Genomic DNA, 451,536 nt, shown 5'->3' on the forward strand with positions numbered 1-451,536 from the left:
GATTACTCGATGATCGAGGCGACGATGCCGGCGCCGACGGTGCGGCCGCCTTCGCGGATCGCGAAGCGCAGCTTTTCTTCCATCGCGATCGGCACGATCAGCTCAACCTGAACCGTGACGTTGTCGCCCGGCATAACCATTTCCGTGCCTTCCGGAAGCGACACGATGCCGGTCACGTCCGTGGTGCGGAAGTAGAACTGCGGACGATAGTTGGTGAAGAACGGCGTATGACGGCCGCCTTCTTCCTTCGTCAGGATGTAGGCTTCTGCCATGAACTTCTTGTGCGGCTTGACCGAACCCGGCTTGCAGAGAACCTGGCCACGCTCGACGTCGTCGCGCTGGATACCACGGACGAGCGCACCGATGTTGTCGCCGGCCTGGCCCTGGTCGAGCAGCTTGCGGAACATTTCAACGCCGGTAACAGTGGTCTTCTTGGTGTCGCGGATGCCGACGAATTCGACTTCTTCGCCAACCTTGACGATACCACGCTCAACGCGGCCCGTGACAACCGTACCACGACCCGAGATCGAGAACACGTCTTCGATCGGCATCAGGAAGGGCTGGTCAACCGGACGCTCAGGCGTCGGGATGTAGGCGTCAACGGCCGCCATCAGCTCGCGAACGGCGTCTTCGCCGATCTTCTTGTCGCTGTCGTTGAGGGCAGCCAGAGCCGAACCCTTGACGAACGGGATGTCGTCGCCGGGGAAGTCGTAGGACGACAGGAGTTCGCGAACTTCGAGTTCGACGAGTTCCAGAAGTTCTGCGTCGTCGACCTGGTCAACCTTGTTGAGGAACACGACGATCGCGGGAACGCCAACCTGACGGGCGAGCAGGATGTGCTCGCGGGTCTGCGGCATCGGGCCGTCGGCAGCCGAGCAAACCAGGATCGCGCCGTCCATCTGCGCTGCACCGGTGATCATGTTCTTGACGTAGTCGGCGTGGCCGGGGCAGTCGACGTGCGCGTAGTGGCGGTTTGCCGTCTCATACTCGACGTGGGCCGTCGAGATGGTGATGCCGCGTGCCTTTTCTTCCGGAGCAGCGTCGATCTGGTCATAGGCCTTGAACTCACCGAAATACTTGGTGATCGCTGCCGTCAGAGACGTCTTGCCGTGGTCGACGTGGCCGATCGTCCCAATGTTGACGTGCGGCTTTGTGCGCTCAAACTTACTCTTTGCCATTTTCGGCTCTCCATTTTCTGGTCCCCGTCCGGGGAAATTCAATCTTCAACAGGATGGGCGGGGTATCCCGGTCACTTCTGACCGGAATACTTTGCCTGGATTTCTGCAGCAACGTTCGACGGGACCGGTGCGTAGTGATCGAAGGTCATCGAGTACTGTGCACGGCCCTGCGACATCGAGCGCAGGTTGTCGACGTACTTGAACATGTTGGCGAGCGGGACGTGAGCGTTGATCACGATCGCAATGCCGCGCTGTTCCTGGCCCTGGATCTGGCCACGACGCGAGTTCAGGTCGCCGATAACGTCGCCGACATAGTCTTCCGGCGTTACGACTTCGACCTTCATCATCGGCTCGAGCAGCTGTGCGCCAGCCTTCTTGGCTGCTTCACGGAAGCAGGCACGCGAGGCGATTTCGAAGGCGAGAACCGACGAGTCGACATCGTGGAAGGCACCGTCAACGAGGGTCGCCTTGACGCCCAGCATCGGGAAGCCAGCCAGCGGACCAGACGACAGAACGCTTTCGATACCCTTCTGAACGCCCGGGATGTATTCCTTGGGAACAGCACCGCCGACGATCTTGGATTCGAACTTGAAGTCGTCGCCTTCCGGGTTCGGTTCGAAGATGAGCTTGACGCGGGCGAACTGACCGGTACCGCCGGACTGCTTCTTGTGCGTGTAGTCTTCTTCGTGCTGACGCGTGATGGTTTCGCGATAAGCAACCTGCGGAGCACCGACGGTGGCTTCAACCTTGAACTCGCGACGCATGCGGTCGACGAGAATGTCCAGGTGAAGTTCGCCCATGCCAGCGATGATGGTCTGGCCAGATTCCTGGTCGGTCTTGACGCGGAAGGACGGGTCTTCGGCAGCGAGGCGATTGAGCGCGAGGCCCATCTTTTCCTGGTCGCCCTTGGACTTCGGCTCGATCGCGATCTGGATGACCGGCTCGGGGAATTCCATGCGCTCGAGGATAACCGGCTTCAGGGGATCGCAGAGCGTGTCACCCGTGGTGGTTTCCTTGAGACCGGCCAGAGCAACGATGTCGCCGGCGAAGGCTTCTTCGATGTCTTCACGGCTGTTCGAGTGCATCTGCAGCATGCGGCCGACGCGCTCGCGCTTGTCCTTGACGGTGTTCAGAACCGACACGCCCTTTTCGAGCTTGCCCGAATAGATGCGTGCGAAGGTGAGCGAACCGACGAAGGGGTCGTTCATGATCTTGAACGCGAGCATGGCGAGCGGCTCGGCGTCGTCAGCGTGACGCTCGATTTCGGCTTCGGTCTTGAAGTCGATGCCCTTGATCGCCGGGATGTCGAGCGGCGACGGCAGATAGTCGACGACGGCGTCGAGCAGCGGCTGAACGCCCTTGTTCTTGAAGGCGGTGCCGCAGAACATCGGGTGGAACTTGACGTCGATGGTGCCGCGGCGAACCAGGGCACGGATCTTTTCATTGTCCGGCATGATGCCGTTCAGGTAGTCTTCCATCGCCTGTTCGTCGATCTCGACAACGGTCTCGATCAGCTTTTCGCGATATTCTTCGGCCTTGTCCTTCAGGTCGTCCGGGATCTCGACAACGTCCCAGGCAGCGCCGAGGGACTCGTCGCGCCAAACGAGCGCGTTCATCTCGATCAGGTCGACAACGCCCTTGAATTCGGTTTCTGCACCGATCGGGAGCTGCATGACAACAGCGGTGGCGCCGAGACGGGTCTTGATCATTTCTACCGAGCGGTAGAAGTCAGCACCGGTCTTGTCCATCTTGTTGCAGAAGATCATCCGCGGGACGTGGTACTTTTCAGCCTGACGCCATACGGTTTCGGTCTGCGGCTCTACGCCGGCATTGGCGTCGAGGAGAGCAACGGCACCGTCGAGAACGCGCAGCGAACGCTCGACTTCGATGGTGAAGTCGACGTGGCCGGGGGTGTCGATGATGTTGAAGCGGCGCATCTTGCCGTCGCGACCCTTCCAGAAGGTCGTGGTCGCAGCAGAGGTGATGGTGATGCCGCGTTCCTGCTCCTGCTCCATCCAGTCCATGGTTGCAGCGCCGTCATGGACTTCGCCGATCTTATGAGACTTACCGGTGTAGTAGAGGATGCGTTCGGTGGTCGTGGTCTTGCCGGCGTCGATGTGCGCCATGATACCGAAGTTGCGGTAGTCTTCGATTTTATATTCGCGAGCCATAACGGACTGCCTTTCAATATTCGATCGGTGGATTACCAGCGGTAATGCGAGAAGGCGCGGTTTGCATCGGCCATCTTGTGGGTGTCTTCGCGCTTCTTGACGGCGCTACCGCGGTTGTTGGCGGCATCGAGCAGCTCGCCGGACAGACGGTCAACCATAGTGGTTTCGTTGCGCTTGCGCGCAGCAGTGATCAGCCAACGGATGGCGAGGGCCTGGCGGCGCTCCGGACGAACGTCGACCGGGACCTGGTAGGTTGCACCACCAACGCGGCGCGAACGGACTTCGACATGCGGCGCGACGTTGTCGAGCGCCTGATGGAAGATCGCGATCGGCTCAGCCTTGGCCTTGGCCTGGACCACATCGAACGCACCGTAGACGATGCTTTCAGCGACGGACTTCTTGCCGTGAAGCATGATGGCGTTCATGAACTTGGTGACGACGAGATCGCCGAACTTCGGGTCCGGATTGATTTCGCGCTTTTCTGCACTATGGCGACGGGACATACTATTTGTCTCTCAACGGTTAGGGACGCTTTATCACGCGGAGAACCTCGCGCAGCGCCGGATATCGGGTAATGGCCGAATTACTTCGGACGCTTCGCACCGTACTTGGAGCGGCGCTGCTTGCGGTTCTTGACACCCTGGGTATCGAGAACGCCGCGGATGATGTGGTAACGCACGCCCGGCAAGTCCTTTACGCGGCCGCCACGGATCATGACGACAGAGTGTTCCTGCAGGTTGTGGCCTTCGCCCGGAATGTAGCCGATGACTTCGAAGCCATTCGTCAGGCGGATCTTGGCGACCTTACGCAGAGCCGAGTTCGGCTTCTTCGGGGTCGTCGTGTACACGCGGGTGCAAACGCCGCGCTTCTGCGGATTTTCCTGCAGAGCAGGAACCTTGTTGCGCTTTACCTGTGCCTGACGCGGCTTGCGGATCAGCTGGTTTACGGTAGGCATATACCCATCCCTTGCAAAATCTAGTCTCAAGCCCTCTCAGGCCCTTTGGTTTGCCGTTTCCGGCGGCGGCCGCACAGTTTTCTTCATGCGCAAAATGTGGCCCGACCCGTTTTTCGCGGATGGACCACAAAAGACAGAGGACGCATCCGGTCAGACGCGTCGTGCGTGCAGCATTCTTGTCGTCAACGTGCGTTTGGAGACTTGTTTGAGACGAACTTCAGGACATGGCGTCCCGAAAAACCCGGCCTCACATAGGCTCCGATGGCCGGGGTACTACTGTTTTCCCCTCTTTGCGTCAAGTCTCAAACGAGAATTAATGGATTCAGGCCCTGCTCAGACAGGGCGCCCGCCCATTTGACGCGGGAAAATGCCGGCCCGGCCATGTTTTGGCTTGGCTTGACGAGGGAAACTTCTAGATAAGAGGAGAAGAAGGGTCAACCGCCCTGCCCGTCTGGTCGAATCGGCCGGAACCAGAGAATCGTTTCCTCCAGCAAGAAGAGCGGACGCCATGATCACCAGCCCCGACAACGACAACACGCGCGACGAACCGATGGTCTTCATCGTGATCGCCAAGGCCTATGAGACCGAAGGCGGCGAGCCGATCGATCTGCATGTGCTGCTGACCGCACCGGACGACGACAGCGCCGTGCGGCTGACGCTCAATGCGCTTTCCGAGGAAGGTTTCATCGAAGCCGATCTCGACCAGATCGGCATGATCAACGGGCAGCCCGACGAAGAGCCGCATGCTTCGGCCTATCAGGGTGCGCTTGAAGGCGAAGTGGCGATCATCCGCTTCGCGTGAGACGATACCTTTACAGTCTGAGAGCTCAGGCCGGTCTTGCGACCGGCCTTTTTCGTTGTGCGCCCCCCTGGATCATCACGGCGGGCAAAGGCATTCCCTGCCTCTGTCCGCCGGCGCAAACCCCTCACCCTCCGCCAAACATGAAAAGACCGCCCGGATTGTTCCGGGCGGTCCTTGTTCATTCAGAACGGTTCGACGTCCGATTACTCGGCAGCCGGTGCGCTTTCGCCTGCAAGGTTCTGCAGCATCGGGGTTGCCAGGTCGGCGCCCGAGCCCTTCTTGCGTTCCTCGAGGATGAGGTCGTCGCGAGACGTGGCGATGCGGCGGATCTGCGTCATGGTACCGCCGGTACCAGCCGGGATGAGGCGGCCGACGATGACGTTTTCCTTGAGACCCTGCAGCGTGTCGGTCTTGCCGGCGATCGCAGCTTCCGTCAGAACCTTGGTGGTTTCCTGGAAGGATGCGGCTGAGATGAACGACGGCGTCTGCAGCGAGGCCTTGGTGATGCCGAGGAGGACCGGTTCGCCGAATGCCGGCTTCTTGCCTTCCTCGATCAGGCGCTCGTTGGCGTCGTCCAGTTCGATGCGGTCGACATTGTCGCCCACGATGTACTGGCTGTCGCCCGAGTCCGTGATCTCGACCTTCTGCAGCATCTGGCGAACGATCACCTCAATGTGCTTGTCGTTGATCACAACGCCCTGCAGTCGGTAGACTTCCTGGATTTCATTGACCAGGTACGAGGCGAGTGCCTCGACGCCCTTGATCGCCAGGATGTCGTGCGGAGCCGGGTTACCGTCGAGGATGTAATCACCCTTTTCGATGTAGTCGCCTTCCTGAAGGTGGAAGGGCTTGCCCTTCGGGATCAGGTATTCGACAGGCTCGACACCGTCTTCCGCCGGCTCGATGATGACGCGACGCTTGTTCTTGTAGTCGCGGCCGAGGCGGATCGTACCATCGATCTCAGCGATGATGGCGTGGTCCTTCGGACGACGGGCTTCGAACAGTTCGGCAACGCGCGGCAGACCACCGGTGATGTCCTTGGTCTTGGCGCTTTCCAGCGGCGAACGGGCAAGAACGTCACCCTGGGAGACCTTCTGACCGGGTTCGACCGACAGGATCGCGTCGACCGACAGGTGGAAGCGAGCTTCGCCACCACGGGCGACCTTCAAGACGTTGCCGCTTGCATCCTTGATGACGATCGCCGGCTTGAGGTCCGAACCACGCGGGGTCGAACGCCAGTCGATGACCTGACGCTTGGTGATGCCGGTCGACTCGTCGGTGGCTTCGAGCACGGAGAGACCGTCGACGACGTCCTCGAAATGCACGATACCCTCGACTTCTGTCATGATCGGACGGGTGTAGGGGTCCCACTCGGCCAGACGCTGGCCGCGCTTCACCTTGTCACCGTCATCGACGAAGACCTTCGAACCATAGGCCACGCGCTGCGAGGACCGTTCGACACCGCGTTCGTCGAGCAGGGTGACGGCCATGCTGCGGCCCATGGCAATCAGCGTGCCTTCGGAGTTGCGCAGCATGTTGCGGTTCTTGATCTGCACCGTACCTTCGTACGAGGCTTCCAGGAACGACTGGTCGACCACGGTCGCCGTACCACCCAAGTGGAAAGTACGCATGGTGAGCTGGGTGCCCGGTTCACCGATGGACTGTGCAGCGATAACGCCGACGGCCTCACCCATGTTGACAGGCGTACCACGGGCCAGATCTCGGCCGTAGCAGACCGAGCAAACGCCCGTCTGAACTTCGCAGGTCAGGGCAGAGCGGATGCGGATCGACTGGATACCGGCCTTTTCGATCTCGATGACATCGGGCTCGAGGATCATCTTGCCAGCATCGACGATGCGTTCACCCGTGACCGGATGATCGATATCGTCGAGTGCGGTACGGCCGAGAACGCGGGCGCCGATCGAGGCAACGACCTGACCGGCATCGACGATGGCGGTCATGGTGAGGCCCTTGTCGGTGCCGCAATCCACGAGGTTGACGATGCAATCCTGCGCGACGTCGACGAGACGACGGGTCAGGTAACCCGAGTTCGCGGTCTTCAAGGCGGTGTCTGCGAGACCCTTACGGGCACCGTGGGTCGAGTTGAAGTACTCGTTAACGGTCAGGCCTTCCTTGAAGTTCGAGATGATCGGCGTCTCGATGATTTCGCCCGACGGCTTGGCCATGAGGCCACGCATGCCGCCCAGCTGACGCATCTGGTTCGGTGAACCACGGGCGCCTGAGTGCGACATCATGTAGATGGCGTTCATCGGCTTCTGACGACCGGTCTCCTTGTCGAACTCGACGGCCTTAATGCGGGCCATCATGTCTTCGGCGACCTTTTCCGTGGCCTTGCCCCAGGCGTCAACGACCTTGTTGTACTTTTCGCCCTGCGTGATCAGGCCGTCATTGTACTGCTGCTCGTATTCCTTGACCAGGGTTTCGGTGTCACCGACGATCTTCGCCTTGGTTTCCGGAATGATCATGTCGTCCTTGCCGAACGAGATGCCGGCCTTGCACGCATGCGTGAAGCCGAGCTGCATGATCCGGTCGCAGAAGATGACCGTGTCCTTCTGGCCGCAGTGACGGTAGACCGTGTCGATCATCTTGGAGATGTTCTTCTTGGTCATTTCCTGGTTGCAGATGTCGAACGGCACGTTGACGTTCTTCGGCAGAAGTTCGCCGATGATCATACGGCCAGGCGTGGTTTCATAGATCTTCGAAACTGGCTTGCCTTCGGCATCGACGGTCTTGAAGCGGCCACGGATCTTGGCGTGCAGGGTGACGACCTTGTTTTCCAGGGCATGGTGCAGTTCGCCCATGTCCGAGAAGACCATGCCTTCGCCCGGCTCGTTCTGGTTCAGGATCGACAGGTAGTAGAGGCCGAGAACCATGTCCTGAGACGGAACGATGATCGGTGCACCGTTGGCCGGGTGCAGGATGTTGTTCGTCGACATCATGAGCACGCGGGCTTCGAGCTGAGCTTCGAGCGACAGCGGCACGTGAACGGCCATCTGGTCGCCGTCGAAGTCGGCGTTGAAGGCCGTGCAGACGAGCGGGTGCAGCTGGATGGCCTTGCCTTCGACCAGCGTGGGTTCGAAGGCCTGGATGCCCAGGCGGTGCAGCGTCGGTGCGCGGTTCAGGAGAACCGGATGCTCGCGGATGACCTCGTCGAGGATATCCCAGACCTCAGGCTTTTCCTTTTCAACCAGCTTCTTGGCCTGCTTGACGGTCGAGGAGTAACCCTTGGCGTCGAGGCGGGCATAGATGAACGGCTTGAACAGTTCGAGCGCCATCTTCTTCGGCAGGCCGCACTGGTGCAGCTTCAGTTCCGGACCCGTCACGATAACCGAACGGCCGGAATAGTCGACGCGCTTGCCGAGCAGGTTCTGGCGGAAGCGGCCCTGCTTGCCCTTGAGCATGTCGGACAGCGACTTCAGCGGACGCTTGTTGGCGCCGGTGATGACGCGGCCACGGCGGCCGTTGTCGAAGAGCGCGTCCACAGATTCCTGCAGCATGCGCTTTTCATTGCGGATGATGATGCCCGGAGCGCGCAGTTCGATCAGGCGCTTCAGACGGTTGTTACGGTTGATGACGCGACGATAGAGATCGTTCAGGTCAGACGTCGCGAAACGGCCGCCATCCAGCGGAACAAGCGGGCGCAGGTCCGGCGGGATGACCGGAACGACCTTCATGATCATCCATTCCGGACGGTTGCCAGATTCCATGAAGTTCTCGACGATCTTCAGGCGCTTCATGAGCTTCTTCTGCTTGAGGTCCGAGGTGGTCTCGGCAAGCTCGGTGCGCAGGTCGCCAGCGATCTTCTCGAGGTTCATCGAGGCCAGCATCTCGTAGATGGCTTCAGCGCCGATCATGGCGGTGAACTGGTCCTCGCCGAACTCGTCGACGGCGATCATGTACTCTTCTTCAGAGAGCAGCTGGTTTTCCTTGAGCGAGGTCAGGCCCGGCTCGGTCACGATGTAGTTCTCGAAGTAGAGAACGCGCTCGACATCCTTCAGCGTCATGTCCAGGAGCGTGGAGATGCGCGACGGAAGCGACTTCAGGAACCAGATATGGGCAACGGGCGCTGCGAGCTCGATATGGCCCATGCGCTCGCGGCGAACGCGCGACAGCGTGACTTCGACGCCGCACTTTTCGCAGATGATACCCTTGTACTTCATGCGCTTGTACTTGCCGCACAGGCACTCGTAGTCCTTGATCGGTCCGAAAATACGCGCGCAGAAGAGACCGTCGCGTTCCGGCTTGAACGTACGATAGTTGATGGTCTCCGGCTTCTTGATCTCACCGTAAGACCAGGAAAGGATCTTTTCCGGGCTCGCGATCGAGATCCGGATGCTGTCGAAGTGCTGGGCCGGCACCGACGGGTTGAAAAGGTTCATGACCTCTTGGTTCATGCCTGTCTCCTTATGGGGCTAAAAGCCCTCGATTGGGTCTCGGTTGCGGCGAATTCCCGGGATGCCGCACCAGACCCTTGAAATGACAATAACCGCGAAATGCGGCGAAACTCCCCTCACCCGCCCGATTTTGGCCGCCGGTGGATCAGGGGATGGCGTGCGCGGCCTGGACCACGCACGCCTTTGTCAAACCGTTATTCGGCTGCGTCGGGCAGCTGACCCGAACCAACGTCATCGAGCTTGGAATTCTCCAGCTCGACCGAGAGGCCGAGCGAGCGCATTTCCTTGACGAGAACGTTGAAGCTTTCCGGAATACCGGCCTCGAAGGTATCGTCGCCACGGACGATCGCCTCGTAGACCTTGGTACGGCCGGCCACGTCGTCCGACTTCACCGTCAGCATTTCCTGCAGGGTATAGGCGGCGCCGTAGGCTTCCAGAGCCCAGACTTCCATTTCCCCGAAGCGCTGACCGCCGAACTGCGCCTTACCACCGAGCGGCTGCTGGGTGACGAGCGAGTAAGGACCGATCGAACGAGCGTGGATCTTGTCGTCGACCAGGTGGTTCAGCTTGATCATGTACATGTAGCCGACGGTGACCTTGCGGTCGAAGGCTTCACCGGTACGACCATCGTACAGGACCGACTGACCCGACGGATCGAGACCCGCACGCGTGAGCATCGAGGAAACGTCGCTTTCATGCGCACCGTCGAAAACCGGGGTGGCGATGGAGACGCCACGCTTGGCTTCTTCGGCGAGCTTGACGAGCGCGTCGTCGTCGAAGTGCTTCACTTCGTCATGGGCTTCCGACTCGTAGATCTCCGTCAGTTCCTTACGCAGATCCGTGATGTCGAGGTGCTTGCGATAGTCCTCAAGCATCTGGCCGATCTTCTTGCCCATGCCGGCGCAAGCCCAGGCAAGATGGGTTTCGAGGATCTGACCGACGTTCATACGCGAGGGAACGCCGAGCGGGTTCAGAACGATATCGACATGCGTGCCGTCTTCGAGGAACGGCATGTCCTCGACCGGTACGATGCGCGAGACAACGCCCTTGTTGCCGTGACGGCCGGCCATCTTGTCGCCTGGCTGGATCTTGCGCTTCACAGCGACAAAGACCTTGACCATCTTCATGACGCCCGGAGGCATTTCGTCGCCGCGCTGGACCTTCTCGACCTTGTCCATGAAACGCTGTTCAAGGCGCGACTTGGATTCGTCGTACTGACCGCGGAGCGCTTCGAGTTCGCCCTGGACCTTCTCGTCCTCGACCGCGAACATCCACCACTGCGAGCGGGGGTATTCGGAGACGATGGCATTCGAAAGTTCGACGCCCTTCTTGAAACCCTTCGGACCGGCAATCGAGACCTGGCCACGCAGCATGTCGATCAGACGGCCGTAGACGTTACGGTCGAGGATCGCCTGCTCGTCGTCACGGTCCTTGGCGAGGCGTTCGATTTCCTCGCGCTCGATCGCCATCGCGCGCTCGTCCTTTTCAACGCCGTGGCGGTTGAAAACACGAACTTCGACGACGGTGCCGAACGTGCCCGGAGGCATGCGCATCGAGGTGTCGCGAACGTCGGAGGCCTTTTCACCGAAGATGGCGCGCAGGAGCTTTTCTTCCGGCGTCATCGGGCTTTCGCCCTTCGGGGTGATCTTGCCGACCAGGATGTCGCCCGGAGCCACTTCGGCACCGATGTAGACGATACCGGCTTCGTCGAGGTTCTTCAGCGCTTCTTCCGAAACGTTCGGAATGTCGCGCGTGATTTCTTCCGGACCAAGCTTGGTGTCGCGGGCCATGACTTCGAATTCCTCGATATGGATCGAGGTGAAGACGTCTTCCGAGACGATGCGCTCCGACATGAGGATCGAGTCCTCATAGTTGTAGCCGTTCCACGGCATGAACGCGACGAGCGCGTTGCGGCCGAGGGCCAGATCGCCGAGGTCGGTCGACGGACCGTCCGCGATGATGTCGCCCTTGTTCAGAATGTCACCGACGGTGACCAGCGGACGCTGGTTGACGCAGGTGTTCTGGTTCGAACGCTGGAACTTCTGCAGACGGTAAATGTCGACGCCCGACTTGGACGGATCGAGATCTTCCGTGGCGCGGATAACGATACGGGTCGCATCGACCTGGTCGACCACGCCGCCACGACGGGCACCGATGGCCGCACCGGAGTCACGGGCCACGATCGGCTCCATGCCAGTACCGACAAACGGGGCTTCGGCACGCAGAAGCGGCACGGCCTGACGCTGCATGTTCGAGCCCATGAGAGCGCGGTTGGCGTCGTCGTTTTCCAGGAACGGAATGAGAGCGGCCGCAACCGAAACCAGCTGCTTCGGCGAAACGTCCATCAGGTTGATGGTGTCGCGCGGGGACAGCATGACTTCGCCAGCGTGACGGCAGACGACGAACTCTTCGACGAACTGGCCATCGGCCGTCAGCTCGGAGTTGGCCTGGGCCACGTAGTACTTGGCTTCTTCCATCGCCGAGAGATAGACGACGTCCATCGTCACCTTGCCGTCGATGATCTTGCGGTACGGGCTTTCGATAAAGCCGTACTTGTTGACCCGTGCGAAGGTGGCGAGCGAGTTGATCAGACCGATGTTCGGGCCTTCCGGCGTCTCGATCGGGCAAATACGGCCGTAGTGGGTCGGGTGAACGTCGCGGACTTCGAAGCCTGCGCGCTCGCGGGTCAGACCACCCGGTCCAAGAGCCGACAGACGGCGCTTGTGGGTGATTTCCGAAAGCGGGTTCACCTGGTCCATGAACTGCGACAGCTGCGAGGAGCCGAAGAATTCGCGGACGGCAGCTGCTGCCGGCTTGGCGTTGATCAGGTCCTGCGGCATGACAGTGTCGATTTCGATCGACGACATGCGTTCCTTGATCGCGCGCTCCATGCGGAGCAGGCCGAGACGGTACTGGTTCTCCATGAGCTCGCCGACGGAGCGAACACGACGGTTACCGAGGTTATCGATATCGTCGATCTCGCCCTTGCCGTCACGCAGTTCGACCAGCATCTTGACCACGGCCAGGATGTCGTCCTTGCGCAGTACGCGGACGGTATCCGGGCAGTCGAGGTCGAGACGCATGTTCATCTTGACGCGACCAACGGCCGACAGATCATAGCGTTCGCTGTCGAAGAACAGCGACTGGAACATGGCTTCGGCCGAATCCATGGTCGGCGGTTCACCCGGACGCATGACGCGGTAGATGTCGAACAGAGCGTCCTGACGGTTCTCGTTCTTGTCGGCTGCGAGCGTGTTGCGGATGTAGGCTCCGACATTGATGTGGTCGATACCGAGAACCGGGATTTCGTCAAAGCCGGATTCGAGGATCTGCGGAAGCGACTTCTCGTCGATTTCCGCACCCGCTTCCATGTAGATTTCACCGGTCGACATGTTGACCAGGTCTTCGGCGAGATAGTTGCCGAACATGTCTTCGTCGGAGGCCTTCAGGAACTTCAGGCCCTTGTCCGACAGCTGACGCAGCAGACGCGGGGTGAGCTTCTTGCCACCTTCGACGACGACTTCGCCGGTGTCGGCGTCGATCATGTCGGAAATGGTCTTCGCGCCCTTCAACGTTTCGGCGTTGAACGGATAGCGCCAGCCCTTGCCGTCGCGCTGATAGACCGACTTCGAGTAGAAGGTCGACAGGATCTCTTCGCCGTCCATGCCGAGTGCCATCAGCAGCGAAGTCACGGGGATCTTGCGGCGACGGTCGATACGGGCATGCACGATGTCCTTGGCGTCGAATTCGATATCGAGCCAGGAACCGCGATAGGGGATGACGCGCGCAGCAAACAGCAGCTTGCCGGACGAGTGGCTCTTGCCCTTGTCGTGGTCGAAGAAGACGCCCGGCGAACGGTGCATCTGCGAGACGATGACGCGCTCGGTGCCGTTGACGATGAAGGTACCGTTGTTGGTCATGAGCGGCATGTCGCCCATGTAAACCGACTGTTCCTTGATGTCCTTGATGGACTTGGCGCCCGTATCCTCGTCAATATCGAACACGATCAGGCGCAGCGTGACCTTCAGCGGTGCGGCATAGGTCAGGTCGCGCTGACGGCATTCGTCAACGTCGAACTTCGGCGGCTCGAATTCATAGGACACGAATTCCAGCATCGAGGCACCGGAAAAATCGGTGATCGGGAAGACGGACTTGAAAACGGCATTGAGCCCCTCGTCGGGACGGCCGCCAACCGGCTCGTCGACCATGAGGAACTGGTCATAAGATGCCTTCTGAACCTCGATGAGGTTCGGCATTTCTGCGACTTCTGGAATTTTTCCGAAAAACTTGCGTACGCGCCTGCGACCGTTAAAGGTAAGGGTCTGAGCCATCGTCGCTCCTTGTCAGTTTGCACCCGGGCCTGCAACAGACGGTGACCGCTGGCCAGGCGGCTCCGTCAAAAAATGGATCGCTCAATCTCGTCTCGAGATCCGGACGGCCGGCCGGTTTGCCGGGCGCGCGGGTCAAGACCATCCTCTTGAGAACCCATTACCCAGGGACCGTTTTCATACGGGCCCTGGGTAATATGTTCGGAGGAAACCGGCGGGAAAGGGAAACCCTCTCCCGCCGCATTCCGATATTACTTAACGTCGACCTTAGCGCCGGCGTCCTCAAGCTTCTTCTTGAGGTCAGCGGCTTCAGCCTTGGAAACGCCTTCCTTGACAGCCTTCGGAGCGCCTTCGACGAGGTCCTTGGCTTCCTTGAGGCCGAGACCGGTGATGGCGCGGACTTCCTTGATGACGTTGATCTTGTTGGCGCCGGCATCCGTCAGGATGACGTCGAACTCGGTCTTTTCTTCTTCAGCCGGAGCAGCGGCACCAGCAGCGCCACCAGCAGCAGCAACGGCTACCGGAGCAGCAGCCGAAACGCCCCACTTTTCTTCGAGCAGCTTGGAAAGCTCAGCAGCTTCCAGAACGGTCAGCGAGGAGAGGTCTTCAACGATCTTTGCGAGATCAGCCATGATACAAGTTCCTTAATAGATGTTCGGTTCGAAACGAACGGGTTAGGGTATGAACAGCGAAAAACCGCCTTACGCGGCTTCGTCCTTCTTGGCATAGGCCGCAAACACGCGAGCAAGCTGAGCTGCCGGTGCCTGAACCACGCCTGCGATGCGGGTAGCCGGAGTCTGGATCATGCCCAGCAGCTTCGCACGCAGCTCGTCCAGCGACGGCAGGGTCGCAAGCGACTTGACTGCATCGGCGGTGAGCGTGGTTGTTCCCATGGCGCCGCCGAGCACAACGATCTTGTCGTTGGTCTTGGCGAAATCCATGACGACTTTCGGAGCGGTGATCGGGTCATTGCTGTAAGCAATGAGTGTCTGACCCTTGAACAGGTTAGACATCCCTTCCGACTCCGTGCCCTGAAGAGCGATCTTGGCCAGGCGGTTCTTCGCGACTTTGACGGTGCCGCCAGCAGCGCGCATCTTCGAACGGAAGTCGTTCATCTGCGCAACCGTGACACCAGCATAGTGGGCCACAACAACCGAACCGGAAGCCTTGAAGACTTCGTTCAGTTCTGTGACGAATTCGCGTTTTTCCGCTCTTTCCACTGTCTGTCTCCAGTTGATGGGACCGCAATCCTGCAGGCCCCACCGGGTTTGCCTTTTGCCTCAGGGGATCCAAACATGTCAGATCCCAAGCGACGCTTGAGGATCCTGTCCCCTCTGAACCGGTATGACCGGCCATAAGGCGAATAAGGCTCGAACCGAACTTCAAGACGTCATCAGACGTTTAAAAACGGATCTTACCCGTCTCATGCAGGCGAATATTAAGGCCTTTCAGCCGCCCACAATCTCGGACAGGAGTGCCTGGTTTTGACACCAGGCATTTCCGGCCCCGAAAGGCCGGAAACTTGATGGACCGGAGCAACAGGCTCCGGTCGAATTTCAATTACGCCGTGACCGACGAGGGGTCGATCTTGACGCCCGGGCCCATGGTCGAAGAGATCGCTACGCGCTTGACGTAGTTGCCCTTGGCACCAGCCGGCTTGGCCTTGATGACGGCGTCAGCGAAGGCCTTGATGTTTTCTTCGAGCGCCTTGGCGTCGAAGGAAGCCTTGCCGATGCCGGCGTGGATGATACCAGCCTTCTCGACGCGGAACTCGACGGCACCGCCCTTGGAAGCCTTGACGGCGCCCGTGACGTCCATAGTGACCGTTCCGACCTTCGGGTTCGGCATCATGCCACGGGGGCCAAGAACCTTACCGAGGCGACCGACGAGCGGCATCATGTCCGGGGTGGCGATGCAGCGATCGAAGTCGATCTTGCCGCTCTGGACGATTTCGAGCAGGTCTTCTGCGCCGACGATGTCTGCACCAGCAGCCTTGGCTTCATCAGCCTTGGCGCCACGTGCGAAGACGGCGACGCGAACGTCACGGCCGGTTCCGTTCGGCAGGTTGACCACGCCGCGGACCATCTGGTCTGCGTGACGCGGGTCGACGCCGAGGTTCATGGCGATTTCGATCGTTTCGTCGAACTTGGCGACGGCACGTTCCTTGACCATCGAGATGGCGTCGGAGAGAGCGACGAGCTTCGTCGGGTCAACACCTTCGCGGATCTTCTGAATACGCTTTGCTACCTTGGCCATGATCAACCTACCACTTCCAGGCCCATGGAGCGGGCAGAGCCCTCAACCATCAGCATTGCGCCTTCGATGTCGGCGGCGTTCAGATCCTTCATCTTGCCTTCGGCAATTGCGCGGACCTGCGCCTTGGTGATCGTACCGACCTTCGCACCCTTGCCCGGAGTCTTCGAGCCAGAGGTGATCTTTGCTTCCTTCTTCAGCCAGTAGGTGACCGGCGGCTGCTTCATTGCGAAGGTGAAGGACTTGTCCTGGTAATAGGTGATGACGACCGGGATCGGCATACCCTTTTCCATTTCCTGCGTGGCGGCATTGAACGCCTTGCAGAATTCCATGATGTTAATGCCACGCTGACCAAGAGCCGGGCCGATCGGCGGGGACGGGTTCGCCGATCCTGCCTTGACCTGGAGCTTGAGCTGGCCTGCAACTTTCTTAGCCATTACTCTCTGCCTTTCATTCAGACCGGTTTCCCGGCCATAACATGCCGGACATGTCCGGCGGCTGCGGTTGCGTGGTGCGTCTGACGGGCCCGGCTAAAGGCCCCCATCCTCCCACGCGGATCGGGAAGTCGCCTTCCCTTTCTGCAATCAGACCTTCTCGACCTGACTGTATTCAAGCTCGACCGGCGTGGCGCGACCGAAGATCGAGACTTCGACCTTGAGGCGCGAGCGCTCTTCGTCCACATCCTGGACAACGCCGTTGAACGAAGCGAAGGGACCGTCGGAGACGCGAACCTGCTCGCCGATTTCGTAAGACACGGTCGACTTCGGACGCTCGACACCTTCCTGGACCTGGCCCAGGATGCGCTCAGCCTCGAAATCGGGGATCGGAACCGGCTTGTTGTCGGAACCGAGGAAGCCCGTGACCTTCGGGGTATTCTTGATCAGGTGATAGGCCTCGTCGGTCAGGTTCGCACGAACCATGACGTAACCGGGGAAGAACTTGCGTTCGCTATCAACCTTGCGGCCGCGACGGACTTCGACGACCTTCTCGGTCGGCACCAGGATCTTTTCGAAGAGGTGATCGAGCCCCTTCTGCTTGGCCTTGTGCTCGATGTCCTCGGCGACCTTCTTTTCAAAATTCGAATATGCGTGGACGATGTACCAACGTGCAGCCATGATTTTTCCCGCCCGATTAATTACCGACGCTCAGCACGAGGCTGAGCAGCCAGCTGATGAGCTGGTCCGCGCCGAAGAAAAACAGCGCCGCGAAAAACACCATCGCCAGAACCATGAGCGTCGAAATCGTGGTTTCGCGACGCGAGGGCCACGTAACCTTGGACGTCTCGGAGCGTACCTGCTGCAGAAACGCGAATGGATTACTCTTGGATGCCATTTAATGCCCACGCATTTACGGCGCGTAAAGCCGACCTTGGTCAGCCCCACGCACCGCGTGTCTGTTTGAACCCTACATAACGACCGATTCCCCATTTCACAAGGGGGAAAAGGTCTTCTGCAACTTTTCGGCTTTGCCAGATCGTCTTGCCCGTCTGCACTCTCAAGCGCGCCGGGCGGGAAATGGCAGGGGCAGCCGGGCTTGAACCGACGACCTGCGGTTTTGGAGACCGCCGCTCTACCAACTGAGCTATACCCCTAAGCCTAGACTTCAGGCGAAACTCGTTTCGCTCGAAGCATGGCGCTCCCTTTAAGACGGCAACGCGCGAATGGCAAGAGACTTTTTCCGCCTTTTTCCCAAAGCCCCCAATGGGCTTCATTCCCAGGGCCTGCGCATCACCAGCGGCCGGACAGCCCCGCCCGGAAGACGGCGTTCGGCCGCGTGCGCAAATCGCTGACCGTGGCCGACAGATTGATTCCCAGCGGCAGCTGCTGCTCAACCTTGATGCTCGCATGGGCGGGCGCTGCGTTGTCGAGTACCGCCGTGCCGGCAAGCGCCGCACCGATATCGGAGAACTCGAGCCTCAACTCCTGGCGAGCGACGAAGGCGCTGCGACCATTGATGCGCTGGCCCGCTTCAAACGCATTCACCAGCGACAGATCCACATTCGTGCCGGCACTGACGTTGCGCGCCTGGCGCAGCACCGCCCTGCCCGCGCCGCTGTGCGGGTCCAATCTCATTCCAAGCGTCGAGGCCGCCTGACGGCCCGGCAGATCCATTTCGCTCCAGACCGCCAGAGGCGCGGTCTTGGTGCGCGCGCCGGACGGGTCTGCCGCAATCAGCGCCGATTCGAGGCCGAGGCGCAGGTTTCCCGGAACGGTCAGTGCGACACCGGGGCGGACCTTGAGCGTGTCGCCTGTCTTTGTCGCATTCCAGACAAAGGGTCCGTCACCGGCTTCGGCCTGCATCGTGGCGGACAGAAGGCCCGCAGTGAGCGCCGCGATGGTAATGACGGGGCTCCTCGCCCTCCGTCGGGACAAACGTCGTTGCTGCATCTCGCCTGCCCCCGAATTCGTGTTGACGCATTGAAGCTCGGCCTGCGGTCGACCATGGTTGCAATAGTAACCGAGCTAAGGTGCGCGCCGAAGAACGATTTGCGCATGCAAGCCATGCACTGGTCGCGTCAGGAAATCCCTGACAGGGATCTTCCGTTCTGGCGCCTGCCGCTGATTTGCCGGCGCGCGGCAATGCCGGGCGCCGCACAAGGTCCGACTTGCCAGACGGCTGCACTTCTCCGATAGTCTGTCATATTCCTGCGGAGGACTGCGATGATCCGGATCAGCAATGCCGCCCTGCCCGGTTCCGAATTCGACGATACGGATCTGTCCGAATCGCGCTTCACCGACATCTCGCTCAAGGAAGCGGTGTTCAGCAATGTCGACCTCGGCAAGGCGCTGATCACGGACGCGAATGCCGAACAACTGGCGATCCGCAACGTCGCGATGAGTGGCGCGCTGGTCGAGAACGTGCTGATGCATGCCTCCAGCCTCACGCATGTGGATTTCAACGGCAGCACGATCCGCTTCGGCAGCCTCGCGGATGTCTCGATCGCGGAATGCGATCTCAACGGCATGACGATCAACGGCTATCTCGTGACAGACCTTCTGCGGCTGGCGGAAGAGCATTTGCTCGACAGGGCATGAGAGCGCAGGTCCCGCCCCTCAGCTCGCGATGCCTCAATCGCAGTCCTAGCCGCTGCTACAGCGTTGGCTGGGTCTGTTGGCAGGCCCATTCCGGCTGTTGCTCAAGGTCGCGACAGTGGACGGCAATTGCAGAACTCCAAAACACAAAAAAGCCCCGCTGTTGCCAGCGGGGCTCTTGGTCTTCCCTTGCGGGAAAATCGATTACTCGATGATCGAGGCGACGATGCCGGCGCCGGGTTCAGATCGCGCTTGCGCGCCATCTGAACGTTCTGAGCGCCGTCGGCAGCTTACGCCATCGACCTCTCGATCATTACTCGATGATCGAGGCGACGATGCCGGCGCCGACGGTGCGGCCGCCTTCGCGGATCGCGAAGCGCAGCTTTTCTTCCATCGCGATCGGCACGATCAGCTCAACCTGAACCGTGACGTTGTCGCCCGGCATAACCATTTCCGTGCCTTCCGGAAGCGACACGATGCCGGTCACGTCCGTGGTGCGGAAGTAGAACTGCGGACGGTAGTTGGTGAAGAACGGCGTATGACGGCCGCCTTCTTCCTTCGTCAGGATGTAGGCTTCTGCCATGAACTTCTTGTGCGGCTTGACCGAACCCGGCTTGCAGAGAACCTGGCCACGCTCGACGTCGTCGCGCTGGATACCACGGACGAGCGCACCGATGTTGTCGCCGGCCTGGCCCTGGTCGAGCAGCTTGCGGAACATTTCAACGCCGGTAACAGTGGTCTTCTTGGTGTCGCGGATGCCGACGAATTCGACTTCTTCGCCAACCTTGACGATACCACGCTCAACGCGGCCCGTGACAACCGTACCACGACCCGAGATCGAGAACACGTCTTCGATCGGCATCAGGAAGGGCTGGTCAACCGGACGCTCAGGCGTCGGGATGTAGGCGTCAACGGCCGCCATCAGCTCGCGAACGGCGTCTTCGCCGATCTTCTTGTCGCTGTCGTTGAGGGCAGCCAGAGCCGAACCCTTGACGAACGGGATGTCGTCGCCGGGGAAGTCGTAGGACGACAGGAGTTCGCGAACTTCGAGTTCGACGAGTTCCAGAAGTTCTGCGTCGTCAACCTGGTCAACCTTGTTGAGGAACACAACGATCGCCGGAACGCCAACCTGACGGGCGAGCAGGATGTGCTCGCGGGTCTGCGGCATCGGGCCGTCGGCGGCCGAGCAAACCAGGATCGCGCCGTCCATCTGCGCTGCACCGGTGATCATGTTCTTGACGTAGTCGGCGTGGCCGGGGCAGTCGACGTGCGCGTAGTGGCGGTTTGCCGTCTCATACTCGACGTGGGCCGTCGAGATGGTGATGCCGCGTGCCTTTTCTTCCGGAGCAGCGTCGATCTGGTCATAGGCCTTGAACTCACCGAAGTACTTGGTGATCGCTGCCGTCAGAGACGTCTTGCCGTGGTCGACGTGGCCGATCGTCCCAATGTTGACGTGCGGCTTTGTGCGCTCAAACTTACTCTTTGCCATTTGAATGCTTCCTGTGAACGAAACGGGGTTACCCCGGCGAACCGGTTTGGTCCCGCCGTTTAAGGCTTTCACTCGCAATGCGCAAGCCTTAAATGCGGGGCCGCTCTGGGCCGGAACCGGAGGTGGTCGAAGGCTCTCGGCTGACCTTACGGAAAGCGGCATGCCATGCACGAGACCGAAGATAGAAAGCCAGAAAGATCAGACTGTTACATGAGAAAGTGATCTGGAGCGGGTAACGGGAATCGAACCCGTGTATTCAGCTTGGAAGGCTGCTGCTCTACCATTGAGCTATACCCGCATATTCAGATCCGAGGACGAATGGTGGAGAGAGTTGGATTTGAACCAACGTAGGCTGAGCCAACGGATTTACAGTCCGTCCCCTTTAACCACTCGGGCATCTCTCCATTCTTTCGTCCGGATCTGGCGACCAAGCTTTTCAGTCTCGACCAGAGCGCGTCGCCCCCTGATCTGCGGCGGGTATATGACGGCCCAACCGGCTCATGTCAACACGAAGTTTGACGAAAAATTCCGAAAAGTTTCATAGGCCCGACATGTGCGGGAATTTGCGCCCGGGTCTATGCCCGCCCCCTGGGCGTCGTTATAAGAGCGCATGGCCAAAGATCCCAAAACAGACAAAACCGCCCGTGACACCCATTATGCGACGCTGCGCCGACAGGTGCGCGATGCCAAGCGTGAGCGGGGCGAGATCCCCACGCCCGGACCGCAGAAGCCGCGCAAGAGCAATGCCGACTGGACGCCGCCGAAGCTCGCGCCGGAACAGGTGCTGCTCTATGGACTGCACACCGTGCGTGCCGCGCTCGACAATCCCGAGCGCCAGCTGATCAAGCTTTCGGCGACGCAGAATGCGCTCGTCAGGCTCGAAATCTCATCTGTGGAAAACCTCGGAATTCCGTTCGAGACGGTCACACCGCAGGATCTCGACAAGATCCTCGGGCCGGAAGCGATCCACCAGGGCGTGATGCTGGAAACGCGGCCCCTGCCCGTGCGCCGGCTGGAGGCGCTCAAGGACAGCCCGCTGATCCTGGTGCTCGATCAGGTGACCGATCCGCACAATGTCGGCGCGATCATGCGTTCGGCGGTTGCCTTCGATGCAGGTGCCGTCATCACCACACAGCGCCACAGCCCGACGGAATCGGGCGTGCTGGCGAAATCAGCCTCCGGTGCACTGGAACTCATCCCCTATATCCAGGTGACCAATCTCGCCGATGCGCTCGGCGAATTGCACAAGCTCGGCTTCTTCTCGGTCGGTCTTGATTCGGAAGGGCCGGCACCGATGGAAGGCACGCTTGTCGGCGACCGCATTGCGCTGGTGCTCGGCTCCGAGGGCAAGGGTCTGAGGCAGAAGACACGGGAAACCGTATCGGCGCTCGCCCGCCTCGACATGCCGGGCGCGATCAAGTCGCTCAACGTGTCGAACGCCGCCGCCATCGCCCTCTATGCCTCGCGGCAGCATCTGGCGGTCAAGGGCTGATGAAGCTCGTCTTTTCCGACCTCGACGGAACGCTGCTCGACCATGACAGCTATTCCTTCGAGGCGGCAAGGCCGGCACTGGACCTGCTGAAGGCACGCGGCATTCCGCTCATTCTGGCGAGCAGCAAGACGGAAGCCGAGATGCGGCCGATTGCAGACGCGATCGGGATATCCCACCCGATGATCGTGGAGAACGGCGCAGGCGTTGTCGGTCTAGGCGCAGGCAGCGGATCCACCGATCTGCATTCGTCGAGTCCTTACAGCCACCTGCGATCATTTCTTAGGGAATTACCTAAGGAGCTTGGCGCCTGTTTCGAAGGCTTTGGCGACTTGGACGTGGCGCGGGTTTCCCAGGAGACCGGACTGCCGCTCCCCGCAGCCGAACGTGCACGCCAGCGGCACTTTTCCGAGCCGGGGCGCTTTACTGGCACCGAGGCGCAGAGGGAGGCCTTCATCGGACTGCTCGATGCGCAAGGTTATACTGCAGTCCAGGGCGGACGCTTCTTCACGCTGATGCCGAAGACCTCCAAGGCGGAACGCATGGGGCAAGTCATTGCGCATTATCGGCAAGAGACCAGCGAACCAGTCCGGACCGTGGCGCTCGGGGATGCGCCGAACGATCTCGCCATGCTGGAAGCGGCCGATTGCGGCATCATCATCGCCAATCCCGCGCATGCGCCGCTGCCTGTCACGCCACGGGAACGGCAGGGTTTTATCCTGCGCTCGCTGCAAACCGGCCCAGAAGGCTGGAACATCATGATCCATCAACTCGTTGCCACGGGGTTTCTCTGAGCCGGCCGCAACCGGCTTCATCACGAAAGGATTTGGACATGGCGGATTTTCACCAGAATGGCGTGGTTGCCACCCTGCACAATCTCAGGGAGCGCTCGCTGGAAAGGATGGAAAAGGAGCTGACGGTCTTTTCCTCCTCACGGCCGATCACCCTCATCCTGCCATCGCTCTATTCCGAGCTCGAAGCCCCTGCCCTCGAGCATATCGTCTCGGAACTCGCCCAAGCTCCCTATCTCTCGGAAATCGTCATCGGGCTTGATCAGGCGGACGAATCCCAGTTCCGCCATGCGAAACAGTATTTTTCCCGGCTGCCGCAGAAACACACCATCCTCTGGCATGACGGGCCGCGGATGCGGGCGGTCGATGCGAAACTCGCTGCGGAAGACCTCTCTCCCGACCAGCCGGGCAAGGGGCGCAATGTGTGGTTCTGCATGGGATATGTGCTCGCCGCCCGTCAGGCGGGTGTCGTTGCCCTGCACGACTGCGATATCGTCACCTATTCGCGTGACATGCTGGCACGGCTGGTCTACCCCGTCGCCAATCCGCGTTTTCCCTATGTCTTTTCCAAGGGCTATTACCCGCGCATTGCAGACCGCGCGCTGAATGGGCGCGTGACGCGCCTGCTGGTCACGCCGCTGCTGCTCAGTCTCGAAAAGGTCATCGGACACCATCCCTATATCGATTATCTGAAGGCATTCCGTTATCCGCTGGCCGGCGAATTCGCCATGCAGACACAGATCCTGCCCGACATCCGCATTCCCTCCGACTGGGGGCTGGAAATCGGTGTCCTGTCGGAACTGTGGCGCAACCAGTCGACACAGACGATCTGCCAGGTGGACATCGCCGACGCCTATGACCACAAGCACCAGCCGCTTTCGCCGGAAGATGCCGCCAAGGGGCTGTCGCGCATGTCTGTTGACATCACCAAGGCGCTCTACCGCAAGCTCGCGACCGACGGCGTGGTGTTCAGCCAGGACGCCTTCCGGACGCTGAAGGCGACCTATTACCGGACCGCGCTCGACCTCGTGGAGACCTATTATCACGACGCACGGATGAACGGCCTGACCACAGACCGGCACCGCGAGGAGCAGGCGGTCGAACTCTTTGCCGCCAACCTGATCGAGGCCGGCCAGGTCTATCTCGACAATCCGAACGCGACGCCGTTCATGCCGAGCTGGAACCGGGTGCAGAGCGCGCTGCCCGACTTGCTGCGCGACATCCAGGAGGCGGCAAGGCTCGATGCCGAGGGCTGACCAACGGGTTCAAGCCGGGAGATCACATCAGGCGTCGAGAGAACGAAAGCGGGTTGTCGCCCGATAACCGAGTGCGAGGAAGGCGAGGAGCAATAGTCCCTGCGCCACGGCAAAGGCTGGCTCGGTCCCGGTCGGCGCCAGCGCGTGGAGCGTGGGAACCTTGAGAAAGGCCTGGGCGATCAGGACGAAGCTGTTGAGATAGAGGGCCGCGATCGCCGTCACGATGAAGATCGGACGCCAACGCGCCAGCAGATGCCGGCGGTAGAGTGCAAAGACAGCCAAGGCCAGCAGAATGGCAGAGATCAGCCCGACGCCAATTGCCGGCGTGAAACCGGCAAAGGGAAAAAGAAAGCCGGTCAGCGTGGTGGCGATGGTTGTGACGAGAAAGACGGCGGTCCAGGCCGGCCTCAGGCTGCTCTCCAGCCAGCCCCGGAGGGCGACAAAGCCGGCGACGATGCCGACCAGGCTCAAGACGACATGAAAAAGGGTAAACGGCGTCAGACCAAAGACCATGGCATTGTCCCCCGGTGCGGTTGCACAGGGGGATTAGGCGCGCGTTTTTGACATATGTCTACTGCCGAGGTTTATCGGCATGAACTTCGAAACCCTGGGATGCAGATCTACATCGCCGGCCGGCAGGTCAGTTCACCCTCGACGGCCACGAAAGACGTGCCCGTCGCGGACAGCTTGCGCTCCACAGGGTAGTCGACGACGCTCGGCCAGGCTTGGATATCCTTGGCGGCATTCGGATCGGCATCGATCGCCGGCTTGTAGGCGGCCTGGCAATCTGGCATGGCCCGATCCGGCGCGAGGCCGAGAGCCTGGCGGATCTTCTTGCCACAGCCTTCCGGGTCGGCGAGCAGCGAGCATTCGGCACCAAAGGTGCGACGATAACGCAGCGTGAGCTCATCGCCCACCAGCGTCAGCGCCGAGAATTCGCCGGCCACGACATCCTCCGTCAGGCGGGCACCCGAGCGGGCGTCGTAGACCACGAAAGGCATGCCGCCATTCCAGCCATCGGCACCGCGGAAGAAGGCGTAAGGGCCAACGGCGCCCCAGAGATAACCGGCAATGTCGTCGTTAATCTTGCGATCGAGCGTCGGATTGAGCTGGCACGGGCCTTCCGACGAGGCGATATAAAGGCCGGCAGCCCCCTTCTCCCCGAGATCGAGCTGCTTCAGCGCGAAATTGGGATAGCGCAGGCAGGTCAGCTTGCCCTTTTGGTCAAAACCGGTGTCCTTCTCGGCAAGCTCGACCTCTGCCCGTGTCGCCCGGTCGAATTGACCGGTCACCTCGCCGGCATTGCGGCAGGTGACCGGCGCCATGCGGCCGATGGCAAACTGCAGTTCCTCGCCCTTCCCGCGCAATTCATAGCCGCCGTTCGAATACCAGAAACCGCTCGCGGCCTGCTGCTGCGGCAGAGACACCTTCACGCCGTCCGGCAAGGTGAGCTCCGCGCTCGATTCGCTGAAGGCGACCGTCAGGACGTCGCCACCATCACAGGTGTATTTGATCGCGGCTGCCCGACTTTGCCCGGGCAGGATCAGAACGGCAGAGGCGGCCAAGGCCAGGCCGGCAATAAACGTCTTGCGCATCGGGTCTCCATCGGCTCCGCGCCGACCATGCCAAAGAATGCCCCGGGAGGACAATGGCAAAAGTTATTACATATAAAGAGAAATGGTGCCCCCGGCAGGGTTCGAACCCGCGACCCCCTGATTACAAATCAGGTGCTCTACCAACTGAGCTACAAGGGCAGTGAGGCGTCTTTAGGCGGAAACGGGTTTGCCGTAAAGCAAAAAATCGGCTCACGGTTAGCGTCTATGGTGAACGGCGATCACAAGCTCCTGATCGCCTGAAGGCAAAGGGGCGAACTGTTTGCGCCTGCAAATGGCTTGTGGTTACAGGCGTTTGTCATGTACCACAGGCGCCTGATCCATAAGGGCCTGCCATGTCGCGTACGTTCCGGTCGCTGTCCTTCATCGCTTCCAACACGGAAGAAGCGCAAGCTTCCCGCCAGGAGCTGATTCGCACCTATGGCGACACCGATCCGCACGAGGCCGATGTGATCGTCGCGCTTGGCGGCGATGGGTTCATGTTGCAGACGCTGCATGACACAATGAACAGCGGCAAGCTGATCTACGGGATGAATCGCGGCTCGGTCGGTTTCCTGATGAACGACTTTGCCATCGAGGGGCTGCCGGAGCGGATCGCCGATGCGGTCGAGAACGATTTCCATCCGCTGCAGATGGGAACCGAGAATGCCGATGGTTCAACGTCGTTTGCGCTTGCGATCAACGAGGTTTCGTTGCTCAGGCAATCCTATCAGGCGGCGAAGATCAGGGTATTGATCGACGGCCAGGTGCGGCTGGAAGAGCTGATCTGCGACGGATTGATGGTCGCGACGCCAGTAGGGTCGACCGCGTATAACCTGTCCGCTCATGGGCCGATCCTGCCGCTCGAGGCGCCGCTTCTGGCACTGACGCCGGTCAGCGCCTTCCGGCCACGCCGCTGGCGCGGGGCCTTGCTGCCCGACAAGGTAACCGTGGTGCTGGAAGTGCTGGAGCCGGAAAAGCGGCCGGTCAATGCGGTCGCGGATCATTCCGAGGTGAAATCGGTTCTGAGAGTGGAGATCCGGCAATCCGAGGATACAACGGCACATATCCTGTCGGATCCCGACCGGTCGTGGTCCGACCGGATCCTCGCCGAACAGTTTTCCGATTGAGGGTTCGATGAAGATTGTTGCCGCCAGCCTGTTTGTCTTCCTTGCCGCGGCCCCGCTGGCGCAGGCCGAGGATATCGACCACTTGCCTGTCACGGCCACCTTCGTCGTCAGCGGCGGCTACTGGGAAGGCGGCGTCGACGGTGCTCCGGGTACAACGACCGGCGCTGCGGCAACGGCCTCCGCGAATGGCCGTGGCTATTACAAACTGGTGGCAATCCGGCAGCCGGACCGCACGGCACGGGTCTATCTGCAGATGATCGCGGCGGAAGAGAGCGGCCCTCGACTGGTCGAGAGCGTCGAGCTGGAAGAGTTTTCCGCGATCAAGCCCTATGTCACCGGCATCCAGCCGGAAAGCACCAGCGGCGTTTCGGGCACGCCCGGCTTCATGGCGACCGTCTATCTGCGCACCGATCCCGCGCGCGACCCGGTCGAGGAATGGACCGTGCTGATCGACGAACTCGGCGACATCAGGGTCGAGCGGGCGAGCAACTGATCCAGGATTTCTAAGGCGAACGATAGAGAGCGCGAAGGAAGCCGTCGGCATCCGGCTCGGGCGATATCTCGAAACCACATCCTCGGCAGCAGGCAAGGCTTGCCAGATTATCGGGTGCAATTCTGCCTTCCAGCAGCGCGTAACTGGTTCCAGGCCCTGAGAGGAAGGAAGCCAGAATGGCTGTGCCATATCCTTGCCGTCTCAGTTGAGGCCGAACAGCAAGGTCGAGATAGCCTCGCGCGGCGTCGTCGCTATCAACCTGAAGCAGGGCAACGATCTCGCCGGCCTCCAACGCAAGCCAACACCGGACCGCCGCCTCGTTCGTCACATAGGCGAACCATTCGTCCGTCGGGAAAGACAGCCGCCGCGACAACTCCTCATCCTGAAACCAGGAGCGCAGCTGACACAGGTCGTCGTGCGACAGAAGCCGAAACGTGATCCGCATGGACGCCTCCCTCCGCTTCCGATGTCAGACGCACCCAGGACAGACATAGACCCAGAAATCCGGCGACAGCATGACCCCGTCCGCCGCTGGACGGGCCTCTGCGAGCCTGGCGGCTCGCTTGCGTCACAAAACAGAAACGGCGGGGCATAGCCCCGCCGTCTAAACTTCGATTGACCTCGATCTCTCAGTCGATATCCGACACTTCCGACGCCTTGCCGCTGATGCGGTGGGCAAGGGCTGCTTCCATGAACGGGTTCAGCTCACCGTTCAGCACGCTGTCCGGATCGGTGCTTTCAACGCCCGTACGCAGGTCCTTGACCAGCTGGTAGGGCTGCAGAACGTAGGAACGGATCTGGTGGCCCCAGCCGATATCCGTCTTGGAGGCGGCTTCGGCGTTGGCAGCGGCTTCCCGCTTCATCAGTTCCGCCTCGTACATGCGGGCGCGCAGCATTTCCCAGGCCTTGGCCTTGTTCTTGTGCTGCGACCGCTCCTGCTGGCAGGCGACCACGATGCCGGTCGGGATATGCGTGATGCGCACGGCCGAGTCGGTCGTGTTGACGTGCTGACCACCCGCACCCGACGAGCGATAGGTGTCGATGCGGCAATCGCTTTCGTTGATCTCGATGTTGATCGAGTCGTCGACGACCGGGTAGACCCAGATCGACGAGAAGGAGGTGTGGCGACGGGCGTTCGAATCATAGGGCGAGATGCGGACGAGACGATGCACGCCCGATTCCGTCTTCATCCAGCCATAGGCATTGTGACCCTTGACCAGAATGGTCGCGGACTTGATGCCGGCTTCTTCACCGTCATGCACTTCCAGCACTTCCACCTTGAAGCCGGAGCGCTCGGCCCAGCGGGTATACATGCGCAACAGCATGTTCGCCCAGTCCTGGCTTTCCGTACCGCCGGCGCCGGAATGCACTTCGATATAGGTGTCGTTGCCGTCGGCTTCGCCGGACAGCATGGCCTCGACCTGACGGCGGGCCGCTTCGGTCTTCAAGGCCTTCAGCTGGTCTTCGGCGTCCTTGACGACGCTTTCGTCGCCCTCTTCCTCGCCCATCTCGATCAGTTCGATGTTGTCCTTCATCGCCTGTTCGAGACGCTTCACGCCGGCAATGCTGTCATCCAGCTGCTGGCGCTCGCGCATCAGCTTCTGGGCTTCCTGAGCATCGTTCCAGAGGTTCGGGTCTTCGGCCTTGTTGTTCAACCAGTCCAGTCGCCTTATCGCCTGGTCCCAGTCAAAGATGCCTCCTCAGCAGGGTTATGGCCTGCTTGATTTCGTCGACTACGTTCTCGATTTCATTCCGCATAAGTCTGGTTCTCAACCTCGATAAAATGCGCCTCGATGAGAGACAGGGTAAAAAACTGGCCCCTCGAATAGTTGCGCCGGCCCCTGATGTAAAGGGCCGGCGCAAAGGGAGGTGAAAGGGTCAGGTCAGAACAGGCCGCCGGCACCCGAGGTCACGGCCTGGTTCGCCTGCGGCGAAGCCTTGAGGATTTCCTCCGGCGGTGCATAGCCGTCCATGCCGATGATCGAGAGAGAGTCGGCAGGGCCAGTGCCCGGCTTGAAGGCTTCGATGATGGTGTCCGGTTCACCTTCCAGTGCGAACATGCCGGTGGTGCGATTGACCGGGACGAAGCTCATGCCCTCGGGCACGAAGAACTTGCCGGGCGGCGTATTGCGGGTGGCCATCTGCATGAAGTCGTTGAAGACCGGTGCGGCCAAAGCGCCGCCGGTGGAACCGCGACCGAGCGGTGCCGGATTGTCGAAGCCGATATAGACGCCGGCGACGAGGTCGGGCGTGTAGCCGACGAACCAGGCGTCCTTCTCGTCGTTCGAGGTTCCTGTCTTGCCGGCGACCGGACGGTCGAGCTTGATCTTGCCGGCCGCCGTACCCCGTTTGATGACACCTTCCATCATCGACGTGATCTGGTAGGCGGTCATCGGATCGAGGACCTGCTGACGATTGTCGACGACAGTGGGTTCTTCCTGGCCGCTGAACTGTTCAGCATTGCAGCCCTCGCAGATGCGGTCCTCGTGGCGGAAGATGGTCTTGCCGTGGCGGTCCTGGATACGGTCGATCAGCGTCGGCTTGATCTGCTTGCCGCCATTGGCAAACACGGCATAGGCCGAGACCATGCGCAGAACCGTGGTTTCGCCAGAGCCGAGCGACATGGCGAGAACCGGGTTCATCTTGTCATAGACTCCGAAGCGTTCGGCATATTCGGCAACCAGGTTCATGCCCATGTCGTTGGCGAGCCGCACCGTCATCAGGTTACGCGATTTTTCGATGCCCATGCGCAGCGTCTGAGGGCCGGCCGAACCGCCACCGTAGTTCTGCGGACGCCAGACCTGACCACCGGAGACGAATTCGATCGGCGCGTCCATGATGACGGATGCCGGTGTGTAGCCGGTATCGAGGGCTGCCGCGTAGACGAAGGGCTTGAAGGAGGAACCAGGCTGGCGCATGGCCTGGGTGGCGCGGTTGAACTCCGACTGCGAATAGGAGAACCCGCCGGAAATGGCGAGAACGCGGCCGGTATGCGGATCCATGGCGACGAGACCACCCTGAACCTTGGGCAACTGGCGCAGGCGATAGGAATTGCCCTTCGGCTCAAGAGGCTCGACATAGATGACGTCACCCGGCGCCAGAACGCCCTGGGGCGACTTTGCCGATTTGCGATCGCCACTGGCCGAGCGATAGGCCCATTCCATATTGTCGGGCTCGATGCGACCGCGCAGGCGCTCGGCGGCGACCTTGCCGCCGCCCTCCTTCGCTGGCTGCAGGCCAATGTCAACACCGTCGGCCGAGACGTCGAGCACCACGGCAACCTTCCATTCCGGCACATCAGCGAGTGCGGGGATGTCGGCCAAGGGCACGCCCCAATCGGGCGTTGTCGGGATCTGCTTGATCGGGCCACGGAAGCCGCGACGCTGGTCATAGGTCAGGAGCGTCGACTGCAATGCCTTGCGGGCTGCGATCTGCATGTCGGGATCAAGCGAGGTGCGGACCGACAGGCCACCTTCGTAAAGAGCCTTGTCGCCATACTTCTCGATGATCTGACGGCGGACTTCCTCGGAGAAATAGTCGGATGCGAAAAGATAGGAGCCGGTGCGGCGGATCTTGACGCCGAGCGGCTGCTGCTTGGCGGCACTGCCCTCTTCCTGCGTGACGAAGCCGTTTTCGACCATGCGATCGATAACCCAGTTGCGGCGCTCGATGGCGGCCGCTTCGCGGCGGAAGGGATGGTAGTTGTTCGGACCCTTGGGGAGAGCCGCGAGATAGGCGGTCTCGGCGACCGTCAGTTCAGTGACAGACTTGTCGAAATAGGTAAGGGCCGCACCGGCGATGCCATAGGCATTCATGCCGAAGAAGATCTCGTTCAGATAGAGTTCGAGGATCTTGTCCTTGGAATAGGTCTGCTCGATGCGGAAGGAGAGAATCGCTTCCTTAATCTTGCGGTCCATCGTCTGGTCGGCGCTGAGCAGGAAGTTCTTCGCCACCTGCTGGGTAATCGTCGAGGCGCCGACGGGGCGACGGCCGGAGCCGAAGTTCTGCAGGTTGACCAGGATCGCGCGACCGAGACCGTAGATGTCGACGCCGGGATGGTTATAGAAATTCTTGTCTTCCGCCGAGAGGAAGGCCGCCTTGACGCGATCCGGAATGGCCTGGATCGGCAGGAAGAGACGGCGCTCGCGGGCATATTCGGCCATCAGCGCGCCGTTGCCGGCATGGATGCGGGTGGTGACCGGCGGCGCGTAGCTGGCCAGAACCTCGTAGTTCGGCAGGTCCTTGGTCATCCCGTTCAGATAGACGGCCACCACGACGGCCACGCCGAGCGCCAGCACGGACGCCAATCCGAAGAGATATCCAATCAGTCTGATCATGTTCCGCTACCGGCTATGGCTTCAGGGTCAGCGCGCCGCGAAAAGCTTCGCACACCCCGTGGCGTTTTGCACGTCATGCGATGGATGGCAAGACATGCGAGGCACTCCCACGGTCAAAGCGATTCGAGACGCGGAAGACCATGCGATACGAGGGTCCGAGTAACGGGCACATTGTGAGGAAAATAGGGCCGCGCCGCGCTTCTGCCTCGCAGGTCAACAGCTTACACGTCAGTGTGACCTATCCGCCATTGGCGACCAGCGGCGCCCTGTAGCGCCTGACGGCCTCGACCAGCAGGTCGGCCACCTTCTCGCGCCAGGCCGGATCGAGCAACAACGCCTCGTCGTCCTTGTTCGACAGGAAACCGAGCTCCAGCAGGATGGACGGCATGTCCGGGGCCTGGAGCACGCGGAAGCCGGCGTGGCGATGCGGATTGTTGATCAGCGATATCTGGCCCTCGAAGGAACCGACAACGGCCTGGGCGAGCGAAATCGAGAAGGCTTGCGTTTCGCGGCGCGTGAGATCGAGCAGGATGTCGTTGACCTCCGCGGTCTCGGCCGGCAGTTCCACGCCCCCCAGGGTGTCGGAGAAATTCTCGCGCTCAGCCAGCTGGGCCGCCATATGGTCGGAGGCCTTGTCGGAGATCGTGTAGACGGTGGCACCGCGGATGTCGCCCTGGCGAAGCGTATCGGCATGCAGGGAAATCAGCAGCTGCGCGCCCTTCTGGCGGGCAACGACGACGCGCTCGGACAGGGACAGGAAACGGTCGGTGTCGCGGGTGAGCACGGCGCGGATGCCCGGCTGCTTGGCGAGCTTGTCATGCAGCACCTTGGCAAAGGCGAGCGTGATATCCTTTTCGGCCGTCTTGCTGGTGGCGCCGGTTGCGCCCGCATCGATGCCGCCATGGCCAGCATCGATCGCGATGACGAATTCGGATGCGGCCGGATCGACCGGCGCAGCCGCCGGATCGATCGGCGGCGGGGCGGCAGCCGGGGTCCAGGCCTGGGCAGCCACAAGGGCGGCGAAATCCTGCTGTGGAACAAGTTCGGCATCAAGAACGAGACGAAACCCCTTGCCGTCTTCGTTTTCGACCGCCTCCGCCGTGACCAGCCGCGCCGGACGGGCGGCAGTCAGAACGAGGCGGGCCGAGGTGTCGTCCATCGAGCCGAACCGGATATCGCTGAACAGGCCCGTCGGCGCCAGCGTGTCGGCGGCGAAACCGAAGGCCGTTGCCGGCAGGTCGACCACGATGCGGTCGGGACTCGCGATGTAACGCACCTCAAAGTCGGGCTTCTGGTCGAAATCGATGACGATGCGGGTGCGGGCATCGTCGCCGGCAATGCGGGCGGCATAGGCAAGCAGTTTGTCGCTCGGCGCATCGGGAGAGGATGCAAGCGCTGCACCCTGCCCTGCCAGCACGCCGAAAACCAGCCAGACGGCCGCCACGACGATTCGGCCAATCACAGCGGCCCTTCCACCGACTTCGTGCTTAAATCCGCTGTTCAAATGCCGCCCCCATGGCGCGGAACAATCGGCTGTGACCAAGATCACAGCTGCGCCCCTTGCGTCGTTTCGTTCGATTGCATGCCGCTTGCGTCGCCCCGATGACCAAATCATGACGAAAAAACACGGACTGTGACCTGTTTTGCGACTGAATCACTGCGATTGAAGCAATCGCTCTAATCGACTGCCATTATGGCATAAATCCGTTTGCTCTTGCTATTGTGACGGAGAAAACATACAAGGCAAGAGAGGGATAAAAGTGCAAACGGGATAGAGTTTCCGCCACGGCTGCCAACCTCAGACCTTTGGATTTGGCGCCTGTTTAGCCGGAATACTCATCTGCCGTCTCGGCACTTTTGCCTGAAACTGGTTCAACATGCCGGCATGGCCGGCCCATCAACGGTGGCTCTCCACCAACGCTCTTCACCGAGCATTCATCGGATCCCGAGGGGTCCATATCATTGTCGTTGACGTACGGTTTTTGATGTCTTTGCAACAGGTTCACATGACCACGAACGGACCGGGATCTGAAGATTTCCCGAGGACCGTCCGGATGTTGCAAACCCGGTCCTCCGTGCGTCCACATCTATATCCGGCGCACAGTCCGCTAGGTTCCAGCCGCTTCTTTGTACAGCGCGCGGGTGGACCACCGACCGAGGGCGCCGAGGAGCACAGCTTAAATGGCAGACAAAATGCTGATCGACGCGTCTCACGAGGAAGAGACGCGCGTTGTCGTTGTTCGCGGTAACCGTATTGAAGAATTCGACTTCGAGTCCCAACATAAGAAGCAAATTCGAGGCAATATCTACCTTGCGAAGGTAACGAGGGTCGAGCCCTCGCTGCAGGCCGCCTTCGTCGATTACGGCGGCAACCGCCACGGCTTCCTGGCTTTCGCCGAAATCCATCCCGACTACTACCAGATCCCCCTCGCCGACCGTCAGGCGCTGCTTCGTGCCGAAGCCGAAGAGCACCGCAAGGAAAATGACGTCGAAGGCGACGAAGTCTTCAACGATCCCGCCCAGCAGGACCAGCCCGACATCGGCATCGTTGCCCAGGCTGCTGCCGCTTCCGAAGAAAACGAGACGGCTGCAGAGCCGGAGGCCGTTGCCGAAGCTGTCGAAGCCGAAGCCGAAGTGGTCGCTGTCTCCGAAGAAGAGGTTGCGCCGAAGGCCAAGCCGAAGCGGGTTCGCAAGCCGCGCGCCAAGAAGGTTGCGGCCGAAGAAGCTGCCTCCGAGGAGGCCTCTGACGACGATGCATCCGGTGGCACGATCGCTGCCATGGTCGACATGGACGAAATTTCCGAAGATGCCGGCGGTCGCCGTGGTCGCAATGACGACGACGACGATGATGACGATGGCCACATCGAGGAAAAGGAAGAAATCGAATCCGTTGGCGCCGAAGACGCCATGGAAGAGGTTCCGGACCGCGTCCAGCGCAAGCCGCGCAAGCAGTATCGCATCCAGGAAGTGATCAAGCGCCGGCAGATCCTGCTCGTGCAGGTCGCCAAGGAAGAGCGCGGCAACAAGGGTGCGGCTCTCACCACCTATCTGTCGCTCGCCGGCCGTTACTCGGTCCTGATGCCGAACACGGCGCGTGGCGGCGGCATTTCCCGCAAGATCACCCAGCCGACCGACCGCAAGCGCCTGAAGGAAATCGCCCGCGGCCTCGAAGTGCCGCAGGGCATGGGCGTGATCCTGCGCACGGCCGGTGCCAACCGCACCAAGGTCGAGATCAAGCGCGACTTCGAATATCTGATGCGCCTGTGGGAGAACGTCCGCACGCTGACGCTTGCTTCGACCGCGCCGTGCCTGGTTTACGAAGAGGGATCGCTGATCAAGCGCTCGATCCGCGACCTCTACAACAAGGACATTTCCGAGATCATCGTCTCGGGCGAAGAAGGCTATCGTGAAGCGAAAGACTTCATGAAGATGCTGATGCCGAGCCATGCCAAGGTGGTTCAGCCCTATCGCGACCTGCATCCGATCTTCGCGCGCTCGGGCATCGAAGCCCAGCTCGACAAGATGCTGCAGCCACAGGTGACGCTGAAGTCCGGTGGCTACATCATCATCAACCAGACGGAAGCGCTGGTTTCGATCGACGTGAACTCCGGTCGTTCGACCCGCGAATACTCGATCGAGGACACCGCGCTCCAGACAAACCTGGAGGCCGCTGAAGAAGTTGCCCGTCAGCTGCGTCTGCGCGACTTGGCCGGCCTCATCGTCATCGACTTCATCGACATGGAAGAGAAGCGCAACAACCGCGCCGTCGAGAAGAAGCTGAAGGATTGCCTGAAGAACGACCGCGCCCGCATTCAGGTCGGCCGCATCTCGCATTTCGGCCTGCTCGAAATGTCGCGTCAGCGCATCCGCGCCTCGGTGCTGGAATCGACCACGCAGGTCTGCCCGCATTGCGCAGGCACCGGCCTCATCCGCTCGCAGTCGTCCGTTGCCCTGCACGTCCTGCGCGGCATCGAGGAATTCCTGCTGAAGAGCACCACGCACGATATCATCGTGCACACCACGCCGGAGACGGCGCTCTACCTCTTGAACCAGAAGCGCGACACCATCGTCGACTACGAAGGCCGCTTCGGCGTCTCGATCGTCATCGACGGCGGCATGCCGGCCCAGCATGGTGGCTCGCAGCACTTCACCATCGAGCGCGGTGAAGCCGTCGAAAACCCGGTGAAGATCGAAAGCCTGCTGTCGCTTCTGCCCGAGATCGAGGAAGAGGACGATTACGTTCCGGAGCCCGAGGACGAGGACGAAGAGGACGAAGTCATCGTCGCTTCGGAACCTGCCGCGCGCGCGCCGTCTGCTGCCGGGGCCTCCAGCGACGAACAGGGCAATCGCAAGCGCAAGCGTCGTCGTCGCCGCCGTGGCAAGAACGGCCAGAACGGCAATGGCGACGGTCATGCATCCGGCGACAATGGCAGTGATGCCGATGACGAGGATGGTGACGAGGGCGAGGACGATATCGCCGAAACCAATGGCGAGGCGCGCGTCGATGCCGACGGCGACACGATTGGTGAGGATGGCCAGAAGCGCAAGCGCCGCCGTCGCGGCAAACGTGGTGGTCGTCGCAACCGTCCGGGCGAAGAAGGCTCGATCGAGGGCAATGGCGAGGAAGGCGACGACAACGACGCGAACGGCGATGACGAAACCGCCGAAGAGGCCGCTCACGAACGCGTGGTCGAAGTGACGCCGGTCATGGCTGCGGTCGAGGAAGAGGCGGCTGTCGTTGCAGACGCACCGAAGCCGCGCCGGACGCGCAAAGCCAAGGCCGTTGTCGAGCCGGTCGAAGCCGTGGTTGTTGAAGACGCAGCACCGGCCGCGCAGCCTGCACCGGTCGCCGCGCCTGTGGAGGTTGCGGCAGCTGAACCGGCTGCCGAAGCGGTGAAGGACGAAGCAGTCGCTGCAGAAGACAAGCCGGTTCGCGCCAATCGCGAATCGACCGTAACCGTCTCGGAACCGGTGGTCACCTCGGCCAAGTCGGCCGAAGAGACGGCCGATGCCTCCAAGCCCAAGAAGGGCGGATGGTGGCAGAAGCGCGGTTTCTTCTGAGACCCGCCTCAACGATCCTAAAACGTCAAAGGCCCTGCTCGCGCAGGGCCTTTTGCATTTCAGCACAGGTGAGTTGTCGGCCGGGGCTTCCTATCCCCTCGCCGATCAGGATCAGATGTCAGCCGCCCGGACGCAGCCGCGTCATGACCTGGGTGGGCTTGTCCATGAAGGTGGCAAGATGGCTCGGCCGATAGCCGAGTTTTGCCGCCACCCGCATCGAACCCTGGTGCTCGGGATCGAAGATGCAGACGGTCTGCGGATCGGAGAAGTTTCGATCGGCCCAGTCGAGGGCCGCCGTCATCACTTCGGTGGCGATCCCCTTGCCATGAACCGCCGGCGCCAGCACCCAGCCGGCTTCCGGCAGATCCCCGAGCGACGGCTCGATCTCGCGCTTGTAGTCGGCAAAGCCAACCTCCCCGATGAAACGGCCGGTGTCGCGGTCCTCGATCGCCCAGTAGCCGAAACCGAGCGCCTGCCAATGGCCGATATAGCGCAACAGCCGGCTCCAGGTTTCGCTTGCCGTCGACGGTCGTCCGAGGATGTAGCGTGTGACGATGTCGTCGCGCCACATGTCCACCATGGCGTCGAAATCCTCGATCCGGTGGGCGCGCATCCGGGTGCGGGCGGTGAGGATTTCGGGAGCGGTATTCAGGGGAGAAGAAGATGCCACAGTCATTACATGCTCTGCCTTTCAGTCCTCGGCGCCTTCACAGGATGATTCAAGACCTTGCGAGATTGAGTCGGAAAACGCCGCCAAGCGATTGACGAAGAATCCATTTCGCGAATTGCCGAAATGATTAGACCAGCCATTTTTCGAGCCGGTTCGTCGCCTCGACCATTTCCTGCATCGTGCCCGCATAGGAGAGACGCAGCGCCAGATGACCGTCGAGCGGGTCGAAGTCGCGGCCGGGGGTGACGGCGACATCGGTCTCGGCGAGAATGCGTTTGGCGAAGGCCATGCTGTCATTGGTGAAGCGGCTTGCATCCACATAGGCGTAGAAGGCGCCGTCCATCGGCGAGAGCAGCGGCAAACCGAGTTCGGGCAAGCGCTTGGCGAGGAAATCGCGGTTGGCGCGGCAGGCGGCCTTGTAGCCGTCGAGTTCCTCGGTCGCGCCGAGCGCCGCAAGGGCTGCGATCTGCGAGAGCTCTGGCGCCGAGATGTAGAGGCTCTGAGCGACGCATTCGACCGGCCGGACGAGCTCGTCCGGCAGCACCATCCAGCCGATGCGCCAGCCGGTCATGCAGTAATACTTGGAGAAGGAGTTGATGATGACCGCCTCATTGCCGATCTCCAGCGCCGTCGTCTCTTCCGCGCCATAGGTCAGGCCGTGATAGATCTCGTCTGAAATCAGCGTGATCCCCTGCCCCTGACAGTAGTTGTAGACGTCAGTGAGCTGGGCGCGCGTCGTGACGGTGCCGGTCGGGTTCGCCGGGCTTGCCAACAGCACGCCCTTGAGGCGCATACCGGCTTCCGTTTGCGCACGCTCCAGGCTCTCAGGCGTCAGCGTGTAGCCGGTCTCGGCGCCGACGGCGACTTCGATGACCTTGAGGCCAAGCGCGGCCAGGATGCTGCGATAGGCGGGATAACCGGGCCTTGCGATCGCCACGGCATCACCGACATCGAAGAGCGAGAGGAAGGCGAGGTTGAAGCCGGCGGAAGAGCCTGTGGTGACCACGATGCGGTTCCAGTCGACGGCAACGCCGTGGCGGCGTCGATATTCTTCCGCCAGCGCCTGTCTGAGCGCCGTCATGCCGAGCGCGTCGGTATAGCCGATGCGACCGCCTTCGAGTGCCGTGCGGGCTGCGGAGAGCGCTGCCTGCGGTGCCGGATGGCCGGGCTGGCCGACGGCCATGGAGATGACCGGGCGGCCTTCGGCCTTGCGGCGGGTGGCCTCTGCCAGGATATCCATGGCGTGGAAGGGTTCGACGGCACTGCGTTTTGAAATCGAGATCAAGAAATCGGCTCCTGAATGCGGACTGCCAGACATTTGCCGCAAAGCGCGCGGCATCACAATGGAGGCTTGGGACACATCTGGCCAAAAATGCGATTTCCCTTGCCAAGGCTTATCGTTAGGCTAGGCATGCGAGCCGCGCCGGGAACGCCGGCCGATACGCAACGTGCAGAAACGAGGACGAGAACGACATGGGCCTGAACTTCAAGATGATCGCCGCGACCGCCGTGGCTCTCCTGCCGGCCCTGATGCCGCTTCCCGCCTCAGCTCTAGATGATGCGCAGAAGAAGGAAATGGGCGACTTCATCCGGGAATACCTGATGGAGAACCCGGAGATCATGCTGGAGGTGCAGGACGCGCTGCAGCAGAAGCAGGATGCCGCCCGGCTCGAAAAATCGGCGGCTGCCGTCACGACCAACAAGGACACAATTTTCCAATCCAGCCACGACCTTGCCATCGGCAATCCCAAGGGTGACGTCACCGTCGTCGAGTTCTTCGACTACAATTGCGGCTATTGCCGTCGTGCCCATCCCGACATGGAAGCCGTGCTCGAGAAGGACAAGAACATCCGCTACGTGCTGAAGGAATTCCCGATCCTGGGTCCGGATTCGCTCGCCGCCCACAAGGTGTCGGATGCCGTGCGCAAGCTGGCACCTGAGAAATACGGCGACTTCTTCCGCGCCATGATGACATCGGGCGAACGGGCGGACGAGGCGAGCGCGATTGCAATTGCGGCCGTCCTCGGCATGACCGAAGAGGCGATCCGGGCGAAGATGGCAGAGAGCCCGAACGAGCAGTCCGTGCAGGAAACCTATGCGCTGGCCACCAGCCTCGGCATCACCGGTACGCCGTCCTATGTGATCGGCAACGAGATGGTTCCCGGCGCCGTGGGTTCCGCTGCGATCGAGGACAAGGTCGGGAATGTCCGCTCCTGCGGCAAGGCGACCTGCTGATTCCACGCCCCTTCCACCGCCCGTCGGCTTAACCTTATCCCCGATTTCCGGGGATGGGCAGGCTCGATCCGGCCTAAGGGCTTTCCCTACAGGGCCTCACGGTCTATAGGAGGCGGTTGAAAGTCGACGGAAGCGTAGATGAGCAAAACCATTTTCGTGCTGAACGGCCCCAATCTCAACATGCTGGGCAAGCGGGAACCGGGGATTTATGGCGGCAAGACGCTCGCCGATATCGAGGCCGATTGCCAAAAAGCAGGCGCAGACCTGGGCCTGACCGTCGATTTCCGCCAGTCGAACCACGAGGGCATGCTCGTCGACTGGCTGCATGAAGCTGGCGAAAAAGCCGCAGGCGTGGCCTTCAATGCCGGCGCCTATACCCACACTTCGGTCGCCCTGCATGACGCCATTCGCGCGATCTCGCCGCTGCCGGTGATCGAGGTGCATATTTCCAACGTGCATGCACGCGAGGAATTCCGCCACAAATCGATGATAGCGCCCGCCGCAAAGGGCGTCATCTGCGGTTTCGGCCCCCATAGCTACATTCTGGCGCTGCAGGCGCTCAAGACCCTCACGCAATAACAAGAATACAGGACATCCATCCATGGCTGACAAGAAGACGGGAATCGACCAGGCGCTGATCCGCGATCTCGCAAACATCCTCAACGACACGGACCTGACCGAGATCGAAGTGGAGCAGGACGATCTGCGCATCCGCGTTTCGCGCAACGGCACCCCTGTCATGATGCCGCAGCAGATGCAGGGCTATGCCTACCAGGCTCCTGCCGCCCCGGCCGCCGCCGCAGCGCCCGCTGCCGCCGCAGCACCGGCCGCTCCTGCCGGCCGCGACCTCTCCAAGGCCGTGACCGCACCGATGGTCGGCACCGTCTACCTGTCTCCGGCCCCGGGTGCCCGCGCCTTCGTCGAAGTCGGCGCCACGGTCAAGGAAGGTCAGACCATCCTGATCATCGAAGCCATGAAGACCATGAACCAGATCCCCTCGCCCAAGTCCGGCAAGGTCGTTGAAATCATCGTCAACGACGCAAGCCCGGTCGAATACGGCGAGCCCCTCGTGATCATCGAGTAAGCCGGATGACAGCCATCTCGAAGATCCTCATCGCCAACCGAGGCGAAATTGCGCTCCGCGTTCTGCGCGCCTGCAAGGAACTCGGCATTGCGACCGTCGCCGTCCATTCGACGGCCGATGCGGACGCCATGCATGTGCGGCTCGCCGACGAAAGCGTGTGCATCGGCCCGCCGCCGTCGCGCGACAGCTATCTCAACATCCACCAGATCGTCGCTGCCTGCGAGATCACCGGCGCCGACGCCGTGCATCCGGGCTACGGCTTCCTGTCTGAAAACGCCAAGTTCGCCGATATCCTCGACGCCCATGGCATCACCTTCATCGGACCGACGGCGGAGCATATCCGCCTGATGGGCGACAAGATCACGGCGAAGAAGACCGCAGTCGAACTCGGCATTCCCGTCGTTCCCGGTTCTGACGGCGAAGTGCTGCCGGAAAACGCGATGAAGATCGCCCGCGAGATCGGCTTCCCCGTGCTGATCAAGGCGACCGCCGGTGGCGGTGGTCGTGGCATGAAGGTGGCGAAGAACGAGGCCGAACTGGAAGAAGCCGTGTCGACCGCCCGCTCCGAAGCGCTCGCCGCTTTCGGCAACGACGCCGTCTACATGGAAAAATATCTCGGCAAGCCGCGCCATATCGAGGTGCAGGTGGTCGGCGATGGCGCCGGCAATGCCATCCATCTCGGCGAACGCGACTGCTCTTTGCAGCGCCGCCACCAGAAGGTCTGGGAAGAAGCCAATTCCCCTGCCCTCAACGTCGAGCAGCGCATGAAGATCGGCCAGATCTGCGCTGACGCGATGAAGAAGATGAAGTACCGGGGCGCCGGCACGATCGAATTCCTCTACGAAAACGGCGAGTTCTTCTTCATCGAGATGAACACCCGCCTGCAGGTCGAGCATCCGATCACCGAAGCCATCACCGGCATCGACCTCGTGCATGAGCAGATCCGTGTCGCCTCCGGCGCCGGCCTCTCGGTCACGCAGGACCAGATCGTCTTCTCGGGACACGCCATCGAATGCCGCATCAATGCCGAGGACCCGCGCACCTTCGTGCCGTCGCCCGGCACGATCACGCATTTCCATGCCCCGGGTGGTCTCGGCGTTCGCGTCGATTCCGGCGTCTATGCCGGCTACAAGATCCCGCCTTATTATGACAGCCTGATCGGCAAGCTGATCGTGCATGGACGCACCCGCGTCGAATGCATGATGCGCCTGCGCCGCGTGCTCGACGAATTCGTCGTCGACGGCATCAAGACGACGCTGCCGCTGTTCCAAGATCTCGTGGCCAACCAGGACATCGCCAACGGCGACTACGACATCCATTGGCTGGAACACTATCTGGCCGAAACCTCGGCCTGATACACACATGGCTGGGCGACGCGGCAGGGACCAGGGGATTACACCGGAGCTCCTGCTGCGCGCCTATTCCATCGGGCTTTTCCCGATGTCAGATTCAGCCGACGACCCCGAACTGTTCTGGGTCGAGCCGGAGATCCGGGGGATCATCCCCCTCGACGAATTCCACGTCTCCGCGAGCCTTTCAAAGGCGATCCGCAAACGCCCCTTCGACATCCGCTTCGACACCGCCTTCGACGCCGTGGTCGACAAATGCGCCGAAGCCGCCCCCGACCGGCCGAGCACCTGGATCAACCAGACCATCCGCGAGCTCTACGGCGCGCTGCACTGCCTCGGCCATGCGCACAGCGTCGAGGCCTTCGAGGGCGAGGAGCTGGTCGGCGGCCTCTACGGGGTGTCGCTGGGCTCGGCGTTTTTTGGCGAGAGCATGTTTTCACGGCGCACGAATGCGTCGAAGATCTGTCTCGTGCATCTGGTGGAGCGGTTGCGGGAGCGCGGGTTTACGCTGCTCGACACGCAGTTCACCACCGAGCATCTGAAGACGTTTGGGGCGGTGGATATTCCGAAAGAGGCTTATGGGGTGTTGCTGGAGAAGGCGATGGAGGGGGATACGGTGAGGTTTTAGTGGGGTGTGGGGTGGTGGTGGAGTGCCCGAAAACTACATGTCCTCCCACAGAAAACTAAGTCGCACGAATAGACAGTCAATGAAGGCTGATGGCCATGCAACCTCGGCGCAACCATTTTGACGTAGCAATAGGGTAGCGCCAATCCAGTGGACACAGACGGATTGCAGCCCTAAGGTGCGCAGACTACAGACAGTTGCATTGGTTTAATATCGAAGGATTTACAATGGCATGTAGCCGGGGGAAAGCGGCGCCCAACGCGGCCACGAAGCTAAAGCTGTTCACTGATTCTGCTGGCTTTTGCCAAAATCCTGCTTGCAACAGACAACTGTTCCCTGAGGGGTTTGAAGACTACCCCCACCTAGCGGAGATGGCCCATATCTTCGCGGCAGTTGATGGCGGCCCTCGAACAGATCACGACCTCAGCGAAGCTGATCGTGGAGCCTACGACAACATCATCTTGTTATGCGCCAATTGCCATACCATGGCAGATAAGGTGCCCGAACACTACACTGCGGAACTGATGCAAAAGTGGAAGGAGGAGCACAAAAAAAAGCGTGAACGAGCATTTGGCGTCCATTCTCTGAACATCCGGGGTGAACTCCGTGCAAAAATTCAACCTTTGCTTCTTGAAAATGCGATGGTGCATCGCGAGATCGGCCCTGACAACGAATACCGCTTTAATCCTGAAGCAGCCGAAGCAACAGCATGGAAGAAGCGATTAAAATCAACGATTATCCCGAACAGCTTAAGAATAATCGATTGGCTCGACGCCAACTCTTCGTTGTTGACAGAACCTGAAGTTCAAACGCGCGAGCGTTTCCGATTTCACGTTCAAGGACTATTGATGAGACATTTGGAGGGTCAAGAGGTACCGAATTCTCGCTTCCCAGCTGAAATGGAAAACATAGCGGTCTGAACATGGCAGACAAATTTATAGAAAAAATCCTGCACGAACATAGTGAGGTTAAATCAGTAAGCTGGCTGAGTGAAAATGTCGTAGAAATCGCGAGAAAGAAGTACGCCCCCTTCCAGGCTGCCATTCTAAAGGTCAAACTGGTAGAGACCGAGCATATTGCTCCGTATCTAAACTCTGAAGTCTCCTTGATCGTCAACTTCCCAAAAGCTGGAAGATGGACAGGTGCAGCGATTGAACTGTGCGAAAGCCATGGGAAAGCTTGGGGCCAGTGGGGAGTTCTTATGAGAGCTATAAACTCGGACTCACCGGAGACAACTGAGAACCCCGAAATTGCGTTTAGCATTCGAGCACTTAGGCAACATAGCCGAGTTTTGGCCGTAAATTTCTTGTCGGACCACCTCTTGCTTGTCCACCATAAGAATGGAGAGAGGCTTCGCGTAGCGCTTGTATATGAATACGACCTGACCGGAGATGACGTTCGAAATGCATGGGACAAACTTGGACAGTTTGATATTCTCCTAAAAACAAATCCGAATGGCGTCATCTTGCCTGAAGCACGCGAGGTATCCGAGAGACTAGAGGCCAAGGTTTTTGAAATAGGAGATACCCTAGGATACCTTGCCCGAGGTAAGTTTTGAAACTTCACGAAATACTGCAACTAGCCAATGTATTTTCGATGATCGAGATATGCCGAAATATTGATCAAAGCTCCGAATGGTATGTTTTTGGGTCAGCGCAGAGAAATTCAGCCAATCCGTCTGACATAGACGTTCTCTGCGTTTGTGCGGACAACTCTAATTTTGCACAATTGAGAGCTGCTGCGGAGGATTTCTCGCTCGGTTTGCCCATCGACCTGCGTATTCTTACCAAAAAACAGGAACACGAGCTACGCTTTATCGAGAGAGCTGATGCAACGAAGCTATATTATTCTCGATAAAATTAGGACTTCCCGGACGAATTACTGACATTGCGAAAAATCGGGGCAGGTTTGCTTGCCGCAGGTGAGGCGATGTTGGTGAAAGCGTTGCGTGATGGAATTGTTCAGGAGGTCGGTGAATGACAGGACGTAAGCAGGTGAGCCGCTTGACCGAGGCGTTGCTGGAAACGGCTGCGGACATGAACAAAAGCGGGATTTTAAGTTCCGAGGCGCACGCAAAGATCACCATCCGGCATCTGGGGCGGGATCTTGAGCCTTTGCATGAGGAGATGTCTCCGGAAGACATCCGCAAGCTCCGTGAAGAAGCCCATCTCAGTCAGGCGGTTTTTGCCCGCTATCTCAACCTCACTCCTGGCTATGTTTCCCAGCTTGAGCGTGGAGCAAAACGCCCAACCGGACCGGCTCTGGCCCTTTTGAACATCATTCGCCGCAAGGGAATTGAGGCGATTTCGTAGCCGCCTCGCCCCTACCCCCGCACCCTCCGCCTCCGCGGCCGCTTCAACCTCCCCCGGAACAGCCCCCTCTTCTCAATCGGCTCGAAAACCGCGTCGGCCCCTTCGGGATCGAGGATCTCGTTGTCGGCAAGCCATTTTTCGATGTCCGATATATCCGGTGTTTCATAGGGTTTGAGGGTCGCACGGCCCGATTCGGCGTTCTTGGCGCGCACCATCTCGATTGCGGCAAGCAGCGAGCCGCGCTCTCGAATCGCCTCTTCGACAGCTTTTGGCGTCGTGTCCAGATGCTCCGCCAAAAGATCGTTTCTGAAGGCTGCGATCCGGAGCGAAACTGGCTCCGAGCCGCCCGCCTCCAGGGCCACGTCACATTCCCGGTCGAAGCGCATGGATCGGTTGTTCATGTTCGACGATCCGACCCGGAGACAGGTCTCGTCGATGATCATCAGCTTGGCATGCACGTAGATTGCCTGGCCGCTCGCCGTGACCGGGTGATACACTCTGAAACGCCCATGGATGTCGTGCCGGCGGAGCGCCTCGACGAGACGGGCGCGCGCCGTGTCCATGGCGATCTGGCCCAGCCAATTGTCCGAAGCGGTCGGGTTGATCAGAACAAATTCCGGGCCATCGGGCTCCGCCAGCCGGCGCGCGATCGCTTGCGCCACCACACGCGACGCGAAATATTGGCTTTCCGCATAGACCGTGTGACGAGCGGCATTGATCATGTCGATGTAGAGCTGCTCGATCTCCGTGACGAGGTTCTCTTCCTGATAGGCCGGACTGGTACGCGCGATGGCGAGATCAACCGTCCCGAAGGAAAAGCTGGGCGTGGTGTCCAACAAGGGCGGGACCGCAGCAACAAGCGGCACCTCCTCGCCCCCTGCCCGTGTCCAGCGATTGCGGCAAAGCTCGCCGAGCGCACGCGCCGCAGGGCCTGTGAACCGGCTGGATATGTCATGCCAGGGGCCATAGGGTGCGCCATTGGGGCGCCGCCTGTCGGGGTCGTCGTCCAGATGCTGCCGCGTGTCCCAGCGATCGAGCGTCACGTCGATGCCGCCGCAATAGGCGACGGCATCATCGATCACGAGCATTTTCTGATGATGTGAGCTACCAAAGGGATGTTTGCCGTCCAGGCGAACGGAAATCTGGCGGTTCCACTTCCATCGCAGCAGATAAGGCAGGTTCGAAAGCCTCGCCCAACTGGCGAGCGGCGCCGGACTCCACAGCAGGATCCTGATTTCCAGGCCCGGTGTGCGACGCGCCAGCCACAGGAGAAAGTCGCCGACCCCGCGCGGTGCTCCATCATCGACCTTGGGATGGCCAAGCGTGATCGATGCATCGAAATCCCAACCGACAAAGAAGATCGACCGTTTGGCCGCCATCATCGAGGCGCGGATCGAGGAAAAATAGTCATTGGCATCGATGAGGATCGAGAAATCGTCCGCTCTTTCGGTCCGCCAACAGTTCTCGGAAGGCGAGAAAATCGTGGGAAGCGCCATCAAATACTCCAGATACCGGGTCGCCCAAATCGGCCAGCGCAACTGCTGCTTCTCGTCCCGTCTTCACGATCGCCGCTTCGCACCGGCATACAACGCGGAGAGGCGCCTTACGGCACAAGAAAAATTCGAAAGGCGCGAATTATTCTCGTCTTGCGATCAGGCATGCTGATTGGCCGAAGTCGCCCACGACGTGCGCGATCCCCTCAGCCCCGCCGCGCCGCCTCAATCGCTGCCACATCAATCTTCCGCATCGTCATCATCGCTTCAAACGCGCGCTTTGCCTCCTCTCCCCCGGCCGCCATCGCCTCGGTCAGCGTGCGCGGCGTGATCTGCCAGTTGATACCCCATCTGTCCTTGCACCAGCCGCAGGCACTTTCCTGCCCGCCATTGGCGACGATGGCGTTCCAATAGCGGTCGGTCTCCTCCTGGTCGTCGGTTGCGATCTGGAAGGAAAAGGCCTCCGAGTGCTTGAAGGCGGGGCCACCGTTGAGGCCCATGCAGGGAATGCCGGCAACGGTGAAATCGACGGTCAGGACATCGCCCGCCTTGCCGGAGGGATAATCCGAGGGTGCACGGTGGACGGCTTTGACCTCGCTATCGGGGAAGGTTTGCGCGTAGAAGCGCGCGGCGTCCTCGGCGTTGCGGTCGTACCAGAGGCAAATGGTGTTTTTCGACATTTCCATGGTTTCTCCTCCCAGAGTTCAAAACTGGGAGGCATTGCACGCCTGTGTGGGTCAGGCGTCAAGGGGAATGGCGTGAGGCATGCGACCGGCGCTGATGTCTCGCCTACCGTCGTTCTCCCGCCCGATGCCTATATCGTCGCTCCGTTCGGTGGTCAGGATCTGCGGACAGAGCGGATGCAAAGCGACCGCAATCATCCCACCTGCTGCGGCAGCGGCGCTTTCATGGTGCAGACGAGGCCGGTCGGATGAAAGTCGACGCTGACATGGCCGCCGAAATCGGCCGCGAGCACGCGCGAAATCAGCTTGGAACCGAAGCCTTCCATCGTCGGCGCTTCGACGGGCGGCCCCCCGCTTTCCTGCCAGACGAACTCAAACGCCTCTTCCGCATTTTCAGCCTCGCGATCGACCTGCCAGCGGATATCGACCCTGCCACCAGTGCTCGCGAGCGCGCCATATTTCGTCGCGTTGGTGGCAAGCTCGTGCATGGCGAGCGCCATCGACACGGCGTGTTTGGCCGGCAGATCGAGATCGTCGCCGGAAAGCGAGAAACGCTCCTCGCTCTGCAGATGCGGGCGCAGCGCATTTTCGATCACGGCGCGGATCGGCGCATCCTGCAGAGTCTTCGACGTGATCAGGTCATTGGCATTGGCAAGCGCCTGCAAACGGCCGGTAAAGGCTTCGCGCCTGTCGGCGATGTCATCGCCTTTCAGCGTCTGGCGAGCGATGGCCGTGACCATGGCAAGCGTGTTCTTGATGCGGTGCTGCAGCTCGCCATTCAGGAGCTCCGGTCGCTGCCGGGCCTCGACCGTCTCCGAAATATCCTTGGAGATCGACAGGATATGGGACGGGGTGCCATCCGGCTTGATAATCGGGAAAACCTGGACGTCCCAGAACCTGTTGTTGCCCTTGACCGTGCTGGCCTCACCGAAGAAGCGCGTCGGCTTTCCGGCAACCGCGGCTTCGACCGCCTGCCGGGCGGCGATATTGCCCTGGCCTTCCCAGAAATCCGGCCAGGGGCAGCCCTTGAGCGGCGCGAAATCGTCCACTTCCATCACGCGCTTGCCGCCTTCGCTCATGAACTGCAACCGACCCTCGAGGTCGAGCACCTTGATGCAATCGCCGCAACCGCCCAAAACTGCGGCGAGCAAGGCGTCATTTCCCACCAGCTGCGGATCAGCCGCCGCCAGCTCGCTGTTCATGCTTTCGACAGGGGTCGCTGAGGTCCCGCTGGACTGCGTGGCAGAGACAGTCATCTCAGATAAGGGTCCGTATGATAAGGGGTATTTACGCCCCGATCTTTGCTACGAAATACGAGAATCGGCAATAAGAAACGTCATTTCAGGTCTATGAAATTTAGCTTTTATCAACTCGCCATCAGATCGGCTGTCTCGCCGAAGGCAATGATTAGCCTCGGGCTGGTCATGTCGCCGCTCTCCTCGTCGACCTGGATGGAATAGGCCGCGACGCCGAGATGGCGGGCGGACATGGCGGTGGCGATCTTTTCGGCGGCTGCCGCACTCGAGGCCTGCCGCATCTCGCCGGGCACGACATTGCCGCGGTTCTTCTTGAAGGGCAGCACGATAAATTTTTCGGCGAGCGACATGGGAGAACTCCTATTTGTTCTCTCAATGTTCCCAATTGCCGGGGATGTCAATCGATAAGCGCCCTCAGGACACAAGCTCCTCTCAGCACACCTCGGCGCATCGAAGGGAAACCCTCTCCTCGGAAGCGGATGATCGCCTCAGTAGAGGCCGACGCCACCTAGCGGGGTGGGCGGGGGCGTAACCGGCTGCGGCTGGCCCTGCAGCGCCGGGTCGCCATCGACGGGATAGTCCGTCGGAGGCGGCAGGCTGCCGCCGAATGTCTCGTTGGGCACCTGCTGCGGTGCGTCGAGCGGCGGGACGGTACCGGGTGGCGCTGTGCCGGCCTGAGGTGCCGCGTTGGGATCGGTGGCCGGTACTGTGTTGGGGTCGACGGCGGGGGCGGCGTTCGGATCAGCTGGCGGCGCTGTGGTCGCGGCGGCCGGTGTCGCGTCGGGCTTCGCCGGTTCGGGGGCGAGTTTCGCGGCGGCTTCCACGCCGGGCGGAGCCGGCACATCGGACTTCACCTTGCAGCCAGTCAGCCACACGTCATAGATCGGGTGCTCGACAGCATTCAGTGCCGGGCTGTCGGCAAACATCCAGCCGGAAAAGATGCGCCTGATCTTGCGGTCGAGGGTGATTTCGTCAACCTCGATGAAGGCGTCGATCTTCTGGGCTTCGGTCTCGTCGCGCGAGTAGCAGACCTTCGGCGTCACCTGGAGGGCGCCGAACTGCACGGTCTCGTTGACATAGACGTCGAAGGTGGTGATACGGCCGGTGATCTTGTCGATGCCGGCGAATTCGGCGACGGGATTTTCGAGGCGGGCGGCATCGGCCTTGCCGGCAAGTCCAAGCGAAGCCGCAGCGGCAAGCCCGACAACCGGAATGGCCCATGCCCATGCACTCAACTTCATCGTCCCGCTCGCTTTCGTGGATCAACTTGGCCCCATCGGCCGGAGGCCAGATACAAGAAGGGCCTCACGATAGAGGCCCTAATGCCGGATTATGGCCAAATCGGGTATCAGTTGCCCGGCGTCCAGGCATCGTAGTCGCCCGTGACGCGCGGACGCTCGCCGGCAGCGGCAATCGAGCCCTGCGGGCGGTAGGCGGCTGCCGTGCCCGTCGGGTTCGGGCGGTGCGCCTTTTCCCAGTCGCGCGCCTTGTAGTCTTCATTCGACGGCGGCGTGTCGGTGCGGTAATGCATCCAGCCGTGCCAGCCTGCGGAAATCTTCGAGGCTTCGGCATAACCGTTGTAGATCACCCAGCGCTTCGGTTGACCCCAGCTCGTCATCGGGCCTTCGTAATAGACATTGCCGGCTTCGTCTTCGCCGACGCGCTTGCCTTGGCGCCAGGTGAAGAATCGGGTGCCCATGGTCTGACCGTTCCACCAGGTGAAGATCTGCAACAGAAACTGCTTCATGTCGTATCCTTGGGCTTTGCCGCAGGCCATGCGAAAGGCCTTGTCCATTCCGTTCGCTTATGCCGCCTCACCTGTCGCTTGTCCAGTGATTCCCCGTCGCACCCCTCTCATTTCAGCTTCAACTTGAAGCCGATATGGGACGGCGTGAAGCCGAGGCGCTCGTAGAAGCGGTGGGCATCGCGGCGGACAGCATTCGACGTCAGCTGGACAAAGCGCATGCCGTCCTTGCGGGCCTTGTCGATCGCATGTGCGATCATGGCCGCACCGACGCCCCTGCCCCTGACGTCGGCGCGGGTCTGGACGGCCTCGACGATCATATTCGAGGCGCCGCGACCGGTCAGTGTCGTGGTGATCAAGGTCTGAAACGTGCCGACGACCTCGCCGTCCAGCTCCGCCACATAGAGAGTTTCATTGGCCGAGGCCGTTATACGGGCAAAGGCCGCGCGGTAATCGGGCAGCGCTTCCGGATCGGTCGTGTCGCCGTGGCCGCCAAGCGGATCATCGGCAAACAGGGAGACGATCGCTTCCAGATCATTTTCGGTTGCAGCGCGTATCTGAAGGGATTGGACTTGCATGCCTTACCTGCCTCTGAGTTAGTCTGCGTCCGATACACATTCCGGGAGACTTCTTCATGACAGCCAGTTTCAGGCTTCTCACACTTCTGTTCATAACCTGCTCGACAATGGCAGCTCACGCCCAGGAAGACGGCCGCAAGGCAATCGCCTATGTGCAGGCACCGGAGATGAGTTCGGGGCAATGCGCCGCCAAGGACACGGCGAGCGCGATCGACTGTGCCATGAAGCAGTGCATCGATGGCGGCGGCACCGAGGAGGATTGCCAGGTCAACGCCACCTGCTATCCCGGCAACTGGAGCGTCGACATCTTCATGATGGCCGATGGTGGACCGCACTGGCACCAGTTCTCCTGCGGCTGGCAGACGAAAGAACTCGCCATCAAGGCCGCCGATCTCGCCTGCAGCACGGCGGCCGAGAACGGCCTTGTCGAATGCTCAACGGTGCAGCTGATCGACGAGGACGGCAAGGTGACCGAACCGCCATTCAACTGACGCCCCCAAACAAAAAAAGCCGCTCAGCGGAGCGGCTTTTCCATGACGAGGGCTTCGATGCCGCTGTCGGGACCGCCGCAATTCTTGGTGCGGTCGACCTCGACGAAATCATGGGCCTCGTAAAAGGCGATGGCACCGGCATTCTGTGGCTCGACTTCGAGGCGCAGGATCTCGGCATCGGGAAAGCAGGTCTCGATCTCGGCGAAGAGATCGCGGCCAATGCCCTGGCGCTGGTGGTCGGGGTGGACATAGAGCTGGTGCAGGACAGCGGTCTTGGTCAGTTTTTCCGACATGGCCGCGAAGGCCATGCCGCCGATCCGCTTGCCGTCGTCGGCGACGAGATATTCGCCGCCTTTGACATGAATGCGCCGCTTGATCTCGGCCGTCGAATGCCAGGCCGCGATCAGCTCGGCGACCTTGGCCGGCCCGTAGAACCGGTCATAGGTCGCGTGGAAACTCTGCGTCAGCAGGGCGCGCAGCGGTTCGACATCCCGATCGGTGGCCGTGCGGACGAAGAACAAGCCCTTACTCCTCGACGATGCCGAGCTTGGCCTTGACCAGAGCCTGGACGGCCTGCGGGTTGGCCTTGCCGCCCGTCGACTTCATCACCTGGCCGACGAACCAGCCGGCAAGCGTGGGCTTGGCCAGCACCTTGGCGACCTGATCAGGGTTGGCGGCGATGATCTCGTCGACGGCACGCTCGATGGCACCGGTGTCGGTCACCTGCTTCATGCCGCGGCTTTCGACAATTTCAGCCGGGTCGCCCCCTTCGTTCCAGACGATCTCGAAGAGGTCCTTGGCGATCTTGCCGGAGATGGTTTCGGCCTTGATCAAATCGATGATGCCGCCGAGCTGGGCGGGCGAAACCGGAGTCTCTTCAATGGCTTTGCCGGCTTTGTTCAAGGCGCCGAGCAAGTCGTTGATGACCCAGTTGGCAGCAGTCTTGCCGTCGCGGCCTTCGGCCACGGCCTCGAAATAATCGGCGATTGCCTTTTCCGAGACGAGCACGGAGGCGTCGTAGACGGAGAGGCCAAGTTCGGCGACGAAGCGGGCCTTCTTGTCGTCGGGCAGTTCCGGCAGGTCCTTCTTCATCTGCTCGATAAAGGCATCATCGAACTCAAGCGGCAGCAGGTCCGGATCGGGGAAGTAGCGATAGTCATGCGCATCTTCCTTCGAGCGCATGGAACGGGTCTCGCCCTTGCCCGGATCGAAAAGACGGGTTTCCTGATCGATTGTGCCGCCATCCTCGATGATCGCGATCTGGCGACGGGCTTCGTATTCGATGGCCTGGCCGATGAAGCGGATCGAGTTGACGTTCTTGATTTCGCAGCGCGTGCCGAATTCACCGCCGGGCTTGCGCACGGAGACATTGACGTCGGCGCGCATGGAGCCTTCGTCCATGTTGCCGTCGCAGGTGCCGAGGTAACGCACGATCGAACGCAGCTTGGTCATGTAGGCCTTGGCTTCGTCAGACGAGCGCATGTCAGGCTTCGACACGATTTCCATCAGGGCGACGCCCGAGCGATTGAGATCGACATAAGACATGGTCGGATGCTGGTCGTGCATCGACTTGCCCGCGTCCTGTTCGAGATGCAGGCGCTCGATGCCGATCTCGATATCCTCGAAATTGCCCTGGCGATCCGGGCCGAGCGAGATCACGATCTTGCCTTCGCCGACGATCGGATCCTTGAACTGCGAGATCTGGTAGCCCTGCGGCAGGTCCGGATAGAAGTAGTTCTTGCGGTCGAAGATCGAGCGCTTGTTGATCTGGGCTTTCAGGCCAAGACCGGTGCGCACGGCCTGGGCCACGCATTCCTCGTTGATGACGGGCAGCATGCCGGGCATGGCGGCATCAACGAGCGAGACGTTGGCATTGGGCGCATTGCCGAAGACGGTCGAGGCGCCGGAAAACAGCTTGGACTTCGACAGCACCTGGGCATGGACTTCCATGCCGATGATGACTTCCCAATCGCCGGTGGCGCCGGGAATGAAGCGTTTCGGATCGGGCGTGCGCGTATCTACCAGGGTCATCGGATGCTCGTGTCATGCGTGGACGTTTCGTGTCGTGAGGTAGAGCAATTGCGCCCTTGGTGCAAGGCTTGAGGGCGGACCGAGGGGGCAACTGCCGCCAAGAAGGGCAGTGTGAAGGCTTAAGCAAAGCGGGCTATTCTGCCGGGCATGCCATTTGAAACCCTTCTCACCCTGTTTGCGATCTTTACGCTCTGGAATGTCGTCGTGTTCTGCGTCTACGCCTATGACAAACTGGCGGCGCGCGAAGGCGCCTGGCGCGTGCGCGAGGACACGCTCATATTGCTGGCTGTCGCCGGCGGCGGCATGGGTGCGTTCGCCTGCCAGCGCTGGATGCGGCACAAGACCCGGAAGGCGCCATTCCCGTTTCTGCTGCCGGCTATGGCGGTGCTGCAGCTTGTCGCTGCCGGTGGCTTCTGCGCTTTCCAGATTCTGCGGATGCTATGAGACTGACGCAAAGCGGTGATGCTGGCGTGGACAAACGCCGTCAGAACTCCTGACCGTAGCCAGGGTTTTCCTGCTGGGCGAGCTGCTTCGACAGTCCGACGGACTGGACATCCCGGTCGAGCTTGGGATTATAGGTGACGGTCAGCCAGTTCACCGCATAGCCATGCTTTTCGAAGAAGCGCAGGGCCTGGCTGTTCATGGCGTGCGTCTGAAGACTCGCCTTGGAAAACCCCTTGTCGATGATTTCGCTTTCGACGGCGGCGAGCAATTCGGCGCCGAACCCATGCCCTTCACATTCAGGGTCGATCCAGAAGTCGGTGATGGCCTCATCCAGATCTTCGCGGGCCGCCCAGCCAACAGGCTGTCCGGACTTCTCGATCACGGTGATGGTGATCCAGCCTTCGCGGGTAAACCGCAGGAAGGCATTGCGGGCATTGCCGACCATGTCCAGCGTCTCGCCGACCGGGATCATCGCCTTTTGCCAGGCACTCACCCCGATCTCGGCCAGGATTTCGGCTTCCTCCTGTCGCGCCTTGCGGATTGTGATCATTCACACCTCGTCGTTGCCGGCAGTAAAACACCTGCAGCGATTCGTGGCCAGAGCAGCTCGCCCCGCGATATGGACGGTTCTGCCCCGATCTGATAGGTGAGAAAGGTCTATAGGAGTTTTGATGTTCGGTTCGTCCGAGACCCGGTAAAGGCCCTGCCCCGCGATCCCTCACGGATCATGCGGCCAGGGCCAGAAAACGAAGCCCCGACGCCCAGCGGCGCCGGACCCGTTTTCATGCGCGCCTCCAGGCGCGTTTCTCCGGACAACATCTCATGGACATTTCACGCAGCGATCAGCGTATCCTTCACCTCATGGCCCAGGGTGGCTGGATCGAAATTCACCGCGACGAACGCCGCAAGATCGAGAAGGCCCTGTGCTTTTCCCGCGACGGCTGGCTCTATCCCGGCTTCGATGTCGAACTCTTCCGCAGGCTCAAACGGCTGAAGGCGATCAGTTCGAGGCAGGGCAAGCCTTACCGGATCACCGAACGGGGCTTGAGGCTCGTCAGGGCGGAGCTGGATAACCGGTAGGCTGAAGACAGTACCGCCCACGGCGGTGCTGGCTACCCAATCACGCTGTTGGCGTCGACGCGACTATGGGTTATTCTATCGTCATGGTTGGACCGAGATCAAAACCTTCCGAAGAGATCGACTTTGCGCCGCCGTCTGCGGATTTGTCGCCGGCAGAGTATGAAGCCTGGAAGATCGAGAAAGTCACCAAGGCGCTCAAGCAGTGCGAGGATCGTGATGCGATGATCCCGGCTGCTGATGTCTGGGAGCGCTTTGGCTTTGAACGTTAAGTTCTCTCCACAAGCGACCGCCGACCTCACTGCCATTCACACCTATATCGCCGACCAGGATCCATCCGCCGCCGGGCGGATCCTGTCACGGTTGCGGCAGGTCACTGAAACGCTGGGCCAGTTTCCGCTTCTGGGGCGGCCCGGATCTGTTAATGGCACCCGCGAGTTTGCGGTCCATGGTCTCCCATATACTGTGATCTATCGGGTGGTCTCGACCGCAGAACTCGACATCGTGACCATCCTTCACCAGCGCAAACTGTATCCGCCATCCGGGGATTGAACTCTTGGCAAGGACGCACTGAGCGCCTCACAGCTCCTGCTGCATTTTCACCTTCTCAACCATCATGCCCATGGCCGGAGAATGCTGCATGCCGTGCCAGACCACGGCAAAGCCGAGCTCCTGATAGAGCCGGATCGCACCTTCATTGGCGGCGTGGGTATCGATCCGCGCCCGTTTGAGGCCTTCCGCGCGCATGGCCCGCAGCGTGGCCGACAGAAGCGCCGAGCCGATGCCGAGCCCCTGATGGGTTGGGCTGACCCAGAGATCAGAGATATAGTCGCGCTCCCCCTCCCGAGCCGTCCAGCCGGCGATCTCGCCGCCCAGTTCGCCAACCGTGATCAGATTGAAGTGGTCCCTGGCGAAGCCGTGGAAGCTCGAGCGGATGCGGACCACCATGTCCGCGCCGTAGGCATTCAGCACCGGATTGGATGCCCAGGCCTCAAAACCGACACGGCCGACGCTGTCAGCATCGGCCGCGCTCATGTCACGAATGATAAAGTCGCTTACCACCACTTGGCCGGCGTGAACGTGCCGGCGGCCTGCTCGATGACATGGGCTGTCTTGAAGAGGGTTTCCTCCTCGAAGGGCTTGCCGATGATCTGCAGGCCGAGCGGCAGGCCCTTGCTGTCGATGCCGGCAGGCACCGAGATGCCCGGCAGCCCGGCCATGTTCAGCGTGATCGTAAAGACGTCCTGCAGGTACATCTTGACCGGATCGGCGGCCAGTTCCTTGTCGCCGATCGCGAAAGCAGACGTCGGGGTGATCGGGGCAAGGATCGCATCGACGCCGGCCTCAAACGCGAGTTCGAAGTCGCGCTTGATCAGGGTGCGGACCTTCTGGGCCTTCAGGTAGTAGGCGTCGTAGTAACCGGCCGAGAGCACATAGGTGCCGATCATGATGCGGCGCTGGACTTCCTTGCCAAAACCTTCCGCACGGGTCTTTTCATACATGTCGGCAATGTCCTTGCCGTCGACCCGTAGGCCGTAGCGGACGCCGTCATAGCGGGCGAGGTTCGACGAGGCTTCGGCGGGCGCGACGATGTAATAGGCCGGAAGCGCGTATTTGGTGTGCGGCAGGGAAATGTCGACGATCTCGGCACCGGCCTCCTTCAGCCAGGCGATGCCCTGTTGCCAGAGCGCCAGGATTTCCTCCGACATGCCGTCGACGCGGTATTCCCGGGGGATACCGATCTTCATGCCCTTCACGGAGCCGCCGATGGCCTTTTCGTAATCCGGCACCGGCAGATCGACGGAGGTCGTGTCCTTCGCGTCGGTGCTGGCCATGGATTTCAAGAGGATCGCAGCATCGCGCACGTCGCGAGCGATCGGGCCGGCCTGATCAAGCGACGAGGCAAACGCCACGATGCCCCAGCGCGAGCAGCGGCCATAGGTGGGCTTGATGCCGACGGTGCCGGTGAAGGCGGCCGGCTGGCGGATCGAGCCACCGGTGTCGGTGGCGGTGGCGCCTGCGCAGAGATGGGCGGCAACGGCGGCTGCAGAACCGCCGGAGGAGCCGCCGGGAACCAGCTTCTCGTCAGAGCCCGTGGCCTTCCACGGGTTGACGGCCGGGCCATAGTACGAGCTCTCGTTCGACGAGCCCATGGCGAATTCGTCCATGTTGAGCTTGCCGAGCATGACGGCACCGGCATTCCACAGGTTGGTGGTGACGGTCGATTCATATTCCGGCTTGAAGCCGTCGAGGATGTGGCTGCAGGCCTGGGTGTGCACGCCCTTGGTGGCGAAGAGGTCCTTGACGCCGAGCGGGATGCCTTCGAGCACGCCGGCCTTGCCGTCCGCGATGCGGGCATCCGAAGCCTTGGCCATGTCGCGGGCAATGTCAGGGGTGACGGCAACATAGGCGTTCAGCGCACCATTGGCGGCATCGATCGCGGAGAGATAAGCATCCGTCAGTTCGACGGCCTTGATCTCCTTGGCGGCGAGTTTCGCGCGGGCTTCGGCGATGGTGAGGCTGGTCAGTTCGCTCATGGCAGGTTCACTTCAGACTGTCTGCGCCCCTAGGGGCGGGAAATTCGGGAGGCTCGGCAGGAAATCGGCGGCCGGATCTTACTCGACGACCTTCGGCACCTGGAAGAAATTGCGGTCGGTCGCCGGTGCATTGGCGACGATGGCATCGGCCTTGTTGCCGTCGGTGACCACGTCGGCGCGCTTCTTCATCGCCATGGGGGTCACCGAGGTCATCGGCTCAACGCCAGTGACGTCGACCTCGTCGAGCTGCTCGACGAAGCCGAGGATGCCGTTCAGTTCACCGGTCATGCGCTCGGCCTGCTCCTCGCTGACGGCGAGACGGGCAAGACGGGCAACGCGCTTGACGGTTGCGAGATCGACAGACATGGGCATTCTCCGGATGGACTGTTTTCTTCGCTATAATAGCCGTCAAGCGCTGAAGCAACGGGGTTTCGTCAGACCTCGACCGCAGACCCCGGTCGCGGGGTGAGTACGCGGGTGCGTGTGCCGTCGAGACCGGCGACGAATTTCTCCGGCGTCTGGTCGATGATCGGGAAGGTGCCGTAGTGGCAGGGGATCGCCGTCTTGAAGTCGAAATAGCGCTGGCAGGCGAGCGCGGCCACGGCTCCCCCCATGGTGAACCGGTCGCCGATCGGCACCAGGCCGATATCCGGCTGGTGCAGTTCCTTGATCAGCTGCATGTCGGAAAAGATGTCGGTGTCGCCCATGTGCAGGAGCGAGGCCTCGTCGTCGAAATGCAGCATCAAGCCATTGGCATTGCCGAGCGCGTGGGAGACGCCGTCTTCGGTGATCTGGGCCGAGGAATGCAGCGCGTTGGTGAAGGTGACGGAGAAGCCTTCGAAACCGATGGTGCCACCGGTATTGCCCATTTCGATCTTGTCCACGCCCTTGGAGCCCAGCCAGGCAGCGAGATCGGCATTGGCAAGAACGGTCGCGCCAGTCTCCTTGGCGAGTTGAACCGTATCGCCGACATGGTCGCCATGGCCATGGGTGAGCAGAATATGGGTCACACCCTTGGTCTGGTCCTTCAGGTCGAGACCGGCAAAGCTCGGGTTATACGAGAGGAAAGGATCGATCAGGATCGAAGCGGTGGCGCTGTCGAGGCGGAAGGCGGAATGGCCGAGCCAGGTGATCTTCATGGTATCTCTCCGGTTTGCTGTGTTGCGGGGCAATATATGGCAAATGCCAAGCCCGGCAACTGCTGGAAAACTGCGTCAGTTGCACACAGGACACCTGTGGTCTATGCGACCATGATGGCAGCCGTATTGCTGCAGTTCAGGAAGGACCGACCATGGCCGACGATGATTATGTATATGATGAGGCCACTGGCGAGTGGCTGTCTGCAGCGGAGGCTGCAGCAAAAAGCGCAAAGCCGGAAGCCCGCGACGCGTCCGGCAACGTTCTGGCAGACGGTGATTCCGTCGTGCTGGTGAAGGACCTGAAGGTCAAGGGTGCAGGGCAGACCCTGAAACAGGGCACCGTGATCCGTTCGATCCGCCTCACCGACAATCCGGAAGAAATCGACTGCCGGCACGACGCGATCAAGGGACTGGTGCTGCGCACCGAGTTCGTTCGCAAGCGCTGAGGCATTGGAGGGGTAAGAGACGTGGCGACACTGACCATCGAGGAACTGGCCGAACGGCTTCAGCCGAACCAGGCGATTGCCGGCCTCGATCTGGGCACGAAGACGATCGGGCTTTCCGTATCGGATCTCGGGCGCCGCTTCTCGACCCCTCGCCCGGTGCTAAAACGGATCAAGTTCACGCAGGATGCCGAGCTGCTTCTGGCCTTTGCCACCAAGGAGCGGATCGTTGCCTTCGTCATCGGCCTCCCCGTCAATATGGACGGCTCGTCCGGGCCGCGCGTCCAGGCGACGCGGGCTTTCGTGCGGGCCATGGCCGACAAGACCGATATTCCCTTCGTCTTCTGGGACGAGAGGCTGTCGACCGTTGCCGCCGAACGGGCACTGCTGGAAATGGATGTGTCGCGGGCAAAACGCAGCGAGCGCATCGACTCGGCCGCCGCCAGCTTCATCCTTCAGGGGGCGCTGGACAGGCTTTCCGGGCTGGCGCGGGTTTCCGCGACCTCAGACGACGCTTCCTGACGGGCAGCCCACCAGGCCTTGATCGGCTTGCGGCGGCGGAAGGCCATGAAAGCGAAAAGAACCAGGCTATCGACGACCACCGCGCGCATGACGAGCGGCGGAATGGTTTCGGGCGGAAGGCCGAGCACATTGCCATAGATCTGGAACACCAGATCATGGGCCTGGCGCGTGAGCATAAAGATGCCGAAGCTCATGTCGTAATAGGACAGGCTGTACCAGGCGCCGAGAAGCGCAATGGGCGTGGCCCACAAGAGCAGAAATGTCTTCATGCCGTCTCTGCCTTTCGCATCAGCAGCGAATCATTCGCTACCGGCCAGTGGTCCACCAGCCATCTCAGTCCAGCCATCGTGGTCAACACGAGGGCCGGCACGGCGATATCGAGCGCCAGCCCCGCAAAGAAGACCATCATCATGATGGTTATCACCGGCCTTGCCGGAGCCACGACTCGCACTGCTTACGCCTTTCAACGCCTGTCCCAGGGAAAAGTTGTCCTGTTCGCGCGCCCGGCGCAACGTAAACCCTTTGTTAAGGTTAACGACGGCTGGGGATAAGCCAGATCAAGCATTTGCGGCGACAGCACGGTGAAGCCCGGTTTCCCGTTGCCTGACCGAGGCTTGGCCGTTAACGATCGATCCCTCGCCTCCTCCCGCGGACCTCCCATGCTGATCATCTTCGAAAGCACCCTGCCGATCTTCCTGCTCGTCGTGATCGGGGTTGGCTTGCGCCGTGCGCCTGTCATCCAGGAAAGTTTCTGGAGCGGGCTCGAGCAGTTCGGCTACTACGTGCTGTTTCCTGCACTTCTCTTTCACACCATGGTGAAGATCGATTTCGCCGCCCTCGACGGTGGGCGTGTCAGCCTTGTGTCGCTGATTGCCGTCGGGATCATGACCGGCGTTTCCTTGGCGCTCTGGCCCGTGCTGCGCAAAGCTGGCATGCCGGCTGCATCCTACACGTCGGTCTTTCAGACCGCGACGCGGTGGAACGGCTTCATGGCGCTTGCGATCGGCGAGAAGCTCGCGGGCCATGAGGGGCTTGCCGTCATTGCGGTCATCATGGCGGCGATCATCATTCCGCTCAACCTTGTCAATGTCGGGGTCATGGTCTGGTTTTCCGGCCAGAGCCGCAGCTTCAAGACCTTTGCCATTCGCATCTTGACCAACCCGATCATCCTTGGCTCAGGGTTGGGCGTTGTGCTGAACCTCGCAGGCATTCCCGTATATGACCCGGTTCTGACGACGATCGGATTGCTCGCCGCCGCGTCCCTGCCGCTCGGATTGGTCAATGTCGGCGCAGGCCTCAGGATCGCAGATGCGCTGAGGCCGAGCGGCGCGGTGCTGTTGTCGGTTGCGCTGAAGCTGCTGCTCTTTCCGGTGGTGTCTGTGTCCATTGCGCTTGCCGCCGGCTTGACCGGCCAGACGGTGGTGATGATCGCGCTTGGAGCCGCCGTACCGACGGCGATGAACGGCTATGTGCTGGCCCGGCAGATGGGTGGCGATGACGAGCTCTATGCGGCAGCGGCCACCATACAGACGGTCGCCGCCTTCTTCACCATTCCGGTCGTGCTTTACGTCGTCGCTCAGCTCGCCGGCGGATAAAGCAGGTCGAGCACGTAACGCGAATCGAAGCGGGCATCGAGCACGCCATAGGTATGGCGCCAGCCGCCGGCGAGCCGCGATTCGAGGAAGGCATCGGCGATCTTGCCGGCGCCCAAGCGATAGAGTTCGGCGGCACCGGCGGCAAGCGCCAGTTGCTCGATCAAGAGGCGCCCTGCCCCTTCGTCGCGGTCGGCGAGAGCGGTCGCTGCGCGCAGGACTTCGACCGTCTTCTTGCCCGAGGGGCCGAGATCACGCTCCAGACCGGCAAACAGCGTTTCGAACAGGTCCTTGCCACGGCTCAGAACTCTGAGCACATCGAGCGCCATGACATTGCCGGAGCCTTCCCAGATCGCATTGACCGGGGCTTCACGGTAGTGACGGGCAATCGGGCGCTCCTCGACATAGCCGCTGCCGCCGATGCATTCCATCGCCTCGTAGATCAAGCCAGGCGCGATCTTGCAGATCCAGTATTTCGCAACCGGCGTCATGACGCGGGCGTAAGCGGCATCGACAGGGTTTTCGCGCGCCTTGTCGAAACTGTCGGCCAGGCGGAAGGCAAGTGCGGTCGCGGCAGCCACGTCGAGTGCCATGTCGGCCAGCACGCGGGTCATCAGCGGCTGGTCGATCAGGTTCTTGCCGAAGACGGCACGGCCACGCACGTGGTGGACGGCTTCTGCCATCGAGGCGCGCATCATGGCGGCCGAAGACAGCGCACAGTCGAGGCGCGTCAGCGTCACCATGTCGAGAATGGTGCGAACGCCATCTCCGGGCGAGCCGAGCAGGAAGCCGAAGGTCTCGGAGAATTCGACCTCGGACGAGGCATTCGAGCGGTTGCCGACCTTGTCCTTCAGACGCTGGAACTCGAGACCATTGGCGGAGCCGTCTTCCAGCAGGCGGGGCACGAGGAAACAGCCCATGCCGTCCTTGGTCTGGGCGAGCATGACGAAGGCGTCGCTCATCGGAGCGGACATGAACCACTTGTGGCCGGAGAGGCGGTAGATGCCCTCGCCCACCCGCTCGCCGGTCGTGGTGTTGGCGCGCACATCGGTGCCGCCCTGCTTTTCCGTCATGCCCATGCCGATGGTGACGGCGGTCTTCTGCATCGGAGGCTTGTTGCCGCTGTCGTATTTGCGCGACAGGATCTTTGGGGTCCATTCCTTCTGGACGGCCGGCGAGGCAACCAAAGCCGCGACCGAGGCGCTGGTCATGGTGAGCGGGCAGAGATGCCCTGATTCCAGCTGGGCTGTCAGGAAGAACCTGATAGCGCGCGCCTTGTGTTCATGGCCTCTTGCCTCGGACTGATCCTCCCAGACGGAGGAATGCAGGCCCGACGCCATGGAGCGGCGCATCAGCGCATGCCAGGCCGGATGGAACTCGACGACGTCCAACCGTTCGCCGCGCACGCCATGGGTGCGCAGTTGCGGTGGGCTGGCATTGGCCATGCGGGCCAGTTCCTGGGCTTCCGGAGAGGTCACATATTTGCCGATGACGTCGTATTCCTCGCGCAGCGGGCGCGACAGGGAGGACGAGAGATCGACGAGAAGTGGATCGGCGCGATAGGCATTGATGCCGGACCAAGGCTTGGGCTGGTTCAGGGCGGCGAGTTTTTCTTCAGTCCGGTTCATTCAACAAAAGCCGATCTCGTAATCAGCGCCCGCTTGTCTTTGAGCGGTTCGCCTCGAATTTCCATAGAGCATGCCGGTCCAACGCATGCGGCTGCATCCGGGCCCCTGCATAGCCGCAGTCGGCTCCTATTACATGGGGACCGCGCCGCAATCCACATAGCATATGCTTGCTCCCCTGCATGGCAATCATTATAGACCGCGTGACATCTCAGGAGGACGTCTCCATGGTCTTCTTTCCCCATCGCCATCTCATCGGCATCAAGGGCCTTACCGAACAGGACATCACGTTCCTGCTCGACAAGGCGGACGAAGCCGTCAAAATCAGCCGCCAGCGGGAGAAGAAGACTTCCACGCTCCGCGGTCTCACCCAGATCAATCTGTTCTTCGAAGCCTCGACGCGGACGCAATCCTCGTTCGAGCTTGCGGGCAAACGCCTTGGCGCCGACGTGATGAACATGTCGGTCGGCAATTCGTCCGTGAAGAAGGGCGAAACGCTGATCGACACGGCGATGACGCTGAACGCCATGCGGCCGGATGTGCTGGTGGTTCGCCACTCCTCGGCGGGTGCTGCTGCCCTTCTCGCGCAAAAGGTCGCCTGCTCGGTGGTCAATGCCGGTGATGGTCAGCATGAACATCCGACCCAGGCGCTGCTCGATGCGCTGACGATCCGCCGCGCACGGGGCAAGCTGTCCCGCATCATCGTCGCCATCTGCGGCGACGTGCTGCATTCGCGTGTCGCGCGCTCCAACATCCTGCTGCTCAATGCCATGGGCGCCCGTGTGCGGGTCGTCGCCCCGGCTACCCTCCTGCCCGCCGGCATTGCCGACATGGGCTGCGAGGTGTTCCACGACATGAAGGAAGGGCTGAAAGGCGCCGACGTCGTCATGATGTTGCGCCTGCAGCGCGAGCGCATGTCTGGCTCTTTCGTGCCTTCGGTGCGCGAATATTTCCACTTCTACGGCCTTGATGCCGAAAAGCTGAAGGCTGCGAAGGAAGATGCACTCGTGATGCATCCCGGCCCGATGAACCGGGGCGTCGAGATTGCGTCTGAAGTGGCCGATGGTCCGCAGAGCGTGATCGAGAGCCAGGTCGAAATGGGCGTTGCCGTGCGCATGGCGGTGATGGAAACGCTGCTTGTCTCGCAGAACCAGGGGCCGCGTTCGGAAGGATTTGGCGCATGATGAAACCGCTTGTCCTCAAGAATGCCCGCATCGTCGACCCGTCGCGCAACCTCGACGAGGTCGGGACGATCATTGTCGGCCATGACGGTTTGATCCTGGCGGCCGGTGCCGATGCGCAGAATCAGGGCGCGCCCGAGGGTGCCGAGATCCGCGATGCACAAGGTCTCGTGGCCGTTCCCGGCCTCGTCGATGCCCGCGTCTTTGTCGGAGAGCCGGGGTCCGAGCATCGCGAGACGATCGCATCGGCCAGCCGTGCGGCAGCGGCCGGGGGCATCACCTCCTTCATCATGATGCCGGAAACCGATCCCGTTATCGACGACATCGCACTGGTCGAATTCGTCAAGAAGACCGCCCGCGATACGGCCAGCGTCCATGTCTATCCGGCAGCGGCGCTGACCAAGGGCATGACCAGCGGTGAAATGACCGAGATGGGGCTTTTGCAGCTTGCCGGTGCCGTTGCCTTCACCAATGGTCGGTACGGACTGAACGACACACAGGTGCTGCGACGCGCGATGACCTATGCGCGCGAATTCGACGCCGTGATCGCGCTCGAAACCCGGGAAAAATATCTCGCGGCCAATGGCGTGATGAACGAGGGGCTGCTCGCCAGCTGGCTCGGGCTCGGCGGCATCCCGCGCGAAACCGAGATCATTCCGCTGGAGCGGGATCTGCGCATCGCCGGCCTCACCCGCGCCAAGTATCATGCATCGCAGATCTCCGTGCCGGAATCAGTCGAAGCGATCGAGGTTGCCCGCAAGCGCGGCGCCAAGGTGACCTGTGGCATCTCGATCAATCACTTAAGCCTCAACGAAAACGACATCGGCGAATACCGGACCTTCTTCAAGCTCTATCCGCCGCTGCGCTCCGAAGACGACCGGATGGCCATGGTCGAGGCTTTGGCCAAGGGGCAGATCGACATCATCGTCTCCTCGCATGATCCGCAGGATGTCGACACCAAGCGCCTGCCCTTCGGTGAGGCGGCCGATGGCGCGATCGGGCTCGAGACCATGCTGTCGGCAGCGCTTCGGCTGCATCATGCCGGCCACGTCTCCCTGATGCGGCTGATCGATGCCATGTCGACGCGGCCTGCGCACATTTTCGGCCTGCCCGGCGGTACGCTGAAGCCGGGTGCGCCGGGAGACATTGCGCTCATCGATCTGGACGAGCCGTGGCTCGTCTCGCGCGACAGCCTGCTCGCCCGCTCGAAAAACACGCCGTTCGAAGACGCGCGTTTCTCGGGCCGGGCCGTTGCGACCTATGTCGCCGGCCAGTGCGTGCATACGCTCTAGGAAACAAGGACAGGGGGATACCATGATCGACTTTTCCGCCCTCGGCTGGGGCAATCTCGCCATCGTTCTGGCCTTCGGCTACCTGCTGGGCTCCATCCCCTTCGGTCTTGTGCTGACCAAGATGGCCGGCCTTGGCGACCTGCGCTCGATCGGCTCGGGCAATATCGGTGCGACCAATGTGCTGCGCACCGGCAACAAGAAGCTTGCGGCCGCCACACTGCTTCTCGATGCTCTCAAGGCCACGGCCGCTGCCCTCATTGCGCATGCGGTCTTCGGGCACAATGCCGGGCTCTTTGCCGGTTTCGCCGCCTTCATCGGCCACCTCTTCCCCATCTGGCTCGGCTTCAAGGGCGGCAAGGGCGTTGCGACCTATATCGGTACGCTGCTCGGTGTCGCGCCGTGGATGGTGCTGGTCTTTGCGGTCGCCTGGCTCTCGGTCGCCTTCATCACACGCTACTCTTCGTTGTCGGCACTCGTCGCCACACTTGTCATTCCGGTTGTATTGTGGATACTCGGGGTTGAAGAGGCTGCCCTCGTCACCGCCATCATGACTGTCATCACTTATTGGCGCCACAAGGCGAATATCGAGCGTCTGATCGCGGGTACCGAGGGCAAGATCGGCCAGAAGGGCTAGAGGAGAGCCATGGGTTCAGTCGGCGCAGGACGAAAAGGAATTGCGCTGACGGACCGACAAAGGATCGCCTGGCTGCGGCTGATCCGCAGCGACAATGTCGGCCCTGCCACCTTCCGGGATCTGATCAATCATTTCGGCACGGCAGAAGCCGCCCTCGCCGCCCTGCCGGAACTGTCGCGGCGCGGCGGCTCCGCCCGCGCGATCCGCATCGCCACCGTCGAGGATGCCGAGCGCGAGATCGATATCGCCCGGCGCTTCGGGGCCCAGTTCGTCGGCATCGGCGAGCCGGACTATCCGCCGGCCCTGCGCCAGATCGATGGCGCCCCTCCCCTTCTTGCTGCCAAGGGTGATCTTGCTGCCGCCAGCCTGCCCGCCGTCGGTATTGTCGGCTCACGCAATGCCTCGATCAGCGGCGCCAAGTTTGCCGCCATGATGGCACGTGAAATCGGCAATGCCGGCTATGGCATCGTCTCCGGACTTGCGCGCGGCATTGATGCCGCGGCGCATCGTGCAAGCCTTGAGACCGGCACGATTGCTGCCATGGCTGGCGGGCTCGACCAGCCTTATCCGCCCGAGAATATCGACCTGCTGCGCGCCATCTGCGACGGGCGTGGCCTCGCGGTTTCCGAAATGCCGTTCGGCTGGGAGCCGCGGGCACGGGATTTTCCCCGCCGCAACCGGCTGATCGCCGGCATCGCGCTTGGCGTGGTTGTCATTGAAGCTGCGGCACGATCCGGCTCGCTGATCACCGCGCGGCTGGCCGGCGAGTTTGGTCGGTTGGTCTTTGCCGTCCCCGGATCGCCGCTCGATCCGCGCTGCGAGGGCACCAACGGGTTGCTGAAGGATGGGGCGACGGTGACGACACGGGCGCTCGACGTGCTGCAGGCCTTGGCACCGATTTCCGAGGTCGACCTGTTCAGCCAGCCGGAAGCGGAGGAACCGGGCGAAGACGGGCAGACACGCATGCTGGCGCCGCCGCCCAACGACGACGAACGGCTGACCATCGTTCAGGCCCTAGGGCCGACGCCGGTGGAGATCGATGACATCATTCGCCATACCGGCTTTGCCGCATCGACCGTCTATCTCGTTCTGCTGGAACTGGATCTTGCCGGCCGGTTAGAACGGCATGCGGGGGGATTTGTGTCGCTCTCCATGGGATAAGGTGAGCGCGCGTCGGCCGGAATGCACGTCGCCGGCTTCGACATAGGCCATTTCGATCAGGTAGCAGAGCATGTCCGCACCCTCGTTTTCCGCAACTGCGCGCAACTCCCCCAGCATCTGGCGGATGTAGGCGATGTTCTCCATCGTGCGGTTACCGCGACCGTTCGTCTCGCCGTTTTCTCGTGCCATCTTCAATGCCCGTCGCTGCGGAAGACCGCGTTTCCCGGCCTCACAGTTTCTTCGTAAAATACGATACATCATTTATTATAGATTGCAATCTATGCAATATCTCCTTTTGGTTGTGGCGCGTTGCAATTTCGGAAAATGGGTCATACCTCTTGACCGCAGCCGTTTCGCCCTCCATGTCGAAACGTCGGTTTTCCAAGGCGGTGGTACGGTGCCACCGGTTGTGAGTGCTGATGAAGGTGCAGTGAAGCATGAATGTCGTAGTCGTAGAGTCCCCGGCCAAGGCCAAGACGATCAACAAGTATCTGGGTTCCGGATACAAGGTGCTCGCCTCGTTCGGCCATGTGCGCGATCTTCCGGCCAAGGACGGTTCTGTGCTTCCCGACCAGGATTTCGAGATGCTCTGGGAGGTGGATACCGCCTCGCAGAAGCGGATGAAGGACATCGCCGATGCGGTGAAATCCTCCGACGGCCTGTTTCTCGCGACCGACCCGGATCGCGAGGGTGAAGCGATTTCCTGGCACGTGCTCGATCTTTTGAAGAAGAAGCGCGTCATCGGCGACAAGCCGGTCAAGCGCGTCGTCTTCAACGCCATCACCAAGAAGGCCGTGCTCGATGCCATGGCCAATCCGCGCGATATCGATACGCCGCTGGTCGACGCCTATCTCGCGCGCCGGGCGCTCGACTATCTCGTCGGCTTCAATCTCTCGCCGGTTCTGTGGCGCAAGCTGCCCGGCGCCCGCTCGGCTGGCCGCGTGCAGTCGGTGGCGCTCCGCCTCGTCTGCGACCGCGAAACCGAGATCGAACGCTTCGTTGCCGAAGAATACTGGAACATCTCGGCGCTTTTGAAGACGCCGCGTGGCGACGAGTTCGAGGCGAAGCTCGTCTCGCACCAAGGCAAGCGCATGCAGCGCAACTCGGTGACCAATAGCGAGCAGGCCGCTGGCATCAAGGCGCTGCTCGAAGGGGCGGCCTTTGCGGTCGACAGCGTCGAGGCCAAGCCGGTCAAGCGCAATCCGGGCCCTCCGTTTACCACCTCCACGCTGCAGCAGGCGGCCTCCTCGAAGCTCGGCTTCTCGGCTTCGCGGACCATGCAGGTGGCGCAGAAGCTTTATGAAGGCATCGACATCGGCGGCGAGACCGTTGGTCTCATTACCTATATGCGTACCGACGGTGTGCAGATGGCACCCGAAGCCATCGAGGCTGCCCGCTCCGCCGTTGCCGAACAGTTCGGCCTGCGCTACGTGCCGGAAAAGGCACGCATCTATTCGACCAAGGCGAAGAACGCCCAGGAAGCGCACGAAGCGATCCGCCCCACCGACTTCAACCGCTCGCCGGACAAGGTGCGTCGTTTCCTCGATGCCGACCAATTGCGTCTTTACGACCTGATCTGGAAGCGCGGCATTGCGAGCCAGATGGCGTCGGCCGAAATCGAACGTACCACGGTCGAAATCCTCGCCGACAACAAGGGCGACAAGGCGGGCCTGCGCGCCGTCGGCTCCGTCATCCGTTTCGACGGCTTCATCGCCGCCTATACCGACCAGAAAGAAGATGGCGAACCGGCGGAGGACGGTGACGACGAGGATGGCCGCCTGCCGGAGATCAATGCGCGCGAGGCGCTCGCCAAGAGCAAGATCAATTCCAGCCAGCATTTCACCGAGCCGCCGCCGCGCTATTCGGAAGCCTCGCTGATCAAGAAGATGGAAGAGCTCGGCATCGGCCGTCCGTCCACCTATGCCGCGACGCTGAAGACCTTGAGCGACCGCGAATATGTCATCATGGACAAGCGCAAGCTCGTTCCCCATTCCAAGGGGCGACTGGTCACGGCCTTCCTCGAAAACTTCTTCACGAAGTATGTCGAATACGATTTCACCGCCGATCTGGAAGAAAAGCTCGACAAGATCTCAGCCGGTGAACTCAACTGGAAGGACGTGTTGCGCGACTTCTGGAACGACTTCTTCTCGCAGATTGAAGACACCAAGGAGCTGCGCGTCACCAATGTGCTTGATGCGCTGAACGAAGCGCTTGCACCGCTGGTGTTCCCGAAGCGCGAAGACGGATCTGACCCGCGCATCTGCCAGGTCTGCGGCACGGGCAATCTGTCGCTGAAGCTCGGCAAATACGGCGCATTCGTCGGCTGTTCGAATTATCCGGAATGCAATTACACCCGCCAGCTGACCAATGACGGCAATGCCGAGGCCGATGCCGGCGGCAACGAGCCGAAGGCGCTCGGCAAGGATCCGGTGACGGAAGAGGAAATCACCCTGCGTTCGGGCCGGTTCGGGCCTTACGTGCAGCGCGGCGACGGCAAGGAAGCGAAGCGTTCCTCGCTGCCGAAGGGCTGGGCGCCCGGCGATATCGATTTCGAGAAGGCACTGTCGCTTCTGTCGCTGCCACGCGATGTCGGCCCGCATCCGGAAACCGGCAAGATGATTTCGGCCGGTCTCGGCCGCTACGGACCCTTTGTGCTGCATGACGGGACCTATGCCAATCTTGAAGGCATTGAGGACGTGCTGTCGATCGGCATCAACCGTGCTGTGACCGTGCTGGCTGAGAAGAAAGCCAATCCGGGCGGGCGTGGCCGAACCGCAGCGGTTGCGCTGAAGGAACTCGGCGAGCATCCTGACGGTGGCGCGATGACGGTCCGCGACGGCCGTTTTGGTCCCTATGTCAACTGGGGCAAGGTGAATGCCACCCTGCCGAAGGGCAAGGATCCGCAGTCGGTCAGCGTCGAGGAAGCTCTGGTGCTGATCGCCGAGCGTGCGGCCAAGGACGGCGGCAAGGTCAAGGCGAAGAAGGCTTCGGCCAAGACCGCCAAGGCGAAGGCCGGCGATGCGACGGATTCAAAGCCGAAGAAGGCTGCGGCCAAGCCGAAGGCCAAGACGGCTGCCAAGGCCACGGCAAAGGCGCCTGCGAAGGCAAAGACAACAACGAAGAAGAGTGCGACTTGAGCAGAAAATTCCGCGACCCCTCCGAGATCCCCGGCTCCGGCAACCGCAAGAGCCGGCGTGCGGAAGGCGCGGCCAAGGCGAAGGCAGACAACACCAACGCCATCATTCATGGCGAGGTGCCGTCGCGCGAGGTGCTGCTGCAGTTCATCACCGACAATCCCGACCGCGCCTCGAAGCGCGAGATCGCCAAGGCCTTTGGCTTGAAGGGCGACACGCGGGTGGAGCTGAAACAGGCGCTGCGCGATCTGGAGAATGACGGGCTTGTTAACAAGACCCGCAAGTCGCTGGCGCGCCCTGGCGCCCTGCCCCCGGTCACCGTTCTCGACATCACGACGCGCGACAAGGACGGCGAGCTGATCGGTCGACCGGCCGAATGGCCTGAGGACGCCGGAGCGGCACCGGCCGTGCTGATCCGCCAGTCGAGCGCCGACCGCGCCAAAGGCAAGACCGCCGTTGGCGGCATCGGCGACCGGGTGCTCGCCAAGATCTTCACCAACAAGGATCGCGCAGGGCCTGCCTATACCGCCCGCGTCATCAAGGTGATCGACCGCCAGCGCGGCGCCGTGCTCGGCGTCGTCAGGATGATGGGTGAAGGCGCACGCCTGATGCCGATCGAGCGGCGTGGCGAAGAGATGCAGATCGACGCAGCCGACATCGGCGAGGCCAAGGATGGCGATCTCGTCGAGGTCGAAGTGTCGCGTGCGACGCGTCTGGGGCTCACCCGCGCACGGGTGCTGAATATCGTCGGCTCGGTTGCCTCGGAAAAGGCGATCTCGATGATCGCCATTCATGCGCATGGAATTCCCTATATCTTCCCGCAGTCCGTCATCGACGAGGCGGAGGCGGCGAAACCGGCCAGCATGTCCCACCGCGAGGACTGGCGTCATGTGCCCCTGATCACGATCGACCCGCATGACGCCAAGGACCATGACGACGCCGTCTATGCCGAACCCGACACCTCGGAAGACAATCCGGGCGGCGTGGTCGTGACCGTCGCCATCGCCGACGTCTCTTATTACATCCGGCCGAAATCGGCGCTCGATCGCGAGGCATTGAAACGCGGCAATTCGGTCTATTTCCCCGACCGTGTCGTGCCGATGTTGCCGGAGCGGATTTCCAACGATCTCTGCTCGTTGCGCGAAGGCGTCGACCGTCCTGCACTGGCCGTGCGCATGGTGTTCTCGGCCGAAGGACGCAAGGTGCGGCACACCTTCCACCGCATCATGATGAAGAGTGCGGCCAAGCTCTCATACCAGCAGGCGCAGGCCGCGATCGATGGCCAGCCGGACGACAAGGCCGGGCCGCTGCTCGAGCCGATCCTGAAGCCGCTATGGGCCGCCTACGCGATCCTCAAGCGCGGGCGCGATCGCCGCCAGCCACTTGAGCTCGACATGCCGGAGCGCAAGATCATCCTGAAACCCGACGGCACTGTCGACCGCGTGCACGTGCCGGAACGCCTCGACGCGCACAAGCTGATCGAAGAGATGATGATCCAGGCGAACGTGTCTGCGGCCGAGACACTGGAGTCCAAGCGTCAGAAGCTCGTCTACCGCATCCATGATGCGCCGACGCTGTCGAAGCAGGAAGTGTTGCGCGAGTTCCTGGCGACGATCGGCTTCTCGCTGGTCAAGGGCGGCAATCTGCGCTCCAACTCGTTCAACGGTATTCTGGCGAAGGCGCAGGACACGCCACACCAGATCATCGTCAACGAGATGGTACTGCGCAGCCAGAGCCAGGCAATCTACAGCCCAGACAATATTGGCCACTTCGGCCTGAACCTGATGAAATACGCGCATTTCACCTCGCCGATCCGGCGTTATGCCGACCTGATCGTGCATCGCGCCCTCGTCGCGGCTCTGGGGCTCGGCGAAGGCGGGATCACGCAGGAGGAAGAGGCAAGCCTCGAGGATATCGCCGCCGAAATCTCGACCTTCGAACGTAGAGCGATGGCGGCGGAGCGCGACACCGTCAACCGGCTGGTCGCACACCATCTGGCGGGCCGCATCGGCGAGGATTTTGAAGGCCAGATCGGCGGTGTCACCAAGTCGGGGCTTTTCATCAGCCTGCCGCAATTTGGCGCAGATGGCTTTATCCCGGTTTCAACTCTTGGGCGGGACTACTATATCTACGACGAAGCTCACCAGGCCTTGACGGGCGAGAAGTCTGGACTGGGTTATCAGCTCGGCGACACCGTCGAGGTGCGGCTTGTCGAAGCCGTGCCGCTTGCCGGTGCGCTGCGCTTCGAAATGCTGAGCGAAGGGCGCAAGATGCCGGCAGGCGCGCGCTCCTTCCACAAGGCCGGCGGGCGGGGCAGGAAACAGCCCGGCACGCGGCCTCCGCGTTCGAGACGGTGATGCAGTTACGCCCCGGAGAGAGATGATGACGGCCAACCAGACGAATCTGACAGCGCAATTCGGTGGTGCAAGCGAGGTCGAGCGTCCGCTGGGGCGTTCGATCAAGCGCGGCATGCTGTGCCGCTGCCCGAACTGTGGCCAGGGCAGACTGTTCGGCCGCTATCTCAAGGTCGTCGACACATGTGCAGCCTGTGGCGAGGAATATCATCACCACCGCGCCGACGACCTGCCCGCCTATCTCGTGATTCTCGTGCTCGGCCACGTGCTCGTCGGGGGCTTCATGGCCACCGACCTCGTCTTCGTGCTGCCCGGGTGGGTGCATTTCGCCATCTGGGCACCGATCGGCGTCGTGGCATCGCTGCTCAGCCTGCAGCCGATCAAGGGCGGTGTGGTGGGCCTGCAATGGGCGCTTCGCATGCATGGCTTCGGCGGCGCAAAGGACGAAGTCGAAGATCACTGAGTGGCGTCCCGGCGATGACGGTCACCGTCACGCGGGCGTGCCCCTTTACGCTTAACTATCACTCTTCCTGTTACTCGTGATTCGCGGTGAACTCCGTTGGACAGGTTGACAGCCAGGCGAATTCCGGTGTGAACATGCCGCGCCCACATAACACGGTCGGGAGCTCGTACATTTCCATGCCATTCAAGATGCCGAATATTTGTTTGCTGTGGCCCTTCCCGGCCCCGGCGCGTGGTCATTTTGGGATGGTGCATGATGGCTGAGCCGAAGGACTGCCTGAACGGCGACCGGGAAGAGATCCACTGGCCATCCCTGGTCGCGGCCATCTCCGCCATCTCGGCCGTCGGCATTGCCATAGGGCTCGGCCTTCCGCTGCTCAGCATCATCCTCGAAAAGCGTGGCATCTCGTCCACCCTGATCGGCCTCAACTCCGCCATGGCCGGCATAGCCGCGATGGCGGCAGCGCCGGTGACAACCAAGATTGCCCACAAGCTCGGCGTGGTTCCCACCATGCTCTGGGCCGTGCTTCTCTCTGCCATCAGTGCCGTCGGCTTCTATTATGCGACGCAGTTCTGGATGTGGTTTCCGCTGCGCATCGTCTTTCATGGTGCGACGACCACCCTCTTCATCCTGTCGGAATTCTGGATCAATGCCGCAGCACCCTCACGCAAGCGCGGTCTGGTCATGGGCATCTATGCCACCATGCTCGCGGTCGGCTTCGCCTCCGGGCCGCTGATCTTCTCCGCCATCGGCAGTGACGGGCTGCTGCCGTTTGCCGTCGGTGCTGCGGCCATCCTTGCGGCCGCCATTCCCATCTATATCGCCCGTTTCGAAAGTCCGCTGCTGAACGAGAAGCCGGAGATGCATTTCTTCCGCTACATCTTCCTCGTTCCGACCGCGACTGTTGCCGTCTTCGTCTTCGGCGCGGTCGAAGCGGGCGGGCTGTCGCTCTTTCCGATCTATGCCACCCGTACGGGCTTTACAGAGACGCAGGCCGCCCTGCTGCTCACCGTCATGGGCATCGGCAACATGGTGTTCCAGATCCCGCTGGGGCTGCTCTCCGACCGCATGAAGGACCGCCGGCTGCTGCTCTCGGTTCTCGCCTTCATCGGGCTGTGTGGCTCGATGGCGCTGCCTCTCCTGTCCGACCACTGGCAACTGATGGCGGTCGTGCTGCTGTTCTGGGGCGGCTGCGTATCCGGTCTTTATACGATCGGACTCAGCCATCTCGGCTCGCGACTCACCGGAGCAGACTTGGCGGCCGCCAATGCGGCCTTCATCTTCTGCTACGCGGTCGGCACGGTTGCCGGCCCGCAGGCGATTGGCGCCGCCATCGATCTCACAGGAAACGACGGTTTTGCCTGGGCAATCGCGGGCTTCTTCGCCCTCTATGTCGTGCTTTCCTTGGGTCGCCTGCTTTTTACCCGGAAACGCACTTGACTTTTCGGGCGCGATTTGTAGTTTCGCGCCAGATTTGCCGTGGACCTCGTTCGGTCGTCCACGGCTTCGTTTATTAGAGGCAGGACGACCATGGCCAAGGCTACAACCATCAAGATCAAGCTTCTGTCGACGGCCGACACGGGTTTCTTCTACGTGACCACGAAGAACAGCCGTACGATGACGGACAAGATGACGAAGACCAAGTACGACCCGGTTGCTAAGAAGCATGTCGAGTTCAAGGAAACCAAGATCAAGTAATCTCTTGATCGGACTGGCTCCACAAAAAGGCGTGTCACTCTGTGACGCGCCTTTTTCTTTGGCATGTGTTGATGCCCGACGCGCCCTTCCCGGCAGGGAACAAACAAAAACACCGGCTCCCGTTGGGGAACCGGTGTTCTTTTAGAAAGGGGGTCGGTCAGCATACAAACACGGCACGAGGAACCGCTTTGACGTTGCACACCAACCGACCGACCCCACGACCCAGGAGATGCGGCGGACCTGACATCATGGGGTATCCAAAACCTCTCGGAGAGGTCTTTTTCGATGAGGTCAAACTCTCTTAAGTAGAGAAAAAAATCAACAGTTTATTAACTGCCGCACGTTGCATGCTCTTGATATGGTTAAATTCGGGACAGAAAGACTTGAGTGGCCGCACTTGCTGATCGCGCCCGAACGTTTATTCCCGGAGCAATTGTATAGTCCGCCGTCTCAACAACAAGCTTAGCGGCAAGCACGGGTAAAGTCCGAAGGATTGATCGCAGATCAGATCGCAAAAGAAATATCTAATATAAAGGTAAGTCTTTATGATATGCAAAAGAATGCATGCAGTCTGGTCAAGCAATGGCGTTCATTGCGCCGGAAATATTGGTGAAATGAAAACGATACAACTGTAACCGCTGAAAAACAGTGCAACGGCGTCACAATCGCCCTTTTTCACGGCAGCGCAAAAAGCTGTGAATGGTTGTTCAGGCGGCGGCCGCAACAACTCGATTTCGTCCGGAATTCTTCGCTTCGTAGAGCGCGCGGTCGGCCTGCTTCAGCAATTGCTCCGGCGTGTCGATACCCGGTCCCAGTGTCGCAATCCCCATGGACGCCGTCAGCATCAAGGGCACCTCGCCCGAGCGGAGCTGGAAAGGACGGGCCTCGATCATCAACCGCAGACGCTCTGCGACATTGGCTGCAACATCCGCTGTCGTATCCGGCATGACGAGCACAAACTCTTCACCGCCGTAGCGGCAAGCAAGATCGGCGCCCCGCACGGTGGACCGAATCCGGCCCGAGAACTCTTTCAGAACCTCGTCACCGGCATCGTGGCCGAACTGGTCATTCACCAGTTTGAAGCGGTCGATATCCGTGATGCAGATGGTGAGCGGGCGACCGCGCACCTTCGCGCGGGCAAAGAGCGTGCGCAACTGTGTGTCGAGATAACGACGATTGTGGAGGCCCGTGAGGCCATCGGTCACGGCCAGTTCGATCGTCTGGCGCACACTGTTGCGCAGGCGGTCATTGTAGCGCTTGCGGCGCACCTGGGTCAGGGCACGCGCCACGAGTTCGTTCGGATCGAGCGGACGCACGATGTAATCGTTCACGCCGAGGTCGAGGGCACGGATGATCATCTGCTCGTCGCCCTGCTCTGTGATCAGCAGGATCGGGATGAAGCGCGTGCGCTCCAGCGAGCGAAGCTGCGAGCAGAAGCGCAGGGGATCGTAGTCGGCCAGGTTGCTGTTGACGATGACCAGATCATAGCCGTTTTCGGCAGCTTCAAAAACCGCAGCCTGGGGATCCGACAGCGCACTCACTTCAGCAATCGGCTTCAGCGTCTTGACGATACGCTCCTGAGACGCGCCGCGGCTGTCGACGAGCAGCACCTGAGCCTGCTCTTCCAGACGGCCGTCCGTCAGGCGGAGGGCATCGTCGATGCCAGCGTGGCGCGTGCCGTCGTGACGGATGCGCAACTCATCGCTCAACGTCTTCAGGCGCACGAGGCTCTTTACGCGGGAAATCAGTTGCAGATCATTGACCGGCTTGGTCAGAAAATCGTCGGCACCGGCTTTCAGACCACGCACGCGGTCGGATGGCTGGTCGAGGGCCGTGACCATGACGACAGGAATATGGGCTGTGCGCGGATTGGACTTCAACCGCTCGCAAACCTCGAAGCCATCCATTTCCGGCATCATGATGTCGAGCAGGATCACATCGACCTGGGTGCGGTCGCAGATATCGAGAGCGTCGAAGCCATTGCTCGCGGTCAGGACGTCGAAATACTCCGCCATCAGCCGCGCTTCGAGCAGCTTCACATTGGCAGGAATATCGTCAACGACCAGAATACGCGCTGTCATGACATCGGCTCCTCACGCATCCCCGAGATAGGTCTTGATGGTCTCGATGAATTTGGGAACCGAAATCGGCTTGGAGACATAGGCTTCGCATCCGCCCTGGCGGATACGCTCCTCGTCACCCTTCATGGCGAAGGCGGTTACCGCAATCACCGGGATCACGTGCAGATCGGGATCGTCCTTCAGCCACTTGGTCACTTCAAGTCCGGAGACCTCCGGCAGCTGGATGTCCATGAGAATCAGATCGGGCTTGTGGCGGCGCGCCAGATCCATCGCCTCCATGCCATTGCGGGTCTGCACCGTCTCATAGCCGGAGGCCTCGATAAGATCGCGGAAGAGCTTCATGTTCAGCTCATTGTCTTCGACAATCATTACCTTTTTCGGCATCCACCCGGTCCTTTGTCCCGCATCTTCAGGGTTCCGTTGCCAGACCCAGGCGCGAGTTCGCATCTTCCGTCACCCTACATGCTAGTGCTATTTGGTTTCGAAATCGGTAATTTGCCAGGGAAACAGGAAAAGACTTTATGAAAAACAGAGATATACCTGCGAGCGCCGAAGACACAGCAGTCGCTGTCCTTGGCTGGCTGGCCAACGAGCCGGACATGCTCTCGCGGTTCCTCGCCCTGTCCGGCGTGCAGCCGGGGCAGATGCGGGATGCTGTCAACGACCCCGGCTTTCTCGCCGGCATGCTGGAATTCCTGATGCAGCACGAACCGACCCTCATGGAATTCTGCCAGGCAACGGACACCAAACCCGAGGTGGTCGTTGCGGCCTATCACCACTATGTGCGACCCGGGCTCGATTCGGGCGAGTTCTGATGCTCACCGATCTCGACCACATCAAGCTTGCCGACCGGCCGCTTATCGTCTGCGACGTCGACGACGTGGTGCTGCAGTTTGCCACGCCTTTCGAAGCCTTCCTGCTGGAGCGCGGCTACAGCCTGCTGCCGCGCTCGTTCAAGCTGACCGGCAATATCGTCGACGCCGCAGAGACGGCGCTGAATGATGTGGCGGTCAAGGCTTTGATCCACGACTTCTTCATCGAGCAGGACCGCTGGCAGACGCCTTTCGCCGAAGCCGTGGACAGCCTGCATGCGCTGGCGGAAGAGGCCGATCTCGTCTTTCTCACCGCCATGCCGCCGCGACACGCGGAAGTGCGGCGCCGGCTGCTCGACCGGCTGACGCTCTCCTACCCGATGATATCAAGCGAGGAGCCGAAGGGACCGATCGTTGCGGCGCTGCATGGCAAGCGCGCCCTGCCCCTTGCCTTTGTCGACGATATGGTCGGCAATCTGCGCTCGGTCGGCGAACATGTGCCGGACTGCGCGCTGGTCTATCTGCCGCCGGATGTCGCGATTTTCCGCTTTGCGCCGGATCCGGAGCCGCATGTGCTGCGGGCACAAGACTGGGCCGAGGCACGGGGTCTGATCGAGACGCATTTCCGCAATTGAGTGGAGGTTTCGACAAAGGACGTGGGGACAGGCTGACTGCGCCGAGCGTGGCTCTTGTCATGCGTCGGGGCGCGGCATAGGGTTGGCATGTTCAACCTTTGTTCCCGCGATGTCAACGACCGACCATCTTCACCCCGGCTTCTGCCGTGACTGCCTGAAAGGGCAGCCCGATGGACTGCGGCGCTGTCGCGCCTGCGGCAGTCCCCGGCTGGTCTATCATCCGGAACTCTATGACCTGACACTCGCGCATGTCGATTGCGATGCCTTCTACGCGGCGGTGGAGAAACGCGACAATCCCGAACTCGTCGACAAGCCCGTGATCATCGGCGGCGGCAAACGTGGCGTTGTCTCGACCGCCTGCTATGTGGCGCGCATCCATGGGGTGCGTTCGGCCATGCCGATGTTCAAGGCGCGGGAGGCCTGTCCGCAGGCTGTCGTGATCAAGCCGGACATGGAGAAATATGTGCGCGTCGGACGCGAGGTGCGGGCGCTGATGGAGGAGTTGACGCCGCTGGTGCAGCCGATCTCGATCGATGAGGCCTTTCTCGAACTGCGTGGCACGGAGCTTCTGCATCACGATCCGCCGGCGCGGGTGCTGGCGCGCTTTGCCCGTCGGGTCGAACAGGAAATCGGGATCACGATCTCGGTTGGCCTGTCCTACTGCAAGTTCCTCGCCAAGGTTGCTTCCGACCTGCAGAAGCCACGCGGCTTTTCTGTGATCGGGGCTTCGGAGGCGATCTCATTTCTCGCCGACAAGCCGGTGACGCTGATCTGGGGCGTGGGCAAGGCGCTGGCCGCCACACTGCAGGCCGACGGCATCCGCACGATCGGACAGTTGCAGGTGATGGAGGAAGCGGCCCTGATGCGGCGCTACGGCGTCATGGGACAGCGGCTGGCGCGGTTGTCGCGCGGCATCGACGACCGCAGCGTGCATCCCAACGATCCGGCCAAGAGCGTCTCGGCCGAGACGACGTTCTTCGACGATATCAGCAAGCCGGAAGACCTGATCGTACATCTGCGGGAACTCTCCGAAAAGGTTGCCTGGCGGCTGAAGCGGCATGGGATCGCCGGCCAGACTGTCGTGCTGAAACTGAAGACTGCCGACTTCAAGTCGCGGACCCGCAACCGGCGGCTGGACGATCCGACGCAATTGGCGGACCGAATCTTTCGCACGGGCATGGCGCTTCTGGAGAAGGAGGCCGACGGAACGCGTTTTCGCCTGATCGGGATCGGGGTCAGCGATCTGAGGGATGCGGCCACGGCCGATCCGCCGGATCTGGTCGATGCGCAGGCCACACGGCGGGCGGCGGCGGAAGCGGCGATGGACAAATTGCGCGACAAGTTCGGCAAGGGTACGGTACAGACCGGTTACACCTTTCCCGGAAAGCGGTCTTGAGTCTGACATGGCCCTACCCCACGCCCACGAACCGAGGCCTCAGCCGGCTTTGCGCCCCCACCGAGCAGATCGGCGATGGCGCCATTTGCGGATCGCGGCCTCCTATCGCCGCCGGCGTGGCAATGACCTTCTGCTCGGCATCATTCTCGCCTTCATCGCGGGGGCCATGAATGCCGGCGGCTTCCTGGCTGTCGGGCGCTACACCTCGCACATGACCGGTGTCGTCTCCTCCATCGCCGACGATCTGGCGCTCGGCTTGTTTGGTCTGGTTGGCGCGGGGCTGGCACTGCTTTTTTCCTTCCTGTCCGGCGCCGCCTGCTCGGCAATCCTGATCAACTGGGCGCGGCGGCATGCAAGGCGTCAGCAATATGCCTATCCGCTGGCACTCGAATCCGGCCTGCTGATCGCCTTTGCCGGTCTCGGCACGCTCCATGACGCTGCCGTCGCGCCGGCCACTGCCGTGCTCCTGTGCTTCGTGATGGGACTGCAAAATGCGACGATCACCAAGATTTCCGGTGCCCGCATCCGCACCACGCATCTGACCGGCATGGTGACCGATATCGGGATCGAGCTCGGCAAGTTCGCCTATCTCGGGATCGCCCGCCTGCTGTCGCATCCGCCCATCCCCGTCGATGGTCGAAAGCTCTCGATCCTGCTTCCGATCGTCTCGATGTTCTTCTTCGGCGGACTGGTGGGCGCACTGGGCTTCAAGCATCTCGGCCATGCCTTCGCGCTGCCGATCGCGGCACTCCTGCTGGCCGTCGCCTCGCCGCAATTGCAGGGACGACGGCGGGCACAAACGGCCGGCGGCTGACGGAAAAAGCCTGGGGACAGCCGATCAAACATCCGTGTACCGGACACGTCGTCCAGCGATTGCGAAACTTTTCTTAAACTTCGCCGGATACTATCGCGCCATCCTGTTTTGCGTATTCCCGGTCGTATCATGTTCAAGCGTTTCGCCCTCGCCTTCAGCCTTGGCCTCATGGCCAGCAGCGCCCTTACCAACTCCGTTCTTGCCGCCGATCGTGGCCCCTTGCAGATCTACGTCTCCAAGGCGATGCAGACGCTGACCGTCTATGATGGCGACGAGCTTCTGATGACATCGAAGGTGTCGACCGGCAAACCCGGCCATACGACGCCCTCCGGAATCTTCTCGATCCTCGAGAAGCGCAAATATCACGAATCCAACATCTATTCGAACGCGCCGATGCCCTTCATGCAGCGGCTAACCTGGTCGGGCATTGCGTTGCACGAGGGCAAGGTTCCCAATTATCCGGCCTCGCATGGCTGCGTGCGACTGCCAAACGGCTTTGCCAAGACGCTGTTTTCGATGACCGAACGCGGCGCCCATGTGATCATTACCGACGAGCCGGTGACACCGCAGCCGATCTTTGCCGCCAACCTGTTCGTTCCGCGTCAACCCGTCCCCGAAGGCGGATTGCTGTCGGATGCCGAATTGCGCCCGACCAAGATCGAGGCGTCGCTCAAGCCCGTCGAAGTCGCGATGAACGAGGTCTTGCCCAAGGCCGGCGCCGCCGCCCAGCTGGTGCTCGACGATGAGCCGCCGCTCCGTATTCTCATCACCCGGCGCAGCCAGCGCGAACAGGTGCGCGACGTGCAGGAAATGTTGACCGAACTTGGCTTCGACGCCGGGGCCACGGACGGCGTGCTCGGCAGCCAGACGCTGGCTGCGATCCGCGGCTACAAGCGCTGGAAGTCGATCGAAAAGGACGGCGAAATCCTCTCGCCCCGCTTCATCACGGCGCTCACGGCATCGGCCGGCCGCGGCAAACCGCTCGACGGACTGATCATGGTCCGGCAGAAGTTCAAGCCGATCTACGAGGCGGCGATCGGCATCCGCGAGCCCGAAAAGGGCCTGGGCACGCATTTCATCGAAGCGAGCCACGTCGACCGTTTCAAGGGCAAGGTGGAATGGCGCAGCGTCAGTATCGAGAACCATCTGCCCGCCCCAACGCTGAAGCGCCTGGGCATTACCGAGCCTGCCGATGACGTCAACCGCGTGACGGCAGAAGACGCTCTCGCCCGGCTCGACATCCCGGGCGATGTCAGAGCGAAGATCGAGACCATGCTGAGCGAAGGCTCATCCATCACGATCTCCGACAGCGGGATCGGCCCGGAGACCGGCGACGGGACCGATTTCATCACCGTGACGCGCAAGAAGGGGTGAGCGCCCTCACACCAGTTCGACATCCAGCACGCCCGGCGTCGAGCGCATGGCAGCGGCGATTTCCGGGGAGATGCGGAAGCGCTCGGTGAGTTCGACCTCGATCTCGCGCTTGCCCTCGTCCTTGATGACGATGAAGGACACCAGGCCATCGCCGCGGGCATTGAGGTGGGCAGCGACCGCGCGCAAGGGGCCGGAATCGCGTACATAGACACGCATCGCCTTCTGCATGCGGATCGACTGCTCCTCCAGCGACTGTGCCGTCTGAATGCGCAGACCGACACCTTCCGGACGCTCTTCGGCGGCGACCGTGATGACCAGCGACTTGCCGGATTCGAGCAGGTCGCGATACTGGTTAAGCCCTTCTGAGAAGAGCACCGCTTCATACTGGCCGGAGGCATCCGAGAAGGTGACGATGCCCATCTTGTTGCCGGTGCGCGTTTTCCGCTCCTGCTTCGAGATCACGGTTCCGGCCAGACGCCCAGCTGTCGCCCCCTGTTTTACCGCGACCGAAAAATCGGCAAAGTTCTGGACGCGCAGCTTGTCGAGCAGGCTGCGATAGGCATCCAGCGGGTGGGCCGAGAGATAAAATCCGAGCACCTGGAACTCGCGCATCAGCTTTTCCGAGGAGAGCCAGGGCGTATAGGGCGCAAAGGCGATCTGCTCCGGACCGCTGGCGCCGCCTGAACCGAACATGTCGGACTGGCCGCTCACGGCATTTTCCTGGGCACGCTGAGCATAACCCATGATGCGGTCGAGGCTGCCGATCAGTTCGGCGCGGTCACGGCCGAAGCAGTCGAAGGCACCCGCGGCGATCAGGCTTTCGAAGACGCGGCGGTTGATCTGCTTGGGGTCGATGCGCAAGCAGAAATCCTCGAGGCTTGCGAACGGCGTATCGCCGCGCACCTCGACGATGTGTTCGACGGCATTTTCGCCGACGCCCTTGATGGCCGCCAGCGCGTAATAGATGCGGTTCGGGCCGGTCTGGAAATGGCGGTACGAGGTCTGGACCGACGGCGGCACCACCTCGATGCCAAGGCGGCCGGCATCCTGGCGGAAGTCGACCAGCTTTTCGGTGTTGGCCATATCGAGCGTCATCGACGCTGCCAAGAACTCGACCGGGTAATGCGCCTTCATATAGGCGGTCTGGTAGGAGACGATGGCGTAGGCGGCGGCATGCGACTTGTTGAAGCCGTAGTTTGCAAACTTGGCGAGCAGTTCGAAGATATTGTTGGCCTGCGGCTTGGAGACGCCATTCTTCATCGCACCGTCGACGAAACGGGCCGACTGCTGGTCCATCTCGGCCTTGATCTTCTTACCCATGGCGCGGCGCAGAAGGTCGGCTTCGCCGAGCGAATAGCCTGAGAGCACCTGGGCGATCTGCATGACCTGCTCCTGGTAGACGATAACGCCCTGCGTTTCCTTCAGGAGATAGTCGATCTTGGGGTGGACGGAGGCCAGTTCCTCCTCGCCGTGTTTGCGGGCATTGTAGACGGGGATGTTCTCCATCGGACCCGGGCGATAGAGCGCCACAAGCGCGATGATGTCCTCGATGCAGTCGGGGCGCATGCCGATGAGGGCCTTGCGCATGCCGGCGCTTTCCACCTGGAACACGCCGACGGTTTCGCCGCGCGAGAGCATCTCGTAGGTGAGCGTGTCATCGAGCGGGATCGCCGCCAGATCCACCTTGTGGCCGCGCTGCTCGACGACGAAATCGACGGCGGTTTTGAGCACCGTCAGCGTCTTCAGGCCGAGGAAGTCGAATTTGACCAGGCCGGCCTGCTCGACCCATTTCATGTTGAACTGGGTGACCGGCATATCGGAGCGCGGATCGCGATACATCGGCACCAGCTTCGACAGCGGGCGGTCCCCGATGACGATACCGGCGGCGTGCGTCGAGGCGTGGCGGTAGAGACCTTCGATCTTCTGGGCGATTTCGAGCAGACGCGCGACAACAGGCTCTTCGGCGGCCGCTTCCTGGAGCTTGGGTTCCTCCTCGATCGCCTTGGAGAGTGGCGTCGGGTTGGCGGGATTGTTCGGCACGAGCTTGCAGATCTTGTCGACCTGCCCATAGGACATTTCCAACACGCGGCCGACGTCGCGCAGAGCGGCACGCGCCTGCAGCGATCCGAAGGTGATGATCTGTCCCACCTGCTCGCGGCCGTATTTCCGCTGCACATAACGAATGACCTCTTCGCGGCGCTCCTGGCAGAAGTCGATATCGAAGTCAGGCATCGAGACGCGTTCCGGATTGAGGAAGCGTTCGAACAGCAGCGAGAAGCGCAAGGGGTCGACGTCGGTGATGGTCAGCGCGTAGGCGACCAACGAACCCGCACCCGAACCGCGGCCCGGACCGACCGGAATATCATGCTGCTTGGCCCACTTGATGAAGTCCGAAACGATGAGGAAGTAGCCTGGGAACTTCATGCGCTCGATGACCGAGAGCTCGAATTCCAGCCGTTCGCGATAGTCCTTCTCCTCGTAACCCGGCGCCATGCCCAAGGCGGCGAGACGATTGTCGAGACCCTCGATTGCCTGGCGGCGAAGCTCCAGCGCTTCCTCGCGTTCCGCCTCTTCCGGATCGTCGCTCCCGCCGGTGAATCGCGGCAGGATCGGCTTACGGGTGGAGAGTACGAAGGAGCAGCGCCGGGCGATTTCGACCGTATTGTCCAGGGCTTCCGGCAGGTCGGAAAACAAGGCCTGCATTTCGGCACGGCTCTTGAGGTAATGGTCCGGTGTCAGGCGGAAGCGATCATCATTCGACACGATGGCGTTATGGGCGACCGCCATCAACGCGTCATGGGCATCGTAATCATCGCGCGCCGGGAAGAAGGCTTCGTTCGTTGCCACCAGCGGCAGGTCATGGTCGTAAGCAAGTTGCACCATGCGGCGCTCGTGGCTGCGGTCGTAGTTGCCATGGCGCTGCAATTCGACATAGAGGCGATCACCGAAGAGATCCTTCAGGGTCAAAAGGCGCGTTTGTGCCTGCGTTGCATGCCCATCGCGCAGCGGGCGATCAACAGGCCCACCGCCTGCACCGGTCAATGCAATCAGGCCCTCGGTGCCGCTTTCCCTCAGCCAGGAGACCTTGACATGCACCGGCTGGCCGGCATCGCCGCCGAGATAGGCGCGACTGACCAGATCGACAAGACGCTCATAACCCGCAGCATCCGAGGCAAGCACGACGATGGCCGGCAGATCCGGCATATGGCCATTGCCGCCCCGCTTCTCACCGGTCGAGTCTTCCATATCGATCGACAGCTGGCAGCCGATAATGGGCTGTACGCCATCACCGATCGCCTTCTGGGAGAATTCGAGCGCGACAAAGAGATTATTGGTGTCGGTAATCGCAATCGCCGGCTGGTCGTCGGAGACGGCCTTGCCAAGGATTTTTTTCAGCGGGAGCGCACCTTCGAGTAGAGAATAGGCCGAATGCACCCGAAGATGCACGAAGCCCGGTCCCGTCAGCGATCCGGAAGGTGCGTCGATCCCGCTTGTGCTCTCGCCCATACCGTCCATTCCTCGCATTACATTGAATCACCGAGATTTTCGATGTTCGCGTCTGCGAAGTCCAGTCACGTTTGTGGCGATCGGCAGGTGTCTACAGGTTTCGTCGATGCCCGCTCACAGAGCGAGCATCAGGAGGGTCATGCTGGCAACGAATACGGCCATGGAGGTGAATGCAGCAACGTCACGAATAATTTCGGTCATGTCTGTCTCCTATTTCCTCTATGTTTGTATTTTGTTCCCTTCTTGTTCTTCTGTCAACCCTAAAAAAGCCAAGGCACGCACGGGAACAAAATTCCCACTCGCGCAACGAAACCAAGGATGTAGAGTGGATCAGGCCTGGATTTCGACGACCTTGCCGTCGATGAGCGTCACGCAACGATCCATGCGCCGCGCAATCTCGTGATTGTGGGTCGCGATCATCGCCGACAGGCCCGACTGGCGCACAAGCGCTTCGAGGGCGGAGAAGACATAGGACGCCGTCTCGGGATCGAGATTGCCGGTCGGCTCATCCGCGAGCAGGACAAGCGGTGCGTTGGCAACGGCGCGGGCAATCGCCACGCGCTGCTGCTCGCCGCCGGAAAGTTCGGCCGGACGATGATCGGCACGGTGGCCGACGCGCATATAGTCGAGCAACTGCTTGGCGCGCTCGGCCGCTTCCTTGCGGGTCAGGCCGGCGATCAACTGCGGCATCATCACATTCTCAAGCGCTGAGAATTCCGGCAGCAGGTGGTGGAACTGATAGACGAAGCCGACGGAGTTGCGGCGCATTGCGGTCCGCTGTTCGTCGGGCAGCTCCTGGCAGGCAACGCCCCCCAGTGTCACTTCGCCGGCATCCGGATGCTCCAGGAGACCCGCGACATGCAGAAGTGTCGACTTGCCCGTGCCCGAGGGAGCGACCAGCGCCACCGTCTCACCGGTGCGCAGGGTAAAATCAGCCCCCTTCAGGATCGAGAGCACGGTTTCGCCCTGACCGTAATGGCGGTCGATGCCGGTGAGAGACAGAACGATGTCGTTGGCCATCGGGATCGGCATCCTTATTCGTAACGCAGGGCCTGGACAGGATCCAGGCGCGAGGCCCGCCAGGCCGGGAAGATGGTCGCCATGAAGGACAGGCTGAGCGCCATGACCACGACAGAGACCGTCTCGCTGACATTCATGTCGGCGGGCAGCTGGCTGAGGAAATAGAGTTCGGGGTCGAACAGAACGGTGCCCGAGATCCAGGAGAAGAACTGGCGGATGCTCTCGATGTTCAGACAGACGATGATGCCGAGCGCGACGCCTGCAAATGTGCCCGCTGTGCCGATGGCAGCGCCCGTCATGAAGAAGATGCGCATGATGGCGCCCGAGGTCGCCCCCATGGTACGCAGGATCGCGATGTCGCTCGCCTTGTCCTTCACCAGCATGATCAGGCCGGAGATGATGTTGAGAGCGGCGACGAGCACGATCAGTGTCAGGATCATGAACATGACGTTGCGCTCGACCTGCAGGGCCGAGAAGAAGGTCTGGTTGCGCTGGCGCCAGTCCGTGACGAAGATCTGCCGGCCAGCGGCCTGTTCGATCAGCGGCCGCAGCCGGTCGACGTCGTCGGGGTTGTCGATGAACAGTTCGATCGACTGAACGATGCCTTCGACGTTGAAATAGAGCTGCGCCTCTTCAAGCGGCATGTAGATGATCGAGGCATCATATTCCGACATGCCGATCTCGAAGATGCCGGAGACGGGATAGGATTTGACCCGCGGATTGACGCCAAGCGGCGTGATATCGCCTTCCGGGGAAACAAGCGTGATCGTATCGCCAGCCGACAGGCCGAGCTGTGCTGCCATGCGCGAGCCGATCAACACGCCCTGCCCTGCGGCAAAGCCGACCATGTCACCTTGGCGTATGTTCGAGGAGACAACGGAGAGCTTGGTGAGGTCATCGGGTCGAATGCCCCGGACCAGAGCGCCGCTGCCCGCCCCTTCGCGGCCGGAGGCGAGTGTCTGGCCCTCAACGAGCGGCAGCGCCATCTTGACGCCCTCGACAGCGCTGAAGCGCGTGGCCAGTTCGGCATAATCGGACAGCGGCTGATCGACCGGCTGGACGATCATGTGGCCGTTGATGCCGAGGATGCGCGAGACAAGCTCCGTCCGGAAGCCGTTCATGACAGCCATGACGATGATCAGCGTCGCGACGCCCAGCATGATGCCGATGAAGGAGAAACCGGCGATCACCGAGATGAAGGCTTCCTTTCGCCGGGCGCGCAGGTAGCGCCAGGCCACCATGCGTTCGAAACCGGAAAAGGCACGCGCAGGCAAACCCTTGTCGGATCCTGCCGTGTCGTTGCCAGCAGCCTTGCTCGCCATGGTCACTCCTTGCCCTCAGGTCAGTCCGACAGCGTCAAGCCGTCAAGGTCAGGCGGTCAGCTTGTTGATCGCCGCCTCGATCGTCATCGTCTCGCGGGCGCCGGTCTGGCGGTCCTTGAGTTCGATTTCGCCTGATGCCACGGAGCGCGGCCCGGCGATGATCTGGACGGGAACGCCGATGAGATCGGCGGTCGCGAACTTGGTCCCTGCCCGGTCGTCCGTGTCATCATAGAGCACGTCCTTTCCGGCAGCCTGCAGCGCTGCATAGAGCGTTTCGCAGGCCTTGTCGCAGGCCTCGTCGCCGGCCTTCATGTTGATCACCACGGCATCGAAGGGCGCGACGGAGGCCGGCCAGATGATTCCGTTGTCGTCATGCGAGGCTTCGATGATGGCGGGAACAAGGCGTGTCGGGCCAATGCCGTATGATCCCATGTGGACAAGGTGCTCCTTGCCGTCAGGACCTTGGACCTTGGCACCCATCGGCTCGGAATATTTCGTGCCGAAATAGAAGATATGGCCGACCTCGATGCCGCGGGCCGACAGACGATCGTTTTCGCCGATGGCGCCGAAGGCCGCTTCGTCATGCATTTCCGACGTCGCCGCATAGACCGAGGTCCACTTGTCGAAGATCTTCTGCAGACCGGCGACATCGTCGAATTCAGTATCAACAGACGGAATGTCGAAATCGACGAAGCTCTTGTGGCAGAAGACCTCCGATTCACCCGTGTCGGCGAGAATGATGAATTCGTGGCTGTGATTGCCGCCGATCGGGCCGGTATCGGCGCGCATCGGGATCGCGCGCAGGCCAAGGCGATCGAAGGTGCGCAGGTAAGCGACGAACATCTTGTTGTAGGAATGGATCGCATCGGCCTGGGTCAGGTCGAAGGAATAGGCATCCTTCATCAGGAATTCGCGCGAGCGCATGGTGCCGAAGCGCGGGCGGATCTCGTCGCGGAACTTCAGCTGGATGTGGTAGAGATTGAGCGGCAGGCTCTTGTAGGACTTCACCGACGAGCGGAAGATGTCGGTGATCATTTCCTCATTGGTCGGGCCGTAGAGCATCGGACGGTCCTGGCGGTCCTTGATGCGCAGCATTTCCTTGCCGTAGTCCTCGTAGCGACCGCTTTCCTGCCAGAGCTCGGCCGACTGGAGGGTCGGCATGGAGAGCTCGATGGCGCCGGCGCGGTTCTGCTCTTCGCGGATGATCGCGTTCACCTTGTCGAGCACGCGCTTGCCGAGCGGCAGCCAGGAATAGATGCCCTGGCTCTGCTGGCGGATCATGCCCGTCCGCAACATCAGGCGGTGGGACACGATCTCCGCTTCCTTGGGGTTTTCCTTGAGGATCGGCATGAAGTAGCGCGACAGACGCATAACGAATTCCAGACAGTTGACGATGCCGCGCGGCCGCGCGGAATCAGCGATTGAAGACGGATATCAGGATGCGTTCATAGCCGGTTGGACTCCAGAAGAAAACCCGCAAGCCGGAGACAGTCCAATCGCCCACAGGCAGGCGGCGTGCGCACCCTCAACGACCCGCAAGCACAGCGCAGACTGGCAATTCATGACGGAGATGCGACAGATTTGCACGCCCAAAATTTTTCCGTTTACTGTTACAATTCTGCAAGATTTGGGGGTGACAACGTCCATAGTTTGGGCTAGGTTCAGCCCACAAAAGAGGCAAGGAGTTCAAATCTTTGCCATTCTCGCGGTCAAGTCTTGGGAGGATCAGATCTTAGGCGCGCTTTGTCGCAGCCCCTTAATTGGTGAAGGATCACGCGATACTTGGAACAAGGTCTTTTGACCTTGTTTTTTTTTGCCCTTCCGACAGGCATTCGCCTTCAGTCTGAGGACCGGCGAGCCGACACACTCTTCCTAGCTACCCTTCGACGTGTTTGGCTTATTGCTGGACAAGGCCCGGCACAAAAACCGGCAGATCCTTGAAACCCCATCCGAAGTAAGTCTCCGCCACATACCAGGCGCCATAAATGGCGCCGGATACAAGCGTGGTCAGCAGCATAACGCGGCCGCCGCGGAAGCGGCTCGGAGCGCTTGCAACGGTGCCCGGCACCACGGACTGGTCCTCTTCCTGCGTGCGCATGCCGATCGGCAGGATGGCAAACAAAGTCAGCCACCAGATGACGAAATAGACGGCCAGGCCCGAAAGGAATGCCATGGTACTTGCTCCACGTTCAGGCCGCGCGATGTCATGACCGGCGGCACGGACTTCCTATAAGCGCACAGACCATACCAGACAAAGGTCAAAGCGTCGCATGCGGGGAAAACTGCAGGGTCCGGGTTGATCAGACCTGTTCGAGTTCGATCAGCGTGCCGAAGAAATCCTTCGGGTGCAGAAAGAGAACCGGCTTGCCATGCGCGCCGATCTTCGGCTCGCCAGAGCCGAGAACACGGGCGCCCGTTGCCGACAACTGGTCGCGGGCAGCGAGGATATCCTCAACCTCATAGCAGATGTGATGCATGCCGCCGGAAGGGTTCTTGTCCAGGAAAGCGGCGATGGGAGACTCGGCACCGAGCGGCTCCAGCAGTTCGACCTTGGTATTCTCAAGCTCGACAAATACCACCGTCACGCCATGCTCCGGCAACGCCTGGGCCTGGGAGACATGGGCACCCAGCGTATCCCGATAGCTCGCCGTAGCTGCGGCGAGATCGGGGACGGCGATGGCGATGTGATTGACGCGGCCCAGCATGAGCAACCTCCGACAAGTCTTCAGGACAAACGTGGCGCCAGATTATGCGAAGCACCCGTTGCCGTCTGTCAGACTTTGGTCAGGAACACGGTGACGACAGGCTTCTTGCCCCAGACCTCGTTGGCGGTGGAACGAACCGCACGCCGGATGGCCTCGCGCACTGTGCCCAGATCCTTGCGACGGCTGCGCGGAATGCTTTCGACGGCACCCAGGACGGCGTCGTAGAGCGTGTCTTCCATGGCCTCGCCCTCGAAATCATATTCGGGCAGGCCGATCGGCACGACATCGGGGTCGCCGAGGAAGTCGAAACGACTGTCGAGCACGACGTTCACTGCGACATGGCCGACATAGGACAGCTTCTTGCGATCACCGATGCCCATCTCTTCCATGTCGCCGAGCAGACGGCCATCCTTGTAGACGCGGCCGAACGGCGCCTGATCGATGACTTCGGCAGGGCCCGGCGCCAGTCGCAAAATGTCGCCATTGCGCACGCGCGGCACCGTCTTGATGCCGGCCTGCAGACCAAGCTCGGCCTGGGCGACAAGATGGGCGGCTTCGCCATGCACGGGAACCAGAATTTCCGGACGGGTCCACTCGTACATCTTCAAAAGTTCATTGCGGCGCGGATGGCCAGAGACGTGCACCAGCGCTTCCGCGTCGGTCACAATATGCACGCCCTGTTCGACCAGGCCATTCTTGATGTCCTGGATTGCCTTTTCATTGCCGGGAATGGCGCGCGAGGAAAAGACGACCGTATCGCCCGACGTCAGTGCGACATTGCGCATTTCGTCCCGCGAGAGCTTGGCGAGAGCCGCGCGCGGCTCGCCCTGGCTGCCGGTCAGGATCACGACGACCTTGTCGCGCGGAATGAAACCGTATTCGTCTTCGGCGATGAAGGGACGAAGGCCCTGCATGATGCCGATATCCTCGGCCACTGCCGTGACGCGCTTCAGCGAGCTGCCAAGCAGCAGCACTTCGCGGCCGGCGGCTTCGGCCGCCTGGGCAATCGAGCGGATACGGCCGACATTGGAGGAAAAGGTGGTGATCGCGACACGGCCCTCGGCCGCCTCAATGATCTTGCGCAGGCCTTCGGAGACGGCTTCTTCCGAGGGCGATACGCCGTCACGCATGGCATTGGTGCTGTCGCAGAGAAGTGCCAGTACGCCTTCGTCGCCGACGGCGCGGAATCGGGCTTCATCGGTCATCGGGCCGAGCGACGGATTGTGGTCGATCTTCCAGTCACCGGTATGCACAACATTGCCGAGCGGCGTACGGATGACCAGCGACATCGGCTCGGGGATCGAGTGGTTGACGCCGATTGCCTCGATTTCGAAAGGCCCGACATTGATCCGGTCGCCCTGCTTGAAAGGCGTGATCGGAATTTCGGCGCGCGAGCCTTCATAATCGCGCTTGGCTTCCAGCATGCCGGCGGTAAAGCCCGAGGCATAGACGGGCACGTTGAGGCCCGGCCAAAGATCGTTCAGCGCACCATAATGGTCCTCGTGGGCATGGGTGATGATGATGCCTTTGAGGTTCTTCTTCTGCGACTTCAGGAATCGCAGGTCGGGAAGGACGAGGTCTACGCCCGGCAGATCCGGGCCGGCAAAAGTCACGCCACAATCGACCATGATCCATTGGCGATTGGACGGCGGACCATAACCGTACAATGCGAGGTTCATCCCGATTTCCCCTACACCGCCCAGCGGGAGGAAAACCAGTTCGTCGTTCTTGGCCATTCTTTCTTTCCGATCCAGTCTTACCCGAAAAACACGTCACCGGCGGCGATGGACAGAGTTCCAGCCGCGCTGTCGAGCAATAAAAGTCCCTTATCATCAATTCCAGAAAAGATACCTGAAATCGACCGATCCGGCAGGTTCACCGTGATTTTCTCGCCGATGCCGCAGGCAACCTGGCGCCAGCGCGCAACGATTTCGCCGATGCCCCTGCCCTCGTCCCAGACCGACAGCGCATCCGCCATGTTGACGAAGAGCCGGGCAAAAAGCTCATCGGGCGAAATCGATACGCCCTGATCTGCGAGCGAGGTCACCGGGTATTGCGCAAGATCAGGCCGCGCCAGGATGTTGATACCTATGCCGATGACGAGAGCCATTCTGCCATCGGGCAGTCGCTCCGCCTCAAGCAGAATGCCCGACGTCTTGCGGCGATCAATGAGCACATCGTTCGGCCATTTGATATCGACGGTTGCGCCACCGAGCGGCATCACGGAGATGATAGTCTGATGGACCGCCAGCGCCACCGCGAGCGGCAGCGAGCCCAATTCCTCAGGGGGAGCAAAATCCACCAGCAGCAGCGAGGAATAAAGATTGCCCCGCTCGGACACCCATTGGCGGCCGCGACGGCCTCTACCGCCGGTCTGGCGCTCCGCCGTTACCCAGAGAAAACCGGAATCGCCCGCGCGAGCGCGGGCGAGTGCTTCCGTATTGGTGGACGATACCTCGTCCAATGCGACATGCCGGAAATCGTCGATCGATATCCGGCGGGCCTTGCCGACGCCGCTCAATTAAACAGCGTCTTTGCAGCCGCTTCTGCAGCGGTGCCGAGCGGTCCACCGAACAGGACGTAGCCGACGACAAACAGGCCCGAAAGACCGAAGACGAGGCGTAGTTCGATGGCCGTGCGGTCGAATTCACCCTTGGCTTCGTCGAACCACATCACCTTGACGATGCGGAGATAGTAGTAGGCACCGATGACCGAGGCGACGACGCCAATGATGGCGAGCGCATAGAGCTTGGCTTCGATGGCCGCGACAAAGACGAAGTACTTGGCGAAGAAGCCGGCCAGCGGCGGAATGCCGGCAAGCGAGAACATCAGCGCGGTCAGGACAAAGGCCATGAAAGGACGCGTGGTCGAGAGGCCAGCGAGGTCGTCGATGCTCTCGACATTGCCACCTTCCTTGCGGCGCATCGCCATGATGCAGGCGAAGGTGCCAAGCGTCATGACCAGATAGATCATCATGTAGAGCAGCACGCCGGCGACGCCGGTGTCGTTGCCGGCTGCAAGACCAACCAGCGCGTAACCCATGTGACCGATGGAGGAATAGGCCATCAGTCGCTTGATGTTCTTCTGACCGATGGCCGCGACAGAGCCGAGCACCATAGAGGCGATCGAGATGAACACGACGATCTGCTGCCATTCGGCGAAGATCGGCAGGAAGGCATCAATGACGATACGGACCAGGATGGCCATGGCGCCGATCTTCGGCGCAGCCGCCAGGAAAGCGGTAACCGGGGTCGGGGCGCCTTCGTAGACGTCCGGCGTCCACATGTGGAACGGAACAGCGGAAATCTTGAAGGCCAGGCCAGCCAGCACGAAGACGAGGCCGAAGATCAGGCCAAGACCCGGCTCGCCCTGCGACAGGACAGCGGCGATCTGCTCGAAGCCGGTGTTGCCGGTGAAGCCGTAGACCAGCGACATACCGTAGAGCAGCATGCCCGAAGAGAGCGCGCCGAGGACGAAGTACTTGAGGCCAGCTTCAGTCGAGCGCAGGCTGTCGCGATTGATGGCGGCGACGACATAGAGGGCCAGCGACTGCAGTTCCAGCGCCATGTAGAGCGTGATCAGGTTGTTGGCCGAGATCATCAGCATGACGCCGAGGGTTGCCAGAACCAGCAGGACCGGGAACTCGAACTTGTCGAGGTGGTCGTAGCGGGCATGGCCAACCGCCATGATCATCGCGGTGATCGAACCGATCAGCGCGAGGATCTTCATGAAGCGGGAATAGCCATCGGCGATATAGGCGCCGTTGAAGGCCTGGCCCGAGGGATCCGAGACGATCAACCAGGCACCCGAGAAGACGAGGAGTGCAACAGCCAGCCCCGTGACGACGTTGGTCGACCGATCGCCGGAAAACACACCGATCATGAGCAGCACCATGGCACCCACGGCCAGGATCAATTCCGGCGTGACCAGATGCAGGCTTGCAATGAGAGTTTCAACGGTCATGTCCAAAGGATCCTGTCGTCAGTTCGCAGTCAGCGCCAGAGACTGGGCTGCTTGCAAGGCTGCGGAATAGTTGTTCACCAGGTGATCGACGGAAGCCGCAGTCGCGTCGAGGATCGGCGCCGGGTAGACACCGAAGAAGATGGTGAGGGCAATAAGCGGGTAGAGCACGAGCTTTTCGCGGGCGGAAAGATCGAGCAGGCTCTTCAGGCTCTCCTTCTCCAGCGCGCCGAAGACAACGCGGCGATAGAGCCACAGCGCATAGGCCGCCGAGAGGATGACGCCCGTCGCAGCGAAGAGAGCCACCCAGGTATTGGCGCGGAAGACGCCGATCAGGGTGAGGAATTCGCCGATGAAGCCAGAGGTGCCCGGCAGGCCGACATTGGCCATCGTGAAGACCATGAAGGCGAGCGCATATTTCGGCATGTTGTTGACCAGACCGCCATAGGCCGCGATGTCACGGGTATGGAGGCGGTCATAGATCACGCCGACGCAGAGGAAGAGCGCACCGGAGACGAAGCCGTGGCTGATCATCTGGAAGATCGCACCCTGCACGCCCTGCGTATTGGCGGCGAAGATACCCATCGTGACATAACCCATGTGGGCGATCGACGAATAGGCGATCAGCTTCTTGATGTCTTCCTGCATCATCGCGACCAGCGAGGTGTAGATGATGGCAATGACGGACAGCGAGAAGACGAAAGGCGCGAAATAGTCGGAGGCCAGCGGGAACATCGGCAGCGAGAAGCGCAGGAAGCCGTAGCCGCCGAGCTTCAGGAGGATACCCGCCAGAATCACAGACCCTGCCGTCGGTGCCTGAACGTGCGCGTCAGGAAGCCAGGTGTGAACCGGCCACATCGGCATCTTCACCGCAAAGGAGGCGAAGAAGGCGAGCCATAGCCAAGTCTGCATCTGCGGCGGGAAGTCGTACTGCAGCAGAGCCGAGATGTCGGTCGTGCCGGCTTCCCAGTACATGGCCATGATCGCGAGCAGCATCAGCACCGAGCCGAGCAGCGTGTAGAGGAAGAACTTGTAAGACGCGTAGACGCGATCCTTGCCGCCCCAGACACCGATGATGATGAACATCGGGATCAGGCCCGCCTCGAAGAAGACGTAGAAGAGCACGATGTCGAGCGAGACGAACACGCCGAGCATCAGGGTCTCGAGGACGAGGAAGGCGATCATGTATTCCTTCAGGCGCTTCTCGACCGAGTTCCAGCTGGCGAGAATACAGAAGGGCATGAGCAGCGTGGTCAGGACGACGAAGAGCACCGAAATGCCGTCGACGCCGACGCGGTAGGAAATGCCGGTGCCGAGCCAGGCGTGCTCTTCCACCATCTGGAAGCCGACATTGGAATTGTCGAAGTTCATCCAGACGAAGAGCGACACGACGAAGGTGAAGACCGTCGTCAGCAGCGAGACATTGAGGATGTTGCGGCGACCCTGCACCGTGTCACCCCGGGTCAGCAGAAGCAGAGCCACGCCGACCAGAGGAAGGAAGGTGACCGTCGAGAGAATGGGCCAGTCGGTCATCAGAGGGAGCTCCCGAGCATCATCCAGGTAATGAGGGCCGCAATGCCGATCAGCATCGCGAAGGCATAGTGATAAAGGTAACCCGACTGCAGGCGGACGACCTTCTGGGTCAAGCCGCCGACGGCTGCGGCAACCCCGTTCGGGCCGTAGGCGTCGATGGTGGCAACGTCACCCTTCTTCCACAGGAAGCGACCAAGCGCCTTGGCCGAGCGGACGAAGAGGAAGTCGTACATTTCGTCGAAGTACCACTTGTTGAGCAGGAACTGGTAGAGCAGCCACTGGCTCTCGGCGAGCTTCTTCGGCGCCGACGGGTTCTTGATATACATGTACCAGGCGGTGACGAAACCAACGACCATGGCGACGAAGGGGCTGAGCGCGACCCAGGCCGGCACGTGGTGGAATTCTTCCAGCAGTTCGTTTTCCGGCAGCGTGAAGAGCGCGCCCTTCCAGAACTCCATGTATTCGTGGCCGTAGAAGAAGCCCTCGAAGACGACACCGGCAAAGACGGCGCCGATGGCGAGCAGGAAGAGCGGCAGCAGCATGACCATCGGCGATTCATGCACGTGATGCATGACGTCGGCCGAGGCGCGCGGCTTGCCGAAGAAGGTGAGGAACATCAGGCGCCACGAGTAGAAGCTGGTGAACAGCGCGGCGATGACCAGCATCGAGAAGGCGAAGCCGGATACGGCCGAGTGCGATGCATAGGTCGCCTCGATGATCACGTCCTTGGAGAAGAAGCCGGCAAAGCCGAAAGAGGTGAACGGGATGCCGACGCCGGTGATGGCGAGCGTGCCGAGCAACATCATGCGGAAGGTCCACTTGATGTGCGGACGCAGGCCGCCCATGTGGCGCATGTCCTGCTCGCCGTCGACGGCATGGATGACCGAGCCGGCGCACAAGAACAGCAGCGCCTTGAAGAAGGCATGTGTGAAGAGGTGGAAGATCGCGGCACCATAAGCGCCGACGCCAAGCGCCACGAACATGTAGCCGAGCTGCGAGCAGGTCGAATACGCGATGACGCGCTTGATGTCGTTCTGCACCAGACCGACGGTCGCGGCGAAGAAGGCGGTGATCGCACCTACGACGGTGACGACCGTCAGGGCATCATGCGACAGTTCGAAGAGCGGCGACATGCGGGCGACGAGGAAGACGCCGGCGGTGACCATGGTTGCGGCATGAATGAGGGCCGAGACCGGGGTCGGGCCTTCCATGGCGTCCGGCAGCCAGGTGTGCAGCAGGAACTGTGCCGACTTTCCCATGGCGCCCATGAACAGCAGCAGGCAGGCGCCGGTCAGCGCATGGCTGCGATCGAGCTGCATGCCGAAGAGGTTCAGCACAACTTCCGGCGAGCCTGCGCCTTCAGCCGGCAGATAGGACTGGGCCGAGGCGAAGATCGTCTCAAAGTTGATCGAGCCGAACATCACGAAGACGGCACCGATGCCGAGGATGAAGCCGAAGTCGCCAACGCGGTTGACGATGAAGGCCTTCATGGCGGCGGCCGATGCGGACGGCTTCTTGAACCAGAAACCGATCAGCAGGTACGAGGCCAGACCGACGCCTTCCCAGCCGAAGAACATCTGCAGCAGGTTGTCGGAGGTCACCAGCATCAGCATGGCGAAGGTGAAGAGCGAGAGATAGGCGAAGAAGCGCGGCCGATGCGGATCGTGGTGCATGTAGCCGATCGAATAGAGGTGAACGAGGCACGAGACCGAGTTCACGACGATCAGCATGACGGCCGTCAGCGTATCGACGCGCAGCGCCCATTCGACGTCGATGCCGCCGGACTGGATCCAGCGCAGGACCGGAACCTTGATGACTTCATGCGCTTCATGGCTGAGCGCCACCTGGAAGAACACGACCCAGGAGAGAAGCGCCACGACGATCATCAGACCGGTGGTCACGTATTCCGATGCCTTGGCGCCGATCTGGCGTCCGGCGAGACCAGCGATCAACGCGCCAATCAGAGGAAGAAAGACAATAGCCTTGTAGATGAGCATAGCCGTGTCAGCCCTTCATCATGTTGACGTCTTCGACGGCGATCGAGCCGCGATTACGATAGAAGACCACCAGGATGGCGAGGCCGATCGCGGCTTCCGCTGCAGCCACCGTCAGGATGAACAGAGCGAAGACCTGGCCGACAAGGTCGCCGAGGAAGTGCGAGAAGGCGATCATGTTGATGTTGACCGCGAGCAGGATCAGTTCCACCGACATCAGGATGACGATGACGTTCTTGCGGTTCAGGAAGATGCCGAAGACGCCCAGGGTGAAGAGCAGTGCACTGACCGTCAGGTAGTGGGAAAGACCGATTTCCATAATTTACGTTCCTTGACCTCGTGCTCGCTTCAGATGCCCTGGCCCGACTTGACCTTGACCACCTTAACGGCAGTCTCGGGCGTGCGGGCGACCTGGGCCGAAATATCCTGGCGCTTGATGTTGGTGCGGTGACGCAGCGTCAGCACGATCGCGCCGATCATGGCGACGAACAGGACGAGGCCCGCGATCTGGAAGAAGAAGACATAATCCGTGTAGAGCACGTCACCCAGCGCCTGGGTGTTCTGGCGCTCGACCACAGCCGGGATCGGCTGGGTGATCGCCAGCTTGGCCTCCGGGCTGATCGCGCTGCCGCCGATGACGACGATCAGCTCAATCGCCACCACCAGACCGATCAGCGCGGCGATCGGCGCATGCTTGGCCGCCCCTGCCCGAAGTTCGGTGAAGTCGATGTCGAGCATCATCACGACGAAGAGGAAGAGAACCGCCACGGCGCCGACATAGACGACGAGAAGGATCATCGCCAGGAATTCAGCTCCGGTGAGAAGCAGAAGGCCGGATGCGTTGATAAAGGTCAAAATCAGGAACAGGACCGAATGGACCGGGTTCCGTGCCGAGATCACCATGAAGGCCGAAGCCACGGCGATAAAGGCGAAGAGATAGAAAAAGAGAGCCTGAAGACCCATGGTGGTGCCTTTTCATCTTCCCCCGGACGTGGGCCCTGCCCCGTCGCCCGATAAGGCATGGCCGGTATCCCCACCGGCATGCCCGTTACAAAACTTCAATTGCCCTGGCGAAGCCGAATGCCCGCCAGGACGTGATCCGGACGGATCAGCGGTAGGGTGCGTCCATCGCGATGTTGCGCGCGATTTCGCGTTCCCAGCGGTCGCCATTGTCGAGCAGGCGAGCCTTGTCGAAATAGAGCTCTTCGCGGGTCTCGGTGGCGAACTCGAAGTTCGGCCCCTCAACGATCGCGTCAACCGGGCAGGCTTCCTGGCAGAAGCCGCAATAGATGCACTTCACCATGTCGATGTCGTAACGCACCGTGCGGCGGGTGCCGTCGTTGCGGCGCGGGCCGGCCTCGATGGTGATGGCCTGGGCAGGACAGATCGCCTCGCAGAGCTTGCAGGCAATGCAGCGCTCTTCGCCGTTCGGATAGCGGCGCAGCGCGTGCTCGCCGCGGAAACGCGGCGACACCGGGCCCTTTTCGAACGGGTAGTTGATCGTGGCCTTCTGCTTGAAGAAATAGCGCATCGACAGGAAAAACGCGCCGACGAACTCCTTCAGGAAGAGCGAATTGATAGCCTGGGTGAAAGCAGCCATCTTGTTCTCCTAATCAGCGAAACATCCGGGCGGGCATGATCATGCCCAACCCATCAGCTTCAGCACGAATGCGGTAATGACGACCATGGCAAGCGAGAGCGGAAGGAAGACCTTCCAGCCGAGACGCATCAACTGATCGTAGCGGTAGCGCGGTACGAAGGCTTTCACCATGGCGAACATGAAGAAGACCAAGCACGCCTTGAGGATGAACCAGATGATACCCGGGACCCAGTTGAGGATCGCGATATCGACCGGCGGCAGCCAGCCTCCAAGGAAGAGGATGGTGGTCAGCGAGCACATCAGAACGATCGCCGCATACTCGCCGAGCATGAACATCATGTAGGGCGTGGAGCCGTATTCGACCATGAAGCCGGCAACCAGTTCGGATTCCGCTTCCGGAAGATCGAAGGGCGGACGGTTGGTTTCAGCCAATGCCGAGATGAAAAAGATCACGAACATCGGGAAGAGCGCCAGCCAGTGCCAGTCGAGGAAAGAGGCCGGAAGGCCGAGACGCGTGCCGAGACCATCGGTCTGCGCCATGACGATGTCGGACAGGTTCAGCGAACCGACGCAGAGCAGCACGGTGACGATGATGAAGCCCATCGAGACTTCGTAAGACACCATCTGCGCTGCAGAACGAAGGGCTCCCAGGAAGGGGTATTTCGAGTTCGAAGCCCAGCCACCCATGATGATGCCGTAGACTTCGAGCGAGGACACCGCAAAGACGAAGAGGATGCCGACATTGATGTTGGCAATCACCCATCCGGAGCTGACCGGAATGACGGCCCAGGTTGCGAGCGCCAGCGTCACGGCGACCAGAGGGGCGAGCAGGAAGACACCCTTGTTGGCGCCAGCCGGGATGACCGGCTCCTTGAAGACGAACTTCAAAAGGTCGGCGAATGACTGGAACAGACCCCAGGGGCCGACGACGTTCGGACCGCGGCGCAGCTGGACGGCTGCCCAGATCTTGCGGTCGGCCAGCAGGATGTAAGCGATGAAGACGAGCAGGCAGACGAGCAGAAGCAGCGACTGCCCGATCATGATGGCCGCCGGCCACACATAGGTGGAAACGAAATTGTCCATGGTCCCCTGCCCTTACTCTGCCGCTGCCTTGAAATTGTTGCGGGCCAATGCGGAGCACTCGGCCATGACGGCCGAAGCGCGCGCGATCGGGTTCGTCAAATAGAAGTCTTTGACCGGCGACGCAAACAGAGACTTACCCATCTTACCGGGTTTTTTCGCCAGTGCAGCAATATCGGCCACAGAGCCCGGTGCAACCTCATCGAGATCGGCAAAATGCGGGTAGGCTTCATAGAGCTTGGCACGCAGTTGCGACAGCGAATCAAACGGCAGTTTCTTGCCGAGCACGTCGGAAAGTGCACGCAGGATCGCCCAGTCTTCGCGGGCCTCGCCCGGCGCGAAACCGGCGCGGTTGCCCATCTGGACGCGGCCTTCGGTGTTGACCCAGGTACCGGACTTCTCGGTGTAGGTCGCGCCCGGCAGGATGACGTCGGCATGATGGGCGCCGTTGTCACCGTGGCTGCCGATATAGACGACGCACTTGGAGGTCTTCGCGGTAAAGTCGAGTTCGTCTGCACCGAGCAAGAAGACCACGTCCAGCGACGATAGCATCTGGACGGCGCTTACGGCACCCTCGCCCGGAACGAAGCCGAGGTCGAGCGCACCGACGCGACCTGCCGCCGTGTGCAGAACCGAGAAACCATTCCATTCGTCGGTCAGCGCACCGACGTCCTGGGCGAGCTTTGCGGCGTTCGCGAGTACAGCCTTGCCGTCGGCGCCCGCGAGGGCACCCTGGCCGATGATCACAAGCGGGTTCTTCGCAGCCTTCAGCGTTTCGGCGAAGCTGTTCTTGCCGGAAACGAGGTCGGCCAGCGTCTCGGTGCCGGCACCCAGATACTCATAGGGATAGCGCAGTTCGCCGCCTTCGCCGATCACCGCGATCGGCAGGCCGCCACGGCGCCAGCGCTTGCGGATGCGGGCATTCAGGACGGCCGCTTCGTAACGCGGGTTGGCGCCGACGATGAGGATCGCATCGGCGGCTTCGATGCCTTCGATGGAGGTGTTGAAGAGGTAGGTCGAGCGACCGAGCGACGGATCAAGTGCCGTCCCATCCTGGCGACAGTCGGTATTGCCAGACCCCAGCGCATTGACGAGCGACTTCAGCGCGAAGATTTCTTCAACCGACGCGAGGTCACCGGCGACGGCGCCGATCTTGTCGGCCGAGGTCGAGGCAACAGCCGACTTGATCGCGGCAAAGGCTTCGGCCCAGGTCGCAGGCTGCAGGTGACCATCCTTCTTGACGTAGGGGCGGTCGAGGCGCTGCGTCTTCAGGCCATCCCAGACGAAGCGGCTCTTGTCGGAGATCCACTCTTCGTTGATCTGCTCGTTGACGCGCGGCATGATGCGCATGACTTCACGACCGCGCGTGTCGACGCGGATGGCCGAACCCAGCGCGTCCATGACGTCAACCGATTCGGTCTTGTTCAGTTCCCACGGACGGGCGGTGAAGGCGAAGGGCTTGGAGGTCAGCGCGCCAACCGGGCAGAGGTCGACGACATTGCCCTGAAGCTCCGACGTCATCGCCTGCTCGAGATAGGTCGTGATCTCGGCATCCTCGCCGCGGCCGATCAGGCCGAGTTCGGCAATGCCGGCGACTTCGGTGGTGAAGCGGACGCAACGCGTGCAGTGGATGCAGCGGTTCATCACGGTCTTGACCAGCGGGCCGATATACTTGTCTTCGACGGCGCGCTTGTTTTCGGTGTAGCGCGAGCTATCGATCCCGAAGGCCATGGCCTGGTCCTGCAGGTCGCATTCGCCGCCCTGGTCGCAGATCGGGCAATCCAGCGGGTGGTTGATCAGCAGGAATTCCATCACGCCTTCGCGGGCCTTCTTGACCATCGGCGTGTTGGTGTAGACTTCCGGCAGTTCGCCGTTCGGGCCGCCACGGATGTCGCGCACGCCCATGGCACAGGAGGCTGCCGGCTTCGGCGGGCCGCCCTTCACCTCGACAAGGCACATGCGGCAATTGCCGGCGACCGACAGCCGTTCATGGAAACAAAAGCGCGGAACCTCGGCCCCTGCTTCCTCACACGCCTGCAACAGCGTGAAATGATCCGGAACCTCGATCTCTTTGCCGTCGATCTTCAGCTTAGCCATATTCGCCTTCCTGCCTCACGCTTCCGCGCATCCTGCCGTGGCATCTCTGCCCCGACTGACAGCCTTCGTCCGCACCGGATGAAAGCCGCCGGTTTTATCCCTCAAGTCCGACGCATCGCCCCCGCGCGGCCGGACCATAAACTCAACTGCCTGACCGAGCCTTGCCGCCCGCCAACCGGCGCGCTTGGCCTGCCCAGTCGTCCCGCAGCACCCGGCCGTCGAGACCCAATTCCGTGTCCAGCGCGGACAGCGCCTTCTCGTCCATATCAGCCAGAGCCTGGAAGCGGGTGATCCCCCTGCCCTTCAGCATCTGTTCGACCTTCGGCCCGATGCCGTCGATCTTCTTCAGATCGTCGGCCTTGCCGGAGGCCCTTTTCGGCTTCGGTGCCGGCGCGGCGACCTCGACCTTCGGCGCGGGCTTCGCCTTGCCCTTCGGTGCGGCCGCAGGTTTCGCGACCACCTTTGCCTTCGGTGCCGGCTTCGGCTTTTCAACCTTGGCGGCAACCGGTTTTACCGGCGCTTCCACCTTGGCCTTCACCTTCGGCGCGACAGGCTTTTCCGCCTTCACCTTCGCCGGAACTGGCGCTGGCTCAACCTTCATAACCGGCGCCTCGACCTTGGTCTCAGGCTCAGTTGCCGGCTTCGCTTCCGCCGCCTTGCGTTCCTCCTCCAGCTGCCGCGCAATCTGGCCGGTCAAATCCATGGCCCCTTGAATAGAGCCGAGGAAGAGCTTGCTCATCTGCGCCGCCATGCCGAAGCCGAAAGCGGTGGCGGCGGCCATGGCGGCCGCCGGATTGGTCATCAGGCCTTCCAGACCTTCGGACGCACGAGATTCGGATGCCGCGTCGTCCGGCCCCTTTTTCCCGCCCTTGTCCGAAGAGCTTGTCATTGCCTTTTGTCCCTTACTCTGCCGCTTCCATGACCACCCCGTGGGCGATCGCGTTGCGGGTGTACTGGTCGATGCGCTTTTCCATCTCCGGACGGAAATGCTTGATCAGGCCCTGGATCGGCCATGCGGCCGCATCACCGAGCGCACAGATCGTGTGGCCTTCGACCTGTTTCGTCACCTGGAAGAGCATGTCGATTTCACGCTTCTGGGCATTGCCCTTCACCATGCGTTCCATCACGCGCATCATCCAGCCCGTGCCTTCGCGGCACGGCGTGCACTGGCCGCAGCTCTCATGCTTGTAGAAAGCCGAGAGGCGCCAGATCGCCTTCACGATATCGGTCGACTTGTCCATGACGATGACAGCGGCGGTGCCGAGGCCGGAGCCCAGCTCGCGCAGACCGTCATAGTCCATGATGGCGTCCTTCATTTGGGCGCCCGGTACGCAAGGGACCGAAGAACCGCCTGGGATGACGGCGAGCAGGTTGTCCCAGCCGCCACGAATGCCGCCACAGTGCTTTTCAATCAGCTCCTGGAAGGTGATCGACATGGCGTCTTCGACCGTGCACGGCTTGTTGACGTGACCCGAGATCGAAAACAGCTTGGTGCCGGCATTGTTCGGGCGACCGAAGCTCGAATACCAGGATGCACCGCGACGCAGGATGGTCGGGGCAACGGCAATCGATTCGACGTTGTTGACCGTGGTCGGGCAGCCATAGAGGCCCATATTGGCCGGGAACGGCGGCTTCAGGCGCGGCTGGCCCTTTTTGCCTTCAAGGCTTTCCAGAAGGGCGGTTTCTTCGCCGCAGATATAAGCGCCGGCGCCGTGATGCACGACGATGTCGATGTCGTAGCCGAGCTTGTTGTTCTTGCCGAGCAGACCGTAGTCGTAGCACTCGTCGATCGCGGCCTGCAGGGCTTCGCGCTCGCGCATGAACTCGCCACGGACATAGATGAAGGCATGATGCGCACCCATGGCGAAGGAGGCGATGACGCAGCCTTCGATCAGGGTGTGCGGATCATGACGCATGATCTCGCGGTCCTTGCAGGTGCCGGGCTCGGACTCATCGGCATTGACGACGAGGTAGTGCGGACGGCCATCCGATTCCTTCGGCATGAAGGACCACTTGAGACCGGTGGGGAAGCCTGCGCCGCCGCGACCACGAAGGCCGGAGGCCTTCATCTCGTTGATGATCCAGTCACGACCCTTTTCGAGGATCTGCTTGGTGCCATCCCAATGGCCGCGCGACATCGCGCCCTTCAGGGACTTGTCCTTGAGGCCGTAAATATTGGTGAAGATGCGATCTTGATCTCTCAACATAACCTAACCTCTCAGCGCGGCTTCTTGCCGAAGACCTTGATGTATTCCGCTTCGCCGCCCTTGGCGAGCGCCTTGGCCTGCTTGACCCAGTCGTCCCGCTCGATGCGGCCGGAGAACTTGAGGTAGGTGTCGACCCACTCGCGCTCCGCCTTCTTCCACTTGGCGACCTGCTCGAACTTGTAGATGCCAAGACCGTTCAACGTCGCTTCGATCTTCGGACCAACGCCGGAGATCATCTTCAAATCGTCGGGCGTTTCCGGACGCTCGATGCCGGCGGGGCGATTCTTCTCGTCCATGACCGGGGCCGGTGCCTCAGCGGCAGCCTTTTCCACCGGCCGTGCGGTATCGGCGTTGTCGCCCTTCTGCTTGACGTTCTCGGCTGCGGCCTTCTTCGCGGTCGCCGGCGTCTTCAGCGACTTGTCGGTTTCCGGCGCATCCGTGACGGGCTTTGCAGCATTCGCCGGCGGAACGGAGGTCTCTTCGGCCTTGGCCGGTGCCGGCGCATCGTTGAAACGGATCGGCTGAATGTCGTCGGTGAGCGTCGTCGGGCCACCGACCGGGGCCGAATAAATGCGATCGACCTGCGGGCCTGGCTTGATGTCGGAACCACGGCCTGCGGCAAAACGATCGATGATGTGCTCGAGCTGGGTCGGCGTCAGGTCTTCATAGGCATCCTTGAAGATCATGACCATCGGCGCGTTGACGCAGGCGCCCTGACACTCGACCTCTTCCCAGGAGAGCGTGCCTTCCGCATTGCGCTCGAAGGGTTCCGGATGGATCTTTGACTTGCAGACGTGGATCAGGTCTTCCGCACCGCGCAGCATGCAGGGCGTCGTGCCGCAGACCTGGATATGGGCGCGCGTGCCGATCGGCTTCAGCTGGAACTGGGTGTAGAAGGTCGCGACTTCGAGGACGCGGATGAAAGGCATGTCGAGCATCTGGCCGACATATTCGATCGCCGCCTTGGTGACCCAGCCTTCCTGCTCCTGCGCCCGCATCAACAGCGGAATGACCGCCGATTGCTGGCGGCCCGCCGGATATTTGCGGATGGTGGCCTCAGCCCAGGTGGCATTCTCCGCATTGAAGGAGAATGCTGCGGGCTGGAATTGCTCTTCGGCTAGTCGACGAACGGACATACTTCCTCACGCCTTGTCTCAGTTTATGGAACCACACCGCGTATTCGTCACATTGGCGAATTCGCAGGCATAGGCCGAATTGTCTTTCTGCAGGAATACGAAGAGTTTCGCCCCGGTCCAGGACGAACTCTTGATCTCATACCCCTGCTCGATGAGATTGGCCATCGATACGGTTGCCTTCGTCGCCACGGCGTCGCTCTCCTGCGCCACCACGGATGTGGCAGCGGCGAGACAGAGGACGATGGCGGCGAAAGCTCTCAGCATCAGCGGTCAACTTCCCCGAACACGATGTCGAGCGAACCGAGGATTGCCGACACGTCTGCAAGCTGATGACCGCGGCAGATGAAGTCCATGGCCTGGAGATGGGCATAACCCGGAGCGCGGATCTTGCAGCGATACGGCTTGTTGGTGCCATCGGAGACGAGGTAGACGCCGAACTCGCCCTTCGGGGCTTCGACAGCGGCATAAACCTCACCGGCGGGCACGTGATAGCCTTCGGTGTAGAGCTTGAAGTGGTGGATCAGACCTTCCATCGAGCGCTTCATCTCGCCGCGCTTCGGCGGAACGACCTTGCCGTCGAGCGACGAGACCGGGCCGGTCTTGGCGTCGCCGAGCAAGCGGTTGACGCACTGCTTCATGATCTTCACCGATTCCCGCATTTCGAACATGCGGATCAGATAACGATCGTAGCAGTCGCCGTTCTTGCCGACCATGATGTCGAAGTCGAGATCGGCGTAGCACTCATAGGGTTGCGACTTGCGCAGGTCCCAGGCAGCGCCCGAACCGCGGACCATCACGCCCGAGAAACCCCAGGCCCAGCAATCATCCAGGCTGACGACGCCAATATCGACGTTACGCTGCTTGAAGATGCGGTTGCCGGTCAGAAGTGCGTCGATATCATCGAGCTTTTCCGGGAACTGGTCGCACCACTTGCCGATATCCTCGACCAGCTGGTGCGGCAGATCCTGGTGAACACCGCCCGGACGAACATAGGCGGCATGCATGCGCGCCCCGCAGGCGCGCTCATAGAAGACCATCAGCTTCTCGCGCTCTTCAAAGCCCCAGAGCGGCGGCGTCAGCGCACCGACGTCCATGGCCTGCGTGGTGACGTTCAAGAGATGCGAGAGAATACGGCCGATTTCCGAGTAGAGAACGCGGATCAACTGACCACGGATCGGGATCTGGATGTCGAGGAGCTTTTCGACGGCCAGCGAATAGGCATGTTCCTGGTTCATCGGCGCGACATAGTCGAGACGATCGAAATAGGGCAGCGCCTGCAGATAGGTCTTGGTCTCGATCAGCTTCTCGGTGCCGCGATGGAGCAGGCCGATATGCGGATCGACGCGCTCGACGATTTCACCGTCGAGTTCGAGCACGAGGCGCAGAACGCCGTGCGCCGCCGGATGCTGCGGGCCGAAGTTGATGTTGAAGTTGCGGACGTTGTGTTCGTTCATGCTCGGTGCTCCAGACCAAACGCTCGGCCATCACAGCGAATAGCGAATAGCGAATAGCGAATAGTTGCGTTCCGTTTCATTGCTTCTCCTGGAGAGACCGAATGAGTGCTCTGATCATTCGTCCGATCTCGTCACACCGTGCGGCCATCTGCCCGAACTCATACTCACCAATCAAGCCGATTCGTTGCGCTATGAGCATATGCGTTTCCAATTCTTTCGACGAACCCTGAGAAATCCGAAGAAACTGCAGGAAGCTTCCGGTCAACTCGCGACCATGCCCTTCTGCGATGTTTGCAGCGATGGATGTCGCCGCTCTTCGGATTTGGGAAGTCAGGCCATAAATCTCTTCTTTCGGAAATTTTCCAGTCAGCGTGTAGCATTCGACAGCGAGTTCGATTGCCGCCTGCCAGACCTTCAAATCACGGTAAGAGTTTATCGTCTGCCGCTCCCACTCTATTCGCTACTCACTACTCGCTATTCGCTTCGTCACTACTTCGCTTTTTCATCGCCGGGCAGCACGTAATCCGTGCCTTCCCAGGGCGAGAGGAAGTCGAAATTGCGGAATTCCTGCTTGAGCTCGACCGGCTCGTAGACGACGCGCTTGGCACTATCGTCATAACGAACTTCGACGAAACCGGTCGTGGGGAAGTCCTTGCGCAGCGGATGACCCTCGAAACCGTAGTCGGTGAGGATGCGGCGCAGGTCCGGGTGATCGGTAAACAGGATGCCGTACATGTCCCAGGTTTCGCGCTCGAACCAGTCCGCGCCCGGATAAACCGAGCAGGCCGAAGGAACCGGCTTGAACTCGCCCGTTGCGACCTTGATGCGGATGCGCAGGTTCTGGCGGGGCGACAGCAGGTGATACACCACGTCAAAGCGATCTTCCCGCGTCGGATAGTCGGCGCCGCAGATGTCGATCAGATTGACGAAGCCGCACTGGACGTCGTCGCGCAGGAAGGTCAGGAGCGAAATCAGGTTTTCCGACTTCGCCGTCAGCGTCAGCTCGCCGAAGCGGATCTCGCTCGACGCAATCAGCGCACCGCGAACCTCTGCGAGGTAGGAAGCGAGCTCGTTCAGGGCTTCACTCATTGTTTTTCGTCCCTTCGCCTTACCGCTCGATCGTACCCGTGCGCCGGATCTTCTTCTGCAGGAGCATCACGCCGTAAAGCAGAGCTTCTGCCGTGGGGGGACAGCCCGGCACGTAGATATCGACCGGCACGACGCGGTCACAGCCACGCACGACGGAATAGGAATAATGGTAGTAGCCGCCGCCATTCGCACAGGAGCCCATCGAGATGACGTAACGCGGCTCCGGCATCTGGTCATAGACCTTGCGGAGTGCAGGCGCCATCTTGTTGGTCAGCGTGCCGGCGACGATCATCACGTCGGACTGACGCGGGCTCGCGCGCGGCGCAAAGCCGAAGCGCTCGGCGTCGTAACGCGGCATCGACAGCTGCATCATCTCGACGGCGCAGCAGGCCAGACCAAAGGTCATCCACATCAGCGAACCGGTGCGAGCCCAGTTGATCAGCTCGTCGGTCGAGGTGACCAGAAAGCCCTTGTCGGCGAGCTCATTGTTGATCTCACCGAAGAAGCGGTCGTCGGCGCCGATGGGCTTGCCGGTATTGGGATCGATGATGCCCTTCGCCTGCGGCGCGATCATCGTCGTATCGGACTGGATCACTCCCATTCGAGCGCCCCCTTCTTCCATTCATAGATAAAGCCGATGGTGAGAACACCAAGGAAAACCATCATCGACCAGAAACCGAACCAGCCAACCGCACTGAAGGACACGGCCCAGGGAAACAGGAAGGCGACTTCGAGATCGAAGATGATGAAGAGAATCGACACCAGATAGAAGCGGATGTCGAACTTCATGCGTGCATCGTCGAACGCGTTGAAGCCGCACTCATAGGCCGAGAGCTTTTCCGAATCGGGCGCCTTGTAGGCCACGGCAAAGGGCGCCACGAGAAGCGCGATGCCGATGACGAGGGAAATACCGATAAAGATGGCGATCGGAAGGTAGGAACTGAGCAGTTCAGTCATCATATCACCCTGCTTGTCTCGAATGCCATGAAAGCATTTAGCGCGAAGCCGACAAGCCGAAAGAGAGTTGCAACGAGCCGTGGTTAGCGCAGGCGGACAGCCAGCGCAAGTCCAACGGAAGGCTTTTCACTCGATACCGAAGGGCACCTTACCAGCGGGTAAAAACCCTGTCTTGTGCAAACCGCATCGCAGCGCACAAAGACACATATATCGTCTTACTCGGAGAAAGAAATGGCGCGAGTGACGGGGCTCGAACCCGCGACCTCCGGCGTGACAGGCCGGCACTCTAACCGACTGAGCTACACCCGCGCATTGCCGTGGGATAACCCACGAAGACCGCAAGATACGGTCCAAACCTGATATTCCTGGAATGGCGCGAGTGACGGGGCTCGAACCCGCGACCTCCGGCGTGACAGGCCGGCACTCTAACCAACTGAGCTACACCCGCGCATTTCCAAAAAGGGGACCAAGTGAACCCCGGCGACCGGGCTTGCCCTGTCGTTGAGCGGCTCTCTACGGGGTTCATCTGGAGGTGTCAAGCAGGTTTCAAGACAAAACCATGACCGGCCGAAATTAATCCTCAGCCCCTTACCCGCCCCATCCGACACCCCTCTTCTCGCGACACCAGGCCGCAGGCGCATTTGCGGGATTCTCAAACGTTTTCCACACCTCGTTCAACGCCCGAACACAAAAAAAGAAAAATTTCCGAGAAAAACTCTTGCGGAATTTCCGCGATCCGCATAGATCACGGCCACCGACGCGGCGGACATGATCCGATCAGCGCACGGGCGATTAGCTCAGTTGGTAGAGCGCCTCGTTTACACCGAGGATGTCGGGAGTTCGAGTCTCTCATCGCCCACCATTTCTTCTCCCTCAGCTGTCAGTTTTGTTTTTTGGCTTGAGTTTTCGTGTTCTGACGCGGATGCCTTTGCCCTCCACTGCCTCCACCTCGAATGCGCCGGTCTTTTTCACCAGATCGCTCAGTTTGGACGAACCGTAGGTGCGGAGATCGAAGTCCGATTTCAGATTGGATAGCAGCGCGCCTAGGGTAGACAGTGCTACCCAGCCGTCATCGCCGTCTATGTCAGCCAGAACCCGCTTTATGATGGGAATGGCCGCGCTGGGAGGACTTCCCGGGAGAACCGGCTTTGGGCTGACATCGGCAGAGGGCTCGGAAGGAAGAAGTTCGGTATAGATGAACCGGCTGCAGGCCTGACGGAAACTCTCGGACGTCTTTTGGTCTCCGAATCCGTAGACATCGGCACCTTGCTCGCGAATCCGCGAAGCAAGCCTGGTGAAGTCGCTATCGGAGGAAACGAGGCAGAAACCGTCGAATCGGTTGCTCTGCAGAAGGTCCATGGCGTCGATCACAAGCGTGATGTCGGACGCATTTTTCCCGGCCGTATAAGCAAATTGCTGTTGTGGGACAATCGCGTATCGGGTGAGCGTCTCGGTCCAGCCCTTGAGGCCAGGGGCGGAGAAGTCCCCATAGATTCGGCGCACGCTCGCCTCACCAAGGCGGGCAATCTCCGCAAAGAGACTGCCCGCAATCTTGCTGGACGTATTTTCGGCATCGATCAGGACGGCCAGCCTGTCGGTTTTATCTTTGGATGCCATATCCGCCTCCCCTCAAGGAGGGCCGGACAATCCAGCGCCTCGTCGACTGGTTGCATCACAACCAATCGACACGCGTTTTGCAAGGGCATGGAGGAGGTCTGCCTCCCCTCAATCCTGCGCCAGCACAATCACCATGTCATCGGGCGCGTACGCGATCAGCTCCGAGCGGCTCGGGTTGACGGTCACACCTCCGAGATTGCGCTCATCTGCATCCCCTGCCCGCTGGCGGCGGTGGCCGATGGCGATTTCGCCGCGGCGGAGTGCTGCGAGCGCGACTGTGAAGAAGTTTACCGGCTGGCCGATATCCACATAATCGCTCATCGGACGCATGTAGATCTCCGAGCCCTCGACATCGAGCAGTTCATCGAAGATCGCCGCCATGAACTCGTTTTCGGAGGCCTGGGCCAGCATCAAGCTGACCAGCTTGTTGCTGACGACGAAATCGTCGGCCCGCGTGACCTCGGCGAGCTCGCGGTTGCGGACATCGGTCATCTCGCTCACCACATTGATGTGGAGACCGGCGCTCTCAGCGATCTTTCGCAGATGCAGTAGGGTGATCAGGGTGCGCGTGTCGGCCGATTGCATGGCCATGTGGTCGCTATAACCCAGCACCAGCACGTGGTCGTAGGAAGGGATGTCCAGCGCTTCGAGTGCCGCCTTGCTGCTGGTGTCGATGACGTGATGCTGGACCGTCATATTGCCGTTGGGCAGCGCCAGGCCGGCGATATCGGCTTCGAATTCCGGCGTGTTCGCCGCGATCGTCAGCACGGAACCGGGGGCGACGTATCGGCCAAGCTCGGTGGCGATGACGGGACCACGACGGTTCCAGCCGAGGATCAGCGTGCGCTCGGGCTGGATTTCGCGGCGGATGGGCGGGCGCACCGCGCTCTGCGCGATCTGTGGGGCGCCGGACCAGACCTGGATCGAGGCGTCGTCTTCCGCAATAATCACCAGGCGCTCGCCGGGGCCGATGATGCGATTCGGCGACGGGTTGAGGTGGATGTGGCCCTCCACGTCACAGACGCCGATGAGCGTGCTGTTTTCATAGGACATGACGGCCGTGCCGAAGGGCTTGCCCTCGAGCTGCGGCTGGGCAAGCGTGTAGATCTCGCAGCCGTCGAAATCGAGCAGTTCGGTATAAACGGCCGAAAGGCCCGACTGACGGCTGGTGTGGACGACGATTCGCGAGATCAGGTCGTCGGCGAGCACGAGCTGCATTTCCTTGCCGCCGACGATGCGGGCGACTTCGGTGTTCTGCGCTTCGCGGATTTCCGCCGCAATCATGTAGGGCTCCGGCCGACGGCCGGGATCGTTGACCAGTGCCAGCACCGACTTGATTACCTGCGAGTCGGGATCCTCGTCTTCGGGCGACAGAACGATGATCGAGCGGGAGGTGTGCGGGTTGACGATGGAGAGATCGTAAAGATCGGTCGGATCGCCGCTGCGGCAGATGATCTTGGTGTTCTTGAGATCCCCCACCTTGGTGGCGATCTCGTCTTCCATCTCCACCTTGTCCTTGTTCGCCATGATGACGATTCGCGGACGCCTGCGGCTCTGGTTGGCGATGACAAGCTCCGAGATGACGTCGAAGATCGACGACGACCAGTTGAGGATGATGGTGTGGTCGCTTTCAAGAACGCGCGAGCGACCTTTGCGCAATTCGTCGAGCTTGTTTTCGAGACCCGAGCTGATGACACCGATCAAGGCCGAGAAGACGAAGATACCGGCAAGCGTGACCACGAGGGCAACGAGGCGGAAGCCCCAGCCCTGGTCGCCGCCCATCGTGCCGGCGTCGAAGGTCCGCATCAGCGATTCCCAGGTGCCTTCGATGAAGCTCACCGGCTCGCCGCCTTCAGGCGCAATGCCGGTCACCGCGAGGAAGGCGCCGGCCAGGCTGATCACCACCAGGGAAATCAGGGCCAGCCAGCCGATCAGGGCGATCGCACCGCCCGCCATGCTCTTGTCGAACTCGTAGCGCAGCCGCGCCCGCCAGGTGTTTTTAGTCGTCATGAATGTGCCTTCGAAGAAACGATAGAAGAATGGGGAACATTGGTCCTGCAATGGCAAGGCTTCCGTTAACATTCAACGGAAATGCAAGCGGCCGATTCGGGTTGCCCCTATAAAAGTCGCAGAGACGCAGGCTGCGGCCCAATGCGCGCCCCTTGCCCGCCCCTCCCCTCGGTTCGGAAGACGAAAAAAGCCCGCGACCGAGAGGACGCGGGCCAGATTTCAGACTTTGTCGCAGAGCTTACTTGCCGCCGATCGGACGGGTCGCAGCGGCCTTTTCGACCATGGCCGTGACTTCGGCACGGCGGGCACCTTCAAGCGGTAAACGCGGCATGCGCACACGCTCAGAGCCTCGGCCCATGATCTGCTCGGACAGCTTGATCGACTGCACGAGGTCGTGTTCGGCATCGAGATGCAGAAGCGGCATGAACCAGCGGTAGATGCGGCGAGCTTCCATCCAGTCGCCACGGTCAGCAGCGGCGACAAGCGCCACGGATTCGGCCGGGAAGGCGCTGGTGAGACCGGAGACCCAGCCCTTTGCGCCGAGCATCAGGCCTTCGAGGGCGACGTCATCCAAGCCGGCGAAGATGTCGTAGCGATCACCAAAGGCGTTGAGAAGGTCGGTGAAACGGCGTGGATCCGGCGCACTTTCCTTGACGGCCTTGATGTTCTTCACGCCATCAAGGGCTTCGAGCACTTCCGAACCGATGTTGACGCGGTAGGCCGGCGGGTTGTTGTAGAGCATGATCGGCAGGCCGGTCGCTTCGGCCACCGTCTTGAAATGGGCGACGAGTTCCTGGGGCTTCGGCACATAGACCATGGCCGGCAGGACCATCAGGCCATCGGCACCGATCTTTTCCGCATCACGGGCGTAAGCGGCTGCGCGGCGGGTATCGAATTCCGAAACGCCTGTCACGACCGGCACGCGGCCGTTCACGACTTCGACGGCTGCCTTCAGGATGGTGCGCTTTTCTTCCGGGTCGAGCGAGTTGTTCTCGCCGCAGGTACCCATGACGATCAGGCCGTTGACGCCGTCGTTGACGAGGGCATCCAGCACGCGCTGCGTCGCGTCGATATCGACGGACAGGTCTTCATGGAATTGAGTCGTTGCGGCGGGGAAAACGCCGTGCCAGCCGGTGGTCATGGGAAGCTCCTCTTGAGTGGGTGCATTCTCAATATACAAATTGTCGACAAGACGCAAGGGGCGTGTTTCAGCATCGTCTGCCGGACGAGAACGCCCGCCGCTTCGACAGGCAAGACTGGATCAGGCAAACGGTTCCGCCGGTCCGCTCGCCGGCTGGGTAAACCACTGAGGCCCCTCCTGCGTCATATGGATGTGATCCTCCAGGCGGATGCCATAGCGATCGGGGAAAACGATCATCGGCTCGTTGGAGAAGCACATGCCCGGCCTCAGGCGGGTGGAGTTGGCGCGCACGATATAGGGCTCCTCGTGGATCTCGAGGCCCAGGCCATGACCGGCGCGGTGCGGCAGACCCGGCAGATGATAATCCGGGCCCAGACCATGGCGGGCGATCTCGGCACGGGCGGCATCATCGAGGCTGCCGCAGGTGGCGCCGAGGGCCGCTGCATCGAAGACAGCCTGCTGGGCCTGCCGCTCGATCGCCCAGTGGCGGGCGAAGTCGGGGGTCGGGTCGTCGAGCACATAGGTGCGGGTGAGATCGGAATGGTAGCCATCGATGCGGCAGCCGGTGTCGACGAGGATCACGTCACCGGGCGTATAGTGCTGCTCGCCGTCAGCCCCGTGTGGGAGCGAGGTGGCGACACCGAAGGAGACGATGCAGAAGCTCGACCCGCCGGCAGCACCCAGCGCCTTGTGCTCGGCATCGATGAAACGCACGACCTCCGATGCGGCCATGCCCGGACGGATGAAGGCATGGGCGCGCCGATGGACTTCGAGCGTCAGACCCATGGCATACTCAATCAGGGCAATTTCGGAAGGTGACTTGCACAGCCTGATGTCGCGCAGCATGCGCGTGCCGTCCACCAGCCGCTCCGATCCAAGCGCGCGGGCCAGCGCGTGATAGACGAAGAGCGGCAGCGCATCGTCAAGGGCAAGCTTTCCGCCATGCGGGAGAAGCGATGCGACCAGGGCTGCACTATCCTCGTCCTCCTGCCAGACGGCAATCTCGCCTTCCAGGCGCGGCAGCGTCTCGACGCGGCTCTGCTCGAAGCCCGGGACGATATAGACAAGCCTTTCCGGCAAGACGACGGCGCCGACCAAGCGCTCGCTCTGGTGCCAGACAAGACCGGTGAAATACCGCAGGCTCTCGGTGGAGCCGAGAAGCACGGCCTCGACACGGGCCTTTGCCATCGCCAGGCGGAGCGCGGAAAGGCGCTGCAGACGTTCGGTATCGGAGATCAGCGGCGGGCGGGTTTGGGTCGTCATGATGTGTCCTTAGAAATGCATTCGATACTCCGACCATGGGGCCGGCAGATTGTTATTCATGGATGGCGGACCGGTCAGAGGCCGGTGATGGCGGTTGCCTTGGCGAAGTCGCGGGCAACATAGTCCTGGATCTGCCGGACGATCTGCTCGCCATGGGCGATTGCCAGCCGATCGGCCTCCTCGGCGTCGCCGGCACGGATGGCCGCGATCATTGCCTCGTGTTCCTCGACATACCGTTTGGGAAGACGGTCATCGAAGGTCGAGTAGTAAAGCCTGAGGATACGCCGCCCTTCGTCCAGCAGGCGGGCGAAGAAGGTCGTGTAGTAGGAATTGCCGGCCCGCTCGGCGATGGCGACGTGGAATTCGCGGTTCGCCTCGATCATGGCAAAGGCGTCCTGGGCCTCGACGGCGGCGGCGAATTCCCGCTGACGCTCGCTGATCACCTGCATCCAGGCGTCACCCTGCCTTAAGGCTGCGCCGCGCGTGGTGACGCGGTACATTAGGCAGAGCGCTTCGAAATAGGTCGGCAGGCTGGAAAAATCGATGGTGGCGACGATGGTGTTGCGATTGGGCAGCGTGGTCACGAGGCCATCTGCGGTCAGGCGCAGCAGGGCCTCACGGATCGGCGTGCGCGACATGCCGAATCGTTCGGACAGCCGGGTTTCATCGAGCGGGCTGCCGGGGGCACGTTCCATCGACAGGATCTCGTGGCGCAGCGCCTGATAGACGCTTTCCGTGCCGGAACCGCGTGTGCGCGGCCCATCGCCCCTGGCGTTCTCGGTGTCTGCTAAGTCCGCCTCGTTCATTCCCATCCGTCAATCCATGCACCGTCTCGATAGGGAGAAAGCACAGCGATGAACGGCAGCGAAAGTCAAGCGTCACGATAGAAGACTGTCCGGGTTCAGCCGAAAGCCTCAGGCCAGGTGGCCCGTCGGCGCATCGTCGCTCCACAGGAGGGGATTCCACGCAAGTTCCGGCGGGACCGCATGAAACAGTGTGCGGGCGGGATCGGCAGAGCGCGGACGCTTCCCCATCGGCACCAGCGAGAAGCCGTGACGGGTCATCTCATCTTCGTCAAAGACATTGCGCAGATCTATGACGACAGGAGACTTCATCACCTGCTTCAGGCGGGCGAGATCAAGCGACTTGAACTGGTCCCATTCAGTCACAAGCACAAGCGCCTCGGCCCCTTCTGCGACTTCGTAGGCATTGCGCCGATATTTGACAGCGCCCAGGACCGCTTTTGCAGCCTCCATGCCGGCGGGATCGTAGACATGCACATCAGCACCGCCGTCAAGCAGGGTGCGGACAATGGCGATCGAAGGCGCCTCCCGCATGTCGTCCGTGTTGGGCTTGAAGGTCAGGCCGAGAACGCCGATGCGCTTGCCGCGCACGCTGCCCTCACAGGCAGCAATGACCCGTCGCCCCATGGCGCGTTTGCGGTTTTCATTGATCGCGACCGTGGTTTCGATCAGCTTCAGCGGCCGGTCGTAATCCTGCGCGGTCTTGACCAGGGCGAGCGTATCCTTGGGGAAACAGGATCCCCCGAAGCCGGGACCGGCCTGCAGGAACTTGTCGCCAATGCGGCGGTCCATGCCCATGCCCTTGGCAACCTTCTGCACGTCGGCGCCGAGCTCTTCGCAGAGGTCGGCCATCTCGTTGATGAAGGTGATCTTCATCGCAAGAAAGGCGTTGGAGGCATATTTGATCAGTTCGGCCGTGCGGCGCTCGCAGAAATAAAGCGGCGTCTCCTTGAGGTTCAGTGCCTCGTAGACGTTGCGCATGACGTCGGTGGACCGCTCGTCGTCCGATCCCACCACAATGCGATCCGGACGTCTGAAATCGGAAATGGCCGCCCCTTCCCTGAGGAATTCCGGATTGGAGACGACGGCAATGTCCTTTTGCGGGAATTCTTCCCTGAAAATCCGCTCCAGCTCGTCGCCCGTGCCGACAGGAACGGTCGACTTGGTCACGACAACGGTGAAACCGGTGGCAGCGGCCGCAATCTCGCGCGCGGCGGCATAGACATGGCTGAGGTCGGCGTGACCGTCGACCAGCCGGGACGGTGTCCCCACGGCGATGAAGACGGCATCGGCTGCGGCAACGGGCCCCACCAGATCGCCCGAAAAGCGCAGGCGACCGGCGGCGCAGTTGTCAGCGATGATCATTTCCAGGCCTGGTTCATAGATCGGAACCTTGCCGGCCTGCAGGGCTTCAATCTTGTCGCGGCTCTTGTCGACACAGACCACGTCGTGACCCAGTGCCGCCAAACAGGCACCGGATACAAGCCCAACATATCCCGAACCGATCATCACAATGCGCATCCGTGACCCTTCCAGCAGAGAATCGACCTACGACCCAACGCCGTCACATTTGCCGAAATACGCGACGTCCCGATGACAAACAGCCACCCGGACCGCGTTGGAAGGGAATCTGGCGATGAATTAAGGCTTGTCCGCTGACGCTCTCAGGCTCTTGCGCAACTGTGTGTGTGCGGCCTCGTCGAGCGAGAAGTTCCACATGATCGCAATGGCCGCGAGCTTGGGCAGGATGGGCAGGAACGCGTAGAGGGCGCCGAGGGTCGAGAGCGCTGTCGGCGTCTGCGTTGCCGCTTGATCGCCGACGAAGCCGGCAAGACCCAGCAGCGGGAAAACCACGCCGGCCGAAAGCGCCACGGAAAATTTGGTGATGAAGCTCCAGGCGGCAAAATAGAGACCGGAGCGCTGCTCGCCCGACGCGAAGGTATCGTTGTCGATGACATCCGCCTGGATTGCCGGCGGCAAAGTGAGATCGAAGCCGAGCAGCAGGCCGGTGGTGACACAGACCACCGCAAAGGGGATCACGTCCCCCTCCCCCAGGAAACCGGCGACCGAGAAGATGGCACAGGCGGCGAGCATGGCCAGGCACCAGGCGCGATGTTTGCCGAGCCGCCTGGCAATGGCAACAGACAGAGGCACCCCGGCGATGGCGCACAGAAAATAGGTAAATAGCAAAGGGCCTTGCAATTCCGGCGCACCCAATCGCTGTCCAACGAAATAGATGAAGAGCGAGGCCGGCACCGCATTGGCAAAGCTGTTCAGCAGGAAGGCCGAAGCGAGGCGCAGGAAGGGACCGTTGCGGCGCAGGTGCAGGGCACCTTCCTTCAGCGACAGCCGGCGCGTCGACAGGTCAGTGGGTTCCGGCACCGTTGTGACGGAGATGGCGGACGCCAGCGGCAGCGCAATCGCGATGAAAACCGCCAGCCAGGCGAGGCCATGGAAACCGGTGGTGCTGTCGAGGCCGCCGAGGAAGGGCAGCGTGATCGCGAGCAGAGAGCCGATCAACGTCGCGCTTTCACGCCAGCCGGAAAGCCGCACCCGCGCCTGATAACCGGTCGCGAGTTCCGCCCCCCAGGCCGTGTAGGGCAAAAGCGACCAGGTGGCGCCAATCGAGAGAGCCACGCCCCAGAGGCCGAGATAGACGATGCCAGCGTCGGCGGGCGGCCAGAACAGCATGAAGGCGGAGAGTGCCGTCAGTGGCGTCGAGATCGCGAAGAAGAACCGGCGCCTTCCGAAGCGCGAGCGCACCCGGTCGGAGAGCCAGCCGAAGATCGGGTCGGTCACGGCATCGATCATCCGGATCGCCAGCAGCAGCGCGCCGATTGCGGCAAGCGAAATGCCAAAGTTGTCCGCGTAGAAGGTTGGCACGACGATGTAGAAAGGCAGTGCGATGGCCGCGAGTGGCAAAGCCGGCAGGGCGTAGAGCGCGAGGCGGCCATTGGCCGGTTCGTCATGATTTGTCATGCATGGTTCCGTTCGTCTCTGCGGTTCGGCGTCGGCCTCAAGGGCAAGCACCGTGGTCAGGAGGCGGCATTCGTCGAAGGTTTTCCACTCCGACGGCAGCGGTCGGAGCAATAGACCACCCGATCCCAATCCCGTTCCCACTTCCGGCGCCAGGCAAAGGGCCGATTGCAGACGGGGCAGGTCTTGGTGGGCAGGTCACCCTTGCGGATCATCTTCGGCATCGAGGCTTCGTCCGGTTTCTCCTCTCCACTTCGCGCTGCACCGCCGATCGGATCACATCACGCCTGTTGAAGCTTGCCACCCCCTGCCCCACTTGCTAGCTCACAGCGACAACATGGGAGAGACCATTACATGAGACAGCATTCCTTCGGCCGCACGGACTTCACCGTCAGCGATATCGGCTTTGGTGCCTGGCAGATCGGAGGTTCCTGGGGCGAGGTGTCCGAAGCCGACGGCCGGGCGGCGCTGAATGCCGCGCTGGACGCGGGCATGACGTTCATCGACACGGCGGACGTTTACGGCGATGGACGTTCGGAGAAGATCATCGCGGAGGTCTTGAAGGCACGCGGTGGCAAACGTCCGATGGTCGCCTCCAAGGCCGGCCGCCGGCTCAATCCGCATGTGGCGGATGGCTATACCAAGGCGAATATCGAAGGTTTCATCGACCGGTCGCTGCAGAACCTAGGCGTCGAGACGCTCGACCTCGTCCAGCTGCACTGCCCGCCGACCGAGGTCTACTATCGCCCGGAGATGTTCGAAGGTCTGGAAGAGATCCGCAAGGCCGGCAAGATCAAGCATTACGGTGTGTCGGTCGAAAAGGTCGAGGAAGCGCTGAAGGCGATCGAATATCCGGGTGTCGTCTCGGTCCAGATCATCTTCAACATGTTCCGCCAGCGCGCGGCCGGGCTGTTCTTCCAGGAAGCCAAGCGCCGTAACGTCGCCGTCATCGCGCGCGTGCCGCTGGCAAGCGGCCTGCTCTCCGGCAAGATCACGGCTGCCACGCAGTTTGCCGCCGAAGACCACCGCAACTTCAACCGCAATGGCGAGGCTTTTGACGTCGGTGAGACCTTCGCCGGCGTGCCGTTCGAGACGGGTCTTGCTGCCGTCGAGGAAATCCGCAAGCTGGTGCCGGCGGGCGCTTCCATGGCGCAGTTTGCGCTGCGCTGGATCCTGATGCATGAGGCAGTCACCGTGGTGATCCCCGGCGCCCGCAATGGCGAGCAAGCCAAAGCCAATGCGGCGGCTTCCGATCTTCCCGCGATCTCGGCGGATGTGATGGCGGCTGCCAAGGACACCTATGACCGGCTGATCGCGCCGCATGTGCATCACCGCTGGTAAGCGGCGCACAGCAACAGTCTCAAACGAGAGGAGGCCGGGTGAGCGATCACCCGGCCTCTTTCGTTGAAAGCTATGAACTGACGATCAGTTGGTGCCCTGCAGGTTCACTTCCCAGAACAGCGTTTCGCCCGAGGAGTCATCCACACCGTCGTTGTCGGTGACGGCGAAAGCCTTGCCGCTGGCGTCGAAGGCAAAACCTTCGAGCTTGTCGACGACATAGCCATTGGTCGCAGCCTTCAGGTCGGGCAGGAAGTCGTGGACTTCCTGCTTGGTGACGACAGGCAGCGCTTCGCCGATCTTGGCGGGCTTCAGATCAGCGATATCGACCGAGTAGAGCTTCTTCAGCTTGGCATTGTCGCCAACCTGATTGTCACGCTCGACGATGTAGAGCTTGCCGTCATGAGCGGTGATTTCGGACAGGCCGACCCAGCCTTCGCCAGCCTTTTCCAGCGGATAATGGACAGCGCCCCATTCCTTGGACTTCGGATTGTAGGACAGGAGCTTGACCATGCCCTTGTCGTCGTCACCCCATTCGCGCTGCACGGCCATCCAGAGCGTCATGTCGTCGCCCTCGCCGACGCTCGTGATGCCTTCGAGGCCGAAGCGGGTCTGGCCGGCCAAAAGTTCGGTCGGGAAACCGATCTCGGCCTTGATCTCACCCTTGTCGTCGACATTGTAGATGCCGTGGCCGACGAGCTTTGCGGCATCGCCTTCGGAGGCCAGCCAGAAGCCGCCCTTGCCGTCCAGCGTGATGCCTTCGATGTCGAGCTTCTGGGCCGGCTGGCCGCCGCGCAGAATTGGCAGGGCCTTGGTGATGACCGCCGGCTTTTGGCTGGCGTCGATCTTGAAGATCGTCGGCTGGGCCGAATAGAAGCTGTCATTGACGGCGTAGAGCTGGCCGGCCTTTTCGGCATCGCCGACGAGACCCGAGAGCGCACCCCAGCCGATCGGCGCGCCGTCGACGATCTCGGAACGGAGCATCGGATAAGCGGGCGTGCCGTCCGCCAGTTCATAGAGCATCACATGCGAGCGCACGCCGCCGTCTTCGCCGAGGTCGAGTTCGTTGGCGGTCGCGAGCAGGTTGCGGCCCGGGACGGCGACAGCGCCTTCCGGCGAGATGCCGGACGGCAGCAGCTGGACGAGTTCCGGATCGGCGCCGGTATCCTTGTAGACGGCGGCGATCGAGCCACGCTCGGAGAGCACGAAGAAATACTTCTGATCGCCGAAGGTTGCGGTTTCCAGGCCTTCGAGTTCAACGCCCTTGGACTTGGCGCGCTTGTCGGGGAAATGGCCGATCTGGGCAATGGCGAGTTCGAGCGACGGACCGGATTCGTAAAGTTCCTTGCCGGTCTTGTCGAAGATGGTGAAGCTGCGCGAGCCACCCTTCCAGTCGCCCTCATTGGCGATGACAATACGGTTGTCATCAAGCCACTTCACGGCATCCGGCTCGCGAAGAACGCCTTCCTTGCTGCCGGTGAACTTCAGCGCGCCGTCCGACTTGGTGTCGATACCGGCGAGATCCACCTTGCCGGCGGAGAAGTGGGCCTTCACCTCGCCGGTCTTGCCGTCGACGATGGCGATGTGGTTGTTTTCCTGAAGCGTGACGGCGATCTCGCCGAGGCTGTTGATCGAGACGAATTCCGGTTCCGGATCATCAGGCGCGATCTCGGCCAGGCCGGTCAGGGCAACGTGCTTGATCGAGGCGCAATCGACGATGCCGTCCTTCAGCGATGCGATGACGAGATCGCCGGCCGGCATCTGCGGCAGGTCACCATCATTGACGTCCTCGTCGCGCTCGTTCTCGATGGCAACAGCGACAAAGCTCTTGTCCTTGGAGACAGCGACCGAGTCCGGCTGGCCGCCAAGGTCACAGCTCGATTCAACCGCCTTGGTGGCGATGTCGACGACGACAAGCTTGCCGGACGGATTGGCCTTGCTCTCAGAGGTATTGACGCCAGCGAGGACCTTCGATCCGGCAACGGCAACAGACGTCGGCTCACCACCCATCATCAGGGCGCCGGCGGCCTTCGGGGCCTTGGCGTCGGTGATGTCAACGAAGCCGATCGCACCGAGCGGGCTGTCGGAATAGATCAGCATGTTGCCGTCTTCCGTGGCTGTGACGATCTCGGCTGACGTCGCCGCGAGCTTGTCCTTGTCGGCCGGAAGATTGGTCGCGACCGGGAAGGCGGCGATGCGGTTGAAGACCTGCTCGGCTGCCGCCGGCATGGTGACCGAGGCCAGAAGTGCGGCGGTCAGAGCCGCGCGAGTAAGACCTGATGTCATGGAAAACCTCCTGTTGCCGAAGAATGGAACAGGAGGCTTTTGCGTCACTCGGATTACAGGCGCATGACAGGCGACTAAATCACCCCTGGCTTGTTTCGCGACGGGCTTCCCGAAGCATGAGGAAGAGTGACGCGCCGAGGATCAGCACGGCGCCGAGCCAGAGATAACCGCTCGGCGCGTAACCGAAGACCAGCCAGCCGGCAAAGACATTGAGCGGCAGCTTCAGGTCGTCGAAGGGCTGGACGTAAGCCGCATCCGCGGCGTTGTAGGCAAGCGTCAGCAGGTACTGGCCAACCGCCGTGAGCAAACCCGCCGCGAGGAGGAGCCAGAGCGCCAGCCCCTCTGGAACGACGAAGCCCGAGGCGGCAGCAAGCCCGAAATTGATCGGCGTCAGAAGCACGAGCAGCCAGACGGTCACCGTCTCAGGCGCCTCGTAATGGGTGAGGTTCTTCATGATCAGCGAAGAGCCGCCCCAGAGCAGCGCGGAAAGCACAGGGAGGAGTGCGGCGAGAGTGAAGGTGTCCGACCAGGGCTGCAGAATGATCATGGCGCCCGTGAAGCCCGCCAGCGTCGCCAGCCAGCGGTCGCGACCGACCGTTTCGCCGAGGAAGAGACGGGCGCCGATGATGATGAAGAAAGGCGAGGTCATGACCAGTGCGATTGCCTGCCAGATCGGCACGGTCGCGAGGCCCGTCACCCAGGCCTGGACACCGAAGGCTGCCAGCACCACGCGCAGGATGTGCCGGACAGGATAAGCGGTCTTCATGGCCTTGAAGCCAAGGCGGAAGAGCAGCGGCAGCGAGAGGACGAGGGCAAAGCCATATTGCCAGAAGGCGGTCGAGGCCGGCGGGAAGTGAAGCGTCATGGCCAGCCATTGGGTCACGACATTGAGCGCGGCAAAGGCAATGCCAGCAAGAACCATGAAACCTGCACCAAGGACGGCGCGGGAACGCAAGAGCGACACGGAGCTCTGATTCATGTCATTTTTCCTTTTTCCAAAAGGACCAACACAAACCAGGACAGACGAGGACGACGGAACCCCTCCCCGGACGGGAAGCGAAACGCAGCAGGGACGCCTCACCGGTCGCCCGGTTCTGGCATCACCACCTGACCTCATTCTCTTTCATCCGGACTATAACCGTCGGCTCCGGAATCACACCGGATCTGCTGACCCTCCCCTTCCCGTTACCGGGAGATGGGCAGGCGCTCGCGGGCTTGGGGATACCCCCTTACCGCCGGTGGGGAATTGCACCCCGCCCTGAGAACGAATGCCGGAAGATCCGGCACGACAGAGATAAGACAGGTTCTCATGCGGTGCAAGGCAACAAAAAAAGCCCGGCACGAGGCCGGGCTTCATAGGCGTCAGCTGACCATCGCGCCGTAGGGTGGCGACGGTCATGACGGATCAGCTGTTGACAGCGTCCTTCAGGCCCTTGCCGGCCGTGAACTTCGGAACGTTGCGAGCCGGGATATCGACTTCAGCGCCGGTGGACGGGTTGCGGCCCTTGGAGGCTTCGCGACGGGCGACGGTGAAGGCGCCGAAGCCAGCGAGACGAATGTCGCCGCCGTTCTTCAGCTCGGCCTGGACCGTTTCAAAAACGGCATCAACGGCAGAGGCTGCGTCAGCCTTGGTGAGGCCAGCCTTCTCGGCGACCGCGGATACGAGTTCGTTCTTGTTCATGTTTCCACCCTTTCTGATTGGTATGAAACGACTCAAAAGATTAAGTCGGGCGGAGAATACGAATGCTTCTGCCCTTCGCAACTCAAAAGCACCCGAAAGGCCCGGAAAACAAGCCGTTTAAGCGTGTTTTCACAAAAAAGGCTGGCAAAATTGCCAGCCTTTTTCGCGGATTTGGAGCTTTATGGCTCAACCATGGCAAAATGGCATCAATGAGCGACGGTCGCGCCGGTTTCGTCGGTGGTCTCGACGGTGCCGATCGCGGGCGTTTCGACCGTTCCATCCCACTCAATCGGCTCGGGGACGCGGATCAGGGCGTGGCGGATAACCTCACCCATACGCGACACCGGAACGATCTCCATGTTGTTCTTCACATTGTCCGGAATGTCCGCCAGATCCTTGGCATTCTCTTCCGGGATCAGAACCTTCTTGATGCCGCCACGGAGTGCTGCAAGCAGCTTCTCCTTGAGGCCACCGATCGGCAGGACGCGACCACGCAAGGTCACTTCGCCGGTCATCGCGATATCCTTCGAGACCGGAATGCCGGTCATGATGGAGACGATGGCGGTTGCCATGGCGATACCGGCAGACGGACCGTCCTTCGGGGTTGCCCCTTCCGGCACGTGAACATGGATGTCCGACTTGTCGAAGCGGGGCGGCTCGACGCCGAAATCGACAGCGCGGGAGCGGACGTAAGATGCCGCAGCCGAAATCGACTCCTTCATCACTTCCTTCAGGTTGCCCGTCACCGTCATGCGGCCCTTGCCGGGCATCATGACGCCTTCGATCGTCAGCAGCTCGCCACCGACCTCCGTCCAGGCGAGACCCGTGACAACGCCGACCTGGTCTTCGCCCTCGGCTTCGCCGTGGCGGAAGCGCGGGACGCCGAGATAGTCGTTGATGTTCTCGGCCGTGACGGCCACCGACTTGACCTTACCCTTGATGATTTCGGTCACGGCCTTGCGGGCGAGCTTCATCAGCTCGCGCTCGAAGGAACGAACACCGGCTTCGCGGGTGTATTGCTGAATGATCGTCAGGATCGCACCATCCGTCACGGAAAACTCTTCCGGACGCAGGGCATGTTCCTTGATCGACTTCGGCAGCAGGTGCCGCTTGGCGATCTCCAGCTTTTCGTCTTCCGTGTAACCGGCGATGCGGATGATCTCCATGCGGTCCATCAAAGGACCCGGGATGTTCAGCGTATTCGCGGTCGTCACGAACATGACGTTCGACAGGTCATATTCCACTTCGAGATAGTGGTCCATGAAGGTCGAGTTCTGTTCGGGATCCAGCACCTCAAGCAGAGCCGAAGACGGATCACCCCGGAAGTCCATGCCCATCTTGTCGATCTCATCGAGCAGGAAGAGCGGGTTGGACTTCTTGGCCTTCTTCATCGACTGCACGATCTTGCCGGGCATCGAGCCAATATAGGTGCGGCGGTGACCGCGGATCTCGGCTTCGTCACGAACGCCACCGAGCGCCATGCGCACGTATTCGCGCCCGGTCGCCTTGGCGATCGACTTGGCGAGCGAGGTCTTGCCGACGCCCGGAGGTCCGACGAGGCACAGGATCGGCCCCTTGATCTTGGTCGCACGGGCCTGGACCGCCAGATACTCGACGATGCGCTCCTTGACCTTGTCGAGGCCGAAATGGTCCTCGTCGAGGATCTTCTCGGCCGCGTTGAGGTCGATCTTGACCTTGGACTTCTTGTTCCAGGGCAGACCGAGCAGCCAGTCGAGATAGTTGCGCACGACGGTGGCTTCCGCCGACATCGGGCTCATGTGGCGCAGCTTCTTCAGCTCGGCATCGGCCTTTTCCTTGGCTTCCTTGGAAAGCTTGGTCTTGGCGATGCGCTCTTCCAGTTCGGCCATCTCGTCACGGCCGTCTTCGCCATCGCCGAGTTCCTTCTGGATCGCCTTCATCTGTTCGTTGAGGTAGTACTCGCGCTGGGTCTTCTCCATCTGGCGCTTGACGCGCGAGCGGATGCGCTTTTCGACCTGGAGAACCGAGATCTCGCCTTCCATGAAGCCGAGCGCCTTTTCGAGACGCGTCTTCACGCTGACCGTTTCCAGCATTTCCTGCTTTTCGGTGATCTTGATCGAGAGATGCGAGGCAACCGTATCCGCCAGCTTCGAGTAATCCTCGATCTGGCTCGCGGCGCCGACAACCTCGGGAGAGATCTTCTTGTTCAGCTTGACGTAGTTTTCGAATTCCGAAACCACGGAGCGGGACAGCGCCTCGATCTCGACGGCGTCTTCATCCGGCTCGGCGAGAATGCGAGCGGTCGCTTCGTAGTAATCTTCGCGGCCCGTATAGCCTTCGATCTTGGCGCGGGCGCGGCCTTCGATCAGGACCTTCACGGTGCCGTCCGGCAGCTTCAGGAGCTGCAGCACATTGGCAACGGTACCGACTTCGTAGATGGCGGTCGCGGCCGGATCATCATCGCTCGCATTGATCTGCGTGGCCAGCATGATCTGCTTGTCCGAGCCCATCACCTCTTCAAGAGCGCGGATGGATTTCTCGCGGCCCACAAACAAGGGGACAATCATGTGCGGGAACACCACGATGTCGCGCAGAGGAAGCACCGGATAGGTGTTCACCTCGTTTGTCGCTGACGTATTCGTCATTTCAATTCCTTTCCAACGTCCCGGGCTGCCGGGACCAGATGACCGACCCAAAGGCATCGGCCATGTTCTTGCTCCCCCAACAAGTGGAGTGGCGATATCCTCAATTCAAGCCTGCCTGGCCGGTCCGTCGCGAAACTGTGACGGTCAGATGACGCTCTTTCCCCGCCCGCATCCTAGAGTGCGGACCTGAAGCGAGGCATGCGCGGCGCACGAGGCGAAACAGACCCTCACGGCTCTCGCATGGCAGGAAAGACGATACGCAGATACGGATACGCAACAGAATCCAGGCGGCATGTCACCCCTCCTGTTCTACCCCAATCCCCCGCAGAGACAACAGCAGACACAGTAAATTAGCCGAAGTTCACTGGGGATGGCCGCAAAACGAAAGAGCCCGCCAAAGGCGGGCTCTTTGCAGTCTATGGGTGTCGAGATCAGGCCGAAGCGTTGGCTTTTTCTTCCTGCCTGTCCGCATAGATGTAGAGCGGGCGGGAATTGCCGTTGACGACGTCGTCGGAGATGACGACTTCGCGAACGCCATCGAGTTCCGGCAGTTCGAACATCGTGTCGAGCAGGATCTTTTCCATGATCGAGCGCAGGCCGCGGGCACCGGTCTTGCGGGTGATCGCCTTGCGGGCGATTTCACGCAGGGCATCCTCGTGGAAGGACAGCTCGACGTCTTCCATCTCGAACAGGCGCTGGTACTGCTTGACGAGCGCGTTCTTCGGTTCCGAGAGAATCTGGATCAGGGCGTCTTCATCCAGGTCTTCGAGCGTTGCCAGAACCGGCAGACGACCGATGAATTCCGGGATGAGGCCGAACTTGACGAGATCTTCCGGCTCCAGCTCGCGCAGGACTTCACCGACGCGGCGATCTTCCGGAGACGTCACCGTCGCGCCGAAGCCGATCGAGGTCTTTTCGCCACGGGCAGAGATGATCTTGTCGAGGCCGGCAAAGGCACCGCCGCAGATGAACAGGATGTTCGTCGTGTCGACCTGCAGGAATTCCTGCTGCGGATGCTTGCGGCCACCCTGCGGCGGCACCGAGGCAACCGTGCCTTCCATGATCTTCAGCAGTGCCTGCTGGACGCCCTCGCCCGATACGTCGCGGGTGATCGAAGGGTTGTCCGACTTGCGCGAGATCTTGTCGACTTCGTCAATATAGACGATGCCGCGCTGGGCGCGTTCCACGTTGTAATCGGCAGCCTGCAAGAGCTTCAGAATGATGTTCTCGACATCTTCACCGACGTAACCGGCTTCGGTCAGCGTCGTTGCATCGGCCATGGTGAAGGGCACATCGATGATTCGGGCGAGCGTCTGGGCAAGATAGGTCTTGCCGCAGCCGGTCGGGCCGACGAGCAGGATGTTCGACTTGGCCAGCTCCACATCGCCGCCCTTGGAGGCGTGCGAGAGGCGCTTGTAATGGTTGTGCACCGCGACCGAAAGGATCTTCTTGGCCTGCTTCTGGCCGATCACGTATTCGTCGAGGATCTTGATGATGTCCTGCGGCGTGGGAACGCCATCACGGGACTTGACCATCGAAGACTTGTTCTCTTCGCGGATGATATCCATGCAGAGTTCGACGCATTCATCACAGATGAACACCGTCGGTCCGGCAATCAGCTTGCGGACCTCGTGCTGGCTCTTGCCGCAGAAGGAACAATAAAGGGTATTCTTGGAGTCACCGCCGTTGCTTCCGCTGACCTTGCTCATGTCTTTATCCTTCCAGCACGCCGCGCCACCGCCTGGTTGCGGCAGGGCGATCACTCTCACTGTCCGGCTTCAGCCGCCGCCTTTGGCTGAAACCTCTTCCGATCCGGAGCTACTAGCCGATCCACTGAGGGCAGATCGGCGGCAACGAAAACTCCCGGTCTCGGCAGACTATGTCAGAAACGATCAACATAGCCTTAATCCATACTATTAGCGCTTTCGCAGCGACTTTAAACCCCCGGCGCCTTCACATACTGCGGCGCCACATTGGCGCCGCACCGGCCGGGTGCCATCAAGCAGATGGTGCTGCACCTTCCATTTCGGCGCGCGAGGTCAGGATACGGTCGATCAGACCCCATTCCTTGGCTTCGCTCGATTCCATGAAGTGGTCGCGGTCCAGCGTGTTTTCCACTTCGTCGTAGGTCCGGCCCGTGTGCTTGACATAGACCTCGTTCAAACGACGCTTCATCTTAATAATGTCACGAGCATGGCGCTCGATGTCGGATGCCTGGCCCTGGAAGCCGCCCGAGGGCTGATGGACCATGATGCGGGCGTTCGGGGTGGCAAAACGCATGCCCTTTTCGCCGGCCGCCAACAGCAGCGACCCCATCGAGGCTGCCTGGCCGATGCAGAGCGTCGACACGGCCGGACGGATGAACTGCATGGTGTCGTAGATCGCCATGCCGGAGGTGACGACGCCACCCGGCGAATTGATGTAGATGGCGATTTCCTTCTTCGGGTTTTCGGCTTCGAGGAAGAGAAGCTGGGCGCAGACCAGCGAGGCCATGGTGTCCTCGACCGGGCCCGTCAGGAAGATGATCCGCTCCTTCAGCAGTCGGGAGAAGATATCGTAGGAGCGCTCGCCACGATTGGTCTGCTCGACGACCATCGGCACCAGAGCGAGAGCGGTATCAACGGGATTTCTCATATCGGTCCTTTTTCAGCCTCTCCCCGCAACGTCCGGTGCCGGGAATCACGTAAAATCTGTCAACCCCTACATAGAGTGTCCGCACCCTGACATTCAAGACGCGTGCAAGGGATATCCTTAATGCCTGCCACCGGACGAACAGCCTCGACCTAACGGGTTTTTCTCACCCATGCCAATGCCAGGCCCTCGTCTGAAGAGCGATACACAAGAATGCCCTAACATGGTGAAAATTCTGTCATCGCGTGGCCAGGGAATCGCGCGGCTTTGCTGCAATCTGCCAAATTTCCGTAGGAAGTGCTTAACCCGGCTGGGCCATTGTGGGGCAATTCGATCCAGACGTGAATTTTTGGGATATTGATCGTGATCGACGTGAAGACGGGGTTTCTGCTCTGGGTGATCCAGGCGGGCACGCTCGCGATTCTCCTCATCGCCATTTGGCTGCATGGGCGCGAGCAGCGGCATTTCCTCTGGTTCGGCATCGGTTTTGCCGCGCACGCGACCGGCCTGGGGCTGGTGGGCGGGCGCGGAGACATTCCGGATTTCGTGTCCATCCACGTTGCCAATGTCACCTCGCTGCTTGCCTTCGGCTGCTGGGCCGGGGCAATTTCGGCACTCGACCGGAGACAGCCGCCTCTTCTTGCCTGGCTTCCGCCGCTGGTCTGGATCGGCTGCAATCTCGTGCCAGAGGTGCGCGACACCTTTTACCTGCGGGTCGCAACCCACAACCTTGGCGCCACCGTGGGATTTATGTTTCTGGCCTTTCTCATCATGAGGGCCAGCTTCAGTTCCCCGCGCTATCGCCAGATGCTTGCCGTCGTCTGGAGCATCCAGGCTCTGTCCTCGATCAGCTTCTGCGTCTTCGTCCTCTTCGACAAGCCGCGCAATTTTCAGGCAGACATCATCGGCCTCTGGATGGGAACGGTCGCCCTGATCGGCTTCATCACGGCGATCATCATCTTGGCCAAGATGCTGATGGATCGATCCGAGGAGCGGCTGCAAGCCCTGGTGCGCACCGATCCCCTGACCGGCGTGCTCAATCGTCGCGGCTTCACGGAAGCTTATCAGCGACTGCAGGACGCCGCGCCCTTGCCCGGCATCGGTCTGTTGATCTTCGACCTGGACCACTTCAAGCAGGTGAATGACGATCACGGCCATCAGGTCGGCGATATGGTGCTGCAGGAGTTTTCAAACCTGTGCCGATCGCTCCTGCCCCAGAGGGCAGCCTTTGCCCGGACCGGCGGCGAGGAATTCGCGGCGGTTCTCGCCATTTCGGAGCCTCGGGATGCGGCGCTGTTTGCGGAGACTGTCAGGCTTGCACTTGCCGAACGGGTTATTTCGACCGAGGCACAGGATCTGCGCATCACAACGAGCGTCGGTATCGCTGTGAGCCCGCTCTCTCGTGCCGGGCTCGAACAGTTGATGACCGATGCGGATGCCGCCCTCTATGCCTCGAAAGAGCGGGGCCGCAATCGGACCTCGGTCAAATCAGGCTCGCGGATCATGACCGTTCCACCGACCGGGTCCGGCAAAGCCGATCGCGATGTCGACGGGCGCGTGGACCGTCAGGTGGCGATCCTCAAACGCATCGCCGCCGTTGCCACATCGCTCGACGAGTGAATCTCGGTGCGCGCTCTTGCGTAACCAATATCATTGCATAAACAGGGTGCCATGACCGACCTTTCCTTCCTCTCCATCGACCCGGCCACCCGCCGCGTCTCGCTCGATGCTCGCGATCCAGCCTTCTACAGCGATCCGAACCGCGCCTACGCGGCCTTGCATGCCACCTGTCCCACCTTTTACTGGGAAGAGCAGAGGCAGTGGTTCTTTACCGGATACGATCACGTGAATGCGCTGCTGCGCGACCGGCGTTTCGGCCGTCAGATCCTGCACATCGCAACGCGCGAGGAGCTCAGCATGCCCGAGCCTGCCGCGCATACGCGGCATTTCGACAAGGCAGAGGAGCACTCACTGCTGGAAATCGAACCGCCAGAGCACACGCGCCTGCGCACGCTCGTCAACCGGGCCTTCGTTTCGCGTCACGTCGAAAAAATGACGCCGGAGATCGAGCAACTGGCGAACCGGCTGATCGACAGTTTCGAGAAGGATGGCAAGACGGAGCTCCTGTCGACATTTGCCGATATCATCCCCGTCACGATGATCGCCCGGATGATCGGCATCCCCGAGGAGATGGGACCGCAGCTCCTCAAATGGAGCCACGACTATGTCGGCATGTACATGTTCAAGCGGAGCCGCGCCGACGAAGAGGCTGCCGATCGATCGGCCAAGGAGTTCGCCGACTATGTGCGGCAGGTCATCGCCGAGCGGCGGGCAGCGCCGCGCGACGATCTGCTCAGCCACATGATCCATACGGAGCACAAGGGCCAGTTCCTCACCGAGGACGAGCTGATCTCGACGACGATCGTGCTCCTGAATGCCGGACACGAGGCGACTGTGCACCAGATCGGCAATTCGGTTCGGGTCATCCTCGAAAGCGGCAGTGATCCGGCAACGCTGTTTACCGACGACAAGACAACGGAGAGGACAGTCGAGGAGACGCTGCGGATCTGCGCGCCGGTGCATATCTTCCAGCGCTGGTGCCTGGAGCCCTGCGAGATCGACGGTGTGTCGTTCCAGCGCGGCGACAAGGTGAGCCTCATTCTCGCGGCGGCCAATCTCGATCCGCACAAGTTCCCCGATCCGCTAACCTTCAAACCCGCGCGCGACGAAGGGGCCAATCTGTCTTTTGGTGCCGGCATCCACTTCTGCATCGGTGCGCCGCTTGCACGGCTCGAGCTCAATATCGTGCTGCCGCTGCTCTTCAAGCGCCTGTCGGGACTGAGGATCGCCGAGACGCCTGTTGTGAAGGATGTCTATCACTTCCATGGGCTGGAACGCCTCGACCTTCGCTGGTGAGGTCGGCCGTCTCAACGTAACGCGCCGTCAGGGTTTCGACGGCCCGACGCATGGCGAGGCGCAGAGCCGGCGGATCGAGAACTTCTGCTTCCGACGCCAATTTCAGCATTTCGGATACGGCCATGCGCTCCTGCGCCACCGGCAGGCGGACAGTGCGCCAGCCCTGCTCGTCCGGCTCGCCGATGAACTGGAGATTGGCCCGGACGTAAGGCGGCGCCATGTGCTCGATTTCCTTCAGCCCCCAGGGTGACAGGCGAACGGTGGCCCAGTTCGGATAAAGCTCGAGCTCCAGGCGCCGCGTGTTTGCATCCCAATAGCCGGCAAGATCGAAGTCCCTCGGCCATTCGAAGCGCTCATCGGTGACGATCAGATCGAGCACGCGGGAAATGCGGTATGTCCGGGGTGTCCCGTCGACGCGCGCAACGAGATACCAGGCGCCGCCCTTCATGACGATGCCGAGCGGCTCTGCCACGCGGTTCTTTTCCGCTTTCCAGGATCGATACCGCATCCGGATGCGCTTGGAATGCCAGACCGCGTCGGCGATGGCCTGGAGGTGGAGAGGCTGCTCCCCTTCCGCCAGCCAGGCTGGCGCGTCGAGATGGAATTTCGACTGGATGCGCCTGGCGTTCTCACGAAGATCTTCGGGCAAGGCCGCCGTCAGCTTCTTCTGGGCGCCAGCCATCAGCGAGCCGAGGCCGAGATCGGCTGCGGCACCCGGTATCCCCGTCAGGAACATGGCCTCGGCTTCGGCGGGCGTCAGACCGTTCAGGCGAACGCGGTAGCCGTCCAGAAGCCGGTAGCCGCCATCCGATCCTCGCTCGCTGTAGACCGGGATGCCGGCAAGCGAGAGGGCGTCGATATCGCGGTAGATGGTGCGAACGGAGACGTCATTCTCCGCTGCAAGCACCTCGGCCGTCACCAGTCCCTTTGCCTGGAGGGTGGTCAGAATGTTGATCAGCCGGCTTGCTCGCATCAGGAAATTCTCCTTCTTCGACGAATACCCTAAATCAACCTGACACATCCTGACAGGTATGCGGGCGCATTCTCCTTACATCGCCTCGAGGCGAGATCATTTCAAAGGGAGACATCCATGACCCGGAACCAATCAATTACCCTCTATTATTCGCCACAGACCCGCGCGACAGGCGCACACATTCTGCTGGAAGAGCTTGGGGTCCCCTATCATCTGCATGTGCTGAACATGAAAGCCGGCGAACAGCGGCAGCCGGCTTATCTCGCCATCAATCCGCTCGGGAAGGTCCCCGCGGTTCGTGTCGGCGAAACGCTGGTCACCGAACAGGGCGCCATCTATCTCTACCTCGCCGATCTCTTCCCGGAGGCGGGCCTTGCCCCCGCTCTCACCGATCCGGACCGTGGCGCTTATCTTCGCTGGCTCTTCATCTATGGGAGCTGCTTCGAGCCGGCTGTCGTCGATCGCTACATGAAACGCGAGCCGGGTTCGCTGAACGAGACGCCCTATGCGAGTTATGAGTCGCTGATCGACATGCTGGAGGAGGCCTTGAAGACCGGGCCCTATCTGCTCGGCGAACGTTTCACGGCTGCGGACCTTTTGTGGGGTGTCGCTCTGCAGTGGACGACAATGTTCGGACTGGTCGAAGCCCGCCCGGCTTTCCAGGCTTACATGGAACGCATCGGCAACCGTGCAAGCGTGCAGAAGGTCTCCGCCGAAGATGCGGCCATGGCCGCCGAACATGAAGCCGCGGCCGCCCGGCTGAAAGCCAGCTGATTGCGAAGAAGATGGCCGGCCTCCGCCGGGTCGGCCATCTTCTTCGCATCCGATCAGGCGCGTGTGCCTATCGCGGCGCAGGCGTGCGTTTGGACAACGCGGGCCTGAGCGCTTGGCATGCGCTGTCTAGCCTGCCCAAAATCGCTGTGTGTTCGAACTATGGAAGTTCGCTAGACCCGGATGACATAATCCTTGCGAGTCGTTTCAAGGACTTCCCAGGTTCCCTTGAAGCCGGGTCTGAGGATCAGGCGGTCGCCGGCCTTCAGATGGATCGGCTCACCGCCATCCTCCGTCACGACCGAGTGGCCTTCGAGAATGTGGAAATATTCCCATTCGTCGTAGAGGATCCGCCACTTGCCGGGTGTCGACTGCCAGATGCCGGCATAGAGGCCGCCGTCGGCCTCTTCGATATTCCAGGTGGTGAAGCGCGGATCACCGGATATCAGGCGGTCCGGCGCGGGCGCGCCCTCTTCCGGCGTGATGGTGGAAGGTTCGAAGGCTAGGACAGCGGACATGGTGGCTCCCGGATGAACGGTGGCGGCCTTCCGGCCGCCACCTTGATGATCTCAGACTTTCGCCAGCGACTGTTCAAGATCGGCGATGATATCGGCCGGATCCTCGATGCCGATCGACAGGCGCACCACGTCAGGGCCGGCACCGGCGGCGATCTGCTGCGCCTCGGAGAGCTGGGCGTGGGTTGTCGACGCCGGGTGAATGATCAGCGAGCGCGTGTCGCCGATATTGGCCAGATGCGAGAAGAGCTGCAAACCGCCGACGAGCGCCTTGCCGGCCTCCAGACCACCCTTGATGCCGAAGGTGAAGACGGAACCGGCGCCCTTTGGCGCGTAGCGCTTCTGCAGGGCATTGTTCGGATCATCCGGCAGGCCGGCATAGTTGACCCAGGCGATCTTCGGGTGGTTTTTCAACCAGGTCGCCACCTTCATCGCATTGTCGCAATGGCGCTGCATGCGCAGCGGCAGCGTTTCAATGCCGGTCAGAAGCAGGAAGGCGTTCATCGGGGCAATCGCCGGACCGAGGTCACGCAGGCCGAGGACACGGCAGGCGATGGCAAAGGCGAAATTGCCGAAGGTCTGGTGCAGGACCACGCCTGAGTATTCCGGGCGCGGGGCTGAAAGCATCGGGTACTTGCCCTCCTTGGCCGACCAATCGAAGGTGCCGCCATCGACGATGACGCCACCCATCGAATTGCCGTGGCCGCCGAGGAACTTGGTGGCCGAGTGGACGATGATGTCGGCGCCGTGCTGCAGCGGGCGGATCAGGTAGGGGCTGGCCATGGTGTTGTCGACGATCAGCGGCAGGCCATGGCGATGGGCGACCTCGGCGATCGCCTCGATATCGACGAAGGTACCGCCCGGATTGGCGAGGCTTTCGATATACACGGCCTTGGTGCGGTCATCGATCTGCGCCTCGAAGCTTGTCACATCGGCGGGATCCGCCCAGCGGACGTGCCAGTCGAAATTCTTGAAGGCATGACCGAACTGGTTGATCGAACCGCCATAGAGCTTCTTGGCCGCGACGAAATTGTCGCCCGGCTGCATCAGCGTGTGGAACACGAGAAGCTGGGCCGCATGACCCGAGGCGACGGCGAGTGCTGCGGTACCGCCTTCGAGGGCGGCGACGCGCTCTTCGAGCACGGCCTGTGTCGGATTCATGATACGGGTGTAGATATTGCCGAACTGCTTCAGGCCGAAGAGAGCCGCCGCATGGTCCGAATCGTTGAAGACGAAGGCGGTGGTCTGGTAGATCGGCGTGATCCGCGCGCCGGTGGTGGGGTCAGGCTGAGCGCCGGCGTGGACGGCAAGCGTTGCAAAACCCGGATTCGTGTCCGACATCTGATAGATCCTCCCTTAAGCTGGACTGCGGCGGATCATAGTCAGTCGCAGCCGCTTGTCAGCCCGCAATATTCCAATCTCAACGGTCTGGTGAGCATAAACATCCTTGATCGAGGTCAATGCGCGGCGTGGGTCTGGTGGCATGCTCTGGGTCCTTGATGGAGGTAGTCATGACCCTGAGCCTTACCGACCCCGTGCGCCACACGATGCAGCAGATTCTCTCCTGGTTTGCCCAAAGTTTCGAATCCTCGACCGAAGCCGACATGCTGGCCACACTCGACCAGACACAGATCAATGCTCTGGCCGAAGACTGTGGCTTGAGCCCGCACCAGTTGCTGGCGCTCGTCAAGGCGGGGCCGCATGCGGCCGACGAAATGCCGGAGGTCATGCGCGCGCTCAACATCGATCCGGCCGAAGTCGACTTTCAGATGCGCCAGACATTTCGCGGCATGCAGATCGCCTGTGCCGAATGCGCGTCGAAGGACCAATGCCGTCGCGACCTGAAGAGCGGCGCGATCGGAAAGGCGTTTGTCGACTACTGCAACAATGCCGAGAGCCTGAACGCGCTCAGGGCAAATCCTGAAATGCTGCTCGATCGTTGAGCCTCAAAGCCCCAATCGCGGCATCTCTATCGCCGGGCAGCGGTTCATCACCACCTTGATGCCGGCCTCTTCGGCCGGTTTGACAGCCTCGTCGTCCCGCACGGTCAGCTGTCCCCAGATGACCTGAGGCCGCGTCGGCAAAGCAAGCGCCTCGGAGACGACTTCGCCGAGATATTCCGGCGCGCGGAACACGTCGATCATGTCGATGGCTTCGGGGATATCGGCCATGGTCGCATAGACCTTCTGGCCGAGAATCTCCTTTCCCGCCTGACCGGGATTGACGGGAAAGACGCGATAACCCTTCGACATCAGATACCGCATCACGCCGAAACTGGGACGATCGGGCTTCGGAGAGGCGCCGAGGAGCGCGATGGTCTTTACCTCCGTCAGAATGCCCTTCAGATACTCGTTGGAATAATGGGTGTGTTCGGCCATCCGGTTCTCCTTCGCATCTCGTCAAAGCTTGCAGAGACTTAGATGGGTGTGAGATCTTCGACAACAAGGCCATCGGCCCCGTCGTGGATCCCGTCACGATACGGCGACGGCTGGAACCGTGAGACGGGCCGGACGTTGAGATGCAGCCGAAGGAGGATCGTCATGCGCCTGAACCATATCGTCATCATGGTCGCCGCACTCGGGGCGGCATCGCCGGCCGACGCCATCTCACGCTACAATTCGCAAAGCCTGACCTGCGACCAGGCGCGCCAGCGGGTCCTCAACGAGGGGGCCGTGATCCTGCGCTATCCGTCGACACGCGTGCGCGGCATGACGCTTTACGACCGCTACGTCACACGCAATGCGCTGTGCGCGCCCCACGAATATGCCGAGCGCGCCTATGTGCCGACACGGGACGAGCCGCGTTGCCCCGTCCTCAACTGCCAGTCTTACGATCCCCTGCCCGGACGATTCGGCAAGCCGATCATCCGGTTCTGAGCGGTTTCACTAGGCGGCGTGGGCCGGGCCGTGATGCGGCGCATGGGTCAGTTCGTAGACGAGCGGATATTCCGAAACCAGGGCCCGGTTCATCACCATCTTGATACCGGCTGCTTCGGCCCGGGCTGCTGCGGCATCGTCCCTGACGCCAAGCTGGCACCAGATGGCTTTCGGATGCGGGGTCATGGTCAGGACCTCTTCGACGATCTGGTCCAGTTGATCGGACCGGCGAAACACGTCGACGAGATCGATGGGTTCCGGGATGTCGGACAGCGAGGCGTATACGCGCTGGCCAAGGATCGTGCCCCCTGCATGGGCCGGGTTGACGGGAAAAACCCGATACCCCTTGCCGAGCAGAAAACCTGATATCCAATGGCTGGGACGGTGGTCGTTGGTCGAGGCGCCGACCACCGCGACATTGTGCGCACTCTTGAGGATCTCGGCGAGATAATCGTTGAGATAGGTGTCGTGGTTCATGGACTTCCTCCTGGCCGCGCGGGCCGCTGAGCAAACCGTCCTATATTCCCCAACCCTGTTATACGCCGAATCCGTTAACGGTCGCGCTTCGCATCCATTCAAATGCCGTGCATCATTCCGGCAGCACGACGTGCCCGTGCTCGTCCAACGGGAAGAACGGATTGTGCGCGATTTCCCAGAGGTGGCCGTCGGGATCGGCAACATAGCCGGAATAGCCGCCCCAGAACACCTTTTCCGGCGCCTTGACCAGCGTCGCGCCGCAGGAAACGACGAACTTGACCACGGCATCGACACCGATTTCGCTCGGCACGTTGTAGGCGAGCGTGACACCGGAAAAGCCGGGCGGCGTATTTTCAACCTGGGCATCCTGCGCCAGATGGCTCCGGGAAAAGAGGCCGAGCACGATGCCCTTGAGCTGAATGAATGTAATGTTCTCATTCGACGCAGACGACCTGCTCCAACCAAGCCGCTCATAGAATTCGGTGCTGCGCCCGACATCGGCAACACCGAGCGTGATCAGAGAAATTCGACGCTCCAGGGACATATTTGACCTCCATCTTGGGCGCCTGCCGTTACGTTCGGTTTATGTTTTCATTATGTTCATGCGAATATTAGCATCATGAGTTGCGCTCATGTTTTGCTGCAATCCTTCAAGAATGACTCAATATTGCGCCTTTTCGCCGGCCATCGTTGGCAGAATTGACCCCTTTGGCATTCTGAAAACTGACGATCTCAGAGCCCATTCCAGGCAAACTCGGCGGTTGCGATTGCGGTAAAATAATACCACACACCTAACTCATTGATTTTGCTTGACCCTTGCAAGGACACCTACACCAGGGCCGCCTTGACGCTCCGCCTGCCCCGGATTATACACCCGGCAAGACGGCGGCCCCTCGGGACCGCTTTCTTATTTGTGCCGGCGACGGCACGCACCAAGCAACAAAAAACGCCTGCTGGCCCTCTTGGGTCAACCAGGATCACACGGAAAGAGACCTCAATGTCTACCTTCGTTCAGAAGCCTGCAGAGGTGGAGAAGAAGTGGATCGTCATCGATGCCGAAGGGCTCGTTGTCGGCCGCCTCGCCACCATTATCGCCACGCATCTTCGTGGCAAGCACAAGGCCACCTACACCCCTCACGTTGATGATGGCGACAATGTCATCGTGATCAACGCCGAGAAGGTTGTTCTTACCGGCAAGAAGTATTCGGACAAGACCTACTACTGGCACACCGGTTATCCGGGTGGCATCAAGGAACGTACTGCCCGCCAGATCATCGAAGGCCGCTTCCCGGAGCGCGTTCTCGAGAAGGCTGTCGAGCGCATGATCCCGCGCGGCCCGCTCGGCCGTCGCCAGATGAAGAACCTGCGCGTCTATGCCGGCTCGAACCATCCGCATGAAGCTCAGCAGCCCGTCGTTCTCGACGTCGCCAAGCTGAACAGCAAGAACACAAGGAGCGCCTAAGTATGGCCGATCTTTCTTCCCTGAAGGACCTTGCCCCGGCACAGGACGCAGCTCCGGCTCACGTCCGCAAGGTCGACTCCCTGGGTCGCTCCTACGCCACCGGCAAGCGCAAGAACGCCGTTGCCCGCGTCTGGGTCAAGCCGGGCACCGGCAAGATCACGATCAACGGCCGCGAATTCCGCACCTACTTCGCCCGTCCGGTCCTGCAGATGATCCTGCAGCAGCCGATCGTCGCAGCTGCCCGTGACGGCCAGTTCGACATCATCGCGACCGTTCACGGCGGCGGCCTCTCCGGCCAGGCCGGTGCAGTTCGTCACGGTCTCTCGAAGGCCCTCACCTACTTCGAACCGGGCCTGCGCTCGGTCCTGAAGAAGGGTGGCTTCCTGACCCGCGACAGCCGCGTTGTCGAGCGTAAGAAGTACGGCAAGGCCAAGGCCCGTCGTTCGTTCCAGTTCTCCAAGCGTTAACAGCTGGATTACCGGACACGGAAATCAAGGCGGGGCTTCGGCTCCGCCTTTTTTGTTGTCTACCATCCTCATTCCCACTCAGAGCGGCATTGGCATGGTCTCCCAGATCGCAAAGCTTCCGAAACCACCCTATTACGTCGTCTGCTTCTCCTCCCAGCGCACGGCCGGCGATCACGGCTATGGTGCGATGGCCGACACGATGGTTGCGCTTGCCGAGCAGCAGCCGGGTTATCTCGGCATGGAGAGTGTGCGCGGGCCTGATGGCTTCGGTATCACCAATTCCTACTGGGTGGACGAAGCGAGCATTCTGGCCTGGAAAGCCGTGGTTTCCCATGCCGCGGCCCAGAGACTCGGACGCGAACGGTGGTATGAAGATTACCGAGTCATTGTCGCCAAGGTCGAACGGGCCTACGACATCAAGAGAGAAGACTGAGGGACCATCATGGCGAGTAAATCGATCGACAACGCCTTCACCGCAAAGGCCCTGCGCGGAGCGGCGACCGACCCGACCTATGCGGGCGTGCTTTCCTTCATGCGCCGCAAATATTCCAAGGTGCTGGACGACGTCGATGCGGTCGTACTCGGCATTCCCTTCGATGCCGCCGTCTCCAACCGTCCCGGCGCCCGTTTCGGACCGCAGGCGATCCGGCGCGCCTCGGCGATCTTCGACAATGATCCGCAATATCCCTTTGCCCGTGACCTGTTCGAGCAGATGGCCGTCATCGACTATGGCGACGTGTTGCTCGACTACGGCAATCATCAGGAAACTCCCGCGCGGATCGAAGCGCAGGCAGCCGAAATCCTGGCGTCGGGCGCCTATCTGCTCGGGCTCGGCGGCGACCATTTCGTCACATGGCCACTTCTGAAAGCGCATGCCGCCAAACATGGACCGCTGGCGCTGGTACATTTCGACGCGCATCAGGACACCTGGGACGATGACGGCCAGCGGATCGACCACGGCTCCTTCGTCTGCCGGGCCGTGCGCGAGGGCGTCATCGACCCTGCTGCCTCGATCCAGATCGGCATTCGGACCGAGGCACCTGAGAATTTCGGCATCAGGATCATCCCCGGCTATGAGGTCGAGGATTTGAGTGCGCAGGCGATTGCCGACCAGATTATTGCCCATATCGGCGACCGCGCCTGCTACCTCACCTTCGACATCGACTGCCTCGATCCGGCCTTTGCACCGGGCACAGGCACGCCGGTCGCAGGTGGCCCGTCATCGGCCAAGATGCTCTCGGTTCTGCGCAAGCTCGGCCCCCTCGATATCCGGGGTTCCGACATCGTCGAGGTGGCACCGGCCTACGACCATGCCGATATCACCGCCATTGCCGGTGCAACGGTCGCGATGTATATGCTGGGTCTGCGGGCTGAACGCCTCGCCGCTCCCCGTTAACAAACTGAATCACATGGCGGATAAAGTGAGTCCGCCAGCACTCCTAACCTTCTGAATTTGTGGACAAAGACATGAGCGCGAAAATCTTCATCGATGGCGAACACGGAACCACGGGGCTGCAGATCCGCACCCGCATGGCCGGCCGCCGCGACGTCGAGCTCCTGTCGATCCCGGAAGCGGAACGGCGCAATGCCGCCATGCGCGAGGATCTGCTCAACAGCGCCGATATCGCCATCTTGTGCCTGCCGGACGAAGCCTCGAAAGAGGCCGTCACCATGCTCTCGGGCAACAACAAGGTCCGGATCATCGACACCTCGACCGCCTTTCGGGTTGCGGAAGACTGGGCCTATGGCTTTGCCGAAATGGACAAGGCGCAGGGCGACAAGATCCGTTCGGCGCGCCACGTCGCCAATCCCGGCTGCTACCCGACCGGTGCGATCGGCCTCATCCGGCCGCTGCGTGACGCCGGCATCCTGCCGGATGCTTATCCGGTCAGCGTCAATGCGGTCTCCGGTTATACCGGTGGCGGCAAGCAGCTGATCGCCCAGATGGAAGACACCGCTCATCCCGAGCATCTGGCCGCCAACAACTTCCTCTACGGCCTGCCGCTCAAGCACAAGCATGTGCCGGAGATGACGATCCATGGGAAGCTCGACCGGGCGCCCCTCTTCTCGCCTTCCGTCGGCCGCTTTGCCCAGGGCATGATCGTGCAGGTGCCGCTGTTCCTTGATGACCTTGCCTCGGGCACGACGATCAGCAGCATACATGCGGCCCTCGTGGCGCATTATGCCGGCCAGAACATCGTTACGGTGGTGCCGCTCGCTGAAAGCGCCAAGTTGCCGCGCGTCGATGCCGAGGAGCTGGTCGGGCAGGATACAATGAAGCTCTATGTCTTCGGCACGGAAGGCGGACCGCATGTCAATCTCGTCGCCACGCTCGACAATCTGGGCAAGGGTGCGTCTGGTGCGGCCGTCCAAAACATGGACCTGATGCTGTCTGCTTGATTGAAACCACAACGGGAGGACATTCACATGCTCGATCATATTGGCCTCTCCGTTACCGACTATCCGAAGTCCAAGGCATTTTACGATGTCGTGATGCCGATGCTGGGCGCGGACTGCTGCATGGGGGTGACCGCCGCTGATACCGGCGGGACCTATGAGGGCGCCGGCTACGGGCTCAACGGCAAGCCGTCCTTCTGGATCGGCACCGGCGGGCGCACGCAAGGGTCGATGCACATCGCCTTCGTTGCCGAGAGCCGCGCCGCAGTGGACGCGTTTTACGCTGCGGCGATGGCGGCTGGCGCGACGGATAACGGACCGCCCGGCATCCGTGCGCACTACCATCCGAATTACTACGGCGCCTTCGTGCTCGATCCCGACGGCCACAATATCGAGGCGGTCTGCCACAAGCAGGCCTGACGGCTGCCTCAGCGGGACTGTCTCCGGCGGCTGAACGCTTCGTCAGGTGGACGCGCTATCGTCTCCGTCAAACGCGACCGCTATAGTGCACCGAAAGCGAGGTGCCATGAGCAAACCGATACGGTTTCCCGTCTATTTCATTCCCCATGGGGGCGGTCCGTGGCCGTTCCTGGAGTTCCCGAAGGATGAACAGGGCAAAGGGCCCTGGGATGATCTCGGCACCTTCCTGCGCGGATTTGCCAACGAGGTGGGGCACAAGCCGAAGGCGATCCTGGTAGTCTCAGGGCATTGGGAAAAGGAACCCGTGCCGACGGTGAGCAGCGCTCCGCAGCCGGGCATGCTGTTCGACTATTACAACTTCCCGCCCCATACCTATGAGCTTTCCTATCCGGCACCCGGCTCGCCAGTTCTCGCGGCGCGCGTCCGCGCCCTGCTCTCTGCGGCTGGAATCGACAGCGCCGAAGATGCCGAGCGTGGTTATGACCACGGCGTCTTCATTCCGCTGATGCTCGCCTATCCGGATGCGGATGTGCCGATCACTGTCATGTCGCTCAAGAATACGCTTGACGTTGAAAGCCATGTCGCGATCGGCAAGGCGCTGGAACCGCTGCGCGACGAGGAGGTGCTGATCATCGCATCCGGCATGAGCTATCACAACATGCGGATGTTCCGGCAGGCGGAGCCCGGTCATGTCCAGCAAGCGGTGCGCTTCGACACATGGCTCGCGGACGCCGTCAAAATCAACGATGTCGACGAACGGGCGGCAAAGCTTTCCACCTGGGAGCAGAACTCGGATGCGCAGGCCTGCCACGTGCCCGACCATGACCATCTGGTGCCGCTCTTCGTCGCAGCGGGTGCCGCCGGCGTTGATGCCGGACGGCAGGTTTTTCAGGGGCATTTCCTCGGTAAACCCTATTCGGGCTTCCGCTTCGGCTAGGTCAGTCGCGCACTTCCATGGCGATCGGACGCGGACGCTCGCCGTAGAAGCCCCGGAGATGAGCAACCGCGAAGGCAAGCACGATCAGGGCCATGCCCTGATGCGTCAGGCCCGCATGCAGCGGAACCTGGGTCACCAGCGTGACGATGCCGACTGTGGCCTGCAGAAAGACCAGAGCGAACATCAACACGCTGCGGCGGGCATGGGTCGATTGCGGCGCTGCGCGCAGACACTGGATCATGTGGAACAGCGCAATGGCGAAGAGCACATAGGCGCCCAAGCGGTGGACAAACTGAACCGTCTTCGGGTTTTCGAACAGATTGATCCAGGCCGGCGCCTGCACGAACAGACCCTGCGGAACGATGGCGCCGTCCATCAGCGGCCAGGTGTTGTAGGTGAAACCGGCATCGAGACCGGCGACAAGCGCGCCCAGATAGATCTGGAAGAAAATCATGGCGAGCAGAATGCCGGCGACCAGCCGCGCTCGTGGTGTCGGTGACGCATCCTCGCTGTGCGGGGCAAGACTGCGCATGATCCAGACACAGCTGGCAAAGATGAAACAGGCCATCATCAGATGGGTCGCGAGACGATACTGGCTGACATCGACGCGTTCGCTAAGGCCGGACGACACCATCCACCAGCCGATGAAGCCCTGCAGGCCACCGAGCGCCAGCACGCCGACCAGCGGCAGGCGCAGACCCGGCCCGACACGACCCTTGATCCAGAAATAGAGAAGCGGCAGAGCGAAGATCATGCCGATCATTCGGGCGAGCAGGCGATGCGCCCATTCCCACCAGAAGATCGTCTTGAACTCATCAAGGCTCATACCCTTGTTGATCTGCTGGTATTGCGGGATCTGGCGATAGAGCTGCAGCTCTTCTTCCCATTCCGCGACGGAGAGCGGCGGGATGACGCCGTGGATCGGCTTCCACTGCGTGATCGACAGGCCGGAATCGGTGAGACGCGTCGCGCCGCCCACCAGCACGAGACAGAACAGCGTGAAGACGACGACGCCGAGCCAGATGCGGATGGCACGCCGGTCGCTATCCACCTTGGCAATCTGGGTGCGGATTTGGGTTTCGGTACCGATCGTCGCAGCTGTCATCAGTCAATCCTCTTTTCGCCCGTTGATTTGCATCACTCCGGTGTGCAAAACAAGCCCGCCGGTTTGCGGCAAGCGGTCGCGTCGGAAGATGGCGGACCTGTCCTAAAAGAGAGACGTGCCATGCGGCCTTCCCTGCGCTCCTTCATCGGAACGATCGCCATCATCGTCATCGTGTTGCTCTATGCGCTTTTGGCGACGACCATCGCATCTGCGACCCTGGCGACGGCGCCCTGGTGGGCGCACCTCCTCTATTTCGTCCTCACCGGCCTCTTGTGGATCGTGCCCGCCATGCTGATCATCAAGTGGATGGCCGGCCCCGTCAAAAAGTAGCGCGGTCCAGGCTTTACCCCCTGTTTACCGCGTTCGGGATCGATGCTCCAGGCGCGATACGCCGATAACCGTTTCTTGCAGAAGGGCCGTTAGTCTCTGCCCCGCACGCAGGCAAATGGACGGGAGACCCGCATGCGGGAGCTGACATTGAAGACCATGACAGTCTTTGCGGGGCGGATGACAAGCGACACGGCCATTCTGCCGACGTCTACCGTCACTCCGACGGCAACCGCCATAGATGAAGACCTCGGCCTCGCCATCACCGTGCATTCGGATATGCGCGCCGTCGAGCGTGCGTGGCGACAGCTGGAAGCCGATCCGTGGAATTCGATGCATCAGGCTTTCGACTGGTGTTATGCCTGGGCACAGACCCATGGCAATCCGCTTGCAATTGTCGAAGGCCGGCTCGACGGCGCACTTGCCTTCGTGCTGCCGCTGGAGATCGAAAGCCGTGCCACGGTGCGCACCGCCCAGTTCATCGGCAGCGCCTTCACCAATTTCAACAGCGGTCTCTTCTCCGCCGATTTTCGTCACAAGGCCGAGCACTTTCCGGCCAGCGCAATCACCCGTGCGCTCGCAGCCGCTCTGGCAAACCGGGCCGATCTGGTCCACCTCGCCCATGTGCCCCTCGACTGGCGCGGCGAGCCTCATCCCTTTGCCGATCTGCCGAAGGTCCTCAACCCCAACCCCGCCTTTCAGCTGGCGCTCGGCGCCGATATGGACGCGACGATCGCGCCGCTCAATGCCAAGGCCCGACGGAAAAAATTCCGCTCTCAGGTGAGAAAACTTGAGGCCGTGGGTGGCTTCGACCATATCCGAGCGACGAGTCCTGCCGACAAGAGCATGCTGCTCGAGACGTTTTTCCGGCAGAAGGCCGCGCGTTTCGAGGCGCAGGGTTTGCCGAACGTTTTCCAGCCGGCCGAGACACAAGCTTTCTTCCACATGGTGCTGGAGATGGATCGCGGCGGCAGCGATGTCCCGCTTGAACTGCATGCATTGCGGCTGAAGGGCGAATATGCCGGCAAGATAGCGGCCATTGCCGGACTGTCGCGCAAGGGCGATCACGTCATCTGTCAGTTCGGTTCAATCGACGACACACTGATGCGCGAAGCAAGTCCCGGCGAACTGCTGTTCTGGCTGATGATCGAGCGGGCGGCCCTCACCGGTGCCGGCCTGTTCGATTTCGGTATTGGAGACCAGGATTACAAGCGCCGCTGGTGTCGCAGCGAAACGCTGCATCACGACCTGATGGTGGCTATATCGCCCCGTGGGCAGATTGCAGAACAGCTCCTCAGGGTGCTGACGCGAACCAAGGCGGCGATCAAGAACAATGCCAGGCTCTATTCCCTGATCCAGCGGATCAGGGCGATGGGTAGCAAGACATCTGCTCCCATGGAGACCGTTTCCGAAGGCGACTGACCCTTCGGCCCATACCGGTCGGCTCAGGCCGCGTGTCGACGCGGCCCGTGGGCTTTGGGGCGCACGGACATCAGCACCAGATCATCGTAGCCGACATCCTGGAAGGCCTTCATGATATCGGCCAGCTCGCCGGTGTCCGGGTCGGGCGCCGAGAGAATGATCTCGTGCTTGCCATTGCGGGTCAGACGGGCAAGGCCCTCGGCCTGGGCCGGACCGCACTCCACCAATACCAGGTCATAGGCATCGGCCAGGGCATCGACGATCATCGACAGGCGGTCGGCACCGCGCATGGCCTGGCGGATGTCCGCATTGCCTTGCGGGATGATGTCGGCCGTCGAGCTGCGGTCCGGATGGATGCAGTCAGCGAAGGCGGCTTCGCCGGTCAGGAGGTCGGTGATGCCGGGCAGATCCGCCCAGGCGGTCATCATCTGGCTCGGCCAGGCCGAACCGGTCATGTCGATCAGCACCACGCGACGACCACGTCCGGCCACGTCGCGGGCAAGCGCCACCGTGCCGGCAGAGCCGTCATCGCCCGAAGGCGAAATTGCGAAGGCGGCGCGGGTGCCCTGCTCCAAAAGGAAATTGGCAACGGAGGCTGCGGAGAATTCGTCCTGTTCGTCCTCGGCTTCGAGGTCCATCACCTCGTCTTCCTCGCCGTCGACCAAAGCGTCCGCATCGATCGGGCGCTCGTCGGTTTCCTCGGGGAGATCGAGAAGGCTTGCTGGCTTGTCCCGTGCCGGAGCAAGGACGGCGGCCGGTGCGACATCGTCTGCCAGATCTTCAGCGGCAGCCGCCTGCATTTCGTCATCTTCTGGGAGAATCTCTTCGTCACGCTCGTATTCGCGCGCAGAAGAGCCGGCAGCCGGGCGCAGGGCGCGGCCGCTGAAGAGTTCCATCAGCATCACGATCACGCAGGAAATGATGAAGGTTGCGAGCGCCGAGACGATGGTCATCGGCAGAACCTTGGGGAAGCTCGGCTCCTGCGGCGGTACGGCGCGCGATATGACGCGGGCATCGGCCGGGCTCGACCCCTTGTCGAGGCGCGAGGAGGCTTCGCGGTAGCGGGCGAGATACGTTTCCAGAAGCTGGCGTTGGGCCGCAGCTTCCCGCTCAAGGGACTTCAGGCCCACTTCATCCTCTCCGGCACGCGCGGTATCGGCCTTGACGGAGTTCATCTGGGCAATGAGCTGTGTTTCACGCTCGCGAGCTACAGATGCCTGGTTTTCGAGGCCGGCGGCGACCTTCAACGCTTCTGCGCGGATCTGCTCGCGCAGCCCCGCCAACTGGGCACGCAGCGACTTCATCTGCGGGTGGCCGTCGAGCAGTGTCGTCGACAGGTCCGAGATCTGCGCCTGAACCTGGGATTCGGCGGTCCGAAGGCGCTGGACGGATTCCGACCGGCTGATCGCATCGATCGTGTCGGTCGATTTGCCCGCCTTGATCGCTGCCTTCAGGTTTTCAGCGGTCGCCTCCGCATTGGCCCGTTCGCCGCGAACGCGGGCGAGTTCGGTCGAGATGTCGGAGAGCTGCTTGCTGCTGAAGGACTGGTCGGTCCCGAGCGACATCAGTCCTGCCTGGGACCGGTATTCCGCCACCTTCTGCTCGGCCTCCCGGACCTTTTCGCGCAGATTGGCAATTTCCGTTTCCAGCCAGCGCACGGCCTCGGAATTGCTGTCGAGCTTGGCACCGCTTTGCAGTGAGCGATAGACGTCGGCGATGGCGTTGGGCACATCGGCGGCCAGTTGCGGATCCTTGGAGGAGAATTCGATGCCGATGACGCGCGATTTCTCGACCTGGTAGACGGACAGCTTTTCCTTGAACGCCTTCAGCACACGCTCTTCCGGCGGAAGTTCGAGCGGGTTCTTCTTCAGACCGAACAGGACAAGGAAATCGGTGAGCGCAGACGGGCTGGATTCAGGATCGAATTCGGCACGCTCGTGCAGCTTGAGGTCACGCGCCACCTGCTTCATCAGGTCGACGGACTGCATCAGTTGCACCTGGCTTGCCACATTGAGCTCGTCCGGCATCGGCTCGACGGTCGATGCATTCGGGCCGGAGGCGGAGAAGCTCGGTTCACGCGGCTCGATCAGCAGCATGGCGTCGCTCTTGTAGGTCGGCGAAATCGCATGGGCGCCGACAAAAGCAAGCACACCGACGAGAGCGGTCGTCGCAAGGATGGTCCCTTTCCGTTGCCAAACGGCACGGAAAAACTGCGCGAGATCGATATCCACGTCCTGCTGGTCTCGGTCCAAACTCGGCATCACTCACACTCCCGGGGCTTTGTCCGGGCAAACGTAAAGGATCATGGTAACTCAAGGGTTAATCTCTGCCTGTGCGGCTCCCCTCCTCCCCCTCTACTTGTTCTGCGCCAGAAGAAGCATTCTCCGTTTACCGGGCATTAACCCTAATTGTTCGATAACGAACCATAAGAAATGGATTGATTGGGAGCGCGATTGCGCATGGCCATGGTCGGGAAACACGCGATACTTCTGCTCGCCGGCGCACTTCTGTCCGCCGGGCTGGCGGGATGCGCCGGTTATCGTCCGGCCCCGAAGGTCTTTCACGAAGCGACAATCCAGCCCTACCGCCTCGACAGCGGCGACCGGCTGCGCGTCACCGTGTTCGAACAGCCCAGCCTGACAAACACATATACGGTGGACCAGGCCGGCTATATCGCCTTCCCCCTGGTCGGCCAGGTCGCCGCCCGTGGGGCCACCCTCACCCAGCTCGAAGGCGTCATTGCCCAGAAGCTGAAGCAGGGCTATCTGCGCGATCCTGACGTCACCATCGAAATCGACCGCTACCGCTCGATCTTCGTCATGGGCGAAGTCGGTCAACCGGGTCAGTATGCCTATGTGCCTGGCATGACCATCCTCAATGCGATCGCCGTCTCCGGCGGCTTTACCGGCCGTTCGAACCAGCGGGACGTCGATGTCACGCGCAAGATCAATGGCCAGATCATCACTGGTCGCGTGCCGATCACCGATCCGATCCTCGCAGGCGACACCGTCTATGTGCGCGAACGGCTTTTCTGATCGATGTCAGAAAAGCAGCCTCTGCGCATCGTGCACTGTTTCCGGTCTCCTGTCGGCGGAATCTTCCGCCATGTGCGGGATCTGGCCGAGCATCACAGCCTTGCCGGCCACCAGGTCGGCATCGTCTGCGACAGTTCGACAGGCAGCGAACACGAAGACAAGCTGTTTGCGCAGATCATGCCGCATCTCGCGCTCGGTCTCGAGCGCCTGCCGATCCGTCGCTCCGTCGGTCTCGACGATCTCGTGGCGCTGAAACGCAGCTACAATCACATCAAGGCATTGCAGCCTGACATCTTGCACGGACACGGCGCCAAAGGCGGCGTGGTCGCGCGGGTCATCGGCTCGATCCTGCGGGTTCAAAGGTATCGCGTGGCCCGCCTCTATTCCCCGCATGGCGGAAGCCTGCATTTTCGCCCGCGCACGCTGTCGGGCGAAACGGTCTTCATGGCTGAACGCGTTCTGGAGCGCGCCACCGAAGCGATCTCCTTCGTCTGCGACTATGAGCGCGCAACGTATGAAGCCAAGGTCGGCAAACCGAGCTGCGATGCCGTCAGAATCTACAATGGCATCAGCGACCGCGACTTCGGCGCCGTGCCCGCATCCGCCAATGGTGCCGACTTCGTCTATATCGGCATGTTGCGCGACATGAAGGGGCCGGATGTCTTCATCAATGCCTTTGCCGAGGTCGAACGGCGGCTGGGGCGTCCGCTCACCGGCCGCATCATCGGTGACGGTCCCGATGAGGAGAAATACAGGCGGATGCTGGAGCAAAGGGGGCTATCGGAGCGCGTCACAATGGCGCCGGCCATGCCCGTTCGCGAAGCTTTCACCACCGGCAATATCGTCGTCATTCCGTCCCGGGCGGAAGCCATGCCCTATATCGTTCTCGAGGCGCTCGCCGCCGAAAAGCCCGTCATCGCTTCGCGGGTCGGCGGCATTCCGGAAGTGCTCGGGTTCGACAGCGCAGCCCTGGTCGAACCCGGCGACGCGACGGCACTTGCCGGGGTGATGGTCACGGCATTGACTTCCCCGGACTGGGCTTCCCGCACCATGCCGGCCAAGGACAGCTTCCAGTCCCGCTTTTCAGCCTCCGTGATGGCGGCTCAGGTCGAGGCGCTTTATTACCGGCACCGCACCCGGATCTGAAAACGTCGCACTGTGCCCTAACGGCACAATTTCACCCCATATAAGAGGTGACGCTAAAGCGTTTCTTAGGACCTTGTTGATAGTCCTTGTGCACCCATGTGCGAGGGATCCCGATGAACAAGGTCGACAAACCGGACGCTTTCGATCTTGAAGCGCTCCGCCGCAGACCGGCAATGAATGCCGATGGCACGACACAGGCACCGGGCAGCGAGCCCAGAGCCGAAGTGAGCGCGCTCGCGCGCCAGATCGCCGGGCAATATGCCGTCGCCAATTACTCGCCCTCCATCGTGATCGGCCAGTTGCGCTTCCTGGAATTCTTCAGCCTCTTTGCGATTTCGCTCGCCGCCAATTATTTCATGGCGCTGGAACCGGGCGCACATTTTCTTCTCAGTGCCGTGAGCGGCGCAGGGGGCGCCCTGCTCGCCCTTTTCCTGATGCAGGGAAGCGACTGCTACCACGTCTCCATTCTGCGCACGCCGATGCGCTCCATCGCCCGTGTGCTCGTCAGCTGGACCGTGGCCGTTGCACTTGCTTCGCTCGCCACACTGCTATTCGGCGATTTCGACGTCAAATACCCGAGCACGCTTGCGGTATGGTTTGCCGTCGGCGGGGCCTTCCTCGTCATCGAGCGCAATCTGATCGGCTTTGCCATCCGTCGCTGGGGTCGAAATGGCGTGATGGAACGGCGTGCCGTGATCGTCGGCGGCGGCAAGCCCGCCAAAGACCTGATCCGGGCGCTCGAACAGCAGCCGGAAAACGATATCCGCATTTGCGGCATCTTTGACGATCGCAATTCGCAGCGCTCTCCCGACGTCGTCGCCGGTTATCCGAAGCTCGGCAATGTGGCGGAGCTGGTGGAGTTTGCGCGGCTTGCCCATATCGACATGCTGATCATCTCGCTGCCGCTCAGCGCCGAAGCGCGGATCATGGAGCTTCTGCGCATGCTCTGGGTGTTGCCGGTCGATGTGCGGCTCGCGGCCCATTCGAACAATCTGCGCTTCCGTCCCCGCTCCTATTCGCATGTCGGCGCCGTCCCCTTGCTCGACATTCTCGACAAACCGATCCGCGACTGGGATTCGGTCGCCAAGCGCGCCTTCGATATCTTCTTCAGCCTCTTGGCGCTGGTGCTTTTGTGGCCCGTCTTCATAGCGACCGCAATTGCCGTCAAGGCGACTTCCAAGGGACCCGTTTTCTTCGTGCAGAAGCGACATGGCTTCAACAACGAAGTCATCAATGTCCTGAAATTCCGCTCGATGTATACCGAGATGAGCGATCCGACCGCGAAGAACGCCGTCACCCGGGGCGACCCGCGGGTGACGAAGGTGGGCCGCTTCATCCGCAAGACCTCGATCGACGAACTGCCGCAGATCTTCAACGTGCTGCGGGGCGATCTCTCGCTGGTCGGCCCGCGTCCGCATGCCGTGCTGGGCCAGACGCGTGACAAGACCTATGGCGAAATTGTCGAGGGGTATTTCGCCCGCCACCGCGTAAAACCCGGCGTCACCGGCTGGGCGCAGATCAATGGCTGGCGCGGCGAGATCGACACGGACGAGAAGATCAAGTTCCGCACGGCCTTCGACCTCTATTACATCGAGAACTGGTCGCTGCTGTTCGACCTGAAGATCCTGTTCCTCACGCCGATCAAGCTGCTCAACACGGAAAACGCCTATTGAGCGCGCTCACCCACCAGAGCCCTGCCCTTCCCCGGATGCAGGTTGCCGCCCTGCAGATGCTCGTGTCCTGGGTGCTCGGGTTCGGCGTCTTCCTGTCGGGCTTCGTCATTTCGGAACCGGCACCCTATGAGCTGCTGATGGTCGGTCAGGTGGCGCTCTGGTTCCTCTTCGGACTGCGCATCTCCCGCACCGTCGCGCCATTGCTTGCTCTGCTTCTCGCATTCAATATCGGGGGGATGCTGGCGCTGACGGTCATGACCGAGATCCTGACCGAGCAATTTCTCTATGTCTTCGTCTCGATCTTCCTGGCGCTGACGGCCGTCTTCTACGCGGCCGTGATCGAAGATCGCCACCAGCGGCTGGTGCTGATCTTCCGGGCCTGGGTGGCGGCCGCCATCCTGACCGGCATGCTCGGCATTCTCGGCTATTTTCATGCGTTTCCGGGCGCGGAGGTCTTCACACGGTACGACCGCGCCATGGGCGCGTTCCAGGACCCGAATGTCTTCGGCCCCTTCCTCGTCGCGCCGATGCTCTATCTGCTCTACGGCCTCTTGAAGGGCAAACTGTCCGAAGCGCCGCTGCGACTGATCGGCATACTGATCATCGCCTTTGCCGTCTTTCTCTCGTTTTCCCGAGCCGCCTGGGGCCTCTTTCTCTTCTCTGCTCTGGCGCTGGTCTTCATCATGCTGCTGAAGGAGCGCAGCAATGCGTTTCGGCTGAAGATCCTGATGCTGTCGGTCGCAGCCGTTGGCGTGATGGTTCTGGCCCTTGTCGTGGCTCTGCAGTTCGAAAAGGTGCGCGACCTGTTTCTGGCCCGCACCCAGCTCGTGCAGGACTACGATGGCGGCCATCTCGGCCGCTTCGAACGGCACCGCCTCGGCTTTCAGATGGCGATGGAGAGGCCGCTTGGCATCGGTCCGATGATGTTCGGCAAGATCTTCCCCGAGGACGAACACAATATCTGGCTGAAATCGCTGATGACCTATGGCTGGGTCGGCTTCATCTCCTATATCTCGCTGATCGCCTGCACCTTCGCCATGGGTTTCCGCTACCTGCTGCGGGACCGGCCCTGGCAACCCTATCTGATGATCGCTTGGATCGTGCTCGTCGGGCACATGCTGATCGGCAATGTCATCGACACCGACCACTGGCGGCATTTCTATCTCGTGCTCGGCATCGTCTGGGGCTGCTGTGCGCTTGAACATCGCCATCAAAAGATGGTGCGGCGCCGGATTTCCACCGTGGAGCCTGCCTGATCCGTCGTCGATAAGGCGTGGATCCCAAGCCTTGAACCTTTGCTCTGCTGTGCCATATTCAATATATGATCACGCCAGCACAGATCCGCGCTGCACGCGCAATGCTCGACCTCACCATCGATCGGCTCTCCCAGGAAAGTGGCATCAACGCCCTGCTCATCCTGCAGATCGAATCCGGCAACGGCTATGAGGCGACGCCAGGGGATCATGCCGTGCTGAAGCAGGCCCTGGAGCGGCTGGGCATCCTCTTTCTGGACTCCGGCCAGGCAGGTCCCGGCGGCGCGGGATTGCGCCTCGTCGCAGCAGATCACCAGGAAGGCATGCGACCGGAAGAGCTGAACTCTGCCAACAATGATTGAAAGTTTCTGATACCTCGTTGGAACAATATCCCGCTTGAAAGCTTACCTGCCTGACAAAACCAGACAGGAGACTTTCATGAGCCGAAACAATGGCCTCTACTTGATCATCGGCGCCCTCGTCGTTGCCGTCATCGGACTGGGCATCTACGTCTATCAGGAAGAGAGCAAGCCGAAGGGCGTCGAATTGCGCATCGGCGAAAGCGGCGTTTCCGTCGAGGAGAACTGATCGACCTCCCGCTTCAGGCGGGTCGGATAAAGGTTTGGTAGAATTGTTTGGGGGCGCTGTTGGCGCCCTCAAGCATGTAAGGCTGGCGACCCGCCGTTCCCCTGCGCACAGGGACCGGGAGCCCATGGTCGAGAGCATCAATGATGCGATATTCGACCAGCACCCTGACCTTTTCGTCCTTCCAGACCATCGAGGTTCCATCGGTCGCGGGCCGCGTGACGCCAGCTTCGAAATCGAGACCATAGACGTCAAGCCATTGGGCCAGCGTTGCTTCGGCATTGGCAATTGCAACCACGCTGTCGGCGCGGCCATGCCAGATCGAAACCGCAGGTCTGCGCGTCTCTGACCCGTCGCGGGCCGCACGCACGAGGTCACCCCATTCACGGGCGCTGCGGCGAGCCCCTGATTTCATCACATGCAGCGCCGACATGGCATCGCGGGCCGCGCCGAAGGGGAGCCCGGCCACGATCTGGCCGGCGACAAAGACGTCCGGATAGTTTGCGAGCAAGGCGCCGGCCATGGCTGCGCCGGCAGACAATCCCTGCAGGAAGATGCGATCTTTCGGGATGTTGTGACGGGTGGCGCAATGATCCACCATCTGGCGGATCGACATCAGTTCCCCGCGATCACGCGCGACCGAACTCGGACGGAACCAGTTGAAACAGAGGTTCTGGTTGTTTTGCCGGGTCTGCTCCGGATAAAGGAGCACGAATCCCTTTTCCCGGGCCATGCGGCTCCAGCCGCTGCCCTTGTCGAACTGGGCGGCTGTCTGGAGGCAACCATGCAGCACGACAACCAGTGTCGGCGGATCGCGCCTGAGCGCCGGCACGAATTCGAGCATGCGCAACCGGCCGGGATTGCTGCCAAAGGCATGGACCTCGACCAGGGACGCCCGCGCAGTGGCTGCCTTGGATGTGGCTACGCGCTTCTTGGCTTTCGGCGCCGCCTTCGGCAGATCACCCAGGCCAAAGACTGGAAAGGCGTCCTTCACCATCTTGCGCCAGCGGCGCTGCCCCTTGAGGAGCGCGGACAGCGGAGACAGGGGGTTTTTGAAGCGCATGGGGGGCGATCTCTTTCGGCAGGCGTGAAGATCGAATGTAATGCTGCATTGCAGCAATACTAGGACACGCCGGCGATTAACCGGTATGCCCTTTCATCAAGAAAGAAATTTGCTGGGATATCAAGGAAGAGATTGGTCGGGGCGGCGGGATTTGAACCCACGACCCCTTGACCCCCAGTCAAGTGCGCTACCGGGCTGCGCTACGCCCCGACCTGCCTAAACGGCACGTTCCCTTTAGACAGTCAGCCCAGCCCGTGCAAGGGGAAAGTCGCTGACCGCAAAAATTTCCTCTGGTCATTTCAGCCGCTGCATCAGCGCCTGAACCTCTTCGAACCGGCGGCGGTCTTCGTGATCTTCGCTGTCAGAGGCGTAGCAGGTGGAATCCATGCAGAAGCGCGTGACCTTGGTCGGGCTCGTGCCGGCATCGAACTGGCATTCGATTTCGTCGGTGATATCGCCTTCTTCGGCGTCCATTCGCGTCGAATAGGTGAGGCGGGCGCCGGGCGGCGTCAATTCGGGAAAGGCCTGGACGACGCCCACCTTGAGATCCCTGGCCATCAACATGCTCTTGGCCACGAAAATGCAGGCATCCTCCACCGTCTGTGGCCGTGTTCCTGCCTCTGCAGCAGCGCGGGGTGCTGGCGACGGCGTCTGGGCCAAGGCGGGGGTGGCGATCAGAAGGGCGGCGGCAAACAAACGTTTCATGGGACCTCACAGGGTTCGTGATGTTCCCTCAACGTCTTCAAAGAGTAGGGGTTCCCTCCGGGGAACTGAAAGGACTGACGCTCTGCCGATGCCTTGGAATTGCCGTCAGCGGACCTGGTCCAGCAGGCGCTTGCACTCCAGTAGATCGAACAGCGCTTCCTGCAGCAGGGCGCGGTCCTCCTTGGCGATCGAGCCCTTGCCGAGCGAGATTTCAGAGGCATCATCGGCCGATCCGCCAAAGCCGAAGAAGCGGCCGCTGGCCCGCACCTTCGGCCGACCGACGACCTGGTCATCCTCAAGTGCCACGCGCGGATCTTCGGTCTTGGCAGAACTCGCCGCGACAAGCGCTTCCATGGTCGCGACATCGCCCGTGGCGACCGCCATTACGAACTTGTTGCCGTTCGTCTTCAGAAGCTTCTGCACGCCCTTGATCGTATAGCCCTGATCATAGAGCAGATGGCGGATGCCCTTCAGCAATTCGACGTCATCGGGCCGATAGTAACGTCGCCCGCCGCCGCGCTTCAGCGGCTTGATCTGCGGAAAGCGGGTTTCCCAGAAACGCAGGACATGCTGTGGCAGATCGAGATCATCCGCAACTTCGCTGATGGTGCGGAAGGCATCCGGGCTCTTGTCCAACTGCATGACCATGCTCCACGTGCGATGCGCCAAGGCTTGCGCGACTCGCCCGTCATTTCAACGGTTTGGAACGGATTTTTCAAGCGATCCGTGACGGCAGGAGCGACACTCCACCGTTTTTGGTCGGATCAAGCCGCCGGATTGGCCGGCTTCTGCTTGGCCTTGCGCGCGATGTGGGCGCGCAGGATGCGCTGCTTCAAGACGTTGGATGCCTTGAAGGTCATGACCCGACGCGGCGAGATCGGCACTTCCTCGCCGGTCTTCGGATTGCGGCCGATGCGTTCGTTCTTGCTGCGCACCTGGAAGGTGGCAAAGGACGAAAGCTTCACCGATTCGCCACGCACAATGGCGTTGCAGATCTCGTCGATCACCGTTTCGACCAGCTCCGCGGACTCCGTTCGCGAAAGACCGACCTTGCGAAAGACTGATTCTGCCAGATCCGCACGTGTCACTGTCTTCCCGGCCATAGTTCTCGCCCGCCTAAATCAATGATCTTGTTGAATTCGGAAGAACCTATTGTCCTTAACTGCGACGGTCAAGCTCTTGTTGGTGCGCAATTTTTACTCTTTTTTGGACTACCAGCGCAGGAGGACCGCTCCCCAGGTGAAACCACCGCCCATCGCTTCCAGCATCACGAGATCGCCAGGCTTGATGCGGCCATCGCCAGCCGCGACCGCCAGCGCCAGCGGGATCGAGGCAGCAGAGGTGTTTCCGTGCTGGTCGACGGTGATCACGACCCGTTCGTCGGGAATGCCGAGCTTCTTCGCAGACGCATCGATGATCCGCTTGTTCGCCTGGTGCGGAACCAGCCAGTCGACGTCAGCGGCCGTCGTGCCGGTGGCATCAAAGGCCGCCTCGATCACGTCGGTGATCATGCCGACCGCATGTTTGAAGACCTCGCGGCCCTCCATGCGCAGATGGCCGACCGTACCGGTCGTGGAGGGGCCACCGTCGACGTAGAGCTTTTCGCGGTGGGTGCCGTCGGAGCGAAGGTTCGACGTCAGGATGCCACGATCGGCCACGCTGCCTTCACCCTCCTGCCCTTCCAGCACGATCGCGCCTGCGCCATCGCCGAAGAGCACACAGGTGGTGCGGTCGGTCCAGTCGAGGATGCGGGAGAACGTTTCGGCGCCGATGACCAGCACGCGTTTGGCCATACCACCCTTGATATAGAGATCGGCCGTCGCCATCGCATAGACGAAGCCGGTGCAAACGGCCTGCACGTCGAAGGCGAAACCGTGCGTCATCCCCAGGCGGTTCTGGATGTTGACGGCGGTTGCCGGGAAGGTGTTATCCGGCGTCGAGGTGGCACAGATGATGAGATCGATATCCTGCGCGGTCAGGCCTGCGCGCTGAAGCGCCTGTTCGGCGGCAGCGGTTCCGAGCGACGCCGTGGTTTCCCCCTCGCCCGCGATGTAACGCTGGCGGATGCCGGTGCGCTGGACGATCCACTCGTCAGAGGTTTCGACCATGTCTTCAAGATCGCGATTGGTCACCACCCGTTTCGGGAGCGACGCTCCGAAACCGCGAACTACTGAACGGATCATCGTGTTTCCTGCCTTGTCGTCACGCTGCTTCGGGGCCTGCCGGAGAGGGCTGCCGCGCGTGATATTTTTTCAAGTCGTTTTCGATCTTCTGAGTGAGCCCGTTGCGGGCCATGTCGTAGCCGACGTCGACGGCCGCTGCAAAACCTTCGGCATCCGTCCCGCCATGGCTCTTGATGACGATGCCGTTCAGCCCGAGGAACACGCCGCCATTGACCTTGCGCGGATCCAACTTCTCGCGAACGCGGTCGAAGGCACCCTTGGCAAGGATGTAGCCAAGTTTGGCCATCCAGGTGCGCGACATCGCTGCGCGCAGATATTCGGCGATCTGTTTTGCGGTGCCTTCCGCGGTCTTCAAGGCGATGTTGCCGGTAAAGCCTTCGGTGACAACAACGTCAACCGTGCCCTTGCCGAGATCGTCTCCTTCGACGAAGCCGTAGTAGTCGATGGTATCGAGGCCGGCCTCGCGGATCAGACGGCCGGCTTCCTTGACCTCTTCCTGCCCCTTGATCTCTTCGACGCCGACGTTGAGGAGACCAACCAGCGGCTTCTCGATTTCGAACAGAGCACGCGCCATGGCGCCGCCCATGACGGCGAAGTCCAGCAGTTGCTGGGCATCGGCACCGATCCCGGCGCCGACGTCGAGCACGATGCTCTCACCCGACAGCGTCGGCCAGATGGCGGCGATCGCCGGACGCTCGATGGTGGCCATGGTGCGCAGGCAGAACTTGGCCATGGCCATCAGCGCACCGGTATTGCCGGCGGAGACGGCGACGTCGGCCTGGCCGGTCTTGACCGCCTCGATCGAGCGCCACATGCTCGAGACATAACGTCCGCGGCGAAGCGCCTGGCTCGGTTTCTCGTCCATGCCGACGGAAACTTCACAGTGGTGGAAGACGGCCTTTTCCTTGAGCCTGGGAAACTGCGCCAGAATCGGCAGGCAGCGCTCCTGTTGGCCGAAGAGGAGGAAGGTGACTTCCGGGTGACGTTCCAAAGCCTTGGCGGCTCCGGGAATCGTGACTTCGGGACCGAAGTCGCCGCCCATAACGTCGAGAGAAATTCTGATCACTTAAACCTGACCCTTCTTGATCGCTGGCCAGCGAAATTTCGGTCAAAATACCGCTTTTCGATGGCGGCACAACCCACCTGCGGGCGCAGATGGGGGATCATTGATCCTTTTTCCAGTCTTTGAGCACGGCGAAGGGAGAGGGTTTCTTTTCTTCCTCGACTTCATTTTCGATATGCCCGGAAAACTGGACGCCGGGCTTTTTCGGATAGGGATCGATGCCGAGCGCGGCGAATTCCGCGATCAGGGCGCCCGCGTCGACCGTGTCGCCGACAAAGGGTTCCGGCAGGTCCGGACCGTCCGGATCCAGCACCATTTCACCGGCGCCATCGAGCACGATGCGAGCCAGCTTCGAGCCCTCGGGCACGAAGATCTGGTCGATATCCTGTTCGATCGTGGAGACAACAGGCTCAAGCGTCACGACGCAGGCCTGGACGATCTCGCCGGAGACGTGGCCCTTGATGCGCACTCCGTCCTTCTTCCAGCGGGCAATCTGCAGATCGGCCGCAAGGCGATTGACGGCCTCCACTTCCCAAAGGCTTGCCAGCCCCACGCGTTCGCGCTCGTCTGCCTCGACATGGACCTGTACGGGGTTTGCCGATACGTGACCGACCTTCACGCGATAGCTGAATTCGGCAGTTTCATCGGGAATTCTGGTGATCATTGGATCTTCCTCTGTCCGTTACCGGCGGCTCGCCGCGGTCGCCCGCCGGCATGGCCCTCCGAGGTATCACGTGGTGGGAACGGCGATCCGGGCCGTGCCGGTCTCGATCTCGGCTTCGGCGACGGAGCCAAGCGCTTCCTCTGCGGAAAACATCCAGCCGGCCAGGCTTTGCATGTCCGGAGCCGGCGCGACCTCAGGGTGAATGTTGCGAGCGAGGGCTGCGGCCAGCGCATCCCGATCTCCCTTGTCGAGCGCGGCGGCATAGGATTCGAGCCGACCGTAATACATGCCGGCGAGCTTCTTCATGCGCTTCGGAACACCGGGGTCGCCAACTCCGAGTTCGCGGATCGAATGATCGACATCCTCGAAGAAGGCGTCGATGATGTTTTGCGCGATCTCCTGGCCACTCCGATCCGACCGCGCAGTGCGGCGAAAATAGAGAATCAGCATGATTGTCAGCATCTCGAACCGACCCATGACGGTGTCGGGCGCATTCATGTCGAGATAAAAGGCAGGTGTCCGCGCGGCCGATGTCAGGATGGCATACTGCCGCTCGACGATCGCCTGATTGTTTCTTTTCTGACGGAAGAAACCGAATACCATCCAATTCCACCAAAAAGAGTCGGCCGATGGCCCAGGCCCGGTCGTGCTCATGTTGCATGATTGCGAAAGCTGGTTTACCGAAGCAGACGTGAATTGCAATGCCGTTATCCCCTCGCCCTGCCGCTTCCATCGGCAAAGTGACGGGAAAGAAGGCAGCGCCCGCAATTGGACGGCCCTTCCCCGGAAAGGCCACAATGCTGTGCGCAGAAGCGACCCGGCATCCTTCCGGTTGCCGTCGACAGTCATGGGAGACGTATGCGTGGACATTCGGATTTTTAAAGCGGACAGGAAGGTGATGAACACCACGGCCGTGGCTCTCGCTCTTGCCCTGGCCGGGCTTTCTGGCTGCACGACCTCCGAAGTGTTTCACAATGGCTATGTGGTCGACCAGGCCGCGCTGGATCTGGTTCCGGTGGGCTCCAGCCGCGAGCAGGTGCTGCTGTCGCTCGGCACGCCGTCGACCACCGCCACCTTCGACGGCGAGGTCTTCTACTATATTTCCCAGAAGCGCGTCCGCTCCGTCGCCTTCATGAAGCAGAAGCTGGTCGAACAGCAGATCTTGGCGATCTATTTCGACAAGAACGGCATCGTCACCCAGGAGGCGAACTACACGCTTCAGGATGGCAAGGTCTTCGACACGATCTCGCGCACGACCCCGACAGGCGGCCGCGACCTCACCTTCCTGCAGCAGCTGCTCTCGGGCGGCGGTGGCGCGGCCAACAGCGTCAAGAACATCCTGGGCGGCATGGGCAACTAAGCCTCCCTGCCAGGCTCGGACACGAAGAAACCGCGGAAGTTACCTTCCGCGGTTTCTTTTTGTCCCAAATCCGTGGCGGCTTAGTGGGCCAGCACGGCGAGAAGCAGGAGCGCCACGATGTTGGTGATCTTGATCGCCGGGTTCACGGCCGGTCCTGCGGTATCCTTGTAGGGATCACCGACGGTGTCACCCGTGACGGAGGCCTTGTGGGCATCCGAACCCTTCAGGTGCTTGACGCCGTCCTTGTCGATGAAGCCATCCTCGAAGCTCTTCTTCGCATTGTCCCAGGCCCCGCCACCTGAAGTCATGGAGATGGCGACGAAGAGGCCGTTGACGATGACGCCGAGCAGCGAGGCGCCAAGCGCCGCGAAGGCCGAGGCCTTGGAGCCCGATATCAGCAGCACGCCGAAATAGACGACGAGCGGGGCCAGCACCGGCAGTAGCGAGGGGATGATCATCTCGCGAATGGCAGCGCGGGTCAGGATATCGACCGCCCGGCCATAGTCCGGCTTCTCCGTGCCCTGCATGATGCCCGGCTTGTCGCGGAACTGCTGGCGAACCTCTTCCACGATCGATCCGGCCGCACGGCCGACGGCGGTCATGGCGATCCCGCCGAAGAGATAGGGGATGAGGCCGCCGAAGATCAGGCCGGCGACGACGTAGGGATTGGAGAGATCGAAGGAGATCGCCCCCATGTCGGCGAAGTAGGGATACTGCGCACTGTTGGCGGCGAAATAGGCCAGGTCGTTGGAATAGGCGGCGAACAGCACCAGGGCACCAAGGCCGGCCGAGCCGATCGCGTAGCCCTTGGTGACGGCCTTGGTGGTGTTGCCGACTGCATCCAACGCATCCGTGGACTTGCGAACTTCGGGTGGCAGATGCGCCATTTCGGCAATGCCGCCGGCATTGTCGGTGACAGGGCCGAACGCATCGAGTGCCACGATCATGCCGGCCAGGCCAAGCATGGTGGTGACGGCGATCGCCGTGCCGAAGAGGCCGGCAAGCTGATAGGTGGAGATGATGCCACCAACGATGACAATCGCCGGCAATGCCGTCGATTCCAGCGAGACTGCGAGGCCCTGGATGACATTGGTGCCGTGGCCGGTGACCGATGCCTGGGCGATGGAATTGACCGGGCGCTTGTTGGTGCCGGTGTAGTATTCGGTGATGACGACGATCAAGGCGGTCACGACCAGGCCGAGAATGCCGCAGAAGAACAGGTTGATGCCGGTGATGTCAGTGCCGGCCACCGTGCCGAGCGTGCCCCAGCCGACTGTCAGCGACGTCGCAAAGGCGAGCCCCGCAATCGACAGCAGACCCGTCACGATCAGGCCCTTGTAGAGCGCGCCCATGATCGAACCATTGGTGCCGAGCTTGACGAAGAAGGTCCCAACAATCGAGGTGATGATGCAGGCGCCGCAGATGGCGAGCGGGTAGACCATCGTGATGTCGAGAGCTGCCGAGCCCGCAAAGAAGATCGCGGCCAGCACCATGGTCGCGACGACCGAGACGGCATAGGTTTCGAAGAGGTCGGCCGCCATGCCGGCGCAGTCGCCGACATTGTCACCGACGTTGTCGGCGATGGTTGCCGGATTGCGCGGGTCGTCTTCCGGAATGCCAGCCTCGACCTTGCCCACCAGGTCGCCACCGACGTCCGCCCCCTTGGTGAAGATACCGCCGCCCAGGCGCGCGAAGATCGAGATCAGCGAGGCGCCGAAGCCGAGCGCAACGAGCGCATCGATGACTTCGCGCGAACCGCTTTCATGCCCCAGAAACACGGTCAGAACGTAGAAATAGATGGAGACGCCGAGAAGGGCCAGGCCCGCCACCAGCATGCCGGTGATGGCGCCCGACTTGAAGGCGATGTCGAGGCCAGCCGCCAGGCTGTGGGATGCGGCCTGTGCTGTGCGCACATTGGCACGGACAGAGACATGCATGCCGATGAAGCCGGCAGCTCCGGAGAGCACCGCGCCGATCAGGAAGCCGATGGCCGCCGTGCCGGACAGGAGAAACCATGTGCCGACGAAAACGACGGCGCCGACGATTGCAATGTTCAGGTATTGCCGAGTGAGGTAAGCCTGAGCACCCTCGCGAATATAGCCTGCAATTTCCTGCATTCGGGCATTGCCCTGGTCAGCCGCCAATACCGAGCGTGTCGCCCAGATCGCGTAAACCACCGACAAAAGCCCGCATAAAATTACGCCTAGAAGAACCGTCATTCGCAATACCCTCCCGTATTGCCCGCGCCTCACTCATCGCGGGCGGTGTCACGCAGACTCGGGCCCCCTCCTCCGAGACCCGTCGACGCGAGGCGAGATTGCGTCGCCCTTTTCGTGGCGTCAAGAGCGCATATTTTGCGTTGCGGAGGGAACTCAGGCGGGCTTGCGGGAGACAGCGCGCAACTGCAGCAGGATGAGCACGAGGCAGATGAGCGTCACCGGCCAGATCAGCAGGTTCATGACCGACCAGCCATAGGCCGTGAAGACCTTGCCCGACGAGAAGGAGGAGAGCGCCACGGTCGAGAACAGGATGATGTCGTGAAAGCCCTGCACCTTGTCGGCCTCGGAAGGGCGGTAACTGGAGGCAACAATGGCGGTGGCGCCGATGAAGCCGAAGTTCCAGCCGATGCCGAGCAGCACCAGCGCTCCCCAGAAATTCCAGAGTTCGATGCCCCAATGCGCCACGACGGCGCAGGCCATCAGGATGACCAATCCGGTCGCGACGATCTTTTCCGGCCCGAAACGGCTGATCAGCACGCCGGTGAAGAAGCTCGGGGCGAACATGGCAATGACGTGCCACTGGATGCCGAGAGTGGCGAGATCCGTAGAGAAGCCGCAACCGACGACCATGGCGAGCGGCGCGCCCGTCATCATGAAGGTCATCAGGGCATAGGTGCCGATGCCGCAGACCATGCCGGTCATGAAGCGCTGCGTCATGACGATTTCGCGCAAGGGACGTGTCGGTTCGCTCGCCGTGCCGGCCTTGCTGGCGAGTGGCGGCAGCTTCAGGAAAAAAAGCACGCCGATGGCGCAGAGCAGGAGCGGCACAAGGCCGAGAAAGGCACCGGCAAAGGTGACGGGCGCCAGCGCATCCTTCAGCCAGATGGCGATTTGTGGCCCGGCGATCGCCGAGACGATGCCTGCCGCCAGGATCCAGGAAATCGCCTTGCCCTTGTAGAAACTCGGCGAGGCATCGGCGGCGGCAAAGCGGATCTTCTGGGTGAAGCCGCCGGACAGGCCCATCAAGACGAGCGAGAAGGCAAAAAGCCAAAAATCGGAGCGGATGAGGGCAAAGGCGGCGAGCGCACTGCCGAGTGCTCCGGCAAGCGCGCCCAGCATGAAGCTTTCACGCCGCCCCAGAAAGCGCGAGGCGGTCGCGACCGCGATGGCGCCGACGGCAACGCCGATGTTGAAGCCGGTGAGCGGGGCGGTTGCGAGCGACTTGTCGGCGCCGAGCATCTGGAAGCCGGCGAGCCCGCCGACCGAAAAGGCGAGCGGGGGCGCCGAACCCAGGATCGCCTGGGCGACCGCGAGCAGACCGACATTTCGCTTGGCCGTCGACAAATGTTCGTCCAGGCCTGCCAGCGTCGCTCCGCTCATGTCGTTCACCTTATTTCTGCGCCGGAGCGCGTACCTGCTTTGCAATGCGGTCGAGAACGGCGTTGACCAGTCTCGGCTCGTCGTCCGGGAAGAAGGCCTGCGCGATCTCGACATATTCCGTTACGATGACCGCGATGGGAACATCCTTGCGCTCGATCAATTCGAACGCGCCGGCACGCAGAATTGCACGAACCGTGCTGTCCATCCGCGACAGCGACCAGTCATCCTGCAGCGCCTGGCGGATCAACGGGTCGATCTTGGTCTGGTCGCGTACGACGCCAGCGACGATCGAGCGGAACCACGAGGCATCCGCCTTCAGGTATGTTTCGCCATCGACCTCCTGGCCGAGCCTGTGGCTCTCATATTCGGCCACGACCTCCAGGACGCCGGAACCGGCGATATCCATCTGATAGAGCGCCTGTACAGCTGCAAGACGCGCTGCACCGCGCTGGTTCGCCGGTTTTACCGGATGCTTGCCTTCGTCCGACATCACTCAGCCACCCAGCTTCTTCTTCAGTGCGATCATCGACAGGGCGGCGCGGGCGGCAAAGCCACCCTTGTCCTTGTCGGACCGGCGCACGCGGGCCCAGGCCTGATCGTCGTTTTCGACGGTCATGATGCCATTGCCGATCGCCAGCGATTCCGAGACGGCGAGGTCCATCAATGCGCGCGAGGATTCGTTGGCGACGATGTCGAAATGGTAGGTCTCGCCACGAATGACCATACCAAGGGCGACGAAGCCGTCATATTGCGTGCCTTCGTCATCGGCGGCATCAAGCGCCATGGCGATGGCCGGCGGAATTTCGAGCGCGCCCGGCACGGTGATGACGTCATAGGTGGCGCCGGCCTCTTCCAGAGCATATTTTGCACCGTCCAGCAGAGCGTCCGACATGTCGTCATAGAAGCGCGCTTCGACGATCAGCAAATGCGGCGAAGCCGTCTTGTTTACCATGGTCAGATCCTGATCCTGAATGTGATTGCGGCGCTTTGGCCGCCAGAAACGCGGTCAAACCACGCTGTCCCCCGGAAGGCAAGCATTTTTAGATCAGGGCAGCTGCGGCTTCGGTGCAAGGCTGGGCCGATCGGCTAGCCCATCGGACCCGAGATGTTGTTCCGGCCTCGCTAAACAAGGCCGAATTCAGGCGGCAAAAATGAAGAATGTTTAATCGAATTCAGTCACTTAAGGGCTGGAAACGGCCACAATCCGACACCAGTTTCAGTTCTGCAAGCGAGCGACGGAATCCCCCGCCATCGCAAACATCCTTGAAAGGAACAGGACCATGAATCGCTTTGCAACCATGTTCAGTGCCACCGCCCTGACTGCCATTGCCTTTGGTGCGGACGCCTATGCCGCCATGCCCGCCACAGCCATGGCATCGCCACAGCAGATCGAAAACACGATCACGAAGCTCTCGCCGAGCGCCTACAACGTCATCTGGCTCGACTCTCTGAAAACCCATGACGCAGCCAAGGAGCAGTTCGGCAATGTCAAGCCGACATCCCAGGAGGCCCGTCTCGTCCAGGCCTCGGTGATTGCAAACCCGGCGCTCGCCCGCAAGCTGCAGGCCGACAAGGTGGAGCTTGAAAACATCGTCGGCGCCCAGCAGGCCGCTGACGGAAGCGTTACCTTCTACCTCCGCTGAACCACACTCTCTATCGACCTTCTCCCTCCCCGCCCGCCGAAATCCCTGTGCCTCCCCGGCACGGGGATTTTGGCGCTGAAAAAGCCTCCGGAACAATTGGCGGGTGGTGGGTGTTTCCGATTCACGAAGGAGGCCCCGGCGCTCTTTCACTCACCGGAAAAAGGAGTCTCCCATGGGTCGTGGTATTCTTATGTGGCTGGTCGGCGTGCCGATCCCGATCATCATTCTCATTCTCTTGTTCTGGCGTTAAAGCCAGGCAGAGACCGGCAGGCGCTCAAGGATCTGCCGGTGGTCCCGCCCGAAAGTGTCCTCCTGCAAGAGGATGAAACCGGCCGGGCGATAGTCACGGGTGATGGGCGATCCGATACCGCCCTCCCCGATGGCAGCTTCCCCCGTATAGAGATGAATCCGATCAACGAGGCCCTGCGCCAAGAGGTCGGCCGCAACGCGGGCGCCCCCCTCGACCATCAGCGATGATATGCCGCGCGCGCCAAGCGTCTGGAGCAGAGGCTCCAACCCCGTCGTTTCCAGTATTTCAACGCCCATTGTTTCCAGTTCATTCCGGTGCCCCGTGGCAGACGGTGCGACAGCCAGGATCACCGGCACGTCGCGCGCCGTCTTGGCAAGCTTGGAGCCGGTTGACAGTTCGGCGCGACGATCAAGAACGATCCTCAAGGGAGATGCGTTTTCCTGTCCGGGAAGCCGCACGGTGAGTTCAGGATCGTCGGCATTGGCCGTGCCGATCCCGACCAAGATCGCGTCACTCGCCGCCCGCAGCCTATGAACCTCGGTCCGCGCTTCGGGCCCCGTGATCGCCACCTGCCCCTCACCCAGTTTTCCGAGCATGCCATCTGCAGAAACCGCAAGCTTCAGAGTCACTTGCGGCCGGCCCTTCGTCTGGCGCGTCAGGTAGCCGCCCATGGCGCGGCGGGCTTCCTTTTGGAGAATACCGATGGTCACCTCGATGTCGGCATCGGCGAGGATCTTCAGGCCCTGCCCGGACACGCGCGGATCTGGATCGGCGACCGCAACCACCACCCGCGCGATGCCGGCTGCCACCATGGCATTGGCACAAGGCGGCGTCTTGCCGTGATGGGAACAGGGTTCGAGCGTGACATAGGCCGTCGCGCCCTTCGCCTCGTCGCCGGCTTCTGCGAGCGCCTGCGGCTCGGCATGCGGCCGACCGCCCTTGGCCGTGACGCCACGACCAAGAACGCGTCCATCCTTGACGATCACACAGCCGACCGAGGGGTTGGAGCCGGTCTGGCCGACGTGACTGAGAGACAGCGCGATGGCTTCGCGCATGAATGCTTCGTCGATCGCCGTGATCGACACGGGGCTAATCCGCCACGCTGTCGCGCGAGATCTTGGCGTTGATCTCGGCAATGACGTTCTCGAAATCCTCCGCATGGGAGAAGTCGCGATAGACCGAGGCGTAGCGCACGAAGGCAACGTCATCGAGCGTCTTCAGGGCTTCGAGCACCTGCAGGCCGATTTCTTCCGAGGAAATTTCCGTCTCGCCCGAGCTTTCCAGACGCCGCACGATGCCCGACACCGCGCGCTCGATGCGCTCATTGTCGACCGGCCGCTTGCGCAAGGCGATCTGGAAGGAACGCACCAGCTTGTCGCGGGCGAAGGGGGCCTTGCGGCCCGTCTTCTTCAGGACCATCAGCTCACGCAGCTGGACCCGTTCAAACGTGGTGAAGCGACCGCCGCAATCGGGACAGATCCTCCGCCGGCGAATGGAGGTATTGTCCTCCGCCGGCCGCGAATCCTTGACCTGGGTCTCATCCGATCCACAAAAGGGGCAGCGCATCAGCCGTCAGCCTCACATGTAGGGGTACATCGGGAAGCGGTCCGTCAGGGCCACAACCTTCTCACGCACGGCCGCTTCAACCGAAGCATTGCCCTCGTCCGAATTGGCGACCTTCAGGCCGTCGAGCACTTCGACGATCAGGTTGCCGATTTCCTTGAACTCGGCTTCCTTGAAGCCGCGGGTCGTGCCGGCAGGCGTGCCGAGACGGATGCCCGAGGTGACGAAGGGCTTTTCGGGGTCGAACGGGATGCCGTTCTTGTTGCAGGTGATGTAGGCGCGGCCGAGACCGGCTTCCGCACGCTTGCCGGTGGCATTTTTCTTGCGCAGGTCGACCAGCATCAGGTGGTTGTCGGTGCCGCCCGAGACGATATCGAGATTGTGGCTGATCAGGGTTTCGGCCAGCACCTTGGCGTTCTTCACGACCTGAGCGGCGTAATCCTTGAACTCCGGCTTCAGCGCTTCGCCGAAGGCAACCGCCTTGGCGGCGATGACATGCATCAGCGGACCGCCCTGGAGGCCTGGGAAGACGGCCGAGTTGAACTTCTTCGCCAGATCCTCGTCGTTCGTCAGGATCATGCCACCGCGCGGACCGCGCAGCGACTTGTGGGTCGTCGAGGTCGCGACATGGCAGTGCGGGAACGGCGACGGATGCTGGCCACCGGCGACGAGGCCGGCGATATGGGCCATGTCGACCATCAGGTAAGCGCCGACTTCGTCAGCGATTTCGCGGAAGCGCTTCCAGTCCCAGATGCGGGAGTAAGCGGTACCGCCGGCAATGATCAGCTTCGGCTTGTGGGTGCGCGCCTTTTCAGCGACGTCATCCATGTCGAGCTGGTGGTCGTCTTCGCGAACGCCGTAGGAGACGACGTTGAACCACTTGCCGGACATGTTGACCGGCGAACCATGTGTCAGGTGACCGCCCGAGTTCAGGTCGAGGCCCATGAAGGTGTCGCCCGGCTGCAGCAGCGCGAGGAAGACGGCCTGGTTCATCTGGCTGCCGGAGTTCGGCTGAACGTTGGCGAAGTTGACGCCGAAGAGCTTCTTGGCGCGTTCGATCGCGAGTTCTTCGGCGATATCGACGAACTGGCAGCCGCCGTAATAGCGCTTGCCCGGATAACCTTCCGCGTACTTGTTCGTCATGATCGAGCCCTGGGCTTCGAGCACGGCGCGGGAGACGATGTTTTCAGAAGCGATCAGCTCGATCTCGTGACGCTGACGACCGAGTTCCTTCTCGATCGCACCGAAAATGTCCGGGTCCGTATCGGCGAGAGAACGAGAAAAGAAGGCATCGTTGTTCGACATGATCGCTGGCTCCTCAAAAGCGTTTGATGCTGTGGGGTCTTAACGTTCCGCAGTCACGAGAGCAATACGGAGAACGACATTTGCGGATCAATTGGCGTTCACGCACAAAAGGCCGCAGCCTGTCGCTCATGCGGGGCGCAGGTCCATGCAGCCGTTGCGGAGTGCGGGCAGGACGAGCCAGGCGCCATGGGCGTAGAGATTGCGGACGGACGCGGCATCCGGAGCCGTGACGACCGTGCGGCCGGTGCCTGCACGCAGGATGCCGGCGCCTTCCGGCAGACGGGGCGGGACATGGGGTCCGAGCACCAGGACTGTGGATCCGACGGGACCGAGAGCCGCAGTCGCCACCGCGAGAACGCCAACCCAGCCGGCCACGATAGCGAGCAGGATGGCGCCCCTTTTCAGCAGCTTCGCCACCCCTCCCCGGACCGTGACTCGCTCAGTAGTCATAGACGTGTTCCAGCTCGAGGCCGGCAGCACCGAGTTCGCTGAAAAGTGCCGGCAGATCACGAACCTTGGCCTGCAGCAGCATCCGGCGCCCTGTGAACCCGTCGCGGTTTACATCGACGATCCGGGTTGCGAAACCGAGCTGGCTGGGCACGGAAGCACCGAGCGCCGAGACCATGATGTCGTCATTGCCGGCGATTTCGAGGATGCGGCCGTTTCGCGCCGCGATCTGCTGCAGGATGACGGTAAACGCGCGGTAGCGCGGTGTTTCGATGAGGATGCCATCGGCGCCCCGATCTTCAACAACGGTGACGTCGGCGATGGACTGCAAATCCGCCGCCGGGACACCGGCGATCAAGGACCGGATCGTCAGCTGCGCCTGGCCGGTCGCTGCGACCGCGCCTGCGATCACGCGGGCGTAAGCGGCCTTGGCCTTCCATTCGCCACCAAGGGCCAGCCTGCGCTCCCAACTGCGGAGCGACGTGACGGGCTCGGCCCAAAGCTTCGTGACCGAACCGTCGAAATCATATTTGTACCAAGGGGTCTGGTGCAGGAACTGACCATAATCTTCGGCCATTTCGGCCGCATAGCGATCCTGGGGCGCCTTGTCCGCCCCGCGCAGAAGGGCAAAGAGGCGACCCACCGTTTCCTCGTAGAGCGCCTTCATGCCCATTTCGAGCGTGAAGCTCACCCCGATGACATGGATTGTGCGGCGGGTGGCGACGTCGGCACCGCCGTGGCGGTCCGCTTCGCGATTGAGGGCACAGAAGGATGCCCAGAAGCCGACCACGCTTCTTGTATAGCCGAAGTCATGTTCGTCGCCCGTCTTCAGGATATTGGCGAGGCCTTCATAGGCATAGACGATGTGCCATTCGGGATAGGTCAGATAGCTGTTCGCCTCCGCCCTCAGGAAGGCGGGATCGGTCATCTTCGGTGTGAAAGCCTCCTGCTGCGGCTCCGCAGTACAGAAGGTCTCGACATAGCCGACGGGTATCAGCAGGAGGATTATGAGCAGAACGAGCGAGAGCGCCAACCACTTCCCCAGGCGCAGGACCTTGCGCATTTACGCCTCCCTGCGGAAGACGAATGCGGACACGACCGCGAGACCGCCCAACGTGATGTGCGGCAGGTTGGCGAGGATCTTGAAGCCCAAAGGCAGGTCTTGAATACCGTAGGTGATAATGCCGAGATCGAGATAACCCGAACCGGTCGCCAGCCCCAGAAGACCGTCGGCCAGGTAGAGAATGCCGAAATAGAGGAGGAAACTGCGTGCGGCACGCCCAGAGGCGAAAGCAGCGATGCCAGCCCACAGCGCAGAGGCCAGGTGCAGAAGGTCATCATAGATGTCGAGCGCGAAGATCCCGAACGCACGCCCTTCGGCATCGGTGAGGCCGGGAATGTAGTTCAACCCCGCGACGACGAGCAGGATGGCGGCATAGGCAAAGGCGATCTTGCGAACGGTCGTCATGCGTTATCCTCTTCAGATCTTTGAGATATAATTCGTCCAGAAGCCGTTCTGGAAGCGCAAATCCGGATCAAGGCGGCGCTTGGCCTCGGCAAACTCACCAACACGCGGATAGGCGCGGCGCAGTTGATCAAGGGTCGGATGTGGACGATAGGGCAGATAATAGCTGCCGCCAATCTCCGTGACGCGGTCGATCAATGCGCGGGTCATGCGTGCCATGTCCTCTTCGCCCCTCACCGACATTTCCTGTGAGAACAGCATAACGGCGGCAATGCGCGGCACGGTCGCGTAAGCCAGCACGCTGTCATGATCCGTGTCGACGAAACGCAAGGTGATGTTCAGCAACTCCTGATAGGAGGAGGGAATGACCTCGCGGCAGATGCGGACGAAATCGGCGAAGCGCTCGGGCGCCACGAAATATTCGTGCAGGATGTCGGTGCGGTCGGGGTCGCCGTCATCAAGGGTGGCGACGGGCTCGTTCATCAGGCTGTTGCGGGTGGCGATGCCCGAGGTCAGCGCCGGGCTGATGGACGATTCCAGCATCCAGCGAACATGCTTGACGCGGTCGGAGCCGACCTGTTCGCGAAAGACCTTGGCGGCGACGTGACTGACGAAACCCGATCCGCTCGCCGGCGGGATGACGGCCTGATCCGCCGTCGGGCGGTAGGAGATCAAGAGGCCGCTCTCGAAAAACCGGTCGATGGCGACATCCAGCCGGCCATAAGCCATCTCGACCGTCGGGTCGGCTTTCAAGGTCTCGATGAAACGCTTGCCGAGTTCCTCTCCGGCGACATGCTCGAATGTAGGCGCGAGATTGCGGTTCGGCACGATCTCGATCTCAAGTTCGACGATCACGCCGAAAAGGCCGTAACCACCCATGGCAAGTTTGAAAAGCTCTGCATTTTCCGTGCGTGAGCAGGTGAGCAAGGTGCCATCGGCGAGCAGCATCTCGATTGAACGCACCGTGGTTCCAAAGGCACTCCACGGCACGGGCCAACCATGGGCATTGACCGAGAAGGTGCTGGCGACACCGAAATCATGATTGGACTGCATGACCTTCGGCGAAAAGCCGATGGCATCGAGCCGTTCGATCAGTTCGCTCCACCGCATCCCGGCCGAAACGCGGCACGTACCGGCCGCCGTATCGGCATCAAGCCAGCCTTTGTCGAGCGTAAGCACTGTGCCGTCTGCCTGGAGGCTTTGTGCCCCCATGGAGTGGCGGGCTGCACTCGCAACGACGGCGCGACCGGCATTCTCAGCCTCCAACAATTCGCGGCGGACCGCCTCTACGAGAGCGTCTCGTCGGTCGTCGCTGAGCAGGATATGGCGCGCGACACGGGTGGGGGACAGAAGGCTTGCGTCGTTGAGCATCGCATCGGCGCTTGGTGTGCCTCCGGGAAAGGCCTCTCCGAAGCCAATGCTCTCGTGTCCAAGCCTGTAGGCCGCATATCCCCCGGCTGCCGCACCCGCTGCAAACAACAAGGCCCGTCTCGTCAGCTTTCTCATCCATACCCCCGCCGGTTCAGTTGAGTCGTGTTCCTTACCGGCATTCATGAGTAGGCAGTCGCATTTTAGAGCGCAAGACCACGAAAAAAGCCGCGTCGGGGGACGCGGCTTTGAGGCTAACAGCGATTTATTCTCTGCTTATTGCGGCAGAATGTCGTCATCGACGGAGCCGCTGACCTGTTCCTGGCCAATATTTGCCTGAAGCGCCAGCTGCTGATCGCCGTCCTTCTCATAGATGTCGTCACGGAACTGGACGACACCCTGCTTGGGCGACCATGCCGTGATGTAGACCCAGTGCACACCGATCTCGTCGGCAACCTTGATCGGCGTGTTGACGCGGCTGGCGATGACACGCTCGATTTCCTGGCGGTTCCAGCCGGGCGTGTTTTTCAGCACCCAGACGACAACGTCGCGGACGTTCTGAATACGCACACAGCCCGAGGATTCGAAACGCATCAGCTTGTTGAACAGGCCCTGCGTCGGCGTGTCGTGCATGTACACACCGTCGGGGCTGGGGAAGTTGATCTTCGTCGACGACATCGCGTTGATCTTGCCAGGGTCCTGGCGGAAGGTCAGGTTCGGGGCCTTCGGCGCGAACCAGTCGACGCTCTCAGGCGCGACTTCGTTGCCCTTGCCGTCGATCAGGCGAATGGCATTGCGCGACAGATAGGTCGGATCCTTCTGCATCAACGGAACGATGTCCTTTTCGACGATCGAACGCGGTGCCGTCCAGTAAGGATTGAGGATGATGTCCGAGACCTTGGAGCTGACCAGCGGCGACGGGCGGCTGATGCGGCCGACGATGGCCGTATTGCGCAGGGCCACTTCGTCATTTTCCACGGCTTCCACATAGGCCGCAGGGATGTTGACCACGATGTAGCGGTTTTCCAGCGGCTTCGCGAGCGTGTCCTGCAGGCGCTGATAGTTGACGTTGAGCTGGTTCAGACGAACGTCGGCCGAGATATTGAGCGCCTTCAGCGTGAATTCGCCGAGCACGCCGTCTTCCGGCAGGCCGTGGCGGGCCTGGAAACGCTTGACGGCACCGTCGACATAGCTGTCGAACGAATTCGACATGCCGGCTTCCTGCGGCAGATCGCCGGCCACCATCAGGCGCTGGCGCAAAGCCTGGACGGACGGATCGGTGACGCCGAGCTGCAGCTTGACGGAGGGGTTGACCTGCGGCCAGCCGCCATTCGAGACGATCATCTGGTACTGGCCAATGGCCTGCTGGATGTTGATCAGGCTCGACGGGCTCAGCATCGCGGTGTTGGAGACGACGGTGGTGGTCGTGCGTGATGCCTGGGCATCGAACTGGTCGTCCCAGTTGCCGCGACGCGGTGCATTGATCAACTCGTCCACTGCCGTCTGGGCAGCGGCCTGACCGGCGACGGCTGCGACACCCATTGCAGCCGCACCGCGCAGCAGCGACCGCCGTGAAAGATCAACGATTCCCGTTTTCTTGGACATATTCCCTACCGTTTCATCCTGAACCAGAACCAGACGCATACTGCCTCATGGTTAACAAAGCGCCGCCAAAAAGGGCGTGCCAGCTCGTTGTTGGGTGTTCGGGAGGCGGTCAAATCACGCGCTCCGCTCGTCCCGGCGGTCCCATATCAATATGGCCAATTCGTGTCACCAAGGGGCTGTGTCACGAGAGCGTGTCCAGGAGCCAAACGCTTGTGACCGCGAAACGACAGAACCGGCCGCTTCACGAGGAAGCGTCCGGTTCGGTGCGGTGGATCGCTGTCTGGAGGTCGGCGAGCGGTTAGGCTCAGAGGCGGTAGAGGATCTGGTCGTTCCAGAAGCGGTCGAGACGCTGCAGGAGCTTGTTCATCTGGGTGAACTCGTCGGTGCCGATGCCGCCGACCTTCTGGATCGAGCCGATGTGACGCTCATAGAGCTTGGCAACGGTTTCGGCGATCTCCTGGCCGGCATCCGTCAGGCTGATGCGGACCGAGCGACGGTCGACGCGCGAGCGCTGGTGATTGATGAAGCCGAGGTCGACGAGCTTCTTGACGTTGTAGGAGACGTTCGAGCCCAGGTAATAGCCGCGCGAGCGCAGTTCGCCGGCGGTCAGTTCGGCATTGCCGATGTTGAAGAGGAGCAGCGCCTGGATGGCGTTGACATCCGAGCGACCCTTGCGGTCGAACTCGTCCTTGATCACATCGAGAAGGCGGCGGTGGAGACGTTCCACCAGGTGCAGGGATTCCAGGTAGAGCGAGCGGATTGCTTCTTCCTGCGGATCAAGGGGGGCCGACTGCGGCTTGAGCTTCGTGTTCATATCGATCTGCCTCACTGTTTTGTTTGGCGGTGTTGGTTTTTTCTCCCGCCTTGATGAGGACAGTATCCAATGCGCATAAAATTCTATTTAAAACGCAGGCTTAACAGAGGCTTACCAAAGCCCGTCCTGCGATCAGGGTAAATCAACGGTTATCGTCTCCCGCTTGTGTCTGCTTTCGAGCCACAACGCCAGGCGGAACACCAGATACAGCACCGCGACGGTGACATGCATGATGATGGCCAGCATGTTGTGGCCGAAGATCTCGGGCCAGACGGAGAACATGAGAACCTGGCCGCCGGCTGCGATCATCCACATCACCGGCCCCCAGGAGCCGGCGAGCCACAGGCCGAGGGCCGCCACCGGAAAGACGACGGCAAGCCCGGCTGCGGCAACTCGCCAAGGCAGAGACAGAAGATCGAAACGGCCGAGGCCACCATGGCTGTAGCCGACGAGCATGGCCCAGTATTGCAGCCCAAACCACAGGCAGCCGAGCGCAACCAGACGCAGGAACAGCACATAGATGAACTCCGTCAGACTGCGGAGCGGCGTGGTCGGCGAATCAGCTTCCATGGTATCCACGATAGGGCCTCGCTCTGGCGACCGCCAGCAGTGGCAACCCGCCCTCCCCTGACCGCTTGCGACATAGCGTCGTTTTGCAAGCGGCAGGCGGCATGGTATCAGCAGCGACCAAAGACGGCAAAAGACGCAGACGAGAACAAGGACGAGACGATGACGGACAAGACCCATTCCGTGGATGACGTGACCGGCCATCGGCGCATGCGGCGCCTGCGCAAGGCGGACTGGCAGCGGCGCATGGTGCTGGAAAACCGGCTGACCGTGGACGACCTGATCTGGCCGATCTTCGTCGTGCCCGGCACCGGCATCCTCGACCCGATCGCCGCCATGCCCGGCGTCTTCCGGATGAGCGTGGACAAGGCCGTGGAAGCCGCGAAGGAAGCAGCCGATCTCGGCATCCCCGCCATTGCCACCTTCCCGAATGTCGACATGGGCCTGCGCGACGAAACGGGTTCGCATATTCTCGTGGCCGACAACCTGATCAACCAGACGACCGCTGCCATCAAGAAGGCCGTGCCCAATATCGGCATCATCACCGATGTGGCGCTCGATCCCTTCACCAGCCATGGGCATGATGGGATCCTGCGCGAGGGCGAAATCGTCAACGACGAGACGGTCGACCAGCTGGTGCGGGCAGCCGTCGCCCAGGCCGATGCCGGCGCCGACATCATCGCACCCTCGGACATGATGGACGGCCGGATCGGCGCCATCCGCCGCGGCCTCGACGCCGCCGGACACCAGAGTGTCGGCATCATGGCCTATGCCACCAAGTTCGCATCCTGCTACTACGGTCCCTATCGCGAGGCGATTTCCACCAGCGGGCTGCTGAAGGGCGACAAGAAGACCTATTACATCGACCCTGCCAACGGCACCGAGGCGATCCGTGACGCGGCGCTCGATGTCGAGGAAGGCGCCGATATGCTGATGGTCAAGCCGGGCCTGCCCTATCTCGACATCTGCTGGCGCATGAAGGAAGCGTTCGGGCTTCCGGTCTTCGCCTACCAGGTTTCCGGCGAATACAGCCAGATCAAGGCGGCTGCCGCCAATGGCTGGATCGATGGCGAACGGGCGATGCTGGAGACGCTCCTCTCGTTCAAGCGCGCCGGCTGCGATGGCATTCTGACCTATTTTGCCGTCGAGGTGGCCCGCCACCTCGCGCGCAAGGGATGACGCCTCACGGATTATTGTATTCGTGCGGCGAGTTCCCATATCTGAGAAACAACCACAGGAGTTTCGCCCATGAGCCTCGACAGCAATCCGTCCTATGCCGCCCCCGAAGACTGGCGCGCCTATAGCGGCGTGCTGTCGCGCCGGGTCTTTGCCTTCATCGTCGACTATCTGTTCATCGGGCTTTTGTGGATCCCGGCAGCGGTCGTCGTGTTGTTCCTCGGCATCCTGACGCTGGGGCTGGGCTGGCTGCTTTATCCCATCCTGTTCTTCGTCGTCGCCGGTCTCTATTTCGGCATGTCGCTCGCCGGCCCTTCCCAGGCAACGCCCGGCATGCGCATGATGGGGATCGCCATGGTCCGCCTCGATGGCCGCAAGCTCGACTTCATTACCGCGATCGCCCATCTCGCACTGTTCTGGATCCTGAACTCGGTGCTGACACCGCTTGTCCTGCTGGCCGGCCTGTTCATCGAGCGCTCGCGCCTCGTGCATGACCTGCTCGTCGGCACGGCCACCGTCCGGACATATTGAAACCGTTCTCCGCTGCGAGACATGAAGAAAGCACTCCGGGGACGTCCCGGAGTGTTGACGTTTCGCATTCTTGCGCCATCCTAGTCGATGAGATGACGTGACAGAGGATTCTCTTCAGCGACAGATGAATACCCAGACCTCTCCCTCCCCCCAGTTCTACCTGACGGCCGCCGCGCCGTGTCCCTATCTGCCGAACGAATTGGAACGGAAGGTCTTTACCCACATGGTCGGCCCGCGGGCGACGGAGATGAACGATCTCCTCACCCAGGGCGGGTTTCGCCGCTCGCAGAACATTGCCTATCGGCCGGCCTGTGAATCCTGCCGTGCCTGTGTCTCCGTCCGGGTGCTGACCAAAGAGTTTGAAGCCAGTCGCGCATTCCGAAGGGTGGAAGCGAGCAATCGCGATCTCGTTTCGACCGTCTTTCCGGCGCAGCCGTCCACCGAGCAGTTTTCCCTCTTCCGGCGCTATCTCGATGCCCGGCATCAGCAGGGCGGCATGTCGGATATGTCGGCACTCGATTATGCGATCATGGTCGAGGACAGCCATGTGCAGACACGGATCATCGAATACCGGCTCAGAGTTCCCGGCGATGGCGTCTTGCAGCAGCCACGCGGAGACCTCGTTGCGGTAGCGCTTTCGGACCTGATGAGCGACGGGCTCTCGATGGTCTATTCGTTCTACAATCCGGACATGGAAAGACGCTCGCTCGGCACCATGATGGTGCTCGACCATATCCGCCGGGCGCAGGCGCTCGGCCTGCCGCACGTCTATCTCGGTTATTGGGTGCGTGGTTCGCAAAAGATGGGCTACAAGACCCGCTTCCAGCCGCAGGAACACCTGATGAACCAGGGGTGGATGCGGTTTACGCCCGATATGGACGAATGACGCGACCGACGTCGCGTCACCTTCAGCCAAAAAATGGTGCTGCCCCCTCCCCGCCTCCGGATGAAGGCGGGAAGAGCTGACTGCTGTTACGACAGCTTGCGGATGATGCCGTAGACGATGTTCTTGTTGGCGCCGTAGCGAAGGCTGCATTCGACATCGAGCCCTTCGGTCGTCGCACGCATGATCCGCCACATGTCTTCTTCCGAGCGGAGCAGCAGTGCCCAGTTCATGAAGGTTTCCATGTAGCCGTCATCCGGGATCTCGTCGGCAAAATTGGCGAAGAGGAAGGTGCCATGCGGCTTCAGCATCTGCAGGCAGCGCTGTGACAGCTTGATGGCGACTTCGTCGGCCAGATAGTCGTAGAGGCCGGCGGCATAGACGAAGTCGAACTTGCCGAGCGTCTGCGAGCGCATCAGAACCGTACGGACCGAACCGTCGACGGCCTCCACCGCCGTGCCTTCATACTCGCTGGCGACCGCACCGACGCTCAAGGGGTCCTGATCGAGGGCGAGCCAACGCTTGATGTTGCCGTTCTTCAATTCCTGGGACATCTTGCCTTCACGCAGATGGCCGGCAGCGATCGTCAGGATCTCCGCCTCGCCGCCGCGCGACGATGCGACGTCATCGACATATTGGGCGAGAAGGTCGCGCCGTTCGCGCACCGCGACGCAGGCCGGGGATTCGCTCGTGAAGGCGTTGACGGCCTTGCCCATCGGGCTCGCAGCATCGAGCATCGCCTGCTTGCTCGGGTGCCGGTAGATGAAATCAAGCAGGCCCGCATCGCCGGAATAGCCGCGCGGCTTCTCGAACGACCAGCGCGTGAACGGGTCCTCGTGGAAATGACGGGCGATCGCATGGTTCTGAGCGATCGGGATCAGCTGCTCCCAGACCTTGGGGGAAAAGCGATTGCGGACATGGTGCAAGCCCGTGAGCAGGCGCAGCATGATCTGCCCGACATCTGTTTCACTTTGGAACTGCTGTTCGGCCACCCGCAGATGCAGCGCCAGCTCCGCCCGTGCCTCTTCAAATTCACCATCACGAACGGGGTTTGTGGAAGAAAAGACCTGGGATGCAATAGAGTCTGGGGTGATGAGGCTTTCGCCATCGAATGCAATGTCCAACTCGCTCATCTTGCGCTCCATTTTAGTCAATCTTGATATTAATACTTGGTAAACCATAGTGGGAATTTCACCGACGTACACCCCAATTTTCTCCAGATCTTAAAACGTAGTTAACGCCTGTCCCAGTTAAGATCAGTCCGCGCGCCGGTGTGTATTGCGCGGAAGTTGGGAGCAGATGATGCAACAGGGCAATGACTACCCTGCACGGGCTCGGGCTGGCTCGCCACATGCCGACCGCGCGGCGACCTTCGCCGCCGACACCGCCGAGACGCGCACTCCGAATGCTTCGGGCACAGTCGGCGGGTCCCTTTCCGCATCGGCTCTCAAGCGCCTTTACATGAGCGAGCGCGGCGAGGCGCAGGTCCGCGAGACCCGGCGCGGCCTCTGGCTTGCGGTGATCGTGTATCTGCTGTTCGGGATCTCCGACGCGATCCTCATCCCCGATGTGGCCATGCAAGCCATCGCGGCACGTTTCGTCGTCGCCATATCGGTCATGACGGTGATGGAAATCCTCGTCGCCACCCGCGCGCCGTCGAAATGGTCCGATATCACCTGCGCCGTCACCGTCGTGGCAGGTTACATCGGCTGGCTGATCCCGGCGATGGAAACGACCGCTGTCGAGACATTCCGCTTCTACATGCTGTTCGGCACGATCTTCATGATGAGTGCCAATCTGTTCTTCAATCTCTTTTTCCGGCTGTCTGTCGCGACTTCCGCGACAATCCTGATGATCTTCTTCACCAGCCTGGCCTTTGTCCCGGCTTTGGAACAGAACCAGCGTCTGGTGCTGATCCTGTTCTACATTTCCTGCTTTGCTTTCACGTCCTATGTAAACTGGAAGCTGAACGAAGAACGCTACAATGTCTTCCTCAACGCCCGCGAGGCCGCACATCAGCACGAGGAATCGGAAAAGCGCGGCGCGGCACTCGAACGTCTGTCCAACACCGACTACCTGACCGGCGTCGACAACCGTCGCGCGGTCGACAAACGCTTACGGGAATACTGGAGCAATTGGCAGGATGCCGGCACGAGCTTTGCCGTGATGCTTGTCGATGTGGACTTCTTCAAGAAGTACAACGACTTCTACGGGCACCAGGCCGGGGACCGATGCCTCGTGATGGTGGCCTCTGCACTGAGCGACATGCTGAAGCCGCTTCACGCAACGGTTGGGCGCTATGGCGGCGAAGAGTTCATCGTGCTGTCGCGTGTCACCGGGCGCGAACAGGTCATGGCGCTGGCCGAGGTGATCCGGGCCACCGTCGAGGATCTTGCCATCGTGCACGACCAGCGTCGCGACGGCCAGGCCGTCGTCACCGTCAGTGTGGGCGCCGCCTATACGCGCGCGCAAACCGGCCCGAAGCTGGAACGCATCATCAACGAAGCCGACCGCGCGCTCTATTCCGCCAAGGCCAATGGCCGCAACTGCGTCCGTCTGTTCGACCCGAACGACCCCTTAAGCAGCGACGACAACGAAAACATCGCCGCGACGCTGCGCATGGCCGTGCGAAACGATCTCGTGCATCTCGTCTATCAACCGATCCAGAACATGCGCACCGGCCGTGTCGAGGGCGTGGAATCCCTGATGCGCCTCAAGATGGTGGATGGAACGCCGCTGTCGCCGGCGCAGTTCATCCCTGTTGCCGAGCGCACCGGCGCCATCCTGGAACTCGGCCTGTGGGCGATCCGCCGCGCCTGCACGGAAGTGCTCGCTCCGGGTCTTGCACCGCTTGCCAGCGTCAACGTCTCCGCCATTCAGCTCAAGTCGCGCGGTTTCGCGCTCGCCGTCTCGACCATCCTGGAAGAGACCGGCGTTCCCGGCTCGCAGCTTGCCTTCGAAATCACCGAAGGCATCGACATGGAAGGCCAGTCCGACGTCATCCGTTGCATCACCGACCTGCAGGCGCTCGGTATCCGCATCTGGCTCGACGATTTCGGCACCGGCTTTGCCGGCCTCTCCTGGCTCCGCCTCTTCCCCTTCGACACGGTCAAGATCGACCGCTCCTTCCTGCAGGACGCCCGTCGTCCCGCCGGTCGCGCGATGCTCGAAGACATCATCCGGCTGATCCGCAACCGTGGCCTCAAGATCCTGATCGAGGGCCTGGAAACGGCAGACCATGTCGACCTGATGCACGAACTCGGCATCGAACTCGGCCAGGGCTATTATCTCGGCCGGCCGGTTCCGATCGAGGAAGTGCGGATCAAGGCCGTGCCGCGGCTTGCGACTGTCGTCAGCCTCTAAGCGCTGAGCGCGCCTGAAACGCTGCCAAACTTGGCCGATGGGCCAGCCCCCTCTCCAATGCCGAAGCCGATATGATATCGGCATCGATACTGGTTCGGGGGCCATACATGACCATCGCGCAAACCGATCTCCTGCGGGAAAGCCAGGAGTTCTCGGAAAAGCTGCTCAAGCACACCACCATCCGCGTCAGCAAAACCTATCTCGAAGACTTCCGCCAACATGTCGGCACCGTGCACTACAGTGCTGGCGAGACCATCTTCAACCAAGGCGATGACAGCAGTTTCGCTGTGCTCATCGCCTCCGGCGAGATCGAGGTGTTTGCGCCTGACAGCGGCGACACGCTGGCTGTTGCCGGAGACGGGGCGCTGATCGGCGAACTCGGCATGATCAGCGGCGATCCGCGTAGTGCGTCGGCCCGTGCGCTCTCGCCGGTGCGTGGCTGGGTCATCGAACGGAGCGACTACCGGGAGTTCCTCAGCGATCGTCCGGAACTTGCCACGCTCTTCTTCCGCAAGATCTATGCGCAGCTGTCGGCCAGCTACGGAAAGCTCAGGGAGCAGTATGTCGCGCTGGAGGACGCGGACCGGCGCTACCACGCGCTCGCCTTCATGTTCGTGACGATCGTCCTGATGGTCAACGTCTATGCCCTGGTGAACGGGATGATCCTCGGCAGCCTCAAGGCCAACCACCAGGATGCGATGATCTTCTGGACCTCGCGGGCGATGGAGCTTTGGGGCGGGTTCATCCTGTGGGGGCTCACGGTACGCTGCGGTCTCACACGCCACGACATGGGCATCCGCCGGGCCAATCTCGGCCGATCCATTGCAATGGGTGTGCTGATCAGCCTTCCGGCGCTGGCGGCCATGGCCCATTTTCGCACGCAGCTTTATCCGCAGTTGGCGGGAACACCGCTTGTCGATCCGGCACAGCTTACGCTCAGCGTTTACACCTATATTCTCGTTGCGGCGCTGCAGGAGTGGATCTGCCGGGGCGTGTTCCTCACCTCAATCGCCAAGCTGATGCCGGGCCGCATGCGACCGGCTGCTGCCGTTGTGATTTCGTCGCTGGTCTTCTCGACGCTTCACCTGCACTACTCGTCGTCGCTTGCTGTCGTCGCTCTGGTGACCGGCATCGTCTGGGGCGCGCTCTTCCTCGCCTATCGAAACCTCGCAGGCCCTGTTGTCTCACATTTCATCCTGGGCAATGCCGCGACGCTGATGGGCATCTGGGCGATCTGGCAAGGCGGCTGAACCGCGCACGAAAAAGCCGGCAGCAGATGCAGCCGGCTCTTCCTATCGATTCGTCGATCCTTGCTCAGCCGGCAAATTTACCGCTGCGGGGGAACCCCTTCGGGACTGCGCGGCCTGCGGTCGCGCGGTCACCGAGCCACTCGATCAGCTCTTCCTTGGTCTTCGTAAAGGTGCGGCCGGCCGAATCGGCCCAGGTCAGACCATCGGCGATCGCAAAGCACTTCACGTCGGAAATGCCGCCGTCCTTGTAACGCTGCAGACGCACGCCCTTGCCACGGGTCATTTCGGGGATCTGGGCAAGCGGGAAGGCCAGCATCTTGCGGTTTTCGCCGACGACTGCGACATGGTCGCCGCTGACGGGCACCACCAGCTTTGCCTCATCCGGCATGCCGACATTCATCACCTGCTTGCCCTTGCGGGTGTTGGCGACCACCTCCCCTTCCGGCACGACGAAGCCGTTGCCGGCGGTCGAGACGAGAAGCAGTTTGCGGGTCGCGTCATGCACGAAGGCGGTCAGCACATCCTGGTCGTTTTCCATGTCGACGATGATGCGCAACGGCTCGCCATGGCCACGGCCGCCCGGCAGCTTGTCGCCGCCCAGCGTGTAGACCTTGCCGCCTGTCGTCACGAGCAGGATCTTGTCCGTCGTCTGCGCCGGGAAGGCCACCTTCAGCCCGTCGCCTTCCTTGAAGGTCAGCGAGGAGGTGTCGGAGATGTGGCCCTTCAACGCGCGGATCCAGCCCTTGTCCGAGATGACGACGGTGATCGGTTCCTTCTCGATCATCGCCTGCTGGATCGCCTCGACATCGGCTTCCGGCGCATCTGAGAAGACAGTCCGACGGCGGCCGAGTTCGGTCGCCTTGGCATATTTCTTCTTCACCTCGCCGATTTCCCAGGCGACGGTCTGCCACTGCTTGTCATCGGAGGCGAGCAGCGATTCGATCTCGGCCTTCTCGGCCGAGAGCTCATCATGCTCCTTGCGGATTTCGAATTCCTCGAGCTTGCGCAGATTTCTCAGGCGCATGTTGAGGATGGCTTCCGCCTGGATGTCGGTCAGATCCCATTTGGCGATCATCACCGGCTTCGGCTCATCCTCTTCGCGGATGATGCGGATTACCTCGTCGAGGTTGAGATAGGCAATCAGCAGGCCGCCCAGGATCTCCAGACGCCGGTCAATGGCGGCGAGACGGAACTTCGAACGGCGGACGAGCACGTCCTTGCGATGCTCCAGCCATTCGGTCAGCACCTCGTTGAGGGCCATGACCTTCGGCACCTTGCCCTGCGAGAGGACGTTCATGTTGAGCGGGATGCGGCTTTCGAGCTCGGTGAGCTTGAACAGCGATTCCATCAACAGCGTCGCATCGACCGTACGGCTCTTCGGGACCAGCACGAGGCGGATGTCCTCGGCGCTCTCGTCGCGCACATCTTCCAGCAGAGGCAGGCGACGGGCGATCAGCAGTTCGGCAATCTTCTCGATCAGGCGCGACTTCTGCACCTGGAACGGAATCTGCGTGACGATGATCTGGTATCCACCGCGGCCGAGGTCTTCGGTTTCCCACTTGGCGCGAACCTTGAAGCCGCCACGACCCGTCCGGTAGGTCTCGAGCATCGAGGCACGGCTCTCGACGATCACGCCGCCGGTGGGGAAGTCAGGACCCTCAATGCCGCCGCGCTCCGGATGGGCAGGATCGGCCAGCAGATCCTCGACGGGTGCGCCCGGGTTCTTGATCAGATACAGCGCCGCGTCGCAGAGTTCATGCGCATTGTGCGGCGGAATCGAGGTCGCCATGCCGACTGCGATACCCGATGCACCATTGGCGAGCAGGTTCGGGAAAGCACCTGGCAGAACCGTCGGTTCGTCGTCTTCCTCGTTATAGGTGGGACGGAAGTCGACCGCGTCCTGGTCGATGCCTTCGAGAAGAAGCGCCGCGACATCGGTCATGCGCGCTTCGGTGTAACGGTAGGCGGCAGCGCTGTCGCCGTCGATATTGCCGAAGTTCCCCTGCCCGTCCACGACCGGATAACGCTGGGAGAAATCCTGCGCGAGGCGCACCAGCGCATCATAGACCGACTGGTCGCCATGCGGGTGGAACTTACCGATGACGTCACCGACGATACGGGCGCATTTCTTGAAGGCCGAATTCGGCCGGATGCCCATTTCGCTCATCGCATGGATGATGCGACGATGCACCGGCTTCAGTCCGTCACGGACGTCCGGCAATGCGCGATGCATGATGGTCGAGAGCGCATAGGCGAGATAGCGCTCTTCGAGCGCCGCCTTCAGATCGACCGGCAGAATATTGTCGCCACCCTCATCGGGCGGAAGCTGATTTGTCCCCATGCGACCCTGCCTATCGGAGATGGATCGGAACGGCAAGGAATCCGGGGATTCAGCCTGTGGATTATGCGGTTGTGACCGCCATCACCAATGAAAATACATGCGCGCCTGAACGTCGAAAAGCGGTGGAAGCCGGTTTCAATCCCCCTTATATGTAACTGCCATTCGAGGACCCGCGTCGATATGCGCGGACCAGCCACAAAGGACGACGTCATGAGCTTGCATCACTCCACCCGGATCCTTCTCGCAGGGGCGGCCCTTTGCGGCCTTTCCGCCCAGGCCTTTGCGCTTGATGGCGCGGATTTGCTGAAGAAGATCAACGCTTCCTACGCTGCCGGCGGCGCTGCGATCACCGCCGACACGATCGAGGTGAACGGCGAAGACGTCGTGCTGAAGGGCGTCAAGTTCGGCATGGCGAAGGAGGCGGAAACGCCGCTCAAGCTCGATGAACTGACGCTGCAGGGCGTGACGGAGGAAGACGGTGGCGCTTATTACATCGAGCGCGTCGACTTTCCGGAAGTGAACGTCACCGAGGAAAAGTCGACCTTCTCCGTCAGTGATCTCTATCTCGCCGGCATCTATGTTCCCGGCAGTGAAAAGGCCGAGGGCATCAATTCCCTGATGTTCTATGAAGAAGCCCATAGCGGTCCGGTGAAGGTCACGGTCGACGGCAAGCCGGTGTTCTCGATGGGTGAGGCGACCGGCACCATGAGCCTGTCGGACGACGAGAAGACGATTTCGTTCGAAGGATCGGCCACCGGCGTCAATGCCGACCTCTCGACCGTCGAAGACCCGAAGAGCAAGGAAGCGATCGAGGCGCTTGGCCTCAAGACGCTCGACGGCAATCTCAACATGTCGGGCAGCTGGGAAGTGGAGACGGGCACGATCGATGTCGAGGACTACTCGATCGATTTCGCCAATATCGGCAAGCTGTCCATGTCCTTCGGCATTTCCGGCTACACGCTCGATCTCGTCAAGCAGATGCAGGAGCAGGCCCGCACCATGCAGGCGCAGCCGGAGAACCAGCAGGCGCAGCAGGCCGCCGGCCTTGCAATGCTCGGGCTGGTGCAGCAGCTTTCGCTGATCGATGCCAAGATCCGTTTCGAGGATGCCGGCATCACCAAGCGCGGCCTCGACTATGCCGGCAAGAGCCAGGGCACCGATGGCGCACAGATGGGCCAGATGGTGAAGGGCATGGTGCCGCTGCTGCTGGCCCAGGCCAAGCTCGGCGCCCTGCAGAACGAGGTGTCGACGGCGGTCAACACCTATATCGACAATCCGAAAGCCCTGACGATCGTTGCCGCCCCTGCCAATCCGGTCGCTTTCCCGATGATCATGGGTGCCGCCATGGGCGCCCCGGAAACCATCCCGGCGCTGATCGGCGTCAAGGTGACGGCGAACGACTGATCCCCATACGGAAAGGCCGCCTCCGGGCGGCCTTTTCAATTCTGCATTGCCTTAACGCCATTATCAGGCGGCGCGGTCGCGATACCCGCCCTCACCCACCGAACCATTCGCATCCCCCAGATGGAACATGCCAACCAGCCCGCGCAGGCGCGAGGCCTGGTCTTCCAGACCGGCGACCGCGATCTGGTTCCGGTCGACAAGCGCGGCATTCTGCTGGGTGACGCGATCCATGGACGCCACGGCGTCATTGACGCTGCCAATGGCTGCCCGCTGCTCGCTGGCGGCAGAGGCGATGGCCTCCATGTGCTGCCGGATGGTCTGAACCTCCCGGTCGATGTCTCCGAGGGCTGCACCCGTCTCGCGGACAAAGCGGGCGCCGCCCGCCACTTCGTCACCGGAGCTTTTGATGAGGCCCTTGATTTCCTTGGCGGCATTGGCTGAACGCTGCGCCAATTCGCGCACCTCGTGGGCAACGACGGCGAAGCCCTTGCCCGCTTCTCCCGCGCGGGCCGCCTCGACGCCGGCGTTCAGCGCCAGGAGGTTGGTCTGGAAGGCAATCTCGTCGATCACGCCGATGATGCTGGCAATGCTGGTGGACGAGAGTTCGATGCGCGCCATGGCTTCGACAGCCTTTGCCACGAGTTCGCCGGTCTTCGCCATCCGGTCGTTGACGGAACGGACTGCGGTTCGGGCCTCAAGGCTCAGCTCGGCCGAATGCCGGACATTCTGCGCGATCTGGTCGAGTGCGGCAGCCGATTCCTCCAGCGACGCCGCCTGGGCCGTGCTGCGCTCGGCCAGTTCGACCGCCTCGGCATTGATGTCGCGGCTGCCCTGGTCGATGGCACGGCTGACCGCGTCGATCCCGCTCATCAGGTCACGCAGGCCTGCCACGGTCAGGTTGAGATCTTCCCGCAGCCCCTCGAACTCGACCGCAAAGGCGGCATCCAGTGACACGGTCAGATCACCATCGGCCAGGCGCCGCAGACCCTCTGCCAGGCCTGCCGTTGCCTGTTCCAGACGCTCACGCGCCTGGTCTTCTGCCTGCTGCTGCAAGCGGCTGCGCTCGGCCGCGGCGGCTGAGCGGCTTGCTTCAGCCTCGGCTTCAAGACGGAGACGGTCGACTGCCGACTGGCGAAAAACTTCCATGGCCTGAACCATGGAGCCGATCTCGTTCGGCTGATCCAGATGGGCAATGGAATGCTCCGTATCGCCCTCTGCCAGACGGCGCATGGCCGCGGTGATCGCCGAAATGGGACGACTGATCGAGCGGCCCACGAGCCAGACGGTCAAGAGGATACCCGTTGCCACGATCGCCGCGACTGCGATCGCCAATTGTTCGTTGCCTGTCCGAACCCGCTCCATGTCGGCCTGCGCCGCCTCCAGGGCTCCGTTCACCTGCATCGTCATCTGGCGCAAACCGGCATCGACTTCGCCGGACGCAGCGGCGAGCTGCCCGCGTGCTTTCACATCCTGCAGATTTCCCTCGGCGAAGAGACGGAAGGCGGCGACATACATGTCCAGCGCCTCGGCGACCTTCATGCGCGCCGCCCCCGGCGGATAGAGCTTTTTCAGGCTCGCCTTGAATGTCGGAAGCTCAGTCCGGAACGCCTCCAGCACCGCCGGGTCGCCCCACAGCATGTAATCCTTCTCGTATTTGCGCAGCGTGAGCATGCTGACCTTCAGGTCGGCATTTTCGACGTCGAGGGTGAGTTTCTCCACCTTGTCGACCGCAGACTGCATGGCGCCTCTGAGCCCCTGGTCCGGCGTAAAACCAAGCTCCTGGCTCGCCGCGAACATCGCGTCGAACGCTGCGGAATAAGTCGCTATACGTCCCGCGAGCGCGTCATGGCCCTGCAGGGCACCGTTCGCCAGAGACGGGTCGATCGCCTGCAGTCCATCGGATGCGGCACCGATCGCCATCCGGAAGGACCTGGCATTTTCGTCGGACGGCGATGCGAGGAACCGCTCGACGGAGATCGCCGCATGCTGGATCTCGACATCGACGTCGTCGATCGCACGGCGCAGGTCCCGGTACTGCGCCTCGTTGTTGCGGAAAACCTGATCAGCCCGCATCTGGCCGACATAGAGGCATCCCATGACGACCATTCCCGTCAAAGCCAGGAGCCCCAATACGAAGACGCGGTGCGCAATATGCAATCGTTGAATGAGATACATTGAAAACCCCTCAAAACACGCAGGTGCGATCTTGATGGGCGGCGGAATCTTAACAGAAGCTAAAAGTTATATGACACTACAATGAAATCAGCCCTCGGCTGTCCGCAAGCTGCGAAATGCCGTGTGAACGCGACCGGAAAGCCACAACAAAAAGGCGCCGCGTTGCCGCAGCGCCTTGATTTTAAAGCATTTTCGGATGAACGCACTCAGTCCTTCTTGGGCTGCGGCACGACGCGCAGCGCAAGTTCCCGGAGCTGCTGCGGGGTGGCCGGCGACGGCGCATTCATCAGAAGATCCTGGGCCTGCTGGTTCATCGGGAAGAGAGTGATCTCGCGCAGATTCTTTGCACCGACGAGCAGCATGACCACACGGTCGATGCCGAAAGCACAGCCGCCATGCGGAGGCGCGCCATACTGGAAGGCGCGGTACATGCCGCCGAAGCGTTCTTCGACATCCGCCTGGGACAGACCGACCTTTTCGAAGGCCTTGACCATCAGTTCCGGCGACTGGTTGCGGATCGAACCCGAGGCGATTTCGAAGCCGTTGCAGACGGCGTCATACTGATAGGCCTTGAGCGAGAGCGGGTCCTGGCTTTCGAGCGCTTCCAGACCACCCTGCGGCATCGAGAAGGGGTTGTGGGCGAAGTCGATCTTCTTTTCTTCCTCGCTCCATTCGTAGAAGGGGAAGTCGACGATCCAGCACATTTCGAAACGGTCGCGATCGACGAGGTTCAACTCCTCGCCGGCGCGGGTGCGGGCTTCGCCGGCAAACTTGTAGAATTTTGCCGGGTCACCAGCGACGAAGAAGGCGGCGTCGCCCGCTTCGAGGCCGAGCTGGGTGCGGATCGCTTCCGTGCGCTCCTCGCCGATATTCTTGGCAAGCGGGCCGGAGCCGGCGATCTTGCCGTCCTCTTCCTTCCAGAAGATATAGCCGAGGCCCGGCTGGCCCTGGCCTTGCGCCCAGGCGTTCATGCGGTCACAGAAAGCGCGCGAACCACCTGTTTTAGCCGGGATCGCCCAGATCTCGACCTTCGGGTTCGACGCGATCATGCCGGCGAAGACCTTGAAGCCGGAATCGCGGAAATGATCGGTGACGGCCTGCATCTCGATCGGGTTGCGCAGGTCCGGCTTGTCGGAACCATATTTGCGGATCGCGACATCATAGGGAATGCGTGGCCACTGCTTGGTCACGGGCTTGCCTTCGGCGAACTGCTCGAAGACCGAGGTCATCATCGGCTCCATCGTGCCCCAGACATCTTCCTGGGTGACGAAGCTCATCTCGACGTCGAGCTGGTAGAATTCGCCCGGCAGACGGTCGGCGCGCGGGTCTTCGTCGCGGAAGCAGGGCGCGATCTGGAAATAACGGTCGAAGCCCGCGACCATCAAAAGCTGCTTGTACTGCTGCGGCGCCTGGGGCAGCGCGAAGAACTTGCCTTCGTGGATACGGCTCGGCACCAGGAAGTCGCGCGCACCTTCGGGCGAAGAGGCTGTCAGGATCGGGGTCGAATATTCGGCAAAACCGGCAGCGGCCATGCCATTGCGCATCGCAGAGATGATCTGGGTGCGCTTGACGATGTTCTTGTGCAGCGTGTCGCGGCGCAGATCGAGGAAGCGGTATTTCAGGCGCACGTCTTCCGGATAGTCAGGCTCGCCGAAGACCGGCAGCGGCAGTTCCTTGGCGGCCGAGAGAACCTCGATTTCCTGGGCGTAAAGCTCGATCTCGCCGGTTGCCATGGCCTTGTTGGTGGTCTCTTCCGAACGGGCCTTGACGAGGCCATCGATGCGGATGACCCATTCGCCACGCACGGTTTCGGCCAGCTTGAAGGCCGGGCTATCCGGGTCGGCGACGACCTGGGTGATGCCGTAGTGGTCGCGCAGGTCGATGAAGAGCACGCCGCCATGGTCGCGGACACGGTGAACCCAGCCGGAAAGACGGACAGTCTGCCCGACATCGGACTTGCGAAGGGCGGCACAGGTGTGGCTGCGGTAAGGATGCATGGTCAAGTTTCCCGAATGTGACGGTCGTAAGGGCGCCCTCATGGGAGGCGCGCGACCGATAGAAAATCGGGCGGAAAAGCGCATGGTGTGGCTGATTTGTCAAGGCTGGTGGCAGTTCACAGAGCCGAGGCTGTTTCTCAGGTTAGGTACAGGGTCTAGTCCAACGGCAGAGTGTCGGCGGATTGGAGGCGGTCGCAGCGTAAAGACGGGAGAAACCCGAAGCGGACATTGCCGTGCCAGGAGTTAGGAGGATTTAGCGTTCAATTGCGGTCATTCAGATCCGCACAGGCTCTCCCCAAACTGCTCTGTTTTACGACGCCGAACACCACCATTTACAGCAAAAGAAGCGCCCTATACTTGGCACCCAACCTCTCGACGCTCTATGCGGCATACCTCAGTGAACACGATATTCACTCTTATTGCCGGGAGCGCGACTGCTCTTCGGCCTAGGCCGTCTGAGGCTCGGGGGTGGGTTCTCTGTTTTTCCGCTTTTTCTTTCGGCCTTCAGCAACAGCAACGTGGTCTGCGATAAAGATCACGTTTGCCTGAACATCCATAAGCCTCAAGGATTTCATGCTCCGCATAAGACTGATGCGGGAGAACAACGGCAGGTTAAGCGACTTCGCCGTTGGGTCCTTGCGCGTGACGATACCGAATATTATGCGGTAACTCCGATCCTGAATCAACGCGATTAGGGTGTCCGCATTGGCGCTGGGAAGCGCCTCCCGGATGAGTGTCTCCAGTTTGTCGACCGCCTGCGATTCCAACCGTATTAATTCGATAGCGTTTACGCCTTGATTGAACAGGTGGCTCAACTGCGTCGAAAGGGTTGAGACCTTCACATGGTAGAATGCGGCTTCGCCATCGCGAATTGCCAGTAGATCACACGGCTCCACTGCTCTTTGTCCGTCGGGGCTTATATTCTTCCTGTCAAGGCAGACGATCTCCGGATTACCGACAGCAGCAGCTTCATTGTATTCGCCTTCGCTCGAATGCTCGTAAGGCGGCAGGTCGCTGTCAACGCATAGTGGGTCAAGATAGGCGGCAAGACGCACGATGTAATCGTCGTCTATCCGATACCAATGCCCCTCAGAAAGATGAAAAGTTTCGCCTTTCTCGCCTTCCAATCTAGTATCGAAGACGAGGCTCTTAAACAAACTGTAGCGGTGTCGGGCGTTACCGTCCTCGTCAGTCAGAACAAGCGCGTGGCGGCGCAAGTCCTCAATTTTCATGACTAGTATATAAATTTCGTGCTCATCGAGATATTCATAGTACCGACCGATATATACGTCGTCGTAAATTAGTCTGCGTCCGGCGCCAGAAAAGGTAACGAAAAGATTGTCATTGTAGTTTACGATCTCGGGGACTGTGATGTTGAGATCGGGATTGCGCGCATGGAACGCTTCGAGAAGTTGCCGGTTCAGCATTTCGATCTGCGCTGGGTCACTGACCGGCACGATGTTTTGAATTTCTGGGAATGCTGTCTTATACTGGTCACTCTGATAAAGACCGAGCAGTTGCTCGCATAGACCCAGCAAGCCTTTAGAATCAATGTCGGTGCTAATGCGTAAATTGCTGCTCCCTGTAGCGTGTCTGAACAATTCCTTGTGCTTGTCCCGGACCTTGCCAGTTAGACTACGCAAAATAGTGCTGTCGCGGTCGAAATCGAACAATGTTAGTTCGGACTCGATGGGAATCTGGGTCCTCCGGCGTTTGGTAGCTCCGGGATCGAGTGTGTCGGTACTCTTGAGCTTTTGCGGATCGAGACTATTCAGCGTTACCCGCAAACCAAAATCATACTCATAGCTGGTGTCGATCAGGCTGTGGGCAACATGACCGAAAGAGAGCGCAAAACATCGCCCACTGATCGGCAGGAAAACGAGGGCACCCTTGGTTACCTGCGTTAGGTTCTTTTCGACACCGAAATAGGACCTCCACCAAGGCGGTCGTGGTTCGCTGTCGAGCACAAATAGCGTTGCGCCCTCGGGCAAGCCCTGAGCGCCGACGGTGTCATCTAGGATGTGATCGTCGCGCAGCGCATTGGCTGCGCTGTAACCTACCTTAAGAAGGTAAATTGAGAATGATCGACTCTTCGTCATACCCGCCCCCAGAGTTATTTAAGAACGCGTCTCCCCTATATGTTGCATTCAGATATAAACCTGTGCGATTGTCAACCAAGCGAAAACTACCGCAGGTGTCAGCTATCTATGCTTCTCATACGGCATCAGGATGTTAGCGGTTGTAGAGCCAGCCCGCTCGATTTGTTCGCCCCACTGAACGGCGACACCGATGGGCGCCATGGCGTGCAGAGGAAGAATACGCTTACGCAGCGGCCTGGCGGTAATACGTAGGCCTTTTGTTGGTACTAGAAGCTAGGGGGTCAGCGCCGCTTCAGCCCCGTTTTCCGTTTTGCTACAGCTTTCCGGAAATGACCGCTTGTGCCCCCCCTCACTCCGGCAAAAGCACACGTGCCAAATCCAGCGGCGCCACAAACGGCTCACACCCCGTGCCCCCCTCCTGCTGCAGCTTGCCGTCGATCATCAGATGGGCGTGGCCGTGGATCTGGGACCAGACGAGCTGTTCGACGGCCGCCCTGCCCTCCGGCGTGTCGAGTTTCATGCGTTTTGCCACCGGAGCCGAAATTTCCTCGAGCACTGCGTGGGCCGCGCTTGCCGGGGGCCCGAGGGCCGGGTCGTCCCAGTCGAGGCGGTTGGCCGTGAACATCAGGCGGAAGAGATGCGGGCGGCTGGTCGCAAAGGCGAGATAGCCGCGGGACGCCGCGCGCAGTTGTTCGGCCGGGTCATCCGGTGCCGTCGCCATGGCGCTGCGCATCGAGGCGGCAAACAGCCTGAAGCCCTCGACGGCAAAGGCGGTCATCAGGTGCTTCAGGGTCGGAAAGTGATGTTCGGGGGCGGCATGGGAGACGCCGACGCGGGCGGCGAGCTTGCGGAGCGTCAGGCCCTCCAGGCCCGCCTCCTCCAGCATCGTCAGCCCCGTGTCGATCAATGCCTGGCGCAGGTCGCCGTGGTGATAGGATTTTTGCCGTGCCATGCCCCCTGTCTAACCCCGCCTGCGGGTCTCTGTCAAAGCCATCTTGACAGTGACAGGTTAATCCGACATCTCTATCTTGTCATTGCCAAGATCAAGAGGATGAGATGGATTACGCGCAGGTTTTTTCGCTCGCAAGCTCTGCGGCCATGCTGGGATGGCTGGTGCTGATGCTTGCCCCGCGCCGCCCTCTCGTCATCCAGGGCTTGCGCCTGGGGCTGATCGGGGCGCTGTCGCTCACCTATGCCGTGTTGATCTTCGTCTCCTTCTTCCGCGTCGAGGGCGGAGGTTTCGGCTCGATCGCCGAGGTGCGCGCGCTCTTCGTGAGCGACCCGGTGCTTGTTGCGGGCTGGATCCACTACCTGGCCTTTGATCTCTTCATCGGCACCTGGATTGCCATGGAGGCCGACAAGCGCGGCTATGACCGGTTGCTGCAGGTGCCCATGCTGGCCGCGACTTTCATGTTCGGGCCGCTTGGCCTCCTGATCTTCCTTGTCACCCGCGCGACCGAAACCACGTTCGCGATCAGAAAGGCCTGACCGATGACCCTGTTCTTCGATGACCGTTTCGTTTCAGCCCCGGCACAAGAGGGCCCCTTGGCAACCGAGCAAAGGGCCCGGCGACTGCTGGTCGTCGGCATGGGGCTGCAGGCGGCGCTCGCCATCCCGAGCCTCATCGCGCTCGGGATCGACGACCGCCTGCTGAACGACGTCAGCGTGTGGATCAAGCCGATCAAATTTCAGGCGTCGCTGTTGATGATGCTTGCCACCATTCTCCTGCTCCTGCCGGTGATCGAAGCGCGGACACGGGCGGGCCGAGCTGTGTGGCTGGCCTGCCTTATCGCCGTGATCACGGCCACCGGCGAAATCCTCTACATCACGCTGCAAGCCGCCCGTGGACGGGCCTCGCACTTCAACTCGGACACGCCTGTGGAAGCGATTGCCTATAGCGTGATGGGCGTCGGAGCGGCGCTGCTGGTGCTGTCGAGCCTGGCGATCGGCTTTGTTATCTTGCTGCGGCCCCGCGCCGATGCCCCACAGGGCTTGCGCCTCGGTGGTGGCTGGGGGCTGGTGCTCGGCAGCATGGCCACGCTTTTCACCGCGTTTGCGCTCGGAAGTGGCGAGATCGGCGGCCCCGGCCACTGGGTGGGCGGTGTGAGGACCGATCTTGGCGGCCTGCCGCTGTTCGGCTGGTCACGGACCGGCGGCGATCTGCGCGTGCCGCATTTCTTCGCCACCCATATCATGCAGGCGCTGCCGATCCTCGGCCTGCTGCTCGATCGCCTCGCGCCACGCCTTGCCCGGGCCGGCATCCTCATCGGCGCCTTCGTCTCGCTCGCCGTGGTCGTCGCCACCTTCGCACAGGCCGTGTTGGGACAGCCCTTCCTCTGACAAAAATCCTGTCGGTGGCGACGGTCCCACTTTTTGACCTGTCGCCATCGGCAAAACGGGTCTAGTAATTCTGCCCTGCCACGACACCGACTCGCCCCCTCCGTCGCGGCCTGCAGGCCACCCATGCATGATATCCGCCCCCTCATTCCTCTTCTCGCGACCGCCGGCATCCTGATCGGCGGCAACGGGCTGCAGGGAACCTTCATCTCGCTGCGCGGCATCGAAGAAGGCTTCAGCGCCTCGGTGGTCGGCATGGTCGGCACCGGCTATTTCATCGGCTTCGTGATCGGCTGCGTCTACGTGACCAAGGTCATGCGGGCCATTGGCCATATCCGCGCCTTCTCGGCGCTCGCGGCGATCGCCTCGGCCGCCTCGATCATGATGGTCCTCGTCATCGATCCCATCTCGTGGTTCCTGATGCGCCTTGTGCAGGGCATCTGTTTTGCAGGGCTGTTCGCCGTGGTGGAAAGCTGGCTGAATGCCCGCGTCACCAATGCCACCCGCGCCCGGACACTGTCCGTCTACCGTTTCGTCGACCTCGGATCGGTGACGGCGGCGCAGTATCTCATCCCCCTTTTTGGCGTCAGCGGTTTCGATCTCTTCGCCATCATCTCCATGGCGCTGACGCTCTCGCTCGTGCCGATTTCCTTTGCCGACCGATCGAGCCCCGCCCCGCCTGAAGATGTGAAGTTCGACATCAAGGTGCTGTGGTCGGTTTCGCCGCTCGCGACCGTCGGCTGCATCGTGATCGGGCTCACCAATTCCAGCTTCCGTTCGCTCGGACCGATCTATGCCGACGGCATCGGCATGTCGGTGACCTCGATCGCCACCTTCATGAGCGTCGGCATCTTTGCCGGCATCGTGCTGCAATATCCGCTTGGGCACTATTCCGACAAACTCGACCGCCGCGTCATCATTCTCGTCTCCGGCATCGGGGCACTGCTCGCCTGCACCTATCTCGCCTTTTTCGCCGGCAACGGAGAGCTCGCCAACTTCATCGGCATCTTCGCCTTCGGCGCCTTCGCCATGCCGCTCTATTCGCTGTGTTCGGCCCATGCCAACGACCACGCGGCACCCGGCCAGCATGCGCTGATTTCAGCCGGAACACTGTTCTTCTGGTCGGTCGGCGCGGTTATCGGTCCGCTCTTCGCCTCCTTCCTCATCGATGTTTTCGGGCCGCATGCGCTCTTCGCCTACATGATCGTCGTGCTGACCTTCTTCGTCGCCTATACGGTTGCCCGCATCTTTGCGCGCGGCGCGGTCCCGACGGAGCGGCGGCGCATGCGGTTCCGCAGCCTGCTGCGCACCTCGACCTTCTTCAGCAAGCTTGCGACACCCCCTTCGGAAAAGGATGGCGGCTGAGCGAGGACAGAGCCTGCCTGCGACAGGATGGTTGGGGCGGCGCTATTGCTGAATTCAATCGTCAACTTTAAAACGGGTTATCCAACGGAGCCCTTCGCGTGTTTCACCTGTCCCGCCGCACCCTTCTCAAATCCGCAGCCGTCGCCGGTGCCTATGGCGCCGGTGTTGCCGTCCTGCCGCGCCTGTCGCAGGCACTCGCCGCCCCCTCACCCGCCGAGATCGAGGCGCATGTGATCGAGGCAGTCCTCGACGGAAAGACGTCGACGCGCAATGTCATGAGCTACGGCCTTGCCGGCGCACAGTTACCGGATCCCGCGCCGCCAGTCCTGCGCATGCAGCGGGGAAAGCCGTTTGCGGCGCGGCTGACCAATCGGCTCGATGAACCGACCACCATCCACTGGCACGGCCTGCGCATTCCAAACGCTCAGGACGGCGTGCCGTTCGTCACCCAGCCCTACGTCTACACCGGCGATAGCTTCGACTACGCCTTCACGCCGCCCGATGCCGGTACCTATTGGTATCATCCGCATTGCAACACGCTGACCCAGATGGGCCGCGGCCTGACCGGCATGCTGGTTGTCGAAGATGATCGTGACCCTGTCTTTGATGGCGAAGTGGCACTCAACCTGCGCGACTTCCGGCTCGGCAGCGACAGCCAGTTCATCGCGCAGTTCAAGCCGCGCGATGCGGCGAAGACCGGCACCTTCGGCACCGTGCGCACGGCCAACTGGCAGCCGGAGCCTGTTTATGACGTGCCGGCCGGCGGACTGGTGCGGCTTCGCATCCTCGCCTCGGATGTGACCCGCATCTACAATCTGCGGCTCGACGGGGCGGACGCCATGATCATCGCGATCGACGGCCATCCGGTGCCGGTCCGCGCGGCCCTCGATATGGCGGTCGTCTCGCCCGGCCAGCGGCTCGACCTCGCGCTCCGGGTGCCCGACAGCGAAGGTGCCATGGTCTCGCTGGCAGACATCCGTCCCTCGACGCCGAAAGTGATTGCGCAGTTCCGCGCGGTCGGTGCGTCGCTGAAGCGCAATCTCGGCGATCTCGGGCCGCTTTCCGAAAACGCCGGCGTCGAGGCCGATCTGGCGAATGCCACGCCGATCCCGCTTTTGCTGAGCGCCACAGCGGAGAATGCCGCAAAAGATTCCATTTGCGGAACACTCGGCTACTCCTTCTGGGCGATCAACAAGGTTCCTTATCCTGGCGATACGGCCGATCCGACGGCGCCGATCGCGGAACTGAAGCTTGGACAGAGCTACATCCTCAATGTCGAGAATGTCACGCCGCATGCGCATCCCATCCATCTGCATGGCATGAATTTCAAGGCGATCAGTTCGAGCAAGCAAGCGGTTCAGCAGCAGGTGTCCGACACCTATCTCGTCTTGCCGGATGAGAAGGTCCAGCTTGCGCTCGTGGCCGACAATCCGGGGGACTGGGTCTTCCATTGCCACATCATCGAACATCAGAAGACCGGCATGACCGGCTATTTCAGAGTGACATGACATGAGCCTTGCCGAGACGATGCGCATCCACGAGCCCTATCCTGGCATCTTCGCCTATTACGACGGGCGGATTGCGGGCAAACGGCTGCATTCGCCGGAACCGAACTGGCTCGATGACGGCGCCTACACCCTCGGCGTGGCGAGCTTCGCGATCGTCTCGGGCGCACAGGCGCTGGTCTATGACACACATATCTCCTTCGACCATGCAGCGGCGATCCGAGCGCATCTCAAATCGCTTGGCGTGACTGCCATTCAAGTCGTCATGAGCCACTGGCACACCGATCACGTCGCCGGAAATGCCGGGTTCCTCGACTGTCCGATCCTGTCCAACAGGCTGACGAAAGACACGCTGATCGACAAGCGCAAGGTTCTTGCCGCCAAGAACCCGCCGATCAATCCGGTCGTCATGCCGACAGAAACCTTCGAAGGTGAGACGGTTTTGCATGTCGGCGAGATCGAGGTGCGGCTGATGCAGTTCGATATCCACAGCGCCGATGGCACCGTGCTTTTCCTGCCCTCGCTCGGCCTGCTGTTTGCCGGCGACACGCTGGAAGACAGCGTTACCTATATTTCAGAGCCGGATAATGTGGCTCGCCACATCGTCGAACTCGACCGGCTGGCAACGCTGCCGATCCGCCGTATCCTGCCCAATCACGGCGCAGAAGAGGTGATCGCCGCCGGCGGCTATCCGCCGTCGCTGATCACCTCGAACCGCGACTATCTCACGCGGCTGACGGCGCGCATCGACGATCCCGCGCTCGATGCCGAAAGCCTGGAAACCTTCCTCGCACCGGAACTCGCCAATGGTTCGGCGCTCTATTTCGCACCCTATGAAGAGGTCCATCTTCAGAACATCGCGGTGCTGCGCGGCGCGCCCGTCGACGAATAGTGCTGGACGACGGGCGCAATCGGGCCGTTCACAGCCCTTTGCCGGCCGTTCATATTGACATCCAAGTCCAGAAGGGAAACTAAGGTTGATCCTGTAGTTTTCCATGACCGAGCCGAAATGATCGATACCACTGCCGCGCTCGAGGAGGCCTGCCGTCTCCTTGCCCAATCCGATTTCATCACGATCGACACGGAATTCCTCCGCGAAACGACCTTCTGGCCCGAACTCTGCCTGATCCAGATGGCGAGTCCGGATCACGAATATATCGTCGACCCGATGGCCAAGGGCCTGGACCTGGCCCCCTTCTTCGAACTGATGGCCAATTCCGCCGTCGTGAAGGTCTTTCACGCCGCGCGCCAGGACATCGAAATCATCTTCCACCTCGGCAATCTGATCCCGCATCCGATCTTCGACACGCAGGTCGCGGCGATGGTCTGCGGCTTCGGCGATTCGGTCTCCTACGACCAGCTCGTGCAGAAGGTGAAGAACGTCCACATCGACAAGACCTCGCGCTTCACCGACTGGAGCCGGCGGCCGCTGTCGGAAAAGCAGCTCGATTACGCGCTGGCTGATGTCACTCACCTGCGTGATGTCTATCTCAAGCTGAAGGGGCAGCTGGAAGCGGAAGGCCGCGCCGAATGGCTGACCGAAGAAATGGCGATCCTCGAATCGCGCGACACCTATGACCTGCATCCGGACCAGGCCTGGCAGCGGCTGAAGATGCGGCTGCGCAAGCCGACGGAACTCGCCGTTATGCAATATGTAACGGCCTGGCGCGAACGCGAGGCGCGGTCGCGCAACGTGCCGCGCTCGCGCGTCCTGAAGGACGATGCGATCTACGAAATCGCCCAACAGCAGCCGAAGGATGTGGAAGCGCTCGGGCGGCTGCGGACCATCCCCAAGGGCTGGGAGCGCTCGACCTCGGGGGCAGCCATCATCGAACAGGTGAACATCGCACTCGCCCTGCCGAAGTCTGAAATGCCGCACCTGCAGCGCCACACGCATGCGCCAGAAGGCACACAATCGGCCGTCGAACTGCTCAAGGTTCTGCTGCGCCTGACTTCGGAAAAACACGGGGTCGCCTCCAAGGTGATCGCCAACAGCGACGATCTGGAAAAGATTGCGGCCGAAGGCGAAAAGGCAGACGTCGCCGCCCTGCAGGGCTGGCGCCGCGAACTGTTCGGCGATCTGGCTTTGAAGCTGATTTCCGGCGGCGTCGGCCTGCGCTTCGTCGACAAGCGCGTCGAAGCCGTGGAGTTCTGAGCCGTGCCGGCGCCGACCCTGCGCCGTGCGACGGAAGACGACATCGCCTTCATCATGGAGACGGAGCGTCTGCCGGGTTATGAACGAACGGTCGGACGCTTCGAGGAAGACGAACACCGCGCCCATCTCGCCGATCCGACATGGCGCTACCTCGTCCATCCGGAGATGGGGCTGGCGTTGCTGCACGGCATCGGCAGCCGTGACGGCAATCTCTGTCTTCGGCGCTTCATCGTGACGAAGACGTCGAGCGGGTATGGAAGCGCCTTGCTGCCATTGGTCCTCAGCCACGTATTCGAGGAGACCGCTACCCATCGGCTGTGGCTGCACCACGTCAAGGAAAACACCAAGGCTGCTAAGCTTTACGCGCGGTTTGGTTTCCTGCACGAAGGCATCGAGCGGGAAGCTGGCCTTCGCCCCGACGGAAGCCGCTTCGACCTCGTCAATCTCTCCCTACTCCGCCCGGAATGGGCATCGCGCCGCGGCTGAGGAGCCCTTATGGAACTGCCCGCCGCCCTGCGCTCCGCCGTCGACCAGATGCTCTCTGGCGAGCCGCTGGAGAAACTCGCCAAGGCCAGCGCCATCCTCTCCGATCGCTATCGCCGCGAGGTGCGCGACGGGCGTTTCCACATCGACGACGCGCTCGCCGCCAAGGCCTATCTTGCCACCCGCCTGCCCGCCACCTTCGCCGCCGTGCGGGCAGCGTTCGGGATGATCGAAGAGGTCGCGCCGGATTTTGCGCCGACCTCGCTGATCGATCTCGGCTGTGGGCCGGGCACCGCGCTTTGGGCGGCCGCCGACACCTGGTCGACGATTCAGGCCGCCGAAATGGTCGAGGCATCCGGGGCCATTCGTGGTGTCGGAGAAAAGCTTTCCCGCAGTTCGCAGGTCGCCAGCCGCTGGCAGGCGGGGGATGTCACAGCAAAGATCCCGACACTTGCCCCGGCGGATCTTGTGACGCTCGCCTATGTACTCGACGAATTGCCGCCGACCACCATCGCCAGCGTCACGCAAAAACTCTGGTCGCTGACCACGGGCATGCTCGTGATCATCGAGCCCGGCACGCCGGCCGGATGGCAGCGCATCCTTGCCGCCCGCGAGACGCTGCGGGGTGCGGGCGCCCATCTCGTCGCCCCCTGCATGCATTCTGAAACCTGTCCGATCGTGGCGCCCGACTGGTGCCACTTCTCACGCCGCGTGGCCCGTTCGCGTGTGCATCGGCTCGCCAAAGGCGCCGAGGTGCCGTGGGAGGACGAGAAATACATCTTCATCGCCGCCTCTCGCGAACCGGTCGCGATCAGTGGCGACCGGGTGCTGGCTCCCCCGCGCGTCAATGGCGGTGTCGGGCGGGTCAAGCTCTGTCGTACCGATGGCACGACCGCCGAAGTGACGCTCAGCAAGCGCGATGGCGACGCCTTCAAGGAAATCCGCCGGGCCGACTGGGGCGACCGGCTAGAACTGGGGAATAAGGGATGACTTCGCGGCTGACATCCGAGTTTGCCTCTCGTCTCGCGAAGATCGCGCTCGGCCATGTCACTCGCGAATATCCCAATCATATCTTGCATGGGCTCGAAGGACCTCAGGATGCGCAGACGCCATCCGCGCTGCATCCGGTCTTCTACGGCAGCTATGACTGGCATTCCTGCGTGCATGGCTACTGGATGCTGGCGCGCCTGCTCCGGCTTTTTCCGGAGATGCCGGAGGCAGAGGCGATCCGGGGACTGTTCAGCACAATGCTGGTGCCCGAGAAGATGGCCGGCGAATGCGCCTATTTCGATCGGCCGATGGCACGTGGTTACGAGCGTCCCTATGGCTGGGGCTGGTTGCTGAAGCTTGCCGCCGAATTGCACGGCCACGAAGATCCTGCCTGGGCCGAGGCGTTGTCGCCTCTGACAGAGCGGATCGTCCAGCGTTTCCGGGATTTTCTGCCGCTCGCCACCTATCCTGTCCGCACAGGCACACACTACAACACCGCCTTTGCGCTGAGGCTCGCTGCCGACTTCGCCGACACTGTCGGAGACGAGGCCCTCTTCGAAATGCTGCGTGCCACGGCGCAACGCTGGTACGGCCCCGACACTGCCTGTCCCGCCTGGGGCGAGCCCTCGGGCGACGACTTCCTGTCGCCAGCGCTGATAGAGGCGGAATGCATGCGCCGGCTCCTGCCCGCCACCGAGTTTGCCCATTGGTTCGATGGTTTCCTGCCTGAGATCGCAGCCGGCCAGCCGCGCACCCTTTTTGCGCCCGCCTCTGTGTCCGATCGCTCTGACGGCAAGATTGCCCATCTCGATGGTTTGAACATCAGTCGCGGCTGGTGCTGGTCGTCTCTGACGAACACGCTGACGGACACGGATCCGCGCCGACCCGTGATGCGCGATGCCGTGCATCGGCATCTCACAGCAGGGATCGCGCATGTGGCTGGCGACTATATGGGTGAACACTGGCTGGCGAGTTTCGCGGTCCTGGCGCTTACGGAAACGGAATGATGATCAGCCTCCATGACACCATCGACATCTCGGGCCGCGTTCTTGTCTCAGGCTCCGCCGAGGGCGAGGTGTTGTTTACCGATATGGCGCTCAGCTTCTGGGGTGGTGCGGACGCTGTGACCGGCGAGATCATCGACCGGCATCACCCGCTGAGCGGCGAGCGGCTGACGGGACGCGTCTTGGCGCTGCCCACCAGCCGTGGCTCCTGCACCGGCAGCGGCGTGATCCTCGAACTGATCCTCAACGGACACGGTCCGGCGGCGATCGTGCTCGAACATCCCGAAGCGATCATCACGCTCGGCGTCATTGTTGCCGAAGAGGTGTTCGGGCGGTCCATTCCGGTGATTGCGGTCGGCAAGGAGAAGTTTGCCACATTGAAGACAGCTAGGCGCATCCGGATCAGCAATGCCGTTGCAGGCATCGGTTCGGACATCGCGCTCACGGATCAGGACCAGGCCATTCTCTGTGGAGAGCGGGGCGAAGCGGCTGCCGTTGCGATGCGGATCGTGCTGCGGATGGCGGCGCTTGAAGGCGCCAAAGATCTGATCGACATCACGCGCGCCCATATCGACGGCTGCATCTATACCGGTCCTGGCGGCCTCGCCTTTGCCGAGAAGCTGCGCGATCTCGGCGGTCGCGTCGTGGTGCCGACGACGCTCAATGCGATTTCGGTCGATCATCGCCGCTGGCAGGCGCAGGGTGTCTCGGAGGCACTCGGGCGCCCGGCAACTGATGTGGCCGATGCCTATGTGGCGATGGGGGCACAAGCCACCTTCACCTGCGCGCCCTATCTGCTCGACGACCGGCCCGCGCGGGACGAACAGATCGTCTGGGCGGAATCGAATGCCGTCGTCTATGCCAACAGCGTGCTTGGCGCCCGGACGATGAAATATCCTGACTATCTCGACATCGCGATCGCGCTGACGGGCCGGGCCCCCAAGGCGGGCTGTCATCTGCCGGAGGAGCGCTCGCCGCAGGTCCGTATCACCGTGCCACCGCTTGAGGATGTGGACGACAGTCTCTGGCCGTTGCTTGGATATCTCATTGGGACCGTTTCGCCCGATCAGATACCGCTGGTCGAGGGAGTGTCCGGGCACCGCCCGGATACGGATGCGCTGAAGGCCTTCGGGGCCGCCTTTGCCACGACATCTGCCGCGCCGATGTTTCATATCTCAGGTGTGACGCCGGAGGCCGCCGATGCCGAGACCTTCGCGGGGCTCGACCTTCCGACCATCTCCCTCACCGACGAAGACCTGCTTCGCGCCTGGCACGAACTGAACGGCGCAGAGGCTGGTTCCGTGCAATTGGTCTCGCTCGGCAATCCACATTTCTCCGCGACGGAGCTTGCAGCCCTTGCCACGCTCTGTCGAGGGAAGACCCGTCATCCGCACGTACCCCTGGTCGTCACCTGCGGGCGGGCCGAAATGGCGAAGGCGGAAGCGGCAGGTGTCGTGGCGGAACTTTCCGCCTTCGGCGTCACCCTCGTCAATGATACCTGCTGGTGCATGGTGACCGAGCCTGTCATTCCCGTCGATGCCAAGGTCATCATGACCAATTCCGGCAAATATGCCCATTACGGCCCGGGCCTCACCGGGCGGACCATGCGGTTTGGCAGTCTAGCCGCCTGCGTGGAGGCCGCCGTGACGGGTGAAGATCGCGGCGTTTTGCCTGCATGGCTTGGTGCGCCTGTGGGTAAGTGCTTACGTCACCGAAACTTCACCTGATCGCAATCGGTGCGACATGAAGCCTCTCTAGCACTTTGGCGTTTCCTCCCTTCCAACAAGGTGACGCCATGACCAAAGCTCTTCTGACGTCTGCTGCTCTCTTCATTCTCTTCGTCTCCCAGGCTTCGGCCGAGGAGAAGGCCTTCCCCGCCAAGCTGGTGAACCAGGCGATCCTGCCGGCCAACACCATCATTGCCGCCCCGGCTGATGCGCCTGCCTATCTCAAGACATCCGGCAAGTTCTCGACCGCCGACCGCAAGCGCGCCGAGGCCATCGGCTCCGTTCCCGGCAAGGATGGCGTGCGTCCGACCGGCCTGTCGCTTCCCTTCGACGGCCAGCCCGTGCAGGGTTTTTCCGGCATCAAGGCCATGCCCGACGGCAGCTTCTGGAGCCTGTCGGACAACGGCTTCGGTTCGAAGACGAATTCCACCGATGCCATGCTGATGCTGCATCACCTGACCTTCGACTGGGATGCCGGCGCAGTAAAGGTCGAAAAGACCCTGTTTCTCACCGATCCCGACAAGAAGGCCCCCTTCCCGATCACCATGGAAGGGTCTGACAAGCGTTATCTGACCGGGGCGGATTTCGACGTCGAATCCATCCAGCCGGTGGCGGATGGTTTCTGGGTCGGCGAAGAACTCGGTCCCTACATCCTGAAGTTCTCGACCGAGGGCGTGCTGACCGACGTCATCGCGACAAAGGCCGGCGAGATCGACGTGAAGTCGCCCGACAATCCGACCATCGCCGTCCCGGCCAACCCGGCCGCCAAGATGCCGGCCTTCAACCTGAAGCGCTCCGGCGGCTATGAGGGCCTTGCCATGTCGAAGGACGGCACGAAGCTCTACGGCCTGCTCGAAGGCCCGCTTTATCTCGAAGACGGCTCGGTTGAAAAGGCCGATGGCCTCACGGCCCTGCGCATCATCGAACTCGACGCCGCCTCCAAGGCCTGGACCGGCAAGACCTGGCTCTATCCCCTGTCCGAAGGTGGCGAAGCGATCGGCGATTTCAACATGATCGACGAAACGACGGCCCTCGTCATCGAGCGCGACAATGGTGCGGGTGTGGCGGACAAGGCCTGCGCTGATCCGAAGGCACCGGCTGCCGATTGCTTTGCCGTCCCGGCCAAGCACAAGCGCATCTACAAGATCGAGATGACGGAAGAGAATGCCGGCAAGGCCGTGCGCAAGATCGGCTATATCGATCTGATGAAGATCGAAGACCCCGACAACAAGAAGCGTCAGGGCGGCGGCGAAGGCTTCTACGACATGCCCTTCGTCACCATCGAGAATGTCGATGTGGTCGATCCGACCCATATCATCGTCGGCAACGACAACAACCTGCCGTTTTCGGCCGGCCGTGCGCTGGACAAGGCAGATGACAGCGAGTTCGTCCTGCTGGAAGTCGGCGATTTCCTCGCGGCGAAGTAAGCGCGACGCCGGGGATTGTGCGGCCTAAAGCCGTCCCCGGTAATTCAATAACGTTCTGCCGCACAACTGAGCCTCATCGGCTGAGTTTGCGGCAGATATCTTTCCTCTTGCGTGGCGGCGCTCCATTACGGAGACCGAGAGTTCGAACACGACCACGTGTTTCGTGGACCATGGTGATCTTTGTGTGCCTCAAGCACCGGGCGCCCCTCTCTTTGACTTGAGCCACGTCCGCACTCGAACGCGCGCATTCTCGTAAGGTGACGAGGTGTTGAACTGGATCATACGCCCCATCGGCCACTTCTCATACCAGGGACTGCCATAGAGCTCCTCGTTGCTGCGCGCGTCGATCTCGGAAACAATCCGCCCCTTCGCCTGTGCCAAGCGCTCAAGAACCTGCGGATATGGGATGCCCTCGTAATCTTCGTAGAATTTTTGAGCGAGCTGCCCCAACTCGTTCCACTTGAATCCTGTTTCTGGAAAATCGACCGGCTGACCTGCCGCGTCCCGGTCAAGCCATTTCAGAACCAGCTCGTTCCACCCCACCAGATATGCTGCAAGATTGGCAACGCTCATCTGCGTTCCCTTCCTGTGACCCTCCAGGCTTTGTTCATGGACCAAGGAAACCGGAACGCCGCGCAGCTCTTTATCAAGTTTGTCGAAGCTCGATTCGATTGCTGCCAACAACTCGTCTTTGTTTTGCGGAACCGCCACGCTCTTCTACCTTCGTCGCCTCGCCGAACGACGCGACAATTTGCATTTCAACTCTCAACCACCAAAACAGACCAAACCCGCAAAAGGCGAGAGGACAAATTGTTGCACGCTGAGATGTCAGGCAAGGGAGACGAGGCATGATACCCATGCGGAGGCAAAGCCGATGGCTACTTCGAGCCCGCTCGGTCTTCTGTCCGCGGCACCTGGCGTTTCTGCTTATTCAAACACAAACGCCAGCCGCTTGCCGGTGAGCTTGGCGAGCTGCGTCAGGCGGCCATCCAGCCGTTCGCCGGAAAAGACCTCGTAAGCCTTCGGCACGACGAATTCGAGATCGAGCTCGGGATTGTCGGAGCGGCGGAAGGTCAGGTCGTGGACGATGCCGGGCATCGAGGCTGAAAACAGATAGACCACGCGCAGCATGCCGCCGACGAGCTTTGCCCTGTCGAGAAGGCGTTCCGTGGCGATCGCCGCCAAGGGACCGGTCTGACCATCGTCATGCAGGCCTTCGAAGCGGTAGTAGTTGGTGAGCGCGATGAAGGCGCGGCCAGGATGGGTGATGCCGACGAAGGAGGAGTGGGCAATCACGTTCAGGGCCTGCAGGCCGCGATAATCAGGATGGGCGCGCCAGCTGATGTCGGCCAGCAGGCAGGCGGCCTGGCGGTAGCGGCTTTCCTCTTCCGTTTCCTCGATGTCGAAGAAAGGCATCATGCGACCGGTCCAGTCCGCAAGTTCGCGGGCGTGTTCCGGCGAGCGGGCGCGCAGGATCGCCAGCTCGTCGGCCGCTTCCAGGAGCGGGTCGAGCGCCTGCTCTTCATCCAGCAGCAGTGAATACAGATAGCCTTCGCGCACACCCTGGGCGGAGAAGCAGACGGTGCGCGGCTTCATCACCTCGATCACTTCCCGCAGCGCAATTGCGCCGAAGGGGATCAGATTGCGGCGGTTCTTGGAGATCGAAGCCCAGGCCGGATCGCGGCTGTTGGCGCCGGAAATGATCTCGTCGAGAAAGAAGGCGATCTCGTCATAGGGCAGCTCATAACCTTGCATCATGTGCAGCGGATATTTGCGGATCTCCATGTGCAGCTTGGCGATGTTACGCCATGTGCCGCCGACCGCATAGAAGGTGCGGCCCATGCCCTTGGACAGAAAATTGGCACCTGAAATCAGTTTTTTCGCCATGGCGCGCGCCTTGGGCAGCGATCCGTCCACGGCCTCCGAAAGACGCAGACCGCCGAGTGGCAGGGTGATGCCCTTGCCGAAGGTCTTGCCGCTGATGTCGATCAGTTCCAGCGAGCCGCCGCCGAGGTCTCCGGCGATGCCATCGGCGTCATGGAAGCCGCTGATGATGCCGAGCGCCGAATATTTTGCCTCTTCCTCGCCTGTCAGCACGACGATCTCGTGGCCCAGGATCTCTTCGGCGCGGGCGATGAAATCAGGACCGTTCGAGGCCTCGCGGGCGGCGGCGGTTGCCAGCACATACATCCGGGTCGCCTGCGCCTGTTCGGACAAGGCCCGGAAGCGCCTGAGAGCCGCAAGCGCCCGCTCGACGCCCTGCTCGTCCATGCGACCGGTCGTTGCGACCCCCTTGCCGAGACCGCACAGAACCTTCTCGTTGAACAAGACCGTCGGCGCGCGCGACAGCCCCTCATAGATCACCAGACGGATCGAGTTCGAGCCGATGTCAACGACGGAGACAGGGGCAATCCCGGGAAGACGCCCCTGCGCTTCAGATCTTGTCATGAGGTACCAGTGTTAGCGTTTCCTGCCGGAAATCAGGCCGGCGATCAGTTTCGGTGCACTCGATTTCAAGGCTTCGCCCCGGCCCGACAGGCTGGGATTGGTCATGAAATAGTGCTGGGCGTTGAAAGGTTCCTCACCCTGTCGCACCTCGATACGGCGTGACGTTCCGTCGGCCAATATCTCGTAGCTCTGCTGGTTGTCAATCAGGTTGCCCAGCATGATCTGGGACAGCACCTGCTCATGCACCGTCGGGTTGATCAGCGGCACCAGCGTTTCGACGCGGCGGTCGAGATTGCGCGGCATCATGTCGGCCGAGCCGATATAGACGAGCGCCTTTTCCGACGGCAGGCGATGGCCGTTGCCGAAGCAGAAGATGCGGCTGTGTTCAAGGAAACGGCCGACGATGGACTTCACCCGGATATTGTCCGAGAGGCCGGCAACACGGGGGCGCAGGCAGCAGATGCCGCGGATGACAAGGTCGATCTCGACACCGGCCTGGCTTGCGGCATAGAGCGCATCGATGATCTCGGGGTCGACCAGCGAATTCATCTTCATCCAGATCTGCGCCGGGCGCCCGGCCTTGGCGTGCTCGATCTCTTCGTTGATGTGCTTGAGGATGCGCGGGCGCAGCGTGTAGGGCGAGACCGCGAGCTTCATGCCCTCTTCCGGTTCGCCGTAGCCGGTGATGAAGTTGAAGACATTCGCCATGTCGTGGGCGATCTTCGGGTTGCAGGTGAAGAAGGACAGGTCCGTGTAGATCTTCGCCGTCACCGGATGGTAGTTGCCGGTGCCCAGATGGCAGTAAGTGCGCAGCTTGCCGTCTTCACGACGTACGACCATCGACATCTTGGCATGGGTCTTGAGTTCGATGAAGCCGAAGACGACCTGCACGCCCGCGCGCTCCAGGTCGCGGGCCCAGCGGATGTTCGCCTCTTCGTCGAAGCGGGCCTTCAGTTCGACAAGCGCCGTTACCGACTTGCCGGCTTCGGCGGCATCGATCAGGGCGCGCACGATCGGGCTGTCGTTCGAGGTGCGGTAGAGCGTCTGCTTGATCGCCAGCACATCAGGATCGCGCGCGGCCTGCAGCAGGAACTGCACGACGACGTCGAAGCTTTCATAGGGGTGGTGGACGATCATGTCCTTTTCGCGGATCGCGGCCAGGCAGTCGCCGGCATGTTCGCGCACACGCTCGGGGAAACGGGCATTGTAGGGCTCGAAGCGCAGGTCGTCGCGCGGGGCCTTGCAAATCTCGGAGATGGTATTGAGAGCGAGCAGGCCCGGCAGGACGGCGACGCGGTTGTCCGGGACGTTCAGTTCGTGAACGACGAACTGGCGGAGCGCCACCGGCATTTCGGAATCCACCTCGATGCGGATGACCGAGCCGCGACGGCGGCGCTTGAGCGCCGTCTCGAAGAAGCGGACCAGATCTTCTGCCTCTTCTTCGACTTCGATATCGCTGTCTCGGATGATGCGGAATGTGCCGAAGCCCTTGACCTCGTAACCGGGATAAAGCCGGTTGATGAACAGGCCGACGACATCCTCCAGCGTGATGTAGCGGATGGTCTGGCCGATATCCTGCAGGCGGATGAAGCGGTCGAGCGTCGGCGGCAGACGCAGCAGCGCCGTCATCGGCTCGCCGGTCCGGCTGGAGCAGAGCTGCAGGCCCATGGAGAAGCCGAGATTGGGAATGAAGGGGAACGGATGGGCCGGATCGATGGACAGCGGCGTCAGGACCGGGAAGATCGAATCCTCGAAGGTGTTTTCCAGCCAGCGGCGGTCGTCGTCGGAGAGGGCTGCCGGACGGACGATCAGGATCTCCTCATTGGCGAGATACTGCTGCAGAACGGCCAGCGACGCCTGCTGCTCCATCTGCAGGTTGTCGATTTCCTTCAGGATGTCGTCCAGCTGCTCGGCCGGCGTCTTGCCATCGGGGCTGCGCACCACGATGCCCTGGCGCACCTGACCTTCGAGTCCGGCGACGCGGACCATGAAGAACTCATCGAGGTTGGCCGCAGAGATCGACAGGAAGCGGACCCGCTCGAGAAGCGGATGGGCGGTGTTCAACGTTTCCTCGAGGACGCGGCGATTGAACTGCAGCCAGGAAAACTCGCGGTTGACGAAGCGTAGCGGGCTGGTTCGGATATCTTCCGCTGCGGCCGCATCCTCGCCGTTTGTCCCAACCGTCTCGTTTACCGCGCTGTCCATGTCTTCGTCCCTCTATTGACCCTTGGGCCACGTATTACAGTATGACGACAGTTCTGTGACGCCTAGTCCCCACCCACCGGCTGTTCGAGCGTCTCCAGCACTTCTGCGGCAAGGCTGCGGCTGATGCGGGTGCGGCGCGAGAGCGCCACCTTGTCCAGGCGGTCGACGACCTGCTGGGCGGCGGTGAAGGATCGTTCCATCCGCTTCACGATATACCCAACGATCTTGTCATCAATGTAAAGCTGGCGATCGGCAAACAGCTTCATGATCAACTGGCCCAGAAGCTCTTCATCCGGGGCGCCGATCTCGACCACGGTGGCCGCCTTCAATCGTGACGCAAGGTCCGGCAGGGCGACATTCCACGAGGGCGGGAAGCTGCGTGAGGTGATCAGCAGCGAGGTGCCATGCTGGCGCACGGCATTGATGACATGGAAAAGCTCGACCTCGTCGAAGCCGTTGCGATCGGCATCCTCCAGCACCACGGGTCCGGCGGCCGCGAGGCTTGATGCCCCCTGCCCGGCTTTCGCCTGGATATCGGCAGCGCCGCTGACATCGCGAAAAATCTGCGCCAGATGCGATTTGCCGGAGCCTTCCGGTCCCTGGAGGATCACTACCGGCGACGGCCAGGCCGGCCAGGCATCGACCAGCGACACAGCGGCCGCCAGACGCTCGGACACCAGAAGGTCGTCACGCCCCGTGGCGGATCCATGATCGAAGACGAGCGGCAGCTGTTCGCCGGGCCGCTCGGGAGCCCGTTTGACGTCAGTCATTCACTTCTCTGTGGCCTGGGACGCGCTCTCGCCGCCGATTTCACTGACGGTGGGGGTTGCAGCGAGCGAAAGATCGAGCGCCGAACCATAATAGAGATCGCTGTCAAGATATCGCGAGATTGCAAAGCGGACAAGCACGCCGATGGCGGCAGCCGCCGGGACCGCCACGAGCACGCCGACAAAACCGAACAGCGCGCCAAAGGCAAAGAGGGCAAACATCAGCCAGACCGGGTGCAGGCCGACGCTTTTGCCCACCAGCTTGGGCTGCAGAATATTACCCTCAATGAACTGGCCGAGGAAGAAGATGCCGGCGATGACCCCGATCCAGATGAAGTCCGGCCAGAACTGGACCAGCGCGACGCCGACTGCCAGCAATAGCCCGACGGTGGAGCCGACATAGGGGATGAAGCTGATCAGACCGGTGAAAAAGCCGATGAGGAGGCCGAAGTTGAGCCCGGCGAGCGACAGGCCGACGGCATAAAAAATGCCGAGAATGAGGCAGAGCGAGCCCTGACCGCGCACGAATCCGGCGATGGTGTTGTCGAGCTCGGTCGCCAGCTGGCGCACCGTGGCGAGCTGATTGCGCGGCACCCAGCTGTCGACCTTGGCAATCATGCGGTCCCAGTCGAGCAGCAGGTAAAAGGCGACGACCGGGGTCACGACGAGCAGGGAGACGATGTCGAGCAAAGCCTTGCCGGAATTCCAGATCTGCTCGATCAGAGTGCCGATGAAGCCGACGCCCTCGCTCAGATAGCGGGAGAAGTTCTGGCGGATCGTCTCCATCTGGCCATCCACCCAGTCGGGCAGCCAGGAGGCGTTGGAGGTCGCGATGAAGCTCTGGAGCTGCGAGACATATTCGGGCACGCGCTGGATGAAATCGTTCAGCTGGCTCGCCAGCACCGGGATGATGATCATCAGCGACAGCACGAAGACGATGACGAAGGAGATCAGGATGACGACCGTCGCCATCAACCGGCTGAGCCCGATCCGCTCCAGGCGGTCGGCCACCGGATCAAGGAAATAGGCGAGCGCCATGCCGGCGATGAAGGGCAGCAGGATCGAGGAGAACATCATCAGGAAGACGACGAAGACGGCCAGCGCCAGCAGCCAGAACAGGGCCTGGCGGCGGAGGCCGATTGCGCTGATGTTGCGAGCCATATCCTGTCTCCGTCTGGAATTCGTGGTCGGCCTCCATGCTGCGCATGCCAGGCAATTCGTCCCTAGGAGATAGGTCACCCCCGAACCAAAGGTCAAGAACTCGCGCAGGGGCAAGTTCCATATCCGCAACCCTGCGGCCAGTTTGGCCGGGAAATCGTGCACTTGTCCGGCTCCCGGCTTGCATATCGGGCCTCTTCATGCCATGGCCAGCCCAAATTCTCGCAGGATCGGAGGCAGGCATGAGCCAGGCTGGCAAGAACGGGTTGACCTATAGCGATGCAGGGGTCGATATCGACGCGGGCAACCTGATGGTCGAGAAGATCAAGCCGGCGGTCAAGTCGACCCGTCGTCCCGGCGCGGACGGCGAAATTGGCGGCTTCGGCGGGCTCTTCGACCTCAAGGCTGCCGGCTTCAAGGATCCGATCCTGGTCGCCGCAAACGACGGCGTCGGTACCAAGCTGAAGATTGCGATCGACGCCAATATTCACGGCACCGTCGGCATCGACCTCGTCGCCATGTGCGTCAACGATCTCGTCGTCCAGGGCGCCGAACCCCTGCTCTTCCTCGACTATTTCGCCACCGGCAAGCTGGACCCGGACCAGGGTGCGGCGATCGTTCAGGGCATTGCAGCCGGCTGCCGCGAGGCCGGCTGCGCGCTGATCGGCGGCGAGACTGCTGAAATGCCCGGCATGTATTCCAAGGGGGACTACGACCTCGCGGGCTTTGCCGTCGGCGCTGCCGAGCGTGGCGAGCTGCTGCCGGCGGGCGACATTGCCGAAGGCGACGTGATCCTCGGCCTCTCCTCCTCCGGCGTGCATTCCAACGGCTTTTCGCTGGTGCGCAAGATCGTCGAACTCTCGGGCCTTGCCTGGGATGCACCGTCGCCCTTCGCCGAGGGACAGTCGCTGGGTGCGGCCCTTCTCACCCCGACCCGCATCTATGTGAAGCCGCTTTTGAAGGCGATTAAGGAAACCAAGGCGCTGAAGGCGCTTGCCCACATCACCGGCGGCGGTTTCCCGGAAAACATTCCGCGCGTACTGCCGAAACATCTGGCCGCCGAGATCGACCTCACGTCCTTCCAGGTTCCCGCCGTCTTCTCCTGGCTCGCCAAGACCGGCGGTGTTGCCCAGAACGAAATGCTGCGCACCTTCAACTGCGGCATCGGCATGATCGTCGTCGTCTCCGCCGACAAGGTGGATGAGGTGACCAAGGTGCTGGAAGCCGAAGGTGAGACCGCCGCCCGCCTCGGCCGCATGATCGCCCGCGAAGATGGTGCCCATGGCGTGACCTACAAGGGTGCGCTCGCCCTATGAGCGGACCCCGCAAACGCGTTGTCGCCTTCATCTCCGGCGGCGGGTCGAACATGCTGGCGCTGGCGAAAGCCTGTGAAGCCGGCGAATACCCGGCCGAGATCGTCGCCGTGTTCTCCGACAAGCCGGAAGCCGGCGGACTTGCGAAGGCGCAAGCGCTCGGCATTCCGACACGCGTGTTCGAGCGCAAGGCCTATGGCTCGAAGGCCGAGCATGAGGCGGCTATCCTTGCCGCGCTCGCCGAGATCGGGCCGGATCTCATCTGCCTCGCCGGCTACATGCGCCTGCTGTCAGGCGAATTCATCCGCGCCTATGAGGGCCGAATTCTCAACATCCACCCTTCCCTCCTGCCCCTTTTTCCGGGTCTTCACACCCATCAGCGTGCGCTTGATGCCGGCATGAAGGTCGCGGGCTGCACCGTGCACTTCGTGACCGAAGGCATGGACGAGGGTCCTGTGATCGCGCAATCCGTGGTGCCTGTGCTGATCGACGACACAGCAGATACGCTTGCAGCACGGGTGCTCACCGTCGAGCACAAGACCTATGCGGCGGCGTTGAAACTGGTCGCTTCAGGCAATGTTTCCATGCGCGCCGATGGCACAGTCGAGCGGCTCGGCTCTGAAACGGATGCATCGGCGACGCTGATCAGCGCCTGAGACGCAGGCAAATTCGTCTCCTCGAGGCCAACCGCTAGCATTCTCTTAACCATAAACATGCAACCTTGACTTACTTCAGCGTCACGGTTGGTCTCATGCTTATCTCAAAGAAATTTTTCAGCCTCTCCCTCGGCGGAATTCTGATTTCCGCGGTGCCCCTGTCCGCCCAGGATGGTTTCGTCTCCGGCGGATCTGGCGATATCACCTATTTCGCCGGTGTCGGCATCGCCAACATCAAGGCCGGCGAATATGTCTATGATGGCGACCACAAACTCAGCCAGCTCGACTGGGAAAGCAAGGGCGTCAAGACCGGCACAATTGGCGCCCAGATGGAGCTTGGCGACAACTGGCGGATCAAGGGGCAGATCGATGTCGGGCTTGGCGGCGACGGACACATGGAGGACCGTGACTGGGTCGTTCCGAGCTATTCGGGCTGGACGGACCAGTCTATCCACCCCGACACCAAGCTGGATCGCTACATCAACCTGCTGATCGAAGCTGACCGGGCGGTGATCGACACCGGAACGACCCGCGTCGGGCTGGGCGGCGGCTTCGGCTATGCCAATGTCAAGTGGACTTCGCGGGGCGGCAGCTACATCTATTCCAACGTGACGCTCCACGACACTGTTGGCAATTTTACCGACGGTGAAAAAGGCATCACCTACGAACAGCGCATTCCGACCCTTTTCCTCAGCGCCAATGCCGAACAGCAGATCGGAAAGTTCAAGCTGTCCGGCACCGTTCGCGGCGGCGGAAGCTTCGACTACAAGGATGTCGACGATCACTGGATGCGGGATCTTCGTTTCAAGGAAGAGATGGGCTTCGCACCAATGCTGGGCGCAGCCATCAGCGCGAACTATCAGTTCCTGCCATCCGCAGCGATCTATGTTGCCGGCGATTTCCAGAAAATCTTCAATACCCGCGGTGACATGGACCAGCGCAACACCGTTACCGGTGCAACGTCCAGCTTCGATGATTCGGCATCCGCATCCTATCAGTCGCTGACGATATCGACCGGCGTCAAAGGCACATTCTAGGCGCTCTTGCCGCTCCGCCTGAGCGCCGCCCATTGCAGCAGCATGATCGTCTTCGCGTCGACGATCTCGCCGGCCTCGACCATGTCGAGCGCTTCGGCGAAAGCAAGCTCGTTCACTTCGAGATCTTCCTGCTCGTCCAGCAGGCCGCCGCCTTCGGCGACACGGTCACTGTCCGTCACTGCGGCGTAGAACCCATGGAGCTTTTCGGTGACAGACCCCGGAGACATATAAGCGGCGAAGGCGGGTGTCGCCTTGGCGATCTTGTAGCCGGTTTCTTCAAGCGCCTCCCGCAAAGCCGCCTGCATTGCCGTCTCGCCTTCATCGATGAAGCCGGCCGGCACTTCGAGCAGATAGGCATGGTCGCCGCTGAGATGGGCGGCAATCCGCAGCTGGCGCACCAGGGTCACCGTGTCGCGCTCGACATTGTGCAGGAGTATGGCCGAGGCATTGCGGCGCTCGAAGACTTCCCAGGAAAGGCGATGCGGCGCCCTTCCCTCGCGGAAGAAATCGAAGGTGATGCCACGCAGGTGGCTCCAGCCCTTCCATAGCGTCTTGTCTTCCAGGATGGCGATCCGGGCCCTGTCAAATATGCTCATATTTATGCTTTTCTCATCCAGACCTTGTTGTCGTGGAAAGCGGCACCACCATGGGGGGCTGCCGGATCGCCGCCGGTCAGGACATTGATGCCTTCACCGTCGAGATGGGCCTTGTTCGGCCACAGGCCTTCCGCCACCAGCACGCCCGATTTCACGGCCTCGGTGATCTTGGCGTGGATGCGAAGTTCGCCCCTGGCATTGCCGAGGCGAACGACATCGCCATCCATGACGCCAAGTGCTGCGGCGTCGGTCGGATTGACCATGACCTCAGGACGGCCTTCCTTGTCGCGCGAGGTTTTCGTCTCGGCGAAGGTGGAGTTCAGGAAGTTGCGCGCGGGAGACGTGGCGAGCCGGAAGGGATGTTCAGCATCGGCCACTTCGATCAGGTCCACCTGGTCGGGGTAGACGGGCAGCGACTTGACGGGACCGAGCGAACCGAGTTTTGCCGGCGGCTTGTTCGGGGCTGGCGTATTTTCCCAGTCCGGCTTGAAGCGGAACTTGCCGTCCGGATGGGCAAAGCCGTTCAGATAATGTGCTTCATCGAAAGCCGGCTGGCAGTCGAGCCACTTGTCTTCGATCAGCGTGTCGAAATCCGGCTTGCCGCTGACATAGAGCATGCGCTCGATATGCTCCCGCTCGGTCTTGCCGAAACCGGGGCGATCCGCCACGCCAAGGCGTTTGGCCAATTCCTCGATGACAAAGAGATTGGTGCGCACCATGGGCGGCGCATCGACCAGCTTCGGTCCGAGCAGGATATGGCTCTGGCCGCCGCCGCGATAGATGTCGTCGTGTTCGACGAACATGGTGGCGGGGAGCACGATGTCGGCGAGTTCCGCAGTTTCGGTCATGAACTGCTCGTGCACCGCGACGAAAAGGTCGTTGCGCAGGAAGCCCTGTTTCACCAGCCGCTGTTCGGGCGCGACATTCACCGGATTGGTGTTCTGGATGATCAGCGCGTCGACTGGACCGCGATGACGGAGCGCTTCCGCATCCCCCGTCAGCACGCGGCCGATCTGCGACTGGTCGAGCATGCGGATGTCTGGATCGACCATGGCCGTGCCCATCAGCTCAGCCTTGTTCAGCTGGAAGATGTCGCTGTTCGAGTGGAAGGCGCCACCACCCTCGTATTGCCAGGAGCCGAGCACGGTTGCGAGCGACAGAGCCGCATGCATGGAGACCGCACCATTGCGGCTGCGGGTGAAGCCGTAACCGAGGCGGAAGAAACTCTTTCTCGTCTGGCCGACGAGGCGGGCGAAGGCTTCGATTTCCTCGACGGAAAGGCCGGTGATATCAGAGGCCCATTCCGGCGTCTTGTTTTTGAGATGCGCTTCCAGTCCTGCCGGATCATCGGCGAATTTCGCCATATAGGCGCTGTCCGCATAACCGTCACGGAAGGCGATATGCATGGCGGCGCAGGCAAGCGCTGCATCGGTGCCGGGCTTCAGGATGAGGGCCATGTCGGCCTGCTTCATCGTCGGATTGTCATAGATGTCGACGACGACGATCTTGGCGCCACGGTCTTTGCGCGCCTTGATCGCGTGGGTCATGACGTTGACCTGGGTCGCGACCGCATTGGTGCCCCAGATGACAACGCAATCGGAGACGGCCATTTCGCGTGGATCAGGGCCGCGCAGCATGCCCGTGCCCATGACATAGCCGGTCCAGGCCATGTTGGTGCAGATCGTGCCGAAGAAGCCGGAATATTTCTTCGCGTGACGCAGGCGCTCGATGGAATCGCGCTGCACGAGGCCCATGGTGCCGGCGTAGAAATAAGGCCAGACGGCTTCCGAGCCGTGGCGCTGCTCGGCCTTGACGAAGGTATCGGCAATCTCGTCGAGGGCCGCTTCCCAGGTGACATCCTGCCACTGGCCGGCGCCCTTTGCCCCTGCCCTGCGCACCGGCTTCATCAGGCGATCGGGATGATAGAGCCGCTCGGCATAACGCGCGACCTTGGCGCAGATGACGCCGGCGGTGTAGCTGTTCTCGGTCGCCCCACGCATGCGGCCGATGCGGCCGTCCTCCGTCAGTTCGACGTCAAGCGCGCAGGTGGATGGACAGTCATGCGGACAGGCCGTATGACCGAGCGACCGGTTTCGGATGGGGCTCTGAATGTTCATGGGCCGGTTATAGGCCATGGCCGGAATGCTCAAAAGCCCCATTCGAACAAATCATCGCTCCCATCGGAACCATCAATGAATTATCGCCACATCTATCACGCGGGCAATTTTGCCGATGTCTTGAAGCATCTCGTGCTGTCGCGGCTGATCGTCTACCTGCAGCAGAAGGACAAGGCGTTCCGCGTGCTCGACACCCATGCCGGGATCGGGCTTTACGACCTCTCCTCCGAGGAGGCGCAGAAGACCGGCGAATGGCTGGAAGGCATCGGCAAGGTGATCGACGCCGAGCTGCCGGAGAAGGTGGCCGAGATCATGGCGCCCTATCTCGATGCGGTGAAAGCGCTCAATCCGGGCCGTGAAACCGGCGGTCCGCTGCAGAAATATCCGGGATCGCCAAAGCTCGCGCGAGACCTCTTCCGCCCGCAGGATCGCCTCTCGGCGATGGAATTGCATCCAGACGATTGCCGCACGCTGTCGCGCCTGTTCGAAGGCGATTTCCAGGTGCGCGTAACCGAGCTCGACGGTTGGCTGACGCTGAATGCCCATCTCCCGCCGAAGGAAAAACGCGGCATCGTGCTGGTCGATCCGCCCTTCGAGAAGGAGGGCGAATACGAGCGGCTTGTGGACGGTCTCGCCAAGGCGCATCGACGGTTTGCAAATGGCGTCTATTGTCTCTGGTATCCGATCAAGAAGGGCGCGCCGATCAAGGAATTCCACGAGGCCCTGCAGGCGCTTGAAATCCCCAAGATGCTGTGCGCCGAACTGCATGTGAAGAGCGACCGCGACCAGACGGGCTTGTCCGGCACCGGGCTTGTGATCGTCAACCCGCCCTTCACGCTGAAGGACGAGATGCATCTGGCACTGCCCGAACTCAAGAGGCTGATGGCGCAGGATCGCTATGCCTCGCATCGCTGCTTCTGGCTGCGCGGCGAAGAGTGACGCCACACCGCCTCCGACGGAAGGCGATCCTCAGGCCGCTGGCGGATCCGCCTGTGACAGCTGGGACCGCTCGAACAGCAGGATCACCACCAGTGCCAGCGCGAAGGGTATGATCAGGTAAAAGAGGCGGAACACCAGGAGTGCGGCGATAACATCAGCCGGATCGACATCCGGCATGCTCGTGACGAAGAGCAGTTCCAGGACCCCCAGCCCGCCCGGAGCATGGGAAATCAGCGCTGCGGAGAATGACACCAGGAAGATGCCGAGCACAACCAGGAAGCCCGGATTGCCGACATCAGGCAGGGCGAAATAAATGATGCCGGCGGCGCCGATCAGCTCCAGTGGCCCGATGATCAGCTGCTGGATCACCAGAACGGGCCGAGGGTAAGCGAGCACGAAGGATCGGATCCTCAGCGGCCGCAGCCGCAACAGGCTTCCGAGTGCGTAGAGACCGACCAGCGCCAGAAGCACCACGCCCGTCGTCCTCGACGCGGCCACCGGCAGGACATCGACAAAACGTTCGGTGATGTCGGGCTGCAGGACTAGCACCATCCCCATCAGGAAGACCGTGCCGAGCATGAATGTGAACGAGCAGATCGCGACGAGACTGCCGACCTCCGCACCGGTCAAGCCGCGCGAGGAATAGGCGCGGTAGCGCACCACGGCGCCCGAAAACACCGAAGCCCCGACATTGTGGGAGAGCGCATAGGCGGTAAACGAGGTGACGGTGATAAACAGCCAGCTGACGGACCGGCCAATGTTTTGCAGCGCAATTCGGTCGTAACCGGCAAGGGCGGCATAGGCGAGCAGCGTGGACAGCACGGCCAGCAGCCAACTGATGGGACCGATCCGCGACAGGCTGTCGCCGATCTCGTCAAAGGAAAGCCCGCGCACTTCGCCGAGCAACAACCAAATGGAAAATGCAATCGTGGTCAGACCGACGAGCGGCCAGATAAGTCTTTTCAATTTCATAGCGCCATATCCCGGTCGCTTCCCCTCCCGTTTCCGATGCGCGCGGCGCATCACCGTGTCGACCGACATAGGATGCCGGATAGGCGTTAACCCGTCTTGACTGCCCGACAGGATTATCGCCAGTGTGAGCCTTAAGCGATGCTCAAGGAAGCGATGATGATCAAATTCGCGTCAAGACGATCCGGTTCCATGTCGCGGTCGGCACCTCCGCCAATCCGGCGACCGAGATTTCGCGCCTGAGATGGGGAGGCTGGCTCCTCTCATCGCGGTTCTGGTCCCGCTCGCCATAGCGATCGGCGCCTGGTTCATGGACGGACAGGGTTCGCCGTCGCGCAGCCTTGAGGCTGGCACGCCGAGCGGCAGCACGGATGAGCCGGTGACGCCGGCCACCAAGCTGGCCATCCAGGCTTCCAGCCCCATGGCAGGCAAGGGATTCGACTTTTACGTTCTCTCCCTTTCCTGGTCGCCGACCTATTGCGGCAGCGATGCCGGTCGCAACAACCGTGCGCAATGCGGCACCGGGAAACGTTTCGGCTGGGTCGTGCACGGCCTCTGGCCGCAGTACGAACGCGGCTATCCGCAGGACTGCGAGAGCGCCGAAGGCAGCCGTGTGCCGGATGCGATGGCGCGCGGGATTATCGACATCATGCCCGGCATCGGCCTGATCGGCCATCAGTGGCGCAAGCATGGCAGCTGCTCGGGGCTTCCCATGGCGGACTATTTTGCGCTGGTCCGCCAGGCCCATGACAGGATCCGTATCCCGCCGCAGTTTTCATCGGTTCGCGAACCGCTACAGACGTCTCCTGCGACGATCGAGCAGGCATTTATCCGCAGCAATCCCGGACTGACCCGCTCGGCAGTGGCGGTGACCTGTGATAGTCAGAGAGTCGATGAAGTGCGGATCTGCCTCGACACGTCGCTGGCGTTCCGCACCTGCTCCGAGGTGGACCAACGATCGTGCAAGCGATCCGATCTCGTCCTCCCGCCCCAGCCCTGACCCGCAACAAGAGCCACAGGAAACCGTCATGAAGCTGCTCTTCGCGCCCGCCTCGCCCTATTCCTCCAAGGTCCGCATGGCAGCCCGCTATCTCGGCATCGCACTCGAAGACGTGAGGGTGAACACGGCGGACAATCCAGCCGAACTCGTCGACAACAATCCGCTCGGCAAGATCCCGACTTTGATCACCGACAAGGGTGACGCGGTTTTCGACAGCCGTGCCATCATGCATTTCCTGCACCGGTCCGCCGACAAGCGGCTTTATCCCAAGGACAAGGAGAAGCGGACGGAGGCTGAAGTGCTGGAAGCGCTCTGCGACGGGATCAGTGACTGCCTGCTGGCGATCGTCTATGAGCGGCGCTATCGGCCGCCGGAACTGGTGAGCCAGGACGTGATCGACCGGCAATGGGCCAAGATCAACCGGAGCCTTGACCATCTGGACAAGAGCCTGCCAAAGACCGGCAAGAAGCTGCATGGTGGGCATTTCGCGCTGGCAGCGATGCTCGGCTATCTGATGCTGCGCTTCCCGGGCGAATGGGAAAATGGACGTGCGGCGCTGGCCGAATGGCCGGCCATTTTCGCCAAACACTTCGAGCCCTACCCGGCGCTGCGCCCCAAGGCCTGATTTTTCGCGTCAAAGCGGCACAATAAAAAAAGCCGGGCAAGCCCGGCTTTTCTTGTCTCTACTGATCGGTGGATCAGAACTTCACGCCCATGCCGACCTTGACGGAGTGATCGTCGAAGCCGCGCGAAACGGTCGAGCCACCCAGATCGAAGTCGCGCTTCTGGTAGTCGCTGTAGCGGTATTCGACGCGAGCCGTGATGTTGTCGGTGACGAAGGTTTCGACACCGGCGCCGACCGTGTAACCAGCTGCCAGCTTCTCGTCGCTGTTGCCGCCGCCCTTGAGTTCGTGGTTGGCGACAGCCACACCGGCCGTACCATAGACCATGAAGGGGTTCAGGTCGTAACCGACGCGGCCACGAACAGAGCCGTTGACGCCCTGGGTGCCCTTGAGCGTGCCGACCGGAGCCTGGCTGCCAGCAGAACCGTCTTCACCGGCGTAGCTGAGGTCGGCTTCTGCACCGTAAACGATCGAGCCGCTCTGCATGTTGTAGCCGCCGTAGATCGAACCGCCGAGGCCCTTGGCATCGCGGCCGTTGGTCGAGCTGGAGAACTTACCGAAGTCGTAAGTTGCAGCGCCACCGAGGTAAGCGCCCGACCAGTTGCCCGTCGGAGCGGCAACATCGTTTGCCATCGGCGGAGCTTCCGGTGCCTGGTAGATCGCATCGGCGGCCTGGGCGGCCTGGAAAGCACCGAAGGTGGTGGCGGATGCCAGAAGGATAATCTTGAGGTTACGCATACTAATCTCCTTTACAGTTCCGGGCCGCACTTCACTCAGAACCAACGGCGGCCTGAACGTTATTGGGTATTCCCTGCCCGTTCCGAATGTACAAATGGCGGTCAATTGAGGAATAGAAAGAGCCGAAATGTGAATTCATTGTGGCATCGCGACGGCATAAATAGGATGTTGCTTGAATGACACAAACGTTTCGTTAACCCTAACAAATAGTTTACGCATACGGCATAGTATAACTAAATTCACATCGAAACTTTACTGAAATCGACGCCAGAATACTAACCGCAATGAATCCGCGTTGGACGGTTTAAATATCGCAATGACGCCATATATGCAGCGCGAACTCCTGAACGAACAAGGTTAGACCCATGCAAACGGGCATCCCGAAGACTGCTCTCGTGACCGGATCGGCCAAACGACTTGGCCGGGCGATTGCGGAAGACTTGGCGGCCCACGGCTTTGCCGTCGCTTTGCATGCCAACGGTTCGCTGGCCGAAGCGGAGGCCGTGGCCGCATCCCTTCGCGCCGAAGGAAAACAGGCGATCGCGCTAAAAGCCGATCTCGGTAACATTTCCGAGATCGGCAGCCTGATCAGCCGGGCGGAAGCCGAATTTGGGCCAGTCGGGGTTCTCGTCAACAACGCGTCCGTCTTCGAGGATGACAGCGCCACCGACTTCGACGCCCAGATCTTTGACATGCATTTCGATATCCATGTCCGCGCACCGGCCATCCTGAGCGGCGCCATGGTCAAGGCGCTGCCCGAGCACCTGAGCGGGCTCGTCGTCAATATCATCGACCAGCGGGTGTTGGCGCTGAAGCCCACCTTCTTCTCTTATACGCTGTCGAAGGCGACGCTCTGGACGGCGACGCAGACCCTGGCGCAGGCCTTTGCCCCGAGGGTCCGTGTCAACGCCATAGGCCCTGGCCCCACCCTGATCTCGGAGCGGCAGAAGCCGGAGGATTTTCAGGCGCAGGTGGATAGCCTGCCGCTGAGGAAAGGCCCTTCGCTTGAGGAATTCGGCCGCACCATCCGCTTTCTTTTTGACACGCCATCGATCACCGGCCAAATGATCGCCCTGGATGGAGGCCAACATCTGATTTGGCACGGCACGGAGATCAATGAATGAATGGAGGAAAGCTGCCGGACGGCGGCGTTCTCTATGACGGAACGGAAGACGACGACGAGGACATCGTTGTCGAAGCGGAACCTGCGCGCGCCGGGATCGAGATCGACTGGCATGTCGACGGGCTGGACGAGACGGGGCTGACCGGCGCCGATCTGATCGGCGAATTCGTCAAGCGCCTGCCCAATTCTCCCGGCGTCTACCGCATGCTGAACAAGGACGGGGAGGTCATGTATGTCGGCAAGGCGCGCAGTCTGAAGAAGCGCGTCAGCAATTATGCGCAAGGCCGCCTGCATTCCAACCGGCTGACCCGCATGGTGCGTGAAACCGTGCATATGGAGTTCGTCACGACCCGCACCGAGGTCGAGGCGCTTCTGCTCGAAGCCAACCTTATCAAGCGCTTGCGGCCACGCTTCAACGTGTTGCTGCGCGACGACAAGAGCTTCCCCTATATTCTCATCACCGGCGACAGCCGGGCACCGGCGCTCTACAAACATCGCGGCGCGCGGGCCCGCAAGGGCGACTATTTCGGCCCCTTTGCTTCGGCAAGCGCCGTCGGGCGGACGATCAATTCGCTGCAGCGGGCCTTTCTTCTGCGCACCTGCACCGACAGCGTGTTCGAAAGCCGCACGCGGCCCTGCCTGCTTTATCAAATCAAGCGCTGTTCGGGGCCGTGTACCCATGAGATCAGTGATACGGGCTATGCCGAACTCGTGCGCGAGGCCAAGGATTTCCTCTCCGGGCGCAGCCAGAACGTCAAGGAATCAATCGCGCGGGCGATGAACGAAGCGGCCGAAGATCTCGACTTCGAGCGCGCCGCCGTGTTTCGCGATCGCCTCGCAGGCCTGTCGCATGTGCAGAGCCACCAAGGCATCAACCCGGCGGGCGTGGAAGAGGCCGACATCTTCGCCATTCATCACGAAGGCGGGCTGTCCTGTATCCAGGTGTTCTTCTTCCGCGCCGGGCAGAACTGGGGCAACCAGGCCTATTTCCCCAAAGCCGACCCGCAACTCACCAGCGCCGAAGTGCTCAATTCCTTCCTGGCACAGTTCTATGACGATCGGCCCTGTCCGCGTCTCGTGCTCCTGTCGGAGACGATCGAGGAACAGGACCTGCTCGCGGCCGCCCTGTCCGAGCGGGCAGGCCACAAGGTGGCGATCTCTATCCCGCAGCGGGGCGAGAAGAAGGACCTGCTCGACCATGTGAGCGCCAATGCGCGCGAGGCGCATGGCCGCAAACTGGCGGAGACTGCGTCTCAATCGCGGCTGCTCGCCGGTCTCGCCGAGACCTTCCAGCTGCCTTACGTGCCGCGCCGCATCGAGATCTACGACAACTCCCACATCATGGGCACCAATGCCGTGGGCGGCATGGTGGTGGCTGGGCCGGAAGGCTTCGTGAAGGGCCAGTATCGCAAGTTCAACATCAAATCGACCGATATCACCCCCGGCGACGATTTTGGCATGATGCGCGAAGTGATGACCCGCCGCTTCTCCCGCCTGCTCAAGGAAGAGGGAAAACCTGACCGGAGCGTGTCCTCCGAAGAGAGCGGAGACACCCCCTTCCCCGCCTGGCCGGATGTGATCCTGATCGACGGCGGCCAGGGGCAGATGACGGCGGTGCGCAAGATTCTTGAGGATCTCGACATTACCGAGAGCGTCATTGCCATCGGCGTTGCCAAGGGTGTCGACCGCGATGCGGGGCGCGAACGCTTCTTCGTCAAGGACAAGCCGGACTTCACACTGCCGCCGCGCGATCCTGTGCTCTACTTCATCCAGCGCATGCGCGACGAAGCCCACCGCTTTGCCATCGGCTCGCACCGGGCGCGGCGCAAGAAGGAAATGGTCAAGAACCCGCTGGACGAGATCGGTGGCATCGGTCCGACCCGCAAGCGGGCGCTGCTTCAGCATTTCGGCACCGCCAAGGCGGTATCGCGTGCCGCGATCAGCGACCTGATGGCGGTCGAGGGCATTTCCGAGACGGTGGCGCGGCTGGTCTACAATCATTTTCACGAAAGCAGCGGGGATTGAGTGGAAACGACGTGCCCTGGGGCGCGTTCATGATAAAAGACGTTCAGAAATCTTGAGTTGACGGCTCCCGTTGAAACCCCTCAACTGTCGACGCAATTCCATCCAAAGACAGGGCATCATGGCTTCGCGCGCATACAACATTCCCAATCTCCTGACCTACGCCCGTATTCTGGCCGTGCCGCTGATCGTCCTCTTCTTCTTCATCGAAGGGCGGCTGCAAAGCTCCGACTTCGCCCGCTGGGCGGCCCTCGCGATCTTCATCGTCGCCTCGATCACCGACTATCTCGACGGCTATCTGGCGCGCATCTGGAACCAGACCTCGAACATCGGCAAAATGCTCGACCCGATCGCCGACAAGCTGCTGATCGCCTCGGTGCTGCTTCTGATGGCAGCCGACGGCACGATCGCGGGCTGGTCGCTGTGGGCGGCGATCACGATACTCTGCCGCGAAATCCTGGTTTCCGGTCTTCGCGAATATCTTGCGGCCCTGAAGGTCAGCGTACCGGTGACACGGATCGCCAAGTGGAAGACGACGGCGCAGATGTTTGCGCTCGCCTTCCTGCTGGCCGGCCCGGCCGGCGACAAGGTGCTGCCTTACACGACTGAAATGGGCATCACCCTGCTTTGGATCGCCGCGATCCTGACCATCTATACCGGCTATGACTACTTCCGCGCCGGCGCCAAGCACATGGTGGACTGAGATGGTCACGCTCGTCTATTTCGCCTGGGTCCGGGAGCGGATCGGCAAGGGTGAGGAAGACCTCGACCTGCCGGCGACGGTGAAGACGGCGGGCGATCTGGTGGCCCACCTCGCCACCCTTGGCGACGAGTATGCCGAGGCCCTGCGCTTTCCCAAGGCGATCCGCGTCGCGGTGAACCAGGAGCATGTGGAGCATGACGAATCGATCGCCGGCGCCCGCGAGATCGGCATCTTTCCGCCGATGACCGGCGGCTGACGCTACCTCGCCCTCTGCCGGCTGGAGGATGCCGACGATGAAGATCCCTACCCCGACGATCCGGGTCCAGCGTGCGGATTTCGATCCTGCTGCGGAAAGCGCCCTGATCACGGCCGGTCGTGCCGATATCGGCGCGGTTGTGTCGTTCGTCGGCCTGTGCCGTGATGAGGCCGGCACGCTCGCGGCCCTCGAGCTCGAACATTACCCCGGAATGGCCGAGGCGGAGATGACGCGGATCGCGTCGCTTGCGATCGAGCGATTTGCGCTGCTCGGCCTCACGGCAATCCATCGTCACGGACGGATCGACGCCGGCGGGCAGATCGTGCTTGTCGTCGCCGCTGCTGCGCATCGCCAGGCGGCTTTCGACGGGGCGAATTTCGTCATGGATTTTCTGAAGACCTCCGCCCCCTTCTGGAAGAAGGAGCACGGCAAGGACGGTCAGGCCGGGGACTGGGTGGCGGCGAAGGATGCGGACGATGCCGCGCAGGCGCGCTGGCAGAACCCGATCAGGGAATGATCCGCTCGCGCCGGCTGAGCACCAGCAGGAAGACGAGTGCGGCCATGATCACCGCATCACGCCAGATCATCGGGCCATAGGCGCTGCACAGCGTTTCGGCGAAGCCAATTCCGGCAGCGCCAATGGCGGAATGCACGGGTCGGAAATAGCCGCCCGCTGCGGCGATCAGCACGACCTTGAACCCGAGCATCAGGCCCATGCCGAAATCCATGGTGCCGTAGAGAAGCGTTGCCGAGAGGCCAGCAAGGGCCGCGAGCGTGGCCGAAGCCAGGAGCGACACCACGAAGACGCGATCGGCGTCCACTCCCAAAAGCCGGGCAGCGAAGGCATCCTGGCAGACGGACTGCCAGAGGCGGCCGGCGCGACTTCGTGTTAGGATGAGCTGGCCGGCCAGCACCAGCGCGACCAACAGCGCCGAATGGATGAGTTGGATCGCGGAAAAGCCGATAGTGAAGCCGTCCATCTCAGCCAAAACGATCTGCCCCTGCCAGAGCGGCGGCAGCCAGAGGCTGCGGGTATCGAGTGCCAGCCGTGCGCCTTCCGAGATCAGAATCACCAGACCGAGCGAGGCGACGATGACGCTGTTGGCCGAACGCCGGTGCAGCGGCAGCATGACGTAACGGGCGCTCGTCCAACCGACCATCAGCGCATAGACGAAGCCGGCAAGCACGCCGAGCAGAAGAGCGGCCGGCAGGATGAGGTAGAGACGCCCCCAGCCATAGTCGACAAACAGCAGGCAGATCTGGCCGGCGAGCGCAACCAGCGCGCCGAAAGAGATATCGGGCCGACGGGTGACACCGAAGGCAATCGCATAGCCGAAGGCGAGGCAGGCATAGAGGCTCGCCACCGGCACCGCGTTCAGAAGCTGTTGCAGCAAATAGGCCATCGCTCCTCCCCGTACATTTATAACTGGTAAAAACCACTTTACCAGTTATATTCGTGTTATGACCTTTTCCTGGACACCCCATCGTTTCGTCGGCGGCGCGCTGGCGCTTGACGTCGCCAACAGCGTCATCCTTCGGCACGACGGCGAGGCGCGACGCGATCGTTTCGCGGTGGAGGAACAGTTGCAGGCCTTCCCGGAGGCTGCGGCGCGCCTGTCGGCTGAGCGGGAGGATTTTGCGGATTTGCAACGCGTTCCCGACGACCGACGCGAGCAGTTCCTCGAATTGCGCGAGGCGATCGATCGCTATTTTCGTGGCCGGGCGCTGGGAAGCGAGGACAGGCTGGCTCTCGCCGACCTACTGGAACGGATCGCCATGACGCTGAGGACGGCACCCGATGCGCGATGCCTTGACCAGGCAACGGCCCGCTCGGCCTTGCGGCTGGTCTGCGAACCCGACCCCGAACGCATGAAAATCTGCGGGAATTGCGGCTGGCTGTTTCTCGATCGCAGCAAGAACCGCAGTCGAACCTGGTGCGATATGACGGTCTGCGGAAACCGGGTCAAAGCCAGCCGCCACTACAAACGCAAGAAGACGGAGACGTTGCCATGATGGCACGACGCAAACTGCTGAGCCTCGCAGCCTCAGTTGCCATGTCGATCCTCCCGGCCTGCCAGCGCGAGGACGTGAAGGAGCCCCTGAAAATCAGCGGAAAGGTCTTCATTTTCAACTACCGCGTGGCGCAGGCAACCTATGTGATCACCCTTGCCCGCAACGGCCCGCTGCCGGACGAGAGTTTTGCCGTGACAAAGTTCGAAAACCCGGCCGGCGGCGAACCGATCGAGACGCGCACAAAGATCTTTCCGTTCTGGCAGAAGGTGGCTCTCGAAAGTCCGCCGGTCCATTGCATCGTCAAGGGCAAGCCTTACGCGATCTCGATCCAGGTGGTCGACAAGGACGGCCGTCTCCTCCAGGCGATCGACACGACGCTGACCTCGACGCGCGATCAGACGATCATGCCGGGAAAACCGCTGGTGGTCGGGCCGATCTATACGCCCAATCCGGACGTCTTTCACGCCGATGGCACACGGGACTATGCCCAGGAGGGCGACTGTCCGGCGACACCGCCAGGCCAGGCTGTGGTCAATTGACGAGCGTCCAGAGCTGACCGGAGACGTTTTCGCAGGGCCGCATCTGCGCGTAACGGTCCAGCATGCCACCATTGACGATATCGAGGCAGTAGCGGTTGCCGAGGAACTGGGTGGTGAAACGCATATGCTCACCCGAAGTGGAGATCTGCCAGAGCTGCCCGGAATAGTTTCCGCATGGGCGCATCTGAACCATGTAGGCCGGACTGCCGCCATTGACGACATCAAGGCACATCGTGTTGTCCATGGCTTCGTTGCGGATGCGCACCCATTGGCCCTCGGACATGACCTGCCAGCGTTGGCCCGTCGATTCCTCGTTTGTGTCGACCATGATGGCCAGGTCCTGGAATGGCCCGCCATTGACGATCTCCAGCCGCTGCCCCTGCCCGGTGAACACGGTGGCAAGGCCGATCGCATCGGCCAGGGCAATGCCGGGTGCCGTTGAAAACGCGAGCGAAACGAGAAGGCAAAAGGCGCGAATGGAAAGCACGGCAGAGAACCTCGGTCATGAGCGATGGAGGCATCACTCTAGCGAGACCGGATGGTCGATGCCTGACCAAAGTCTGCAGGCATTTGCCTATTGCGGGCACGAAAAAACCGGGACGTTTCCGTCCCGGTTTCATGAATCGCATCAATGGGCTGAGGCCAAAACCTCAAAGCCTGATTCAGCCGACGATTTCGGTGTCCGAGAACCAGTACTTGATTTCCTGGGCAGCGGTTTCCGGAGCGTCCGAACCGTGAACCGAGTTCTCGCCGATGGAGAGAGCGTGGGTCTTGCGGATGGTGCCTTCGTCGGCGTTGGCCGGGTTGGTGGCGCCCATGATTTCGCGGTTCTTCAGGATGGCGTTTTCGCCTTCGAGAACCTGAACGACGGTCGGGCCGGAGGTCATGCCGTCAACCAGTTCGCCGAAGAAGGGGCGTTCCTTGTGAACGGCGTAGAAGCCTTCAGCTTCGCGCTTGCTCATCCAGACGCGCTTGGAGGCGACGACGCGCAGGCCTGCGTCTTCCAGCATCTTGGTGATGGCGCCCGTGAGGTTGCGCTTGGTTGCGTCCGGCTTGATCATCGAGAAGGTGCGTTCAATCGCCATCTGTCTCATCCTTGTTGGTGTCTGAAGGGAAAGTGGGCGGTATCTACAAGGCCCGAATCACGAAGACAAGAGGGATGGACGAATTTCACGCCGACGTCATAATTGTCGGCAGCGAATGGCAGGACGCATAGACGCGCAAGGGGATTTCGCAGTGATCGAGAGAATATCGGGTCGGATCGCGCGTTTCACGCATATCGTGCCGGCCATCGGCGCCCATTGCTTCATCATGCAGGCGACCTCCGGCACCTTCCGACGCCTGCGCGCCGACCAGCCGGGGCTGATCGTCGTGCGGCGGGGGTGCAAGCGTATTTCCTCCGACCGGATCGACTTGGAGGAAGGCCCGGGAGCTGCCATCGTTCTGCCGATGAATGGAGAATGGACTGTCGTCAACGAGATTGCAGCGGGTGGCGACTACCAGGCCGACGCGTTCGTGTTCTCGCCCGAACTCGTTGCGGCTTATGCCGATTCTAACCGTGCGCCTCTGCGCGAAGCCGCGACCTTTCGGCCGGATGCCGACTTCGAGGGCGCCCTCGAACGGGCTGGCCGCGCGTTGACGGAGGCTGACCAGCCCGACACGATCCGACGCCATCTTCTCGGCGAGATCATCGTGCGGCTGGATGCGCTGGGCATGAACCTGCGCCCCGGCGAAGGTGAAAGCCTGCAGGACCGGATCCGTGCGCTTGTTGGCAGCGATGTCGCGGCGGAATGGACGGCAAACCGCGTGACCTCGGCGCTCGGCGTCAGCGAGGCGACGCTGCGCCGCAAACTCGCATCATCAGGCACAAGCCTCACAGATATCCTTGTCGATATCCGCATGACGCGTGCCGTCGGCCTGCTCCAGGCAACCGAGTTGCCGATCAACCAGGTGGCGCTGGAAGTGGGCTACGAATCGGCCTCAAAATTCGCGGCCCGCTTTCGCGAACGTTTTGGCATGGCGCCCCGCGACATCCGCATTCCGGCAGCGGAGATTGCACGAACCGGGGCCGAGCTTGATCGGATCGGAGCCGCAGCCGAATAGCGAAGCGGCTAGATTGGGTCTCCAGACATCGAAGGAGCCCATCATGACCAGACCTGCATTCACAACCGCCCTTCTGACCCTGACCATTCTCGCCAGCCAGGCGCAGGCGGCCGAGTTCAGCCTGTCCAGTCCCGACATCCGCGATGGCGGGACGCTTGCCGAGGCACAGGTCGCCAACAGCTTCGGCTGTAGCGGCCAGAACATCTCGCCCGCGCTCCAATGGAGCAACGTGCCGGAGGGAACCAAGAGCTTTGCCGTCTCGCTCTACGATCCCGATGCCCCGACAGGCTCCGGCTTCTGGCATTGGGTGATGTTCAATATTCCCGCAGATGTCACCGCGCTGCCGGCCGGCATTTCGCCTGAGAGCGGCGCGCCCGGAAGTGCCGTCCAGAGCCGCGCCGATACCGGCTATCCGGGCTTCCTCGGCGCCTGCCCGCCCGAAGGGCAGACCCACAGCTACGTGTTCACCGTGACAGCGCTCGACACGGACAAACTCGATCTCGATTCGTCAGCCAGCGGGGCGTTGATCGGTTTCATGACCAATGCCCATGCTCTGGCCAAGGCCTCGATCTCGGTGCGCTACGGTCGCTAGGGATTCCGTTTTGATCAAGCGACCAGTCGACCGGCACCGTCATGGAGTTCCAGGCAGCGCTCGAACCAGCCGAGAACCGGATCGCCATCCGGGAGATGGATGGAGCCGGTGGTTATACGCAGCCATTGCAGCGCGCCGAAAAGGATATAATCGGCAAAAAGCGGCGACTGGCCACCGATGAAGGGCTGGAAGCCGAGCATATGGCGGAGCGGCTTGAGCTGTGCCGGAAGGGCAGCGATGGCCGCCTCCCGTTCGGCATGCATCGCCTCCAGCGATTTGCCAAGATACACCTCGCGCGTGGTGCGGAAGTAGTCCTGGTCGACCGGGCCGAGCATCTGGTGGATATCGTAGACGGCAATTCGGGTAATGGCCGGGTGAACCATCGTTTGCGAATAGCCTTCGACCAGGCGAGCGGCGGCCTTGCCGCCCTCGCCACCGAACAGGCTTGGATGGTCGGGATAGGCGTCCTCCAGATAGAGCGCGATCTTGAAACTGTCGGAAATCAACTGATCTCCGTCCCGCAGGATCGGTACCGTCTTCGAAAACCCTTGCTCCGCCTTCGGGATCTCGGTGAAGGGAAGCGGCCTCTCCTCGAAGGACAGCCCCTTGTGATGCAACGCCATCACGATCTTCCAGCAATGCGGGGAAAAGGGGCGGTTGGGATCGGTTCCGCAGAGGGAATAAAGCGTCAGGGACATGAAGGACCTCGTTTGAATTCGCTTCAGAGGAGACCAATTGGGCCCACGAAGCAAATCAGGAAATTTCATGGGATCCATCAGCCCCCTTTACACGCGGCGCTGATAACATCACGCAAAACGCGCGATGTGCGAGACACGGAAGAGGAGCGCAATATGGACAGCCTGAAGATGATGGCGGCTTACAACCGATGGGCAAACGCGCTCGTCTATGACGCCGCAGCAGAACTGTCCGACGACGAGTTGCATCGCGATACCGGTGCCTTCTTTGGATCGATCTTCGGCACGCTCAGCCACCTGCTGACCGCAGATCGTGTCTGGCTGAACCGGTTCACCGGCGAAGGCCCCCGGCCGTCCGCCCTCAACGAGCACCCGTGCACCACCTTCGTTGAGTTGCAGGAGGCCCGCAGAAACGAGGATGAACGGATCATCACCTATGTGGAAAACCTGACGGCGGAGCAGCTGGACGCCCAGATCTCCTATTCGCCGCTTTCGGCACAGGGTCTGATCCAGCATCGGCTCTCGCCCGCCCTCGTCCATATGTTCAACCACCAGACCCATCACCGTGGACAGGTTCACGCGGGATTGACCGGGATGGGCAAGCCATCGCTTGCCATCGACCTCATCTATTTCCTGCGCTCGCAAGGGCGGGCCTGGATGTGACGACGGACACGATCGATTAACCGCATTTGTTGCTCCTGCGGGCGCATAAACCTTTTGCCAAAGGTTCTGTCCGACCTTTTCGCCTGAACATCGGAACCAGGACGGGCAAGAGGGGCTCCCATGCAGGACAACATCACGGGCGGGTCGCATCGTGCAGAGAAGCCGGGCACGGATGCCCTGCAGAAGATCACGGCCGTGATGACGCGGCATCAGATAGCTCCCCTGCCCCGCAATTTCGAACTGGTCTGTGAAGCACTGAGCGGTGGCCATCCGGATCTCACCCATGAACTCGCCGCACTCGGTGCCCGCCCCAGCCAGCAAGCGCTCGACCAGCTCGGGCTGAAACACAGGCTGCCCGGCCATTGCGGCGCGACGGCCGAGAGGCTGCAGACGGAGGCGCTGACAGCGCTTTCTTCGATCAGGGAAAAACTGGCGCTGGGGCTCAGCCAAAAGCGCAGTTTTGCCCGCTCCGTCGAAACGGCAGCAGCCTCGGTCCGCGCGGACGCCGATGTGGGGATAGACCAACTTCTTGGCGAACTCGATCTTCTGGCCTCCATCGCGCGGGAAATGGTCCAGGCGGAAACGCTGTTGGCGCATGAGGTCACTCAGGGCTTGCAAACGCTGGAAACGGCCGACCGTGCCATGCAGGCTGCCAAGATCATGACACTGCGCGACCGGTTGACCGGGCTGCCGAACCGGGCGGCATTTCTGCAAAAACTGGAGGAGGCCCATGCGAGCACCACCGCCGCGCATACGAGCGCCCTGGTGCTGATCGAGATCTGCGACCTTCCGCACCTGCACCAGCAGTATGGAGACGAGGCGACGGCCAAACTGATCAAGGGATTGGCGGGCATCTTCCGTAAGGCAATCAAGAAACACGATTATATCGCCCGGATCGAAGCCGACACCTTTGCCTTCATCTTCGACGACATCGACGCGAATGCGGCGCATATCATCGCCGAACGGCTCTTCATCACGGCGGAGAACAATCTGATCTTCGCCAGCGATTCCGGTCATGAGGTCGGCGGATTGCCGCTGGCGCTCGGCCATGTCATGGGCCAGGAGGCGACCGATGCGCTGCACTGGCTTTCGCTCGCCAAGACCGCCACTCAGCTCGCCCGCCTCAATCCGCGCCAGCCGATCATCGGGCACAAGCCGGGGCAACGTCAGGTCGCCTGAGCCCCTTGCCGAGCCGGAAAACGACCGCGCGGACAGCTTGCCTTTGACCGGCAGATCGGCCAAAAGCCAGACATGATCACGATCAACGACATTTCCGCCCGGATCGCCGGCAGGCTTCTCATCGACCACGCAACCGTCGCATTGCCGGCCGGCACCAAAGCCGGCCTCGTTGGCAAGAACGGCGCCGGCAAGTCGACCCTGTTCCGGATCATCACGGGCGACCTCTCGGCCGAAACCGGCAATATCTCGATCCCGAAGAATGCCAAGATCGGTCAGGTGGCGCAGGAAGCGCCTGGCACGGAAGAGTCGCTGATCTCGATCGTGCTGTCTGCCGACAAGGAACGTGCTGCCCTTCTGCTCGAAGCGGAGACAGCGACCGATCCGCACCGGATCGCCGAAATCCAGACCCGGCTTGCCGATATCGGTGCGCATTCGGCGGAAGCCCGCGCCGCGACGATCCTGTCCGGTCTCGGCTTCGACCATGAGGCACAGCTGCGCCCGGCATCATCTTTCTCCGGCGGCTGGCGCATGCGCGTGGCGCTGGCGGCCGTGCTTTTTGCCGAGCCGGACCTTTTGCTGCTCGACGAGCCGACCAACTATCTCGACCTCGAAGGCACGCTTTGGCTCGAAGACTATGTGCGGCGTTATCCGCATACGGTCATCATCATCAGCCACGACCGCGACCTTCTCAACACGGCCGTCAACTCGATCATCCATCTCGACCAGAAGAAGCTGACCTTCTATCGCGGCGGCTATGACAGCTTCGAGCGGCAGAAGGCCGAAAACGACGAATTGCAGATGAAGGCCAAGGCGAAAAACGACGCCGCGCGCAAACATTTGCAGAGCTTCATCGATCGTTTCCGCGCCAAGGCGACCAAGGCCAAGCAGGCGCAGAGCCGCATCAAGGCACTTGAGCGCATGGGCACGGTGGCGGCCGTGATCGAGGATCATGTCCACCCGATCACCTTCCCGAAGCCGGAGAAACAGCCGGCATCGCCGATCGTCGCCATTTCCGGTGGCGTGGTCGGATATGAACCGGGCAGGCCGATCCTGAAAAACCTGAACCTTCGGATCGACAATGATGACCGCATCGCGCTGCTCGGCTCGAACGGCAACGGCAAGTCGACCTTCGCCAAGTTCATCTCCGGCCGGCTGGAAGCCCAGGGCGGTCAGTTGAAGACGGCATCGAGCCTGAAAATCGGCTTCTTCGCCCAGCACCAGCTGGACGACCTCATTCCAAACGAAAGCCCCGTCGCGCATGTGCGCCGGCTGATGCCGCTCGAGCCGGAAGCCAAGGTGCGCGCGCGCGTCGCGCAGATGGGGCTTGCCACCGAGAAGATGGACACGGCCGCCAAGGATCTCTCCGGTGGCGAAAAGGCGCGCCTTCTGATGGGCCTTGCCGCCTTCCACGCGCCGAACCTGTTGATCCTCGACGAGCCGACCAACCACCTCGACATCGACAGCCGCAAGGCGCTGATCGAGGCGCTGAACGACTATGAAGGTGCCGTCATCCTGATCAGCCACGATCGCCACCTGATCGATGCGACTGTTGACCGGCTGTGGCTGGTCAACAACGGTACCGTGACCAGTTTCGACGGCGACATGGAGGAGTATCGCGGCCTGATTATCGCCTCGGGCAAGAAGCCCGCAGAGAAGGACAAGGCGGACATTTCAACCGGCGACCAGGTCAACAAGGCGGAACAGCGCAAGGCTGCCGCCGACCGACGGGCGAGCCTTGCGCCGCTGAAGAAAAAGATCAACGAAGTCGAGGCTTTGACGAAGAAGCTGGAGACTTTGATTCAGACGCTGGACAAGGAGCTGGCCGACCCCGCTCTCTATGAGAAAGCACCCGCCAAGGCAGCGGAGAAAGCCAAGCAGCGTGGCGAAGCGGCGGCAAAGCTTTCGGATGCCGAAGAGCAATGGCTGGAGCTTTCCGCCGAATATGAAGAGGGCATGGCCGGCTGATCGGCTCCTTCCTTGTTGTAACCCTGAATATACATTATCTTGATGGCGTATATTCAGAGGTGACGCCATGCCGCTTTACGTGCGCGATGAAAAAGTGAACCAGCTCGCCGAGCAGGCGCAGAAGATCCTGAAAGCCCCGACCAAGACGGATGCCATCCGCCAGGCGCTGGAACGCGTGGTGCAGGAGGACGAACAGCGCCCGCCGCTTGCCGAGCGGCTGGAGACGATCAAAAAGCGCTATCAGGGTATGGGCACCGTCGATCCCAATTTCGATGAGAAGGCATTTCTCGACGAGATGTGGGGCGACATCTGATGTTTCTCGATACCTCGGCGATCATCGAATATTTTCTGGAGGGACCGGAATACGAGCGGATCTCGGCCGCCTTGGCGACTGGCTCCCAGTTTTTCGTCTCTCCTACGGTCGTGTTCGAGGCGACAACGGTCTTGGCCGGCAAGCGCCGGATTGAAGTCGATGACGCGACAAAGCTGGTCCTTGATTTTCTCACCGAACTGAACGCCGAAATCCTGCCAGCCACCCGCGACACGGCGCTTGCTGCCCTTGATGCGTTCTCCCGTTACGGCAAGGGACGCCATCCGGCCCGCCTCAATTTCGGCGACTGTTTTTCCTATGCAGGCGCCAAGGCATCGGGTGCTGCCCTCCTCTATGTGGGCGAAGACTTCCGTCGCACCGATCTCGCCTGACATAACCACACGACAGATACAGAGGAGCAGTGTCATGGATCTCTTTCTCGAAAAAGACGGTGATCCGCAGACACTGGCCTTCGTCGCCGCCCGGAACACCCGCTCAGAAGAGGCGTTGACGACGCCGGAGATGGGGGCCGATGCGGCCGCACTTCAGGCGATGATGGAGCGACAGGACAGGCTCATCGTTCCCGCCCGGCGCGGCGGCTGGCTCTTTGATTTCAACCGCTCGCGCGACAACCCGCTCGGCGTGCTGCGCCGGCTTCCGGCGGAACTTGCGCCCTCTGCCGATGCCCCCTGGGAAACGGTGTTCGATGTCGACGCGTTCTGCGCGCGGGAGGGCAAACGCTGGATCTTCGGCGGCTGTGTCACCTGCCCCTTCGAACCGACACGCGTCTTGTTTCGCCTTTCCGACGGCGGCTCGGACCTCACACGTTTCCTGGAGTTCGATCTTGAAACCAAACAGGTTGTCGACGGCGGCTTCGATACGCCGGCTGTCCGGGCGCAGGCTACGTGGCTGAGCGGTGATGAAATCGCATATTTCGGCTCGATCGATGCGTTTTCCGCCACCGAGTCCGGTTGGCCAAGGGTTGGACGGCGGCTGCGGCGCGACCAGTCCCCGGCAGAGGCCGAGATCCTCTTTGAAGCTGCCCCGAGCGACGTCACAGCCTATGGCTTCGTCATTGATCCCAAGCTCGGCGGCCACGACGGGCCGGACACACAGCAGATCCGCGTATTCATGGCGAACCATGAGATCGGCAAGCTCAGCCTCCATGTGGAAGATGCCAAGGGCGTTTCCCGCCGCCTGCCGCTGCCCCAGGAAATCGGCTTCGATATCAACCACAGCCACGTCCTCTGGCTTGCCAAGAACGATGAGCAGGTGCCGAGCGGCAGTCTCGTCCTGCAGGCGTTGACACCGTTCGGCGAAGAGCCGCTGGCATCTCGGCGCCGCATTCTGGTCGAGCCGGCACCGGGACGTGCCGTCCATCACTTCACCCTGCTGCGCCACTGGGCGGTCTATTCCGTCGACGAAAACCTTTCCCCATCCCTTTATGCGCTGGATCTCACACGCGAAGATGCGGAACCGCAGCGGATCGTGCTGCCCGACGGCATCGAAGCGCTTTACTTCACGCCGCTTTATGCCGACCTGCATCTGGGCGACGACACGCTGTCGGTCATCGGCTCCGGCTTTCTGGTGCCGCCCACCCGATACACGCTCTCCCTTTCCGACGAGTATCGTCGGCCAGTCACCCATAGGCTGGCACTCAAGCCGCAGGAAACGTCACCGGCTTACTTCGATGCGGACAGCATGACGAGCCAACTTCTGGAAGCGACATCGGCAGATGGCACCAAGGTGCCTTACCATCTGGTGCTGCCGAAGGCGTGGAGGATGGGTGAATTGCCGGTTCTGATCTATGGCTATGGCGGCTTTGCCGCATCGCTCGCGCCGCATTACTCCGGCACCACAGGCCGCTTTGTCGAACAGGGCGGTGCCTATGTTCAGGCCTATATCCGCGGCGGCGCGGAGCTCGGGCCGCAATGGCATAGCCCCGTCAAGCGTCACGGGCGCCACAAGGCTTACGAGGATTTCGTCGCGATCGCCCGCGATCTGGTTACGCGTGGCTACTCGAAGCCATCGCGCATCGCCTGCACGGGCGCCAGCAATGGCGGCCTGCTGACCGGCGTGATGCTGACGCGCTATCCGGATGATTTCGGCGCCGTCTGGTGCCGCGTGCCCGTACTCGACATGACCCGCTTCCACCTCTTCCCGGCCGGGCGGGCCTGGATGGACGAATATGGCAATCCGGACGATGAGGCCGACCGCGCCTATCTCCTCAGCTATTCGCCGCTGCACCAGATCGCACAGTCTTCCGACAAGACGTATCCGCCGGTCTATATCGAAAGCTCGACCAATGACGACCGGGTTCATCCATCCCATGCACGACGGTTTGCCCTGAGGCTGGAAGAGGCCGGCCACACGCCGCTGTTCCACGAATTCGGCTCCGGAGGTCACGGCGGAGCTGGGAATTCGGGCGAAATGGCGCGCCGCACCGCCCTCGGCTACAGCTTCTTGCGCCAGACAATCATGAAAGGCTGACAGCCGGGTGGGACGCCGAAGGAGACGGCGTCTGGCTCAGGCCTTCTTTTCCCAGCGCCCTTCCGGCGTCTGCTGCCAGTATGTCAGACTGTGGCCTTCAGCCTTCAGCTTCTTCCACTGCCCGCGGGCGGCCTCCAGCTGGGTCGCGTCGTAACCATCGAAAACGAAGACCACGCGGTCATAGTCAAGCGTCTCAGGCGGCTCAGCGCCGTCGACCAGGAAACGCACGCTGGCCTCGTTCAAGTTGTCCGGCCGCACGGTCAAAAGCACGGGCTGGCGCGCAGGCGTTGCTCCCTCATCCGTTCCATGCGGCAAGAAACTGTCGTCCCGGTAAACCCATAAATGCGCATCGAGGGCATCGCGCCGCTCGGGATCACGGGTCTGAACCGCAACTGTCCAGCCGCGCTCCACGCTCTTTTCGAGGAGCGGTGGGAGCGCGTCTTCCAGTTTCGATTCGGTCAGATGGTAGAAAAGGACTTCTGCCACACGTGTTTCCTTGGCCCCGGTCAGGCTTCGTAGTTCGCCCGGACCAGTTCATCGAGCAGGCGCACGCCGTATCCGGAGCCCCAGGACTGGTTGATCTCGTCGCTCGGCGAGCCCATGGCTGTACCAGCGATGTCGAGATGCGCCCAAGGCGTATCCTTGACGAAGCGCTTGAGGAACTGGGCCGCCGTGATCGATCCCGCATGCCGACCGCCGGTGTTCTTCATGTCGGCGAACTTCGAATCGATCATCTTGTCGTAGTCCTTGCCGAGCGGCATGCGCCACAGGCGCTCATTGGTGCTGAGGCCTGCGGCCAGCAGCTTCTCTGACAACGCATCGTCGTTGGAGAACAGGCCGGCATGCAGGTTGCCGAGCGCAACGAGAATGGCGCCGGTCAGGGTCGCGAGATTGATCATAAAGGCGGGTTCAAAGCGCTCGTTGCAATACCAAAGCGCATCGCAGAGCACCAGGCGGCCTTCGGCATCGGTGTTGATGACCTCGATCGTCTGACCGGACATGGAGGTGACGATGTCGCCGGGGCGCTGGGCATTGCCATCAGGCATGTTTTCCACGAGGCCGATGATGCCGACGACATTGGCTTTGGCCTTGCGGGCGGCGAGCACATGCATGAGCCCTGTCACGGCGGCGGCCCCGCCCATGTCGCCCTTCATCTCCTCCATGCCACCGGCGGGCTTGATCGAGATACCGCCGGTATCGAAGACGACGCCCTTGCCGATAAAGGCGATCGGCTTGTCCTTGGCCTTGCCGCCTTTCCACTGCATGACCACGAGACGGGGCGGACGCACCGAACCCTGGGCAACCCCCAGGAGAGCGCCCATTCCGAGCTTCTTCATGTCCTTTTCGGTCAGGATCTCGATCTCGACACCGAGGTCTTCCAGCTCCTTGGCCTTGGCTGCGAATTCGAGCGGGCCTAGCACATTGGCCGGTTCGTTGACGAGATCGCGCGCAAGCACGACACCGTCGGCGATGGCGCGGGCCTCGGCGAAGGCCTTCTTGGCGCCGGATGCGTCAGCGGTGACGATGGTGACCTTCACTGTCTTGTCGGCCTTCGCTTCGTCGTCGTCGCCCTTCTTCTTCGTCTTGTAGGCATCGAACTTGTAGGCGCGCAGCAGCATGCCCAGCGCAAAGTCGGCAGCGGCTTTGGGCGAGACGTCAAGATTGGGCACGTCCAGGAATACGGTCGCCGATTCAGCGCCCTTCAGGTTGGCCGTCGCGCTGCCGCCGGCTTTCAGCCAGTCATGCGCCGTCAGTTGCTCCGCCTTGCCGAGACCCAGCACCACCAAGCGGTCTGCTTCGGAACCATGCGGCGCGACGATGTCGAGCACCGAGGACGATTTGCCGGAAAACTTGGCCACTTTGGCCGCCCGCGCGTAGACGCCAGCCGGATCCGCCTCGGCCAGTCCCGAAGGCGTTTCCGCCTCGGTTGTCTTCAAAACGATGGCAAGGCCCGAAGTCACGGCATGCGACTTGGCGAAAGAGATGGCGAGTTTGGTCGACATGAAATTTAAATCCTGGCGTCTTTGATCAAATGGTGCGCCGATCATGGTCTTTTCGCTCGCGATGGCAAGACGCGGGCGCGTCTTTGTTGACGCAGTCCCCCGAATGCGTCGCCGTCCTGGCCCTCGTTCATCCCATCTCCCGGCCGCGTATGCCGCCCATCTGGCGAAGCGTGTCCGTTTTGTCGCGGTCGGGCAAAAAAGCGGAACATGAAGCCGGGGAAAATTTGCCACATCGGTCGCCAAATCGCCGCAAGCATCGTAGAGAAGGCTCGACATCGGCCCTTCGTGCTTTTTCGCAGGGGCGTCAGGGAACCGCATGAAGATACTCGAACAATATATCCTGCGACGCGTCGTCCTGATGTTCCTCACGGCCCTTTTGCCGGTGCTGGCGATCATCTGGACCACCCAGGTATTGCAGCGTATCAATCTCGTGACGGACAGCGGGCAGTCGGTCGGCTCCTTCATGAAGCTGGCGACGATGATCCTGCCGACGCTCATCTCCACGGTCCTGCCCTTTGCCCTCGTCATCGGCATTACGCAGACGCTGACCACGATGAACAATGATTCCGAACTGGCCGTGGTCGACGCCGCCGGCGCATCGCGTTCGACGATCCGGCGACCGCTCGTGCTGCTCGGTGTCGCACTGAGCCTGTTCTCGCTGGTGATGGTCAGCTTTGTCGAGCCGGCGATGCGGGTGAATGTGCGCACGATGATTTCGACGGCTTATGCCGATCTCCTGTCTTCCGTCATCGAAGAGAAGACCTTCCGCAAGATCGAGGAAGGCCTGTATGTCCAGGTTTCACAACGGCAGGCCGGGCGTGGCCTCAAGGGCCTGCTGATCGCCGATTCCCGCGACCCGGCCTCGCAGATGATCTACTACGCCCGGGAAGGTGCCGTTGACGAGAGCGGGAAGACCTTGATCATGCAGGACGGCGAAGTGCAGCGGAAAGCACCAACGGGCGACGTGACCGTGATCCGCTTCGATCGTTATGCCTTCGACCTCTCCGATCTGTCCCAGGAACGCGGCCAGACGCGACTGGGGGCAAAAGACAAGTCGCTTACGGAGCTGTTCGATCCCGACCCGATGGACCCGTCATACCAGCGCAATCCCGGCGACTACGTTGCGGAACTGCATCGCCGCATCAGCTCCGCCCTCTTCCCGATTGCGTTCACGCTGATTTCCCTGATGCTGTGCGGCGATGCCCGCTCGCATCGCGAGGCACACCTGCATCCCATGGTGTCCGCGCTGATTGCGGCTCTGACGGTGTTCTGGATGCACAGTTATGCAACGTCACTCACCGAGCAGGATGGCGGATTTGCCATTCTTCTCTACGCCATTCCGCTCCTTGCTGGCGGCCTTTCCCTGATCTACCTCATGACCGACACACGGCCGAAACTGCCGCGTTTCGCCTCCAGGCTGATTGGCCTGGCGGTGGCATCGGCGCGCCGACGCCTGGGCCAGGATGCGGGGAGTGCGGCATGATCCGGACCCTCGGCCTCTATTTCTTCCGCCGCTATATGATGACGACGCTTTGGTTCTTCCTCGGCGTCATCAGCATCACATTCCTCATCGACTTCACCGAGACGTCCGGCCGGTTCGACAACCTCCCGGGCTATTCGGTCGCCGGCGTGCTATACCTTACGGCGCTGCGCCTGCCGCTTATCCTGCAGCAGACCGTCCCGTTTATCGGCCTCTTCGTTGGGATGGCGACCCTGATCAGCTTCAATCGGAAGTCTGAGCTCGTTGTCGCCCGCGCGGCCGGGATCTCGGTCTGGCAGTTCATGGCGCCGTTCCTGATCGGAGCCGCTCTCATCGGGTTGGCCACGACGCTGGTGATCAATCCGCTCGCAGCCTGGGGCCAGCGACAGGGCACGCAGATCCAATCCGACTGGCGCGAGTCGGCTGCACAGGCCAAGCCTCAGCCGGTTCCGTGGCTTCGCCAGAGCAGCGGCAATTCCGACGTCGCAATCGGTGCACAGACCGTGCTTGAGGACGGAACGCTGCTGATCGATGCCGTGCTTCTGCACTTCGACAAGGACGGGCGGATCGTCCTTCGGCAGGATTCCCGCACAGCGAAGTTGCAAGATGGTTACTGGATCCTTACCGACGTGACGGAGACCCGTCCCGGCGAGATCCAGAAGCGACTGGCAGAGGCTCGGGTTCCGACGAACCTGAATGCGGAATTTGTGCAGCAGCGCCTCGTCCAACCGGATAGCGTTGCTTTTTATGATCTTTTTAGAAAAATTGAGGTCACCAAGTCGTTTGGCATCTCCCCCCATGCCCTGGAAACCCAGTTTCACTCGCTTCTGTCATTGCCGTTTCTCATGATTGCAATGACGTTGATTGCTGCAACCGTGTCGCTCAAATTCAGCCGGATCAACCAATCGAGATCGGTGATTCTCGGTGGAATCTTGTCAGGCTTCGTGCTTTATGTTGTGACAGTGCTCGTCAGGGCATTTGGAAGCAGCGGCGTCATGCCGCCGTATGTTGCGGCCTGGGTACCAGTTGTCGTAGCGATGGCATTGGGGGCAACGATTCTGCTTCATAAGGAGGATGGTTAGTGGCGGTAAAAGACCGCGCGAATATCAGGAGGCTCACTGTAGCCCTGCTGACCGGTGTCGCTGTGTGCGCTTTGTCGCTCCCCGCGCCTGTCGTGCATGCACAAAGCCTCTCGGCACCGGCCTCCGGTTCCGCAGCAATGCCTGAAGACGCGAAACTCCTCCTCGCAGCCAATGAACTGCTTTATGACCGTGACGCCGAGCGCGTCGTGGCAAGCGGTGCGGTGCAGATCAATTACAACGGCTACCAGATGGTCGCTCGTCAGGTGGTCTATGACCAGAAGACGGGACGGGTCACGGCGGCCGGCAACATCGAACTGGTGGAGCCGACCGGTAACCGCGTCTACGCGGAATCCCTCGACGTCACCGACAACTTCGCCGACGGCTTCCTTCGCACGCTGCGCGTCGAAACGAGCGACAACACCCGTCTGGTTGCCGAGACTGCGGAACGCGTCGGCGGCACGCAGATGATCCTTCACAAGGGTGTCTACACGGCCTGCCTGCCCTGTGCCGAAAACCCCACTCGCCCGCCGATCTGGCAGGTGAAGGCGGAACGCGTCATTCAGGACGGGAAGAAGCATACGGTTCGGCTTGAAAGAGCCCGCTTCGAACTCTTCGGCCATTCGCTTGCGACGCTTCCGTTCATCGAAGTCCCTGACAATACCGTCAAGCGCAAGTCCGGCTTCTTGTTCCCGGAATTCCGCTCTGGCGAAAATGTCGGCTTCGGCATCTCGGTCCCCTACTATATCGCGATTGCTCCGGATCGCGACGCGACGATCACGACGACCGGCTTTACCAAGCAGGGTGTCCTCATCGAAGGCGAGATCCGTCAGCGCTTCGAAAAGGGGCAAGCCAATCTGCGGATTGCCGGCATCAGCCAGATGGACAGCGAGAGCTTTTCTGCCAATACCAGCGACGCAGCGCACGACTTGCGCGGCCTCGTGGCCTCCAAGGGTGATTTCAAGATCAACCCACGCTGGAGCTTCGGTTGGGATGTCATGTTCCAATCGGACAACAATTTTGCGCGCACCTATTCCGTCCAGGGACTCAACAACTCCACCAACACCAATACGGTCTATCTGACCGGCCAAGGTGACCGGAATTTCTTCGACATGCGCGGCTACTATTTCGACGTGCAGGACGCCGACATCAACAATACGGCGGAGAAGAAGCAGGCAACCGTCCTGCCGACACTCGACTACAGCTATTATGCGCCGGAACTCGTCGCGGGTGGCCAATTGTCGGGAACGATGAACTTCACGTCCCTGTCCCGCTTCTCGGAAGAGGCTGCCAACATCGACGGTCTGCCCGGCAACGATCTGTATCGCGGCCTGAAGGGCAATATGAACCGCCTGTCGGGCGACCTCGAATGGGAACGGACATTCGACGGGCCGGGCGGTCTGCAGATCACGCCGCTTCTGGCAGCACGTGGCGACGCTTACGGGCTCGCCATGGACGAGCCGGCAGACTACGCCGGCTACACGTCGGAAGATGCGCCGACACGCTTGATGGTGACGGCCGGGGTGGAGCTGCGTTATCCGTGGCTGGTCACGATGGGCAATAGCACCCATATCATCGAGCCGATTGCGCAGATCTATGCCCGCAATGACGAGCAACTGGCCGGCGCCCTTCCGAATGAAGACTCGCAGAGCCTGGTCTTCGATGCCAGCAACCTGTTCTCGCGCAACAAGTTCTCCGGCTTTGACCGGGTCGAGGGCGGCACACGCGCCAATGTCGGCCTTCGGTATACCGGCAGCCTCGACAATGGCATCGGACTGCGTGCCGTCATGGGCCAGTCCTATCACCTCGCCGGCCTGAACTCCTATGCGACGGATGATCTGCTCGCGGTAGGCTCCGATTCGGGCCTGGAAACGGACGTATCGGACTTCGTTGCTTCGGCCGGTATCGAATTGCCCATGGGCCTCTCGGTGAGCACGGGCGTCCGACTTGACGAGAAGACGCTTGAGCTGCGGCGTACGGACGTGAACGCAACCTATGCCAACGACCGGCTGTCGACGAGCGTGACCTTCTCGCAGGTGGCCGCGCGCCCGGAGTACAGCTTCAAGGAAGACAACCAGACGGTTTCTGCCAACGCCTCGGTTAAGGTGAACGAGTCGTGGTCTGTCTTCGGCTCCGCCAACTACGACATCGACTCGAATGCGTTCAACCGGCGCAGCGTCGGCGTCTCTTACGCTGACGAATGCACGACCTTCTCCGTCTATTATGCGGACAAGACGGACCCCGACGATTCGACAGCGAACGACTGGACCATCGGCGGCAGGCTGGTGTTCCGTACGCTGGGTGAAGTCAAGCTTAGCGACGTTTCGCTCTAGTGAGGTCGAAGGCCGCGTTCTGAGCCTTTGTTTTGCCGCATGGATTGTACAAACCATGCGGCAGTTTTAAGATCCGCATGACGAAGAACGTCCGGCAAATCCTTGTTTGTCCGGAGAAAGGATATGAGATGGCTACAGCGAAAAACGGCATCAGGCTTCTGCTCGCCGGCGTTATTGCGCTGTCGCTGAGCGTGTCCCCGGCGCCGTTCGTCGGCGACCAGGCGATCGCAGCGACATCGGTCGTCGCGGTGGTCAACAAGACCGCGATCACGAGCGGCGACGTGTCTCGTCGCGCGGCCTTCCTGCGCCTGCAGCGCAAGAGCGGTAATCTGCAGAAGCTCGCCAAGGAAGAGTTGATCGAAGAGGCCCTGAAGCGTGAGGAAATCGCGCGCGTCGGCATGTCGGTCAGCACGGCCGACGTGGATGCTTCGTTTGCCCGCTTTGCCGCATCCAACAAGATGTCGGTCGAACAGCTCAACTCGATCCTTGATCGCGCCGGCGTTACCGCTGCGCATTTCAAGGCATTCATTGCCGTTTCCATGAGCTGGCCTCGCCTCGTCAACGCCCGTTATGCGGGCGGTGCCAGCAGCAGGCTGTCGAACCAGGAACTGGTCACACGTCTGCTCGAGAACAAGCAAAAGCCGGTGACCACCGAATACATGCTGAAGCAGGTGATCTTCGTCGTGCCCGCCTCGAAGAAGGGGATCGTTGGCAAGCGCAAGGCAGAAGCCGAGAAGTCCCGTGCGTCCTTCCCGGGTTGCGATCAGGCGATGCAGTTTGCCAAGAACTATCTCGACGTTTCCGTCCGCAATCTCGGCCGCGTGATGGAGCCTGAGCTTCCGCCCGAATGGAAGCCCCTGATCGAGAAGGCGAAGGGCGGAACGACGGCGACCCGCGTGACCGACCGTGGCGTCGAATATCTGGCGATCTGCAACCAGCGCCAGGTGTCGGATGACGTTGCAGCCGAAATCGTGTTCCGCGCCGAAGATCTCGGCAAGGAAAAGAAGGAAGGCGAAAACCCGAACTCCGCCAAGTATCTGGAAGAACTGCGCTCCAAGGCCCAGATCGTAATGCAGTGACGGCGGAAGGCCGAGACATGACCGATGCCGTTCTTCCGCTTGCGCTGAGCCAGGGCGATCCCTCGGGTATTGGTCCCGATATTGCCTTGCAAGCGTTTGCGCATCGGGCGGCGCTTGATCTGCCGGCCTTTCTCTATATCGGCGATCCGGAGGTCCTGAAGGTTCGCGCCCGTCAGCTCGACATGAGCGTCTCCATCGCTGAAACCGATTGCGAGGGCGCGACCGCCCTGTTCGCGGACGCGCTGCCCGTCCTCCCTTTGCCGACCGGGAGCGACGTTCTCGCCGGCAAGCCGCATGTCGCGAATGCGCGCGGCACGATCGCCGCGATCGAGACGGCGGTGCAACTCACCCTCGCCGGTAGGACGCGTGCCGTCGTTACCAATCCGATTGCCAAGTCCGTGCTCTACGAAGCGGGTTTCGGCTTTCCCGGTCACACCGAATTTCTGGCCGATCTTGCGACAAGGGCAACGGGACAGCCGGTTGTTCCTGTCATGATGCTGGCCGGACCCAAGCTCCGCGCCGTACCTGTGACCATTCACATCCCGATCAAGGACGTGCCGGAGGCGCTGACGGAAGACTTGATCGTCGAGACCTGCCGGATCGTCGCTGCGGATCTGGCCAGCCGTTTCGGCCTCGCACATCCGCGCCTGGCCGTGGCCGGTCTCAATCCGCATGCGGGCGAAGGTGGCGCGATCGGCACCGAGGACGAGGATCTCATCCGGCCGGCGATCCGTCGCCTGCGCGATGCCGGGATCGATGCTTTCGGCCCTTTGCCGGCCGATACCATGTTCCATAACGAAGCGCGAACACGCTATGATGTGGCGATCTGCATGTATCATGATCAGGCCCTGATCCCCGCCAAGGCGCTTGGGTTCGACGATAGCGTGAATGTCACGCTCGGCCTCCCCTTCATCCGCACGTCGCCCGACCACGGCACGGCCTTCGGCCTGGCCGGCACCGGGCTTGCCCGCGAGCAGAGCCTCGTGGCGGCACTCAAAATGGCGGACGCCATGAGCCGTTTCTCGAAAGACAGAACCTGATGGCTGCCCTTGACGGATTGCCGCCGCTGCGGGACGTGATCGCGCGGCATGGGCTGGATGCGAAGAAATCGCTCGGCCAGAATTTCATTCTCGACCTCAACCTGACCCAGAAGGTCGCCCGCACTGCCGGGTCACTGGAAGGCGCCACGGTGTTCGAGATCGGGCCGGGGCCTGGCGGCCTGACGCGGGCGATCCTGGCGCTTGGTGCAGCCAAGGTTGTCGCCGTGGAACGCGACGCCCGCTGCCTTGCCGCTCTGGCGGAGGTCCAGGCGCATTATCCGGGCCGACTCGAGGTGATCGAAGGCGACGCGCTGAAGACCGATTTCGAAGCGCTTGCCGATGGCAAGCCGGTCAAGATCATCGCCAACCTGCCCTACAACGTCGGCACGCAACTGCTGGTGAACTGGCTCTTGCCACGTCAATGGCCCCCCTTCTGGTCGTCGCTCACTCTGATGTTCCAGAAAGAGGTCGGCCAGCGGATCGTCGCCCAGGAGGACGACAACCATTACGGCCGGCTCGGAGTGTTGTGTGGCTGGCGCACGGAAGCGCATATGGCCTTCGACATTCCGCCGCAGGCATTTACGCCGCCACCGAAAGTCACCTCAACAGTCGTTCATCTCGAACCGCGTCTAACGCCGCTCCCCTGCGATCCAGCGAAACTCGAGCGCGTGACGACCGCAGCCTTCGGCCAGAGGCGCAAGATGCTGCGGCAGAGCGTCAAGTCGATCGGCGGCGAGGCTCTGCTCGCCCGGGCCGATATCGACCCTCAACGCCGCGCCGAAACGCTCAGCGTCGAGGAATTCTGCCGGCTCGCCAACCTGCTGTGAGAAGCCGTTCAGGCTGCCTGACGGGCAGCTCTGCCGCCCGCTTTTTCGTTCGGCAGCCGGAACAATGCAATCTGGGCGTTGAGCCGGTCAGCTTCGGTCGCGACGCTTGAGGTTGCCGCGCTCGCCTCCTCGACCATGGCGGCATTCTGTTGCGTCACCTGGTCCATCTGGCTCACCGCCTGACTGATCTCCTCAAGCGCTGCCTTCTGCTGGTGCGCGGACGAGACGATGGCCGCCACGCGATCGTTGATCTTCAGCACGTGGTCCTCGATACCCCGCAGTGTCTCGCCGGTTTCCCGAACGAGACGGACGCCCGCCTCCACTTCCTGCGCGGAACGGGAGATCAGCGCCTTGATCTCGCGTGCTGCCGTGGCGGAACGCTGGGCGAGTTCGCGAACCTCCTGCGCGACGACCGCAAAACCTCGACCGCTTTCCCCTGCCCTTGCCGCCTCGACGCCGGCATTCAGGGCGAGAAGGTTGGTCTGGAAGGCAATCTCGTCGATGACACCGATGATCTGGCCGATCTGACCCGACGAGTGCTCGATATGATGCATGGCCTTCACCGTGTCGCTGACAACGGCACCGGAACGCTGTGCCGTCTGTGTCGCCTCGCGCACCAGGGTGCCGGCCTCGTCGGCCCGTTGGGCAGCGCTGCCGATTGCGGTGGTGATTTCGTTGATGGAGGCGGCCGCCTCCTCAAGCGCCGCCGCCTGACGCTCGGTCCGGCGCGCGAGATCATCTGCAGCCAGTTGCAGCTCTTGCGAGCCTCCATGCAGATGACCGGTGCTCTGGCGAATGGTCGCCATGATTCCGCAGAGCCGCTCCATGGAACCATTGAAATTGGTTCTGAGGGCATCCAGGCTCTCGGCAAACGGGCGTTCGAGACGGAAGCCGATTTCGCCGCTCGAGAGCGCGTCCAGACCCTCTGCGAGCTGTTCGACGGCATAAGCGATCTCCGCGGCACGCTCAGCGCGCTCCTGCTCGGCTGCCATTTCGGCCAGACGCTTGATCCTTGCCGCCTCCTCCTGTTCGGCAATGTCCTTCAGCATCCGTTCCCTGGCAAGGGCAATGTACCGGCCGACAGCCGACCCCATCTGGCCAATCTCGTCCTTGCTGTCGGAGCGAATGAGATCCACCTCGATCTCGCCTGCCGCCAGTTTGTGCATGGTCCGGGTGAGCAGACGCAAAGGGCGCACGACGGTCAGCGAGAGCGAAATCGCGAAGAAGCAGGCGATTGCGAGGACACCACCGGTGATGCCGCCAACCTTGAGCAGATGATGGTATTCACCGTCGGCGATCGCCTGGCTGTCTGCAACGATTGCCGCCAGGGTCTCGTTTTCCAGCTCCTTCAGGCGCTCGATCCGTCTGGCCGAACGTTCGAGCCATTCCTGATCGTTGAAGCCGGTCAAATCCGCTGTCAGGCCTGCCTTCATCATCGCAGAACGGATCTTTTCAACCGCATCGGCATCAGGGGTATGCAGCGACGCGGCATAGTGCTCGCGGTCGCCGTCTGGGATGAGATCGAGATACTGGTCGATAAGGGTCTTCTGCGACCCGAACATGCCGATGAAATCGAGGTAGTGGGCTTCGTCGAACCTGCCCTCGGCAAGGAAGCTGTGGCCGAGATTGCGCTCCTGCCCCGCCACTTCCTTGGCATTCATCAGCAGGCTGTAGGCCATCATCTTGCCCACGACGCCCTTGGCGCCGGCTTCAAGCGAAAACTCCTGGGAGACCTTCATCAGGTTGCGCACGAGCACGGTGTAGTAGGTGAACGTTTCTGTCTGGGAGATGCCGAGGGTATCGACCTTCGAGCGGATCGCGGTGAGCTCGGCGAGTATCTGCTCCAGCCCCTGCTCGTGGCGCGTCAACGTTGGATCGCCCTCTGCGAGAATGTCCGACCTGATCTTCGCCACATGGCCCACGCCCGCATCAACGGCAGTGCGCGCATTTGCCAGCTCGGTGCGATGCTGCGTTCCCTTGGTCGCCAGCACGCCGACAGCTTCGGCGCGTTCGGACTGGAGCGAGTGGACCAGATCCCCGAGAATTCCGAGATCTTCGCTCACCACGCCCAGTTCGCGGGCGTTCATGTAGGCAAGATAGGTGCTGTTGATCTCGACATAGGCAAGGCCTGCCAAGGCGAGCAGTGGAACGGCGAGGGCGAAAGCAAGACGCCAGGTTACCGAGATGTCGGTCAAGCGCATTTCTGTCTCCAGATCAGCCTGTGCATGTCGGTGCGACACGCAACTTTAACGGCAGCTGGAGAATGAGACAGAAGCGGTTAAATATTAGCTACGAATAACTTATGCAACTTATACAATGCTAAATTTCAGCCATTCACCCGTGTCAGGACGGCTGACGTTCTGCGGCACCCGTCTCATCCTGCAGCCACGCGCGGAGCTGCATGACGGCGCCTTGCTCCGATCCGCCCAGCAACCAGTAACCTCTGTCCGGAACCTCGACGCATTCACCGGCCGGGACGAGCAGACCTGCCTCCAGGAATTGATCGATGACGCCGAGCCAGCCCAGCGCCATGCCCTGCCCACCCAGAGCGGCCTGCACGACCATGGCATAGGTGTTGAAGCGCAGGTCGCCGGGTACGCTTCCCGGCTCCAGAGAGGTTCCAGCGGCGGCGGCATAGGATCTCCAATCCAGCCAGGGCGACCCTGGCTCCGCTTCGAGATGAATGCGGGGGGTATCGGCCATGGCAGAGCCGTCGTCCTGCGTCCATCGGGCCAGCAGCGCCGGTGCGCAGACAGGCACGACGCGTTCCGGCATGAGCAGCATGGCATCGCCGGCGAAATCTGCACGAGCGCCAAAGGCCACCGCGAGATCACCTTCTTCCTGCCAGTCGGATGCGAGGCGTTGGGAGGCAACAATCTGCAGGTCGATCTGCGGATGCGCCTGGCGAAAGCCTGGCATTCTGGGGATCAGCCAGAGGCTCGAAAAGGCATAGTCGGTGACAAGACGGATCACCGGGCGACGGCGGCCCCGGCGGATGTCACGCTTGAGCGTGTCGACATCACGCACCGTCCGCTCGGCAATCTGGAGCAGCCGGCGCCCCTCGTCCGTGAGGCTCACACCCCGATGCAGACGCTTGAGCAAGGGAACACCGAAGCGCTGTTCAAGCAAGCGGACCTGATAGCTGACTGCCGGCTGGCTCAGCCCCATGGCATCGGCTGCGGCCGAGAGGGAACCTCGTCGTGCGACTTCGACCAGAAGTCTCATCCAGCCCAGATCCACCGGCGCCTCAGCCATCCAAATTCCTTATACCACGCATCAAAAAACTACGACTACACAGCCAGTGGCTCTCCCTCTTCAATAAGCCCAGACAATATCATGGCAAAGGGGAAATCCATGACTGAACGCCCGAACATCCTGATCCTGATGGTGGACCAGTTCAACGGCACCTTCTTTCCCGACGGACCGGCGGATTTTCTCCATGCACCGCATCTGAAATCGCTGGCTGACCGGTCGGTGCGCTTTGCCAATGCCTATACGGCGAGCCCGCTCTGCGCGCCGGCGCGCGCCTCCTTCATGTCGGGGCAATTGCCGAGCCGCACGCGGGTCTATGACAATGCGGCGGAATTCGCCTCGGATATCCCGACTTTTGCGCACCATCTGCGCGCGGCGGGCTATCAGACCAGCCTGTCCGGCAAAATGCATTTCGTCGGGCCAGACCAGTTGCACGGCTTCGAGGAACGGTTGACGACGGACATCTACCCCGCCGATTTCGGCTGGACGCCGGACTATCGCAAACCCGGCGAGCGGATCGGCTGGTGGTATCACAATCTTGGCTCCGTGACCGGCGCCGGTGTCGCCGAGATCACCAACCAGATGGAGTATGACGACGAGGTTGCCTACAACGCCACCCGCCGGCTCTACGACCTGTCACGCGGCCATGACGAACGGCCCTGGTGCCTGACGGTGAGTTTCACCCATCCGCACGACCCTTACGTGGCGCGGCGCAAATACTGGGATCTCTATGAAGACTGCCCGGCGCTTGATCCGACGGTGCCGGCCATTCCCTATGACCAGCAAGACAGCCATTCGCAACGGCTGATGGATGCCTGCGACCACCTGGCCTTCGACATCACCGACGACCAGATCCGCCGGGCAAGGCAGGGCTATTTCGCCAATATCTCCTATGTCGACGACAAGATCGGCGAGATCCTCGATGTGCTGGAGCGGACGCGCATGGCGGAGAATACCGTCATCCTCTTCGTCTCCGACCATGGCGACATGCTGGGCGAGCGCGGTCTGTGGTTCAAGATGAATTTCTTCGAGGGATCGGCCCGCGTGCCGCTGATGATCTCGGTTCCCGGCCTTGAAGGGCGGCTGGTGACGACGCCGGTCTCGACGCTCGACGTGACGCCAACGGTCGCGGGGCTGGCCGGCATCGACATCTCGACGCTTGCCCCCTGGACCGATGGCGAAGATCTGATGCCGCTGGCCAAGGGGACTGGCAGTCGCGGGATGGTGCCGATGGAATATGCGGCCGAGGGCACGGTCAGCCCCATGGTCGGCCTGCGAGACGCCCGCTACAAGCTGACGTTATGCCAGGCCGATGCGCCGATCCTGGTTGATCTGGAGGCTGACCCTTATGAACTCGAAAACCTGGCCGACGCGCCTGCCGCCCAATCGGTGTTCAATCGGCTTGCCGACGAGGCGCGGTCACGCTGGGATCTGACGAAATTCGACGCGGCCGTGCGCGAAAGCCAGGCGCGCCGGCATGTGGTTTATCAGGCGCTGCGCAACGGTGCCTATTTCCCCTGGGACTACCAGCCGCTGCAGAAGGCGTCCGAGCGCTATATGCGCAACCATATGGATCTCAACATCCTGGAAGAGAGTCAGCGTTTTCCGAGGGGGGAGTGAAGGTCACCGTATCTGGCAGTCGGTCGCGAGCGCCAGATACGGTGAGCCGATGTAGAGGCTGCGGCGGCCCTCAGGCCGCCCGCCGGCCGTGCTCTTTACGGCCGCCACTGCGGAAAATGTCGACCTGTTCACTGAGACGATGGGCTTCCGTTCCGAGCGAATGGGTGGCAGCGGTCGCCTCCTCGACCATTGCCGCATTTTGCTGCGTCACCTGATCCATCTGGTTCATCGCGGCATTGATTTCAGTGATCGAGGCCGACTGTTCACGCGATGCACGGACTATTTCCACGACATCCTGATTGATCCGCGAGACATTCGCCTCGATCTGCCGCAGGGCCCGACCCGTTTCACCAACCAGTTCGACGCCGAGCTGCACTTCCTTGCTCGATCTCTGGATCAATGCCTTGATCTCCCTCGCAGCTGTCGCCGACCTTTGCGCGAGTTCGCGGACTTCCTGGGCGACGACGGCGAAGCCCTTTCCGGCCTCTCCGGCCCGGGCCGCCTCAACACCCGCATTGAGTGCCAGAAGGTTGGTCTGGAAAGCGATCTCGTCGATGACGCTGATGATCTGCCCGATCTGCCCCGAAGACTGTTCGATCTGAGAAATGGCCTCCACCGTGTTGGCGACGACCGTGCCCGACTGCATGGCATCGGCCGCTGTGGTCTGCACCAGATTGCCAACCGATTCGGCTCTCTTGCTCGATTGGGCCAAGTTCGACGTCACCTCGCTCAGAGACGCTGAGGCCTGCTCCAGAGCTGCGGCCTGACGCTCTGTACGTTGAGCGAGTTCATCCGCAGAGCTACGCAGTTCATCCGATCCGCTCTTGATGGTATCGGAACTCTGGGCAATCGTTTCAACGACCGAGTGCAGCGTGCTCATCGAGTTGTTGAAATCGGTCCTCAGACGCTCCAGTTCGCCTGCGAAAGGATGCTGGGCACGGTAGTTAGTCTCGCCGCGCGCCAAGGCTGCCAAACCGGCCGCCAGTTCGCCAACCGCATAGGCAATTTCCGCCGCTCGCTCGGCGCGTTCCTGTTCTGCGGCCCGTTCGCGGGCACGCTTATCCGCCTCGATCTTTTCCTGTTCATCACGCTCCCGCTCAGCCTTCGCCTTGCTGTTGGCCACGCAATGACGGATGGCTTGCCCCATGCGCCCGACCTCATCATTGCCTTCGCTGTGGATCAGATGGACATCGATCTCGTCGCGCGACAGGCGCTCGACCGCTTCGGTGAGCATACCGATCGGCCGGATGACCGTGTAGGACAAGGAGCTGGCAAACGAGATCGTCAGGACGAAACCGGCAAGAACCGACCCGCCGACTATCATCAGACGCCACCAGGCTGCATCAGCCCGTGTTGCAGCATCGGCCGCGATCGCCTCAACAACCGCCGTCTCCACCTGCTTCATCAGGTCGATCTGCTTGGTTGCGAGAGCGAACCAGGCGCCGGCATCCAGACCGGACAAAGAACTGGAAATTCCGCCTGCGATGAGTTGCTGGCGGAATTCTTCGAGCTGTGAAAGCCCATCTCCTGCCAGTGTCTTCTGGTAGCTGTCGCGCTGTTCGGGCGGCATGAGTTTCAGGAACTTGGCGATGAGCTCACGCTGGGCTCCGCCCAGACCGACAAACGCCATGAAGCGCTTCGGGTCGAATGCGCCGGCCGTGATGAAGCCATTGCCCATGCCGCGCTCCTGGCCGGCCAGTTCCTTGGCATTCATGATCAGGCCATGCGCGACCAATGCATTGGCGGTCCCCTCTGGCGAATGCAGGAGCGAATAATCCTGTGCCAGCGTCATGAGATCGGCAATCGATGCGGTGTAGTAGGCAAAGGCTTCCGGACCGGTCAGCGCCAGACCGTCGATGCCGGCGCGGTTCTGCGCCAGCTTTTCCAGATCGGCAGACACCGCCTCGGCCTCAACCGCAAGCACGGTATCCGTCAAGCTGATCTGAGCCAGCACATCCACGACTGCCTGCGTTTCCTGCGTGGTATTGGTCCGCGCAGCCTGCAACGCATCCTTGTTCTTGGTGCCCTTGGAGCCAAGGAAACCCGCCGTCAGCCCTCGCTCGACCTGGAGATCATGGACGAGATCACCGATGTGGCCAATCTCTGCAGCGACGGACACCATATTGTCGGCCTGGGAGTAATCCCTGATGGCACTGAGGACCTCAACGCCTGCCAATGACGCAGTTGCGACAAGGGGAACCGCCAGTGCGGCCAGAAGACGCCACTTTATTGAAACATCGATGACCCGCATGTCCAACCTTTCAGCTCGCGCGAAAAAACACTTTTCAACGCAACACCCTAAAAGGTTGTCGTTAATTTTAGCTAAAGCTTACTCGCCAATAAATTGCTTTCCCGGGCGCGTAAGAATTAGGCGATCAGCCCCTCAACGAAATCGAACAGCCCGTGGCGACGGTCGCGGCGCAGGCGCTCGGCCTTGACGATCGACTGAACCGCATCGAAGGCGGCGTTCAGGTCGTCGTTGACGATGACATAGTCATATTCGCGCCAATGGGCGATCTCGGCACGGGAATTGTTGAGGCGCGTCTGGATGACCTCTTCGGAGTCTTCCGCACGGCGATGCAGGCGCGACTGAAGCTCCGCCATGGTCGGCGGCAGGATGAAGATCGACACGACATCGGCCGACATCTTTTCCTGCAGCTGCTGGGCGCCCTGCCAGTCGATGTCGAAGAGCATGTCGCGGCCCTCGCCCATGGCGGTCTCGACCGCCTCACGCGGGGTGCCGTAGTAGTTGCCATGCACCTGCGCCCATTCGAGCAGGCTATCGCTGTCGCGCAGGCGCTCGAATTCGCGCTGCGAGACGAATTTGTAGTGCACACCTTCGATCTCGCTCTGGCGACGCGGACGCGTCGTGACGCTGACCGACAGACCGATCTGCTGGTCCTTGTCCATCAGGGTGCGGGCGATCGTCGACTTGCCTGCGCCGGAGGGTGAGGAAATCACCAGCATCAGGCCACGCCTCGGGATCTTTACCTGTGCGGGTGCCGAAGGGGCCATGGACTACTCCAGATTCTGTACCTGTTCGCGGAACTGGTCGATGACGACCTTCAACTCGATGCCGGCGGCGGTGACCGCGACGGCATTGGATTTGGAACAGATAGTATTTGATTCGCGGTTAAATTCCTGCGCCAGGAAATCGAGTTTGCGGCCGACGGGACCGCCGACCGACAACAATTCGCGGGCGGCCGTCACATGGGCCTTCAGCCGGTCGATTTCCTCGCGCAGGTCCGCCTTGGTGGCGATCAACGCGATCTCCTGATGCAAGCGGTCGCGGTCGAGGCCTGACGTCGTGTCCATCAGGCCGGCGAGCTGCGCTTCCAGCCGGCGGGCGATCTCTTCCGGCGAGCGGGAGGGGTCGGCCTCGATCTGCAGGGCCAGCGTCTCGATGCGGGTAATCTGATCTTCGAGAATGGCGCGCAACGCCGCCCCTTCCGTCTCGCGCATGGTCGCAAGCGCCGTTACGGCCTCGCCGAGGCCAGCCAGGATATCGGCGTCGCGTCGGGTCACCGCATCTTCGTCGTCCACCGCCTCGCGCATGTCGACGAGACCACGGATCGAGAGCAGCGTATCGAGCCTGAGCGGCGCCGGGTCGAGCACATCGGGACCGAGCTGGTCGCGCAGCGCCAGCACGGCATTCAGGGCATCGTGGTTGAGCACCGCCTCGACCCGGTTCTCGCTGACGGAGAGGGACAGGCCGACCTGGAGGTTGCCGCGCGCCAGGCGCTCGCCGACGAGGCGCCTGAGGTCGGTTTCCAGGTATTCCTGGCCCTGGGGCAGACGCGAGCGGATGTCGAGGCCCTTGCCGTTCACGGAGCGCAGTTCCCAGGCCCATCGGTAGCGCCCGGACGTGCCTTCGACCCGGGCGAAGCCCGTCATGGATTGCAGTGTCATAACCCGGCCCCCTCGGCCTTTATCAATTGCCGGCGCCCGGATCAACTTCCGGCGCCGCGTCGAGTGTGGCGGGCGGCGTCTGGGCGCGCTCGGCTTCCATCTTGCGCCAGCGCTTCACGTTCGCGTTGTGCTCTGCGAGCGTCGCGGCGAAGACATGGCCGCCTGATCCGTCGGCCACGAAGTAGAGATCGTCTGTCTTCCACGGATGGGCGACGGCTTCAAGGGCAGCGCGACCGGGATTGGCGATCGGACCCGGCGGCAGGCCCTTGATGACATAAGTATTGTACGGCGTTTCCTTCTTGATGTCGGACTGGAAGATCGGCCGGTCGGCCGGTTTTCCGTCGCCACCGAAGAGGCCGTAGATGATCGTCGGGTCGGACTGCAGGCGCATGCCCTTGGCGAGACGGTTGATGAAGACGGAGGCGACATGGGCGCGCTCGTCGTCCTTGCCGGTTTCCTTTTCGACGATCGAGGCGAGCGTGACGAATTCGTCGCGGGTCTTGACCGGTAGGTCGGGATCGCGGCGTTCCCAGATCTGGTCGATCAGCTTTTCTTGCGCCGCTGCCATCTGGGTGACGATCTCGGCGCGCTTGGTGCCGCGGGTGAACTTGTAGGTATCAGGGCGCAGCGAACCCTCGGGCGGCAGATCGGAGGGCAGATCGCCTTCCAGAACCGTGTCGTCGGCCAAGCGCTGGAACATCTGCTTGACGGTCAGGCCTTCCGGCATCGACACCGAATAGAGGATCGACTTGCCGGATTCGAGCAATTCGGTGACGTCCTTCATCGAGGAGCCCGCCTTGATCTCGTATTCGCCGGCCTTCAGCGTCTGGCCTTCGTCGAGATAGGTGGCGGTGACGTAGCGATAGATCCGGGCATCGGTGACGACGCCATTGCGCTCGAGATTATTGGCGATCTCGGCAAGGCCGGCGCCGCTGCGCACGACGAAATTGGTGTTGGCGGACAGCGGCCCCGGCTTCTGGTAGGCGTCCATGACGTAGTAGAAGCCGGCGACGGCGACCACGCCGACAAAGACCACCATGGTCATCAGGAAGTTCAGAAAGATCACCAGCTGACTGCGTGCCTTGCGCGAACGGCGCGGCGGCTGCGGCACGCGCTCCGGGCGCAGTGCGTCATTCGGGGACTTCGGAATGAAAGGTCCCTTGCCGGTGCTCGTGTCGGCATCGCGACCAAAGGGAACACCGTTGTTCTGGCTACCGCCATTCTGGCTGTTGTCGGTCACCGGCAATCCTTCTTTGTTTTCTGTCGCGGCTGTTTCAGCCAGCAATGCGGCAAAAATCCGTGTCATCGCCCTACGCGAAGCGCCGGGCGTGCACCATGATTTCTATCCGTAGAACATCACTGCGGGCAAGAGCGCCCACACCGTCATCCACCTGATGCGCACCGGGCCGCAGAGCGCGTCCCGGCACCGGCATCATCAGGCCTCGTAGCGCTTGAGCACCAGCGAGGCGTTCGTGCCGCCGAAACCGAAGGAGTTCGACAGGGCAACGTTGATCTCACGCTTCCTCGCCTTGTGGGGAACGAGGTCGATCTTGGTCTCGACATCGGGATTGTCGAGGTTGAGCGTCGGCGGCGCGATATTGTCGCGGATGGCAAGCGCCGAGAAGATCGCCTCGACGGCGCCGGCAGCCCCCAGGAGGTGGCCGATCGCCGACTTGGTGGAAGACATCGAGATCTTCTCGGCATGTTCGCCAACCAGGCGCTCGACAGCGCCGAGTTCGATCGTATCGGCCATGGTCGACGTGCCGTGGGCGTTGATGTAGTCGATATCGGCTGCGGTGAGGCCAGCGCGCTTCAGCGCCATGGTCATGCAGCGGAAGGCACCGTCGCCATCTTCCGACGGGGCGGTAATGTGGAAAGCGTCGCCCGAGAGACCATAGCCGACCACTTCCGCATAGATCTTGGCGCCGCGTGCCTTGGCGTGTTCGAGTTCTTCGAGAACCACGATGCCAGCGCCCTCGCCCATGACGAAACCATCACGATCCTTGTCGTAAGGGCGCGAGGCAGCGGTCGGGTCATCGTTGCGCGCCGTCGACAGTGCCCTGCAAGCGGCAAAGCCGGCCAGCGAAATACGGCTGATCGGCGATTCCGTGCCACCGGCGACCATGACGTCGGCATCGCCCAGCGCCACGAGACGGGCGGCGTCGCCGATCGCATGTGCGCCGGTCGAGCAGGCGGTGACGACGGAGTGGTTGGGGCCACGCAGCTTGTGGCGGATCGAGACCTGGCCGGAGGCGAGATTGATCAGGCGGCCCGGGATGAAGAAGGGCGAGAGGCGGCGCGGGCCCTTGTCACGCAGGATATGGCCGGCTTCGACGATGCCTTCGAGGCCGCCGATGCCGGAACCGATCAGAACGCCCGTCTGGCACTGGTCTTCATAGGTTTCCGGCTCCCAGCCGGCATCCTTGAGGGCCATGTCAGCCGCGGCAATCGCATAGATGATGAAATGATCAACCTTGCGCTGCTCCTTGACCTCCATCCAGTCGTCGGGGTTCCAGGCGCCTTCACCTTCGGTGGGGATACGGCAGGCGATCTTGGCCGGAAGATCCTCGACCTCGAATTCCGTGACGAGGCGCGCACCGCTCTGGCTGGCCAGGAGGCGCTGCCAGGTCAATTCCGTTCCACATCCCAGAGGAGATACCATGCCGGTACCGGTGATAACGACACGTCTCATCGTCCCAAGCCCACCCTACGGTTATGACCGAAGTCAGTCTGAACAAAGCTCTTGATACAACAAGGCCCGCTTCACGCGGGCCCAAGCGGATAGTCCGGGCTGTAACACCCGCCTTCCGCAGTCTCGTGATCGATCAGGCCTGAGCCTTCTCGATGAACTTGACGGCATCGCCGACCGTCAGGATCGAGTCAGCAGCGTCGTCAGGAATTTCAACGCCGAATTCTTCTTCGAAGGCCATGACGAGTTCGACCGTGTCGAGCGAGTCAGCGCCCAGATCGTCGATGAAGCTGGCGCCTTCGACAACCTTTTCAGCGTCAACGCCGAGATGATCAATTACAATTTTCTTCACGCGTTCTGCGATATCGCTCATGTCGGTTTCCTCGACCTTCTTAATATCAGAGGGAGCCGTAGTGGCCACCCTGCCCTGTCTTCAACTGGTGAAGCGCGCATGGCGTCACCAGCAAACCCGTTCGGCCCTGACCCAGAGCGGTTTATGCAAATAAAAGCATAAACTTCGGCTCATGAGACGGAGCGACTGCTCACAGTCATGGCCCGCTTAACATGGTTTCAGCGCGCCGCAAAGCCAGAAATTCGCCCCCTCACCTTGGTCAACAGCCTTTGGCGGAAAGGGCGAACCGGGCTTCCTGCTCAGATCATCGCCATGCCGCCGTTGACGTGCAATGTCTGGCCGGTCATGTAGGCCGCTTCCGAAGATGCCAGGTAAAGCACTGCGGAGGCGACTTCCGCGCCGGTGCCCATGCGCTTCATCGGAATGGCGCCCATGATGGCGTCTTTCTGCTTGTCGTTCAACTTGCCGGTCATCGCGCTTTCGATAAAGCCCGGCGCCACGCAGTTGACGGTGACGTTGCGGGTGGCGATTTCCTGGGCGAGCGACTTCGAAAAGCCGATCATACCGGCCTTAGAGGCGCAGTAATTGGCCTGGCCCGGATTGCCGGTCACGCCGACGATCGAGGTGATGTTGATGATGCGGCCATAACGGCGGCGCATCATCGGATGGGTGAGCTCCCGCGTCAGGCGGAAGACGGCCGTCAGGTTGACTTCGAGCACTGCGTCCCAATCGGCATCGGACATGCGCACGAACAGGCCGTCCTTGGTGATGCCGGCATTGTTGACCAGGATGTCCACACCTTCGAGCTCGGCTTCGGCCTTTTCGCCAAGCGCCTTCACCTCGTCGCGGTCCGACAGGTTGGCCGGGAAGATCTTGACCCGGTCGCCGAGTTCGGCAGCCAGCGCTTCCAGCTTTTCGACGCGGGTGCCGTGCAGGCCGACGATGGCGCCTTGAGCATGCAGCATGCGGGCGATTTCTTCGCCGATGCCACCGGTTGCGCCGGTGACGAGGGCCTTGCGGCCGGTCAGGTCAAACATGATCGCGTTCCTTGTTGATCGTTTGGGGTCGGTCAGCCGTTGAGCGCGGCAAGCGCCGCATCGATGTCGGCCGGGCCGTTGACGGCAATGCCGTTGATGTTCTTGTCGATACGGCGAGCGAGACCCGTCAGGACTTTGCCGGCGCCGATTTCATAGAGCGTGGTGACGCCATTGGCGCCGAACCATTCGACCGTCTCGCGCCAGCGAACCTGGCCGGTCACCTGCTGCACGAGCAGATCGGCGATCTCCGTGGCGGATGTCACCGGAGCGGCGAGCACGTTGGCGATGAGCGGGACAGAGGGATCGCGCTTCTCGACGGTCGACAGCGCTTCGCGCATGGCGTCGGCGGCGGGAGCCATCAATGCCGAATGGAAGGGTGCGGAGACCGGCAGCATGATGGCGCGCTTGGCGCCCTTTTCGGTGGCGAGCGCTGCGGCCTTCTCCACGGCGGCCTTGCCGCCGGAGATGACCAGCTGTCCGCCGCCATTGTCATTGGCGATCTGGCAGGGACCTTCAGCGGCTGCGGCCTCGCAGATCGCCTGCACGTCGCCATGCTCCAGACCGATGATCGCGGCCATGGCACCGGCACCGACGGGCACTGCGGCCTGCATGGCATTGCCGCGAATGCGCAGAAGGCGCGCGGTGTCGGCAATCGAGAAGGTGCCGGCAGCGGCGAGCGCAGAATATTCGCCGAGCGAATGGCCGGCAACGAAGGAGACCTTCGACTTCAGATCCAGGCCCTTGGCTTCGAGAACACGGATGACAGCCACGGAAACGGCCATCAGGGCCGGCTGGGCATTGGCGGTGAGCGTCAACGTTTCCTCGGGGCCATTCCACATGATGTCGGACAGTTTCTGGCCGAGCGCATCATCGACTTCCTGGAAGACGGCGCGGGCTTCGGCGAAATTGTCGGCAAGGTCCTTGCCCATGCCGACGGCCTGGCTGCCCTGGCCGGGGAAGGTGAATGCGACTGTCATGGGCGTTTCTCCCTTGGGTTTTTACCCTCCAATTCACAATACGCTCATGCGAGTCAAGCCTTTCAGGCCCCTGAGCCCTGCCGGCAGCCCGGCAAGTCACAGACTGTTCGACCGCTTCGCCATCTTGCAGTGCGGCAATTTCCCCTTATTTTGTTCCAGCATCTCCCCCAGCCCGTCCCGGGCCATTTCCTATTTGAGGCATTCCCCCATGAAGATGAACCGGCTCGGCCGAACCGATATCCATGTTTCCGAAATCTGCCTGGGCACCATGACCTGGGGCTCGCAGAATTCGGAAGCCGAAGCCTTTCAACAGATGGACTATGCGCTGGAGCGTGGCGTCAATTTCTTCGACACGGCCGAACTCTATCCGACGACGCCGCTGTCGAAGGAAACCTACGGCAATACCGAGGAGATCATCGGCAACTGGCTGAAGTCGACGGGCAAGCGTGACCAGGTGGTGCTCGCCACCAAGGTTGCCGGCCCCGGCCGCCCCTATATCCGCGAAGGCGGCCCGATCACCGGCGCGTCATTGCGCGAAGCGCTTGATGCCAGCCTGTCGCGACTGAAGACCGACTATGTCGATCTCTACCAGATCCACTGGCCGAACCGCGGGCATTTCCACTTCCGTGGCGCCTGGAGCTACAATCCTTACAAGCAGGACCGCGCTCAGGCGCAGCACGACATCGCCGAAATCCTTGAGGCGATCAGCGACTGCGTCAAGGCCGGCAAGATCCGGGCGATCGGACTGTCGAACGAGACGACCTGGGGCACGCAGACTTTTCTGACTCTGGCCGAGCAGAAGGGCCTGCCGCGCGTCGCGTCGATCCAGAATGAGTATAATCTGCTCTACCGCCATTATGATCTGGATCTCGCGGAACTGTCGCATCACGAGGATGTCGGATTGCTCGCCTATTCGCCGCTCGCAGGTGGCATTCTCTCGGGCAAATATCTCGGCGGACAGAAGCCTGCCGGCTCACGCGGCGCGATCAATGGCGATATCGGCGGCCGGCTGGTGCCGCAGCAGGAGGCGCCGACGCGGGCTTATGTCGAGCTTGCCAAGACGCACGGCATCGCCCCCTCGACGCTCGCGGTCGCCTTTTGCCTGACGCGTCCGTTCATGGCATCCGCCATCATCGGCGCGACCACGATGGCGCAGTTGAAGGTGAATATCGATGCAGCTGACCTCACACTGTCGGAGGAGATCCTCAAGGAGATTGCCAAAATCCACCGCGAGTACCCGATGCCGATCTGAGATCGTCCTCCGCTCAATTCGAAAGAGCCGGCGCAACACGGTGCCGGCCTTTCACGCCGCATCAGCCGATCGTCAGCACGGTACGGCCATGATCGAAGGAAAAGCCATAGGTCAGGCCCTGACCGGACATGGCGGGCCCGTCGAGCGTCACCGTGATGCGATCCGCCGTCCCGGCGAATGTCGCGGTCACCGTGTTTCCATCCACGCTGATGCTCACGTCCTTCTCATCATATCCGCTGAAGCGCAGGACCAGGCTGCCATTCGTGTTGATCGTGTCCTGACCGTCTCCACGGGCGAAGCCGTATTCGGCAATGGCATTGTCGGCCTTCATATCCGTGCGCTTGATGCTGACCGTGTCATTACCGGTGCCGCCGGCGGCAAAGATGCGGGTGCCTTCCAGCGTCATGGTATCGTCGCCGGCACCGCCGTCGATGCCGATCAGCGCCTCGCCGGCCACGGTGAGCGTGTCGTTACCGTCACCGCCCGTCACGTCCATCACAAGCTGACCGGAGAGTTTCAGGGTGTCATCGCCCTCGCCTGTATCGATCTCGCCGATATAGCGGGCACTGGCGAACAGGCTGTCCTTGCCGACGCCCGTGGATACGGAGACCAGCGCTGCGGCTTTTGCAGTCACCGTGTCGTCGCCACCGCCCGAGTCGATGTTGTAGACGGCCTTGGCGTCGAAGGTGAGCTTGTCGTCGCCCTCCGTTCCCTGCCCGCCCGTGATATAACCGAGCGTTTCATCGACCGAGGCTTCCTCTCCCGATGGTGCATCACGCAAGGCAAGAATCTCGGCGATGCGGGCGAGCGCCTTCTGTCCCGCCGACTCACTGACGGGAATGTCGTCGTCCTTTCGGGACCATGTGGGTGCTGCATCAGACCGCCCTTGGGCAGTGGAGGTCGCAGAGAAGAGCTGCGTCGCGTAAACGAGCGCGTTCGGATTGCGATAGAAACTGTTGATGACCGTCATCAGGTCTCGCCCTCAAAGCCGCGTATGCGGCTGAATTCCACACGAAGCTAACATTCGCCCATTGAGAAAAGCTTACAGGAGCCGTTTCGGCACGGGAAACAGGTCTGTCGAACGCGGTAAGCATCCGGTAAAGAAGACGGCGGGCATTCTCGGTGCTGTGCCATTCGAGGCCCAAAGAGCGGAAAATCCGCCCCTGCCCTTGCTTTTCGCCTGAATACGCGTATAAGCGCGCCGTTCACAACACCCGGTCCTCTGGCTGGTGGCTGAACGGAGGGCTGGCAGGCCGCAAGGCTTGCAGCAGGAACCACAAGGGTTTCCGGTCTCCCGTGTCTCCGCTCTCGACCGTCTCGAACACAACGCTTTTCTTGCCGCGGCGCATGCCGCACAGGAGCAGTCTGTGAGGCTTAGCGCCGGATCCGGGTGACGACAACCGCAAGAAAGGCAAAGCTGTCATGGCTCTTTACGAACATGTATTCCTTGCCCGGCAGGATATGTCCGCCCAGCAGGTTGATGCCCTCGTCGAACAGTACAAGGGTGTCATCGAAGCTAACGGTGGCAAGGTCGGGCGCGTAGAAAACTGGGGCCTCAAGTCCCTGACCTACCGCATCAAGAAGAACCGCAAGGCGCACTACGCCCTGATGGACATCGAAGCTCCGGGTGCCGCGATCCACGAAATGGAACGCCAGATGCGCATCAACGAAGACGTTCTTCGTTACATGACCATCGCCGTGGAAGCCCACGAAGAAGGCCCGTCTGCCATGATGCAGAAGCGCGACCGTGACGACCGTCCGCGTCGTGATGGCGACGACCGTGGCCCGCGCCGCGAAGGTGGCTTCGGCGACCGTGGTCCGCGTCCGGACCGTGGCCCGCGTGAAGGCGGCTTCGAGCGTCGTCCGCGCGAAGACCGCGCTTAATCTGAGCAATAGGAGAAATTACAATGGCTGATGCATCCTCTTCTCAGGCACGTCGTCCCTTCCATCGTCGTCGCAAGACCTGCCCCTTCTCGGGCGCCAATGCTCCGAAGATCGACTACAAGGACGTCCGTCTCCTGCAGCGCTACATTTCCGAGCGCGGCAAGATCGTTCCGTCCCGTATCACCGCAGTTTCCCAGAAGAAGCAGCGCGAACTGGCCCAGGCCATCAAGCGCGCCCGTTTCCTCGGCCTGCTGCCCTACGTCGTAGCGTAATCTGATCCGACGGCCCGCTGATTAAGAGTCAGCGGGCCGTTATCCCTTCCGCGTTGGGCGCGGATCGGAACAAACAGCCTTTAGGCGCTGACTTATGTCCGGCGACTTCAGGCAAAAACCCATGTTGGGGAAATCCTGCCAGACGGCATGAAGAGCTTCCCCTAACTGCTTCAACCAGCAGGACAGCGACGTTGCAAAAACTGGATGCGAAATTGCTGATGACCGGCCTTCTTGCCGGTATTACCGCCGCCCTGCTCGTGCTGGGTGCTGCGGCGCAGCCGACGCTCGCCTCCATCCTCTATCCCGCATCCGCCATTCCCGTTCTCATCGTCGGCCTCGGCTGGGGCAACCTCGCCTCGATCACCGCCATCCTGACGGCTGCCTTCCTCGGCACGATCAGCATGTCGCCGATGTTTGCCTTCGGCATGGCGATCTTCACGCTGGCGCCCGCCGGCTGGCTTGCCCATCTGTCGAGCCTGGCGCGTCCGGCATCCGAAATCGGCGGACCCGACCACCTGATGGCCTGGTATCCGCTGTCGGACATCCTGCTGCAGCTCTGCGCCTTCGTCACCTTTGCCGTCATCGCGCTCGGCGTGATCATCGGCTTCGGCCCTGAATTCACCGACCAGCTGGTCGAAGCGATGACCCAGGCGATGAACAGCCAGGATCCGGCCATGCTGCCCGATCCGGCCGCGCTCGAGCAGCTGAAACGCACCATGGTCGTGCTTTTGCCGATCATCCAGGGCGGCACCTGGGTGATGCTGCTGTTCCTGATGTATTACGTGGCGCAGCGCATTGTTTCCGCATCAGGCCGGGGCAAGCGCCCGCGCGAAGACATCCCCTCTTCGCTGCGCATGAACCGCAATGCCGTCTTCCTCTTCCTCGCCGGCATCATCGGCTGCTTCATCGGCGGCGTTCCCGCGATGATTGGCGCCACCGTCTGCGGCACCTTCGGCGCCGGCTTCCTCATGGCAGGTTTCGCCTCCATGCATCTTCGCACGCGCGGCAAGGACTGGCGCCTGCCGGCCCTCGTGCTCGCTTATCTGTCGACGGTCATGCTGCTGCCGTTGATCATTCCGCTCATCATCGGCCTGTCGGATACCCGCCGGACCGTTGCCCTGACCCCGGCCGCCAAGGCCAAAACCGACACTCCAGACAACACTGATTGACCACTGAAAGGACCAAAATCATGGACGTCATTCTGCTTGAACGCATCGCCAAGCTCGGCCAGATGGGCGAAACCGTCAAGGTTCGCGACGGCTTCGCTCGTAACTTCCTGCTGCCGCAGGGCAAGGCGCTGCGCGCCAACGCTGCCAACAAGGCTCGTTTCGAATCCGAGCGCGCCACGCTCGAAGCCCGCAACCTCGAGCGCAAGTCGGAAGCCCAGAAGGTTGCCGATGTTCTCAACGGCAAGTCCTTCATCGTCGTCCGTTCGGCTGGCGAAACCGGCCAGCTCTACGGTTCGGTTGCTGCCCGTGACGTCGTCGAGATCCTTTCTGCCGAAGGCTTCAACATCGGCCGCAACCAGGTCGAGCTGAACACCCCGATCAAGGCCATCGGCCTGCATCAGGTTGTCATCCACCTGCATGCCGAAGTCGAAATCTCGGTCGAGCTGAACGTTGCCCGTTCGGCTGAAGAAGCCGAGCGCCAGCTGAAGGGCGAAAGCCTGACCTCGGCCGACGCCATCTACGGCATCGACGAAGATGCGCTGCGTCCGGAAGACTTCTTCGATCCGGAAGCCGACATCGACGGCGACGACGACCGCTAATATTTTCCGCCCTCAAAGGCGGACGAAAGAAGCCCGGCCCTGCTCGCGCAGGACCGGGCTTTTTCTTTGCTCACCTGTTCGCTGAAGTCAGGCCGGATCGAGGCTCTTGTCGATCCGAACGACCACCGACATGCCAGGCGTCAGGCTCGCAGCCGCACCCTGGCTGTTGTCGATCGCCACCCGCACGCCGACCCGTTGGGCGATCTTGACGAAGTTGCCGCTGGCATTGTCGGCCTTGATCACCGAAAACTCCGAGCCGGTCGCTGGTGAGAAGCGCTCGACCTTGCCCTGCAGCACCTGGCGCTCGAGCGCATCGACCGTGATCTCCACAGGCTGGCCAACCTTCATGCCGGCGAGCTGTGTTTCCTTGAAGTTGGCAATGATCCAGACATCGGGCGGAACGACCGCCATCAATTGCGTGCCGGCAGCCACATACTGGCCGACACGCACGCCGACTTCACCCAGCTTGCCTTCGCGCGGTGCGCGAATTTCTGTGTTGGAGAGGTCGATCCTGGCCAATTCCACTGCGGCTTCGGCATTGGCCACGGCGGCCTCCAGCGAACTGCGGTTGACGATGATCGTCTGCAGGTCCTGACGGCTTACCTCGACCGCAGCCTTGGCCTGCGCCATTCCGGCACGTGCCCGGTCGAGTGCCGCATGGGCCTGTTCCTGCGCGCTCGTGGCCACAACTCCGCTGCGGATCAGGCTGTCCTGCCGCTCCGACTGCTGTTGCGCCTGCTGGAGATCAGCATTGACCGCGTCGACAGCGGCTTCGCTGGAGGCGATGCGAGCCTTGGCTGCCATCTCCTGTTGGCGGGAATTGTCGAGGGATGCTTTCTGCGTGGCGAGCGCCGCTTCGGCCTGGGCGAGCTTCTGGCGATAGGTACGGTCGTCGATCCGGGCGAGCAGCTGTCCCTTGTCGACGGTCTCATAATCCTTGACCGGGACCTCCACGACATAACCGCTCACCTGAGGGCTGAGCATGGTGACATAGCCGCGAACATAGGCATTGTCGGTCATCTCGACCGAACTCGCAAAGGGCGGCAGGCGCCAGGCATACAGCACCAGAGAGGTGCCAAGCACGGCGCCAAGGATGATCAGGATGGTGGCGGGGGTGAATATCTTCTTCAACATGGCGGAGGGTCCGTTCGGCATCAGGATTGGGGGGAAAGCTCGCCCGCGGCGCGGCGGGATGTCCGCAACCAGCGCCAGGCGAGATGCACGAGCAGCACGGCGAGCGCTGCGGTCGTGACGACGGAGATCAACAGAAAGGTGTCTGTATAGGCGAGGACATAGGCTTCACGCGTCACCTGCCGGGACAGGAGCGTCAGGCCTTCTGCATTGAGGATGGCCGGATCGGTGATCACCTTGCGATAGGCCGCAGCAAGCTGGCTGACACGCTGGGCCACTTCCGGCCGGGTCAGAAGGATGTTCTCCACCAGAACGTTCGAGTGAAACTTCTCGCGGATGGAGACGAAGCTGCCGAGCAGCGATGTCATCAGCATAGAGCCGGTGATCTGGGTGAACAGGAAGATGGCGATGAAGTTGACGACATAGGGCAAGCCCTTCTGCATCGCGCTGCCGAACCCCTTGGCCATGACCGGCGGCAGGAACATCGCGGCTCCGAAGGCAATCATGCCCTGGCTCAGATACATCTGTTCCGGCCGCGTGAGGTTGGTTGCCTGGCTGTCGAGATAGGCGCCGCCGGCGATCAGCGCGAGCGCGATGACATGGGCCGTCTCGACATAACGCGACGACATCAGCGCCATGCAAAAGAGCGCACCGCCAATGGAGGCAAGAAGGACCAGCGACCAGAGGACGAATTGCTGATCATTCAGCAAGCCGATCTGCTGGAAGAAGCTGACGGCGGTCGAGGACTGCTCCGAGGACACGGCTCGGAAGACCAGGAGCACGGCGGCCATATGCAGATTGTCACGCGAGAAGATCCAGCGGAAATCGAGCATGGGATTGGTGCGGCGAGACTCGATCAGGGCGGTGACGGCGATGAAGCCGATGGCGCAGATGAGAAGCACGCCCAGCCACCAGGTTTCAAACCACCAATACAGACGACCGAGAGTGAGAAATACCGCAAGGCAGCCGATGCCCACGGCCATCAGCAAGTAGGAGACGATGTCCATCCGCTCGATCACCTTCGCGCGCGGCGGTGCTGTCACCGGAAGGGCGAAGATGATTGCCATGGAGACGAGAGCCAGACCGACTTCCAGCGTGTAGAGGGCATGCCAGCCGTCGATTTCAAGCAGACCAGGCGAAATCATCCTTGCGATCGGCGCGGCCAGGAGCGTGCCCATCAGGGCGGCGTTCAGACCCTGGCTAAGCTTGCGATGCGCCGGGAAGGCCTCAAGGACGTAGAGAAAGCCGAGCGAGGAGATCGGGGCTCCGGCACAGCCGCTGATGAAGCGCACGACAAGGGCGGAATGGAGATCGCTGACAAACAGGTTGAGCAGCGAGGCCAGCACGAAGATCAGGATGCTCCATTCGGCGAATGGCCGCAGTCCGTACTGCGCCCTCACCTTGAACAGAGCCAGCGACAGGGTTGCATAGGGCGCCACATAGGCCGCCGACAACCAGGCAGCCTCCGCCGCCGTTGCGGAGAACTGACCCTGCAGCTGATAGAGATTGGCATTGACGATGTTCATACCCAGGCCCTGGGTGATGAACATCAAGAGCCCGGAAGCGACGTAGATTGCGGCAAGCCACAGAGGCTTGGCTGGTGGCGGCGCCGGTGGCGATGCGGGAGCCTGCTCCGCTTCGGTGGGGGCTGTATCGCCCGATTGCTCGACAGCCGTGCTCATGACCGGACCTTTCCGACATCCAGTCGCTGGAGGTTGCGGACGAGGCGGCGAACGACAGACAGGGCGATCTCGATGTCTTCTGCGGAAATGTCTTCGGCGATTTGTCCGCGCAGATCGCTGGCCAGCGCATGCATGCCTTTCGACGTCTCACGTCCGCCGGGGGTCATGTCGATGCGCTTGGCGCGCCGGTCGCTGGCGTCCTCGCTGCGCACGATGAGACCCTGCTTTTCCATGCCATCCAGCACACGCGCGAGTGTCGGCGTTTCGATTTCCAGCTCCTCGGCGAGTTCTTTCTGCGTCAGGGGGCCTCTGCGGCTGATCGCGAACAAGGTGCGCGCCCGCGCCAAGGTCAGCCCCTCCTCGCGCACGACCGCATCAAAGAAGGCGCGAAGCTTGCGATTGAAGGCCGACATCTCGTCAAAGAGCTGCTCGTTCTGGGATGCACGGGACATCGAATGTACCTCAATTTAATTAGGCTGCTATCTATATTCACCCTAATTAATAGCCTGCCCAGTTTTTTCAAGTCTTTTGAAGCCATGGCAGCCATGTCGTACAATCATGGGTGCCGCAGCGATTCGTCGGCGAGCCGTCAAGTGCTTCGCCGGGACGTTCGACAAGTGCCGCCCGAACCACCTGTTGATAACTGGGGACAACCCGAAAAACGTGAGTGGGCGGGAGACGCTTGTTGACTGTGGCGGCGCGGGTCGCCAAACCCTGATGCCACGCTCCCAACGACGAAGAAATTTGTGACACCATGATCGATGCCGTTCGCAACATTGCGCGCCCGCAGGCGCCTCAGGCCCCCGAACCGCTCTACCGGGAAGCGCCGAACAATATCGAAGCCGAGCAGGCGCTGCTCGGTGCGCTGCTGGTCAACAACGATGCCTATTACCGGGTCTCGGACTTTCTGAAAGCCGAACATCTTTACGAGCCGCTGCACCGGAAGATCTTCGAGGTCGCGTCCGAAATCATCCGCATGGGCAAGACGGCAAACCCCGTCACCATCAAGACCTTCCTGCCGGCTGACCAGAAAGTCGGCGACCTCACGGTTGCGCAATATCTTGCGCGGCTGGCGTCCGAAGCCGTCACAATCATCAATGCGGAAGATTATGGTCGCGCTATCTATGACCTGGCGCTGCGCCGCTCGCTGATCCAGATTGGCGAGGACGTCGTCAACATCGCCTATGATGCGCCGCTTGACATGCCGCCCCAGGCGCAGATCGAAGACACCGAGCGCCGGCTCTTCGCACTCGCCGAAAACGGCCGCTACGACGGCGGCTTCCAGTCCTTCTCAGATGCCGTTGCCCAGGCCGTCGACATGGCGGGTGCCGCCTTCGAGCGCGACGGCAACCTCTCGGGTATCTCGACCGGCATCAGCTCGCTCGATTCGAAGATGGGCGGGTTGCAGCGCTCCGACTTGATCGTGCTTGCCGGACGTCCGGGTATGGGTAAGACCTCGCTTGCCACGAACATCGCCTGGAACATCGCCGCGGCTTACGAGCCGGAAGTTCTGCCCGACGGATCGTTCAAGGCGAAGAACGGCGGCGTCGTCGGCTTCTACTCGCTCGAAATGTCGTCCGAACAGCTCGCCACCCGTATCATGTCCGAGCAGACGGAAGTCTCCTCGTCCAAAATCCGCCGTGGTGAGATCACCGAACACGAATTCGAAAAGCTGGTCGGCTTTTCCCAGACCATGCAGAAAGTGCCGCTGTTCATCGACCAGACCGGTGGTATCTCGATTGCCCAGCTCTCGGCCCGTGCGCGCCGCCTGAAGCGCCAGCGCGGCCTCGACTGCCTGGTGGTGGACTATATCCAGCTGATGACGGGTGCCGGCAAGGCGGGTGAAAACCGCGTGCAGGAAATCACCCAGATCACCACGGGCCTAAAATCGCTCGGCAAGGAACTGGCCGTGCCGATCATTGCGCTGTCGCAGCTGTCGCGTCAGGTGGAAAGCCGCGAAGACAAGCGCCCCCAGCTTTCCGACCTTCGCGAATCGGGCTCGATCGAGCAGGACGCCGACGTCGTGCTCTTCGTGTTCCGCGAAGAATATTACGTGAAGAACCTCGAACCGCGCGATCTGGCCGATCCGAAATATCCGGAATGGGAAGCGCTGATGGACAAGGTGAAGGGCACAGCCGACGTCATCATCGCCAAGCAGCGTCACGGACCGACCGGCACCGTCAAGCTCGCCTTCCAGTCGGAATTCACCCGCTTTGCGGACCTCGCCGATCCGAGCTTCATCCAGTACGAAGAGCCGTGAGATCAAGGGCGCCGCAAGGCGCCCTCTTTGCATCTGCGTCAGAGGCCTGCTGCACGCAGGAGCGCCACCGAGACGACGCCGAGCGCTGCTGCTGGCAACAGCGACATACGCAGAGCCGCCACGACCACCACGAGGCAGCCGATGGTTTCCGGCCAGCCGGTAGCGAAGGCCGTTGGTGCGACGACGGCCATCAGCACGGCGGGCGGTACGGTGGCGAGGGCCTTTTCGGCGCCCGCACCGGGTTTGAGGCGACGCACGAGGAACGCGCCGGAGAAGCGGGTGAAGACGGTGGCCGCCATCATGGCGAGGATGGTGGCGAGGGTTGCTGGATCGAGGCTCATGCCACCTGCTCCTTCTGCGCAACCGGAATGAAGGCGGCGCCGAGGCCGGCCAATGCGCCCGCTGCAATATACCAGGCGCCGGGCACCAGTGCGTGGACGGTGAGCGCCGCCACACCGCTTGCGGCCAGCACCAGCCCGGTCTCCCTGCCCTTCCAGAAACCGGTCAGCAGCACGATGAAGACCGCCGGGAAGGCGAAATCCAGGCCATAGACGGCGATGTCGCCGATCAGCGCTCCGAAGAGCGCGCCGGCCAGGCTCGAGGCCACCCAGCCGAGATAGAAGGGCAAGGCAAGCCCCAGGTAAAAGGCGGGGGTCAAGACCGTCGTCCGCGCCCGCGCCTCCGCCAAGGCCCAGTTCTCATCGGCCATGACGAAGAGGGTCGGCAGTTTCTGCCAGGGGCGGAAGAGGTCGAGGCTGCGCTCCAGCGAGGCGCCCATCAGGATGTGGCGGAGATTGACCAGCAGGGCTGCGAAGCCGAGCGCCGTCCAGGAGGCCGGGTGGGTCCACAGATCCATGGCAACGAATTGCGAACCGCCGGCAAAGACGAGCGCGCTCATCAGCACGGTCTCCAGCGGCGACAAGCCATTGCCGGTCGCCACCGCGCCGAAGACGAAGCCGATGGGGGCCGCAGCGATGATCAAGGGAAGAATGGCGCGAAAGCCGTCGATGGCTTCGCGGCGGAATGCATGTTCTGTCATGGGACCTCCTGTTGGCGGAGGATCTAGCCGGCTTGGGCGGCGTGGTCTTGAACGAAAGTGACCGATGTCAGCCGGCGCGGAAGACGGCGGGCGTTAGGCCCGTGCGCGCCTTGAACTGACGCGTCAGATGCGCCTGATCGGCAAAGCCGCAGGCCTGGGCGGTGTCGGACGGCGTTGCGCCGCAACGCAGGAGATGGCGCGCATGACGGATGCGCAGGTCCGTCTGGAAGGCATGCGGCGTGATGAAATAGTGCTTGCGGAAGGCGCGGATCATGTGGGCGCGGCTGAGACCGGCGACCCTGGCCAGGGTTTCCAGGCCCAGTTCTTCGGCGAAATGTTCGGCGATGTAATCGCGCACGCGGCGCATGGCGAGCGGCTCGCCGTAATCGGGCGCGCGAATGATTTCGCTGCCGTGGCGGGCAAACATGGTGGCGAGCACGCAGTACATGCTCTCCTCGCCCTCCAGCGCGCTCGTATCCCCATCCTCCAACCGTCGGTGCGCCACGTTGAAGGCGCGGGCCAGTTCCGGATCGGTGAGCAACTGCCGCCCGAAACTGGGGCTGCCGTGAAAGGCCTTGCCGGTGACGTCCTCGATGATCTCCACCAGCAGTTCCGTATCCGGATAGATCATCCGGTACCGGTATCCATCAGGCTCGCCCGGCTGGCCGTCATGCACTTCGCCGGGATTGATCAGGTAGAGAGCACCTGGCCCGGTAAACTCGCGGGTACCCCGGATGCTCGCCACCTGGCAGCCCTTCTCGATCGCGCCGATCGAAAAGGTGTCGTGCGAATGGGGCGAGAATTCGTGGGTAATGAAAGAGGCCGTCAGGCATTCCATCGCGCGGAAACGCCCGTCACGCCAGAAGCGCGTCCGCTCGATCCTAGAGACCGGATAGGCTTCGGCCGCCTGCTGCTGCGAAACACTGTGCATAGCAGCATAATATCCGGCGGCCACATTTTCGTCTTGAAGAAAAGTGCTACGGTCGCTCGATCCCGCCCTAAAGACGCAAAGTTATCATGACCGACAGATTTGACATCATCGACGCGCCGGACGATTTCCTGGCCGCTCCGCTCCGCCTGACGGTGGACCTTTCCGCCATCGCCGACAACTGGCGCGACATGGCAAAGCGCTCGGGCAAGGCGCGGACGGCGGCCGTGGTCAAGGCCGATGCCTATGGCCTCGGGATCGAGGATGTCGGACAGGTGCTCTACCATGCCGGCGCGCGGGACTTCTTCGTCGCCGTGCCGGCCGAGGGCGTAACACTCAGGCCCTATGCCCCCGAGGCGCGGATCTTCGTTCTCTCCGGCATCTGGCCGGGCCAGGAAGAGGTGTTCTTCGACAACGATCTCGTGCCGGTCATCGCATCGGAGGAGCAGCTGGCCTTCTGGATGGCGCTTCTGTCGGAGCGCGGCCCCTATCCTTGCGCGCTGCATGTCGATACCGGCTTCAACCGGCTCGGCCTTCCCATGGCGGAAGCGATTGCGCTGACCGACGACGTCTCGCGCCCGGCGAGCCTCGATCCTGTCCTGGTCATGAGCCACCTCGCCTGTGCGGATGATCCATCGTCGCCGATGAACCGGCAGCAGCTTGAGTCTTTCCGGCAGGTTAGCGCGGCTTTCGAAGGCGTTGATTCAAGCCTTGCAGCGTCTGCCGGCACCTTCCTCGGTTCGGACTACCACTTCGATCTCACCCGTCCCGGCATCGCTCTTTATGGCGGCGAGGCGGTCAATGGGACGAAGAACCCGATGCGCAGCGTCATCAAGGCGGAAGCGCGCATCCTGCAGGTGCGCGAGGCCAAGGCCGGGCAAACGGTGAGCTATGGCGCCAGCCATAGGCTTTCCCGCGACAGCCGTCTGGCGATCGCCTCCGTCGGCTATGCGGACGGCTATCTGCGCAATCTGTCCAGCTCCGGCATCCCGCTTCGGCAGACCGGCCTTGCCGGCGCGCACGGCGTGATCGGCGGCAAGACGGTGCCCGTCGTCGGCCGTGTGACGATGGACCAGACGATTTTTGACGTGACCGATCTTGCCCCGAATGCCGTGCGCGGCGGCGACTATATCGAGCTGATCGGCCCATCCATGCCGCTCGACGAGGTGGCACGGGCGGGCGGCACCATCGGCTATGAAATGCTGACCGGGCTCGGCCTGCGCTACGAACGGCTCTATCTTGAGGGCGACGACTGAGGACTGGCGCAGACGGATTTGTTCTGCTATTGTTCTAGCAATGGAGTATCAAATGACGGAAGAGCAATCCGCTCAGTCTACGGTGCAAATTGCGCTGGAACCCGATGAATCAGCTTTCATCGAGCGCCAGATCGGCGACGGCGTGTACGCGTCGGCGCAAGAGATGCTGCGCGCCGGCCTTCGACTTCTTGTTCAATCCGAGAGAAGCCAGCGCATCGCGGAACTGCGTCTGATGATCGATGAGGCAGATGAGGCCGTTGAAGTGGGGCAGTTCAAGGAATTCTCCGGGACCGGCGACCTCACGACCTTCATCGTCGCCGAAGCGAAAGCACGACGGTGAGCAGCAGTTTCGGCAGACGATTTCGGCTGTCGCCCCAGGCCATCGAGGATCTCATCCAGATCTATAACTATCTGCAGACGCGAAACCCGATTGCGGCCGAGCGTTTGACGAGCGATCTCGAGCAAAAAATTCGAGAGCTGGCCGGATCCCGAAATCCTGGCGTCTCTCGTGATTGGGTGAAAACCGGATTGCGCGCATTTCCCTACCGGCACCGATGCATCTATTTCCGCATTGCCGACGACATGCTGATCGTGCTGCGCGTCATGCACGGCCGCCAAGACATATCTCCCAACGACTTCCCCGAAAGCGATCCGTAATTCATGGCCAAAGCCAAGACCCAATTCATCTGCCAGAACTGTGGCACGGTTCACTCCCGCTGGGCGGGCAAATGCGATGGCTGTGGCGAGTGGAACACCATCGTCGAGGAAGACCCGATGGGCGGGATTGGCTCCGGCCCCGGCAAGGTGCCGAAGAAGGGGCGTCCCGTCACGCTGACATCGCTCTCCGGCGAGATCGAGGAAGCACCGCGCATTCCGACCGGCATGGGCGAACTGGATCGCGCCACCGGCGGCGGTTTCGTGCGCGGCTCGGCGGTGTTGATCGGCGGTGACCCGGGCATTGGCAAGTCGACTCTGCTGATGCAGGCGGCGGCAGCGCTCGCGCGCCGAGGTCACCGTGTCATCTATGTCTCCGGCGAAGAAGCGGTCGCGCAGGTCAGGCTGCGGGCGCAGCGGCTGGGGGCTGCCGATACCGATGTGCTGCTCGCCGCCGAAACCAATGTCGAGGACATTCTCGCCACCATTTCCGAGGGCAAACGGCCGGATCTCGTGATCATCGATTCCATCCAGACGCTGTGGAGCGATACGGCCGACAGCGCGCCTGGTACCGTCACCCAGGTGCGCACCGGGGTGCAGGCGATGATCCGCTATGCCAAGCAGACGGGCGCGACCATGGTGCTGGTCGGCCATGTCACCAAGGAGGGCCAGATTGCCGGTCCTCGCGTCGTCGAACACATGGTCGATGCGGTCCTCTATTTCGAAGGCGATCGTGGCCATCACTATCGCATCCTGCGCACCGTCAAGAACCGCTTTGGGCCGACAGACGAGATCGGCGTCTTCGAAATGTCCGACAAGGGTCTGCGCGAGGTTGCCAACCCTTCAGAGCTTTTCCTCGGCGAGCGCAATGAAAAGGCGCCGGGCGCTGCCGTCTTTGCCGGCATGGAAGGCACCCGCCCCGTGCTCGTCGAAGTGCAGGCGTTGGTCGCCGCGACCTCGCTCGGAACACCGCGGCGCGCGGTGGTCGGCTGGGATTCGTCACGGCTCGCCATGATTTTGGCGGTATTGGAGGCGCATTGCGGGGTGCGGCTGGGGCAGCATGACGTCTACCTCAACGTCGCCGGTGGTTACCGGATCAGCGAACCTGCAGCGGATATGGCCATTGTCTCGGCTTTGGTTTCGTCGCTTGCCGGTCTTGCCCTTCCCGCCGATTGCGTCTATTTCGGCGAAGTCAGCCTGTCAGGGGCGGTGCGGCCGGTGTCGCATACGGCCCAGAGGCTGAAAGAGGCGGAAAAGCTCGGTTTCTCCGCTGCGGTCCTGCCGGCTGCCTCACCGGACCTTCCCAAGGGTTCGAAGGGCAAATGGAGGGAAGTGGACAGCCTGCCCGATCTCGTGGCGCGCATCGCCGGCTCCCGGCTGAAAGCGCCTGTTGATCAGGAGGATGGTTGATCCGGTCCGACGCGTGACACGCACGCGTTCCGGCGGAATCGCGGTGACAATCAGGCCGGTTCCGATCGGCTAAGTCTTGGAGTTGGTGTCTATGCCCATTACGATTTTCGACGGTATCGTCATCGGCGTCGTGCTGTTTTCGGCGGTGCTGGCGATGGTGCGCGGCTTTTCGCGCGAGGTGCTGTCCATTGCGAGCTGGGCCGGATCCGTTGCCGCTGCCTATTACCTCTATCCGATGCTCGTGCCTTACGTGAAGAACTATACCAGCGATGACCGCATCGCACTTGCAGGTTCCGCCGGCATCATCTTCATCGTCGCGCTGATCGTGATCTCCTTCATCACGTCGCGCATCGCCGATTTCATCATCGACAGCCGCATCGGCGCGCTCGACCGCACCCTCGGCTTCCTGTTCGGCGCGGCGCGCGGCCTGCTGCTGCTGGTCGTTGCGGTCGCTTTCTGGAACTGGCTGATCGACGTGCGCCAGCGCCCTGACTGGGTGAACAATGCCAAGTCGAAGCCCTTCCTGGATTCGCTCGTGCTGAAGTTGGAAGCCGTTCTTCCGCAGGACATCGAACCGCAGATCCGCGAACGCATTCTGGGACGCGAAGCACCGCAGGCCGACGGCACGGGCGACAATGCACCGGCCGAACAGGCGCCTGCGGAACAGACGCCGTCCGACGACACCCCGGCCCAGCCGGCGACACCCTGAGACGAATACTGATGGGCGCGCGGCCTTGGCGCCGCGCGAACCAGCTCCCATATCAACGCCGCCGGATCGGGACAGACCGGCGGCTTAGCCGTTAGAAGCCCAGCATCCTTGCATCTGTCCCCGGAGCAAAGGCCCTCGCCATGAAGCAGTTCAGCCCTTCTTATGTCGTGTATGGCAGTCATGACGACAAGTATCACGAGGAATGCGGGGTCTTCGGGATCCTCGGGCATCCGGATGCCTCGACGCTGACGGCGCTTGGACTTCACGCGCTCCAGCATCGCGGCCAGGAAGCGGCCGGTATCGTCTCCTTCGACGGGCGCCAGTTCTACACCGAAAAGCACATGGGCCTGGTCGGCGACCACTACACCAATCCGGTGACGCTGGCGAAGCTGCCCGGCCCGCAGGCGATCGGCCACACCCGCTATTCGACGACAGGCGAAGTGGCGCTGCGCAACGTGCAGCCGCTGTTTGCCGAACTCGAAGAAGGCGGCATCGCCATTGCCCATAACGGCAACTTCACCAACGGCCTGACGCTGCGTCGCCAGATCATCGCCACCGGCGCGATCTGCCAGTCGACATCCGATACCGAAGTCGTCCTGCATCTCATCGCCCGCTCGCGCCATGCCTCGACCACCGACCGTTTCATCGATGCTATCCGGCAGATGGAAGGCGGCTATGCGATGATCGCGCTGACGCGCACCAAGCTGATCGCCGCCCGCGACCCGATCGGCATCCGACCGCTGGTGATGGGTGATCTCGACGGCAAGCCGATCTTCTGTTCGGAGACCTGTGCGCTCGACATCATCGGCGCCAAGTTCGTGCGCGACGTGAAGAACGGCGAAGTGATCATCTGCGAAACGCAGCCTGATGGCTCTGTCACCATCGAATCCCGCATGCCGGCGCGTCCGCAGCCGGAGCGCGTCTGCCTGTTCGAATATGTCTATTTCGCGCGTCCCGATTCGGTCGTCGCCGGCCGCAACGTCTACACGACCCGCAAGAATGCCGGCATGAACCTGGCGCTCGAAGCGCCTGTCGAAGCTGATGTCGTGGTGCCGGTTCCAGATGGCGGCACGCCGGCAGCACTCGGTTATGCGCAGCAGAGCGGCATTCCCTTCGAATACGGCATCATCCGCAACCATTATGTCGGCCGTACCTTCATCGAACCGACCCAGCAGATCCGCGCCTTCGGCGTCAAGCTCAAGCATTCCGCCAACCGGGCAATGATCGAGGGCAAGCGGGTGGTCCTGGTCGACGATTCCATCGTGCGCGGCACGACCTCGCTCAAGATCGTGCAGATGATCCGCGATGCCGGCGCCAAGGAAGTGCATATTCGCGTTGCCAGCCCGATGATCTTCCATCCGGATTTCTACGGCATCGACACGCCGGATGCGGAAAAGCTGCTCGCCAACCAGTATCTCGGCATCGAGGCCATGGCGAAATACATTGGCGCGGACTCCCTCGCCTTCCTGTCGATCGACGGGCTCTACAAGGCGGTCGGCGGCAAGCCGCGTGATCCGGCCAACCCGCAGTTCACCGACCACTATTTCACCGGCGACTATCCGACCCGCCTGCTCGACAAGGAAAGCGAGAAGCCGGGCCGCAAGGAATCCATGCTCGCCGCCAACGGCTGAGCCACACGACCAAAGAGCATACGACAGGAATTTCCATGACCATCGACCTCAAGGGCCGGATCGCGCTCGTCACCGGCGCCTCGCGCGGCATCGGCTATTTCACCGCGATCGAACTGGCCAAAGCCGGCGCGCATGTCATTGCCTGCGCCCGCACCGTCGGTGGCCTGGAAGATCTTGACGATGCCATCAAGGCCGTCGGCGGGTCGGCGACACTGGTCCCCTTCGACCTCGCCGATATGGCGGCTATCGACCAGCTCGGCGGTCATATCTTCGAGCGCTGGGGCAAGCTTGATATCGCCGTGCTGAACGCCGGCGTGCTCGGCGTCATCTCGCCGATCGGCCATGTGGAGGCGAAAGTCTTCGACAAGGTCATGACGATCAATGTCAACGCCACCTGGCGCCTGATCCGCTCGCTGGAGCCGCTGCTCGTCAAATCCGACCAGGGTCGTGTGCTGATCCTGTCTTCGGGTGCGGCCCACAAGTGCAAACCCTTCTGGGGGCCCTACTCCGCCTCCAAGGCTGCCGTCGAGGCGCTCGCCCGCACCTGGGCTGCCGAAACCCAGCGCCTGCCATTGCGCATCCTCTCGGTCGATCCGGGCGCGACCCGCACGGCCATGCGCGCCCAGGCCATGCCGGGCGAAGATCCGGACACGCTGCCGCATCCCTCCGAAGTTGCCGCCAAGCTGCTGCCGCTGGTTGGCCCGGAGCAGACGGAAACAGGCAAGCTCTACGTGGTGCGCGAAGGCAAGATCGTCGACTACCGCATGCCGGAATAGGCCACTGGCAGCTGCAACGCGCTTGGACTATCTTGACGCGTGTTGGAACGAGTGAAGACCATGGCCAAGACAAAAGCGCAGCATGTGGTGCCGAGATCGGGCAAGTGGGGCGTTCTGAGCGCAGGGGCGACCCGCGCCACTAGCCTTCACCCGACGCAGGGCGAAGCCATCGAGACGGCGCTGAAAATCGCGCGATCCAATCGCACCGAACTCTACATCCATGGGAAAGACGGTCGCATTCGCGAACGAAGCAGTTTTGGAAACGATCCGCTTCCCCCCAAGGGCTGACGGACGCTGCCATGTTCGAACGCTCGGTGTTCATCAACTGCCCGTTCGACGACGACTACTCCCCTCTTCTCCAAGCGATCGCCTTCTGTGTGACCTTTCTCGGATGCCATGCAACAGTGGATGGAACTCGGCCAGCCTGACTGATCGCTTTGTGGTGGGAGATTCTGTCGTTAAGACTCCAGCCCAGCCCCCATAGTCATCGATTGCCTCCCATGACCCCCAGAGATTTTGCCGCCTATGCCTATCTGTCTCTGGCGTGGGGACTTTCCTTCCTTTTGCTGCTGCATGTCGTGGATGCCTTCGGCTGGATCGGGGCGGTGACGTTTCGCTGCTTCATTGCCGGCGCACTTCTCTATGTGATCGCGCGGCTGATGCGTCGCCGGCTGGATTTCAGCGCCGGCTGGCTGCCCTTTGCCATGGTGGGTGCCACGACGGTTGCCGGGCAGCTGATTGGCCTCTCCTATGCGACCCCGCTCATCGGCACGGCCATGGCTGCCATCTTTGTCGCCTCCATCCCGCTCTTCTCCATGGTCATTGCGCAGCTGTGGGGACTGGAGCGGATAACGCCGGCGCGAATTGTCGGGCTGGCCCTCGGGACGATCGGCATCGTCATGCTCGTCGGCTTTCCGGCGGTCCCCGTCACGGGGGCCTTCCTGCTGGGCTGCGCGGCCATGGTCGGCTCGACCTTTTCCGCCGCGTTCGGCAGCAATTATGCCAGCCGGTATCTCACCGGCACAGGACCGTGGGAGGTGACGATCGGCTCGTTCATTGCGGGCGGCCTGCTGACGCTGCCGCTCCTGTGGTTCGTACCCGTGCCGGGAACTCCGGCCGCCATCGATTATCTCTACCTTGTCGCCTTGGCGGCGCTGATGAGCGCACTCACCTACGTGCTCTACTTCGGCCTCGTCAAAAGCATCGGGGCCACGGCTGCGATCAGCGTGGAATTCGTCGTGACGGTCGTGGCAGTTCTGGTGGGTGCACTGGTGCTCGACGAGCCGCTTACGCTGATGCAGCTCTGCGGCGGGGTCGTGATCATCATCGGCTGCGCGCTCGTTCTCGGGCTGTTTCGCCGTCCGCAGTCCGCGCGCTGATCACACTGAGCCGCGGCGCCGCGTGCGGGCCACAGGGTGGCCGTGCATCGCGACCTTGAACGGTTCGAGCTGAAGGCTCGCCCTTTCGACCATGACGACAGGATCATGCAGGCGCACACAGTTTCGGCCATCCGCCTTGGCCTTGTAAAGTGCGGCATCGGCTTCGGCGAGCAGCGTGTCCAGCTGAACGCTCGGATCGGAGGAGGTCGAGACGCCGATGCTGACGGTGATCGGGATATGGGTCGCGCCGCCTTCATGCATGCCGGCAATCGCTTGCCTGAAATTCTCGGCAATGGCCAAGCCTTGCGCGCCGTTGGCCCTCGGCAGCAGACAGGCAAACTCCTCGCCGCCGATCCGTGCAAAGATCCAGCTCTTGGGCATGCGCTTCTCGATGGCGCGCGAGAAGGCCCGAAGCACCTGATCGCCGGTGGCATGACCATGGGTATCATTGATATGCTTGAAGTGGTCGAGATCGAATAACAGGAGGGCGGCCTTGCCCTCTTCGCGCGCCAGAATGGACTGCGCTGTCATGACGAAAGTGCGCCGGTTGGCGAGATTGGTCAGTGGATCGCGCTCCGAAGCCAGCCGGTAGCGCCGCTCGTCGCGCTCCTTGGCAAGAATCAGCAGCGAGATCAGGGACAGGACGATGAGCAGCGAGTTGATCAGCGCAACGAGCGCGAACCAGTGGGCATTGCCACCGTCCGCCGCATAAGGCGGCGCAATCAACAGGGAAAGCGGCAGAACAAGGAACCAGACCAGACCCCGCATCGCATTGGCGACCACCGCAAGCGTGCGAGACGGCAGAGGCTCGGCGATGCGTCCCCGCCAGATGTCACGGGCTGTGAGTAGACAGTAGGGTGCGATCAGCAGACCCAGAACGGCTCCGCGCAGCGCAACCGAGTCCTGGAATGCCGGCACAAGCCAGCAGAAGAGCCAGATGACCCCACCCGCGCCAGACTTGAGCTTGGACAGGTCCCTGCCCTCGAAGGCCGCAACGGCCTGCCAATAGAGGCCCGCCCCCAGGATAGCCAGTCCCAGGCCGACGCCGGAGGCGAGCGGCAATGGCAGGATCGTGCGGCACCCGTGCAAGGCCATGCCGGCACAGGTGGACGCCCCTGCCAGGACGAGCATGGCAAGCACCACATTGGGACGCTCGCGCGCCCACATATAGGCGCACAAAAGCGTCGAGATCAGCGTCGCCATTCCATGGACGACGAGGATCGTCGGCAGGTGCAGGGTCAGTTCCATGTCGAAGGTCATCTCCGCAGGTGATATATCCCTCACACCATAAGAGCTGCATGATTGACAAAGGCTTACCCGCATATGGTGTTAATGTGGACAGCCCCTCTTGCCGCTTCGCCTTGAGCGCGCAACCGCCCTTGACCAAAACCCGGACCCGCGCCATAACAGCGCCCATGAAAACGCGCCTCTGCATCATTTGCGGGACCATTATTCGCTAGCGCTTCGCTGGCCTGGCCGTTTTCGTCTCCTGCATAGACCCAGATGACAAACGACCCGGTCCAGCCGGGTATCATTCGTTCTGGGAGTTTCACATGGCCGGCGGCCTCAAGCTTTACAACACGCTCACACGCGACAAGGTCGATTTCGAACCGATCGACCCCGATAATGTGCGCCTGTATGTCTGCGGGCCGACCGTCTATGACTTTGCCCATATCGGCAATGCGCGGCCCGTCATCGTCTTCGATGTGCTCTTCCGGCTGCTGCGCCACACCTATGGCGCGGACAAGGTTACCTATGTGCGCAACATCACGGACGTCGACGACAAGATCAACGCGCGCGCCCTGCGCGATTTCGGATCGCAGATCGCCGATGGCTCGATGAGCCTCAACGAGGCGATCCGGGCCGTCACCGGCAAGACGGAGAGCCAGTTCCACGAGGACGTTGCCGCTCTCGGCTGCCTGAAGCCCACCGTGGAGCCGCGCGCGACCGACAACATTGCCCAGATGATCATCATCATCCAGCGGTTGCTCGACATGGGCCATGCCTATGTGGCGACCGGTTCGGAAGGGCATGAAGTGCTGTTTTCGACCGCCTCCATGGCGGATTACGGCATGCTGTCGAAGCGCAAGCTGGAAGACCAGCAGGCGGGCGCGCGCGTGGCCGTCGAAAACCACAAGATGAACCCCGCCGATTTCGTGCTGTGGAAACAGTCCGAAGACACTGAACCCGGCTGGCCGGCAAGCTACAGCTTCGAGGGCAAGACCCATGCGATCTACGGGCGCCCCGGCTGGCATATCGAATGCTCTGCCATGTCCGACCGCTATCTCTGGGAAGAGATCAAGGACCGGCTGTCGCCGAAAGCCAAGGCCAAGCCGCACCAGTTCGACATTCATGGCGGTGGCCTCGACCTGATCTTCCCGCACCACGAAAACGAGATCGCCCAGTCCTGCTGCGCCTTCGACAACGACCTGATGGCAACCGTGTGGATGCATAACGGCTTCCTGCAGGTCGAAGGCCGCAAGATGTCGAAGTCGGAAGGCAACTTTGTCACGATCAACGAGTTGCTCGCGACGGAGACATTCGGTGGACGGATTTGGCCGGGCGAAGTGCTGCGGCTTGCCATGCTGATGACGCATTACCGCGAACCGATTGATTTTTCGGTGAACAAGCTCGTCGAGGCGTCCAACATCATCGACAAATGGAGGACAGCTGCTGAGGGAGCACAACCCTCGGCAGCTAAGATCGATGGCGAAGTACTGGAGTCCCTCGCCAATGATCTGATGTCACCCAAAGCATTGCAGTCAATTTCGAATCTGGCTAGCCGAATTAATGTTTTGCGCCATGAGCAAAGAAACGACGATGGCACATCGCTCGAAGCTGATATCCGAGATTTGCAAGCTTTGCTGGTTGGATCAGCGGGACTACTTGGCTTTAAGGTCGAGAAGCGTACCGAAGTCAGCGACGACCTCTCCACCGCCGTCCAGGCGCTGGTCGATCTGCGTCTGGAAATGCTGAAGGCGAAGAACTTTACCGAGGCAGACCGCGTTCGCGACGAGCTGGCCGAGAAGGGCATTCAGCTCAAGGATGGCAAGGACAAGGAGACCGGCGAGCGGGTGACGAGCTGGGAGGTCAAGCGGTAGGATGGTTTCGGCTGCGGTGCGTGTTACCCCCCTCTGTCACTTCGTGACATCTCCCCCACAAGGGGGGAGAGTGGGGACGCATGCGCTGCGGCACACGACCTCAACCCGACAGCTTCGGAAACACAGATCTTGTTCGATCTTTCTGCGGCTTACCGCTGGTTCCGAGGTCGGCGGGGTCCCGCTCTCCCCCCTTGTGGGGGAGATGTCCGGCAGGACAGAGGGGGGTAGCCCACACACAACGCCGACCACGCCCCTTGCCAGAACGCGCAACCAAAGACAGTCTTCCCACCAGTTAAAATCGGTGATGGAAGCCGTCATGCCGCACGCACCCGTCCCGCCACAGCGCCGCGCCCATGCAAAGCGCATGCGCAGCGAAATGACAGATGCCGAGCGCAAACTCTGGGGCTGCCTGCGCGCCCATCGCCTGATGGGCCTCAGCTTTCGCCGACAGGTGCCGATCGCAGGTTTTATCGTCGATTTTGCCTGCTCCGATCATAAGCTGATTGTGGAGGTAGACGGGTCTCAGCACGGGAACGATGCTGATATCGCCTACGATGCGATGCGGACGCGACGGCTGGAGCAGGACGGGTGGACGGTGCTGCGGTTCTGGAACGACGACGTGTTGCGGGATATCGACAATGTCTGTCAGCATATCGTGATCGTTGCGGGCAAGGGGGCGTGATGGCTTCGCTTGGCGCGTGCGTTACCCCCCTCTGCCCTGCCGGGCATCTCCCCCACAAGGGGGGAGAGCCGGTTGCTGCGGCCGTGGCGATCCGTTTATGGTGCTTAGATGTAAGGGTGGCAAAGCGCCAGCGGCCCCACTCTCCCCCCTTGTGGGGGAGATGTCACGAAGTGACAGAGGGGGGTAACTGCACCCACCATCCGAGGAGGCCATCCCCATGACCTCCCCTCTCACCCTCTCCGGCGGCTGCCAGTGTGGCGCCGTGCGCTTCCGCATGCAGGGGGCGCCGAAGGATGTCTCCGTCTGTCACTGCCGCATGTGCCAGAAGGCGTTCGGTGCCTATTACGCGCCGCTCGTTGCCGTCGGCGACGCCGAGGTCACCTGGACGCGGGGCGCGCCGAAGCGCTTCGCCTCGTCCAACTTCGTGAAACGCGGCTTTTGCGAGAACTGCGGCACGCCGCTTACCTATGAGGCGCCCGATGGCCTGTCGCTGGCGGCCGGCGCCTTCGACGATCCCTCGCAGCTGCCGCCGACCATTCAGTTCGGGGTCGAGTGCAAGCTGTCCTTCGTGGATACCATCCCCACTCTGCCGCAGCGCTCGACGCTCGACGATCTCGAAGACGCGCCCTTTCTGGCCGACGTCGTGTCCTACCAGCATCCGGACCGGGACACGGAGCAGTGGCCGGAGCCCACGCCATGACCCAGCCGAATCCCAATACGAAGATGCCAAAATGGCTGCTCTACGGGCTGATCGCCAAGGGCGTGCTGATTGCCGCCGTCATCATCGGCGTCACCCTTTACATGACGATGCGATAAGGAGAGTAGGCATGAGCGACGTTCATTCCGGCGGCTGTCAGTGCGGTGCGGTGCGGTTCCAGGCGTCGAAGCTGGGCCGGCCGTCGATCTGCCATTGCCGCATGTGCCAGAAGCAGTTCGGCTCCTTCTTCGGCGCCTTCGTCACCGCCGACCAGGCACACCTGACCTGGACGCGCGGACAGCCGATGCTTTTCCGTTCCTCGGCCAAGGTGAAGCGTGGCTTCTGCGCCAAATGCGGCACGCCGCTCACCTATCAGCATCCCGGCGGCGTCGAACTCGCGATCGGCGCCTTCGACCACCCGGAGCATTTCGAGCCGCAGATCCAGGTGAACCATCACCTGCGCCTGCCCTGGATCGATCAGCTCTTCGAGAAGCCTGTCTATACCAGCCCCGAGTATGAGGCCTTCTTCGCCTCGATCGAAAGCTTCCAGCACCCGGACCACGACACGGCCCAATGGCCACCGGAGGATGATCAATGACCCGCCAAGTGCATTCGGGTGGCTGCCAGTGCGGCGCGATCCGCTACAGAATAGCGGGCGAGCTCGGCTATCCGCATATCTGTCACTGCCGCATGTGCCAGAAGGCGAGCGGCAATTTCTTCATGGCGCTGGCCGGCTCGCGACAGGAGGATTTCCTCCTGATGCGCGGCGAACCCAGCTGGTTCCAGTCATCGGACCCGTGCGGGCGCGGTTTCTGCCGGGATTGCGGCACGCCGCTCTTCTTCCGCACCAAGGGCTCGCCGTACATCAGCGTGACGATCGGCAGCCTCGACAAGCCTGATCTCGTCGAGCCCGTCTCGCAGGACGGGGTCGAGAGCCGCGTTTCCTATTTCGACAACCTCTTCCAACTTCCGCAAAACGAAACCGACCGCTCGGACCTGCCGGCGGGCACGGCCGGGATTGCGGCGACCTCGCGCCAGCATCCCGATCACGATACGGTGGCCTGGCCGCCGAAGAAGGACATTTGACATGACGACAGAATTGCGCGGCTTTTATCCCGAGATCGAGCCCTATGAGACCGGCATGCTCGATGTCGGCGACGGCCACACGGTCTATTGGGAACGTGTCGGTACCCGGGGCGCCAAGCCCGCTGTCTTCCTGCATGGCGGACCGGGCGGTGCGACGGGCCCCGGCAATCGCCGCCTGTTCGACCCCGCTCTCTATGACGTTCTGATGTTCGACCAGCGTGGCTGTGGCAAGTCTATCCCGCATGCCTCGATCGAAGCCAACACCACCTGGCATCTCGTTGCCGACATCGAGCGGCTGCGTGAGATGATGGGCGTCGAGCAATGGCTGGTCTTCGGCGGTTCCTGGGGCTCGACGCTGGCGCTTGCCTATGCCGAGACGCATCCGGAGCGGGTGTCAGAACTCGTGCTCCGCGGCATATATACGCTGACCCGGCCCGAGCTCGACTGGTACTACCAGTTCGGCGTGTCCGAAATGTTCCCCGACAAGTGGGAGCGCTTCATTGCCCCGATCCCGGAAAATGAGCGCCACGAGATGATGGCCGCCTATCGCCGCCGGCTCACCGGCACCGATCGAGAGGAGCAGTTGCGTTGCGCGATTGCCTGGAGCAACTGGGAAGGTGAGACGATCACGCTGCTGCCCAATCCCGACTATTCGGCGCATTTCGGCGAAGCCGAATTCGCCCTCGCCTTCGCCCGCATCGAGAACCATTTCTTCGTCCATGACGGCTGGATGGAAGACGGACAATTGCTGCGCGATGCCTACAAGCTCGCCGACATTCCCGGCGTGATCATCCACGGCCGCTACGACATGCCCTGCCCGGCGAAATATGCGTGGCAGTTGCACAAGGCCTGGCCGAAGGCGGATTTCCACCTGATCGAGGGGGCGGGGCATGCCTATCTCGAACCCGGCATCCTCGACCAGCTGATCCGGGCGACGGATCGGTTTGCGGGGAAGAGTTAAATTTGAGAATTGCCCCTCACCCTACCCTCTCCCCGCAAGCGGGGAGAGGGGGCGCAAGCGGTGCCGCATCGTCCTTCTCCCCGCCTGCGGGGAGAAGGTGGCGGCAGCCGGATGAGGGGCTAGCATTACCAAGTTGCCTGAGGAAAACAGCATGACACGCGAAAAGATCACCCTGTTCGACACGACACTGCGCGACGGCCAGCAGACGCCGGGCGTCGATTTTTCGGTCGAAGACAAGATCGCGATTGCGGCCATGCTGGACGAGTTCGGCTTCGACTATGTCGAGGGCGGCTATCCCGGTGCGAACCCGACGGATACGAGTTTCTTTGCAAAGAAGCGGACGAAACAGGCGGGTTTCGTTGCCTTCGGAATGACCAAACGCGCCGGTGTGTCGGCCTCTAACGATCCGGGTCTGACCCAGCTCTTGCAGGCCAAGGCGGATGCGATCTGCCTCGTCGCCAAGAGCTGGGACTATCACGTCAAGGTCGCGCTCGGCTGCACCAACGAGGAAAACCTCGAAAGCATCCGCGAGAGCGTCAAGGCCGTGGTCGAAGCGGGCAAACTTTCCATGGTCGATTGCGAACATTTCTTCGACGGCTACAAGGCCAATCCCGAATACGCCCTCGCCTGCGCCAAGCAAGCCTATGACGCCGGGGCGCGCTGGGTGGTGCTCTGCGACACCAATGGCGGCACGCAACCGCCGGAGATCCGCGAGATCGTCTCTGCCGTCATTGCAGCCGGCATCCCCGGCTCCTCGCTCGGCATTCATGCCCATAACGATACCGGCCAGGCGGTCGCCAATTCGCTCGCCGCCGTGGAAGCCGGCGTGCGCCAGATTCAGGGCACGCTGAACGGCATCGGCGAGCGGTGCGGCAATGCCGATCTCGTCACGATCATCCCGACGCTCTGTCTGAAGGAAACCTATGCGTCGCGCTTCGAGACCTCGATCGACCGGGAAAAGCTCGTGGGGCTGACCCGGCTGTCGCGCGCCTTCGACGAGCTGCTCAACCGATCACCGAACCACCAGTCGCCTTATGTCGGCGGCTCGGCCTTTGCCACCAAGGCCGGCATCCATGCCTCGGCGCTATTGAAGGATCCGAAGACCTACGAACATGTCGAGCCGGAAAGTGTCGGCAATTTCCGCAAGGTCATGGTGTCGGACCAGGGCGGCAAGGCCAATTTTCTCAACGAGTTGAAGCGTCGCGGCATCACGGTTGCCAAGGACGATCCGAAGCTCGACACGCTGATCTCGGTCGTCAAGGAGCGCGAAGCCTCGGGTTATGCCTATGAGGGGGCCGATGCGAGTTTTGAACTACTGGCACTGAAGACGCTGGGCAGCGTGCCCGAGTTTTTTGCGGTCGAAAGCTTCCGCGTGATGGTCGAGCGCCGCTTCGACAGCCATGGCCAGCTGAAGACCGTCTCCGAGGCCGTGGTCAAAGTGCTTGTCGATGGCGAAATGGTGATGTCGGTTGCCGAAGGCGACGGCCCGGTCAACGCACTCGACATCGCGCTCCGAAAGGATCTCGGCAAGTACCAGAGCGAGATCGTCGATCTCGAACTGGCGGACTACAAGGTTCGTATCCTGAACGGCGGCACCGAAGCCATCACCCGCGTCCTGATCGAATCGACCGATGCGTCAGGCGCCCGCTGGTGGACGGTCGGCGTGTCGGAAAACATCATCGACGCCTCCTTCCAGGCGCTGATGGATTCGATCGTCTACAAGCTGATGAAGAACCGCGAACTGGCCGGCCAGATCGCGGCGGAGTAAGACCTCCCGGCGCGATCTGCCTGCCAGTCGAGCAGACTTTGGGCAATTCCAGCAAAAGTGCGAAGCGGTTTTGCGGCCGGAATTGCGTGAAAACAAAGACATAGAGCATTGAAGGCGACTCCGTTTTCGCCGGACATGCTCTGGGGCTCAGCAGGCACCGGCGTGGGCCAGGGCCTTGCGTTCGCGGCGCTGTGCGACCACGCTGAGCGCAAGTGCAGCCAGCGGGAAGACTGCCGCCACCAGCGGCAGGGCCGCCAGGCCCGGTCCACGATCGATGGCGACCCCGCCGATCCAGGCGCCGACGGCATTGCCCAGGTTGAAGGCCGCGATGTTGAAGCTCGACGCCAGGGCCTGCCCCGCGCCTTCCGCCTTTTCCAGGACACGCATCTGCAGGGGCGCAACTGTGGCGAAGCCTGCCGCGCCCACCAGTCCGACCAAGGCTACGGTGAGAGACTTGTCGCCGAGCAGGAAAAACATGAGGACCAGCGAAAAGCCGAGAGCCAGAAGCGTGAGCAGGATCGAACGGTCGAGATTGTGATCAGCGAGCCTTCCGCCCACGAGGTTGCCAAGGATAAGCCCACCTCCGAAGACCAGAAGGATGGGCGAGACGGCCGCGTCGGAGAATCCCGTCACTTGCGTCAGGACAGGGGCGATGTAGGTAAAGACCGTGAAGACACCAGCATAGCCGAGGACCGTGACGGCGAGACCGATGAGCACCTGCGGGCGCCCCATGGTCGCCAGATCGGAGCGCCAGTCCTGCGGCTCGGGGTTCTGTTCGTCTCGTGGGACGAAGATTGCAAGCACGGCAAGGGCGATGAGCCCTACGACGGCAACCGCCCAGAAGGTCATGCGCCAGCCGTATTCCTGTCCAAGCCAGGTTCCGAAGGGGACGCCCGCGATGTTGGCGACGGTGAGACCGGTGAACATGACGGCGATCGCCGATGCGCGTCGTTCAGGAGCGACGAGGCTTGTCGCAACGACCGACCCAACGCCGAAGAAGGTGCCATGGGCGAGTGCGGCAACGAGTCGTGCGAGCATCAAGGTCTCGTAAGTGGGAGCCAGCGCACAGGCCGCATTGCCGATGGTGAAAATGACCATGAGCGCGATCAAAACAGTCTTGCGTCGCCAGCGGCTGGAAATGGCAGTGAGGATCGGAGCGCCGAACACGACGCCGAGTGCGTAACCAGAGATCAAGAGCCCGGCCGCGGCGATCGATACGCCGAGATCAGCGCCCACTTCGATCAGCAGACCCATGATGACAAATTCTGTGACGCCGATGCCGAAGGCACCGACGGTGAGAGCATAGAGTGCGAGAGGCATTGAGAACATCCCTGTGGTGGTTGGATGCACTTCAGATAGACGGCAAGCCCTCGATGAAATAGTATGCGAAATCTCACAACATTCATGAAATGAATTCACAATGGCCAGAGCAGACATCAACAGATCGGGCGAAATGGAGGTGTTCGTACAGGTTGTCGAGCGTGGCGGTTTTTCCGCCGCGGCGCGCCAGTTGCGCATGACGCCGTCCGCCATCAGCAAGCTGGTCGCGCGTCTTGAAGGACGTCTCGGGACGCGGTTGGTGAACCGTACCACGCGCAAACTGCTTCTCACCCCGGAAGGCCAGACGTTCTACGAGCATTCGGTACGCATACTTGCAGACATGGATGAGGCCGAACGCCGCGCCTCGTCACACGACGATCCGCGGGGTGTGATCCGCATCAATACCAGCGCCGCCTACGGCACCCACGTGCTTGCCCGGATCCTCGGCCGTTTCCTCGAAACATATCCCGGCATCTCGGTCGAGGTTATTCAAACGGACCTCGTCGTTGATCTCTTGGCCGAGAAGGCGGATATCGCGGTGCGCGCGGGCGCCATGCCGAGTTCCAGCCTCAGGGCTCGCAAACTTGGCGAGACTCCGCTGGTGATTGTCGCCTCACCCACTTATCTCGAGAAACACGGTGTCCCGAAAACTGCCGCTGATCTGGAGCAGCATTGTCGGCTGGGCTTCGGCTACGTCCGCGCTGTCAGGGAGTGGCCAGTGGCGGAAGGCGATGCGATCGTGGAGGTCCCGGTTGCCGGCCGGCTCAGCGCAAGTGACGGCGAGGCTTTGCGTCACTTCGCAATCGGTGGCGCGGGACTTGCACAACTGGCGCATTTCACGGTGGCGGAGGATCTTGAGGCAGGTCGGCTGGTCACCGTTCTCGACAGCGCTCTCACTCGACGCAAGGAACCATTTCATGCCGTTTATGTGGGCCAGGGTGGACACCTGCCTGCCCGGATCCGCACCATGCTCGACTATCTTGCCGAGCATGGCCGGGTGTCCTGACCATCAAGCCGTCGCCGCTGGAAACCGGTCAAAGTCGCGTGGCACCGACTGACAGCGTCAGCTTTAGCGATTTGCTAGGGCTCAAATGATCGGCCTGCCTGAACGATTCTTCACAGAAATGAATTGGTGCCTGCAACCCTTGAGGCGTAATTCCGTTTCCAAGCATAACAAAAGTCAGGAAACACCATGGCCGACGCCTCCCTCCCTGCAGAGAACAAGGACAGCCTGAACGGCTTCCTGTTCGCCCTCTCCGCCTATCTGCTGTGGGGCTTCCTGCCGATCTACATGAAGGCTCTGGCGCATATCTCGCCGGCCGAGGTCATCGCGCATCGAATCCTGTGGTCGATCCCCGTCGCTGGGCTGTTGCTGATCGTCCTTAAACGCACCGACGACCTGAAGCGGGCGATCCGCAATCCCCGGATGCTCGGCATGGCGGCGGTGACGGCGACGCTGATCAGCGTCAACTGGGGGATCTATGTCTGGGCGATCGGCGCGGGCCATGCGCTTGACACGGCCATCGGTTATTTCATCAACCCGCTGTTCTCGATCCTGCTCGGTGCGATCCTCCTCAAGGAGAAGCTGCAGCGCGCCCAGATCGCGGCCCTTGCGCTGGTCGTTCTGGCGGTGGTCATCCTGACGGTCGAAGCCGGCCGCCTTCCGATCGTGGCGCTCGCGCTGACCTTCTCCTGGGGCTTCTACGCCTTCTTCCGCAAGACCCTGCCGATAGGCCCCAACCAGGGCTTCCTTCTGGAGGTGCTGCTGCTTTCGCCCTTTGCCCTCGGTTATCTGGTCTACCTGAACATTCAGGGCGGCGGGCATTTCATGACGGGCAACACGATGGACACCGTGCTGCTCGCGTCGGCCGGTTTCGTCACCGCGGTGCCGCTGATCCTCTATGCCAACGGCGCGAAGCTTCTCCGCCTCTCGACCATCGGCATCATGCAATACATCGCGCCGTCGATGATCTTCATCACCGCCGTCTTCGTGTTCAAGGAACCCTTCAGCCCGGCCAAGGCAATCGCCTTCCCGCTGATCTGGGTGGCGCTGATCATCTACACATTGCCGATGCTGAAGCGCCGCTGAGGCGCGCGTCTGCGGCCTCAAAGCCTCGCAATGGTTGCCGGATCGCCTTCGGGCGCTCCAGCCTCGGCCCATCGACCCTCAATCGCCGGGACGATATCCTCGATGCGGTCGATCACCATCGGCCGCACGCGATGCGCGGTATGGATGAAGCCCGAAGTCGACATGTGGTCGATCAGCTCCAGCATCGGCTTCCAGAAATCATTCACATTGGCGAAGACCATCGGCTTTTCATGACGGCCGAGCTGGCCCCAGGTCATGATCTCGACGATCTCCTCGAGCGTACCTATGCCGCCGGGCAAGGTCACGAACGCATCCGAACGTTCGAACATCGCATGCTTGCGCTCGTGCATATCCCTGGTGATGATCAGCTCGTTGAGCTGTCCCAGCGAATGGCGCGTCGCTTCCATGTCGACGAGGAATTCCGGGATGATGCCGGTGACATGACCGCCGGCAGACAGAACGCCCGAGGCGACCGCCCCCATGATGCCCTTGGTGCCGCCGCCATAGACCAGCCGCAGCCCGTTTTCGGCGAGCGACCGGCCGAAGGCACGGCCTGCATCCATGAAAGCAGGATCGCGTCCGGGCTGGGAGCCGCAATAGACGCAGACGGATCGAATCGGGGTGTTTTCTTCGCTCATGCGGGCCAAAAAACAGTCTGGCGGCAGCAAGGTCAACAAAATTGGCTGAAAACCCGAGGCAAGCGGGGCGGAATCAGGTCCCGACGCTTGTCGAAACAAGCGGTTAAGGCTAGCAATTCGAAGGGATATGGCGGCTGTTCCGCCGGGAGACTTGAGATATGAAGAACCGTGCCCTCTGGGTGGTCCTGCTTGTACTTGCCATCGTCAGCCTGCTGATGGTCTTTGTCATCATGCCACGGCTGAACCCGTCGAGCGAGACGGCACCTGCCATCAGCGCGGCGACTGACGCTGTCAAGTCTGCCGCCGATCAGGCCGCAGCGACCGCCGAGACAGCTACCGCCAACATCGCCGATGCGGCCGCCCAGAAGATGGACCGCCTGAAGGCTGAGGCCGTCAAGGCCGTGGATGGCATCAACGCACTCTTCGCCGATGGCCGCACGCCGGGCGTGGAAGCCTATAGCGCGGCCAAGACGCTGGCACAGGGTGCTGTTTCGGCGCTCGCCGCCATCGACGTGCCGGAAGGGCTCGACGCCAAGCTTGCCGAAACGATCAAGGCCCTGCAGGCCGATGCCGCCAAGGCGCTCTCGATGATCCAGCAGTTGCCGGACGATCCGGCCAAGGCCGCGGGCCTCGTCGCCTCGATCAAGGACGCATTGCTCGGCAAGCCGGTCGAGACTGCCGCGGCACCGGCTGCCGACGCCGCCGCATCGGATCTTCCGCGCTTCGACGTGCTGCGTGTCGAACCCGATGGCTCCACCGTGATTGCCGGCAATGCTGCGCCGGGAGCAAAGGTCGAGATCATCAACGGCAATGACGTCATCTCGTCCCAGACGGTTGACGGCACGGGCGACTTCGCCGCCGTCCTCGACAATCCTCTGCCGCCTGGCGACCATTCGCTGCAGATCCGTGCCACCGGCGCCGATGGCAAGACCGTGACCTCGGAGGAAGTGGCCACCATTTCCGTTCCGGAGGGTGGCAAGGGTGAACTTCTCGCCATGGTCTCCACGCCGGGCAAGGCAAGCCGCCTGATCACCCTGCCGGGCGCGGCTGATGCTGCCGCCCCTGCCCCGTCAGCTGCCCCCGCCGCATCGACCTCAGTGCCGCCAGCCAGTGCGGCTGCGGCAACTCCGACGGCCGAGACCGCCGCCCCTTCGGCAAGCGGTCTGCCCGACCTGCCCGCCGCGTCGAGCCAGCTCGCCGGTTCCGCTCCGACGATCCCCGCTGGCGGTGGCGACGTGGCGGCGGCAGCGGCCGCGCCATCGGCGAGCGAGACGCCCGCTGCAACCACGTCTCCGGCGGTAATCAGTGCCGAAATTCAGGTGACGGCCGTCGAAATCGAAGGCGACCGGATCTTCGTGGCCGGCAAGGCTCCGATCGGATCGACCGTGCGCGGTTTTGCCGACAAGGCAACGATCGGCGAGAGCAAGACCGATGCCAGCGGCCATTTCGTGATCGATGGGACGATGGCTCTCTCGGTTGGTAGTCATATCATCGAAGTCGAGCTGCTGGATGCGTCCGGCAAGGTCGTGGTGCGCGCATCCGTGCCGTTCGAGCGGCCGGAAGGCGAGCAGGTTTCCGTCGTGGCACCGGCCCCGGACGCCGCTGCTGCCCAAACCACCCCCGAACAGGCCGAGTTCGAACGCCTGCGCATCTCGCTCACCAAGGCGCTGACCATCCTGGAAGGCCTTTATGCCAATGGGCAGAAGCCGGCCCTCGAGCAGTTGGCTGCGGCGCGCTCCGCCACCGAATTCGGCCTGCAGTCGATCATCGGTTTCCGCGCCGGTTCGACAGCTTCGGCCGATTTCACGGCCTCCGTCGCCGCCCATGGCGCAAAGGCGAAGGAAGCGCTTGCGCTGTTGCAGTCGGTAAACACGGGTGACGTCGATGGGCTTGGTGCCATCCTGCCCAAGCTCACCGCCCTGATCCGCGACCTGCTCGATCAGCCGACGCCGCCTGCCGATTCATCCGCAACGGAGACGTCGACCCCGGCGGCACCTGCCGCAACTGCCGCAGCCCCGTCCACTGGCGCCGACACCGCGGCTGCGCCGAAGACGATCCAGCAGGCGCCTCTCGCCAAGAGCGACAACAGCGTCATCATCCGTCGTGGCGATACGCTGTGGCAGATTTCGCGCCGCGTCTATGGCCAGGGCGTTCGCTACACGACGATCTACCTCGCCAACGAGAACCAGATCCGCAATCCGGACCGGATCGCGCCGGGCCAGATCTTCACGGTGCCGAAGGATGCATTGCCGAACGCAGAGGAAATCCACCGCAAACGCCTGCGCGGTGAGCCGGTGAACTGAGCATTCACGATCCGGTCATTGTATTGGGGCAGACAAAACCCTAATTGACGGAAGCGGCGATCCCACAGGGTCGCCGCTTTTTATCTATCTGGACAGCGGACTGACGGGGACTGGAATGGCGGACAAGAAGAAGAAGACCGTATCGGCCGACTCCGGCAATCCGACGGAAACGCTGGTCAACCTGTGGCCCTATATGTGGCCGGCGGACCGGATGGACCTGAAGATGCGCGTGGTCTGGGCGACGGTCTTCCTGATCGTGTCCAAGTTCGTGCTGATCCTCGTCCCCTATTTCTTCAAATGGGCGACCGATGCGCTGAACGGCAGGCTCGACATGGCGGGCATTCTCCCCGCCTTCCTGCTCGGTGCCGTCGCCCTCGTCGTGTTCTACAACGTCACCCGCATCGCCCAGGTCGGCCTCAACCAGCTGCGCGACGCGCTGTTTGCCAGTGTCGGCCAGCATGCGGTCCGCCAGCTCGCCTACAAGACCTTCGTGCATATGCACCAGCTGTCGCTGCGCTTTCACCTGGAGCGCAAGACCGGCGGTCTGTCGCGCATCATCGAGCGCGGCACCAAGGGCATCGAAACGATCGTGCGCTTCACGATCCTCAACTCGATCCCCACGCTCATCGAATTCCTGCTGACGGCTGCGATCTTCTGGTGGACTTACGGCTTCTCCTACCTCGCCGTCACCGCCTTCACCGTCTGGGCCTATATCTGGTTCACCATCCGGGCGTCGGACTGGCGCATCGGCATTCGTCGCGCGATGAACGACAGCGACACGGACGCCAACACGAAGGCGATCGACTCGCTCTTGAACTTCGAGACCGTCAAGTATTTCGGCAACGAGGAGATGGAAGCCAAGCGCTTCGATGCGTCGATGGCACGTTACGAGAAGTCGGCGACCCAGGTCTGGACTTCGCTCGGCTGGCTGAACTTCGGCCAAGGCGTCATCTTCGGCATCGGCACGGCGGTGATCATGGTCATGTCGGCACTCGCCGTGCAGCGCGGTGACCAGACGATCGGCGACTTCGTCTTCGTGAATGCTCTGCTGATGCAGCTCTCGGTGCCGCTCAACTTCATCGGCTTCGTCTATCGCGAAATCCGCCAGGGCCTCACCGATATCGAGCAGATGTTCGACCTGCTTGAGGTCGAAGCCGAAGTGGTCGACAGACCAGGTGCTGCGGCCCTTTCCATCGACAAGGGCGCGATTGCCTTCAAGGACGTGCACTTCCATTACGATCCCGACCGGCCGATCCTGAAAGGCGTGTCCTTCGAGGTACCGGCCGGAAAGACCGTTGCCGTGGTCGGTCCGTCGGGTGCTGGCAAATCGACGATCTCCCGCCTCCTCTACCGCTTCTATGATGTGCAGGAGGGCTCGATCACCATCGACGGCCAGGATGTGCGCGATGTGACGCAGAAATCGCTGCGCTCCGTGATCGGCATGGTGCCGCAGGATACCGTGCTGTTCAACGATACCATCGCCTACAATATCCGCTACGGACGCCCTGCCGCATCGGATGCCGAGATCGAGCAGGCGACCGAAGTGGCGCAGATCGCCCGTTTCATCAAGGAACTGCCCGAGGGCTACAATACCAAGGTCGGAGAGCGGGGCCTGAAACTCTCCGGCGGTGAAAAGCAGCGCGTAGCGATTGCCCGCACCGTTCTGAAGGCCCCGCCGATCCTGATCCTCGACGAGGCAACCTCGGCGCTTGACACGACGACGGAACACGAGATCCAGTCAGCACTCGACGTGGTCTCCAAGAACCGCACGACGCTGGTGATTGCCCATCGCCTGTCCACCGTCGTCAATGCCGACGAGATCATCGTGCTGAAGGGCGGCGAGATTGCCGAGCGCGGCAGCCATGCCGTGCTCCTCGAACAGAACGGGCTTTACGCCTCGATGTGGAACCGCCAGCGGGAAGCGACGCAGGCCGAAGAGCGGCTCCGTCAGGTCCGCGAAAGCGACGAACTCGGTGTGGTGGTCCGCCGCCCGCCTGCCGTCTGACAAGGACCAGTCGGCGTCACTCGGCGAGGTAGAGCCGATTGCGGCCGTCGCGCTTGGCCTGATAGAGCGCGATGTCGGCGCGGCGCAGCGCCTGGTCGATCGTCTCCTCCGACGGATTGAAGTATGCGAGACCGGCACTGATCGTGCCGGCGGCACCGGCGCCGGTCTGAACCTGGCAATAGCGGGCAATGTCCTGGCGGGCCGTTTCCAGCATGTCGTATGCGGTCGGAACAGCCTGCTCCGGGAAGAAGGCGAAGAACTCCTCGCCGCCCGCACGGGCGACCAGCATGCCCTCTGCCTCCTGTGACCGCAGGGTGTCGACGATCGAGCAGAGAGTTACGTCTCCTTCCGCGTGACCCAGCTCATCGTTGATCGACTTGAAATGGTCGATATCGATCACGGCAACCGCGAGGATCGTTTCACGCTTCGCAGCCGCGATCTGTTCGGACGCCACCTGGAAGAACTTGCGGCGGTTGGCGGCATTGGTGAGTGGATCCCGCTCGGCGGCTTCGATCAGCCGGGATTCCAGTTCCTTGCGCTCCGTAATGTCGATGATGACGCCGGTGACGCCGCGGATCTCGCCTCTTTCCGAATCGAGACGAGCCTTGTGCACCATGATGTGGCGCATGCCGGTCTCGGGCAGGCAGACATCCGTTTCCGTGCGCATGACGCCGCCCTGGCGCAACAGCTGCAGGTCGGAGGCGTGATAGGCCTCGGCCATCTCGGGCGGGACGAAATCCTGCAGCCGCTGTCCGAGGACCCGGTCGCTGCTCAAGCCGAGGAAATTCCCGAAGGCCGCATTGCAGACGAGATATCGTCCCTCCACATCCTTCACGTAGATCGGGGTCGGCAATTGGTCGAGCCCATGCTGCCAGATGTCCAGTTTTGCCTGCATGTCCTGACGCCAGCGTTCTTCACGCTGGCGCAGTTGCAGATGCCGCCTGGCGCGCAGCAGGCAGGAGACGAGTTGTCGCGGGTCCATCTCACAAAGGATGTCGTCGGCGCCGGCTCCGAAGAGATCGGCCTGCAATGCCGCATCCGCCTCCTGGACAGTCAGCGCAACCAGATAGACGGTGTCCTGGTGCATGGCTCGAAGACGAGCAAGTTCGTGGCCGCGCGAGCCTGTGCCAATCGAAACGAAACAGACGGCACCTGGCGCAATGTCGGCAGGATTGGAGATGAAGACGGCGCGCAAAGGCTCAAGGATCCCTGGCGCGGGTCGTCCTTTCAGACAGAACCAGCACAAGTCATCAGCGGAACCTGGGTCCGTCAGTTCTTTGCTCTTCAAAGCAGTTCGCAAGTTGGATTCCTTGGGCGGCAGCGACAGAATTCGCTTATGCAGTCACCCTTTTTTTAGGGGGTAATTATTGACAGAGTCTCGACAATCTCTCTTTCCACCATTTTTTTCCGAGACCGTCGGATAAGGCAGCCAATCCGTCGCTGGCGAGAGTTGATTTGCGTCCCGGCATTGCCCCTGCCGATCTTTCGGGGTAGTCACGGGCAACCCCTTTTTCAAAGATTGAGGAACTCATGGATCTGCTGGAAACCATACGCAAGACGATCGTGCCGGTGCACAAGGAAGGCTATCCTTTCGTCGCTGCCTTCTTCGTCGCGTCGCTGGTGCTCGGCTGGCTCTGGGACCCCTTGTTCTGGGTCGGTCTCATCCTGACGCTCTGGTGTGCCTATTTCTTCCGCGACCCGGAACGTGTGACGCCGCAGGACGACGATCTGGTGATCAGCCCGGCCGATGGTCGCGTCTCCTCCGTGCAGATGAGCCTACCGCCGGAAGAACTGCAGCTCGGCCACGAACCGATGCTGCGCATCACCGTGTTCATGAACGTGTTCAACTGCCATGTGAACCGCGCCCCGATGCGCGGCCGGGTGACGACCATCGCCTACAAGGAAGGCGAGTTCCTGAATGCCGAACTCGACAAGGCGAGCACCGACAACGAGCGCAACGGCCTCGTCATCGAAACCCGCCACGGCGCCATCGGCGTCGTGCAGATCGCCGGCCTTGTCGCGCGCCGCATCATTTGCTGGACCAATCCCAACGAACCGCTGGATGCCGGTGAGCGCTTCGGCCTGATCCGCTTCGGCTCGCGGCTTGACGTCTTCCTGCCGGCCGGCGCCGAGCCGCGCGTCTCCGTCGGCCAGACGGCGATCGCCGGTGAGACCGTGCTTGCCGAATTCGGCTCGACCAAGGGTCCGGTCATAAGCCGCCGCGCTTGATGGAGGGCGAGATGGACGCACCGAACAGCACGCTCGACGAACGCACCCCACCGGCTGCGGCTCCGAATGCGCGCGGCCCACGACTGCGTGAAATTCCGCTTCGCCTCGTCATCCCCAACCTGATTACGGTGCTTGCGATCTGCGCAGGCCTCACAGGGATCCGGCTTGCCTTCGAAAACCGCTACGAGCTTGCGGTCTCCATGGTGCTGCTGGCTGCCTTTCTGGATGGCATCGACGGCCGGATCGCGCGCATGATGAAGGCAACGTCGAAATTCGGCGCGCAGATGGATTCGCTCGCCGACATCATCAATTTCGGCGTGGCGCCCGCTCTCGTGCTCTATGTCTATGTTCTCGATCAGGCCCGCTCTCTGGGCTGGATCGCGGCGCTCATCTACACGATCGCTGCCGGTCTGCGGCTTGCTCGCTTCAACGTCATGGCCGATCGCGAGACGAAGGCGCCCTGGCAATCGGAGTTCTTCGTCGGCGTTCCAGCGCCGGCTGGAGCGGCCCTGGTGCTGCTGCCTGTCTATATCGGCTTCCTCCAGTTCGAGCTGACCCTGCCGTTTGCCTATGCGAGCGCGGTCTATACGATCGTGATCGCCTATCTCCTGGTCAGCCGGTTGCCGGTCTGGTCGGGCAAGTCCGAGACCAGCCATATCCGCCGCGATCTCGTCTTCCCGATGATTCTCGGTGTCGTGCTTTACGTTGCCCTGCTGATGAGCTTCACCTGGGAAGTTCTGGTGGTGACGGTGGTGCTTTATCTCTGCTCGCTGCCGATCGGCGCACGCAACTGGCACAAGCGCTACGGGACGCTGACGATCGGGGAAGAAAGCGCCGAAAAGGGGCTCTCGGAAATAGATCGCGGCGTGTGAAAACCCCGAAAACTTAACGAAAAATTTACAAACCGAGCCCCGCCAAGCCAAAAAGCTTGCGCGGGGCTCTCGTTTTGTTTCGCTTTTGTCGAAATTTGACTTGAGTCACAGACTCGGTCACGCTTTTGTCATGTTCTCCACAGAGAGAGCCGCACAACAAAATGCCGGGTCAGGAATCATCCAGAGGACAATGACAATGTCGAACGCAAACGAAGCCGAGCAGCAGAAGCCGGCAAATCAGAATCTCGCCGCCAACTACCGACCGCTGGCCCTCAAGGCCGTTGTCGCCGCGGCTCTGATGCTGAAGCGCAAGCCGACCCCCAAGGTCGCCTGAGGCGCTTCGCCTCTCGTCGCTAAAACAGGTTCATCTGTCCGTCGTCAGGCTTTGCCGCGACGGGCTTCTGGAGCTGTGCGCGCGGAACGACCGGCATCTGTAGTTCCGGGCCGACATTGGCGACCTTGTTGACGAGATCGGACACTGGAATGGCCTCAAACAGGTCTTCCTGGGCCGGTTTCATCAGATCGACGACGTCGCGGGGCTCGCCGTTGCGGCAGTCCAGCCAGCGGGTGAAATCCTCCGGCGCGATGACCACGGGCATGCGGTCATGGATCGCGCCAATCGTCTTGTTGGCCCCGACCGTGAGGATGCAGCCGGTATCGAGTTCGGCCCCATCCTTCGACATGTAGGTTTCCATCAATCCGGCAAAACACACCACCCCGCCCTGACGCGGGCGGATCCAGTAGGCCTGGGGCTTTTCGCCGCTTTCCTTCGACGGGCGGTGCCATTCGTAAAAGCCTGACGTCGGCACAAGGATGCGGCGATGACGCATGGCGGCCCGGAACGAAGCCTTTTCGATGGCCGTCTCGGAGCGTGCATTGATCAGCAGTGTGAATTCGGCAGGATCTTTCACCCAGGACGGGATCAGGCCCCAGCGTACAAGGACCGCAAGGCGGTCTGGCCGGTTGCTGCCCGGTTCGGTCGGTGGCCCCGCCACCACCACGAGGATCGGCTGCGTCGGGGCGATGTTGTAGCGCGCCGGAAAACCTTCCAGTTCCATCAGGCCGAGAATTTCGCGCACCTCTTCCGGGCTCGCGGTCAGAGCAAAACGTCCGCACATCCGATTTTCATGGCAGCCGATCTCCCGAGGGTCAAGCGCCGGTCGCGCTTGCGGGCTTGGCGAAAAGCCGCGATATTCGCCCGCGTCGCTGCTTCGTTTCCGGGCAGCGCCAATGACTGGAGCCGTCCCGCATGAACCAACCCCGCCTCGCCTCCTCTGCCATCGTCGAACGGGCCGGGCGCTTTCTCCTCGTGCGCCGGAGCAATCCGCCGGCAGCCGATCTCTATGCCTTTCCCGGCGGACGGGCAGAGCCCGGCGAAACACCGGCCGAAACGGCACTGCGCGAACTGGAGGAAGAGACAGGCGTCGTCGGGCGAAATCCGCGCCTGTTCGAAACCTATGAACTCCTGCCCGAAGTCGGCGTGGCCGGCAGCCATTATCTGCTCTCGGTCTTTCGGGTGGATGCGGACAGCGACAGCGTGGCCGTGGCGCGCAGCGACGCCGCCGATGCCGGCTGGTTCCTTCCGGAGGAGATCGAGGATCTGCCAGTGCCACCCAGCGTGCGCGACTGCGTCCAGAAGCTCGTCGCATCATCCGCCGCCGAGGGGAGAGGCTGACATGGCGCATTTCACCAAACGGTCTTCCATCTTTCTGGCAGCCGCCATGCTCACCGCAATCAGTGCGGCTGCGCAGGACGCCACGATTGTTAGCCCCCCTCCACCGGTCGAAACGGAGAAGCCGACACCCTATGACGACCGACTCGGGCGGCTATCGGAGATCGTCGGGGCGGTGCATTACCTGCGCAACCTCTGCAATGCATCCGGAGAACCGGAATGGCGGCAATCGCTCCAGGCTCTGCTGGAAACCGAGACGAAAGACGAGCCAAAACGCCGGGCAAAGCTGACAGCGGCCTACAACCGCGGGTACCGGTCATTTGCCGCAGTCTATACCTCTTGCACCCAGGCCGCAGTTCGTGCAGAGGAGAATTACCGTATCGAAGGCGCAACACTCGCCACAGAAATTACCGCCCGCTATGGAAATTAACGATTAATTCACCTCTTTTGGCCTCACCCCGTGTCGTTTTGGCAAAAGGCTGATACGGTCGTTAAGACCTGAGTAAGAGTGCTTCGAGGAATGCCCATGGAACCGCGCCGCAACGAGATCGACGACATGATCGTTCACGAGAAGATGCAGGCTGCGCTCGAATATCAGAACGAGGCCTGGGCCGACGGCATGGCCGACGGAATCGAACCCGAGATCATCGCCGATGCAGCCTTTGCACTGGCGATGCGCGAAACCATCCGCATCCATGGCGAACACGGCGCCGAGGCCATCCTCGACGCCCTCAAGACCCGTCTCTTGGCCGGCGAATTCTCGCCCGAGCGCCGGGTTCAGTAAAACACGACGGCAGAGGCTCATAATGACGATTTCTTCGCGGGTCAGGCTCATCTGCTTGACAGGCGCGCTGGCACTATCGGTCACCAGCCTACCCCTCTCTTGGCCGATGCCGGCCTACGCGCTCTCCGACATCAAGGACATCACACCGCACCCGCCGGAGGAACAGACACCTTCGGCTCCAGGCCCCGTGCCCGGCGAGGATGAGAGCCCCGCCGACGACGCCTTTCCGGTCATTCCCGATCCGGACCCACTGATCAAAAACCCGGAAACGGAACAGGCGGACCCGGCAACGTCGGAGGAGCCGGCACCGGAAGTGATCTACGACATCGAAAAGGCGCCCGAGCCGGTGCGCCGCATGCGCAAGCTGATCATGGATGCAGCCGCCAGCGGTGATATCCAGGCGTTGAAGCCGCTGTTCGATGTCGGACCGAATCAGACTCAGATCCCTCTGCAGACGCCGGAGCAGGATCCGATTGCCGCGCTCAAGGGCCTGTCTGGCGATGACGAGGGACAGGAGATCTTGGCAATCCTGCTTGATGTGCTGTCGACCGGCTTCGTGCAACTCGACAAGGGCACGCCTGACGAAGCCTATGTCTGGCCCTATTTCGCCGGCAAGTCGCTCGCCCTTTTGACCCCGCGCGAGAAGGTCGAACTGCTCAGGATCGTGACCGCCGGCGATGTGGCGGAGATGCAGGAACAGGGCAATTACAATTTCTTCCGCGTCGGAATCAGCCCTGACGGCCGGTGGAAATTCTTCAACGTCGGCGACTGACGCTCAAACATCCGCGCTCGCCAAACTGTGGGCTGTGACGTCACGCGCTTGTCGGTTAGACTTGGGGCTCTTAAGTCTGCCGCCAGCGCAACATCACGGTGACTCTCATGCCTTCAGCCTTCCTGCCCGACCGGGCCTTCGTCCATGTTGGCGGTGCAGATGCAGACCATTTCCTGCAAAACCTGATCACGACCGATCTCGGCAGCCTGGCCGCCGGCGAGGCACGCCCCGGTGCATTGCTCACTCCCCAGGGCAAGATCCTCTTCGACTTTCTGATCTGGCGCGACGGGGACGGTTTTGTGCTGGACACCGCTCTAGAGCAGCAGGACGCGCTGATCCGTCGGCTGACCATGTACAAGCTGCGCGCAGCCGTCACACTATCGGCCGGCACGCAAACAGGTGCCACGGCCATCTGGGGCAGCGATGACGAAAGCGGCGTTGCCGACCTTCGCTTCGCACTCGCCGGAACACCTGTGCGGCGGATCGTCGGCAAGGTCGGAGAACCCGGCGATGTATCCGGCTATGCCGCATTGCGGATCCTCAATGGTGTCGTCGAATCGGGTTCCGATTTTGCCCTGCAAGACGCCTTCCCGCACGACATCCTTTTCGACAAGTCCGGTGGCGTTTCCTTCCGCAAGGGGTGTTATGTCGGCCAGGAGGTGGTCTCGCGCATGCAGCACCGCTCCACGGCACGCCGGCGCGTGGTCATTGTCTCGGCAGAGCAGCCGTTGCCCGCGACCGGCACAGAGATCACCGCCGACGGCAAGCCGATCGGCGCGCTTGGCACGGTTGCCGGGACACGTGCGCTTGCGATCGTGCGCATCGACAAGGCCGGCGAGGCGATGAGCAAAGGCACCGCCGTGCTTGCGGCCGATGTGCCGCTCAGCCTCACCTTGCCCGTCTGGACCGGCCTCGCCTTCCCTTCGGCTACGGCTGAGGACGCCTGAGGCATGATCGAGACCGCCAAGATCCCGGGACGGGCCTGGCAGCGCATGCTGTCTGGCCGCCGTCTCGACCTGCTCGATCCCTCGCCGCTCGACGTCGAAATCTCCGACATCGCCCATGGCCTCGCCCGTGTTGCCCGCTGGAATGGGCAGACGTCGGGTGATCACGCCTTTTCCGTTGCCCAGCACAGCCTGATCGTCGAGGATATCTTTCGTCGGTCCTGTCCCAAGGCGACCGCCGACGATCTTTTGGTGGCGCTTTTGCATGACGGGCCGGAATATGTCATCGGCGACATGATCTCGCCCTTCAAGGCCGTTGTCGGCGGCGGCTACAAGGTGGTGGAGAAGCGGCTGGAAGCCGCCATTCACCTGCGCTTCGGGCTGCCGGCCCATCCGAAAGCGGCGCTCAAGGACCAGATCAAGAAGGCCGACATGATCTCCGCCTATTTCGAGGCCACCGTGCTTGCCGGATTTGCGGAAGCCGAAGCGCGGAAATTCTTCGGCCAGCCGAAGGGCTTCACCCGTGACACGATCCTGATCGATCCGCTGCCGGCCTATCAGGCCCAGGCGAAATTTCTCGAGCGTTTCGAGGCGATCGAGGCGGAGCGGCAGGCCGCCACCAGGGGGCTCCGATGAGCGTCATCGTGGTTGCCCCGCTCGCCCGGATCGCGGAAATGGCCGTGCGCCACAAGGCGTCAGAGATGATCAGCCTGCTCGCTGCCAACCAGGATTTTCACCGGCCCGCCGTGATCCGGGCGGAGCGACACCTGAAGCTCGGCATGAACGACATCACCTTTGCCGGCACCGGCGACCTGATCGCGCCGCAGGAGGCGCATGTGGCTGAGATCATCGCGTTCGCCCGCAGCTGGGACCAGTCGGCACCGCTCATCGTGCATTGCTGGATGGGAGTCTCTCGTTCGCCGGCGGCCGCGATGATCGCGAGCCTTGCGGTGCATCCCGAAGATGACGACGATGCCCTGGCACGGCGTCTGCGGGAGGCCTCGCCCTATGCGACCCCCAATATGCGCCTCGTTGAAATCGGCGACGCCATGCTCGGGCGGGAAGGACGTTTCGCCCGTGCCGTGAAGGCGCTTGGCCGGGGCGCGGATACCGACGGCAACCAGCCCTTCGTGCTGCCACTTCCGGCGCGCGAGCCGGTCGCGCCATGAGTGCGGCGGCCGATATCGAGATCGGCCTCAATGCCGCGATCGTGGCGATCGCCGAGGGGCAACCGCGCCTGCTGGTCGTGCCTGCAGGGTCAGGCGCGCTCGACGCCCTGCCCTTCGGCCCCTTCGACCCGACCCGGCACCGGACCATGGAAATGTCGCTGCGCCAGACCGTGGAGGCGCAGACGGCCCTGCAGCTTGGCTATATCGAGCAGCTCTACACCTTCGGCGATCGCGGCCGCCACACCATGCCCGGTGACAGCGGGCCGCATGTCGTTTCGGTCGGTTATCTGGCGCTGACCCGGCTTGAGGCCGAGGGGGTGGCCCGACTGGAGACATCCGGGGCGGCCTGGCGCGACTGGTATGGCTTCCTGCCCTGGGAGGACTGGCGCCAGGGGCGACCTGGCCTGATTGATCAGTCAATCCTGCCGGCCTTGCGGGACTGGGCCGAGGAACCGCTGGACGAGTCGACGGGCGGACCTGCGATCTCGCGACGCTCGCGGCTGAAGCTCGCCTTCGGTCTCGACGATTTCCCGTTCGACGAGGAACGTGTGCTGGAGCGCTACGAACTTCTCTACGAGGCCGGCCTGCTGGATGAAGCCGTGTCGGACGGCCGTCTTGCCCGCCGAAGGGTCACCGTTCCGCTCGGGCGGCCGATGCGGCATGATCACCGGCGGATCGCGGCCACGGCGCTGGCGCGGCTGCGCAGCAAGATCAAATACCGCCCGGTCGTCTTCGAACTGATGCCACCGCAATTTACGCTGACGGCATTGCAGTCGACCGTTGAGGCGATCTCGGGTCGGCATCTGCACAAGCAGAATTTTCGCCGGCTGGTGGAAGGGGCCGAACTCGTCGAGGCGACCGGGTCGACAGAGGCTGCGACGGGTGGGAGACCGGCAGCGCTCTTCCGCTTCCGCCGGCAGATCCTCGAAGAGCGCCCTGCGCCCGGTCTGAAACTCGGCGGTCGCTCCGCCGGTTGACCCTTGGAACTTGCGCCCCATTTAGCCCGTGAGATCATCAAAGCGGGACACAAGACGGCATGGAGCAACAGGCAAGCGAAGTCATTCTGGCATCCCAGGCGGCACTGACCCAGGCAAGCCGCCTGGCGGTCGATTATTCCTTTTCCATCCTCGGCGCCCTGCTGTTGCTCGGGCTCGGCTGGTGGTTGTCTGCGCTGGTGAGCCGATGGACGCATGCGGGCCTTCTTCGGCTGCGCGGCTTTGACGAAACGCTCGCCCGCTTCTTTGCCAATGTCGTGCGTTATGCGGCCCTCATTCTCGTCTTCGTCACAGTGCTTGGCCAGTTCGGTGTTCAGACGGCCTCGATCATCGCAGCACTTGGTGCCGCAGGCCTCGCCATCGGCCTTGCCTTGCAAGGCACGCTGCAGAATATCGCGGCGGGCATCATGCTCCTGGTGCTGCGGCCCTTCCGGGTCGGCGAATATATCGAGACGGGTGCCATCACCGGTACGGTGGTCGAGATCGGTCTATTCGCCACAGAACTCCGCACGCCCGATGGGCTCTACCGGCTGGCTCCGAACTCCATTCTGTGGAATGTGCCGATCACCAATTTCAGCCGCCACCAGACGCGACGGGCCGAACTCAAGGTCAACATCGACAATTCCGACAAGATCGATGAGGCCGAAGCCATTCTGCGCGCGCAGGCTGAAGCCGATCCCCGTGTTCTCACTGAGCTCGGCGTCTCGACGCATGTCGAGCAACTGGCCGGAAGTGGGGTGGTGCTGACGCTCTGGTACTGGACCCGGAGCAGTGAGTTCGGAAGAACCTCACAGGACCTGATGAAGGCCGTGAAGACGACGCTGGATCGCAACGGGATTACCCGAGCGCCTGCCTGAGGTCGCACAGACCTAGCGTCACTTCCATGACCCGGTTGCTCGAAGGTGAGCAACCCAAAAGCGAAAGACGCAGGCTGCCGCCACAGCCTGCGTCCGGGACACTGACAGATCGCTCTTCGATCCGCAGGGTCAAGCCTGTTGCGCGTCGCCGCCATTCTCGCGATAGGCGTTAATGACACGCTCCATCTCGGCAAGGATGTCGAAGATGCTGACCGTATCCTCCGCCGATGCATCGTATGTGGCATCATCCAGCGACTGAGGAGCATCCGCGAACCCGGCGGTAAACGCCTCTTCGGTCAGAAAGCCGGTCTGTTCGGTGTCGAGTTCGGCGAAGTCGGCGGTCGCCTCTTCCTCGCTGACGTCTTCCGGCCGCGCGGCAACATACTCGTCCTGGGTAATCCGGCCATCGCCATCGGCATCGATGGCGCTGAAGAGATCACGGGCGTCGAGCGCGGGTTCGCTCTCTGCATCCATGGAGGATATCTGCAGGAGCATGGAAATCATGCTGCCGCGAACCTGCGACTCGCTGCCGGTCGCGGCGTTTTCGCTCGACACGGTCGGGTCCTGGGTGCGGCCCGATTTTGCGGCCTCCAGTTCCTTGTCGCTGATGATGCCGTCACCATTGGTGTCCAGGCTGGAAATGGAAACGCGGCCTGCTGCGCCGCTCTCGCTTGATGAAATGATGCCCGTCATGAAAATCCCCGAAGATCGTGCGAACGCCCATTCTGCTTACGCTCAACTGTGCCGGGCCCACCTTTTCTGGGGTATGGGATTCTCAAAAAACGGTCAAAACTATTAATTGTAGACGATAACTATCGAAGGCTTGGCTTATATAAAGTCAAGCGCCTGAGATGTCTGAACAAGTTCGGAATCGCGCGTCATGCGGCGAGTTTCGGCAATCGATGCTGCAAGCAGAATATCCGTTCTCTTCAGACCAAACTTGAGTCCAATCCGATATCCATTGTTGGTGCTGCCATGGTAATCTTGGAGGTCGAGACGTAATCGACCCCGGTCTCGGCAATGGCGCGGATGGTCTCCAGCGTCACATTGCCCGATGCTTCGAGAATCACGCGTGCTTGGGCAAAGGCATAAACGGCCGGCGTCTGGCCGTGATGGATACGGTTGATCTCAACCGCCTCAGCCAGACGTTCCGGCGTCATGTTGTCGAGCAGGATCACATCAGGGCCGGCCTCCAGCGCCTGACGCATCTGCTCGAGGCTGTCCACCTCCACTTCCACCTTGACCAGATGGCCGGCATAGGCGCGGGCGGCGGCAATCGCCGGGCCGACGCCGCCTGATACCGCGATGTGGTTGTCCTTGATCAGGATCGCGTCATCAAGGCCGTAGCGATGGTTCGAGCCACCGCCGAGCCGGACCGCGTATTTCTCGACCGCCCGCAGACCCGGCAACGTCTTCCGCGTACAGGTGACTCGGGCCTTCGTATGGGCAATCGCATCGGCAAAACGGGCCGTGTAGCTCGCGACGCCGGAGAGATGCATAAGAAAATTGAGCGCGACACGCTCCGCCGAGAGCACCGATCGGGCGGTTCCTTCGACCCTGGCAAGCGGCTGGCCGGGCGCGACACGGTCGCCGTCCGTCACCAGTGCCTCGAAACGCACGGCAGGATCGATCAGCCGGAAGGCGGTTTCCGCCAGCACAAGGCCTGCGACCACACCCGGATCGCGACCATTGATGGTCATGCGGGCGGTCTTTTCGGGGCCGATCGTGGCATAGGTGGTGATATCGCCCGCCCGGCCAAGATCTTCGAGGAGGGCATTGCGCACGAGGTCTTCGACCATCAGCGGCGACAATTGCGGGCGGAAGCTCTGTGGCATCGATGGGGGCATGACCTTGTCCTTTCCAATCAGCCGACGATCTCGGCGGCGATACGATCCGCCTCACGAAGCGTCAGATAGGTGCGGCGATGCCAGGCATCGCTGGTATCAGGATAGTCCGAGCGCATTTGTGCTCCCCGACTTTCCGTGCGCTGCAGGGCGCCGACGGCAATCAGCTTTGCAGTGGCCGCGATGTTGGAAAAACGCACACGCGGGCGCTCCTGATCGAGCCGGGCGAGTTCGCGGATCAACGTCTTCAGCCCTTCCTCGTTGCGGATCACGCCGGCATGCGTGCTCATCAGGCGGCGCAATTCCTTGAGTTCAGCACTGTCTTCGAGGGTGACGAGATCATCGTTCTCGCCGGCGGCCTTCGGCCATTCGTAAAGCGTGGATTCCGGCAGCATGCCCTTGATGCTGTCTGCAATGCGGCCGGCAAAGACGACGGCTTCCAGAAGCGAATTCGAGGCGAGCCGGTTGGCGCCATGCACCCCGCTCGAGGTGACTTCGCCGGCCGCCCACAGACCGTCGAGCGAGCTGCGCCCATCGGCATCCACGGCAATGCCGCCCATGTGGTAATGCACGGCGGGGACGACCGGGATCGGTTGGACCGCCGGATCGATGCCGGCCGCGGTGCAGGACGCGTAGACGGTCGGGAAATGCTCGGCGAACTGTTTGCCGATGGCCTTGGTGCAATCGAGGAAGGCGCCGCGACCGGCAGCGACCTCGGCGAAGACGCCGCGGGCGACGATGTCACGCGGGGCAAGCTCGGCATCGGCATGCAGATCGGTCATGAAGCGGTGCCCGGCCCGGTTGACGAGAACAGCGCCATCGCCGCGCAGGGCTTCCGTCGCGAGTGGCGCAGGATCCTGGCCGATGTCGATGGCGGTCGGGTGGAACTGGACGAATTCCGGATCGGCAATGACGGCACCGGCCTTGGCCGCCATGCCGACGCCGGTTCCCCGCGCCTCGGCCGGATTGGTGGTGACGGCATAGAGGTGGCCGACGCCACCGGAGCAGAGCACGACGGCGCGCGCGGGAAAGGCGACCCGTGCCGTCGACTGGCCCGCATCGGGACGGGCAATCACGCCGGAGACGAAGCGGCCCTCGGCAATCAGCTCCTCGACGACATAACCTTCCATGACACGGATCGACGGCGTGCGGCGCACCGCCGCAATCAGAGCCTCCATGATGGCCCCGCCGGCCCGGTCGCCTGCGACCCGCACGATGCGGCGCTCGGAATGGGCCGCCTCGCGCGACAGCAGCAGATGGCCTTCGAGATCACGGTCGAAGGGCACGCCATAGGCGAGCAGATCATGGATGCGATCCGGACCTTCCGAGATCATCAGCCGGGCGATCTTCTCCTCGACCAGACCGGCACCGGCTGCGACCGTATCGGCGAGGTGTTTGTCAAAACTGTCGCCTGGGCTCATGGCGGCGGCAATGCCGCCTTGCGCCCAGGCCGAAGACGCGCCCTGCCCGATCGGGGCGGCGGCCAGCACCGTCACCGGGCGTGGCGCGAGTTTCAGCGCGCAGAAGAGACCCGCAAGGCCGCCACCGACGATGACGATATCGTCGATGCCCTGCCAGGATTGCGGCCGCATGGATTCAAGATTGGTCGGCATTCAGCCCTCCCGGCCGGCAGCACTGCCTCAATTCTTCAGATTGATCATCCGTTCGACGGCCAGCCGTGCGCGGCCGGCAATCGTGGGATCAACCGTCACTTCCTCCGTCATGAACAACAGGCTGTCGAGGATCTTCGGCAGGGTGATGCGCTTCATGTGCGGACAGAGATTGCAGGGCTTGACGAAATCGACGTCGGGCACTTCGACCTGGATGTTGGAGGCCATCGAGCATTCGGTGACGAGCAGCACGCGCTGCGGCCGCTTCGTCTTGACGTAGTCGATCATGCCCTTGGTCGAACCAGCATAATCGGAAACAGCGAGCACGCTCGGATGGCATTCGGGATGGGCGACAATTTCGATGCGTGGATCGGCGCGCTTGTATTCCAGGAGTTCGTCGGCCGTGAAGCGCTCATGCACCTCGCAATGGCCCTTCCAGGTGAGGATCTTTTTCGAGGTCTGGTTGGCGACGTTCATCGCCAGATATTCATCGGGGATGCAGAGAACCGTGTCGCTGTCGAAGCTGTTGACCACGTCGACGGCATTGGCCGAGGTGCAGCAGATATCCGTCTCGGCCTTCACGTCGGCCGACGTGTTCACATAGGCGACGACGGGCACACCGGGGTACCGCTCGCGCAGCAGGCGGACATCCGCGCCGGTGATCGATTCCGACAACGAGCAGCCGGCACGGCCGTCGGGGATCAACACGGTCTTTTGCGGATTTAGCAGTTTCGAGGTCTCGGCCATGAAATGCACGCCGCATTGCACGATGATCTCGGCATCGACGCTGACGGCATCACGGGCAAGCTGCAGCGAATCGCCCTTGATGTCGGCGACGCAGTGAAAGATCTCCGGCGTCTGATAATTGTGCGCGAGTATGACGGCGCCACGCTCCTTTTTCACGCGGTTGATCGCGTGAATGTAAGGCGCGAAGACCGGCCATTCGATTTCCGGAATGAAGTCGCGGACGCGCTCGTAAAGATGCGCCGTCTCCTTGGCGACTGCGGGCGTGTAGCTCAGATCCGGGCGCTCCCAGACGCCGAAACGCTCGGCCGCCGTTGCCGCCGATTTGCCTGTGTTCCGCTCGGCTTGCGCTTCCATGGCGACCTCCTCCCGTATTTATGCTCACAATGAGCATAACAAGAGCCAAAGAAAACCGGCTGTTGCCGGTGAATCGGATTTAGAAAGTTTCGGGGGCGAATGCAAGGGGCGGATATCACGCGCTGCGCCACAGATCGGCAGGGTCACGTTACGTGATGCAGGAAGCTTCCCCAAAACGATAAATGGTTTAGGTTGTCCTTGATTTTGCAAGATGCATCGGGGGCGCGCATGTTCGAACTGCTACTGTTGATCTTGATCGGCGTGCTCTTCTTTATGCAAAGGGGATCAGCCGACAGAATGGATCGGCTTGAAAACGAGCTGCGGAGCGTCCGGGAAAAGCTCCTCCGACTGGGCCAGCCGTCTCCATCCATGCGAGCCGCGAGCGAAACCCAAAAGCTCGACGAAGCCGCAGCCGCTCCGATGGAACCGGCGCCACCCACCCCTGCCTGGGGCAAGGTGGAGGCGCTCGAAGCCAAGATCGAAGAGCGGAACAACGCTCAGCTTCTCGCTCAACCAGTGCCGGACACGCCTGAAGAAGGGGGAAGCCCCGCCGAACCGAACTACCTGGCCGATGCGACAATCCCGACAGGATCGTCAATTGCAGCAAACCCGCCCGAAGCGGCAAAGCCGACCGAAACAGTCGTGCCGCGCATCTCAGACAAAGCTGCTCCTCCCTCTGAAAACTTGGAGAATCTGCTCGGGGCTCGCTGGGCGGTGTGGGCCGGTGGTCTGGCGCTGGCGCTCGGCGGTGTCTTCCTGGTGCGGTATTCGATCGAGAGTGGCCTACTCGGCCCCGGCGTGCGGCTGACACTCGCCGCCCTGTTCGGGCTCGCCCTGATCGCCACCGGAGAACTGATCCGCCGAAAGGCACTGCCGAAAGCCGAGGCGCTTTACTCCAACGCCATGGTGCCAGGCATCCTGACGGCAGCTGGCGCGGTCACGCTATTCGGCGCGATCTATGCCGCCCATGGAGTTTACGACTACATCGGGCCGACACTTGCCTTCGTTCTGCTCGCGCTTACCGCCTTTGGCGTACTCGGCCTCTCCCTTTTGCATGGCCAGACACTGGCAGGGCTCGGCCTCGCAGGATCGATGGTAACGCCATTGCTCATCTCGACGACGTCACCGAACCTATGGACGCTGTTCATCTACCTAACTGTCGCACAGGTCACGACATCCATGGCCGCGCGCCTCAAGGGCTGGCTCATCGTACCCGCCCTGGCACAGGCTTTGCTCGGGGTCTGGGCGCTGGTGGCCCTCATCGATTTCAACGACATCACACCCGTCGCCTTGTCGCTGATGGCCATGATCGCAGCCTGGATGCTGATCTGGCCGGGCGCCACGGGTGATGATCCGGCAGATCCTGACGCACCGCTGTCGCTCGAAAGTCTCGGACGGCGTATGGAATCCGGTCAGATCGGGCTCGACGTCACGCTATCTCTCGCCGTCATGCTGCCAGCGATCGCCATGCTAAACCGGAACCTGACGGATCTCTTCCCGCTCTTCGCCTTCGCAGCACTGATCACAGCACTGGCCGCCGCAGGCAGCGCGCGTTTCGGCACTTTCTGGCCGACAGCGATCGCAAGTGCGGGTGCGCTCCTAGGAGCCACTATCGCAACCGGCATGATCGGGCAGGCCCAGACCCTCGTACTCGGCTGGGAGAGCGATGCGACCAGTCTGCCGCCGATCGACATCAATGTGATGTACCTGCTTCTCGGGCTTGCGGCCGTCTTCCTGTTCATCGGCCTTGCCCAGATTCGCCGACGCTTTGCCGACGATCCGTTGTTCTCGACGGTCTGGGCGATCATTGCGGCCATGCTTCCAATCGCACTCACCACGATCAGCTTCGTCTTCTACGGGGTCTATGCCCGCGACTGGCTGCATGCATTCTTCGCTATCGCGCTGGGCGCCGTCCTTCTCGCGGCTTGCGAAATATTCGAGCGCAAAGGTGCCTTGCCCCGCTTCCGACGTGGCGTCGACGTGCTTCTAACAGGAAGTTTTGCCGCCTTTGCGCTTGCCCTGCACGCATTAACCGACGGCGTGGTGACCACGATCCTGCTCGCTCTCCTCGGCTTTGCCTATCTCATGGCAACACGCAAGCGGAGTTGGAGCGGCCTCCCCTGGATCCTTGTCATTTCGCTTGCCGGCGTGCTGTTCCGGATCGGCTGGGATCCGACGCTGGTCGGACCGGACGCCCTCTGGCGCACGCCTGTCTTCAACCAGTTGCTGCCGGGCTACGGCATCCCGGCCCTGCTTGCCGTCTATGGGGCCTATGAGATGCGCAGCTGGCCGGGTGCGCGGGTCCGCAATGCCCTGCAGGGTCTGGCCAGCCTACTCGGCCTGCTCACTGTCGCAATCCTGGTGCGGCACGCAATGAATGGCGGCGTCCTGGATTCCACTGTGCCGACACTTGGCGAGCAGTCGATCTACACGCTGCTGGTTGTCGGACTCTCGGGCATCCTGATGACGCTGGATCTAAAATCACCCAGCGCGGCCTTCCGTCTTGGCTCGATGGTGGCGGGTGGTTTGGCGGTCCTGCAGACAGTCAGCCTGCATCTCGGTGCGCTCAATCCGTACTTCAGCGGCGAAAGCACGGGTTCCTGGCCGTTCATCAACCTGCTGCTCATTGGATATCTGCTGCCGGCCATCGGTTATGGCGGGCTCGCCTACTACGCCAGAGACAAGCGCCCCCGGCCCTATGTGATGCTGTTGGCGCTCTCGAGCGCGGCGCTCGCTTTCGCCTGGGTGACACTCACAGTCCGGCGCTATTGGCAGGGCGAGTTCATTTCCTACTGGAAAGGTTTCGGACAGGCCGAAATCTACAGTTATCCGGTTGCATGGCTGGCCATCGGCGTCGCTCTTCTTGTCGTCGGTTCCCGGTTTGAGGCGCGACATCAGCGCCCCTGGCTGAGCTTGCCATGGATCTCGGTCGCATCCCTCGCGGGCATACTGATCCTCATCGGCTGGGATCCGACGCTGGTCGGGGCGGAAGCCTTGTGGCGCACGCCGGTCTTCAACCAGTTGCTGCCCGGCTACGGCATCCCGGCCCTTTTGGCGATCTATGGGGCATACGAGATGCGCAACTGGTCGGACCTTCGCGCCCGCTACGCTCTTCAGGGCTTCGCCAGCCTTCTGAGCCTGCTCACCGTCGCCGTTCTAATCCGCCACGCGATGAATGGCGGTGTGCTTGATTCCTCGACGCCGACGCTTGGCGAACAGTCGATCTACACGCTGCTGGTGATCGGGCTCTCGGGCATCCTGATGACGCTTGATCTCAAATCGCCGAGCCCTGTCTTCCGCTATGGCTCGATGGTCGCGGGCGGGGTCGCCATCGCCCAGACGGTGAGCCTGCATCTCGGTGCGCTCAATCCCTATTTCACGGGCGAGAGCACCGGCAGCTGGCCGCTGATCAACCTGCTGCTGATCGGCTATCTGCTGCCCGGCATCGCCTATGCGGGCCTCGCCTTTTATGCGCGTAACAAGCGGCCCCTGCCCTATGTGGTGCTGCTCGCGCTCTCCGGTGCGGTGCTCGGCTTTGCCTGGGTGACGCTTTCGGTCCGGCGCTTCTGGCAGGGCGAGTTCATCGCCTATTGGAAGGGTTTCGAGCAGGCGGAGACCTATAGCTATTCGGTCGCCTGGCTTGCGATCGGCGTCGGACTGCTTGCACTCGGCTCGCGATTCGATGCCAGAAGCCTGCGCATCGCGTCGGCGGTCATCGTCATCGTGACCGTCGCCAAGGTCTTTCTGGTCGACATGGCGAACCTCGAAGGTGTGCTGCGCGCGCTGTCCTTCATCGGCCTCGGCTTCGTGCTGATCGGTATCGGCCTGTTCTACCAGAAGATCCTCACCTCCAAAACGAAGCCGGCGCCGGCTGTCGAGCCCGAGGAGGAACCGACAGGGATCTGAGTTTTTGCGGATTGCGGCGATGCTGGCAGGCGGGATAGATGGATGCCGCGCCTGCCAGGAATCACCGGGATTTTTTGACGTGACAGATCTTCTCACTGCCGAAGCCTTTGCCCCGCATCAGGCGCTTGCGGCGCAGCTTCTGGCACATGCGACCGAAGGCGATGACGGCTCGCATGACCTCGCCCATATCCACCGGGTGTTTCGCAATGCCATGCGCATCCAGGTCGGCGAAGGCGGGGACGCAGAGGTGCTGGCGGCAGCCGTTCTCCTGCATGATTGCGTGGCGGTCGAGAAGAACTCGCCGCTTAGATCGCAAGCCTCGCGGCTCGCGGCGGAGAAGGCGTCGAGCATTCTGGCTGACCTCGGCTGGCCTGAGGACCGGATCGCCCGCGTGGCCCATGCCGTGCTGACCCACAGTTTTTCCGCCAACATTCCGCCCGAGACGCTGGAAGCCAAAATCCTGCAGGATGCCGACCGGCTGGACGCGATCGGCATGGTCGGCGTGGCGCGCTGCTTCTACATCGCCGGGCGTTTGGGCTCCGGCCTTTATCATCCCGGTGATCCCGGCGCAGATCACCGGCCGCTCGATGACCGGCGTTATGCAATCGACCATTTTCCGGCCAAGCTCTTGAAACTCTCCGACGGCTTCAAGACGGCGACAGGCCGTGTCCTGGCTGAGGAGCGGCACCAGCGGCTCGAGCAGTTTCTCACCCTCTTCCGCGACGAAATCTAAAGGTTATGCCATGCAGATCACCGGGCTTTTCATCTATCCAATCAAGAGTGCTCGGGGCATAACTCTGCCGCAGGCGCGGATCGAGGCCATGGGGCTTGCCGGCGATCGGCGGATGATGCTGGTCGATCCGTCAGGGCATTTCATCACCCAGCGCGAATTGCCCGACCTCGCCCGACTCACAGCCATTCCGGGTGCCGCTTACCTCACGCTCCGGCTCGACGACGGACGCGAGGTCATGGTCGCACCGCCGCGCCCGGAGCATCGGATGGATGTGGCGATCTGGAAATCCATCGTCAGCGCCGCCGTGGCCGACGACAGCGTCAATGCGAAGCTGTCGGCGTGGTTCGGACGGGAGATGAAGCTTGTTTTCATCGATGGCGACAGCCGCCGCATGGCAAGTGCCGAATGGGCAGGCGAGAATTCGCCGATGGCTTTTGCCGATGGCTACCAGATCCTCGTCACCACCACGGGGTCGCTGCGCGCGCTCAACGAGGACATGGAGAAACACGGCGAAGGCTTTGTTGGCATGGAGCGTTTCCGACCGAACATCGTGCTCGATTGCGACGAGCCCTGGGCCGAGGACACCTGGACCGGTCTCGAAATCTCGGGCATCCGCTTCGATTTCGCCAAACCCTGCCCACGCTGCATCATGACCACGCAGGATCAGCAGACCGGCTCACGCGAGGGCGCCAATCCGATGCCGGCCATGGGGCGGATGCGCATGTCGGCCGATCGGCGCGTGGCGGGGCCATTGTTCGGCTGGAACACCGTGCCGCGCGGTGAAGGTCTGGTCTCGGTTGGGGACGCGGTCAGCGTTCTGGGCATGCGTGACGGCTGGGCGATCAAGCAGCGGTGATCGCGGATTACGGGGGCCACCCGCCCTCGTCCTTCGAGGGTCGCTGCGCTCCCACCTCAGGATGAGGGCTGATCGTTTTCGCAACCTCATCCTGAGGCGCCCTCACCAAGTGGGGGCCTCGAAGGCCCCTGCCCACCCTCCGGCCGTCATCCTGAGGCGCCCTCACCAAGCGGGGCCTCGAAGGTCTCTGCCCACCCTCTGGTCCTCATCCTGAGGTGCCCTCGCCAAGCGAGGGCCTCGAAGGACCCTGCCCACCCTCTGGTCCTCATCCTGAGGTGCCCTCGCCAAGCGAGGGCCTCGAAGGATCCGGCCTTGCGCACCCAACCCAAAGCTGACTTTCATCAAATCCCTTGATGAGCAATTCATCAAAAGGCGTTTCCCGTCATGGGTCCGCTGAACTACAGTCAGTCCTCGACAGAGGAGAATCCCCCATGACCGCGACTGCGCGCCACCCGATGCCCTGGCTGATCATTCTTGCCGGATCGCTGATTGCGGTCATGACCTTCGGGCCGCGGTCGGCCATGGGCTTCTTCCAGTTGCCGATGCTCGCCGATCGGGGTTGGGACCGCTCGACCTTCGGCCTCGCCATGGCCTTCCAGAACCTGTTCTGGGGTGTCAGCCAACCCTTCTTCGGGGCCTTGGCGGACAAATACGGCACCGGACGCGTGCTGGTCATGTCCGGCGTGCTCTATGCTGCGGGTCTTCTGATGATGGCCCATGCGAGTGCACCGATCTGGCTGCATATCGGCGGCGGCGTGCTGATCGGTACGGCGATCGGTGCGGGGTCCTTTAGCGTCATCCTCTCGGCCTTTGCCCGCAATGTCACGCCCGAGCAGCGCTCCATGGCGTTCGGCATCGGGACTGCGGCGGGTTCTGCCGGCATGTTCCTGTTTGCCCCCTTGAGCCAGGGCTTCATCTCCGCCTTCGGCTGGTCGGACAGCCTCGTGATCATCGCCGTGATGATGCTGGTCGTGCCGCTGCTTGCCATTCCGCTCCGCGGCAATGCGCAGTCGGGCAGCCAGTCCGGCATGCAGTATCAGCAGACGGTGGCGGAAGCGCTGAAAGAGGCGCTGGCGCACAGGAGCTACCTGCTGCTGACCACCGGCTTCTTCGTCTGCGGCTTCCAGGTGGCGTTCATCACCGCGCATTTCCCCGCCTATCTCGGCGATATCGGCATCGAGCCGCGTTATGCGGTGATTGCCATGGCGCTGATCGGCTTCTTCAACATCATCGGCTCGCTCGCCGCCGGCTGGATCGGCCAACGCTATTCGAAGCCCTATTTCCTCGCCTTCATCTATATCGGCCGCTCGATCACCGTGACGCTTTTCCTGCTCCTGCCGCAGACGCCGACCTCCGTGGTGATCTTCGCCTCGGTGATGGGGCTGCTCTGGCTCTCGACCGTGCCGCCGACAAATGGCCTCGTCGCCATCATGTTCGGCACACGCCATCTCGGCCTGCTCGGCGGGCTGGTCTTCCTGTCGCACCAGATCGGGTCGTTCCTTGGCGTGTGGATGGGCGGTTATCTCTACGACCACTTCGGCACCTATGACCAGGTCTGGTGGCTTGGTGTGGCGCTTGGGATCTTCGCGGCAGTGGTGCATTGGCCGATCCGCGAAAAAGCTGTCGACCGGCCCGCCATGGTCGCGGCGTAATTTTGCCCAAAGTGAGATCATATTTCGGCATTTCATCCATGCCGGATCAAAATTCCCGTGTTTCCGCCTAACGCGGACCGTCACAGAAAATTATTTTATTTTTCTCAGGTCGCCCGTTGACGGATTCGGAGCCAGCACCTACCTTGTGCGAGCTGGTTCGGACACTGACGACGAACCATGACTGGCCTCCCTTTGGAGGCCACAGCCAAAGAAGGAGGTCAGCGAAATGCAAGTTGTATTTCTTGATGCCATCCGATCCTGGCAGACGACCCCGTGCCTCGTGATGGTGAAACGCCATTACGCCTGCTCCTGTCGAATGTGACGCAGCGCAAAGACTGATCACCACAAACGACTATTGAAACAGCGCCGTGCATAGAGTGCACGAGCGGGGACATTCATTATGAAAAAGCAAGTCATTGAATATGCCGGAATCCCGGTTGGCATCACCATTCCCGACGGCGACAGGGTCAAGTTCATCGCCGTCAAATATCCGGTCATCGACCTGGATGGCGGTAGCTATCGCAATATCAGCGAACTTCAGGCCGCCATCCACAATCACATGGCCAAATCGGCGCCTGAGGATCAGGCCGAGTTTCTCGGTGCGGCCAATGCCCCGGTTGCCTCGAGCGCCCGCAGGGTCTTCAACGCCGCCTGACAAAAGCCCTCCCGTGCCGCGCCCGCTTCAAGCCCGCGCGGCACGTACACGTGGCGGTCCAGGAAATATGCGGTGAGCCGGAAGGCCGCTGCCAGGCTTTCGGGATCGGCCCTTTTCCGGCTTCCGGACGACAGGAAATCCGGAAGCGACAACATCTTGTCCGCCCAGGGAGCGCCTGCCGCACGGCTGACAGCCCGGCCGGATTTCGGCGAGACATAAGCAAGATCATCACGCAGCCCTGTCGCCGCGCATTCGTCCAGATCCAGACCGAAGCCGAGATCGTTCAGCAGTGCCAGCTCGAAGCGGACGAAGAGTTCGCCGGCGGTTGCCGGCTCCTCCAGATGATCGAGAATGACGTCGAGGGCTTCGAAGAGATGCGGATGGGGATCGCGTTCGGGTAGAAGGCGCAAGAGGGAGCCAAGCGCCTGGACGCCGTAGACGGCGGTGGCACTCTCCATCAGCCGCCCTGCCCGCAAGATCAGCGGCTCCACCCTGTATTCACCGAGATGTTCGTCGAGCCTTGCCCGCCAGGTGACTTCCAGCCGGTTTCCAGGCTGCAGGACCGGCTGCATGCTGCGCGAGCGACCGGACCTGATCATGCCGAGATGCCGGCCACGGCTGCGGGTCATCATTTCGGCAATGACGCTGGTTTCGCCATGCCTGCGCACACCGAGCAGAATTGCCTCGTCCGTCCATTGCATGGAGACAGTCTAGCCTAGACCGCTCCCCCGGGACAACCGATTCGACTGCCGCTCTCAGAAATCCGAGAGGTAACGTCGAACCCAGCCGCGCCATTGGGCAAGCGCTTCGGACTTGCCGGTATAACGTTTCTCTTCATGCAGTTGCGCCAACGACTTCATCGCCTGCAGCAGCACCACCGCCATGGCCTGGCGCTCGTCGTCGCCAAGTTGAGGCCGCCAGGCGGCAAGGCAGTCTGCAATGTGGCGTCGCAGGCTTTCGCGCAGCACGCCGGGGCGCACGCCCGGCTGTTCCCAGCGTGCATCGAGAAGGCTCAGCGCCAGGCTGCGCTCGGATGCATGGGCGACCATCACGTCAAGAAGACGATCGGCGAGGTCGGCGCCGTCAAGCTCAGGGGCCTGTTCGCAGATCCTGTCGAGCGCCGCCGTCACATGTTCGCCATAACGGGCAACCAGAGCATCTGCCAGGACATCCTTGTTGGGAAAGAACTGGTACAGTGAACCGATCGGCGCACCGGCGCGGGCCGCGATCTCGGTCATGGTCGCTGCCTTGTAACCCTGCTCGGCAAAGACGCTGGCGCCGGCATCAAGCAGGCGGGCGACGCGCGCAATGCCACGCTGGCGCTTCGGTTCCTTGGCCACGGGAATGGCGGTCACCTTCGGCCGTGCGGATGACGCCGGAATCGTAGAGACATCCGCCACGTCTGCGGCTTTCGTCGGAATCGACAAACTTGACTTTTGCGAGGACATTCTCATAAAACTCGTTTGTGAGGTTCACCTCATTTATTTTACGAATTTGCGCTTTCGTCCAGTGCTTTCCCACTCAGCGGCGCGGCGAAATCAGGAGATGCCCATGGGTGATCAGGCAGACCTGCCCGACAAGGCGTCCGAAGCGGCAGCGGTGATCGCGGCAACTGGCCCTGCTCCACCGCCGGGCATGCTGACGCCCCTGCCCGTCACCGTCCGCTGGGCCATCCTGTTTGCGATCTCTCTGACGCTCTCGACCATCCTTTTCGCCACGCATATTCCAGGCGCCCTGCTGCTCGGGCCGATGGCGGCCGCCATTCTGGTCGCCACGAACGGGGCGCGTCTCTCCGTCCATCGCTATCCCTATATCTTCGCCCATTCGCTGCTCGGCTGCATCATCGCGCGCTCGCTCGATCTGGAAACGCTGAAAGCGGTCGCGCTCGACTGGCCGATCTTTCTGGCGATCGTCATGGCGGTCATCTCGGCGAGCAGCCTTCTCGGTTATCTGATCGCCAAAGCCGACATCCTGCCGGGGACAACGGCCGTATGGGGCACGTCGGCCGGGGCGGCATCCGCCATGGTGCTGATGGCCGAAGCGCATGGCGCTGACGCACGGCTGGTCGCCTTCATGCAGTATCTGCGGGTGGTGTTCGTGGCGACCGGTGCCTCGATCGTGGCTGCACTGGTCTTCCGGATCAGCGGAGGCACCGCGCCACAGACCGTGTGGTTTCCGCAAACGGACTGGCTCGACCTGGGCCTGACGCTTGCTGCTGCTCTTACCGCGGCCTCCGTTGGTGCTCGCCTCAAGATCCCCGCCGGCACCATGCTGCTGCCTCTGGTGGTCACCACGATCCTGCATGTGTCCGGATTGATCTCGCTGCACCTGCCGCAATGGTTGCTGGCACTCGCCTATGGCGTGATCGGCTGGCGGGTCGGGCTGACCTTCACCCGCCGGATCCTCCGGCATGCGGCCAGCGCCCTTCCCCAGGTGGTCGGTTCGATCCTCGTCCTTATGGCGTTTTGCGGCGGGCTCGCCTTTTTGCTCTGGTGGCTCATGGGGATCGACCCGCTGACCGCCTATCTGGCAACCAGCCCTGGCGGCCTCGATTCGATCGCCATCATCGCCGCGTCGACGCCCGTCGACATGTCCTTCGTGATGGCCTTGCAGACCATGCGGCTGATCCTGATCATCCTGCTCGGTCCGCAGATCGCCTCTTTCGTCGCCCGGCGGATCAAGCCCGCCGGGGCGAAAGGATAAAAAGCAGAAGAAAGACCGTCAGTCGCGGGGGAATTCGAGACCCATTTCGCGGAAGCGCTCGGGGTCGTTGCCCCAGTTTTCCCGCACCTTGACGAACAGGAAGAGGTGCACGGGCTGCTCGAGGATTTCCGACATCTCCTTGCGCGAGGCCGTCGAGATCGCCTTGATGGCATCACCGTTCTTGCCGAGCACGATCTTCTTCTGGCTGTCGCGCTCGACATAGATCACCTGTTCGATGCGAACGGAGCCATCCTTGCGCTCTTCCCACTTTTCCGTCTCGACATGCGACGAATAGGGAAGTTCCTGGTGCAGGCGCAGGAAGAGCTTTTCGCGGGTGATCTCGGCGGCCAGCTGACGCATCGGCAGATCGGAAATCTGGTCTTCCGGATAATACCACGGGCCTTCCGGGAAGGTTTCGGCCAGATAGTCCATGATGTCGTCGCAGCCGGAGCCGGTCGTGGCCGAAATCATGAAGGTGCGGTCGAACTTGACGGCTGCGTTCGCCGTTTCGGCGAGCTTGAACAGGTCCTCATGACGCACCCGGTCGATCTTGTTCAGGACCAGGATCTTCGGCTGCGGCACATCCTTCAGGGCTTCCAGGATCGCCTCGGCGTCGCCGCGCAGACCGCGTTCGCTGTCGATCAGGAGCAGGATGATGTCTGCATCCTTTGCACCGCCCCAGGCCGAGGTCACCATGGCGCGGTCGAGCTTGCGGCGCGGCTTGAAGATGCCGGGCGTGTCCATGAAGACGATCTGCGCGTTCTTGTGGATCGCGATACCGCGCATCACGGCGCGGGTCGTCTGCACCTTGTGGCTGACGATCGAGACCTTGGCGCCGACGAAGCGGTTGACCAGCGTCGACTTGCCGGCATTGGTCGGGCCGATAAGGGCGACGAAGCCGGATCGGGTCGGGGTGGCGACGGTGGCTTCGCCGCCGTCATGGCTTTCTGTTTCGGTCATGGTGTCCAATCAGTTTGCGTCAGAGGCCTTGGCCCAGACGCCTTCGCGTTCGAGAATCTTGGTCGCGGCCACCTGCTCGGCGGCGCGCTTTGAACGGTCGATGCCCACCTCGGGCTTCAGGCCCGGGATCTCGACAATCACCGTGAAGCGGGGATCATGATCCGGTCCGGAGCGATCCGCAACCTTGTATGTCGGCGGCGCGCCATACCGGGCATGCGTCCATTCCTGCAATTCGGTCTTGGCGTCGCGGCGGGCGCCATCGGCGCGGGCAGCACGGGCCGTCCAGTATTTCAGGATGAAGCCGCGCGCGGCTTCCAAACCGGCATCCAGATAGATGGCAGCAATCAGGGCTTCGACCACGTCGGCGCGAACATTGAGCATGTTCTTCGCGGTGATCTTTTTCACGTCTGCGCCGGTGCGGATGAAGCGATGGAGCTCCATTTCGTCGGCGACGGCAGCGCAGGTCTCTGCGCTGACGAGCTGGTTGAAGCGGACGGAGAGTTCTCCCTCCGCCGCCTTGCGGAAGGTGCTGAAGAGGAGCTCGGCCACACACAGGCCGAGCACGCGGTCGCCGAGGAATTCGAGGCGCTCATAGTCGCCCTCCCCCTTCGACGGCTGGGCGCTCGAATGCGTGAGCGCGCGGGACAGGCGATCCCGATCGGCAAAACGATGCCCGACCAGAGTTTCGATCTCCGCCCAATGCTCCTCTGCGACGCCCTTCTTCCTGTTCATTCGACAACCTTGAACAGGCGATCCCAACGCATGTTGGACGGCCACTTCCAGACTTCGCGGAACGAGGTGTCGTTGCCAAGCGAGAAGAAGATCAGCGAGGCCTTGCCGATCAGGTTTTCGGCCGGCACGAAGCCGACATCGAAGCGGCTGTCGAGCGAGTTGTCGCGGTTGTCGCCCATCATGAAATAATGGCCTTCCGGCACGATGAACTCGCGGGTGTTGTCGCCCCGCGTATCCGGCGCCTGGTCGAGCGTGTCATAGGTCACGCCGTTGTCCATGGTTTCGCGGAAGACCGGCACGTCGGTGCCCGGATCCATGCGATAGTCCGAGGTGAAAACCCCGTCCTCGACCTTCGGCACCGGCTGGCCATTGATGTTCAGCACGCCATTGATGACCTGGATGCGGTCACCCGGCAGGCCGACGAGGCGCTTGATGTAATCGATGCTCGGATTCGGCGGGAAGCGGAAGACGACGATGTCGCCGCGCTTCGGCTCGCTTGCCAGGATGCGACCCTCGAAGAGGTCCGGCGAGAAGGGCAGCGAGTATTTCGAGTAGCCGTAGGAGAACTTGTTGACGAAGATATAGTCGCCGACCAGCAGGGTCGGCATCATCGAGCCCGACGGGATCGTGAAAGGCTGGAACAACACGGTCCGGATCACCATGGCCAGCAGGAGGGCCTGGATGATGACCTTGATGTTTTCCCAAAGGGCACTTTGCTTCTTGGCTTCGCTCACGCGGGTCTGTTCCTTCTTGCGAAAATCCTGCTCTCTCTAGAGCTATTCATTGTCAAATGGAAGGCTGTCAGCCGGCCCGGCAAGCGGCGAAGCCGCCAAACCGGTGCGACCGGATGTATCAGACATTCAGCGGCAGGGCCTCGATGACGACGAAGGCCTGGGCATAGGGAAACTCGTCTGTGATGGTGAGATGCACGACGGGTCGGTACCCTTCCGGCACCAGGCGATCGAGGAATTTGCGCGCGCCGCCGGTGAGTTCCAGGCCGGGCTTGCCGTTCGGCAGATTAACGACGCCCATTTCCTTCCAGAACACGCCCTCGGCGATCCCCGTGCCAAGCGCCTTGGACATGGCCTCCTTAGCGGCGAAACGCTTGGCATACGACGCGGCCGAATCCTTGCGGCCATTCGAGCGCGCCTGCTCCTCGTCGGTGAAGCAACGCGCCGTGAATTTTTCGCCGAAGCGCTCGATCGACTTCTCGATCCGGCGGATGTCGATGAGGTCGCTGCCGATACCGATGATCATCTCAGACACTCGTCCCTTCCAAGGCATCGGCCAGGCGCGCCCTTGCCCGTTCTGACAGCCGTTCGCGCCGCCGGCGCTGGAACCGATCGACGGCGACATAGGTGCAGGCATAGACGACGATCGTGCTGATGACGGCAAGCGGAATGGCACCGACAAGCATGGGCTTCAGGACCGGCTCCCAGATATGGGCAATCCCGAATTCGTGCCAAAGATGGTGCAGATCGACGGCGGGACCGGAGGGGCCATCCTGGCCGAGCAGATAGCGGCCAACTTCCCAGGTCGCTGCCCATATGAACGGGAACGTCAGCGGATTGCCGACCGCCGTTCCAAGCGCTGCCGCAAGCATGTTGCCCGAGACCAGATAGGCGAGCGCAAAGGCAATCAGGAAGTGGAAGCCGATGAACGGCGTCAGTGACGACACGATACCCGCGACAAGACCAGCGGCCACCGCATGCGGCGTCGCCGACAGACGCAGGACACGTTTGCCGAAGTACTGAAACGGGCGGGAGAAGCCTTTTCGCGGCCATACCAGCTCGCGCAGCCTCGTCGAATAGGAAAGCGGTTGGCGACGTCGAAACAGCATGGACAACATGTAGTTTATCCGCTGCGCTTCCCGCAAGGGTTACCCGTCGACGGAACGCCTTAATACACGAGGCGCCGGAAAGGACCGGCGCCGAACCTGGCGGCTGCCAAAGGCGGCCGTTCTGGCCGCCTACGGATCAGACATGATCTGCAGCCGAAGTGGGCTGCCGGTTATCAGAAACCGCGACGGAACACGCCACGGTCGATTTCGCGCTGGCGGTATTCCAGGTCGACGAGATCGCGAGCACCGTTCAGGTAGCTCATTTCACGTTCAGCAGCCGTGGGAACGCGGAGTGCACGGGCCAGTTTGCGGATCGGAGTAAACATCGTTTTATCCTCGGTTCTTTGTCTTCATCTGTTGATCCGAAGATAATGTTGCGCCGCACAAACCACCAGAGCCGATTGGCGACGCCAGATATGCACCAAACGCATATCGAAGGGGTCGAGGTTTACGTTTTGGGCAGAAGATGGGCAAAAGATAAGCAGTTCGCCGCAAGAGAAGCAGACTTGCGGGGCTGGTCCGTAACCTGCCCCGCAAGCGGATCAATCGTAGACACGCTTCACCGTCGAGATGCAGTCGAGCTCCTTCAGCTCGCCGAGCAACTGGCTGAGCTGACGCAGGTCCCAGACTTCGAGATCGATCGCCATTTCGGTGAAGTCGGTGGCAATGCGAATCATGTTCAAGACGCGGATATTGATATCGAGGCGGGCGACACACTGGGCAACGGTCGCCAGCGTGCCCGGCTCGTTGAGCGCATTGATCAGGATACGGGCGACGAAGCGCGACTTGTTCGCCTCGTCGAGATCCCAGCGCACATCGATCCAGCGCTCCGGCTCGTTCTCGAAGCGCTGCAGGGCCGAGGCCTGGATCGGATAGATGGTGATGCCCTTGTCGTCTTCCATGATGCCGACGATGCGGTCGCCGGGGACGGCACCTGCCGGGCCGAAATGCACCTCGGCATTGCCGGAGAGGCCGCGGATCGGCAGCGGCTCGGGGCCGTCACCTGCCGTCGGCACATCCCCCTTGGGATGGGCAGCACCAGGGATCTTGAAGACCATGCCATTGGCGCTGTTCATCGCGAACCAGCCGTCTTCCGCCGGTTTTGTCGTGACGCGCTCGTCCTGATAGTCGGGATAGACGGCGCGCAGCACGTCGAGCGACGAGGTTTCGCCGCGGCCGACCGAGGCGATCGCGTCTTCGACATCGCGCTGGCCGAGCCGGTGCAGAACCGGGCGCAGCGTATCGCGCGAAAAGACCTTGCCGGCGCGCTCGAAGGTGCGCTCCAGAATGCGCTGGCCAAGGCCGGCATATTGCTTGCGGATCGCCATGCGGGTGGCGCGGCGGATGGCGGCGCGCGCCTTGCCGGTGACGACGATCTCTTCCCAGGCCGCCGGCGGCACCTGCACGCCGGAGCGGATGATCTCGACTTCATCGCCATTCGACAGGCGTGTGACCAGCGGCATGATCGAGCCGTTGATCTTGGCGCCGACGCAGGTATCGCCGACATTGGTGTGGACGGCATAGGCGAAGTCGATCGGGGTCGCACCACGCGGCAGCGCGATCAGCTTGCCCTTGGGCGTGAAGCAGAAGACCTGGTCCTGGAAGAGTTCGAGCTTGGTATGCTCCAGGAATTCTTCCGGATTGTCGCCTTCCGCCAAAGCCTCGATTGTGTGGCGCAGCCAGGAATAGGCATTGCTTTCGCGCTTCAGCGGCTCGTTCGGATCGCCGTTTTCGCCATCCTTGTAGAGGCTGTGGGCGGCGATGCCGTATTCGGCGATCTCGTGCATGCGGCGCGTGCGGATCTGCAGTTCGATGCGCTGGCGGGACGGACCGACGATCGTGGTGTGGATCGAGCGGTAATCGTTCTGCTTCGGCGTCGAGATATAATCCTTGAAGCGGCCCGGCACCACGCGCCAGCGGGTGTGCACGATGCCGAGCGCCCGGTAGCAGCCCTGAACGTCGTCAACCAGGATGCGGAAGCCGTAGACGTCGGAGAGCTGCTCGAAGGACAGCGATTTCGACTGCATCTTGCGGAAGACGGAGTAAGGCCGCTTCTGGCGCCCCTTGACGCCGGCGTTCAAGAGGCCGTTCGCCACCAGGAGATCGCGCAGCTCGTCCTCGATCTTGGTGATCAGGCCCTCGTTGCGGGTCGATAGCTCCGCCAGACGGTTGGTCACCGTCTCATAGGCTTCCGGATTCATGTAGCGGAAGGACAGGTCCTCCAGCTCGTCGCGCATGTCCTGCATACCCATGCGGCCGGCGAGCGGCGCATAGATTTCCATCGTCTCTTCGGAAATGCGGGCGCGCTTGTCGTCGCGCATGTGCTCGAGCGTGCGCATGTTGTGCAGGCGGTCGGCGAGCTTGACGAGGAGAACACGCACGTCGTCGGAAATGGCGAGCAAGAGCTTGCGCAGGTTTTCCGCCTGCTTCGCCTTCTTGGTGACGAGGTCGAGCTTCTTGATCTTGGTGAGACCCTCGACGAGCCGGCCGATGTCTTCGCCGAACAATTCGTCGATCTCGGCGCGGGTGGCCGAGGTGTCTTCGATCGTGTCGTGCAGGAGGGCGACCGCGATGGTCGATTCGTCCAGGCGCATTTCGGTCAGAATGGCGGCGACCTCGAGCGGATGGGAGATATAGGGATCTCCGCTGGCGCGCGTCTGCTTGCCGTGCTTCTGCATGGCATAGACATAGGCCTTGTTCAGAAGAGCTTCGTTGGCGTCGGGCTTGTATTTCTGCACCCGCTCCACGAGCTCGTATTGCCGCATCATTCAGACGTCTCCTAGAAACGAAAAAGCGCGCCAGCCGACATGACTGGCGCACATTATCCAACTGTCAGAAACAGACTAAATTCCGACTAATTGACGATTAGTAATCGTCGCTCTTTTCCGGGGGAACGAGACCTTCGATACCGGCCAGCAGTTCCTCTTCCGACATCTGGTCGAAGGTGAGGGTTTCCGGCAGCTCGTCTTCTTCGTCGCCCTTGCCTGCGGTGCCGACATTGGCGAGCATCGAGCTCGGATCCTGCTCCGGCTCGTCGACTTCGACATGCTTCTGCAGCGAGTGGATCAGGTCTTCCTTGAGGTCGTCGGGCGACAGCGTCTCGTCGGCGATTTCGCGAAGCGCCACGACCGGGTTCTTGTCCTTGTCGCGATCGATGGTGATCGGCGCGCCCTGGGAGATCTGGCGGGCGCGGTGGCTCGCGAGCAAAACGAGCTCAAAGCGGTTCTCGACTTTGTCGATGCAATCTTCAACGGTGACGCGGGCCATTGCCTGTCCTTTACGGTCATGAATGCGAGGGATTGACGGGTGCGATACAGGCAATGGACGGCAATTTCAAGTTTTTCGTCACCAAGAGCCCGACCCGCGACAAAAGACAATCTGAAAAGCCATGATTTCCGCTTACATGCAACCCAGAGGTGCTTGGATTATCGAATTCCGTATCCTAAATACTTTTATATATGATCAGATCATAATTTAACGCTCTGGTCATATGTGGAGGGGCAAGGTATTGTTTTGATTTCCGATTGCCGCGTTAGTTCATATTGCACCTGAGGAATAATGAAGATGTTCGATCCGCGCGAAAAAATCGCCCTGTTCATCGATGGCGCCAATCTCTACGCAGCTTCCAAGAGCCTCGGCTTCGATATCGATTATCGCAAGCTTCTGAAGGCGTTCCAGAAGCGCGGTTACCTGTTGCGCGCCTATTATTACACCGCCCTCATCGAGGATCAGGAATATTCCTCGATCCGCCCGCTGATCGACTGGCTGGACTATAACGGCTACAAGGTCGTGACCAAGCCGGCGAAGGAATTCACCGACTCCATGGGCCGCCGCAAGGTCAAGGGCAACATGGATATCGAGCTTGCCATCGACGCGATGGAACAGTCCGAAACCGTCGACCATCTCGTGCTCTTCTCCGGCGACGGCGATTTCACCACGCTGGTCGAAGCGCTGCAGCGCAAGGGTCGCAAGGTCTCCGTCGTCTCGACCATGGCGACGCAACCGCCGATGATCGCCGATGATCTCCGCCGCCAGTCGGACCATTTCATCGACCTGATGACGCTCAAAGCCGAAATCGGCCGCGACCCCTCCGAGCGCGGCGCGCCGCGTGTCGCCGAGCCGGTATCGAGCCACGAAGAAGAGCATTGAGGGATTGGGAGCACCCTGCCCCACCTATAGTGTTTCGCTGCACGGTACCCCCCTCTGTCACTTCGTGACATCTCCCCCACAAGGGGGGAGAGTGGGGCGTCGCGTTTGCCGCTCCGTTTCTGGTTCCAAAGGCGGCGGGTGACAGCCCGGCGGCTCAGCCGCTCTCCCCCCTTGTGGGGGAGATGCCCGGCAGGGCAGAGGGGGTATTCTCGCGCCCCTCCCCTGGAAGCTTTTTTATGAACTTACATCGCCTCGAAAGCGATATCCTGCGCGCCCTGCCAAAGCACCATTTTCCCCATGGCCTCCAGCTGCTCCGCACCCTTCACCACCGTCAGAAAGTGATTGCCCGCGAGCATCCCCATCTTGCTGGCAAACTGCGAGGAGCCATAGGCAAACAGCAGTTCCGTTTCGCTGAAGCCGCCGGGATAAAGCAGGATATCACCGCGCGAGGGATGGCAGGTGTGGTTCTCGAAGCCCGCGCCGAACTGGAAATCGCCCAAGGGCACCCAAACCGCCTCGCCCGACCAGCGCGAATGGATCGCCTGGTTACGGAAGGGCAGGAAACTCTCAAAGATGCGGCAGGTCTCCGGCGCCTTTTCGCGCTCCAGCCTGGCCTCGAAGACGAAGGGGCCGACGGTGACCTTCAGAAACTCCAGCGCCATCAGCCTCAGCCCGTCTTCATCAAACGCTGCTTCTGGCGGTTCCAGTCGCGTTCCTTCTCGGTCTCGCGCTTGTCATGCAGCTTCTTGCCCTTGGCGAGCGCCAGCTCCAGCTTCGCCCTGCCCTTCTCGTTGAAATAGATTTTCAAGGGCACCAGCGTCATGCCCTCGCGGTTGATCGAGACGCGCAGGCGGTTGATCTCGCGCTTGGACAGAAGCAGCTTGCGGCGACGGCGCGGCTCGTGGTTAAAGCGGTTCGCCTGCAGATATTCCGGCAGATGCGAATTGATCAGCCAGATCTCCTCGCCCTCATCGGAGGCATAGGATTCGGCGATATTGGCCTTGCCCTCGCGCAGCGACTTGACCTCCGTGCCGGTCAGAACCAGACCCGCCTCGTAGGTGTCGACAATCTCGTAATTGAAGCGCGCCTTGCGGTTTTCCGCGACGATCTTGTTGACGGTGCGCTGCGAGCCTTTGGGGGCCATGGTCAAATCTTCCGTTTCGCCCGTAGCTTTCTCGTCATTCGACCGTGCCCGGGCGGAGCGCGGCTGTTGTCATGGATATGTAATGGAGGATGGGGGGGAAATAAAGGTGGGGTATGGGTGGGTGGAGGAATTGCCGAGTGGTAACTCGACCAACGCACGCCATATGAACGAGCACAGCGGGTAGCATCCACTAGCTGATAGCACGTCAAAATCCAACGGGCACCAGAGCAATTCTCTAGGCTGTAGCGATACCAGAAATTTGCTTACGCAGCCTCACCGTCCTCGTCTCGACCGACGCGACCAGCAGCTTCCATCTCTGCAACATCATCCGTGAAATCCAGAACTACCAAAAGAGGTAGCTCGGTTGGATTAACTTCATTAAAATGATCAACGTCTTGTTTGATTTGGAAACAATCGTCGGCAATCGCCTTGCGACGCTGGCTGAAAGATTTCTCCATAAAAGAGCGCGGGGCAGTGTCTATGTCCGCCCACAAACTCAATTGCACGCCTCCAATGTTCGTCCGTACTGAATGCTTGGCGCGATATCGCCTACCGTTGGAGTCTACACGCTTTTCTTGTCGCAAACTCTCGGCCAGCGCTTCACGGCAGATTTTCACTACGTCACGCGGCTGAGGTTTAAACAGGCCTTCCGAGATTGCCCAAGTGGCGACGTCGTCCAGTGACACTGGGCCAGAATCAACCTCTTCCGTATAGCGGTCAAATATTGACTGCATCTGTTCAGAGAACTTTGCCATTCATAACCACCGTTAGAAATCAGAGTTGCGCTTCGGCCACATGGCCCCATCCGTCACACACGGCTGTGGCAGGTAGATGCTTCCTTACCGCCACTTGATACTTGCGAAGGTAATCATATCGCTTCATTCGCTTTTGCAACTGGCCAACCACAATAGCCGGATGGACACCCATCAAAGATGCGAACCCAATTACGTCTCGCTCCGAGAAGTAAGGATGCTTTCTCGCATAGAAAGATTCCATCTTCTGCGTCGGAACACAAAAATCAGCAGCAGCTAAGTTGGCTGCACGTTCTTCTTCGTTATCCGAAAGACTATCAGAGGCGTTTTCACCCGATAAGTGATCAACAATACCAATCGACGATTTTCCGTGTCCCTCTAGAACGTGCTCAATCTCATGGCGCAACACAAACCAGAAGTTATCGAGGCGATCGTACAAAGTAGACATCCCAATAACGGGCGAATTCTCATCAAGCCAGGTACACACTCCATCGATCTTAGCGTTAGGCAAAACCTCGACGACAACAAACCGCACACCGCAATCCGATAGAATTTCAGGAACGTGCTTAACCGCTTCAGGATCAACCATCAGTCCTCTGAGTTTAGCCAAAGCAGTCCGGAGTCTTTCCGAGGAGAAAGGCGAAACAGACTGAAAACTTGCAAGCTGCCGAACTCGAAACACCCAGGCCAGCTGATTCGGCGGAGTTTCACCGTAGTGCGTCCGCTTCGCGGCGAACGCGACCCGACTGGCTTCTTGATCGTTCGCGACTTCGAAGAACCTATCCATCTGAAGCTGGAGCAGCGATGCCTCCCCATCATGGATCCAGCCACGGCGTATCATTTCGCGCACAGGGTAGGCCGCCTGCAGCCCAGCCCGCGTCCTTACCGCCGGGTCAGGTTGCTTCGCACTCTGGAGATCAAACTGGCTCTGGAGATTGAGGAAGAACTGTGGAGACGCACCAAAGGCGTCCCCCAGTAAGCGTGCCATATCGGGCGTAACCGCTCGCTTTCCGGACAGAAGCGGATTCAATTGCTGCTCGGTCTGTCCGAGGATGAATGCAAGGTCACGCTGGGACCAGCCCCGAGCTTCCAACTCAAGCTTGATGAACACTCCAGGAGGCTCGACCGCGACCATATTGAGGTTGGCCATCAGGCAGCCCCCCTAGCTTTCTCTTCAATCGATTTCACAATCACAGCCATAGCGTTATTGACTTCCTCAATCCGTAGACTCAAGACCCAGTCCGGAGCCACTGAAACGAAGTATTCTGACGAGCCAGGGACACCCTGACTCAAGCCTAAGCTTCGCCAATTCTTTAAAGTTCGAACATCAGGTGCGGCGCGTATCATACTGAGGCGTAATCGCGCGGATTGAATTACCGCAACGGGGAGCCTCGTCTGCGCAGCACTCTCTGTCTCGATAAGGGCCAAATGCCGATTAGGAAACTCGATATCCATACATCAAGAGTAGTCGAGTCGATCTGTTCCGTCAATAGAACTTAACGCCTTGCGTTAAGTCGCTAAACAGACGCGATGGCGATGACCAGAAAGAGGTCGCCATCAAGACCGGGTAGCTTCGCTGGGCGAGTTAGACTTTATGTGATCGACGGAAGCTAGATGCGCGCAAGCTCCCCCCGCAAACAAAAAAAGCCGGCGTCTCCGCCGGCCTCCCATCCCCTCAATTCACCAGTCCCGCATGCTTCAGCGCCGCGTCGATCGCGGCTTCCGTCGAAGCCTCCAGCGTGCCCAAGAGCGGCAGGCGGACGGTGCGGTTCATGCCGCGGGTGCGGTTCAGCGCATATTTCGCGCCGCAGAGGCCGGGCTCCAGGAAGATCGCCTTGTGCAGAGGCATCAGGCGGTCCTGGTAGGCGAGTGCCTTGGCATAGTCACCGGCCAAGGTCGCTGCCTGGAATTCGGCACAGAGGCGCGGGGCGACATTGGCGGTGACGGAAATGCAGCCGGTGCCGCCATGGGCGTTGAAGCCGAGGGCCGTTGCATCTTCGCCCGAGAGCTGGACGAAATCCGGCCCACAGGTGATGCGCTGTTCGGAGACGCGCTCGATCTTGCCGGTCGCATCCTTCACGCCGACGATGTTCTTGTGCGCCTTGGCGAGCGCGCCCATGGTCTCCGGCGACATGTCGATCACCGAGCGGCCAGGGATGTTGTAGATGATGATCGGCAGCGCGGTCGCCTTGGCGATCGCCTCGTAATGGGCGATCAGGCCCTTCTGGGTCGGCTTGTTGTAATAGGGGGTGACGACCAGCAGCGCATCGGCGCCGACGGCCTCGGCATGCTGGGCAAGCTCGATGGCCTCCAGCGTGTTGTTGGAGCCTGCGCCGGCAATGACGGGCACGCGCTTTTTTGCCACTTCGACACAGAGTTCGACCACGCGCTTGTGTTCGGCATGGGAGAGGGTCGGCGATTCGCCCGTGGTGCCGACGGGCACGAGGCCGCTCGAGCCTTCTGATATCTGCCATTCGACATGGGCGGCAAAGCTTGCTTCGTCAACGCTACCGGTTTCCGTGAACGGCGTGACGAGTGCGGGAATGGATCCCTGGAACATGCAGTCAAACTCCTCATGGCCGAGATCCACGCTTCGGCCGCATTCCTTGGTTAAATCGGGGGCACATTACTGCGCAGCCTCAAGCCCCACAAGCGCATAAGCGATGGTTTTGTGACGCTTTTCAGGCCTCTGGTCGGCGCCGGCTTGAAGGCCCCGCTCAGGGAAATGTGATCGGGGCTCGCAAGGTTTCGTTAACCAAGCGGCGGGCTTATAGTGGAGGACAAGTTTCTGGGTTCTGGTGTGCGGATGCAAAAATCGCGTCTCTTCGGCTCCGTCTTCGGTCTGTGTCTCGCGGCGCTCGCGCCGGCGGGGAGCATGTTTGCGTCCGATGTGCCGGTGCCGGCGGTGAAACCTCTGGGTTTTGCGCCGATCCAGAAAACGCCCCCCTCCTTTGAAACCACCGGCGCCATTCCGCGCGCAGGCAACCTTGTCGCTGTCAATCCGCAGCTGAAGGCGGGGCTCGATGCGCTCTCCGACAAGGATGGTGCGGCGGCGATTGCCATCCGCAACCGGATGGCCGACGGGCTCGACCGGCATATGTTGACCTGGTCGATCGCGATGTCGGGGCTGAAAGATGTGCCCGCCGCCGAAATCGCAGCCGCGCAACGACAACTCACCGGCTGGCCGGGGCTCAAATCCTTCCGCGCCAATTCGGAAAAGGCGCTCTACCGGGAAAATCCGCCCGCGCGGGACGTGATTGCCGCCTTTGGCGATACGGCTCCGGAGACGACGGAAGGGCTGATGCTGCTCGCCCGCGCCGAACTGGCTGCAGGGCAGCAGGCCAAAGCCGCCAACCGGCTCAAAAAACTCTGGCGCTCGGAGGCGCTGGATACCGCGACCGAAGACAAGATCCTCGGTGAATTCTCGGGCCTGCTCGGCGTGGCCGATCACCGGGCGCGCATGGACATGCTGCTTTACCGCGACCGCGCAGCCCAGGCGAAACGGTTTTCCACGCTCGGCGAGGCGCAATCGCTCTACAAGGCCTGGGCGGCGCTGATCGCGCGCTCGGGCAATCTCGATTCTGTTTTGGCTGCGGTCGACGCCAAATGGCGCAAGGACCCGGCCTTCCTCTTCATCCAGATCGAAAAGCTGCGCCGCGACCAGGATTACGAGGCGGCGGCGGCCCTGCTTAACAAGATGCCCAGGGATAAGGAGCGGCTGGTCAGCACACGCGACTGGTGGAACGAGCAACGGATCATCGCGCGGGGCTTGGCCGATCTCGGCGATTATAAAGCCGCCTACCGGATCGCCGCCCAGCATGTGGCGTCAGACGCGACCGATGTGGCGGATGCCGAATTCCATGCCGGCTGGTATGCGCTGCGCGGGTTGAACGATCCGAAGACGGCAAGCCGGCATTTTGCCCGGATTCTTGAGGTGTCGAACCGGCCGCTGTCGGCCTCTCGCGCCTGGTACTGGCTCGGCCGGGCGGCGGAAGTGGAGAAGGACGGCAAGGCTCACGACTATTTCGCCAAGGCAGCCCGGCATTCGAGCACGTTTTACGGTCAGCTGGCGGCGGCCCGCGTCGACAAGCCGGGCATCCAGATCCCCTACCCCCGCCCTTCCGAGGCCGAGCGGGCGAGTTTTCTAGGCCGCGAAGCGGTGCAGGCGATCGCGCGCTACGAGGCAGCCGGCCATGGCTGGCGGGCGCAGAGCCTTTACCGGGCGCTGGCCGACCAGATCGACAGCCCCGGCGAACTGGCGCTGCTTTGCGCCCGGGCGGAAAAATCGGATGGCGGGCATCAGCTGTCGCTGCAGATCGGCAAGGCCGCTTACGCGCGGGGAATCGACGTTCCCGCACTCGCCTTCCCGGTCGGCGTCATTCCCGACAGCGCCAATATCTCCGGCTCCGGCAAGGCGCTGGCTTACGCGATTGCCCGGCAGGAAAGCGCCTTCAACCCGGCCGCCGTCTCGCCCGCCAATGCGCGCGGGCTGCTGCAGCTGTTGCCGTCGACCGCCAAGGGCGTCGCCCAGCGCCACGGCATCGCCTATCAGCCGGACAAACTCACCCGCGATCCCGGCTTCAACGCGACGCTCGGGGCGCATTATCTTGGCGAGCAGATCGACGCTTTTGGCGGCTCCTACATCTTGACCTTCATCGCCTACAATGCGGGCCCCCGCAAAGTGCCCGACTGGATCGCGCGCTACGGCGACCCGCGCGGCAAATCCATCGACGAGGTGGTCGACTGGATCGAGCGCATCCCCTTCCCCGAAACGCGCAATTATGTGCAGCGGGTGATGGAGAATTATCAGGTCTACAAGAGCCGGCTCGGCCAGAAGACCGATATCGTGCACGACCTGCGCTTCGGGCGATAGCCTCTCACATTCCCCTGCCTTGTTGCATAATGACTGCGGCGCCTGTCTCCGCTAGGTTCCTCTCGAACCGGGACGGGAGGATATCGTGGCGAGGATCGACCATTTCATTACCAATGCGGATGGATTGGCGCTGCATGCGCGGGAATATGGCGCGGACAATGGCGGCATACCGGTCGTCTGCCTGCCGGGACTGACCCGCAATTTGCTGGATTTCGAGGCGCTCGCGCTGTTGCTTTCCGAGGGGCCCGGCGCGCGCCGGGTCATTTCCCTGTCCTCGCGCGGACGCGGGCTGTCCGACCACGACCCCGATCCCTCCCGCTACACGATCCCCGTCGAGGCTGCGGATGTCATTGCGGTGCTGGACCGGTTGGAGATCGACCGGGCAGCATTCATCGGCACATCGCGCGGCGGGCTCATCCTGCATGTGCTGGCGATAACGCATGCGGGGCGGATCGAGCGTGTGGTGCTGAACGACGTCGGACCGGTGCTGGAGCTGGAAGGCTTGCAGCAGATCCAGGCCTATCTCGGAGGGCGGGCGACACCGCGCGATTTTGACGAGGCGGCGGCGATCCTGCGCGACATCCACGGACAAGACTTCCCGGCACTCGATGACCGCGACTGGACGGACATGGCGCAAGCGCTTTACCGCCAGACAGACGGGCACATTTCAGCCGATTACGACCCCGCCATTGCCGACCAGTTCCGCTCGGCCGATTTCAGCCAGTCTCTGCCGGACCTGTGGCCACAGTTCGATCTGCTGGCGGAGAAGCCGGTCATGGTGGTGCGGGGGGAGCATTCGCGGCTCTTGTCGAAAGAGACGGTGGACGACATGGCCCGACGGCATGTCGGTCTCGTGGCTGTGGAGGCGAAGGGCCAGGGACATGCGCCGCTGCTGCATCTCGGCACGCTGCCGGCGGCGATTCGACGCTTCCTGGAGAGCTGACGCGGCCAGCGGCAGCTGGACATCCGTCTCCGACAACCCGACAAACGGAAAAAGCCCGGCGCGAAACCGGGCTTTCCCTTATCCGATCGAAAGATCGAATTAGAACGAACGGATGAGGCGAACGAAGCCGGTCCAGTCGTTGGTGGCGGTGTCCTTGTAGTCGACGGTAACTTCCGTCGAGAGACCCGAAGCGATCTGGTACGAAGCCAGGACGCCAGCGCCGAAGTAGTCGTCGCCACCGAATTCGGAGAAGTAGTTAACCGACGGGGTGATCGAGAGCTTCTCGGTTGCCTTGAGGGTGTAGGCCGCACCAACGGTCCACTCGTAGGTGGTGACGTAGGTCGACGGATCCGAAGCCCAACCGCCGTAAACGCCAAGCGAGCCCGGGCCGATGTCAGCAGACAGCTGAGCAACTACGAAGCCTTCTTCGGCGTCGAAGTCGTAGCCACCGTACAGAGCAACGGTTGCAGCGCCGAGCGAAGCGGAAGCCATGGCTTCTACGCCGAGGTCGTCGAAGCCGGTGTTGGACAGTTCGTCAACGCCGAGGCCGATCGTGAAGGCGTCGGTCGAGTAGGTGTAGGACACCATGTCGAACTTTGCAGCGTCGATGAAGGCGTCGTTTTCGCCAGCGATGCCGATGTCGTCAGCGAAGGTGGTGGTGTAACCAGCCTTGAAGCCGCCAACCGTCAGGTAAGCCTTGTCGAGAACGACGTCAGAGTCGTCCGAATTGGCCTGGATGCGGATGTAGGAACCGATCGTGCCGATTTCCGAGTCGTTCATGGCTTCGAAAACCAGACGAGCGCGGGTTTCGAAGTTGCCGTCGAAATCGGTGCCGTCAGACTTGGACCAATCGTAAGCAAAACGAACTTCGCCGCCGATCTTGAGGCAGGTTTCGGTGCCGGGGATGTAGAAGTAGCCGGTGCCGAAGGCGTCGCAAACGCGAACGTATTCCATGGGCTCGGGCTCGGCAGCAACGATGGCGTCGGCAGCCTGAGCGCCGGAAACTACTGCGAGAGCAGCAGCGGAGCCGAGAAGAAGGCTCTTGATGTTCATTATTGACCTCCAGTCAATTATAGACCGGAGGGGGCACCCGGAGGGAACATATACCCGCCTTTACAAAGACTTAGGAGATTTCATCCAGCCAACGTCCCGGCGTTCTCGTGACAGATGCGATGTCTAGTCATTCCTGCCGGCCTGATTTTGGGCGCGCAAACCCACGCGCAGAACCGGCCTGGAGACCAGCCAATGGGTGGAGTGGATTCAGAAAATAAGGGGGGAGCCGCATCTGCGGTGATGGCGGAGAGGATGGGATTCGAACCCACGATACGCTTTTGACGTATACTCCCTTAGCAGGGGAGCGCCTTCGACCACTCGGCCACCTCTCCGGTGCCGCCTGATTATTTGCTTGATTCAATGAATGCAAGGCCTTTTCTCCGCCCTGCACATTTTAAGCACCCAATCCGCAGCTGCCCCACCGTCCCTACCAGGCATGCCGATTCTGCAGCGATTCCGAATCGAGCGGCCGATTCTCCCACCGATTCCACCATCATGGCGTCAGCGGGGCTGCGGATTGCCTCCCTGAGCTGCAGCGTGACACTATAATGCGATGCAGGGCGCCCGCCGCCAAACGCACCGTCAGGCCACAAAAGCCACCTATTCCTGTATCAAAACGAGACTGGCGAACGAAAAAGGCGCGAGCGCGTCCTGGTCGGAGCCCGGATAACCAGCGGTTTCTAAAGGGCTTTCTTAACGGAAGGTAAAGATTGCGGCGCTCCGGGGGTGGTTTTGTGGCCTTTCAGCAACAGGCCCGGGGTAAGGGTATCGGCTTTCACCCCTTTCTCTGGATTGGTGATTGCATGACGGACCACGTTTTGTATTTTCAACCTCGGAAGCGAGGCGGTGGATCGTCCGTCTTCTGAAACCGACGGGGATGGGGCAGGGAATGCTGTCCTTCAGCCAAATTACCCAGACCCATACGAAACTTGACTGGAGGTCAATAATGAACATCAAGAGCCTTCTTCTCGGCTCCGCTGCTGCTCTCGCAGTAGTTTCCGGCGCTCAGGCTGCCGACGCCATCGTTGCTGCCGAGCCCGAGCCCATGGAATACGTTCGCGTTTGCGACGCCTTCGGCACCGGCTACTTCTACATCCCCGGCACCGAAACCTGCCTCAAGATCGGCGGCGAAGTTCGCGTGACCGTCTCGGCAAACGAAGGCAATGCTCCGTTCGGCTCCGCTACGGCTGACGATTGGGACAGCGCTGTTCGTGCACGTCTGGCTTTCGAAGCCAAGAACGACTCGGAACTCGGCACGATCGGTTCTTACGTCCGCATCCAGGCTGACAGCCAGGGCGCATCGACTTCGAACGTCGGCATCTCGCTCGAGCAGGCTTACATCACCGTTGGTGGCTTCAAGGTTGGTCGCGCTCTGACCTGGGCTGACGACTGGGGTCTGGCTGGCGAAACCGACGACTTCTTCGGTAACACCCGCTTCAACACCGCTTCCTACACCTACACCGCAGACGCCTTCACGGTCGGCCTCGGCATCGACGATCTCTCTGACGAGTTCGCCGGCAACGAAGTTGGTCTCGAAGCTGTTGCCTCCGCTTCGCTCGGCATGGCAACCGTCGTCATCAACGGCGTTTACGACTTCGGCTCTGAAGAAGGCGCTATCGCTGGCGTTCTCTCGGCTGACGTAGGTCCGGGCACCTTCGCTCTTGCTGGCGCATGGGCTTCTGGTCAGTCGGTTGGCTACAACTTCACGTCTGAATGGACTGTTGGCGCCGCTTACACCTTCAAGGCGACCGAAAAGCTCTCCATCACTCCGCAGGCTGTTTACTGGGGCAACTACGGCTTCAGCGACAACGACGCTTGGGGTGCAGACCTGCTCGTCGAATACGCTCTGGCTGAAGGCCTGAAGGCATCGGCTGACGTTCGTTACCGCGATCTCGACAACGTCGACAGCAACTGGGACGGCTTCGTTCGTCTGACCCGTTCGTTCTAATCCACAACGGATTAGCGAAAAGGTTTGGGGTCCGGCTTTTTCAAGCCGGACCCTTTTCCGCAATCAGCGATCAGGCAATTTGAGCGCTGAAATTCAAGAGAATTCCCCCTCCCCGGCTCCGTCGGGACTGTTGAAAAAGGAGATGCGATCGAAAGCATGACGAGGCTCGAGGCGAGCCACTTCGGAAAGTTTGTGCTGTTTTGCACTATACTTTTTATAAGATATAACGATATGTACGCCCGTGGGGACGGGCGGTGAGCTCGTTCGCGTGCTCGCCAAAGGGAAATTTGGGGGATATATGCAGGTGGAAATGCCGGCCGTGCAGGGTTTTGACGTCTTTACAGGCGTGCCCGATTATTCGGTTCATTATCAATACAGGCAGGGATCGATCCTGCACGAGGTGCGCGAGACGACGCTCCGCGAACTCTTCGCCAAATATGGCGACCTGTTATGGATGAATGGCAGCCACAAATATAACGTAACAAATTTCATCGGAGAACTTCATGATCTCCTCGATATTCCGGGTTTCTCGACATTTTCCGACGAGATGCTCGACCAAGTGATTGGCAAATTGCGCAAACGCGGTAACAGCAACGCCACCATCAATCGAAAGATGGCGGCCTTAAGCAAACTGCTGCGAAAGGCGTATAAAATGGGAGACGTTCACAGTCTGCCTGAATTCAAGCGACAGAAGGAGAAAGCGGGACGAATCCGTTTTCTCGACCGGGATGAAGAGGACCTGCTGTTCTCGGAAATCCGGGCGCATTCCGAACTTTATTACCGTTTCTGTCTCTTCCTCGTCGATACCGGTGCCCGCTTGAGCGAAGGTCTCAACTTGCGCTGGGGTGACATGCACAAGGACCGCGTGACCTTTTGGGTGACGAAGTCCGGCCGCTCGCGTTCGGTTCCGCTCACCCAAAGAGCGGTGGCTGCCATCGCGGCATCGGATCGGCGTCATGCCGGCCCCTTTGCCGAGATCGACCAGCAAAAGTTCCGCATCGCCTGGCACATTGCCAAGGATGCGGTCGGCTTTGCCGACGACAAGGATGTCGTGCCGCACGTGCTGCGCCATACCTGCGCATCGCGCCTCGTCCAGGGCGGCATTGATATCCGCCGCGTCCAGATGTGGCTCGGTCACCAGACCCTGACCATGACCATGCGCTACGCTCATCTGGCGTCGCATGATCTCGATATGTGCGTTCCCGTTCTCGAACGGGCCGCATGCTGAAACGACCTCTCTCGAGAGTCATCTCAAGACCGATCAAATCACTTTGAAAAACATCGACTATTTTGACCCAGCATTGAAATCGGATCGATCCTTGAAGGCCCGGCTTGCGCCGGGCCTCGTTTTTTACGTCAAGGTTCGGAAATGACGGGGGGACGCGCAGGCGGTCGCCCCCAACGGCTCAACCGAGCAACTGCTTGAGATCGGCGGCCGGATCCAAAAGCACGGCGCGCTCGGGTTGCCGCCCCGTCTCCAGAAGCTTCTTGCCCGTGACATAGGCCTTGGCGTCGTTGATCGCATCGACGGCGATCAGGTTTCCCTGACGGAAATACCAGACAGACAGGCTGCCCTCGCGGGCTCCGGACCGCGTCAAGGTCTCATCATAACCGAGGTTGAAACCGGCGATCTGCAGCTTGACCTCATACTGGTCGGACCAGAACCAGGGTTTGGGCCGATAGGGTTCGTTGCCGCCCGCGAGCACCGCCGCCACGGCTTCGGCCTGGTCGACGGCATTCTGCACGGATTCGAGCCGCACCCGCTCGCCGTTCCAATCCTGGACTGCGCAGTCGCCCATGGCAAAGACGTCCGCATCCGAGGTGCGGCCATGCGCGTCAACGATGATGCCGTTCATCGTCTCCAGGCCTGCTGCCGAGGCCAGCTGGTCGTTGGGCAACACCCCGATGCCGGCGATGACCATGTCGACATCCAGAACCGTGCCATCCGACAGCTCAGCACCTTTGACGCGGCCGTCCAGCCCGATCAGCCTGACAAGCCCGGTGTTTTCCCGGATCACCACGCCTTCCGCCTCGTGGATCGCGCGCATGGCCCCGGCCGTCGCCGGAGCCGCGACGCGGGCAAGGATCCGCTCGGCCATCTCGATCAGCGTCACCTCAAGGCCGAGCTTGCGCGCAACCGCCGCCGCCTCGAGCCCGATGTAGCCGCCCCCGATAATCAAAAGCCGGCGGCCCGCCTTCATCTCATCGGCCAGGGCATCGGCATCGGCTTTGTCGCGCACGGTGAAGACGCCGCCGAGATCCCCGCCGATTGCCGTCGGCAACCGACGCGGCGTCGCACCGGTGGCAAGCGCCAGCTGGTGGTAAGCAACAGCACTGCCATCGAAGAGGCGCACGATCTTCTGCTCGCGGTCGATGGCCTCTACCGGTGTCGACAGGCGGATCTCCACATTGTTGTCCGCAAACCAGCTCTCCGGCCTGAACAGCAACCGGTCGAACGTCATCTCACCGAGCAGGTATTTTTTCGACAGCGGGGGGCGCTGATACGGCAAACACGGCTCGGAGCCGATGATCGTGATCGGACGCTCGTCTTTCAGCGCCCTCAACTTGGCAGCAAGCGCGAAGCCCGCCTGCCCTGCTCCGACAATTACCAGCCTGCCTGCCACTGTCCACGCCTCTTGCCATTTTCATGATCCGCAGCTTCATCCGAAGCGCGGCCGCCTATATTTCAAGGCCTAGCTTCGTCGCTGCGGCCGGTCAAGGTCGGCACAGACGCTGCAAGGCGCGGCAAATTTGCATTCGAACGCGCTCAAAAAGCGCAAACACGCCTGTTCTGCGTATTTTATCGACCGCGTTCAGACTATGTCGACGAAGTTGGTTTAATTTGGGACCATGACAATCGGTCGAGGGAGGGTGAAATGCCCTTGCTGCATATTCCAGACGCCAGAACGGACGTCCCTCGTGACCAGGCTTTCGAGCGTTTCCAGGTCGATCGCCCGGGCAAGATCATTTTCGTCGGCCATCACCTGACCACCAAGAGCAGCCTGCGCTGCCTGATCCGCAACATTTCGCTTTATGGCGCCGATCTCGAGGTCTCTCCGCATGTGGCCGTGCCCAGCAATTTCTTCCTTGAGATCCTCGGCATTCACGACGAGATCGGATGCACCGTCATCCGTCGCGAGGCCGAGAAGCTGACGGTCGGCTTCAACATGCTGATCGACGCGGAATTCCTGCATCACGTCGTGCGCCTGTCCTTCGAACTCAGCCACTGACACCTTTCAACTCTCCTCCCCCGTTCTCATCGGCCGGATCGCAATTCGATCCGGCCGATCTTTGCTTGTCCCCGGCAATCCGGGAGCACAATTCGTGACATTGAAATTTTAGAGCTTGTTAAAATTTGAGCGAACTTGTTGAACCTACTGAAAATAATTGGGGACAGAGTGAGGCGGTGATACGATGAGGAGCGTTTGAAATGGCGATGGAGAATGCAACACATCTGGCCGGCGTCAGCTCGGAAATGTACGAGCGCAAGTGGGAACGCTTCTACGTTCAGCGCCCAGCCCGTGTCATGTCGGTCAGCCCCGGCCTCAGCGGCATCACCATTCGCAGCTGCCAAGTTCTGGACATCTCGCGCGGCGGTGCTGCGATCGAACTGACCACGGCCATCGGGCTTTCCTCCCACTATTACCTGCAGATCATCGGCCTTGCCGACCGCATCGGATGCGCAGAGGTCTATCGCAATGGCAGCCGTGTCGGCGTCAAGTTCATTGCGCCCATCTCCGAACACATGCTGCACCGGATCGTGCGCGCCGACTTCATGCTCGGTGACGAACTCAAGCAGCCGCTCAAACCTTTCCAAAACGGTAACGGCGCCCGTCTCGGCCGCTGATTACCCGGGGCTGGCGTCGGCAACCGGCTGTTAAGACCCCTTCCGGTCTTGCGCGGTTGAAAGCACTTCTTATTGTGGGCACTCCGTCTCCCAATCTGGATGCCCGATCGCGCATGACCGCCTTTTCCCGTTTTACGCCGCTTGCCATCTCACTTCCCGCCACCGTGCCCTTTGTCGGGCCAGAAGCGATCGAACGCCAGCGCGGCACCATTGTTCAGGCGCGCATCGGGGCCAATGAAAGCGGCTTTGGGCCGGCACCCTCGGTTTTGAAGGCCATTGCCGAAAAGGCCGGCGAGATCTGGAAATACAACGACCCTGAAAACCATGCGCTGAAGACGGCGCTTGCCGCGCATCTCGGGATCAAACCCGAGAACTTCGTCATCGGCGAAGGGATCGACGATCTTCTCGGCCTGATCGTGCGCCTCGTCATCGAACCCGGCATGCCCGTTGTCACCTCGCTCGGGGCCTATCCGACCTTCAACTTCCATGTGAACGGCTTTGGCGGAAGGCAGGTCACAGCGCCTTACCGTGACGACCGGGAAGATCTCGATGCGCTGCTCGATCTGGTGAAGCACGAAGATGCACCGCTCGTCTATTTCGCCAATCCTGACAATCCGATGGGGAGCTGGTGGGATGCGGACAGCATCGTTGCCTTCGCCCATGCGCTGCCCTCGACCACGCTACTGATCCTCGACGAGGCCTATAGCGAGACGGCACCGGAGGGATCGATCCCGACGGCAGACGCGCTCATCGACCTGCCGAATGTCATCCGCACGCGCACCTTCTCAAAAGCCTATGGTCTCGCCGGAGCTCGCGTCGGTTACGGCATTGGCACGCCCGGCACCGCTTCCGCCTTCGACAAGATCCGCAACCACTTCGGCATGCCGCGGCTGTCGACGGAAGCAGCACTCGCGGCACTTTCCGACCAGGCCTATCTCAGGGACGTGATCGCGCGGATCAAGGCCGCACGCGAGCGGATTGCCGGGATTGCCAGGGCCAATGGGCTCAATCCGCTGCCCTCCGCCACCAACTTTGTTGCAATCGATACGGGGCGCGACGGCGTTTACGCACGCGCCATCGTCGACGGGCTGATGCAACATGGTGTCTTCATCCGCATGCCGGGGGTCGCGCCGCTCAATCGCTGCATACGTGTTTCGGCAGGGCTTCCTGCCGATCTCCATCTGTTCGAGCAGGCGCTGCCGCAAGTGCTGAAGGTGCTCGGCTAAGCCCCCGGCCGCAATAGAAAAAACCGCGCCGGCCTTGTCCCTGCCGGTCGCGGTTTTTCAAAGTGTTGGCACTGGCCCCGTCCAAAGGTCCCCCGCCACATTCCCCTTTCGGGTTCTTCTTGTGATATCGCCCGCCGCAGACCGCGGCGGATAAGGCTCAGTGCATGGTCATCCATTCGCGGGCGGCACGGAGCGCCTCGGCGAGCTGGAGCTTGCTCATGGTCTGGGAGAGATCTGCGCGCAGCTCGGCGGCGCGGTCGCAGCCCTTGATCGCGGCGATGTTCAGCCACTTGTGCGCCGAGACCAGGTCCACAGGGCAACCGCGGCCGGTCGCATACATCAGGCCCATGTCGCGGTAGACGTCGGCTCGGGTTTCGCCACCCATCGTGGCATTTTCGGAAGTGTGCATTTCAAAGCGTGCCATTGGTTTTGTCCCTGTTTGCCTAGTGGTTACTTATGTCCCTGTTTTCCCTTTCGGGTCCCGTCTGATCCGGCGCCGGCTCGTTGTCCGGTCATTCTCGTCTCAGTCGGGGGCGGCGGGTTTGTCCCTGCTCGTTTGATGAGCCCACTATGCCGCACGGCCTTCAAAAACCGCTTAAAATGCATCCTTAATTTGCTGAAAACAAAGTACAAATGCTTCGTAAACTTGGTTTTTTGTTAAGCACTACAGCCCTTGGTATTTAAGGAATTCGGGCGGAAATTTACGATGCTTTCATCTTTGAAAATCAACCGTTTCTTCACCACGATCTTCGAAGGCAAATTACGGGAAGCCCGCAAATGATGCGTTTTCGGCTTGTCCACCGCGTCGCAAAACAGGCGGATTGCATTTTACCTTTACGTGTGCGTAAGATATTTCTTAACCGGTGACCGCCTCTCCAGGAGGACCATGGGAGCGATTGCCGGCACATCCATCATTCCTGGGAGGAGAGATCAGACATGCGGACACTCATCATCGCGGCAGCGCTTGCGCTTTCGGCCATCTCGGCACAGGCGGCAGAGCCGATCGAAGGCAAGTGGAAGACCGCGAGCGGCGCTACGGCCGAAATCGCGCCTTGCGGCGGCAGCTTCTGTGTCACGCTGAGAAGCGGCAAGCACAATGGCAAGCAGATCGGCAAGATGGCCGGCTCGGGCGACAGCTATTCGGGCGAGATCACCGATCCGGACAACGACAAGACCTATTCGGGCTCGGGCACGGTATCGGGCAATTCCCTGAAGATGAAGGGCTGCGTGCTCGCCGTTCTCTGCAAGAGCCAGACCTGGACGCGGCTTTAAGCTGAGACCCATACCTTCTTTATGACAGGCGGCCGGAGCGATCCGGCCGCCTTTCTCATTTGCGCAACGCCGTTTTCAGATCGGCTCGCCGACATCGATGCGGTTGCCGTCGGGATCTTCAAAGACAAAGGCGCGCAGGCCGTAGTCCTTGTTCTGCAGGCGCTTGATCACCCGCAGTCCCTGCTGCTGGATGATGTCATGCAGGGCATCGACATTCTCAACCATCATATGGGCAATGTTGAAATCGGCCGCCTTGTGTCCCGGCTGCAGGGTCAGGTGGATTTCGGCCCCTTCCCGCTCGAGGATCATGAAGCCGACCGGATCACCGTTCTGGAAGACATTCTGGAAGCGGAGCACGCCGATGTAGAAGTCTGTCGCCCGCGCCATGTTATGGACGGGCAGCATCGCGGCCACGCGGCCGAAGCGGAGGGGTTTGTCGTCTGTCTTGTGCATGGTTGCCACCATGTTGCGGAAGATCCGCGCGGTGGGGACGGTGCCCCGCCTTCGCGCATCTCTCCGAAGTGCGATCGAGCAGGACGGTGCCCGCCGCAGCCCTTATCGCCTGAGGAAGGCGCTTCTGCAAAGCCCCTGATGTTGCCCGAGCGGCTGAACGCCAGATGAATTCGCCTCTCAGGCCGCATTCAGGCCGCATCCGTCATAAAGGGTCCAGACACAAACGCGGAGGATAAGACGATGGCAACTGTGGCGCGGCGCCTGACGATCATGACCCTGACCATGGCGGTCTTCGCGATGGTCTTCAGCCACCTGGTCGTCAACAATCAGCCATCGACACGGCACGCCTCAAGCGGCCTCGTCGCAAGCTGCGCGCCTGTCGGCCTCAATGCCTGCCGGCCGACCTTCTGATCCGACCTTGCATCGCGAGGCCTGTAAGGGGCCTTGCGCAGAAATCTTGATGCCGGACATGCGACGTCGTTTGCTTGTCAATGTTCCTCTCCTATAATGCGGCATGAACACACGAATCTCTTCCCCCGTGCCGCTGAATTCCATCAGTCCAGAACCGTTTGAACCACGGGTCTTTACCGACGCAGTCGAAGCCGTGGATGCGCTGACCGCACTCTACGAGCGCAATACCGGCTTCCTCAACGAGGCGTTTTCGGCGCTTGCCAATGGCGGACCGATCGAGGGGCGCTACCGGGCCTTCTATCCGCAGGTCAGCATGGAGACGACGAGCTTCGGCCATGTCGACAGCCGCCTCTCCTATGGCCATGTCACCTCACCGGGCATCTACACCACGACCATCACCCGGCCGAAACTGTTCCGCCATTATCTCAAAGAGCAGCTGGCCCTTCTGATGCGCAATCACCAGGTGCCGATCACGGTGTCGGAATCGACGACGCCGATCCCGCTGCATTTTGCCTTCGGCGAAGGCGCCCATGTCGAGGCCTCAGCCGGCGGCCTGGCCGACATGCAGCTGCGCGACATCTTCGATACGCCCGACCTCACCGTGACCGACGACGAGATCGCCAATGGCGAATATGAACCGAAGCCGGGCGAGCCGCATCCGCTGGCCCCGTTTACCGCCCAGCGCATCGACTATTCGCTGGCGCGGCTGTCGCATTACACCGCGACCAGCGCCAACCATTTCCAGAACTTCGTCCTCTTCACCAACTACCAGTTCTATGTCGACGAGTTCTGCGCCTATGCCCGCCAGCTGATGGCCGAAGGCGGCAGCGACTACACCGCCTTCGTCGAACCCGGCAACATCATCACACCGGCTGGACAATCGGCGCCGACGGAGGGCGTCTCGCTCGGCCGCCTGCCGCAGATGCCGGCCTATCACCTGAAGAAAAAGGGCCATGCCGGGATCACCGTGATCAATATCGGCGTCGGCCCCTCCAACGCCAAGACGATCACCGACCATGTGGCCGTGCTTCGTCCGCATGCCTGGCTGATGCTCGGCCACTGCGCCGGGCTTCGCAACAGCCAGCGGCTCGGCGACTATGTGCTTGCCCACGCCTATGTCCGCGAAGACCACGTGCTTGATGACGACCTGCCCGTCTGGGTACCGATCCCGGCGCTGGCCGAAGTGCAGCTGGCGCTCGAAGACGCGGTCGAAGAAATCACCGGCTATGAGGGCTTCGAACTCAAGCGCATCATGCGCACCGGCACCGTTGCCACGATCGACAACCGCAACTGGGAACTGCGCGACCAGCGCGGCCCGGTCAAGCGCCTGTCGCAGTCGCGCGCCATCGCGCTCGACATGGAATCGGCCACCATCGCTGCCAACGGCTTCCGCTTCCGCGTGCCCTACGGCACGCTGCTCTGCGTCTCCGACAAGCCGCTGCATGGTGAATTGAAGCTGCCGGGCATGGCGACGGCGTTTTACAAGACGCAGGTCAGCCAGCATCTGCAGATCGGCATCCGGGCACTTGAAAAGCTCGGCGACATGCCAACCGAGAAACTGCATTCGAGAAAGCTCAGAAGCTTCTTCGAGACGGCGTTTCAGTAAGGCGCTGTAGTCGCAACGCCATCGGTCGGACCCGAGCCTGATCGGCTCCGGAGCTTAACTATGCCTGATCCAGAACAGCGGCCACGGGGCGGCGCGGAGAATAGGGCAGATCGGCTCCATGGCCGAAGCGCATCATGATGTCTGGGCGCAGGCCCGGCTCGCCGATCAGGCTCGACAGTTGCGACCGTAAGGCCTCGACCTCAACCGGCTGGTTTATGAAGGCCGTTTTGAGACCGGCGCGGGTTGCGGCGAGCGCAAAGCGCTGGCAGGCCCGCCCGACCGCCACCCAGTGCTGCCTGTCCTCGCTCTCGCCGAGAAAGACGGCAATGCCAGCAGAGCTGTCGAGATGGCGGGCATATTTGTCGTTTTCGGCAGCGGCGGTGAAAAAGGCGTCGAAGGCGGCCCCGCCGAGAAAGCCTGGCAGCAGGGGATTGCCGCTCGATGCCGAAAACAAGCCGTCACCGCTCTCCATCGCAGCACGCGGATTGAAGCGCAACCAGTACTTGAGCTCGGCAATGAAGGCCGGGTCACCCATCTGTTGCTCATTGCCAGCGATCACGAGATCGCGCAGCCGGTCGAGCGGACCGCGTTCGGTGACGATCACCAGCCGGACACCGGGGATTTCCGCAGCGTTTCTCAAACCCTCAATGATCGCTGCGGACACTGGCTGGCCATCATAGGCAGCACGGGTCGATTGTCTGTGTGGAATGGCCGCAAACAGCGGATCTTGCAAAGATCTGCCAGTCGCCCAGCGAAACTCGATCCCGCCTTCAGCATTGACCTCGGCCTCGCCGGGCAGCCCTGCCGCCGTCGCAGCGAGGGCCAGGTTCTCGGTGGCGCAGCCGAGGCTGACGAAAAGATGATGGTCGTCCGGATCGACCGCAGGGGTCGCCCGAGAATGATCGGCACGGATGGCGATGCCACTATCGGTTACTCGAAAGCGCCAAGGCTGGGTGTTGTGGCCGTTGGCGGCCAATGTCGCATAGCGGACTAGATCGATCGAATCGGCATCGACCGACAAAGGCCTGCGCGTGTCGGCAATATAGCGATCATAATCTGCCATCGCTCCGACTGCCGAGCGCCAGCCATAGGCTCCCGCTCCACCCGCCAGCAGTACCGCCCCGGCCCCGATAAGGACATCGCGCCTGATCATCGGTTTCTCCTTTCGGTAGCACTTTACTGCAGCGCGCTGGTTTCTCCTTGAGCCAGATCAAGAGCGTATCAAATGCGCCGGAAGCTGATGCAGCCGGCAGAACACCCGTTCGTCACGTAGCGCTCCAGAAATTCGCCGCGCGTCAACTCGTACCAGACATCGCCGTGTTCGGAACCCGGGATGGGATCGGGAAAATCGGCAAACTCCGTGCGCGTCTGTTTCATGCCGATTTTTTCCATCACCCGTCGCGAACCGTGGTTCACGGCCATCGTGGTTGCCACGATCCTTTCGTAGCCACCGCTGGTGAAGCCCCATGTGACAAGCGCCGAGGCGCCTTCAGGCGCCAGTCCCTGGCCCCAGCACGCTCGGCGCAGGCGATAGCCGATCTCGGCGATCATATCCGTTTCCGGAAATAGGCAGAACCATCCGACAAACGCGCCGTCGACCGTCCCGCGTGCGGTCCACACATAGGGTTCCGTGCCTCTCGGCATGAGGAACGGCGCTTGCTCCGGGTCGATCTTCTCGTGATCGACCGCGCCGCCGTTCAGAAAACGCATCACTTCCGGGTCGCGTTCAAGCGCGATGAAATCAGCGGCGTCACACAAGCGACAAGGAGCGAGGTTCAGGTTCGCCGTCTGCAATTGCACCATCAGGTCTCCTCGCAGGTCTTCCGGTTGCATGACGATATCGGTGGTCGGAGGGAGAGCTTCCGTCGGGCACGACCGGCCCCGCCCTCACCTGTCAGGCCTCGACGATCTCCGCCTGACAGCGCACGGGAAAATTCACCGAATTGGCGATGAAGCATTTTTCATGCGCGTCGCCATGGAGTTCCAGCGCGAGTTGCGGATAAGTCCCGGCCTTGATCGTCACGCGGGGTCTCAGCAGGATTTCCGTGAAGCGACCGCCTCCGCTTTCGTCCATCTGCATCGTGCCCTCGGCATGGTCTTCATAGGCCGTGACGATGACGCCGGAGACCGCGCAGAAATGCAGGTACCAGAGCTTGTGACAGGCGCTGACCGAGGCGAGCAGCAGTTCCTCCGGGTTCCAGCGGGCGGGATCGCCGAGAAAATGCGGATCGGCGGACGCCAGAATATCGGACTTGCCGGGCGCAGAAATCCGGTGATCGCGCCCATAGGCACGATAGGACGAGGTCCCCGAGCCGCGATCGCCCTCCCATGTAATGGTCAGCCGATAGTCATGGCGATGCTCTGACATTCCAGTCTCCGCAGATATCCTGTGAGTCTCTCGCTCGATGATAGGCGCGCGACGGACGAAGTCCAAGCCAACCCCTCCGCAGGAAAATTCACCACAGCTCTTGCAAAGATCCGTTTAAGATATATCTTAGAGTCACCTAAACAGATTTAAGGAATTCTGAAATGAGACATCACTCTTGTGAAGGCGGACATGATCGTGGCTTCCGGCATTTGATGGCCATGGCCATGCGGGGCGGCCCGTTTGGCGGCCCCATGGGCCACGGCCCGCGCGGACGCGGCGAACGCCGCCGCATGTTCGACGGCGGTGAGCTTCGGCTCGTGCTGTTGAAGCTGATCGGCGACCAGCCGCGTCATGGCTATGACCTGATCCGCGAGATCGAAACGCTTTCCGGTGGCGCCTATGCGCCTTCGCCCGGCGTGGTCTACCCGACCATGACGCTGCTGCTCGACATGGGATTGGCGGACGAGCAGGCGAGCGAAGGCCCGCGCAAGCTGCTCGCCATCACCGAGGCCGGCCGCGCCCATCTCGCAGAACGCGCCGATGAAGTCGCGGTGGCAATCGGCCGCCTGACGGCACTCGCCAAGGTCAGCGAACGCACCGATGCCGGCCCGGTTCGTCGCGCCATGGGCAACCTGAAACAGGCCCTTCACGACTGCCTGTCGCGCGATGGCACGACACGTGAAACTCAGCTGGAAGTCGCCCGCATTCTCGACGAGGCGGTCGGCAAGATCGAAAGGCTCTGATCATGGCAAAAACGATCGCGGTCGTTCCGACCGAAAGCGGCTGGAAATATGTCCAGCAGCTCTGCAAACACTGGGCCCACAAGCTGGAGGTCGATCTGGGCGACCAGAAGGGAGTCGTCAAGTTCGCCGAGGCTACCGCCGTCATGACGAGCGACGCCAAGGCTCTCACGGTCGAAATCGAGGCAAGCTCGGCGGATGTGCTGGAGCGGATGAAGGCTGTGGTCTCGAGCCATCTCGACCGCTTTGCCTTTCGCGAAGCGCCCCTACCCTTCGAGTGGAAAGCTGCCTGATCCCTCCCGACGCATGTCGGAAAGTCAGAAAAGGCTGCACCTTGAGCAGTCCCCATCCGGGGGCTGCATCATGGCGGAGGCGCCAGCCCAATATATCTCCATCCTGGCTGGATCCCCCAAAGATGTTCTCTTCCCCTGTCAACGGAAGTTGCTAGAAAGCCGTGTTGATAAACAATGGCACTAAACAATGGGGGTTGCCATGAATGTGGTGACGAAGACATCGACATCTTGGTTCTCACGTCTCGGCGGGGCTCTGACGGGTGCATTGGTTGGACTGGTTCTCCTCATCGTGGCGATTGTCGCGCTGTTCTGGAACGAAGGCCGGTCGGTTGCGACCTATAAATCGCTGGTGGAAGGTCAGTCGATCGTCGTCACAGCCGATGCATCGCGGATCGACCCGGCTCTTGATGGCAAGCTTGTTCATATCGAAAGCGATGTGAAACCCGCCTCGGACGTTGTCGATGCCGACACGGGTATCACCGCCTCCGGGGTCATCGGCCTGGAGCGTAAGGTCGAGATGTATCAATGGGTCGAGGAGAAAAGCAGCAAGACCGAGAAGAAGCTCGGCGGCGGCGAAGAAACCGTGACCACCTATAGCTATTCCAAGGAATGGAGCGAAAAAGCCCAGGATTCCTCGAAATTCCAGGAAACGGCCGGCCACGAAAACCCGGAATTCTGGCTGCAATCGTCGGAAACCCTGGTGGACAAGGCACAGCTGGGTGCCTTTAGCGTGACGGGCGCGCAGATCGCCTCGGTTGGCGCGCGTGAAACCCTGCCGATCACCGATGAAACCGCAGCGCAAGCCTCCGAAGCCCTGGGCTATCCCGGCGAAGGCCGTGCCGTGATGCAGGCGCTCTATTTCGGCGCGAATGAAAAGGCACCCGAGGTCGGCGACACCAAGGTTCGCTTTGAGAAGATCCTTCTGCCGGAAGTCAGCGTCGTCGCCATGCAACACGGCGATCGCCTGGCGGAATATACCACGCAGAATGGCTACACCCTGTTCCTGTTGGAAGCAGGTCGTCAACCCGCGACGAAGATGTTCGCCGACAGCCAGGCCGAAAACGTTGTTCTGACCTGGGTCATCCGCGTTGCGGGCATTTTCGGGCTGTTCGTCGGCTTTGCCCTCATCTTCAGGATCTTCAGCGTGATCGGTGACGTCATCCCCTTCGTCGGCTCGCTGATTGGCTTCGGGACGGGGCTCGTCTCCTTCATCCTGGCGCTGGCCATCGGCGTGACCGTCATTGCCATTGGCTGGTTTGCCGTGCGGCCTCTGCTGTCGATTGGACTGCTTGTGGGCGTCGCCGCACTCGTTTGGGCCTATGTGAAATATGTCCGGAAACAGCCAACCGCGCCTGCGGCTTAAAAAGACCGCGCCCCGAGGTTCTGTTTATCCTCGGGGGGCCTGTCGAACATGACCAAATCCAGGCGGTCATGTTTTCGCCTGAGGCGCTCTCGAACACGGTCGGTCGACACGATCAACACGTCTTGCCAAATCGCGGCGGGAGCGGTCTAAACTTGTCCGACAACAGGAGGACATCACCATGACCACGCTCACCATCCCTGATCTTGCCGGCAAGGCCGTTCTCATTACCGGCGCATCGAGCGGCATCGGCGAGGCGCTGGCCCGGGCTTTTGCCGCTCAGGGCGCGCTGGTCGGCCTGCATTACAATTCCAACAGCGAGGCGGCCCATTCGATCGCCCGTGAGATCGAGGCAGCCGGCGGCAGTGTCGTGCTGGTCAAGGCGGATGCCGCCTCCTCGGAAGACATGGCCGGGGCCGTCGCCCATGTCGCCAAGACCTTCGGCCGGCTCGATGGCGTGATCAACAATGCCGGCAGCATGATCGCACGCGTGCTCTACGAGGACATGACGGATGCGCAATATGACAAGGTGATGGATGTGAATGCCCGCTCGGTGCTCTCCACCACGCAGGCGGCGATTGCGCATCTGAAAATCCGGGGCGGTTTCGTCATCAATACCACCTCGGTCGCCGCCCGCACCGGCGGCACGGCAGGCTCCGGCGTATACGGCTCGTCGAAAGCCTTTGTCGCCGCCGTCACCAAGGGCATGGCGCTCGAATTCGGCAAATACCATGTCCGGGTCAATGCGGTGGCGCCGGGCGTCATCACCACGCCCTTCCAGGACAAATATGCGCTGCCCGGCCAGCTCGACCAAGTGGCCGGCAGCGTCCCGTTGAAGCGCACGGGCACGCCGCAGGACTGCGTCGGCGCCTATCTCTTCCTCGCCTCGGAGATGCTGTCCGGTTACATCACCGGCCAGACGATCGACGTGAATGGCGGGCAGTTCATGCCATGACCTTCAGGCGTTGGCGCTCGAACCATCGACGCCAGCCCTTTTGCGATTTGTCCGCCGTGTGAGCCTTGACCGGCTCGATCGCGCTCAGTTCAGCCGTTGGCGGGATGCCCGGATCCCGCCTGCGTTGCGTGTGTTTTTCGGCTCCTATCTGCGTGGCCTCGGCCAGCGCATGGACCAGGGCGGCGTCGAGAATGTGCATGTCGTGTCCTCCGTCGTGGTTTTGACACTGGTCGGACCCAACAGCCGCCATTCGACAGTCCAAATTTATTTTTCCATCGTCCTGCCTGCCTGTCGATTTGCCGGCCCTGGCTTCGACTAGGGCCAATGTCTGCGTTAGGATCGCCCAAGGGAATGGAGGGGACGATGAAATTTCTATGCCAGGTCTGGCTCGATGAAACCGTGATGCAAGCCTTGAGCGAGGCCGAGCGCCGCACGCTCGACCGCCAGTCGCTCGCCTATGACAGAGAGCTTGCCGAGCGGGGACACCTCGTGCTGGCCTCGCCGCTCGCAGCGCCAGAGACGGGGCTGACGCTCCGGGTCCGGAACGGCGAGTTGTCGACCACCGACGGTCCCTTTGCCGAAACCCGCGAACATCTCGGCGGTTTCCTGCTTCTGGAGACGCGCGATCTCTCGGAGGCCGTGCAGATCGCCAGCCGGGTGCCGATCGCCCGCTATGGCAGCATCGAGGTCAGGGCGCTTACGGACATTCCCGTTCATGACGGTCCAGAGACGGACCATGCGGCCGGCGGGGCTGCTCTCCCCCTGGAGGGACGTTGATGCGCTTCGTCTGCTTCATTCACACCGACCCGCAGGATATCGCCGCGATCTCGGATGCCGATCACCGGCGCATCGTTGCAGAACATTTCGCGTTCGACGAAGCGATCACGGCGACGGGGCACCACATTGTCTCGGAAGCGCTTGAAGATCCCGATCGTTCCGTCACCATCCGGCGCTCGGCCAAGGGCGTGACGGTCAGCGATGGTCCCTTCACTGAAGCGCGCGAACATATCGGCGGCTTTTACCTGCTGGAAGCCGCCTCTCTCGACGAGGCGATCCGGATCGCTTCTCGCATCCCCTCCCTGCAGCACAGTTCGGTCGAGATCCGCCCGGTGCGGACGCTTGTGCTCGCCGGAGAATGAGGAGGGCTTTTGAGCGATCCGGTTTCCGAAACGATCGAGGCGACCTACCGGCAATCGGCACCGCGCATCCGTGCTGCCCTCGTTCGGCTGCTCGGCAGTTTTGATCTTGCGGAGGAAGCGCTGCACGACGCCTTCCTGCAGGCCGCCCTCGACTGGCCGGTCAAAGGCTATCCGCACAATCCGGTGACCTGGCTGATCTCGGCCGGACGCTTCCGCACGATCGACCGGCTTAGGCGGCGCGCCCTCGTCGACAGGCAGCGGGACGATCTAGCCTATCTGGCGGCGATCGAGCAGGCGCAAGAGGAGGAACCCGTGGCGATCGAGGACGACATGCTGCGGCTGGTCTTCACCTGCTGCCATCCGGCGCTTCCGGCAGAGGCCCGCATTGCCATGGCACTGCGCGAAGTCTGCGGGCTGACCACGGAGGAAATCTCCCGCGCCTTCCTGACATTACCCTCGACGATCGCCCAGCGGATCGTCCGTGCCAAAGCGAGGATCCGGACCCAGCGCATCGCCTACATCGTTCCGGACCGGCAAGACCTTCCCGAACGGCTTGAGGCGGTGCTGGGCGTCGTCTACCTGCTGTTCAACGAGGGCCACGCCCGCGCCGGCGCTGCCGAGCGGCTCTCAGAGGAGGCGCTCCATCTCGCCCGCCTGCTGGTTGACCTCCTGCCCGATCCCGAATGCCTGGGGCTGCTTGCGCTGATCCTCATCCAGCATTCTCGCAGCAAAACACGCCTGGACCCCGAAGGTCATATCGTTCTTCTCGCGGATCAGGACCGCAGCCTCTGGGACCGGGCCATGATCGCCGAGGCGGAGGTCCTTTTGGAGCGGATCAGGCAGTCCGGCGAAATCGGCGCCTATGGCCTGCAGGCGGCAATCGCGGCATGCCATGCCCGAGCCGCAACCATGGCCGAAACCGACTGGCCGCGCATCCTGCATCTCTACGACCTGCTGCAACAGGCAGCCCCCTCCCCGGTGGTCGCCCTCAATCGCGCCGTGGCGCTTGCCGAGGTGGAGGGGGAAAAAGCGGGGCTGGCGGAGGTCGAGAGGTTGCTGGGCGATCCGGCCATGCAGCGCTATCACGCAACCTACAGCGTTGCCGCCGACCTGCAGCGGCGGCTGGGCAGGATGGAGGAAGCGCGACGCAGCTACAGCACGGCGCGCACCTTTGCCTCCCAACAGCACGAAATCCGCTTTATAGAGGCCCGGCTCAACGCGCTTGCGTGATCACCCCTCGCCGCGATTGTCCTTCAGCCAGTCGAGGCCATTGCGCAAGGTGCCGACAGCCTGGTCGATCTCGGAGCGCGAGATGATCAGTGGCGGCGAGAAGAGCATGCGGTCGCCGGTGGCGCGCAGCACCACGCCGGCATCGACGCATTGATTGCGGACGGCGGTGCCGGTGTCGTCGGGCTTCTTGAAGCGGCGGCGGGTGGCCTTGTCGGCGGTGATCTGCACGGCGCCCATCAGGCCGACGCTGACGGCTTCGCCGACCAGTTCGTGGTCGGTGAGCGAGGCGAGCGCTGCGGCAAGATACGGACCGGTATCATCACGCACGCGCTCGACGAGGCCCTCCTCTTCGATGATGCGGATGTTTTCAAGCGCTGCGGCCGCTGCCACCGGGTGACCGGAATAGGTGTAGCCGTGGTAGAAATCGCCGAGCTCGTTGACCATGACGTCCGCCACGCGGTCGGAGACGAGAACGCCGCCGATCGGCAGGTAGCCGGAGGAGAGGCCCTTGGCGATCGGCGCGAGGTCCGGCTCGAAATCGTAATACTGATGGCCGAACCACGTGCCGAGGCGACCGAAGCCCGAGATGACTTCGTCGGCGACGAGCAGGATCTGGTATTTCGCGCAGATGCGCTTGATTTCTGGCCAGTAGGTCGAGGGCGGCACGATGACGCCGCCTGCCCCCTGGATTGGCTCGGCGACGAAGGCTGCGACATTCTCCTCGCCGAGTTCGAGGATCTTTTCCTCCAGTTCGCGGGCGACCTTCAGGCCGAAGTCTTCCGGGGTGAGATCGCCGCCTTCGGCATACCAGTAGGGCTGGTTGATGTGGTGAATGCCTTCGATCGGCAGGTTGCCCTGTTCGTGCATCCACTTCATGCCACCGAGCGAGGCACCGGCTACCGTCGAGCCGTGATAGGCGTTCTTGCGGGCAATCACCTGCGTCTTGGTCTCGTGACCGAGCGCCTTCCAGTAGACGCGCGCCATGCGGAACCAGGTGTCGGAGGCTTCCGAACCGGAATTGGAGAAGAAGACGCGGTTGAGCTTCGGGCCGGTCTTTTCGGCAATCTTCTGGGCGAGCAGCGTGGTCGGCGGCGTCGTGGTACCGAAGAAGGTGTTGTAATAGGGCAGTTCCTGCATCTGGGCATAGGCGGCATCGGCGATCGACTTGCGGCCATAGCCGACATTGACACACCAGAGGCCGGCGAAGGCATCGAGATACTGCTTGCCGTTCGAATCCCAGATATGCACGCCATCCGCCCGGTTGATGATCTTGGTCCCGGCCGCGTTCAGCTTCTTCATGTCCGAGAACGGATGAAGGTGATGAGCAGCGTCGATGGCACCGAGGTTGGAAACGGCGGAAAGTGGCTTGTTCATGGGTCGGGATCCTTGACCGGAGCGGAAGCACCTGCGCTCCCGGCCAAACATGGTCCGTGCAGCTGCCTTGCCCCGCATTGAAAGGCGGAACATTATCGGCTACGAACATGACCTCCCAAAACGCGTTTGGCAAGGCACCGATTGCCGCGTTCCTCCGGCCAAATCCGCCCTTAAAAAAGCCAACGAGAGTTTCCCATGACCGCATCGCCCGAGGCCGCCGATCTCCCCGCAGCCGACCCTTCCGCACGCATCGAAGTGCTGCTTGTCGGCATGAATGGCGACTTGCGCGGCAAGATGATCCCGCTGAAGGCCGAGGACAAGGTGTGGAAGAACACGGTGCGGCTGCCGGCCTCGACGCAATCGCTCGACATCTGGGGCGACGACAATGACGACATAACCAAGATCTCGCTGACGCTCGGCGACCCCGACGGCATCTGCACGCCGGACAAGAATTCGCTGACGACGCTTCCCTGGGGGCCTGAGGGTTCCAAGCAGGTGCTCGCCACCATGCATACGCTGGATGGTCAGCCGCATTACGTCTGCCCGCGCGCGATCCTGGCCAATGTCTTGAAGCGCTTCGAGGACAAGGGCCTGACGCCTGTTGTCGCCACCGAACTCGAATTTTACGTGATGGAGCCGGACTTCCGCGAGACCGGCGTTCCCATGCCGCCGAAGGCGCTCGTGATGAACGGCGAGGTCGAGGGCTATCAGCTCTATGACATGCGCGCGACCGCCGCGATGGAGGACTTCCTCGACACGGTGCGCGAATATTGCGACCACATGGGCCTTCCGGCCGATGCGACGACCGCCGAATTCGGCCCCGGCCAGTTCGAGGTCAACCTCCTGCACAAGCCGAACGCGGTTTCGGCAGCCGACGACTGCATCTATCTGAAGCGCGTCGTCGATTTCGCCGCTCGCCGTCACGGTTTCAAGGCGACCTGCATGGCCAAGCCCTATGGCGATCATGCCGGCTCGGGCCTGCACGTGCATGCCTCGATCATCGACAAGGACGGCCGCAACATCCTCGATGCCAAGGGCGGCGATCCGGTGAAGCTGAAGTCGATCACGGCCGGCATGCTGAAGAGCATGCAGGATGCGCAGCTGATCTTTGCGCCCTTTGCCAATTCCTATCGCCGCTTCCAGCCTGGCTCGTTTGCGCCCGACAAGATCGACTGGGGTTTTGGCAATCGCGGCACCGCGATCCGCATCCCCGACAAGGACGGCCCCGCCGCCCGCATCGAACACCGGGTCGCCGGTGCGGACGCCAATCCGCATCTGCTGCTCGCCGCCATCCTCGGCGGCATCCTGCTCGGGCTTGAGGACGACCTCGATCCGGGTCCGGTCACGACGCCGGACAGCGCGCCCGAAAACCCTGATATGCTGACCTATGATTTCCTGACGTCAGTCGAACGGTTCCGGAACTCGACCTTCATCAAGGACATCTTCGGCGCCGAATATCAGCGCATTTACGGCGACACCAAGCGCAAGGAAGCCATGGCCTATCTGCGCACCGTGTCGAGCTTCGACTACCAGACCTATCTGCCGCGGATCTGACGCCAACGCGTCTTCGACCGAGCCTGGCGGCGCATCGGCGCCGCCTGTCGCACTTTGACGAGAAAATGGCGCGCTAATATTATTTCGTCCTGAACCTTCAGCGTGAAATCTTCGAACCAAATCACAGGCCTTCGGGCCAAATATCCCTTAAATTTGGGGTAAGCGTGCACAAATCGACTTGCCAGCGTCCAGTGAATGCTCTTCTCTCCCGTTTCCGTAAACGTAAAAGGGGAAAAAAATGACAATCCAGACACGCCGCCTGCTTGGCACTGCGCTCCTCCTTGGCTCACTTTTGACCGGTGCGAGCCAGGCGCTCGCCGAAGCCGTTCTGCATCGCGGCAATGCCGGCGAGCCGCAGACCCTCGACTATGCCCATATCTCGATCGACATCGAAGGCTTCGTCGTCCGCGACATGTTCGAAGGCCTGACCATATTCAACGCCAAGGGTGAAGTGGTTCCGGGTACTGCCGAAAGCTGGACGGTATCCGACGACGATCTGACCTACACGTTTAAGATCCGCGATAACGCCAACTGGTCCGACGGAACGCCGGTGACCGCCGAAGACTTCGTCTTCTCGATGCGCCGCCTGGAAGATCCGAAGACCGCTGCCGAATATGCCGGCATTCTCTATCCAATCAAGAATGCCGAGAAGGTGAACAAGGGCGAAGTTCCGGTCGATCAGCTCGGCATCAAGGCCGTCGATGCCAAGACCGTGGAAATCACGCTCGAGCGTCCGACCCCGTTCTTCCTGCAGCTTCTCGCCCACTACACCGCGCTGCCGATCAGCAAGGCCAACTTCGAGAAGTTCGGCGACCAGTTCGTCAAGCCGGGCAACATGGTTTCGAACGGCGCCTTCAAGCTGGAAGCGCATGTGCCGAACGACACCCTGACCGTCGTCAGGAACGACAAGTACTGGGATGCCGCCAACGTCAAGCTCGACAAGGTCATCTTCTACCCGATCGACGACGATGCCGCTTCCGTGCGTCGCTTCGAAGCCAAGGAAATGGACCTCGTCTACAACTTCTCTGCGGACCAGATCAAACGCCTGCGCGAGACCTACAACGACCAGGTCCACGTGACCCCGTCGCTCGCCACCTACTACTATGTCTTCGACAACCGCGAGCCGCCCTATAACGACGTGAACGTCCGTCGCGCGCTGTCCATGGCCGTCGACCGTGACTTCCTCGCCCAGGAAATCTACGCCGGCGCCCAGCTTCCTGCCTACAACCTCGTTCCCCCGGGCATGCCGGGCTATGGCCAGGGTCCGGTTCCGGATTTTGCCTCGATGTCGCAGATCGACCGCGAAGACAAGGCCGTCGAGCTGATGAAGGCCGCAGGCTACGGTGAAGGCGGCAAGCCGCTCGAAATCGAGATCCGCTACAACACCAATGCCAACCACGAGCGCGTCGCAACCGCCGTCGCCGACATGTGGAAGAACACGTTCGGTGCCAAGGTCTCGCTGGTCAACCTCGACGTGGCCTCGCACTATGCCTACCTGCAGGAAGGCGGCAAGTTCAACGTCGCCCGTGCCGCCTGGTCGGCTGACTACGGCGATCCGGAAAACTTCCTGGCGCTCAACACCAGCACCAACACCACGTTCAACTACGGCAAGTACAAGAACGAGGAATACGACGCGCTGATGAAGCAGTCCTATGACGAGCAGGACCCGGCCAAGCGCATGGAAATTCTGAAGAAGGCCGAAGAGATCCTGAACAACGATCAGCCGATCGCCCCGTTCATGAACTCCGCCAACCTGTGGCTGGTCTCCTCGCGTGTCTCCGGCTGGGAAGACAATGCGGTGAACGAGCACCTGTCGAAGTTCCTCAGCGTTTCCGAATAACGAACAAAAGGGATCGGCGCGCGGTAGCATGATGGCTGTCGCGCGTCGGCTTTTATCACCATGATCTCATTCGTCCTGCGCCGGCTCATGAGCGCCGTGCCCACCGTGTTCGTCGTCGTGACGATCTCGTTCTTCCTGATGCGCTTCGCGCCTGGTGGTCCGTTCAGCCTGGAACGTCCGCTCCCGCCGCAGACCATGGCCAATGTCATGGAAACCTACAGGCTCAACGATCCGCTCTGGAGCCAGTACCTCAACTATCTCGGCAATGCCTTCAGAGGCGATTTCGGCCCGAGCTTCATCTACAAGGACAACACGGTCGCCGAGCTGATCGGCAAGGCCCTGCCCTATTCCGTCGAACTCGGCCTCTACGCCATCCTGATCGCGCTGATCGGCGGCGTCATCCTCGGCACGATCGCGGCTCTGCGCCAGAACAGTGTACTGGACTTCGGCCTGATGGCTTTCGCGACCATCGGCGTCACGGTGCCGAACTTCGTCGTCGGCCCCGTTCTGACGCTGATCTTCGCCGTCATGCTGTCCTGGCTGCCGGCCGGAGGCTGGGGCAATGGCGGCTTCCAGAACCTGATCCTGCCGATGACGGCACTGGCGCTTCCGCAGCTCGCTGTCTTTGCGCGCCTGACGCGCGGCTCCATGATCGAAGCGCTGAACGCCGACCATATCCGCACCGTGCGTGCCTATGGACTGCCGCCGCGCGTCGTCGTCATCACCCATGCGCTTCGCGGCGCCATGCTGCCGGTCGTCTCCTATCTCGCGCCATGTGCTGCGGCCCTGCTCACTGGCTCTGCCGTCGTCGAGAGCATCTTCACCATTCCCGGTGTCGGTCGCTACTTCGTGCTTGGTGCACTCAATCGCGACTATCCCCTCGTCATGGGCACCGTCATTCTCGTCGCCGTGTTCGTGATCTTCTTCAACCTGCTGGTCGACATCGCCTACGGCCTGCTCGATCCGAGGGTCCGCAATGACTGATACATCCGTCACCCAGGGCATTGCCCCCGCCGAAGTCGCCGGTCGCAGCCTGACCGAACTCGCCATGCTGCGCTTCAAGCGCAACAAGGCGGCCATGGGCGGCTGCTTCATGCTGGTGCTCATCGTGCTGTTCTCGTTTGCCGGCCCATTCTTCGTGCCGCATAGCTATGACCAGGTCTTCGCGTCCTATGTCACCGTGCCGCCGAGCCTTGAGCCGCGGCCCGATCCGGAATCGCTGCAGCAGGTCGCCGAAGGCATCGCCAAGCGGGCGCGCGTCGAGCTGAAGAGCCTCGAGGTTGCCGACGGCACCTTCACCGCCGTGCTCACCGCATCGAAGCCAATCGACCCGCGCACGATCCGTTATTTCGACCGGACCAACGAATTCAAGGAAACGACGGTCCAGGAGACGAGCGCCGACGGACTGTCGGTGACCGTGACCGGCAAGGTCGACCAGGTCACCTTCCCCTTCGGCACGGATACCAATGGCCGTGACCTTCTGGTGCGCGTCATGCTCGGCGGGCAGATCTCGATTGCCGTGGGTCTGGCGGCGAGCCTCGTCTCGCTCGGCATCGGCGTCATCTACGGCGCGACATCAGGTTATCTCGGCGGGCGCATCGATAACGTCATGATGCGCTTCGTCGAGATCCTCTATTCCCTGCCCTTCGTCTTCCTCGTCGTCGTGCTCGTCGTCTTCTTCGGACGATCGGTGGTGCTGATCTTCGTCGTCATCGGGGCGGTGCAATGGCTGGAAATGGCCCGCATCGTGCGCGGCCAGACGCTGTCGCTCAAACGCCGGGAATTCGTCGGCGCGGCCGAGGCGCTCGGCCTGACCGACTGGCAGATCATCCGCCGGCACATCATCCCGAACACGATCGGTCCGGTTATCGTCTTCGTCACCGTCGTCGTGCCGCAGGTCATCCTGACCGAGAGCTTCCTGTCCTTCCTCGGGCTCGGCGTGCAGGCGCCGCTCGCGAGTTGGGGCACGCTGATCTCGGAAGGCACGAAGAACATGCAGAGCGCACCCTGGCTCTTGATCTTTCCGGCCATCTTCTTCGTCGCGACGCTGTTTGCCCTCAACTTCGTCGGCGACGGCCTGCGCGATGCGCTCGACCCGAAGGACCGCTGAGATGGAGATGAACCAGATGACACCGGTCCTCACCGTCAACGACCTCAAGGTCACCTTCCAGACGCCCGACGGCACCGTCGAAGCGGTCAAGGGCATCAGCTTCGACGTGAAGAAGGGCGAGACGCTCGCCATCGTGGGCGAGAGCGGCTCGGGCAAGAGCCAGACGATGATGGGCATCATGGGCCTGCTCGCCAAGAACGGCAGCGTTACCGGTGAGGCCATGTATGGCGGCACCAACCTCGTCGGCCAGCCGCTCTCGACGCTCAATCAGGTTCGCGGCTCGAAGATCACCATGATCTTCCAGGAGCCAATGACCTCGCTCGACCCGCTCTACCGGATCGGTCGACAGATCGCCGAACCGCTGATCCACCATCGTGGCATGAGCAAGAGTGCGGCGCGCGCCCGCGTGCTGGAGCTCTTGAAGCTCGTCGGCATTCCCGACCCGGAACGCCGCATCGACAGTTATCCGCATGAAATGTCCGGTGGCCAGCGGCAGCGCGTGATGATCGCGATGGCCTTGGCGAACGAGCCCGACGTGCTGATCGCCGACGAGCCGACCACCGCGCTCGACGTCACGATCCAGGCGCAGATCCTGACGCTGCTCGCCGACCTGCAGAAACGCTTCGGCATGGCGATCGTGCTCATCACCCACGATCTCGGCGTGGTCAAACACGTCGCCGACCGGGTGGTCGTGATGCGCAAGGGCGAGATCGTCGAACAGGGCAGCCGTGACGCGATCTTCGGCAATGCGCAGCACGACTATACCAAGATGCTGCTGGCGGCCGAGCCGACGGGCACGAAGGCACCGCCGGCCGATGATGCGCCGGTCGTCCTGGAAGGCCGCAACGTCATCGTCGACTTCGACATCGGCAGCGGCGGTTTCCTGCGTCCCAATCGTACCTTCCGGGCGGTGGACCAGGTGAGCGTGCGCCTGCGTCAGGGGCAGACCATCGGCATCGTCGGGGAATCCGGTTCGGGCAAGTCGACGCTCGGTCGCGCACTCCTGAAGCTGCTCACGGCCGATGGTGCCTTCCGCTTCGAAACCAACGACATCTCGGGTCTCGATCGCGCCGGCATGCGGCCCTTCCGCAAGCAGTTGCAGCTCGTCTTCCAGGACCCCTACGGCTCGCTCTCGCCCCGCCAGACGGTTGGCGAGATCATCACCGAAGGCCTTTATGTGCACGAACCGCAGCTCAGCCGCGCAGAGCGGGATGCACGCGCCATTGCAGCGCTGAAGGAAGTCGGCCTCGATCCGGCGGCGCGTAACCGCTATCCGCACGAGTTCTCGGGTGGACAGCGCCAGCGCATCGCGATTGCGCGCTCCATGATCTTGAAGCCAAAGGTCGTCATCCTCGACGAGCCGACTTCGGCGCTTGACCGCTCGGTTCAGCGTCAGGTGATCGAGCTTCTGCGCGATCTGCAGGACAAACATGGCCTGTCTTACGTCTTCATCAGCCACGACCTTTCGGTGATCCGGGCGATGTCCGACCATGTGATCGTGATGAAGAACGGGAAGATCGTCGAGCAGGGCGACACCGAGGCCATCTTCGATCGCCCGCAGGAGGATTATACCCGCGACCTGATCGCTGCGGCTTTCAGCCACTGAAATCGGCCGATTGCTCGGTCAAAAATGACGGCGGCTCCACGAAGGGCCGCCGTTTTCGTTTATCCGGCGGGCTGGTGTGGCGGCACCAGCACCTTCAACTCGCCCGGATGGATCTTCAGCTCGACATCCGCCGGCATGCGCAGCAACTCGCCATCGAGCACGCAGGCAGCGCCCTTGCGATGCTTGGGAAAATGCAGATGCACCTTCTCTGCGGTCGATGCCGTCACGGCCTCGTTCTCCTTGAACTTGCCGCGCAGGATATCGAAGGCCAAAAGCCCAACCCCGGTCGGCTCCAGCGGGGCGGCCAGATAGACGCCGAGTTTGCCGGTGTCGACCCGGTCGGCGAAGAACAGCGAGTTGTTGCCGAGCGGATTGTTGGAGACGGAGATCGCCGACACAGGCCGCTCATCGCTGCGTCCATCGCCGTCGATATCGAAGACGACCTCGAAACGTGGCGGATCGAGCATGACGCCGAAGGCGGCACTGGTGCTGGCCCTGATCTTGCCAAGGCGCGAGGCGAAATCCATCTGGTTGCGCATGCGCACCATGCGGGCATGCAGGCCGGCCGAGAACTGATGCACGAAAGGGCGGCCATTCGCCGTGGCGATGTCGACCGCAGCCACCTCTCCTTGCGCCAGCACGTCCAGCGCCTTCCAGATATCGAGCGGCAGTTTCAGCGAGCGGGCAAAGAGGTTCATCGTGCCGGCCGGTACGACGCCGAGCGGTAGCCCGGCCTTCCAGGCAATGCCGGCTGCGGCCGAAATCGTGCCGTCTCCGCCGCCTGCCAGTACGGCATCGATGCCCTTGGTCTCGACCGCCTTCTGCAGCGCCTCGACGATTTCGTCACCGGCCACCACCGCGCAATCGAGCTCGTGGCCTTGTCTGGCGAAGGCCTCCGTGGCGCTCGCACAATAGACCTGCATGTCGGTGGTCTTGAAGGTCCCGCCGTCGCGATTGAGTACCGCCTTGATCTTCATGGAATTCCTTCACAGCCCCCGGCCAACGGGGTCACAACGTGCGGCCTGATCAAAAGTTTCTGCCGTTCCACAGATCGACAGTCAGCATGGCAAATTCAAGAGAGGTTCATGACAGAAGCGCCTGTAAAAGCCTTTGCTGCGACGCATATGGACATGATAAACAACAAATTCATTCCTCGTCCGGCCCTGCGCCGTTTTTCCCATCAAGGCTTCCCCGAAGCGATTTTGCGCCGTGGCTTTCGGCGCGCTCTGGTGTTTTCATGACCGACTGTTCCACGCTCGACAGCCCGCAGACCCTCCCCAACCCGTCTGGCAGCCTCAGCGCCACGGCCATCCTGCTGATCGAGATTGCGCTCGCCGCCGGCGGTTTCGGGATTGGCACCGGCGAATTCGTCATCATGGGACTGCTGCCGGAAGTCGCCACCACCTATGGCGTCAGCGTGCCCCAGGCCGGCCATGTGATCTCGGCCTATGCACTCGGTGTCGTGCTGGGTGCGCCCATCATTGCAGCCCTTGCCGCCAAGCTGCCGCGCAAGACGCTTCTGCTCCTGCTGATGGGGATCTTCGCACTCGGCAATTTCGCCAGCGCGATCGCACCCGGCTTCCTCAGCTTCACGGCGCTGCGCTTCATCACCGGCCTTCCGCACGGCGCCTATTTCGGTGTCGCAGCACTTGTTGCCTCGTCCATGGCGCCGCCGCATCGCCGGGTGCGTGCCGTCGGACGCGTCATGCTCGGCCTCACCATCGCCACCCTGATCGGCACACCGATCGCGACCTTCCTCGGCCAGCTGATGGACTGGCGCGCCGCCTTCCTGATGGTTGCAGCCATCGGGGCGCTGGCGGTGGCGCTGATTGCCATCTACCTGCCGAAGGACAAAGTCGTCGAAGGCGCCAGCATGCTGCGCGAACTGTCCGCCTTTGGCCGGGTCCAGGTGTGGCTGTCCATGGCTGTCGCCGCCGTCGGCTTTGGCGGCATGTTCGCGATCTTCAGCTACATCGCCAAGACTGTGACCGACACCGCTGGACTGCCGGCCAGCATGATCGCGGTGGTGCTGGCGCTCTTCGGCATCGGCATGAATGTCGGCAATGTCGTCGGCAGCCGCATGGCCGACTACTCGCTGAACGGCACGATCGGCGGCATGCTCGGCTTCAACATCGCTCTGATGAGCGTCTTTTCTCTCACCGCGCACAATCCGGTGATGCTGTGCATCTGCGTCTTCCTGACGGGCTGCGGCTTTGCCGCCTGCCCGGCCGTACAGACCCGGATCATGGATGTGGCTGCTGACGCGAAGACGCTGGCGGCCGCCACCATCCACTCCGCCTTCAACATCGCCAATGCGCTCGGCGCCTGGCTCGGCGGACTGGTGATTGCTGCAGGCTACGGTTATGGCGCAACCGGCTATGTCGGGGCCGTGCTCTCGGCCTTTGGCCTTGCCATCTTCCTGGTCTCGATGGCGCTCGATAAGAATGCGTCAAGCGGCTGAGGCTTCCGCCGCGACATCCTCAGGCTCTATCATCGTGCGCTTGCCGTCCTTGCATTCAACATGGCTGCTGCCCCACTGCTCCAGCACCATGATCACCGGCCTGAGGCTGAGGCCGAGAGGGGTGAGCGCGTAGTCCACCCGGGGCGGCACAACCGGATAGACGGTCCGCGTCACCAGCCCCTGTTCTTCCAGTTCACGCAATTGCTTGGTCAGCATGCGCTGGGTCACCGCCTGCAGGCGCCGACGCAACTCGCTGAAGCGCAGCGTGCCATCGGTCACGAGGTGATAGAGGATGACACCCTTCCATTTGCCGTCGAGGAAGCTGAGCGTCGTTTCGACCGGGCAGCCGGGAAAGTTGTTGGTCATCTTCGCTCGGGGCTTCGACATCGGGTGGTATCCTCTTTGATACTGAGGGGCATATTTGTGGCTACAGACATAAAATGTGCATTCTTGCGAAGTGCGATTCTATCGCCTTAATGGGATGCGTGCAAACACTACAGGAGATCGCCATGCGCGCCATCGGCTTCCACACCCCCCAGCCCATCACCTCGCCCACCGCCCTCATCGACCTGGAGCTTCCCGTGCCCGAGGCGCATGGGCGCGACCTGCTCGTCGAGGTCAAGGCCGTATCGGTCAATCCGGTCGATACCAAGGTGCGCCGCAACTTCCAGCCGGCTGGAGGCGAGGCACGGATCCTCGGCTATGATGCCGCCGGTATCGTCAAGGCCGTTGGTCCGGATGTCAGCCTCTTCAAGCCAGGCGACGAAGTCTATTATGCCGGTGCGATCGGTCGGCCGGGCACCAATGCCGAGTATCATCTGGTCGATGAGCGCATCGTTGGCAGAAAGCCGAAGAGCCTGTCCTTTGCGGAGGCTGCTGCCCTGCCGCTCACTGCGATCACCGCCTATGAGGCGCTGTTTCATCGGCTGCGGCTGGACATTCCCGTGCCGGGTGCGGCGCCCGTCGTGCTGATCACCGGCGGTGCCGGCGGCGTCGGCTCCATCGCCATTCAGCTGGTCAAGCAGCTCACCGATTTCACAGTGGTCGCGACCGCCTCGCGGCCGGAAACTGCCGCCTGGGCGAAGTCGCTGGGCGCCGATCACATCATCGACCACAGCAAGCCGCTGGCCGAAGAATATGCAGCACTCGGCATCGGCGCGCCGGGCTTCGTCTTCTCGGTGACGCATAGCGTCCAGCACCGCCTGGATCTCGCCGAGCTGATCGCACCGGCCGGCCGGATCTGCCTGATCGACGATTTCGCCGAAGGCTTCGACATCATGGCCTTCAAGGGCAAAGCGGTATCGCTGCATTGGGAGATGATGTTCTCCCGCCCGATGTTCGAGACTTCGGACATGATCGAGCAGCATAAGCTCCTGAACCATGTGGCCGAGCTGATCGACGCGGGCAAAATTCGCACCACGCTCGACACCGTGCTCGGACCGATCACGGCCGAGACCCTGATGAAGGCGCATGCCATCATCGAGAGCAACCGGGCGCGCGGCAAGATCGTGCTTGAGGGCTTTCCGCGCTGAGCGTCAAGCGATCAGTGGCCGCCCCTTTCGGCGGCCACTATGGACGCATCCTTAAGCGGCCGAACGCATGATGGCGGCGCTGCCCACCGGACCTTCGCTCGGCTTCAGGGCGGCGCCTTCGACGGAAACGAGGTTTTCCTGACCCCAGCGACCAATCGCCTGCAGGACAGGCTCAAGGCTCCGCCCGAGAGGTGTCAGCGAATAGTCGACGCGCGGCGGCACCACCGGATACACGGTACGGGCCACAAGCCCCGCCACTTCCATGTCCCGCAACTGCTTCGACAGCATCCTGTGGGTGATTGACGAGAGGCGCTTGGCCAACTCATTGAAGCGCAGGACATCATCCTTCAGGAGATGGTGGAGGATCACGCCTTTCCATTTGCCATCGAGAAGCTGGAGCGTCGCCTCGATCTGGCAACCACCGAGATCCGACAGTCCGGAATTGGTTTCGCGCGCCATTCAAAATTCCTTCTCAAATCTTCGACGCCGCCGGCACCCCGGCGCGTCTGTTCCCATTTAGTCCTGGCCGGGCGGAGCGGAAAGCCTCCCGCCGGCCGGAATTGGTCGACACAGCGTCAACAGGATATTCGACGCAAAAGCGCGCCGGAAAGTTTCACTGCGGGCACATGGGGACGCGCGACGGAAACGACAAGTGCAATTTCACACTCGTGAAAGCCTGTGACATCCTCTCTTACGCCCATGAAAAATGGCGCCGGTCGGGGGACCAGCGCCATGACGGATCGTCTGAATGGAAGGGATCAGGCCTGCATCACCACGACCTTGGTGCCGACCTTCACGCGTTCGTAAAGATCGATGACATCGTGGTTCATCATGCGCACGCAGCCAGACGACATGGCCTGACCGATCGACCAGGGCTGGTTGGTGCCATGCAGACGGAACATGGTGTCGTTGCCGTCGCGGTAGAGATACATGGCGCGGGCACCCAGCGGATTGTTCGGACCACCCGGGAGGCCGCCGGCATATTTCAGGTTCTTTTCCGGATCGCGGCGGATCATGTTCGGCGTCGGGGTCCAGGTCGGCCATTCGGCCTTGCGGCCGACATAGGCATTGCCGGCGAGCGCATAACCATTGCGCCCGACACCGATGCCGTAGCGCATCGCCTGGCCTCCACCCAGCACGTAGTAGAGGCGCCGGGCCGGCGTATCGACCACCACCGTGCCGGCCGGATGGGATGTTTCGTAGGCCACCTGCTGACGACGCAGTTCCGGCTTGATCTTTTCCAGCGGCACCTTTTTCAGCGGATGGGGCTCATCCGGCATGTCGCCATACATGGCCTGCTGGTTGGGCATGGACTGGCAGCCGGCCAGAAGAAGCGGCAGGCCGATCAGGAGACCGCGGCGGGAAATGGTCATGGAGAGACGTCCTCGGAATAAGATTCGTTGCCGAGGAGCCTAGAAATTTATGGTTAATGACGGGTTAAATCCGGGCATGCCTGTTAAGACCGATGGCGAAGATGGGGCACCTGCGGCGACATTCTTCCATTGATGGGACAATTACGAAATAGAAAGGGCGGCCTTGCGACCACCCTTCCCACTTGTTCGAACTCTGTCAGCAGTAGCCGTCACATGTTCGGATAGACCGGCCCTTCGCCGCCTTGGGGCGGCACCCAGGTGATGTTCTGGTTGGGGTCCTTGATGTCACAGGTCTTGCAGTGCACGCAGTTCTGCGCGTTGATGACGAAGGTCTGCTCGCCGTCCTTTTCCACCCATTCATAGACCCCTGCCGGACAGTAGCGGGTCGACGGGCCGGCATAGACGCCGAGCTCTGAAGCCTTCTGCAGCTCCATATCCTTGACCTTCAGATGGACCGGCTGGTCTTCCTCGTGGTTGGTGTTGGAGAGAAACACCGAGGAGAGACGGTCGAAGGTCAGGACGCCATCCGGCTTCGGATAGGCGATCGGCTTGTGCTTGGCGGCGGGTTCGAGCGAGGCCGCATCGGTCTTGCCGTGCTTCATGGTGCCGAAGAAGGAGAAGCCGAGGAGCTGGTTCATCCACATGTCGATGCCGCCAAGGCTGACGCCGAGCGCCGTGCCGAGCTTCGACCAGAGCGGCTTGACGTTGCGCACCCGCTTCAGGTCCTTGCCGATATCCGTCGAACGCCATTCGTTCTCGATCTCGACCGGCTCGTCATTGGCGCGGCCGGCAGCGATGGCATCCGCAATCTTCTCGGCCGCCAGCATGCCTGAGAGCACCGCATTGTGGCTGCCCTTGATGCGGGGCACGTTGACGAGACCGGCGGAACAGCCGATCAGCGCGCCGCCGGGGAAGGAGAGTTTCGGCACCGACTGGTAACCACCTTCGGTGATGGCGCGGGCGCCATAGGAGAGACGCTTGCCACCCTCGAAGGTCCTGGCAATCGCCGGATGGGTCTTGAAGCGCTGGAATTCCTCGAAGGGGTAGAGATAGGGGTTCTTGTAGTTCAAGTGCACGACGAAGCCGACGGCGACCATGTTGTCTTCGAGGTGATAGAGGAAGGAGCCGCCACCGGTCTTCATGCCGAGTGGCCAGCCGAAGGAGTGCTGGACCAGACCCGGCTTGTGATGCTCGGGCTTCACCTGCCACAGTTCCTTCAGGCCGATGCCGTATTTCTGCACATCGCTGTCGCGCGACAGATCGAACTTGGCGATCAGCTGCTTGGCGAGCGAGCCACGCACGCCTTCGCCGATCAGCACATATTTGCCGAGCAGTTCCATGCCGCGGGTATAATTCGGACCCGGCTCACCGTTCTTCTCGATGCCCATGTCGCCTGTGGCAACGCCGATGACAGCGCCTTCATCGTTGTAGAGCACTTCGGAGGCGGCAAAACCCGGATAGATCTCGACCCCCAGCGCTTCGGCATGGCCGCCCAGCCAGCGACAGACATTGCCGAGCGAGACGATGTAATTGCCGTGATTGTTCATCAGCGGCGGCATCAGCATGTTGGGCAGGCGGATCGAGCCAGCCGGACCGAGGAAGAGGAACTGATCGTCGGTGACCTCCGTCTTGAACGGATGATCCGCCTCTTCGCGCCAGCCGGGGATCAGGCGATCAATGCCGATCGGGTCGACCACGGCACCGGAGAGGATATGGGCGCCGACTTCAGCCCCCTTTTCGAGCACGACGACGGTGAGGTCCGGATTGACCTGTTTCAGCCGGATCGCCGCCGAGAGACCCGCAGGGCCAGCCCCCACGATCACCACGTCGAATTCCATGCTTTCGCGTTCAGGCAGTTCCATCTCGGTCATATCGTCATTCCTCGCCAGGCGGTGCTTTCCGCCTTCCTCCTTGACAAAACCCAGCCGGATTGTCGAGCCGAAGCGCGACGCGCCAAGGCGCAAATTCCGGCAGGGCGGTGTGATGCGTGAGAATATCTTACGTGCACGTAAGGGTCAATGCGACGATTTCGTCGTGTGACCTCGCCTTCACCAGGGACAAGCCGTTCCAACAAAAAACTCGCTCGCCTGTTCCCTCAGCGTCAAATCCCGTCGCACGCCAAAATCTGCCTTTGAACGTTGCTGAGCTTTGTCGCAGTCTCCACCAAAACGCCAGCAGGGGAACACGACATGGCACTCACATATGGTTTCATCGGGCTCGGCCATCTCGGCCGCCATCTCGCCGGCAGTCTGGTCAGGGCGGGCTTCACCGTCGTGGTCAATGATCTCGATCCCGACAATGCCGAGGAGCTGGTGACCGCCGGTGCCCGGTTTGCCGCCGATCCGCAAGCCGTGGCGGAAGCCGTCGATGCCGTCATCACCTGCCTGCCCTCGCCGAAGGTCAGCGAACGCGTCCTGACGGGCGAGCGCGGCATTCTCAAGAGCCTCAAACCTGGCTCCACCTGGATCGAGATGAGCACGCTCGACGAGCAGGAAGTCCTAAGGCTCGGCAAGATCGCAGCCGATGCCGGCGTGCGCATGCTCGAATCCCCCGTCACCGGCGGCGTGCATCTGGCGGCCTCCGGCGAGATCACCGTGATCATCGGTGGCGACAGCGATCTTTACGACCTGCATCTCCCTGCATTCCAGGCCATGGGCAAACAGATCTTTCGCGCAGGCCCGCTCGGCAAGGCCTCAGTCATCAAGGTGATCACCAACATGCTCGCCTTCATTCACCTGATCGCGACAGGCGAAGCCCTGATGCTGGCCAAGAAGGGCGGCATCGACCTCACCGACGCCTTCAACATCATCAAGGCCTCCTCCGGCAACAGTTTCGTGCACGAGACCGAGGGCCAGGTGATCCTCAACGGCAGCTACAACATCAACTTCACCATGGATCTCGCCGTCAAGGACCTCGGCTTCGCGCTCGGCTTCGGCCGCGAGTTCGGCGTCCCCCTCGACCTTGCCAGCCACGCGCTGCAGACCTTCATCCGCGCCCGCTCCGCCTATGGCGGCGACGCCTGGTCGTCGCAGGTGGTGAAGCTCCTGGAAGACGCCACCGGCACGGATCTCAGGGCGCCGGGATTTCCGGCGGAGCTTTGAGGGGTATGATGTAAGGAGACGGGAAAGCGGGTCAGCACCCTTCCCCCATCCCCGCCCCCTTGCTAGGGTCCGGCCAAACACATCGCATCAGAGAAGGACTTCACCATGGATCTCGGCATTTCGGGAAAACGCGCCCTCGTGCTCGCCGCGTCGCGGGGCTTGGGCCTCGGGATTGCCAAGGCGCTTGCCGCTGAAGGCGTTCACGTGCTGATCTGCGGGCGCAGCGAAGACAAGCTGAAGGCCAATGTCGACGCGATCAGGGCGACCGGTGGCAAGGCCGATTTCGAGGTGGCCGATCTCGCCGACGGGCATTTCGTCGAGCAGATGATCCACGCCGTGCACGACATCCTCGGCGGCATCGATATCCTCGTCAACAATACCGGCGGCCCCACTCCCGGTACGGCCGAAGACATGGATGGCGACACGCTCGACATGTTCTTCCAGACCATGGTTGTGCGCGTCATCACGCTCACCAATGCCTTCCTGCCGCTGATGAAGACGCAAGGGTTCGGCCGCATCCTGACCGTCGCCTCCTCCGGCGTGTTCGAGCCGATCCCCAATCTCGCGCTCTCCAACACGCTGCGCGGCGCGCTGGTCGGCTGGAACAAGACGCTGTCGTCGGAAGTCGCCTCCTATGGCGTGACCGCCAACATGCTTTTGCCCGGCCGCATCCACACCGACCGAATCGACGAACTGGACGGGGCCAATGCCAAGCGCCAGGGCAAGTCGGTCGAGGACGTGCGGGCCGCTTCGGTCAAGTCGATCCCGGCGCAGCGGCTTGGCACGGTCGAGGAATTCGCCGCCGCCGGCGCCTTCCTCTGCTCGGCACAGGCGAGCTACATCACCGGCACCATGCTGCGCGTCGATGGCGGAGCAGCAAAGTCAAACTGAAGCCGTGAAGCACTCACCTCAACACTCAATCGCAATCCTCTAAAATGCGATCATCTGCATGAACGGGCTCTCAATCTCTCGCGCGTAAGGCTTGTCGCCAGTGCTGCAGGGAGATGAGAGATCCCGACATGATGGAAACCGGACATGAGGACCGGACGCTGCTCGACACCTTGTCGCCGCGGGCGGAGGACGATTTTTTTGAGCTGGAGGAGGCCGAGCCGCCCAGGGCGAGCCGGCCGATGCTGCGCATTGTGGCACAGGGCCTGATCATCGGCCACCTGCTGCCGCAACTCGCCGAGGGCGATGCTGGCGAAAACCTGGAGATACGTCCGGGCCTGACACGGCATTATTTCGAGGTTTGAGGCCGCCTGCCCCATCTCAAGGATACCCCCCTCAAAAGGACACTGGCGGCCCCGCGTCGTTGGGCCTAAGCTTCAGGTCGAACCGGAGCATCCCCCATGTCAGCCTTGCGCCTCATCCTCAAAATCGTTGCCGTTCTCGCTGTCCTGATGGGCCTGATCTGGCTCGGCCAGGGGACCGGCCTTTTCCCCTATCCGGCCTCCAGCTTCATGATCAACCAGAGCCCGTGGATCCTGCGCGGAGCCCTTCTGGCGCTGGCCGGCCTCGTCGGCCTCTATCTGTTGCGGCGTCGTGGCTGACTGCCGCCCTCCGCATTAAGGCTTGCCCTCGCCCCTCCCCTGTGGCATCTGGCGCGCTCCTCATTCGCGCCGGCATGACCGGTGCTTGACCGGGTATCGCCCGGTCTTCCCTGACATCTGCAAACCACAAGGAGCGACGGCCATGGCACAGGCGCTTGGGCTTGATTTCGGCACGACCAATACCGTCATTTCCGTCGCGGACGACAGCGAGCACACCCATTCGGTGGCCTATACCTCGCCGGCCGGCACCTCCGACAGCATGCGCACGGCGTTGTCCTTCCTGAAGGACCGGCAGCTTGGCGCCGGCGCCCTGAAGGTCGAGGCCGGCCAGGCGGCCATCCGCGAGTTCATCGACAATCCCGGCGAATGCCGCTTCCTGCAGTCGATCAAGACCTTTGCCGCCTCGCCGCTGTTCCAGGGCACGCTGGTGCATGCCCGCCGCTTCCAGTTCGAAGACCTGATGGAGGTTTTCCTGAAGCGGCTGGAGGCCTATGCCGGCGACGGCTGGCCAACGGATGCCAAACGGCTTGTCGCCGGTCGGCCGGTGCATTTCGCCGGCGCCAATCCCGATCCGTCGCTTGCGACAACTCGCTACAACGAGGCACTGACGCGGCTTGGCTTTCCCGAGATCCACTATGTCTATGAACCGGTGGCGGCGGCCTTCTACTTCGCCCAAAACCTCAAGGCCGATGCGACCGTGCTGGTTGCCGACTTCGGCGGCGGCACCACCGACTTCTCGCTGATCCGCTTCGAGACCGAGGGCGGCAAGCTGAAGGCCACACCGATTGGCCAGTCGGGCGTCGGCATTGCCGGCGACCAGTTCGATGCCCGCATCATCGACCAGCTGGTGGCACCCGAGATCGGCAAGGGCAGCCAGTTCAAAAGCTTCGGCAAGCTGCTCGACGTGCCCAGCAACTATTACCTCGCCTTTTCGCGCTGGAACCAGCTCTCCGTCTTCAAGACGCTAAAGGAATTTTCCGACCTAAAATCGCTGGTGCGCCAGGCGGAAGAGCCGGAAAAGCTCGAACTCTTCATCGACCTCATCGACCATGACGAAGGCTATCCGCTCTACCAGGCGGTCTCCGCCGCAAAGATGGCGTTGTCCTCGTCGGAAGCAGCGGAATTCCGCTTCGCCCCCCTCGGCAAGGCCGGCGAAAAGACCGTCACCCGCGCCGCCTTCGAAGGCTGGATCGCCGACGACATCGCCCGTATGGAAGAGGCGCTCGACAATGTGCTTCAGACCACCAACACGCCGGCCGACGGCATCGACAAGGTCTTCCTCACCGGCGGCACCTCCTTTGTGCCGGCCGTTCGCAACATCTTCCGCCGCCGCTTTTCCGAAGACAAGATCGAGACCGGCGGCGAACTGGTCTCGATCGCCCATGGTCTGGCGCTCATCGGCGAGCGCGACGACATCGAGCAATGGGTGGCGTGAAGGCTCTATGCTCTCCTTGAGGGGGGAGGTCGGCGGGAAGGGTTGGAGCGAGGCGATCTGTCAGCGGAAGCGGGGCGCCTTCTGATAATGCTCCTTTAACGTCCCTCCCGACGCAAATACTTGCCCCTCACCCTACCCTCTCCCCGCAAGCGGGGAGAGGGAGGCGCGAACAGTGGCCGTCTCGGCCTTCTCCCCGCGGGCGGGGAGAAGGTGCCGGCAGGCGGATGAGGGGCAGACCCAAGTTCACTGCGGATCAAACGTCAACCAGCTCAATCAGCAGCTTCTTGCCAACGGATCGCGCGGCGCGGTCGAGCGTATCCAGAGAGACCGCGACATTGCGGGGATCGAGCACACGTTCCACCTGGGTCCGGCTCGTCCCCATCCTCGCTGCCATGTCGGACTTGGTGATAGACTGCTTCTGGCGGGCGTCTTCGATCTGCCAGGCCAAGACCCGCTTGATCGCCTCGCTATAGACTGCATCCCGTTCGCCAAGCTCTTCCAGAAAATCTTCCAGCGTGCCGCCGATAGACGATGGTGTCTCACTCATCTGCTTGTTCCCTTGTCGGTCTTTTTCACGCGCTTGGAACGCTCCTGGTGTTCCTTCCAGCGCTGAACGGCCAGTTTGATCGCATTCTGCTGTCCATCCTTGCCAATCTCACCATGCAATAAAATCATCAGCGCACGATCGATGCCGAAATAGGTCCTCGCCTCGACCCTGCCGTTTCTTATTGTGGAGCGCACCTCGCGGACGCCATCACGGATCGCTCGACAGATTGGCATGCCAACGGGCCAGCCGAACTCGACCGCCGCGATGTCAGTACCGATGATATGGCGATCTTGCTTATCCAAGGCCCTCAGCCATTCCTTTACCGGTTCGACGCCCTCGTCCGTCACGAAGAATGTCGCAACAATCCGTTTCATCTGACGCCTCTTTGTACCTTATACGGTTCATTTTTGCAAATCTTGATGGGGCAGGACACGTGTGAGAAGGGGACAACCTCAAACGTCCAATGACAAACCTTAACCTCAAAGCCATGCGCGCGAAAAGCGTATTGGCGGATTACGCAACCCGACGAGCCTCACACGCTCCTCCGCTTTCCATTTGCCATCCCCCGCCGATTGGCTCTAGAACAGCCCGATGATCCAGGCCCGCGACATGAACCCCGCAGAACTCGCCGCCCTTCTCGCATTTCATGCGGAAGCGGGCGTCGAATGGCTGCTGGAGGAGGAACCGGTCGACCGGATTGCGGTCTTTGCGGCGGAGAAGGCGGCACGGCAAACAAGCCGGCCGGCGGCAGCACCGTCTGCTGCCGCAGGGGGCGCGACTGCCCTTGGGGCCGGCCGCAGCCTCCCATCGCGCGGACCCGCTGCTGACCAGCGGCAGCAATCCCGCCCGCAGCCGTCGCAGTCTTCCGGCCTGCCGGCCATTCCGGACGAGAATGCCGTGGCCGAGGCGCGCTTTGCGGCGGAATCCGCCCGCTCACTTGCCGAACTGAAGACTGCCGTCGAGGGCTTTGCCAGCTGCAACCTGAAGACCTCGGCACGCTCGACGATCACCGCCACGGGCACGGCCAGTTCCGGCATCATGGTGATCGGCTCGATGCCGAGTGCCGATGACGACCGCGAGGGCCTGCCCTTCTCCGGCCGCGCCGGGCTCTTGCTCGACCGGATGCTGTCCGCCATCGGCCAATCGCGCGAAAGCGTGCTGATCACCACGATCATTCCCTGGCGACCGCCCGGCGACCGCATGCCGTCAGCGCCGGAAACCGCCATCTGCCGGCCGTTCATCGAGCGGCAGATCGCTCTTGTCGAACCGCGTCAGGTGCTGGTGCTCGGCAATTTCGCCGCCCGCTTCTTCTTCGGTGAGACAGGCACGATCCATGCGCTCAGGGGCAAATGGCGCGAAATCGGCAGCGGCGGCGAGACGCTGCCGGCCATGGCCACGCTGCATCCGCAGGAATTGCTCGCCGCGCCGGCCAGCAAGGCGCTCGCCTGGATGGACCTCCTGGCGTTTTTCGAACGCCTCCCCAGAGGGTAAACGCTCAAATAAGCGTCATTGTAAACAAATGATGAAACCAGCCATGCAGAATACGCAAGGCAGGGCCGCAACAGCGCGACTTGCCGACTCAATGCTGCACTGCGATATACAAAGAGCAAAGTGGGAGGGACACTTTACAAGGAAGACTGCCGTGAGCCTTCGGACCCGCCCCATTCACTGCAAGTTCGAGACCCTGCGCCTCGCTGGCGATCAGGGCCGGACCAACAGCCCCTACAACCGCATTGGCCCTGCCGCCGCGCTCGAACAGCTGAGTGCCCGTTATGTCGGCCATGCCGGACGCATTGCGCGGCCCGCGACCGTCTTCTCCGATTTCCGCGCCTGACGCGAGCGCTCTGCGCGCCCGAAGGCTTGGCCTTGCATTCGTCGCATATCAGCCCCGTTGAATTGTGCGTTGCACAAGTGGTTCATCCATGAACTAATAAGGGCGTAAAATAGATATGCGCGAAAAGCTGAGGATAAGTCCCATGACCATCCGTTTCCATCCCGTCCGCACCCTGCGTCAGGCCATGCATCAGATCGGCCACGCCGTCAGCGCTTCGGCAGAATATTCCCACGCTGCCCATCAGCGCCAGGCCGCGATCGCCCGCGGCGAGCGCCCGGCCGTGCAGCCGCTGGCCTTCTGAGCGCCGCGCCTAATAGATATAGCCCGCACCCACGGCTCGCTCTGGCGGGCCGTTTGCGTTTCCGGCGTCTCTCGCCCGGCGATCGCGCGTCCTAGGCCTCCCGCACCGCGCCCAGGAGCGGCTCAGGCTTTCCCAGGTCCACAGGCCCGCAGATCTTCTCATAGGCGTGATCGACGATGGAGAATTTCACTGCCTGCCATTGGCAGTATTCGCGCAGGAAATCGCGGCTCAGCAGGCAGCTCTTGCGCGTATCGTCGGGCCAGGACAGGCAACCGGCTTCCACCGCACGACGAAACAGGCGCTGCAGGTGGGTGCGGGAAATCATGAAATGCTCGGCCATCTGGCGCGCATCGATGCGGCCGATTTCATAGACCTCGCCGCCTGGCAACGGTTCGATCGCCCGGCGCACCAGCTCGTCCATCACCAGCCCCCCGGCTTCCGTCCAGAGAAACAGCGCCACGCGCGGCGGTGGCTCCAGCCAGCGCGGGTCCAGGCACGCGCGGCGCGCGATCTGCGGCTGCACCTGCCGCAGCAGGTCCGGCCTGCCCTGCAGTCTGGACACACGATCGCCGCCATCGAGCCGGTCGAGCACAAGCAGGTTGGTGAGGACCCATTGGAACATCGCCTGGAACGAGATTTCCGTCGCTTCATAGCGTTTCGGCCGGCGTGTCGGGTCGCCGACAATCCGGACGAACTTGTAGCTCAGCAGCTGGTCGAGGAAGTTGAGCACCGTATTGCGGCTTGCCGCATTGTTGGATGTGATGATCTCGCGCAGATTGGTGGTGGTCAGGCCACTGCCCGGCTGTGTCGGATCATATTCCAGCTGCAGGGCGAAGGCCGCCTGGCTCAGCAGCCAGCGCTGATGCGACGCCAGCATGCGCGACAGCCGTGGGCTTTCGTCGAACTGTTGCCGCAGCGACGCCGCAAAGCCACGCAGTGCTTCGACGAAGTTCGGATGGTCGGCAATGTCCTCAGACGAAAACGCCATGCTTCACCTCAGTCTCCCAGCCTGACGCCATGCGGGCCGGGCATCGGCACGCATGCACAAGACCCTCGAAACCAAACCCCATGTCGCCCCGCCTTGCACGCTCGACAGCCCCATAAATCTCCTCCGGCGCGACGGATGACGTCCCCGCCTGATCAATGAGTGACGAATGACAAGGTAAGCGACTTACTTGCACGATTTCAATCAATTATTAGCCCATACCGCCACAATGCGTCACGGGGGTCCTGGTTTTGCGACGCTGGACGTCGGTTTCGAAATTCCTTAAACGCTGCGATCGGGGCAGTATCGCCCGATCAAAGCGCCCGAGGGGTCTCCATGCTGTCCAGTCTCGCCTCGATCGCGACCCTGATGCTGTCCACCCTGCTGATGATGGCGGGCTTCGGTCTGATGGGCTACATGCTGCCCATTCGCTCGCTCAACGAGGGCTGGTCGACCTTCATCATCTCCGTCATTGCGACCGGTTACACCTTCGGTTTCACGGTTTCCTGCGTGGTGACGCCGATCTTCGTGCGCCGGGTCGGCCATGTGCGGGTGTTTGGGGCCTTGATCACCCTGCTCACCGTGTCGATCCTGCTCTGCTCCCTCGTCGTTGAATGGTGGGCGTGGATGATCTTCCGGGGCCTGGCGGGCTTTGCCATCGCCGGTGCCTATCTGCTCATCGAAAGCTGGCTCAACGAGCGCGTCACCAATGAGAATCGCGGGGCGCTGTTCTCCGTCTACATGGTGACCTGCCTGGTGGGCTCGATCGGCGGCCAGTATATCGTGCCGCTTGGCAACGTGAACGGACCCGAGCTCTTCATCATCTGCGCGCTGATCTTCTCACTCGCCCTCTTCCCTGTCGCCCTGTCGACCGCCCAGTCGCCGACGCCGATCGCCGAAGCCCGATTCGATCTCAAGCGGCTTTATCGCCGCTCCCCGATCGCCTTCTTCGGCTCGCTGCTGTCGGGCGCATTGTCTGGCACCTGGGGCAGCCTGGGCGGCGTCTACTCGCAGACTATCGAGATGACCACGACGCAGGGCGCGACGCTGCTCGCCGCCTTCCTCGCCGGCGGTGCGCTCTCGCAGGTGCCGATCGGGCGTCTCTCCGACCGCATCGACCGCCGCCTTGTCATGATCGGCTGCGGTCTCTTCGGTGTCGCAGCCTGCCTCGCCATGGCCGCCTTCGATGCACAGAATGCGACGGCCATCTACGTCGCCGGCTTCTTCGTCGGCACCGTGCTCTATCCGGTCTATTCGCTGAACGTGGCCCATGCCAACGACCTTGCGGAGCCGGACGAGTATGTGACGCTATCCAGCGCCATCATGATCCTCTATGGCCTCGGCACCGTGACCGGCCCCGTCATGGCCGGCTCTCTGATGCAGTGGTTCGGGCCGAACGCCCTGATCTTCTTCCTCGCCACCGCATTCGCGCTCTACTCCGGCTATGCCGCCTGGCGCATCTCGCGCCGTCCGGACACCGCTGCCGACAAGACCGACTTCCAAGCCGTCGCGATCCCGATGCAGGGCACGGACGGGGCATCACCGCTCAACGATCCCGATCGCTGAGCGCGGCCTTGTTCTTGCTCATCCCTGCGGGGTCGAGGCTTTCCTGGCGGCCCGCCGCTCGAGCCCCAGCTGGTGTTCGCGAAAGATGATGAAGATCCCTGCGCCCACCACGATCGCGGCACCGAGGATGGTCGTCCATGTCGGCACATCGGCAAACAGAAGATAGGCGGCCACAGAACCCAGAATGATCGAGATATATTCAAAGGGTGCGATGGTGGAGACATCCGCGAAGCGGTAGCTCTCGGTCAGCAGGATCTGGCCGAGCCCGCCGAAGAAGCCGGCCAGGGCCAGGAGGCCAAGCGCCCGCCAGGAGAGCTCCGGCCAGCCAAAGAACCAGGTGAGGGCCGACAAAAGGGATGCCGTCACCGAGAAGAAGAGGACGATGGTCGCCGTCTTTTCCTCCCGCACCAGCTGGCGGACCTGCAGCATGGCCGCGGCCCCAAGCGTCGCCGAGATGAGGACCGCCACGGCCCCGATTGCGGCTTCCGATCCCAGCCCCTCGTCGGCAAACAGGCTGAGCTTGGGCACACAGATGATCAAGACGCCGATCAGGCCGACGAAGACCGCCGTCCAGCGGTAAAGCCGCACGGTCTCCTTCAGGAACACCGCCGCAAAGACGACCGCGATCAGCGGCATGGCATAACCGATGGCGATCGCATCGGGCAGAGGCAAATGCACCAGGCCGAAAAAGCCCGCGCCCATGGCGCAGACGCCGAGGAAGCCGCGCTTCACATGGCCGAGCGGATTGTCCGTCTGGATCGCCCGGCGCAGTTCGCCCCGGAAGGCCAGATAAATCACGATCGGCACGATGGCGAAGGCGGAGCGGTAGAAGCTGATCTGGCCGGGTGCAATGCCGGCACCCGCCAGCTTGATCGAGGTCTGCATCGCAACGAAGACGGTGACCGAGAGCACTTTGAGGAGAATGCCGCGGAGCGGATTTGGGTCTGCAAAAGCCATTTCAGTCAGCAATTTCGTTGGCAGTTCGCGGCTTCAAGGCTGAGCGAGCCAAAGGACGGGAGAGCAATCGGACGACGCGCGCTGCCGTATTGTGCAACCCGCCCGCTAGACCTTGCACCTCAACCGGACCGAAACAAGGCTCAAGACCGGCAAAAAGCACCTCTGGCATGGGTTTTCTTGCTATCCGGCGTTAACCATGCCTTCAACCGGGCCCCATAGATTTGTCGTCATTCCATAGTGCAGACGCTCATTTCATTCATTGCGATCACCAAATCCTTTCTTTCTCCCTCGGTGAAGACATGCCGTGGAAAGGCGACCGAAGCGAACAGCTTCGGGCCGGGTCGGCAAAGCCACGCGGACGCTCAACGCCGCCCAGTCGCACTCTGGCAGCCATCCCGCTCAAAGCGCCCTGCCCCTGATTTTCCAATGAAGATGACGGCACGGACAGCATTCGCAGGCCGTCGAATTGCAAGTCGTCTCTCATCGGCGCCGACCGGCAACGAAGAGAAAAGATCAGCCCCGCGCTATTCTTCAGTGTTGCCGCTTACCGACCGATCTGGCGTGCAGATCTTGTCTGAGCCCAAAAAGGGCCAGCGAAAAATATCACGTGTTTTAACAATCGTTCAGATTTTGCTGCAATCATCGCCGGTAACTTGACCCCATTCGGTGCAGAGTAAATCTGCTTGCGCCGTCGCGGCCAACCTCGAAGCGACCAGGATATACAATGCGCACAGATACGGGCCGGATCGTTCATCTGGCAGACTACCGCCCCACCGACTTTGTTCTGGAACGGGTTGATCTGACCTTCGAACTGGACCCGACTGAAACCAAGGTGGAAGCCCGTCTGATCTTCCACCGCCGCGAAGGCGTCGATGCCAATGCACCGCTGGTGCTCGATGGTGACGATCTCACCATGACCAGCCTGCTTTTCGACCAGATCGAGCTCGATCCCGCGCGCTACACCGCGACACCCGAGAGCCTTGAGATCCGCGACCTGCCGGAATCGACGCCCTTCGAGATCACCGTTGTCACGATGATCAACCCGGAGGCCAATACCCAGCTGATGGGCCTCTACCGGACGAATGGCATCTACGCGACGCAGTGCGAGGCCGAGGGCTTCCGCCGCATCACCTATTTCCCCGACCGCCCGGATGTTCTGGCCGTCTACACGATCAACATCATCGCCGACAAGGCCGCCAATCCGCTCCTTCTCTCCAACGGCAACTTCCTCGGTGGCGCCGGCTTCGGCCCGGACAAGCACTTCGCCGCCTGGTTCGACCCGCATCCCAAGCCGTCCTATCTCTTTGCGCTGGTCGCCGGTGACCTCGGCGTCGTCGAAGACACCTTCACCACCATGTCCGGCCGTGACGTGGCGCTGAAGATCTATGTCGAGCATGGCAAGGAGCCGCGCGCGACCTATGCCATGGACGCTCTGAAGCGCTCGATGAAGTGGGACGAAGAGGTCTTCGGCCGCGAATACGATCTCGATATCTTCATGATCGTCGCCGTCTCCGACTTCAACATGGGGGCCATGGAGAACAAGGGCCTCAACATCTTCAACGACAAGTATGTGCTTGCCGACCCCGAGACCGCGACCGACCAGGACTACGCGAATATCGAGGCGATCATCGCGCATGAATACTTCCACAACTGGACCGGCAATCGCATCACCTGCCGCGACTGGTTCCAGCTCTGCCTCAAGGAAGGCCTGACCGTCTATCGCGACCATGAGTTCTCCGCCGACATGCGCTCGCGCTCGGTGAAGCGCATCGCGGAAGTCCGCCATCTGCGCTCGGAGCAGTTCCCGGAAGACGCAGGCCCGCTCGCCCATCCGGTGCGCCCGACGAAATACCGCGAGATCAACAACTTCTACACGACGACCGTCTACGAGAAGGGCTCGGAAGTCACCCGGATGATCGCGACCATTCTCGGCCGCGATGGTTTCAAGAAGGGCATGGACCTCTATTTCGAACGTCACGACGGCGACGCCTCCACGGTCGAAGATTTCGTCAAGTGCTTCGAGGATGCAAGCGGCAAGGATCTGACCCAGTTCTCGCTCTGGTATCATCAGGCCGGCACGCCGCAGATCACCGTCTCCTCGGCCTATGACGCCGGCGCCAAGACGCTGACCCTGTCGCTCGAGCAGATGGTTCCGGCCACCCCCGGCCAGAGCACCAAGGAACCGATGCACATTCCGCTGCGCTTTGCGCTGATCTCGGAAAACGGCTCGGAGGCTTCCGCCTCGTCCGTATCCGGCGGCGAGGTCACAGGCGACGTCCTGCATCTGACCGAACGCGCCCAGACCTTCACCTTTTCCGGCATCGGCAGCCGTCCGGTCGTCTCGCTCAATCGCGGCTTCTCGGCCCCCGTCACCCTGCATTTCTCCCAGGGCAAGGACGACCTGATCCACATTGCCCGCCATGACAGCGACCTCTTTGCCCGCTGGCAGGCGATCACCGATATTGCGCTTCCGATCCTGACCTCGGCTGCCAAGACCGCCCAGGCCGGCGGCACGATCGAGGTCGCCCCCGCCTTCATCGATGCGCTCCTGGCCGTCGCCGCCGACGAGACGCTGGAGCCGGCCTTCCGCGCGCAGGCGCTGTCGCTGCCGACCGAAGCCGACATCGCCCGCGAACTCGGCGGCAACAACGATCCCGATGCCATCCATGCCGGCCGCGAAGCCGTGCTCTCGGCGATCGCCAAGGCAGGTGCTGCGGTCTTTGGCACGCTCCATGCCGCGCATGCGGCTTCCGGCGCCTTCAGCCCGGACGCGGACGGGGCCGGCAAGCGTGCGTTGAAGAACAGCGCCCTCTCCTTCCTGACGCTCGCCGAAAACACGCCGGCCCTCGCAGCCGATGCCTTCGCCAAGGCCGACAACATGACGGACCTGTCGCAGGCGCTCACCATCCTTGCCCATCGTTTCCCCGATGCACCGGAAACGAAAGCGGCCCTTTCCGCCTTCGAAAGCCGCTTCGCCGAAAACCCGCTGGTGCTCGACAAGTGGTTCACCATCCAGGCGACGATCCCGGGGGCCGATGCGCTCGCCCGCGTCCAGTCGCTGATGAAGAGCCCGAACTTCACGCCGAGCAATCCCAATCGCGTGCGTTCGCTGATCGGCACCTTCGCCTTCTCCAACCCGACCGGCTTCAATCGGCCGGATGGTGCCGGCTACGGTTTTTATGCCGAGCAGATCCTCGCCATCGATCCGCGCAACCCGCAGCTTGCCGCACGCCTCCTGACCGCGCTCCGGTCCTGGCGCCTGCTGGAGCCGGTACGCGCCGAGCATGCGCGAAAGGCGCTCGCAACCATCGAGGCGGCCCCGTCTCTGTCGACCGATGTCCGCGACATCGTCGAGCGCGTCCTCAAGGGCTGATCTGCGCTCTGATTTGCACCATCGAGACGCCGGTCACCGACCGGCGTCTTTTGCATTTCATGCCCTGGCGAGAGCATTCCCCGCCCGATTCCTGCATCAGATTCAGCTGCTTGCCGCAGGCGCGATAAAAAAAGCGGAGTCGGCGTAAGGGGTTAATATTTTCTTTACCTGGCAGCTCTGGACAAGCCGAATCGGCCATGATTCCTTGACCCCAGATTCGGGCGAGCGGCGCTAACGAATCACACGAGGGATCGAGGCAGGGACGATGTCTGACGCGCGGCGGGCGACCGCAGCCGATGAGCGGTTGCGCACTAAATTTCCCGATGTAGGGACATATATGGGGAAGTTGGCGCGCAAGTTCAGCCTGCCGCCTGCGGGCGGCAGCGGCGTGCGGGGCCAGGCTGCCCCGGCCTCCTCCGGCTCGACATCGCAGCAGGTGGAAACCATTCTCCGCCGCGCGATCCCGGTGCTCATTCTCGCGTTCCTCGCCGTGGTTGCGCTTTCGCGCACCGTCGGCATTCTCTCCGAACAGAGCCGCATGGTCGACGCCATCCGGGTCTCGACATCGCTGATGGCCGCGACGGCGGAGGCCGCCTTCTCCGAGAAAGCCGCCTTGTTCGAGCGCGCCGACCGGGTGTCGGCAGAGCGGATACTCACGACCTATCTCGATGACGAGCTTCTGTCTGACGGCGCCTTCGTGCTGCTCGTCGACCCGGCCGGCCGGGTCTTTGCCGCCTCGCCTTCCGCCTCGGCCCAGGTCGGCCTGATGCTGTCGGCCATTCTGCCCGAGGTGACCACCATCCAGCGTTCGGTCAGCCAGACCTCGGCCAAGCGTGTCGGCGCCATCGAAACCATCTTCAACGGCCAGCCGCATTACGCCATCGTCGCGCCGGTCGGAACCGAGGGTGCACTTCTCCTCACCGCCCATTCGATGCAGGGCGTCGACAATTTCTGGCGCAGCGAGATCTCGCTCAGCGTCACGCTGTTTTCCGGCATTTCGCTGATCCTGCTGGTCATCCTCTATGCCTATTACCAGCAGGTGAAGCGCGCCCGCGACGCTGACGAGATCTTCCTCGAATCCAACATGCGGGTCGAAGCGGCGCTCGCCCGCGGCCGCTGCGGCCTCTGGGACTTCGATCTCGAAAGCCGCAAGCTCGTCTGGTCGCGGTCGATGTACGACATGCTCGGCCTCACGCCCTCGACCCAGCCGCTCGCCTTTGCCGATGCAGCCCGACTGATGCATCCCGACGACGGCAATCTCTATGCGCTCGCCCGGTCCGTCGGTCGCGGCAAGTCGCGCCATATCGACCAGATTTTTCGCATGCGCCATGCCCTTGGCCATTATGTCTGGATGCGTGCCCGCGCCCAGATCATCTGCACCAATACCGGCGATCTGCATGTCATCGGCATTGCCATGGACGTGACCGAACAGCACCGCCTCGCCCAGCGTTACGCCGAGGCCGATCAACGCCTCGCAGACGCCATCGAATGCACCTCGGAAGCCTTCGTGCTCTGGGACAAGAACGACAAGCTCGTCGCCTGGAACGGCCATTTCCAGAAAGTCTACGGCCTGCCCGACGACGTGCTGCTGCCCGGCAAGGAGCGCTCTCTGGTGCTGGCCGCTGCCGCCCGCCCGATCATCCAGCGCCGCATTGCCGACGCCGACGACGGCACCAATTCGCGGACCTCGGAAGTGCAGCTCGCCGACGAACGCTGGCTGCAGATCAATGAACGTCGCACCCGCGACGGCGGCCTCGTGTCCGTCGGCACCGACATCACGCTCCTCAAGCGCCACCAGGAACGGCTGCGCGACCAGGAACGCCGCCTGATGGCCACCATCGGCGATCTCTCCGCCTCGCAGAAAATCCTCGAGCGCCAGAAGACCGAACTGTCAGACGCCAACGAGAAATATCTCGCCGAAAAGCAGCGCGCCGAGGCCGCCAACAAGGCCAAGTCGGAATTCCTCGCCAATATGAGCCATGAGCTCAGAACGCCGCTCAACGCCATTCTCGGCTTCTCGGAAATCCTGCTCGCCGGCATGTTCGGACCGATCGGCTCCCCCAAATACGAGGAATATGCCAAGGACATCCACGAGAGCGGCAAGCACCTCCTGAATGTCATCAACGACATCCTCGACATGTCGAAGATCGAGGCGGGCCAGATGAAGATCCGCTGCGAAACCATTGATCTGTCACCGCTGATCGAGGAAAGCCTGCGCCTCACCGCCATTCCGGCGGAAGACAAGGCAATCCGCATCGAACAGAGTGTGGCGCCGGGCCTTTCGATGATCGCCGATCGCCGCTCGATGAAGCAGATCCTGCTCAACATCCTGTCGAACGCCGTCAAGTTCACCGAACCCGGCGGCCGCATCGAGCTTCGCGCCCGCAAGGTGGGCGGCAGCGTTGCCATCACCATCGCCGACACGGGTATCGGCATCCCGAAATCGGCGCTGTCCAAGATCGGCAACCCGTTCGAACAGGTGCAGAGCCAATATGCCAAGAGCAATGGCGGATCGGGCCTCGGGCTCGCCATCTCCCGCTCGCTGGTCAGCATGCATGGCGGCTCGCTCCAGATCCGCTCCCGCGAAGGCCAGGGCACCGTCGTGTCGCTCCGGATCCCCGACGTCAGCGCCAAACCGGGCCTGAAGCGCCGCGCCTGAGCACAACAATCGTGCACGATCTGCAGCACGGATCCGGCCCTCGACAGGGCCGGTTTATACCGTCACGCTCCTTGCCCGCGCCGAAGCAGCCTATCGCTTCGAGGAACAGACGAGCGGTACGTCAACCGAAGTCGCCGGCATCCGGCTCGCGGTGCCTGGTGAAGACATCAAGCAGTTCTGGCTGCGCTCCGGCTGGAAGGTCGATTTCTGAGCGGCAAGCGCGGCGTCCCGTCAAGTTCATAACAACACAAAAGGGCCGCCCGTTCCTCTGAACGGGCGGCCCTTGCTATTGGGATCAGTAGGATGTCGCGCCCTGTCGGCGCTCAGAATTCTTCCCAGCTATCGCCCTGCTTAGAGCCGCCACCCATGCCGAGCGCGCCTGCAACCTTTTTCATCATACGGCGGGCCGGAGAGGCGACAGGCTGATGGTCGGTGGAGGCCGTGACCGGGGCGCGCGGGCCATCGTGTCCGGCATTGCCGAGCTGGAACTGCGAAATCAGCTGACGCAGTCGGTCGGCTTCGGTGGCGAGCGAGGCAGAGGCTGCGGTTGCCTGTTCGACCATGGCAGCGTTCTGTTGCGTCGTCTGGTCCATCTGGTTGACCGCCGTGTTGACTTCCGACAGGCCGACCGACTGTTCGCGGGCCGAAGTCGCGATCGCGTCCAGCTGGCCGTTGATGGAAATCACGTGCTCGCCGATCACCTTCAAGGCTTCGCCGGTCGCGGTTACCAGCTTGACGCCGCTTTCGACCTCTTCCGCCGATTTGCTGATCAGGCCCTTGATCTCCTTCGCCGCCTGGGCGGAGCGCTGGGCGAGTTCGCGGACTTCCTGGGCGACAACCGCAAACCCCTTGCCGGCTTCACCAGCGCGTGCGGCTTCGACACCGGCATTGAGCGCCAGAAGATTGGTCTGGAAGGCAATTTCGTCGATCACGCCGATGATGTTGGAGATCTGGCTCGACGAGCTTTCGATCCGCTGCATCGCGTCGACCGCATTGGCGACGACCTCACCGGACTTCTTCGCCGATTCGGTGGCCTTCATCGCGACGCTGCGCGCTTCCTCGGTGCGCTTGGAAGAGTTCTGCACGTTTGTCGTAATCTGGTCGAGTGCGGCAGCGGTCTCCTCAAGCGAGGCAGCCTGCTGCTCGGTGCGCTTCGACAGGTCCGAGGCGCTTTGGCTCAGCTCACGCGAGCCGCCATCAATGGCACCGGTCGCCTGGGCCACGGCTCCCAGCGTCCGGCGCAACTTTTCGACCGCCGTGTTGAAGTCGGCGCGCAGGCTTTCGAATTCGGTGGCAAAGGGCGTGCTCAGCTGATAGCCGAGGTCACCATCGGAGAGGCGCTGGAGCCCCTGTGCAAGCCCGGTGGTCGCCTCCGCCATTTCGGCCGCCCGCTTGCGGTCAGCCTCTGCGGCACGCAGGCGTTCAGCTTCCGTCTGGCTGCGGGCTGCCTCCGCCTCGCTGGCGAGTTCGCGCGCCTTCAGGCCGGTATCCTTGAAAATCTGCACCGAGCGGGCCATCAGCCCGACCTCATCGCGGCGTTCCGTACCGTCGACATCGGCCGCAAGATCACCGCCGGCCAGCGCACCCATGGTGTCGGACAAGGAGCGGATCGGACGGACCAGCCAGCTGCGGATCGCGACGAAGCCGATGCCGAGGACGACTGCGACGGCTACGAGCACGCCGATCAGGCTGTTGCGTGCGGTTGCGTTGGTGTGATCGGTCAGGGCCACGCTGGACGTTGCTGCTGCCTCGGTCATCTTGGACGTTACGTCGGTGAATTTGGGCGCGATGATCGCAAATTGCGGCTGGCATTCCTTGAGGAAGATGTCCTGGCTGGCGAGGACAGCCGCCTCTTCCGTCGCGACACGACCCGCCGCCAGCGTGTTGGCACAAGCCTCATCAACGACCTTCAAGACTGCGGTCTTGAGGGCCGGTATATCCGCATTCGACGGGGCAGCCATGGCGGCAGAGTCGATGAACTTGGCGAAACTCTCCCTCGCGCTCTGGAACTCCTTGTCGGCCTTGTCGGTCAACTCCGCAGTCCGGGACAGCACAACGTCGCCGATCGCCGCGCGCATGTTCTGCATCGAGCGGTTGGAGCGGGCCAGATACAGTGCCGCCTTGGTTTCGCCTTCCAGCAGATTGCTGTAACTCGTGTCGATGCTCTTCAGCTGCGAGCCCGTGTAAAACGCAACGCCGATCGAGAAAATCCCGAAGACCGCCATGATGGCGATAAACTTGCCGACGATTGGTATGTTCTTCATATCTCACTTCACCTTGTGAAAGCACGACTCGGGCCGCGCGACCTCAATCTGAAGCGAACTATTCAGTGCGCATATGAATTCGATATTACTTTTTTAGATTTGCTTTATTTTTTTGCACTGGGGCGATGCTGATCAGCGGGCGGCTACGACCCGCGAAAATACCTTCCGCACCGCCTTTGCATGCCGTTTCAGCTCGGCCTCGACGGTTTTCAGATCCGGGCATTCAGCCGCGCGCACCACCCGGTCGATCAAACCGGCCGGCACCGCAGCGGGGTCAAAGGGTCCGTCAATGCAAAGCCTGATCAGTTGGGACAGGTCGGTGTAAAGCCTGAGCGCGTCCAGGCAGATATCCCGGTCGTTGGCATCGATGAGATCAGCGAGCGCCTTCAACGAGTCTGCCGTCGAGAGACCGGAGGTGGATAGGGCCAGACCGCGCGCCGGCGCCAAGAGCGCCAGATACTGGGCGATGAACTCGATATCGACCAGGCCGCCGGGAATGAGCTTCAGATCCCAGTGGTCGCGCGGTGGCTTCTCCTGCTCGATCAGCGCCCGCATCTCGCTGACATCGGTGGCGATCCTGGCCATGTCGCCGGGCGTCGAAAGCACGTCTGCGATGATCGTCCGCGCCTCGTCCATCAGGCTTTCATCGCCGCAGATCAGCCGCGCCCGCGACAGCGCCATGTGTTCCCAGGTCCAGGCTTCCTCGCGCTGATATTTGGCAAAGGCCCGCAGCCGTGTCGCGACCGGCCCTTTGTTGCCGGAGGGGCGCAGCCGCATGTCCACTTCGTAAAGCACGCCCTCCGCCGTGGGTGCAGACAGCGCAGCGATCAACCGCTGGGTCAGGCGGGTGTAGTAGCGCAGCGTGTCGAGCGGCTTTACCCCGTCGCTCTCGCTCGCATCCTCATCATGTTCATACAGCAGGATCAGGTCGACATCGGAACCTGCCGTCAGCTCGAAGGAGCCGAGCTTGCCCATGCCGGCCAGCGCGACGCGCCCGCCCGGTACCCGGCCATGCGCCGCTTCCATCTCGGCGATCACGGCCGCAAGCGCCGCCTCGACCACAAGATCGGCCAGATCGGTGAAGGCGCGCCCGGCCTGGGCGCCGCCGATCGCGCCGGTCAGCAGCCGGATGCCGATCAGGAAGCGCTGTTCGGCGGCAAAGATGCGCAGGCGGTCGAGAATGTCTTCGTAGTGGCGTGCACTGGTGAGGAAGTTCGACAGCCGCTTGCCGAGATAGTCGCGGGTGGGCAGTTCGACCAGGAGGCTCGGATCAAGCATGCCGTCAAAGACATGCGGGCGCTGGGCGATGATCTCGGCCAGTCGCGGCGCGGCCGCCATGATGTTGACCATCAGGTCCAAGAGCGCCGGGTTGTTGCCGAGCAGCGAAAAGAGCTGAATGCCGGCGGGAAGGCCTGCGAGAAAATTGTCGAAGCGCAGCAGCGCCTCGTCAGCCCGACGGCTTTCGCCGAAGGCCTTCAGCAGGTCCGGCGTCATCACGGTCAACCGCTCGCGCGCCTCGACCGATTGCGTCGCCCGGTACCGCCCGTAATGCCAGGTGCGGATCACCCGCGATATGTCCTCCGGTCGCTCGAAGCCCAGACCTTTCAGGGTCTTCAGGGTATCAGGATCGTCCTTCTGGCCGGTGAAGACGAGATTGCCCGTCGCGCTCGACAGGCCCTCCTCCTTTTCGAACAGCCGGGCATAGCGCCGCTCCACCGTCTTCAGAACCGTTTCGAGCGTGGTCGAAAAGGCCGTGGTATCGATGAAGCCCAGCATGAAGGCGATGCGCTTCAGCTCAGCCTCGGTCTCCGGCAAGACATGGGTCTGCTCGTCATGCACCATCTGAATGCGGTGCTCGACGTCACGCAGGAACCAGTAGCAATCGATCAGTTCCTCGGCGGTGGCTGCGTCGATCCAGCGGGCCTCGGCCAGCGCGGTCAGCGCCTGTTCGGTCGGCCGTAGCCTGAGGTCCGGCATGCGCCCGCCGGCGATCAACTGCTGGGTCTGGGCAAAAAACTCGATCTCGCGAATGCCACCGCGCCCGAGTTTGACATTGTGCCCCTTCACGGCAATCGCGCCGTGCCCCTTATGCACATGGATCTGCCGCTTGATCGAATGGATGTCGGCGATTGCCGCATAATCCAGATATTTGCGGAAAACGAAGGGGGTCAGTTCGCGCAGGAAGCTCTCGCCGGCCTTGATGTCGCCAGCCACCGGCCGCGCCTTGATGAAGGCGGCCCGTTCCCAGTTCTGTCCCCTGCCCTCGTAATAGATCAGCGCCGCCTCGACGGGCACGGCAAGCGGCGTCGAGCCCGGATCGGGGCGCAGCCGCAGGTCCGTGCGGAAGACATAGCCATCGGCCGTGCGCTCCTGCAGGATACGCACCAGCCGGCGCATCATCCGGCCATAGGTCTCCATCGCGTCATCGGGATCCTTCAGGATGCCGGCTTCCGGATCGTAGAAGATGACGAGATCGATGTCGGAGGAGTAGTTGAGTTCGCGGGCGCCATGTTTACCCATGCCAAGCACGATCAGGCCACTGCCCTCGGCCGGCTGTTCCGGGTTCTTCAGCGTGAGCTTGCCCGTCTCATGCCCTGTCAACAGGAGGTGGTCGATGGCGGCGGCCACGGCCGCATCGGCAATCGCTGTCAGCCAGGCCGTCGTGTCGCGGGCGGTAAAGATGCGGGCGAGATCGGCCAGCGCGGTTACGAAGGCCACCTTGCGCTTGGCGCGCCGCAGCCTTGCCATCACCTCGCCTTCGCTCGGCACCGCCGTGCCCTCTTCCGCCTGCCAGGCGGCGCGCGCCTCCACCACGGCTGCGGCCAGCAGTGGTTCCAGCGGACCGGACAGCGCCTCGACAAGGAGCGCCGGCCGTACAGTCGCGATCTCGCGCAGATAAGGAGACAGCGTGAAAGCGGCCAGAATGAAGCTGCGCAAGGGTCCGTCGCCGGACAGCATGTCGGCCAGGTCGGGCTCCTGACGGATCAGGTCCTTGACGAGCGACGTCGCCGATTTCAGCTCCGTCTGGTTCAGGGGCCGGATGACACCCTCGGCCACATCGGCCAGACGCTTCGCTGTCATTTCCGCCATGCATGCCTCCTCTGCCGCGCCCCGGATCTCTGACGAATCTGGTGGCGGACGCAGGTTAGGGCTTCATTCCGGGAAAGACCATGGTTGCCGTCAGCCCGGGATGATCCGGATGATCGCGGGTGTCTGAAAGAACCAGGCGTCCGCCATGCAGCGCCATGATCGCCTCGACCAGGGAGAGGCCAAGCCCCGTGCCGGGCTTGGAGCGGCTCTTGTCCAGCCGCACGAAGCGCTTCACCACCTCGTCGCGCTTGTCGCCTGGCACGCCCGGGCCCTCATCGGAGACCGCGATCTCCACGCCCTCGGACGAGCGGGTGACGCTGACACGAATGGTCGAGCCTTTGTCGCCCTGGCTGCCATATTTGATCGCGTTATCGATCAAGTTCGACATCGCCTGGCCGACGAGTTCGCGGTTGCCGCGCACGGAAAGTCCTGGCGCGATGTCGCAGACCATCGTCTGCCCCGCCTCCTCCGCCACCGGCTCGTAAAGCTCGGCACTGTCGGCGGCGATGGCGGAGATGTCGATGTCGGACAGTTCGGCGGCGATCGAACCCGCCTCGACGCGAGAGATCATCAAAAGTGCATTGAAGGTGCGGATCAGCTGGTCGGATTCGGCGATGATGGTCTCCAGTGCCGCCCGGCGCGCCACGCCGTCATCCTCTTCCAGCGCATCGGCCGCCTTGTTGCGCAGCCTGGTCAGCGGCGTCTTCAAGTCGTGGGCGATGTTGTCGGAGACCTGGCGCAGCCCTTCGTTCAGCTGCTCGATGCGCCCCAGCATGCCGTTCAGCGAAGACGACAGCCGGTCGAATTCGTCGCCGGAGCCGGAAACCGGCAGGCGCTGGGCAAGATCGCCGGCCATGATCTTCTGGCTGGCGGCAGAGACCCGGTCGATACGCTTCAAGGCATTGCGGCCGATGGCAAACCAGATGACCACAGCGCCGATGCCCATGATCAGCAGTGCCACCATCAGGGCCTGGCGCACCAGCAAACGCAGCTGGCTCGGCTCGCCGAGATCGCGCCCGACCAGCAGGCGGAAGCCATTGTCGAGGAAGAAGACATGGGCGGTTGCCAGATGCCGCTTGACCTTGCCCGTGTCGCTGTAGCGCTCGTAGCGGAAGGGGAATTCGGTCCAACCTTCCTCATCGAAGATGCCCGGCTGGACGGAGGCGACATTGCCGGCAAGGATCTCGCCGTTCGGCCCAGCAATCACATAGAGATTGGCCCCCGGTTGGCGGGCGCGGCGCTCCATGGTGCGCAAGAGCTGGTTGATGCCGCCGCGCTGATAGGCGCCCTGGATTTCCTGGACTTCCTGGCTCAGCGCCTCGCGCGTCTGGTTGTTGAGAATGCGCTCGGACAGCCCCGTGACGTAAAAGACGAGGAAAGCGGCGCACAGGGCAAACAGGACAATATAAAGCGCCGACAGGCGCACGGCGGTGGACCGCAGCACGACGCCCAGTCTCGACCTCCTCGGCATCAGTGCCATGTCAGCCTTCGTCCTTGATCATGTAACCCGCGCCGCGCACGGTCTTCAAAAGCGGCCGGTCGAAATCCTTCTCGATCTTCGAGCGCAGCCGCGAGACATGCACGTCGATGACATTGGTCTGCGGATCGAAGTGATAGTCCCAGACATGCTCGAGCAACATGGTGCGGGTCACCACCTGGCCGGCATTCTTCATCAGATATTCGAGCAGGCGGAATTCGCGCGGCTGCAGCAGGATTTCCCGGCCCGCACGCTTCACCTCATGGGACAGCCGGTCGAGCTCGAGGTCGCCGACGCGGTAGACCATGTCCTGTTCCGGCTTGCCCTTGCGGCGACCGAGCACTTCGACACGCGCCAAGAGTTCGGAAAAGGCGTAGGGCTTCGGCAGATAGTCGTCGCCGCCGGCGCGAAGCCCGGTGACCCGGTCGTCGACCTGACCAAGCGCCGAAAGAATGAGAACCGGCGTGTCGATGCCGCGCTTGCGCAATTCGCTGATGACGGACAGCCCGTCGCGACGCGGCAGCATGCGATCGACCACCATCACATCATAGGTGTTTTCCGAGCCCATGAAGAGCCCGCTTTCGCCGTCGCTCGCATGATCGGCGACAATGCCGGCCTCGCGAAAGGCCTTGGTCATATAGGCTGCGGCTTCCAGGTCGTCTTCGATGACAAGTATCTTCATGTGGGCGACCTTAGCGTCGGTCCCGGTCACCGTATAGCCGGTTTCACCACTTGACGGCCGTCCTTGTTCCACGATCCCCATGCTTCGTCCTTTCCCATATGGTGGCGATGCCGGACCGCCGAAAACGAAAAGGGCGCCGCCGGTCGTCGACCGCCGGCGCCCTTTGTTCACATCAGGATCAGCCCTGGTTGATCGGCAGCGCCACGAAACGGCTGCCCGCTTCCGATTCCACCTGGAAGAGCGCCCTCGTGCGGCCGTCCTTCTTGGCCTGATCGATGACTTTCTGAACGTCGGCAACCGAGGAAACCTCCTGGTTGTTGACCGAGGTGATGGTTTCGCCGGCCTTCAGGCCCTTGTCGGCTGCATCGCTGTCCGGGTCGATGTCGACGATGGCCAGACCCTTGCCACCGTCAGCGGGGCGAACGGAGAGACCGAGGCTTGCCAGTTCCTGTTCAGCGCCCGGCGCCGGTGCGGCGTCGTTCTCGGATTCGGCGCTTGCGGCCTGTTCCGCCGGCAGTTCGCCAAGCTTGACCTTCACTTCGGTCGCCTTGCCGTCACGCCACAGGGTCACATCCACCGTGGTGTCAGGGGCATAGGCTGCGATACGGCGGGCGAGATCACGCGGGTCCTTCACCGGATCGCCATTCACGGCGGTCACGACGTCACCCTGCTTGATGCCGGCCTTTTCACCCGGCGAGCCTGCCTGCGGGGCCACCACAAGCGCACCACTGTCTTCGGCAAGACCAAGGCTGTCGGCGATGTCCTTGGTCACCGGCTGGATCTGCACGCCGAGCCAGCCACGCGACACGGTGCCGGTGTCCTTGAGCTTCTCGATCACGTCCTTGGCAACCGAAGCCGGGATCGCAAAGGCGATACCCACATTGCCGCCGGAGGGCGAGAAGATCGCGGTGTTGATGCCGACCACTTCGCCGTTCAGGTTGAAGCCGGGGCCACCGGAGTTGCCGCGGTTCACAGCCGCGTCGATCTGCAAATAGTCGTCATAGGGGCCGGAGCCGATGTTGCGGCCACGCGCCGAAATGATGCCGGCCGTCACCGTGCCACCGAGACCGAAGGGGTTGCCGACGGCGACAACCCAGTCGCCGACGCGAACCTTCGAGTCATCGGCAAACTGCACATAGGTGAACTTGACCTTGGGTTCATCGACCTTGAGCAGAGCGAGATCGGTGCGGCTGTCCTTGCCGACCAGCTTGGCATCATATTCCTTGCCGTCGTTGAGCACGACCGTGAAGGCTGCGCCATCGTCGACGACGTGGTTGTTGGTGACGATGTAACCGTCTTCGGAGATGAAGAAACCGGACCCCTGCGCGGTCGGGCGCAGACGGCCTGGGCCATGGTCGCCATGCGGACGGCCAGGGCGGCCTTCTTCGGGACCGGCACCGGGGCCGCCGAATTCACGGAAGAAACGCTTCAGCGGATGATCGTCCGGCAGCTCGTCGAAACCACGGCCGCCGAAGTTGAAGGAGAAGTTGCTTTCGTCGTTGGAGGCCGGCTGCACATTCGACTGAACGCGGACGGACACGACGGCCGGGAGAACGGCCTGGACGACATCGCCGAAGCTCGGCACCTGCGGTGCGTTGACTTCGACGGGGGCCGCAAATGCCGGCGCCGCCGCAAAGGGGGCTGCGGTCAAAAGCGTTACGGCCGCAAGGCCGGCGGCGGTGGAGGACTTCAGGATAGAGCGGAAAGAGTGGCCTTTGATCTGCGACATGGGATCTACCTTCATCTGTTCTTCTGACTGGAGCCGCCAGACTGTCCGGCGGTTGGAAGCGGTGGATGAGGAGAGATATAGGCCCCGTCACGTTACGGCGAACTGTACGGCGGATGAATTGTTGGTAATCTTTGGAGATGGCAAGGGACCGTGCCGCCAGTGCAGGGCCAGCGCTCAGAATTCGTTATCTTTTCAGTCTGATACGGTGCAGAGATGCCACCCGTTCCCGCGCCGGTGGAAATTCAAGCCGATCTATCCTATGATGTTGGTGAGGTGACCGATGACCAAAACGCGCATCGATGAAAACAAGCCCAATCCGACGGCGGCAACGGACGAAAACCGTCCCACCCGCCGCCCTGCCCGCCAGCCGCAGATCAGGCCGGATGCGGAGGATGTGGTCCGGCTCGAACACGAGAGGCACAAGATCCTCATGGATCTTCTCGCCAAGTGATTCTGGAACCGGCATGGATCGAGATCCATCAGGTGATTGCTCTGAATAGGGGCGCAGTGTCGGTGACAGGCGAAAGCCACGCCGTTCTGAACACCGGGAGCCTGGAAAGCGCCGTGATGGCGCCGCGCCAGTTGTTTTTCTATGATCGCGAAGGCGATGTCGGCGTTCTGGCCTGCAAGCTGATCGTCGCCCTCTGTCGCGCCCATGCCTTCGAACAGGGCAATAAGCGTACGGCCTGGCTTTCAGGGGTGATGTTCCTGAACATCAACGGCTACGACATCCAGTTGAACAGCCGCGAAGACAACATTTTTATCGCCGAGCAGATCAATAACGTCATCACACGGCAACTCACCGAGGCAGAGTTTCTGTCTAAGCTCGATCCATTCATCGTGCCGCGCTAAAGACCATCACTCTCCGTCAAGCAACTTCCCCAGCCGCGCTTCCTCATCCGAAGAAAGCTTCGCCGACGGCTGCACCGCGCGACGTCTGGCCGACACAAATGCGACGATCAGGCCCACCAGCACCAGGGCCGCCGGTGCGCCCCAGAGCGCCAGCGTCTTCACACTCAGCCGCGGCTTCAACAGCACGAATTCGCCATAACGCGACACGACATAATCAAGCACCTGCTCGTCGCTATCGCCATTCACCAGCCGCTCGCGCACCACGACCCTGAGGTCGCGCGCCAGTTCGGCATTCGAATCGTCGATCGACTGGTTCTGGCAGACCATGCAGCGCAGTTCCGCCGAGATGGTGCGGGCGCGATGCTCGAGTGCCGGATCGGCCAGCACTTCATCGGGGTTCACGGCAAAGGCATGGATCGGCGCGAGAAGGAGGGCGAGCGTGAGGAACAGTCGGCGCAGTGTCTGGCGGCCTCGCCCCTCACCCTGACCCTCTCCCCGCAAGCGGGGAGAGGGGATGGCCGACCTCGGCGGGTTCGCCCTTCTCCCCGCTTGCGGGGAGAAGGTGGCGGCAGCCGGATGAGGGGCAGCCTTCCAAATCCAACTGATCATTCCGCAGCCTCCAGCACCGGCTTCACCGCCGCCTTCGCCCGCTTCGGCGCGCCAACGCGCAAACGACGATCCGACAGCGACACAATTCCGCCCGCCATCATCACCAGCGTGCCATACCAGATGCAGAGGATCCACGGCTTCCACCAGACGCGCACGACGATGCCGCCGTCAGCCATGGGATCGCCGAGCGACACATAGAGCTGGCTGAAACCGAAGGTGACGATGCCGGCCTCCGTCGTCGGCATGCGCCGTGCCGGATAAAGCCGCTTCGACGACCAGACATCGGCGACCGCGACACCTGCCTTGCGGATGGTGAAATGGCCCTGATCCTCGGTGTAATTCGGCCCCTTGGCAGCGCGCATGCCATCGAAGGTCAGCACATAACCGCCCGCCTCCGTCGTCATGCCCGGCTTCATTTCCACAACGTGCTCCGTCTGGAAGGTCGAGACCGCCACGATGCCGATGACGGTGACGCCAAGGCCGAAATGGGCGAGCGCCGTGCCAAAGGCCGAACGCGGCAGCCCCTTGAAGCGGCTCCAGGCGGTGGCGAACGGATGTTTGCCAAAACCCGCGCGATACCAGAGATCGGCAAGCGCCCCGCCAATGACAAAGAAACCGAGCGCGAGGCCGAAGACCGCCATCACCGGCCCGCCATGCTGCGAATACCAGAGGCCGAGCCCCAGCACGAGCGAGAGGGCTGCGGCCACATAGAGCCGCTGCAGGGCCGCAAGCAGATCGCCGCGCTTCCAGGCGAGGAACGGCCCGAAGGGCACGGCGAGCAGCAGCGGCACCATCAACAGGCCGAAGGTCAGATTGAAGAAGGGCGGGCCGACCGAGATCTTCTCACCCGTCAGCGTTTCCAGCAGCAGCGGATAGAGCGTGCCGATCAGCACGGTTGCCATGGAGACGGTGAGGATCAGGTTGTTCAGCACCAGCGCGCCTTCGCGCGAGATCGGCTGGAACAGCCCGCCGGATTTGAGGCTCGGGGCCCTCAGCGCAAACAGCGTAAATGCGCCGCCGATGAAGATGACGAGAATGCCGAGGATGAAGATGCCGCGCGTCGGGTCGGTCGCAAAGGCATGCACCGAGGTCAAGACGCCCGAGCGCACGAGGAACGTGCCGAGCAGCGACAGCGAAAAGGCGATGATGGCGAGCAACACCGTCCAGATCTTCAGCGCATCGCGCTTTTCCATGACGAGTGCGGAATGCAACAGCGCCGTGCCCGCGAGCCAGGGCATGAAGGAGGCGTTTTCCACCGGGTCCCAGAACCACCAGCCACCCCAGCCGAGTTCGTAATAGGCCCAGTAGGAGCCCATCGAAATACCCGCCGTCAGAAACACCCAAGCGGCCAAAGTCCAGGGCCGCACCCAGCGCGCCCAGGCCGCATCAATGCGCCCGTCGATCAGGGCGGCAATGGCAAAGGAGAAACAGACGGAGAAGCCGACATAACCGAGATAAAGCAGCGGCGGATGGATGGCCAAGCCCACATCCTGCAGCACCGGGTTCAGGTCCTGCCCTTCGGCCGGGATCGGCGACAGGCGGATGAAGGGGTTCGAGGTCAAGAGGATGAACAGCGTAAATGCGGTGGTGATCCAGGCCTGCACGGCCAGAACATTGGCCTTCAGCCGGTCCGGCAGATTGGCGCCAAACAGCGCCACCATGGTCGAAAACAGCGTGAGGATCAGCACCCAGAGCATCATCGAGCCCTCGTGATTGCCCCAGACGCCGGAGATCTTGTAGATCATCGGCTTCAGCGAATGCGAATTCTCGAAGACGTTCTTCACCGAGAAGTCCGAGACGACATAACCCCAGGTCAGCACGCCGAAGGATAAAGCGATCAGCAGAAACATCGCATAGGTGCCTGTCGTCGCGACACCCATCATCGCCGCATCACCACGCCTGACCCCGATCACCGGCAGGATCGAGACGACCAGGCTGGTCGCGAACGCCAGCACCAAAGCATAATGCCCGAGTTCGATGATCATTGGACCACTTCCTTGCCGCCGAGTTCAACCCCTTGCGCCTTCAGCCGGTCGGCCACGTCCTTCGGCATGTAGGTTTCGTCATGTTTGGCGAGCACCGTGTCGGCGACGAAGACACGGTCGCCCTCGCGGAACACGCCTTCCGCCACCACGCCCTGCCCCTCGCGGAACAGGTCGGGCAGAATGCCGGTATAGGTCACAGGCACTTCGCCAATCGTATCGGTGACGGTAAAGGTTACCGTCGAGCCCGCATCGCGCTTGACCGATCCGGTCTCCACCAGACCGCCCAGCCTGATGCGGGTGCCCGGCTTTACCTCGGTCTTCTGCAGGTCGCCCGGCACATAGAAATAGGCGATCGACTGGCCGAAGGCGAACATGACCAGCAGCACGGCAGCGACGATAAAACTCATGCCGCCGGCAATCACGGCCAGTCTTTTCTGTTTGCGGGTCATGGCTTCACCTCCTCGACATCCAGGCCGAGTTCGCGCGCCATGGCGACAAGCTGCTGGCCTTCGGCACCGTCAGCCGGGAAGGCCTTCAGCCCGTCCTTCAGGGCCGCCTCGGCGCGCGCCTTGTCCTTCAGCATGGCATAGGAGCGCACCAGCCGCATCCAGCCTTCAAAATTGTTGGGATCGTCCTTCAGCTTCTGGTCGAGGCTTTCGACCATGCCCCGGATCATCTGGCTGCGATCGCCCTCGGACATGTTTTGCGCCGCGGCGATATCGCCGGCCGTCGGATTGCCGGGCGCTGCCGGGTTGGCAGGTGCTGCCGGCGCCGGCGCATTGGCCAGCGGCACCCCGGCGCTGTTGGTGGCGATATGGCGGTTGATCAGATCCATCCAGGGCGCATTGGCCGGCGACGCTGCCGCAATCTCCTGGAAGGCTTTCAGCGCTTCGGCCCGACGGCCGCCCTGCTCCAGCGCCAAGGCCAGGTAATAATCGGCACGCGGATTGTTGGGCTGCATCTTGCGCGCCGCCTCGAAAGCCTCGGCCGCATCGTCGGTGACGATGCCGTCATTGCGCGTCACCAGCGTCTCGCCCAGCCCGTTCAGCCGCTCCGGATCCGCACCGAGAATGCGGATGGCATTGCGATAGGCAAGCTCGGCATCATCCAGCCGGCCGACGCGAAAATAGACCGGCGCCAGCACGTTCCAGCCATTGCCGTCGTCGGGGCTGTCGGCCAGATGCCGCTCGACCTTGGCGATCAGCAGGTTGACGTCGTCGCCGGGGTTTTCGATGCGCGCGGCCAGCGGCGCATCGGGTGTGCCGGGGCTACCGATCTCCAGGTAGCCGGCAAGCCCGATTGCGGGAAGACAGAGGAGGATGAAGGCCTGGGACAGGCGATAGCCGCTTCTGCGGCGCGGCTGTTTGCCAGCGGTTTCGGACGCGGCGAGGGCCGCATCATCGCCATCGTTTTCCGAGGACGCGCGTCCGGCCACCGCCAGCAGCCGCCGCCCGATCTCGGCGCGCGCATAAGCCGCCTCCTCGGGCGAAATCAGCCCGCCCGCCTTGTCGCGTTCGAGCTCGCGCAACTGGTCGCGATAGACGGCCGCTTCCCCCTCGTCATAACGCGTGGCGCGGGCCGAAGCGCGCAGCAGGGGAGACAGCAAAAGGACGGCAGCGGCGACCGTCAGCAAGGCGGAGAAGATCCAGAACAACATGAAACTCAATTACGGCAAGGGCGGGTGCATTCCAACTGGCAAACGGCCCATGACGCAAAGTTGAGGCGTTTGGCCGCAAACCCGATTAGCCCCTCAAACCACGCCTATCCTTGACCCAAGTCAAGTGGGGAAGCCGGGGCTGTTGTTGCCGGGGTGGGTTCCTGAACTGGCGGCCCATTGCCGCGAGGATCTTGGTCAGCGTTCGAACTGTAGCTGTCCGTCCTTCGACCGCGATTTGTAGGGGCTGCTCCGGATCAACTAAACTCGCTTCCCAATCCTTACCCATCCACCGATCTGCGGCTCAAAGACATTGCAACACACTTCCCAAACACGTCCACGCTGTCTCTTTCGAGTGAACTACTCTTGCGCGCCCGAAGCCCAGACCAATGGCGACGTAGTTTTCCGCCGCCGTGTTTTTAATAATTTGCTAGGCGTCAGCGAGCGTCGCTTGTTCCGAGTCGGCTTCGCCTGGGAAACTCTTCTTTCCGCGAGATTCCTTATGGATCGGGAGAGGCGGCAAGTGGGTATTCGCGGCCCAGTCGATTTGTGCGAAAAGGCCACGGAAATACGGGTAACAAGCGAAGACACCAACGCGGCGAAGAAAGGTTTCAACTGCCTGCTCGTTGCATACTTCACCAATGCGATAAGACACGGCATATTTGGCTTTGCACTGCAAAGCAGCGCCCTGCGAGTCACCAGCGGACACGTCGAACGACATCATGCATGCCGCCATACCTTCGCCGGGGTCATAATGCGTTTCGTCCACACTGATCTCGTAACCGAGATTCGCCTGCTCCTCATCGTCAGGCTCTTCAAGAAAGTAGCGAGGCTGAACGTCGAAGTTAATGTGGATCAGCTGAATGTTGCCGAGCTCGGCGCAGGCGACGACTTGATTATAGAGCTTGGCCTCATCGCTGAGCTCTTGCGGATTAGTTTGTCGTTTTCTTGCTTTAGCCATCATGCTGCTGCCAGAGTGGAGACACCGTTTCCATTTGCTACGCGCATCTTGCCATGCCAAGAATCTTTTCGCGGCTTAATACGCTGAGAAGCGTGCCAGCTACACGGCTTGATGTCCGCCGCCTCAACGACTCTTCCGGAATGCTGGAACCACTCGGCGGCATTGGACGACGGCACGGACGGTTCGACATACTTCGTCTCGATACCGAGTACCGCGAGCACGCGGCCGACGAGCTTGATCGTCGGATTCGCGTCAGAAGACAGCATCTGGCTGACGCGTGCACGCGATACGCCCAGCAGCTCGGCAAACTGCGAATGGGAGATACCCTTCGCGTTCAGTGCATCAATCACCGCGAACTGGAAGTCCATCAGAGCGTCTTCAGCAGCGATTACTTCTTCTTTGGTCAGGGGGCGTGCGTTCTTGGTCATTTCATGATCCTCACATACTCGTCGGCCGCTTTTTGCAGCTTCTTGGGGTCGGCCTTGTCTTGTTTCTTCTCGGGATCGCAAGCGGTGCCGATGAAACAGCGTCGTCCATCATACTCGCAGACCACGCCGTAAATACGGAACTGATGAGCCTTGAACTCATGGATCATGACCTCCGTTCCGCTGCTTTTCATCCGGGACTGGCTTTTAAACATCCTGTCGTCCAGAGATTTGGGTCCAAGGTCTGCGAAGCGTTGAAAATAGCGAGACACAGTGCGGTGCTTGCGAACGCTTTTTTCATCTGTCTTCGGCTCCAGCGCATCAAACTCCTCGAGAGCTTCGCCGACTAAACGAACATCGGCATATTCGCCGTGCGCCTTGCGCACGCCGATTTCCTTAACTCGTCCTTTGCCCGGTTCTACCTTTTTCATTCTACGCTGCAAGAGTTAAGTTATGACTAAACAGGAATCAAGCTACACTTCAGGTCACTGTGACGTAAAGTCTCATCGTGTCAAGGCTGCAACACAGGAGGATTCTCGCTTTGATTGCGAGCCTTGCCTATTGCTAAATGCCTGTCGTCGCAAAGTTCGGAGCTGCCGCGAAGAGGTGGGGTCTCGACTATCGAAACATTACACCGGTGCGTGCCTCATAAGTTACGAAAACGCCCGGAACTTCATTCGATATCAATTTGATAATCGAATTTTGCGCTCGGCAGGACATCCAGCCGTTCCTGAAATTTTCATTCGTCTTCTTCGTAAGACAAACGACGATTGCCAAGCATTGAACAGCATTCGATGTAACGTGGATATCGGGGACATAACGACCACATCACGCTAGAGGAGGCTGAGGATTCTTACCTCAGGTCAGCGGCGTCCACGTGCCATTGGCATTGCGGCAGGCGGCGCCGCGCGCTTCAAGCGTACGTGTGCCGCTCACCACCTTGTGGGTGAACTGGCGGCAGTTCTGCTTGCCCACCTGGTAGGGGGCAGCGGCGATCACTTCGCCGCGCGTGTCACTGCCGGCCCAGGTGACCGGCTGGCCGCCGGGGGCTGCTTCCAGCGCCCGGTATTCGGCTTCCAGCGCCCGCTGGGTTTCGCTGTTGGAGAGTTTGACCCCCGTGCGGGAGACGATGCCGCCCTGCAATGCGCTGATATAGACGGCAGATCCGGCCTGGACCGAACCCGCCGTGCCGCCACCCGTCGTGGTGCAGCCCGTCAGCGCGAGTGCCCCCACAGCGGCGATTGCCAGAGTTCCAAAGCGCGATTTACCCATCCGAGCTGCCCAAGTCCCGACGCAAATTTCCTGCAACCTGATCGGCAAGGTGGCGCGTGTCGTGAGGCTGCGCCGCCCCGCATCCGCAGGCCGTTTTATACAACTATGTAATTCCACAGGAAAATCAATCACGCAGTGTCTTTCGTCACAGCTGGTAGTATCAACTGTGCGCGAAGACCGCCAAGGCTTGCCCGCGAAAGGCCAAACGAGCCCTGATATTCGCCTGATATCTCCTTGACGATCGAGAGACCCAGCCCGGTGCCGGGTCGGCTTTCGTCCAGTCTGCGACCGCGTTTCAGCGCCTCGCCGATCTGATCCGGCGCCAGTCCCGGTCCGTCGTCCTCCACGACCACCTCGATCCAGCTGCGACGCCCCTCACCCGCGCCCTCGTCCTCGCGCGATGTCGGCATCACCCGCGTGACGATCTTGGAGCGAGCGAATCGCGACGCGTTTTCCAGGAGATTGCCGACCACTTCCTCGACGTCCTGCTGCTCCATGGCAAAGGTGAGGTCCGGTGCCACCTCAAGTTCGAACTCGACGGCATCGTTCAGCTTGCGCATCACGCGCACCAGACGCTCCAGCACCGGCTGGGCCTCGGTGCGGGCGAGAACGCTGTCGCGCTGGGCGGCAATGCGCGCGCGGTTGAGATAGGAGGCCACCTGCGCCTGCATCGCCTCCGCCTGGCTCACCACCACTTCGGCATGGGTCTTGTCCAGCGTGCGCGCCTCGTTGAGCAGCACCGCAATCGGCGTCTTCAGCGAATGGGCGAGATTGCCGACCTGCATGCGGGCGCGCTCGACGATGCGCCTGTTGCTGTCGATCAGCGCATTGATCTCGCTTGCCAGCGGCATGATTTCGCGGGGGAAATCCCCCTCGATCCGCTCAGCCTCGCCACGCCGGATGCGCTCCAGCCCGCGGCGGGCGCGGTCCACCGGTTTCAGGCCATAGACAATGGCAAGACCGTTGACGATCAGGCCGCCGATGCCGACGACGGCGAGCGCTATGTTCAAGCGGCTGGCGAAGAAGGAGATCTCCTCCTCGATCACAGCCAGATTGCCCGACACGCGAAAGCGCGCCGCACGGCCCTGATCGTCGAGCACGACCTCTGTCTCGGCCACACGGATGCGATTGCCGACATCGTCGGTCATCTCGTAATAGCGCTCGTAATTCTCGTCGAAGGGCGTCTGCTCGACATCCGGCACGGCGAGATTGGCAACCCCGAGCGAGGCGGATGCCAAAGGCGCCGTCGCATAATTGCCGAGCGGCTCGACCAGCCAGTACCAGCCGGTACCGGGCTGGGAAAATCGGAGGTCGCCAAGGGCCGGCGAGCCGGTCAGGCTGTCGCCGTCGCCGATCGAGACCGAATTGACGACGTTATAGAGCTGGGCGCGGAGGAGATTGTTGAAGCCGCGTTCGACGCCCTGGCGATAGAGGGCCGATATCGCCACCGCGATCGTCACAAGACCGAGCGCCGACCAGATGGTGGCGAGCAGCAGGACGCGCGCGGTGAGCGAGCGGGGCTTCATTTCGAAGGCGCTTGGATGCGATAGCCGAGACCGCGCACGGTCTCGATCATGTCGATGCCGATCTTCTTACGCAGACGCCCGACAAACACCTCGATGGTGTTGGAATCACGGTCGAAATCCTGGTCGTAGAGATGCTCAACCAGTTCGGTGCGCGACACCACCTCGCCCATGTGATGCATGAGATAGGACAAGAGCCGGTATTCATGCGAGGTGAGCTTCAATGCCACACCATCGACCAGCGCCTTGGAACTCTTGGTGTCGAGCCGCACCGGACCGCAGACGATTTCCGACGAGGCATGGCCGGCCGCCCTGCGGATCAGCGCTCGGATGCGGGCAAGAACCTCTTCGACATGGAAAGGCTTCGTCACATAATCGTCGGCACCGGCATCGATGCCGGCCACCTTGTCCGACCAGCGATCGCGAGCCGTCAGGATCAGCACGGGCATCACCCGTTGTGCTGCCCGCCATTTCTCCAGCACGGTGATGCCGTCCATTTCCGGCAGGCCGATATCGAGGATGACAGCGTCATAGGGCTCGGTCTCGCCGAGAAAATGACCTTCCTCGCCGTCGAACGCCTTGTCGACGACATAACCGGCTTCCTGCAGGGCCTCGACCAGCTGGCGATTGAGATTGACATCGTCCTCGACGACGAGAATGCGCATGAAATTCCCCTAGGCTGAAGCAGACGGCGATCCGGCCGGCTTAGAGCAATTCCAGCAAAAGTGCGAAGCGGTTTTGCGTCCGGAATTGCATGAAAACAAAAAGATAGAGCATTGAAGACGACCCCGTGTCGCCGGAAATGCTCTAGGTATCACTCGGCAACCCGCATCGTCACCTTGCGGGGACGCTCGGAGCCATTGCCGGGCACCAGCACGACGATCACGCATTCACCGCCCGATTCGTGGACCGAAAGCAACTGCCCGCCCACCTCCTCAACGACGCGTGCGGCGGCTGCCCGGCAATCCGCGGCCATGGCATAGCTGCCCAGACCCGGCAGGCCGATCAAGGCCACGGCCAGCGCCATCCCGGTCAGCTTCCGTCCGGCGATTTCCATCATTGATGCCATTGCTACTTCTTCTGTCTGAACGCCCATTCTGGTAAAATATGTACCGCAAGCCTTCTGAATGGCAAATGAATGCTTGCTCATGGGAGGGATGCGCGGGTGGGGAGCTTCGTCAGTCCCCATCCTCGGATCGGGCATCGCCCGCCTGCGACGCACGGGCAAACCGCCTCATCGCTGTCTCGCTCGATGCAGCCTCCAGCAGGTGGCTCCAACTGTCGGGCGGATTGCCGTCATCCAGCATGGCGCGGAAAACCGCATAGGCATCATTGCGTGCGCCATAACTGCGCAACGTCTCGGCATCGTTCACCCAGGCAAACACAATGACCTTCGCCGTCGAACTGTAGCGGAAGAACAGCCGAAACCGACCATTGCCGAATTTTGCACGGAACCAGTGCTTGCGCTCCGGTCCAAGCGTTCCGCCCTGGCGGAATGCCGGTGAGGCCGGATCGGCCGGAATTGTTTCGAAAACCAGCTTCTGCAGTGATGCCAAGAGCTTGGCATTGGCACCCGACCGGAACGTCTCAGGTCTCTTCTGCGCCTCGCGCTCCACGGCCAGGGTCAGGCGCTCCAACTGGTCGAGGAAAAGTGGATGCGCCCGGATGATCCAGCCATTGACCATCTCCATCGCTCAGAGCTCGACCTCACCTTCGATCGGCGCATTGAGATCGATCTCCACACCCGCCGTCAGCGCCGCCATTCGCGTTCGCAAGGCGGGCGGGATCTCGGCAAAGGCACGGTCCGGCCGTGCCGCCATGTCCTTGGCCAAGAGGTCGAGAAACCCGTCCAGAACCGGATCGTCTCCATCCGCATCGTCGCGTTCGACATAGACCCGGTTTTGCGCATCCACACTGAAGGCAATCCGCCCGCCATAGCCAACGCCGAGCGCATCCCGGATCGATTTCGGGATGGTCGTCTGGCCCTTGTCGGTGATGGTGCTGACCTTGCGCAAAATCGAATTCATCGCGGCAAACTCCTCGGCTGAGGAAAGAATGTAATGGATATTCCTTACTCGGTAAAGTGTGGCGCCTCTGAACCGGTGTCGAAACGCCATCCCCTCATCCTGAGGTGCCCCGGCAAAGCCGGGGCCTCGAAGGACGAGGCCCCGAGGCAAAATCACGCATGATCCTTCGAGGCCCCCGCTTCGCGCGGGCACCTCAGCATGAGGACAGTCGCCCTCACCCACCCACGCCCTTCGTCGCCGAAAGCCGCCCATAAAGCGCCAGCAACCCACCGAGCGTGCCCGCCAGCGTCGTCAATGCATCCGCCACTTCAGCCTCCTCGGCACTCCCGAGATCAAAGCCGGCATGGCGCAAGAGCGGCGCGCCAATCGCGACCAGCGCGCCCCAGACGGTTTTCGACTGATACCAGGGTTTCATGTCCAGCATGGCTCTCTCCTTCTGTTTCAGAGTTTATCGAATGGAAACAATGGTCTCGGCCGGCAAACCGGCCGCCAGCCGCCCGAGTTGGCGAATGCGAACCTTCAGGCTCGACTGTGCGGCCCCGAAATCGGCTATCTCGTCACCCGCCGCATAGGTGCAGACCGGCGCCGTCCCCTCGATCGTCCGGCGCACAACCACCCCATCGAGGATCTCGACCCGATAGCGCTCCGTCTCCTCATCGAGCGGAATATCACCCTCGCTCCAGCCGTCGGCATCGACACGCCCACGCCGGATCCAGGAGAGCACCACATCCCCGGCACCGGACCTCTCCGCCTTCAGATGCACCGGCGCAAGTGGCGTTTCCGCCCGCAAGCCGCCGGCGAATACATGCGGGCCGGACAGCTCCGTCACCAGCCCCATCGGCTCGAGGATCCAGTTCTGATCCACCCCGCGCTCGGCGGTCGCCAGCCCCAAGGCCTTCACCGCCTGATCAAGCAAAACGACATCCGCCCCGGCTTCGGCCCCTGCCGCCATCGCATCCTCGGTGCCGGACAGCCCGCGCAACAACCCCGTCAACCGAAAGCGACCCGCCGCAATCTCCTCCGCGTCGGTGAACCCCAGCACCTCCCAGCTCCCCGAAACCGAGCGCACCGCCAACCTGTTCGTGCCGGAAAACACCGCCGTTCGGCTCGCTGACGACAGAGCCCCCGACAGCAGTTCCACCACCAGATGATTGGCCCGGTCAAACCGCCCGGAGACACCCGCCGCCAACGGCTCGACCAAGGTGCCCAGCGTCGCCGGCCGATCGAGCGTCAGGCGCAGGCGATAGCCCTCGACCTCTGGGGAACTCGACACCGCCAGCCGCAGCCACGGTTTGCCATAGGCCGCCACGGCCGCATCGCCGGTCATGACCGTGCTGTCGATCAGGGGCAGATCGAGAAACACCACCGTCGGATCGAAACCCGCAGCCCCCGGATTGTCCCCCGCCCGCCCCGGCTCCACCGCCGCCACTTCGGAAGACACCTTTCCGGCAAAGGCCCTGAGCGTCAGCCGCCGCTCGAACCCCTCGTCGATCTCGCTCACCAGAAAGCGTCCCGCCGGCCCTTCCGAGAGCCGCAGCACGTCGCCCGGCTGCACGGCGATCTCGCCCGGTCCCAGCGCCAGCTGCAGCGTGCGCCGCGCCAGCCGGTTGTCGCGCAGCCAGCCTTCGGCGGCGAGAAGCGCCGTCTCCTCCGGGATGACTGCCGGCAGGTCCCGCGCCAGCTGCCGCTCGGTCGCCGCCTCCACCTTGCGCGAGCGCACGCTCGCTTCGGCATAGTCAGCCGCCGGATCGTAGAACGTCACCAGAGCTTCCGAGGCATAATCGCTGTCATGCCCGCGCGTCTCGCTCCACAGCGGCTGATCCGTCATATCGGCGAGAACGGCAATCTCGCGCGCCGGCAGGCTGGCATTGCCCCGTGTGCGAAAGCGCAAGGTTTCGCCGTCCTCCACCACATCGATCTGGAACAGCTCCACCAGCGGCTCGATCAGATCGCGCGCCCAGGTCAGATCCCCCTTCACATAACCGCCGAGATCCCCCGCCACCTGCGACACGTCGAAATCATCAAAGCCATGATCGGTGAGGATCGCGGCGATCACATCGGCCAGCGTCACTGTCCCCAGCCGCCCGTTCAGCCAGTGTCCCGTGCGCCAGTTCCGCCCATCGGCCCAAAGCCCCGTCTCCTGCGGAAAACCCGGATAAGGCCGCGCATCCCAGCTCCAGACGAAGATTTTCGAGGGATCGACCAGCCCCGCCGGCCGCTCGCTCTCCGCCCAATGGGACAGATGCGCCTCGAGAAATCGCCGCTGCTGGCTGTCGGCCCTGGCGCCATTGGAAAAATGCGGCCGTCCGCTCTCCGTCGATTTGGCATCGACAAAGACATTCGGCTGGTTTGCCCCGCGATCCACCGCCCCGCAACCAAGCTCGGTAAACCAGAAGGGTTTCATGGCGGGCGTCCAGGCGGTCGGTGCCGCCTGCTCCACCCCGCCGATCCGGTTGTAGTGCCGATTGCCCCACCAGCTTTCGAGATCCTTGACCCTGTAGACCCAGGGTTTTTCGTAGGCCCCATCGGTGATCGGCGTGCGCTCCCGCGCCTGCCGATCGGCCTCGCTGGCGTAGTACCAATCAAATCCCTCGCCGGCCGTCAGCATCCGGGCAAAACCCGAGGCATCATCGGCCCCGGAAAATCCATCCGGGCTCACCGCCTCCAGATCCTCGTCGCGCCAGTCGGCGAGCGGCATGTAGTTGTCGATCCCGACCCCCGCCACATCCGGGCTCGCCCAGAGCGGATCGAGATGAAAGAACAGATCACCGGAACCATCGGCCGGCTGATGGCCGAAATATTCGCTCCAGTCCGCCCCATAGGATATCGCCGTCGACGCCCCCAGCATGCCGCGCACCTCGCCCGCCAGCGCCACCAGCGCCTCGACAAAGGGAAAGGCGTTTGCCCCATCCCGCAGTGTCGTCAGCCCCTTCAGCTCGGAGCCGAGCAGAAAACCATCCACCCCGCCCGCCTCCTGAACCAGGTCCGCATAATGCCGGATGAACCGCCTGTAACCGTCCGCGCGGGTGACAAATGTCGAAACCTGCGCCCGCGTCGCCGCCGTCTTGTCGGCACTCAGAGGAAAAGCGGTAATCCGCCCGCGCCAGGGATAGGCCGCCTGCTCCGCCCCGCCATACGGGTCGGGCCGCCCGTTGCCCGATGCAATATCCATCAGCAGAAACGGATAAAGCGTCACCTTCAGCCCGCGCGCCTTCAGATCCCTGATCGCCTCGATCACACTCTGATCATCCGGCGATCCGCCATAGGCCGGCCCGCCGTCATGCCGGCTCACCAGATGCGCTGCGCTTCGATCAAGCCCCGCCACGCGCCAGGCACGGCTCTCCTGCCGCCGCGCCGCCACCTCCACCCCCGGCAACACCCGGCATTCTCCGGCGCGCAGATCCGTTCCGAACCAGGCGACCACCAGCGCCACCTCTTCAAGATTGGGGCAGAGCGCCTGCAGCTCATCCATCGAGGCCTGCCAGTCGCTCGCAGCGACAAGCGTGTTGCGGTTCAGCCAGCGCTTTTCGCCCGCGTTCGGCGCATCCGACACCCGCGTCACCGCATAACCATGCTCGGTCGCCCCCGGAATGAGCGCCACCGCCCGGATCTGTTCTTCCAATTGCCCGACTGGCCGGATCACCTCGAATTGCAAGAGCGGAATGCGGTTGCCGAAATCGTCAAGCGGCAGGCGCTCGAAGACGACATAGGCAAGCCCCCGATAGGCCGGCACCTTGTCCGTCCCTTGCTTGGCCGCAATCAGCGGATCGACCGGTTGGGCGCGCGTGCCGCGATAGACCCGCATCTCGATCTCGGTCAGGTCGAGTTCCCGCCCATCGGCCCAGACGCGCCGCACGCCCGCAACCTCCCCTTCGCAGAGCCCAAGCGCCAGATTGGCATAATACTGATAGGTCGTGGTGCGCGTGCCGCCGCTCGATTTGCCGCCGCTCCGCTCGGTCACCGCCTCTTCCTCGAAGCGCGTCGCCCAGATCAGCGTGCCGCCCAGCCGTGCCGTGCCATAAAGCCTCGGGATCGCCGTGCCCTCGCTCGCCCCCGCCAGCCGTGCCGAAGACAACCGTGCCCCGGTCACCGAGGTCGTGCTCGACAAGAGACTGCGGTCGATCATGCTGCCAACCGCCGCCCCCGCCGCGCGCCCCAAGATCGCGCCAACAGGCCCGAACACCGAGCCGAGCGCAGCCCCCGCCGCCTGCAACAGGATCGTCGCCATCACAAACCCCTTTCCGGAAATCGATAGATGCCGGCAATCTTGCGCTTCCACCCCGGCACCAAAGCCGAGCGGGTGACCGCCGATTGCTCATAGGCGTGGATGAAGGCATCGGGCGGCAACTGCAGCGCATCCGGTGGCCCCTCGCTGCGGTCGTCCGGCCCAGCGAAATGCGTCTCCGCCATCCGCGCCAAAATCCCGGCATGTTTGGCGGCCATTCCCGGCCGAAAGCGAAACAGCACGAGATCGCCAGGCCGGCTCTCCTCAAAAGACGCAACGGTCGAAAAATGCCGCCCCGCCGCCTGCAGCAACCGCTCCTCGCCCGACCGCTCCGCCCAGTCAGGCGCATAGGCCGGCACGACCTCCGGCTCGCCGCCATACAGCTCCCGCCAGATCCCGCGCACGAGGCCGAGGCAATCGCACCCCACCCCTCTCGTCGCCCCCTGATGCCGGTAGGGCGTGCCGATCCAGCGCTCGGCAATGCCGAGCACGCGCGCATTGACGGACATGGGAGGCTCCGGAGGAGGTGATGTTGTAAAGGAATTTGTGGTGGGGATCGGCGATGCTCGCGGAACACGACAGATCAGACGCCGCGCCGCAGCCCACTCTCCCCACCCGTGGGGGAGATGTCGGCGCAGCCGACAGAGGGGGGCCCGCGAGCACAGACGTTTCCCCCTCATCCTGAGGTGCCCGACTGCGTCGGGCCTCGAAGGACGAGGCCACCGCCCGCCTGGGGATGCTTCGAGGCCCGCGCTCATGCGCGGGCCTCAGCATGAGGGCATCGAAGGGCGGGCACCTTCTCCCCGCAGGCGGAGAGACGGAAGTGCCGCCGCCAGCCCCGCCCCCCCTTCTCCCCGCTCGCGGGGAGAAGGTCCCAGCAGGGGGATGAGGGGCAACCTAGGCAACCCCCTCACCCCCGGCTGACCTGGCGATAACTCACCTGCTGGTCCGGCCCGACGAGCCCCTTGGCCATGTTCCGGTAAATCCCATATTTGAAATAGACCGACCTCGCCGTCGCCGGCACCAGTGCCAGCCCTGACGCCTTGACCACTGTCTTGCCGTTGACCTTCGCGGTCACCGCCCCCGCCGTCGCGTGCCAGACGAAGGTATAGCTGAAGCTGTTCCACGCCCCCTTGGTCACGGTCACAGGATATTCGACAAAACTGTCGGTGTCGTGATTGTTGAGGCAGATGGTGAATTCGCCATTCTCATAGCGGTTGTAGACGCTGTCGTAAGCGCCATTGTGCCATTGCCCGAGCGTCTGCTTCGGGCTGAACTCCGGATAGTTGGACGGAATCTTGAGCTGAAACGCATAGGTCTGCGTCGAGCCGACCCTATCCTCCGTCGTCACCCGCGCCTCGCAGCGCTCGCGATAGTTCAGGGCATCGCTGCCGCCAGCGCCGTTCCAATAATCCCCGGCCTTCACCAGAAACGTCTCGACGCCGTCGCCCCTGATATAGCGGCTCTCATCAACTGCCTGCACATAATAAGAATATCCGTTTCCGTCAGGGCAAATGATCTTCATCGCAATACCTTTCAGTGTTGTCTGCGGGGGATAGGCAAAGGGATGGGGGGCCCTGTGTCTATGCGATTGCCCCTCATCCGCCGCCTGGGTTCATCGAAGGGCGAATACAGCCGGCGGCGGCTCGTCCTTCTCCCCGTTTACGGGGAGAAGGTGCCCGAAGGGCGGATGAGGGGCTTCTTACCCCCCCCTCACTCATACAAAACCCCACCATCATGGGTGCTCGCACCGCTCACATAGGAATAGGCAAAATCGCTGCCCGGCATATGGGGAAAACCCTGGAAATTCACCTGGTTGGCAAATTTCGCTCGACAGGTGGCAAAGCTCTTGTCGCAGCCGACCGACAGCGTCACGGCATCGCCGACCGCAGGCGCCGCCTCCAGCGGCAGCCAGAGCCTCACCTCGACAACCCCATCGACCGCTGCCCCGCTCTCCTCGACCGCCAGCCTGCGCCCGGCAAGCGCCCCGTCGTCGAAGCGCAAATGCCCGAGGCGAAAATGTCCCTCGCCCAGCCCCGCCAGACCCGAAACCTTGAGCCAGTCCGCCGAGATCACCGCCGCCACCTGGCCACTCCGCTGCCGATTGCCGACGCCCATATCCACCCCGCATCTGACATCACCCAGATCCGCATCGCAGCGCCGGTTGTAGATCCGCCCCTGCGGCTGCTGCAGCCGATGGGCCATGCTGCGCAGTTCGGCTGAAAAGCCCGGCCCCGCCCTCACAACCTCGCCGATCTCCTGCACCGAAAGCAGCACATGCTGGTCCTCGGCCGCCTGCCAGTTGACCAGAAACAGCTCGACGCGGGCACCGTCATACCGCCCGGCGGCGAGATCGGCTTCCGTGATCGCGTCGCTGGAAAACCCGCCCTTAATCTCCGCTCCCGGCGCGGCAAGGCCACTTGCCCCGCGCGCCTCACTGGCCGCAAAGCCGCTTGCCGGCTCAAACACCGTGCCATCGAAGGTCAGCGCCTGGTCATGCTCGGTAAACCCGAGCACTGTTTCATCCGCCCGCGTCACCCGCCAGGCCCGGCAGAGCGTCGTCTCCCCCGTCGCGATATGGGCGGCCAGCGCCTCCGGAATCGCCCTCATGGCATCACCTCGATCAGCGGAATGGAGGGAATGCGCCCGGCCCTGAAAGCATCGAGATTGATCTCGATCCGGTCGGTGTCGAAGCGCACAGGCACGTCATACTCAAAACCCGCCCGGATCTCGGCGCCCTCGGGCGGCACATGCCCCGCCGCGAAGGTGACGATCCCCGTCACCGCATCCAGCACAAACCCGTCCTCGCGCTCCACCCCGTCCACCGCGATCCGCAGACTGCCCGCCACCGGCTTCACCACCGGCCGCCGCTCCACCGCCGCCCCGTCGCCATAGGCCTTGACCAGCGGAAACCCCGCCGTCACCCCGTCACCCGTCCCGATCCACTGGTCGAGCGGCGACACCGCCTCGCCCGGCCGGGCCGAGCAAAAATCCACCGGATCGCGAAAGCGAAAGCCATGCAACTGCCCGCTGCGCGCCTCGAAGAACTCCAGGACCGCATAGAGGTCGGCCACCGAGCGCAGCGCCGAGCCGACATCATACCGACGCCTGGAAAACCGCCAGCGCCGATTGCGCGCCTCGCGGCCGTTCGACAGCGACACAATATCCGTCTGCCGCCCCGGCCCGCCGCTTGAGGTCAGCGACAGGCGCAGCGGAAAACGCTGTTCATGAAAGGCCATGGATGCCTCCGTTGACGATGATCTTGAACCTGTTCGACGCAGGGATCCTTCGAGGCCCGCGCCACGAGAGGGCACCGCATGGGGATCCTTCGAGGCCCTCGCGATGCGAGGGCACCTCAGGATGAGGGCGGTCGACGATGGGCGCTGTCGAAGGTGTCGTCCCCCTCTGACGGCTACGCCGACATCTCCCCACTCTCCGCAACACCGGGGGGAGAGTGGGCTGCGGCTCGATGGTCGCCCCTCATCCTGAGGTCCCGGTTTTCCCTCATCCTGAAGTCCCAGGCTTCCCCTCATCCTGAGGTTCCGGTTTTCCCCTCATCCTGAGGTGCCCGCGCTTAGCGCGGGCCTCGAAGGACGAGGCCACCTCTCCCTACCCCCCCACTGCCTACTGCCTACTGCCTACTGCCTACTGCCTACTGGCTACTCGCTCCCCTCACATCCCCCGCCGCCCGCGCGTCACCGAGCGTGCCAGCATCGCCGTGATCTGCCCCTCGCTCCGGGCAAAACTCGCCGCATCCGTCGCCGTCACCTGAAAGTGGATCACCGTGCCCGCCCCCGCCGCGTCGGCGGCCACACCCAGCGCACCATCGGCGCCACGCTTCAGCGGCAGGATCGCCTCCGCCCCGGCCTCGCCCATCAAACCCGTGCCGCCCGCCATCGGAAAATACGTCGGTGCCGCGACCACGCCACCATCGGCAAAGGGCATCACCCGCCCCGGCACGCCGCCCTTGGCATAGGCCGTCACGCCCGTACCGAGCGCCGACCCCAACCCCGACGACAAACTGCCAAGCAGCCCGCCCGCCGCCTGCGTCACAAGGTTTTCAAACGGCTTCAAACCCGCCGAAAGCGCAATATCGGAGAGCCGCAAACCGACCGTCCGCAGCACCTCCTCCAGCCCCTTGCCGCCGGTCACGGCGCCTGACAGCGCCGAGGTCAGCGCCCGCCCGAACCGGGCCGAGCGGCTTTCGAGATCATCGAGCACGGCCAAGGCCGCACTACCATCGAGATCGACGGACAGCGCCAATGTGTCGTCATCGGTCATGGGGAAATCCTTTCTTTTCGCGCGCAAATCGGTGGCCGCGCCGAGCATGTCTGCCCCTCATCCTGAGGTGCCCGACCCCGTCGGGCCTCGAAGGACGAGGCCACCGGTCCCCGAGCGCACGGATCCTTCGAGGCCCTCGCGATTGCGAGGGCACCTCAGGATGAGGGGACGACAATCCAAGCCCTGGTTGACCGCACACCGATTGACACCTCAAAGCAATCCGTACACATTTACGTACAGTCCATCCAGGAGAGCCATCATGGCCCATGTCCGCCTGACCGAGTTCCGACAGAACATCGCGACCCACTTCGACGAGGTGATCGCGTCGCGCGCGCCGCTGCTCGTCACCCGCCAGGGATCGGAGGCCGTGGTCGTGATGGCCGAGGGCGAATATGAGAGCCTGCAGGAAACGCTGCATCTTCTCTCAACGCCGGCGAATTCTGAACGGCTGCGTGAAAGCCTTGCCCAGCTTGATGGCGGAGAGTTTATCGACAGGGATCCGACCCTGTAACATGAACCTGCTCTGGACCGTGCACGCCTGGGCGGAATACGAATACTGGCAGGGTTCCAACCCGGCCATGGTCGAAAAAATCAACACGCTGATCCGGGATATGAAGCGATCCCCCTTCCAGGGCTTTGGAAAACCCGAGCCGCTCAAGGGCGATCTCAGCGGCTTCTGGTCTCGCCGTATCCTGGGCGAACACCGGCTTGTCTATCGCGTTTCCGGCAAGGGCAGCGTCCAGCAGATCGAAATCATTCAGTGCCGCTTTCACTATCAGAAATAGGCCGCTTCCAACCGGATAACGGTGCCGCACCCGCCCTTCTCCCCGCCTGCGGCGAGAAGGGCGGATGAGGGGCAGCTTACCCGCTTGAGCCCCTCAATCCGGAAACCTCGACATCATCCGCTCGACCTCAGCCCGCGAAATCCCGCCCGGCCGATCAAACCCGCCTGACATCGCCACAAATTCCGGCAGGCTCAACCGCCAGAACACTTCCGGTAACAGCCGCAGACGATGGAACCCGAGCGTCATTGCCGTCCCCCAGGGAAACGGTTTTGGCCCTTCGCCCCCGCCGCCTGCGGCCCTCAAGGGGACGCCGTCGTCTCCGCCCCGGCACCGGCAGTCGCACCGCCCGCCGCCCCGCCCGTCTGAAACGTCACCGTCAGCAGCTCGCCGACGACACCCGCCGCCCCTGCCACGCCGCCCTCCACCGCCATCTCGGCGACATCGGCATCGGACACCCGGTTGCCGCCGCCGCGCAGACCGCAGGCGAGGATGCGGATCAGATCCGCACTTTTCAGCCGCCCGGTCGAAAACCGTGCAGCGAGATCCCCAAGGCTTTCCGCCCCGAACGCTGTCTCCAGCTCGGCCAGCGCACCCAGCGTCAAACACAGAATGCGCCGCTCGCCATCGATGACAGCCTCCACCTCGCCGCGATGGCGGTTGGCGCGGTTCACCGTCACCGGCTCTCGCCGGTCCCTCTCTCCATAACCCCGCATGTCAGCCTCACAGCGCCGCAAAGGACACGGCACCGGCCGATTCCAGCGCGATCTCGAAGGTCATTTCGCCGTCGTGATTGCCGGCATAATCCAGCGCCGTCACCTGAAACGGCGCCGTCACCGTGCCAAAATCGGGGATCACCACCTGGAAATTCAGGATCGAGCCGGCAAAGAAGGCCGCCCGCACCAGCGCGTCCGACGCCTGGTCCTTGAACAGGCCGGATCCCGTCAGCCCGGCACGGCGCACGCCCGCCCCTTCCAGCAATTCCCGCCAGCGCCCGGCGCTTTCGCTATCGGTGATATCCACCGATTGCGCATTGAACGACAGCCGCCTGGCGCGAAGCCCCGCCACCGTGACGAAACCCGCCCCATTCTCGATCTTCAGCAAGAGATCCTTGCCCCTCTGCGCGCCCATACCCGCCTCCTGGTTGATGTGTGTGAATGATGCGCAAGCCTGCAGCACTCCCACCTCCCCCTAGAGGGGGGAGGTCGCCGCGAAGCGGCGGGTGGGGGTGACCAGGCGCGCCGTTTGAAAATCCCGGTGAGGATCACCCCACCCCGGACCCGCGATCCGACCCTCCCCCTCGAGAGCAATTAAGGACGAGGCCACTGTGCAACATGGATGCTTCGAGGCCCTCGCTTTCGCGAGGGCACCTCAGCATGAGGGCCTCCCCAAATTCCCCCACCCCAAGATTTCGCCCTGGCGCCCCCGCCCATCCCCCTCTAGAAACCCTACTGCCTACTGCCTAATGCCTATTCGCTATTCGCTCTCCCCCACCCGCCCCGAGCCCCCATCATGCCCCTCCGCCGCCTCGCGCTCGTCGCATCCCTCGCGCTTTGCCAGATCCTCGGCTGGGGCACGACCTTCGAAATGCCGGCTGTCTTCGGCCGCGCCATGGCGACCGATCTCGGGATGGCCAATGAGCTCGCCTTTGCGGGGCTCACCGTGATGATGCTGATGATGGCGGCGCTCGGCCCCTTCACCGGCCGGCTGATCGCCCGCCACGGCGCCGCCCGGACGCTCGCGCTCGGCTCGCTCACCATGGGTGCCGGCCTCCTGGTTCTTGCCGCCGCTCAAGGGATCGTGCTTTATGGCCTCGGCTGGCTGATCCTCGGCTTTGGCGGCGCCTGCGGGTTGTCGGTGCCGAGTTACGCCGCCGTCGTCGAGCGTGAAGGCAACGGTGCCAAACGCACCATCGGCATCCTGATGATCTTCACCGGCCTGTCCTCGGCGATCTGCTGGCCGCTCCTCTCGCTGGCGTCGGAAGCCGTCGGCTGGCGCGGCGCACTCATCGGCGCAGCCGTCGTCCAGCTTCTCGTCTGCCTGCCGGTGCACCTGGCGCTCGCCCGCATGCCGATCCAGCGTTCCGCAGAAGACCGCGCCGCCGACCTCGTCGAGCCGCTCGCGATGAGCCCCGCCCAGGCGCGCATTGCCTTTGCCCTGATTGCACTCGCCACGGCGCTCGCCAGCCTGATGACCTTCGGCCTCTCGCCGATCCTCCTGCACGTGCTCGAAGTCTCCGGCGCTACGCCGGCTCTCGCCTTGCAGCTCGGGTCGCTGCGCGCCGTCTTCGGCATCGCCGCCCGCGCCGTCGATGTGGTGCTCGGCAAACGCTCCTCACCGCTCACGACCGGTCTAGCCGGCACCGCCATGCTGACCGCCGCCCCGCTGATCATCCTCTTCACCGAGGGCACGCCCTCGACACTCTTCGCCTTCGTCGCCCTTTACGGCTTCGGCTCGGGCGTCACCACGATCGCCCGTGCGCTCCTGCCGCTCAGCTTCTTTTCCGCCAGCCGCTTTGCCCAGCAATCGGCGCGGCTCGCTCTGCCGCAAAACCTCGCCAATGCCACCGCCCCCGTGCTGATGACCGCGATCATCGACCGCGCCGGCCTCACCGCCGGCCTGACGCTCGCCACCCTCTTCGCCGCCACGGCGTTCGCGGCAATCCTGGCGCTTGCGGTGATGGCGCGGCGGAGTGGTCGCGGGGGTTAGGTGCGCGGTGGGTTAGACCTTGCCGCCGGCAACCGATCCGACGCCAAGAGCTCCACGCCAAAATGCTCCGCGAGGTCGGTTAGGATCGCCTGGAGCGTCACGAGTACCCGCTCCAGTTCAACCCTTTCGGCCCGCGCCGGTATTCGGCCGGCATCCTTGGGATAGCGGTAGGTCGTCGCGAACACGGTCAGGAAGGTCAGCGGCGCAAACCGCGCCTTGAAGGGATCGGCATCAGGCAGGAGATCCCGCAACACGTCGATGCGATGCGAATCCCGTCGCTCGGCGCGGATGCCTTCCGAAGTCAAAAGCGCCAGCAGCATCTTCTCTGCCGTCTGCTGGGCATGATAGGCATCGTTGCGATTATCCGCACCCGATAGCAGCCGTGCCGCCTCGAGATCCTCGCGGGCCAAACGCAGGGCGTTGGCGATATGCAGCTCAGCGGACAAGCAGAATGCCGTCGTCGACGATATGGCTGGCCGCCGAATTCGCCACTTTGAGATCGGCCTGGAAGTCGGAGAGGCGTGTGACCGAGACGTCAGCATGCACGCCGGATCCGTCCTGCAGCGTCCAGCCGAACAGCGGCGACAACATGCTCTCGGGCGCGTCATCGGCGACGATGATCTTCAGGTCCCAGTCACTCTGTGCAGTCGCCTCGTCACGCGCCCGGCTGCCATAGAGGATCACCTCGATCGGATCGCAGGCAGCGTCAATGCGCGCCAGCAGTGTCCTCAGCGCCGGAAAACGCTCCGGATCTGCCACCCGGCCACCCAAGCTCTGTGCGATCACGCCCATCAACGCCCCCTGTGAAACGGCTGAATGCAAGATAACCTAGGACGTGAACGGTTTCCATAGGATCGAGTTTCGTCCCTCGTGCCCCCACATCACTCCACCACCGCCCGAAAACTTGCCTCCGCGACAAACAACCCGGCCTTCACCTCGCGCCGGCTGACCGTGCGCCGATGCCTGAAATTCACCAGCCGAAACCCATCCAACCCCTCCGGCAGCCCCTCCGCCACCCGGCGCAGCTCCGCGACAAGCGCTTCCGCCTCGCGCCGCGATTTCGCACTCCAGGCCTCCAGCGTCAGCAGGATTTCCGCCCCCTCCGCCTCGCCGGTCGAATAATCCCGTGCCTCGACCGTGCCCAGCACCAGCGCCGGAAAGTGCTGCGGCCGCAGCGTCCGGTCGGTCATCCCGTCCGCCCCGAGCAGCCCGGCCAGCGCCGCATCGGCCTTCACCGCCTGTTGAAGCGCCGAAGCCAACGCATTGACCGCATTCGCCATTGTTCATCTCCCTGATCACGCCCGAGCTGAGTACCGGCACATCACGCCACCCCTCGTGCCAAACGCCAACCCCTCATGCATAACGCCAACCCCTCATCCTGAGGTGCCCGGCGCAGCCGGGCCTCGAAGGACGAGGCCACCGCCCCCATCATCCCCTGCCCGTCGCCCCTCCAGCTCTGAACCGTCAGCGTCTCCCCGCGCAGCCCGCGCCAACCTGTCGGCCAGCGCCCGCCGCAACATCTCGCCCAGCGCCGCGCCGGTCTCCTCCAGCGCCACAGGCGCATGGCCCTGCCCGCCACCGCGCCTCATCCCGTCACCTCACGGCAGAGGACCAGGACAAACCGCCCCGTCTCGTCGAGATCGCGCAACGCCAAAATCGCGAAAACCCGCGCGCCCTTGCGCAGCCGCTGCCCCGGCCTGAGATCGTCGCGTGCCCGCAAGGTCACCTGATGCGTCACCTCCGACACCAGCCCCGGCCCCTTCATCTCTTCGCCAAATGTCTTCGGCTCGACCAGTGCCCAGACGCGGGCCAGCTCGGCAAAGACGACATCCGCCCCGCCCTGCCCGTCATCCGTGGCTTGCGGCGCTTCCAGCACCAGCCGCGCCGTCAGCCGGCCGGCATCGATATCGAGAGCCGCCATGGTCAGAGCCCCCGCCGACAAAAGGGCGCGATCAGCCGGTCATATCCCGGCGGCACCACTGCCGGCTGGGCCTCAGGCGCCACCACGCCCCGGCAGGCAAACATCGCCGCGATATGCAGCAGCATGGCCCGCTTCAGCGTGTCGGGCACTTCAGCACCGCTCTCGCCAAAGCCTGCGACAAATTCCACCTCGATGCCGTTCAAAACCCGCCCCGGCTGAGGCACATCGCGCAGCCAAAGCCGCGCCGGTCGCGCCTCGCCATCAAGCAGATGCCCGTCAAGATCCACGGCCTGACCGACGCCATCGCCGTCATACACCGTCACATCCGTCACCTGCCGCACCGGCCCCCGCGCAATCGTCAGAATCCCGTCATCCGGCCAGGCATCGAGGCACAGCCTGAAATCCCTGACCGCCAGAACAAGCCCGGTCTCCCGCTCCAGATGTTCGCGCGCGACCGCGATCAACGCGACGAGCAGGGTATCCTCGTCATCCGTATCCAGCCGCAGATGCACCTTCACCTCGGCAAGCGTCAGCGGCTCCGCCAGCGGCGGAGTAAGGTCGATGATGGTCATGGGAGATCCTTTGAATATGGAAATGAAAGCAAACCCCTCATCCTGAGGTGCCCGGCCCAGCCGGGCCTCGAAGGACGAGGCCACCCTCGCGGGGGCCGATGCTTCGAGGCCGCTGACGCGGGCACCTCAGCATGAGGACTGCCCCTCATCCCCCTGCCGGGACCTTCTCCCCGTGAACGGGGAGAAGGGGGCACGCCGCTGGCCGCATTCGCCCTTCTCCCCGCCCTGAGCCTGTCGAAGGGGCGGGGAGAAGGTGCCCGAAGGGCGGATGGGGGGCCTGTTTCAACGGGCGGCCAAGGCCACCCACCTCCCCGTCCAAGGGGAGGGTCGGCCCCCTCACACCCCGAACTTCACCAGCTTGATCGCCTCGAAATCCTGCACGCCGCCGCCCACACGCTTCGTCGTGTAAAACAGCACATACGGTTTCGCCGAATAGGGATCGCGCAGCACCCGCACGCCGACCCGGTCGACCACCAGATAGCCGGCGCGGAAATCGCCAAAGGCGATCGCCGTGGCATTCGCCGCAATCTCCGGCATGGCCTCGGATTCGGCGACCGGGAAACCCATCAGCGAGGCCGGATCGCCGGCGCGGGCCGGGGGCGCCCAGAGATAGTTGCCGTCGGCATCCTTCAGCTTGCGCACCGCGCCCTGGCTGCGCCGGCTCATGACGAATGTGCCGTTCTGGCGATGCCCCGCCTTCAGCGCATAAACCGCGTTGATCAGCACGTCCGACGCCCCGCTTGCGGCAAAGGCGCCCGCCGCCCCGGTCGCCACCGTGCCGATCTTGCCCCATTCCCAGGCGTCGTCCGCCACCTGCGGATAACTCAGAAAGCCCTTCGGCCGGTTGACGCCATCGCCGGTCACGAAGGCAACGCCCTCCTGCTCGGCAAAGGCGATGTCGACTTCCGCCGCAATCCAGGCCTCGATATCGACAGCCGCATCGTCGAGCAGCCCCTGGGTTGCCGCCGGCATGGCATAGAGCTCCATGGTCGGGAAGGCGAGTTCGGAAAGTTCCGGCGTGCCGGTCTGCGGCCTTGCCGCCGTCTCCGCCACCCAACCGCTGGCAAAACCCGCTGCCGCAAACGGCTTCTTCAGCACTGACCCTGAGACCTGCCGCACGGTTGCGAGCGCGCGGATCGGCGAAATGGCGGTCAGCCTGCGGCCAATCTCGCCATCCATCTGCGGCGGCACGAGATAACCGCCGTCGCCGGAAACACCGGCCGACAGCGCCTTCTGGTCGAGATCGCGCAAGGCCTGGTCGTCGCCGCGCCTGACATAGGCCTCGAAGGCCGCCTTGTGTTCGGCAGACACCTGGTCGTCACGCCCCGGCCGCGACAGCTGCGGCCGCAGCTTCTTCAGCACCAGCTCGTCGAGAAGCCGCCCCTGGTCGTCGATCGCCTTGTTGATCCGCTCGACCTTGTCGCGGGTCACGACATCGCTCGTCAGCTTGTCCTCGATTTCCGCCAGCCGCTGGTCATTGCCTTCCTTGAAGGCCTCAAACGCGCTCATCAGCTCCTCGAAGGCCGCCGTCACCGTGTCGGGTGCCGCCTTCACCTCGAGTGGCGCGCGCGCGGCCGAAACCGGCTTGCCCGCCCCCTTCGCCCCCGTACCGTCATCCGTCATCATGCCCTGTCCTTTCGCCTGATCCATCTCGTCATCCCCTGTTGAAATGATTGCTCGCCATAACCCTCGCCGCCCGGCGCATCAGCCGGACGAGCTCGGTTTCCCTGTCGCGGTAGAACCGCCGATGCTTGACATTGGAGACACGCGCCGTCGGCAGCATGGGAAAGGTCACGACCGAGATCTCCCAGAGATCCGCCTCCAGAATGCGCCGCACCCCGGCCTTGCGATCGCTGCGCGTCTTCACCGCGCGAAAGCCGATCGACAGCCCGTCGAGCGCGCCCGCCTTCATCAGCGCCAGCACCTCGCGGGCGCGGGCCACATCGGTTGCCAGCTTGCCCTCGACATAAAGCCCGCGCGCATCCTCGCGCAGCACCGTCCAGCGGCCGATCACCTCGGCCGGATCGTGCTGGAACAGCATGCGCACGCCGCCTGCCCCGCGCTTGTCGATCGAGGCCGAAAAGGCCCCGGGCTCGATCGCATCGCGGCCGAGATCGACCTCGCCGAACAGGCTCGCATAACCGGAAAACGTCCCGTCGCCGGCGACCCCCTTCAGCGTCAGCCCCGCATATCGAAAACTCTGGCCGCCCGGCCCTTGCTCGCTCTGCATGTGTCTCTCCTCGTGATGATCGTGTGTCGCTGATCTCCCACCTCCCCCTCGAGGGGGGAGGTCGCCGCAAAGCGGCGGGTGGGGGTGATCACCGATCGGCGCTTGATGATAGAACCGCCCCTCATCCCCCTGCCGGGACCTTCTCCCCGTGAACGGGGAGAAGGGGGCACCACGCCAGCCGCATCGCCCTTCTCCCCGCCTGCGGGGAGAAGGTGCCCGAAGGGCGGATGAGGGGCTTTTTGGTCACAGGGTGAACGACAGTCGCAGCGCAACCTCACCCCACCTTCTCCCCCGCCCGTCCGGTCAGCCGCACCAGCACACCCAGCCCCCACCAGGCGGTGAAAGACGCGAGCGTGGCGCCGGCCAGCATGATCTCGGCGGAGGACAGGTCCGGCTCGATACCGAGCCGGGTCGCGCCCCAGAGACCCGTCGGCCCGCCAAAGATCAGCCCGCAGGCGAGCCCGGTCAGGAAACGCACCGCCGCCTCGCGGCGATGTTTGGGCAGGAGGTAGACGAGCGAAATCGCGGAGCCCGCGACCGCCCCGATCAGGCGCGCAGAAAAAACGCCGCCGTCATGGCTGAAGTCAGTCATTTGTTCATCTTTCGCTGATAGGCTTGATCTCTGCGCCGGCCGGTACGATCCCGCCCAAAAGGCTGCGGCCGGCGCAAACCTTCCCCTTCGACAGCAACGGACTGCGGCCCTATCCAGGTGATGGCGGCGGATTTTTTCGAATATTCTGAATCGCTTGGGCATGAATGTTCACAGAGCGATTCCGGAGGTGAATCTGCTGCGTGAAGTCGCTCACATTCCGATTCAACAGACGACACCGGCACGCCCGTCCGCGACCGTCACGCCCTGCAGCAAGGTCGGCCGTCCCGCGACAAGGCCGCCCGCGAAACCAACTCTCTCCCCCTCATCCTGAGGCGCCCTCGCAAAGCGAGGGCCTCGAAGGACGAGGCCCCGACGCGGATTTCCCAGATCGCAAACACGATCGTCACACGCCTTTCATCAAGGCCTGCCTATGTGCATGCGGGGTAATATGTTTGGGGTCACATCATGGTCTATGTCATCGACGCGGCGCGCGCGCCGCGCGGCACCGTTGCGGAAAAACCGCTGCTTCTCGCCACTCTCGTCACGCTGTCACTGTCGGCATTCTTCGTTTCGTTTCCGGCGGTGGATCTCGCCGTCAGCCAGTTTTTCTATGTCGAGGGCCAGGGGTTCCCGGCGACGAAAATGACGGCGCTCAACACCTTCCGCGCCTTCGGCCAGTATTTTCCGCTGGCACTCACCATCGTTCTGGTGATCGGGCTGGTGCTCAAGCTCATCTATCCCTCGCGGGCATCGCTCTTTCCGCCGCGCTTCACGCTCTATTTCTCCAGCCTCTTCCTGCTCGGCCCGGCGCTCACCGTCAACGGCATCCTGAAACCGCTCATCGATCGCCCCCGGCCGCGCAACATCATCGATTTCGGCGGCACCGAGCATTTCATCCATGCCTGGGCGCTGGGTGGCGATTATTTCGACGACCGTTCCTTCGTCTCGGGCGAAGCCGCCGTCGTCACCTGTCTCATCCCGCTCGCCTTTTTCGTGCCGGTCGTCTGGCGCCGCTGCGTCTTCTGCCTGCTCAGTGTGTTTGCGGCGCTCACCGCGCTCAACCGCATCGCCTTCGGCGCGCATTTCCTCTCCGATGTGCTGATTGCATCAGGCCTGATGGCCATGCTGTCGATCGCCCTCGGCCACCTCTTCTATGGTCGACCGGGTGTCCAGTCCTGCGACATCAAGCTCGAAGCCGCCCTCACCGATTTCGGCTACCGCCTGCATGCCGCGCGCCGAAGAGCCATCGCCCGCGTCCTCGACGCCGTCACAAGCCGGCTGTCACTGTCGCCTGCGCTACTGCAGCCTGCGCCATCGACAAAGGCCGAGCGGCAGAACTGAAGAGCGGGCTCGCGCACCGGGCACGCAGTGGAAATCCCCTCGCCCTGAGGTGCCGGGCTTAAGCCTGGCCTCGAAGGGCGATGCCACCATCCTGATCAGTTCTACGGGCACCAAGCCCTTCAAAACCGCATGGTCCGAAAGGTCAGCGACACCCGTCGCCCGCGCATCACCCGCACCCCGTCGATGATATCAGACCGACGCGCCGGGATCGCATGGGTCCAGTCATGTCGCGCCACCCCTTCCAGCACCAGCAGCGACCTTGGCGGCAAGAGCGCCGCTCGCCTCTCTCCCGTCGCGACGCAGCCAAACTGCATCTCGCAAGGAGAAAGGAGGCTCATCGACACGATCACATCGCCGAAACACGGCTGGCAATCGACATGGGCGCTGATCCCCTGCCCCGGCAAATACTCATTGGCGATCACCTGATCCGGCAGGCGCGCAAAAATCCCGTCCTCGACCATCCGCCGTCCAAGCCCCTGCACGTCCTCCGGCAGCGGCCCGATCCGGCTCTCCGGCGTCGCGATCCGCGCCCGATAATCGTAGCGATAGCCAAAATGCCGAACCCGCCGCCGCAGTTCGTCGCTCCAGGCTCCCTCGTCGAGAAAGGCGACGAGCGCGGTTTCCTCGGCGGGCGTGATCCAGTCGGGGATCACACGGGTGCCGGGTGGGAGGCCAATGTCGGTTATTTCAGTTCCATCGACCGTCATCTGCGTGTTACCCGTAAAGGCTAGCGAACGCCTATCATTGCACGCATTCGTCGCATTTCAAGGTTGCCATCATGCCATTGCAGAAACGCCGCATCATCATCATCGGAGCCGGCATCTTCGGAACGGCGATGGCCTATCACCTGGCCTCGCCGCAAACGGATGTCGTCCTGGTCGAGAGCGGCCCGAACCCCGCCTGCGGTGTCACCGGTCGCGCCTTCGGCTGGATCAACACCGTCCACGGGGTGCCCGGCAGTGACAGTCATGCCCTATGGCAGAAGGCGGTGCAGGACTATCCCGCCCTGATCCACGATCTGCCGGAAATATCAGAATTTTCACGCCATGGCTCGCTTCTCTGGCACGCCTCGGCGCCGGAGACCGAACACCTCTTCACGACACGGCTGAACGCGGGCGAGACCGTCGAACTGGTGGACCGCACCACGATCAGCCGGCTGGAACCGCATCTGCGCCATGCGCCGGAAACGGCTGTCTTCTCGACCGAGGATATCGCCATCGATCCGATCCGCCTGGCCGGAACGCTTCTCAACGCCGCCCGCACCCGCGGTGCCACTGTCCGCTTCGGTGAGACGGTCTCGTCGATCGAAACGGTCAATGGTCACGTCACAGGCGTCCGAACCTCGTCCGGCCGGATCGAGACCGATTGCGTCCTCCTCGCCGCGGGTCCTGGAACCGACATGCTGGCAAAACAGCTCGGCATAGACATCGGCATGGCCCTGTCGCCGGCGCTCCTGCTCCGATATGCCTGCGACACCCCCTTCATCCGCCATATCCTCGATGGTCCACGTGTGGAGGTTCGCCAGAGCCTGGACAAAACCGTCTTCATCGCCGAATCCTGGCATCCGCAGCATCCTGACGAAACGCCCTCCATCATCGGCAAGCGGTTCCTGTCCGTCCTAACCGAAGAATTCGATCTGCCGTCGCCCCTGTCGCTGATCAGCGCAGACATCGGCCATCGCCCCACCTTCGAGGACAAGCTCCCCCGCCTCGGCTTTGTCCCCGAGGTCCAGGGCCTCTACCTCGCCACCGGCCATCCCGGCCTCATCCTCGCGCCCTATCTGGCACGCCTGGCAGCCCGGGACATCCTGTACGGGGAGGTGCCCGCCATACCTAAACGCGCCAATGGAACTGATCCCCTCACCAACAAAATCTGAAGGTTAGGCGGCTTGCGCGCGCCTAACGCTTCGATTTTGTTGGTGAGGGGATCGGTTCACAAGGCACCACACCCTCAATACCCCACAGCCTCCCGCTTCTCCTCATCCGTCAAAAACCCGGCCGCCCCAACCCTCGCCCACAGAGCATCCCGCTCGGCGGAAAGCCCCGCCACCGTGTCCAGATCCGGCACCAGCCGCAGCCCCTCACCTGTGAGATCGCCAAGAAAGCCTGACAGCGCCGCCCCCGTCCGCGTCACCAGCGGCAGCACGGTCAGGCGATAAAAGGCGCGGTTCGCCTCCTGGTAATTCGCATAGGTGTTGTCGCCGGGAATGCCGAGCAGCATCGGCGGCACGCCGAAGGCGAGCGCGATATCGCGCGCAGCCCCGTTCTTCGCCTCGACAAAATCCATGTCCTTGGGCGAAAGCCCCATCGACTTCCAGTCGAGCCCGCCCTCCAAGAGCAGCGGCCGCCCGGCGCGCATCGGGCCGGAATAGCCCTCGTCGAGCTCCACCTTCAGCCGCTGATACTGGTCAGCCGAGAGATTGCCGCCCTCCTTCGGCTGATAGACCAGCGCGCCGGAGGGCCTGGCCGAATTGTCCAAGAGCGCCTTGTTCCAGCGCCCCGCCGCATTGTGCAGATCGAGCGCCACCTGGGCTGCCGCGAGCGGCGCAAAGCCTAGGTGATCGTCGAGCGGATGAAAGAGTTTCAGATGCAACAGCCCATCCAGCGCAATGCGCCGCACCACCGTGCCCGCACGATAATCATAACCCGCCGGCCAGCCATCGGCAGCGGAGACGACACTCACCCGGTCGGGCCTGAGCAAATGCAGCTCCGCTCTCGCACCCGCCCCTGCCCCGACCCCGGCACTGCCCCCCGCGCCAACCGCAATCGCCTCGACAAAAGCATTGCCCGAGAGCAGCAGCTGGCCATAGAGCGCCTCCAGAAAATCCGCCCCGGTCATCGCCCCGTTCGGTCGCGACAGAAGCGACAGCGCCGGGTGATCCTCCCGCTCGGCCGGCCCCTGATAGGCGAGAAAGCCGATACTGGCAGCCGCTTCCGAGACCATCCGCACACAGCGATGCGCCACCGGGTTCTTCATGAACCCCTCGCGCGACAGCGCCGCATAACTGCGCCCCGTCCACCGCGCCTCACCCTCGCCGGCAATCAAGGCCAGCGGCGTGCCAGGCCGGGGTGACAGCGCCTTTTCTTGGGCCATGCGGGTGCGATCCGGGGCTTGCGCCCAGGGCAAACGGAAGGGGAGTTTCATGGGGGTGTGTCCTTGCTCGACGGTGAGGCAATCTCGATGATCGGCCCCTTGGCGGAAAACCAGCCTTGGATTACCATCTCATGGTTGCATTTTCGGTCACGGGAATCAGGGGGGCGGTGATGGAAGCACCAAAAGACAGTCTGACGGTTCTGATCCGCAACGAAAGTCAGAAGCTCACGGCGAATTTCGTGAATACCTGCGGGACGACCATGGTGGCGATCGGGGTTCTGACGCCGACGATCAACGCCATTGTGACAGATCCGAGCACGCTCAGTCCCCTTGCCGTCTTGGGGTTTTCGACATTCGGCGTTATATTGCACCTGTGGGCACGCACATTTCTCTTGGATCTTGAGAAAGCACCATGATCGACATCACCGCCACCAGCGGCTTCTTCAACCAGGCAGGTCTCTTCCTGCTCGGCGTCTCCATCCTGGCAGGGCTTTACCTGCTGCTGCGCCGCCGCCAGAGCCGCTGATCCCTCAAACCCTCTCCCGCACCGCATCCCCCACCCCATAATCCGCCGCAAACCGCTCCTCGCGGAGCGGTTTTACCCGGCGAATGCTCTCCTCATAAAGCGGATGCGCCTTGTAGGCGGCGAGCGCCGCCTCGTCGTCGAACTCACCATAGACGACGAGATCAATGCCCTGATCGAAGCGGTCGGTCTTTACATTGGTGCCGATCTCCAGCAGGCGTGCATGGGGGATCTCGGTCAGGATCGAGAGCCCCGCCCGCACGGCCTCGACATTGTCGGGCGACGCTGTGAAGAAGACGATGTGGCGGATCATGGGGCACCTGTGAGACCTGTTGCAGAGCAAAAGCCGATAGCACCACACGCGCCCCCGCTCAATCCGCCCTGAAGCCGCACCGCCCTTGATCCGATGCCGCTCAAACCACCAGGCCCGCCCGGATCGCCGCATCGAAAATCCGCGCCTTTGCGGCAATCGGCTTTGCCCGATCCGTCCCGTTGACGATCTTTCGCGCAGCGGTCCAGTCGGCCTTCATGCCGGAAAAACAGTCGGCAAGCCTTACGCCGGAAAACAGCCCTTCGGTCATGCCGACCAAGAGGATGGTCGCGGCCACGTCGAGCCGCAACGCCAGATCCGGTTCCGCCACCAGATCGAGCCCCACCACCCGGCTCATCCGCGCATAGTTGTCGCGGTGGGTGATCTGCACCAGGCCCCGGCCATAATAGCTGCGGCCGTCGGCATCCGGCCGCCAATAGGGTGTCTTCACCGTCGGCAGTTTCCCCGCCCGAAAAGCCCGCTCCAGCCGCGCCACGGCCTCGTCATTGCTCGTCGCCAGCGTCTCGCGCACCGGCTGCATGGTGCCCGCCGTCTCGTGATGGGCCGTCGCCAGCATATAGGCGAGCCAGCGCGGATCGGCCCAGCCACGCGCAGAAAACCGCGTCAGCACGGCCTCGATGCCGTCCACCTGCGCCTGGGCCATCCGCCCGCCGAAGACGGCATGGCGCAGGCCTGCGAAGACGATCGCGCGATCAATCCGCATGGGAAACCTCATATTCAGGAGAATGGGAAGGGCGACGGACCGCGCCGGATCACCTCGATCCGGGGGCCGCAGAGGCCGAAGAGAGCAGCCCGAGAGGCGACCGTGCAGCGCGTGCGCCACCCGTTGCCGCAGGATCGGGAAAAATTCTTGTTCTTTAAAACGATTGAAGAAAATTCAATCGTTTAGAGCCCGTTCCGTTCACATTTACAAAGCTTTAACACTGTGGAACTTTCCGCTCATGCAGACGTTCTGGAAGCCGATACTTCCAGCATGAGGAGGGAAGACATGCAGACGACGACCACTTCGCCCAAAACCGCCGCCCCGGCCACGATCCCGGCCCATGTCCTGCAGCGCCTCGAAAACGAATGGCGCCAGGTCCGCCAGCCGGCCAGCCAGCCGGCGCAGAAGTAAGCCCAGATCCACCGTCCCATCAGCAAACCGGCGCCGAAAGGCGCCGGTTTTTTTTCATTTAACGCTGCTCACCGTAAGTCAAATCCTCAGCCTTCGAAGCCACGCCTTGCCGTGCGCCAAACTATACGCAGCGGCGGCGTGGTATATGGCGCAACGGATCCCGGCGACGCTAGATTTTGCTCAACGAATATTCATCTTTGATCATTGTTCAATAAGTTGTTGTTGTACAGAAGCAAATTGAATCCAGCAGGCGCTCTGTTGATGATGGATTCCTGTGAAACGGAAGGTGTCTGAATCTGATCTGCTTTCTTCCTTTGCCTCAGGTTAATTTCCTGTCTTTTTGGTTTTTCAAACGTTACGTCGACAAAAGCCAGTTGCAGCTGCCCGAAAGCTTCTGACGATCCGGTCAGATTGAGAGCTGCGGTGAGGTGACTTAAAACCCAGGTTGGGCCAGCGGGGCCAGCTGAGAGTTTCGCGGTGAATTCGGTAGTCCCGGAGAACAAAGCCTGCTTATCATCAGTAATGGTTGCAACTTGGATTCCGCGACCGCCACCGTTTTTCCTTCGTTGCTGCAGATACTCGTAGGTGGTGGCATATTCTTTCACGAGGGCATCAACACCGATATCTCCGATAACAGGCGAATTACTATGGGAGACGCAGCCTTCTGTGAGCGCCGTGGCAAGATCTATAGTGAATAACTGGGTATACGATCTCTTTGTCGATCGTTCAAAACCAAACGGCAGCGCAAAACTGAACGTTTCGCCCGGCTTCGACAGTGCATCTGCCGGGGTCAAAGTCGAACCGAACGCACCCACGTTAGTGGTCTGAAGAGTGAGTGTTGCGGCGACCGAACCACCATTCGTAAGATATTTTGAGGTCCTGCTGCTTTCTTTCAGTTCGCAACGCACCTTTTCAATGAGCTGATCCATCGAAATCGGCGTTACATTCCCTTTCGGGCTGCTCACACAGCCACTCACGCCCGCGCACAGCGCGAGCACAATCAACTTCCGCATTCCCCTGCCCCCAGAAAAATTGACGAGAACCCAGGATTGCATGAATTTACCTTTTATCAACCATGTGAAATTTAGGGTATTCTCACACCCCGCGTATCCGCGGCTCAGCCCCGCCCTCCAGCATCAGCGCCGTCAGCGCCCAGACCAGCGCGTCGAGCCGGTCCGGCGAGCGCCCGTTCGACAGACCGTCGACGCCAAAATCACACATCTGATCCTCGAGGGCTGAAAACCTGCCGGCATGCAGCACCCGCCCCTGCTCGTAGAGCGCCGCCACCGGCTCGGCGCGCAGAAACTTGCCGCGTGTGGCGCGCACCGTCGTCACCGGCAGCCGCGCCTCAACGCTTTCCAGCACGCTTTTCACCATGTCTCCGCCCTGGTTGACCTCGGCCACCACCCGATCCGCCTCGAAGCGCCTGTAAGCCGAGACCACCGCCCGCGCCCAGGTCGCCGGGCCTGTCCCCTCCACCGAGCAATCCGACAGCACCACCGCCTGGCCATTGTCCTTCAGCCCGGCAACGACGATGCCGCAACAGGCCTGCGCCCCGCCGGCCGGCGGATCGACCGCGACCACGATCCGGCGCAAGGGTTCTGCGAGTTTCACCACGATCTCGTCGAGGCGTCCCCGCTTCCACAGCGCATCCGGCCTGTCCTCGATCAGCTCGCCATCCAGCTCCTGGCGCCCCAGCCTTGTCCCGCCATACCGCGCCGCCAGGGCCTGCAAAAATCCGGGCGCCAGATGCGCGGCATTGGCCGCCGTCGCGATGCGTGTCAGCCGCGTCGCCTCATCCGCCATCAGCCTCTTCAAAAGCGGCACCGGCCTTGGCGTCGTCGTCACCACCTGACGCGGCTTCTCCCCCAGCCGCAGCGCAAACTGCAGCATGTCGAAGGTCTCGTCGGCATGTTTCCATTTGGCGAGTTCGTCGCACCAGGCGAGATGAAACTGCGGCCCGCGCAGGCTTTCCGGGTCTTCCGAAGAAAAGATCTGCGCGATCGCCCCGTTCGGCCAGACCAGCCTGCGCCTTGATATCTCCACCACCGGCCGCATCCGCCGCGCGATTCTCGCCAGCCCCGAGGCCCCGTCGATCATCACCTCGCGTGCGTCGCCCAAGGTCTCTGCCACCAGCGCAATGCGCAGATCCGTCCGCCGGCCGGCCGCCTGAACCTCGGCCTGCACCCATTCGGCCCCTGCCCGCGTCTTGCCCGATCCGCGCCCGCCCAAAATCAGCCAGTGGCGCCAGTCGCCCTCCGGCGGCAGTTGTTCGGGTCGCGCCAGAAGCCGCCAGTCGCGGGCGAGACAGGCGAGGTCGGCAGCGGTCAGCCCGGTAAGATCGAAAACGTCGCTCCGCCCTGCAGATACCGGCCGATCCCTTCGCCCGTCACGCCCATCCCGTTCGGTCCCAATCGAAAACCCGGCCTGCGCCCGCGTCTCGGGCGAGGCCTGTTCTTGAAGGGCCGTGCCATGCGCCACCGTCGTTTGCAGTGTTTCGGAAATCCCGACCAACCCAGCCTGCAAATCGCCAGCCATGGCAAAAGCCGAAGTCAGCCTCTTCGCCGCCCGGTCGCGCGCCAGCCGCCCCAGAGATTTCGGCGTCATCGGCAGTCTCCACACAGCATCTGTTTGCCTGCAGCCAACGGCACTGATCCCGCCCAGCCACAGCTTTCCCCGTCGAGGGCATCGCTTCCGTCCGCGCACCGCCCGCAACGGAGAGCCCCTCGCTTGCCACCACCCCATCTTCATGCTAAACACTGAACCAAATGGTTCAGCAATCCGCCGCCCAGATCGATGCCGCCTTCGCGGCCCTTGCCGATGCCACCCGTCGCGGCGTGCTCGAAGAGCTCGGTCGCTCCGAGGCCTCGATCACGCGGCTTGCCGACCGGTTCGAGATGAGCCTGACGGGCATGAAAAAACACGTGGCCCTGCTCGAAGAGGCGGGGCTGGTGACATCTCAGAAGCAGGGCCGGGTCCGGGTCTGCCGGATCGAGACCGAGGGCCTGGGTGAGGTCGCTGCCTGGATTGCCGCGCGCCGCAAGGTCTGGAACGACCGTTTCGATGCGCTCGACACCGTGCTCGAAACATTGCTGCAACAGGAGAGACCCGATGAGCAAGCTTGAAACCGTCGGCCCGACTTCGGTCGAGCGCATGTCCGAGACCGACCTCGTGGTCACCCGCGTCTTTGCCGCCCCCGTCGCTAGCGTCTTCAGGGCCTGGACCACGCCAGACCTCTTCAAGCTCTGGTGGGCGCCGCAATCCATGGGCGTGCCGATCCTCGACGTTCAGATGGATCTGCGCGTCGGCGGCCGTTACAGCGTCACCTTCGGCCATGATCCCGCCGAGGCGATGACCTTTTTTGGCGATTATGTCGAGGTCGAACCGAATGCCCGCCTCGTCTGGACCAATGACGAAAGCGGCGAAACCACCATCACCACGGTCACCTTCACCCCCGATCCCGCCGGCACCCGCCTCGTCCTGCACGAAGCCTATCCCTCGAAGGAAGCCCTCGACGAGGCCTGCATCGGCATGGAAGGCTCGATGCCTGAACAGTTCCTGCAGCTGGATGCGCTGCTCACAAGCTTGGACACGGCGGCCTGAAAGCCTGCAGACATCCGGCAAATCAGGACGAGCGAAGTCTGGCCGCTCCACCGGATTCCCTCCGTGCGGGGAGCGCCCGCGAGAGCTGAGGGGGGTAAAGGTGCACCGAGGCCGACCGTCTCAAGAGCTCCCCCTCCGCGTATCACCTGCGAACAGAGCCGCCCGCTTACCCCCCTCGCCTGCCGATTACACTCTATTTGACCAGGAGAGTCCGCGTCATCGGCGGTCTCTTCAAAGCATCCGTTTGGTAACATAGGCATAGGAATATTGATTGATTTGGCAGGGTAGATCGGGACTAATCTTAGGAATTTTTCCTTATGCTACTGCAGAGATTGGATCACAAGCTCCTTGCGACGTATTCTCCGAGACCTTGAGGCTGTGTACTCAACGTCCAGCTCATTGATCCGAAAATCTTTGAAAACGGCTCGCATCAGGGGATCATCATTGATCGAAAGAACGAACCGGCCTTTCAGCCTCGCGAGTTGATCGGCCAGCCTTTCATACTGCTCGGAATCAAACATTCCCCTTCCATAGGCGCCTTCATGGCCGTAATACGGGGGATCGAAATAGAAAAGAGCCGTTGGGCTGTCATACCTCTGAACGAGGTCAAGCCAATCGAGGTTTTCGATGACTACTCCAGCTAAGCGTTCGTGAACGGCCTCGAGAACAGCACCGACATTCGCCACATTGAAACGGCTGGAAGCATTTTTGCAGACCCCGAAACTCTGGCCTCGCACTTTTCCGGCGAAACTCAACCTCTGAAGGTAGATGAACCGCGCAGCACGTTCGAGTTCGGTTAACACTCGCGGATCAGAAGCATGCAGGCGATCGAACTCTTTTCGGCTTGCCAGCTGATATTTCATCATATCCATCAGTTGCGGATAGTGACGTTGTAGTATTCGAAAAAAGTTGAACACTTCGTCAGATCGGTCATTGATGACCTCCGCTTTCGGAACGCGCGTTCGGCGAAAAAATACTCCTCCCATACCAAAGAACGGCTCTATGTATGTCCGGTGTGGACATCCCTCAATTAGCGCGATGATCTGACCTGAGAGCAGCCGCTTGCCACCTATCCAAGGCGCCGGGGGATTGGTTTTCAGGACCACGGTAAAAGGATCGCCAGTTAGCATACTGGACCTCAATATTAACGGTGAAATCTTTTGGTGTTCGGCGAAGCCGTACGGCCCGCCCCTCGCAAAATAGCTGGTATCGCCACGCGAGTTCTCACGGCGGCCTCTGCCCCTCGGCCAGCCCCGACACCGCGGCCACGTGCGCCGCCACCGCCTGGTCCAGCCGTGCGGCCACCGCCTGCTCGACCCGTGCTGCAATCAGCGCCTCGACCTCGGCCCGCAACAGCTCCGGATCGCGCGCGTCCAGCGCCCGCTCCTCGGCCTCCAGGCGATCGCGCTCCAGCTGGCGCAAAAGCGCGTCGATCTTTTCCAGCGTGCGCACGATCAGCGCAATCGCATCGGTCGCCGCCTTCGCATCCGCCCGCGCCAGCTTCGCCAGCCCCTCGTCGGCGCCGTCAAGCAGGCTCTCGGCCGCTTCCCTCAGCCGCCGGAACATCTCGAACTGCGCCCGCATCTCGGTGGTGAATTCGCCAAGCAGCCGCTCCAGATCCGATCCCCCACCGGCCGCCTTCACCTCGATGACATCGGGCAGCGCCTCAATCCCCGCATCCTCGACCATGCGCACCTCCAAAACGAAAAAAGGGCCCGCATAGCGGACCCATCGAAACCCTCAATCGAACCGCCGCAACCCCTCCGGCCACAGCTTTCCGATCATGGCATAACCCTAGCGAATGACCGTCACGGTGTCAAGGATTATTTTCCTATTTGGCACTTTGAGGTCTCGTGACGACGTGCGGCATCATGCCGACGAGAACATGGTACACAGGAGCATCCGTCGATGGAAAGAACTGGATAAAGGCGACCACAAATCCCGGATAAAAAGTGCGGCTTGTCCAAGTTCTGAGAAACAGCCCCGCGTCCGAGTGCGGCTCAAACTTGATGGCATCCTCACACCCCACAAGGAAGTTTGGGTCTAGCTCACCCCCTAGGATGAACTCCCGAGTCAACGGAACATAATCCTGCGTCTCAGTCGCGAATGCGTAGCCATGGGCCATCTTGGCGAGAAACCTACACAAAACTGAGCTATTTAAATCCATCATGTGCAAGCTAATATCTGCTGCACCATACTTTAACCTCAGTCTTTGAACCTCTTCCTCGTCACAGATTGACCAAACCCCAATCCTAATCTCTTCACTTTCACTCGGGAGCTTACCGCGAAGCGCGCGCGCAGGAGGGTACGTTGGAAGTGTGCAGTGAAAAGGGTATTCGTCGCCTGAGACATATTGATCCCTTTGCGAGCCATCGGCCATCATCAATGTAATCGGGTATCTATGCGGTCTTTTATCCGGCCTTCTGCTGCGCATCTGAAGTTTAGTCCTTGTCTTTCCGAACACACGTCTCAGAATAAACAACTCCAGTTGAGAGGTCTTCTTGGCACATTCGGCGCATGACGACCTTGGCAGGACTAATTCACCTCCGAATGCATAGGGAAATACGTGTTCGTTCGTTAGCCGCGCTGCGCCAGCGCCGCAATAAATACAGAAATTGGCGGCTTTTTGTACTCGCATACCAACCTGCTCCAATGCGTAATATGGAAGTTGCAATGCCGTCCAATGCAATTCAGCATACGCCGCGAACAGTATGGAGGAAAGGCGCGAGCGGATTGTACCCTCATCCTGAGGTGCCCTGCCTCGCAGGGGCCTCGAAGGATCGAGCCCCCCTTACCCTGCCTTCGACCTGTTCCGCCCCGCGCTCTTGGCCTCATACAGCGCCAGATCCGCCCGGATGACCAGGTCGCGGGCGTCGCGCAGCCGGTTTTCTCCGGTGCCGGCATAACCGACGGAGACGGTGACGGTGGCGATGCCGTCGATGCGGGCGGGGTGGGGAATGGTCAGGTCCCATCTCTGTGGCCGGAGTTCCAGCCGATATTCCGCCTTCAGCGCCCCACCCCTTGCCATCCTTGTGGGCCAAGCGTTCGCAAGGCTAGCGGCAGCGTGCGAACTGGACTATGGAGCAGCAGCGAATATGTTGGAGATGTTTCGCAATATGGTTCTGAAGCGCCTCTTCGATGTTCTTGTGGCGATTTGCGCGGCACTGGTTTTTGCCATCCCGATGATGATCGTTGCCGTGGCCGTGAGGGTAACCTCGCACGGGCCTGCGCTTTACTGGTCCAAACGTGTGGGAAAAGACAATCTGATCTTCTGGATGCCCAAATTCCGCACTATGCGGATAGACACGCCGGTGGTCGCGACGCATCTGTTGAACGACCCGTCCAGACACCTGACGCCAATCGGAGCTTTCCTGAGGAGGAGCAGCCTTGATGAACTCCCGCAGCTCTGGTGTATTCTGAAGGGAGAAATGAGCCTTGTGGGGCCACGCCCCGCATTGTTCAATCAGGAAGACCTTATCGAGGCGCGCACCCGGGCGGGCGTTCACGTGCTGACACCGGGTCTGACCGGGTGGGCCCAGATCAACGGACGAGACGAGTTGGAAATTCCCTTGAAGGTTGCGTATGACACAGAGTATCTGCAACGCCGGAGTTTCTTTTTCGACCTCCGTATCCTGGCACTGACAGCCGCAAGAGTGATCCGTGCCAAGGGTGTATCCCATTGAGAAAATCAGCCGGCAAAGCAGCATGAGCGAGAGCATATGACACAGAACGACCTCGTTCATCACCCCATCCTGCGAGGCGTGCGGGAGCGTATTATCCAAACGCCGAGGCGATGGAAGCGGGTTTTGATGATCCTGCTTGATTGCCTGTCGCTGTTTGTGGCCATTTGGGCGTCCTACGCCCTGCGCCTGTCAAACTGGTCGCCGGAAATCACGATTGAACGGGTGATTCTTGCCGGTTGTGCGGCTCTGGTCGCCATTCCGGTCTTCGTTAGACTGGGCCTCTACAGATCGGTGATCCGCTACCTGCCGGAAGCTGCCATCTGGACAATTCTCCAGGCAATGCTGATTGCCACGATGAATTGGGTCATCATCATCTTTCTGATGGAGATGGCAGGACAGGGAATCGTGCCAAGGTCTGTTCCCTTTCTCTATTTCGTTCTCGGCACCCTTCTGATCGGCACCACCCGCTTCGCGGCAAAATGGATCCTCAGTGCGGGAACCGGCATGCGGCGCGACGAGGAGCCCATCTTCATTTACGGGGCTGGGGCAAAGGCGGCACAATTGGCCCGCGCATTGCGCGGTCACGGCAATCGCTTTGTCATGGGCCTCATAGATGACGACCCGACAAACCATGGTCGCGATGTGGCCGGCTACCGCGTTTTCCCGCCCCGTGACCTGCCACGCCTCGTCGAACGGTATGGCATCCGTGAAATCGTCCTGTCCATGTCCTCCATTGCCCCTGAGGAGCGCCAGGCGGTCATTGCACGCGTAACCGAACTCGGCATCAAGGTGCGCAGCGTCCCCGACATGTCCGACCTCGTCGACGGCAGGTATATCGTAAATCAAATCAAAGAGATCGAGATAGACGAGCTGCTCGGCCGCTCCTTCGTTCCGCCGGACAAGAACCTGTTGGCCAGTGCGCTGACCGGCAAGACGGTGATGGTCACCGGTGCCGGTGGGTCGATCGGCTCGGAGCTGTGTCGCCTGATCGCGACTTGGAAGCCGGCGAAACTTGTCCTCTTCGAGTCGAGTGAATATGCGCTCTACCGCATCGAACAGGAGTTGACGGTCGGGGGCGGTCCTCAGATCGTCCCGATCCTGGGCTCTGTCACCGACCAGGGGCTCGTTCGAAGGACAATCCGCACCCATCGGATCGAGGTGCTGTATCACGCCGCAGCCCACAAGCATGTCCCCTTGGTCGAGGCCAACGTCCTGGAAGGCATTCGGAACAACGTATTCGGCACGATGATCCTTGCCCAGACGGCCGCCGATGAAAACGTCTCCAGCTTCGTGCTCATTTCGTCCGACAAGGCCGTACGCCCGACCAATGTGATGGGCGCGACAAAGCGTTGGGCCGAACTGATCGTTCGGCAACTGGCACTCACGGCGCGTACGCAATCACGCCGACAGACCTTTTGCGCCGTTCGTTTCGGAAATGTCATCGGCTCCAATGGTTCCGTAGTCCCCCTCTTCAAGGAACAGATCGCCAAAGGAGGGCCGGTCACGGTGACAGACCCGGACATGACGCGCTATTTCATGTCCATTCCCGAGGCGGCGGAGTTGATCGTCCAGGCTGGCGCACTCTCAGAAGGTGGGGACGTGTTTCTGCTCGACATGGGCGAGCCCGTGCGGATCGGAAATCTGGCCGAGAACATGATTCGCCTTGCGGGATTCAAAGTCAGGAATGCCGACAACCCCAATTCCGGAATTGCCATTGACGTGATCGGCAAGAGACCGGGGGAAAAACCGTTCGAAGAACTGTTCTACAACCGTGCGCATGCGAAACCCACTGTTCATCCGAAGATCATGCGCGCCGACGGCTCAGCGATAGGTCAGACCGACCTGACGGGTGCTCTTGCAGCCTTGAAGGACGCCATGGAGCGGGAGGATGATCGCAGCGCGAGGACTGTCCTGTTCGACCTCATCGCCGACGACGGCGAACAGGTCACGGAAGGGGGAGAGGCTGGCTCACCAGACATCGCTCAAGAAGACCGTGATCTTTCGGCCCCATCAGCGCAACCGCCGCAAGAGAGCTGACGAATGTTGCTGATCACCGGCGCAAATGGTTTCATCGGGGCACATCTGACAAGCAGGCTCGCCAGACAGAGCCTGCCATTCAGGCTCGCCTCCCGATCCACTGCACCGGGCGTGGTTGCCGTGGGCGACATCAACGCTGCCACCGACTGGTCCACAGCTGTGGCCGGCGTATCGACTGTGGTTCATTTGGCGGGCATCGCGCACCAGCTTTCCCGCCGGCCCGACCTTGAAGAATTCCGCAGCGTCAATGTCGCGGGCTCATTGAACCTTGCCCGACAAGCGGCACTTGCTGGCGCAAAACGCTTCGTCTTCATGAGCTCGATCGGCGTTCTGGGCCAGACGACAATCTCCGGGCAACAATTGTCGGATCAGTCTCGGGCGGCACCGGTCACACCCTATGCGGTATCCAAACACGAAGCCGAAGTGGCCCTTCAGAGGCTATGCCAAGAGCTCGAACTGGAACTTGTCATTATCCGTCCTCCACTCGTTTACGGACGGAACGCAAAAGGAAATTTCGCCAGGCTGGTCAATCTCGTGTCGTCCGGCTATCCGCTGCCCCTGCGCTCGATCGACAACCGGCGCAGCATGGTCTCTGTCGAAAGCCTTGCAGACGCGATCATCGCCTGCGCCTCGAAGCCGGAAGCGGCAAACGAGACATTCGTCGTTGCAGACAGGCAATCCGTTTCGACGCCGGATGTCGTGCGAGCAATCGCAAAGGGACTTGGGACGGATCCTCGTCTCCTCCCCTTCCCGCCCGGCATCCTTGCAACAGCACTTCGGGTCGCAGGCCGGTCGACCATGGCTGAGGGCCTCCTGTCTTCATTGGAAGTGGACAGTTCAAGAATTGCCAAGCAGTTGGATTGGACTCCCGAACAGAACACGCTAGAGGCCATAGAAGCACAACTTACAACCACAACGACACTTCACGCGGTGGCAGGGTAGATCACGATGAACGAGCAACCCGCCAACCACAAGCCGAAGCGCTTCTTTCTGCTGGCCGTGGGGGACGAGAAGCGTGCCAGTTCCCGGTTGCGGATCTGGGACCACAGGGACTGGTTTGCCACTCAGGGCGAGGTCGCGACGGATTACGTGGTGCCACAGAACATGGGCGGCGGCCGTCTTCTGCTCAGGATTTTGAAACGCTATCCGTCCTGGATCTCCAATGTCCTGCGCGCCGACGTCATAGTCGTCCAGGAGACACTGGCAATCGCCCCGCTCTTGCTGATCAGGGCCATCTTCAAGCGCAAGCTGATGATTTTCGATTTTTCCGATCCGGTTGATCGGCACGGTCGAGGGCTCAAAGGGTACCTGAGAAAACTGGGGTTCCATATCATGGTTCGCCGCTCCGACCATGTGATGGTCGAAAACCGCCGATATCTCTCAGATCCCGTCCTGCAGGACACATCGCGGTCCTGTTTCTACGGCCCCGTAGACGCGACCCGATTGAAGGCCGGGCGCAAGACCAACGAACAGCGCCACCCTCTGCGGATCGGCTGGACCGGCAGCCCTTCGACGCTCCATTTCCTGAAACCCATCTTTCCGGCGCTTGATCGTCTGGCGGCTCACCATGACATCGAACTCGCCCTGATGGGGTGCAACGATGTCCCCTACGATTTTCAAAGACTGAAGATCAAGACGTTCCAATGGAGCCAGGCTGGCGAGTTCGATTTCCTGCCGACCATCGACCTCGGGCTCTTCGCTCTGGAGCACACAGACGACGGAGCAAGACGCGGCGCCGGAAAGCTGTTCCTGTATCTGGCGGCCGGGATCCCCTTTGCCGCCAGCGAATGGGGAATTGCCGCTGATGTGATGGGCGAATGCGGCGCCGGCTTTCCTGTGGCATCATCGGACAAATGGGAAAGTGTACTCTCGCAGGCGATCACGTCGGAGGAGTTGCGTGACCAGTTCTCGGCAAAAGGCCAGAACTACGCGGAAAACAACATCTCATATGAAGTATACAGAAGTCATCTCTGTGAGATTATGAGAGAAAAAACGAAATGATGTCGATTTTTTCAATAATCATCCTGCTCGGCGCAAGTGTCGCACTCATGCGACCGACATCTTCCGGCTTTCTAAACCCGGCGCTCGTCATGTTGATCGCTTGGCTGCCCGCTCTTGCACTGACGATGACCCCGGTCACTGCCGCGCTCAGCATCTACGCGTACTTAAGCGACCCGCCAACCAACTATACGCTGGCATTGCTGTCTCTGGCGCTGTTCTGCGTGGCGGTTGGTGCATACACCGTCAACAAGGTCGATCTGCCGAAGACGCTGCAAAATCTGAAACCTTTCGCGACCAAAGGGGATTTTGTGATTCCCGCAGCATATGCGATTGGCCTCTCGACATTCCTGTACGCGTACTGGAATTCCGGCTTGCTTTCGGCATTTTGCGGCACCCCGACCGATGTCGCGGCGGCTCAACAACAATTGCATATTCGCCATGTCAGCCTGCTTGTCGCACTAATGGACTTGTCGGCCATTGCCATTGCAGCACGCATGTTCCAGACCGGAAAGACATGGCTTATATTTCCGGCCGTATTTCCGATCTTCTTATACTTGCTTACGCTGCAAAAATCTCGCGTCCTCTTTCTCATTCTCTGCCTCATGTTCGTCGCGATCATCTTCCAGAAAGAATCGCGGCAGATGTTCCTCTCCAGCGTTCAGCGCGCACTCAGCTTCGCAGCCATAGGCATCGTGTTGGTTCTCGCGATGTACGCGACCAACGTCGTCCGCGGCGTTGGCGTCTTGGATCCCAATAGTGCAGGCACAATATGCAAGGGACCGCTCGCCGGGATCATTGTCCGATCTCCTACCGGCATGGTCCCCGGATATCCAGGCCCGTTCCCATCGCTGCCGCCAGGTGGATCCTTCTTTGTAACCGAAAGCCGGACAATGGAGCAGGTGTTCATCTATGTGGGGGCTCCCGCAATTCGAAACTTTGCGGCTACCATTCACGGCGTGGTTTCATCCGATGCTCCGACGTACGGACGCATTGCGCTGCGGACCTTCCTTTGGCCCTTCGTCGACCGCGCAACCCTCAATCCTTCCCGCCACCTGGGTGGCATCAACAACGGGACTGCCCTGATCTTTTATTGGCATGATTTCGGCCTGTCCGGCATTGTTCTGTTTTCCGCACTTGCCGGCATGTTGGCTCAGGTCGCGTTCCGTCTCGCCCAAAGGCGCTCGCTTCTGGGCATCCTTCTTGGGGCCATAGCATTCAATGCCTGCGTGATGTCGGTATTCACGGACATGTTTTTCGAGCCTCTGACGCTGGTGCAGATTTTCCTCTCGTTGGTTCTGCATTTCCTGTCCGTGGCACAGACGCGCCTCTCAGGCTCCCCGCGCTGGCTGGCAAAGAAGGAACGGTCCTCTGCAAAAGCAATTCAATAATCTCGCGGAACTGCGCCTGGCTTTCGCCTTCTTCGTGGTGATTTCCCACACGGTCCAGCTGGCCGGCATTGATGATCTCTACGTCTTGCGCGTCATCTTTTCCTCGGACACCGCCGTGCAGGCCTTCTTCATCATCAGCGGGTTTCTGACCATCAACAGCTTCGAGAGTTCCGGCAGGAAGGTCGGGGACTTCTATCTTCGCCGCTTTCTCAGGATCATGCCTGCATATGTCGCAGCAGTCTTGATATTCTGCGCGCTGGGCGTGGGGCAAGCGCTCAGCTATGGTCGCCATGTGGAGCTCGCGGGTATCTTCCGTTATCTCGTGGCCAACCTTTCTCTGCTGAATTTTCTGCAACCCACCATCGACGGCGTATTTTCTGGCAATCCCTACCCCGAAATCAACGGAGCGCTGTGGACCATCAAGGTCGAAGTGGGGTTTTACGCCCTTGTACCATTGCTGTGTATGATTGGCAGCCGCGCGTCATTCCTTTCCGTTGCAATCGTGTTGATCGCGATCGGCATTCTGTGGCCGTCGGGTCTGAAATTCGCGGCGGACGCCGGCTTCCACCTGCATCCGTCCCTCGGCCATCAGCTCCCTGGTCAGTTCGCCTATTTTGGTTTGGGCGCACTTTTTTACTGGGTCTCGCGAGCCGATCAGCGCACGCCCCTCGCAGCTGCGATAGTTGTCGCGACGGCACTTGCCTGTGCCGGCCTTGGGGAGTTCCGCATGGCGACCCAGGTCGTCGTCTTGAGTACGCTGATCTATTGGGTGATCCATCTCCCGCAAATCATGCCCGGCAAACGTCCTGACCTTTCCTATGGCATTTACCTGTGCCACTTCCCCATCATTCAACTCCTCATCAACTGGCGGGGCTGGAGCGGAGGGGAAGAGTATCTGCTACTGCTACTCGTGCCGGCGGCTGCAATTGCCTATGCCATGGCGAGCTGGCGCGTTGTTGAAGTGCCGAGCATGAATTTTGGAAAGCGGATGACAGCGAATGAAACTCGGAATTGACCTCCACAACATTCGTGATGGTGGCGGGGTGAATTACATGACCAACCTGTGTGCAGCTTTCGACCCGCAGCGGCACGGCTTCTCGCGGCTGGTGCTCTTCGGTGCTGCAGACACTTTGGAAAAAATGGCCGGCGACAATCCTTTCATCGAAAAGGTCGTTTTGCCGCAATTATCGAAGGGTTTTGCGCACCGAATGCGATTTCTGCTGTTCCAACTGGACGGTGAATTGCGCCGGAATGACTGTGACATGCTCTATTCCCCTGGCGGCTTGTATTTCGGAAGATTTCGCCCGTTCGGTTCGATAAGCCGCAATATGATGCCGTTTCAAACTGAACAATGGAGCGGCTACCGACGGCTGCGTGATCTCATTCGCCTGAGGATCCTGCGTTGGGCCAACTCGCAGACGTTTCGCCGAACGGACGCGATGATCTTTCTGACCCGAATTGCGAAAGATGCAGTTTCCGAGATTGCAAAGCTGTCCTGTGGCCGGAGCCGCATTATCCCGCACGGGGTAAACAGGAAAGTCTTTGTCCCCGGCGAGCAGATGGACGGGCGATCGCCATCGCCGGACCAGCCGATACACATCGTGTACCCCAGCAGGCTCGAACCCTACAAACACCAACTCGAGGCAATGGAAGCGGTTGCAGCCGTCCGGGCGCGCTACCCCCATATAAGGCTGTCGATGTGCGGCCCGGCAAATCCGGAATATGCGTCTCGTGTCGAAGAACGTCGCCTCGCATTGGATCCGGGCGGCAACTTTTTGCACT

The 451,536-nt window shown here is 61.8% G+C and carries 441 protein-coding genes, 9 tRNA genes, 2 pseudogenes and 1 riboswitch (1 of these 453 only partly in view); of the genes and pseudogenes, 206 read left to right on the plus strand and 246 right to left on the minus strand.

The annotated features are described in order from the left end of the window. Positions 1 to 2: 2 nt before the first annotated feature. The 4 genes from tuf (DFO46_RS09370) to rpsL all read right to left on the minus strand — a co-directional run bounded on the left by tuf (DFO46_RS09370) (position 3) and on the right by rpsL (position 4,304). Positions 3 to 1,178 (minus strand): elongation factor Tu, encoded by a 1,176-nt coding sequence (gene tuf / locus DFO46_RS09370; RefSeq protein ID WP_120277104.1) that lies wholly within the window; start codon positions 1,176 to 1,178, stop codon positions 3 to 5. 71 nt (positions 1,179 to 1,249) lie between these two features. Beyond that, the gene (gene fusA / locus DFO46_RS09375) at positions 1,250 to 3,349 is read right to left on the minus strand and encodes an elongation factor G (protein ID WP_110794106.1); all 2,100 of its coding nucleotides are present in this window, start codon (positions 3,347 to 3,349) and stop codon (positions 1,250 to 1,252) included. Between the two features lie 32 nt (positions 3,350 to 3,381). Beyond that, positions 3,382 to 3,852: a 30S ribosomal protein S7 gene (gene rpsG / locus DFO46_RS09380; protein ID WP_110794107.1), complete on the minus strand. Its 471-nt coding sequence runs from the start codon at positions 3,850 to 3,852 to the stop codon at positions 3,382 to 3,384. Positions 3,853 to 3,932: 80 nt separating this feature from the next. Continuing rightward, complete coding sequence (rpsL, locus tag DFO46_RS09385; protein WP_003507760.1) at positions 3,933 to 4,304, minus strand: 30S ribosomal protein S12; 372 nt, start codon at positions 4,302 to 4,304, stop codon at positions 3,933 to 3,935. Positions 4,305 to 4,812: 508 nt separating this feature from the next. Here rpsL and DFO46_RS09390 point away from each other — a divergent pair. Then, positions 4,813 to 5,106, plus strand: a complete 294-nt coding sequence (locus DFO46_RS09390) for a transcriptional regulator (RefSeq protein WP_110794108.1) — start codon at positions 4,813 to 4,815, stop codon at positions 5,104 to 5,106. 203 nt (positions 5,107 to 5,309) lie between these two features. Here DFO46_RS09390 and rpoC read toward each other — a convergent pair whose 3' ends face one another. From rpoC to DFO46_RS09440, 10 genes are all read right to left on the minus strand, one after another. Next, on the minus strand, positions 5,310 to 9,521 hold the full coding sequence (gene rpoC, locus DFO46_RS09395) for a DNA-directed RNA polymerase subunit beta' (protein WP_110794109.1): 4,212 nt from the start codon (positions 9,519 to 9,521) through the stop codon (positions 5,310 to 5,312). Positions 9,522 to 9,715: 194 nt separating this feature from the next. Then, entirely contained in the window at positions 9,716 to 13,852 is a 4,137-nt protein-coding gene (rpoB, locus tag DFO46_RS09400) for a DNA-directed RNA polymerase subunit beta (protein WP_110794110.1), read from the minus strand. Between the two features lie 248 nt (positions 13,853 to 14,100). Beyond that, positions 14,101 to 14,481: a 50S ribosomal protein L7/L12 gene (gene rplL / locus DFO46_RS09405; RefSeq protein ID WP_110794111.1), complete on the minus strand. Its 381-nt coding sequence runs from the start codon at positions 14,479 to 14,481 to the stop codon at positions 14,101 to 14,103. 69 nt (positions 14,482 to 14,550) lie between these two features. Beyond that, positions 14,551 to 15,069: a 50S ribosomal protein L10 gene (gene rplJ / locus DFO46_RS09410; protein WP_110794112.1), complete on the minus strand. Its 519-nt coding sequence runs from the start codon at positions 15,067 to 15,069 to the stop codon at positions 14,551 to 14,553. A 340-nt stretch (positions 15,070 to 15,409) separates the two neighbouring features. Then, positions 15,410 to 16,105, minus strand: a complete 696-nt coding sequence (rplA, locus tag DFO46_RS09415; RefSeq protein ID WP_110794113.1) for a 50S ribosomal protein L1 — start codon at positions 16,103 to 16,105, stop codon at positions 15,410 to 15,412. A gap of 2 nt (positions 16,106 to 16,107) precedes the next feature. After that, on the minus strand, positions 16,108 to 16,539 hold the full coding sequence (gene rplK / locus DFO46_RS09420; RefSeq protein WP_006728786.1) for a 50S ribosomal protein L11: 432 nt from the start codon (positions 16,537 to 16,539) through the stop codon (positions 16,108 to 16,110). Between the two features lie 147 nt (positions 16,540 to 16,686). After that, a complete protein-coding gene (gene nusG / locus DFO46_RS09425) occupies positions 16,687 to 17,217 on the minus strand; it encodes a transcription termination/antitermination protein NusG (protein ID WP_062278354.1) in 531 nt (176 codons plus the stop codon). A 16-nt stretch (positions 17,218 to 17,233) separates the two neighbouring features. Beyond that, the gene (gene secE, locus DFO46_RS09430) at positions 17,234 to 17,434 is read right to left on the minus strand and encodes a preprotein translocase subunit SecE (protein ID WP_062278356.1); all 201 of its coding nucleotides are present in this window, start codon (positions 17,432 to 17,434) and stop codon (positions 17,234 to 17,236) included. Between the two features lie 183 nt (positions 17,435 to 17,617). After that, positions 17,618 to 17,693, minus strand: a tRNA-Trp gene (locus tag DFO46_RS09435). Positions 17,694 to 17,829: 136 nt separating this feature from the next. After that, positions 17,830 to 18,489, minus strand: coding sequence for a hypothetical protein (locus tag DFO46_RS09440; protein ID WP_147412752.1), 660 nt, complete (start codon positions 18,487 to 18,489; stop codon positions 17,830 to 17,832). A 273-nt stretch (positions 18,490 to 18,762) separates the two neighbouring features. Here DFO46_RS09440 and DFO46_RS09445 point away from each other — a divergent pair, with 273 nt between their 5' ends. Beyond that, positions 18,763 to 19,137 carry a pentapeptide repeat-containing protein gene (locus DFO46_RS09445; RefSeq protein WP_110794115.1) on the plus strand — a complete coding sequence of 125 codons (375 nt, stop codon included), beginning with the start codon at positions 18,763 to 18,765 and terminating at the stop codon, positions 19,135 to 19,137. 310 nt (positions 19,138 to 19,447) lie between these two features. On the opposite strand, the gene tuf (DFO46_RS09450) is transcribed toward DFO46_RS09445, so the two are convergent. From tuf (DFO46_RS09450) to DFO46_RS09460, 3 genes are all read right to left on the minus strand, one after another. Beyond that, a complete protein-coding gene (gene tuf / locus DFO46_RS09450; protein ID WP_120277104.1) occupies positions 19,448 to 20,623 on the minus strand; it encodes an elongation factor Tu in 1,176 nt (391 codons plus the stop codon). A 224-nt stretch (positions 20,624 to 20,847) separates the two neighbouring features. Then, positions 20,848 to 20,921, minus strand: a tRNA-Gly gene (locus tag DFO46_RS09455). 21 nt (positions 20,922 to 20,942) lie between these two features. Then, positions 20,943 to 21,027: transfer RNA gene (locus DFO46_RS09460), tRNA-Tyr, on the minus strand. Between the two features lie 206 nt (positions 21,028 to 21,233). Here DFO46_RS09460 and rlmB point away from each other — a divergent pair. From rlmB to DFO46_RS09475, 3 genes are read left to right on the plus strand one after another with little or no spacing between them, the layout of a single operon-like run. After that, the gene (gene rlmB, locus DFO46_RS09465) at positions 21,234 to 22,115 is read left to right on the plus strand and encodes a 23S rRNA (guanosine(2251)-2'-O)-methyltransferase RlmB (protein ID WP_120277106.1); all 882 of its coding nucleotides are present in this window, start codon (positions 21,234 to 21,236) and stop codon (positions 22,113 to 22,115) included. Continuing rightward, positions 22,115 to 22,906, plus strand: coding sequence for an HAD-IIB family hydrolase (locus DFO46_RS09470; protein WP_120277107.1), 792 nt, complete (start codon positions 22,115 to 22,117; stop codon positions 22,904 to 22,906). Before rlmB ends, DFO46_RS09470 begins: the two co-directional genes overlap by 1 nt. Before the next feature lie 38 nt (positions 22,907 to 22,944). Continuing rightward, entirely contained in the window at positions 22,945 to 24,159 is a 1,215-nt protein-coding gene (locus tag DFO46_RS09475; RefSeq protein WP_120277108.1) for a glycosyl transferase, read from the plus strand. A gap of 27 nt (positions 24,160 to 24,186) precedes the next feature. Here the strand turns inward: DFO46_RS09475 and DFO46_RS09480 are convergent, their stop codons facing one another. The 3 genes from DFO46_RS09480 to DFO46_RS09490 form a co-directional block, all read right to left on the minus strand. Continuing rightward, positions 24,187 to 24,672 carry a hypothetical protein gene (locus DFO46_RS09480; RefSeq protein ID WP_120277109.1) on the minus strand — a complete coding sequence of 162 codons (486 nt, stop codon included), beginning with the start codon at positions 24,670 to 24,672 and terminating at the stop codon, positions 24,187 to 24,189. Between the two features lie 107 nt (positions 24,673 to 24,779). Next, positions 24,780 to 25,754, minus strand: coding sequence for an MliC family protein (locus DFO46_RS09485; protein WP_120277110.1), 975 nt, complete (start codon positions 25,752 to 25,754; stop codon positions 24,780 to 24,782). Positions 25,755 to 25,837: 83 nt separating this feature from the next. Continuing rightward, positions 25,838 to 25,913 (minus strand) — tRNA-Thr (locus tag DFO46_RS09490). Between the two features lie 194 nt (positions 25,914 to 26,107). On the opposite strand from DFO46_RS09490, the gene DFO46_RS09495 reads away from it, so the two are divergent. Then, entirely contained in the window at positions 26,108 to 26,881 is a 774-nt protein-coding gene (locus DFO46_RS09495) for an NAD kinase (protein WP_120277111.1), read from the plus strand. A 7-nt stretch (positions 26,882 to 26,888) separates the two neighbouring features. After that, a complete protein-coding gene (locus DFO46_RS09500; protein ID WP_120277112.1) occupies positions 26,889 to 27,374 on the plus strand; it encodes a hypothetical protein in 486 nt (161 codons plus the stop codon). Between the two features lie 10 nt (positions 27,375 to 27,384). On the opposite strand, the gene DFO46_RS09505 is transcribed toward DFO46_RS09500, so the two are convergent. The 4 genes from DFO46_RS09505 to DFO46_RS09520 all read right to left on the minus strand — a co-directional run bounded on the left by DFO46_RS09505 (position 27,385) and on the right by DFO46_RS09520 (position 33,128). Further along, positions 27,385 to 27,819, minus strand: coding sequence for a GNAT family N-acetyltransferase (locus tag DFO46_RS09505; protein WP_120277113.1), 435 nt, complete (start codon positions 27,817 to 27,819; stop codon positions 27,385 to 27,387). Between the two features lie 184 nt (positions 27,820 to 28,003). Beyond that, positions 28,004 to 29,132, minus strand: a protein-coding gene (prfB, locus tag DFO46_RS09510) for a peptide chain release factor 2 (RefSeq protein ID WP_165826359.1) whose coding sequence is annotated in 2 segments (ribosomal slippage) — positions 28,004 to 29,062 and positions 29,064 to 29,132 — 1,128 coding nt in all. Because the reading frame shifts where the segments join, the coding sequence is not laid out codon by codon here. Positions 29,133 to 29,257: 125 nt separating this feature from the next. Next, complete coding sequence (locus tag DFO46_RS09515; protein WP_120277114.1) at positions 29,258 to 31,711, minus strand: penicillin-binding protein 1A; 2,454 nt, start codon at positions 31,709 to 31,711, stop codon at positions 29,258 to 29,260. 238 nt (positions 31,712 to 31,949) lie between these two features. Next, positions 31,950 to 33,128, minus strand: coding sequence for an N-acetylmuramoyl-L-alanine amidase (locus tag DFO46_RS09520; protein WP_245422609.1), 1,179 nt, complete (start codon positions 33,126 to 33,128; stop codon positions 31,950 to 31,952). A 764-nt stretch (positions 33,129 to 33,892) separates the two neighbouring features. Between DFO46_RS09520 and DFO46_RS09525 the strand changes: the two genes are divergently transcribed. Next, complete coding sequence (locus tag DFO46_RS09525) at positions 33,893 to 36,772, plus strand: ribonuclease E/G (protein WP_120277116.1); 2,880 nt, start codon at positions 33,893 to 33,895, stop codon at positions 36,770 to 36,772. A 118-nt stretch (positions 36,773 to 36,890) separates the two neighbouring features. Here the strand turns inward: DFO46_RS09525 and DFO46_RS09530 are convergent, their stop codons facing one another. Both DFO46_RS09530 and DFO46_RS09535 read right to left on the minus strand, forming a co-directional pair. Next, positions 36,891 to 37,448: a GNAT family N-acetyltransferase gene (locus tag DFO46_RS09530; RefSeq protein ID WP_110793305.1), complete on the minus strand. Its 558-nt coding sequence runs from the start codon at positions 37,446 to 37,448 to the stop codon at positions 36,891 to 36,893. A gap of 121 nt (positions 37,449 to 37,569) precedes the next feature. Continuing rightward, positions 37,570 to 38,727, minus strand: coding sequence for an aminotransferase class I/II-fold pyridoxal phosphate-dependent enzyme (locus DFO46_RS09535; protein WP_120277117.1), 1,158 nt, complete (start codon positions 38,725 to 38,727; stop codon positions 37,570 to 37,572). A 188-nt stretch (positions 38,728 to 38,915) separates the two neighbouring features. Between DFO46_RS09535 and DFO46_RS09540 the strand changes: the two genes are divergently transcribed. The 8 genes from DFO46_RS09540 (at position 38,916) to DFO46_RS09580 (ending at position 45,047) form a co-directional block, all read left to right on the plus strand. After that, positions 38,916 to 39,677: a DsbA family protein gene (locus DFO46_RS09540; protein ID WP_120277118.1), complete on the plus strand. Its 762-nt coding sequence runs from the start codon at positions 38,916 to 38,918 to the stop codon at positions 39,675 to 39,677. Between the two features lie 138 nt (positions 39,678 to 39,815). Beyond that, positions 39,816 to 40,256 (plus strand): type II 3-dehydroquinate dehydratase, encoded by a 441-nt coding sequence (gene aroQ, locus DFO46_RS09545; protein WP_110793308.1) that lies wholly within the window; start codon positions 39,816 to 39,818, stop codon positions 40,254 to 40,256. Positions 40,257 to 40,278: 22 nt separating this feature from the next. Then, positions 40,279 to 40,761, plus strand: coding sequence for an acetyl-CoA carboxylase biotin carboxyl carrier protein (gene accB / locus DFO46_RS09550; protein WP_110793309.1), 483 nt, complete (start codon positions 40,279 to 40,281; stop codon positions 40,759 to 40,761). Positions 40,762 to 40,766: 5 nt separating this feature from the next. After that, a complete protein-coding gene (accC, locus tag DFO46_RS09555) occupies positions 40,767 to 42,116 on the plus strand; it encodes an acetyl-CoA carboxylase biotin carboxylase subunit (protein ID WP_120277119.1) in 1,350 nt (449 codons plus the stop codon). Positions 42,117 to 42,123: 7 nt separating this feature from the next. Next, complete coding sequence (gene aat, locus DFO46_RS09560) at positions 42,124 to 42,738, plus strand: leucyl/phenylalanyl-tRNA--protein transferase (protein WP_120277120.1); 615 nt, start codon at positions 42,124 to 42,126, stop codon at positions 42,736 to 42,738. 224 nt (positions 42,739 to 42,962) lie between these two features. Further along, the gene (locus DFO46_RS09565) at positions 42,963 to 43,655 is read left to right on the plus strand and encodes a hypothetical protein (RefSeq protein ID WP_120277121.1); all 693 of its coding nucleotides are present in this window, start codon (positions 42,963 to 42,965) and stop codon (positions 43,653 to 43,655) included. A 2-nt stretch (positions 43,656 to 43,657) separates the two neighbouring features. Beyond that, a complete protein-coding gene (locus tag DFO46_RS09570; protein WP_120277122.1) occupies positions 43,658 to 44,293 on the plus strand; it encodes a hypothetical protein in 636 nt (211 codons plus the stop codon). Between the two features lie 418 nt (positions 44,294 to 44,711). Next, on the plus strand, positions 44,712 to 45,047 hold the full coding sequence (locus tag DFO46_RS09580) for a helix-turn-helix domain-containing protein (RefSeq protein WP_120277124.1): 336 nt from the start codon (positions 44,712 to 44,714) through the stop codon (positions 45,045 to 45,047). Positions 45,048 to 45,058: 11 nt separating this feature from the next. Here DFO46_RS09580 and DFO46_RS09585 read toward each other — a convergent pair whose 3' ends face one another. From DFO46_RS09585 to DFO46_RS09615, 7 genes and pseudogenes are all read right to left on the minus strand, one after another. Continuing rightward, entirely contained in the window at positions 45,059 to 46,543 is a 1,485-nt protein-coding gene (locus DFO46_RS09585; RefSeq protein ID WP_120277125.1) for a phospholipase D-like domain-containing protein, read from the minus strand. A 203-nt stretch (positions 46,544 to 46,746) separates the two neighbouring features. Continuing rightward, positions 46,747 to 47,220 carry a VOC family protein gene (locus tag DFO46_RS09590; RefSeq protein ID WP_120278198.1) on the minus strand — a complete coding sequence of 158 codons (474 nt, stop codon included), beginning with the start codon at positions 47,218 to 47,220 and terminating at the stop codon, positions 46,747 to 46,749. Between the two features lie 197 nt (positions 47,221 to 47,417). Beyond that, positions 47,418 to 48,479 carry an HWE histidine kinase domain-containing protein gene (locus tag DFO46_RS09595; RefSeq protein ID WP_120277126.1) on the minus strand — a complete coding sequence of 354 codons (1,062 nt, stop codon included), beginning with the start codon at positions 48,477 to 48,479 and terminating at the stop codon, positions 47,418 to 47,420. Positions 48,480 to 48,589: 110 nt separating this feature from the next. Beyond that, a complete protein-coding gene (locus DFO46_RS09600) occupies positions 48,590 to 48,829 on the minus strand; it encodes a hypothetical protein (RefSeq protein WP_110793315.1) in 240 nt (79 codons plus the stop codon). Between the two features lie 456 nt (positions 48,830 to 49,285). Next, positions 49,286 to 49,720 (minus strand): annotated as a pseudogene (locus DFO46_RS24135) (DUF2155 domain-containing protein); the annotation flags it as partial. A 107-nt stretch (positions 49,721 to 49,827) separates the two neighbouring features. Continuing rightward, positions 49,828 to 50,226 carry an NADH:ubiquinone oxidoreductase subunit NDUFA12 gene (locus DFO46_RS09610; protein WP_120278199.1) on the minus strand — a complete coding sequence of 133 codons (399 nt, stop codon included), beginning with the start codon at positions 50,224 to 50,226 and terminating at the stop codon, positions 49,828 to 49,830. Positions 50,227 to 50,333: 107 nt separating this feature from the next. Further along, complete coding sequence (locus tag DFO46_RS09615) at positions 50,334 to 50,801, minus strand: GNAT family N-acetyltransferase (RefSeq protein WP_120277128.1); 468 nt, start codon at positions 50,799 to 50,801, stop codon at positions 50,334 to 50,336. Positions 50,802 to 50,857: 56 nt separating this feature from the next. Between DFO46_RS09615 and DFO46_RS09620 the strand changes: the two genes are divergently transcribed. Further along, entirely contained in the window at positions 50,858 to 51,292 is a 435-nt protein-coding gene (locus DFO46_RS09620; protein ID WP_120277129.1) for a hypothetical protein, read from the plus strand. A 23-nt stretch (positions 51,293 to 51,315) separates the two neighbouring features. Here the strand turns inward: DFO46_RS09620 and DFO46_RS09625 are convergent, their stop codons facing one another. Next, positions 51,316 to 51,813, minus strand: a complete 498-nt coding sequence (locus DFO46_RS09625) for a GNAT family N-acetyltransferase (protein WP_120277130.1) — start codon at positions 51,811 to 51,813, stop codon at positions 51,316 to 51,318. A 4-nt stretch (positions 51,814 to 51,817) separates the two neighbouring features. Continuing rightward, the gene (gene gatB / locus DFO46_RS09630; protein WP_120277131.1) at positions 51,818 to 53,323 is read right to left on the minus strand and encodes an Asp-tRNA(Asn)/Glu-tRNA(Gln) amidotransferase subunit GatB; all 1,506 of its coding nucleotides are present in this window, start codon (positions 53,321 to 53,323) and stop codon (positions 51,818 to 51,820) included. Positions 53,324 to 53,470: 147 nt separating this feature from the next. Between gatB and DFO46_RS09635 the strand changes: the two genes are divergently transcribed. Beyond that, complete coding sequence (locus DFO46_RS09635) at positions 53,471 to 53,767, plus strand: DUF1294 domain-containing protein (protein WP_120277132.1); 297 nt, start codon at positions 53,471 to 53,473, stop codon at positions 53,765 to 53,767. A gap of 40 nt (positions 53,768 to 53,807) precedes the next feature. On the opposite strand, the gene DFO46_RS09640 is transcribed toward DFO46_RS09635, so the two are convergent. Beyond that, positions 53,808 to 54,317: a GNAT family N-acetyltransferase gene (locus DFO46_RS09640; protein WP_120277133.1), complete on the minus strand. Its 510-nt coding sequence runs from the start codon at positions 54,315 to 54,317 to the stop codon at positions 53,808 to 53,810. 272 nt (positions 54,318 to 54,589) lie between these two features. Here DFO46_RS09640 and DFO46_RS09645 point away from each other — a divergent pair, with 272 nt between their 5' ends. The 3 genes from DFO46_RS09645 to DFO46_RS09655 all read left to right on the plus strand — a co-directional run bounded on the left by DFO46_RS09645 (position 54,590) and on the right by DFO46_RS09655 (position 55,396). Beyond that, positions 54,590 to 54,847, plus strand: a complete 258-nt coding sequence (locus tag DFO46_RS09645) for a YjhX family toxin (protein ID WP_120277134.1) — start codon at positions 54,590 to 54,592, stop codon at positions 54,845 to 54,847. A 65-nt stretch (positions 54,848 to 54,912) separates the two neighbouring features. Next, on the plus strand, positions 54,913 to 55,116 hold the full coding sequence (locus tag DFO46_RS09650; protein ID WP_120277135.1) for a hypothetical protein: 204 nt from the start codon (positions 54,913 to 54,915) through the stop codon (positions 55,114 to 55,116). Then, positions 55,100 to 55,396, plus strand: coding sequence for a type II toxin-antitoxin system RelE/ParE family toxin (locus DFO46_RS09655; RefSeq protein ID WP_245422542.1), 297 nt, complete (start codon positions 55,100 to 55,102; stop codon positions 55,394 to 55,396). Before DFO46_RS09650 ends, DFO46_RS09655 begins: the two co-directional genes overlap by 17 nt. A gap of 27 nt (positions 55,397 to 55,423) precedes the next feature. Here DFO46_RS09655 and DFO46_RS09660 read toward each other — a convergent pair whose 3' ends face one another. The 4 genes from DFO46_RS09660 to DFO46_RS09675 all read right to left on the minus strand — a co-directional run bounded on the left by DFO46_RS09660 (position 55,424) and on the right by DFO46_RS09675 (position 58,520). Then, positions 55,424 to 55,879: a GNAT family N-acetyltransferase gene (locus tag DFO46_RS09660; protein ID WP_120277137.1), complete on the minus strand. Its 456-nt coding sequence runs from the start codon at positions 55,877 to 55,879 to the stop codon at positions 55,424 to 55,426. Between the two features lie 20 nt (positions 55,880 to 55,899). Then, positions 55,900 to 57,381 (minus strand): Asp-tRNA(Asn)/Glu-tRNA(Gln) amidotransferase subunit GatA, encoded by a 1,482-nt coding sequence (gene gatA, locus DFO46_RS09665; RefSeq protein WP_120277138.1) that lies wholly within the window; start codon positions 57,379 to 57,381, stop codon positions 55,900 to 55,902. A gap of 78 nt (positions 57,382 to 57,459) precedes the next feature. Next, a complete protein-coding gene (gene gatC / locus DFO46_RS09670; RefSeq protein WP_062274501.1) occupies positions 57,460 to 57,747 on the minus strand; it encodes an Asp-tRNA(Asn)/Glu-tRNA(Gln) amidotransferase subunit GatC in 288 nt (95 codons plus the stop codon). 68 nt (positions 57,748 to 57,815) lie between these two features. Further along, positions 57,816 to 58,520, minus strand: coding sequence for a metal-dependent hydrolase (locus DFO46_RS09675; RefSeq protein ID WP_110793328.1), 705 nt, complete (start codon positions 58,518 to 58,520; stop codon positions 57,816 to 57,818). Between the two features lie 152 nt (positions 58,521 to 58,672). Between DFO46_RS09675 and DFO46_RS09680 the strand changes: the two genes are divergently transcribed. Then, positions 58,673 to 58,966, plus strand: a complete 294-nt coding sequence (locus DFO46_RS09680) for an alkylphosphonate utilization protein (protein WP_110793329.1) — start codon at positions 58,673 to 58,675, stop codon at positions 58,964 to 58,966. 21 nt (positions 58,967 to 58,987) lie between these two features. Then, on the plus strand, positions 58,988 to 59,485 hold the full coding sequence (gene ruvX, locus DFO46_RS09685; protein ID WP_120277139.1) for a Holliday junction resolvase RuvX: 498 nt from the start codon (positions 58,988 to 58,990) through the stop codon (positions 59,483 to 59,485). On the opposite strand, the gene DFO46_RS09690 is transcribed toward ruvX, so the two are convergent. Both DFO46_RS09690 and DFO46_RS23880 read right to left on the minus strand, forming a co-directional pair. Continuing rightward, on the minus strand, positions 59,419 to 59,754 hold the full coding sequence (locus DFO46_RS09690) for a DUF6105 family protein (protein ID WP_120277140.1): 336 nt from the start codon (positions 59,752 to 59,754) through the stop codon (positions 59,419 to 59,421). The genes ruvX and DFO46_RS09690 overlap by 67 nt on opposite strands. Then, positions 59,751 to 59,897, minus strand: a complete 147-nt coding sequence (locus DFO46_RS23880) for a hypothetical protein (RefSeq protein ID WP_165826363.1) — start codon at positions 59,895 to 59,897, stop codon at positions 59,751 to 59,753. Before DFO46_RS23880 ends, DFO46_RS09690 begins: the two co-directional genes overlap by 4 nt. A 247-nt stretch (positions 59,898 to 60,144) precedes the next feature. Between DFO46_RS23880 and DFO46_RS09695 the strand changes: the two genes are divergently transcribed. Next, complete coding sequence (locus tag DFO46_RS09695) at positions 60,145 to 61,080, plus strand: AEC family transporter (protein WP_120277141.1); 936 nt, start codon at positions 60,145 to 60,147, stop codon at positions 61,078 to 61,080. Here the strand turns inward: DFO46_RS09695 and DFO46_RS09700 are convergent. Continuing rightward, positions 61,062 to 62,705, minus strand: a complete 1,644-nt coding sequence (locus tag DFO46_RS09700) for an acyl-CoA dehydrogenase family protein (RefSeq protein WP_110793333.1) — start codon at positions 62,703 to 62,705, stop codon at positions 61,062 to 61,064. The two genes, DFO46_RS09695 and DFO46_RS09700, sit on opposite strands and share 19 nt — an antisense overlap. Before the next feature lie 224 nt (positions 62,706 to 62,929). Between DFO46_RS09700 and DFO46_RS09705 the strand changes: the two genes are divergently transcribed. Genes DFO46_RS09705 through dprA form a run of 4 tightly spaced genes read left to right on the plus strand, consistent with a single transcriptional unit; the run spans position 62,930 to position 66,970 of the window. After that, the gene (locus DFO46_RS09705) at positions 62,930 to 63,886 is read left to right on the plus strand and encodes an aspartate carbamoyltransferase catalytic subunit (RefSeq protein ID WP_110793334.1); all 957 of its coding nucleotides are present in this window, start codon (positions 62,930 to 62,932) and stop codon (positions 63,884 to 63,886) included. After that, on the plus strand, positions 63,883 to 65,175 hold the full coding sequence (locus DFO46_RS09710) for a dihydroorotase (protein WP_120277142.1): 1,293 nt from the start codon (positions 63,883 to 63,885) through the stop codon (positions 65,173 to 65,175). Before DFO46_RS09705 ends, DFO46_RS09710 begins: the two co-directional genes overlap by 4 nt. A 22-nt stretch (positions 65,176 to 65,197) precedes the next feature. Further along, on the plus strand, positions 65,198 to 65,809 hold the full coding sequence (plsY, locus tag DFO46_RS09715; RefSeq protein ID WP_110793336.1) for a glycerol-3-phosphate 1-O-acyltransferase PlsY: 612 nt from the start codon (positions 65,198 to 65,200) through the stop codon (positions 65,807 to 65,809). A 9-nt stretch (positions 65,810 to 65,818) separates the two neighbouring features. Next, positions 65,819 to 66,970, plus strand: a complete 1,152-nt coding sequence (gene dprA / locus DFO46_RS09720) for a DNA-processing protein DprA (protein WP_120277143.1) — start codon at positions 65,819 to 65,821, stop codon at positions 66,968 to 66,970. On the opposite strand, the gene DFO46_RS09725 is transcribed toward dprA, so the two are convergent. After that, a complete protein-coding gene (locus tag DFO46_RS09725) occupies positions 66,926 to 67,159 on the minus strand; it encodes a hypothetical protein (RefSeq protein WP_110793338.1) in 234 nt (77 codons plus the stop codon). The two genes, dprA and DFO46_RS09725, sit on opposite strands and share 45 nt — an antisense overlap. 248 nt (positions 67,160 to 67,407) lie before the next feature. Here DFO46_RS09725 and topA point away from each other — a divergent pair, with 248 nt between their 5' ends. The 5 genes from topA to rpmG all read left to right on the plus strand — a co-directional run bounded on the left by topA (position 67,408) and on the right by rpmG (position 74,619). Beyond that, a complete protein-coding gene (topA, locus tag DFO46_RS09735; protein ID WP_120277145.1) occupies positions 67,408 to 70,107 on the plus strand; it encodes a type I DNA topoisomerase in 2,700 nt (899 codons plus the stop codon). 101 nt (positions 70,108 to 70,208) lie between these two features. After that, entirely contained in the window at positions 70,209 to 72,461 is a 2,253-nt protein-coding gene (gene rnr / locus DFO46_RS09740) for a ribonuclease R (protein WP_245422610.1), read from the plus strand. Positions 72,462 to 72,486: 25 nt separating this feature from the next. Further along, positions 72,487 to 72,921, plus strand: a complete 435-nt coding sequence (locus DFO46_RS09745; protein WP_120278201.1) for a DUF983 domain-containing protein — start codon at positions 72,487 to 72,489, stop codon at positions 72,919 to 72,921. 255 nt (positions 72,922 to 73,176) lie between these two features. Beyond that, complete coding sequence (locus DFO46_RS09750; RefSeq protein ID WP_110793574.1) at positions 73,177 to 74,361, plus strand: MFS transporter; 1,185 nt, start codon at positions 73,177 to 73,179, stop codon at positions 74,359 to 74,361. A 90-nt stretch (positions 74,362 to 74,451) separates the two neighbouring features. Beyond that, entirely contained in the window at positions 74,452 to 74,619 is a 168-nt protein-coding gene (gene rpmG / locus DFO46_RS09755; RefSeq protein WP_003547442.1) for a 50S ribosomal protein L33, read from the plus strand. 707 nt (positions 74,620 to 75,326) lie between these two features. On the opposite strand, the gene DFO46_RS09760 is transcribed toward rpmG, so the two are convergent. Beyond that, complete coding sequence (locus DFO46_RS09760; protein WP_110793341.1) at positions 75,327 to 76,700, minus strand: PleD family two-component system response regulator; 1,374 nt, start codon at positions 76,698 to 76,700, stop codon at positions 75,327 to 75,329. Between the two features lie 12 nt (positions 76,701 to 76,712). After that, positions 76,713 to 77,084, minus strand: a complete 372-nt coding sequence (locus DFO46_RS09765; protein WP_062274548.1) for a response regulator — start codon at positions 77,082 to 77,084, stop codon at positions 76,713 to 76,715. 137 nt (positions 77,085 to 77,221) lie between these two features. On the opposite strand from DFO46_RS09765, the gene DFO46_RS09770 reads away from it, so the two are divergent. From DFO46_RS09770 to DFO46_RS09790, 5 genes are all read left to right on the plus strand, one after another. After that, entirely contained in the window at positions 77,222 to 77,515 is a 294-nt protein-coding gene (locus DFO46_RS09770; protein WP_110793342.1) for a DUF3572 domain-containing protein, read from the plus strand. Next, positions 77,515 to 78,147 (plus strand): hypothetical protein, encoded by a 633-nt coding sequence (locus DFO46_RS09775; protein WP_120277146.1) that lies wholly within the window; start codon positions 77,515 to 77,517, stop codon positions 78,145 to 78,147. The genes DFO46_RS09770 and DFO46_RS09775 overlap by 1 nt, the downstream gene beginning before the upstream one ends. A gap of 109 nt (positions 78,148 to 78,256) precedes the next feature. Beyond that, positions 78,257 to 79,543: a DNA polymerase IV gene (locus tag DFO46_RS09780; protein WP_120277147.1), complete on the plus strand. Its 1,287-nt coding sequence runs from the start codon at positions 78,257 to 78,259 to the stop codon at positions 79,541 to 79,543. A gap of 85 nt (positions 79,544 to 79,628) precedes the next feature. Further along, positions 79,629 to 80,357 carry a YoaK family protein gene (locus DFO46_RS09785; protein ID WP_245422543.1) on the plus strand — a complete coding sequence of 243 codons (729 nt, stop codon included), beginning with the start codon at positions 79,629 to 79,631 and terminating at the stop codon, positions 80,355 to 80,357. 129 nt (positions 80,358 to 80,486) lie between these two features. Next, positions 80,487 to 81,731 carry a L,D-transpeptidase family protein gene (locus DFO46_RS09790; RefSeq protein WP_120278202.1) on the plus strand — a complete coding sequence of 415 codons (1,245 nt, stop codon included), beginning with the start codon at positions 80,487 to 80,489 and terminating at the stop codon, positions 81,729 to 81,731. A 6-nt stretch (positions 81,732 to 81,737) separates the two neighbouring features. Here the strand turns inward: DFO46_RS09790 and dnaE are convergent, their stop codons facing one another. The 27 genes from dnaE to DFO46_RS09930 form a co-directional block, all read right to left on the minus strand. Then, on the minus strand, positions 81,738 to 85,238 hold the full coding sequence (dnaE, locus tag DFO46_RS09795) for a DNA polymerase III subunit alpha (RefSeq protein WP_120277149.1): 3,501 nt from the start codon (positions 85,236 to 85,238) through the stop codon (positions 81,738 to 81,740). A 330-nt stretch (positions 85,239 to 85,568) separates the two neighbouring features. Further along, on the minus strand, positions 85,569 to 86,258 hold the full coding sequence (locus DFO46_RS09800; RefSeq protein WP_110793577.1) for an ABC transporter ATP-binding protein: 690 nt from the start codon (positions 86,256 to 86,258) through the stop codon (positions 85,569 to 85,571). A gap of 14 nt (positions 86,259 to 86,272) precedes the next feature. Beyond that, positions 86,273 to 87,580, minus strand: a complete 1,308-nt coding sequence (locus DFO46_RS09805) for a lipoprotein-releasing ABC transporter permease subunit (protein ID WP_120277150.1) — start codon at positions 87,578 to 87,580, stop codon at positions 86,273 to 86,275. A 48-nt stretch (positions 87,581 to 87,628) separates the two neighbouring features. Continuing rightward, positions 87,629 to 88,951 (minus strand): proline--tRNA ligase, encoded by a 1,323-nt coding sequence (gene proS, locus DFO46_RS09810; RefSeq protein ID WP_120277151.1) that lies wholly within the window; start codon positions 88,949 to 88,951, stop codon positions 87,629 to 87,631. A 526-nt stretch (positions 88,952 to 89,477) separates the two neighbouring features. Beyond that, entirely contained in the window at positions 89,478 to 89,753 is a 276-nt protein-coding gene (locus DFO46_RS09820; RefSeq protein ID WP_110793348.1) for a DUF1467 family protein, read from the minus strand. A 127-nt stretch (positions 89,754 to 89,880) separates the two neighbouring features. Further along, on the minus strand, positions 89,881 to 90,285 hold the full coding sequence (gene mce / locus DFO46_RS09825; protein ID WP_110793349.1) for a methylmalonyl-CoA epimerase: 405 nt from the start codon (positions 90,283 to 90,285) through the stop codon (positions 89,881 to 89,883). A 68-nt stretch (positions 90,286 to 90,353) separates the two neighbouring features. Beyond that, complete coding sequence (locus DFO46_RS09830) at positions 90,354 to 92,021, minus strand: ribonuclease J (protein ID WP_110793350.1); 1,668 nt, start codon at positions 92,019 to 92,021, stop codon at positions 90,354 to 90,356. A gap of 20 nt (positions 92,022 to 92,041) precedes the next feature. Next, on the minus strand, positions 92,042 to 92,806 hold the full coding sequence (locus DFO46_RS09835) for a biotin--[acetyl-CoA-carboxylase] ligase (protein ID WP_120277153.1): 765 nt from the start codon (positions 92,804 to 92,806) through the stop codon (positions 92,042 to 92,044). Beyond that, positions 92,803 to 94,248: an NADH-quinone oxidoreductase subunit NuoN gene (nuoN, locus tag DFO46_RS09840; protein ID WP_110793351.1), complete on the minus strand. Its 1,446-nt coding sequence runs from the start codon at positions 94,246 to 94,248 to the stop codon at positions 92,803 to 92,805. The genes DFO46_RS09835 and nuoN overlap by 4 nt, the downstream gene beginning before the upstream one ends. An 18-nt stretch (positions 94,249 to 94,266) precedes the next feature. Continuing rightward, positions 94,267 to 95,778: an NADH-quinone oxidoreductase subunit M gene (locus DFO46_RS09845; RefSeq protein ID WP_120277154.1), complete on the minus strand. Its 1,512-nt coding sequence runs from the start codon at positions 95,776 to 95,778 to the stop codon at positions 94,267 to 94,269. Then, positions 95,778 to 97,775 carry an NADH-quinone oxidoreductase subunit L gene (gene nuoL / locus DFO46_RS09850; RefSeq protein ID WP_120277155.1) on the minus strand — a complete coding sequence of 666 codons (1,998 nt, stop codon included), beginning with the start codon at positions 97,773 to 97,775 and terminating at the stop codon, positions 95,778 to 95,780. Before nuoL ends, DFO46_RS09845 begins: the two co-directional genes overlap by 1 nt. A 7-nt stretch (positions 97,776 to 97,782) precedes the next feature. Next, positions 97,783 to 98,091, minus strand: coding sequence for an NADH-quinone oxidoreductase subunit NuoK (nuoK, locus tag DFO46_RS09855; protein ID WP_062274594.1), 309 nt, complete (start codon positions 98,089 to 98,091; stop codon positions 97,783 to 97,785). A 29-nt stretch (positions 98,092 to 98,120) separates the two neighbouring features. Continuing rightward, positions 98,121 to 98,735: an NADH-quinone oxidoreductase subunit J gene (locus tag DFO46_RS09860; RefSeq protein ID WP_110793354.1), complete on the minus strand. Its 615-nt coding sequence runs from the start codon at positions 98,733 to 98,735 to the stop codon at positions 98,121 to 98,123. 145 nt (positions 98,736 to 98,880) lie between these two features. Beyond that, positions 98,881 to 99,372: an NADH-quinone oxidoreductase subunit NuoI gene (nuoI, locus tag DFO46_RS09865; protein WP_120277156.1), complete on the minus strand. Its 492-nt coding sequence runs from the start codon at positions 99,370 to 99,372 to the stop codon at positions 98,881 to 98,883. A 39-nt stretch (positions 99,373 to 99,411) separates the two neighbouring features. Further along, positions 99,412 to 100,455 (minus strand): NADH-quinone oxidoreductase subunit NuoH, encoded by a 1,044-nt coding sequence (gene nuoH / locus DFO46_RS09870; protein WP_110793356.1) that lies wholly within the window; start codon positions 100,453 to 100,455, stop codon positions 99,412 to 99,414. Between the two features lie 12 nt (positions 100,456 to 100,467). After that, positions 100,468 to 102,549, minus strand: a complete 2,082-nt coding sequence (gene nuoG, locus DFO46_RS09875; RefSeq protein ID WP_120277157.1) for an NADH-quinone oxidoreductase subunit NuoG — start codon at positions 102,547 to 102,549, stop codon at positions 100,468 to 100,470. Positions 102,550 to 102,691: 142 nt separating this feature from the next. Beyond that, positions 102,692 to 103,438, minus strand: coding sequence for a 5' DNA nuclease (locus DFO46_RS09880; RefSeq protein WP_120277158.1), 747 nt, complete (start codon positions 103,436 to 103,438; stop codon positions 102,692 to 102,694). 13 nt (positions 103,439 to 103,451) lie between these two features. After that, positions 103,452 to 104,756, minus strand: coding sequence for an NADH-quinone oxidoreductase subunit NuoF (nuoF, locus tag DFO46_RS09885; RefSeq protein ID WP_110793358.1), 1,305 nt, complete (start codon positions 104,754 to 104,756; stop codon positions 103,452 to 103,454). An 11-nt stretch (positions 104,757 to 104,767) separates the two neighbouring features. Next, entirely contained in the window at positions 104,768 to 105,892 is a 1,125-nt protein-coding gene (locus DFO46_RS09890) for an NADH-quinone oxidoreductase subunit E (protein WP_120277159.1), read from the minus strand. A gap of 18 nt (positions 105,893 to 105,910) precedes the next feature. Beyond that, a complete protein-coding gene (locus DFO46_RS09895) occupies positions 105,911 to 106,156 on the minus strand; it encodes a hypothetical protein (RefSeq protein ID WP_110793360.1) in 246 nt (81 codons plus the stop codon). After that, positions 106,156 to 107,346, minus strand: coding sequence for an NADH-quinone oxidoreductase subunit D (locus DFO46_RS09900; protein ID WP_120277160.1), 1,191 nt, complete (start codon positions 107,344 to 107,346; stop codon positions 106,156 to 106,158). The genes DFO46_RS09895 and DFO46_RS09900 overlap by 1 nt, the downstream gene beginning before the upstream one ends. A 76-nt stretch (positions 107,347 to 107,422) precedes the next feature. Further along, positions 107,423 to 107,782 (minus strand): four helix bundle protein, encoded by a 360-nt coding sequence (locus tag DFO46_RS09905; RefSeq protein ID WP_120277161.1) that lies wholly within the window; start codon positions 107,780 to 107,782, stop codon positions 107,423 to 107,425. Positions 107,783 to 107,835: 53 nt separating this feature from the next. Then, positions 107,836 to 108,435 (minus strand): NADH-quinone oxidoreductase subunit C, encoded by a 600-nt coding sequence (locus DFO46_RS09910; protein WP_110793363.1) that lies wholly within the window; start codon positions 108,433 to 108,435, stop codon positions 107,836 to 107,838. A 19-nt stretch (positions 108,436 to 108,454) separates the two neighbouring features. Further along, a complete protein-coding gene (locus DFO46_RS09915) occupies positions 108,455 to 109,036 on the minus strand; it encodes an NADH-quinone oxidoreductase subunit B (RefSeq protein WP_054150616.1) in 582 nt (193 codons plus the stop codon). Then, entirely contained in the window at positions 109,027 to 109,392 is a 366-nt protein-coding gene (locus tag DFO46_RS09920) for an NADH-quinone oxidoreductase subunit A (protein WP_062277786.1), read from the minus strand. The genes DFO46_RS09915 and DFO46_RS09920 overlap by 10 nt, the downstream gene beginning before the upstream one ends. A gap of 232 nt (positions 109,393 to 109,624) precedes the next feature. Then, positions 109,625 to 109,701, minus strand: a tRNA-Asp gene (locus DFO46_RS09925). 62 nt (positions 109,702 to 109,763) lie between these two features. Continuing rightward, positions 109,764 to 109,840 (minus strand) — tRNA-Asp (locus tag DFO46_RS09930). Between the two features lie 338 nt (positions 109,841 to 110,178). On the opposite strand from DFO46_RS09930, the gene DFO46_RS09935 reads away from it, so the two are divergent. Continuing rightward, positions 110,179 to 110,254 (plus strand) — tRNA-Val (locus tag DFO46_RS09935). Between the two features lie 11 nt (positions 110,255 to 110,265). On the opposite strand, the gene DFO46_RS09940 is transcribed toward DFO46_RS09935, so the two are convergent. The 8 genes from DFO46_RS09940 to DFO46_RS09975 form a co-directional block, all read right to left on the minus strand. Continuing rightward, positions 110,266 to 111,009 carry an NYN domain-containing protein gene (locus DFO46_RS09940; RefSeq protein WP_120277162.1) on the minus strand — a complete coding sequence of 248 codons (744 nt, stop codon included), beginning with the start codon at positions 111,007 to 111,009 and terminating at the stop codon, positions 110,266 to 110,268. 108 nt (positions 111,010 to 111,117) lie between these two features. Next, positions 111,118 to 113,019, minus strand: coding sequence for a hypothetical protein (locus DFO46_RS09945; RefSeq protein WP_120278203.1), 1,902 nt, complete (start codon positions 113,017 to 113,019; stop codon positions 111,118 to 111,120). Positions 113,020 to 113,257: 238 nt separating this feature from the next. Then, entirely contained in the window at positions 113,258 to 114,160 is a 903-nt protein-coding gene (locus tag DFO46_RS09950; protein WP_110793381.1) for a dihydrodipicolinate synthase family protein, read from the minus strand. A 120-nt stretch (positions 114,161 to 114,280) separates the two neighbouring features. Continuing rightward, positions 114,281 to 115,423, minus strand: coding sequence for a Xaa-Pro peptidase family protein (locus tag DFO46_RS09955; RefSeq protein ID WP_120277163.1), 1,143 nt, complete (start codon positions 115,421 to 115,423; stop codon positions 114,281 to 114,283). 74 nt (positions 115,424 to 115,497) lie between these two features. Then, positions 115,498 to 116,235 (minus strand): GntR family transcriptional regulator, encoded by a 738-nt coding sequence (locus tag DFO46_RS09960; RefSeq protein ID WP_120277164.1) that lies wholly within the window; start codon positions 116,233 to 116,235, stop codon positions 115,498 to 115,500. Between the two features lie 102 nt (positions 116,236 to 116,337). Next, on the minus strand, positions 116,338 to 117,747 hold the full coding sequence (locus DFO46_RS09965) for a UDP-glucose/GDP-mannose dehydrogenase family protein (protein WP_120277165.1): 1,410 nt from the start codon (positions 117,745 to 117,747) through the stop codon (positions 116,338 to 116,340). A gap of 120 nt (positions 117,748 to 117,867) precedes the next feature. Beyond that, the gene (locus DFO46_RS09970; RefSeq protein WP_120277166.1) at positions 117,868 to 119,205 is read right to left on the minus strand and encodes an MFS transporter; all 1,338 of its coding nucleotides are present in this window, start codon (positions 119,203 to 119,205) and stop codon (positions 117,868 to 117,870) included. Positions 119,206 to 119,261: 56 nt separating this feature from the next. After that, the gene (locus DFO46_RS09975; RefSeq protein WP_110793386.1) at positions 119,262 to 119,426 is read right to left on the minus strand and encodes a DUF2256 domain-containing protein; all 165 of its coding nucleotides are present in this window, start codon (positions 119,424 to 119,426) and stop codon (positions 119,262 to 119,264) included. A gap of 130 nt (positions 119,427 to 119,556) precedes the next feature. Between DFO46_RS09975 and DFO46_RS09980 the strand changes: the two genes are divergently transcribed. Beyond that, on the plus strand, positions 119,557 to 120,543 hold the full coding sequence (locus DFO46_RS09980) for an aldo/keto reductase (RefSeq protein WP_120277167.1): 987 nt from the start codon (positions 119,557 to 119,559) through the stop codon (positions 120,541 to 120,543). 84 nt (positions 120,544 to 120,627) lie between these two features. Here the strand turns inward: DFO46_RS09980 and DFO46_RS09985 are convergent, their stop codons facing one another. The 6 genes from DFO46_RS09985 to DFO46_RS10010 form a co-directional block, all read right to left on the minus strand. Next, on the minus strand, positions 120,628 to 122,826 hold the full coding sequence (locus tag DFO46_RS09985) for an esterase-like activity of phytase family protein (protein ID WP_120277168.1): 2,199 nt from the start codon (positions 122,824 to 122,826) through the stop codon (positions 120,628 to 120,630). A gap of 79 nt (positions 122,827 to 122,905) precedes the next feature. Then, entirely contained in the window at positions 122,906 to 123,805 is a 900-nt protein-coding gene (locus DFO46_RS09990) for a DMT family transporter (RefSeq protein ID WP_110793389.1), read from the minus strand. 132 nt (positions 123,806 to 123,937) lie between these two features. Beyond that, a riboswitch (FMN riboswitch) is annotated at positions 123,938 to 124,096 on the minus strand. A 135-nt stretch (positions 124,097 to 124,231) separates the two neighbouring features. Continuing rightward, positions 124,232 to 124,507 (minus strand): DNA-binding protein HupB, encoded by a 276-nt coding sequence (gene hupB / locus DFO46_RS09995; RefSeq protein ID WP_006727558.1) that lies wholly within the window; start codon positions 124,505 to 124,507, stop codon positions 124,232 to 124,234. Between the two features lie 206 nt (positions 124,508 to 124,713). Next, on the minus strand, positions 124,714 to 127,131 hold the full coding sequence (gene lon, locus DFO46_RS10000) for an endopeptidase La (RefSeq protein WP_110793390.1): 2,418 nt from the start codon (positions 127,129 to 127,131) through the stop codon (positions 124,714 to 124,716). Positions 127,132 to 127,562: 431 nt separating this feature from the next. Continuing rightward, on the minus strand, positions 127,563 to 128,840 hold the full coding sequence (gene clpX / locus DFO46_RS10005) for an ATP-dependent Clp protease ATP-binding subunit ClpX (RefSeq protein WP_110793391.1): 1,278 nt from the start codon (positions 128,838 to 128,840) through the stop codon (positions 127,563 to 127,565). 289 nt (positions 128,841 to 129,129) lie between these two features. Beyond that, entirely contained in the window at positions 129,130 to 129,765 is a 636-nt protein-coding gene (locus DFO46_RS10010; RefSeq protein WP_110793392.1) for an ATP-dependent Clp protease proteolytic subunit, read from the minus strand. 360 nt (positions 129,766 to 130,125) lie between these two features. On the opposite strand from DFO46_RS10010, the gene DFO46_RS10015 reads away from it, so the two are divergent. Together DFO46_RS10015 and DFO46_RS10020 are read left to right on the plus strand one after the other, a co-directional pair. Then, on the plus strand, positions 130,126 to 131,382 hold the full coding sequence (locus DFO46_RS10015; protein WP_120278204.1) for a GGDEF domain-containing protein: 1,257 nt from the start codon (positions 130,126 to 130,128) through the stop codon (positions 131,380 to 131,382). Between the two features lie 51 nt (positions 131,383 to 131,433). After that, the gene (locus tag DFO46_RS10020) at positions 131,434 to 132,678 is read left to right on the plus strand and encodes a cytochrome P450 (protein ID WP_120277169.1); all 1,245 of its coding nucleotides are present in this window, start codon (positions 131,434 to 131,436) and stop codon (positions 132,676 to 132,678) included. Here the strand turns inward: DFO46_RS10020 and DFO46_RS10025 are convergent. Beyond that, entirely contained in the window at positions 132,584 to 133,651 is a 1,068-nt protein-coding gene (locus DFO46_RS10025) for a YafY family protein (protein ID WP_120277170.1), read from the minus strand. The genes DFO46_RS10020 and DFO46_RS10025 overlap by 95 nt on opposite strands. Before the next feature lie 117 nt (positions 133,652 to 133,768). Here DFO46_RS10025 and DFO46_RS10030 point away from each other — a divergent pair, with 117 nt between their 5' ends. Then, positions 133,769 to 134,425 (plus strand): glutathione S-transferase family protein, encoded by a 657-nt coding sequence (locus tag DFO46_RS10030; RefSeq protein WP_120277171.1) that lies wholly within the window; start codon positions 133,769 to 133,771, stop codon positions 134,423 to 134,425. A gap of 170 nt (positions 134,426 to 134,595) precedes the next feature. On the opposite strand, the gene DFO46_RS10035 is transcribed toward DFO46_RS10030, so the two are convergent. Together DFO46_RS10035 and DFO46_RS10040 are read right to left on the minus strand one after the other, a co-directional pair. Beyond that, positions 134,596 to 134,940 (minus strand): cupin domain-containing protein, encoded by a 345-nt coding sequence (locus tag DFO46_RS10035; RefSeq protein ID WP_110793396.1) that lies wholly within the window; start codon positions 134,938 to 134,940, stop codon positions 134,596 to 134,598. A 51-nt stretch (positions 134,941 to 134,991) separates the two neighbouring features. Further along, complete coding sequence (locus DFO46_RS10040; protein ID WP_120277172.1) at positions 134,992 to 136,278, minus strand: O-acetylhomoserine aminocarboxypropyltransferase; 1,287 nt, start codon at positions 136,276 to 136,278, stop codon at positions 134,992 to 134,994. Positions 136,279 to 136,448: 170 nt separating this feature from the next. Here DFO46_RS10040 and DFO46_RS10045 point away from each other — a divergent pair, with 170 nt between their 5' ends. Beyond that, positions 136,449 to 136,880: a DUF6455 family protein gene (locus DFO46_RS10045; protein ID WP_120277173.1), complete on the plus strand. Its 432-nt coding sequence runs from the start codon at positions 136,449 to 136,451 to the stop codon at positions 136,878 to 136,880. A 3-nt stretch (positions 136,881 to 136,883) separates the two neighbouring features. On the opposite strand, the gene DFO46_RS10050 is transcribed toward DFO46_RS10045, so the two are convergent. Together DFO46_RS10050 and DFO46_RS24260 are read right to left on the minus strand one after the other, a co-directional pair. Then, positions 136,884 to 137,315, minus strand: coding sequence for a CoA-binding protein (locus DFO46_RS10050; protein ID WP_120277174.1), 432 nt, complete (start codon positions 137,313 to 137,315; stop codon positions 136,884 to 136,886). 38 nt (positions 137,316 to 137,353) lie between these two features. After that, a complete protein-coding gene (locus DFO46_RS24260; RefSeq protein WP_281039929.1) occupies positions 137,354 to 137,479 on the minus strand; it encodes a hypothetical protein in 126 nt (41 codons plus the stop codon). On the opposite strand from DFO46_RS24260, the gene DFO46_RS10055 reads away from it, so the two are divergent. After that, entirely contained in the window at positions 137,478 to 137,813 is a 336-nt protein-coding gene (locus DFO46_RS10055) for a hypothetical protein (protein WP_120277175.1), read from the plus strand. The two genes, DFO46_RS24260 and DFO46_RS10055, sit on opposite strands and share 2 nt — an antisense overlap. Positions 137,814 to 137,822: 9 nt before the next feature. On the opposite strand, the gene DFO46_RS10060 is transcribed toward DFO46_RS10055, so the two are convergent. Together DFO46_RS10060 and DFO46_RS10065 are read right to left on the minus strand one after the other, a co-directional pair. Then, positions 137,823 to 138,290, minus strand: coding sequence for a CoA-binding protein (locus DFO46_RS10060; RefSeq protein WP_120277176.1), 468 nt, complete (start codon positions 138,288 to 138,290; stop codon positions 137,823 to 137,825). Positions 138,291 to 138,402: 112 nt separating this feature from the next. After that, a complete protein-coding gene (locus DFO46_RS10065) occupies positions 138,403 to 138,834 on the minus strand; it encodes a VOC family protein (protein ID WP_110793402.1) in 432 nt (143 codons plus the stop codon). A 453-nt stretch (positions 138,835 to 139,287) separates the two neighbouring features. On the opposite strand from DFO46_RS10065, the gene rplM reads away from it, so the two are divergent. The 7 genes from rplM to DFO46_RS10100 all read left to right on the plus strand — a co-directional run bounded on the left by rplM (position 139,288) and on the right by DFO46_RS10100 (position 143,973). Beyond that, positions 139,288 to 139,752, plus strand: a complete 465-nt coding sequence (gene rplM, locus DFO46_RS10070; RefSeq protein WP_110793403.1) for a 50S ribosomal protein L13 — start codon at positions 139,288 to 139,290, stop codon at positions 139,750 to 139,752. Positions 139,753 to 139,754: 2 nt separating this feature from the next. Continuing rightward, complete coding sequence (gene rpsI, locus DFO46_RS10075) at positions 139,755 to 140,219, plus strand: 30S ribosomal protein S9 (RefSeq protein ID WP_062274696.1); 465 nt, start codon at positions 139,755 to 139,757, stop codon at positions 140,217 to 140,219. Between the two features lie 94 nt (positions 140,220 to 140,313). Further along, a complete protein-coding gene (locus DFO46_RS10080) occupies positions 140,314 to 140,652 on the plus strand; it encodes an antibiotic biosynthesis monooxygenase (protein WP_110793404.1) in 339 nt (112 codons plus the stop codon). A 9-nt stretch (positions 140,653 to 140,661) separates the two neighbouring features. Next, positions 140,662 to 141,615 (plus strand): agmatinase, encoded by a 954-nt coding sequence (gene speB / locus DFO46_RS10085; protein ID WP_120277177.1) that lies wholly within the window; start codon positions 140,662 to 140,664, stop codon positions 141,613 to 141,615. 71 nt (positions 141,616 to 141,686) lie between these two features. Continuing rightward, positions 141,687 to 142,619 (plus strand): N-acetyl-gamma-glutamyl-phosphate reductase, encoded by a 933-nt coding sequence (gene argC / locus DFO46_RS10090; protein WP_120277178.1) that lies wholly within the window; start codon positions 141,687 to 141,689, stop codon positions 142,617 to 142,619. Positions 142,620 to 142,646: 27 nt separating this feature from the next. Further along, complete coding sequence (locus DFO46_RS10095) at positions 142,647 to 143,036, plus strand: VOC family protein (protein WP_120277179.1); 390 nt, start codon at positions 142,647 to 142,649, stop codon at positions 143,034 to 143,036. A gap of 106 nt (positions 143,037 to 143,142) precedes the next feature. Continuing rightward, on the plus strand, positions 143,143 to 143,973 hold the full coding sequence (locus DFO46_RS10100) for a class III extradiol ring-cleavage dioxygenase (protein WP_120277180.1): 831 nt from the start codon (positions 143,143 to 143,145) through the stop codon (positions 143,971 to 143,973). A 1-nt stretch (position 143,974) separates the two neighbouring features. Here DFO46_RS10100 and DFO46_RS10105 read toward each other — a convergent pair whose 3' ends face one another. Beyond that, entirely contained in the window at positions 143,975 to 145,078 is a 1,104-nt protein-coding gene (locus tag DFO46_RS10105) for a COX15/CtaA family protein (protein ID WP_120277181.1), read from the minus strand. A 120-nt stretch (positions 145,079 to 145,198) separates the two neighbouring features. Between DFO46_RS10105 and DFO46_RS10110 the strand changes: the two genes are divergently transcribed. Both DFO46_RS10110 and DFO46_RS10115 read left to right on the plus strand, forming a co-directional pair. Beyond that, on the plus strand, positions 145,199 to 145,408 hold the full coding sequence (locus DFO46_RS10110; RefSeq protein WP_110793410.1) for a DUF2842 domain-containing protein: 210 nt from the start codon (positions 145,199 to 145,201) through the stop codon (positions 145,406 to 145,408). Positions 145,409 to 145,540: 132 nt separating this feature from the next. Then, a complete protein-coding gene (locus DFO46_RS10115; protein WP_245422545.1) occupies positions 145,541 to 146,827 on the plus strand; it encodes a GNAT family N-acetyltransferase in 1,287 nt (428 codons plus the stop codon). Between the two features lie 23 nt (positions 146,828 to 146,850). On the opposite strand, the gene DFO46_RS10120 is transcribed toward DFO46_RS10115, so the two are convergent. Further along, entirely contained in the window at positions 146,851 to 149,088 is a 2,238-nt protein-coding gene (locus DFO46_RS10120) for a Wzz/FepE/Etk N-terminal domain-containing protein (protein WP_120277182.1), read from the minus strand. A 198-nt stretch (positions 149,089 to 149,286) separates the two neighbouring features. Between DFO46_RS10120 and DFO46_RS10125 the strand changes: the two genes are divergently transcribed. The 6 genes from DFO46_RS10125 to DFO46_RS23885 all read left to right on the plus strand — a co-directional run bounded on the left by DFO46_RS10125 (position 149,287) and on the right by DFO46_RS23885 (position 154,522). Then, the gene (locus tag DFO46_RS10125) at positions 149,287 to 149,862 is read left to right on the plus strand and encodes a polysaccharide biosynthesis/export family protein (protein ID WP_110793412.1); all 576 of its coding nucleotides are present in this window, start codon (positions 149,287 to 149,289) and stop codon (positions 149,860 to 149,862) included. A gap of 3 nt (positions 149,863 to 149,865) precedes the next feature. Further along, positions 149,866 to 151,008, plus strand: coding sequence for a glycosyltransferase family 4 protein (locus DFO46_RS10130; protein WP_120277183.1), 1,143 nt, complete (start codon positions 149,866 to 149,868; stop codon positions 151,006 to 151,008). Positions 151,009 to 151,121: 113 nt separating this feature from the next. After that, the gene (locus DFO46_RS10135; protein ID WP_120277184.1) at positions 151,122 to 152,681 is read left to right on the plus strand and encodes an undecaprenyl-phosphate glucose phosphotransferase; all 1,560 of its coding nucleotides are present in this window, start codon (positions 151,122 to 151,124) and stop codon (positions 152,679 to 152,681) included. A 35-nt stretch (positions 152,682 to 152,716) separates the two neighbouring features. Then, on the plus strand, positions 152,717 to 153,937 hold the full coding sequence (locus DFO46_RS10140) for an O-antigen ligase family protein (RefSeq protein ID WP_120277185.1): 1,221 nt from the start codon (positions 152,717 to 152,719) through the stop codon (positions 153,935 to 153,937). A 65-nt stretch (positions 153,938 to 154,002) separates the two neighbouring features. Further along, entirely contained in the window at positions 154,003 to 154,296 is a 294-nt protein-coding gene (locus DFO46_RS10145; RefSeq protein ID WP_120277186.1) for a hypothetical protein, read from the plus strand. Between the two features lie 76 nt (positions 154,297 to 154,372). Then, positions 154,373 to 154,522, plus strand: coding sequence for a hypothetical protein (locus DFO46_RS23885; protein WP_165826366.1), 150 nt, complete (start codon positions 154,373 to 154,375; stop codon positions 154,520 to 154,522). Between the two features lie 13 nt (positions 154,523 to 154,535). On the opposite strand, the gene DFO46_RS10150 is transcribed toward DFO46_RS23885, so the two are convergent. The 9 genes from DFO46_RS10150 to DFO46_RS10190 all read right to left on the minus strand — a co-directional run bounded on the left by DFO46_RS10150 (position 154,536) and on the right by DFO46_RS10190 (position 160,800). Beyond that, entirely contained in the window at positions 154,536 to 155,582 is a 1,047-nt protein-coding gene (locus DFO46_RS10150; RefSeq protein ID WP_120277187.1) for a PHB depolymerase family esterase, read from the minus strand. A 133-nt stretch (positions 155,583 to 155,715) separates the two neighbouring features. Then, positions 155,716 to 155,792 (minus strand) — tRNA-Pro (locus DFO46_RS10155). Between the two features lie 84 nt (positions 155,793 to 155,876). Then, on the minus strand, positions 155,877 to 156,287 hold the full coding sequence (locus DFO46_RS10160; protein ID WP_120277188.1) for a hypothetical protein: 411 nt from the start codon (positions 156,285 to 156,287) through the stop codon (positions 155,877 to 155,879). 105 nt (positions 156,288 to 156,392) lie between these two features. Further along, positions 156,393 to 156,923 (minus strand): MerR family transcriptional regulator, encoded by a 531-nt coding sequence (locus DFO46_RS10165; RefSeq protein ID WP_110793584.1) that lies wholly within the window; start codon positions 156,921 to 156,923, stop codon positions 156,393 to 156,395. 128 nt (positions 156,924 to 157,051) lie between these two features. Continuing rightward, positions 157,052 to 157,390 (minus strand): integration host factor subunit alpha, encoded by a 339-nt coding sequence (locus DFO46_RS10170; RefSeq protein ID WP_006727522.1) that lies wholly within the window; start codon positions 157,388 to 157,390, stop codon positions 157,052 to 157,054. Positions 157,391 to 157,498: 108 nt separating this feature from the next. Continuing rightward, a complete protein-coding gene (locus DFO46_RS10175) occupies positions 157,499 to 158,470 on the minus strand; it encodes a beta-ketoacyl-ACP synthase III (RefSeq protein ID WP_120277189.1) in 972 nt (323 codons plus the stop codon). A gap of 19 nt (positions 158,471 to 158,489) precedes the next feature. Continuing rightward, positions 158,490 to 159,536, minus strand: coding sequence for a phosphate acyltransferase PlsX (gene plsX, locus DFO46_RS10180; protein ID WP_110793421.1), 1,047 nt, complete (start codon positions 159,534 to 159,536; stop codon positions 158,490 to 158,492). A gap of 97 nt (positions 159,537 to 159,633) precedes the next feature. Continuing rightward, on the minus strand, positions 159,634 to 160,197 hold the full coding sequence (locus DFO46_RS10185; RefSeq protein ID WP_120277190.1) for a DUF177 domain-containing protein: 564 nt from the start codon (positions 160,195 to 160,197) through the stop codon (positions 159,634 to 159,636). 66 nt (positions 160,198 to 160,263) lie between these two features. Next, complete coding sequence (locus DFO46_RS10190) at positions 160,264 to 160,800, minus strand: ubiquinol-cytochrome C chaperone family protein (protein ID WP_120277191.1); 537 nt, start codon at positions 160,798 to 160,800, stop codon at positions 160,264 to 160,266. Between the two features lie 295 nt (positions 160,801 to 161,095). Between DFO46_RS10190 and DFO46_RS10195 the strand changes: the two genes are divergently transcribed. Next, positions 161,096 to 161,557: an outer membrane protein assembly factor BamE gene (locus tag DFO46_RS10195; protein WP_245408990.1), complete on the plus strand. Its 462-nt coding sequence runs from the start codon at positions 161,096 to 161,098 to the stop codon at positions 161,555 to 161,557. Between the two features lie 80 nt (positions 161,558 to 161,637). On the opposite strand, the gene DFO46_RS10200 is transcribed toward DFO46_RS10195, so the two are convergent. From DFO46_RS10200 to ribH, 4 genes are all read right to left on the minus strand, one after another. Continuing rightward, entirely contained in the window at positions 161,638 to 163,776 is a 2,139-nt protein-coding gene (locus DFO46_RS10200) for a sodium-translocating pyrophosphatase (protein WP_120277193.1), read from the minus strand. 153 nt (positions 163,777 to 163,929) lie between these two features. After that, a complete protein-coding gene (locus DFO46_RS10205; protein WP_110793585.1) occupies positions 163,930 to 165,156 on the minus strand; it encodes an MFS transporter in 1,227 nt (408 codons plus the stop codon). Between the two features lie 10 nt (positions 165,157 to 165,166). After that, positions 165,167 to 165,649 (minus strand): transcription antitermination factor NusB, encoded by a 483-nt coding sequence (nusB, locus tag DFO46_RS10210; RefSeq protein WP_110793426.1) that lies wholly within the window; start codon positions 165,647 to 165,649, stop codon positions 165,167 to 165,169. Continuing rightward, positions 165,650 to 166,108, minus strand: a complete 459-nt coding sequence (gene ribH, locus DFO46_RS10215; RefSeq protein ID WP_110793427.1) for a 6,7-dimethyl-8-ribityllumazine synthase — start codon at positions 166,106 to 166,108, stop codon at positions 165,650 to 165,652. Between the two features lie 328 nt (positions 166,109 to 166,436). Between ribH and DFO46_RS10220 the strand changes: the two genes are divergently transcribed. Then, entirely contained in the window at positions 166,437 to 166,799 is a 363-nt protein-coding gene (locus DFO46_RS10220; RefSeq protein WP_120277194.1) for a hypothetical protein, read from the plus strand. Between the two features lie 246 nt (positions 166,800 to 167,045). Here DFO46_RS10220 and ribD read toward each other — a convergent pair whose 3' ends face one another. The 10 genes from ribD to DFO46_RS10270 all read right to left on the minus strand — a co-directional run bounded on the left by ribD (position 167,046) and on the right by DFO46_RS10270 (position 176,186). Next, positions 167,046 to 168,104, minus strand: coding sequence for a bifunctional diaminohydroxyphosphoribosylaminopyrimidine deaminase/5-amino-6-(5-phosphoribosylamino)uracil reductase RibD (gene ribD / locus DFO46_RS10225; protein WP_120278206.1), 1,059 nt, complete (start codon positions 168,102 to 168,104; stop codon positions 167,046 to 167,048). A gap of 34 nt (positions 168,105 to 168,138) precedes the next feature. Further along, positions 168,139 to 168,615 carry a transcriptional regulator NrdR gene (nrdR, locus tag DFO46_RS10230; protein ID WP_062274768.1) on the minus strand — a complete coding sequence of 159 codons (477 nt, stop codon included), beginning with the start codon at positions 168,613 to 168,615 and terminating at the stop codon, positions 168,139 to 168,141. 12 nt (positions 168,616 to 168,627) lie between these two features. After that, positions 168,628 to 169,917 (minus strand): serine hydroxymethyltransferase, encoded by a 1,290-nt coding sequence (gene glyA / locus DFO46_RS10235; RefSeq protein ID WP_110793429.1) that lies wholly within the window; start codon positions 169,915 to 169,917, stop codon positions 168,628 to 168,630. A gap of 126 nt (positions 169,918 to 170,043) precedes the next feature. Further along, positions 170,044 to 170,367 carry a hypothetical protein gene (locus DFO46_RS10240; protein ID WP_245422546.1) on the minus strand — a complete coding sequence of 108 codons (324 nt, stop codon included), beginning with the start codon at positions 170,365 to 170,367 and terminating at the stop codon, positions 170,044 to 170,046. Next, complete coding sequence (locus DFO46_RS10245; RefSeq protein ID WP_120277196.1) at positions 170,357 to 171,427, minus strand: hypothetical protein; 1,071 nt, start codon at positions 171,425 to 171,427, stop codon at positions 170,357 to 170,359. The genes DFO46_RS10240 and DFO46_RS10245 overlap by 11 nt, the downstream gene beginning before the upstream one ends. Then, on the minus strand, positions 171,428 to 171,832 hold the full coding sequence (locus tag DFO46_RS10250) for a DUF4383 domain-containing protein (protein ID WP_120277197.1): 405 nt from the start codon (positions 171,830 to 171,832) through the stop codon (positions 171,428 to 171,430). 12 nt (positions 171,833 to 171,844) lie between these two features. Further along, positions 171,845 to 173,335, minus strand: a complete 1,491-nt coding sequence (locus DFO46_RS10255; protein WP_120277198.1) for an FAD-binding oxidoreductase — start codon at positions 173,333 to 173,335, stop codon at positions 171,845 to 171,847. A 138-nt stretch (positions 173,336 to 173,473) separates the two neighbouring features. Next, positions 173,474 to 174,802, minus strand: coding sequence for a L,D-transpeptidase family protein (locus DFO46_RS10260; RefSeq protein ID WP_110793587.1), 1,329 nt, complete (start codon positions 174,800 to 174,802; stop codon positions 173,474 to 173,476). Positions 174,803 to 175,106: 304 nt separating this feature from the next. Further along, positions 175,107 to 175,616, minus strand: coding sequence for a MarR family winged helix-turn-helix transcriptional regulator (locus DFO46_RS10265; RefSeq protein WP_110793434.1), 510 nt, complete (start codon positions 175,614 to 175,616; stop codon positions 175,107 to 175,109). A 132-nt stretch (positions 175,617 to 175,748) separates the two neighbouring features. Beyond that, on the minus strand, positions 175,749 to 176,186 hold the full coding sequence (locus DFO46_RS10270; protein ID WP_120277199.1) for a DUF6163 family protein: 438 nt from the start codon (positions 176,184 to 176,186) through the stop codon (positions 175,749 to 175,751). Positions 176,187 to 176,345: 159 nt separating this feature from the next. On the opposite strand from DFO46_RS10270, the gene hemB reads away from it, so the two are divergent. From hemB to DFO46_RS10285, 3 genes are all read left to right on the plus strand, one after another. Then, on the plus strand, positions 176,346 to 177,362 hold the full coding sequence (gene hemB, locus DFO46_RS10275; protein WP_120277200.1) for a porphobilinogen synthase: 1,017 nt from the start codon (positions 176,346 to 176,348) through the stop codon (positions 177,360 to 177,362). A gap of 69 nt (positions 177,363 to 177,431) precedes the next feature. Further along, positions 177,432 to 177,890, plus strand: a complete 459-nt coding sequence (locus DFO46_RS10280; RefSeq protein ID WP_120277201.1) for an RDD family protein — start codon at positions 177,432 to 177,434, stop codon at positions 177,888 to 177,890. A 124-nt stretch (positions 177,891 to 178,014) separates the two neighbouring features. Further along, entirely contained in the window at positions 178,015 to 178,776 is a 762-nt protein-coding gene (locus DFO46_RS10285) for an arginyltransferase (protein ID WP_120277202.1), read from the plus strand. 86 nt (positions 178,777 to 178,862) lie between these two features. Here DFO46_RS10285 and DFO46_RS10290 read toward each other — a convergent pair whose 3' ends face one another. Further along, positions 178,863 to 179,906, minus strand: a complete 1,044-nt coding sequence (locus DFO46_RS10290) for a class I SAM-dependent methyltransferase (protein ID WP_110793588.1) — start codon at positions 179,904 to 179,906, stop codon at positions 178,863 to 178,865. Between the two features lie 169 nt (positions 179,907 to 180,075). Here DFO46_RS10290 and DFO46_RS10295 point away from each other — a divergent pair, with 169 nt between their 5' ends. Next, positions 180,076 to 182,136 carry a bifunctional diguanylate cyclase/phosphodiesterase gene (locus DFO46_RS10295; RefSeq protein ID WP_245422547.1) on the plus strand — a complete coding sequence of 687 codons (2,061 nt, stop codon included), beginning with the start codon at positions 180,076 to 180,078 and terminating at the stop codon, positions 182,134 to 182,136. Positions 182,137 to 182,243: 107 nt separating this feature from the next. Continuing rightward, positions 182,244 to 183,386, plus strand: coding sequence for a cyclic nucleotide-binding domain-containing protein (locus tag DFO46_RS10300; protein WP_183041870.1), 1,143 nt, complete (start codon positions 182,244 to 182,246; stop codon positions 183,384 to 183,386). Between the two features lie 64 nt (positions 183,387 to 183,450). On the opposite strand, the gene parC is transcribed toward DFO46_RS10300, so the two are convergent. After that, complete coding sequence (gene parC / locus DFO46_RS10305) at positions 183,451 to 185,727, minus strand: DNA topoisomerase IV subunit A (RefSeq protein ID WP_120277204.1); 2,277 nt, start codon at positions 185,725 to 185,727, stop codon at positions 183,451 to 183,453. Positions 185,728 to 185,937: 210 nt separating this feature from the next. On the opposite strand from parC, the gene DFO46_RS10310 reads away from it, so the two are divergent. Beyond that, positions 185,938 to 187,131: a hypothetical protein gene (locus tag DFO46_RS10310; protein ID WP_120278207.1), complete on the plus strand. Its 1,194-nt coding sequence runs from the start codon at positions 185,938 to 185,940 to the stop codon at positions 187,129 to 187,131. Between the two features lie 63 nt (positions 187,132 to 187,194). On the opposite strand, the gene DFO46_RS10315 is transcribed toward DFO46_RS10310, so the two are convergent. From DFO46_RS10315 to DFO46_RS10330, 4 genes are all read right to left on the minus strand, one after another. Next, complete coding sequence (locus DFO46_RS10315) at positions 187,195 to 189,306, minus strand: HAMP domain-containing methyl-accepting chemotaxis protein (protein ID WP_120277205.1); 2,112 nt, start codon at positions 189,304 to 189,306, stop codon at positions 187,195 to 187,197. 206 nt (positions 189,307 to 189,512) lie between these two features. Beyond that, on the minus strand, positions 189,513 to 191,303 hold the full coding sequence (aspS, locus tag DFO46_RS10320; RefSeq protein ID WP_120277206.1) for an aspartate--tRNA ligase: 1,791 nt from the start codon (positions 191,301 to 191,303) through the stop codon (positions 189,513 to 189,515). Positions 191,304 to 191,749: 446 nt separating this feature from the next. Beyond that, on the minus strand, positions 191,750 to 193,402 hold the full coding sequence (locus DFO46_RS10325) for a DUF6119 family protein (protein WP_120277207.1): 1,653 nt from the start codon (positions 193,400 to 193,402) through the stop codon (positions 191,750 to 191,752). 349 nt (positions 193,403 to 193,751) lie between these two features. Beyond that, positions 193,752 to 194,354 carry a TetR/AcrR family transcriptional regulator gene (locus DFO46_RS10330; protein ID WP_120277208.1) on the minus strand — a complete coding sequence of 201 codons (603 nt, stop codon included), beginning with the start codon at positions 194,352 to 194,354 and terminating at the stop codon, positions 193,752 to 193,754. Between the two features lie 104 nt (positions 194,355 to 194,458). Between DFO46_RS10330 and DFO46_RS10335 the strand changes: the two genes are divergently transcribed. From DFO46_RS10335 to DFO46_RS10385, 11 genes are all read left to right on the plus strand, one after another. Then, a complete protein-coding gene (locus tag DFO46_RS10335) occupies positions 194,459 to 194,890 on the plus strand; it encodes an ABA4-like family protein (RefSeq protein WP_120277209.1) in 432 nt (143 codons plus the stop codon). Positions 194,891 to 194,893: 3 nt separating this feature from the next. After that, positions 194,894 to 195,742, plus strand: a complete 849-nt coding sequence (locus tag DFO46_RS10340; protein ID WP_120277210.1) for a hypothetical protein — start codon at positions 194,894 to 194,896, stop codon at positions 195,740 to 195,742. 123 nt (positions 195,743 to 195,865) lie between these two features. Then, positions 195,866 to 197,104: an MFS transporter gene (locus DFO46_RS10345; RefSeq protein WP_110793450.1), complete on the plus strand. Its 1,239-nt coding sequence runs from the start codon at positions 195,866 to 195,868 to the stop codon at positions 197,102 to 197,104. Between the two features lie 98 nt (positions 197,105 to 197,202). Next, a complete protein-coding gene (locus tag DFO46_RS10350; protein ID WP_120277211.1) occupies positions 197,203 to 198,612 on the plus strand; it encodes a multicopper oxidase family protein in 1,410 nt (469 codons plus the stop codon). Between the two features lies 1 nt (position 198,613). Next, positions 198,614 to 199,501: an MBL fold metallo-hydrolase gene (locus DFO46_RS10355; RefSeq protein WP_120277212.1), complete on the plus strand. Its 888-nt coding sequence runs from the start codon at positions 198,614 to 198,616 to the stop codon at positions 199,499 to 199,501. Between the two features lie 117 nt (positions 199,502 to 199,618). Then, on the plus strand, positions 199,619 to 200,764 hold the full coding sequence (gene rnd / locus DFO46_RS10360; protein WP_120277213.1) for a ribonuclease D: 1,146 nt from the start codon (positions 199,619 to 199,621) through the stop codon (positions 200,762 to 200,764). Between the two features lie 3 nt (positions 200,765 to 200,767). Further along, complete coding sequence (locus tag DFO46_RS10365) at positions 200,768 to 201,250, plus strand: GNAT family N-acetyltransferase (RefSeq protein WP_120277214.1); 483 nt, start codon at positions 200,768 to 200,770, stop codon at positions 201,248 to 201,250. 9 nt (positions 201,251 to 201,259) lie between these two features. Then, positions 201,260 to 202,237 (plus strand): small ribosomal subunit Rsm22 family protein, encoded by a 978-nt coding sequence (locus DFO46_RS10370; RefSeq protein WP_120277215.1) that lies wholly within the window; start codon positions 201,260 to 201,262, stop codon positions 202,235 to 202,237. Then, complete coding sequence (locus tag DFO46_RS10375) at positions 202,234 to 203,244, plus strand: DUF2891 domain-containing protein (RefSeq protein WP_120277216.1); 1,011 nt, start codon at positions 202,234 to 202,236, stop codon at positions 203,242 to 203,244. Before DFO46_RS10370 ends, DFO46_RS10375 begins: the two co-directional genes overlap by 4 nt. After that, the gene (locus DFO46_RS10380; protein WP_120278208.1) at positions 203,244 to 204,968 is read left to right on the plus strand and encodes an aconitase family protein; all 1,725 of its coding nucleotides are present in this window, start codon (positions 203,244 to 203,246) and stop codon (positions 204,966 to 204,968) included. The genes DFO46_RS10375 and DFO46_RS10380 overlap by 1 nt, the downstream gene beginning before the upstream one ends. A 68-nt stretch (positions 204,969 to 205,036) precedes the next feature. Further along, a complete protein-coding gene (locus DFO46_RS10385; RefSeq protein WP_120277217.1) occupies positions 205,037 to 206,395 on the plus strand; it encodes an esterase-like activity of phytase family protein in 1,359 nt (452 codons plus the stop codon). A 189-nt stretch (positions 206,396 to 206,584) separates the two neighbouring features. On the opposite strand, the gene DFO46_RS10390 is transcribed toward DFO46_RS10385, so the two are convergent. From DFO46_RS10390 to DFO46_RS10410, 5 genes are all read right to left on the minus strand, one after another. After that, on the minus strand, positions 206,585 to 207,106 hold the full coding sequence (locus DFO46_RS10390; RefSeq protein WP_120277218.1) for a ClbS/DfsB family four-helix bundle protein: 522 nt from the start codon (positions 207,104 to 207,106) through the stop codon (positions 206,585 to 206,587). Between the two features lie 216 nt (positions 207,107 to 207,322). Beyond that, positions 207,323 to 208,843, minus strand: a complete 1,521-nt coding sequence (gene ppx / locus DFO46_RS10395; protein ID WP_120277219.1) for an exopolyphosphatase — start codon at positions 208,841 to 208,843, stop codon at positions 207,323 to 207,325. Between the two features lie 12 nt (positions 208,844 to 208,855). Beyond that, positions 208,856 to 211,048: an RNA degradosome polyphosphate kinase gene (locus tag DFO46_RS10400; protein WP_110793461.1), complete on the minus strand. Its 2,193-nt coding sequence runs from the start codon at positions 211,046 to 211,048 to the stop codon at positions 208,856 to 208,858. 62 nt (positions 211,049 to 211,110) lie between these two features. Further along, a complete protein-coding gene (gene hdaA / locus DFO46_RS10405; protein WP_110793462.1) occupies positions 211,111 to 211,818 on the minus strand; it encodes a DnaA regulatory inactivator HdaA in 708 nt (235 codons plus the stop codon). Continuing rightward, the gene (locus DFO46_RS10410) at positions 211,819 to 212,976 is read right to left on the minus strand and encodes an AI-2E family transporter (RefSeq protein ID WP_165826372.1); all 1,158 of its coding nucleotides are present in this window, start codon (positions 212,974 to 212,976) and stop codon (positions 211,819 to 211,821) included. 239 nt (positions 212,977 to 213,215) lie between these two features. Between DFO46_RS10410 and purM the strand changes: the two genes are divergently transcribed. The 3 genes from purM to DFO46_RS10425 all read left to right on the plus strand — a co-directional run bounded on the left by purM (position 213,216) and on the right by DFO46_RS10425 (position 215,979). Next, on the plus strand, positions 213,216 to 214,289 hold the full coding sequence (gene purM, locus DFO46_RS10415; protein WP_120277220.1) for a phosphoribosylformylglycinamidine cyclo-ligase: 1,074 nt from the start codon (positions 213,216 to 213,218) through the stop codon (positions 214,287 to 214,289). Then, complete coding sequence (purN, locus tag DFO46_RS10420) at positions 214,286 to 214,942, plus strand: phosphoribosylglycinamide formyltransferase (RefSeq protein ID WP_120277221.1); 657 nt, start codon at positions 214,286 to 214,288, stop codon at positions 214,940 to 214,942. Before purM ends, purN begins: the two co-directional genes overlap by 4 nt. 95 nt (positions 214,943 to 215,037) lie before the next feature. Then, positions 215,038 to 215,979: an omptin family outer membrane protease gene (locus DFO46_RS10425; RefSeq protein ID WP_120277222.1), complete on the plus strand. Its 942-nt coding sequence runs from the start codon at positions 215,038 to 215,040 to the stop codon at positions 215,977 to 215,979. On the opposite strand, the gene DFO46_RS10430 is transcribed toward DFO46_RS10425, so the two are convergent. After that, on the minus strand, positions 215,976 to 216,575 hold the full coding sequence (locus DFO46_RS10430; RefSeq protein WP_120277223.1) for an NUDIX domain-containing protein: 600 nt from the start codon (positions 216,573 to 216,575) through the stop codon (positions 215,976 to 215,978). The two genes, DFO46_RS10425 and DFO46_RS10430, sit on opposite strands and share 4 nt — an antisense overlap. A 2-nt stretch (positions 216,576 to 216,577) precedes the next feature. Next, positions 216,578 to 218,692, minus strand: a complete 2,115-nt coding sequence (locus DFO46_RS10435; protein WP_245422548.1) for a molybdopterin oxidoreductase family protein — start codon at positions 218,690 to 218,692, stop codon at positions 216,578 to 216,580. 75 nt (positions 218,693 to 218,767) lie between these two features. Here DFO46_RS10435 and DFO46_RS10440 point away from each other — a divergent pair, with 75 nt between their 5' ends. Beyond that, a complete protein-coding gene (locus DFO46_RS10440; RefSeq protein ID WP_120277225.1) occupies positions 218,768 to 219,631 on the plus strand; it encodes a 23S rRNA (adenine(2030)-N(6))-methyltransferase RlmJ in 864 nt (287 codons plus the stop codon). A gap of 30 nt (positions 219,632 to 219,661) precedes the next feature. Here DFO46_RS10440 and DFO46_RS10445 read toward each other — a convergent pair whose 3' ends face one another. Next, the gene (locus DFO46_RS10445) at positions 219,662 to 220,603 is read right to left on the minus strand and encodes a lysylphosphatidylglycerol synthase domain-containing protein (protein ID WP_110793468.1); all 942 of its coding nucleotides are present in this window, start codon (positions 220,601 to 220,603) and stop codon (positions 219,662 to 219,664) included. A gap of 241 nt (positions 220,604 to 220,844) precedes the next feature. Here DFO46_RS10445 and DFO46_RS10450 point away from each other — a divergent pair, with 241 nt between their 5' ends. Both DFO46_RS10450 and DFO46_RS10455 read left to right on the plus strand, forming a co-directional pair. Then, entirely contained in the window at positions 220,845 to 221,600 is a 756-nt protein-coding gene (locus DFO46_RS10450) for a ribonuclease T(2) (RefSeq protein WP_120277226.1), read from the plus strand. 28 nt (positions 221,601 to 221,628) lie between these two features. Further along, positions 221,629 to 222,225, plus strand: coding sequence for a glutathione S-transferase (locus tag DFO46_RS10455; protein WP_120277227.1), 597 nt, complete (start codon positions 221,629 to 221,631; stop codon positions 222,223 to 222,225). Between the two features lie 73 nt (positions 222,226 to 222,298). Here the strand turns inward: DFO46_RS10455 and DFO46_RS10460 are convergent, their stop codons facing one another. Continuing rightward, entirely contained in the window at positions 222,299 to 222,961 is a 663-nt protein-coding gene (locus DFO46_RS10460; protein ID WP_110793471.1) for an outer membrane protein, read from the minus strand. A 365-nt stretch (positions 222,962 to 223,326) separates the two neighbouring features. Between DFO46_RS10460 and DFO46_RS10465 the strand changes: the two genes are divergently transcribed. From DFO46_RS10465 to DFO46_RS10485, 5 genes are all read left to right on the plus strand, one after another. Beyond that, positions 223,327 to 224,085, plus strand: a complete 759-nt coding sequence (locus DFO46_RS10465; RefSeq protein WP_120277228.1) for an SDR family oxidoreductase — start codon at positions 223,327 to 223,329, stop codon at positions 224,083 to 224,085. After that, positions 224,082 to 226,109, plus strand: a complete 2,028-nt coding sequence (gene uvrC, locus DFO46_RS10470; protein WP_120277229.1) for an excinuclease ABC subunit UvrC — start codon at positions 224,082 to 224,084, stop codon at positions 226,107 to 226,109. The genes DFO46_RS10465 and uvrC overlap by 4 nt, the downstream gene beginning before the upstream one ends. A 118-nt stretch (positions 226,110 to 226,227) precedes the next feature. Then, positions 226,228 to 226,809 (plus strand): CDP-diacylglycerol--glycerol-3-phosphate 3-phosphatidyltransferase, encoded by a 582-nt coding sequence (gene pgsA / locus DFO46_RS10475; protein ID WP_110793474.1) that lies wholly within the window; start codon positions 226,228 to 226,230, stop codon positions 226,807 to 226,809. 1 nt (position 226,810) lies between these two features. Continuing rightward, complete coding sequence (gene moaD / locus DFO46_RS10480; protein WP_110793475.1) at positions 226,811 to 227,065, plus strand: molybdopterin converting factor subunit 1; 255 nt, start codon at positions 226,811 to 226,813, stop codon at positions 227,063 to 227,065. Positions 227,066 to 227,102: 37 nt separating this feature from the next. Continuing rightward, on the plus strand, positions 227,103 to 227,582 hold the full coding sequence (locus DFO46_RS10485; RefSeq protein WP_120277230.1) for a molybdenum cofactor biosynthesis protein MoaE: 480 nt from the start codon (positions 227,103 to 227,105) through the stop codon (positions 227,580 to 227,582). On the opposite strand, the gene DFO46_RS10490 is transcribed toward DFO46_RS10485, so the two are convergent. Continuing rightward, positions 227,572 to 228,468 carry a branched-chain amino acid ABC transporter permease gene (locus DFO46_RS10490; RefSeq protein WP_120277231.1) on the minus strand — a complete coding sequence of 299 codons (897 nt, stop codon included), beginning with the start codon at positions 228,466 to 228,468 and terminating at the stop codon, positions 227,572 to 227,574. The genes DFO46_RS10485 and DFO46_RS10490 overlap by 11 nt on opposite strands. A 58-nt stretch (positions 228,469 to 228,526) precedes the next feature. Here DFO46_RS10490 and DFO46_RS10495 point away from each other — a divergent pair, with 58 nt between their 5' ends. Together DFO46_RS10495 and DFO46_RS10500 are read left to right on the plus strand one after the other, a co-directional pair. Further along, on the plus strand, positions 228,527 to 229,078 hold the full coding sequence (locus DFO46_RS10495) for a CGNR zinc finger domain-containing protein (protein WP_120277232.1): 552 nt from the start codon (positions 228,527 to 228,529) through the stop codon (positions 229,076 to 229,078). Beyond that, positions 229,075 to 229,617, plus strand: a complete 543-nt coding sequence (locus DFO46_RS10500; RefSeq protein ID WP_348627731.1) for a hypothetical protein — start codon at positions 229,075 to 229,077, stop codon at positions 229,615 to 229,617. The genes DFO46_RS10495 and DFO46_RS10500 overlap by 4 nt, the downstream gene beginning before the upstream one ends. Here the strand turns inward: DFO46_RS10500 and DFO46_RS10505 are convergent. Beyond that, on the minus strand, positions 229,610 to 230,104 hold the full coding sequence (locus DFO46_RS10505) for an RICIN domain-containing protein (RefSeq protein ID WP_120277233.1): 495 nt from the start codon (positions 230,102 to 230,104) through the stop codon (positions 229,610 to 229,612). The two genes, DFO46_RS10500 and DFO46_RS10505, sit on opposite strands and share 8 nt — an antisense overlap. Positions 230,105 to 230,279: 175 nt before the next feature. Next, on the minus strand, positions 230,280 to 230,702 hold the full coding sequence (gene ndk, locus DFO46_RS10510) for a nucleoside-diphosphate kinase (protein WP_120277234.1): 423 nt from the start codon (positions 230,700 to 230,702) through the stop codon (positions 230,280 to 230,282). Positions 230,703 to 230,853: 151 nt separating this feature from the next. Between ndk and DFO46_RS10515 the strand changes: the two genes are divergently transcribed. Next, positions 230,854 to 231,720, plus strand: coding sequence for a helix-turn-helix transcriptional regulator (locus DFO46_RS10515; protein WP_183041871.1), 867 nt, complete (start codon positions 230,854 to 230,856; stop codon positions 231,718 to 231,720). Between the two features lie 43 nt (positions 231,721 to 231,763). Then, positions 231,764 to 232,312, plus strand: coding sequence for a YbhB/YbcL family Raf kinase inhibitor-like protein (locus tag DFO46_RS10520; protein WP_120277236.1), 549 nt, complete (start codon positions 231,764 to 231,766; stop codon positions 232,310 to 232,312). Between the two features lie 14 nt (positions 232,313 to 232,326). Here DFO46_RS10520 and DFO46_RS10525 read toward each other — a convergent pair whose 3' ends face one another. Beyond that, complete coding sequence (locus DFO46_RS10525; protein WP_120277237.1) at positions 232,327 to 233,010, minus strand: glutathione S-transferase family protein; 684 nt, start codon at positions 233,008 to 233,010, stop codon at positions 232,327 to 232,329. Positions 233,011 to 233,163: 153 nt separating this feature from the next. Between DFO46_RS10525 and DFO46_RS10530 the strand changes: the two genes are divergently transcribed. The 6 genes from DFO46_RS10530 to DFO46_RS10555 all read left to right on the plus strand — a co-directional run bounded on the left by DFO46_RS10530 (position 233,164) and on the right by DFO46_RS10555 (position 239,614). Next, positions 233,164 to 233,670: a DinB family protein gene (locus DFO46_RS10530; RefSeq protein ID WP_120277238.1), complete on the plus strand. Its 507-nt coding sequence runs from the start codon at positions 233,164 to 233,166 to the stop codon at positions 233,668 to 233,670. Between the two features lie 120 nt (positions 233,671 to 233,790). Beyond that, on the plus strand, positions 233,791 to 234,849 hold the full coding sequence (locus DFO46_RS10535) for a diguanylate cyclase (RefSeq protein ID WP_120277239.1): 1,059 nt from the start codon (positions 233,791 to 233,793) through the stop codon (positions 234,847 to 234,849). A 72-nt stretch (positions 234,850 to 234,921) separates the two neighbouring features. Beyond that, positions 234,922 to 236,814 carry an ABC-F family ATP-binding cassette domain-containing protein gene (locus DFO46_RS10540; RefSeq protein WP_120277240.1) on the plus strand — a complete coding sequence of 631 codons (1,893 nt, stop codon included), beginning with the start codon at positions 234,922 to 234,924 and terminating at the stop codon, positions 236,812 to 236,814. Between the two features lie 67 nt (positions 236,815 to 236,881). After that, positions 236,882 to 237,127, plus strand: a complete 246-nt coding sequence (locus DFO46_RS10545; RefSeq protein ID WP_120277241.1) for a type II toxin-antitoxin system VapB family antitoxin — start codon at positions 236,882 to 236,884, stop codon at positions 237,125 to 237,127. Then, the gene (locus DFO46_RS10550) at positions 237,127 to 237,516 is read left to right on the plus strand and encodes a type II toxin-antitoxin system VapC family toxin (protein ID WP_120277242.1); all 390 of its coding nucleotides are present in this window, start codon (positions 237,127 to 237,129) and stop codon (positions 237,514 to 237,516) included. The genes DFO46_RS10545 and DFO46_RS10550 overlap by 1 nt, the downstream gene beginning before the upstream one ends. Before the next feature lie 34 nt (positions 237,517 to 237,550). Then, positions 237,551 to 239,614 carry a prolyl oligopeptidase family serine peptidase gene (locus DFO46_RS10555; RefSeq protein ID WP_120277243.1) on the plus strand — a complete coding sequence of 688 codons (2,064 nt, stop codon included), beginning with the start codon at positions 237,551 to 237,553 and terminating at the stop codon, positions 239,612 to 239,614. A gap of 36 nt (positions 239,615 to 239,650) precedes the next feature. On the opposite strand, the gene DFO46_RS10560 is transcribed toward DFO46_RS10555, so the two are convergent. Both DFO46_RS10560 and DFO46_RS10565 read right to left on the minus strand, forming a co-directional pair. Continuing rightward, on the minus strand, positions 239,651 to 240,100 hold the full coding sequence (locus DFO46_RS10560; protein ID WP_110793489.1) for a DNA polymerase III subunit chi: 450 nt from the start codon (positions 240,098 to 240,100) through the stop codon (positions 239,651 to 239,653). 20 nt (positions 240,101 to 240,120) lie between these two features. After that, positions 240,121 to 241,617: a leucyl aminopeptidase gene (locus tag DFO46_RS10565; RefSeq protein ID WP_110793490.1), complete on the minus strand. Its 1,497-nt coding sequence runs from the start codon at positions 241,615 to 241,617 to the stop codon at positions 240,121 to 240,123. 316 nt (positions 241,618 to 241,933) lie between these two features. On the opposite strand from DFO46_RS10565, the gene lptF reads away from it, so the two are divergent. From lptF to rsmA, 6 genes are all read left to right on the plus strand, one after another. Further along, the gene (lptF, locus tag DFO46_RS10570) at positions 241,934 to 243,100 is read left to right on the plus strand and encodes an LPS export ABC transporter permease LptF (RefSeq protein WP_120277244.1); all 1,167 of its coding nucleotides are present in this window, start codon (positions 241,934 to 241,936) and stop codon (positions 243,098 to 243,100) included. Continuing rightward, the gene (gene lptG / locus DFO46_RS10575) at positions 243,097 to 244,179 is read left to right on the plus strand and encodes an LPS export ABC transporter permease LptG (protein ID WP_110793492.1); all 1,083 of its coding nucleotides are present in this window, start codon (positions 243,097 to 243,099) and stop codon (positions 244,177 to 244,179) included. The genes lptF and lptG overlap by 4 nt, the downstream gene beginning before the upstream one ends. A gap of 92 nt (positions 244,180 to 244,271) precedes the next feature. Then, on the plus strand, positions 244,272 to 246,509 hold the full coding sequence (locus DFO46_RS10580) for an LPS-assembly protein LptD (protein WP_245408997.1): 2,238 nt from the start codon (positions 244,272 to 244,274) through the stop codon (positions 246,507 to 246,509). Positions 246,510 to 246,637: 128 nt separating this feature from the next. Beyond that, positions 246,638 to 247,588 carry a peptidylprolyl isomerase gene (locus DFO46_RS10585; RefSeq protein WP_120277245.1) on the plus strand — a complete coding sequence of 317 codons (951 nt, stop codon included), beginning with the start codon at positions 246,638 to 246,640 and terminating at the stop codon, positions 247,586 to 247,588. 17 nt (positions 247,589 to 247,605) lie between these two features. After that, the gene (pdxA, locus tag DFO46_RS10590; RefSeq protein WP_120277246.1) at positions 247,606 to 248,628 is read left to right on the plus strand and encodes a 4-hydroxythreonine-4-phosphate dehydrogenase PdxA; all 1,023 of its coding nucleotides are present in this window, start codon (positions 247,606 to 247,608) and stop codon (positions 248,626 to 248,628) included. Next, on the plus strand, positions 248,628 to 249,455 hold the full coding sequence (gene rsmA, locus DFO46_RS10595) for a 16S rRNA (adenine(1518)-N(6)/adenine(1519)-N(6))-dimethyltransferase RsmA (protein WP_120277247.1): 828 nt from the start codon (positions 248,628 to 248,630) through the stop codon (positions 249,453 to 249,455). Before pdxA ends, rsmA begins: the two co-directional genes overlap by 1 nt. Before the next feature lie 8 nt (positions 249,456 to 249,463). Here rsmA and DFO46_RS10600 read toward each other — a convergent pair whose 3' ends face one another. Further along, positions 249,464 to 251,656, minus strand: a complete 2,193-nt coding sequence (locus DFO46_RS10600; RefSeq protein WP_120277248.1) for a methyl-accepting chemotaxis protein — start codon at positions 251,654 to 251,656, stop codon at positions 249,464 to 249,466. A gap of 142 nt (positions 251,657 to 251,798) precedes the next feature. After that, positions 251,799 to 252,710 carry a LysR family transcriptional regulator gene (locus DFO46_RS10605; protein WP_120277249.1) on the minus strand — a complete coding sequence of 304 codons (912 nt, stop codon included), beginning with the start codon at positions 252,708 to 252,710 and terminating at the stop codon, positions 251,799 to 251,801. A 99-nt stretch (positions 252,711 to 252,809) separates the two neighbouring features. Between DFO46_RS10605 and betC the strand changes: the two genes are divergently transcribed. Next, a complete protein-coding gene (betC, locus tag DFO46_RS10610; protein WP_120277250.1) occupies positions 252,810 to 254,327 on the plus strand; it encodes a choline-sulfatase in 1,518 nt (505 codons plus the stop codon). 70 nt (positions 254,328 to 254,397) lie between these two features. On the opposite strand, the gene DFO46_RS10615 is transcribed toward betC, so the two are convergent. The 8 genes from DFO46_RS10615 to fabD all read right to left on the minus strand — a co-directional run bounded on the left by DFO46_RS10615 (position 254,398) and on the right by fabD (position 263,291). After that, a complete protein-coding gene (locus tag DFO46_RS10615; RefSeq protein ID WP_120277251.1) occupies positions 254,398 to 256,578 on the minus strand; it encodes a methyl-accepting chemotaxis protein in 2,181 nt (726 codons plus the stop codon). Between the two features lie 116 nt (positions 256,579 to 256,694). Continuing rightward, a complete protein-coding gene (gene gmk, locus DFO46_RS10620; protein ID WP_120277252.1) occupies positions 256,695 to 257,342 on the minus strand; it encodes a guanylate kinase in 648 nt (215 codons plus the stop codon). Between the two features lie 3 nt (positions 257,343 to 257,345). After that, positions 257,346 to 258,236 carry a YicC/YloC family endoribonuclease gene (locus tag DFO46_RS10625; protein WP_110793501.1) on the minus strand — a complete coding sequence of 297 codons (891 nt, stop codon included), beginning with the start codon at positions 258,234 to 258,236 and terminating at the stop codon, positions 257,346 to 257,348. 22 nt (positions 258,237 to 258,258) lie between these two features. Continuing rightward, positions 258,259 to 259,482 (minus strand): endolytic transglycosylase MltG, encoded by a 1,224-nt coding sequence (mltG, locus tag DFO46_RS10630; RefSeq protein WP_165826377.1) that lies wholly within the window; start codon positions 259,480 to 259,482, stop codon positions 258,259 to 258,261. A 189-nt stretch (positions 259,483 to 259,671) separates the two neighbouring features. Continuing rightward, positions 259,672 to 260,928, minus strand: a complete 1,257-nt coding sequence (gene fabF / locus DFO46_RS10635) for a beta-ketoacyl-ACP synthase II (protein WP_110793502.1) — start codon at positions 260,926 to 260,928, stop codon at positions 259,672 to 259,674. A 133-nt stretch (positions 260,929 to 261,061) separates the two neighbouring features. Continuing rightward, the gene (locus DFO46_RS10640; protein WP_027507378.1) at positions 261,062 to 261,298 is read right to left on the minus strand and encodes an acyl carrier protein; all 237 of its coding nucleotides are present in this window, start codon (positions 261,296 to 261,298) and stop codon (positions 261,062 to 261,064) included. Positions 261,299 to 261,576: 278 nt separating this feature from the next. Then, positions 261,577 to 262,314, minus strand: coding sequence for a 3-oxoacyl-[acyl-carrier-protein] reductase (gene fabG, locus DFO46_RS10645; RefSeq protein WP_120277253.1), 738 nt, complete (start codon positions 262,312 to 262,314; stop codon positions 261,577 to 261,579). Between the two features lie 32 nt (positions 262,315 to 262,346). Further along, positions 262,347 to 263,291, minus strand: a complete 945-nt coding sequence (gene fabD, locus DFO46_RS10650; protein WP_120277254.1) for an ACP S-malonyltransferase — start codon at positions 263,289 to 263,291, stop codon at positions 262,347 to 262,349. 208 nt (positions 263,292 to 263,499) lie between these two features. On the opposite strand from fabD, the gene DFO46_RS10655 reads away from it, so the two are divergent. Further along, positions 263,500 to 264,543, plus strand: a complete 1,044-nt coding sequence (locus DFO46_RS10655; protein WP_120277255.1) for an aldo/keto reductase — start codon at positions 263,500 to 263,502, stop codon at positions 264,541 to 264,543. Positions 264,544 to 264,604: 61 nt separating this feature from the next. Here DFO46_RS10655 and DFO46_RS10660 read toward each other — a convergent pair whose 3' ends face one another. Further along, a complete protein-coding gene (locus tag DFO46_RS10660; RefSeq protein WP_120277256.1) occupies positions 264,605 to 265,513 on the minus strand; it encodes an RTX toxin in 909 nt (302 codons plus the stop codon). A gap of 452 nt (positions 265,514 to 265,965) precedes the next feature. Here DFO46_RS10660 and rpsF point away from each other — a divergent pair, with 452 nt between their 5' ends. From rpsF to rplI, 4 genes are all read left to right on the plus strand, one after another. Then, positions 265,966 to 266,427, plus strand: a complete 462-nt coding sequence (gene rpsF, locus DFO46_RS10670; RefSeq protein WP_110793507.1) for a 30S ribosomal protein S6 — start codon at positions 265,966 to 265,968, stop codon at positions 266,425 to 266,427. Positions 266,428 to 266,450: 23 nt separating this feature from the next. After that, the gene (gene rpsR, locus DFO46_RS10675) at positions 266,451 to 266,699 is read left to right on the plus strand and encodes a 30S ribosomal protein S18 (RefSeq protein ID WP_003502063.1); all 249 of its coding nucleotides are present in this window, start codon (positions 266,451 to 266,453) and stop codon (positions 266,697 to 266,699) included. Between the two features lie 191 nt (positions 266,700 to 266,890). Continuing rightward, entirely contained in the window at positions 266,891 to 267,868 is a 978-nt protein-coding gene (locus DFO46_RS10680) for a DUF2232 domain-containing protein (RefSeq protein WP_120277257.1), read from the plus strand. A 20-nt stretch (positions 267,869 to 267,888) separates the two neighbouring features. Beyond that, complete coding sequence (rplI, locus tag DFO46_RS10685; RefSeq protein WP_120277258.1) at positions 267,889 to 268,467, plus strand: 50S ribosomal protein L9; 579 nt, start codon at positions 267,889 to 267,891, stop codon at positions 268,465 to 268,467. Positions 268,468 to 268,554: 87 nt separating this feature from the next. Here rplI and DFO46_RS10690 read toward each other — a convergent pair whose 3' ends face one another. The 3 genes from DFO46_RS10690 to DFO46_RS10700 are packed head-to-tail and all read right to left on the minus strand — an operon-like array spanning position 268,555 to position 271,732. After that, the gene (locus DFO46_RS10690) at positions 268,555 to 269,601 is read right to left on the minus strand and encodes an HlyD family secretion protein (protein WP_120278210.1); all 1,047 of its coding nucleotides are present in this window, start codon (positions 269,599 to 269,601) and stop codon (positions 268,555 to 268,557) included. 20 nt (positions 269,602 to 269,621) lie between these two features. After that, the gene (locus tag DFO46_RS10695; protein ID WP_120277259.1) at positions 269,622 to 271,280 is read right to left on the minus strand and encodes an MFS transporter; all 1,659 of its coding nucleotides are present in this window, start codon (positions 271,278 to 271,280) and stop codon (positions 269,622 to 269,624) included. Continuing rightward, the gene (locus tag DFO46_RS10700) at positions 271,277 to 271,732 is read right to left on the minus strand and encodes a MarR family transcriptional regulator (RefSeq protein WP_110793512.1); all 456 of its coding nucleotides are present in this window, start codon (positions 271,730 to 271,732) and stop codon (positions 271,277 to 271,279) included. The genes DFO46_RS10695 and DFO46_RS10700 overlap by 4 nt, the downstream gene beginning before the upstream one ends. Before the next feature lie 302 nt (positions 271,733 to 272,034). Between DFO46_RS10700 and DFO46_RS10705 the strand changes: the two genes are divergently transcribed. After that, positions 272,035 to 273,540, plus strand: coding sequence for a replicative DNA helicase (locus DFO46_RS10705; protein ID WP_110793513.1), 1,506 nt, complete (start codon positions 272,035 to 272,037; stop codon positions 273,538 to 273,540). A gap of 38 nt (positions 273,541 to 273,578) precedes the next feature. On the opposite strand, the gene DFO46_RS10710 is transcribed toward DFO46_RS10705, so the two are convergent. From DFO46_RS10710 to DFO46_RS10720, 3 genes are all read right to left on the minus strand, one after another. Continuing rightward, on the minus strand, positions 273,579 to 273,881 hold the full coding sequence (locus DFO46_RS10710) for an AzlD domain-containing protein (protein ID WP_120277260.1): 303 nt from the start codon (positions 273,879 to 273,881) through the stop codon (positions 273,579 to 273,581). Continuing rightward, on the minus strand, positions 273,878 to 274,579 hold the full coding sequence (locus DFO46_RS10715) for an AzlC family ABC transporter permease (protein ID WP_120277261.1): 702 nt from the start codon (positions 274,577 to 274,579) through the stop codon (positions 273,878 to 273,880). Before DFO46_RS10715 ends, DFO46_RS10710 begins: the two co-directional genes overlap by 4 nt. A 67-nt stretch (positions 274,580 to 274,646) precedes the next feature. Continuing rightward, positions 274,647 to 275,510, minus strand: a complete 864-nt coding sequence (locus DFO46_RS10720; RefSeq protein ID WP_120277262.1) for an AraC family transcriptional regulator — start codon at positions 275,508 to 275,510, stop codon at positions 274,647 to 274,649. A gap of 86 nt (positions 275,511 to 275,596) precedes the next feature. Between DFO46_RS10720 and alr the strand changes: the two genes are divergently transcribed. From alr to DFO46_RS10765, 9 genes are all read left to right on the plus strand, one after another. Then, positions 275,597 to 276,763 carry an alanine racemase gene (gene alr, locus DFO46_RS10725; RefSeq protein WP_120277263.1) on the plus strand — a complete coding sequence of 389 codons (1,167 nt, stop codon included), beginning with the start codon at positions 275,597 to 275,599 and terminating at the stop codon, positions 276,761 to 276,763. Between the two features lie 52 nt (positions 276,764 to 276,815). Next, positions 276,816 to 277,103 carry a type II toxin-antitoxin system ParD family antitoxin gene (locus DFO46_RS10730; protein WP_183041872.1) on the plus strand — a complete coding sequence of 96 codons (288 nt, stop codon included), beginning with the start codon at positions 276,816 to 276,818 and terminating at the stop codon, positions 277,101 to 277,103. Then, complete coding sequence (locus DFO46_RS10735; protein WP_210210622.1) at positions 277,100 to 277,420, plus strand: type II toxin-antitoxin system RelE/ParE family toxin; 321 nt, start codon at positions 277,100 to 277,102, stop codon at positions 277,418 to 277,420. Before DFO46_RS10730 ends, DFO46_RS10735 begins: the two co-directional genes overlap by 4 nt. Before the next feature lie 3 nt (positions 277,421 to 277,423). Next, entirely contained in the window at positions 277,424 to 278,827 is a 1,404-nt protein-coding gene (radA, locus tag DFO46_RS10740; protein ID WP_110793520.1) for a DNA repair protein RadA, read from the plus strand. A 91-nt stretch (positions 278,828 to 278,918) separates the two neighbouring features. Continuing rightward, positions 278,919 to 279,536, plus strand: a complete 618-nt coding sequence (locus tag DFO46_RS10745) for a CvpA family protein (RefSeq protein ID WP_110793521.1) — start codon at positions 278,919 to 278,921, stop codon at positions 279,534 to 279,536. A 140-nt stretch (positions 279,537 to 279,676) separates the two neighbouring features. Next, positions 279,677 to 281,167: an amidophosphoribosyltransferase gene (gene purF / locus DFO46_RS10750; RefSeq protein WP_120277265.1), complete on the plus strand. Its 1,491-nt coding sequence runs from the start codon at positions 279,677 to 279,679 to the stop codon at positions 281,165 to 281,167. 35 nt (positions 281,168 to 281,202) lie between these two features. Further along, the gene (locus DFO46_RS10755) at positions 281,203 to 281,943 is read left to right on the plus strand and encodes an SDR family NAD(P)-dependent oxidoreductase (RefSeq protein WP_120277266.1); all 741 of its coding nucleotides are present in this window, start codon (positions 281,203 to 281,205) and stop codon (positions 281,941 to 281,943) included. 60 nt (positions 281,944 to 282,003) lie between these two features. Then, entirely contained in the window at positions 282,004 to 282,231 is a 228-nt protein-coding gene (locus DFO46_RS10760; RefSeq protein WP_120277267.1) for a DUF2188 domain-containing protein, read from the plus strand. Positions 282,232 to 282,443: 212 nt separating this feature from the next. Then, positions 282,444 to 283,322, plus strand: a complete 879-nt coding sequence (locus DFO46_RS10765) for a DMT family transporter (protein ID WP_120277268.1) — start codon at positions 282,444 to 282,446, stop codon at positions 283,320 to 283,322. Here the strand turns inward: DFO46_RS10765 and DFO46_RS10770 are convergent, their stop codons facing one another. Beyond that, a complete protein-coding gene (locus tag DFO46_RS10770) occupies positions 283,323 to 284,570 on the minus strand; it encodes a GGDEF domain-containing protein (RefSeq protein WP_183041873.1) in 1,248 nt (415 codons plus the stop codon). 305 nt (positions 284,571 to 284,875) lie between these two features. On the opposite strand from DFO46_RS10770, the gene cysS reads away from it, so the two are divergent. From cysS to cimA, 7 genes are all read left to right on the plus strand, one after another. After that, on the plus strand, positions 284,876 to 286,423 hold the full coding sequence (gene cysS / locus DFO46_RS10775; RefSeq protein WP_120277270.1) for a cysteine--tRNA ligase: 1,548 nt from the start codon (positions 284,876 to 284,878) through the stop codon (positions 286,421 to 286,423). Positions 286,424 to 286,739: 316 nt separating this feature from the next. Further along, a complete protein-coding gene (locus DFO46_RS10780; protein WP_120278212.1) occupies positions 286,740 to 287,105 on the plus strand; it encodes a DUF559 domain-containing protein in 366 nt (121 codons plus the stop codon). A gap of 217 nt (positions 287,106 to 287,322) precedes the next feature. Then, positions 287,323 to 287,805, plus strand: a complete 483-nt coding sequence (locus tag DFO46_RS10785; RefSeq protein WP_120277271.1) for a GFA family protein — start codon at positions 287,323 to 287,325, stop codon at positions 287,803 to 287,805. A gap of 127 nt (positions 287,806 to 287,932) precedes the next feature. Further along, on the plus strand, positions 287,933 to 288,400 hold the full coding sequence (locus tag DFO46_RS10790; protein WP_120277272.1) for a GFA family protein: 468 nt from the start codon (positions 287,933 to 287,935) through the stop codon (positions 288,398 to 288,400). Further along, positions 288,397 to 288,888 (plus strand): GFA family protein, encoded by a 492-nt coding sequence (locus tag DFO46_RS10795; RefSeq protein ID WP_120277273.1) that lies wholly within the window; start codon positions 288,397 to 288,399, stop codon positions 288,886 to 288,888. Before DFO46_RS10790 ends, DFO46_RS10795 begins: the two co-directional genes overlap by 4 nt. Position 288,889: 1 nt before the next feature. Further along, positions 288,890 to 289,849: a prolyl aminopeptidase gene (pip, locus tag DFO46_RS10800; RefSeq protein ID WP_120277274.1), complete on the plus strand. Its 960-nt coding sequence runs from the start codon at positions 288,890 to 288,892 to the stop codon at positions 289,847 to 289,849. Positions 289,850 to 290,000: 151 nt separating this feature from the next. Then, a complete protein-coding gene (gene cimA / locus DFO46_RS10805) occupies positions 290,001 to 291,617 on the plus strand; it encodes a citramalate synthase (protein ID WP_120277275.1) in 1,617 nt (538 codons plus the stop codon). Between the two features lie 147 nt (positions 291,618 to 291,764). Here cimA and DFO46_RS10810 read toward each other — a convergent pair whose 3' ends face one another. Beyond that, the gene (locus DFO46_RS10810; protein WP_120277276.1) at positions 291,765 to 292,937 is read right to left on the minus strand and encodes an MFS transporter; all 1,173 of its coding nucleotides are present in this window, start codon (positions 292,935 to 292,937) and stop codon (positions 291,765 to 291,767) included. Positions 292,938 to 293,037: 100 nt separating this feature from the next. On the opposite strand from DFO46_RS10810, the gene DFO46_RS10815 reads away from it, so the two are divergent. Together DFO46_RS10815 and rarD are read left to right on the plus strand one after the other, a co-directional pair. Continuing rightward, the gene (locus DFO46_RS10815; protein WP_120277277.1) at positions 293,038 to 293,943 is read left to right on the plus strand and encodes a LysR family transcriptional regulator; all 906 of its coding nucleotides are present in this window, start codon (positions 293,038 to 293,040) and stop codon (positions 293,941 to 293,943) included. Positions 293,944 to 294,129: 186 nt separating this feature from the next. After that, on the plus strand, positions 294,130 to 295,026 hold the full coding sequence (rarD, locus tag DFO46_RS10820) for an EamA family transporter RarD (protein ID WP_110793537.1): 897 nt from the start codon (positions 294,130 to 294,132) through the stop codon (positions 295,024 to 295,026). A gap of 17 nt (positions 295,027 to 295,043) precedes the next feature. On the opposite strand, the gene DFO46_RS10825 is transcribed toward rarD, so the two are convergent. Then, entirely contained in the window at positions 295,044 to 295,664 is a 621-nt protein-coding gene (locus DFO46_RS10825) for a TIGR00730 family Rossman fold protein (RefSeq protein ID WP_120277278.1), read from the minus strand. A gap of 158 nt (positions 295,665 to 295,822) precedes the next feature. On the opposite strand from DFO46_RS10825, the gene DFO46_RS10830 reads away from it, so the two are divergent. Beyond that, positions 295,823 to 297,967: a LysM peptidoglycan-binding domain-containing protein gene (locus DFO46_RS10830; protein ID WP_120277279.1), complete on the plus strand. Its 2,145-nt coding sequence runs from the start codon at positions 295,823 to 295,825 to the stop codon at positions 297,965 to 297,967. A 115-nt stretch (positions 297,968 to 298,082) separates the two neighbouring features. Next, positions 298,083 to 299,972, plus strand: coding sequence for an ABC transporter ATP-binding protein/permease (locus tag DFO46_RS10835; RefSeq protein ID WP_120277280.1), 1,890 nt, complete (start codon positions 298,083 to 298,085; stop codon positions 299,970 to 299,972). A gap of 16 nt (positions 299,973 to 299,988) precedes the next feature. On the opposite strand, the gene DFO46_RS10840 is transcribed toward DFO46_RS10835, so the two are convergent. Further along, positions 299,989 to 301,167: a GGDEF domain-containing protein gene (locus DFO46_RS10840; protein WP_120277281.1), complete on the minus strand. Its 1,179-nt coding sequence runs from the start codon at positions 301,165 to 301,167 to the stop codon at positions 299,989 to 299,991. Positions 301,168 to 301,502: 335 nt separating this feature from the next. On the opposite strand from DFO46_RS10840, the gene DFO46_RS10845 reads away from it, so the two are divergent. The 3 genes from DFO46_RS10845 (at position 301,503) to DFO46_RS23890 (ending at position 303,407) form a co-directional block, all read left to right on the plus strand. Continuing rightward, complete coding sequence (locus tag DFO46_RS10845; RefSeq protein WP_120277282.1) at positions 301,503 to 302,201, plus strand: phosphatidylserine decarboxylase; 699 nt, start codon at positions 301,503 to 301,505, stop codon at positions 302,199 to 302,201. Between the two features lie 11 nt (positions 302,202 to 302,212). Then, positions 302,213 to 303,073, plus strand: coding sequence for a CDP-diacylglycerol--serine O-phosphatidyltransferase (gene pssA, locus DFO46_RS10850; RefSeq protein ID WP_120277283.1), 861 nt, complete (start codon positions 302,213 to 302,215; stop codon positions 303,071 to 303,073). 196 nt (positions 303,074 to 303,269) lie between these two features. Then, positions 303,270 to 303,407 (plus strand): hypothetical protein, encoded by a 138-nt coding sequence (locus tag DFO46_RS23890; RefSeq protein ID WP_165826357.1) that lies wholly within the window; start codon positions 303,270 to 303,272, stop codon positions 303,405 to 303,407. A gap of 19 nt (positions 303,408 to 303,426) precedes the next feature. Here DFO46_RS23890 and DFO46_RS10855 read toward each other — a convergent pair whose 3' ends face one another. Further along, on the minus strand, positions 303,427 to 304,191 hold the full coding sequence (locus DFO46_RS10855) for an SOS response-associated peptidase (protein ID WP_120277284.1): 765 nt from the start codon (positions 304,189 to 304,191) through the stop codon (positions 303,427 to 303,429). Between the two features lie 131 nt (positions 304,192 to 304,322). On the opposite strand from DFO46_RS10855, the gene DFO46_RS10860 reads away from it, so the two are divergent. The 9 genes from DFO46_RS10860 (at position 304,323) to DFO46_RS10900 (ending at position 310,266) form a co-directional block, all read left to right on the plus strand. Next, complete coding sequence (locus DFO46_RS10860; RefSeq protein ID WP_120277285.1) at positions 304,323 to 304,748, plus strand: NUDIX hydrolase; 426 nt, start codon at positions 304,323 to 304,325, stop codon at positions 304,746 to 304,748. A 1-nt stretch (position 304,749) separates the two neighbouring features. Then, a complete protein-coding gene (locus tag DFO46_RS10865; RefSeq protein ID WP_110793546.1) occupies positions 304,750 to 305,175 on the plus strand; it encodes a TIGR02301 family protein in 426 nt (141 codons plus the stop codon). 96 nt (positions 305,176 to 305,271) lie between these two features. Beyond that, positions 305,272 to 305,529, plus strand: a complete 258-nt coding sequence (locus tag DFO46_RS10870; protein ID WP_162750548.1) for a hypothetical protein — start codon at positions 305,272 to 305,274, stop codon at positions 305,527 to 305,529. Positions 305,530 to 305,551: 22 nt separating this feature from the next. Continuing rightward, positions 305,552 to 306,301 carry a hypothetical protein gene (locus tag DFO46_RS10875; RefSeq protein ID WP_110793548.1) on the plus strand — a complete coding sequence of 250 codons (750 nt, stop codon included), beginning with the start codon at positions 305,552 to 305,554 and terminating at the stop codon, positions 306,299 to 306,301. 107 nt (positions 306,302 to 306,408) lie between these two features. Next, positions 306,409 to 307,248 carry a folate-binding protein YgfZ gene (locus tag DFO46_RS10880; protein ID WP_120277286.1) on the plus strand — a complete coding sequence of 280 codons (840 nt, stop codon included), beginning with the start codon at positions 306,409 to 306,411 and terminating at the stop codon, positions 307,246 to 307,248. Between the two features lie 6 nt (positions 307,249 to 307,254). Continuing rightward, positions 307,255 to 307,881, plus strand: coding sequence for an HD family hydrolase (locus DFO46_RS10885; RefSeq protein ID WP_120278213.1), 627 nt, complete (start codon positions 307,255 to 307,257; stop codon positions 307,879 to 307,881). Further along, on the plus strand, positions 307,878 to 308,414 hold the full coding sequence (locus DFO46_RS10890; protein ID WP_120277287.1) for a tyrosine phosphatase family protein: 537 nt from the start codon (positions 307,878 to 307,880) through the stop codon (positions 308,412 to 308,414). The genes DFO46_RS10885 and DFO46_RS10890 overlap by 4 nt, the downstream gene beginning before the upstream one ends. Next, the gene (locus DFO46_RS10895; RefSeq protein WP_120277288.1) at positions 308,411 to 309,391 is read left to right on the plus strand and encodes an NAD regulator; all 981 of its coding nucleotides are present in this window, start codon (positions 308,411 to 308,413) and stop codon (positions 309,389 to 309,391) included. The genes DFO46_RS10890 and DFO46_RS10895 overlap by 4 nt, the downstream gene beginning before the upstream one ends. A 59-nt stretch (positions 309,392 to 309,450) precedes the next feature. Beyond that, a complete protein-coding gene (locus DFO46_RS10900) occupies positions 309,451 to 310,266 on the plus strand; it encodes a mechanosensitive ion channel family protein (RefSeq protein ID WP_120277289.1) in 816 nt (271 codons plus the stop codon). Between the two features lie 129 nt (positions 310,267 to 310,395). Here the strand turns inward: DFO46_RS10900 and DFO46_RS10905 are convergent, their stop codons facing one another. The 4 genes from DFO46_RS10905 to nadA form a co-directional block, all read right to left on the minus strand. Further along, complete coding sequence (locus DFO46_RS10905) at positions 310,396 to 310,959, minus strand: EF-hand domain-containing protein (RefSeq protein ID WP_120277290.1); 564 nt, start codon at positions 310,957 to 310,959, stop codon at positions 310,396 to 310,398. 236 nt (positions 310,960 to 311,195) lie between these two features. Next, complete coding sequence (gene nadC / locus DFO46_RS10910; protein WP_120277291.1) at positions 311,196 to 312,101, minus strand: carboxylating nicotinate-nucleotide diphosphorylase; 906 nt, start codon at positions 312,099 to 312,101, stop codon at positions 311,196 to 311,198. Between the two features lie 29 nt (positions 312,102 to 312,130). After that, entirely contained in the window at positions 312,131 to 313,723 is a 1,593-nt protein-coding gene (locus DFO46_RS10915; protein ID WP_183041874.1) for an L-aspartate oxidase, read from the minus strand. A gap of 27 nt (positions 313,724 to 313,750) precedes the next feature. After that, a complete protein-coding gene (gene nadA, locus DFO46_RS10920; RefSeq protein WP_120277292.1) occupies positions 313,751 to 314,821 on the minus strand; it encodes a quinolinate synthase NadA in 1,071 nt (356 codons plus the stop codon). 228 nt (positions 314,822 to 315,049) lie between these two features. Between nadA and DFO46_RS10925 the strand changes: the two genes are divergently transcribed. The 5 genes and pseudogenes from DFO46_RS10925 to DFO46_RS10950 form a co-directional block, all read left to right on the plus strand. Then, positions 315,050 to 318,727: a DUF2339 domain-containing protein gene (locus tag DFO46_RS10925; RefSeq protein WP_183041875.1), complete on the plus strand. Its 3,678-nt coding sequence runs from the start codon at positions 315,050 to 315,052 to the stop codon at positions 318,725 to 318,727. A 79-nt stretch (positions 318,728 to 318,806) separates the two neighbouring features. After that, the gene (locus tag DFO46_RS10930; protein WP_245422549.1) at positions 318,807 to 319,460 is read left to right on the plus strand and encodes an HD domain-containing protein; all 654 of its coding nucleotides are present in this window, start codon (positions 318,807 to 318,809) and stop codon (positions 319,458 to 319,460) included. Between the two features lie 10 nt (positions 319,461 to 319,470). Then, positions 319,471 to 320,316, plus strand: a complete 846-nt coding sequence (locus tag DFO46_RS10935) for an MOSC domain-containing protein (protein WP_120277294.1) — start codon at positions 319,471 to 319,473, stop codon at positions 320,314 to 320,316. 431 nt (positions 320,317 to 320,747) lie between these two features. Beyond that, the gene (locus DFO46_RS10945) at positions 320,748 to 321,968 is read left to right on the plus strand and encodes an MFS transporter (RefSeq protein ID WP_110793559.1); all 1,221 of its coding nucleotides are present in this window, start codon (positions 320,748 to 320,750) and stop codon (positions 321,966 to 321,968) included. A gap of 400 nt (positions 321,969 to 322,368) precedes the next feature. Further along, a pseudogene (locus tag DFO46_RS10950) lies at positions 322,369 to 322,548 on the plus strand (hypothetical protein); the annotation flags it as partial. Between the two features lie 2 nt (positions 322,549 to 322,550). On the opposite strand, the gene recO reads toward DFO46_RS10950, so the two are convergent. Further along, positions 322,551 to 323,324, minus strand: a complete 774-nt coding sequence (gene recO, locus DFO46_RS10955; RefSeq protein WP_120277296.1) for a DNA repair protein RecO — start codon at positions 323,322 to 323,324, stop codon at positions 322,551 to 322,553. A gap of 54 nt (positions 323,325 to 323,378) precedes the next feature. Further along, entirely contained in the window at positions 323,379 to 324,005 is a 627-nt protein-coding gene (locus DFO46_RS10960) for a TetR/AcrR family transcriptional regulator (RefSeq protein WP_348627748.1), read from the minus strand. A gap of 169 nt (positions 324,006 to 324,174) precedes the next feature. Here DFO46_RS10960 and DFO46_RS10965 point away from each other — a divergent pair, with 169 nt between their 5' ends. Further along, the gene (locus tag DFO46_RS10965) at positions 324,175 to 325,326 is read left to right on the plus strand and encodes an AbrB family transcriptional regulator (protein ID WP_120277298.1); all 1,152 of its coding nucleotides are present in this window, start codon (positions 324,175 to 324,177) and stop codon (positions 325,324 to 325,326) included. A gap of 18 nt (positions 325,327 to 325,344) precedes the next feature. On the opposite strand, the gene era is transcribed toward DFO46_RS10965, so the two are convergent. From era to rpoZ, 8 genes are all read right to left on the minus strand, one after another. Next, positions 325,345 to 326,286 (minus strand): GTPase Era, encoded by a 942-nt coding sequence (era, locus tag DFO46_RS10970; RefSeq protein WP_120278215.1) that lies wholly within the window; start codon positions 326,284 to 326,286, stop codon positions 325,345 to 325,347. Positions 326,287 to 326,295: 9 nt separating this feature from the next. Further along, on the minus strand, positions 326,296 to 327,018 hold the full coding sequence (rnc, locus tag DFO46_RS10975) for a ribonuclease III (RefSeq protein WP_110793563.1): 723 nt from the start codon (positions 327,016 to 327,018) through the stop codon (positions 326,296 to 326,298). Next, a complete protein-coding gene (gene lepB / locus DFO46_RS10980; protein ID WP_110793564.1) occupies positions 327,015 to 327,752 on the minus strand; it encodes a signal peptidase I in 738 nt (245 codons plus the stop codon). Before lepB ends, rnc begins: the two co-directional genes overlap by 4 nt. A 118-nt stretch (positions 327,753 to 327,870) precedes the next feature. Next, positions 327,871 to 328,275: a holo-ACP synthase gene (acpS, locus tag DFO46_RS10985; RefSeq protein WP_120277299.1), complete on the minus strand. Its 405-nt coding sequence runs from the start codon at positions 328,273 to 328,275 to the stop codon at positions 327,871 to 327,873. A gap of 1 nt (position 328,276) precedes the next feature. Next, a complete protein-coding gene (locus DFO46_RS10990; protein ID WP_120278216.1) occupies positions 328,277 to 328,858 on the minus strand; it encodes a DUF2062 domain-containing protein in 582 nt (193 codons plus the stop codon). Positions 328,859 to 329,031: 173 nt separating this feature from the next. Next, entirely contained in the window at positions 329,032 to 329,184 is a 153-nt protein-coding gene (locus DFO46_RS10995) for a DUF3563 family protein (protein ID WP_110793566.1), read from the minus strand. Positions 329,185 to 329,400: 216 nt separating this feature from the next. Further along, positions 329,401 to 331,626: a bifunctional (p)ppGpp synthetase/guanosine-3',5'-bis(diphosphate) 3'-pyrophosphohydrolase gene (locus DFO46_RS11000; RefSeq protein ID WP_110793567.1), complete on the minus strand. Its 2,226-nt coding sequence runs from the start codon at positions 331,624 to 331,626 to the stop codon at positions 329,401 to 329,403. A 97-nt stretch (positions 331,627 to 331,723) separates the two neighbouring features. Beyond that, on the minus strand, positions 331,724 to 332,125 hold the full coding sequence (gene rpoZ / locus DFO46_RS11005) for a DNA-directed RNA polymerase subunit omega (protein ID WP_062275086.1): 402 nt from the start codon (positions 332,123 to 332,125) through the stop codon (positions 331,724 to 331,726). A gap of 297 nt (positions 332,126 to 332,422) precedes the next feature. Here rpoZ and DFO46_RS11010 point away from each other — a divergent pair, with 297 nt between their 5' ends. Continuing rightward, entirely contained in the window at positions 332,423 to 333,007 is a 585-nt protein-coding gene (locus DFO46_RS11010) for an NYN domain-containing protein (protein ID WP_110793600.1), read from the plus strand. Positions 333,008 to 333,249: 242 nt separating this feature from the next. Here the strand turns inward: DFO46_RS11010 and DFO46_RS11015 are convergent, their stop codons facing one another. The 5 genes from DFO46_RS11015 to dapA form a co-directional block, all read right to left on the minus strand. Continuing rightward, a complete protein-coding gene (locus DFO46_RS11015; RefSeq protein ID WP_205908201.1) occupies positions 333,250 to 333,669 on the minus strand; it encodes a DUF3830 family protein in 420 nt (139 codons plus the stop codon). Between the two features lie 5 nt (positions 333,670 to 333,674). Continuing rightward, positions 333,675 to 334,151, minus strand: a complete 477-nt coding sequence (gene smpB / locus DFO46_RS11020) for an SsrA-binding protein SmpB (protein WP_120277300.1) — start codon at positions 334,149 to 334,151, stop codon at positions 333,675 to 333,677. Between the two features lie 263 nt (positions 334,152 to 334,414). Then, positions 334,415 to 334,906 (minus strand): hypothetical protein, encoded by a 492-nt coding sequence (locus DFO46_RS11025; RefSeq protein WP_120277301.1) that lies wholly within the window; start codon positions 334,904 to 334,906, stop codon positions 334,415 to 334,417. A gap of 19 nt (positions 334,907 to 334,925) precedes the next feature. Continuing rightward, positions 334,926 to 336,053, minus strand: a complete 1,128-nt coding sequence (locus DFO46_RS11030) for a HigA family addiction module antitoxin (RefSeq protein WP_120277302.1) — start codon at positions 336,051 to 336,053, stop codon at positions 334,926 to 334,928. A gap of 525 nt (positions 336,054 to 336,578) precedes the next feature. After that, complete coding sequence (gene dapA / locus DFO46_RS11040) at positions 336,579 to 337,463, minus strand: 4-hydroxy-tetrahydrodipicolinate synthase (RefSeq protein WP_120277304.1); 885 nt, start codon at positions 337,461 to 337,463, stop codon at positions 336,579 to 336,581. A gap of 246 nt (positions 337,464 to 337,709) precedes the next feature. Between dapA and DFO46_RS11045 the strand changes: the two genes are divergently transcribed. Both DFO46_RS11045 and DFO46_RS11050 read left to right on the plus strand, forming a co-directional pair. Beyond that, positions 337,710 to 339,776 carry a lytic transglycosylase domain-containing protein gene (locus tag DFO46_RS11045; RefSeq protein WP_120277305.1) on the plus strand — a complete coding sequence of 689 codons (2,067 nt, stop codon included), beginning with the start codon at positions 337,710 to 337,712 and terminating at the stop codon, positions 339,774 to 339,776. 82 nt (positions 339,777 to 339,858) lie between these two features. Further along, on the plus strand, positions 339,859 to 340,719 hold the full coding sequence (locus tag DFO46_RS11050) for an alpha/beta hydrolase (RefSeq protein WP_120277306.1): 861 nt from the start codon (positions 339,859 to 339,861) through the stop codon (positions 340,717 to 340,719). Between the two features lie 99 nt (positions 340,720 to 340,818). Here DFO46_RS11050 and DFO46_RS11055 read toward each other — a convergent pair whose 3' ends face one another. Together DFO46_RS11055 and DFO46_RS11060 are read right to left on the minus strand one after the other, a co-directional pair. Beyond that, entirely contained in the window at positions 340,819 to 341,772 is a 954-nt protein-coding gene (locus DFO46_RS11055) for a porin (protein ID WP_110789267.1), read from the minus strand. A gap of 241 nt (positions 341,773 to 342,013) precedes the next feature. Next, a tRNA-Ser gene (locus DFO46_RS11060) sits at positions 342,014 to 342,104 on the minus strand. Between the two features lie 614 nt (positions 342,105 to 342,718). On the opposite strand from DFO46_RS11060, the gene DFO46_RS11065 reads away from it, so the two are divergent. Both DFO46_RS11065 and DFO46_RS11070 read left to right on the plus strand, forming a co-directional pair. Continuing rightward, the gene (locus tag DFO46_RS11065) at positions 342,719 to 343,720 is read left to right on the plus strand and encodes a porin (RefSeq protein ID WP_120277307.1); all 1,002 of its coding nucleotides are present in this window, start codon (positions 342,719 to 342,721) and stop codon (positions 343,718 to 343,720) included. Positions 343,721 to 344,018: 298 nt separating this feature from the next. Continuing rightward, positions 344,019 to 344,948 carry a site-specific integrase gene (locus DFO46_RS11070; protein WP_110789269.1) on the plus strand — a complete coding sequence of 310 codons (930 nt, stop codon included), beginning with the start codon at positions 344,019 to 344,021 and terminating at the stop codon, positions 344,946 to 344,948. A gap of 178 nt (positions 344,949 to 345,126) precedes the next feature. On the opposite strand, the gene DFO46_RS11075 is transcribed toward DFO46_RS11070, so the two are convergent. After that, positions 345,127 to 346,344, minus strand: a complete 1,218-nt coding sequence (locus DFO46_RS11075; protein ID WP_120277308.1) for an FAD-dependent oxidoreductase — start codon at positions 346,342 to 346,344, stop codon at positions 345,127 to 345,129. Positions 346,345 to 346,596: 252 nt separating this feature from the next. On the opposite strand from DFO46_RS11075, the gene DFO46_RS11080 reads away from it, so the two are divergent. From DFO46_RS11080 to DFO46_RS11090, 3 genes are all read left to right on the plus strand, one after another. After that, entirely contained in the window at positions 346,597 to 346,950 is a 354-nt protein-coding gene (locus DFO46_RS11080; protein ID WP_110789270.1) for a PilZ domain-containing protein, read from the plus strand. Positions 346,951 to 347,150: 200 nt separating this feature from the next. Beyond that, positions 347,151 to 347,567 carry a PilZ domain-containing protein gene (locus DFO46_RS11085; RefSeq protein WP_110789271.1) on the plus strand — a complete coding sequence of 139 codons (417 nt, stop codon included), beginning with the start codon at positions 347,151 to 347,153 and terminating at the stop codon, positions 347,565 to 347,567. Between the two features lie 113 nt (positions 347,568 to 347,680). Further along, positions 347,681 to 348,793, plus strand: coding sequence for a pyridoxal phosphate-dependent aminotransferase (locus tag DFO46_RS11090; RefSeq protein WP_120277309.1), 1,113 nt, complete (start codon positions 347,681 to 347,683; stop codon positions 348,791 to 348,793). 157 nt (positions 348,794 to 348,950) lie between these two features. Here the strand turns inward: DFO46_RS11090 and DFO46_RS11095 are convergent, their stop codons facing one another. Next, the gene (locus DFO46_RS11095; protein WP_120277310.1) at positions 348,951 to 349,217 is read right to left on the minus strand and encodes a sel1 repeat family protein; all 267 of its coding nucleotides are present in this window, start codon (positions 349,215 to 349,217) and stop codon (positions 348,951 to 348,953) included. Positions 349,218 to 349,729: 512 nt separating this feature from the next. Here DFO46_RS11095 and DFO46_RS11100 point away from each other — a divergent pair. Beyond that, positions 349,730 to 350,065 (plus strand): DUF2147 domain-containing protein, encoded by a 336-nt coding sequence (locus DFO46_RS11100; protein WP_110789274.1) that lies wholly within the window; start codon positions 349,730 to 349,732, stop codon positions 350,063 to 350,065. Positions 350,066 to 350,140: 75 nt separating this feature from the next. Here DFO46_RS11100 and DFO46_RS11105 read toward each other — a convergent pair whose 3' ends face one another. Continuing rightward, positions 350,141 to 350,518, minus strand: a complete 378-nt coding sequence (locus DFO46_RS11105) for a VOC family protein (RefSeq protein ID WP_120278217.1) — start codon at positions 350,516 to 350,518, stop codon at positions 350,141 to 350,143. A gap of 240 nt (positions 350,519 to 350,758) precedes the next feature. Between DFO46_RS11105 and DFO46_RS23895 the strand changes: the two genes are divergently transcribed. After that, positions 350,759 to 350,929, plus strand: coding sequence for a hypothetical protein (locus tag DFO46_RS23895; RefSeq protein ID WP_165826110.1), 171 nt, complete (start codon positions 350,759 to 350,761; stop codon positions 350,927 to 350,929). Positions 350,930 to 351,032: 103 nt separating this feature from the next. Next, positions 351,033 to 352,535, plus strand: coding sequence for an AMP nucleosidase (locus DFO46_RS11110; RefSeq protein ID WP_120277311.1), 1,503 nt, complete (start codon positions 351,033 to 351,035; stop codon positions 352,533 to 352,535). 58 nt (positions 352,536 to 352,593) lie between these two features. Here DFO46_RS11110 and DFO46_RS11115 read toward each other — a convergent pair whose 3' ends face one another. From DFO46_RS11115 to DFO46_RS11125, 3 genes are all read right to left on the minus strand, one after another. Further along, positions 352,594 to 353,688: a nitroreductase family protein gene (locus tag DFO46_RS11115; protein ID WP_120277312.1), complete on the minus strand. Its 1,095-nt coding sequence runs from the start codon at positions 353,686 to 353,688 to the stop codon at positions 352,594 to 352,596. A gap of 68 nt (positions 353,689 to 353,756) precedes the next feature. Beyond that, the gene (locus tag DFO46_RS11120; protein ID WP_120277313.1) at positions 353,757 to 354,338 is read right to left on the minus strand and encodes a GNAT family N-acetyltransferase; all 582 of its coding nucleotides are present in this window, start codon (positions 354,336 to 354,338) and stop codon (positions 353,757 to 353,759) included. A gap of 91 nt (positions 354,339 to 354,429) precedes the next feature. Further along, entirely contained in the window at positions 354,430 to 354,903 is a 474-nt protein-coding gene (locus tag DFO46_RS11125; RefSeq protein ID WP_120277314.1) for an OsmC family protein, read from the minus strand. 161 nt (positions 354,904 to 355,064) lie between these two features. On the opposite strand from DFO46_RS11125, the gene DFO46_RS11130 reads away from it, so the two are divergent. The 4 genes from DFO46_RS11130 (at position 355,065) to DFO46_RS11145 (ending at position 358,251) form a co-directional block, all read left to right on the plus strand. Further along, a complete protein-coding gene (locus DFO46_RS11130; protein WP_110789279.1) occupies positions 355,065 to 355,646 on the plus strand; it encodes a PadR family transcriptional regulator in 582 nt (193 codons plus the stop codon). 2 nt (positions 355,647 to 355,648) lie between these two features. After that, positions 355,649 to 355,936 (plus strand): DUF2218 domain-containing protein, encoded by a 288-nt coding sequence (locus DFO46_RS11135; RefSeq protein WP_120277315.1) that lies wholly within the window; start codon positions 355,649 to 355,651, stop codon positions 355,934 to 355,936. Between the two features lie 199 nt (positions 355,937 to 356,135). Further along, complete coding sequence (locus DFO46_RS11140; RefSeq protein ID WP_183041876.1) at positions 356,136 to 357,299, plus strand: TMEM43 family protein; 1,164 nt, start codon at positions 356,136 to 356,138, stop codon at positions 357,297 to 357,299. Between the two features lie 178 nt (positions 357,300 to 357,477). Beyond that, positions 357,478 to 358,251, plus strand: a complete 774-nt coding sequence (locus tag DFO46_RS11145; protein WP_120277317.1) for an SDR family NAD(P)-dependent oxidoreductase — start codon at positions 357,478 to 357,480, stop codon at positions 358,249 to 358,251. On the opposite strand, the gene DFO46_RS23760 is transcribed toward DFO46_RS11145, so the two are convergent. Further along, positions 358,241 to 358,450 carry a hypothetical protein gene (locus DFO46_RS23760; RefSeq protein WP_147412753.1) on the minus strand — a complete coding sequence of 70 codons (210 nt, stop codon included), beginning with the start codon at positions 358,448 to 358,450 and terminating at the stop codon, positions 358,241 to 358,243. The genes DFO46_RS11145 and DFO46_RS23760 overlap by 11 nt on opposite strands. Before the next feature lie 164 nt (positions 358,451 to 358,614). On the opposite strand from DFO46_RS23760, the gene DFO46_RS11155 reads away from it, so the two are divergent. From DFO46_RS11155 to DFO46_RS11165, 3 genes are read left to right on the plus strand one after another with little or no spacing between them, the layout of a single operon-like run. After that, on the plus strand, positions 358,615 to 359,028 hold the full coding sequence (locus tag DFO46_RS11155; protein ID WP_120277319.1) for a YciI family protein: 414 nt from the start codon (positions 358,615 to 358,617) through the stop codon (positions 359,026 to 359,028). Continuing rightward, a complete protein-coding gene (locus DFO46_RS11160; RefSeq protein ID WP_120277320.1) occupies positions 359,028 to 359,390 on the plus strand; it encodes a YciI family protein in 363 nt (120 codons plus the stop codon). Before DFO46_RS11155 ends, DFO46_RS11160 begins: the two co-directional genes overlap by 1 nt. Before the next feature lie 9 nt (positions 359,391 to 359,399). Beyond that, the gene (locus tag DFO46_RS11165; protein WP_210210624.1) at positions 359,400 to 360,620 is read left to right on the plus strand and encodes an RNA polymerase sigma factor; all 1,221 of its coding nucleotides are present in this window, start codon (positions 359,400 to 359,402) and stop codon (positions 360,618 to 360,620) included. On the opposite strand, the gene DFO46_RS11170 is transcribed toward DFO46_RS11165, so the two are convergent. Then, positions 360,621 to 361,994, minus strand: coding sequence for an aspartate aminotransferase family protein (locus DFO46_RS11170; RefSeq protein WP_120277321.1), 1,374 nt, complete (start codon positions 361,992 to 361,994; stop codon positions 360,621 to 360,623). 195 nt (positions 361,995 to 362,189) lie between these two features. On the opposite strand from DFO46_RS11170, the gene DFO46_RS11175 reads away from it, so the two are divergent. The 5 genes from DFO46_RS11175 to DFO46_RS11195 all read left to right on the plus strand — a co-directional run bounded on the left by DFO46_RS11175 (position 362,190) and on the right by DFO46_RS11195 (position 369,104). Continuing rightward, positions 362,190 to 363,548, plus strand: a complete 1,359-nt coding sequence (locus tag DFO46_RS11175) for a glutamine synthetase family protein (RefSeq protein ID WP_120277322.1) — start codon at positions 362,190 to 362,192, stop codon at positions 363,546 to 363,548. Between the two features lie 238 nt (positions 363,549 to 363,786). Next, entirely contained in the window at positions 363,787 to 365,388 is a 1,602-nt protein-coding gene (locus tag DFO46_RS11180) for a peptide ABC transporter substrate-binding protein (protein ID WP_120277323.1), read from the plus strand. Positions 365,389 to 365,448: 60 nt separating this feature from the next. Continuing rightward, on the plus strand, positions 365,449 to 366,372 hold the full coding sequence (oppB, locus tag DFO46_RS11185; RefSeq protein WP_110789289.1) for an oligopeptide ABC transporter permease OppB: 924 nt from the start codon (positions 365,449 to 365,451) through the stop codon (positions 366,370 to 366,372). Further along, positions 366,365 to 367,498: an ABC transporter permease subunit gene (locus DFO46_RS11190; RefSeq protein WP_110789290.1), complete on the plus strand. Its 1,134-nt coding sequence runs from the start codon at positions 366,365 to 366,367 to the stop codon at positions 367,496 to 367,498. The genes oppB and DFO46_RS11190 overlap by 8 nt, the downstream gene beginning before the upstream one ends. 16 nt (positions 367,499 to 367,514) lie before the next feature. Then, positions 367,515 to 369,104, plus strand: a complete 1,590-nt coding sequence (locus DFO46_RS11195) for an ABC transporter ATP-binding protein (protein WP_183041933.1) — start codon at positions 367,515 to 367,517, stop codon at positions 369,102 to 369,104. 59 nt (positions 369,105 to 369,163) lie between these two features. On the opposite strand, the gene DFO46_RS11200 is transcribed toward DFO46_RS11195, so the two are convergent. Beyond that, complete coding sequence (locus tag DFO46_RS11200; protein WP_120277324.1) at positions 369,164 to 370,081, minus strand: diacylglycerol kinase family protein; 918 nt, start codon at positions 370,079 to 370,081, stop codon at positions 369,164 to 369,166. Positions 370,082 to 370,189: 108 nt separating this feature from the next. Here DFO46_RS11200 and DFO46_RS23900 point away from each other — a divergent pair, with 108 nt between their 5' ends. Both DFO46_RS23900 and DFO46_RS11205 read left to right on the plus strand, forming a co-directional pair. Next, entirely contained in the window at positions 370,190 to 370,345 is a 156-nt protein-coding gene (locus DFO46_RS23900) for a hypothetical protein (protein WP_183041877.1), read from the plus strand. Beyond that, positions 370,342 to 371,565 carry an MFS transporter gene (locus tag DFO46_RS11205; protein WP_120277325.1) on the plus strand — a complete coding sequence of 408 codons (1,224 nt, stop codon included), beginning with the start codon at positions 370,342 to 370,344 and terminating at the stop codon, positions 371,563 to 371,565. The genes DFO46_RS23900 and DFO46_RS11205 overlap by 4 nt, the downstream gene beginning before the upstream one ends. Here the strand turns inward: DFO46_RS11205 and DFO46_RS11210 are convergent. Continuing rightward, a complete protein-coding gene (locus tag DFO46_RS11210; protein WP_110789293.1) occupies positions 371,554 to 371,952 on the minus strand; it encodes a helix-turn-helix domain-containing protein in 399 nt (132 codons plus the stop codon). The genes DFO46_RS11205 and DFO46_RS11210 overlap by 12 nt on opposite strands. A 122-nt stretch (positions 371,953 to 372,074) precedes the next feature. Here DFO46_RS11210 and DFO46_RS11215 point away from each other — a divergent pair, with 122 nt between their 5' ends. Further along, positions 372,075 to 373,097 (plus strand): zinc-binding alcohol dehydrogenase family protein, encoded by a 1,023-nt coding sequence (locus tag DFO46_RS11215; protein WP_120277326.1) that lies wholly within the window; start codon positions 372,075 to 372,077, stop codon positions 373,095 to 373,097. Between the two features lie 51 nt (positions 373,098 to 373,148). Here the strand turns inward: DFO46_RS11215 and DFO46_RS11220 are convergent, their stop codons facing one another. The 3 genes from DFO46_RS11220 to DFO46_RS11230 all read right to left on the minus strand — a co-directional run bounded on the left by DFO46_RS11220 (position 373,149) and on the right by DFO46_RS11230 (position 376,341). After that, a complete protein-coding gene (locus DFO46_RS11220) occupies positions 373,149 to 373,556 on the minus strand; it encodes a helix-turn-helix domain-containing protein (RefSeq protein WP_110789295.1) in 408 nt (135 codons plus the stop codon). Between the two features lie 299 nt (positions 373,557 to 373,855). After that, entirely contained in the window at positions 373,856 to 374,470 is a 615-nt protein-coding gene (locus DFO46_RS11225) for a L,D-transpeptidase (protein ID WP_110789296.1), read from the minus strand. Between the two features lie 209 nt (positions 374,471 to 374,679). After that, complete coding sequence (locus DFO46_RS11230) at positions 374,680 to 376,341, minus strand: electron transfer flavoprotein-ubiquinone oxidoreductase (RefSeq protein ID WP_120278220.1); 1,662 nt, start codon at positions 376,339 to 376,341, stop codon at positions 374,680 to 374,682. A gap of 318 nt (positions 376,342 to 376,659) precedes the next feature. Between DFO46_RS11230 and DFO46_RS11235 the strand changes: the two genes are divergently transcribed. From DFO46_RS11235 to DFO46_RS11255, 5 genes are all read left to right on the plus strand, one after another. Continuing rightward, positions 376,660 to 377,571 carry an NAD(P)-dependent oxidoreductase gene (locus tag DFO46_RS11235; RefSeq protein WP_120277327.1) on the plus strand — a complete coding sequence of 304 codons (912 nt, stop codon included), beginning with the start codon at positions 376,660 to 376,662 and terminating at the stop codon, positions 377,569 to 377,571. Positions 377,572 to 377,676: 105 nt separating this feature from the next. Further along, the gene (locus DFO46_RS11240; RefSeq protein ID WP_120277328.1) at positions 377,677 to 378,462 is read left to right on the plus strand and encodes an SDR family oxidoreductase; all 786 of its coding nucleotides are present in this window, start codon (positions 377,677 to 377,679) and stop codon (positions 378,460 to 378,462) included. Positions 378,463 to 378,590: 128 nt separating this feature from the next. Beyond that, positions 378,591 to 378,824, plus strand: a complete 234-nt coding sequence (locus DFO46_RS11245; RefSeq protein ID WP_120277329.1) for a hypothetical protein — start codon at positions 378,591 to 378,593, stop codon at positions 378,822 to 378,824. A 96-nt stretch (positions 378,825 to 378,920) separates the two neighbouring features. Next, on the plus strand, positions 378,921 to 379,121 hold the full coding sequence (locus DFO46_RS11250; RefSeq protein WP_120277330.1) for a hypothetical protein: 201 nt from the start codon (positions 378,921 to 378,923) through the stop codon (positions 379,119 to 379,121). Between the two features lie 142 nt (positions 379,122 to 379,263). Then, a complete protein-coding gene (locus DFO46_RS11255) occupies positions 379,264 to 380,556 on the plus strand; it encodes an Hsp70 family protein (protein ID WP_120277331.1) in 1,293 nt (430 codons plus the stop codon). Between the two features lie 253 nt (positions 380,557 to 380,809). Here the strand turns inward: DFO46_RS11255 and DFO46_RS11260 are convergent, their stop codons facing one another. Next, positions 380,810 to 381,103, minus strand: a complete 294-nt coding sequence (locus tag DFO46_RS11260; protein ID WP_120277332.1) for an XRE family transcriptional regulator — start codon at positions 381,101 to 381,103, stop codon at positions 380,810 to 380,812. Further along, positions 381,100 to 381,477 (minus strand): type II toxin-antitoxin system RelE/ParE family toxin, encoded by a 378-nt coding sequence (locus DFO46_RS11265; RefSeq protein WP_120277333.1) that lies wholly within the window; start codon positions 381,475 to 381,477, stop codon positions 381,100 to 381,102. The genes DFO46_RS11260 and DFO46_RS11265 overlap by 4 nt, the downstream gene beginning before the upstream one ends. A gap of 217 nt (positions 381,478 to 381,694) precedes the next feature. On the opposite strand from DFO46_RS11265, the gene DFO46_RS11270 reads away from it, so the two are divergent. The 3 genes from DFO46_RS11270 (at position 381,695) to DFO46_RS23905 (ending at position 383,238) form a co-directional block, all read left to right on the plus strand. After that, positions 381,695 to 382,594: a uracil-DNA glycosylase gene (locus DFO46_RS11270; RefSeq protein WP_120277334.1), complete on the plus strand. Its 900-nt coding sequence runs from the start codon at positions 381,695 to 381,697 to the stop codon at positions 382,592 to 382,594. 151 nt (positions 382,595 to 382,745) lie between these two features. After that, positions 382,746 to 382,937 (plus strand): hypothetical protein, encoded by a 192-nt coding sequence (locus DFO46_RS11275; protein WP_120277335.1) that lies wholly within the window; start codon positions 382,746 to 382,748, stop codon positions 382,935 to 382,937. Positions 382,938 to 383,079: 142 nt separating this feature from the next. Further along, entirely contained in the window at positions 383,080 to 383,238 is a 159-nt protein-coding gene (locus DFO46_RS23905) for a hypothetical protein (protein ID WP_165826112.1), read from the plus strand. Between the two features lie 91 nt (positions 383,239 to 383,329). Here DFO46_RS23905 and DFO46_RS11280 read toward each other — a convergent pair whose 3' ends face one another. Continuing rightward, positions 383,330 to 384,226 (minus strand): hypothetical protein, encoded by an 897-nt coding sequence (locus DFO46_RS11280; protein ID WP_120277336.1) that lies wholly within the window; start codon positions 384,224 to 384,226, stop codon positions 383,330 to 383,332. Between the two features lie 333 nt (positions 384,227 to 384,559). Here DFO46_RS11280 and DFO46_RS11285 point away from each other — a divergent pair, with 333 nt between their 5' ends. Beyond that, entirely contained in the window at positions 384,560 to 385,789 is a 1,230-nt protein-coding gene (locus tag DFO46_RS11285; protein WP_110789308.1) for an MFS transporter, read from the plus strand. A gap of 18 nt (positions 385,790 to 385,807) precedes the next feature. On the opposite strand, the gene DFO46_RS11290 is transcribed toward DFO46_RS11285, so the two are convergent. Beyond that, positions 385,808 to 386,746 carry a DMT family transporter gene (locus DFO46_RS11290; RefSeq protein WP_110789309.1) on the minus strand — a complete coding sequence of 313 codons (939 nt, stop codon included), beginning with the start codon at positions 386,744 to 386,746 and terminating at the stop codon, positions 385,808 to 385,810. A gap of 724 nt (positions 386,747 to 387,470) precedes the next feature. Here DFO46_RS11290 and pepN point away from each other — a divergent pair. Next, the gene (gene pepN / locus DFO46_RS11295) at positions 387,471 to 390,119 is read left to right on the plus strand and encodes an aminopeptidase N (RefSeq protein ID WP_120277337.1); all 2,649 of its coding nucleotides are present in this window, start codon (positions 387,471 to 387,473) and stop codon (positions 390,117 to 390,119) included. On the opposite strand, the gene DFO46_RS24040 is transcribed toward pepN, so the two are convergent. Further along, positions 390,109 to 390,318 carry a hypothetical protein gene (locus tag DFO46_RS24040; protein WP_210210625.1) on the minus strand — a complete coding sequence of 70 codons (210 nt, stop codon included), beginning with the start codon at positions 390,316 to 390,318 and terminating at the stop codon, positions 390,109 to 390,111. The two genes, pepN and DFO46_RS24040, sit on opposite strands and share 11 nt — an antisense overlap. Before the next feature lie 66 nt (positions 390,319 to 390,384). Here DFO46_RS24040 and DFO46_RS11300 point away from each other — a divergent pair, with 66 nt between their 5' ends. Next, positions 390,385 to 392,778, plus strand: coding sequence for a PAS domain-containing sensor histidine kinase (locus DFO46_RS11300; protein ID WP_110789311.1), 2,394 nt, complete (start codon positions 390,385 to 390,387; stop codon positions 392,776 to 392,778). Positions 392,779 to 393,101: 323 nt separating this feature from the next. Here DFO46_RS11300 and DFO46_RS11305 read toward each other — a convergent pair whose 3' ends face one another. From DFO46_RS11305 to DFO46_RS11325, 5 genes are all read right to left on the minus strand, one after another. After that, complete coding sequence (locus DFO46_RS11305) at positions 393,102 to 395,042, minus strand: methyl-accepting chemotaxis protein (protein WP_120277338.1); 1,941 nt, start codon at positions 395,040 to 395,042, stop codon at positions 393,102 to 393,104. A 132-nt stretch (positions 395,043 to 395,174) separates the two neighbouring features. Then, positions 395,175 to 398,132 (minus strand): bifunctional [glutamine synthetase] adenylyltransferase/[glutamine synthetase]-adenylyl-L-tyrosine phosphorylase, encoded by a 2,958-nt coding sequence (locus tag DFO46_RS11310; protein WP_120277339.1) that lies wholly within the window; start codon positions 398,130 to 398,132, stop codon positions 395,175 to 395,177. A 55-nt stretch (positions 398,133 to 398,187) separates the two neighbouring features. Further along, the gene (locus DFO46_RS11315; protein WP_110790301.1) at positions 398,188 to 399,603 is read right to left on the minus strand and encodes an ATP-binding protein; all 1,416 of its coding nucleotides are present in this window, start codon (positions 399,601 to 399,603) and stop codon (positions 398,188 to 398,190) included. 10 nt (positions 399,604 to 399,613) lie between these two features. Then, the gene (locus DFO46_RS11320) at positions 399,614 to 400,372 is read right to left on the minus strand and encodes a response regulator transcription factor (RefSeq protein ID WP_280953032.1); all 759 of its coding nucleotides are present in this window, start codon (positions 400,370 to 400,372) and stop codon (positions 399,614 to 399,616) included. 97 nt (positions 400,373 to 400,469) lie between these two features. Further along, the gene (locus DFO46_RS11325; RefSeq protein WP_120277340.1) at positions 400,470 to 402,020 is read right to left on the minus strand and encodes a Do family serine endopeptidase; all 1,551 of its coding nucleotides are present in this window, start codon (positions 402,018 to 402,020) and stop codon (positions 400,470 to 400,472) included. Between the two features lie 280 nt (positions 402,021 to 402,300). On the opposite strand from DFO46_RS11325, the gene DFO46_RS23910 reads away from it, so the two are divergent. Together DFO46_RS23910 and DFO46_RS11330 are read left to right on the plus strand one after the other, a co-directional pair. Beyond that, positions 402,301 to 402,471: a hypothetical protein gene (locus DFO46_RS23910; RefSeq protein ID WP_183041878.1), complete on the plus strand. Its 171-nt coding sequence runs from the start codon at positions 402,301 to 402,303 to the stop codon at positions 402,469 to 402,471. After that, a complete protein-coding gene (locus DFO46_RS11330) occupies positions 402,468 to 402,872 on the plus strand; it encodes a type II toxin-antitoxin system death-on-curing family toxin (protein WP_120277341.1) in 405 nt (134 codons plus the stop codon). Before DFO46_RS23910 ends, DFO46_RS11330 begins: the two co-directional genes overlap by 4 nt. A 6-nt stretch (positions 402,873 to 402,878) precedes the next feature. Here the strand turns inward: DFO46_RS11330 and DFO46_RS11335 are convergent, their stop codons facing one another. From DFO46_RS11335 to DFO46_RS11430, 20 genes are all read right to left on the minus strand, one after another. Further along, a complete protein-coding gene (locus tag DFO46_RS11335) occupies positions 402,879 to 403,331 on the minus strand; it encodes a cytochrome c-type biogenesis protein (protein WP_245422612.1) in 453 nt (150 codons plus the stop codon). Between the two features lie 146 nt (positions 403,332 to 403,477). Further along, positions 403,478 to 405,466, minus strand: coding sequence for a heme lyase CcmF/NrfE family subunit (locus DFO46_RS11340; protein ID WP_120277343.1), 1,989 nt, complete (start codon positions 405,464 to 405,466; stop codon positions 403,478 to 403,480). Beyond that, a complete protein-coding gene (ccmE, locus tag DFO46_RS11345) occupies positions 405,463 to 405,915 on the minus strand; it encodes a cytochrome c maturation protein CcmE (protein WP_120277344.1) in 453 nt (150 codons plus the stop codon). The genes DFO46_RS11340 and ccmE overlap by 4 nt, the downstream gene beginning before the upstream one ends. Next, positions 405,912 to 407,123: a c-type cytochrome biogenesis protein CcmI gene (gene ccmI, locus DFO46_RS11350; RefSeq protein WP_120277345.1), complete on the minus strand. Its 1,212-nt coding sequence runs from the start codon at positions 407,121 to 407,123 to the stop codon at positions 405,912 to 405,914. Before ccmI ends, ccmE begins: the two co-directional genes overlap by 4 nt. 427 nt (positions 407,124 to 407,550) lie before the next feature. After that, positions 407,551 to 408,081: a hypothetical protein gene (locus DFO46_RS11355; protein WP_183041879.1), complete on the minus strand. Its 531-nt coding sequence runs from the start codon at positions 408,079 to 408,081 to the stop codon at positions 407,551 to 407,553. Beyond that, the gene (locus DFO46_RS11360) at positions 408,081 to 408,509 is read right to left on the minus strand and encodes a helix-turn-helix transcriptional regulator (protein ID WP_120277347.1); all 429 of its coding nucleotides are present in this window, start codon (positions 408,507 to 408,509) and stop codon (positions 408,081 to 408,083) included. The genes DFO46_RS11355 and DFO46_RS11360 overlap by 1 nt, the downstream gene beginning before the upstream one ends. Next, positions 408,506 to 408,937: a hypothetical protein gene (locus DFO46_RS11365; protein WP_147412754.1), complete on the minus strand. Its 432-nt coding sequence runs from the start codon at positions 408,935 to 408,937 to the stop codon at positions 408,506 to 408,508. Before DFO46_RS11365 ends, DFO46_RS11360 begins: the two co-directional genes overlap by 4 nt. A gap of 427 nt (positions 408,938 to 409,364) precedes the next feature. Then, complete coding sequence (locus DFO46_RS11370) at positions 409,365 to 409,778, minus strand: hypothetical protein (protein ID WP_110789322.1); 414 nt, start codon at positions 409,776 to 409,778, stop codon at positions 409,365 to 409,367. 128 nt (positions 409,779 to 409,906) lie between these two features. Beyond that, positions 409,907 to 411,304, minus strand: coding sequence for an ATP-binding protein (locus DFO46_RS11375; RefSeq protein WP_110789323.1), 1,398 nt, complete (start codon positions 411,302 to 411,304; stop codon positions 409,907 to 409,909). Beyond that, positions 411,301 to 411,966, minus strand: a complete 666-nt coding sequence (locus DFO46_RS11380; RefSeq protein ID WP_110789324.1) for a response regulator transcription factor — start codon at positions 411,964 to 411,966, stop codon at positions 411,301 to 411,303. The genes DFO46_RS11375 and DFO46_RS11380 overlap by 4 nt, the downstream gene beginning before the upstream one ends. A 149-nt stretch (positions 411,967 to 412,115) precedes the next feature. Further along, the gene (locus DFO46_RS11385; RefSeq protein ID WP_245408827.1) at positions 412,116 to 412,328 is read right to left on the minus strand and encodes a hypothetical protein; all 213 of its coding nucleotides are present in this window, start codon (positions 412,326 to 412,328) and stop codon (positions 412,116 to 412,118) included. Between the two features lie 151 nt (positions 412,329 to 412,479). Beyond that, positions 412,480 to 412,992 (minus strand): type II toxin-antitoxin system YhaV family toxin, encoded by a 513-nt coding sequence (locus DFO46_RS11390; RefSeq protein ID WP_110789325.1) that lies wholly within the window; start codon positions 412,990 to 412,992, stop codon positions 412,480 to 412,482. A gap of 3 nt (positions 412,993 to 412,995) precedes the next feature. Then, positions 412,996 to 413,328, minus strand: coding sequence for a type II toxin-antitoxin system PrlF family antitoxin (locus DFO46_RS11395; protein ID WP_120277349.1), 333 nt, complete (start codon positions 413,326 to 413,328; stop codon positions 412,996 to 412,998). A 214-nt stretch (positions 413,329 to 413,542) separates the two neighbouring features. Beyond that, entirely contained in the window at positions 413,543 to 413,752 is a 210-nt protein-coding gene (locus tag DFO46_RS11400; protein WP_120277350.1) for a hypothetical protein, read from the minus strand. Positions 413,753 to 413,776: 24 nt separating this feature from the next. Continuing rightward, entirely contained in the window at positions 413,777 to 417,556 is a 3,780-nt protein-coding gene (locus DFO46_RS11405) for a glycoside hydrolase/phage tail family protein (protein WP_120277351.1), read from the minus strand. Further along, positions 417,556 to 418,062, minus strand: a complete 507-nt coding sequence (locus tag DFO46_RS11410) for an NlpC/P60 family protein (protein ID WP_120277352.1) — start codon at positions 418,060 to 418,062, stop codon at positions 417,556 to 417,558. Before DFO46_RS11410 ends, DFO46_RS11405 begins: the two co-directional genes overlap by 1 nt. 401 nt (positions 418,063 to 418,463) lie before the next feature. Next, a complete protein-coding gene (locus DFO46_RS11415; RefSeq protein WP_183041880.1) occupies positions 418,464 to 419,036 on the minus strand; it encodes a heparin lyase I family protein in 573 nt (190 codons plus the stop codon). 230 nt (positions 419,037 to 419,266) lie between these two features. Next, positions 419,267 to 420,163 carry a DUF2163 domain-containing protein gene (locus DFO46_RS11420; RefSeq protein WP_120277354.1) on the minus strand — a complete coding sequence of 299 codons (897 nt, stop codon included), beginning with the start codon at positions 420,161 to 420,163 and terminating at the stop codon, positions 419,267 to 419,269. Further along, positions 420,160 to 420,792 carry a DUF2460 domain-containing protein gene (locus DFO46_RS11425; protein WP_120277355.1) on the minus strand — a complete coding sequence of 211 codons (633 nt, stop codon included), beginning with the start codon at positions 420,790 to 420,792 and terminating at the stop codon, positions 420,160 to 420,162. Before DFO46_RS11425 ends, DFO46_RS11420 begins: the two co-directional genes overlap by 4 nt. A 433-nt stretch (positions 420,793 to 421,225) precedes the next feature. After that, positions 421,226 to 421,834 carry a phage tail tape measure protein gene (locus DFO46_RS11430; RefSeq protein ID WP_120278221.1) on the minus strand — a complete coding sequence of 203 codons (609 nt, stop codon included), beginning with the start codon at positions 421,832 to 421,834 and terminating at the stop codon, positions 421,226 to 421,228. 259 nt (positions 421,835 to 422,093) lie between these two features. Between DFO46_RS11430 and DFO46_RS11435 the strand changes: the two genes are divergently transcribed. Next, complete coding sequence (locus tag DFO46_RS11435) at positions 422,094 to 422,345, plus strand: type II toxin-antitoxin system prevent-host-death family antitoxin (RefSeq protein WP_120277356.1); 252 nt, start codon at positions 422,094 to 422,096, stop codon at positions 422,343 to 422,345. A 1-nt stretch (position 422,346) separates the two neighbouring features. Further along, positions 422,347 to 422,619, plus strand: coding sequence for a Txe/YoeB family addiction module toxin (locus DFO46_RS11440; RefSeq protein ID WP_120277357.1), 273 nt, complete (start codon positions 422,347 to 422,349; stop codon positions 422,617 to 422,619). Between the two features lie 93 nt (positions 422,620 to 422,712). Here DFO46_RS11440 and DFO46_RS11445 read toward each other — a convergent pair whose 3' ends face one another. Genes DFO46_RS11445 through DFO46_RS11455 form a run of 3 tightly spaced genes read right to left on the minus strand, consistent with a single transcriptional unit; the run spans position 422,713 to position 423,747 of the window. Continuing rightward, complete coding sequence (locus tag DFO46_RS11445) at positions 422,713 to 422,922, minus strand: phage tail assembly chaperone (protein ID WP_281039943.1); 210 nt, start codon at positions 422,920 to 422,922, stop codon at positions 422,713 to 422,715. Then, positions 422,919 to 423,332 carry a gene transfer agent family protein gene (locus DFO46_RS11450; protein ID WP_120277358.1) on the minus strand — a complete coding sequence of 138 codons (414 nt, stop codon included), beginning with the start codon at positions 423,330 to 423,332 and terminating at the stop codon, positions 422,919 to 422,921. Before DFO46_RS11450 ends, DFO46_RS11445 begins: the two co-directional genes overlap by 4 nt. A 7-nt stretch (positions 423,333 to 423,339) precedes the next feature. Continuing rightward, positions 423,340 to 423,747, minus strand: coding sequence for a phage major tail protein, TP901-1 family (locus DFO46_RS11455; RefSeq protein ID WP_120277359.1), 408 nt, complete (start codon positions 423,745 to 423,747; stop codon positions 423,340 to 423,342). Positions 423,748 to 424,128: 381 nt separating this feature from the next. Between DFO46_RS11455 and DFO46_RS11460 the strand changes: the two genes are divergently transcribed. Next, a complete protein-coding gene (locus tag DFO46_RS11460; RefSeq protein ID WP_120277360.1) occupies positions 424,129 to 425,325 on the plus strand; it encodes an MFS transporter in 1,197 nt (398 codons plus the stop codon). Here DFO46_RS11460 and DFO46_RS11465 read toward each other — a convergent pair. From DFO46_RS11465 to DFO46_RS11505, 8 genes are all read right to left on the minus strand, one after another. Further along, the gene (locus DFO46_RS11465; RefSeq protein ID WP_183041881.1) at positions 425,322 to 425,771 is read right to left on the minus strand and encodes a HEPN domain-containing protein; all 450 of its coding nucleotides are present in this window, start codon (positions 425,769 to 425,771) and stop codon (positions 425,322 to 425,324) included. The two genes, DFO46_RS11460 and DFO46_RS11465, sit on opposite strands and share 4 nt — an antisense overlap. Further along, positions 425,761 to 426,117: a nucleotidyltransferase domain-containing protein gene (locus tag DFO46_RS11470; RefSeq protein ID WP_147412755.1), complete on the minus strand. Its 357-nt coding sequence runs from the start codon at positions 426,115 to 426,117 to the stop codon at positions 425,761 to 425,763. Before DFO46_RS11470 ends, DFO46_RS11465 begins: the two co-directional genes overlap by 11 nt. Positions 426,118 to 426,206: 89 nt before the next feature. Then, positions 426,207 to 426,605: a DUF3168 domain-containing protein gene (locus DFO46_RS11475; protein ID WP_120277363.1), complete on the minus strand. Its 399-nt coding sequence runs from the start codon at positions 426,603 to 426,605 to the stop codon at positions 426,207 to 426,209. A gap of 305 nt (positions 426,606 to 426,910) precedes the next feature. Next, positions 426,911 to 427,246, minus strand: a complete 336-nt coding sequence (locus DFO46_RS11485) for a phage head closure protein (protein WP_120277365.1) — start codon at positions 427,244 to 427,246, stop codon at positions 426,911 to 426,913. 2 nt (positions 427,247 to 427,248) lie between these two features. Beyond that, complete coding sequence (locus DFO46_RS11490; RefSeq protein WP_120277366.1) at positions 427,249 to 427,818, minus strand: head-tail connector protein; 570 nt, start codon at positions 427,816 to 427,818, stop codon at positions 427,249 to 427,251. 336 nt (positions 427,819 to 428,154) lie between these two features. Continuing rightward, positions 428,155 to 429,441 (minus strand): phage major capsid protein, encoded by a 1,287-nt coding sequence (locus DFO46_RS11495; protein ID WP_120278223.1) that lies wholly within the window; start codon positions 429,439 to 429,441, stop codon positions 428,155 to 428,157. A 31-nt stretch (positions 429,442 to 429,472) separates the two neighbouring features. Next, positions 429,473 to 430,048, minus strand: coding sequence for an HK97 family phage prohead protease (locus DFO46_RS11500; RefSeq protein WP_120277367.1), 576 nt, complete (start codon positions 430,046 to 430,048; stop codon positions 429,473 to 429,475). A gap of 274 nt (positions 430,049 to 430,322) precedes the next feature. Beyond that, the gene (locus tag DFO46_RS11505; protein WP_120277368.1) at positions 430,323 to 430,640 is read right to left on the minus strand and encodes a DUF6107 family protein; all 318 of its coding nucleotides are present in this window, start codon (positions 430,638 to 430,640) and stop codon (positions 430,323 to 430,325) included. Positions 430,641 to 431,105: 465 nt separating this feature from the next. Here DFO46_RS11505 and DFO46_RS11510 point away from each other — a divergent pair, with 465 nt between their 5' ends. Next, a complete protein-coding gene (locus tag DFO46_RS11510) occupies positions 431,106 to 431,981 on the plus strand; it encodes a phosphatase PAP2 family protein (protein ID WP_120277369.1) in 876 nt (291 codons plus the stop codon). A 119-nt stretch (positions 431,982 to 432,100) separates the two neighbouring features. On the opposite strand, the gene DFO46_RS11515 is transcribed toward DFO46_RS11510, so the two are convergent. Further along, positions 432,101 to 432,688 (minus strand): alpha-ketoglutarate-dependent dioxygenase AlkB, encoded by a 588-nt coding sequence (locus DFO46_RS11515; protein ID WP_120277370.1) that lies wholly within the window; start codon positions 432,686 to 432,688, stop codon positions 432,101 to 432,103. Between the two features lie 71 nt (positions 432,689 to 432,759). Between DFO46_RS11515 and DFO46_RS11520 the strand changes: the two genes are divergently transcribed. Continuing rightward, positions 432,760 to 433,857, plus strand: coding sequence for an FAD-binding oxidoreductase (locus DFO46_RS11520; protein WP_120277371.1), 1,098 nt, complete (start codon positions 432,760 to 432,762; stop codon positions 433,855 to 433,857). 74 nt (positions 433,858 to 433,931) lie between these two features. Here DFO46_RS11520 and DFO46_RS11525 read toward each other — a convergent pair whose 3' ends face one another. Then, positions 433,932 to 435,125 carry a phage portal protein gene (locus DFO46_RS11525; protein ID WP_120277372.1) on the minus strand — a complete coding sequence of 398 codons (1,194 nt, stop codon included), beginning with the start codon at positions 435,123 to 435,125 and terminating at the stop codon, positions 433,932 to 433,934. 65 nt (positions 435,126 to 435,190) lie between these two features. Between DFO46_RS11525 and DFO46_RS11530 the strand changes: the two genes are divergently transcribed. Then, the gene (locus DFO46_RS11530) at positions 435,191 to 435,490 is read left to right on the plus strand and encodes a hypothetical protein (protein ID WP_120277373.1); all 300 of its coding nucleotides are present in this window, start codon (positions 435,191 to 435,193) and stop codon (positions 435,488 to 435,490) included. A gap of 114 nt (positions 435,491 to 435,604) precedes the next feature. Here the strand turns inward: DFO46_RS11530 and DFO46_RS11535 are convergent, their stop codons facing one another. Together DFO46_RS11535 and DFO46_RS11540 are read right to left on the minus strand one after the other, a co-directional pair. Further along, a complete protein-coding gene (locus DFO46_RS11535) occupies positions 435,605 to 435,910 on the minus strand; it encodes a Dabb family protein (protein WP_110789352.1) in 306 nt (101 codons plus the stop codon). 100 nt (positions 435,911 to 436,010) lie between these two features. Further along, positions 436,011 to 436,631, minus strand: coding sequence for a glycoside hydrolase family 19 protein (locus tag DFO46_RS11540; RefSeq protein WP_120277374.1), 621 nt, complete (start codon positions 436,629 to 436,631; stop codon positions 436,011 to 436,013). 285 nt (positions 436,632 to 436,916) lie between these two features. On the opposite strand from DFO46_RS11540, the gene DFO46_RS24265 reads away from it, so the two are divergent. Then, positions 436,917 to 437,042 carry a hypothetical protein gene (locus DFO46_RS24265; RefSeq protein ID WP_281039945.1) on the plus strand — a complete coding sequence of 42 codons (126 nt, stop codon included), beginning with the start codon at positions 436,917 to 436,919 and terminating at the stop codon, positions 437,040 to 437,042. A 191-nt stretch (positions 437,043 to 437,233) separates the two neighbouring features. Here DFO46_RS24265 and DFO46_RS11545 read toward each other — a convergent pair whose 3' ends face one another. Together DFO46_RS11545 and DFO46_RS11550 are read right to left on the minus strand one after the other, a co-directional pair. Then, entirely contained in the window at positions 437,234 to 438,055 is an 822-nt protein-coding gene (locus tag DFO46_RS11545) for a hypothetical protein (protein ID WP_147412756.1), read from the minus strand. A gap of 82 nt (positions 438,056 to 438,137) precedes the next feature. After that, complete coding sequence (locus DFO46_RS11550) at positions 438,138 to 439,649, minus strand: terminase family protein (protein WP_245422551.1); 1,512 nt, start codon at positions 439,647 to 439,649, stop codon at positions 438,138 to 438,140. Positions 439,650 to 439,810: 161 nt separating this feature from the next. Between DFO46_RS11550 and DFO46_RS11555 the strand changes: the two genes are divergently transcribed. Next, the gene (locus tag DFO46_RS11555) at positions 439,811 to 440,167 is read left to right on the plus strand and encodes a metalloregulator ArsR/SmtB family transcription factor (RefSeq protein WP_120277376.1); all 357 of its coding nucleotides are present in this window, start codon (positions 439,811 to 439,813) and stop codon (positions 440,165 to 440,167) included. Continuing rightward, positions 440,154 to 440,645, plus strand: a complete 492-nt coding sequence (locus DFO46_RS11560) for an SRPBCC domain-containing protein (RefSeq protein WP_120277377.1) — start codon at positions 440,154 to 440,156, stop codon at positions 440,643 to 440,645. The genes DFO46_RS11555 and DFO46_RS11560 overlap by 14 nt, the downstream gene beginning before the upstream one ends. A gap of 320 nt (positions 440,646 to 440,965) precedes the next feature. On the opposite strand, the gene DFO46_RS11565 is transcribed toward DFO46_RS11560, so the two are convergent. The 3 genes from DFO46_RS11565 to DFO46_RS11580 form a co-directional block, all read right to left on the minus strand. Beyond that, positions 440,966 to 441,775, minus strand: a complete 810-nt coding sequence (locus tag DFO46_RS11565) for a DNA adenine methylase (protein WP_120277378.1) — start codon at positions 441,773 to 441,775, stop codon at positions 440,966 to 440,968. Positions 441,776 to 441,869: 94 nt separating this feature from the next. Further along, positions 441,870 to 442,334 carry a hypothetical protein gene (locus DFO46_RS11570; RefSeq protein WP_120277379.1) on the minus strand — a complete coding sequence of 155 codons (465 nt, stop codon included), beginning with the start codon at positions 442,332 to 442,334 and terminating at the stop codon, positions 441,870 to 441,872. Positions 442,335 to 443,436: 1,102 nt separating this feature from the next. Beyond that, a complete protein-coding gene (locus DFO46_RS11580) occupies positions 443,437 to 443,673 on the minus strand; it encodes a diguanylate cyclase (RefSeq protein ID WP_120277381.1) in 237 nt (78 codons plus the stop codon). 88 nt (positions 443,674 to 443,761) lie between these two features. Between DFO46_RS11580 and DFO46_RS11585 the strand changes: the two genes are divergently transcribed. The 7 genes from DFO46_RS11585 to DFO46_RS11615 form a co-directional block, all read left to right on the plus strand. Then, on the plus strand, positions 443,762 to 444,328 hold the full coding sequence (locus DFO46_RS11585) for a sugar transferase (protein WP_210210637.1): 567 nt from the start codon (positions 443,762 to 443,764) through the stop codon (positions 444,326 to 444,328). 126 nt (positions 444,329 to 444,454) lie between these two features. After that, on the plus strand, positions 444,455 to 446,365 hold the full coding sequence (locus DFO46_RS11590; protein WP_245422552.1) for a nucleoside-diphosphate sugar epimerase/dehydratase: 1,911 nt from the start codon (positions 444,455 to 444,457) through the stop codon (positions 446,363 to 446,365). A 3-nt stretch (positions 446,366 to 446,368) separates the two neighbouring features. Then, complete coding sequence (locus DFO46_RS11595; RefSeq protein ID WP_120277383.1) at positions 446,369 to 447,307, plus strand: NAD-dependent epimerase/dehydratase family protein; 939 nt, start codon at positions 446,369 to 446,371, stop codon at positions 447,305 to 447,307. Between the two features lie 6 nt (positions 447,308 to 447,313). Next, positions 447,314 to 448,366 carry a hypothetical protein gene (locus DFO46_RS11600; RefSeq protein WP_120277384.1) on the plus strand — a complete coding sequence of 351 codons (1,053 nt, stop codon included), beginning with the start codon at positions 447,314 to 447,316 and terminating at the stop codon, positions 448,364 to 448,366. Then, the gene (locus DFO46_RS11605) at positions 448,363 to 449,754 is read left to right on the plus strand and encodes a hypothetical protein (RefSeq protein WP_120277385.1); all 1,392 of its coding nucleotides are present in this window, start codon (positions 448,363 to 448,365) and stop codon (positions 449,752 to 449,754) included. The genes DFO46_RS11600 and DFO46_RS11605 overlap by 4 nt, the downstream gene beginning before the upstream one ends. A gap of 16 nt (positions 449,755 to 449,770) precedes the next feature. Next, complete coding sequence (locus DFO46_RS11610; protein ID WP_281039958.1) at positions 449,771 to 450,769, plus strand: acyltransferase; 999 nt, start codon at positions 449,771 to 449,773, stop codon at positions 450,767 to 450,769. Further along, positions 450,753 to 451,536, plus strand: the 5' portion of a protein-coding gene (locus tag DFO46_RS11615) for a glycosyltransferase (protein WP_120277387.1). 365 nt of this gene lie beyond the right edge of the window; 784 of the gene's 1,149 nt are visible here — the first part of the coding sequence; it begins with the start codon at positions 450,753 to 450,755; the stop codon falls past the right edge of the window. Before DFO46_RS11610 ends, DFO46_RS11615 begins: the two co-directional genes overlap by 17 nt.

The sequence above is a fragment of the Rhizobium sp. AG855 genome, from assembly GCF_003610655.1.
Taxonomy (GTDB): Bacteria; Pseudomonadota; Alphaproteobacteria; order Rhizobiales; family Rhizobiaceae; genus Allorhizobium; species Allorhizobium wuzhouense.

Coding starts and splice junctions, on each gene's coding strand:
- tuf (WP_120277104.1), bottom strand. CDS start 1,178: ATGGCAAAGAGTAAGTTTGAGCGCACAAAGCCGCACGTCAACATTGGG.
- fusA (WP_110794106.1), bottom strand. CDS start 3,349: ATGGCTCGCGAATATAAAATCGAAGACTACCGCAACTTCGGTATCATG.
- rpsG (WP_110794107.1), bottom strand. CDS start 3,852: ATGTCCCGTCGCCATAGTGCAGAAAAGCGCGAAATCAATCCGGACCCG.
- rpsL (WP_003507760.1), bottom strand. CDS start 4,304: ATGCCTACCGTAAACCAGCTGATCCGCAAGCCGCGTCAGGCACAGGTA.
- DFO46_RS09390 (WP_110794108.1), top strand. CDS start 4,813: ATGATCACCAGCCCCGACAACGACAACACGCGCGACGAACCGATGGTC.
- rpoC (WP_110794109.1), bottom strand. CDS start 9,521: ATGAACCAAGAGGTCATGAACCTTTTCAACCCGTCGGTGCCGGCCCAG.
- rpoB (WP_110794110.1), bottom strand. CDS start 13,852: ATGGCTCAGACCCTTACCTTTAACGGTCGCAGGCGCGTACGCAAGTTT.
- rplL (WP_110794111.1), bottom strand. CDS start 14,481: ATGGCTGATCTCGCAAAGATCGTTGAAGACCTCTCCTCGCTGACCGTT.
- rplA (WP_110794113.1), bottom strand. CDS start 16,105: ATGGCCAAGGTAGCAAAGCGTATTCAGAAGATCCGCGAAGGTGTTGAC.
- rplK (WP_006728786.1), bottom strand. CDS start 16,539: ATGGCTAAGAAAGTTGCAGGCCAGCTCAAGCTCCAGGTCAAGGCAGGA.
- nusG (WP_062278354.1), bottom strand. CDS start 17,217: ATGGCTGCACGTTGGTACATCGTCCACGCATATTCGAATTTTGAAAAG.
- secE (WP_062278356.1), bottom strand. CDS start 17,434: ATGGCATCCAAGAGTAATCCATTCGCGTTTCTGCAGCAGGTACGCTCC.
- DFO46_RS09440 (WP_147412752.1), bottom strand. CDS start 18,489: ATGCAGCAACGACGTTTGTCCCGACGGAGGGCGAGGAGCCCCGTCATT.
- DFO46_RS09445 (WP_110794115.1), top strand. CDS start 18,763: ATGATCCGGATCAGCAATGCCGCCCTGCCCGGTTCCGAATTCGACGAT.
- tuf (WP_120277104.1), bottom strand. CDS start 20,623: ATGGCAAAGAGTAAGTTTGAGCGCACAAAGCCGCACGTCAACATTGGG.
- rlmB (WP_120277106.1), top strand. CDS start 21,234: ATGGCCAAAGATCCCAAAACAGACAAAACCGCCCGTGACACCCATTAT.
- DFO46_RS09470 (WP_120277107.1), top strand. CDS start 22,115: ATGAAGCTCGTCTTTTCCGACCTCGACGGAACGCTGCTCGACCATGAC.
- DFO46_RS09475 (WP_120277108.1), top strand. CDS start 22,945: ATGGCGGATTTTCACCAGAATGGCGTGGTTGCCACCCTGCACAATCTC.
- DFO46_RS09480 (WP_120277109.1), bottom strand. CDS start 24,672: ATGGTCTTTGGTCTGACGCCGTTTACCCTTTTTCATGTCGTCTTGAGC.
- DFO46_RS09485 (WP_120277110.1), bottom strand. CDS start 25,754: ATGCGCAAGACGTTTATTGCCGGCCTGGCCTTGGCCGCCTCTGCCGTT.
- DFO46_RS09495 (WP_120277111.1), top strand. CDS start 26,108: ATGTCGCGTACGTTCCGGTCGCTGTCCTTCATCGCTTCCAACACGGAA.
- DFO46_RS09500 (WP_120277112.1), top strand. CDS start 26,889: ATGAAGATTGTTGCCGCCAGCCTGTTTGTCTTCCTTGCCGCGGCCCCG.
- DFO46_RS09505 (WP_120277113.1), bottom strand. CDS start 27,819: ATGCGGATCACGTTTCGGCTTCTGTCGCACGACGACCTGTGTCAGCTG.
- DFO46_RS09515 (WP_120277114.1), bottom strand. CDS start 31,711: ATGATCAGACTGATTGGATATCTCTTCGGATTGGCGTCCGTGCTGGCG.
- DFO46_RS09525 (WP_120277116.1), top strand. CDS start 33,893: ATGGCAGACAAAATGCTGATCGACGCGTCTCACGAGGAAGAGACGCGC.
- DFO46_RS09530 (WP_110793305.1), bottom strand. CDS start 37,448: ATGACTGTGGCATCTTCTTCTCCCCTGAATACCGCTCCCGAAATCCTC.
- DFO46_RS09540 (WP_120277118.1), top strand. CDS start 38,916: ATGGGCCTGAACTTCAAGATGATCGCCGCGACCGCCGTGGCTCTCCTG.
- aroQ (WP_110793308.1), top strand. CDS start 39,816: ATGAGCAAAACCATTTTCGTGCTGAACGGCCCCAATCTCAACATGCTG.
- accB (WP_110793309.1), top strand. CDS start 40,279: ATGGCTGACAAGAAGACGGGAATCGACCAGGCGCTGATCCGCGATCTC.
- accC (WP_120277119.1), top strand. CDS start 40,767: ATGACAGCCATCTCGAAGATCCTCATCGCCAACCGAGGCGAAATTGCG.
- aat (WP_120277120.1), top strand. CDS start 42,124: ATGGCTGGGCGACGCGGCAGGGACCAGGGGATTACACCGGAGCTCCTG.
- DFO46_RS09565 (WP_120277121.1), top strand. CDS start 42,963: ATGGCATGTAGCCGGGGGAAAGCGGCGCCCAACGCGGCCACGAAGCTA.
- DFO46_RS09570 (WP_120277122.1), top strand. CDS start 43,658: ATGGCAGACAAATTTATAGAAAAAATCCTGCACGAACATAGTGAGGTT.
- DFO46_RS09580 (WP_120277124.1), top strand. CDS start 44,712: ATGACAGGACGTAAGCAGGTGAGCCGCTTGACCGAGGCGTTGCTGGAA.
- DFO46_RS09585 (WP_120277125.1), bottom strand. CDS start 46,543: ATGGCGCTTCCCACGATTTTCTCGCCTTCCGAGAACTGTTGGCGGACC.
- DFO46_RS09590 (WP_120278198.1), bottom strand. CDS start 47,220: ATGTCGAAAAACACCATTTGCCTCTGGTACGACCGCAACGCCGAGGAC.
- DFO46_RS09595 (WP_120277126.1), bottom strand. CDS start 48,479: ATGACTGTCTCTGCCACGCAGTCCAGCGGGACCTCAGCGACCCCTGTC.
- DFO46_RS09600 (WP_110793315.1), bottom strand. CDS start 48,829: ATGTCGCTCGCCGAAAAATTTATCGTGCTGCCCTTCAAGAAGAACCGC.
- DFO46_RS09610 (WP_120278199.1), bottom strand. CDS start 50,226: ATGAAGCAGTTTCTGTTGCAGATCTTCACCTGGTGGAACGGTCAGACC.
- DFO46_RS09615 (WP_120277128.1), bottom strand. CDS start 50,801: ATGCAAGTCCAATCCCTTCAGATACGCGCTGCAACCGAAAATGATCTG.
- DFO46_RS09620 (WP_120277129.1), top strand. CDS start 50,858: ATGACAGCCAGTTTCAGGCTTCTCACACTTCTGTTCATAACCTGCTCG.
- gatB (WP_120277131.1), bottom strand. CDS start 53,323: ATGACCCTGGTAGATACGCGCACGCCCGATCCGAAACGCTTCATTCCC.
- DFO46_RS09635 (WP_120277132.1), top strand. CDS start 53,471: ATGCCATTTGAAACCCTTCTCACCCTGTTTGCGATCTTTACGCTCTGG.
- DFO46_RS09640 (WP_120277133.1), bottom strand. CDS start 54,317: ATGATCACAATCCGCAAGGCGCGACAGGAGGAAGCCGAAATCCTGGCC.
- DFO46_RS09645 (WP_120277134.1), top strand. CDS start 54,590: ATGGACATTTCACGCAGCGATCAGCGTATCCTTCACCTCATGGCCCAG.
- DFO46_RS09650 (WP_120277135.1), top strand. CDS start 54,913: ATGGGTTATTCTATCGTCATGGTTGGACCGAGATCAAAACCTTCCGAA.
- DFO46_RS09660 (WP_120277137.1), bottom strand. CDS start 55,879: ATGAGCGCGGCCGATGCTGACAGCGTCGGCCGTGTCGGTTTTGAGGCC.
- gatA (WP_120277138.1), bottom strand. CDS start 57,381: ATGAGCGAACTGACCAGCCTCACCATCGCCGAAGCCCGCGCGAAACTC.
- gatC (WP_062274501.1), bottom strand. CDS start 57,747: ATGTCTGTCGATCTCGCAACCGTCAAGCGCGTTGCCCGTCTTGCCCGT.
- DFO46_RS09675 (WP_110793328.1), bottom strand. CDS start 58,520: ATGAAGATCACCTGGCTCGGCCATTCCGCCTTCCGCCTCGACAGCGCC.
- DFO46_RS09680 (WP_110793329.1), top strand. CDS start 58,673: ATGGCCGACGATGATTATGTATATGATGAGGCCACTGGCGAGTGGCTG.
- DFO46_RS09690 (WP_120277140.1), bottom strand. CDS start 59,754: ATGAAGACATTTCTGCTCTTGTGGGCCACGCCCATTGCGCTTCTCGGC.
- DFO46_RS23880 (WP_165826363.1), bottom strand. CDS start 59,897: ATGATGATGGTCTTCTTTGCGGGGCTGGCGCTCGATATCGCCGTGCCG.
- DFO46_RS09695 (WP_120277141.1), top strand. CDS start 60,145: ATGCTGATCATCTTCGAAAGCACCCTGCCGATCTTCCTGCTCGTCGTG.
- DFO46_RS09700 (WP_110793333.1), bottom strand. CDS start 62,705: ATGAACCGGACTGAAGAAAAACTCGCCGCCCTGAACCAGCCCAAGCCT.
- DFO46_RS09705 (WP_110793334.1), top strand. CDS start 62,930: ATGGTCTTCTTTCCCCATCGCCATCTCATCGGCATCAAGGGCCTTACC.
- DFO46_RS09710 (WP_120277142.1), top strand. CDS start 63,883: ATGATGAAACCGCTTGTCCTCAAGAATGCCCGCATCGTCGACCCGTCG.
- plsY (WP_110793336.1), top strand. CDS start 65,198: ATGATCGACTTTTCCGCCCTCGGCTGGGGCAATCTCGCCATCGTTCTG.
- dprA (WP_120277143.1), top strand. CDS start 65,819: ATGGGTTCAGTCGGCGCAGGACGAAAAGGAATTGCGCTGACGGACCGA.
- DFO46_RS09725 (WP_110793338.1), bottom strand. CDS start 67,159: ATGGCACGAGAAAACGGCGAGACGAACGGTCGCGGTAACCGCACGATG.
- topA (WP_120277145.1), top strand. CDS start 67,408: ATGAATGTCGTAGTCGTAGAGTCCCCGGCCAAGGCCAAGACGATCAAC.
- DFO46_RS09745 (WP_120278201.1), top strand. CDS start 72,487: ATGACGGCCAACCAGACGAATCTGACAGCGCAATTCGGTGGTGCAAGC.
- DFO46_RS09750 (WP_110793574.1), top strand. CDS start 73,177: ATGGCTGAGCCGAAGGACTGCCTGAACGGCGACCGGGAAGAGATCCAC.
- rpmG (WP_003547442.1), top strand. CDS start 74,452: ATGGCCAAGGCTACAACCATCAAGATCAAGCTTCTGTCGACGGCCGAC.
- DFO46_RS09760 (WP_110793341.1), bottom strand. CDS start 76,700: ATGACAGCGCGTATTCTGGTCGTTGACGATATTCCTGCCAATGTGAAG.
- DFO46_RS09765 (WP_062274548.1), bottom strand. CDS start 77,084: ATGCCGAAAAAGGTAATGATTGTCGAAGACAATGAGCTGAACATGAAG.
- DFO46_RS09770 (WP_110793342.1), top strand. CDS start 77,222: ATGAAAAACAGAGATATACCTGCGAGCGCCGAAGACACAGCAGTCGCT.
- DFO46_RS09775 (WP_120277146.1), top strand. CDS start 77,515: ATGCTCACCGATCTCGACCACATCAAGCTTGCCGACCGGCCGCTTATC.
- DFO46_RS09780 (WP_120277147.1), top strand. CDS start 78,257: ATGTCAACGACCGACCATCTTCACCCCGGCTTCTGCCGTGACTGCCTG.
- DFO46_RS09790 (WP_120278202.1), top strand. CDS start 80,487: ATGTTCAAGCGTTTCGCCCTCGCCTTCAGCCTTGGCCTCATGGCCAGC.
- dnaE (WP_120277149.1), bottom strand. CDS start 85,238: ATGGGCGAGAGCACAAGCGGGATCGACGCACCTTCCGGATCGCTGACG.
- DFO46_RS09800 (WP_110793577.1), bottom strand. CDS start 86,258: ATGGCCAACGACATCGTTCTGTCTCTCACCGGCATCGACCGCCATTAC.
- DFO46_RS09805 (WP_120277150.1), bottom strand. CDS start 87,580: ATGGCGAGCAAGGCTGCTGGCAACGACACGGCAGGATCCGACAAGGGT.
- proS (WP_120277151.1), bottom strand. CDS start 88,951: ATGCGTCTGTCGCGCTACTTCATGCCGATCCTCAAGGAAAACCCCAAG.
- DFO46_RS09820 (WP_110793348.1), bottom strand. CDS start 89,753: ATGGCATTCCTTTCGGGCCTGGCCGTCTATTTCGTCATCTGGTGGCTG.
- mce (WP_110793349.1), bottom strand. CDS start 90,285: ATGCTGGGCCGCGTCAATCACATCGCCATCGCCGTCCCCGATCTCGCC.
- DFO46_RS09830 (WP_110793350.1), bottom strand. CDS start 92,021: ATGGCCAAGAACGACGAACTGGTTTTCCTCCCGCTGGGCGGTGTAGGG.
- nuoN (WP_110793351.1), bottom strand. CDS start 94,248: ATGACCGTTGAAACTCTCATTGCAAGCCTGCATCTGGTCACGCCGGAA.
- DFO46_RS09845 (WP_120277154.1), bottom strand. CDS start 95,778: ATGACCGACTGGCCCATTCTCTCGACGGTCACCTTCCTTCCTCTGGTC.
- nuoL (WP_120277155.1), bottom strand. CDS start 97,775: ATGCTCATCTACAAGGCTATTGTCTTTCTTCCTCTGATTGGCGCGTTG.
- nuoK (WP_062274594.1), bottom strand. CDS start 98,091: ATGGAAATCGGTCTTTCCCACTACCTGACGGTCAGTGCACTGCTCTTC.
- DFO46_RS09860 (WP_110793354.1), bottom strand. CDS start 98,735: ATGGGTCTTCAGGCTCTCTTTTTCTATCTCTTCGCCTTTATCGCCGTG.
- nuoI (WP_120277156.1), bottom strand. CDS start 99,372: ATGGCTGCTTTCACCCAGGCTATCAATTCGCTCTTCCTGAAGGAGTTC.
- nuoH (WP_110793356.1), bottom strand. CDS start 100,455: ATGGACAATTTCGTTTCCACCTATGTGTGGCCGGCGGCCATCATGATC.
- nuoG (WP_120277157.1), bottom strand. CDS start 102,549: ATGGCTAAGCTGAAGATCGACGGCAAAGAGATCGAGGTTCCGGATCAT.
- DFO46_RS09880 (WP_120277158.1), bottom strand. CDS start 103,438: ATGACAAGCTCTTCGGACAAGGGCGGGAAAAAGGGGCCGGACGACGCG.
- nuoF (WP_110793358.1), bottom strand. CDS start 104,756: ATGTTGAGAGATCAAGATCGCATCTTCACCAATATTTACGGCCTCAAG.
- DFO46_RS09890 (WP_120277159.1), bottom strand. CDS start 105,892: ATGTCCGTTCGTCGACTAGCCGAAGAGCAATTCCAGCCCGCAGCATTC.
- DFO46_RS09895 (WP_110793360.1), bottom strand. CDS start 106,156: ATGCTGAGAGCTTTCGCCGCCATCGTCCTCTGTCTCGCCGCTGCCACA.
- DFO46_RS09900 (WP_120277160.1), bottom strand. CDS start 107,346: ATGAACGAACACAACGTCCGCAACTTCAACATCAACTTCGGCCCGCAG.
- DFO46_RS09910 (WP_110793363.1), bottom strand. CDS start 108,435: ATGAGTGAAGCCCTGAACGAGCTCGCTTCCTACCTCGCAGAGGTTCGC.
- DFO46_RS09915 (WP_054150616.1), bottom strand. CDS start 109,036: ATGGGAGTGATCCAGTCCGATACGACGATGATCGCGCCGCAGGCGAAG.
- DFO46_RS09920 (WP_062277786.1), bottom strand. CDS start 109,392: ATGACTGAACTGCTCAGTTCCTACCTTCCGATCGCCATCTTTATCGGT.
- DFO46_RS09940 (WP_120277162.1), bottom strand. CDS start 111,009: ATGGCATCCAAAGATAAAACCGACAGGCTGGCCGTCCTGATCGATGCC.
- DFO46_RS09945 (WP_120278203.1), bottom strand. CDS start 113,019: ATGACGACTAAAAACACCTGGCGGGCGCGGCTGCGCTACGAGTTCGAC.
- DFO46_RS09950 (WP_110793381.1), bottom strand. CDS start 114,160: ATGACCACCGGCTGGCACGGCGTTTTCCCCGCCGCAACGACTCAATTC.
- DFO46_RS09955 (WP_120277163.1), bottom strand. CDS start 115,423: ATGACGACCCAAACCCGCCCGCCGCTGATCTCCGATACCGAACGTCTG.
- DFO46_RS09960 (WP_120277164.1), bottom strand. CDS start 116,235: ATGGGAATGAACGAGGCGGACTTAGCAGACACCGAGAACGCCAGGGGC.
- DFO46_RS09965 (WP_120277165.1), bottom strand. CDS start 117,747: ATGCGCATTGTGATGATCGGTTCGGGATATGTTGGGCTTGTATCCGGT.
- DFO46_RS09970 (WP_120277166.1), bottom strand. CDS start 119,205: ATGACAAATCATGACGAACCGGCCAATGGCCGCCTCGCGCTCTACGCC.
- DFO46_RS09975 (WP_110793386.1), bottom strand. CDS start 119,426: ATGCCGAAGATGATCCGCAAGGGTGACCTGCCCACCAAGACCTGCCCC.
- DFO46_RS09980 (WP_120277167.1), top strand. CDS start 119,557: ATGAGACAGCATTCCTTCGGCCGCACGGACTTCACCGTCAGCGATATC.
- DFO46_RS09985 (WP_120277168.1), bottom strand. CDS start 122,826: ATGACATCAGGTCTTACTCGCGCGGCTCTGACCGCCGCACTTCTGGCC.
- DFO46_RS09990 (WP_110793389.1), bottom strand. CDS start 123,805: ATGAATCAGAGCTCCGTGTCGCTCTTGCGTTCCCGCGCCGTCCTTGGT.
- hupB (WP_006727558.1), bottom strand. CDS start 124,507: ATGAACAAGAACGAACTCGTATCCGCGGTCGCCGAGAAGGCTGGCCTC.
- lon (WP_110793390.1), bottom strand. CDS start 127,131: ATGACGAATACGTCAGCGACAAACGAGGTGAACACCTATCCGGTGCTT.
- clpX (WP_110793391.1), bottom strand. CDS start 128,840: ATGAGCAAGGTCAGCGGAAGCAACGGCGGTGACTCCAAGAATACCCTT.
- DFO46_RS10010 (WP_110793392.1), bottom strand. CDS start 129,765: ATGAGAAATCCCGTTGATACCGCTCTCGCTCTGGTGCCGATGGTCGTC.
- DFO46_RS10020 (WP_120277169.1), top strand. CDS start 131,434: ATGACCGACCTTTCCTTCCTCTCCATCGACCCGGCCACCCGCCGCGTC.
- DFO46_RS10025 (WP_120277170.1), bottom strand. CDS start 133,651: ATGCGAGCAAGCCGGCTGATCAACATTCTGACCACCCTCCAGGCAAAG.
- DFO46_RS10030 (WP_120277171.1), top strand. CDS start 133,769: ATGACCCGGAACCAATCAATTACCCTCTATTATTCGCCACAGACCCGC.
- DFO46_RS10035 (WP_110793396.1), bottom strand. CDS start 134,940: ATGTCCGCTGTCCTAGCCTTCGAACCTTCCACCATCACGCCGGAAGAG.
- DFO46_RS10040 (WP_120277172.1), bottom strand. CDS start 136,278: ATGTCGGACACGAATCCGGGTTTTGCAACGCTTGCCGTCCACGCCGGC.
- DFO46_RS10045 (WP_120277173.1), top strand. CDS start 136,449: ATGACCCTGAGCCTTACCGACCCCGTGCGCCACACGATGCAGCAGATT.
- DFO46_RS10050 (WP_120277174.1), bottom strand. CDS start 137,315: ATGGCCGAACACACCCATTATTCCAACGAGTATCTGAAGGGCATTCTG.
- DFO46_RS10055 (WP_120277175.1), top strand. CDS start 137,478: ATGCGCCTGAACCATATCGTCATCATGGTCGCCGCACTCGGGGCGGCA.
- DFO46_RS24260 (WP_281039929.1), bottom strand. CDS start 137,479: ATGACGATCCTCCTTCGGCTGCATCTCAACGTCCGGCCCGTCTCACGG.
- DFO46_RS10060 (WP_120277176.1), bottom strand. CDS start 138,290: ATGAACCACGACACCTATCTCAACGATTATCTCGCCGAGATCCTCAAG.
- DFO46_RS10065 (WP_110793402.1), bottom strand. CDS start 138,834: ATGTCCCTGGAGCGTCGAATTTCTCTGATCACGCTCGGTGTTGCCGAT.
- rplM (WP_110793403.1), top strand. CDS start 139,288: ATGTCTACCTTCGTTCAGAAGCCTGCAGAGGTGGAGAAGAAGTGGATC.
- rpsI (WP_062274696.1), top strand. CDS start 139,755: ATGGCCGATCTTTCTTCCCTGAAGGACCTTGCCCCGGCACAGGACGCA.
- DFO46_RS10080 (WP_110793404.1), top strand. CDS start 140,314: ATGGTCTCCCAGATCGCAAAGCTTCCGAAACCACCCTATTACGTCGTC.
- speB (WP_120277177.1), top strand. CDS start 140,662: ATGGCGAGTAAATCGATCGACAACGCCTTCACCGCAAAGGCCCTGCGC.
- argC (WP_120277178.1), top strand. CDS start 141,687: ATGAGCGCGAAAATCTTCATCGATGGCGAACACGGAACCACGGGGCTG.
- DFO46_RS10095 (WP_120277179.1), top strand. CDS start 142,647: ATGCTCGATCATATTGGCCTCTCCGTTACCGACTATCCGAAGTCCAAG.
- DFO46_RS10100 (WP_120277180.1), top strand. CDS start 143,143: ATGAGCAAACCGATACGGTTTCCCGTCTATTTCATTCCCCATGGGGGC.
- DFO46_RS10105 (WP_120277181.1), bottom strand. CDS start 145,078: ATGACAGCTGCGACGATCGGTACCGAAACCCAAATCCGCACCCAGATT.
- DFO46_RS10110 (WP_110793410.1), top strand. CDS start 145,199: ATGCGGCCTTCCCTGCGCTCCTTCATCGGAACGATCGCCATCATCGTC.
- DFO46_RS10115 (WP_245422545.1), top strand. CDS start 145,541: ATGCGGGAGCTGACATTGAAGACCATGACAGTCTTTGCGGGGCGGATG.
- DFO46_RS10120 (WP_120277182.1), bottom strand. CDS start 149,088: ATGCCGAGTTTGGACCGAGACCAGCAGGACGTGGATATCGATCTCGCG.
- DFO46_RS10125 (WP_110793412.1), top strand. CDS start 149,287: ATGGCCATGGTCGGGAAACACGCGATACTTCTGCTCGCCGGCGCACTT.
- DFO46_RS10130 (WP_120277183.1), top strand. CDS start 149,866: ATGTCAGAAAAGCAGCCTCTGCGCATCGTGCACTGTTTCCGGTCTCCT.
- DFO46_RS10135 (WP_120277184.1), top strand. CDS start 151,122: ATGAACAAGGTCGACAAACCGGACGCTTTCGATCTTGAAGCGCTCCGC.
- DFO46_RS10140 (WP_120277185.1), top strand. CDS start 152,717: ATGCAGGTTGCCGCCCTGCAGATGCTCGTGTCCTGGGTGCTCGGGTTC.
- DFO46_RS10145 (WP_120277186.1), top strand. CDS start 154,003: ATGATCACGCCAGCACAGATCCGCGCTGCACGCGCAATGCTCGACCTC.
- DFO46_RS23885 (WP_165826366.1), top strand. CDS start 154,373: ATGAGCCGAAACAATGGCCTCTACTTGATCATCGGCGCCCTCGTCGTT.
- DFO46_RS10150 (WP_120277187.1), bottom strand. CDS start 155,582: ATGCGCTTCAAAAACCCCCTGTCTCCGCTGTCCGCGCTCCTCAAGGGG.
- DFO46_RS10160 (WP_120277188.1), bottom strand. CDS start 156,287: ATGAAACGTTTGTTTGCCGCCGCCCTTCTGATCGCCACCCCCGCCTTG.
- DFO46_RS10170 (WP_006727522.1), bottom strand. CDS start 157,390: ATGGCCGGGAAGACAGTGACACGTGCGGATCTGGCAGAATCAGTCTTT.
- DFO46_RS10175 (WP_120277189.1), bottom strand. CDS start 158,470: ATGATCCGTTCAGTAGTTCGCGGTTTCGGAGCGTCGCTCCCGAAACGG.
- DFO46_RS10185 (WP_120277190.1), bottom strand. CDS start 160,197: ATGATCACCAGAATTCCCGATGAAACTGCCGAATTCAGCTATCGCGTG.
- DFO46_RS10190 (WP_120277191.1), bottom strand. CDS start 160,800: ATGGTATTCGGTTTCTTCCGTCAGAAAAGAAACAATCAGGCGATCGTC.
- DFO46_RS10195 (WP_245408990.1), top strand. CDS start 161,096: ATGAACACCACGGCCGTGGCTCTCGCTCTTGCCCTGGCCGGGCTTTCT.
- DFO46_RS10200 (WP_120277193.1), bottom strand. CDS start 163,776: ATGACGGTTCTTCTAGGCGTAATTTTATGCGGGCTTTTGTCGGTGGTT.
- DFO46_RS10205 (WP_110793585.1), bottom strand. CDS start 165,156: ATGAGCGGAGCGACGCTGGCAGGCCTGGACGAACATTTGTCGACGGCC.
- ribH (WP_110793427.1), bottom strand. CDS start 166,108: ATGGTAAACAAGACGGCTTCGCCGCATTTGCTGATCGTCGAAGCGCGC.
- DFO46_RS10220 (WP_120277194.1), top strand. CDS start 166,437: ATGAATCGCTTTGCAACCATGTTCAGTGCCACCGCCCTGACTGCCATT.
- ribD (WP_120278206.1), bottom strand. CDS start 168,104: ATGCGCGAAGCCATCGCGCTGTCTCTCAGTCACGTCGGCCAGACCGGC.
- nrdR (WP_062274768.1), bottom strand. CDS start 168,615: ATGCGCTGCCCCTTTTGTGGATCGGATGAGACCCAGGTCAAGGATTCG.
- glyA (WP_110793429.1), bottom strand. CDS start 169,917: ATGTCGAACAACGATGCCTTCTTTTCTCGTTCTCTCGCCGATACGGAC.
- DFO46_RS10240 (WP_245422546.1), bottom strand. CDS start 170,367: ATGACTACTGAGCGAGTCACGGTCCGGGGAGGGGTGGCGAAGCTGCTG.
- DFO46_RS10245 (WP_120277196.1), bottom strand. CDS start 171,427: ATGCGCAAGGTCCTGCGCCTGGGGAAGTGGTTGGCGCTCTCGCTCGTT.
- DFO46_RS10250 (WP_120277197.1), bottom strand. CDS start 171,832: ATGACGACCGTTCGCAAGATCGCCTTTGCCTATGCCGCCATCCTGCTC.
- DFO46_RS10255 (WP_120277198.1), bottom strand. CDS start 173,335: ATGAGAAAGCTGACGAGACGGGCCTTGTTGTTTGCAGCGGGTGCGGCA.
- DFO46_RS10260 (WP_110793587.1), bottom strand. CDS start 174,802: ATGTCCAAGAAAACGGGAATCGTTGATCTTTCACGGCGGTCGCTGCTG.
- DFO46_RS10265 (WP_110793434.1), bottom strand. CDS start 175,616: ATGAACACGAAGCTCAAGCCGCAGTCGGCCCCCCTTGATCCGCAGGAA.
- DFO46_RS10270 (WP_120277199.1), bottom strand. CDS start 176,186: ATGGAAGCTGATTCGCCGACCACGCCGCTCCGCAGTCTGACGGAGTTC.
- hemB (WP_120277200.1), top strand. CDS start 176,346: ATGACGGACAAGACCCATTCCGTGGATGACGTGACCGGCCATCGGCGC.
- DFO46_RS10280 (WP_120277201.1), top strand. CDS start 177,432: ATGAGCCTCGACAGCAATCCGTCCTATGCCGCCCCCGAAGACTGGCGC.
- DFO46_RS10285 (WP_120277202.1), top strand. CDS start 178,015: ATGAATACCCAGACCTCTCCCTCCCCCCAGTTCTACCTGACGGCCGCC.
- DFO46_RS10290 (WP_110793588.1), bottom strand. CDS start 179,906: ATGAGCGAGTTGGACATTGCATTCGATGGCGAAAGCCTCATCACCCCA.
- DFO46_RS10295 (WP_245422547.1), top strand. CDS start 180,076: ATGCAACAGGGCAATGACTACCCTGCACGGGCTCGGGCTGGCTCGCCA.
- DFO46_RS10300 (WP_183041870.1), top strand. CDS start 182,244: ATGACCATCGCGCAAACCGATCTCCTGCGGGAAAGCCAGGAGTTCTCG.
- parC (WP_120277204.1), bottom strand. CDS start 185,727: ATGGGGACAAATCAGCTTCCGCCCGATGAGGGTGGCGACAATATTCTG.
- DFO46_RS10310 (WP_120278207.1), top strand. CDS start 185,938: ATGAGCTTGCATCACTCCACCCGGATCCTTCTCGCAGGGGCGGCCCTT.
- DFO46_RS10315 (WP_120277205.1), bottom strand. CDS start 189,306: ATGTATCTCATTCAACGATTGCATATTGCGCACCGCGTCTTCGTATTG.
- aspS (WP_120277206.1), bottom strand. CDS start 191,303: ATGCATCCTTACCGCAGCCACACCTGTGCCGCCCTTCGCAAGTCCGAT.
- DFO46_RS10325 (WP_120277207.1), bottom strand. CDS start 193,402: ATGACGAAGAGTCGATCATTCTCAATTTACCTTCTTAAGGTAGGTTAC.
- DFO46_RS10330 (WP_120277208.1), bottom strand. CDS start 194,354: ATGGCACGGCAAAAATCCTATCACCACGGCGACCTGCGCCAGGCATTG.
- DFO46_RS10335 (WP_120277209.1), top strand. CDS start 194,459: ATGGATTACGCGCAGGTTTTTTCGCTCGCAAGCTCTGCGGCCATGCTG.
- DFO46_RS10340 (WP_120277210.1), top strand. CDS start 194,894: ATGACCCTGTTCTTCGATGACCGTTTCGTTTCAGCCCCGGCACAAGAG.
- DFO46_RS10345 (WP_110793450.1), top strand. CDS start 195,866: ATGCATGATATCCGCCCCCTCATTCCTCTTCTCGCGACCGCCGGCATC.
- DFO46_RS10355 (WP_120277212.1), top strand. CDS start 198,614: ATGAGCCTTGCCGAGACGATGCGCATCCACGAGCCCTATCCTGGCATC.
- rnd (WP_120277213.1), top strand. CDS start 199,619: ATGATCGATACCACTGCCGCGCTCGAGGAGGCCTGCCGTCTCCTTGCC.
- DFO46_RS10370 (WP_120277215.1), top strand. CDS start 201,260: ATGGAACTGCCCGCCGCCCTGCGCTCCGCCGTCGACCAGATGCTCTCT.
- DFO46_RS10375 (WP_120277216.1), top strand. CDS start 202,234: ATGACTTCGCGGCTGACATCCGAGTTTGCCTCTCGTCTCGCGAAGATC.
- DFO46_RS10380 (WP_120278208.1), top strand. CDS start 203,244: ATGATCAGCCTCCATGACACCATCGACATCTCGGGCCGCGTTCTTGTC.
- DFO46_RS10385 (WP_120277217.1), top strand. CDS start 205,037: ATGACCAAAGCTCTTCTGACGTCTGCTGCTCTCTTCATTCTCTTCGTC.
- ppx (WP_120277219.1), bottom strand. CDS start 208,843: ATGACAAGATCTGAAGCGCAGGGGCGTCTTCCCGGGATTGCCCCTGTC.
- DFO46_RS10400 (WP_110793461.1), bottom strand. CDS start 211,048: ATGGACAGCGCGGTAAACGAGACGGTTGGGACAAACGGCGAGGATGCG.
- hdaA (WP_110793462.1), bottom strand. CDS start 211,818: ATGACTGACGTCAAACGGGCTCCCGAGCGGCCCGGCGAACAGCTGCCG.
- DFO46_RS10410 (WP_165826372.1), bottom strand. CDS start 212,976: ATGGCTCGCAACATCAGCGCAATCGGCCTCCGCCGCCAGGCCCTGTTC.
- purM (WP_120277220.1), top strand. CDS start 213,216: ATGAGCCAGGCTGGCAAGAACGGGTTGACCTATAGCGATGCAGGGGTC.
- purN (WP_120277221.1), top strand. CDS start 214,286: ATGAGCGGACCCCGCAAACGCGTTGTCGCCTTCATCTCCGGCGGCGGG.
- DFO46_RS10425 (WP_120277222.1), top strand. CDS start 215,038: ATGCTTATCTCAAAGAAATTTTTCAGCCTCTCCCTCGGCGGAATTCTG.
- DFO46_RS10430 (WP_120277223.1), bottom strand. CDS start 216,575: ATGAGCATATTTGACAGGGCCCGGATCGCCATCCTGGAAGACAAGACG.
- DFO46_RS10435 (WP_245422548.1), bottom strand. CDS start 218,692: ATGAACATTCAGAGCCCCATCCGAAACCGGTCGCTCGGTCATACGGCC.
- DFO46_RS10440 (WP_120277225.1), top strand. CDS start 218,768: ATGAATTATCGCCACATCTATCACGCGGGCAATTTTGCCGATGTCTTG.
- DFO46_RS10445 (WP_110793468.1), bottom strand. CDS start 220,603: ATGAAATTGAAAAGACTTATCTGGCCGCTCGTCGGTCTGACCACGATT.
- DFO46_RS10450 (WP_120277226.1), top strand. CDS start 220,845: ATGGGGAGGCTGGCTCCTCTCATCGCGGTTCTGGTCCCGCTCGCCATA.
- DFO46_RS10455 (WP_120277227.1), top strand. CDS start 221,629: ATGAAGCTGCTCTTCGCGCCCGCCTCGCCCTATTCCTCCAAGGTCCGC.
- DFO46_RS10460 (WP_110793471.1), bottom strand. CDS start 222,961: ATGCGTAACCTCAAGATTATCCTTCTGGCATCCGCCACCACCTTCGGT.
- DFO46_RS10465 (WP_120277228.1), top strand. CDS start 223,327: ATGCAAACGGGCATCCCGAAGACTGCTCTCGTGACCGGATCGGCCAAA.
- uvrC (WP_120277229.1), top strand. CDS start 224,082: ATGAATGGAGGAAAGCTGCCGGACGGCGGCGTTCTCTATGACGGAACG.
- pgsA (WP_110793474.1), top strand. CDS start 226,228: ATGGCTTCGCGCGCATACAACATTCCCAATCTCCTGACCTACGCCCGT.
- moaD (WP_110793475.1), top strand. CDS start 226,811: ATGGTCACGCTCGTCTATTTCGCCTGGGTCCGGGAGCGGATCGGCAAG.
- DFO46_RS10485 (WP_120277230.1), top strand. CDS start 227,103: ATGAAGATCCCTACCCCGACGATCCGGGTCCAGCGTGCGGATTTCGAT.
- DFO46_RS10490 (WP_120277231.1), bottom strand. CDS start 228,468: ATGGCCTATTTGCTGCAACAGCTTCTGAACGCGGTGCCGGTGGCGAGC.
- DFO46_RS10495 (WP_120277232.1), top strand. CDS start 228,527: ATGACCTTTTCCTGGACACCCCATCGTTTCGTCGGCGGCGCGCTGGCG.
- DFO46_RS10500 (WP_348627731.1), top strand. CDS start 229,075: ATGATGGCACGACGCAAACTGCTGAGCCTCGCAGCCTCAGTTGCCATG.
- ndk (WP_120277234.1), bottom strand. CDS start 230,702: ATGGCGATTGAACGCACCTTCTCGATGATCAAGCCGGACGCAACCAAG.
- DFO46_RS10520 (WP_120277236.1), top strand. CDS start 231,764: ATGACCAGACCTGCATTCACAACCGCCCTTCTGACCCTGACCATTCTC.
- DFO46_RS10525 (WP_120277237.1), bottom strand. CDS start 233,010: ATGTCCCTGACGCTTTATTCCCTCTGCGGAACCGATCCCAACCGCCCC.
- DFO46_RS10530 (WP_120277238.1), top strand. CDS start 233,164: ATGGACAGCCTGAAGATGATGGCGGCTTACAACCGATGGGCAAACGCG.
- DFO46_RS10535 (WP_120277239.1), top strand. CDS start 233,791: ATGCAGGACAACATCACGGGCGGGTCGCATCGTGCAGAGAAGCCGGGC.
- DFO46_RS10540 (WP_120277240.1), top strand. CDS start 234,922: ATGATCACGATCAACGACATTTCCGCCCGGATCGCCGGCAGGCTTCTC.
- DFO46_RS10545 (WP_120277241.1), top strand. CDS start 236,882: ATGCCGCTTTACGTGCGCGATGAAAAAGTGAACCAGCTCGCCGAGCAG.
- DFO46_RS10550 (WP_120277242.1), top strand. CDS start 237,127: ATGTTTCTCGATACCTCGGCGATCATCGAATATTTTCTGGAGGGACCG.
- DFO46_RS10555 (WP_120277243.1), top strand. CDS start 237,551: ATGGATCTCTTTCTCGAAAAAGACGGTGATCCGCAGACACTGGCCTTC.
- DFO46_RS10565 (WP_110793490.1), bottom strand. CDS start 241,617: ATGTCGACCAAACTCGCCATCTCTTTCGCCAAGTCGCATGCCGTGACT.
- lptF (WP_120277244.1), top strand. CDS start 241,934: ATGAAGATACTCGAACAATATATCCTGCGACGCGTCGTCCTGATGTTC.
- lptG (WP_110793492.1), top strand. CDS start 243,097: ATGATCCGGACCCTCGGCCTCTATTTCTTCCGCCGCTATATGATGACG.
- DFO46_RS10585 (WP_120277245.1), top strand. CDS start 246,638: ATGGCTACAGCGAAAAACGGCATCAGGCTTCTGCTCGCCGGCGTTATT.
- pdxA (WP_120277246.1), top strand. CDS start 247,606: ATGACCGATGCCGTTCTTCCGCTTGCGCTGAGCCAGGGCGATCCCTCG.
- rsmA (WP_120277247.1), top strand. CDS start 248,628: ATGGCTGCCCTTGACGGATTGCCGCCGCTGCGGGACGTGATCGCGCGG.
- DFO46_RS10600 (WP_120277248.1), bottom strand. CDS start 251,656: ATGCGCTTGACCGACATCTCGGTAACCTGGCGTCTTGCTTTCGCCCTC.
- DFO46_RS10605 (WP_120277249.1), bottom strand. CDS start 252,710: ATGGCTGAGGCGCCGGTGGATCTGGGCTGGATGAGACTTCTGGTCGAA.
- betC (WP_120277250.1), top strand. CDS start 252,810: ATGACTGAACGCCCGAACATCCTGATCCTGATGGTGGACCAGTTCAAC.
- DFO46_RS10615 (WP_120277251.1), bottom strand. CDS start 256,578: ATGCGGGTCATCGATGTTTCAATAAAGTGGCGTCTTCTGGCCGCACTG.
- gmk (WP_120277252.1), bottom strand. CDS start 257,342: ATGGCCCCTTCGGCACCCGCACAGGTAAAGATCCCGAGGCGTGGCCTG.
- DFO46_RS10625 (WP_110793501.1), bottom strand. CDS start 258,236: ATGACACTGCAATCCATGACGGGCTTCGCCCGGGTCGAAGGCACGTCC.
- fabF (WP_110793502.1), bottom strand. CDS start 260,928: ATGAGACGTGTCGTTATCACCGGTACCGGCATGGTATCTCCTCTGGGA.
- DFO46_RS10640 (WP_027507378.1), bottom strand. CDS start 261,298: ATGAGCGATATCGCAGAACGCGTGAAGAAAATTGTAATTGATCATCTC.
- fabG (WP_120277253.1), bottom strand. CDS start 262,314: ATGTTTGACCTGACCGGCCGCAAGGCCCTCGTCACCGGCGCAACCGGT.
- fabD (WP_120277254.1), bottom strand. CDS start 263,291: ATGACAGTCGCATTCACCTTCCCCGGCCAGGGCAGCCAGGCCGTCGGC.
- DFO46_RS10655 (WP_120277255.1), top strand. CDS start 263,500: ATGAAGATGAACCGGCTCGGCCGAACCGATATCCATGTTTCCGAAATC.
- DFO46_RS10660 (WP_120277256.1), bottom strand. CDS start 265,513: ATGACGGTCATCAACAGTTTCTATCGCAATCCGAACGCGCTCGTTTAC.
- rpsF (WP_110793507.1), top strand. CDS start 265,966: ATGGCTCTTTACGAACATGTATTCCTTGCCCGGCAGGATATGTCCGCC.
- rpsR (WP_003502063.1), top strand. CDS start 266,451: ATGGCTGATGCATCCTCTTCTCAGGCACGTCGTCCCTTCCATCGTCGT.
- rplI (WP_120277258.1), top strand. CDS start 267,889: ATGGACGTCATTCTGCTTGAACGCATCGCCAAGCTCGGCCAGATGGGC.
- DFO46_RS10690 (WP_120278210.1), bottom strand. CDS start 269,601: ATGTTGAAGAAGATATTCACCCCCGCCACCATCCTGATCATCCTTGGC.
- DFO46_RS10695 (WP_120277259.1), bottom strand. CDS start 271,280: ATGAGCACGGCTGTCGAGCAATCGGGCGATACAGCCCCCACCGAAGCG.
- DFO46_RS10700 (WP_110793512.1), bottom strand. CDS start 271,732: ATGTCCCGTGCATCCCAGAACGAGCAGCTCTTTGACGAGATGTCGGCC.
- DFO46_RS10705 (WP_110793513.1), top strand. CDS start 272,035: ATGATCGATGCCGTTCGCAACATTGCGCGCCCGCAGGCGCCTCAGGCC.
- DFO46_RS10710 (WP_120277260.1), bottom strand. CDS start 273,881: ATGAGCCTCGATCCAGCAACCCTCGCCACCATCCTCGCCATGATGGCG.
- DFO46_RS10715 (WP_120277261.1), bottom strand. CDS start 274,579: ATGACAGAACATGCATTCCGCCGCGAAGCCATCGACGGCTTTCGCGCC.
- DFO46_RS10720 (WP_120277262.1), bottom strand. CDS start 275,510: ATGCACAGTGTTTCGCAGCAGCAGGCGGCCGAAGCCTATCCGGTCTCT.
- alr (WP_120277263.1), top strand. CDS start 275,597: ATGACCGACAGATTTGACATCATCGACGCGCCGGACGATTTCCTGGCC.
- DFO46_RS10730 (WP_183041872.1), top strand. CDS start 276,816: ATGACGGAAGAGCAATCCGCTCAGTCTACGGTGCAAATTGCGCTGGAA.
- radA (WP_110793520.1), top strand. CDS start 277,424: ATGGCCAAAGCCAAGACCCAATTCATCTGCCAGAACTGTGGCACGGTT.
- DFO46_RS10745 (WP_110793521.1), top strand. CDS start 278,919: ATGCCCATTACGATTTTCGACGGTATCGTCATCGGCGTCGTGCTGTTT.
- purF (WP_120277265.1), top strand. CDS start 279,677: ATGAAGCAGTTCAGCCCTTCTTATGTCGTGTATGGCAGTCATGACGAC.
- DFO46_RS10755 (WP_120277266.1), top strand. CDS start 281,203: ATGACCATCGACCTCAAGGGCCGGATCGCGCTCGTCACCGGCGCCTCG.
- DFO46_RS10760 (WP_120277267.1), top strand. CDS start 282,004: ATGGCCAAGACAAAAGCGCAGCATGTGGTGCCGAGATCGGGCAAGTGG.
- DFO46_RS10765 (WP_120277268.1), top strand. CDS start 282,444: ATGACCCCCAGAGATTTTGCCGCCTATGCCTATCTGTCTCTGGCGTGG.
- DFO46_RS10770 (WP_183041873.1), bottom strand. CDS start 284,570: ATGGAACTGACCCTGCACCTGCCGACGATCCTCGTCGTCCATGGAATG.
- cysS (WP_120277270.1), top strand. CDS start 284,876: ATGGCCGGCGGCCTCAAGCTTTACAACACGCTCACACGCGACAAGGTC.
- DFO46_RS10780 (WP_120278212.1), top strand. CDS start 286,740: ATGCCGCACGCACCCGTCCCGCCACAGCGCCGCGCCCATGCAAAGCGC.
- DFO46_RS10785 (WP_120277271.1), top strand. CDS start 287,323: ATGACCTCCCCTCTCACCCTCTCCGGCGGCTGCCAGTGTGGCGCCGTG.
- DFO46_RS10790 (WP_120277272.1), top strand. CDS start 287,933: ATGAGCGACGTTCATTCCGGCGGCTGTCAGTGCGGTGCGGTGCGGTTC.
- DFO46_RS10795 (WP_120277273.1), top strand. CDS start 288,397: ATGACCCGCCAAGTGCATTCGGGTGGCTGCCAGTGCGGCGCGATCCGC.
- pip (WP_120277274.1), top strand. CDS start 288,890: ATGACGACAGAATTGCGCGGCTTTTATCCCGAGATCGAGCCCTATGAG.
- cimA (WP_120277275.1), top strand. CDS start 290,001: ATGACACGCGAAAAGATCACCCTGTTCGACACGACACTGCGCGACGGC.
- DFO46_RS10810 (WP_120277276.1), bottom strand. CDS start 292,937: ATGCCTCTCGCACTCTATGCTCTCACCGTCGGTGCCTTCGGCATCGGC.
- DFO46_RS10815 (WP_120277277.1), top strand. CDS start 293,038: ATGGCCAGAGCAGACATCAACAGATCGGGCGAAATGGAGGTGTTCGTA.
- rarD (WP_110793537.1), top strand. CDS start 294,130: ATGGCCGACGCCTCCCTCCCTGCAGAGAACAAGGACAGCCTGAACGGC.
- DFO46_RS10825 (WP_120277278.1), bottom strand. CDS start 295,664: ATGAGCGAAGAAAACACCCCGATTCGATCCGTCTGCGTCTATTGCGGC.
- DFO46_RS10830 (WP_120277279.1), top strand. CDS start 295,823: ATGAAGAACCGTGCCCTCTGGGTGGTCCTGCTTGTACTTGCCATCGTC.
- DFO46_RS10835 (WP_120277280.1), top strand. CDS start 298,083: ATGGCGGACAAGAAGAAGAAGACCGTATCGGCCGACTCCGGCAATCCG.
- DFO46_RS10845 (WP_120277282.1), top strand. CDS start 301,503: ATGGATCTGCTGGAAACCATACGCAAGACGATCGTGCCGGTGCACAAG.
- pssA (WP_120277283.1), top strand. CDS start 302,213: ATGGACGCACCGAACAGCACGCTCGACGAACGCACCCCACCGGCTGCG.
- DFO46_RS23890 (WP_165826357.1), top strand. CDS start 303,270: ATGTCGAACGCAAACGAAGCCGAGCAGCAGAAGCCGGCAAATCAGAAT.
- DFO46_RS10855 (WP_120277284.1), bottom strand. CDS start 304,191: ATGTGCGGACGTTTTGCTCTGACCGCGAGCCCGGAAGAGGTGCGCGAA.
- DFO46_RS10860 (WP_120277285.1), top strand. CDS start 304,323: ATGAACCAACCCCGCCTCGCCTCCTCTGCCATCGTCGAACGGGCCGGG.
- DFO46_RS10865 (WP_110793546.1), top strand. CDS start 304,750: ATGGCGCATTTCACCAAACGGTCTTCCATCTTTCTGGCAGCCGCCATG.
- DFO46_RS10870 (WP_162750548.1), top strand. CDS start 305,272: ATGGAACCGCGCCGCAACGAGATCGACGACATGATCGTTCACGAGAAG.
- DFO46_RS10875 (WP_110793548.1), top strand. CDS start 305,552: ATGACGATTTCTTCGCGGGTCAGGCTCATCTGCTTGACAGGCGCGCTG.
- DFO46_RS10880 (WP_120277286.1), top strand. CDS start 306,409: ATGCCTTCAGCCTTCCTGCCCGACCGGGCCTTCGTCCATGTTGGCGGT.
- DFO46_RS10890 (WP_120277287.1), top strand. CDS start 307,878: ATGAGCGTCATCGTGGTTGCCCCGCTCGCCCGGATCGCGGAAATGGCC.
- DFO46_RS10895 (WP_120277288.1), top strand. CDS start 308,411: ATGAGTGCGGCGGCCGATATCGAGATCGGCCTCAATGCCGCGATCGTG.
- DFO46_RS10900 (WP_120277289.1), top strand. CDS start 309,451: ATGGAGCAACAGGCAAGCGAAGTCATTCTGGCATCCCAGGCGGCACTG.
- DFO46_RS10905 (WP_120277290.1), bottom strand. CDS start 310,959: ATGACGGGCATCATTTCATCAAGCGAGAGCGGCGCAGCAGGCCGCGTT.
- nadC (WP_120277291.1), bottom strand. CDS start 312,101: ATGCCACAGAGCTTCCGCCCGCAATTGTCGCCGCTGATGGTCGAAGAC.
- DFO46_RS10915 (WP_183041874.1), bottom strand. CDS start 313,723: ATGCCGACCAATCTTGAATCCATGCGGCCGCAATCCTGGCAGGGCATC.
- nadA (WP_120277292.1), bottom strand. CDS start 314,821: ATGGAAGCGCAAGCCGAGCGGAACACAGGCAAATCGGCGGCAACGGCG.
- DFO46_RS10925 (WP_183041875.1), top strand. CDS start 315,050: ATGTTCGAACTGCTACTGTTGATCTTGATCGGCGTGCTCTTCTTTATG.
- DFO46_RS10935 (WP_120277294.1), top strand. CDS start 319,471: ATGCAGATCACCGGGCTTTTCATCTATCCAATCAAGAGTGCTCGGGGC.
- DFO46_RS10945 (WP_110793559.1), top strand. CDS start 320,748: ATGACCGCGACTGCGCGCCACCCGATGCCCTGGCTGATCATTCTTGCC.
- recO (WP_120277296.1), bottom strand. CDS start 323,324: ATGCAATGGACGGACGAGGCAATTCTGCTCGGTGTGCGCAGGCATGGC.
- DFO46_RS10965 (WP_120277298.1), top strand. CDS start 324,175: ATGGGTGATCAGGCAGACCTGCCCGACAAGGCGTCCGAAGCGGCAGCG.
- era (WP_120278215.1), bottom strand. CDS start 326,286: ATGACCGAAACAGAAAGCCATGACGGCGGCGAAGCCACCGTCGCCACC.
- rnc (WP_110793563.1), bottom strand. CDS start 327,018: ATGAACAGGAAGAAGGGCGTCGCAGAGGAGCATTGGGCGGAGATCGAA.
- acpS (WP_120277299.1), bottom strand. CDS start 328,275: ATGATCATCGGTATCGGCAGCGACCTCATCGACATCCGCCGGATCGAG.
- DFO46_RS10990 (WP_120278216.1), bottom strand. CDS start 328,858: ATGCTGTTTCGACGTCGCCAACCGCTTTCCTATTCGACGAGGCTGCGC.
- DFO46_RS10995 (WP_110793566.1), bottom strand. CDS start 329,184: ATGTTTACTCCGATCCGCAAACTGGCCCGTGCACTCCGCGTTCCCACG.
- DFO46_RS11000 (WP_110793567.1), bottom strand. CDS start 331,626: ATGATGCGGCAATACGAGCTCGTGGAGCGGGTGCAGAAATACAAGCCC.
- rpoZ (WP_062275086.1), bottom strand. CDS start 332,125: ATGGCCCGCGTCACCGTTGAAGATTGCATCGACAAAGTCGAGAACCGC.
- DFO46_RS11010 (WP_110793600.1), top strand. CDS start 332,423: ATGTTCGATCCGCGCGAAAAAATCGCCCTGTTCATCGATGGCGCCAAT.
- DFO46_RS11015 (WP_205908201.1), bottom strand. CDS start 333,669: ATGGCGCTGGAGTTTCTGAAGGTCACCGTCGGCCCCTTCGTCTTCGAG.
- smpB (WP_120277300.1), bottom strand. CDS start 334,151: ATGGCCCCCAAAGGCTCGCAGCGCACCGTCAACAAGATCGTCGCGGAA.
- DFO46_RS11025 (WP_120277301.1), bottom strand. CDS start 334,906: ATGGCAAAGTTCTCTGAACAGATGCAGTCAATATTTGACCGCTATACG.
- DFO46_RS11030 (WP_120277302.1), bottom strand. CDS start 336,053: ATGGCCAACCTCAATATGGTCGCGGTCGAGCCTCCTGGAGTGTTCATC.
- dapA (WP_120277304.1), bottom strand. CDS start 337,463: ATGTTCCAGGGATCCATTCCCGCACTCGTCACGCCGTTCACGGAAACC.
- DFO46_RS11045 (WP_120277305.1), top strand. CDS start 337,710: ATGCAAAAATCGCGTCTCTTCGGCTCCGTCTTCGGTCTGTGTCTCGCG.
- DFO46_RS11055 (WP_110789267.1), bottom strand. CDS start 341,772: ATGAACATCAAGAGCCTTCTTCTCGGCTCCGCTGCTGCTCTCGCAGTA.
- DFO46_RS11065 (WP_120277307.1), top strand. CDS start 342,719: ATGAACATCAAGAGCCTTCTTCTCGGCTCCGCTGCTGCTCTCGCAGTA.
- DFO46_RS11070 (WP_110789269.1), top strand. CDS start 344,019: ATGCAGGTGGAAATGCCGGCCGTGCAGGGTTTTGACGTCTTTACAGGC.
- DFO46_RS11080 (WP_110789270.1), top strand. CDS start 346,597: ATGCCCTTGCTGCATATTCCAGACGCCAGAACGGACGTCCCTCGTGAC.
- DFO46_RS11085 (WP_110789271.1), top strand. CDS start 347,151: ATGGCGATGGAGAATGCAACACATCTGGCCGGCGTCAGCTCGGAAATG.
- DFO46_RS11090 (WP_120277309.1), top strand. CDS start 347,681: ATGACCGCCTTTTCCCGTTTTACGCCGCTTGCCATCTCACTTCCCGCC.
- DFO46_RS11095 (WP_120277310.1), bottom strand. CDS start 349,217: ATGGCACGCTTTGAAATGCACACTTCCGAAAATGCCACGATGGGTGGC.
- DFO46_RS11100 (WP_110789274.1), top strand. CDS start 349,730: ATGCGGACACTCATCATCGCGGCAGCGCTTGCGCTTTCGGCCATCTCG.
- DFO46_RS11105 (WP_120278217.1), bottom strand. CDS start 350,518: ATGCACAAGACAGACGACAAACCCCTCCGCTTCGGCCGCGTGGCCGCG.
- DFO46_RS23895 (WP_165826110.1), top strand. CDS start 350,759: ATGGCAACTGTGGCGCGGCGCCTGACGATCATGACCCTGACCATGGCG.
- DFO46_RS11110 (WP_120277311.1), top strand. CDS start 351,033: ATGAACACACGAATCTCTTCCCCCGTGCCGCTGAATTCCATCAGTCCA.
- DFO46_RS11115 (WP_120277312.1), bottom strand. CDS start 353,688: ATGATCAGGCGCGATGTCCTTATCGGGGCCGGGGCGGTACTGCTGGCG.
- DFO46_RS11120 (WP_120277313.1), bottom strand. CDS start 354,338: ATGGTGCAATTGCAGACGGCGAACCTGAACCTCGCTCCTTGTCGCTTG.
- DFO46_RS11125 (WP_120277314.1), bottom strand. CDS start 354,903: ATGTCAGAGCATCGCCATGACTATCGGCTGACCATTACATGGGAGGGC.
- DFO46_RS11130 (WP_110789279.1), top strand. CDS start 355,065: ATGAGACATCACTCTTGTGAAGGCGGACATGATCGTGGCTTCCGGCAT.
- DFO46_RS11135 (WP_120277315.1), top strand. CDS start 355,649: ATGGCAAAAACGATCGCGGTCGTTCCGACCGAAAGCGGCTGGAAATAT.
- DFO46_RS11140 (WP_183041876.1), top strand. CDS start 356,136: ATGAATGTGGTGACGAAGACATCGACATCTTGGTTCTCACGTCTCGGC.
- DFO46_RS11145 (WP_120277317.1), top strand. CDS start 357,478: ATGACCACGCTCACCATCCCTGATCTTGCCGGCAAGGCCGTTCTCATT.
- DFO46_RS23760 (WP_147412753.1), bottom strand. CDS start 358,450: ATGCACATTCTCGACGCCGCCCTGGTCCATGCGCTGGCCGAGGCCACG.
- DFO46_RS11155 (WP_120277319.1), top strand. CDS start 358,615: ATGAAATTTCTATGCCAGGTCTGGCTCGATGAAACCGTGATGCAAGCC.
- DFO46_RS11160 (WP_120277320.1), top strand. CDS start 359,028: ATGCGCTTCGTCTGCTTCATTCACACCGACCCGCAGGATATCGCCGCG.
- DFO46_RS11170 (WP_120277321.1), bottom strand. CDS start 361,994: ATGAACAAGCCACTTTCCGCCGTTTCCAACCTCGGTGCCATCGACGCT.
- DFO46_RS11175 (WP_120277322.1), top strand. CDS start 362,190: ATGACCGCATCGCCCGAGGCCGCCGATCTCCCCGCAGCCGACCCTTCC.
- DFO46_RS11180 (WP_120277323.1), top strand. CDS start 363,787: ATGACAATCCAGACACGCCGCCTGCTTGGCACTGCGCTCCTCCTTGGC.
- oppB (WP_110789289.1), top strand. CDS start 365,449: ATGATCTCATTCGTCCTGCGCCGGCTCATGAGCGCCGTGCCCACCGTG.
- DFO46_RS11190 (WP_110789290.1), top strand. CDS start 366,365: ATGACTGATACATCCGTCACCCAGGGCATTGCCCCCGCCGAAGTCGCC.
- DFO46_RS11195 (WP_183041933.1), top strand. CDS start 367,515: ATGACACCGGTCCTCACCGTCAACGACCTCAAGGTCACCTTCCAGACG.
- DFO46_RS11200 (WP_120277324.1), bottom strand. CDS start 370,081: ATGAAGATCAAGGCGGTACTCAATCGCGACGGCGGGACCTTCAAGACC.
- DFO46_RS23900 (WP_183041877.1), top strand. CDS start 370,190: ATGACAGAAGCGCCTGTAAAAGCCTTTGCTGCGACGCATATGGACATG.
- DFO46_RS11205 (WP_120277325.1), top strand. CDS start 370,342: ATGACCGACTGTTCCACGCTCGACAGCCCGCAGACCCTCCCCAACCCG.
- DFO46_RS11210 (WP_110789293.1), bottom strand. CDS start 371,952: ATGTCGAAGCCCCGAGCGAAGATGACCAACAACTTTCCCGGCTGCCCG.
- DFO46_RS11215 (WP_120277326.1), top strand. CDS start 372,075: ATGCGCGCCATCGGCTTCCACACCCCCCAGCCCATCACCTCGCCCACC.
- DFO46_RS11220 (WP_110789295.1), bottom strand. CDS start 373,556: ATGGCGCGCGAAACCAATTCCGGACTGTCGGATCTCGGTGGTTGCCAG.
- DFO46_RS11225 (WP_110789296.1), bottom strand. CDS start 374,470: ATGACCATTTCCCGCCGCGGTCTCCTGATCGGCCTGCCGCTTCTTCTG.
- DFO46_RS11230 (WP_120278220.1), bottom strand. CDS start 376,341: ATGACCGAGATGGAACTGCCTGAACGCGAAAGCATGGAATTCGACGTG.
- DFO46_RS11235 (WP_120277327.1), top strand. CDS start 376,660: ATGGCACTCACATATGGTTTCATCGGGCTCGGCCATCTCGGCCGCCAT.
- DFO46_RS11240 (WP_120277328.1), top strand. CDS start 377,677: ATGGATCTCGGCATTTCGGGAAAACGCGCCCTCGTGCTCGCCGCGTCG.
- DFO46_RS11245 (WP_120277329.1), top strand. CDS start 378,591: ATGATGGAAACCGGACATGAGGACCGGACGCTGCTCGACACCTTGTCG.
- DFO46_RS11250 (WP_120277330.1), top strand. CDS start 378,921: ATGTCAGCCTTGCGCCTCATCCTCAAAATCGTTGCCGTTCTCGCTGTC.
- DFO46_RS11255 (WP_120277331.1), top strand. CDS start 379,264: ATGGCACAGGCGCTTGGGCTTGATTTCGGCACGACCAATACCGTCATT.
- DFO46_RS11260 (WP_120277332.1), bottom strand. CDS start 381,103: ATGAGTGAGACACCATCGTCTATCGGCGGCACGCTGGAAGATTTTCTG.
- DFO46_RS11265 (WP_120277333.1), bottom strand. CDS start 381,477: ATGAAACGGATTGTTGCGACATTCTTCGTGACGGACGAGGGCGTCGAA.
- DFO46_RS11270 (WP_120277334.1), top strand. CDS start 381,695: ATGATCCAGGCCCGCGACATGAACCCCGCAGAACTCGCCGCCCTTCTC.
- DFO46_RS23905 (WP_165826112.1), top strand. CDS start 383,080: ATGACCATCCGTTTCCATCCCGTCCGCACCCTGCGTCAGGCCATGCAT.
- DFO46_RS11280 (WP_120277336.1), bottom strand. CDS start 384,226: ATGGCGTTTTCGTCTGAGGACATTGCCGACCATCCGAACTTCGTCGAA.
- DFO46_RS11285 (WP_110789308.1), top strand. CDS start 384,560: ATGCTGTCCAGTCTCGCCTCGATCGCGACCCTGATGCTGTCCACCCTG.
- DFO46_RS11290 (WP_110789309.1), bottom strand. CDS start 386,746: ATGGCTTTTGCAGACCCAAATCCGCTCCGCGGCATTCTCCTCAAAGTG.
- pepN (WP_120277337.1), top strand. CDS start 387,471: ATGCGCACAGATACGGGCCGGATCGTTCATCTGGCAGACTACCGCCCC.
- DFO46_RS24040 (WP_210210625.1), bottom strand. CDS start 390,318: ATGGCCGATTCGGCTTGTCCAGAGCTGCCAGGTAAAGAAAATATTAAC.
- DFO46_RS11300 (WP_110789311.1), top strand. CDS start 390,385: ATGTCTGACGCGCGGCGGGCGACCGCAGCCGATGAGCGGTTGCGCACT.
- DFO46_RS11305 (WP_120277338.1), bottom strand. CDS start 395,042: ATGAAGAACATACCAATCGTCGGCAAGTTTATCGCCATCATGGCGGTC.
- DFO46_RS11310 (WP_120277339.1), bottom strand. CDS start 398,132: ATGGCGGAAATGACAGCGAAGCGTCTGGCCGATGTGGCCGAGGGTGTC.
- DFO46_RS11315 (WP_110790301.1), bottom strand. CDS start 399,603: ATGCCGAGGAGGTCGAGACTGGGCGTCGTGCTGCGGTCCACCGCCGTG.
- DFO46_RS11320 (WP_280953032.1), bottom strand. CDS start 400,372: ATGGGGATCGTGGAACAAGGACGGCCGTCAAGTGGTGAAACCGGCTAT.
- DFO46_RS11325 (WP_120277340.1), bottom strand. CDS start 402,020: ATGTCGCAGATCAAAGGCCACTCTTTCCGCTCTATCCTGAAGTCCTCC.
- DFO46_RS23910 (WP_183041878.1), top strand. CDS start 402,301: ATGACCAAAACGCGCATCGATGAAAACAAGCCCAATCCGACGGCGGCA.
- DFO46_RS11340 (WP_120277343.1), bottom strand. CDS start 405,466: ATGATCATCGAACTCGGGCATTATGCTTTGGTGCTGGCGTTCGCGACC.
- ccmE (WP_120277344.1), bottom strand. CDS start 405,915: ATGACCCGCAAACAGAAAAGACTGGCCGTGATTGCCGGCGGCATGAGT.
- ccmI (WP_120277345.1), bottom strand. CDS start 407,123: ATGTTGTTCTGGATCTTCTCCGCCTTGCTGACGGTCGCCGCTGCCGTC.
- DFO46_RS11355 (WP_183041879.1), bottom strand. CDS start 408,081: ATGGCTAAAGCAAGAAAACGACAAACTAATCCGCAAGAGCTCAGCGAT.
- DFO46_RS11360 (WP_120277347.1), bottom strand. CDS start 408,509: ATGACCAAGAACGCACGCCCCCTGACCAAAGAAGAAGTAATCGCTGCT.
- DFO46_RS11365 (WP_147412754.1), bottom strand. CDS start 408,937: ATGAAAAAGGTAGAACCGGGCAAAGGACGAGTTAAGGAAATCGGCGTG.
- DFO46_RS11370 (WP_110789322.1), bottom strand. CDS start 409,778: ATGGGTAAATCGCGCTTTGGAACTCTGGCAATCGCCGCTGTGGGGGCA.
- DFO46_RS11375 (WP_110789323.1), bottom strand. CDS start 411,304: ATGAAGCCCCGCTCGCTCACCGCGCGCGTCCTGCTGCTCGCCACCATC.
- DFO46_RS11380 (WP_110789324.1), bottom strand. CDS start 411,966: ATGCGCATTCTCGTCGTCGAGGACGATGTCAATCTCAATCGCCAGCTG.
- DFO46_RS11385 (WP_245408827.1), bottom strand. CDS start 412,328: ATGGCGCTGGCCGTGGCCTTGATCGGCCTGCCGGGTCTGGGCAGCTAT.
- DFO46_RS11390 (WP_110789325.1), bottom strand. CDS start 412,992: ATGGAGATGGTCAATGGCTGGATCATCCGGGCGCATCCACTTTTCCTC.
- DFO46_RS11395 (WP_120277349.1), bottom strand. CDS start 413,328: ATGAATTCGATTTTGCGCAAGGTCAGCACCATCACCGACAAGGGCCAG.
- DFO46_RS11400 (WP_120277350.1), bottom strand. CDS start 413,752: ATGCTGGACATGAAACCCTGGTATCAGTCGAAAACCGTCTGGGGCGCG.
- DFO46_RS11405 (WP_120277351.1), bottom strand. CDS start 417,556: ATGGCGACGATCCTGTTGCAGGCGGCGGGGGCTGCGCTCGGCTCGGTG.
- DFO46_RS11410 (WP_120277352.1), bottom strand. CDS start 418,062: ATGTCCGTCAATGCGCGCGTGCTCGGCATTGCCGAGCGCTGGATCGGC.
- DFO46_RS11420 (WP_120277354.1), bottom strand. CDS start 420,163: ATGAGGGCGATTCCGGAGGCGCTGGCCGCCCATATCGCGACGGGGGAG.
- DFO46_RS11425 (WP_120277355.1), bottom strand. CDS start 420,792: ATGGCCTTTCATGAACAGCGTTTTCCGCTGCGCCTGTCGCTGACCTCA.
- DFO46_RS11430 (WP_120278221.1), bottom strand. CDS start 421,834: ATGACCGATGACGACACATTGGCGCTGTCCGTCGATCTCGATGGTAGT.
- DFO46_RS11435 (WP_120277356.1), top strand. CDS start 422,094: ATGGCCCATGTCCGCCTGACCGAGTTCCGACAGAACATCGCGACCCAC.
- DFO46_RS11440 (WP_120277357.1), top strand. CDS start 422,347: ATGAACCTGCTCTGGACCGTGCACGCCTGGGCGGAATACGAATACTGG.
- DFO46_RS11450 (WP_120277358.1), bottom strand. CDS start 423,332: ATGCGGGGTTATGGAGAGAGGGACCGGCGAGAGCCGGTGACGGTGAAC.
- DFO46_RS11455 (WP_120277359.1), bottom strand. CDS start 423,747: ATGGGCGCGCAGAGGGGCAAGGATCTCTTGCTGAAGATCGAGAATGGG.
- DFO46_RS11460 (WP_120277360.1), top strand. CDS start 424,129: ATGCCCCTCCGCCGCCTCGCGCTCGTCGCATCCCTCGCGCTTTGCCAG.
- DFO46_RS11470 (WP_147412755.1), bottom strand. CDS start 426,117: ATGGGCGTGATCGCACAGAGCTTGGGTGGCCGGGTGGCAGATCCGGAG.
- DFO46_RS11475 (WP_120277363.1), bottom strand. CDS start 426,605: ATGGCGAATGCGGTCAATGCGTTGGCTTCGGCGCTTCAACAGGCGGTG.
- DFO46_RS11485 (WP_120277365.1), bottom strand. CDS start 427,246: ATGGCGGCTCTCGATATCGATGCCGGCCGGCTGACGGCGCGGCTGGTG.
- DFO46_RS11490 (WP_120277366.1), bottom strand. CDS start 427,818: ATGACCATCATCGACCTTACTCCGCCGCTGGCGGAGCCGCTGACGCTT.
- DFO46_RS11495 (WP_120278223.1), bottom strand. CDS start 429,441: ATGACGGATGACGGTACGGGGGCGAAGGGGGCGGGCAAGCCGGTTTCG.
- DFO46_RS11500 (WP_120277367.1), bottom strand. CDS start 430,048: ATGCAGAGCGAGCAAGGGCCGGGCGGCCAGAGTTTTCGATATGCGGGG.
- DFO46_RS11505 (WP_120277368.1), bottom strand. CDS start 430,640: ATGACTGACTTCAGCCATGACGGCGGCGTTTTTTCTGCGCGCCTGATC.
- DFO46_RS11510 (WP_120277369.1), top strand. CDS start 431,106: ATGGTCTATGTCATCGACGCGGCGCGCGCGCCGCGCGGCACCGTTGCG.
- DFO46_RS11515 (WP_120277370.1), bottom strand. CDS start 432,688: ATGACGGTCGATGGAACTGAAATAACCGACATTGGCCTCCCACCCGGC.
- DFO46_RS11520 (WP_120277371.1), top strand. CDS start 432,760: ATGCCATTGCAGAAACGCCGCATCATCATCATCGGAGCCGGCATCTTC.
- DFO46_RS11525 (WP_120277372.1), bottom strand. CDS start 435,125: ATGAAACTCCCCTTCCGTTTGCCCTGGGCGCAAGCCCCGGATCGCACC.
- DFO46_RS11535 (WP_110789352.1), bottom strand. CDS start 435,910: ATGATCCGCCACATCGTCTTCTTCACAGCGTCGCCCGACAATGTCGAG.
- DFO46_RS11540 (WP_120277374.1), bottom strand. CDS start 436,631: ATGCGGATTGATCGCGCGATCGTCTTCGCAGGCCTGCGCCATGCCGTC.
- DFO46_RS24265 (WP_281039945.1), top strand. CDS start 436,917: ATGCAGACGACGACCACTTCGCCCAAAACCGCCGCCCCGGCCACGATC.
- DFO46_RS11545 (WP_147412756.1), bottom strand. CDS start 438,055: ATGCGGAAGTTGATTGTGCTCGCGCTGTGCGCGGGCGTGAGTGGCTGT.
- DFO46_RS11550 (WP_245422551.1), bottom strand. CDS start 439,649: ATGACGCCGAAATCTCTGGGGCGGCTGGCGCGCGACCGGGCGGCGAAG.
- DFO46_RS11555 (WP_120277376.1), top strand. CDS start 439,811: ATGGTTCAGCAATCCGCCGCCCAGATCGATGCCGCCTTCGCGGCCCTT.
- DFO46_RS11560 (WP_120277377.1), top strand. CDS start 440,154: ATGAGCAAGCTTGAAACCGTCGGCCCGACTTCGGTCGAGCGCATGTCC.
- DFO46_RS11565 (WP_120277378.1), bottom strand. CDS start 441,775: ATGCTAACTGGCGATCCTTTTACCGTGGTCCTGAAAACCAATCCCCCG.
- DFO46_RS11570 (WP_120277379.1), bottom strand. CDS start 442,334: ATGGTCGAGGATGCGGGGATTGAGGCGCTGCCCGATGTCATCGAGGTG.
- DFO46_RS11580 (WP_120277381.1), bottom strand. CDS start 443,673: ATGGCAAGGGGTGGGGCGCTGAAGGCGGAATATCGGCTGGAACTCCGG.
- DFO46_RS11585 (WP_210210637.1), top strand. CDS start 443,762: ATGGTTCTGAAGCGCCTCTTCGATGTTCTTGTGGCGATTTGCGCGGCA.
- DFO46_RS11590 (WP_245422552.1), top strand. CDS start 444,455: ATGATCCTGCTTGATTGCCTGTCGCTGTTTGTGGCCATTTGGGCGTCC.
- DFO46_RS11595 (WP_120277383.1), top strand. CDS start 446,369: ATGTTGCTGATCACCGGCGCAAATGGTTTCATCGGGGCACATCTGACA.
- DFO46_RS11600 (WP_120277384.1), top strand. CDS start 447,314: ATGAACGAGCAACCCGCCAACCACAAGCCGAAGCGCTTCTTTCTGCTG.
- DFO46_RS11605 (WP_120277385.1), top strand. CDS start 448,363: ATGATGTCGATTTTTTCAATAATCATCCTGCTCGGCGCAAGTGTCGCA.